The following is a 458,782-nucleotide window of genomic DNA, read 5'->3' on the forward strand; positions in this document are numbered from 1 at the left end:
TCGAGCGAGCATTCGTCCGGTCATGATCTGGGTTTTGATCCGGATTCGCCGGACCTCGACGATCCACAGGTTGACCCCGTCGGTCCGGCCAAGGCGCCGAAAGACGTGGAGCCCGGCGAAGACAGTAAACGTCCGGCCAAGCCTTACGATCCTTTGGCTGACCTGAAACCCTGAAGTGAGGTGCGTATGAGTACCGATTCCAGCTTCGACGATAAAAAACCGGACAGCGTGCCTACCACGCCTGAGGACGATGTGGATCCTGTGTTGGATCCGGACAGTCCGCTGCGGGATCCGTTGGCGCGGCCCAATGTGCTGACGCCAGATCCGGGCGCCGGCGACGGCATCCCGGATGACGACAAAATGCCGCTACCCAATGATTGAATAACGGATATTCAACCACGGCTGAATACCTCTGTGGCGAGGGAGCTTGCTCCCGCTGGACTGCGCAGCAGGCCTTCTCTTGTTAAAAAAGAAGGTCCGCTACGCGCCCCGGCGGGAGCAAGCTCCCTCACCACAATTGGGTTTTTCTGGTTACTTGGAGGCTTCGACCACGCCGCTCTGGCGATTCTTGAGGTTTTTCTCGGCCTTGTATTGCTGTGCAACTGCCGGGACGCTGGCGCTGCGACCGGTTTCCACCCAGCTGCGAATACGGCTTGCATCGGCAAAATGCGTGTACTTGCCGAACGCATCGAGAATCACTAGGGCCACCGGACGGTTGCCCATTCGTGTGACCAGTACCAGACAGTGCCCAGCCGGATTGGTAAAGCCGGTTTTGGTGATCTTGATGTCCCAGTCAGCCTTGTTCACCAGGTGATCGGTGTTGCGGAAACCCAGGGTGTAATTGGGTTTGCGGAACGCTACGGTTTTTTCCTTGGTGGTGGTCAGTTCGCTGAGGATCGGATGCTTGCTCGCGGCGACCAGCAATTTGCTCAAGTCGCGGGCGGTGGACACGTTGCGTTCAGACAGCCCGGTCGGCTCGACATAGTGCGTGTTGGTCATGCCCAGCGATTTGGCCTTGGCGTTCATTGCGGCGATGAACGCGGCGTAGCCGCCTGGATAGTGATGCGCGAGGCTGGCGGCCGCGCGGTTTTCCGAGGACATCAGGGCAATCAGCAGCATCTCGCGACGTGGCAGTTCGCTCTTGAGTTTGACTCGGGAGAACACGCCTTTCATTTCCGGCGTGTGGCTGATGTCGACGTCGATCCATTCGTCCATGTTCTGGTGCGCTTCAACCACCACCAGTCCGGTCATCAACTTGCTCACCGAAGCGATCGGTACGATCACATCCGGGTTGCTCGAATAGATGACTTTATTGGTCTGCAAATCCATGAGCAGGGCGCTGCCGGAGGCGATCTTCAGTTGCGAGGCATCGCGTGGCGCGGCGGTAGTTTCAGCGGCGTTGACGGTTGGCGTGACGAACGTGCCTGAAAAAGCAAAAATCAGGCTCAGGATCGAAAGACGAATTTTCACGCGGGCGAACTCATAAAGGTTGGATATTCCGTTAGTTTGTAACGGGTTATTTCTTCAAAGCGTCGCATTCTAGGAGTATGGCTGAAGATCTGTCGATGGTTGTTTGAATGACCTGAAAATCTCGTGAAAAGGCCTGTAAAAAGAGGGGTTTCCGGCGAACGGTTAGTGTTTTTTCTCAGATACGAAAAACCCCGCACAAGGCGGGGTTTTTTTCTTGCTGAAATTACGCCTCAGGCGTGCAGGGTTTCTGCCGCATAGAGAGTGTTTTCCAGCAGGCAGGCACGGGTCATCGGGCCAACGCCGCCCGGCACCGGAGTGATCCAGCCGGCACGGGGCAGGGCAGTTTCGTACACCACGTCACCGACCAGCTTGCCGTCGTCCTGACGGTTGATGCCGACGTCGATCACGATTGCGCCTTCCTTGATCCACTCGCCCTTGACCAGACCCGGCTTGCCGGCGGCGACCACCACCAGATCAGCGCGGCCGACGTGGCCGGCCAGATCCTTGGTGAAGCGGTGGGTGACGGTCACGGTGCAACCGGCCAGCAACAGTTCCATCGCCATCGGGCGACCAACGATGTTGGAGGCGCCAACCACCACCGCATCGAGACCATAAAGGTCAACACCGGTGCTTTCCAGCAAGGTCATGATGCCCTTCGGGGTGCATGGGCGCAGCAGCGGGATGCGCTGGGCCAGACGGCCGACGTTATAAGGATGGAAGCCGTCGACGTCTTTGTCCGGGCGAATGCGCTCCAGCAGTTTGGAGGCGTCCAGGTGCTCGGGCAGCGGCAGTTGCAGCAGCACGCCGTCAATGGCCGGGTCGTCGTTGAGGCGATCGATCAGATCGGTCAGCGCTTCTTGAGTGGTTTCGGAAGGCAGGTCGTAGGCTTGAGAGAGGAAGCCAACCTCTTCACAGTCTTTACGCTTGTGCGAGACATAAACCTGAGAGGCAGGATCGCTGCCGACCAGGATCACCGCGAGGCCGGGAGTGCGCAGGCCTTGCTGGCGACGCTCGGCAACTCGTTGGGCGATCTGCTGGCGCAGGCTGGCGGCGATCGATTTGCCGTCGATTAGTTGTGCAGTCATTGCGCGTGATTAACCATCGAGAGGGGAAAAAAAGAGAACGCATTCTCGCATGTCAGGCGGTGAGGGCAAAGGCGCTTGGTCAGCAAATTCCCCTAACTCCTTTAATTAAATGAATTTTTTTCAAAAAAGATTTGACGACCTTAAGGTCGCTCTATACTATTCGTCGCACTTGTCGGGCACAGCCTAGCACTGGTTAAGAAGGTCGAGCGGAATTACGGTTCTGCGAGACTGGAAAGCACTTAGTTTGTAGTCCTCCAAGGGTACAGATTAACAAGGCGCCCGTAGCTCAGCTGGATAGAGCATCCGCCTTCTAAGCGGATGGTCGCAGGTTCGAGTCCTGCCGGGTGCGCCATTAGGCAGCTTTGGCACAAGTAACGCGATATGGTGGGCGTAGCTCAGTTGGTAGAGCACGGGATTGTGACTCCCGTTGTCGTGGGTTCGATCCCCATCGTCCACCCCATATTTCGAAAGGCGCCAGATGTAACAGTCTGGCGCCTTTGCTTTAAAAGCTTCATCTGCGGATGTGGTGGAATTGGTAGACACACTGGATTTAGGTTCCAGCGCCGCGAGGCGTAAGAGTTCGAGTCTCTTCATCCGCACCAATTAAAGCTTCATTCATGCCGCAGGCCTGATGAAGTTCAGCAAAGAAGTTGAATGGCTTTTTTGTGACGCAATATGGTGGGCGTAGCTCAGTTGGTAGAGCACGGGATTGTGACTCCCGTTGTCGTGGGTTCGATCCCCATCGTCCACCCCATATTTCGAAAGGCGCCAGATTTAACAGTCTGGCGCCTTTTTTGTTTTACGGCTTGTGGTTTGTTGTGTCGGGTTTCAGGTCCAGGGGCAGGGCATTCGTCGTGTTCACGGGCTTGCAGCCGTTGCGCCGACCACCGGCAATGTTCACGGGATCAGCCGTCAGGGAGATGGCTCGCGGTCTCTTCTATATATAGAAGCGGTTGAAACAGAGCCCTGGCGTGATGGTCTTTATTCGTCTTCGGGGTGGAGTGCATTGCTGCATTCACACCTATAAATGGCCTGCTGTTTTTTTACCCGTTTCCAGTAGGGTGACTTCTTGAGTTTGACCCACTAGAATGCATGCCCTTGATTCTGGGGTCGGAAACGGCCGGCTAACGTCTGTGCAACGAGGAATATCCATGCAAGTTTCTGTTGAAAATACTACTGCTCTTGAGCGCCGCATGAGCGTCACCGTGCCGGCTGAGCGCATTGAGAGCCAGGTCAACAAGCGTCTGCAGCAGACTGCCCAAAAGGCCAAGATTGCTGGCTTCCGTCCAGGCAAAGTGCCAATGAGCGAAATCAAGCGCCGTTTCGGTGCTGACGCTCGTCAGGAAGCTGTTGGTGATGTCATCCAGTCCTCCTTCTACGAAGCTGTGGTTGAGCAGAAGCTGAACCCTGCCGGTTCGCCTTCGATCGAGCCAAAGTCGCTGGAAGCTGGCAAGGACCTGGAATACGTTGCCGTATTCGAAGTGTTCCCTGAGTTCACCGTTGCCGGTTTCGACGGCATCACTGTCGAGCGCCTGAGCGCTGACGTGGCTGACGCTGATCTGGACAAGATGCTGGACATCCTGCGCAAGCAGAACACCCGTTTTGAAGTGACCGACCGTGCCGCTCAGAACGAAGACCAGCTGAACATCGATTTCGTTGGCAAGGTTGACGGCGAAGTGTTCGCTGGCGGTTCGGCCAAAGGCACTCAACTGGTGCTGGGTTCCGGTCGCATGATCCCGGGCTTCGAAGAAGGCCTGGTTGGCGCCAAAGCGGGCGAAGAGCGCGTTCTGAACCTGACCTTCCCAGAGGACTATCAGAACCTGGACCTGGCCGGCAAAACCGCTGAGTTCACCGTGACTGTAAACACCGTGTCCGAGCCTAAGCTGCCAGAGCTGAACGAAGAGTTCTTCGCTCAATTCGGCATCAAGGAAAGCGGTATCGACGGTTTCCGCACCGAAGTTCGCAAGAACATGGAGCGTGAACTGCGTCAGGCCATCAAATCCAAGGTAAAAAATCAGGTAATGGACGGTCTGCTGGCCACCAACCCGATCGAAGTGCCTAAGGCTCTGCTGTCCAACGAAGTTGACCGTCTGCGCGTGCAGGCTGTTCAGCAGTTCGGCGGCAACATCAAGCCTGACCAACTGCCGGCCGAGCTGTTCGAAGAGCAAGCCAAGCGCCGTGTAGTGCTGGGTCTGATCGTGGCTGAAGTGGTCAAGCAGTTCGACCTGAAGCCTGACGAAGCCCGCGTTCGCGAAATGATTCAGGAAATGGCTTCGGCTTATCAGGAACCTGAGCAGGTCGTGTCCTGGTACTACAAGAACGAGCAGCAACTGAACGAAGTTCGTTCGGTTGTGCTGGAAGAACAAGTTGTGGATACTGTTCTGCAGAAAGCTAGCGTGACCGACAAATCGGTCTCTTACGAAGAAGCGGTCAAGCCGGTAGAAGCTCCAAAAGCCGACTGATTGTTTTTGCGTTAAGAAGTACACACATAAGCCAGCCTTCGAGCTGGCTTATGCGTATTCAAGACATAACTATTTGGGAGTGACTGCAGAGCATGTTCCGTAATTCGTATATTCAGCAGAACTCTGATATCCAGGCCGCTGGCGGCCTGGTCCCGATGGTTGTCGAGCAATCTGCTCGTGGCGAGCGCGCCTATGACATCTACTCGCGCCTTCTGAAGGAGCGCGTAATTTTTCTGGTGGGTCCTGTAGAGGACTACATGGCCAACCTGATCTGTGCGCAATTGCTGTTCCTTGAAGCGGAAAACCCGGACAAGGACATCCATCTCTATATCAACTCCCCGGGCGGTTCGGTGACAGCGGGCATGTCGATCTACGACACCATGCAGTTCATCAAGCCAAACGTATCGACGACCTGCATTGGTCAGGCGTGCAGCATGGGTGCATTCCTGCTGACGGCCGGTGCTCCAGGCAAGCGTTTCTGCCTGCCGAACTCGCGTGTGATGATTCACCAGCCACTGGGCGGTTTCCAGGGCCAGGCGTCGGATATCGAAATCCATGCCAAGGAAATCCTGTTCATTCGCGAGCGTCTGAACACGCTGATGGCCAAGCACAGCGGTCGTACGCTTGAAGAAATCGAACGCGACACCAACCGCGACAACTTCATGAGTGCAGAAGCTGCGAAGGAATACGGTCTGATCGACGAAGTCATCAACCAGCGTCCTGCGTAAAAGTAAAATAAGCAGCTCAAAATAAGGTGGGTCGGCAGGTCCGACCACCAGCGGGCTTGAAAAAGCCCGCAATAGCCTTCATCTTGTGTTGCAAGCCTATCGGATTTGGATCGAACGAATGACTGACACCCGCAACGGCGAGGACAACGGCAAGCTGCTCTATTGCTCCTTCTGTGGCAAAAGCCAGCATGAAGTGCGCAAATTGATTGCCGGCCCCTCGGTCTTTATCTGCGACGAGTGCGTCGACCTGTGCAATGACATCATCCGCGAGGAGGTGCAGGAAGCACAGGCCGAAAGCAGCGCGCATAAATTGCCTTCGCCTAAAGAAATCAGCGGCATCCTTGACCAGTATGTAATCGGTCAGGAGCGTGCGAAAAAGGTTCTGGCCGTAGCGGTGTACAACCACTACAAGCGCCTGAATCAGCGTGACAAGAAGGCTGACGACGTCGAACTCGGCAAGAGCAACATCCTGCTGATCGGCCCGACAGGCTCCGGTAAAACCCTGCTGGCCGAAACACTGGCCCGCTTGCTGAACGTTCCGTTCACCATCGCCGACGCCACCACCCTCACCGAGGCTGGTTACGTGGGTGAAGATGTCGAGAACATCATTCAGAAACTGCTGCAAAAGTGCGATTACGACGTGGAAAAGGCCCAGATGGGCATTGTCTACATCGACGAAATCGACAAGATTTCCCGCAAGTCCGACAACCCGTCGATCACCCGCGATGTTTCCGGTGAAGGCGTGCAGCAGGCCTTGCTCAAGTTGATCGAAGGCACGGTCGCTTCCGTTCCGCCGCAAGGTGGCCGCAAGCATCCGCAGCAGGAATTCCTGCAGGTCGACACCCGTAACATCCTGTTCATCTGCGGTGGTGCGTTCTCCGGTCTGGAAAAGGTTATTCAAAACCGTTCCACCAAGGGCGGCATCGGTTTCAACGCAGAAGTGCGCAGCAAGGAAGAAGGCAAGAAAGTCGGTGAATCCCTGCGTGAAGTCGAGCCTGACGATCTGGTCAAGTTCGGTCTGATCCCGGAATTTGTCGGTCGTCTGCCGGTCCTGGCGACGCTGGACGAGCTCGACGAGGCTGCGCTGATGCAGATCCTTACCGAGCCGAAAAATGCTCTGACCAAACAGTATGCCAAGCTGTTCGAGATGGAAGGCGTGGATCTGGAATTCCGGACCGACGCACTGAAATCGGTCGCCAAGCGTGCCCTGGAACGTAAAACCGGTGCCCGTGGCCTGCGCTCGATTCTCGAAGGTGTGCTGCTCGACACGATGTACGAAATCCCCTCGCAGTCCGAGGTGAGCAAAGTCGTCATCGATGAAAGTGTGATCGAAGGCAAGTCCAAGCCACTGTATATCTACGAAAACAGTGAGCCGACGGCCAAGGCAGCGCCGGACGCGTAAGCGTCCACACTGCCGGAACAAAGAAGGGGCCTTCGGGCCTCTTTTTTTTTATGTCGTTTTTTACATCCGCTTTGCGCTTGTTTTTTTTCAAGGCAGCCCCCATCTTGGCTTCAAGCTTAATTCCATCTGATTACGGCCATATGGCCGCCGTAGAGGCGAAATCATGAAGACAACCATCGAATTGCCTCTCCTGCCATTGCGTGATGTCGTGGTTTATCCGCACATGGTTATCCCGCTGTTCGTGGGGCGCGAGAAATCCATCGAAGCCCTCGAGGCAGCGATGACGGGCGACAAGCAGATCCTGCTGCTGGCCCAGAGAAACCCGGCTGACGATGATCCCGGTGAAGAAGCTCTCTATCGCGTAGGTACGATTGCGACTGTGCTGCAGCTGCTGAAGCTGCCGGACGGCACCGTCAAGGTTCTGGTCGAAGGTGAGCAGCGTGGCGCTGTAGAGCGCTTCAGCGAAGTCGACGGGCATTGTCGCGCCGAGGTCTCGCTGATTGATGAAGTCGACGCCGCCGAGCGCGAATCCGAAGTGTTCGTGCGCAGCCTGCTGTCGCAGTTCGAACAATATGTGCAGCTGGGCAAAAAAGTCCCGGCTGAAGTCCTGTCGTCGCTCAACAGCATCGATGAGCCGGGTCGTCTGGTCGACACCATGGCCGCGCACATGGCGCTGAAGATCGAACAGAAGCAGGAAATCCTCGAAATCATCGATCTGTCGGCCCGGGTCGAGCACGTGCTCGCCTTGCTGGATGCCGAAATCGATCTGCTGCAAGTCGAAAAACGCATTCGCGGCCGCGTCAAAAAGCAAATGGAGCGCAGCCAGCGCGAGTACTACCTGAATGAGCAGATGAAGGCCATTCAGAAAGAGCTGGGCGACGGTGACGAAGGTCACAACGAAATCGAAGAGCTGAAAAAGCGCATCGATGCTGCCGGCCTGCCGAAAGATGCCCTGGCCAAAGCGACCGCCGAGCTGAACAAGCTCAAGCAAATGTCGCCGATGTCCGCTGAAGCCACCGTGGTGCGTTCCTACATCGACTGGCTGGTGCAGGTGCCGTGGAAGGCACAAAGCAAGGTACGTCTCGACCTGGCGCGTGCTGAAGACATTCTCGATGCCGATCACTACGGCCTCGAAGAGGTCAAGGAACGTATCCTTGAATACCTCGCCGTACAGAAGCGCGTGAAAAAGATTCGTGGCCCGGTGTTGTGCCTGGTCGGTCCTCCTGGCGTGGGTAAAACTTCGCTGGCGGAGTCGATTGCCCATGCGACCAACCGAAAATTCGTGCGTATGGCCCTCGGCGGCGTGCGTGATGAAGCGGAAATTCGTGGTCACCGTCGGACTTACATCGGTTCGATGCCAGGAAGATTGATTCAAAAGATGACAAAAGTGGGCGTACGCAACCCGCTGTTCCTGCTCGATGAAATCGACAAAATGGGCAGCGACATGCGTGGCGACCCGGCGTCGGCGTTGCTGGAAGTGCTCGATCCGGAGCAGAACCACAACTTCAACGATCACTATCTGGAAGTCGATTACGACCTGTCCGATGTGATGTTCCTGTGCACCTCGAACTCGATGAACATCCCGCCGGCACTGCTGGACCGGATGGAAGTCATTCGTCTGCCGGGCTACACCGAAGACGAAAAGATCAACATCGCCGTCAAGTACCTGTCGCCCAAGCAGATCGCCGCCAACGGTCTGAAGAAAGGCGAGCTGGAATTCGATGAAGAAGCGATCCGCGACATCATCCGTTACTACACCCGTGAAGCCGGTGTGCGTGGCCTCGAACGGCAGATCGCCAAGGTCTGCCGCAAGGCTGTCAAAGAGCACGCGCTGGAAAAACGTTTCTCGGTGAAAGTGACAGCTGATCTGCTGGAGCACTTCCTCGGCGTGCGCAAATTCCGCTACGGTCTGGCAGAGCAACAGGATCAGATCGGTCAGGTGACTGGCCTGGCGTGGACGCAGGTGGGCGGCGAATTGCTGACCATCGAAGCCGCTGTGGTACCGGGTAAAGGTCAGTTGATCAAGACCGGTTCGCTGGGCGATGTAATGGTCGAATCGATCACTGCCGCGCTGACGGTTGTCCGCAGCCGTGCCAAGAGCCTGGGCATTCCTCTGGACTTCCACGAGAAGCGCGATACCCACATTCACATGCCGGAAGGGGCGACCCCGAAGGACGGTCCTAGCGCGGGTGTGGGCATGTGCACGGCTCTGGTGTCGGCCTTGACCGGGATCCCGGTGCGCGCCGATGTCGCCATGACGGGTGAAATCACTCTGCGGGGTCAGGTGCTGGCAATTGGCGGTCTGAAGGAGAAACTGCTCGCGGCTCATCGCGGCGGAATCAAGATTGTGATTATTCCGGAAGAAAACGTGCGCGATCTGAAGGAGATTCCTGACAATATCAAGCAGGATCTGCAGATTAAACCGGTTAAATGGATTGACGAGGTCCTGCAAATTGCGCTGCAATACGCGCCGGAGCCCTTGCCGGATGTGGCTCCGGAGATAGTTTCCAAGGACGAAAAACGTGAGTCTGATTCAAAGGAAAGAATTAGCACGCATTAATACGTTTTTGCCTGGGGGGCTTCCTTGACAGCTTTTTAGAGCCCTTGTTATAAAGCGGCTCTTAAGTGTCTGTAGGCCATTCAGCACTGTTTTTGCTTTCACCAAAAAACTTAGAATCATCTCAAAATAGATATAAGGGGACTTAGAGTGAACAAGTCGGAACTGATTGATGCTATCGCTGCATCCGCTGATATCCCGAAAGCTGCTGCTGGCCGTGCGCTGGACGCTGTAATCGAATCCGTCACTGGCGCTCTCAAGGCTGGCGACTCCGTTGTTCTGGTAGGTTTCGGCACGTTCTCCGTGACTGATCGTCCAGCTCGTATCGGTCGTAACCCACAGACTGGCAAGACGCTGGAAATCGCTGCTGCTAAAAAGCCAGGTTTCAAAGCCGGTAAAGCGCTGAAAGAAGCTGTCAACTAAGCAAGTTTGTTTCAGGTTTTTACCCATCCGGGTCGGGGTCATGCCTGACTTGGCAGCGGAGCGGTAGAGCAGGTCGCTGGAACAGCCGCCTGTAACGCCGGGATCGAGGGTTCGAGCCCTGTCCGCTCCGCCAGTTACGAGAAGGCGCATCCTCGGATGCGCCTTTCTTCTATCCGGATTCTACCCACGCTCCACGGTTGCCTAATTTTTGAAGTTCAACCGTTTCTGGGGGACGCATGCTGCAGAATATCAGGGACAATTCACAAGGCTGGATTGCCAAGACCATTATCGGGGTCATCGTTGCACTGATGGCTCTGACCGGTTTCGATGCCATTTTCAAGGCCACCACGCACACCAACGATGCGGCCAAGGTCAATGGTGAAGAAATCAGCCAGAACGAGCTGAGCCAGGCCGTTGACATGCAACGCCGTCAGCTGATGCAACAGCTGGGCAAGGACTTCGATGCTTCCTTGCTTGACGAAAAAATGCTCCGCGAATCGGCCCTCAAGGGTCTGATCGATCGCAAGCTGCTGCTGCAAGGCGCAGAACAATCGAAATTCGCTTTCTCCGAAGGTGCGCTGGATCAGGTGATCCTGCAGACCCCTGAATTCCAGGTGGACGGCAAGTTCAGCTCCGAGCGTTTCGACCAGGTGATTCGTCAACTGGGCTACACCCGCATGCAATTCCGCCAGATGCTGGCTCAGGAAATGCTGATCGGTCAGTTGCGCGCCGGTGTTGCCGGTAGCGGCTTCGTCACCGACGCCGAAGTGCTGGCATTCGCCCGTCTGGAAAAACAGACCCGCGACTTCGCTTCGCTGAACGTCAAGGCCGACCCGGCCGCGGTCAAGCTGACCGACGATGAGGTCAAGGCTTATTATGACGAGCACGCCAAGGAGTTCATGACCCCTGAGCAGGTGGTTGTCGATTATGTCGAGCTGAAGAAGTCCTCGTTCTTTGACCAGGTTGCGGTCAAGGATGAAGACTTGCAGGCGGCGTATCAGAAAGAGATCGCCAACCTGTCGGAACAGCGTCGTGCGGCGCACATTCTGATCGAAGTCAACGACAAGACCACCGACGCTCAGGCCAAGGCGAAGATCGAAGAAGTCCAGGCGCGTCTGGCCAAGGGCGAGAAATTCGAAGCGTTGGCCAAGGAGTTCTCGCAGGATCCGGGTTCTGCCAACAATGGCGGTGATCTCGGTTTCGCCGGTCCTGGCGTCTATGACCCAGCCTTCGAAAAAGCCCTGTACTCGTTGAACAAGGACCAGGTGTCCGAGCCGGTGCGTACCGACTTCGGTTACCACCTGATCAAACTGCTGGGTGTTGAAGCGCCAGAAGTACCGACCCTGGCCAGCCTGAAAGACAAGCTGACCCGCGAGCTGAAGACTCAACAGGTCGAGCAGCGTTTTGTCGAGGCGACCAAGCAACTGGAAGATTCGGCGTTCGAAGCGTCTGACCTGGCCCAGCCTGCAGCAGATCTGAAACTGACTGTGCACACCTCCAAGCCATTCGGCCGTGAAGGTGGCGAAGGCATCGCCGCCAACCGCGCTGTGGTGACGGCTGCGTTCAGCCAGGAAGTGCTGGAAGAAAACGCCAACAGCACCGGCATCGAGCTGGATCCGGAAACCGTGGTGGTGCTGCGCGCCAAGGAGCATCTGAAGCCTGAGCAACTGCCGCTGGAAGCCGTCAACACGGCGATTCGTGCGCAGTTGACCAAAGAGCATGCCAGCGCTGCGGCCAAGACCAAGGCTGACCAGTTGATCGCCAGTCTGCGCGATGGCAAGACTCCGCTGGACAAGGCGGTTGATGGCCAGAACTGGAAGGTTGTGACCGCGGCGACCCGTGCTCAGGAAGGGGTTGACCCGACTGTGCTGCAGGCGTTGTTCCGCATGCCGAAACCGGCGGCCAAGGGCAAGCCGACGTTCAGCAGCGTGACCTTGCAGGATGGTAGTCTGATGATTGTACGTCTGGACGGTGTGAATGAAGCGGTAGCGCCGACTGATGAAGAGAAGGCGCAATACCGTCGTTTCCTGGCTTCGCGTGAAGGTCAGCAGGATTTTGCGGCGTTCCGTAAACAGTTGGAGAGTCAGGCGGACATCAAGCGGTATTGATGGTTGACTGAGTGGTAACTGGAAAGCCCCGATCTTATGGTCGGGGCTTTTTTTATGGTTGGTTTTTTGCGCTTGGCGGCCTTCGGGCCGACCATGCTCTTGTGGATCGGGTGAATATCCGTTGCTTCGGGTGTGGCTTCTGGCGGTTTCGCTCTTACAGCGAGTCACCTTTTCCAGACGCCGAAAAGGTAACCCAAAAGGCTTGGCCCCGGCGTACGGCCCTCGCTTAGGCTCGGGTTCCTTCGTTACGGGGTTCATCCGGGGGCATCGCCTACGGTTTGCTTCGCTGCACCTCCTCTCGATGTGTTTGGCTGCGCCAAACGGTCGCTGCGCTCCCACCCCCGGATAAACCCCTTCACTCAGCCTGCCGAAGGGGCCGGCACGGCAAGATCAAGAGCTGCAGCCGAGCTTGCGCTCATCCTGTGTAGGAGCTGCCGAAGGCTCGGGCCGCGTTCGGACGATCTTTTGATCTTGATCTTGATCTTGATCTTGTGGGAGCTGGCTTGCCAGCGATGGCGGCCTGTCAGCCGCCCCATCTCTGACTGCCCACCTCAATCCCTGTGGGAGATTCTATGTTGCTCAGCAACCCTAGAATCTCAAACTGATCGGTATTCGCCCTGATTCTTCATCAGGGTGAATGCCACTCGGCAGAGCTTGCGAGCAAGAGCTACCAATGCCTGTGTTTTCGAGAAGCCTCTGGCCAGGTAAGACTCGTAAAAAGGCTTCCACTTGGTTGAGCGACACGCCGCCATTGCGGCGTTGTAGGCTAATCGACGGATCTCCGGATCTCCTTTTTTGCTCAGGAACCTCGGGCCGTTCTTTTTCCCCGAATCGTCCACCGTCAGATCCATACCCAAAAACGCGATGAACGCGTCGCTGTTGGCAAAGTCACCGCGCATATAGGTCGTTGCCAACCCAGTCGCAGTCAACTCTCCCACGCCCTCGATTGCTTTGCAGCGGCCAATATTGTCATCAATACCGGCCTCTTTGCTGACTTTGCGCAGCAGGTTTTGAATGACCTTGTCGGATCGCTCGAATGCCTTTTGCTGAGCCGTACGTTCTTTCTTCAGCAAGGGTTCATCGGCCCAGCTCAACATCAGACCCGTATGGTTCTGAATCAGCGTCGCGCGTCTGTGCAGCAAGCTTTTCAGTACGGTGTAGGCTTTAGGAGGCGGGTTCCAAAGCCGCAGTTTGCTTTGTTCATTCGTCAGATAGCGTGCGAGCACGCGTGCATCGCAGGGATCATTTTTGGCTCGCTGACCGACACCGCGACGATAGTGGCTGACTCGATAAGCATCCACCACATAGACCTGATGTCCCATCGCATGAGCCAGATCAACAGTCTCCAAATGGTAGATATTGGTGGCTTCGACAGCGATAGCGCTTTGCGCGGGCAGAGTTTTGAGCCAACGTTTGAGGGCGGCACGATCATTCTTGACCGCTTCAATGGTTTCCAGGTCGGCGCGATAGACAACGATTTCGGCCTTGGCGATATCGATACCAACAACCGTCTGCGAAGTAAGGATTGTCATGACGAATCCTCGGAGCTAGGGTTTAAGAGCTTGTTGGGGTCTACCGTTGCGCTGGCTTGTCTCTGTCGTCGGTTTACCGATGAATTCCTTATTGGCGCTTTGGGTAGAAGGGGCGGGACGAGAAGTCTCCCACGGTCTGTACTGGTCAGAGTCAGAATCGAGTCTGTAGTCCCGCCCACCCCTTCAAGTCTAAACATACAAGCGAGCCTGCTCGCGAAGACGGTCGATCAGTCAACCAATCCGCGACAGACAAACCCATCACCTCACCCCCGCAAACCCATGACCCCGCGCCCTGAGCGCCGTATATAAAGTCAGAACCAGCAATCCCACAACAATCCACGGAAAGGCCCCAACTCCCAAATTCCCCAGCAGCAAACCACCCGCCAAGCCGCCCCCGGCAATCCCGACATTCCACAGGGTCACCAGCATCGACTGCGCAGTATCGGCAGCTTCTGCGGCGGTTTTCGCTGAGGCGGTTTGCAGCAGCGAGGGCATTGCGCCGAACGCCAGGCCCCACACGGCGACAGCGGTATACACCACGGCCGGCGATTCTCGCCACAGGCCCAGGGCGACGGCCGCAAGCATGAACAGCAGGGTGCTGATCAGCACCAGCTCGCGCAGCCAGCGGTCGATCAGGCTGCCGACGATCCACAGGCTCAGCACCGAGGCCAGGCCGAACACCAGCAGCACTCGGTCGATATTGCCGCCAAGTCCAGACGGTTGCAGGAACGGGGCGATGTAGGTGTACAGCAGATTGTGGGCGACCACGTAGGACAGGGTCACGAACAGCACCGATCGCACCCCGGGCAGGGTAAAGACCTGACGCAGGGGCAGGCGCTTTCCTGCGTGTTCTCCGGCAAAGTCCGGTACTTGCCAGCGCACCCAGATCACCAGCAGCAGCGTCAGTGCGGTCATGACCGCGAAGCTCAGGCGCCAGCCCACCAGGGTGCCGAGTAGCGTGCCGGCCGGGATGCCCAGCGACAGGGCGAGCGGTGCGCCGAGCATGGCGACGGTGATCGCGCGGCCTTGCAGGTGTGGCGCGACCATGCGGCTGGCGTAGCCTGCCAGCAACGCCCACAGCAGCCCGGCAAATACCCCGGCGAGCAAGCGTGCGATCAAGGTCAGCCAGTACCACTCCGACAGGGCGGTGATGCTGTTGGCGATGGCGAAGCCGCCGATGGCTGACAGCAGCAATGGCCGGCGACGCCAGCTGCGGGTGACGATGGTCAGCGGGATGGCTGCGAGCATCGAGCCAATCGCGTACAGCGTTACCAGCTGTCCGATCAGTGCCTGGGAGACATTCAGCCCTGCGCTCATTTGTGGCAGCAGGCCGGCGGGCATGGCTTCGGTCAGCACCGTGATGAAGCCAGCGGTGGCCAGGGCCAGCAAGGCGCCGAGGGGTAATCGGTGGTGGGTGTCGACTGGCTGGGTGAGGGCCGAGGTCAGTTGTGTATCGTTCATGAGTCAGCGTCCATGTGCCGAAGTGGGTGAAGGCCATAGGCTAGGGCGCTGCGCATTGGAGAAAAATGGTTTACGGTTCCGAACATATCGGACACGGATGTCGTAAGTCGGAGAGATGAAATGGACAGTCTGGGCAGTATTTCGGTGTTTGTGCAGGTCGCCGAGACTCGCAGTTTTACCGAGGCGGGGCGGTTGCAGGGCGTTTCGTCATCGGCGGTGGGCAAAAGCATTGCCCGGCTGGAGGCGCGACTCGGCGTGCGGCTGTTTCATCGCACCACCCGCAGCATCACCCTGACCAGCGAGGGCGCGCTGTTCCTCGCACGCTGTCGCAAGATTCTTGCCGAGGTGGAAGCCGCCGAGTTCGAACTCTGCAATTCCGCCTCGCAGCCCCATGGCAAACTGCGCATCAGCCTGCCTCAAGTACATGGCCTGGTGATGCCGGTGATGAATGAGTTCATGGCGCTGTACCCGCAGATCGAACTGGATCTGGACCTGACCGATCGCATGGTCGACGTGGTGGAGGAGGGCTTCGATGCGGTGATTCGTACCGGTCAACCACGAGATTCACGGCTGATGGCGCGGCCTTTGGGCGAGTTTCACATGGTGCTCGTGGCGAGCCCGCTGTATCTGCAACAGCACGGCGTGCCGCAAATTCCCGCCGATCTGGCGGAGCACGCCTGCTTGCGGCACACCTTTCATGCCACTGGCAAGCTGGAGCCATGGCCATTGACTGGCGAGGAGGGCGCGCCGGAGCCGAGCTTGCCGACGCGGCTGGTTACCACTTCTATCGAAGCCGTCCATCATGCGGCGCTGGCAGGGATGGGTATCGCCTGCCTGCCGGATTTCATGACCCATGAGGATGGGGCGCAGGGGCGCTTGCAGCGTGTGCTGGATGCGCATATGAAACACACCGGTCAGTTCTGGGTGTTGTGGCCCTCCAGCCGCCATGCCACCGCCAAATTGCGCGTCTTCATCGATCACTTGTCGCTGCGACTTTTTCCGGCAAACAAGGGTCAATAGGGTTGTAACGGCTTTAAGACACAATCCATGCGCCGCAGGGCCAAGTTCTGTTGCACAATACGCCCCGGACTGTTTTCCCTCAGGATGTTCAATGTTGATTTCAACTCCCATGCGTGTCGTTGGGTTGGCGCTGTTGTTGACCGCTGTTGCTGGCTGTTCGAAGGATAAGCCGATCTATGAGCATGAGAACTTCGATGATTCCGGCACGTTCTCGCGCAATTATCCGGTGGCTGACACCGCGAGTTGCGAGGCGGCCCGTCGTGCGTTGCTCAGCCAGGGCTACATCATCACCAGCAGTGACCCGAAACTCATCAGTGGCCACAAAAGCTTCCAGCAAACCGGTGAAACCCACATGGAGATCAGCTTCAATGTGGTGTGTACCGAAGACGGCAGCTCCAAGCACCATGCCACGGTGTTCGCCAACGCCCTGCAGGATCGCTATGCGCTGAAGAAGACCAACAACTCCGCCAGCCTCGGGGTCGGCGTATTGGGTTCGGTGTCGATGCCGATCGGCTCTTCCGACGATTCAATGGTCAAGGTGGCCAGTGAGACCGTGACCTCGCAGAAGTTCTACGAGCGATTCTTCACCCTGGTTGAGTTGTTCCTGCCAGCCGATGCGAAGAAAGCTGCGCACATCGAAGAAAAACCCAAGACCGATCTCGGTGTGCCTGAGCCGAAGCCTGCCGCTGCGGCGCCGGCAACACCTGCCCCGGCGGTAGAGGCAACGCCTGCGCCGCCGCCAGCCGGGATTGTCGAGCCAGCCCAGACCACGACGCCGGCAGCCCCGGCAGCGACCCCGGCGCCGGCCCCGGTTGCACCGACGCCAACGGGTTCCGAACCCGTGGTGCCGCCTGCGGAGTCTGCGCCGATCACCCCGGCACCGAGTGCTGAACCAGCACCGGCCAGCGAAACGATCACGCCGCCGGCCAACCCGAGCAATATCCCGCCACCGTCCGAGCCGATTCCGGCAATGCAGTAAGCCCGATGCGAAACCCTGTGGGAGCAAATCTGCTCCCACAGTTGTTTCTGCGGCGCGTGAAAGCTCGTTACATTCCCCTGACAAAAATCCCGCGATAAATTCCTGACCACCTGCTACGTTTTATTCATGAAGGCGGGATGTCACTTTTCCTTCATACGGGCACGCTAGGCTCGAGGCACTGGTCAGTTGATCGGGCTATTTTCAAACGGGCAGCAGGGGGATCACACGATGGATGACTATCAAGAAGAACTGCTCGAATACCAGGCGTATGAACTGGATCAGCCAGAGCCGGCCGAAGACGCCACCGAGCTTTAAGGCGTCAGGCGGTTTTACGGTGACTGCGGCGAAACTCGCCGGGGGTCTGGCCGCTCCAGCGCTTGAAGGCGCGTTGAAACGCCTCGGCTGAAGCAAAGCCCAGCAGGTAGGCGATTTCGCCGAACGCCAGTTCGGTGTCGCGGATGTAGGTCATTGCCAGATCACGGCGGGTGTCGTTGAGGATCGCGCGAAACTGCGTGCCTTCTTCGGCCAGTTTGCGGCGCAAGGTCCAGGTCGGCAGCTTCAGGCGTGCCGCCACTTCTTCCAGGTCGGGTTCCCGACCACCATTGAGCAACGGCCCCAACAGTTGAGTGATGCGTTCGCGCAGGCTGCGGGTGCGGGTCAATTGCTCCAGTTCCCGTTCACACAATTGCAGCAGGTGCCGCCAGGTACTCGGGCAGTGCTCGGGGTTGCGCAGCGCAAGGCTGTTCAGGCTCAGGCGCAATTGATTGCGCTCAGCGCCGAACTGGATTGGACAGTCGCCCATTGCACTGTAGGCGTCGCGATAGTCCGGCTCATCAAATTCGATCTCGATGCGTTCGGCCCGCAGTGGCTCGCGCCCGACGCTGGACAGCTGATGCAGCCAGCCGGCGATGATTGAATCAACTACAAAACGGTTATAGGCGTTGTACGGGCTGATCGAATAGAAGCGCAGCCACGCGCCATGAGCGTCTTCGTGAAAACTCGACTGCCCGCGATAGTTGGAGCCGTACAGCGGCTCGAAGCGGATCAGACAACGGGCGGCCTCGCGCACGGTCGGCGCCTGCGCGGCAGTGACCCCGGCGAGCCCGGCCTGACTCAAGCGGCTGAGCTGGCCCATGCGCAGGCCCAGCGCCGGATCGCCGGTCAACTGAATCGCGCTGTGCCCCAGACGCATGTAGCGCGGGATCGACAGCCGCGCGCCGGCCTCGGCCAGTCGCGCGGCATCCAGACCATATTGTTCCAGCAGCGGTTGCGGATCGGCACCATGGCTGCGCACGGCATCAGCGAGGCTGTGCACGAAACCTACCGACAGATCCCCCAGGCGCATCGGCAGCGGCTTCATGGCTTACAACCAGATGTTCAGCAAGCGCGCGCCACGGGCTTCACCATCGGCGAATTGCTGGCCATTGCTGCTGAGAAAGCTTTGCCCCGAACCGGGCTTGTCCCAGAACTGGCCGCGCAGGAACACGCTCATGCCGGCGATCGCACGGCTGCTCGGCGGTTGCGCGGTCAGTGTCAGGCGATGCCAGGCCTGACCTTCACTGATTTCCCCAGGCTTGAGGCTGACCGACCCCGGTGTACTCGAACCCTTGTAGCCGGCCCACGGCTGATTCCAGGTGTCGTGACCGACGACGAAGGCCGGCACCGCCACCAGTTGCGCGCCTTGCTCGTCGAGTCGGCGATAGTTGTCCGGGTACCAGCTGTCGCTGCCGATCAGCACACCCAGACGCCCGGCCGGGGTCTCGACCACGTTGATCGCGTGCTCGTCTTCGCTTCCGATCACGTCACGTTGTTCGAAGATCGGGTGCATCTGCCGCTGGGGCTGGCCCAGCGGCAAGCCATCACGACCGAATACCACGCTGCTGTTGAACAGCGCACCGCTGCCGGGCTTGAGCTGTCCATCACGAATACTCGGTTCGGGCAGGACGATGGAGCCGGCCACCAGGGTCACGTGGAATTCCTTGGCCAGACCACCGAATAACGCCTGGTAATCCTTGGCCATGGCTTTGGACTTCATGCGCAGGTGCGCGTCGTCGAGGCGATTTTCGCCCTTGGCGGTGAGCCAGGCGCGGGCGAACAGCAACGGATTGCTCGCCGCCAGCCAGTTCATCGCTTCGACCAAGGTCGGCGCCTGGTAGAGCTCGTCTTTCTCGCCGCTGATCATCAGCCAGGTACCGACATGCTCGGGCAGCACAACCACGGTTTTTTCGTTCAGCAGCCCCTGATCCTGTGCCTGCTGCAGATAGGCCGCGAGTTTGCGGTGCAGGCGCTCGGGACTTTGGTAGTCGGTGGGGAACAGTTCCGGCTGGATGCCCAGCAGATTGCCACGGTCGGCGGGCGTGCCCTGATCGACCGCCAGTTTGATGCGCAGATCCGACAGGTAATGCCCCGCCGGCCGGTCCGCCGCCCACATGGCGTAGGTGGTCAGGGCGGCAACGATGGCCATGGAGAAAAACAGATACAGAAGTTTGCGCATGAAAACCAACAACAGCCGGGTACAGGGTGTGGCGACTAGGGTAGGGCGCATACCTGCGCTTGCCAAGGGGCGCTGCGCATTTGGATCAATAAGTTGTCAGTTTCGGTCATTGAGTGACAGCAGTGCGACTCTTAGTCTGTCGAACATGACTGACGGGGGACGCAGAGCTCCCGCAATTTCCGTGATCGCACGTTGTGGAGTTACCGATGACCGCCGCTCATTACCCGCACCTGTTGGCCCCGCTGGACCTGGGATTCACCACGCTGCGCAACCGCACCCTGATGGGTTCGATGCACACTGGCCTCGAAGAAAAACCGGGCGGCTTCGAACGCATGGCCGCGTACTTCGCCGAGCGCGCCCGGGGTGGTGTCGGCCTGATGGTCACCGGCGGTATCGGCCCGAACGACGAGGGCGGCGTGTACTCCGGCGCAGCCAAGCTGACCACCGAGGAAGAAGCGCTCAAGCACCGCATCGTCACTCGCGCGGTGCATGAGGCGGGCGGCAAGATCTGCATGCAGATTCTCCACGCCGGGCGTTATGCCTACAGCCCGAAACAGGTCGCGCCGAGTGCGATTCAGGCGCCGATCAACCCGTTCAAGCCCAAAGAGCTGGATGAGGAAGGCATCGAGAAGCAGATCAGCGATTTCGTCACCTGCTCGGTACTGGCGCAAACCGCCGAGTACGACGGCGTGGAAATCATGGGCTCGGAAGGTTATTTCATTAACCAGTTCCTCGCCGCGCACACCAACCACCGCACCGACCGCTGGGGCGGCAGTTACGAAAACCGCATGCGCCTGCCGGTGGAAATCGTCCGCCGCGTACGTGAAGCGGTCGGCCCGAATTTCATCATCATCTTCCGTTTGTCGATGCTCGATCTGGTCGAGGGTGGCAGCAGCTGGGAAGAGATCGTGACCCTGGCCAAAGCCATCGAGCAGGCCGGCGCGACCATCATCAACACCGGTATCGGCTGGCACGAAGCGCGGATCCCGACCATCGCCACCAAAGTGCCGCGCGCGGCATTCAGCAAGGTCACCGCCAAGCTGCGTGGTTCGGTGAACATTCCGCTGATCACCACCAACCGCATCAACACCCCGGAAATCGCTGAGCAGATCCTCGCCGAAGGCGATGCCGACATGGTCTCGATGGCGCGGCCGTTCCTCGCCGATCCGGAATTCGTCAACAAAGCTGCAGAAGGCCGTGCCGACGAAATCAACACCTGCATCGGTTGCAACCAGGCGTGCCTCGATCACACCTTCGGCGGCAAGCTCACCAGTTGCCTGGTCAACCCGCGTGCCTGCCATGAAACCGAGCTCAACTATTTGCCGGTGCAGCAGATCAAGAAAATCGCTGTGGTCGGTGCCGGTCCTGCCGGTCTGTCCGCCGCGACCGTGGCCGCCGAGCGCGGTCATCAGGTGACGTTGTTCGATTCGGCCAGCGAGATTGGTGGCCAGTTCAACATCGCCAAGCGTGTGCCGGGCAAGGAAGAATTCTTCGAAACCCTGCGCTACTTCAAGCGCAAGCTGCAGACCACGAGTGTCGAGGTGTGCCTGAACACTCGTGTCGATGTGGCGAAACTGGTCGAGGGCGGCTACGACGAAATCATCCTCGCCACCGGCATCGCGCCGCGAGTGCCGGCGATTCCGGGCGTAGACAACGCCAAAGTGCTGAGCTACCTGGACGTGATCCTCGAGCGCAAGCCGGTGGGCAAGCGCGTTGCCGTGATCGGCGCCGGCGGTATCGGTTTCGACGTTTCCGAGTTCCTCGTGCACCAAGGCGTGGCCACCAGTCTGGATCGCACCGCGTTCTGGAAAGAGTGGGGCATCGACACGAATCTGGAAGCCCGTGGGGGCGTGGCCGGGATCAAAGCCGCGCCGCACGCACCGGCTCGCGAAGTGTTCCTGTTGCAGCGCAAGAAAACCAAGGTCGGCGATGGTCTGGGCAAGACCACTGGCTGGATTCACCGCACCGGTCTGAAGAACAAGCAGGTGCAGATGCTCAACAGCGTCGAATACCTGAAAATCGACGATGAAGGCCTGCACATCCGCATCGGCGAGACCGGCGAGCCGCAAGTGCTGGCGGTGGACAACATCGTGATCTGCGCCGGACAGGATCCACTGCGCGAGCTGCAGGAAGGTCTGGTGGCAGCGGGACAGAACGTGCACCTGATCGGCGGCGCCGATGTGGCGGCGGAGCTGGATGCCAAGCGCGCGATCAACCAGGGCTCGCGTCTCGCCGCTGAACTTTAAGCTACGCCGCTTAACCTGTGGGAGCGAGCTTGCTCGCGAAGGCGTGGTGTCAGTCGACATATGTATTGGCTGACACTCCGCTTTCGCGAGCAAGCTCGCTCCCACAGTGTTTGTGTTGTTCACTGATTCGGTGAGCACCATCAAGCCAATGCAGGAGTGAGCCGGCTCGCGATGGCTGCTTATGCGCGACTAGAATGTGGGCCTCTGCCCAGAATGATCAGTCGCCCATGCTTCTTCCTCCCGCCAACTGGCTACCCCAAGCCCCCCTCGAATGGCTGCAACTCGACTGGCTCACCATCGCCGGAATCGAGGTCGCCATCCTGCGCCTCGACCAGATCGACCCGCTGATCAGCGGCAACAAATGGTTCAAACTCACCGAACACCTCAAAGCTGCCGACCGCGCCGGCGCGCAGGGCATCATCAGCCTTGGTGGCGCGCATTCCAATCATCTGCATGCGCTGGCGGCGGCTGGCAAGCGTCTGGGTTTCGAAACCGTTGGGCTGTTGCGTGGCCATCCACAGCAAACGCCGACGGTTGCCGATCTGCAGGCGTTCGGCATGCACCTGCACTGGCTCGGTTACGGCGGCTATCGGGCGCGGCATGAGCCCGGGTTCTGGGAGCCTTGGCAGGCGCAGTTCCCGAATCTGCACGCAGTGCCAGAGGGTGGCGGCGGATTGGCCGGTGCGCTGGGCTGCAAGGTGCTAAAGCAACAGGTGAGTTCGCAACTGAGCACGCTGGGCTGGAGCGATTACCACGGCTGGTGGCTGGCGTGCGGCACCGGGACGACCCTGGCAGGGTTGGTGCTCGCCGAGGCGGGTGCGCATCCGGTGTACGGCGCTCTGGCGGTGCCGGAGGATCATGGCGTGGCGCCGCAGGTGGCGGCGATTATGCAGGAGGCCGGTGTCGCTGCTGCCGGCTACGAGCTGCTCGACGCCAGCCGCGGTGGCTTCGCCAAGGTTGATGAGCAGTTGCTTGAATTCATCGAGATTACTGAACGCGGGAGCGGCATACCGCTGGAGCCGTTGTATACCGGCAAGGCGTTGTTGGCGCTCAAGGAGCGGATCGAAGCGGGCGGATTCGAGTCAGGCACCCGGCTGATCTTTGTGCACACGGGCGGTTTGCAGGGGCGGAGAGGATTCATCTCCTGCAGTTGAGCTTCTGTGGCGAGGGAGCTTGCTCCCGCTCGGCGGCGCAGCCGTCGTCAATTCAGCGAATACAGTTTCGCCTGACAGTCCACATTTTCAGGAATCAGGTCTGCTGCGCAGCCCAGCGGGAGCAAGCTCCCTCGCCACAGGGGAATTTCACCTAGGCAATGTTCAACCGCGCTTGGGCATCATCCGCAACAAGGTGTTATCGCCCACCACATAATGGTGATACAGCCCCGCCAGCGCATGCAGGCCGATCAGCCAGTAGCCGGTATTGCCGATCAACACGTGCCAGTGCTCCACCTGCTTGGCGAAAGCCTTGTCTTCATGAACCAGCAGTGGCAGATCGAAACCGTAGAACATCACCTGATGCCCCTCGGCACTGGTGATCAGCCAGCCAAGGATCGGCATGCTGATCATGAACAGGTACAACAACCAGTGCATCACCCGCGCCAGCAGGGTTTGCCATTGCGGCGAGGCCGGGAAGATTTTCGGTGCCGGGCCGATGCTGCGCGCTACCAGGCGAAACCACACCAGCACGAACACGGTCAGGCCGAGCATGTAATGCACTTCGCGGATCAGCGTGCGGCCGCCACTGCCCTTTGGAAAGATCCCCCGAAGCTCCATGCTGGCGTACACCAGGATCAACAGAAGCAGCATCAGCCAGTGCAACAGCACGGATACAGTGCTGTAGCGGGATTCGGAACTTGTCCACGGCATACGGTATTTCCTCACAGATCAGGGTCGCCACGTGCCGTTCTTGCGCGACGGCATGCTTTAACTGTAATCCGCTTTGGCGGATTTGCCTGAGGCTGATCGGAGTTTCAATGCGCTGAGTCAGGGCTTTAGCCAAAAAAAACGCCAGAGTCGCGAAGACCCTGGCGTTTTTTGTTGTTTTGAAAAAAGGCGTGATCAGCTCGATTGCGGCATCTCGCCGTTGGCCAGACGCTTGTTGATGTCGGCAATCACTTCCGGCAGATCGCTGATGGTGTCGATCATGTAGTGCGGGCGTGAGTCGGCGAACAGCGCATGGATGCGTTTGCGTTCGCTGGCCAGTTCGTCGCTGCCCAGCGCACGATAGCCGGCGTAGTCCAGGCCCAGCGCGTTGCCCGAGCAGATCAGCGCCACGGTCCACATCCCGGCGCGACGGCCTTCGAGGATGCCCGGCACGGTGTCATCGATCTTCACGCAGGCGCCTACGTCGTCGATGCCCAGCGCAATCACGTTGGCCAGGGCCTGAGCCGGCCATGGGCGACCGTTCGGCACTTCGTCGGTGGCGACCACGTGGTCGGCGACGTAGCCATTAGTGGCAGCGAGGGCCACGACCTTGTCCATCACCTGTTTCGGGTAGCCGGAGCAGGAACCGATCTTGATCCCTTGCTGACGTAGGTTGGCGATGGTTTCCAGGGCGCCGGGAATCAGCGCCGAGTGCTCGGCGATCTTCTCGATCTGCAGCGGCATGAAGCGGTTGTAGATCGCGGTCACGTCGTCATCGGTCGGGGTGCGGCCGAAGGCTTTGCGATAACGCTCGGCGACTTGCGGCTGATCGCACAGGGTGCGGATGTGGTCCCACTTGCCCATGCCCATCGGGCCACGGGCTTCTTCGATGGAGACCTGAACGTCGAATTCGGCGAAGGCTTCGACGAAAATCTGCGTCGGCGCGAACGAGCCGAAATCGACCACGGTGCCGGCCCAGTCGAGGATGGCGGCTTGCAGTTTGCTTGGGTTTACGTAGTTCATGGCAATAAGAATCCTGTGTTGGCAATGCAATTCAAAAGGTTTGGCGATCCTGTGGGAGCGGGCTTGCCCGCGATGGGGCCCTTTCAGTCGACATCTATGCTGATGGTCAGACCTCTATCGCGGGCAAGCCCGCTCCCACAGGTATCGTGGTGATTCAAATATCGAGCACTTCCATCTCGCGCAGCACCTCACCCACGGCCGCCACGGCCTGGCGCATCTGGTCCGGGGTGACGTGGCCGATGCAGCCGACGCGGAAGGTTTCGACCTGGGTCAGTTTGCCGGGGTAGAGGATGTAACCCTTGGCCTTGACCCGTTCGTAGAAGTCCTTGAACTGGTAGCGCGGATCTTTCGGGGCATGGAAGGTGGCGATGATCGGCGCCTGGATCGCTGCCGGCAGGAAGCTGCGCAGGCCGAGTTTGCTCATCTCTTCCATCAGCGCCTGACAGTTGGCGGCGTAACGCGCATGGCGCGCCGGCAGGCCACCTTCTTCGTTGTATTGCAGCAACGCTTCGTGCAGCGCGGCGACTACGTGGGTCGGTGGGGTGAAACGCCACTGACCGGTCTTTTGCATGTAGCTGTGCTGGTCGTACAGGTCCATCGCCAGCGAATGCGAGTTGCTGGCCGCTGCTGCCAGCGATTCCTTGCGAGCGAAAACAAAACCCATCCCCGGCACGCCTTCCAGACACTTGCCCGAGGCGGCGATCAGCGCATCGAACGGGACTTTTTGCGCATCCACTGGTAATGCACCAAATGAGCTCATGGCGTCGATGATCAGGCGCTTGCCATGTTGCGCAACGACCTCGGCGATTTCCGGCAGGGGATTGAGGATGCCGGTGCTGGTTTCGCAGTGGATCAGCGCGACATGGCTGATGTCGCCATCGGCGCGCAGCAGGCGGTCGACGTCAGCGGCGGTGGTCGGTTCGTCTTCAGCGGTTTCGAAGGTGCTGAACGAGCGGCCGAGCACTTCGCAGATCTTCGCCAGACGCTTGCCGTAGGCGCCGTTGATCAGCACCAGCACCTTGCCGTCACGCGGTACCAAGGTACCAATGGCCGCTTCGACGGCGAAGGTGCCGCTGCCCTGCAACGGTACGCAGTGGTGAGTGGCGGCGGCGTTGAGGATCGCCAGCAGTTGCTCGCAGAGGCTGGAGGTCAGTTGATTGAAGCGGTCATCCCATGACCCCCAGTCGACCATCATTGCCTGGCGGGTGCGGGCCGAGGTGGTCAACGGGCCGGGAGTGAGCAGGATGGGTGCGGCAGTACTCATTCGTGTGTCCTCGCGATAGCGCTGTGGGATGAAGCTACGGGGCATACGTTGCAATTCGGCGGTCTATCAATCAAATTGTTTGTTGTTATGCCAGCCATCAGCGAGGGTTATCCATGAATCTGTTCCAGCTACGCGCCTTCGATGCCGTGGCCCGGGAAGGCAGCTTCACCCGTGCCGCCGCGCGCCTGTTCATCAGCCAGCCGGCGGTCACCGGACACATCAAGGCGCTGGAGGAGCATTACCAGATCACCTTGTTGCGTCGCACCGCACGCCGGGTGGAACTGACCGAGGAGGGCACCAAACTGGCAGCTATCACCCGCGCCATGTTCGGTCTGGCCGAAGAAGCGCAGACCCTGCTCGAAGCCAACCGTCAGTTGCTCACCGGGCGCCTGGAAGTGGCGGCGGACGGCCCGCACATGGTCATGCCGATGCTCGCCAGCCTGCGTGCGCGCTATCCGGGGATCACGGTGAATTTGCGTCTGGGCAATGCGCAGGAAACCCTCGCCGCGCTGTTGTCCGAGCATGCCGACGTGGCGGTGCTGACCGAGGTCGAACCGCGCAAGGGCCTGCATCTGCAAGCGTTGAGCGAATCGCGGATCTGCGCGCTGGTACCGGCGGCGCATGCGTGGGCGCAGCGTACCGGCGAGGTGCGGCTCAAGGAGCTGGATCAGGTGATCATGGTGTTGCGCGAGCCGAGTTCGATTACCCGGCGCACCTTTGATCAGGCCTGCATGCAGGCGGCGGTGCATCCGCGAGTGTTGCTGGAGCTGGACAGCCGCGAGGCGGTGACCGAGGCGGTGGCAGCGGAATTGGGGGTGGGTGTGGTGTCGTCGGTAGAAGTCAGCCATGACCCGCGGGTGGTGGCGATTCCGATTGTCGGGGAGGGGCTGGTCAATCGGCACATGATCGGCTGTATGGAGCGGCGGCGGGAATTGCGCCTGATCCAGGCGTTTTTCGGCCTGGCGCCAGTCTGATACACCGTGGTGCCTTCATCGCTGGCAAGCCAGCTCCCACAGAATTTGTGGTGGCCCCCAAATTTGTGTGCGACGCCATACCTGTGGGAGCTGGCTTGCCAGCGATGAGGCCGTGACTGTCTAAGCAAGACTCTCGCGCACCATCTCGAGAAACGTCGCCACCACCCGCCGCGAACTCTGTTCACGCAAGCACACCAGCGTCTCGGTCAACCGCCGGGTGCAATCGGTGATCGGCAGCGCGCACACCCGTGAATCCGCGCCAAACTCCGCTGCCGACACCACACCTACGCCAATCCCCACCACCACCGCTTCACGCGCCGCCTCCCGACCCTCGACCTGAATCGCCGGACGAATGCGAAAACCGGCGCGGGCCATTTCTTCTTCCAGGGTCTGGCGGGTCACCGAGCCGTGTTCGCGCAGCACCAACGGCGTGTCATCCAGATCAGCCAGGCAGATCGACTCGCGTTCGGCCCACGGGTGATGGCGCGAGACGAACGCCACCATCGGGTCGTTGCGCAACGGCACGCACAGCAGGCGTTCATCAGTGACATCCCGCCCGAGCAGCGCCAGATCGGCCTGGTAGTTGAACAGGCGAAACAGCGATTCATCGGTGTTGCCAGTCTCGATCTTCACGTTGATCCCCGGGTAGCGCTCGCAGAACCGCGCGATCTGCGGCAGCACGTGCACCGGGGCGTCCACAGCGAGGATCAGGCTGCCGGTCTGCAACGCCTGGGATTCCTGCAGCAGTTCCTGGGCCTCTGCTTCGATCACAAACAGCCGCTGGGTGATCGCCAGCAGGCGCTCGCCCAGATCGGTCAGGCGCACCGAACGCTTGTTGCGATGAAACAGCAACACACCGAAGCGTTCTTCGAGTTTGCGCACCTGGTCGGAAATCGCCGGTTGCGTGAGAAAAAGCCGTTCGGCGGCTTTGGTGAAGCTTCCATGCACGGCCACGGCGTGGAAGGCTTTGAGCTGGGCGTGGGACACCGACATGCAGCCTCCGGTAACAAGCTGAGCTTATGTGTGAAATACGATAAATCGATTTTATTTATTAAACAGTAATTGCTTTGATCCGCTCACGCCATCACTGACTGCCCGCTCGGGCCGCAAGGTTGGCGATGAGCCTGTGCGTGCAACAACAGGACTCATCTGACCGCTATCGCCATAGGGATGGGGCGCTGGCGCAGTGCTCAACAATAAAAAACACAGGCGTTTACTTAACGATTCTGCCGGCACACTCACACCCTGAGGTCAGAACCACAATGAACAAGCACATCGGCACCATTGCGCGTTGGCGCATGCAGATTTTCGCTGTCACCTGGCTCGCGTACGCCGCTTTCTATTTCACCCGCAAAGCGTTTTCGGTGGCCAAACTGGGCATCGCCGAAGACCCGACCTTCATGCTCGACAAGATGGCCATGGCCAACCTCGATGCGATCTATCTGGCGGCCTACGCCATCGGCCAATTCACCTGGGGCATGCTCGCCGACCGCTTCGGCCCACGGGTCGTGGTGCTCGGCGGCTTGCTGATTTCCGCTGGCGCCGCGTTGGTGATGGGCAGTTTCGCCACGCTGCCGATCTTCGCCACCTGCATGCTGATTCAGGGGCTGGCGCAGTCCACCGGCTGGTCGGGATTGTGCAAAAACCTCGGCAGTTTCTTCCCCGCCGAACAGCGCGGGCGGGTGCTCGGTCTGTGGAGTTCCTGCTATGCGTTTGGCGGTCTGGTGGCTTCGCCGTTCGCCGGCTGGTGGGCGTATACGCTGATGGGCACCTGGCACGCGGCGTTCATTTCCAGCGCGGCAGTGGTCGCGGTGGTGGCGCTGTTGTTCTTCATCTTTCAGCGCAACAAACCGGAAGACGTCGGTTTGCCAGCGGTTGAACCGGAGGCGGAACTCAGTGCCGCAGAAACCGAAGCCAACAGCAAGCTCAGCGTTTGGGAGCCGTTGAAGGAAATCCTGCGCAACCGCACGGTACTGGTGCTGGGCCTGGCGTATTTCATGTTGAAACCGGCGCGTTACGCGATTCTGTTGTGGGGGCCGGTGATCGTCTTCGAGCAGATGCCGAGTGTCGGCAAGGTCGGCGCGGCGATCATTCCCACCTCGTTCGAACTGGCCGGTCTGCTCGGGCCGATCATGATCGGTCTGGCCTCGGACAAACTGTTCGGCGCCCGGCGCATGCCGGCCTGCGTCCTCAGCCTGCTGGCGCTGACCGTGACCTTGGCGCTGTTCATGGGCGCGTTGCACACCGGCAGCGTGATGCTGGTGGTGGCGCTGCTGTTTGTCATGGGCCTGACTCTGTACGGGCCGGATTCGATGATCAGCGGCGCGGCGGCCATCGACTTCGGCAAGGCCAAGGCCGGTGCCACGGCGGCCGGTTTCGTCAACGGCTGCGGCTCGGTCGGCGCGGTGCTCGGCGGATTACTGCCGGGTTACTTCGATTCGGTGACGGTGTTCATCGTCTTCGCCGGCTGCGCATTGTTCTCGGCGCTGGTGCTGATTCCGCACTGGAACAGCCGCCCGACCGGAGTGATGGAGCCGCGTGCGTCCATTCCCAATCGCCCGTTGGCGATCAAACCCCTGCGCAACTGAAAACCCTTGCCTCGCGGCCTGCTGCGGTGCTCGCGGCAGGCTGTGGGGTGGCTATCCGACTGGAGAATCCCATGCGACCTTTTTGGCTCGAACAAGCCTTGCAGGCCGATCCATCCCCGACTTGCCCCCCGCTGCAAGGCGAAATGCGCGCCGACGTGTGCATCGTCGGTGGTGGCTACACCGGATTGTGGACAGCGACCATGCTCAAGCAGCAGAACCCGGAACTCGACGTATTGCTGATCGAAGCCGACATCTGCGGCGCCGGTGCCAGTGGGCGCAACGGTGGTTGCGCGTTGTCGTGGTCTGCCAAGTATTTCACCCTTGAGCGGCTGTTCGGCGTCGAGGAAGCGGTGCGCTTGGTCAAGGAATCCGAGCGCAGCATCCACGCCATCGGCGAGTTCTGCGAGCAGTACGGCGTCGACGCCGATTACCGCCTCGACGGCACGCTGTACACCGCTACCAACAAGGCGCAGGTCGGTTCGACCGACGCGGTGATCGCGGCGCTGGAGCGCAATGGCATCAACTCCTTTACCCAACGCCCGGTGGCCGATGTGCAGCGCATGGCGGGTTCCAGCAAGCATCTGGAGGGCTGGTTTTCGCCGGCGGCGGCCAGTGTGCAACCGGGCAAACTGGTGCGCGGGCTGCGCCGGGTGGCGTTGCAACTGGGCGTGAAGATCCACGAAAACACGGCGATGACAGGCCTGGAGGAGGGCCGTCCGGCGCGCATTCACACGGCCAATGGCTGCGTGATCGCCGATCGTGTGGTGTTGGCGATGAACGCATGGATGGCCCGAGCGTTTCCGCAGTTCGAGCGCAGCGTGGCGATTGTTTCCAGCGACATGCTGATCACCGAGCCGCGCCCGGATCTGCTGCAGCAAATCGGCTTGACCAGCGGCGTCACGGTGCTCGATTCGCGGATTTTCGTGCACTACTACCACAACACCCCGGACGGCCGGATCATGCTCGGCAAGGGTGGCAACACGTTCGCGTTTGGTGGGCGGATGTTGCCGGTGTTCGATCAGCCATCGCCTTATGCGGATGTGCTCAAGCGCAGCCTTGGGGAGTTTTTTCCGGCGTTTGCCGGGGTCAAGGTGGATGCGACCTGGAATGGACCGTCGGATCGTTCGGTGACCGGGTTGCCGTTTTTTGGGCAGATGAGTGCCAGTGGCAATGTGTTTTATGGTTTTGGTTATTCCGGCAGTGGCGTCGGGCCGTGTCACATGGGCGGGCAGATTCTTGCCTCGTTGGTGCAGGGGCTTGATAACCCTTGGACACGTTCGCCGTTGGTGAACGGGCCGCTGGGGTATTTTCCGCCGGAGCCGATTCGGTATCTGGGGTCGTTGATGGTGCGTAATGCGATTCGGCGCAAGGAGCGGGCTGAGGATCATGGGCGGCGACCGCGGCATCTGGATGTGCGGTTGGCGAAGTTTGCGGCGGCGGCGGGGAAGGCTGACAAGGGGTGACTGGGGGCTTTGATTTATGGGGACATATCCATTGCTGCGGTAACGGCGGCTTAGGGTTCCGCCCTTACGGCGGGTCACTTTTTCAGACGCCAAAAAGTAACCAAAAGGCTGGGCCCCGGCGTACGGCCCTCGCTTAGGCTCGGGTTCCTTCGTTACGGGATTCATCCGGGGGGCAGCGCCTACGGTTTGCTTCGCTGCACCTCCTCTCGCTGTGTTTGGCTGCGCCAAACGGTCGCTGCGCTCCCACCCCCGGATAAATCCCTCCACTCAGCCTGCCGAAGGGGCCGGCACGGCAAGATCAAGAACTTTCGGCGAGCTGACACTCGGCCATTGAGTGGTGAAAAGCATGCGCTTGGCTTTAGCTCCCTGTGGGAGCTGGCCTGCCAGCGAAGGCGGCCTACGAGCCGACCAGCCTCCAACTGCCCGCACCCAATCCAACTGTGGGAGCTGGCTTGCCAGCGATAGCAATCTCCCAGCCGACCAATCTTCAACAGCTCACACCCAATCCAACTGTGGGAGCTGGCTTGCCAGCGATAGCGACCTCACAACCACCCAGTTTCTTCCAGGTGTACTCAATGCCAATGTCTGCGACGCTTACGGATCGGCCCCATGCAGCAGCCAATCGAGCAACAGGCTGCTGTCGCGCGGTGGCGGCGTTTCGTTCGGTGGTGCGGAGCGCGGGTTGGCGAGGCAGAGGATAGGTCGATCCGGGTCGCTGTCGAGGAAGCTCACCCACACCTCACTGCCGGCGCGGGGCAGCTGGTGGGCGGCGAGCCGGCCGGTGCCGGTCAGCGCGATTGGCAGCCACAGGCACGCGGACTCGGCTGTCTGCGCAGGCCAGAGACTGACGCCGATGCGCCCGCGATCATCCAGTGCTGCTGACTGGCCGGGCGATCCCAGCACTCGTGCCAGGTGATAGCCGCCGATGTTCGGGCGCGGCTGCGCCAGGGGCGGGCGAAAATCGCTCGACCAGGGCAGGGCGCTGAAGTCGTTTCGGTAGCGATGCACGTCGGTTGTCGGATCGAGGATCGAGGGGTGCTGGCCCTGATGGTGCAGCTCGGTGATCAACCATTGCTCGTTGAAAGCATTGATCGGGTGTTCGCTGATCTGCAACAGATGCCCGCTGCGCAACGCGCTGCAGTCGCCGGAGCCGCGGATCGTGCGCGACTGGCAGCGCTGACGCTGCAGATGGCGCCGGCTGCGTTGTTCGGAGTGACGCTGGTCGCTCGACAGGTTCAGCGGTGTGAGCGCGGGCACGGGGTGGTTGGCCGCGTCTGCGGTAATGACCGCCTGGCCCCGGTTGCGAATGCCGGGCGCGGCCATGACCGGTGTCGCGTCATGACGCTGTAACAGCGTGCTGATGCGTGGTGACGGCGTGTCGTCGGCAACGGCAAACGGCACTGGCAGCGGCTCCTGCGGCAGGCTCAGGTTGTCATCGGCAAACACCAGCACATGCCCGTTCGGGTGATGTTCGAAGTGATAGTGAATACCTTCCTCCTCACACAGCCGTTGCACGAAGGCCAGGTCGCTCTCCTCGTATTGCAGGCAAAATTCCCGTGGCGGGTATTGGCCGACACTCATCTCGATCCGGTAACTGTCCGTTGGCAGTTGATGTTCTTCGAGCAGTTGCGCAAGGATCGTCGGCACGCTCGTTTGCACGAAGACCCGGCGCCGGGGCGGCTGGTCCAGACTCAGCAGCAGCGGGACGAGGATCAGCCGGTAGCCGATGCGGTGGCTGGCGCGATGCTCGCAACTGACACTGTGGATCAGGCCGTGAATCCCGTGATCGGTACCCAGGCGCAGGAACGCGGGTTGGCGCAGCAGGCTGCCGGGGGGCAACGCTGGCGCCAGACCGATCACTTCTATCTCGAAGCGAAACGGCTGATTGAGTGCTTCGGTGCCGCTGAAACGCAATACCGGCAGGCACAGCGGGCCGTCGGTCAGGGTCAGGGTGAACGGGCTATCCTTGTCATTGAGCATTCGTACGGGCTCTGTGGGCAATACGGACGGCAGAGGGTACGAAAACGCGAGCACGAATGGTCATGGCTGGTGGGCTTTTCAGAATCGCCCTACAAGTCGTGGTGAAGATGTCGATCCAACAATGATTTTTTTGGTCGATTGCCGACTTTAGGCCGTATAAACTTGGCGCCACGCGTCGGCCAATAGATGTCTCGGCGCCACAGATCAAGAGAGTGAGTAATGGGCGCACAGTGGAAGGTTAAACACAAAGAAGCGGCAGCCAACGCCAAGGGCAAGATCTTCGGCAAACTGGTGAAAGAAATCACCATCGCTGCCCGCAACGGTGCCGATACCGCCACCAACGCACACCTGCGTCTGGTGGTCGAACAGGCCAAGAAAGCCTCGATGCCCAAGGAAACCCTGGACCGCGCCATCAAGAAAGGCGCCGGCCTGCTGGGCGAAACCGTGCAATACCACCGTGTGACGTACGAAGGTTTCGCACCGCACCAGGTTCCGTTGATCGTCGAGTGCGTCACCGACAACATCAACCGCACCGTTGCGGAAATCCGCGTGGCGTTCCGCAAGGGGCAGCTGGGTGCTTCCGGTTCGGTGGCCTGGGACTTCAACCACGTCGGCATGATCGAAGCCTCGCCGGACACCCCGGACGCCGATCCGGAAATGGCCGCGATCGAAGCCGGTGCCCAGGACTTCGAGCCGGGTGAAGAGGGCGCGACCCTGTTCCTGACCGATCCGACCGACCTCGACGCCGTGCAGAAAGCCCTGCCTGAGCAAGGTTTTACCGTGCTGTCGGCCAAACTCGGCTACCAGCCGAAGAACCCGGTCAGCGGCCTGAGTGCCGAGCAGATGGCTGAAGTCGAAGCGTTCCTCGAAGGCCTCGACAACCACGACGACGTGCAGGACATGTTTGTCGGTCTGGCGGGCTGATTTGCTGCAAAGATAACCTGTGGCGAGGGAGCTTGCTCCCGCTCGGCTGCATAGCAGTCGTTGTTTTTGGGACGGCTTCGCCGTCCAGCGGGAGCAAGCTCCCTCGCCACAGGATTTGGGTCAGTTACAGCTTTTCCAGCACCTCAATCACTTCGCTGAACCCCGGCCGCGCCAGCACATCCGGCTGACAGCAACGCTGTTCCAGCGCCTCCAGCACCTCGCGTCGTTCATCGCTCAACCCTGAGTCGATGCGCGCCAGCAATTCCCCGAGCAGAACCCCGAACGCCCGCACTTCGATGTGCTGCAGCGCCCGGGTTTCCAGGTTATCGGTGGTGGCATGGAACGACGCCGCGCCGAAATCCCCGAGCAAGCAATCGCCCTGATCGTTCAACAGAATGTTGTGGCCGTAGAGGTCGCCGTGGGTGATGCCCTGTTGATGCAGGTGCTCGGCCGCCGAAGCGATACCCTTGGCAATATTCAAGGCCACCTCGGTACTGAAACGGCAATCCTCTGCGTAGACATCCCGTGAGCAGCTCGCCAGGCTCGGCAATGCCGCCAGGTTGCGAAAGCTTGGGTCGATCAGTTGCATCACCAGCCCCTGTTGGCCATCAGGATGCCCGTGAATACGGCCCTCCACGCGGATCAGGTTCGGGTGCAGGCCGGCGGTGATGCAGGCGTTCATTTCGTGCAGCGGCGAACCGTCGCTGGTCATTTCACCTTTATACAGTTTCACCGCGACCGGCACTTGCGAGCCGTCGGCGCGCTGCCACTGCGCCCGGGAAATCACCCCCGACGCGCCTTCGCCCAGGCGTTGTTCCAGACGCAGCGCCGACCAGTCGATCAGCGGCGTGGCTTCCAGCGCGGCGGCATCGGCTTCGGTTTCCAGCGGATTACCGGCGTACGCCAGCCAGGTCAGGCGCGGCAGGGTCAGCAGCCACTGCGGCAGTTCACGCATCTGGTTGGCGGCGATGCGGATCAGCTCCAGGCGATGGCACTGGCTCATGGAGGCTGGCAGCGCTTGCAGGCGATTGCCGGCCAGCAGCAACTTTTGCAGGTGCGGGCGCTCGCCCAGTTCGGTCGGCAGGGTTTCGATGCAGTTATCGGTCAGGATCAACCAGCGCAGCAGCGGCGGCAATGCAGCGCCCGGCACGTGGCTGATGCGGTTGGCCTTGAAGCCGATCATCGTCAGCGCCGCACATTTTCCGACGCACTCCGGCACCTCGGTGAAGCGGTTGTCCGAGCAGAACAGGATGCGCATCCGGGTCAGGCGATGCAGGTCGTCCGGCAGGCTGCTCAAGGCGTTGCCGCTGAGGTTGAGCACCTCCAGCGTATCGGCCAGTTCGAAAATCTCCCGGGGAAACTCGGTCAGTCCGCAGGACAGATCCAGCCGGTTAATGCCCGACAACTCGCCGGCGCGCAATTGAGCAAGGGTGTGCATGGGGATGTTCACTATCAAGGGAAAGAAGCGCCGGGCGCTCGGAATGGGCGACATGATAACGGCAATGGCTGGATTTGCATTGACCCGACCCTCGATAACACCGGAAACCCTGTGGGAGCGAGCTTGCTCGCGAAGGCGTCCTGTCAGTCAGTGATTCGTCACTGACACTCCGCTTTCGCGAGCAAGCTCGCTCCCACAGTGGTAATCGGTGGTGATCAATGGGATCAGTGGATTTCCTGCAGCTGCCCCAAACGGCTGCGGGTGCGGGCCAGGTCGATGGCATTGCCGCCAAGCGCCTCGCGCAGTGGCAAGCGGCTGAGCAGGGTCAGGTGTTTGTCCTGGTCGTAGAGCACGTCGATCAGGTTGATGAAGCGCTGTTGCGCGGCGATCGGGCACTCTCCCAGTTCCGGCAGATCATCGATGATCCAGTGATCGAAACGTCGACACAGCTCCAGATAATCCATGACCGCTGTTGGTTGCTCACACACATCGTTGAAGGTGAAACCGACGGTGCGGCCTTCGCACAGCCGTGCCTGCAAGTGCCGGATGCCCACCGGCAAGGCAATCGCCGGCGCGTCCTGCGCGGGCAGGTTCAAGGCCTGGCGCTGGGTCGCGGTGGCCGGCCACACATAGTGGCCCTGGGTGAATAACTGATGCGCATGGTTGCTCGCCTGGCTGCGGTAATCGTGCGGGCCGCCGACCTCCATCACTTGCATGCGGGCGTTGATCAATTCGATCACCGGTTTGAAGCGCGCGTGATAGAGCGGGTTGGGCAGCAAGCCTTCCGGCGGATAGTTGGAGGTCACCAGCAACAGGATGCCGCGCTGGAACAAGGCCTTGAACAGGCGGGTGATGAGCATCGCATCGCCGATGTCATGCACATGAAATTCGTCGAAACACAGTACCCGGCAGTCGTTTAGCAGCTCATCGAGCGTGACGGCGAGGGCGTCGTCCTGTTCGCGATGCTCGAACATGCCCTGATGCAGGCGGGCGAAAAACGCATGGAAATGCACGCGCTGCTTCTGCGCGGTGGGCAGTGCCTGGAAAAAACCGTCGAGCAGCCAGCTCTTGCCACGTCCGACCGCACCATGCAGGTACAGGCTCGGCGGCGTTTGCGGCCTGGCGCCGAACAACAGGCTGGCCTGCTGCGCCATGCAATCAATCACCCGCTGCTGGCTGTGGCTGAGGGTGTAACCCTGGCCCTGAGCCTTGTGCCGGAAATAGTCGCGGATCGACTGGGCATTCGCGTCATGCCCGGCATGCGCTGGCCGACCCTTGGCGAACCAGCGGCGCAGCGCCGACCAGCGTAGGGTCAGTGGCGATCGTTTGGGCGCTCGAGAGGGCACAGTGCAGTCACTCCGTGTTCATCAGACCGGCGCCCGGACGCGCGGCGCCGTAGTGTAACCAGAGGCTGCGCCCGGCTTCCATCGCGGCTCGTCGACTGTGGGCGATCACTGAACAGATTTGTGCGGGACGTACAGCTATTTTCAGCGATGTAATTCGTCGTGTTGCCAAACTTTCGAAACATATCCCGGCAGATCCATGGATCGAATCGACTGGCGGAATCGTCGACCGTTGCTAACCTGAAACACAGTAACGTCATCCAGGATGTTCCCTCACAAGGAATGGGACAGTGATTGTACGTGTGGTGATGGGCCTGCTCGGGGTGCTGGGGGCCTCGGTGCATGCGGCGGATTTTCAGGTCGAAGTCCGCGTTGACGTGCAGCGTGGCTGCCAACTGATCGGCCAGCAGCGCGAGGCGGGTATCGAACAACTGGGTGTGCTGGATTTCGGCAGTACTGCGCGCCTCGATGATCCGGCCGGACCACTGGGTGCGGCACTGACCAACCAGCGCTTGCCGCGCCTGGAGTGCAACCCCGACACGCCGTATCAGCTGCGGGTCGACGGTGGCCTGCATGGCGGCGTTGGTGAGGTTCGCTACATGGCGGGGGCTGCGGGAAGCCAGCCGATTCCCTATCGGCTGTATCAGGACGCGGCGCGCCGGGTGCCGCTGGTGGTGGACGTGCCGGTCAGCGGCCGGGTGCCGGACACCGGCACGGTGGAGCTGCCGCTGTATGCACGGATCGAGCGTCTGGCGCAGGTGCCGCAGGTCAGCCGCTATTCGGATCTGGTGAAAGTCACCGTGACCTGGTGAGTGCAGGATTTCAGGCAATTCGCTGGAGGCGGATTGCGCAGGGAAGGGGCGTTCGATGACGAACGCAAGGTACGCAGACATCCTCAAGGAGCAGGGACGGACGCAATGACAGGCAAGCACTGGATGGTCATCGCCACGGGTACGCTGCTGTTGCTCGCTGACGACGCACAGGCGGCAATCAGCGGGCAGATCAATGCGCGGCTGATCCTGATCGCCGGGTGCGAAGTCACCAACAGCGCCACCCCGGCGATCCCGGTGAGCAATCTGGGCACCCTCGATTTCGGTCAGCAGGGGCCGACCTGGAACGCGCCGATCAAGGCCAGTCTCGACGGCGACAGCAGCGGCAAGCTGAATGTCGCCTGCAATCCTTCGGTCACTGGTTTCACCGTCACCATCGATGGCGGCAGCCACGGTGACGGCACCACCCGCCGCCTGAGCAACGGGCGCCAGACCCTGCCTTATCAACTCTTTCTGGATGCCTCCGGCAGCCAGCGCTACAGCATTGGTCAACAACACAATTTCGCTGTCACCAGCGGTGCGCAAATACCGATTCCGGTGTTTGGCACGGTGGTGGCGAATACCCGCGCGGTACCGGCAGGTGTCTATACCGACACGCTGACGGTGACGCTCGACTGGTAACCCCGTAGAGGACGGACACCATGCGTACGTATGCATCAAGGATAGGTTTGTCGTTGCTCGGCCTGACGCTGGTTTCCAGTGCTCACGCCGCCACCACGGTCACCGGCCAGATCACCGCCAGTCTGACTCTGATCAGCAGCTGTCAGGTCAATGGCGCCGGCGGCTCCACGGGGCTGAACTTCGGTGCGCTGAACTTCGGTACCGCCAACAGTCTGTTCACCACCGCCAGCGGGCAAGTGCTCGGCGGTGGCGGCGGGGCGTTGTCGATACTCTGTTCCAGCGGCACGACCCCGGTGGTCAAAGTGCGCGCCGGTGCTCACGACGGGCAGTCGCCGGGCGGCGCTCGTGCACTGTACGACGGTGTCGCCAACTACGTGCCGTACGATTTCTACACCGATGCCGGGCATTCACAGCTGCTGCCGATCGACGGCACGATCAACCTGGCGACCAGCACTGGCGTGGCGCAGACGGTGAATATCTACGGTCAGGCGGTGGGCAAGGCCGGGCTGCCGGCCGGGACTTACACCGACACCGTCGCTGTCGAACTGACGTTCTGATGCCATGCGCCGCCAGGGCTGTGCCGCGCTGCTCCTGCTCTGTGCGGGCAGTGTGCCGCTGCCGCTGGGGGCGGCGACCAGCCAGAGCTTCCAGGTCAGCGCGACCATCACGCCGGGGTGTCTGGTAGTTGGCGGGGTGTCGAATTACGGCGGGCTGAATTTCGGCTCGCGCTCGGCCCTCGCGACGGGAACGGTGCAAGTGGCATTGACCGGCGGCGTGCAGCTGCAATGCACCCCCGGGGTGACCTTGAACATGAGCGTCGATGGCGGCCAGTACAACAGCAGCGGTCGGCATATGCAGATCAACAGCGGCAGTGCGCGGGTGGCGTATGCGCTGTTTCGCGATGCGGCGTACAGCCAGAGCCTGGGCATCGGTCAGAGCGTGGCGGTGGCCTATAGCGATGCGAACAACATCAGCCTGCCGATTTACGGCCAGGTGCAATTGCCGGGCAATCAGCCTGGGGGGACGTACAGCGACGTGTTGCAGGTGCAGCTGTCGTGGTAAAGCGACATTTGAATGGCCGACAAGGAGCAGGTTCATGGGGGCAGTTACGTCTGGACATTCGTTGTTGCAGGGCGCGTTGCTGGCGCTGGTCATGCTCGGGGCCGGCCATGCGCAGGCCGCCAGTTCGGTGCTGATCTGGCCGATCGATCCGGTGCTGGAGGCCGATCAACAGGCCAGTGCGCTGTGGCTGGAAAACCGTGGCACGGAAACCGCCAACCTGCAGATCCGTGTGTTCGGCTGGAGCCAGAGCGGTTTTGCAGAGCAATACCAGAATCAGCGCGACGTGATCGGCAGCCCGCCGGTAGCGAAGATCGAGCCAGGGCAAAAGCAACTGGTGCGTCTGACCCGGACCAAGGATGTGCCGCCGGGGCAGGAGCTGGCCTACCGGATCATCATCGACGAAATCCCTTCCGCCCAGCCGCCGGCTGCCGAGGGCGGCAAGACCGCCGCCGCGATCCGCTTCCAGATGCGCTATTCGGTGCCCTTGTTTGCCTACGGCGCGGGGCTGTGGAGCAAGGAAGACAGCAGCCGCCCGCGTGATCCCAAAGGTATCGGTGTGCCGCAACTGAGCTGGCGCACGGTGACGGTGGACGGCCGGCCGTATGTCGAGGTGCGCAATCAGGGCGCGGTGCATGCGCGGCTCACCGACGTGGCGATCAAACAGGGCGGACAGAACAAACCATTGGCCGAAGGCTTGCTGGGTTACGTGTTGCCGGGGGCGGTGATGCGCTGGCCGGCACCGGGGCCGTTGGCCAGTGAGTCGGCGTTGCAGGTGCGGGTCAATGGCGGGGCGCAGGTGCAGAACATTGCGCCGGGACGCTGAACCAAGACCCTGTGTTGAGTGGATTACTGTGGCGAGGGAGCTTGCTCCCGCCGGGTTGCGAAGCAGCCCCAAGTCAGGCGAGCACGCAGTGTCAGGTAGCCCGCTTAAACAGATCTAACGACGGCTGCGCCGCCGAGCGGGAGCAAGCTCCCTCGCCACAATGATTGCGTCAGGTCGTCAAAATTCCAGAGAAAGATAACTGGCTTTGGCAAGAGTGGCATCAGGAGGATCAAGTCCATTGACGGACGTAAAGCGTGTATGAGCCCGGGATGGGCTCGTCGTATTCAGCGTCCGTTGTGGCTCATGACCGGCGCGTGGTGCCTGATGTTCGTGCAACCATCTGAGGCCGGCGAACTGCCGCCGCCGCCCAGCGGCATGGAGGCTGTGAGTGATGCACAGTTGTTTCTGGAACTGGTGGTCAATCAGATGAACACCGGGCGGGTGGTGGCGGTGCAGCAGCGTAACGGGCATCTGTTTCTGCCGGCCAGTGCACTGCGCGAAACCGGAATGAAATTGCCCGAGGGCAGCGCTGACGAAGTCGATCTCGACGGTTTGCCGGGACTGCACAGCGAATACGACAGTGTCGGCCAGCGTCTGCTGCTGGATGTACCACCGCAGTGGTTGCCGGACCAGTTCATCGGCAACCGCGAGAACTATCCACGCACCCCGGCGCTGAGCAGTTTCGGCGCGTTGTTCAACTACGACTTGTACCTCAACGACACTGACGATGCCGGCACTTATCTGGCGGCCTGGAATGAGCTGCGGCTGTTCGACAGCTGGGGCACGTTGTCCAATACCGGGCAGTACCGGCGCACCTTGTCCGGGGATTCGGTCAGCACGCTCGACAACGGTTACCTGCGCTACGACACCACCTGGCGTTACTCCGATGACGAGCGAATGCTCACCTACGAAGGCGGGGACGTGATCAGCGGCGCCTTGCCTTGGAGCAACTCGGTGCGTCTGGGCGGCGTGCAATTTTCACGGGATTTTGCCGTGCGTCCGGATCTGGTCACCTATCCGTTGCCGCAGTTCGCCGGCGAGGCCGCGGTGCCGTCGTCGGTGGATCTGTTCATCAACGGCTACAAGTCGAGCAGCACCGACCTGCAACCGGGGCCGTATACCCTGACCAATATTCCCTTCATCAACGGCGCCGGGGAGGCCGTGGTAGTGACCACTGATGCATTGGGGCGGCAGGTGTCGACCACGGTGCCGTTCTATGTCACCAGCAGTCTGCTGCAAAAAGGCCTGAGTGATTTCTCGGTGGCGGCCGGTACGTTGCGCCGCGATTACGGCTTGAAGGACTTCAGCTATGGCCCTGGCGTGACTTCCGGCAGCCTGCGCTACGGTGTCAGCGACAGCTTCACCCTGGAAAGCCACGCCGAAGCGGCTGACTCGCTGAGCCTCGGCGGCATCGGCGGCAATTTGCGTCTGGGCAATTTCGGTGTACTCAACAGCGCCATCAGTCAGAGCCGATTCGACGGCGACGGCGGCGAGCAGTTGAGCCTCGGTTATCAGTACAGCAGCCAGCGCTACAGCTTTTCCTGGCAGCGCCTGCAACGTCGCGACCAATACGCCGACCTGAGCGTGATCGACAGCCCTTACATCAGCCTCAGCCGGCGCAGCGAGCAGGCGACCCTGAGTGTCAACCTCGAGCGCTGGGGCAGCCTCGGTGCCGGTTATTTCGACGTGCGCGCGGCGGACGATTCGCGCACGCGTCTGCTCAACCTGAGCTGGAGCAAACCGCTGTGGCGCAACAGCAGCTTCTACCTGTCGGCCAACCGCGAGATCGGCGACAGCAACTGGGCAGTGCAGGCGCAACTGGTGATCCCGTTCGATCTGCGCGGCAGCCTGGCGATCAGCAGTGAACGCAGCAAAACCGGGCAGAGTCAGCAGCGGGTCAATTACAGCCGCTCGGTGCCGACCGAGGGCGGGGTCGGTTTCAATCTGGGTTACGCCAAGGGTGATGGTCCTGACTATCGCCAGGCCGACGTGACCTGGCGTATGCAGTCGGTGCAGTTGCAGGCCGGGGTCTACGGCACGTCCGAGGCCGAGACCCGTTGGGCCGATGCCAGTGGCTCGCTGGTGTGGATGGACCGCCAGGTGTTCGCCGCCAATCGCATCGACGACGCGTTTGTGGTGGTCAGCACCGAGGGTTTCGCCGATATTCCGGTGCGCTACGAAAACCAGCAGGTCGGGCAGACCGATAAAAACGGCCACTTGCTGGTGCCGTGGAGCAGCGCGTACTACCGCGGCAAATACGAAATCGATCCGCTGAATCTGCCGGCCAACGTGCGCAGCCCCAACGTCGAACAACGCATCGCCGTGCGCCGTGGCAGCGGTTATTTGCTGGAGTTTCCTCTGACCCGGGTGATCGCCGCGAGCATCGTGCTGGTGGATGCGCAGCAACGCGAACTGCCATTGGGCGCGGGCGTGCTGCACGAGCAGAGTGGGGCGCGCACGGTGGTCGGCTGGGACGGGCTGGTCTATCTGGAAAACCTGCAGGCGCAGAACTCGTTGCAGGTGACGCTGGCCGACGGCAAAACCTGCAAGACGCAATTCGAAGTGGATATGCAGCAAAGCCAGGTACCGCTGATCGGCCCGTTGGTGTGCCAATGAGTGCGGCGCGGATCTGTCTGTGCCTGGCGTTGCTGCTGCCGGGGATGGCGCAGGCCTTGTGCTCGGTGGTCAGCACCACGCCGGCGGCGTTCGGTTCGATCAGTTCGATTGCCGTGCGCACCACGACGCAGCCCAGTTCCACGCTCAATGCAGGCTTGAGCTGCACCGGCTCACTGCTGTCATTGCTGACCAGCAACGATCATTTCTACGCCACCATCACCTCGACCCAGAGCGGCTTGCTCGGGCCGACGGGCGACGTCATTGGCTACACAATCTACGCCAACAACAGCACCAGCTACCCGGTGACTCGCGGCACCGCCTATGACTTCGCGCGCAACGGCATCATCGACGCCTTGGGACTGCTCAACGGTACCACCCCGAAAACCGTGCCGCTGTATCTGGGCACGACCATTGGCAGCAACGTCGCCGCCGGGATTTATACGGAAACCCTGAGCATTTTCTGGAACTGGAATTACTGCTCCGGGATCGGTATCGGCAGTGTTTGTCTGGGGCGCGACATTAACAGCGGTACGGCGACGTTGACGGTGAACCTGACGGTGTCCAACGACTGCACGATTACTGCGCCGAACATTGCCTTTGGCAGTGCACCGGTGATCAGCGCCTTTACCCCGGTGACCGGGCAGACCATCAATCTGGCCTGCACCAAGGGCAGCGCCTACACCGTCGGTTTGAGCGACGGGCAGAACCCGGTCAGTGTTGGCGGTCGGCGGCGGATGATTTCCGGGAGCAACTATCTGGCCTACGACATCTTCAAAAGTGCCGGCACCACCCGGTGGGGCAGCGTCGGCAGCGCGCGCCGGTCAAGCACCGATGCCGAGGTCAATCCGGGGAATGGCTTGGGTACGGGGAGCCAGATTTTCAATTACAACGCGAAGATCTACACCGACCAGACCACGCCGCCGGCGGGCACTTACCTGGACAATGTGGTGCTCGACGTAGGTTTCTGACCCAACACAGTCCCCTGTAGGAGCTGCGGCACGCTGCGATCTTTTGACCTTGATGTTAAAAATCAAAAGATCGCAGCGTGCCGCAGCTCCTACAGTGGGGCTTTCAGAATTGCATTGATTGCTTCAGTTGTTTTGCCGCCGGCGAATCCGTCGGGCTGACCATCGCATAGTTGTACCCGTCACCGGACCAGTAATCGGCCTGCAGATCGCCGTCGCTGCGGCTACCGCGAGGCAGGAAGGTGTTCTTCGGCCCCGGTGGTCGCACATAGAAACTGACCTTATGGCCGCTGCGGTCCTCATACATGACCATCGCCGCCGGGCCTTCGTCGGTGCTGAGCAGGCGGCCGCTGACCGGTTCGAAACCGGCGGATTTCAGATCCGGCAAGCGGCTGGCCTGGGTGAAATAACGGTCGAGCCAACGCTGCATATCGCCGTCAGTGTCGACCTTGTAGTCCGCCGGTAATATCCCTTGCTGGGCGATCAAACGATAGGCCTGCAAGGCGTCGGTCATCGGCAACATCGAAGACCTCACGAGGGTCATTTCCCGCGCCTGCCAGCCACTGAAACCGCCGATGCCGACCGCGATCAATAACACCGCCGCGCTGGCCAGGTGACGACGCGACTGACGCTTGAGGCGCTGGCGAATCAGCGCCGGATCGAGCTCCGGGTTGGCCGGTTGCTGCAACGCACCACCCAGGGCTGCGCGCAACAACTGGGCGTCGTGCTGCCAGGCGCGCACCTGCGCGGCGGCTTCCGGGTGAGTGGTCAGCCAGGTGTCGACCAGACGCCGGTCGGCTTCGTTGAGTTGGTGATCGACGTACGCGTGCAGGTCGCGCTCGCTGGGGGGCATGCTGATCATTTGAGTATCCGCAAAGAAGGGCTGCTGATTTCGCCGTCGCTGAGTTGGCGCAAGGCCTGGCGGGCGCGGGACAGGCGCGACATCACGGTGCCGGTGGGGACGTCCAGAATTTCGGCGACTTCCTTGTAGCTCAGGCCTTCGACCGAGACCATCAGCAACAGCGCGCGTTGCTCGGTGGGCAGGCGATCGAAGGCTTGCAGGGTCGATTGGGCGATCACGGTGCGCTCGGTCGAGGGTTCGGCGTCGTCGCGACCGGTGAAGAATTCGAGCATCCGCGCATAACGACGGGAGCGTCGGTGGGCGTCGAGAAACTGCCGATAGAGGATCGCGAACAGCCACGCGCGCACGTCACCTTCGGCGCGTTTCGCACCCCAGCCGGACAGGGCCCGCTCGAGGCTGGCCTGCACCAGATCGTCGGCGCTGCTGCTGTTGCGGGTCAACGACACGGCAAAGCGGCGCAATCTGGGAATGATTTCTCTCAACTGTTCGTCGAATTCGCTCATGAATTTCTGCTAGTCACTACGCTGTGGACTAGGGAGACGTCTGCCGTTCGAGGTTATTCCACGTTCGGAAAAATAAATACCGGGCCATGGAATAAATCCCGCTGGGGTGCGTCTTGCTGATTCTTCCTACTTGTGGCCGATGGCCCTGGAGTTATTCATGGTTGATCGCACTTCACCGCCGGGCAGGCCGCCGCGTCCGCCCTTGAGTGCCGCGAGCACAGTGTTGCGCCTGACGGCGATTGCCGTGGTGGTTGCCGCTGTCGCTGGGGCGTTTGCCTACGTGCACGGTAATCTTGACCCACAACGTCTGACGCCCAAGGCGCTGGTCGATGTGCTGGAGAAAAACAACGGCGTGCATCCCGGGTTTCGGCGCAACCACGCCAAGGGCGTGTGCGTGATCGGGCATTTCGAGAGCACTGGCGAGGCGCGAGCGTTCTCTTCCGCGCAGGTGTTCAACGAGGCGCAGACGCCGGTGGTCGGGCGTTTCGCATTGCCGGCGGGCAATCCCTACGCCCCGGACAGCAGCGTGCCGATCCGCAGTCTGGCGCTGCGTTTCACCCAGGCCAACGGTCAGCAATGGCGAACCGGGATGAACAGCATGCCGGTGTTCCCGGTCGGCACTCCCGAGGCGTTCTACCAGTTGCAGCAGGCACAGTCGCCGGATCCGGCCACAGGTAAACCGGATCCGTCGAAAGTCCCGGCGTTCTTCGCCGCGCACCCGGAAGCCGTGCCGTTTCTGACGTGGGTGAAAACCGCCAAACCGTCGGCCAGCTATGCCACCGAAACCTACAACAGCGTGAATGCGTTCTATCTGGTCAACGCCAGCGGGCAGAAGCAGGCGGTGCGCTGGAGTGTCACGCCACTGGCGCGTTATGCCGCCGGAGCCGCGGCGCCGGAGGGTGCGGATTTTCTCGAGAAGGATCTGGTGCAGCGCCTGGCCGAGGGGCCGTTGCGCTGGCAGCTGAATATCACCCTGGCCAACCCCGGTGATCCAGTGAACGATGCGAGCAAAACCTGGCCCGAGGGTCGCAAGGTGATCAACGCCGGCACGCTGGTGCTGGAGAAGACTCAGCCGCAGCTCAGCGGCGAATGCCGCGACATCAACTACGATCCGCTGGTACTGCCGGCCGGTATCGAAGGCTCCGACGACCCGCTGCTCGCCGCGCGTTCAGCCGGTTACGCCGACTCCTATCTGCGGCGTACCAGTGAAGTCAGCCAATTGCCCGCCGCCCGTCAGGAGGCTCGCCCATGAGCACGCAACCGACTCATTTCGCGCTGTTGGCGCGGCTGCTGCACTGGCTGATGGCGCTGATGATCATCGCCATGTTGTTCATTGGCGCCGGCATGGTCACTTCGGTTTCACAGCGGCATGAATGGCTGATTCATCTGCACAAACCGCTGGGGATCGCGATTCTGCTGCTGGTAGTCGTGCGTCTGTTGGTGCGATTTTCTACCCGACAGCCGCCGCTGCCGGCCGATCTGCCGGGCTGGCAGGTGATGGCGGCCAAGGCTTCGCATGTGTTGTTGTACGCCTTGATGCTGGTGTTGCCGCTGCTCGGTTGGGCGATGATCAGTGCCTCGGGCGAGCCGGTGATGCTCAGCAATACCTTGCAGTTGCCGTCGATCCTGCCGGCCGATGCGCAAGTGTTTGCCCTGCTGCGCAAGGCGCATGGCTATCTGGCGTATCTGTTGTTCCTGACCGTGCTGTTGCACCTGGCGGCGGCGCTGTTCCACGGTTGGGTACGCCGCGACGAGGTGCTCGACAGCATGTTGCGCGGTCGCGATCGCGATTAACCCGCCTGCGTGGCGCACCGCTGCGGTGCGCCACTTTTCAGGGTCAGCCACCAATAGCCCAGCGCCACTGCATTGATAGCGGCGCCAAGCAGACACACGCCGGTCCAGCCGGCCCAGGCGTACATCGCCGTCGAGGTAATCGAACCCAATGCGCTGCCGATCGAATAGAACAGCATGTAGCCGGCGGTGAGGCGGCTTTGCGCTTCGGGCCGCACGCTGTAGATCATGCTCTGGCTGGTGACGTGCACGGCCTGCAAGCCCAGATCGAGGGTGATCACACCGAGCAATAGCGCCCACAACGAGGACTGGGTAAGGGCGATCGGCAGCCACGAGGCGAGCATCAGCAACAGCGACAGACCACTGACCCATTGGCCCAGGCCGCGGTCGGCGAGATGTCCGGCACGCGCGGCGGCGAGCGCACCGGCGGCACCAGCCAAGCCGAACAGGCCGATTTCACTGTGTGACAAAGACAGAGGCGGGGCGGCCAGCGGCAGCACCATCGGCGTCCACAAAACCATGGCGCTGGCGAAGGTCAGCAGCGCGAGAATCGCCCGTTGTCGCAGCACCGGCTCTTGCCTGAACAGGCTGAACACCGAAGCGATCAGCGCGCCGTAACGGCTCGCCGGCTGCGCGGCTTCATTCTTGGGCAATACGCGTAACAGCAGCAGCGCCATCAGCAGCATCAGCCCCGCCGACAGCAGATAAATTGCCCGCCAACCGGCCAGATCAGCCATGGCCCCGGCAACGGTGCGCGCGAGCAGAATACCGACGACGATGCCGCTGGTGACCACGCCGACCACGCGCCCGCGTTGCGCCGGGATGGCCAGTGTCGCGGCATACGCCACCAGCACTTGCGTCACCACGGCGAGCAGGCCGGTCAGGGTCATGCCGAGCAGCAACCACACGCTATTGGGTGCCAGCGCGATCATCAACAGCGCGGCGGCCGAGAGCAGGGTCTGGGTGACGATCAGCCGCCGTCGGTTGAGCAGGTCGCCGAGTGGAACCAGCAATACCAGACCGATGCCGTAGCCGATCTGCGTCAGGGTGATGACGATGCCGATGGTTGCCGGCGACATGGCGAAGGCCTCGGCCATGGCGTCCAGCAACGGCTGCGCGTAATACACATTGCCTACAGCCAGACCGCAGGCAATGGCGAACAGCAGCACCACGCTGCTTTTGAGGGGTTGAGTTTGCATGCCCTGATTCCTTTTTGGGTTTCAAATTAAAACCAGAATCACGGTAAGCATTCTGGTTTTAATTTGCAACCTTGTTGGTTATGGCGTTTGAATGCGCAAAAAAAAGATCGCAGGCATAGCTGCGATCTTTGGGTGGAGCGGGGGAGGGATCAGCGCAAGGTGTCGACCATGTCGGCGATGGTGGTCAGCACATCCTTGCCCAACTGTTTCGAGCGCTTGCCCGACCAGCCCGTTTCTTTGTTCGGATGGTCGTCGTGATCCTTGAACGGCATTTCCAGAGTCAGCGACAGGCAGTCGTATTTCTGCCCGACCGCGTTGCAGGCCAGGGTCATGTTGGCCTGGCCCGGTTCGTCACGGGTGTAGCCGTACTGGGTCTGGAAGTCTTTGGTGGTGTGCTTGAGGTGCGTGCGGAAATGCTCTTCAAGCTTCTCGATGCGCGGTGTGTAACCCGGGTTGCCTTCACAACCGGCGGTGAACACGTGGGGGATTTCCTCGTCACCGTGTACGTCGAGGAACAGATCGACGCCGTACTTTTCCATCTGCTGTTGTACGAAAAGTACCTCTGGGCTGACGTCCTGACTGGCGCTCTGCCAGGCGCGGTTCAGGTCCTGGCCCATGGCGTTGGTTCGCAGATGGCCGTGGAAGGCGCCGTCCGGGTTCATGTTCGGCACCAGATACAGATCCGCGCTGGCCAGCAGTTTGTTCAATACCGGGTCGTCGTGGCGTTCCAGGCGTTCGATCACGCCCTCCATGAACCATTCGGCCATGTGTTCGCCCGGGTGCTGTTGCGCGATGATCCAGACTTTGCGCTGGCCTTCTGCGCCGCTGCCCTTGCGCAGCAGTTGAATGTCCCGACCCTCGACGCTCTTGCCGGTGGACACCAGTTCGGTGCCGGCCTTGCTCAGCGCCTGCTCGATCAGCCAGTCGTGACGACCGCGGCTGTAGGGTTCGAAGTAGGCGAACCAGGCGTGAGTCTGCTCGGCTTCGAGGCAAAAGCGCAGGCTGTCGCCTTCAAAACTGGTGGGAATGCGGAACCAGTTGACGTGATCGTAGGAAGCGACCGCCTGATAGCCGGTCCAGGCTTTGTTGTAGGAGGATTGGCTGGCGTTGACCAGGCGAAACCAGTGTTCCTGATGAACATGCAGGCCGCTGGCCTTGAAGTGGAACCACTGGAAGTGAGCGCTCCGGGTATCCGGGCGAATGGCCAGAACCGGGTTGAGCGGATTGGAGATGTCGATGACTTGGATGTTACCGCTGTCGAAGTTGGCGCTGATGTCGAACGAAGATTTGGCCACGGTCATATCGGTTCCTGAATATGATTTTTATGGCAGCTACTTTACACGCAAGACTGCGGTGAAACCGAGGGAAATTGCGGGTTGCGGTGGGGGGCGTCTTCCGTGACGCGCAAGCAGCTTAGAGACTGTGCGATTGATTCTCAAGTGCTAATTGTCATTAGTTTGCCCCAATCGGGCCGGGCTTTGCTTGCCAAGCGATATTCTTTTGATATTATCCGCGCCATCGAATTTGCAGCACCCAAAGACTTCATTAGCCTGAAGCCATAAGCCCGAAAAACGGGCAAAAAAAAGACCCGGCAAAAAGCCGGGTCAAAAACCGTGATTAGCCTGATGAGGAGATAGTCCAGAAGACCGACCTGAGGTCTCTGGTCCATCGACTGATCTCGCGACCAGCTGCTTGCAATAATAATCATTATCATTTGCAAGTCAAATGTTTTTATCTGCGCGATTGGAAAATTCTTTCCTGTCCGTCCGCTTCCCGTCTCAGTCAGAGCTGCTCGCCATCAATTGAATGGTCGACCATCGCTCGCGCCATATCCACCATATGCACCACCGAAAATGCCAGATCTCGGCTCGCGCCCTGCAGGTTTTCCGCTGCCTTGAAGGCGGTGGCGGCCGCGCAGCGCAACAGATCCGACGCGTGCACGAGGGCTTCTTCGCCGCTGAGATGGCGTTTCACATCGAAAAAACGTTCATCCACCTCCGGTTCTGAAACAGCTGGTTTCAAGTAATAGTCCAGTGCTCGCTGCGCTGCCGCGTTGCCTTGAGGGGAGGTGAACGTGGTGTCCATTTGCAGATCGGGCAAGTCTTTGCTGCTGATATTCATGGTGAAGGGTCACTCCTTGTTCGATTGAAAGTCCGTGCTGCCAGCATAGTACGGTGCGTAGTTGTGACCAGAATTTAAATACTACAATATGTGTTTTGCCGGCCGAAGGCGGGGCAAGTAAGGTGCCGCACATGGATAAATGGATTGAGTTGGTCAAGGCCAAGATGAGTGAACTCAAAATCACTCAAACAGAGCTCGGAGAGCGCGTCGGCATGTCCCAGGGCGGGATCGGCCATTGGCTGAACAAACGTCGCGAGCCGGGTATTACGGAAATGAACCGCGTATTGCAGGCGCTGGGCATGGACTTCCTGGAAGTGGTGCTGGTGATTCGCGAGCCGCAGGAGACCGACGATGACGAGATGCCGCTGGCGCAGAAGTACAACCCGTACTTCCGCTATCCGGTCAGCGACTGGCACACGCCGTGCGAATCACGCGAGAGTGCAACCGCCGCTTACGCCCCGACGCAAGACAAGCAGCGCTTCGAGCTGACGGACTATCACGCCCGTGGCGCAGCGTTCTGGCTGACAGTGACGGGGAATTCGATGACCGCACCTTCAGGCCAGAGCATCGCCGAGGGAATGCTGATTCTGGTGGATCCGGAGGCGGAAGCGCTGCCGGGCAAACTGGTGATCGCCCAGTGGCAGGGCTGCGATGAAGCGATCTTTCGCAAGCTCGACGAAGAGGGCGGCCAGCGTTATCTGGTACCGCTCAATCCGACCTGGCCCAAAGCCCTGTTCACCGATGAGTGTCGAATCATCGGTGTGGTGGTTCAAGCCACGGCGCGTTTCTAGTCAGATCGATCCTCGCTTTGCCTAGGATCGATCTCCCATTCACACGGCTTCCAGTTCCACCAAAGCGCTGCCTTCGCCGACCATTTCACCTTCCTGGCAATACAGCGCTTTGATCACCCCCGCATGGGGCGCGCGAATGCTGTGCTCCATCTTCATCGCCTCCAGCACCACCAGTTGCGCACCGGCCTCGACCGATTGCCCGGCCTCCACCAACACCCGCACGATGCTGCCGTTCATGGGGGCAGTCAGACCGCCTTGATGGCTGTGGCTGGCGTCGACGGCGCTGATCGGGTCATACGTCTGAATACGCCGCAACTCGCCGTCCCATTGCAGGTGCAGCGAATCGCCCTGACGAATGGCGCGCAAGGTGCGACGTACGCCATCGTGCTCGACGACCAATGCTTCATCCGACAGTTTGGCGTTGCCGGTGCTGCTCAAGGTCAACGCCCGATCCTGACCTTCGCAGCTCAAATGCAAAGTGATTTCCGCCGGCAACCCCGCGCGCAAACCTCTCTTCAAAGCCCACGGCGAACCCAGGTCATCCGCCCGAACAGCGCCCGGCAAACTCTGCACGAACGCCTGCGCTGCGGCCTGCCAGAACTCATCGCTCAACGCACGCGGCGTCGGTAACAACTGTTCCTGATAACGCGGAATAAACCCGGTATCCAGCTCGGCAGCGGCGAACGCCGGATGCGCGATGATCCGCCGCAGGAAGTTGATGTTGGTCTTCAAACCGCCAATCGCGAACTCATCGAGCATGCTCAACAGCCGCAGGCGCGCCTGCTCGCGATCCTCGCCCCAGGCGATCAGCTTGCCGAGCATCGGGTCGTAGAACGGCGAAATTTCATCGCCTTGCTCAACGCCGCTATCGACCCGACGCCCCGGTCCGGCGGCCGATTCGCGGTAAAGCTCCAGGCGTCCGGTGGCGGGCAGGAAATCATTCGACGGATCTTCGGCATACAGCCGTACTTCAATCGCATGGCCATTGAGCGGCACCTGATCCTGGGTGATCGGCAGCGCTTCACCGCGCGCCACACGAATCTGCCACGCCACCAGATCGAGGCCGGTGATCGCTTCGGTGACCGGATGCTCGACCTGCAGGCGCGTGTTCATCTCCATGAAGAAGAATTCGCCGCGCGCATCGAGCAGAAATTCCACTGTACCGGCGCCAACATAACCGATGGCCTGCGCCGAACGCACCGCCGCTTCGCCCATGGCCCGGCGCAGTTCCGGGGTCAGCCCTGGGGCCGGGGCTTCTTCGACGACTTTCTGGTGCCGGCGCTGAATCGAGCAATCACGTTCGTTGAGGTACAGGCAGTTGCCGTGCTGGTCGGCGAATACCTGTATTTCCACGTGACGCGGTTTGAGCAGGTATTTCTCCACCAGCATCCGCGAATCGCCGAACGACGACTGCGCTTCACGTTGCGCCGAGGCCAGGGCTTCGGCCAGTTGGCTGACGTCCTCGACGACTTTCATGCCTTTGCCGCCGCCACCGGCCGTGGCTTTGAGCAGCACCGGATAACCAATGCGTTCGCAGGCATTGCGGAACGTATCGAGATCCTGCGCTTCACCGTGATATCCCGGCACCAGCGGCACGCCCGCGGTTTCCATCAGCGCCTTGGCTGCAGATTTGCTGCCCATCGCGTCGATGGCCGAGGCGGGCGGGCCGAGGAAAATCAGCCCGGCCTGTTCGATGGCACGGGCGAAGCCGGCGTTCTCCGACAGAAAGCCGTAGCCCGGGTGAATCGCCTGCGCACCGCTGGCCTTGGCCGCCGCGATCAGCTTGTCGATTTGCAGATAACTGTCAGCGGCTTTGCTGCCGCCCAGATCAACGCGGATATCCGCTTCGCGGCTGTGCCGAGCTTCGCGGTCGGTGGCGCTGTGCACGGCGACGGTGGTCAGGCCCAAGGCCTTTGCGGTACGCATGACCCGGCAAGCGATTTCGCCACGGTTGGCCACCAGCAGGGTGGTGAGGACAGGTGCGCTCATCAACGCGGCTCCTTGGTGGTGGTTGCGGCTTGCCAGTTCGGCGGACGTTTTTGCAGAAAGGCGCGCAAGCCTTCCTGGCCTTCAGGGCTGACGCGGATCCGGGCGATGGCGTTTTCGGTGTAGCGGCGCAGCGCCGGGGTCAGCGCACCATTGCCGACTTCGCGCAGCAGATCCTTGCTGGCGCGCATCGCGGCGGGGCTGTTGAGCAGCAGGTTGTCGATCCATTGCTCGACGGCTTGATCAAGCTCGGCGGCCGGGTAGCTCTCGGACAACAAACCGATTTCCCGCGCCCGCTGCCCGCCGAAGCGCTCGGCAGTCAGCGCATAACGACGCGCGGCACGTTCGCCGATGGCCTGCACCACGAACGGACTGATCACCGCCGGCGCCAAACCGATGCGCACTTCCGACAGACAGAACTGCGCATCATCGGCGCCAATCGCCATGTCGCAGCAACTGATCAGCCCCAGCGCGCCGCCGAACGCCGCGCCTTGCACCACGGCCACGGTCGGGATTTTCAGCTTGGCGAGGTTGTACATCAGCTCCGCCAGTTCGCGGGCGTCGTCGAGGTTGGTGTGGTAATCGAGTTCGGCCGACTGCTGCATCCACGCCAGGTCAGCGCCGGCGCTGAAATGCTTGCCACGCCCGCGCACCAGCAGGAAACGCAGGCTGGAATCGCTGGCAACCTTGTCCAGCGCCAGAATCAGTTCGCGGATCATTTCGGCGTTGAACGCGTTGTTCTTTTCCGCACGGTTGAGCCAAAGGGTGGCGAAACCCCTTGGATCGTTGTGCAGTTCGAGGGTGTTGAAGTCGCTCATATTTATCCGTCTCCACGGTTTTTGTGGGAGCTGCCTGTGGGCCTGGATTACGATTGCTGCGCAATCGAACGGGAGCAAGCTCCCTCTCCACACAGGCTCGCTCCGACAAAAAGCATCACATCCGGAACACGCCGAAGCGGCTCGGTTCGATAGGCGCGTTCAACGACGCGGACAAGGCCAGGGCCAGCACATCGCGAGTCTGCGCCGGGTCGATGACGCCGTCGTCCCACAGGCGTGCGCTGGAGTAGTAGGGGTGACCCTGCTCTTCGTACTGGTCGAGGATCGGCTGCTTGATCTCGGCTTCCTGCTCGGCGCTGAAGGCCTGGCCGCTGCGTTCGGCCTGCTCGCGCTTGACCTGCACCAGCACACCCGCCGCCTGTTCGGCGCCCATCACGCCGATGCGCGCGTTCGGCCACATCCACAGGAAACGCGGATCGTAAGCGCGCCCGCACATGCCGTAGTTACCGGCGCCGAAGCTGCCACCGATGATCACGGTGAATTTCGGCACCTTGGCGCAGGCCACGGCGGTCACCAGTTTCGCGCCGTGCTTGGCGATGCCGCCGGCCTCGTATTTCTGGCCGACCATGAACCCGGTGATGTTCTGCAGGAACAGCAGCGGAATGCCGCGCTGGCAGGCCAGCTCGATGAAGTGCGCGCCTTTCTGCGCGGCTTCGGCGAAGAGGATGCCGTTGTTGGCGAGGATCGCGATCGGATAGCCGTGCAGATGGGCAAAGCCGCACACCAGCGTGGTGCCGAACAGCGCCTTGAATTCATCGAACACCGAACCGTCGACCAGCCGCGTAATCACTTCGCGCACGTCGAACGGCTGTTTGGCGTCGGCCGACACCACGCCATACAACTCGTCGCTGGCGTACAGCGGTGCAATCGGCGGGCGCTGTTGCACTTCACCGAGCTTGCGCCAGTTGAGGTTGGCAACGCTGCGGCGGGCGAGGGCGAGGGCGTGTTCGTCGCTCTCGGCGTAATGGTCGGCCACGCCGGAAATCTTGCAGTGCACATCGGCCCCGCCAAGGTCTTCAGCGCTGACCACTTCACCGGTCGCGGCTTTCACCAGCGGTGGGCCGGCAAGGAAGATCGTCGCCTGATTGCGCACCATGATTGCTTCGTCCGCCATCGCCGGCACATAGGCGCCGCCCGCGGTGCACGAGCCCATGACCACGGCGATCTGCGGAATGCCCATCGCGCTCATGTTGGCTTGGTTGAAGAAGATCCGGCCGAAGTGCTCGCGATCCGGAAACACCTCGTCCTGACGCGGCAGGTTGGCGCCGCCCGAGTCCACCAGATAGATGCACGGCAGGCGGTTCTGCTGGGCGATGGTCTGCGCGCGCAGGTGTTTTTTCACGGTCAGCGGGTAGTACGAGCCGCCCTTCACCGTCGCGTCGTTGGCGACGATCATGCACTCGACGCCTTCGACCCGGCCGATCCCGGCAATTACGCCAGCGGCAGGAACCTCTTCGCCATACACGGCGTGGGCGGCGAGCTGACTGATTTCCAGAAACGGCGAGCCCGGATCGAGCAGGCGATTGATGCGTTCACGCGGCAGCAGTTTGCCGCGCGAGGTATGCCGTTCCTGGGCTTTCGCGCCGCCACCCTGCGCCACCTGGGCGAGCAGGGTGTGCAGGGCGTCGACCTGTTCAAGCATCGCCGCGCTGTTGGCGGCGAACTCCGCTGAACGGGGATTGAGCTGGGTATGCAGGATAGCCATGTGCAGCTCCGTTTAGCGGGTTTCGTTGAACAGTTCGCGGCCGATCAACATGCGCCGGATCTCACTGGTGCCGGCGCCGATTTCGTAGAGCTTGGCGTCACGCAGCAGGCGCCCGGCCGGGAATTCGTTGATGTAGCCATTGCCGCCGAGAATCTGGATCGCATCGAGGGCCATTTGCGTGGCGCGCTCGGCGGTGTAGAGGATCACCCCGGCGGCGTCCTTGCGCGTGGTTTCACCGCGCTCGCAGGCCTGGGCCACTGCGTACAGGTAGGCGCGGCTGGCGTTGAGCTGGGTGTACATGTCGGCGACTTTGCCCTGGATCAGCTGGAATTCGCCGATGCTCTGGCCGAACTGCTTGCGGTCGTGGATGTACGGCACGATCAGGTCCATGCACGACTGCATGATCCCGGTCGGGCCGCCGGAGAGCACGACGCGCTCGTAGTCGAGGCCGCTCATCAACACCTTCACGCCGCCGTTGAGCACGCCGAGGATGTTTTCTTCCGGCACTTCGACGTCATCGAAGAACAGCTCGCAAGTGTTGGAGCCGCGCATGCCGAGCTTGTCGAACTTGTTGCTGCGGCTGAAGCCTTTCCAGTCGCGCTCGACGATGAACGCGGTGATGCCGTGCGGGCCTTTTTCCAGGTCGGTCTTGGCGTAGATCACGTAGGTGTTGGCGTCAGGGCCGTTGGTGATCCAGGTCTTGCTGCCGTTGAGCACGAAGCGGTCGCCGCGTTTGTCGGCGCGCAATTTCATCGAAACCACGTCGGAGCCGGCGTTCGGTTCGCTCATGGCGAGGGCGCCGACGTGTTCGCCGCTGATCAGTTTTGGCAGGTATTTGGATTTTTGTTCGTGGTTACCGTTGCGGTTGATCTGGTTGACGCAGAGGTTGGAGTGCGCGCCGTAGGACAGGGCCACCGAGGCCGAGCCACGGCTGATTTCTTCCATCGCCACCACGTGCGCCAAGTAACCCAGGCCCGCGCCACCGTACTCTTCCGGCACGGTGATGCCGAGCAGGCCCATGTCCCCGAATTTGCGCCACATGTCGGCCGGGAACAGGTTGTCGCGGTCGATCTGCGCGGCGCGTGGGGCGATCTGATCGGCGACGAAGGACTGAACCTGATCGCGCAGCATGTCGATGGTTTCACCGAGGGCGAAGTTCAGGGATGGATAGCTCATGGGTCACCTTTTGGCTTTTTTGTAGGTTGGGAGGGCGGTCGAACGGCTCTCACCTTTACGTTAACGTAAGCCTGCGGCGGTTGGCTGTCAATCACCCTTTACGTTAACGTCAACTTGGGTGAGAGTAGGGGCAGTTCAGGATTGAAAACGGACAGGCTTTTGTGGAAGTAGCCTTTGTGGTGAGGGGATGAATCCCCTCACCACAAAAGCCATCCGCAAAAAAGTGAGCTCCGGTAAACCCACTAATAAAGACAACAGGGGTCATCATGGATCAACCCAGTGCAAACCCGCAGCGCAGCTACACCCGTGGTTCCCAGGACAAAGCCTTGCTGGCGATGACCATCGGGCAAAAGTTCGACCAGACGGTTGCGCAACACCCGCACGGCGAGGCCCTGGTCGTACGCCATCAGCGGTTGCGTTACACCTGGCGACAACTGGCCGATAGCGTCGACCTGCACGCCAGAGCCTTGCTGGCGCTGGGTTTGCAGGCCGGTGATCGGCTCGGTATCTGGGCGCCGAACTGTGCGCAGTGGTGCATCACACAAATCGCCACGGCGAAAATCGGCGTGATTCTGGTCAACATCAATCCGGCCTACCGCAGCTCCGAACTGGAATACGTGCTCAAACAGTCCGGTTGTCAGTGGCTGGTGTGCGCCGGCGCGTTCAAGTCCTCCAACTACCACGCCATGCTGCAAGGGCTGGTACCGCAACTCGCCGAGCAATCCATCGGCCAGTTGCGCAGCGAACGTCTGGCGGATTTGCGTGGGGTGATCAGCCTCGACGCACAGCCACCGTCGGGCTTCCTGCCGTGGTCGCAACTGGCCGATCTGGCGAGCAGTGTGACGCCCGACCAGTTGCGTGAACGCAGCGACAGCCTGCACTTCGATCAACCGGTGAACGTCCAGTACACCTCCGGCACCACCGGTTTCCCCAAGGGCGCGACCCTCAGTCACTACAACATTCTCAACAACGGTTACATGGTCGGCGAAAGCATTGGCCTGACCCCGAGCGACCGCCTGGTGATCCCGGTGCCGCTGTACCACTGCTTCGGCATGGTCATGGGCAATCTCGGCTGCATCACCCACGCCAGCACGATGATCTACCCCAACGACGCGTTCGATCCGTTACTGACCCTGCAAACCGTCGCCGAAGAACAAGCCACTGGTCTGTACGGCGTGCCGACCATGTTCATCGCCATGCTCGATCAGCCGCTGCGAGGTGAATTCGATCTGTCGAGCCTGCGCACCGGGATCATGGCCGGGGCGACTTGCCCGATCGAAGTGATGCGCCGGGTCATCAGCGAGATGCACATGAGCGAAGTGCAGATTGCCTACGGCATGACCGAAACCAGCCCGGTGTCGCTGCAAACCGGGCCGAACGATGAACTGGAATTGCGCGTGACCACCGTCGGCCGCACTCAGCCGCAATTGGAAAGCAAGATCATCGACGAGGCGGGCAATCTAGTGCCGCGCGGCACCATCGGTGAGCTGTGCACCCGCGGTTACAGCGTGATGCTCGGTTACTGGAGCAACCCGCAAGCCACTGCCGAAGCCATCGATGAAGCAGGCTGGATGCACACTGGCGACCTGGCGAGCATGAACGATGAGGGCTACGTGAACATCGCCGGGCGTAACAAGGACATGATCATTCGCGGTGGCGAGAACATTTACCCGCGTGAGCTGGAAGAGTTCTTCTTCACCCACCCGGCGGTGGCGGATGTACAGGTGATCGGCATCCCGTGCTCGCGTTACGGTGAGGAGATTGTCGCCTGGATTAAATTCCACCCCGGCCACACTGCGTCCGAGCTGGAGCTGCAAACCTGGTGCAAGGAGCGCATCGCCCACTTCAAGACGCCGCGGCATTTCAAGTTCGTCGAAGAGTTTCCGATGACGGTGACGGGCAAGATTCAGAAATTCAGGATGCGTGAGATCAGCATCGAAGACTTAAAAACAATCGAACGGTAACCACCACCCCTGTGGGAGCTGGCTTGCCAGCGATTGCGGTAGATCATTCAACATTGATGCTGGCTGACCTGACGCTATCGTTGGCAAGCCAGCTCCCACAGGGATGTTCGGGGATTCGGGAATCACAGAAAGCACAAAGGGGAGCCGAAGCTCCCCTTTAATTTTGTCGTCGCGTGCTCTTTTTTATTATTGAGGGGCGGTCTGTTGTTGTTTTTGGCAACCGTGGCCCTTTACCGCTGTTTTTGGCGACCCCCATCCGGAGTCAAGAGCAAACGTATTTTTTTGAGCGCTGATCTGCTTTCTCGTTAAACGATCCAACCGATTCGGGAGCTACCTGAAGGTAGTTTTATTGTTCTCTGCCCGGTTGCGGGTCACTCCTGAGAGCACCCTGAAAAGCACACCTTCTCCAAAAAAATCTGTTAGCTGCGTCTCTGCCGTGTTGTTTTTGTTATGTCAGAGTCGGTACGTCTTATTTTTATTGGTTTGCTGCTTTTTATTCTTGTTATGCCATAGAGATAGCAGGAGCCATGCCAACTTTTTAAAACCCTTGTAAATCAATGGCTTGAGATTTTTTAAGGATTTTTCCTTCAGAGCAAACCAGACAATTTGTTTCCGTGTTACTCGACTACGCCCACGTTTCGGACACAGCGGTAACACCTTCGCCCTCACTGGGCGTTACGGGCCTTGGCCACACGCGAACCACTCGGGCGACCGAGCACCGCGCTGATCTGCTGACCCGCCGCAATCAGGGCGTCCAGGTCGATACCGGTCTCGATACCCAGGCCATTGAGCAGGTACACCACGTCTTCGGTGGCGACGTTACCGCTCGCGCCTTTGGCATACGGGCAGCCGCCGAGGCCGGCGATAGAGCTGTCGAACACCGCAATGCCTTCCAGCAGGCTGGCGTAGATGTTGGCCATGGCCTGGCCGTAGGTGTCGTGGAAGTGCCCCGCAAGCTTTTCCCGTGGCACTTGCGCCGACACCACCTCGAACAGCCGCCGGGTCGCGCCCGCGGTGCCGGTGCCGATGGTGTCGCCGAGGGACACTTCGTAGCAGCCCATCGCGTACAGCTCACGCGCGACCATCGCCACTTGCTCCGGCGCCACTTCGCCTTCATAAGGGCAACCGAGCACGCAGGACACGTAGCCACGCACGCTAACGCCATGCTGTTTCGCCGCTTCCATGATCGGCGCGAAGCGCGCCAGGCTTTCGCTGATCGAGCAATTGATGTTGCGCTGCGAGAACGCCTCGGACGCGGCGGCAAACACCGCGACTTCCTTCACGCCGGCCGCCAGCGCGTCTTCAAAGCCGCGCAGGTTCGGCGCCAGTGCGCCGTACGTCACACCGGGTTTACGCTGGATCTGCGCGAACACTTCAGCGGATCCGGCCATTTGCGGCACCCATTTCGGTGATACGAAACTGCCGACTTCGATATAGCCAAGGCCGGCGGCGCTCAGGGCGTCGACCAGTTGCACCTTGTCAGCCACGCTGATCGGTTGGGCTTCGTTCTGCAAGCCATCGCGCGGGCCGACTTCGATCAGGCGTACTTGGGAGGGGAGGGACATGGGATTGACCTGCTCTTCTGAATTCGAGGTGAACCCCTGTAGGAGTGAGCCTGCTCGCGATAGCGGTGAGTCAGATAGTATTTGCTCGACTGACACTCCGCTATCGCGAGCAGGCTCACTCCTACAAGGGATTGGTGTTGTTTGCTAGCTCGCCTGCTGACTCTTCAGCGTCTGCTCCAACGCCTGCACGCAGCGCTCTTCCGCAGTGTCGAGTTCCAGCTTCATCTGTTCGATGTCGAGTAGCTGCTGTTCGAGCTGTTCGCGGCGCTCGCTGATTTTCGCCAGCATGCTGTTGAGCTGTTTGGTGTTACCGCTGGACGGGTCATAGAGCTCGATCAGCTCGCGGCATTCGGCCAGCGAGAAACCGATGCGCTTGCCGCGCAGGATCAGCTTCAGGCTGACCTTGTCGCGCGGTGAATAGATGCGTTCCTGGCCACGGCGCTCAGGGCTGAGCAGGCCTTGTTCTTCATAAAAGCGGATCGCCCGGGTGGTGATGTCCAGCTCGCGGGCGAGGTCGGAAATGCTGTAGGTCTGGCTGCTCATGAAAGCGCTCGGAAAAAGGTCTTGGCGCTAAGCTAATGGCGAGTTGACGTTTACGTCAAGCAGGAAGGATCGTTGTTGTCAGTGCCGGCCTCTTCGCGAGCAAGCTCGCTCCCACAGGATCAGTGGCGCGCACACGTCCATGTGGGAGCGAGCTTGCTCGCGAAGAACGATAACGCGGTTGCCAGCCTTACACCTTGTCGAGCTTCTTCTCCTGCGCCGCCACCTGCTGGCACAACTCGATGATCTGCTCGCGCATCCAGCGATTGGCCGGATCCTGGTCGGTGCTTTCATGCCAATACAGGTGAGTCTCCAGCGGCGGCACGTCGTTGACCGGCAGGTTGAACGCATGCAAGTCATTACGCCGGGCAAAGCGCTCGGGCACCGTCATCACCATGTCGGTCTGCTGCATGACCTGCGACGCCATCAGATAATGCTGCGAGCGCAGAGCGATCTTGCGCTGAATGCCCATTTTGCCCAGCGCCAGATCCACATAGCCCAGCCCGCTGCGGCGACTGGATATATGGATGTGGGTCAGCGACAGATAGTCATCCAGCGACAGTTTCTCCTTGCCCGCCAGCGGATGGCCCTTGCGCATCGCACAGACGTAACGGTCTTCCATCAGCTTGACGTGACGCACCTGCGGGTCGGTGTTGAGCGGCGCATCGACGGCGAAATCCAGGCGTCCGGCGGCCAGTTCCTTGGTGGTCTCGCGGCGTTTGGACAGAAAGCTTTCAATGATCACCGTCGGCGCCAGACGCCGCAAACGCTGGAACAGCGGCGGCAGAATCACCGCCTCAGTCAGGTCGGTCATGCTGATGCGGTAAGTCTTCACTGCCTGCGCAGGGTTGAAAATCCGGCTCTCCTGCACCGACACCCGCAGCAGTGACAGCGCGTTGCGTACCGGGCCGATGATGTTCTGCGCCATCGGTGTCGGCACCATGCCCTGGGCGGTGCGCACGAACAGCGGATCGTTGAAGGTCTCGCGCAACCGCGCCAACGCGTTGGACACCGCCGGCTGGGTGATCCCGACAATCTGCCCGGCGCGGGTCAGGTTGGCTTCGGTGTAGATCGCGTCGAAGACGATGAAAAGGTTGAGGTCGACCTTACTCAGATTCATAACGCGGCTTCTCTTGTTCTGTGGGCTGACAATCAGCGGATCATATATCGGTGATGAATGTTTATACACGCCGAGAATAGGCTAGGTAAATTATCCGCGCTGTTCTAGCATCGATTGCATGATCTGAACAACCTCTGCCTAAAGAAGGTAATTGCTCATGGATTTCGCTTATTCGCCCAAGGTGCAAGAACTGCGTGAGCGCGTGACCGCGTTCATGGACGCTTACGTTTACCCGGCCGAAGCCGTGTTCGAACGCCAGGTTGCCGAGGGTGATCGCTGGCAGCCGACCGCGATCATGGAAGAGCTCAAGGCCAAGGCCAAAGCCGAAGGCCTGTGGAATCTGTTCCTGCCGGAATCGGAACTCGGCGCCGGCCTGACCAACCTGGAATACGCCCCGCTGGCGGAAATCATGGGCCGTTCGCTGTTGGGGCCGGAGCCGTTCAACTGCTCGGCGCCGGACACCGGCAACATGGAAGTGCTGGTGCGTTACGCCAACGAAGAACAGAAACAGCGCTGGCTCGAACCACTATTGCGCGGCGAGATCCGCTCGGCCTTCGCCATGACCGAACCGGACGTGGCCTCATCCGACGCCACCAACATGGCCGCCCGCGCCGTGCGTGATGGCGACGAGTGGGTGATCAACGGCAAGAAGTGGTGGACTTCCGGCGCCTGCGATCCGCGCTGCAAGATTCTGATCTTCATGGGCCTGAGCAACCCCGACGCACCGCGTCATGCGCAGCACTCGATGATCCTCGTGCCGGTTGACACCCCCGGGGTGAAAATCGTCCGCCCGCTGCCGGTGTTCGGCTACGACGATGCCCCGCACGGCCATGCCGAAGTGTTGTTCGACAACGTGCGGGTGCCGTACGAAAACGTCCTGCTCGGTGAAGGTCGCGGCTTCGAAATCGCTCAAGGTCGCCTCGGCCCGGGGCGGATTCACCACTGCATGCGCTCGATCGGCATGGCTGAACGCGCACTGGAATTGATGTGCAAACGTTCGGTAAGCCGTACCGCGTTCGGCAAACCGCTGGCACGTCTGGGCGGCAACGTCGACAAGATCGCCGACTCGCGGATGGAAATCGACATGGCGCGCCTGCTGACCCTGAAAGCGGCGTACATGATGGACACCGTCGGTAATAAAGTGGCGAAGAGCGAGATCGCGCAGATCAAGGTCGTCGCGCCAAACGTGGCTTTGCGGGTGATCGACCGGGCGATCCAGATTCACGGCGGGGCCGGGGTCTCGAATGATTTCCCGCTGGCCTACATGTACGCCATGCAACGCACCCTGCGCCTGGCCGACGGCCCGGACGAAGTGCACCGCGCGGCGATCGGCAAGTTCGAGATCGGCAAGTATGTGCCGAAAGAGATGCTGCGTAACGAGCGCTGATCCAGTACCGCGTCATCGTTCATCGCTGGCAAGCCAGCTCCCACAGGTTTGTGTGGTGTTCACAAACTTTGTGTTCACTGGAAATTTCTGTGGGAGCTGGCTTGCCAGCGATGACGTAAGCAGGTTCAACACATCAACATCAGGCTCAATACACCCAAACCTCAACCCGCCGATTCTTGATTCTGCCTTCATCCGCACTGTTCGCCGCCACCGGCATCAACGCGCCAAACCCGCGCACCTCGCGCAGCACCACGCCGTTCTTCACCAGTTCGCGACGCACCGCCATCGCCCGCAGCTTCGACAGCAGATCGGCGCGGGCCGGATCGTCTTTCTCGTCGCCAAATCCCACCAGCGTCACCGCGCGCTCGGTCTTGTCGTGGCGCTGTATATAGTCGAGCACGCGCGCCAGATCCTGCCGCGCCTTGTTGTCGAGGCTGGCGCTGCCTTCCTCGAAACGGAAATTCACCGTCAGACGCTGGGCGTGGCGGCTGAGGGATTGATAACCCTCGGGCATCAGCGCATTCGGAGTGACGGTCATGGCGTGCACGGTCTGGCTGATGAAACCGTTGGCCGCGACAATCTTCTGGCCCTGTGGGCTTTGCGCAAACGCCACCAATGCCGATGCCCACGGATTCTGGTTGCCGGGCGGCAGATAAAAGAACAGGCGCCGGGACAGCGGATAGTCCTCCGTGGCAATCAGACTGTTAAGCGGCAACATCGATTGCGAGGCGCCGTCGGCAATCGCCACGGCTTTGGCCTGGCGCACATACGGCAGACCGATGAAACCGATACCCTGCGGATCACTGCTCACCGCGTCGGACAATTGCTCGCTGGATTCGAAGCGTTTCGCACTGGCACTCAGACTTTTCCCACGCCGACCCAACACCAATTCCTTGAACGTGTCGAAGGTGCCGGACTGATCATCCCGCGCATATAAATGAATCGCGCCGCCGCGACCGCCGAGGTCTTCCCAGGTTTTCACCTCACCGCTGAAGATCCGCGCCAGTTGCTCGGTGTCCAGTTGCTGCAGTGGGTTGCCGGGGTGAAGGATGATCGCCAGACCGTCGATGGCAATCACCTGCTCGGCGGCGGCGCTTTTCAGATCGCCGAGCGCTTGCAGGCTGAGCAGTTCGCTGTCCTTGATCGGGCGGGAGGAGGCGGCGAGGTCGGCACTGGCGCTTTTCAGTGCAGTGAAACCGGTGCTGGAACCGTGGGCGGCGACTTCAATCACCACCCGTTTGCCTTGGGCAGTCTGGCCGACGATGTGTTGTTCGTTTGCAGTGTCGGGGTTTTCGCGGTGGATCTTCAGCAGCCCCTGATCCTGCAAAAAACCTTCAACCAACGCCGGGCCGAGATCGGCGCCAATGGTGTTGGAACCCTGGATGCGCAATGCCGGGCCGTTTTCAGGGATGGGCAGGGCGGCGGCACTGACCGTCAGCCATGCACTCGACAGAAAAGCGAACAGAACACGCAGGGTCATGCCGGCACCGAATCAGGCCAAGGGGATTGCCGGGGAGATTAAGTCAGGCGCATGACCAAAACATGACAGGGATCCAATGTAGGAGTGTGCCTGTGGTGAGGGGATTTATCCCCGATGGTTGGCGAAGCCGACCCAAAATCTTCATTTCGATCTACTAGAGACGACTGGGGCCGCTTCGCAGCCCATCGGGGATAAATCCCCTCACCACAGGCTCACTCGTACAGGGAGAAGCGTTGTGAATCAGCTCAACTCAAGCCAGATCGGCGCATGATCCGACGGTTTTTCCATGCCGCGCAGTTCATAGTCCACGCCCGCATCCTTGACCCGCGGCAGCAAACCATGGGACGCCAGGATCACATCGATCCGCAGACCGCGTTTCGGTTCGTCTTCAAACCCACGGCTGCGGTAGTCGAACCAACTGAACATGTCGGTCACGTCCGGGTTCAGGTGACGGTAACTGTCGGTCAGGCCCCAGTTTTTCAGGCGGGCCATCCACTCGCGTTCTTCCGGCAGGAAGCTGCATTTGCCGGTTTTGAGCCAGCGCTTCATGTTGTCCGGGCCGATGCCGATGTCGCAGTCTTCCGGGGAAATGTTCACATCGCCCATCACCACCAGCGGCTGTTCGTTGTGGAACTGGCTTTCCAGCAGGGTTTGCAGGTCGCTGTAAAAACGTTGCTTGGCCGGGAACTTGGTCGGGTGGTCGCGGCTTTCGCCCTGTGGGAAGTAGCCGTTCATGATGGTCACCGGCACGCCATTGGCGTCGGCGAAGGTGCCCCAGATAAAGCGGCGCTGGGCGTCTTCTTCATCGCTGGCGAAGCCTTTGTGAATGGCGATCGGTTCATTGCGCGAGAGCAGGGCGACGCCGTAATGACCTTTCTGGCCGTGGAAATAAACGTGATAGCCCAGCGCACGCACTTCTTCGAGCGGGAACTGGTCATCGTGGACCTTGGTTTCCTGCAGGCCGATCACGTCCGGCTGATGCTTTTCGATCAGCGCTGCCAGCTGATGCGGACGGGCGCGCAGTCCGTTGATGTTGAAGGAAACAATCTTCATGGTCGGCAGTCCTGGCAAAAGGGCGATGCTAGCTGACATGTGGGATGGGGGCCAGTGTGGGGTGGGAGAAATCATTTTCATCTGTGGGATGGGTGGTGCCTGGATGGGCCTCATCGCTGGCAAGCCAGCTCCCACAGTGTCCATGTCGGACAAACAATTCATGTACACCCGAAAAACCTGAGGGAGCTGGCTTGCCAGCGATGAGGCCCGCCCAGTCGATGAAGATCCCGAGTTGGTCTATACCTGTGGGGAACTGCGCCACCCGCAAAAGGTTCGTACCAACAAGAGCGCAGTCATTTGAGCCGCGCCCCGGGGGAGAATCACCGTTATGCCTGAAACCCAGACCGCCATCGCCGACATCCACATGCTCGACCGCGGTTACTCGCGCGAAGCCCGCTCGCTGCTGTATCAGGCCTATCGGCACGAGCCGACCTTCGGTTACCTGTTCGAGGCCGAGCGGCCGGGTTACGAGCAGCGCGTGCGGGCCACGGTGCGTGAACTGGTCAAACAGCATTTTCTGCAGGATCAGCCGGCCATCGGCCTGTTGGTCAACGACCGCCTGATCGGCATCGCCCTGATCGCGCCGCCGCAGCGTCGCCTGGGCATCACCGAGAGTTGGGCCTGGCGTCTGCGCATGGTGCTCAGCACCGGATTTCGCTGCACCCGGCGCTATCTGGAATACCACGATGCCGTGGCCGCCTGCGTGCCCAGTGATTCGGTGCACATGCTGCCGCTGCTGGGGATTCATCCGCAGTTTCAGGGCAAACACTTCGGTGAGCAGTTGCTGACCGCTGTGCACAACTGGTGCGCGGTGGACGAAACCTCCCAAGGCGTGGTGCTCGACACCGGCAACCCGCGTTACCTGGAATTCTATAAACGCCAGGGCTACGAAGAGATCGGCGAAGTGGCCGTCGGCCCGGTGCGCGAGCACGTATTTTTCCACGCCAATCCGCAGGTGTTACAAACTGCAACAGCATAGCGATCGAACTTCTTCGGAAATTTCCTGTTCTATCACGCTCCCAAGCCCGTGATAGCATCCGCGCCTATGAAGTTTCCAGGAAGATTTACCAGTGGCGTGCTCATGCTGTTAACCAGCTGCGCGGCGCTGGCGCAAAGTGAATTGGACGTGCGGATCAAACCGTCCAACGACGAACTCAAGGCCAATATAGAAGGCTATATCGGCAGCCTCGGCGACCGTGACGAACAAGCCTTGCTGCGCTTCAGTCGCGGGGCCGAAGAGCAGGCGCGCAAAGCCGCGCAGGCCTTGGGTTATTACCAGCCGCAGATCGACAGTGACGTGAAGGGCGGCGAAAAACCGCGCCTGGTACTGAACATCGATCCCGGCGAGCCTATTCGTCTGCGCAACGTCACCATCCGCGTCGACGGGCCTGCCGCCTCCCTCAAATCCTTTCGTGTGCCGAGCAGTGACACGCTCAAGTCCGGCGCCGTGCTCAACCACGGGCGTTATGAAGACGCCAAACGCCTGATCCAGAACCAGGCCTCGCGCTTCGGTTTCTTCAGTGGTCATTTCACCAGCCAAAAACTCCTGGTCGATCCGCGTGCCGGGGTGGCCGATGTCGAATTGATCTACGAAAGCGGCCCGCGTTATGCGTTGGGCAAAGTCAGTTTCGAGGGCGATACGCCGTTCGACGAAGACCTGCTGCAACGCATGGTGCCGTTCAAGGCCGGTGATCCGTATGACTCCGAACTGATCGCCGAACTCAACCGCGACCTGCAATCGAGCGGCTATTTCGAAGGCGTGCGCGTCGATGCGGCGCCGACGGCGGCGAAGAACGACGTGATCCCGGTGGACGTCAAACTCGACACGCGCAAACCACGCACCATGGGCCTGGGCCTCGGTTATTCCACCGACGTCGGCCCGCGGATCAAGGCCAACTGGACGCGCCACTGGGTCAACCCGCAGGGCGACAGCTACGGCTGGGAAGCCGAACTGTCGGCACCCCGGCAAAACGTCGGGCTGTTCTATGACATCCCGCTCGACCCGCCGCTGACCGACAAACTGCGTTGGGCCGGTGGTTATCAGTATGAAAACATCGACGGCTCCGACACCCTGAGCAAGCTGCTGACCTTCGGCCCGGAATGGCACAGCAAGTTGCCCAGCGGCTGGCAGCGAGTGATCTCGCTGAAATGGCAGCGCGAAGAATATGAACTCGGCGACGACTCCGGCCTCAGTACCTTGCTGATGCCCGGCATCAGTTACTCGTACCTGAAAAGCGACAACCGCATCGACCCGCACAACGGCTATCGCCTGACCTTCGAAAGCAAAGTGGCGAAGGAAGGCCTCGGCTCGGATAACAACCTTTTATATGGCACGGCGTTGATCAAAGGCCTGACCACGGTGTTCGACAATCACCGCTTCCTCGGCCGGGTGCAGGTCGGCGGCAGCGCCACCAATGGTTACAACTCGGTGCCGCCGTCGCTGCGCTTCTTCGCCGGTGGCGATCAGAGCGTGCGCGGTTATGACTACCAGAGCCTGTCCCCGGAAAACTCCAAGGGCGACCGCGTCGGTGGCCGCTACATGGTCGCCGGCAGCGTCGAGTATCAATATTCGATTGCCGAGAAATGGCGGGTCGCGACCTTCGTCGACCAAGGCAACTCTTTCAACAAACTCGAACTGCCGAACCTCAAGACCGGGGTCGGTATCGGTGTGCGCTGGGTCTCGCCGGTGGGGCCGATCCGCCTCGACCTGGCCCACGCGCTGGACGACGACGGCGGCATCCGGCTGCACTTTTCCATGGGGCCTGAGCTGTGAAGCGTGGTTTGAAAATAACGGCACTGGCGTTGTTGGCGCTGGTGCTGTTGGTTGTATTGAGCGTCACCGCAGTGTTTGGCACGCAAGCGGGCAGCCGTTGGGTGCTGGGTTTAGTGCCGGGTTTGAGCGTGGATAATTTCCAGGGTCGCCTCGGCGGCCAATGGAGCGCCGACCATCTGCTGTGGCAACAGGACAGCAGCCGGGTCGAACTGAACAAGGCGATTTTTGCCTGGTCGCCGCTGTGCCTGACCCGCATGACCCTGTGCATCGAACAGCTCAAGGCCGATCAGGTGATTCTGCAATTCCCGCCGAGTGAGGAAACCACCAACAGCGGCCCGATCAAACTGCCGGATCTGCAATTGCCGCTAGGCATCGAGCTCGGTGACGTGCAAGTCGGCAGCCTGCTGTTCAACGGCAGCGAGCAGCTCAAGGGCCTGCAACTGGCGGCGCACTGGACCGCCCAGGGTATGCAGATCGACAGCGTGAAACTGCAACGCGACGACTTGAGCCTGAACCTTTCCGGCCTGCTGCAACCGACCGGCAACTGGCCGCTGAACATTGCCGGCGACCTGACCCTGCCGTCCCCAGGCACAGGCCCATGGACGCTGGCGTTGAAAGTCGACGGCGATCTGCTGAAAACCCTCAACCTGCACGCCGACAGCCACGGTTACCTCGACGGCCAGTTGAGCGGCGAACTGCAGCCGCTGGCAGAAAACCTGCCGGCCAAGGTGCGCATTACCAGCGACGCGTTCAAACCGAGCGCCGATTTGCCGGACACCCTGCAACTCAATCAACTGGTTTTGACCGGCGAAGGCGATCTGAAAAACGGTTACCAGTTAAACGGCAACGCCACGCTGCCCGCCGATAAAGGCCCGGTGGCGCTGCTGCTCAAAGGCAAGGTCGATGCCAGCGGCGCGCAGATCGCCGGCCTCGACCTGACGGCCAACGATAAGCAAAGCCTGAAGCTCACCGGCAGTGTCGACTGGAGCAAGGGCCTCACGGCGCAAGCCAACGTCAACTGGCAGGATTTCCCGTGGCATCGGCTCTATAACGAAATCGATGAGCCGCAAGTCGCGTTGCGTACCTTTACCGGCGAAGTCTCCTACACCGACGGTCAGTATCTCGGTAACTTCGCCGCCGACCTCGATGGTCCGGCGGGGGCGTTCAGCCTGAGCAGTCCGTTCAGCGGCAACCTGAAGCAGATCGCCTTGCCGCAATTGAAGATGGAAGCCGGGCAGGGCAAGGCCGAAGGGCATGTCAACGTGCAGTTCGCCGACGGCATCGCCTGGGACACCGCGCTGGATCTCTCTGCGCTGAACCCGGCGTACTGGGTCGCGGAGTTGCCGGGCACGCTGGCGGGGCCGCTGCGCAGCAAAGGCGAAATGAAGAACGAACGCCTGAGCCTCAGCGCCGACCTCGACCTCAAAGGCAAATTGCGCGGGCAACCGGCGATCCTCCAGGCCAAGGCTGACGGTGCCGGTGAGCAGTGGAACCTTAACGCTTTGCAAATCCGCCTCGGCGACAACAGCATCAGCGGCAAGGGCAGCCTGCAACAGAAACTCACCGGCCAGATCGACATCAAACTGACGCGTCTGGCCCAGCTCTGGCCACAGCTGCGCGGGCAGGTCACGGGACAGGTCAACGTCGCCGGCACGCTGAAAGCACCGCAAGGCAAACTTGATCTGCAAGGTTCGCAACTGGCATTTCAGGACAATCGCCTGCAGAGCCTCAACCTCGACGCGACCCTCGACAGTGCGCAACGGGCGAAGATCGATCTCAAGGGCAGTGGCATTCAGGCCGGCGATACCAACCTCGGCGTGTTGACCGCCAGCGCCCAAGGCGACATCAAGAGCCAGAAACTCAACCTCGACCTGCTCGGGCCGAAGCTGAAACTGGCGCTCGGTCTGGACGGCAATCTGGACAAGGGCAACTGGCGCGGCCGTCTGGCCAGCGGCGATATTCAGGCCGGCGGCCAGGACTGGAAACTGCAGAACCCGGCCAAGCTTGAACGCCTCGCCGACGGCAAGATCAACTTCGGCGCGCATTGCTGGATGTCCGGCGATGCCAGTCTGTGCGGTGAAGATCAGCGACTGCTGCCCGAGCCGAAACTGCGCTATCACCTCAAGCAGTTCCCGATTGAAAGCCTCGCACAATGGTTACCCAAGGATTTCGCCTGGCAGGGCAAACTCAACGCCGACCTGCAACTGGACCTGCCGGCCAGCGGCCCGAACGGCGTGGTCAGCATCGACGCCAGCGGCGGCACCTTGCGTATGAAGGAAAAGGATCAGTGGCTGGACTTCCCGTACCAGACCCTGAAACTCACCAGCAAACTCACACCGAAGCGCATCGACACCGACCTCAACTTCGTCGGCGGCAAACTCGGCGAGTTGATGGTGCAGGCGCAGCTCAACCCGCTGCCGAAAAACAAACCGCTGAGCGGTTCGTTCCGTCTCAGCGGACTGGACCTGTCGGTGGCGCGGCCGTTTGTGCCGATGGTCGAGAAGCTCACCGGGCGCCTGAACGGTAGCGGGACGATTTCCGGCGGGCTGCTGGCGCCGCTGGTCAACGGTACGGTGAAGCTCAGTGACGGCGAAGTCTCCGGCGCCGAGCTGCCGATGGAACTCAAGAACCTGCAGCTGCAAGCGGTGATTGCCGGCGAATCGGTGCGCCTGGACGGCGGCTGGAACAGCGGCAAGACCGGGCAGGGCAGTCTCAATGGCAATGTCGCGTGGGGGCAGGCGCTGATAGTCGATCTGGCGCTCAAGGGCACGCAATTGCCGGTCACCGTCGAGCCGTACGCCAAGCTTGAAGTGGCGCCAGACCTGAAGATTTCCATGGCCGGCGATGAGCTGAAGATTGCCGGCAAGGTGCAGGTGCCGCAAGGCGAAATCACCGTGCGTGAACTGCCGCCGTCAACGGTAAAGGTTTCCGACGACACGATCATCGTCGGGGCGCAGACCGAAGAGGGCAAACCACCGCTGGCGATGAAAATGGACATCGACGTGGTGGTCGGCGAAGACAAACTGAGCTTCGCCGGGTTCGGCCTGACCGCCAACCTGCAAGGTCACGTGCACATCGGCGACAACATGGACACCCGTGGCGAGCTGTGGCTCAACGACGGACGTTACCGCGCCTACGGCCAGCGCCTGAACGTGCGCCGTGCGCGTCTGTTGTTTGCCGGCCCGATCGATCAGCCGTATCTGGACATCGAAGCGATCCGCCAGACCGACGACGTGATCGCCGGCATTCGCCTGAGCGGCAGTGCCGAACAACCGACCACGCAGATCTTCTCCGAACCGGCCATGAGCCAGGAGCAGGCGTTGTCCTATCTGGTGCTGGGCCGACCGCTGAGCACCAACGGCGAAGACAACAACATGCTCGCGCAAGCGGCGTTGGGGTTGGGCTTGATGGGCAGTTCCGGGGTGACCAGCGGTTTGGCCAAAGACCTGGGGATTCAGGATTTCCAGCTCGATACCCAGGGCAGCGGCAACACCACCAGCGTGGTCGCCAGCGGCAACATTTCCGAGAAGCTCAGTTTGCGTTATGGCGTCGGAGTGTTTGAGCCGGCCAACACCATTGCGCTGCGTTACAAGCTGAGCAAGAAGGTATATGTCGAAGCCGCCAGCGGTGTCGCCAGTTCGCTGGATATCTTCTACAAGCGCGATTTCTGAGAACGTGGCCAATAGCCGGGTCGTGACGCTGCGATCCGGTTTTTTCAGGATGTATTAGACTCACCGAACCCCCGAAAACCTTGCCGGTTGCGTCTATGGTTCGCTTGAGTATGGTCCTGCTCGGTAACGACTTCGTCCGCAAGCGTTGGTCCGCGCTGGCGCTGACCGGCATTGTCTGGGGCGCGGCCGGGGTGGCGATCTTCATCGATGCGCTGGATGGCGTTCTGTATTTTCCGCTGCATCTCTTCGGCTATCTGTTGTTGCTCGAAGCGCTGATCCTGCTGCTGGTGCCAGCCCCGCAAACCGGGACCGCTGCGGCCCTGCGTAAAGCGCGAGGTCTGGCGTTTCTCTTGCTGGGGCTGCTGATCGTTGACCGGCAACATGCTGCCGGGCTGATTCTGGCGGTGCTGTTTGGCGGGGCTTTCATCGTTGATGGCGTCTTCAGGCTGGCGGCTGCGGTGGTGGTGCGCTTTGTCGGTTGGCAATTGTCGTTGCTGACCGGATTGTTCGAAATCGGCTTTGGCGTGTTTATCCTTGAGCCGTATCCGACACTGTATAAGGGCACGGTGCCGTTCTGCATAGGCATGAGCCTGTTTCTCTCGGGCTGCGCGTTGTTGCGCCAAGCCGTGCGCTTCAGGCACCTGCCGCCGCTGACCGACCCTGCTGCGGTTAGTGCGCCGGCCAGCAGCGACGCTCTGGTCATCCACATCTGGACGCCCAGCGGTACCGTTGATGACACTCTGGTGCGCAACCGTCTGCTCAACCGCTATATCGCGGCGGTTGATATCAATGGGGTCATTTCCGCCGGCCACGCGGCGCTGGAATGTGGCCCGGACATTTACATCAGCCATTACCCGCTGGACGACATCGATCGCTCGGCGGGGGATTTCGTGCGTTTACTGCGGGCGACGCCGAACAACGATGTCGCCGGGCGGTTTTTGACTGACTATGCGGGGGAGGTGGCGGACTGGTGCTCGTCTTCGGTTCAGGTCAGTTTTGCTCACTACGACGCCCGGCGGTTGCAGGCGTTCTGGGCTGAGTATCGGCAGAACAGCACATACAACCTCACCAGCCGCAACTGCTCGAGTGCCGTCGCTCACAGCCTCGAAGCAGCCCTTGAAGGGGCGATGAATCGCGGGCATTCGAGCATGCTCGATTTCGCCAGAGTGATACTCAGCCCCGAGTTCTGGGTGGCGGCGCAGGTGCGTAAACGCGCCGAAGTGATGGCGTGGACGCCCGGGCTGGTGCTCGACTATGCCCGGGCGCTGCATGCCGCCATCGAGCCCGCGCCGCCGGGCTGGCACAGCATGTTTGCGGTGACCCGACGCGCCTGCGGTTATGCAGTCACGGCCTTGCGCGGGCGCGAAGTGCATCCCCTTCAGCCGCCGGCGGCTGCCCGTCCTTCGGATGAAGTCTGAACGCCTTTAAACCGGGTTGCCCCAATCGCTGGCAAGCCAGCTCCCACAGGGTCAGTGGTGTACTCAAAATTCACGTACGCCATAGAAACCTGTGGGAGCTGGCTTGCCAGCGATAGCGTTCGCCCGCCAAACACAAAACCCACTCCACTGGTCAACTAATTACAAAGCAACCTAACTATTACGTTGACATTCGCTGCCTAGGCAGTAACATCTCGACATACATTCACTGCCTAGGCAGTTATTAGGTGAGCACATGAAGCACTTCACCCCGGACGGATTCAAACATTGCCATCTCGGCCTGTTGCTCGGCCGTGCCGCGCTGCTCAAGGACCGGATCATCGACACCCACATGGAACCCCACGGCATCACCGCCGCGCAGTTCAAAGTGTTGATCATCATGGCCCAGTACGGCGTCGACACCCCGGCCGAGCTGTGCCGGCACCTGTCGCTCGACAGCGGTTCGATGACGCGCATGCTCGATCGTCTGGAGCAGAAAGGTTTCCTGGCTCGCCAACGCAGCGAAGGTGATCGCCGTCAGGTGCAGCTCAAGCTCACCGAGCAGGGCCAGCAACTGGCCGATCGCCTGCCGCACATCGGCGCCGATGCCATGAATGAACTGGCCGGTGCCGTCACCACGGACGAGTTGAAGACCCTGGAATACATCCTCAAGAAAATCCTGCTGGCAGCCGGTGACCCGATCACTATCCAGCGCTTAGGTGAACACAATGAGCAGTAAAACCTTGCGCAGCAGCCTGACTCTGGTGCTGTCGGCGATGATTCTGGCCGGTTGCGCCAATTACAGCGGCCTCGATACCCAAGGCAAAAATCTCGATGCGAAAAGCCTGAAAGTCGGCCAATCCCTCAGCGGCGTGACCCTGTCGCCGGCCGCGTGGCCGAAGAGCGACTGGTGGACCAGCCTTGGCGATCCGCAACTCGACGGGCTGATCCGCGAAGCGCTGCACGACAGCCCGGACATGCAGATCGCCGAAGCCCGCGCCCATCAGGCCAGCGCCGCAGCCTATGCCGCCGATGCCGAACGCTATCCGACCCTCGACGCCAGCGCCGGTATCAGCCGTTCGCGTCTGGCCAAGGATCAGGACCCGCGCGGGCAGGGCGATGCCTACGCCACTGTGCGCAACGTCAGCGCCGGGTTCAATTACAACTTCGACCTGTGGGGCGGCCAGCGTGATGCCTGGGAGGCCGCGCTCGGCCAGGCCCGCGCCGCTGAAGTCGACCGTCAGGCCGCGCAATTGACCCTCGCCGCCGACGTGGCCCGGGCCTACAGCGATCTGGGGCAGGCGCACATCGTTTACGACCTGGCCAACGACGATCTCAAACGCACCAAACAGATGCTCGATCTGAGCCAGCGCCGCTTGAGTGCCGGGATCGACAGCCAGTACCAGTTCCAGCAAACCCAAAGCCTTGAGGCCAGCTCCGAAGCCAGCCTGATCGACGCCGAAAAACGTTTGAACAGCGCCAAAATCGCCCTGGCCGTGCTGCTCGGCAAAGGCCCGGATCGTGGCAACGAAATCGCCCGGCCGAAAGTCCTGCAAGCCAGCGCCGTGGCGGTGCCGTCGGTATTGCCGGCGGAACTGCTCGGCCGGCGCCCGGATCTGGTCGCGGCGCGCTGGCGCGTGGAGGCGGCGAGCAAAGACATCGACTCGGCGAAAACCCGCTTCTATCCCAACTTGAACCTCACGGCCTCGGCCGGTGCCGAATCCTTGTTGGGTGACGCGATGTTCGGGTCGGCCAGTCGCTTCTTCAGCATCGCCCCGACCATTTCGGTACCAATCTTCGACGGCGGGCGCCTGCGCGCCAACCTCGATGCGCGCGACGCCGATTACGATCTGGCGGTGGCGCAGTACAACAAAAACCTGGTGAAGGCACTGGGCGATGTCAGCGACACGATCAACCAGTTGCGTGACATCGGCCGGCAGATCGGCGCGCAGCAACACGCCACCGAGATTGCCCAGGATTCTTACAACACCGTCGTCCAGCGTTACGGTTCCGGCATCGGCAACTACTTGGACGTGCTCAGCATCGAGCAGCAATTGCTGCAGGCCCAGCGTCAGTTGGCCAACCTCAATGCCGAGCAGATCGACCTGTCGATTCAACTGATGCAAGCGCTGGGCGGCGGCTTTCAGGGTGAAACCCTGACCGCAGCCAACGCCACCCCAGCCACGTCGCACAACTAATTTCAGGTATTTGTCATGGCCACTGCCGAAAACACTCAAACCCAAGCCAACACCCCCGACACCGGCAATCCGCGCAAGCGCAAAGTCATGCTGCTGGTGCTGGCCGTCGTGGTTCTGCTCGCCGGTGCTGGCGTGTGGGCGTATCACGAATTCATCGGGCGCTTCAACGAAAGCACCGACGACGCCTACGTCAACGGCAACGTTGTTGAGATCACCCCGCTGGTGACCGGCACCGTGGTCAGCATCGGCGCCGACGATGGCGATCTGGTTCACGAGGGGCAAGTGCTGATCAACTTTGACCCGAACGACGCCGAAGTCGGCCTGCAAAGTGCCCAGGCGAAACTGGCGCGCACCGTGCGTCAGGTGCGCGGCCTGTACAGCAACGTCGATGGCATGAAAGCCCAGGTCAACGCGCAACAGGCAGAAGTACAGAAGGCGCAGGACAACTACAACCGCCGGAAAAACCTCGCCGCTGGCGGGGCGATTTCCCAGGAAGAACTGTCCCACGCTCGCGACGATCTGACCTCGGCGCAAAACGCCCTGGCCAACGCCAAACAGCAACTGAAAACCACCAGCGCGCTGGTCGACGACACCGTGGTGTCGTCGCACCCGGACGTGATGTCGGCGGCTGCCGATCTGCGTCAGGCGTACCTGACCAACGCCCGTAGCACCCTGATCGCGCCAGTCACCGGTTACGTCGCCAAACGCACCGTGCAGCTCGGTCAGCGCGTACAGCCGGGCACTGCGCTGATGGCGGTGATTCCGCTGGATCAGTTGTGGATCGACGCCAACTTCAAGGAAACCCAACTGCGTGACATGCGCATCGGCCAACCGGTGGACATCGAATCCGACATCTACGGCAGCAGCGTGAAATACAGCGGCACCGTCGACAGCCTCGGCGCCGGTACCGGTAGCGCGTTCGCCCTGCTGCCGGCGCAGAACGCCACCGGTAACTGGATCAAGATCGTCCAGCGTGTGCCAGTGCGGATCCACATCAACGCCGAAGAGCTGGCCCAGCACCCGCTGCGGGTCGGTCTGTCGACCAACGTTGAGGTGAATCTGCACGACCAGAGCGGCCCGGTGCTGGCCCAGCAACCGCCGCAAAAGGCCTCGTTCAGCACCAACGTCTACGACCGCCAACTGGCCGAAGCCGACGCGATGATTGCGCAGCTGATCCACGACAACAGCGCTGCGGTGAGCAAGACCGCGCAACGCTGAGATCACACTCTTCAGGTGCGGGCTTTTGTGGCGAGGGAGCTTGCTCCCGCTGGGGCGCGAAGCGGCACCAATAGCTTTGCGACTGCTTCGCAGCCGAGCGGGAGCAAGCTCCCTCGCCACAAAGGCACGCTCCAGGGCGTCAACCCGGTTTCATAGGATTCACAATGAGCAATAACGCCTCTTTCACGCCGCCCAGCCTGTTGCTCAGCACCATCGGCCTGTCGCTGGCGACGTTCATGCAAGTGCTCGACACCACCATTGCCAACGTGGCCCTGCCGACCATCTCCGGCAACCTCGGGGTGAGTTCGGAGCAGGGCACCTGGGTGATCACCTCGTTTGCCGTGAGCAACGCCATCGCACTGCCGCTGACCGGTTGGCTCAGTCGGCGTTTCGGCGAGGTGAAGCTGTTTTTGTGGGCCACCATCCTGTTCGTGCTGGCCTCGTTCCTCTGCGGTATTTCGACGTCGATGCCGGAATTGATCGGTTTCCGCGTGCTGCAAGGCCTGGTGGCCGGGCCGCTGTACCCGATGACGCAAACCCTGTTGATTGCCGTGTATCCCCCCGCGAGGCGCGGCATGGCCCTCGCGTTGCTGGCGATGGTCACGGTGGTCGCGCCGATTGCCGGGCCCATTCTTGGTGGCTGGATCACCGACAGCTACAGCTGGCCGTGGATTTTCTTCATCAACGTACCGATCGGCATCTTTGCGGTGATGGTAGTGCGCTCACAACTGGCCAAGCGTCCGGTGGAGACCAGCCGTCAGCCAATGGATTACGTCGGTCTGATCACGCTGATCATCGGCGTCGGCGCGTTGCAGGTGATCCTCGACAAGGGCAATGACCTGGACTGGTTCGAATCGAACTTCATCATCATCGGCGCGGCGATTTCGGTGATCGCCCTGGCGGTGTTCGTCATCTGGGAAATGACCGATCAGCATCCGGTGGTCAACCTGCGGCTTTTTGCCCACCGCAACTTCCGCATCGGCACGCTGGTGCTGGTATTGGGTTACGCCGGCTTCTTCGGCATCAACCTGATCCTGCCGCAGTGGCTGCAGACGCAGATGGGTTACACCGCGACCTGGGCCGGACTGGCAGTGGCGCCGATCGGCATTCTGCCGGTGCTGCTGTCGCCGTTTGTCGGCAAGTACGCGAACAAGTTCGACCTGCGCCTGCTGGCAGGGCTGGCGTTCCTGGCGATTGGCCTGAGCTGCTTCATGCGCGCCGAGTTCACCAACGAGGTGGACTTCCAGCACATCGCCCTGGTGCAGCTGTTCATGGGGATTGGCGTGGCGCTGTTCTTCATGCCGACCCTGAGCATCCTGATGTCGGACTTACCGCCGAGTCAGATTGCCGACGGCGCAGGCCTGGCGACCTTCCTGCGCACCTTGGGCGGCAGCTTCGCCGCCTCGCTGACCACGTGGATCTGGATCCGCCGCGCCGATCAGCATCATGCGTACATGAGCGAAAGCATCAGCACCTTCGAACCGGCGACCCGCGAGACCCTGAATCATTTGGGCGGCGCGAGCCAATCGGCTTATGCGCAGATGGATCAGATCCTCACCAGTCAGGCGTACATGCTCTCCACGGTGGATTACTTCACGCTGCTGGGCTGGGGGTTCATGGGGCTGATTCTGATTGTGTGGCTGGCGAAACCGCCGTTTGCGGCGAAGGCCGGGCCTGCTGCTTCAGGACACTAAGGTCAAAAGCCCCTCACCCTAACCCTCTCCCGGAGGGAGAGGGGACTGACTGAGGGTTTCTTTCGAGGTCCGCCGACCTGAGCCACCGAGTTGAACTCAGGTTTTGAATAGCATGAAGATCGGCTCCCTTTCCCCCTCGCCCCCCTGGGGGAGAGGGCTGGGGTGAGGGGGTAGCGATCTTCAGCCGTGCGGCAAAGCCAGTGGCGGAGCAAAGTCGAACGGCGCCAGGGCAAACCCGTTCTCATCCACCTGCAACGCCCAACCCTGACGATCCCAATCCCCCAGCACAATCCGCTTCGCCGCCTGCTCGCCGAGCTGCAACTTGTGGATCGCCGGGCGATGGGTGTGGCCGTGGATCAGGGTTTTCACCCCGTATTGCTGCATGATCCGCGGAATTTCCTCTGGCGTGACATCGACGATGTCATTGGCCTTCATCCGTGTCTGCGCGCGGCTTTCACTGCGCAGCTTGCGCGCCAGTTTGTGACGGGTGCTCAGCGGCAGGTGGCGCAGGATGAACAGGGTGATCGGGTTACGCAGGTAGCGGCGCAGCTTCATGTAGGCTTCGTCGCGGGTGCACAGGCTGTCGCCGTGCATCAGCAGCACTGGCTCGCCATAGAACTGCACGACACTCGGGTCCTTCAACAGCGTGCAGCCGGCTTCTTTGCAGAAGGCCTTGCCGAGCAGGAAGTCGCGATTGCCGTGCATCAGAAAGATCGCCGTGCCGCTGTCGCTCAATTGGCGCAGGGCTTGGCAGATGGAACGCTGGAAGGGCGTCATGGCGTCGTCGCCAATCCACGCCTCGAAAAAGTCGCCGAGGATATACAACGCACTCGCCGAGCGGGCGCGTCCGGCGAGCAAATCCAGAAACGCCCGGGTAATGTCCGGGCGCTCCTCTTCCAGATGCAAGTCTGAAATCAGCAATATCACGCTTCGATGATCTCGGCTTTCTCGATGATCACGTCGTCTTTCGGCACGTCCTGGTGACCGGCCTTGGAAGTGGTGGCCACGCCTTCGATCTTGTCGACTACTTCGGTACCGGCAACGACTTTACCGAACACGGCATAACCCCAGCCCTGAGCGGTCTTGGCGGTGTGGTTGAGGAAGCTGTTGTTGGTGGCGTTGATGAAGAACTGCGCCGAAGCCGAATGTGGGTCCATGGTGCGGGCCATGGCAACGGTGTACTTCTCGTTCTTCAGACCGTTGTCAGCTTCGTTCTGAATGCTTGGGCTCTTGTCTTTCTTTTCCTGCATGCCAGGTTCGAAACCGCCGCCCTGGATCATGAAGCCCTTGATCACGCGGTGGAACACCACGTTCTCGTAGTGACCTTTCTTAACGTATTCGATGAAGTTGGCAGCGGTGATCGGCGCTTTTTCCGCGTCCAGTTCGATGACGATGTCGCCGTAGTTGGTGGTCAGTTTGACTTGAGTCATGATCGCTACTCTGTATTAGGAATTCGTGGTTTTCGGACACCGAGTGCCGAAACCGGTTCAGCCTGCTTCGGCCAAGGAGCGCAGTTTAGCGTGACAGGCGCGAATTTCGAGGCTGTTTTTCAAATCCCGGCGATTAAATGCGCTCCTTTATAGGCCGTGCTCTGTCAGCCCCTTGACAGCATCGGCTATGATAGCGGCTTTGTTTTGTCTGGCCCCCTTTGCGGCCGCGCACATGTAAGTCAAGGATCCTATGAGCAAGCCCACTGTCGACCCTACCTCGAATGCCAAGTCCGGCCCTGCCGTGCCGGTCAATTTCCTGCGGCCGATCATCCAGGCAGACCTGGACTCGGGCAAGCACACCCAGATCGTCACCCGTTTTCCGCCTGAGCCCAACGGCTACCTGCACATCGGCCACGCCAAGTCGATCTGCGTGAACTTCGGCCTGGCCCAGGAGTTCGGCGGCGTCACGCACCTGCGTTTCGACGACACCAACCCGGCCAAGGAAGACCAGGAATACATCGACGCGATCGAATCCGACGTCAAATGGCTGGGCTTCGAGTGGTCCGGCGAAGTGCGCTACGCCTCGCAGTATTTCGACCAGTTGCACGACTGGGCGGTCGAGCTGATCAAGGCCGGCAAGGCCTACGTCGACGACCTGACCCCTGAGCAGGCCAAGGAATACCGTGGCAGCCTGACCGAGCCTGGCAAGAACAGCCCGTTCCGCGACCGTTCGGTGGAAGAGAACCTCGACTGGTTTGCGCGCATGCGTGCCGGTGAGTTCCCGGACGGCGCCCGCGTGCTGCGCGCGAAGATCGACATGGCCTCGCCGAACATGAATCTGCGCGACCCGATCATGTACCGCATCCGCCACGCCCATCACCACCAGACCGGTGACAAGTGGTGCATCTACCCGAACTACGACTTCACCCACGGTCAGTCGGACGCCATCGAAGGCATCACCCACTCGATCTGCACCCTGGAGTTCGAAAGCCATCGTCCGCTGTACGAGTGGTTCCTGGACAACCTGCCGGTGCCGGCCAACCCGCGCCAGTACGAGTTCAGCCGCCTGAACCTGAACTACACCATCACCAGCAAGCGCAAGCTCAAGCAGTTGGTGGATGAAAAGCACGTGCACGGCTGGGACGACCCACGCATGTCGACGCTGTCGGGTTTCCGCCGTCGCGGCTACACCCCGGCATCGATCCGCAATTTCTGCGAGATGGTCGGCACCAACCGTTCCGACGGTGTGGTCGACTACGGCATGCTCGAGTTCAGCATCCGTCAGGACCTCGACGCCAACGCCCCGCGCGCCATGTGCGTGCTGCGTCCGTTGAAGGTCGTGATCACCAACTACCCGGAAGGTCAGGTCGACAACCTCGAACTGCCGCGTCATCCGCAGAAAGAAGAGCTCGGCGTGCGCCAGTTGCCGTTCGCCCGTGAAATCTACATCGACCGCGATGACTTCATGGAAGAGCCGCCAAAAGGCTACAAGCGCCTGGAGCCGAACGGCGAAGTGCGCCTGCGCGGCAGCTACGTGATCCGCGCCGACGAAGCGATCAAGGACGCCGACGGCAACATCGTCGAGCTGCGTTGCTCGTACGACCCGGACACCCTCGGCAAGAACCCTGAAGGCCGCAAGGTCAAAGGCGTGATCCACTGGGTGCCGGCGGCTGCCAGCATCGAGTGCGAAGTGCGGCTGTACGATCGCCTGTTCCGCTCTCCGAACCCGGAGAAGGCCGAAGACAGCGCGAGTTTCCTCGACAACATCAACCCTGACTCACTGCAAGTGCTGACCGGTTGTCGTGCTGAGCCATCGCTTGGCAACGCACAGCCGGAAGACCGTTTCCAGTTCGAACGCGAAGGCTACTTCGTTGCCGACATCAAGGACTCGAAACCAGGTCAGCCGGTATTCAACCGTACCGTGACCCTGCGTGATTCGTGGGGCCAGTGATTCTGCGTCAAGGAAATTAACGTGCTGACGATCTACAACACGCTCACCAAGAGCAAAGAAGTCTTCAAGCCGCTGGATGGCAACAAGGTGCGCATGTACGTGTGCGGCATGACCGTGTACGACTACTGCCACCTCGGCCACGGCCGCAGCATGGTCGCGTTCGACCTGGTGACCCGCTGGTTGCGGTTCAGCGGTTACGACCTGACCTACGTGCGCAACATCACCGACATCGACGACAAGATCATCAATCGTGCCCGCGAGAACGGTGAGTCGTTCGAAGCGCTGACCGAGCGCATGATCGCCGCGATGCACGAAGACGAAGCGCGCCTGAACATCAAGAAGCCGGACATGGAACCGCGCGCCACGGATCACATTCCGGGCATGCACGCGATGATCCAGACCCTGATCGACAAGGGCTTCGCCTATGCCCCGGGCAATGGCGACGTGTACTACCGCGTCGCCAAGTTCATGGGCTACGGCAAGCTGTCACGCAAGAAGATCGAAGACCTGCGCATCGGCGCGCGGATCGAAGTCGACGAGTCGAAAGAAGACCCGCTGGATTTCGTCCTGTGGAAAGCCGCCAAGCCGGGCGAGCCGAGCTGGGAGTCGCCGTGGGGCGCCGGGCGTCCGGGCTGGCACATCGAGTGCTCGGTGATGTCCACCTGCTGCCTGGGTGAAACGTTCGACATTCATGGCGGCGGCAGCGACCTCGAGTTCCCGCACCACGAAAACGAAATCGCCCAGAGCGAAGCGGCCACCGGCAAGACCTACGCCAACGCGTGGATGCATTGCGGCATGATCCGTATCAATGGCGAGAAGATGTCCAAGTCCTTGAACAACTTCTTCACCATTCGCGACGTGCTCGACAAGTACCACCCGGAAGTCGTGCGTTACCTGCTGGTGTCCAGTCACTACCGCAGCGCGATCAACTACTCGGAAGACAACCTCAAGGACGCCAAGGGCGCTCTGGAGCGTTTCTATCACGCGTTGAAAGGCCTGCCGAGCGTTGCTCCGGCCGGCGGCGAAACCTTCGTCGAGCGTTTCACCACGGTGATGAACGACGACTTCGGCACGCCGGAAGCCTGCGCGGTGCTGTTCGAGATGGTGCGTGAGATCAACCGTCTGCGCGAGAGCGATCTCGACGCGGCGGCCGGTCTGGCGGCACGTCTGAAAGAACTGGCAAGCGTGCTGGGCGTGTTGCAGCTGGAAGCCGATGACTTCCTGCAAGCGGGCGCCGAAGGGCGTGTCGATGCGGCTGAAGTCGACGCGCTGATTGCTGCACGTCTGGCGGCACGCGCTGGCAAGGACTGGGCCGAATCCGACCGCATCCGCGACCAGCTCACCGCCATGGGCGTGGTGCTGGAAGACGGCAAGGGCGGCACGACCTGGCGTCTGGCTGACTGATTGTTTGATCCGTAAAAAACAAAACCCGCCGAGTGCGGGTTTTGTTTTTTCTGACGGGGCCTTAGCTCAGGGCGCCGGTGCTGACCGCGACGATCAGGAAAATCCCCAGCACTGCGCGGTAAACCACAAACGGCCAGGTGGAGAACTTCTCCAGAAAACGCATCAGGCCCCAGATCGCGAAGAACGCCGAGATGCTGGCGATCACCAGACCAAAAATCAGGTGCCCCCAAACAGCAGCGGGAAGGTCGGCATGGAACAGCACCCACAACTCTTTCAGACCGGCGAGGGCGATCGCCGGCAGCCCGAGCAGGAACGAGAACCGCGCCGCTTCTTCACGCTTGAAGTTGAGAAACAGTGCCGCCGTCAGCGTCGAGCCGGAGCGCGACACCCCGGGAATCAACGCGCCAATCTGCGCGATGCCGACGATCAGCGCATCGCGCAGACGCATTTCGTCGACGCTGCGCCGATGGCGACAGGTCAGTTCGGCAGCCGCCAGCAGCACCGCCATGACCACGCAGGAAATCCCGATCACCATCAGGCCGCGCAACGGTGAGTTGCAGGCGTTGAGCGTTGAGGACAACGCGATCCCGGCAATGCCGATGGGGATGGTCGCCAGCACAATCGCCACCGCGAGGATGAACCAGCGGTTGTTGAAATCCCGTTGGCGCACCGCATCGACGCTGCCGCCGACCACTTGGCGGACATCGCGCCAGAAATAACTGACCACCGCCGCCAGTGCGGCCAGTTGCATCGCTGCGGAAAACGCCGAGCCGGGATCCGGCCAGCCGAGCAGGGCCGGGACGATGCGCATGTGCGCGGTGGAGGAAACGGGCAGCAACTCGGTGATGCCTTGAATGATGCCGAGGAAGCCGATCTGCAGGTAGTCCAGGGAAGCGAAGCCGATATCGAGGCCGGTGGAACAGATGTTGGTCAAAGCACGTGTCCTGTGAGGATCAGGAGGAGGGAGGTGTCTGGATCAAAGGCAGGGCGAAAAGCTGAAACATTTCGTCACAGTCTAGTCGGTTCGGTCAATGGGGGCGGTTTAGTGGTGGTGGAGTGAATGGTCTGACGCCATCGCGGGCAAGCCCGCTCCCACAAGTTTATTTGTGGTTCACCCTTGTTGCGTACAACCCGAAACCCTGTGGGAGCTGGCTTGCCAGCGATGAGGTTCGCCCAGGCAACGATTCATTCAGCCTGGCGCAAACGCTTGTAGAGGGTATTGCGACTCACCCCAAGTCTGCGCGCCAGATGCGAAATATTGCCCCCGGCTGCTTTCAACTCTCGGTTCAACGCCTCCACATCATTCAGATCCAGCCCCAGCGGCTGCACGCTCTCCACCGGCTCCATCTCCAGATCGACAAAAAAATCATCCGGCAGATGCTCCGGCCGCACCGGTTGTTCCTCGGCCATCGCCAGCGCCACCTGCATCACGCTGCTGACCTGACGCAGATTGCCCGGCCACGGATGCCGCTCGAACAGCTCCAGCACTTCGTGGCTGAGCCCGGCCCATTGCGTCGGTTCGCGATGCTGTTCCCACAGGCGTTTGAACAGCGCTTCTTTGTCACTGCGTTCTCTGAGCGGCGGCAACTCCAGGGTCAGACCGCCGATGCGGTAATACAGGTCTTCGCGAAACCGCCCCAGTTGCACTTGTTCGCGTAAAGAGCGGTTGGTCGCCGAAATGATCCGCAAATCCACCGCAAACAACTCGCTGCTGCCCACCGGTTGCACGCAGCGCTCCTGCAACACCCGCAACAACCGCGCCTGAGTTGGCAGCGGCATGTCGCCGATTTCATCGAGAAACAGCGTGCCTTTGTCCGCCTTGCGGATCAGGCCGATGCTGCCTTTCTGGTTGGCGCCGGTGAACGCGCCTTTCTCATAGCCGAACAGTTCTGACTCCACCAGTTCGGCAGGGATCGCCGCGCAGTTGACGGCGATGAACGCCTGTTTGCTGCGCGAACTGGCCTGATGCAGGGCTTTGACAAAGACTTCCTTGCCGACCCCGGTTTCGCCGTGGATCAGCAGCGGGATGTCTTTTTCCAGCAGGCGTTCGGCCTGGCGCACGGCTTTCTCGACGCGGCTGTCGCCAAAGTGCAGGGAGTTGAGGCTGATCGTACCCGGCACTTTGAGCGGCGCTGCGGTGGGCTTGGGTTCGGCAAATACCCTTGGCTGAATCGGCGCTTGTTGCGGGCGCTTCAACAAGCACTGGAAGCGGTTGCGCCCCGAGGTCTGCAGGGAGAACGGCAAGCCGTCGGGCTGATTCATCAGTTCCAGCAGCGACACGTTGAACAGGCTTTCGACACTGACCCGCGACAGGCGCACGCCGAGCAGGTTGTCCGCGCGGCGATTGGCCGACAGTACCTGGCCGCTCTCATCGAAAATCAACAGCCCCGCCCACTGACTGTCGAGGTTGTTCAACCCGGTGTTGAAGGTCAGTTGAAAGTGCTGGCCGTGGAACAGGTTGAGGATCAGCCGGTTCTCCACGGTCTGGCTCATCATCTTGACCATGCCCAGCGTGTGCGAGGGCGGCAGGTAACTGTCGCTGGACACGTCGAGCACCGCGATGACCTTGCGCTCGGCATCGAAAATCGGCGCGGCGGAGCCGGTCATGAAACGGTTGGCCTTGAGGAAGTGCTCATCGTGCTCGATGTGCACCGCTTGTTCGCAAGCCAGCGCGGTGCCGATCGCATTGGTGCCACTGCAGCGTTCCATCCAGCTCGCCCCGGCGCTAAACCCTCGGGCGAGGTTCGGCTCGATGAAGCGCTGAGTGCCCCACGAGGTCAGCACCTGGCCCTGATGGTCGGCGAGCATGATCAGGCAGTTGGAGTTGCTCAGGATGTTCTCGTAATACGGCAGCACTTCCTGATGGGTGGTCTGCACCAGTGCGTGGTGCCGGTCGAGCAACTGCGCGATGCCGGCGGCGGGCAATTGATCGAAGGCCGGAGCGCTCTGATGGTTGAGACCGAAGGCGCGGCAACGTTGCCAGGAATTCTGGACGATCGCGTCATGGGACAGCGGCGGGGCAGGTGCGGCCATGGTGGTGGGCCTCTGATGCAGCGTCTTTATTATTGTTATGACCCACACATTTCTCCTGTAGGAGCTGCCGCAGGCTGCGATCTTTTGATCTTGTTTTAAAAAACAAAAGTCAAAAGATCGCAGCCTGCGGCAGCTCCTACAGGGTGCGTGAACAGTTCATAGAGTGTTGTTCACTATTGTTCATTGTCAATCGCCCAACTGTTCAAATGTGTTCAGCAATGAACGCTCATTCCTCGCGTTTTCAGGCCTTTTCACGACAAATCAACCACTTGCCACTTCTGGCACGAATGTCGCTCTGCTGCACAGGTCGCTTGACTCCAATAATAAAAAAGGCCGAGCCATGTCACTCACCCTGGAGCACGTCAGCCGCACCGTCGAGGGCCAGACCTGGATCGACGATGCCTGCCTGACCTTCGAACCCGGATCCTTCAACGTTCTGCTCGGCCGCACGCTGTCCGGCAAGACCAGCCTGATGCGCCTGATGGCCGGTCTGGACAAGCCCGACAGCGGCCGCGTCCTGATGAACGGCGTCGATGTCACCCAGCGCCCGGTGCGCCTGCGCAACGTGTCGATGGTCTATCAGCAGTTCATCAATTACCCGACCATGACCGTGTTCGAGAACATCGCCTCGCCGCTGCGGCAGGCCGGTGTTGCCAAGGACGTCATCCACAGCAAAGTGCTGGAAACCGCGAAGATGCTGCGCATCGAGAAGTTCCTGCAGCGCTATCCGCTGGAGCTGTCCGGCGGTCAGCAGCAGCGCACGGCGATGGCCCGGGCGCTGGTCAAGGACGCCGAGCTGATCCTGTTCGACGAGCCACTGGTTAACCTCGACTACAAGCTGCGCGAAGAGCTGCGTCAGGAAATGCGCGAGCTGTTCAAGCTGCGCCACACCATCGCGATCTACGCCACCACCGAACCCAACGAAGCGTTGGCGCTGGGCGGCACCACGACGATTCTGCACGAGGGCCGGGTGATTCAGAGCGGCGCCTCGACCTCGGTCTACCACCAGCCGCAAACCGTGCTAGCGGCAGAGTTGTTCTCCGAACCGCCGATCAACCTGATGCCCGGGCGCATTGCCGGCAACGAAGTCAGCTTCGCCAATTTCGTGCACTTTCCGCTGAACGTCGACCTGCGCCCTGTAGGCGAGGGCGAGTTTCGCTTTGGCGTGCGCCCCAGCCATATCTCGCTGGTGCCGAGCAACGATGACGATCTGGAACTGGCGGTCACCGTCGAAGTGGCGGAGATCAGCGGTTCGGAAACCTTCCTGCATGTGCGCAACGAACATTTCCTGCTGGTGCTGCACCTGCCGGGGGTGCACGAATACGACGTCGATGCGCCGATCCGCATCTACATCCCGACCCACAAACTGTTCGTGTTCGATGCGCAGGGCCGTCTGGTGCAGGCACCGGGCCGGCGTGTCGCGAGGGTTGCCTGATGGCCGAAATCCGTTTGCAGCACCTCGCCCACAGCTACAGCAAAACCCCGAGCGGGCCAGACGATTACGCGATCCGCGAGATGGACCACGTCTGGGAACAGGGCGGCGCCTATGCCTTGCTCGGCCCATCGGGATGCGGCAAATCGACCTTGCTCAACATCATTTCCGGCCTGCTCAGCCCCTCGCAAGGGCATGTGCTGTTCGACGGCAAAGCGGTCAACGACCTGACCCCGGAGAAGCGCAACATCGCTCAGGTGTTCCAGTTCCCGGTGGTCTACGACACCATGACCGTGTTCGATAACCTGGCTTTCCCCTTGAGGAATCAGGGCATGGCCGAGGCGAAAGTGCACAGCAAGGTGCAGGAAATCGCCGAGGTCCTTGACCTGCAAAACCTGCTCAGCAAAAAGGCGCGCAACCTCACCGCCGACGAAAAACAAAAAGTCTCCATGGGCCGTGGTCTGGTGCGTGACGACGTCTCGGCGATCCTTTTCGACGAACCGCTGACGGTGATCGACCCGCATCTGAAATGGAAGCTGCGGCGCAAGCTCAAGCAGATCCACGAGCAGTTCAACATCACCATGGTCTACGTCACCCACGATCAACTGGAGGCTTCGACCTTTGCCGACAAGATCGCGGTGATGTACGGCGGGCAGATCGTGCAGTTCGGCACGCCGCGGGAACTGTTCGAACGGCCGAGCCACACCTTTGTCGGCTACTTCATCGGCAGCCCGGGGATGAACCTGATCGACGTGGTCCCGCAACCGGGCGGGGTCGGTTTCGCTTCGACGCACCTGCCACTATCCGACGCCTTGCAACGGCACATCGAACACGGCCAGTGGAAAAATCTGAAGGTCGGCATCCGCCCGGAGTTCATCCATGTCTGGGACGAGCCGTTTGACGAGGCGATGCAGGCGCGGGTGGTTCACGTCGAAGACCTCGGCACCTACAAGATCCTCACCCTCGACCTCGACGGCGCGCCGCTCAAGGTGCGTCTGGCCGAAGACAAACCGGTGCCGCAGGGCACGGCGTACATCAGTTTTCCGGCACAGTGGCTGATGGTCTATGCCGATGAGTTTCTGCTTGAAGCCGACGACGAGGTGCAGCCATGAACAAGGTGCAGAACAACAAGGCCTGGTGGCTGGTGTTGCCGGTGTTTCTGCTGGTGGCGTTCAGCGCGGTGATCCCGATGATGACCGTGGTCAACTATTCGGTGCAGGACATTTTTGACCAGTCCAGCCGCTACTTTGTCGGCGCTGACTGGTACAAGCAGGTGCTGCTCGACCCGCGTCTGCATGACTCGCTGCTGCGCCAATTCATCTACTCGGCCTGCGTGCTGTTGATCGAAATTCCGTTGGGTATTGCCGTCGCCCTGACCATGCCGACCAAGGGCCGCTGGTCGTCGGTGGTACTGATCATCCTGGCGATTCCGTTGCTGATCCCGTGGAACGTGGTCGGCACCATCTGGCAGATCTTCGGCCGCGCCGATATTGGTCTGCTCGGTTCGAGCCTGAATGCGCTGGGCATCAGCTACAACTACGCGGCCAACACCATGGACGCTTGGGTCACGGTGCTGGTGATGGACGTCTGGCACTGGACTTCGCTGGTGGCACTGCTGTGCTTCTCCGGGCTGCGGGCGATTCCCGACGTGTATTACCAGGCGGCGCGGATCGACCGCGCCTCGGCCTGGGCAGTGTTCCGGCACATCCAGTTGCCCAAGCTGAAAAGCGTGCTGCTGATCGCGGTGATGCTGCGCTTCATGGACAGTTTCATGATCTACACCGAGCCGTTCGTGCTCACCGGCGGCGGGCCGGGCAATGCCACGACCTTCTTGAGTCAGACCTTGACCCAGATGGCGGTCGGTCAATTCGATCTGGGGCCGGCAGCGGCGTTTTCGCTGGTGTACTTCCTGATCATCCTGCTGGTTTCGTGGCTGTTCTACACCGCCATGACCCATTCCGACGCCAACCGCTGAGGGCCCGGCCATGAGCAAAAGAAAGCTGATTCCGCTGCTGATCTACATCCTGTTCCTGCTGGTGCCGATCTACTGGCTGCTGAACATGTCGTTCAAGAGCAACACCGAAATCCTCGGCGGACTGACGCTGTTTCCGCAGGAATTCACCTGGCACAACTACAAGGTGATCTTCACCGACCCGAGCTGGTACACCGGTTATCTCAATTCGCTGTATTACGTCAGCCTGAACACGGTGATTTCGCTGAGCGTGGCGTTGCCGGCAGCCTATGCGTTTTCGCGCTATCGCTTCCTCGGCGACAAGCACCTGTTCTTCTGGCTGCTGACCAACCGCATGGCGCCACCGGCGGTGTTTCTGTTGCCGTTCTTCCAGTTGTATTCGTCGATCGGACTGTTCGATACGCACATCGCCGTGGCCTTGGCGCACTGCCTGTTCAACGTGCCGCTGGCGGTGTGGATTCTTGAAGGCTTCATGTCCGGCGTGCCCAAGGAAATCGACGAAACCGCCTACATCGACGGCTACAGCTTTCCCAAGTTCTTCGTGAAGATTTTCATCCCGCTGATCGGCTCCGGCATCGGCGTCACGGCGTTTTTCTGCTTCATGTTTTCCTGGGTCGAACTGCTGCTGGCGCGCACGCTGACCTCGGTGAATGCCAAGCCGATTGCCGCGGTGATGACGCGCACCGTGTCGGCCTCGGGCATCGACTGGGGCGTGCTGGCGGCGGCGGGGGTGTTGACCATCCTGCCGGGCATGCTGGTGATCTGGTTTGTTCGCAACCACGTGGCCAAGGGCTTTGCTCTGGGTCGGGTCTGAGGAACGCATGATGGAATGGATGAGCTGGACCACCCCCACGGCGGGGTTCTTTATCGCCATCGGCCTGTTGCTGGTGGGCATGACCACCTGGGAATTGCGCTCGCCGAGCATCCTGCGGCGCGGTTTTCTGCCGATTGCCACCACCCGTGGCGATCGCTTGTTCATCGGTCTTCTCGGCAGCGCCTACCTGCATCTGCTGGTAATCGGCGTCACCGACTGGAGCATCTGGGTAGCGTCCGCGCTGTCTCTGGTGTGGCTGTTGGTTGTGATGCGCTGGGGCTAGTCGAGTCGCTCGGCAATCGTGCTCCGTAACTCAAACTGGAGGTCTCTATGTTCGACAAAAACAATAAGCTGCGACATAGCATTTCATTGGCAGCCCTGCTGGCACTCAGCGGTTTGAGCGCATCTGCCTGGGCCGATGCCTACGAAGATGCGGCGAAAAAATGGATCGGCAGCGAGTTCAAGCCGTCGACCCTGACGGCGGATCAGCAGCTCGAAGAATTGAAGTGGTTCATCAAGGCCGCCGAGCCGTTTCGCGGCATGGACATCAAAGTGGTTTCCGAGACCCTGACCACCCACGAATACGAGTCCAAGGTGCTGGCCAAGGCGTTCACCGAAATCACCGGGATCAAGCTCACCCACGACCTGCTGCAAGAAGGCGACGTGGTGGAAAAAATGCAGACGGTGATGCAGTCGGACAAGAACATCTATGACGGCTGGGTTAACGACTCCGATTTGATCGGTACGCACTTTCGTTATGGCAAGACCGAATCGATCACTGACCTGATGGCCAACGAAGGCAAGAACTTCACCTCGCCGACCCTCGACATCAAGGACTTCATCGGCATCTCGTTCACCACCGCGCCGGACGGCAAGATCTATCAACTGCCCGACCAGCAGTTCGCCAACCTGTACTGGTTCCGCGCCGACTGGTTCGAGCGCGCGGACCTGAAAGCCAAATTCAAGGAAAAGTACGGCTACGAATTGGGCGTGCCGGTGAACTGGTCGGCCTATGAAGACATCGCCAAATTCTTCAGCGAAGACGTCAAGGAAATCGACGGCAAGCGTGTCTACGGGCACATGGATTACGGCAAGAAAGACCCGTCGCTCGGCTGGCGTTTCACCGATGCCTGGTTCTCCATGGCCGGTGGCGGCGACAAGGGTTTGCCTAACGGCTTGCCGGTGGACGAGTGGGGGATTCGCGTCGAGGACTGCCATCCGGTCGGTTCCAGCGTGACCCGCGGCGGCGACACCAACGGCCCGGCGGCGGTGTTCGCCACGCAGAAATATGTCGATTGGCTCAAGGCCTACGCGCCACCGGAAGCGGCGGGCATGACCTTCTCCGAGTCCGGCCCGGTGCCGTCGCAGGGCAACATCGCTCAGCAGATCTTCTGGTACACCGCGTTCACCGCCGACATGACCAAACCGGGGCTGCCGGTGGTCAACGCCGACGGCACGCCGAAATGGCGCATGGCGCCGTCGCCGCGCGGGCCGTATTGGGAGGAGGGCATGAAGCTCGGCTATCAGGATGTGGGTTCGTGGACGTTCATGAAATCCACGCCTGAGAAACAGAAGCTCGCGGCGTGGCTGTACGCGCAGTTCGTCACCTCGAAAACCGTGTCGCTGAAGAAAACCATCGTCGGCCTGACACCGATCCGCGAGTCGGACATCAACTCGCAGGCGATGACCGATCTGGCGCCGAAACTCGGTGGTCTGGTCGAGTTCTACCGCAGCCCGGCCCGCGTGCAATGGACCCCGACCGGCACCAACGTGCCGGACTATCCGCGTCTGGCGCAGCTGTGGTGGAGCCACATCGCCGAAGCGGCCAGCGGCGAGAAGACTCCGCAACAGGCGCTGGACGGCCTGGCCAAGGATCAGGACGCAATCATGACCCGCCTCGAACGCTCCAAGGCCCAAGCGGTGTGCGCCCCGAAAATGAACCCGGAACGCGACGCACAATACTGGTTCGATCAACCGGGCGCACCAAAACCGAAACTGGCCAACGAGAAGCCGAAGGGCGAGACCGTGAGCTACAACGAACTGCTGAAATCGTGGGCGGATGCGCGTAAGTAAAAGCTGAAATGTGAAAAGCGAACGGCACCGAAAGGTGCCGTTTTTTTTGTTGCCCGATCTACCGTAATCGCTTGCAGGCAAGCTCCCACAGGTTTCAGTGGTGTCCACAAAACTAAAAAACACCCCGACCCTCTGTAGGAGCTGCCGCAGGCTGCGATCTTTTGCTCCTGATCTTCAAAGGCCAAGGCAAAAGATCGCAGCCTGCGGCAGCTCCTACCGGGCATCGATCAATACCAGCTTCATGTTTGAATTTCTTCAAAGGTATCAAGCCTGGCGTCAGGCCCGGGTACACCGCGATTCACTGTGGGAGCTGGCTTGCCAGCGATAGCGGTGTGTCAAAAAAATAAGGATGTGACTGACCCGCCGTCATCGCTGGCAAGCCAGCTCCCACAAGTTTGCGTGTCGTCCAAAAAACTCAAAAACACCCCGATCCCTGTAGGAGCTGCCGCAGGCTGCGATCTTTTGATTCTGATCTTCAAAGGCTAAGGCAAAAGATCGCAGCCTGCGGCAGCTCCTACAGGACACCGGTCAATGCCAGCTTCATGCTTGGTATCAAGCATGGCGTCAGGCCCGGGTACACCGCGATTCACTGTGGGAGCTTGCCTGCAAGCGATAGGGCCATGGGTGTCGCCGCAGGAAAACCGAGGCGGAATACGGTCATGACACCTGGCAAGCTCTTCACCTCCGCTACCCCCTGATGCAGGCTCATGATCGAGCGCACGATCGCCAGCCCCAGCCCGGTGCTGCCCTGCGAGCGCGAACGGGCGCTGTCGACGCGGTAGAAGCGGTCGAACAGGTGCGGCAGGTGTTGCGCCTCGATGCCGGCGCCGGGATTGCTGACCAGCAGTGACGCCTGCGTTGCGCCTTGCTCGATCAGCAAGGTGATGGTTTTGCCGTTCGGGCAATGGCGCAGCGCGTTGGACAGCAGATTCGAAATCGCCCGCTGAATCATCAGCCGATCGCCCAGCACCAATGCGCTGCCAACAACGTTCAAGTGAATCTGCTTGTCCTGCGCCGACAACGAAAACATCTCCGCCACTTTCGCCGCTTCAACCTCCAGCGCCACCGATTCAAACGGCGCCAGCGCCGACGGATGACTGACCTGCGCCAGAAACAGCATGTCGGAAACAATCCGCGCCACGCGCTCCAGCTCCTCGGTACAGGACACCAGCACATCCTTGTATTCTTCGGTCGTACGCTCGCGGGACAAGGTCACCTGCGCCTTGCCCATCAGGTTGTTGATCGGCGTGCGCAGCTCATGGGCGAGATCATCGGAGAACTGCGACAACTGCTGCACCCCGGCATCCAGCCGATGCAGCATGAAGTTGATGCCCTGCGCCAGTTCGCTCAACTCCTGCGGCATGTTCACCACCGACAGCCGATGCTCCAGATCCTGCGTCGAGACCCTCGCCGCCACTTTGCGAAACTCGCGCAGCGGCGCCAGTCCACGCTGCACCGCGCCCCACGCCGTCAGGCCGATGAACACCAGCAACAGCGGCAAGGCAATCAGCGTCGAGCGCAGATAGGCGCTGAGCAAAGCCTGATCATGCGCGTTATCCATCGACAGCAGCACCGGCACGCTGCTGCCGTCCTTGAGCCGAATCAATTTCGACGCGGTAAGGAACTTCGCGCCCTCGTCATCGCTGCTGTCGCTATAGGCCAACTGCTCGGTAGTGCCTCGCACCGCACGCAATTCGGCGCGCGGATCCTTCAGCCCTGAGCCGGATTTGAGCAGCGGCGAACGCAGGTTCGAACGGTCGTAAATCGTCAGCGTCAGGTTGTCATGGCCCATGACCTGATCGAGCAGAATGTGCGGCTTGCCACTGACTTCGTTGGCGTCGACGTACAGCGACAGGCTGTGTTCCACCTGCGCCATCTTCTTTTCCAGGCTGTCGCGCGACAGCGCATTCAGCTCATGGGTCAGGGCGAAATAGGCGAGGATCGCCAGAAACACCACCAACAGCGCGCCGAGAATACTTACCGTCAAACCGAGGCGCATCGACAGGCTGGCGGGCTTCATTCCCGAGCCTCCAGCACGTAGCCGACACCGCGCAGGGTGTGGATCAGCTTGTTGTCGAACGGATCATCGATCTTCGCCCGCAAACGGCGGATCGATACTTCGACCACATTGGTGTCGCAGTCGAAATTCATGTCCCATACCAGCGAGATGATCTGCGTACGGGTCAGCACCTCGCCGGACTGGCGCATCAGCAAATGCAGCAGGGCGAATTCCTTGGTGGTCAGGTCGATGCGCTGCTCGCCACGAAACGCCCGATGCCGGCCCGGATCAAGCTCCAGATCAGCGACTTTCAACACCTGCGGCACTGGAATGTTTTCGCTGCGGCGCATCAAGGTGCGGACCCGCGCCAGCAATTCGGGAAACTCGAACGGCTTGACCAGATAGTCGTCCGCGCCCAGATCCAGACCGCGAATCTTGTCCGCCAGCCGCCCGCGCGCAGTGAGCATCATCACCCGCGTCGAATGGGTGCGGCGCAGTTGTTCCAGCACGCCCCAGCCGTCCAGCTCCGGCAAATTCACGTCGAGAATGATCAGGTCATAGGCCTGCTGTTGCGCCAGATGCAATCCATCGGCACCGGTGGCGGCGTGGTCAACGATATAACCACTTTCGGTCAAACCCTGATGCAAGTATTCGGCAGCTTTAAGCTCGTCCTCGACGACAAGGATTCGCATGATCTATCACCACTTTTATTTGAGGGATATTTAATTAAGGTGGCCGGGAAAGTTATGGTTTTTGTAAGGGATCCGGACGCAGTTCAATCACTGAATGACAAGCACGATAAAGGCTGTAGTGGCTACAGGGTCAATCTCGGAGGCCTTTAAAACGGCCATCCGCGACAGCCTGTCGCAGCCTGGAAGCGTCAGCAGACATCTATTACATTCAGGCCAGTGCTGTTCAGCAGATAACTACCGTGTTTTTGTTTCGATGTATTTCGAAAACTCCATTTGCACTTCGCATCCTAGAACAAAACAACTTTGCTGAACCGTGGATAACGGATTTGTAATGTTCCAGTCACCTTGTCGATAAGTTCAAAACCCTAACGTGGCGGCATCGAAAAATCCTGAATTAAAGGAAGTCCCCCATTGCCCGGTGTAATTGAACTGACGGCGCGATCACGCCTGAACAAAACCGCCAGCGGCCTCTTGTTGCTGGCGTGCAGCAGCCTTGCCAGCGCATCGACCCTGACCCTGGATCAGGCGCTGCAAAGTGCCTTCGCCGGCAACCCCGATCTCGCCGCCGCGCAATGGGAAATCGGCATTGCCGAGGGCGATCGTCAGCAGGCCGGGCTGATCCCCAATCCCGCGGTGTCGTGGGAAGCCGAAGACACCCGACGCGACTCGCGCACCACCACGCTCATGCTCAGCCAGCCGATTGAACTGGGCGGCAAACGCGGCGCGCGCATCGATGTCGCCAGCCGCGCGCAGGACGCCGCCGGCATCGAGCTGGAGCGCAAGCGCAATGCCTTGCGCGCTGATGTGATTCAGGCGTTCAACAGCGCGCAAACCGCGCAGCAACGCTTGCAGCTGTCGCGTCAGTCGCTGCAACTGGCCGAGCACGGTTTGCGTGTTGCTCAGGGGCGCATCGAGGCCGGCAAATCGTCGCCGGTCGAAGGCACGCGGGCGCAAGTGCAGCTCTCGGAAGTGCGCCTGGAGGTGAGCCGCGCCGAGCGCGATCAGGCCAACGCCTATCAACAATTGGCGCAAGTCATGGGCGCGCCGTTGCCGACCTCGACCAACGTCCAGGTCGCCACGCAAAACCTCGCCACGCTGCCGCCGCCCGGCCGTTTGCTCGAGCGTCTGAACCAGACTGCCGAGCTGCGTCTGGCGAAGCTGCAGATCGATCAGCGCGAAGCATCGCTGAGCCTGGAAAAGTCCCAGCGCATTCCCGACCTGACTGTGAGCATCGGCAGCCAGTACAGCGAAACCGAGCGCGAGCGGGTCAACGTGGTCGGGCTGTCGATGCCCATTCCGTTGTTCAACCGCAATCAAGGCAACGTGCTCGCCGCTGCACGCCGCACCGATCAGGCGCGGGATCTGCGCAACGCCACCGAGCTGCGCTTGCGCACCGAAGTCCAGACCAGCCTCGAGCAATGGCAGACCGCCAACGGCGAAGTCAATGCGTTCAACCAGAGCATCCTGCCCGCCGCACAAAGTGCAGTGGACAGCGCCACCCGTGGTTTCGAAATGGGCAAGTTCGGCTTCCTCGACGTACTCGACGCCCAGCGCACCCTGATCGCCGCGCGCAGCCAATACATCCAGGCCGTCAGCGAGGCGACCGACGCCCGCGTGCGCCTCGAACGGATCTACGGTGACCTCAGCGTCAGCCCTTGAATTTCACTGTTCAGACAACTGCGCGATGGCACGGCGCAGAGGAGTTTCCATGGATAAAAAACTGATGGTGGTCGCGGTGGCGACCCTGGCGCTGGGCATTGGCATCGGTTCGATGTGGCCGGTCGCGAGCAATATCGACGCCCACGCCGACGAGGCTTCCGAACACGCGGATCACGCCGAGGAGGGCGCTGCCGCCGAAGGCGAACATGCCGAAGAAGGCCACATCGAATTGAGCGCCGAGCAGATCGCGGCGGCCGGCATTCAACTGGCCGAGGCGCGGGCGCAGAGCATCAGTCTCGGCCTGTCGTTTCCCGGCGAAGTGCGCTTCGATGAGGACCGCACGGCACACGTCGTGCCGCGCGTGCCGGGGGTGGTCGAGTCGGTGGCGGTCAACCTCGGGCAATCCGTGAAGAAGGGGCAGTTGCTGGCCGTGATCGCCAGTCAGCAGATTTCCGATCAGCGCAGCGAACAGGCTGCCGCACAACGGCGTTTGGCCTTGGCGCGCACCACTTACGAGCGCGAGAAAAAGCTCTGGCAGGACAAGATTTCCGCCGAGCAGGATTTCCTCCAGGCCAGGCAGGCGTTGGAAGAGGCGGAAATCGCCATGAACAACGCCCGGCAAAAAATCAGCGTGCTCAGCGGCAGCGTAGTCGCCACCGGCGGCAATCGCTACGAACTGCGCGCGCCATTCGACGGCGTGGTGGTGGAAAAACACCTGACGCCGGGCGAGGTGGTCGATGAGACCACCGCCGCGTTCACCCTTTCGGACTTGTCCCGCGTGTGGGTCACGTTCGGCGTTTCACCCAAGGATCTGACCAAGGTGCAGGTGGGCAAACCTGTGACTGTCAGCGCGCCTGAGTTAAAGGCCGAAGTGACCGGCAGCGTGGCGTACGTCGGCAGCCTGCTCGGCGAACAGACCCGCACCGCGACCGTACGCGTGACCCTGGAAAACCCGCAGGGCTCGTGGCGCCCGGGGCTGTTCGTCACCGCGCGGGTCGCCACTGAGAGCCGCCTGGCCAAAGTCGCCGTGCCGGAAACCGCGATCCAGACCGTCGAGGACAAACCCACGGTGTTCGTGCGTACCGACGACGGCTTCAAGGCGCAGGCGGTGGAGCTGGGCAGCCGCGCCGCCGGCCACGTCGAAGTCACCCAAGGGCTGGAACCGGGCGTGCAAGTCGCCAGCGCCGGCAGCTTCGTCCTCAAGTCGGAGCTGGGCAAAGCCTCGGCCGAGCACAGTCATTAATTCTGGAAGGTCCCCATGTTCGAACGCCTGATCCAGTTTGCCATCGAGCAGCGCATCATTGTGTTGCTCGCCGTTCTGCTCATGGCCGGCCTCGGCATCGCCAGTTATCAAAAGCTGCCGATCGACGCCGTGCCCGACATCACCAATGTCCAGGTGCAGATCAACACCGGCGCCGCCGGGTTCTCGCCGCTGGAAACCGAGCAGCGCATCACTTTCCCGATTGAGACCGCCATGGCCGGTTTGCCGGCGCTGGAGCAGACCCGTTCGCTGTCGCGTTCGGGGCTGTCGCAGGTCACGGTGATCTTCAAGGACGGCACCGACCTGTTCTTTGCTCGCCAACTGGTCAACGAGCGTCTGCAGATCGCCAGGGAGCAATTGCCTGAAGGCGCGGAAGCGGTGATGGGGCCGATCTCCACCGGCCTCGGCGAGATCTTTTTGTGGACGGTCGAGGCGAAGGAGGGGGCGCTCAAGGACGACGGCACAGCCTACACGCCGACCGATCTGCGGGTGATTCAGGACTGGATCATCAAGCCGCAGTTGCGCAACGTACCGGGGGTGGCGGAGATCAATACCATCGGCGGGTTTGCCAAGGAATATCAGATCGCGCCCGACCCGAAACGCCTTGCCGCGTACAAGCTCACCCTCACCGATCTGATCACCGCATTGGAGCGCAACAACGCCAACGTCGGCGCCGGGTACATCGAGCGCAGCGGCGAGCAGTTGCTGATCCGCGCACCGGGGCAAGTGGCGAGCACCGAGGACATCGCCAATATCGTCATGGCCAACGTCGACGGCACGCCGATCCGAGTGAAGAACGTCGCCACGGTGGAAATCGGCCGCGAATTGCGCAGCGGCGCGGCCACCGAAAACGGTCGTGAAGTGGTGCTCGGCACGGTGTTCATGCTGATCGGCGAGAACAGCCGCACGGTCTCGCAAGCGGTCGCCAGCAAGCTCGAACAGATCAACAAATCCCTGCCGCCAGACGTGATCGCCGTGCCGGTGTACGACCGTACGCACCTGGTCGACAAAGCCATCGCCACGGTGAAAAAGAACCTGATCGAAGGCGCGATTCTGGTGATCGCGATTCTGTTCCTGTTCCTCGGCAACATCCGCGCCGCGCTGATCACGGCGATGGTGATTCCGCTGTCGATGCTGTTCACCTTCACCGGCATGTTCAGCAACAAGGTCAGCGCCAACCTGATGAGCCTCGGCGCGCTGGACTTCGGCATCATCGTCGACGGTGCGGTGGTGATCGTCGAGAACACCCTGCGCCGGTTGGCTCACGCGCAGCAGCATCACGGCCGCTTGCTGAGCCGTGCCGAGCGTTTCAAGGAAGTCTTCGCCGCGGCGAAAGAGGCGCGCCGACCGCTGATTTTCGGCCAGTTGATCATCATGGTGGTGTACCTGCCGATCTTCGCGTTGAGCGGTGTTGAAGGGAAAATGTTCCACCCGATGGCGTTCACCGTGGTCATCGCTTTGCTCGGTGCGATGCTGCTGTCGGTGACCTTCGTCCCGGCGGCGATTGCGCTGTTCGTCACCGGCAAGGTCAAGGAAGAAGAGGGCGCGGTGATGCGCGGTGCGCGTCGGGTGTATGCACCGGCGCTGGCGTGGGTCATGGCCCATCGCACGGTTGCGGTAGGCGCGGCGCTGGCTGTGATCCTATTCAGTGGCGTGCTCACCAGCCGCATGGGCAGCGAGTTTGTGCCGAGCCTCAGCGAGGGTGATTTCGCCCTGCAAGCACTGCGCGTGCCGGGCACCAGCCTGACGCAATCGGTGGACATGCAGCAGCGCCTGGAGACCCTGATACTCAACAAAGTGCCAGAGGTTGAACGGGTGTTCGCTCGCACCGGCACGGCGGAAATCGCCTCCGATCCGATGCCGCCGAACATCTCCGACAGCTACGTGATGCTTAAGCCGAAGGATCAATGGCCGGACCCGAACAAGTCCCGCGAAACCCTGATGGCCGAGCTGCAAGCCGCTGCCGCGACGCTGCCGGGCAGCAACTATGAACTGTCGCAGCCGATCCAGTTGCGCTTCAACGAACTGATCTCCGGTGTGCGCAGTGATGTCGCGGTCAAGGTGTTTGGCGATGACATGGACGTGCTCAACGCCACGGCGGCGAAGATCGCGGCGGCGATGCAGAAGGTCAACGGCGCCTCTGAAGTGAAGGTCGAGCAGACCACCGGGCTGCCGGTGCTGACCATCAATATCGACCGCGACAAGGCGGCGCGTTACGGGCTCAACGTTGGAGATGTGCAGGACACCATCGCCGTCGCAGTGGGGGGACGGCAGGCTGGCACTTTGTACGAGGGTGATCGGCGCTTCGACATGGTGGTGCGCTTGTCCGATGCCATGCGCAAGGATATCGACGGTTTGTCGGCGTTGCTGATTCCGGTGCCGGCGCTGAGTGGCGCGGCGAACCAGATCGGGTTTATCGCACTGAAGGACGTCGCCAGCCTCGATCTGGTGCTCGGGCCGAACCAGGTCAGCCGCGAGAACGGCAAGCGCCTGGTGATTGTCAGCGCCAACGTGCGCGGGCGCGATATCGGCTCGTTCGTCAGCGAGGCCGGTGCGCTGATCGAGCGCGAGGTGCACGTGCCAGCCGGTTACTGGACCAGTTGGGGCGGGCAGTTCGAGCAACTGCAATCGGCGGCCAAGCGCTTGCAGATCGTGGTGCCGGTGGCGTTGCTGCTGGTGTTCGGCTTGTTGTTCATGATGTTCAACAATCTGAAGGATGGGCTGCTGGTGTTTACCGGGATTCCGTTTGCGCTGACCGGTGGGGTGATGGCGCTGTGGCTGCGGGATATTCCGTTGTCGATTTCGGCGGGCGTGGGCTTCATCGCGTTATCAGGCGTGGCGGTGCTCAACGGACTGGTAATGATCGCGTTCATTCGTAATTTGCGTGAGGAGGGACGGTCGCTGGCGGAGGCGATCAACGTCGGCGCGCTGACGCGCTTGCGGCCAGTGTTGATGACGGCGTTGGTGGCGTCGCTGGGGTTTATTCCGATGGCGCTGGCGACGGGCACCGGCGCCGAAGTGCAGCGGCCGCTGGCGACGGTGGTGATTGGCGGGATTCTGTCCTCGACGATTCTTACATTGCTGATCTTGCCGGCGCTGTACCAGATCGCCCATCGCCGGGATGAGGACGTCACACCTAGCCGATAGAACAACCCCAAACCCTGTGGCGAGGGAGCTTGCTCCCGCTGGACTGCGCAGCAGGCCGCGCTTTTTCTCAAGAAGAGCGAGGGCCGCTGCGCGCCCCAGCGGGAGCAAGCTCCCTCGCCACAAGGTATTTCTCGGGCCTGACATCGTTGCTGATCTTGCCCGCGCTGTACCAGATCGCCCATCGCCGGGATGAGGACACTGCACCTAGCCGATAGAACAACCCCAAACCCTGTGGCGAGGGAGCTTGCTCCCGCTGGACTGCGCAGCAGGCCGCGCTTTTTCAAAGGAAGAGCGAGGGCCGCTGCGCGCCCCAGCGGGAGCAAGCTCCCTCGCCACAAGGTATTTCTCGGGCCTGACATGACGTTGCTGATCTTGCCCGCGCTGTACCAGATCGCCCATCGCCGGGATGAGGACATCACACCTATCCAATAGAACAACCCCGAACCCTGTGGCGAGGGAGCTTGCTCCCGCTGGACTGCGCAGCAGGCCGCGCTTTTTCAAAGGAAGAGCGAGGGCCGCTGCGCGCCCCAGCGGGAGCAAGCTCCCTCGCCACAAGGTATTTCTCGGGCCTGACATGACGTTGCTGATCTTGCCCGCGCTGTACCAGATCGCCCATCGCCGGGATGAGGACATCACACCTATCCAATAGAACAACCCCAAACCCTGTGGCGAGGGAGCTTGCTCCCGCTGGACTGCGCAGCAGGCCGCGCTTTTTCAAAGGAAGAGCGAGGGCCGCTGCGCGCCCCAGCGGGAGCAAGCTCCCTCGCCACAAGGTATTTCTCAGGCCTGAGATTTTCTGTGTGGCTGCCGTACTTGCCACATTACGAATCTGTAATTCCCTCGCCACCGTCACGAAAGGTGCGCCTTGTTACCTTGATCCCGTCAGTTACTTAATGAGGAATCAACCATGAAATTCGCCCGACTGAGTGCCTTTGCAACTGCTCTGATGCTGTCGTCCCTGGCCATGGCCGAAGGCGGTGGTGACCGCACGTTCGACCGGATGATGAGCGCCAATGATCGCGCCGTGGAGCTGTTCGTGGCCAAGGAAAAAGCCGCTGCCAACCCGGTGGTGGTCAATGAAAAGAAAGCGCAGAAAACCCAGGATCTTTAACGCTGCTTGAACCTGAAACAAGCCCGTCATCACGCATCGGTGCCGGGCTTTTTTTGAGTCTGGACGGGAAGGAGATGGAGATGAAAATGCTTAAGTCGATAGTGTTCGCTGGCGTCATGGCGCTGTCCGTGAATGCACTGGCCGAGGGCGGCGGTGATCGCACCTTCGAGCGTGCGTTCAGTGCCAACGCCAAAGCCATGGAGCAATACGCGGCTGAACTCGGCAAAGCGGCGCCGGTGGTGAAGGAATACGAATACGGAATGAAGCTGGATGTGGTGAAAATCGTCAGCGTGGTGAAGCCGCAGCCAGCGTGCTCGGTGGTGCCTACGGCCATGACCTACGAAGATTCGCGAGGGCAGCTCAATACGCTCAAGTACAGTGTGGCGGGTGTGTGCCGCAATAGCGGTGGCTGACTAGCGCCTGTTGCCTGCAGGCGCTGTCGCAGGAGTGGTGCATCGGATAGCGGGTTACTGTGCACCAAACATCGCCGTCCAGTAGATCCCGGCGCTGCTTTTCGGATCGGTCGCGTAGGCGGCGCCAAGTTCCTTGTATTGCGGGTTCATCAGGTTGGCGCAGTGGCCGGGACTGGCGAGCCAGCCGTCGACGACCTTGCGCACGGTGTCTTGCCCGGCGGCGATGTTTTCGCCGACCAGTTGCCCGCCGTAGCCGGCCAGTTCGGCGCGGTCACCGGGTGTGCGGCCGTCGCGGTCCTTGTGGTCGAAGTAGTTGTTGTTGGCCATGTCGCGGCTGTGATCCTGGGCGATTGTGCCCAGGCTGGCGTTCCAGGCCAGTGGCCCGGCAGCGGCAAAGGCCTGGCCGCCGCACTGACGCGGCTGGGCGCGGGCGGCGTTGAGTTGTTCGAGCAACTTCTGACCTTCGCTCTGCGCATCGCCCAGCTTCGCCGACAGCAAAGGTCGCGCCAGCACAATGCGCCAGTCACGATCGGCGCGGCTGACGCCGACATCGACAAACTGCGGATCCAGCACCACCTGACAGAAACTTTCCTGAATCGCCTTCATCGCCGACGCCGCATCCCGTGGGCCGTTAAGGGTGATCGCCTGCACGTTGACCATCGGGTAGCTGGCGCTGGCCATGGCCTGTTGCAGATCGACCGCACCGCTGGCCGGCAGTCTCAGCCGTGGGTCAGCCGACAGCGGTGGCAATTCACTGGACGCCTGGCTGCCGCAACGCTGCGGTTGGCTACGGTAGGCGTTGATCGACTCGATCAGTTGCGACTCGTCGGCAGCCATGGCCGAGGCGGCCACGGCCAACCCCACGGACAGCGCGGCAAGACGCAAAACGGATGGCATGAAGCGCATGGAAATCTCCCTTGAGCTGAGTGCGTTCATGATGCGCGAAATGGCCCGGGGGAGTGCAATGTCTTTTTCTTCACCGAGCGGATTTTTCTGCGGAACGTTGCGCCGGTATTTGCCGTCTACACTCTCCGAAGACCCCGGGAGCCGGGCGTCTCCCCGACGAAACACCTTGCCCGGAACGGGCGCTGCCGGAAGAACTGACATGGGATTGAAATGGTTGGCTGGCTGTTTCGCATTAACCCTGATGGCCGGTGTTGTAAGCGCCACTGAACAGGCGCCGATCAAGGCCAAGGCCGAAGAGAAAGCCCAGGTGCTGGAAGAAAAAGCCGCCGACAAAGTCAGCGCGGCGCCGGCGCCCAAATCCGAAGCGATCACCCCCACTGAAGTGCAAGCGGTTGACCCCGCCGGCACTGCGCCGCTGGACGATCCGATCACCTGCCTGGCGCGCAGTATCTACTGGGAAGCCAAGGGTCGCGACACTGCGGAAATGGAGGCGGTGGCCAATGTGGTGATGAATCGCCTGGGGCACGATGGCTTTCCCGGCACGGTGTGCGAAGTGGTCAAGCAGGGTTCGGAAACCAAGAGCTGCCAGTTTTCCTGGTGGTGCGATGGCAAGGCCGATCAGGTCAAGGAAGACGCCGAATACACCCTGGCCAAGGACATCGCCGGCAAGGCACTCAACCGCCAGTTGCCGGATCGCACCCATGGCGCACTGTACTTCCATGATCGCCAGGTTCATCCGAGCTGGGCCAAGGAGTACAAAAAGACCGCCGCGGTCGGCAAATTCCTGTTCTATAAACCGGCCGGCGGCGATGCGCGCTAGAGGCAGACTTCCCGCACACAGTTGCGCAGCCAGCGGTGCGCCGGGTCGGCGTCCACGCGCGGGTGCCAGAGCATCGACACGCTGATCGGCGGCATCCTGAAGGGCAGGGCGAAGCTGTGCAGGCCCATGCGCAGCTTGCTGGTGTGACGCTCCGGAACCGTGGCGATCAGGTCCGATTCGCGGACCAGCGTCAACGCCGCCGAAAAGCCGCCGAATGAAGTGACGATATCTCGCGTCAGCCCCGTGGCGAGCAACGCTTCGTCGACCGGGCCACTGCTGCGCCCGCGCCGTGAGATGAGAATGTGCTGGCCGCCGGCAAAACGTTTGCTGCTGATCTTGCCCGAGCTCAACGGATGGCCTTCGCGCACCACACCGATCCAGTGATCCTCAAACAGAATGCGGCTGTGCAGCGTCGGGTCGGTGCTGTCGTCGACCACGCCGGTCTCCAGATCGACCCGGCCTTCGCGCAGCGGCGTGCTGTCCTTGTCGGCTTTCTGCACAAAGCGCAGGCGCACGCCGGGTGCTTCTTCAGCGATGCGCGCGAGCAGCGCGGCGGCGAAGGTTTCGACAAAACCGTCGGTGTTGCGCAGGGTGAAGGTGCGTTGCAACTGGCCGGGATCGAGCACTTCGGCGGGGCGCAACAGCGCTTCGGCTTCCTGCACCAGAGCGCTGACCCGTTCGCGCAATTCCAGCGCTCGCGGGGTCGGCACCAGACCGCGGCCGGCGCGTACCAGCAACGGATCGCCGGTGGTTTCGCGCAGACGGGCCAGGGCGCGGCTCATCGCTGACGGGCTCAGCCGCAGAATGTGCGCGGCGCGGGCGACGCTGCCTTCGCGCAACAACACGTCGAGGGTGATCAACAGGTTCAGATCCGGTGTGCTCATGACATGGCGTTCCATGCAGGTATCAAGTGCAAAGCATGCGTCTTGCGCCTTGCCTTGTCGAGACTCAGGCTATGCCGTCTGACCTTTGCACCAGGAGCGCCCGATGCCCGGATCCCCCTTGCCCCCTCAAGCCCGCTGGGCGCTGACCAGTCTGGCCCTGTCGATGCTGATGCCGTCGCTGGACACCAGCATCGCCAACGCCGGGTTGCCGACGCTGGCTACTGCGTTCGAGGCGACGTTTCAACAGGTGCAGTGGATCGTGCTGGCGTACCTGCTGGCGGTCACCACGTTGATTGTCAGTGTCGGGCGCCTGGGCGATGTGTTCGGGCGGCGGCGCCTGCTGCTGATCGGCATTGGCATTTTTACCAGTGCATCGCTGTGTTGCGCACTGGCTCCGGGATTGGGCTGGTTGATCGGCGCACGGGCCGTGCAAGGCCTTGGCGCGGCGATCATGTTCGCCTTGACGGTGGCGCTGGTGGCGGATGCGGTGCCCAAGGCGCGGGCGGGCAGTGCGATGGGCTTGCTGGCAACCATGTCGGCCACCGGCACCAGCCTCGGGCCATCGCTGGGTGGTCTGCTGATCGCGCATGTCGGCTGGCCGTCGATCTTTGTCCTCAACGTGCCGTTGGGCCTGCTCAATGCGTGGCTGGTTTATCGCTATCTGCCGGCGGATCGGCCAGCGAAGTCGAGGGTCGCGTTTGATTACCTCGGCAGCGCAGTGTTGGTGATGACGCTGGCGGCCTACGCGCTGGCGATGACGGTTGATGGATTTACCCTGATATTGTTGCTGGTCAGCCTGTGCGGCGCAGGGGTGTTTATCGCGGTCGAGATGAACGCCAGGGCGCCGCTGATTCGTCTGTCATTGTTCGCCGACGCGCGTCTGAGCAGCAGCCTGGCGCTGACGTTGCTGGTGACGACGGTGATGATGACCACGCTGGTGGTCGGGCCGTTTTACCTGAGTCGGGGGTTGGGACTGGGCAGCACCGTGGTCGGTCTGGCGTTGTCGGTCGGCCCGCTGCTGGCGGCATGCGGCGGGGTGCCGGCCGGGCGTCTGGTGGACCGCTTCGGCGCACAGCGGGTGGTGCCGGCGGCGTTGTTCGGGTTGGCCGGTGGATGCAGTTTGTTGGCGCTGTTGCCGATGAGTTTCGGTCTGCCGGCGTATCTGCTGCCGATGGCTGTGGTTGCCAGCAGTTACGCGTTGTTCCAGGCGGCGAACAATACCGGGTTGATGGCGACGGTCAGTCAGGATCAGCGCGGCGTGGTATCGGCCTTGCTCGGGCTGGCGCGCAATCTCGGGCTGATCACCGGCGCGGCGGTCATGGGCGCAGTGTTTGCCTTCGCTACGGGCGACCCGACGCAAGCCCCGGCCGAAGTCATCGGCAGTGGCTTGCACAGTACGTTCGGGGTTGCGGCGGCGCTGATGGTCATGGCCCTGATCGTCAGCCGAACCCGGATCACCCGTGGAAGCGGCCAGCCCGGCCAAAGCGCTGCTGACGGAAACAAATCCCTGTAGGAGCTGCGGCACGCTGCGATCTTTTGATCTTGCCATTGAAAAGCAACGTCAAAAGATCGCAGCGTGCCGCAGCTCCTACAGGATTCTCAGCTGGCGTGAGTGCTCAAGATACTCGCCACCTGCTGTGGCTGGCAGTTGAGGTACGGCGAGGATTTCAGCCAGCGCTGGTCCGGGTACCAGGAGAACATGAACTGGCCGTCCTTGAGTTTGTCGATCACCTGCCTTGCCACTTGCGGGCGCACCGCCGGGCAACCCTGGCTGCGACCGATGCGGCCCTGACGCTTGCTCCACAACGGATTCACGTAGTCGGCGGCGTGGATCACGATGGCGCGGTCGCGGGCCAGGTCATTGAAGCCCGGCTCCAGACCGTCCATGCGCAGCGAATAACCGTGCGTGCCCTTGTAGCTTTCCTGGGTGCGGAACAGACCGAGGCTGGACTGGTAACTGCCTTCGCGATTGGAAAACTGGGTGGCGAAGTTTTCCCCGGAATTCGAACCATGGGCGACCAGATCGCGCAGCACCAGTTTCTGTCTGCTCAAGTCGAAGATCCACAGCCGGCGGGCGGTGGAGGGTTGCGAATAATCAATGATCGCCAGGTGGCGTGAGGGTCTCGCGCCATTGTTGACCGCGCATTGCATGGCGCTCAAGGCACCTTTCAGCGCTTGGGGATTGAGTTCCGGCGCGGCGTGGGCGAGGCTGGTGAAGAGAACCGGCGATGGCTTGCCGGCGGCGAAAGCTGGGCTGCTCACGACGACGAGGGTCGCGCTGGTCAGCAGAAGTCGGCGCAAAAACGTCAACATTTATAAAGTGTCCTCACTTGCTACTTATTTGGCACTTTGGCTCCTGACTCCCAGTCATACCCGACAGACCCCGGTTTCGAGCCTGACTGTTCAGCGCACCTGATGTAAGGTTGCCGTCAATGAGACGGCCACGGATTGGAGTAAAGCAGTTGTTCAAAAAGTACGCATGCTACTTGAGCATTTGTCTGCTCGCTGCGCCGTTTGTCGCTTGCGCCGATGAGCCGTTGCCACCGTTGCAGACCCTGCCGACGCCGCCGGCGGAGATGCCGGTCGAACCGCAAAGTCCGTTGCAAGCGGTGCTGATCGGTTTGCCCCAGGCGTGCCCGGCGATTGCCGCGCACTTGAGCGGCGCCGCGCTGACGCAATTGCAGGCGTTTTATCAGCAGCAGGACTGGCTGCCGGTGTGGGCCAGCGAGTCCGGGCGTTTGCCGGCCTTGCGCGCGCAGTTGCAGCTGTTGGCCGATGATGGCCTCAATCCCAAGCGCTACCCGGTGGCGGCCAATCCGCCGCAGGACGGCGAGTTGTGCGCCGATATCGACATTACTCGCTACTACCTGCAAGCCCTGCAGGACCTGCATTACGGTCGTCTGCTGCAATCGCATTTCGAGCCGCTGTGGCATTCCGATGACACCCCGCGTGATCGCCAGGCGGAATTGCTGGCGATCGCTGTACCCGGTCTGCACGACATCAAGACCGCGTTCGATCTGGCGCGTCCGCGTCTGGCGCAGTACCAAAGCCTGCGCCACCTCTACGCCAGCCAGCGGCTGCAAGCCTTGCCGCACTGGCAGTCGGTGGGCAACGGCCCGTTGCTGCGCCCGGCGATGGAAGACAAACGCGTGCCGGAACTGGCCCAGCGCCTGTACAACGAGGGCTATCTGACCCACGCCATCGGCACGCCCGGCAATGCCTATGAGGGTGTGCTGGTGGAAGCGGTGAAGAGCTTCCAGGCCAACCATTCGTTGCAGGCCGACGGAGTTGTCGGGCCGGGGACGATCGCCGAACTCAACATCAGCCCGCTGACGCGCCGCGAACAATTGCGCGTCAATCTCGAACGCTTCCGCTGGCTGGCCCAGGACATGGAGCCCGACGGTTTGCTGGTCAACGTCGCCGCCGCCGAGCTGACCCTGTATCAAGGAGGCAGACCGGTCTGGCAGACCCGCACCCAGGTCGGTCGCGCCGAACGGCAGACCCCGCTGCTGAAATCCCGGGTCACCCGTCTGACGCTGAACCCGACCTGGACCGTGCCGCCGACCATCTGGAAAGAAGACAAGCTGCCGGCAATCCGCAAGGATCAGACCTTCCTCAGCCGGCAGAATCTGCAGGTGCTCGACGCCCATGGCCAGCCGTTGGCCGCAGCGGATATCGACTGGGACAACCCCGGCAACATCATGCTGCGCCAGGACGCCGGGCCGCGAAATCCGCTGGGGCAACTGGTGATCCGCTTTCCCAACCCGTTCGCCGTGTACCTGCACGACACGCCGAGCAAGGCGCTGTTTGACAAAGGCCCGCGCGCGTTCAGCTCCGGCTGCGTGCGGGTCGAGCACCCGATGCAACTGCGTGACCTGCTGCTGACCCCGGCGGAACGTACGCGCACCGATACTTTGCTCGCTACCGGCAGCACCCACGAATTCCGCCTGTCGGCGCCGGTGCCGATCCTGATGACCTACTGGACGGCGCAGGTCGGCAAGGATGGGCAGGTGCGTTATGCGCCGGATATCTACAGCCGCGACAGCGCACTGCTCGCCGGCCTCGACGGCGCCCACTGACCGACACCCTGTAGGAGCTGCCGCAGGCTGCGATCTTTTGATCTTGCCTTTCAAAATCAAGGTCAAAAGATCGCAGCCTGCGGCAGCTCCTACAAGGGTTTGTGTGATTCCGGTGGCTTGCGCAGCGTCTAGCCCCAGTGTCCCCGCAATCCCATGGGGCGAGACTTCGGAACCCGGCATGCAAGCGCTGTTGAACGAGATTCTTGACGCTGTCCGGCCCCTGATCGGGCAGGGCAAAGTGGCTGATTACATTCCCGCCCTCGGCACCGTGCCGGCCAATCAACTGGGCATCGCCGTGTATGGCAACGACGGCGAAATGTATTGCGCCGGCGACGCCGAGACGCCGTTCTCGGTGCAGAGTATTTCCAAGGTGTTCAGCCTGGTGCAGGCGATCGAGCATTCCGGTGAGGCGATCTGGGAGCGCCTGGGGCACGAGCCGTCCGGCCAGCCGTTCAACTCGCTGGTGCAACTGGAGTTCGAACGCGGTCGCCCGCGCAATCCGTTCATCAACGCCGGGGCGCTGGTGATCTGCGACATCAATCAATCGCGTTTCGCCGCGCCGGCCCTGTCGATGCGCGACTTCGTGCGGCGCCTGTCGGGCAATCCGCAGGTGATCGTCGACGGCAAGGTCGCCGAATCCGAGTACCAGCATCGCGCCCGCAACGCGGCCATGGCGTACCTGATGCAATCGTTCGGCAACTTCCATAACGACGTCGAAGCGGTGCTGCGCAGCTACTTCAGCCACTGCGCATTACGCATGAACTGCATCGATCTGGCCCGGGCGTTCTGCTTCCTTGCCAACGACGGTTTCTGCAAACACAGCGGCGAACAGATCCTCACTCGGCGGCAGACCCAGCAGGTCAACTCGATCATGGCCACCAGCGGCCTGTACGACGAGGCCGGCAACTTCGCCTATCGCGTCGGCCTGCCGGGCAAGAGCGGGGTCGGCGGCGGGATCGTCGCGGTGGTGCCGGGGCAGTTCACGGTGTGCGTGTGGTCGCCGGAACTGAATGCTGCCGGCAACTCGCTGGCGGGGATGGCGGCGCTGGAGATGCTCAGTTCGCGGATTGGCTGGTCGGTGTTCTGACCCAATCTTCCAAACACTGCCAAACCCTGTGGGAGCTGGCTTGCCAGCGATAGCGGTGGTTCAGCAACATCAATGCTGGGCTCGCCGGCCTTGTCGCTGGCAAGCCAGCTCCCACAGGTTTGATGGTGTTTGTAGAAGGTGTGTTTCAGCGCAGAATCCGCTACATTTTCCGGCCGCCCCTCCTATGGTGAATCCGCTTCATGTCTCTTGCGCTCGAACGTCTAGTCGCTGGCACGCCGATCCCTTTCGCTGGTAACCGCGTGACCGTGGTCAGCCCCGAACTGGCGGCGCGGTTTCAGCCCGGTGACCACCTGCTGGTCGAGCAGGTGAGTGGCGAGCTGTTGCTGATTCCGGTGGTCGATCAACAAGCGGCTGCGGTGGCAATCGAGCGTGCGCAAGCGGCGTTCAGCGCGCTTTCGGCGGTGTCCGACGAGGCCATCAGCCACTTCTTCGATCTGTTCGCGCAACGCCTGGAAACCCCGGAGTGCTGGACCTTGATCGAAGCGGCGAACCTGGCCGACATCGAGCGCGCCAAGGCCCGTGGCCGCTCCACCACCCGGCTGCTCGCCGACGAGCGCATGCGCCGCGACATGATCGCCGGTCTGCGCGCCTGGCGTGATGCGCCGGCCACGCGCGGCAAGGTCATCAGCAGCGTCGAGCACGATGGCTGGAAGGTCGAGCAAGTGGTGTCGCCGCTGGGTATTGTGGCGTTCGTGTTTGAGGGGCGGCCGAACGTGTTCGCCGATGCCGCCGGTGTACTGCGCACCGGCAACACCGCGGTGCTGCGCATCGGCAGCGATGCATTGGGCACCGCGCAAGCGATCGTCACTCACGCGCTGAACCCGGCGCTGGCCGATGCCGGTCTGCCGGCGGGCGCGGTGTCGCTGGTGGAAAGCGTCAATCACGCTGCGGGTTGGGCGATGTTCGCCGACCGGCGTCTATCGCTGGCGGTGGCCCGGGGTTCGGGCCGTGCGGTCAGCCAGTTGGGCAGCATCGCCCAGCAGGCGGGCACGGCGGTCAGCCTGCATGGCACTGGTGGCGCGTGGCTGATTGCCGATCGTCACGCCGATGCCACACGTTTTGCCGCCGTGGTGCGTAATTCGCTGGATCGCAAAGTCTGCAACACCCTGAACGTCTGCCTGATTCAACGTGATCGTGCCGCCGAACTGGTGCCGCTGTTCCTCGATGCACTGCAGCAGGCGGGCAGCGCACGCGGGCAGGGCTGCAAATTGCACATCGTCGCCGGCAGCGAAAGCTGCCTGCCGGCCGAGTGGCAGAACGCAACGGTCGAGGTCTATCGCGCCGAGGGTTATCAGACCGAAGCCCTGGCTGAAGCGCTGGCGGAGTCCGAATTGGGCCGCGAGTGGGAATGGGAAGAAACCCCGGAAGTCAGCCTGATGATCGTCGACGATCTGGATCAGGCGATCGCGCTGTTCAACCGCTACAGCCCGCAGTTCACGGTGTCGTTGATCAGCGAGGATGCTGCTGTTCAGCAACGCTTTTACAACGCGGTGAACGCACCGTTTGTGGGTAACGGGATTACCCGTTGGGTCGATGGCCAGTACGCGTTGAACAAGCCGGAACTGGGGCTTTCGAACTGGGAGAGCGGGCGCCTGTTTGCGCGCAGTGCGATTCTTTCGGGGGATGGGGTGTTTACGGTGCGTAGTCGCATGACCCAGATCGACCTCAGCGTAAAACGCTGATCTGAACACCAAACCTGTGGCGAGGGAGCTTGCTCCCGCTGGTCTGCGCAGCGGACCCAAAAAGCGAGGACCGCTGCGCGCCCCAGCGGGAGCAAGCTCCCTCGCCACAGGGTTGCACTGTTCTCCTTCAGGCGGCTGCGCTGGCGTTTGCCTGAATGGCACACGTCGCCGGTTGCTCAGCCAGTGGCACAAACGTACGGCGGTCCGCCGCCAGCGCGTCGATCGAGCCGGTCTCGATGTCATACACCCAGCCATGCAGGTTCAGCAGGTCTTTCTCCTGCGCCAGGCGCACGCTCGGGTGGGTCTGAATATTCGCCAGTTGCGCGATCACGTTTTCCCGCACCATCGAACTCAATTTCGCCGCGTCACTGGCATGCGGCCGCGCCTCGTTCACCACTTTCGCCGACTCGGCATGTTGCAACCAGCCGCTGACGGCGGGCAGGTGATCCATGCATTTGCATTGGGCAATCGCGGTCATCGCGCCGCAATCGGAGTGCCCGCAGATCACGATGTCAGTCACCCCAAGCACCGCCACCGCATATTCCACCGTTGCTGACACCCCGCCCGGATGCGGGCTGTAGGACGGCACGATATTGCCCGCGTTGCGGATCACGAATAGCTCGCCGGGTTCTTGCTGGGTCAGCAGTTCCGGCACCACACGGCTGTCGGAACAGGTGATGAACAGGGTTCCGGGTTGCTGGGTGGTTGCCAGGTGTTTGAACAGTTCGGTGCGTTGCGGGAAGGCTTCGTTCTGGAACTTCAGGAAACCGTCGATCAGGGCTTTCATGGGCGTGTCCTCATTGAGCAAGTGAGCGGTTGGCCCGCACGCGAGGTGCGGGCCGCGCGGATCAGAACGGACGCAGTGGCAGGAACTTGCCGTCGAGGGTGACCACGGCGCGGGAGCCGCCTTCAGGGTCTTCGACTTTCTTGATGTCGAGCTTGAAGTTGATGGCGCTGATGATGCCGTCGCCGAACTGCTCGTGGACCAGGGCTTTGAGGGTGGTGCCGTAGATCTGGATCATTTCGTGGAAGCGGTAGATGGTCGGATCGGTCGGTACGCCGCTGAGGCTGCCGCGCAGCGGGATGATCTGCAGAGCGGCACCGGCGTCGGCGTCCAGTTCGAGTTTGTCGCCGACCACTTGCGCAGCGTCTTGCGGCAACGGGTGCTGGCCGAGCAGGGCAGCGGTGACGTAGGCCAGGCTCAGGCCAGTGCCATCGGCCAGATCCTGCCATGACAGATTCTTGCGGGCCTTGATGTCGAGGATGCGGGTGGTCAGGGCCAGGCTGGCATCGTTGTAGGCGTGGGACTGTTGCATGGTGTCACTCCTTTCAAGGTTGGCTTGCGGTGTGGGAGCCATCTTCTGCCGATTGATCCATAGCGTCCAAGACCGATATACAATGCCTCGCATAAGTCCTGCCTATAGATGGTGAGCCCCATGCTGCTGCGACATTTGCGATATCTGCTGGCCGTGGCCGATCACGGCGGATTCACCCGGGCGGCGGAGGCGTTGCATGTGTCGCAGCCGACCCTTTCGCAACAGATCCGCCAACTGGAAGAAAGCCTCGGGGTGAATCTGTTTGATCGCACTTCACGCACCGTTAGAGCCACCGATGCCGGCGAGGCCTACATCGAATGCGCACGGCGCGTGCTGTTGGAGCTGGAGGCAGGCAAGCGCGCGTTGCATGACGTGAAGGACCTGTCCCGTGGCAGCCTGCGCCTGGCTATGACCCCGACGTTCATGGCGTATCTGGTCGGGCCGTTGGTGCGTGACTTTACGGCGCGCTATCCGGGTATTCATCTGCAGATTTTCGAGTTGTCGATGGACGATATCGAAGCGGGGCTGGCTGACGATTCGCTGGATGTTGCGATTGCCTTTACGCCGGTGCGCAACCCGGACATCGAATGCATTCCGGCGTTTACCGAAACCCTGGGGATCATGGTCGGGCGGGAGCATCCGTTGTACGAAAGCACTTCGGTGCTGAAGGCGAGTGACCTTGCGCACCTGGATTTCGCCTTGTTGGCGCCGGACTTCATCACCCGGTTATCGATTGATGAGTATTTTCGTCAGCAGGGGATCACGCCGCAGGTGCGGATCGAAGTGAACTCGGTGAGTACGTTGCTGGAAGTGGTGCGGTATTCGCCGATGGCGACGATGTTGCCCGAAGCGATTGCCAGCGAAGACCGGGCGTTGCGTCGCTTGAGCGTCGAGAACGAAGCGCCGCAGCGTGGGGCGGCGTTGTTGCGGCGGCGCAATAATTATCACAGTGCGGCGGCGGTGGCGTTCATGAATCTGGTACTGCAAAGCCATTGACATCTCACTGTAGGAGCTGCCGAAGGCTGCGATCTTTTGATCTTGATCTTGATCTTAAAAAACAAGATCAAAAGATCGCAGCCTTCGGCAGCTCCTACACGGAGTTTTAGGGAGCAATAAAAAGGGCCTGCTCCTTATAGGAAGCAGGCCCTTTTATTTATTGAAGTTGTAAATCAGTAGAACCGGTCAATCACCCGAACTTCGTTCTTGTTCTGCATCGAATCCCACGCCTGTTTCAGCGTCTGCAGGACATTGCTGATGAAGTCCTTGTCGGCCGCAGCTTTCTTGCCGACATAACCGTGGCCGCGGCGGTACATCTTCAGGCGGGCCAGCAGGTTCTGGTGGCTGCGGTCGAATTCTTCTTCACCAGCGTGGGGCGACAGGCAGTCGATTTGCACCTGACCCGACTTGCTGATCCAGAGAATGTGGCTGTCGTGGCTGTCTTTTTGCGCAGCGAACATACGAGCCAGTTCTTCGATAGTAGGTTGATTGTTCAGATTCATGATGTTTGCCCCTTGACCAGTCTGGTGATCTTTCAAAGTTGATTCGCTAATACAGGTAGCCCATCGGTTAGTTGATCCCTGGCACCGAAACCAGGACGTCAGCGGTCGCCCGTGTGAAGTACGGGGTCATGCGTCTGTTGCATGTAGTCGTGTTGAATAACTGCTACGCAATAGCGTCACAACGAGGAGAAGCAGCGAAAACCGGGAGGCTCCTTGACGACGTTTTCAGGGTCGACCACAAGCGTCTTGAGAATTTTCGCCAGCGCTTCTCGTCCTTGTACTGGACGTTCAGGCCAGGTCAGCTTCTTCAATCTGCCTTGTGGGCAGCGTGTATCCGGAAAAAACAACTCGGCGGTCAGACGAGTTTGCTCAAGCGTGTTACCGATGTTCCCGATCGGGGAACGTCTTCATCATGCAAAAGCAAAACGGTGCCGTCAACGGTTTTGTAGTGATTATTTTTGTTCACTACATATTGTCGGACAAAGCGTTTTTGGAATGAGAAAGTTCCGTTCAGGCAACGGAAGCGGGGGCGCGCAGGACGTAGAAGGTGCAGGGGTAACCGTCCACGGTGCGCTGCTGGCGGGTGACTGCGCCGCCAGTCAATTCGGGGATCAACCTGGCCCAGAAGCGCTGCGCAGGCAGGTTGGCGTCGATGTGGAAAATCTGCCATTGACCGGGCAGACGGCTCAAGAGGGCAGAGACGACAAACTGCGCGACGCCTTGGCCACGAAAGCGTCGGGTGAGGAATAAGTAGCCGATGTTGTGTTCGGCACCGTCGATGTGGGTGTCGTCATCCACGGTCACGAAGCCGGCCAGTTCACCGTCGACGCGGATCAGGAACGGTTGGGTCGCAGGGTTACCCCAGTAGTTGTCTTTGAGCTGAATGCTGAAGAAACCATGTTCGCCGAGCTTCAGCGGTAGCCATTGGCTGAAGTCGTACATGTAGAACTGCATGAGGTTTTCGATGGTTTGCAGTTCGTCGCGGTGGGCGGGGTGCAGTTCGATGGTGGGCATGTTCAATGAACTCCAAAAGGGAGACTTAAGAACCCTGTGGCGAGGGAGCTTGCTCCCGCTGGGGCGCGCAGCGGCCCTAAAGCCTGCAATCGCAATGTTTCAGATAGACCATAGTTGCAGGTTTTGCGACTGCTGCGCAGCCGAGCGGGAGCGAGCTCCCTCGCCACAGCAGCTCAGCAGGTTTGAGTTATTTGGCGGTACGCTTGGTTGCACTGGTTGTTTTGCTTCGGGTCGATTTGCGTTTCTTCTTCCACGGCGCCGCAGCCTTGCCGGCCGGTGGCGGGCCGCTGATGGTCAGGCTCAGCGCGGAACAGCGGCTGACCTGTTTGCTCATCCACGCCGCCTGTTTGGTGACGAACTCTTCCAGGCTCATCTCGCCGCTCTGCACCATGTCCAGCGCCTGTTCCCAGATGGCGGTGGTGCCGGGATCGGCAATCGCCCGGGGCACGGCGTCGATCAGGCTGAACGCCGCCGGGGTCGCGGCCAGCGCCTTGCCGTTCTTCACCAGATAGCCGCGATCCAGCAGACCCTGAATGATCGAGGCGCGCGTCGCTTCGGTGCCGATGCCGGTGGTGTCCTTGAGTTTCTGTTTGAGCAGCGGATCTTCCACCAGTTTGGCAACGTTCTTCATCGCCTTGATCAGATCGCCCTCGGTGTAGGGCTTAGGCGGCTGGGTCCACAGATCCTTGAGGTTCACGCCGGCTACGGCGCAATCGATACCCTGGCTCAGCGCCGGCAGGGTTTGCGGGGCGGGTGCTTCACGACCCTTGGCCGGGGCGAGGGCTTCGGGCAAGGCGCGCTTCCAGCCCGGCTCGATGATCTGCTTGCCGACCGCGCGCAAGGCTTCACCGGCGCAATCGAAATCGGCCTGGGTGCGATCGTATTCGTGGTTGGGCAGAAATTGCGCCAGATAGCGCGCGCGAATCAGGGTGTAGACCGCCCGGTGCTTACCGCTCAAGCGCTCGAGATTTTTCGCCGCCGCTGTGGGGATGATGCCGTGGTGGGCGCTGACCTTGGCGTCGTTCCACGCCCGTGAGCGGCGCTGTGGGTCGAGATGACCGTTCAGCGCGTCAAGGCTCGGGTCGGCCTGACGCAGTGCTGCGAGTATCCCCGGTGCCTCGCTGTGCTGGCTCAGCGGCAGGAAACCGCAATCGCTGCGCGGGTAGGTGATGACCTTGTAGGTTTCGTAGAGGGCCTGGGCAATGTCGAGGGTTTCCTGGGCGCCGAGACCGAGTTTCTTCGAGCAGACCTCCTGCAGGGTGCCCAGATCGAATGGCAGCGGTGCCACTTCACGCATGCGTTCGGTGCGCAATTTGACCACCCGCGCACTGGCGGCGCTGTTCAGAGCGGCGGCTGCCTGCTGGGCCAGTGCCTGATTCAGACAGCGATCCTGATCGTCGCAAACGTCCGAGGGCGAACGCCATTGCGCAGTGAACGGCGTGCCGTCGTGCAGCAGTTGCACATCGATCGCCCAATACGGCACCGGCACAAAATCGGCGATGCTGCGGTCACGATCCACCACCAGCCGCAGTGTCGGCGTCTGCACCCGACCGACGGGCAGCACACCCTGATAGCCGGACTGCCGGCCCAATAGCGTAAACAGACGACTCATGTTCATGCCGATCAGCCAGTCGGCCCGCGAGCGCCCCAGTGCCGAGTGATACAGGCTGAAGGTTTCCGCCCCCGGCTTCAGCGCGGCCAAAGCCTTGCGAATCGACGCTTCATCCAGCGCCGACAGCCACAAGCGACGGATCGGCCCGCGATAGCGGCAGTGCTCGACCAGTTCCCGGGCAATCATCTCGCCCTCACGGTCGGCGTCGGTGGCGATGATCAGCTCGCTGGCCTCGCCCAGCAGGCGCTTGACCGCCTTGTACTGGCTGGCGGTGCGCGGCTTGACGGTCATTTTCCATTTGTCGGGAATGATCGGCAGATCCGCCAGCACCCAGCGCTTGTAGCGCGCGTCGTAGGCATCCGGTGGTGCTGTTTCCAGCAGATGGCCAATGCACCAGGTCACTGTGACGTCCGTTCCCAGCCAACAGCCGTCGCCCCGACGCCTGGCGCCGAGCACGGCCGCAATGTCTTTGGCCTGGGAAGGTTTTTCACAGAGGTACAGCCGCATAACCACCGTCGTCGATCAGTTCACTGGAGGTGCACAGAATGGCCGCAGTTGGCGCCCGGAGCAACTTTTATCTGTATGGATATACAGATCAAAACATTGCCGGGAATGACCGGAATTACCGGGACGTCGCGCGCGGCTATCGAGAAATCGATTGGCAGGGCAGTTGACGCTCGTGTCAGGTTCACCGGGCTTCTTAGAAACGCGAGTGAGCGGACGATCTCGCCAGTGGATTGCCGTGCCCGACGCGTACTGCCAACTCTGAAACAAGGAAGTCCCACCATGGCTCAAGCCAAAGCGAAAACCAGCAGCGCCTATGATCAAGTGAACGCCTTCAGCCATCTGTATGACCGTGGCGTCGGCCTGGTGAACGGCAAACCGTCGTTCACCGCCGACCAGGCAGCCGACGAAATCCTGCGCAAAAACCTGTCGTGGCACGACAAGAACGGTGACGGCAAAATCTCCCTGACCTACACCTTCCTCACCGAGAAACCGGCGAACTACAACCCCAACCTCGGCAACTTCAGCCAGTTCAGCGCGCAGCAGAAGGCTCAAGCCGTGCTGGCCATGCAATCCTGGGCCGACGTGGCCAAGGTGACCTTCACCGAGGGCAAGGGTGGCGACGGCCACATGACCTTCGGCAACTACGACGTCAGCACCGGCGGCGCGGCGTTCGCCTATCTGCCGAGCGGCGGCAGCTACGACGGTCAGTCGTGGTACCTGATCAACAATCAATATCAGGTCAACAAGACCCCAGACACCAACAACTACGGGCGTCAGACCCTGACCCACGAAATCGGCCATACCCTCGGCCTGTCGCACCCGGGCGCCTACAACGCCGGCAACGGCAACCCGACCTACAACGACGCCAAGTACGCCGAAGACACCCGTGGCTACAGCCTGATGAGCTACTGGAGCGAAGCCAACACCGACCAGAACTTCAGCAAGGACGGCAGCGGCGCCTATGCCTCCGCACCGTTGCTCGACGATATCGTTGCGGTGCAGAAACTCTACGGCGCCAACTATGCAACCCGCGCCGATGACACCACCTACGGTTTCGGCTCCAACGCCGGCCGCGATTTCTACAGCGCGACATCGGCGGCGTCGAAAGTTGTGTTCTCAGTGTGGGACGGTGGCGGTAACGATACGCTGAACTTCTCCGGCTTCACCCAGAACCAGAAGATCAACCTCAATGAGGGGGCGTTCTCTGACGTTGGCGGGCTGGTCGGTAACGTGTCGATTGCCTATGGCGTGACCGTGGAGAACGCGGTTGGCGGTTCGGGCAATGACCTGCTGATCGGCAACTCGGCGGTCAACGTTCTGCATGGCGGTGCCGGCAACGACATTCTCTACGGTGGCGGCGGCGGTGATACGTTGTGGGGCGGTGAGGGCGCAGACACCTTCGTCTTCGGCGCAGCCAGCGATTCGACCAACAACCAGCCGGACTGGATCATGGATTTCAAAAGCGGCCTGGACAAGATCGACCTCTCGGGCATCGCCGGTTTCGCCACGGGTGCGGCCACGCTGAACTTCGTCAGCAGTTTCACCGGTCATGCGGGCGATGCGATCCTGACTTATTACGCGCAGAGTGGTCAGACCGGGCTGCTGATTGATCTGACGGGGCAGGGTGAGGTTGACTTTGCCGTCGGTGTGGTGGGGCAGGCGGTGGCGACTGATATCGTGGTTTGATGCCAGAAGAGTAGCCCTCACCCTAACCCTCTCCCAGTGGGAGAGGGAACCGATCGGGGGATGCTGAAAACATGCACCGACCTGATAGCACTTCGCTGAATCCATAATCGATGAAGTACTTTCAGGTCGGTGTAGAACGAAAGACACCTCCGCAGGCTCCTTCTCCCTCCGGGAGAGGGCTGGGGTGAGGGGCCTTGGCCGTTCGGCTGCAAAATCATCACCTGCTCAACAGATGGGCTATACCTGAACCGGTCTCTGCGCCGTATTCAGGAGAAACCCCCATGAGCACCACCGGCCTCAACCCCGTCATCACCCTCGAAGAACTCCCCGGTTGCCTGCTGGTGAAATTCCACGGCATCCAGGTCGCGGCGTCCTCGCATGTGCTGGTCCTCCATGAGGCCAACTACCCGCCGGTGTACTACGTGCCCCGCGAGGACATCGACGAGAAATACTTTGCCCGCACCGATCACACCAGTTATTGCCCGTACAAGGGCGATGCCAATTACTTCAGCCTGCAGGTGCCGGGGCATGAGGGGGCGAATGCGGTGTGGACTTACGAGAAACCGAAGATCTCAGTCGATGCGATCAAGAACTATGTGGCGTTTTATCCGGATCAGGTGAAGTTTGAGGTGATCAAGGCGGATGCCTGACACGCAAGTCTGTGACCGAGTAAATCACCTGTGGCGAGGGAGTTCGCTCCCGCTGGGTTGCGAAGCGACCCTAAACACAGTGCATCAGATACACCAGGGTTACAGGTTTTGCGACTGCTTCGCAGCCGAGCGGGAGCAAGCTCCCTCGCCACAGGTAAGCTGAGTTGATCTGGAATCAGTTCTTGTCCAGGTCGATATTCTTCGTCTCCCGCAGACAAATCATTCCCACCACCAGGCTCACCCCGGTAATCAGCACCGGGTACCACAGCCCATAGAAAATATCCCCGGTGTACACCACCAGCGCGAACGACACCGTTGGCAGGAAACCGCCGAACCAGCCGTTGCCGATGTGATACGGCAGCGACATCGAGGTGTAGCGGATGCGCGTCGGGAACAGTTCGACCATCAGCGCCGCCAGCGGGCCGTAGCACATGGCCGAGATGATGATCAGCGCGACGATCAGCGCCACGATCATCGGTTTGTTGATCTGTTGCAGGTCGGCCTGTTGCGGGTAGCCGGCGAGGGTCACCGCGCCGCGCAGGGCGGATTCGTCGTAGCCGTCGATTTTCACGTCGCCGACGCTCACCTGCACGCCGCTGCCGGCCGGGGCGGCGACGCTGGAGTAGGGCAGGCCCTGCTTGACCAGGAAGGTCTTGACCTTGTCGCACGGGCTGTCGAATTTGGCCTTGCCCACCGGGTCGAACTGGAAGGTGCAGGTGGCCGGATCGGCCAGCACGGTGATCGGCGCCTGACGGCTGGCCTGATCGATTGCCGGGTTGGCGTAATGCGCCAGGGATTTGAAGATCGGGAAGTACAGCGCGGTCGCCAGCAGCAGGCCGAGCATCAGCACCGGTTTGCGTCCGACCTTGTCCGACAGCCAGCCGAAAATGATGAAGAACGGCGCGCCGATTACCACGCTGATGATCAGCAGGCTGTTGGCAACTGCCGGGTCCATTTTCAGGAACTGGGTGAGGAAGAACAGCACGTAGAACTGCGCAGCGTAAAAGGTTACCGCTTGCCCGGCGTTGATGCTGAACAGCGCGATCAGCACAACCTTGAGGTTCTCCCATTTGCCGAAGGACTCGCGGATCGGCGATTTCGAGGCTTTGCCTTCCTCTTTCATTTTCAGATACGCCGGCGACTCGTGCAGGCTCAGGCGGATCCAGGTGGAAATGCCCAGCAGCACGATCGACAGCAGGAACGGAATGCGCCAGCCCCAGACTTCAAACTGATCGCCAGTGAAGTAGCGGCAACCCAGCACCACCAGCAGCGACAGCAGCAGGCCGAGGGTCGCGGTGGACTGAATCCAGCTGGTGTGGAAGCCGCGTTTGCCGATTGGCGCGTGTTCCGCCACATAAGTCGCGGCGCCGCCATATTCACCGCCCAGCGCCAGGCCCTGGAGCATGCGCAGCACCACCAGAATGATCGGTGCGGCAATGCCGATGCTGGCGTAGGTCGGCAACAGGCCGACGCAGAACGTGGCGATGCCCATCAGGATGATCGTGGCGAGGAAGGTGTATTTGCGCCCGATCATGTCCCCCAACCGACCGAACACCAGCGCCCCGAACGGCCGCACGATAAACCCGGCGGCGAAGGCCATCAGCGCGAAGATGAACGCCGTGGTGTCGTTGACCCCGGCGAAAAACTGCTTGCTGATCACCGCCGCGAGGGCGCCGTAGAGGAAGAAGTCATACCACTCGAACACCGTCCCTAGGGACGAGGCGAAGATGACTTTCTGCGTGGCATTGCTGGTGCTGGCGCCGCTCGCGGCGTCCAGCGGCTGAGCGTGTTCTGACATGTCGGTATCCCTCACAGTGATTGTTTTTGTTGTTCCACTGGTGTTGCGCGCTGCCTTGAACGAATTACACGGTCCCCTGTAGGAGCTGCCGAAGGCTGCGATCTTTTGATCTTGTTCCTGATCTGAAAAAGCCAAAGGCAAAAGATCGCAGCCTGCGGCAGCTCCTACAGGGTTTGGGCCAGTTCTGGGGTTGCTGTGCAGCTCCTGGTCGGTGGGTTGAGGATCATCTGCGCCGCCTTCTCGGCAATCATCAGCGTAGGCGAACAGGTGTTGCCCGAGGTGATGCGCGGCATGATCGAGGCGTCGGCGATGCGCAGGCCGGGCACGCCATGCACGCGCAGTTGCGCATCGACCACCGCTTCAGCGTCATTGCCCATGCGACAGGTGCCGACCGGATGGAAAATCGTAGTGCCGATGCGCGCCGCTGCTTCGTGCAGTTGTTCTTCGCTTTGCAGGCTGTCGCCGGGCAGATACTCCACCGGTTTGAACGCTTGCAGGGCCGGGGCGCTGACGATGCGGCGGGTCAGGCGGATCGCGTCGGCGGCCACACGCAGGTCTTCGGGATGGCTGAGGTAATTCGGTTGAATCAGCGGTGCTTCCCGCGGGTCTGCCGAACGGATGTCGATGCGCCCACGGCTCTGCGGACGCAGATCACACACCGACGCGGTGAGCGCCGGAAAGCTGTGCAGCGGCTCGCCAAAACGCTCCAGCGACAGCGGCTGCACGTGATACTCAAGGTTCGCCGAGGTCTGCTCCGGCCCGGATCGGGCAAACGCTCCGAGCTGACTCGGCGCCATCGACAACGGCCCGCTGCGGTCATACAGATAACGCAGGCCCATGCCCATCTTGCCCCACACGCTGCCGGCGATCTGATTCAGGGTCCGAGCGTTCTGCAGTTTGTAGATCAGGCGCAGTTGCAGGTGATCCTGCAGATTGCCGCCGACCCCCGGCAGCTCATGAATCACCCCGATGCCGAGACGCTCCAGCAACGGACGCGGGCCGATCCCGGAGCGCTGCAGAATGCTCGGCGAGCCGACGGCACCTGCGCAGAGGATGATTTCCTTGCGCGCCTTGAAGCTTTTCACCTGGCCTTCGTGACGCGCGCTGACTTTCGACGCACGACCGTTTTCCAGCAGCACCCGATCCACTTCAACCCCGGTCAATACCGTCAGATTGGCCCGCTCGCGAATTGGTTTGAGAAACGCCTTGGCCGCGTTCCAGCGTACCCCGGCCTTCTGGTTGACCTGAAAGTAGCCGCAACCCTCGTTGTCACCCTGGTTGAAGTCGTCGATGCTGGCGATGCCGCTCTGCTCGGCAGCGCTGCGAAACGCGTCGAGAATCGGCCATGACAGGCGCTGTTGCTCGACGCGCCATTCACCCTTGGCACCGTGAAACTCAGCGGCGCCGGCAAAGTGATTTTCGCTCTGCTTGAACAGCGGCAGCACGTCGTTCCAGGCCCAGCCCGGATTGCCCTCGGCGGCCCAGCCGTCATAGTCGCCGGCCTGACCGCGCATGTAGATCATGCCGTTGATCGAGGAGCAGCCACCGAGCACTTTGCCGCGTGGGTAGCTCAAGCTGCGGCCTCGCAGGCCGGGCTGCGCTTCAGTCTTGAAGCACCAGTCGGTGCGCGGGTTGCCGATGCAGAACAGGTAACCCACGGGGATATGAATCCAAGCATAGTTGTCGCGTCCGCCGGCTTCGAGCAGCAACACCCGCTGCTGTTTATCCGCCGACAGTCGATTGGCCAGCAGGCACCCGGCGGGGCCGGCGCCGACCACGATGTAGTCGTATTCTTCAAGGGAAGTCTGCATTCCCTGACCTCGCTTTTTGTTTTTATTGTCGAACACTCTAGTTGTTAGCTTTCGTTAAAAGAATGTTAGTTTTTGCGCAGCCGCTGTGCGTTTTCAAACAGCCTGGACTGACGATAGCTGACAAGGACACCCCATGTTCGACTGGAACGACTTGCGCTTCTTTCTGGAGTTGCAACGCAGCGGCCGCTTGCTCACCGCCGCCCGGCGCTTGAACACCACCCACGCCACAGTGGCCCGGCACATCGAGGCCATCGAAAAAAGCCTCGGCACCGCGCTGTTCGTCCAGCACGCCCAAGGCTATGAAATGACCCCGGCAGGCGAGGCGCTGCTCAAGCACGCCGAAGCCATGGAGAACGTCGCGCTGCTGGCCCAGGAAGAAATCACCCAGTCCACCGCACCGCTGGGCAAGATCCGTGTCGGCGTCACCGAAGGGCTGGGCATCAAGTTTCTCGCCAGCCGCATGATCGGCCTGTTCGAACGTTATCCGGGGCTGGAAGTGGAACTGGTCGCCGTGCCGCGCTTCGTCAGCATCCTCAACCGCGAGGCGGAAATCAGCATTCATCTGGAACGCCCGGCGGCCGACATGCTGGTCACGCGCAAGCTCACCGACTATCGGTTGGCGCTTTACGCCAGCCAACGCTACCTCGACAACGCACCGCCGTTGCGCAGCCGCGAAGACCTCGCGCGGCATGCGTGGATCGGTTATGTCGATGATTTGCTGTTCAGTCAGGAACTGATGTTCCTCAACAGCTTCTGCCGCAGTCCGCGCGTGGTGTTCCATAGCACCAGCGTCATCGCCCAGCAGGAAGCGGCGCGCTCGGGATTGGGCATTGCCGTGCTGCCTTGCTACATGGCCGCGTCGGATCCGGATCTGGTGGCGTTATTGCCGGATGACAGCATCGAGCGCAGCTACTGGATCAGCACCCGGCGCGAGCTGCACAAGTCGGTGCGGCTGCGGGTGGTCTGGGATTATGTCGTCGGCCTTTGCGAGGCGGAGCAGGGCCTGTTGCGCGGATAGTCATGCCCCGCACAAATCCCCCTGTGGGAGCCAGCCTGCTGGCGAAGGCGGTATGTCTGTGACATAGGAATCGACTGACACTACGCGGATAGTTCTGCTTGCATAAAACCCTGTGGGAGCGGGCTTGCCCGCGATGGCGGTGAATCAGCCAATGGTGATGTTGAATGTCAATCCGTCATCGCTGGCAAGCCAGCTCCCACAGGTTCTATGCCGTTACTGGAGTTGAATAATATATGGATATCCGTATATTTGGTTTTCCATATGTTCGAGCCCGCACCCCATGCTCACCCCCACCGAACTGTTCAAAAGCCTGGCCGACGAAACCCGTGCCCGCGCCACCTTGCTGATTGCCGAGCAGGGTGAGCTGTGTGTCTGCGAGCTGATGTGTGCCCTCGACGACAGCCAGCCGAAAATCAGCCGCCACCTCGCGCAACTGCGCAGCAATGGTTTGTTGCTCGATCGCCGTCAGGGCCAGTGGGTCTATTACCGGCTCAATCCGGATCTGCCGGATTGGGTTCACCAGATCCTCAAGATTACCGCGACGGCCAACGCCGATTGGCTCAAGGACAATGCCTGTCGCCTGCACAACATGGACGGCCGTCCTGCCCGCGAAACCACGTGCTGCTGAATTTCAACTATCCCCGGAGCTATCCATGCGTGTCCTGTTCATGTGCATGGCCAACAGTTGCCGCAGCATCCTTTCCGAAGCCATGTTCAATCATCTGGCGCGCGAGGGTTTCGAGGCGGTGAGCGCCGGCAGTTTCCCAAAAGGCCAGGTGTTGCCGCGCAGCCTGACGACGCTGCAACAGGCCGGTATCGCTATCGACGGTTTGTACAGCAAAGGCAACGACGCCTTTGAAGGCAACCCGCCGGACATCGTCATCACTGTCTGCGACAAGGCAGCCGGCGAAACCTGCCCGGTGTACTTCGGCCCGGCGATCAAATGCCATTGGGGGCTGGAAGATCCCTCCGATGTGACGGGTGACGAGGCCGCAGTGGATGCGGCATTCCGTGCCACGCTGGCGACCATCGAGCGGCGCTGCGCAACTTTCCTCGGTCTTCCTTTCAAATCACTCAGCCGCGTTGAGCTTCAGCGCGAACTGGATCGCATCGGCTCCCTCTGAGTCGGAGGACGTATGTCAGAGCACCTGCCCAATCTTGATCACAGCCTGTTCCAAGGCCGGATCACATCACCTTCGCACGAACACAAACCACGCATCCTGCTGCTCTATGGTTCGACCCGCGAACGTTCCTTCAGCCGTCTGCTGGTGGAGGAGGCCGCACGCTTGCTGGAGCACTTCGGCGCCGAAACGCGCATCTTCAATCCGTCCGGTTTGCCGTTGCCGGACGACGCCCCGGTCGATCATCCCAAAGTCCAGGAACTGCGCGAGCTGGTGCTGTGGTCGGAAGGTCAGGTCTGGTGTTCGCCGGAACGCCACGGTGCGATGTCGGCGGTGTTCAAGGCGCAGATCGACTGGATTCCGCTAGAGCTCGGCGCGGTGCGTCCGACCCAGGGCAAAACTCTTGCGGTGATGCAGGTCTGCGGCGGTTCGCAGTCGTTCAACGTGGTCAATCAACTGCGCGTGCTGGGGCGCTGGATGCGCATGTTCACCATCCCCAATCAGTCTTCGGTGCCCAAGGCGTTCACGGAATTCGACGAGGCGGGGCGGATGAAACCGTCAGCGTTTTATGACCGCGTGGTTGATGTGATGGAAGAGCTGGTGAAGTTCACCGTGCTGCTGCGCGAGCGCCAGGATTTTCTAGTGGATCGCTATTCCGAACGCAAGGAGAGTGCCGAGCAACTGATGGCGCGGGTCAATCAGCGCTCGATCTGAAATGCACAAACCTTCTAGCCTCAACCCGCCAATTGTGGATTACTGGCCCCAGCCCACCACTGTATGCACGCCATGAGCAACTGGATCGACCTTGCCCGCGACCGGGAAACCGGCATCGAAACCCTGCACGCGCATTTCGCCGGGCACGCGCACGCCTACGATCCGCACTGGCATGAAACCTATCTGATCGGCTTCACCGAGCAAGGCGTGCAGCGCTTCAACAGCCGTCGGGCGCGGCACGACAGCACGCCGGGCAAGGTCTTCATGCTGGAACCCGGCGACATCCATGACGGCGATGCGCCGAGCCCGGACGGCTTCACCTATCGCATGCTCTATCTGCAACCTGCATGGCTGGAGCAAGCGCTGGACGGTTTGCATCTGGGCAGTTATGGCAGCGGCTTGCCGGGGATCGGCAGTGTGCTCAACGATGATCCCGAACTGGCTCGGGCCACCTTGTTTGCCTTCAATGCGCTGCATAAGCAGGACGTGCGCATGGTGCGCGATGTGGCGCTGGATGCGTTGCTGGAGCGACTGGCGATTCACCTGTACCGGCGACCGCAACCAAGCGCCGTATCACGCGCGCCATTGATCGCCCGGCAGGCACGCGATTACCTGATGGCCTACCACGAGCAAGACATCAGCCTGCAAACCCTGGCCGACGTCTGCGGCACCGACCGTTTCCGCCTGACCCGCGCGTTCAAGGCGGCCTATGGACTCGCGCCGCACGCGTGGCTGATCCAGCTGCGCCTCAGCCGTGGCCGGCAAATGCTCGCCGCTGGCATGCAGCCAGTGGACGTCGCCAGCCGCCTCGGCTTCGCCGACCAAAGCCATCTGGGCCGCTGGTTCGTGCGCGCCTACGGCATCACGCCGGGCGCCTATCAGCAACGCGCCATCGGCACGTTTCGACGCTGAACAAACGTTCAAGACCACCACGCTGCTCAGCCATCACAGTAGGCCCTGACTTTCTACAGGGCCGTGCCATGCTTGCGTTCATCCTCTTTGCCTTCGTTGCCTCGATCACCCCGGGGCCGACCAACCTCATTGTCCTCAGCACCAGCGCCCGACGCGGCTGGCGCCCGTGCCTGCCGATCATTCTCGGCGCGGGGGCGGGCGCTGCGTCTTTGGTGTGGGTGGCCGGCGCTGGCGCCAGTACGCTGATGCTGCCCGGTGTGCGCCCGGTGATCAGTGCGCTGGGGATGGGCTGGATGCTCTGGCTGGCGTGGCAGATCTTCACCGCGCCGGCCACCGCGATCGATCCCGCCGCCGGCGAGGAAAAACCCGAGCTGGGCCTGCTCGGCGCCGCGCTGTTGCAATGGGTCAATCCCAAGTCGTGGATGATGGCGATCGCCGTGATCAGCGTGTTTACCGCGCAAGGGCAGGGCTTGAACGCGTTGTGCCTGGCGTTCTTTCTGGTGTCGTTGCCGTGTCTGGCGCTGTGGGCGCTGCTCGGTCGCGGTGCTGCGCGCTGGTTGAGTAATCCGGCGCAGTTGCAGTGGTTGAACCGGATTCTGGCGGTGTTGCTGGTGGTGTCATCGGCCGCCGCGTTGCTGCACAACTGAGACGATGGTTTGCGTGAGATAGCAGAGGTTTTTTTCACAAAACTTGCAGGTGAAGTGAGGATAATCAGCGGGCAATCTGCAGGGGGTCTTGAGGCTGCGAGGTCAGGGTGGTGCAATCGATTCGCCCTGCCATTGCGACGAGACCGTCGCTCACGACAATCACGAGGCACGTTATGACTCGCGTCACCGCCGTCACCCGTTATGGAAAACTCTCAATCACCCTGCACTGGCTGATGCTGGCGCTGTTCGTCGGCGTCTATGCCTGTGTCGAAATCAAAGGCTTCATGCCCAAGGGCAGCGAAGCGCGCGGCCTGCTGATGGGCTTCCACGGTCTGTTCGGCACGAGCATCTTCGTGCTGGTCTGGGTGCGCCTGCTCGGCCGCCTGACCCCACGCCCGCCAATCACCCCCAAGCCGCCAGCCTGGCAGACCGGCATCTCGCACCTGATGCACCTGGCGCTGTACGTACTGATGATCGCCACGCCGATCCTCGCCTGGCTGATGCTCGCCGCCGCTGACAAACCGTTCCCGTACTTCGGCTTCCACGTCCCGGCACCGGTCGCCATCGACCCGGACTTCGCCAAACAGCTCAAGTACTGGCATGAAACGCTGGGCAGCGCCGGCTACTGGCTGATCGGCTTGCACGCGGCGGCGGGGCTGTTTCACCACTACTGGGTGCGGGATAACACGCTGGTGCGGATGTTGCCGGGGCGCACGGAATAACCCCTTTCCTATTCAACCCCCAATCCCTGTGGGAGCGAGCTTGCTCGCGAAGGCGGAGTATCAGCCACTGATGATGTCGGCTGACACGATCCCTTCGCGAGCAAGCTCGCTCCCACAGTTTTTTGTGGCGTCTGGCAGAGCGGGGCAGTTGCTGGAATCGTACTTCGCGTCCACTCTATGGCATGCCGACAAGGAGCGTCGCCGACCCTCCGTCGTGACCCATGGGAGCTTGCAGCATGAGCGAAGACAACAAGGTAAAAGGCCCGGCGTCGTACTTCCCCTCCATCGAAAAGAAATACGGCCAGCCCATCGATCACTGGCTGAACCTGCTCGCCGGCATCACCGACAAAAAACACATGGAACTGGTGGCGTGGCTCAAGGATGAACACGGCATGGGCCACGGGCATGCCAACGCGCTGGTCGCGCACCATTTGGCCGCAGGCAAACAGTGAGGGCAGGGCAGCGATGAATTTCTCCCACCGGCCAGTGACGGCCGACGACGTCAACACCCTCTGCAGCTTTCCGCAGGGCGTCCAAGAGTTGTACTTCATGTTCCCGAAAGCGCAGTACCCGCTGACGGAAGAACAGATGCACACCGCGATCAGCCAGCGCTTCGACTCCACGGCGTTTCTGGCCAACGGCGAGTTCGTCGGCTTCGCCAACTTCTACCGTGCCGAGCACGACGGCGTCTGCTGCATCGGCAACGTCATCGTCGCGCCTTACGCCCGTGGCCAGGGCGTTGCTCGCTACATCGTCGAAACCATGACTGCGGTCGGCTTTGAAAAGTACGGGGCAAGGGAAGTGCAGCTTTCGTGCTTCAACGAAAACACGGCGGGGTTGCTGCTCTACCCGAAACTCGGCTTCGTGCCGTTCTCCATCGAAGAGCGTGCTGCGCCGGGTGGCAGGCGTGTGGCGCTGATCAATATGACCCGCCACCGCCAATAGCCATCCCCCAATCCCTGTGGGAGCCGGGCTCGCCCGCGATGGCGTGCGCCCGGCCAGACGTGCTCCCAAGCCTTGCGCAGAGCCTGTGGGAGCTAGCCTGCTAGCGAAGACGCCAGCCCAGTCAATCCCACTCCCAAACCAGCCAAATTCCCAGTGGGAGCTGCCTGCTGGCGATGGCGCCCGCCCAATCACTCAAACCTCCTCACCCCTGAGCTGACGACTCATCAGATCACAACTCGCCGACCACGACGTCAACCACTCCGGCATCTCGGGCGACTGTTCAGGCAACCCCAACGCCCTGACGAACTCACCCGGCGCAATCGTGCCTTGTGCCGACCGAAACAGCCCACGCATGACCACCACGCCGATCACTCTTCCCTTGCTCACGAAGCGATGCTCCATGAAGCTCCATTTATCGTCCCAGCCAAGCATCCGGCTGTGAATTTCAAACGCTTCAAACAGCTTCAGTTCACGCCGAAATTTGCCCCAGGTATCGCCAACGATCGGCAACGCTTTAGCGCGCAGCGCCACCCGAAACGCGCCACTGCGCAACACAAAATCCATGCGCCCGACATCAGCCAGGGTGAAGTAGCGACCATTGGTAACGTGCCGATTCAAATCGAGATCCGGCGGCCACACGCGCATGCGGATCACGGTGGATTCCAGCGCATTGACCGGCTTGCGCCACGGTCGACGAAAAAGCATGCAGAGCAATCGAAACCACAGATTCATCAGTACGTCAGCCAGTTGAAAAGAGCGCTGCACTCTAGCGAGCCGGGCGATGGCGAGGTAGGTGCGTAAATGACTTTTTTGTGCTGAACAGTGCATTCCGATCATTGTGGGGTGGGTACTGGATCGGTAGCCCGAACAACTGGCGGATAAACAGGAAATAATCGGGATGTTTATATGAAGCCTGCCGTTACCACCGAAGCCCTACAACGCCTTGCGCCATCGCCTACGAGTACGCCAGAATCCGCCGGCTTGTGCGTCTAGAGCGCGGGTTCTATCGTCTGTCGGTCGCTGAAAAACAGTGATCGGGTTTGGTAGCCCTGAGTTCTCGTAGATTGCATAAGCATCATGATTTGCAGTGTCTGTTCGACACGGCTTTATGGTGGTCATGCACAGGGCGTCTTCGGGCGCGCCGGTTTTCTACGTCCCGGTCTACCAACCTGCGCATGGCCGCCACCCTCGTTTGGTAGCGAGAGTGATGGCTCCCTTTTTTGACGTAGGAGCTTCACCATGATCAAACCAACACCCAACCCGCCAGAAACCGACCTTGCATCCCCCTACGAATCCCTCGATTCCAAAAAACTCCACGAAGCCGCCGAACGCGCCCTCGACCATTACCTGTCCCCGGCCACCCAAATCATGGCCAGCCCGCACAAGCCCGAACCCATGTACCTCGCCAACCCGAAGTGCGACACCGAATCCCTGCTCGCCAACGCCAGCGAAACCCTCGGCTCCGCCAGCGAAATGCTCAACAACTTCGCCGCCACACTCGACACCTCCCACCGCAAAACCGCACTGGGCATCGCCCAGGTCGTCATGCTCGGCGAACTCGCCGTAAACCAGGCCCTCGACAACGTCGAAATCGCCCACTGACCATCCCGGTGCGACGAGCCAAAACCCTCGCCGCACCCAGTAATTTCAACCGAGCTGGCACAGAGCCACGCCTTGCGCCCCCAAGCCTCGGCTGTCACCCTTCGGCCCGTTCTTCAAGGATCAGAACAAGGAATCAAGGATTGAGTGGCTACGTTCCCAACCCCCCGAAAAACTACCGCTACGAAGAAGCCAAACCCGTCGATATTCACGCCCAGCGTTGGGCTGAGTATGAGAAGCACGGGAAAGAACCTGCGCGCGAGCCTGAGAAAATCGGCATTGCGTTGAGGATTGGGGTGTTCTTTGATGGTACTGGCAACAATGCGAACAACACGGCAGCAGGGTTGCTGTGTGGTGCGCAGCATCCGATTGCGCCGCAGGATATTCCTGCGAGCTGTCAGCCCTATATGGGGGATCCGGACAGCAGCTATGGCGCTGGACCTACCAATGTTAAAAAACTGAGTGAGCTTTACGACGCCCCAGAGGGAGCCGAAGGTGAGGGGCTCCGAAAGCAAGCTTTCCGCATGATTTATGTAGAGGGCATTGGTACCCAAGCGGGTAAGCAAGATAGCACCTTTGGGGGGGGCACCGGGCGGGGTGAGACTGGAGTTGCAAGTAGGGTTCAGTCTTCGTTTGCATCGATCAAATTACGTATCAAAGAACTCTTGAACGATAACCCGGGTAGCGAAGTGACTTCGCTGACCTTCGACACATTTGGATTTAGCCGTGGTGCAGCTGCTGCCCGACACTTTTGCAATGAAGTCGTGCGTGGCAAGCAAGGTCCCTTAGGTGAAGTGCTACGTAGCAATCCTGAAGCGTTCAGCAAGACCTTTATTGATCAATACAATGCCGATATCAGAATGGGCTTTATCGGGCTGTTCGATACAGTTCCGTCTATAGCTGGCTGGTCCAATTTCGGCAACGTGAAAAGCGCCATTGCAACGGGCATCAAGCTTTACCTGGATCGTCGTTTTTTCACCGACGTCGTCCATTTGGTTGCGCGTGATGAATGCCGAGGCAACTTTGCCCTCAGCCGTGTAAAACCTGCTCATCTGGAGATCACTTTGCCAGGTGTTCACTCCGATATCGGAGGTAGTTATCTCGACGAAGCGCAGGAATGTGTGCTTGTCAGCCCTATGCAAGCACTAGAAGTCCCTCTCCAAACGGATGTTCTCACCACTTCGATTTACCGCGATGCGGTGACAGTAAAAAATCAGTGGATCGCGGATGGCTGGCCGTCCGAGATGCTGGAAATCGTCACGCCACCTGCGCTGCTGATGCCGAACAGTCCGCAAGACCGTATGAGCCCACGTGTGAAACATGTGTATGCCGCCGTACAGCTCAAGCGTCCGGTCAGTGGCTTGCTGTCCCGAGTCTATCTGCGTGTGATGCATAAAATGGCGAAGGACAAAGGCGTTCGGTTCAACGACATTTCAGACACGCCTGATCTGGCGCTACCGTCAGAACTTCAAGCTATGTGTGATCGATTTGTCTCTGGTGACTACAGAACTACGCCAGAAGAAGAGCGAATGCTCAAACTCAAGTACATTCACACGTCCGCAAACTGGAACCATCCACTAGGCCGAAGAGATGGAAGCGGTGTGAGAGCGGTGTACATCAACGCCCCCACCCCCGACGGCATACGCGTGCAACATCCCCACGTACCCGACTGGACGCTTTTTTGATGAGACTTCTAACAAGCCTGCTCTGTGCAGTCCTCATGACCGGTTGTCATGCCGATCCGCTTTCAACAAAAAATGATCCGAAGTCTCCATGGTGGGAGCTTGCGTTCACCGAGCCTCATTACATGAAGGTTTGGGTAGAGGACACCGCCGTAGTAGACATCAAGGGCGAGACGTTCTTGCACACTGGCGGAGGATCCGCCTCAGGCGGCCAACCGGAAGACGGCACCGACTCTGCTCGTGGTTGGCACGGCGTTGGAAGCACCGGAAAAAGTGTTGTTGGTGCGGATCTTCCCAAACGGATCTATGTCCGTTGGCAATCAATTGTTGAACCCCAAACGTACAAGGCCTGGGTAGATATCCCAGAGGAAGCCAGACAACTCATGCTCGAGTCCGTCAATCAGCGCTGCGCAAAAACACCCGAACAAGAGGGGCGCTATAACGCGTCTCTCTACTTGGGCTTGGCGCCCGGTGGTATCGTGAAAGTCTGGGTTCGAGACTCATGCCACCATCCTGTCAAAGTCGCCAGAGCACAAGCAGAGGTTGAGCCACTAGGCCCTAGTCAAGGTAAGAACCAAGGGCGCTATGCGTATCCCGTCAGCGAAAAGTCCAAGCGGTATATCGAGAAATTCGGCATTCCGTACGGGAGTTGGTAACCCGTCCGCCAATGAAGCAATTCATATTAATTTTGAGCGTTCTACTGGTAGCTGGATGCCAGACTACGGACCCACGTTCAGCCGAGAATGATCCGAGATCCGATTGGTGGGGGCTGGCTTTCACTGAGCCTGATTACATGAAGGTCTGGGTAGAAGACAGCTCAGTCCTGGACATCAAAAACAGAACGTTTTTCAAGGCGGGCGGAAGCACCGCCGCCGGAGGTGAACCAGAAGATGGCACAGAGTCAGCCCATGGTTGGGGCACGGTCAGTGGTTCCGGTATTCCGGTAACCGGTGCCGATCTTCCCAAACTCATCTTTGTTCGTTGGCAGTCCATATCAGAGCAGAAAACCTACAAGGGTTTCATTGAAATTCCAGAGTCGGCGAGGCAATTGATGGTGGATTCAACGCACCAGCGTTGCCCGGAAACTCCTGAAAGGACCGCTCGATACATGGCTTCGCTTTACGTGGGGCTGGCCCCGGGCGGGGTACTTCAAGCATGGGTCAGAGATTCATGCCACCGACCGATCCAAGTAGCTCATGCCCAGGGCGAACTTGAACCGCTAGGCCCGGAGCAGGGGAAGCATGGCGGGCGCTATGCCTATCCGGTGAGTGAGAAGGCCAAGCGCTACATCGACAAGTACGGCATTCCGTACGAGAGTTGGTAGGAGGCAGTAAGAAGACACCGCCTTGCCTGTCCTATGTCGAGTCAATGCTGCGCGCGACGACTGTCCGCTTTCGGCCAAAAGCAGACCTTTGCGAAAAATCGCTTCCCGCCCATCCCATTTTGATAGATAAGCAGCATCGCCTCGCTGTGATGCTCTAATACGAAGGCCCTAGAATGCCGGCCTTGAATCAATGCTGTCATTTTGATAGCGTCACCCTTGCTTCGGAGAAGTGTCACCTTAAGGCCACTCAATGGGTTTTGCCCTCATTTCTCTAGCCCCCTAACAAACCTCATTTAATCGAGGCGTTGTAGGAACTGACCCCACGGGTCTACCACCGACATAACATATTTGGCCGTATGCCACTAATGTTCTTGAAGCCGCTAAATTGCCACGCCATGCAACCTATTTATTTCAATAAATACACACAATGGAAATTTAAAAGATGACAAAAAAACAACTAGCAGAACGCATCGCCATCGAATACAAATATGTAGAGCCAATAACCACCGAAGAAATAGATGAGATTTTAGAAAAAATAAGACTAATACAAGTCAAGAACAAAGGGCAGATATCAGAAAAAGAAGCGGAAGCGGTAATTTACGAAGTATTAAATGGGCGAACCGTATTTTCCCTCAGCAGCATCGACACAACGGATACAACAAATCTACTACAGCAAATCATTGCAGCCGCAAAGAACAATGCCAAACCAAAGCCTTGACGCTCAATACGCTGCTACCTTAGAGCTTAAAGGGAAATTTAACTCCTCCCTATCAGACCTGCTGACTGAGATACAGGAGCAATCACTAACTCACAAAACGTATAACCACGCACTATCGTCTCTATCGGCCTTAATCACTGCATTCGAAAATTACCTGACAAAAGCTTCATCAGACACAATAGATATTTCCAAAACACAAACTGAGGACATACTTGCGAGCATCGAAAACATATTATTTTTATGTGCCAATTCATGGGAGGCCTTTAAGGCTGCATCAGAACACCTTGACACGTCTATTACTTTGCCTACTGGCAGCTACTTATTCACCTCACAGGCCATATTTAAAACTTACAAAAAACAGAAAGCAAAAGAAATAAAATCGATATACACAACCCTGAACCTGCCAATCAATGGCTTTAACCACAAGAAATCATTGAAGTTCAATCAGATGAAAATACACTTACCTCAAACCATAGCTGGCTCAATATTACTATCCATCGGCATACTCCTGACTTTTTTCATCGGATTGGAAACCGGACCTCAATACTATATATCTAGGATATCAATCGCTCTTGGCGTCGGCTTTTTAATCACCGGGCTCACCAAGGACTACATAAAGACAAAGTTAAATATCAATGGAACTACAATAACCGCATCCGGCGCAATTGCCATCCTCCTTATTCTTTATTTTTTTAATCCCGCCCCGCCCCCTGCTTACACCCCAGACTCTAAAGCAGCCCAAGCGACTCAATCTACCCCTCCGTCAGCTCCGCCCTCTGAAATAGGTCACTGAAACCATATTCTTATGGGGCAGCCGCACTAGAATTTGCCCCTGCCATCGCTCTTCTCTATAAATCAAAAGCAAAAAGGGACTGATTTATTTCTCAGAAAATAAATCAGTCCCTTTTTCTGTCCCCTTTCTAAATAGCTGCCCTTCGAGTCGGCCTACCTAGATATCTAACGCCTTGCTAAACGGCTGCCGAAGCGCAGCGAAGGCTATCCGGAGGAGGCCATTTTTTTGCGGCCGATGCGTATTAGAGCAACCAGTTAAATCCCAATTTACTCAAGCACCGGCTGCATATCATAAAAATCATCATCAATAAGCACCTTTACGTTATGAAAATTTCGACCTTCATACTTCCCCGATTTTGTGAAAATGACGGCAGAGGGCATGAACGCATATGAGTATCCATAGCTTGAGCAAGTGAGCGCTATACCGTTCATGAATTTAATTACCTTGTCGAAATCGCAGCCTTCAAATTCATCTTCCACCTGAGTAACCGCAACTACCGTCCAGCCAACCATTCCCTGAAGTTTACTTGCTATGTCTCCAGCAGATGCTGGGAGCGATACAGTAATAAAGAAGGCTGCATAACAACAAGCTAAGAAGGACTTCATTTCATTCGCTCCATAGGCATAGACCGGCGCGGTTAGCGGCGGGGGAGTACTAAGCACGGGGGGCACCCACAAGCGGAGCTTGTGGCTGCTTGACCAGCCAGTTGGACCGCTACGGCAGGCGGCAAGCTTCATGCAGTACCTCCATGACAAAAATTGTGGGTTCAATGTGAACAGTGTCGATCCTTTCAAGTTCGTACGAGTAGCGCCATTTAACAAAAGCGTCATTCAGATGCTGAAGATAGCCAGTGAAATTTGGCTGCTCGCCCAAAACCCTATTCGCTGCGCACTTGGGTATCACTTGATTGATTTCGAGATGCGCCTTGGTTGGCAATGAGAGATGCAATTTGACTAGTTCGTGCCCTCGGAGCGCTTTTCCGTGTTTCTGCGCAAGGGCCTTGAGGTACAGCTCGATGCTAAAAGCCGCATTGACGACGAAAGGCACTGGGGAAAAGCCATTCCTAGGCGTTCTACGAAGGTTTTTCTCGTATACATGCGCTGAAGTGTTGGCGAAGGCTATTGCTTGGTTAAAAACAGCTTGAAAGGGAGTGACTTCCTTGTGCAGCCCTTTTTCTTTAAGGAAAGCACGTACAGCCTCCGCGTCTTGATCTGTGTTGCCATTTGATCGCACCTCACCGACGACGATGCCGTTTAGAAGAATTGCCTTGGGGCCTGGTGGAGTATTTGGCATGGGGAGCGGCCTAATATCTGAATTAAGCCGCGCCGCGAAGCGGCGTCGGCTTGAATGAATTGTTAGGTCTCAAGCCCACCTGATCCACGTCAGTAGGTCACGAGCGGAATCAGATGAGGGTAGGTCTATCTTAAACAGTTGTCGTTCGCCTGCGAGTTGAGAAGAGACCCGGGCAAGTGCAGTCGAGGGGTTTTCAGGTGGATAGCACGTGACTTTGCCGAGGCGGGCCTTCATACGCTCGGGGACTTTGCTGACGAAAACAGAGCACTTCGTGGTGGTACGAGGGTCAAACGCCACCTCGGCGCCTGTGTCAAAGCGGTAGCTCACTAGGTATTCGTTATTGTCCTGTTCCAAGCGGACGGCATGCGGATCTGCATCCAGCATGGCTCTCAAATCTTCCCCTTGCATGAATATTCCCCTGTGAGGCCTAACTATAGTTGCCAGCATGCTGGCCTGATCCGAGATTAGCTTGCAGGCTGGAGCTAGACAATGAGTCAGCTTCCGCGTCGAAAAGTATCGAAATCGCTGGCCCGGATACTCAGGCAATGAGAGGGAAGGGAGTCGTCCCTGCTTTCTTTGATGCTTTTGAGCGTCTGCTTTTGGCCGAAAGCAGCCCCATCCGTAATTCCCTATCAGTCCGAGTCCCGCCAGATCAACGGAATCTATTAGCAGTATCAATCAGCGACGATCTCAAACGCAGCACTCCCCAAAACCGCCCCATTAACCAAAACCCTAACCCCATGCCGCCCCAAAAAATGCCTCCGCGTCGTAAAATCCCGAATCACCTGCCGCCTCCCCACAACCACCTCCCCAAACCCCGCCAACTCCACCGTCTTCAACTTGAACACCTTCCCCGAGACCCCGCCATTCGCCTTCACATAGTCAATCGCATAATCAATTACCAACCGCTGCTCACGCGCCACCGTCGACTTCACCGTAAACGACAACGTAATCGCCTCACCCAACCTCACCACCGCCGGCTCAACCCGCACATCCAGCAACTCAACCTCTGCCTTGGCCCCCGCACCAATCACCGTCAGCGCGCGCAGATCGCCCTGTTTGATCAAGCTGCGCAACGCATGCTTGGCAATCCACGCCGTGTGTTTGTTTTCCAGCGGCCAGCCTTCAACCGTGTCCAGCACCCATTCCGGATGTTCCTTAGTCACGTCATTCAGATGATTCGCCACGGACTTGCGTACGTACAGACTCTCGTCGGTCTTCAACCGATCGAGGATACCGGCGGTCAGTTGCGGGTTGGCTTGCACGGCTTCCAGGCGGAATGACCAGGGCAGGCGAGGGCGGGTGCCTTCGCTGGCGAGGCGGCGGACGTGGTGGTTTTGGTCTTGGGTCCAGTCGTGCATGAGTTCCAGCGCGCGTGCGAGGTCGCTGCGCAGGAAGTGGCGGATGGCGAATTCGGACGAGCCGAAGGTGGTGAAGTATTTCAGCGCTTGCATGGAGGTATCGAAGGCGTGGCCGCCGTAGCTGGCGACGTAGTGCGGCAGGCACATGCTGACGAATCCGCTGTTGAGGCGGGGGGCGAGTTCGCGCAGGACTTCGAGGGAATCTTCGTAGTCCAGTGGCAGCACGGCGTGCAGGCTTTCGCTGACGCGGGCCATGCGTTGCATCACCGACAATTCCGCCAACCCTTGGTTGGCGTGCTTGAGAAACGCCTTGGCCTTGAACGCCGGGTACACGGCGCTCATTTCGCTGGCGATGTGTTGCAGGCGTTCGGCGTTGAAGATTTCCTTTAACGCCGGGGCGGCGGTGTCGGTGGTGCTCATGGTCAGGTCATCGGGGTGCTGACGAACGCTTCGAGGGTTTCGGCGTACGCGGTGTATTGGGCGATGTGCGGGTAGCGGCGGGTGTCGATCTGGTCGGGGACGACGAGGTCGGTGAAGCTCCAGGCGACGGCGAGGCTGATGCCGGCCTGGGTGAGGGTGCCGTCGGTGGGCAGGCCGGTTTTTTCCAGTTCCTGTTCGAGGGCGGTGAACGCGGCGGCGAGTTGGCCTTCGACGCGTTCGACCCACGGTTGGTATTGAATGTCGGCCGGTCGCAGGTTGCGTTCGTAGTAGAGCTGCACGGCTTTTTCGCAGGCGGCGAGGCTGAGGCCGATCAGGCGCAGGGCGTGGGCGCGTTGTTTGAGGTCGCTCGGCAGCAGGCTTTTGCCGCTGGCGGCTTCGAGGTAGTCGAGGATGAGGGTGGAGTCCATCAGGACCACGCCGTCATCGAGGATCAGCGTGGGCGCCTTGACCACCGGGTTGATCTGCTGGAATTGCTCGAAGTGGCGGAACACCGAGACCGATTCATGTTCGAGGTCGATGCCGAGGCGTTTGGCGGAGATCGCCACGCGGCGCACGTAAGGGGAGTCCAGCATGCCGATCAGTTTCATGACGCTTTCCTTCAAGTCGAACCGGTGGGAAGGCATAACCTAGCCGAGCCTGAGGCAAATGTCAGTCGTCAAAACCGGCCTGCTCGTGAATCTCGTCCACATTCAATTCCAGCCGATACGCCACCGCCACAAATAACGCCTGACACAAACACAAGGTCGCACTCAACGAACGGAACGCCAATGCGCTGCCCTCATTCACCAGCAGCAGGCTGTTGGCGTTTTTGGCCAAAGGCGAGAGGTGGCTGTCGGTGAGGATCAGGGTGTTGGCCTGTTGCTGGCGGGCGTAGCGCAGGCAGTGCTGGGTTTCCTTGGCGTAGGGGGTGAAGCTGATGGCGATGACCAAATCGCCGCTACGCACGCTGCGCATCTGCTCGCGATAACTGCCGCCCAGTCCGGAAACCAGATGAATCCGCTTGTGAGTGTGTTGCAAGTTGTAAACGAGGTAGTCGGCGACGGCGAAGGAGCGACGTACGCCGACGACATAGATGTTGTCGGCGTTGACGATCAGGTCGACGGCTTTTTCGAAGGCGACGTCGTCGAGTTCGCGGCCCAGGCGTTCAATGCCGGAGCGGGTGGCGTCGATGCATTCGCGGGCGAGGTCGCCGTCGCTGGCTTGCTGCGACTGGTTGGCGATCATGCTGCGGATGCGTTGCTGGTAGTTGTGCACCGGCGAGGCTTTGTGGGTGTAGGCGGCGCGGAACAGCGCCTGCATTTCGCTGAAGCCGCTGAACCCGAAGCGCTGCGAGAAACGCACGATGGCGGACGGATGCACCTCGCATTCCCGGGCGATGTCGCTGATGCGATCGACCATGATCCGGTCGCTTTGCTGGCTCATGTAGCTGGCGATGCGCTTGAGTTGGCGCGGCAGGGTATCGTATTCGTCGGTGATCAGTTGCAGCAGACGCTCGGCATTGATCGGAGGGCTGGCGAGGGGGCGCTCGTCGTTGGCCGGCAGATCGGGGCGGGGCATAAGTTATCCTTTGAGCTGATCGTTCAACCTGTGGCGAGGGAGCTTGCTCCCGCTGGACTGCGCAGCAGGCCCAAAAATGGGGGCCGCTTCGCGACCCAGCGGGAGCAAGCTCCCTCGCCACAAAGTGCTGGGTTGTGGCTGATGTTAGGAGGGCTTTTGGGGTTCTGCTTGGCTGAAACGATGCACCGGGAGAAGAAAAATTCGCGATGAGGCATCAGCGGTTAGCCGTTTGTCTTCTATATACAGCCGCTGGACTGAATTTCTTGCTATAAACGCACTCCGATGACCGCTACGAAGCCTGTGTCAGAGCTGTTTACGGCTGTTGTCGGACAAATTCCCGGTATTTAGAGTTGCTGAGGCCTCAAACGGGCCTTAGACTGCCGCCCCTTCGTAAATTGAGTGCCGGGTGGCGTTTGCAATAAACGATGCCTTTTCGTCGACCGGACACGGTTCGCCGGAACGCTCCCTATTTCGCCTTAATGCACGTTTTTTTATAGAGATATCAATGACAAAGGACAAGTTGCTGGCCATGCCGGCAGATGACTACATGAATGCCGAGCAACACGCTTTCTTCACTGAGCTGTTGCAGAACATGAAAGTCGAAACCCACGAGCGCATTGAGCAAAACCGTATCGCCATCGAAAGCCTGGACACTCCGGCCGACCCGGCGGACGCGGCTTCGGTTGAAGAAGAGCGCACCTGGCTGGTGAACGCGATCGATCGCGACCAGCGCATGCTGCCGCAACTGGAACAAGCCCTTGAGCGCATCAAGGAAGACAGTTTTGGCTGGTGCGACGACAGCGGCGAAGCCATCGGCCTGAAACGCCTGCTGATCAGCCCGACCACCAAATACTGCATCGAAGCTCAAGAGCGTCACGAGCAGATCGACAAGCACCAGCGTCAGGCCTGATTCCATGGCTGCCCCCTGAATCGGGGGCGCCTGCAAAAGATCGCAGCCTTCGGCAGCTCCTACACGAGCTGACGGGGCTGCGATCTTTGCTTTTGCTCGTCCGCGATATTTTGCGAGCGGTTCCATTGACCTGCTGCAGACTCCACGACTAACGGACCATGGATAATGGCGTTCTAGTGGCGTTTAATGCAGTCACAACAATGAGAACAAGCGTGGGGTGTTGATATGACGAGAGATGGATCTCTGGTTGGGGCTTTGCCCGCACCAGTGCTGTTGCCGAAAAACCGCTGGATCGCTCCGACCCTGCAAAGCATCGCCCTGATGCTGTTGCTCGCGGGCATGACGCTGGGTGGAGTTTCGCTGTACATCGGCCTGCCGCTGGCGGTGCTGATTGTCTGGCTGCCGCGCCTGCGCTCGCGGGCCACCCCTGATGCTGCGCCTGTCGATGCCGGCAGCGCGATTGCCGAACTCACCCGCGATCTTTCCTACACCACCAGTCATAACGCGCTGTCAGCCGCCGGTGTGGCGTTTTCCGTCAAGCAACTGGCGGGCAAACTTGAATCGCAACTCGATGCGGCGGCGCAGATTGTCAGCAACGCCGAAGTGATGATCGCCACCGAACACGCCACTTCGCAGCTCAGTCGTGAAGCGCTGGACGCCGCCAGCGAGGCGCATCACAGCAGCGCGGCGGGGCGCACCGAGCTGGTGGACTCGATTGCGCGCATGCATCAACTCAGTCAACGCGCCAACGCCAGCCGTGAGCTGATCGAAGCCCTGAGTCTGCGCAGCGATGATATTCAACGGGTGACCCTGGTGATTCAGTCGATCGCCAGCCAGACCAATCTGCTCGCCCTGAACGCGGCGATTGAAGCGGCGCGGGCGGGCGAGCATGGTCGGGGATTTGCGGTGGTAGCGGACGAGGTGCGCGGTCTGGCAGCGCGGACGGCCTCGGCGACCGGCGAGGTTGGGGAGATGGTCGCCGATATTCAGCAGCGCACCGCGCAAGTGGTGGAGCAGATCCGCGAGCTGTCCAGCGATCTGCAGACCGGTGTCGAACAAGTTGAAAACACCGGCCAGCATCTGCAAAACATCGCGCGGTTGGCGGCAGGGGTGGAAGGTCAGGTCGGCGAAATCGCCCGTGGTGCGGAAACCAATCGCGAGCAGCTCGACAGTCTGTTTAAGGCCATTGAGCAGATGCGCAGTGATCTGGCGATCAGCGATCAGCAGACCCGACGCCTGGCCGAGGCCGCTGTGCAGATGGAAGGGCAGGCGGAAACCATCAGCGAGCGTCTGGCCGAAGTCGGTCTGGATGACTATCACCAGCGCGTCTATGACCTGGCGCGTGAGGGCGCGAGTCAGATTGCGGCGAGGTTCGAGGCGGATGTCGAGCAGGGGCGGATCAGTCTTGAGGATTTGTTCGACCGTCAATATCAACCGATTCCCGGGACGCAACCGGCGAAGTTTCAGACCCGTTTCGACCGCTACACCGATCAGGTGCTGCCGGCGATTCAGGAGCCGTTGCTGCCGCGCCATGAGGGGTTGGTCTTCGCCATCGCCTGCACGCAGCAGGGTTATGTGCCGACGCACAATCTGGCGTTCAGTCAGCCGTTGACTGGCGACGTGCAGGTCGACGCGGTGGGTAACCGTACCAAACGCAAGTTCGCCGACCGCACCGGGATTCGCTGCGGCAGCCATCAACAGGCGGTGTTGCTGCAGACCTACACCCGTGACACCGGGGAGCTGATGCACGACTTGTCGGTGCCGATCATGGTCAAGGGCCGGCATTGGGGCGGACTGCGCCTGGGTTATAAACCGGAGAGTCCGCGCTGATCGATTGTTACCGCTCGCGCAATGAATCTGTGCACGTGGGTTGCTGTTTCCTCTGTGACGAAGTCATTAACATGGCTATTAGTTAGGTAGCTAATGAAGTCGAGAGGTCAGTATGTGCAGAGTCGATGTCGCGGTGATGATTGGCAGTGGTGTGCCCGCCGGATTGCGCGCGATGGGCCAGAGCGTCTGCTGGGTGGTGTTGCTCAATGGTGAGCGGCGTGGCACCGCGTTCGCCAGTCGCGACGAAGCGGAGGAGTGCAAGGCTGCCTGGCTCGCGCAATTGATGGCCGAGCCTGGCGACAGCCTGCACTGACATTTATTAACGTCCGTCGTGCAGGCGTACGTTCAATTCATCGACCATCACCGCTTCTTCGCCGTCGGCGCGCAGCCACTCCTTCAGCAGTTGCGCCTGTTGCGGTGTCCAGAACTCGGCGTCGATCAACTTGGTGTTGGCATCCAGCGGATGCGCTTCGATGAAATCGTCGATTGCCCCGTTTTCCGATGGCAGGCCCAGTTGGTCGAACAGGGTTTTCAGATCATATGCAGGCAGTTCCATCGTGTACTCCTTTTGCGTGTGCCGGAATGGCGCTGTCGCTCGCTCTTTATCTGAGGCAGCCGTTGGACAAGAGTTCGATTCGTGATTCAAGCGAGCGGGCGAGGGCGCACGCCTCGTTATGGTCTTCGCGGAAACCTCTTACACGACCGGTGGAAGATTCCTTGATATGAAAGAACGCGTTACCCGCTGGAACTACTTGAAATCGCGGTCTGTGACTGCCTGCTCCATGCTCTTCAAGTTCAACCAGATTGGTGCCTTGCAGCACGAACGGCGAGTCAATGCCAGGGTTGGAAGGCTGGGCAAAGTGAGTCAGAGTGCACATATGAAGTCCTTTTCATGAGGTAGCCGACGGTTACAGGTCGGTTCGGGTAGTCGGAAGCAGCATCGCTGCTCTAGAATCGCCAGCGTCTGTTGACGACAGGTGCCTATCTAAAGCAATTTTTTACCGGCGATATGTCGGAAAAGGGCTTTTTTTCGTCAGTTTTTTCCCTAAAGTTTGTAGTCCGTCTTCGTTGCGCTTCAATGAAGATTTTTCCTTCAAGGTTTGGCGAACGTCGAGGCAGGTTTCTCGCCTGACTTTCCAGTAGTCTTGCGAACCCATTGATGAATGGGCGTTCTGCTTGTCTCAGGTTTACTGAAGTCATTCGGTAACAGCATCGGCCTGGCCGTTTTTTTGCCGTGCGCGTTTTGGCGCAGGGTACTTTTCAGATGTGGGGATGTTTCTTTGGCAGTCAGTAATCTCGATATGCATGCTTTGTTCGTGTTGGGTGATTTGCGTGCAAAGCTGGTCAAGCTGTTTCAATCGCGTTTTGTTTACATCACCGAACAGAATGCCGAAGGTATTTACGTGGCCGAGATCGACACCGAAAGTGCATTGGTGGTCGATGACAAACCGGGACTCAAGCTCAAGGTCGGCGATCATTTCAGCGCGGCCGTGCTGCCCAGCCGCGAAGGCGGCAAGATGGACATCCGCTTTCGCGAAATCAAACTGACGGTGTACGGCCTGGGCGATTACGCCTTTGTCGATACAGCGGACGGCCACGCGATTCTGTTCAAGGAAGGCCACAGCGTGGTGACGGTTTTTGCCGCACACCAGCAACTGCAGGAAGGCCTGACCAAGACCCTGAAAGCCGTTACCGGTAAAGCGGCGAAGTGGCGCAAGGGCGAACTGATCACGTTCAAGGCCAGCGAGTGATCGGTGGTTTGAGTCGCGCCGACTTCCATTCGCAGAACCTCGACCGTGCGCGTGAAGAGGCATTGCGCCTGTTCAACGCCAAAGCCGAATTGCAGGGCGCGTGGCTGAACTGGGTGGCAGCGCAGATCTACACCTTGCGGCCTGCGGAATACGCCAGCATGGTCAGACGCGAGCTGCAAAGCTTGCAGGAAAAGTCTGAAACATAACCTCGCCGGGATTGGCCCCCGGAAAAAGCAGGAACCTCGGCTACAGTCAGTTGACTGAGTATTCAGAGGCTTGCGGTCTTCTGCCAGGCCATCCTGCTATTGCTGTGAACAGCACGAGGTGCAAAGCATGAAAGGAATTCGACGGCTATTGGCCGCCAGCGTGGTCACGTTTGGTGTGCTGACATCGGCGCAACCGGTGACGGCGGCGCAAACGCCCATCCATTTTGCCGACCTGAACTGGGAAAGCGGCAGCCTGATCACCGATGTCCTGCGGATCATCGTCGAGAAGGGCTATGGCCTGCCGACCGATACGCTGCCGGGCACCACCATCACCCTGGAAACCGCGCTGGCCAACAATGACATTCAGGTCATTGGCGAAGAGTGGGCCGGGCGCAGTCCGGTGTGGGTCAAGGCTGAAGCGGAGGGCAAGGTCGTCAGTCTCGGTGATACGGTCAAGGGTGCCACTGAAGGCTGGTGGGTGCCGGAATACGTGATCAAGGGTGACCCGGCCAAGGGCATCAAGCCGCTGGCGCCGGACCTGCGCAGTGTCAGTGATCTGAAGAAATACAAGGATGTGTTCAAGGACCCGGAAAATCCGAGCAAGGGTCGGTTCCTCAACAGCCCGATCGGCTGGACCTCGGAAGTGGTGAACAAGCAGAAGCTGACCGCTTACGGCCTGCAGGACGATTACACCAATTTCCGCAGTGGCTCGGGTGCGGCGCTGGATGCCGAAGTCAGCTCTTCGATCCGTCGGGGCAAACCGGTGCTGTTTTATTACTGGTCGCCGACGCCGCTGCTGGGCAAATTCAAACTGGTGCAGCTGGAAGAGCCACCGTTCGATGCCGAAGCGTGGAAGACCCTGACCGATGCCGATAACCCCAATCCGAAACCGACCCGTTCGCTGGCGTCGAAGCTGTCGATTGGCGTGTCTACGCCGTTCCAGAAGCAGTATCCGCAGATTGCCGATTTCTTCAGCAAGGTGGATTTCCCGATCGAGCCGCTGAACAAGGCGTTGGCCGAGATGAGCGAGAAGCACACCGCGCCACGCCAGGCGGCGGAAGCGTTCATGAAGGCGCATCCGGAGGTGTGGCAGGCGTGGGTGCCGAAGGATGTGGCGGAGAAGGTCTCCGCTGATCTGAAATGAGATGGGCTTCTGTGGCGAGGGAGCTTGCTCCCGCTCGGCTGCGGAGCAGTCGCTATCTCGGAAAATGCGGTTTTAATGATTAACCGCGTCAGCCGATTTCAGGGCTGCTTCGCAACCCAGCGGGAGCAAGCTCCCTCGCCACAGGTTATGTGTCGACTTAGAATCGAGTTTGCACCGCCAATTCAAAGGTACGCGGCGTACCCAGATAGTAAGCCGGCGACACATGCGCAAACTCGGCATACACCTCGTTGGTCAGGTTACGCACCCGGCCGGTGACGGTGGTGTGCGAGTCGACCTTGTAGCTGAGGAAACTGCCGAACAGTGTGTACGACGGCACGGTCATGGTGTTCGCCGTGTCCGCATACACCGATGCCACATACCGCGCATCGACCCCGCCTTGCCATTGCGGCGAAAAATCATAAGTCAGCCACAGATTGCCTACCCGATCCGGAACGTTGGTCGGCGTGTTGCCCTTGCGTGAAACCACCACGCCAGCGGCGTTCTTTTCGGTGAAGTCGTCGTATTGCGCATCGACCCAGGCGAAGTTGCCTTCGGCCAACAGCTTGTCGGTGATCCGCAGGGAGCTGGCGATCTCGATGCCTTTCGAGGTTTGCTGACCTACCGGGATGCTGCTGGTCGGGTCCAGCGGATCAGTCACGGCGAAGTCCTTGCGCTCGATGGTGTAGGCGGCAACTGTCGCCGAGCCACGGCCATTCAGGTAGTCGAACTTGCTGCCGATTTCCCACTGCTTGCCGGTTGATACATCGAAGTCCTGCGTGCCGTTCGGTTGTTCGGCGGCGGTGCTGTATTGCACGTAGACGTTGGCGGATGGAATGAACTGGTAGGTCAGGCCGACGCGCCCGGTGACCGGCTCCCAGCTGCGCTTGAGGTGCTTGGGATTGGCGGCCGTGACGGTGCGATGGTTGGTCACGTCGAGGTCGATGTCGTCGTAACGCAGGCCGGTGAGCAGCGCCAGTTTGTCGGTCAGTGCCAGGCGGTTTTCCACGAACAGCGCCTTGGTGGTGACCTCGTTGGTCTTGTCGCTGATCAGTGCCGGGTTGGTGCCGGGAATATCGTAGAAATGCCCCGGACGGTAGTTGTTCGGATCGACCGTGCTTGCGCCTTTGATGTTCAACGGCGAGTTGGTGGTCTGGTTGACCTTGTACTCGAAACCGCCGGACCAGGTGGTGTCGAGGCCGAACAGGGTATTGTCGTGGCGCAGTTCGAACTGGTTGCCGTTCTGCTCGCCCTGATGCCGCACTTGATAGGCGGTGGAACGGTTAACCGCCGAGTTGTCGGCGTTGTATTGATAGGTTTCGAGGTTGCGGTAGTCGCGCTGGCTGTCGAGGTGATACAGCGTATTGCGCAGGGTGGTGCTTTCGTTGATCCGATAGTCGATGATCGAACGCACCCAGATCGTGCGCTGTTCGTAGCGCCCATCCTCGACGTTGTAGTTGTTGAAGCGATTGTGTTTGTCGATCTTCAGTTCGCCAGCCTTGGGGTTGAGTACCGGCGTGCCCCAGTACGGGCTGTCTTCGTGTTCGTCCTGATATTCCAGGGCCAGGGTGTGCGACAGGTCCGGCGTGAGGTCGCTGAGCAACGAGAACGCCACGCTCCAGGCATCGCGCTCCTGCCGGTCGATGTAGCCGTTGCTGGTGTTGTGGCTGACATCGAGGCGCGCGTAGTGCTGCACGTCGGCCCCCGGGTCGGTCAGCGCATGGTTGAGGCCGAACGCGGTTTCCGTGGTGTCGTAACTGCCGTAGCTGACGCGACCTTCGGCGGCTTGTTCGTCGCGGGTCGCCAGTTTGGTCACATAGTTCAGCGAGCCGCCGACCGAGCCTGCGCCGTTGATCAGCGATGACGGACCGCCCACCAGTTCGACCCGATCATAGATCCACGCATCCACCGGTCGGGCGAGGCCGCCGGAGACGGTGACGCCGTTGAACATCTGGGTGATCTGGCTGCTGGTGAAACCGCGATAGGAGACGAATCCGCCAAAGCCTGGCGGCGCGCTGGCATTGACCCCGGGCAGGGTGTTGGCGGCGTCCTGGAAGTTCTGTGCGCCGTGGCGTTCGATGTCGTTGCGATTGGCGACGGCCACCGAGGCCGGTGTGTCGCGCACGCTAAGGCCGAGGCGCGAAGCCATGCCGCTGGATTGATCGAGGCTCAGGCCCGGTTCGCTGGTGGATTCGCCGTCGATGGTGATCGGCGCCAGATCCACGGTGGATTGCGCCCAGGCGTTGAGGGACAGGCAGCCGCACAGGCTCGCCAGCAGAGGAATATATTTCATCGTTGAATCCTGAATGCTTGTCTGGGAATCAGCGCACAGGCGAACGCCGCGCGTTGGCGCAGTGGGCTGACAAATCAAAAAGGCAAAGACACTCAGGCGAGCGGTGGGGCGCGAGGGTTGGCCGAAGGCCAGGTGAAGCGGGCAGGGAGGTCGGCGCTGACGATGGGTGCCAGCGGCGGGCTGTGTTGCTCGGGCAGAACCGCGAGGGTCAGGCTGGAGTTGAACGCCGGACCCATACCGCCGCCGACCGAGCACAGCGGACAGCCGAACGCCTTGGACAGGGTCGGCAATTGTTCTTCGCTGGGATTGCTGGTCAGCGGCGCTTGAGTGGCCGGGTCGACCGTACAGAACTGGCCGCCGATGCCGTTGAGCTGCATCCCGACCATTTGCCCGTGACCGATGCTGCAGGCGAACACGTTGAACAGGACGCAGCAATAAAGCATCCAGGCCAGCAGTGAGCGATCGGAACGGGTGAATTTCATGGGGCGGCACTTTACCGTACCGCTGATCGGTCGTGCACTTCAAAAAATGCCAACTAGGATGTTTTGTTCAAATCCCTCGAAAGGATTCTCGACCATGACCTTTGTGTTGGCTCAATGGCTGGTGACGATATTTGCGGCAATCGCCCTGGTACACGTGTATTGGGCGCTGGGTGGGCAATGGGCGGCGGTGGCGGCGGTACCGCAAGTGCCGGTGCAAGGACTGGTGGTGACGGTGCGACCGGCGTTCAAACCGTCAGGCTGGATCACCTTGTTGGTGGCGGCGGCATTATTGGTGATCGCCGCGCTGGTGTGCATGCGCGTCGGCTGGGGCATGCCGGCGGTGCATCACAAGGCATTGCAATGGGTGATCAGCGCGATTGCGTTGTTGATGTTTGCCCGGGCGATCGGCGATTCGAATCTGGTGGGGTTTTTCAAGGAAGTGAAAGGGTCGCGGTTTGCGCGGCTGGATACCTGGGTGTATTCGCCGCTGTGTCTGGTGCTGGGGGCGGGGTTGTTGGCGGTAGCTTGGGTCTGACCCGGTTCATGTGTTGGCAATACCGGCCTCTTCGCGGGCAAGCCCGCTCCCACAGTGATTGTGGGTGTTCACAAGTAATGGGCTCCATCCAAAACCCTGTGGGAGCGGGCTTGCCCGCGAAGAGGCCTGCCCAGACACCGCCGAATTAACTACCGCTCTCGGTCCTGCGACTGCTCACCTCAGCCGGCACATCATCCCCGGCCATGCGCTTGCGGAACAAAGCCGCCCGCGCCAGCAGCAGGGTAGTCACCGGCACGGTGATCGCCAGCAGGATCGGAATCAGCCAGGCATGCATCACCGGCCCCGACTTGAGTGCCGAGAAACAGATGATCGACGCCAGTGCCACGCACCACGCGCCGATTGTAGAGGCCAGCGCCGGCGGGTGCATGCGCTGGAAGTAATCCTTCATGCGCAGCAATCCGGTCGCGCCAATCAGCGCAAACACCCCGCTGAGCACCAGAAGGATCGCCACCGGAATCTCCACCCACAACGACAATTGCGCATTCATTCGATCACCTCGCCACGCAGCAGGAATTTCGCCAGGGCAAACGAGCCGACGAAGCCGAACAGCGCGATCAGCAGCGCCGCCTCGAAATAAGTGTCACTGGAATAGCGAATGCCCAGGGTCAGCATCATCAGCATGGCGACGATGTACAGGTAATCCAGCGCCAGCACTCGATCCTGTGCCGACGGCCCCTTGAACAGGCGAATCAGGGTCAGGATCATTGCCAGCGAGAACAGGAACAGCGTCAGCAGAATCGCGTTCGACAGCAGCGGGCTCATTCGAAAATCTCCATCAACGGCTGCTCGTAGGCAGTCTTGAAGTGGTGGATGAAGTGCGCCTCGTCATCCAGATCCCAAACGTGCAGCAGCAGAATGCTGCGATCCAGCGCCAGCTCCGACCACACGGTGCCGGGCACCACGGTGCAGATCATCGCCAGCGCGGCCAGACCGTTGGCATCGCGCAGGTCCAGCGGCACTTTGACGAAGCCTGAGCGCGGCGGCCGGCGACCGGCATTGAGCACTCCCCAGGCGACGATCAGATTGGACATCACCACATCACGGCCCACCATTACGAACAGGCGCAAAATCGTCAGCGGGCGGCGGATGCGCACCTGTTTCGGGCGCAGCTTGCGCATCATCAACGGTGCGGCGAAGCCGAGTATTGCGCCGAGCAGCAGGTTGCCCGGGCTGACGGACAGGTTCAGCGTCAGCCACAAAACCCACAACGCCAGTGACAGCAACGGTGCCGGAAATACGCGCTTCATGGCTGCACCTCCAGCATCGCCGCTTTGGCTTCAGGACTTGGCACGGCGCGGGTGCCGAGCACCGCCATCACGTATTGCTGCGGGTTGTTCAGCGCGTCGGCGGTGGCCTGGGTGTAACGCAGCAGCGGTTCGGCCTTGAAGGTCAGCGCGATGCTCAGCCCCAGCAACAGGAAGATCGGCGCGCATTCAAGCTTGCGCAGCAGCGGCGACGGGCGTTCCTCGGGCGTCCAGAAACGCTGGACGCCCATGCGCGCCAATGCCATCAGCGAAGCCAGTCCGGAGAGGATCAGCAGCGTCAGCAGCGCCCATGCAGCGCTCGAGATCGGCGCTTCGCCGCCCAGCCCCAGCGGATTGAGCAGGGCGCCGATCAGGCTGAGCTTGCCGATGAACCCGGACAGCGGCGGCATGCCGATGATCAGCAGCGCACACGCGATGAAACTCAGGCCGAGAAATGCCATGGTCCATGGGATGACCTGACCGACCACGGCTTTCTGCTCGTCATCGAGGTTGATGCCTTTGGGCGGTTGCAGCGATTCCTGCGGACGCGGCAGCAACTCGCTTTCATCCTCCAGCGGAATCTCGTTGGCCGAACGCGAGCGCTCGATCAACTCTGCCAGCAGGAACAGTGCACTCAGGGCGAGAGTCGAGCTGACCAGATAGAACAGCGCCGCGCCGATCAGGTTCGGCTGAGCGAAACCCACCGCCGACAGCAGAATCCCGGCCGACACCAGAATGCTCAGGCTGGCCATGCGTTCCAGGCGTTGCGCGGCCAGAATCGCCAGCGCCGCGCAGGCGATGGTCGCCATGCCGCCGTAGATCAGCCAGTCGCCACCGAAGAACGCCGAAGCCCCGGCCTGCCCGGAGAACAGCAGCGTCCACAGACGCAGCAGGGTGTAGACGCCGACCTTGGTCATGATCGCGAACATCGCCGCCACCGGCGCACTGGCCGAGGAGTAGGCCGGCACCAGCCAGAAGTTCAGCGGCCACATGCCGGCCTTGGCCAGGAATGCCACCGCAAGAATCCCCGCACCGGCGTGCAGCAAGCCACGATCGGCTTCCGGCACCAGCGGAATCTTCAGCGCCAGATCGGCCATGTTCAGGGTGCCGGTGACGCCGTAGATCAGCGCAGCGCCAATCAGGAACAGTGACGAGGCCAGCAGGTTGATCGAGATGTAATGCAGCCCCGACGAAACCCGCGCCCGACCCGAACCGTGCAGCAACAGACCATAAGAGGCGGCGAGCAGCACTTCGAAGAACACGAACAGGTTGAACAGGTCGGCGGTGAGGAAGGCGCCGTACAGGCCCATCAGCTGAATCTGGAACAGCGCGTGGAAGCTCGATCCCGCGCCGTCCCAGCGCGCCATGGCGAACAGCAGGGCGCTGACGCCGATGATCCCGGTCAGTACCAGCATCAAGGCCGACAGGCGATCGACCACCAGCACGATGCCGAACGGTGCTTGCCAGTTGCCCGGCAGATACACGCCAATGGAACCGGGCACGCCGGTGGTTTGCGTCCACTGCAGCAGCATCACCGAAATGAACAGGCCGACGAGGCTCGAGAACAAGTTGATTTTCGCCTTCAACGGTCGGTGCTTTTCGCCGAGCATCAACATGATGGCGGCGGTCAGCAGCGGCAGCAGGATCGGTGCGGCGATCAGGTGGGTCATCGCCATCATTCCTTGGGCTCCCGGCCGTCGACGTGGTCGGTGCCGGTCAGGCCCCGCGACGCGAGCAACACCACCAGGAACAGCGCAGTCATGGCGAAGCTGATGACGATTGCGGTCAGCACCAGGGCCTGCGGCAGCGGATCGGTGTAGTGCAGCAAATCCTGTGTCACGCCGTCCTTGATCACCGGTTCTTTACCGATGAACAGGCTGCCCATGCTGAATATGAACAGGTTGACCGCGTAGGACAGCAGGCACAGGCCCATGACCACCTGAAATGTCCGTGGCCGCAATACCAGCCACACGCCGGACGCGGCGAGCACGCCGATGGCGATTGCGATGACTTCTTCCATCAGACGGCTCCTTTGCTGGCGACGGACTTGGGCAGTGACGCGGTCTTGTGACCCCGCACCGATTGATGGGCGAGGGCGGTCAGGATCAGCAACGTCGAACCGACCACCACGGCGTACACGCCGATGTCGAAGAACAGTGCGCTGGCGATATGGATCTCGCCCAGCAGCGGCAAGGCGAAATGCCAGGTGTGGGTGGTCAGGAACGGATAACCGACCGCCATCGCCCCAAGACCGGTGGCGGTGGCGAACAGCAGGCCAGTGCCCATCCAGCGCAGCGGTCGCAGGCTCATTTGCGCCTCGACCCACTGCGTACCGGCAACCATGTATTGCAGGATGAACGCCACCGACATCACCAGTCCGGCGACGAAACCGCCGCCCGGCTGGTTGTGGCCGCGCATGAACAGGTAGAACGACACCACCAGCGCAATCGGCAGCAACAGGCGCACCAGCACCGCGGGCACCATCATGAAGCCCAGCGCGGTGTCGCTGGCGCTGCGCGGGTTGACCAGATCGGTGACCACGTCCGGCGCGAGCAGGCGTTGTTGGGCCGGCAACTGCAGGCTTTCTTTTGGCGGGCGGAAACGTCGCAGCAGGGCGAACACGGTCAGCGCCACGGCCACCAGCACGGTGATTTCACCGAGGGTGTCGAAGCCACGGAAGTCCACCAGCATCACGTTGACCACGTTGCTGCCACCGCCCTCGGGCATGGCCCGGCTGAGGTAGAACGAGGAAATGTCGTTGGGCGTCTGCCGCGTCAGCATTGCGTAGGACAACAGCGCCATGCCGGCACCGACGGCAATCGACAGCAGCAAGTCGCGCAAGCGCCGTACCCGGGCCTTGCGCAGGCTCGACGGCAATGGCGAGACTTCTTCGATGCGTCGTGGCAGCCAGCGCAGGCCGAGCAGGATCAGCACCGTGGTCACCACTTCCACCGCCAGTTGCGTCAGCGCCAGATCCGGCGCCGAGAACCAGACGAAGGTCACGCAGGTCATCAGCCCGCAGACGCTGACCATGGTCAGGGCCGCGAGACGGTGATACTTGGCTTGCCACGCGGCGCCGAGGGCGCAGGCAATCGCCAGCAGCCACAGGGTGACGAACACGATGGAACCCGGAATCTTCGGCCGGTCGCCCCAGCTCAGGCTGCTGTGCAGCATCGGGATCAGGCCGGCGAGGACCGCCGCCAACACCATCAGGAACAGTTGCATCTGCAGGCGGCGGGTGCCAAGTCGGCGTTCGACCCGGCGGGCCATGCGCATCATCAGGACCAGACTGCGCTCGAACAGGCGCTTGCCGTTGAAGCGGCCCACCAGCGGCGGGTATTTGAAGCGGCCACGCTTGAGCTGGTTGCGCAGCAGCAGATAGACCACGATGCCGCCGGACATGGCGATCAGGCTCATGATCATCGGCGCGTTGAGACCGTGCCAGATCGCCAGACTGTACTCAGGCAGCGTTCCACCCACCACTGGCAGTGCGGCGGCCGCGAGCAGCGGGCCGACCACTTGCGCCGGGAAGATCCCGACGATCAGGCAGGTGAACACCAGCAGTTCGACCGGCGCACGCATCCAGCGCGGTGGTTCGTGCGGGGTGTGCGGCAGATCGGTAGCGGTCGGGCCGAAGAACACGTCGACGGTGAAGCGCAGCGAGTAGGCGACGCTGAAGGTCCCGGCGATGGTCGCGACAATCGGCAACGCCGCTTCAACCCACGCGGTGGCGTTGATGAACACGGTTTCGGCGAAAAACATTTCTTTCGACAGGAAGCCGTTGAGCAACGGCACGCCAGCCATCGACGCACTGGCAACCATCGCCAATGTGGCGGTGAACGGAATCAGTTTGATCAGGCCGCTGAGCTTGCGGATGTCGCGGGTGCCGCTTTCGTGGTCGATGATCCCGGCGGCCATGAACAGCGAAGCCTTGAAGGTCGCATGATTGAGGATGTGGAACACCGCCGCGACCGCCGCCAGCGGGCTGTTCAGGCCCAGCAGCAAGGTGATCAGGCCCAGATGGCTGATGGTCGAGTAGGCCAGCAGGCCCTTGAGGTCGTTCTGGAACATTGCGCAATAGGCGCCGAGCAACAACGTACACGCACCGGCGCCGCTGACGATGTAGAACCATTCTTCACTGCCGGACAATGACGGCCACAGACGCGCAAGCAGAAACACTCCAGCCTTGACCATGGTCGCCGAGTGCAGATAAGCCGAAACCGGAGTGGGCGCCGCCATGGCGTGCGGCAGCCAGAAATGGAAGGGGAACTGCGCGCTTTTGCTGAGGGCGCCGATGAGGATGAGGGGGAGCAGGATAGGGTAGAGGGCATGTGCGCGAATCTGATCGCCGGCGGCCAGGACCTTGTCCAGGTCATAGCTGCCGACGACATGGCCGAGGATCATGACCCCCGCCAGCAGGCATAGTCCCCCGGCACCGGTGACCATCAGCGCCATATAAGCGCCACGCCGGGCATCGGCGCGGTGGTGCCAGTAGCCGATCAAAAGGAACGAGAAGAGGCTGGTCAGCTCCCAGAAGAACACGATCTGGATCAGGTTGCCGGAGATCACCAGCCCGAGCATGGCGCCCATGAACGCCAGGAAAAAGGCGAAGAAGCGCGGCACCGGATCGTCCGGCGACATGTAATAACGCGCATACAAAGAGACCAGCGCGCCGATGCCCAGCACCAGCAGCGAGAACAGCCAGGCGAAGCCGTCCATGCGCAGGACGAAGTTCAAACCGAGGCTGGGCAGCCACATGAATTCTTCGCGGATCACCCCGCCGTGGGCGATTTGCGGGTACAACAGCGCGACCTGCACGGTGCCGATCAGAGCGACCAGACCTGCCAACAGGGATTCGCTATTACGCGCGTTGTGTGGCAGCACCGCTGCCAGACAGCTGCCAATGAATGGCAGAAGCAGTAGAACTATCAGGGACATAGGCTTCTAATCTGCGGAAGTTTGTGAAGCATCATACGTGCCAGCTCCCTGATTACCAAACCCGAGGATGTCTCAGAATCCTACAAAGTAGTCTGAAAAATTTGGTTTGGCCTTGTTTCAAGGGCGAAAAAAGATCGCAGCCTGCGGCAGCTCCTACAGGGATATGCATTCCATGTAGGAGCTGCCGCAGGCTGCGATCTTTTGATCTTCGCGCTCAATTGCCGCTGTCGTTCTCCAGGGCACCCTCAACTTCGACGTCAACCTTACCCTTGGTCTTCAACTCACTGACAATCACCGCCGCCACAATCAACCCCGCGCCAACCAAGGCAATCGCCGGCAGACGCTCCCCGGCAATCCGCCCGACGATCCCGGCCCAGACCGGCTCACCGGCATAGATCAAGGTTGCCCGGGTCGGCGAAACGCTTTTCTGCGCCCAATTCATCGCCACCTGAATCGCCGCACTCGCCGCGCCGAGGCCCAGAGCAGTCACCAGCAAGGTCCAGGAAAAATCCGGGAGTGCTTCACCTGTCGGCACCACCAGCAGGAACGACAGCACCGAGGTCGCCGCCAGTTGCACCACGGTCACCCGACGCACATCGACCTGACCGGCGTAGGTGCTGATCAGAATGATCTCGGCGGCAATCGCGATGGCGCTGATCAGCGTGGCGATTTCTCCGGGGCTGAAATTCAGCGAAGCCCCGGAAGGCCCGGACAACAGCATCAACCCGGTAAACGCCAGCATGATGCCGATGCTTGGCATCAACCCCGGACGACGGCCCAGCACCAGCCATTGCAGCAACGGCACGAAGGGCACGTACAGCGCGGTGATGAATGCCGACTGGCTGCTCGGGATCGTTTGCAGGCCCACCGTCTGCAGGCCGTAACCGAGCATGATTGCCACACCGATGAAGGATCCGGCCTTGAGTTCAAACAACGTGAGTTCACGCAAGTGACGCCAGGAGAACAGCGCGACGATGCACGCCGCAGCGGCAAAGCGCAGGCCGACAAAAAACATCGGGCCGCTGACGGTCATCGCGTGTTGCACCAGCAGGAACGTGCCGCCCCAGACCATGGTGATCAGCACCAGCACGCACTCGGCCTTGCTGAAGCGGGAAAAGCGGAGAGAGGTGGAAGATTCGTTCACTGACGTCATGACCTTGCGCACTATAAAAGGCAGGACGCACAATGCGCCCAACGTTGCGCAGTATACTGCCCAACCCCACCGAGTGAGCAATATAGTGCACAAAGATTCCAGCCAACGGGCGTCCGTCCTGCAACACGTCAGCCACAACGTCCGGCGCCTGCGCCACGCTGCCGACATGAGCCAGACCGCGCTGGCGGAAAAGTCCGGCGTCAGTCGGCGCATGCTGGTGGCGATCGAGGCTGGGGAAAAGAATGTCAGCCTGACCACCCTTGATCGCGTTGCCGAAGCGCTCGACGTGGCCTTCAGCGACCTGATCCAGGCCCCCGACGCACGCGATACCAGCCGCATCAACGAGGTGGCCTGGGCCGGCGTCATTCCGGGGAGTAAAGCGGTGCTGTTGTCCAAGGCCACCGCCACCCGCGAGGTCGAGCAATGGGAATGGTGCCTGCAGCCGGGCGAAATCTATCCCTCACAACCGGACGCCGATGGCTGGAGTGAACAGATTTATGTGTTCGAAGGTTGCCTGACGCTGACGGTCGGCGATGTGACCAACACCATTTCCACTGGCGAGTTTTTCATGTTTGCCAGCAACCAGCCGCACGGCTATCGCAACGACGGAACGGTCGCGGTGCGGTTTGTGCGTAATGTGGTGATTTGAAATGAATCAGAACGCAGACATCCTGATCATCGGCGGTGGCCTCAGTGGCACGATGCTGGCCGTGCAATTGCTGCGACTGCCCGGCCAGCGCCGGATCCAGATCATCGAACCGCGCGCCGAGCTCGGTCGCGGTGAAGCCTACAGCGCCGTCGAGCTTGGCCACACGCTCAACGGCAATGCGGCGCGCATGAGTGTCGACCCGGACAACCCCGATGACCTGACTCAATGGCTGACCGCGCACATTGCCGCCGGTGGCTGGCCGGAATCTGCCGAGCAGAATGTGCCGGTCAGCGAACTGTTCCCGCCACGCGGGCTGTTCGGCGTGTATGTGCAGCAGCGTCTGGCCGAGGCGCGAATCGTCGGTGCGCAGCGGGGGTCGAGCGTCGAGCATATCTGCGCCGAAGTCGTCGATCTGCAAAGCGAGGCCGATTCGGTGCAACTGAGTTTGAGTAATGGGCAGACTCTGCGCGGTGCCTACGCCGTGCTCGCCACGGGCATGTTCCCCGCCGCCCGCACGCCGCAGAAAGAGTCCAGCGGCCTGAACGCCGCAGCGCTTGATCCGTGGGATGTCGCCGCCATGCGTCAGCTCGATCCGCAATCGACCGTGCTGATCATCGGCTCCGGCCTGACCATGGTTGATGCGGTGGTTTCGCTGGAGCAGGCCGGGCATCGCGGGCCGATCGAAGTGTTTTCCCGTCACGGACTGTTGCCCCATGTGCGTCGGCAACCGCCGGCGTGGGTGGATTTTCTTGCCGAAGATCAGAGCATCCGCACACCGCGACAATTGTTGCGCGAACTGCGCAGGCATTGCCGCGAGGCGATCGCTCAGGGCATCGATTGGCAAGCGCCGCTGGACACGGTGCGGGCGCATATCGGACGGCTGTGGAGCCAGGCGACTGACCTGCAGCGTCGACAATTCGTACGCCATGTGCGGCCGTGGTGGGAGAGTCATCATCATCGGTCACCGCCGTTGAGTGCGGCGTTGGTTGAGCGCTTGCATAACCAGGGACGCTTGCGAATTCAGGCGGCGTCGTTCAAGGGGCTTGAGCCTGCATCGGGCGAGGGTGCGAGTATTCGCATTCGGCGTCGTGGCGAGGCGCAAACCTGTGTGGTGCAGGGTGCAGCGCTGATCAACTCCAGTGGCATCGAGTACGACTGGCGCCGCGTCGCGCGACCGCTGCCGCAGCAGTTGCTGGCGCGCGGGCTGGTGCGTCCGGGACCGTTGGCGCTGGGGATTGCGGCGGCGGTGGACGGTGCGGTGCTGGACGCTGACGGGCAGGCCGGCAGCCGATTGTTCGCGATGGGGCCACCGCTGCGCGGGATGTGGTGGGAGAGCACGGCGGTGACCGATGTGGCGTTGCAGGCGAAGATGTTGGCGGCGCGGCTGGTTGATTGATGTTGTTGTGACTGGCCCCATCGCTGGCAAGCCAGCTCCCACAGGGTTTTGCATGGATCACAAAATCTGCGAACAACACAGAAAACTGGGGTAGCTGGCAAGACAGCCTCAATAGGGGTTTGCATGGATCACAAAATCCGTGAACAACACAAACCACTGTGGGAGCTGGCTTGCCAGCGATGGGGCCAGTTCAGCCAATGATTATCTCGGCAGCGCATTCATCAGCCAGCGCTGGCGAATCTGCTCCAGGCGCCCGTCGGCGCGCAAGGTTTCCAGCGCCTGTTGCCAGCGTTTGACCTGACCCGGATCGGTCTGTAGCGAAAAAGCAATGTAGGTGTCCTGTTTCATCAGCGACATCTGATACTGCAAGCGTCCCGGTTCCATGCCCTGGGTACGGGCCAGGGCGGCGGTGGACAGGGTGTCGGAGACCACGAAGTCGGTTCGGCCCAGACTGAACAGGCGCATCATCTGCTCAGGGGTTTCGACACCGTCGAGATTTTTCAGGTTTTGCCGTTGCAGGTAGCTGTAGACCAGCCATTTGCGCGGCACGCTGATGCGCCCGGCCTGATCCGCCTCTTGCAGCGAACGTACCGGTGGCTGGCTGTAGGCGTGGCCGTAGAGGGCGGTTTCGACTTCGATCAGCGGCCCGACCCATTGGTAACGATCATCGCGCTCGTCGGTGCGCAAAACCGTGAAAACGCCCGTATTCGGGGTCTCGCTGGCGGTGCGCAGGGCACGCAGCAACGGTACTTGTTGCAGCACGATCCGGTCACCGGTCTGTTCGGCCAGCGCGCGCACCACATCCACGCCATAACCCACCAGTTGATCGCCTTGTTGAAAATGCAGGGGCGGGTGATTGTCGGTGAGCAGTTGCAGGTCCGCCGCATTGGCCGCCAGGGCCAGGAGTGACAGCAGACACGCGGCAATCCGTTTCATGAATCGTCCCTGAAAAATTGAGCGCGAAGCTTAGTACGGGCCGGGGGTGGCTGTCGTGAGGAATGTGAGGGGCTTTTGCGTCAGAAACCAAGGCGGATTGGCAGAGCCAGGCGCAGACAAAACCGTTCTGGCGATAGTGGTGGATCAGTCAACATTTGAAGTGACGGACCTGACCTGTTCGCGAGCAAGCTCGCTCCCACGGTCTGTACTGGTCAGAGTCAGAATCGAGTCTGTAGTCCCGCCCACCCCTTCAAGTCTAAACATACAAGCGAGCCTGCTCGCGAAAGCGCAGTGTCAGTCAGCATTGATGTCACTGACCGAATGCCTTCGCGAGCAAGCTCGCTCCCACATTGGTTTGTGGTGTGGGGGGGGGTGGCTGGAGGGTTATGCCACCACGCGATAGCACGGCACATACGCCGCGCCGCCCGGCAGTTTCATTCGGTGTTGGGCGACGAAGGCTTTGAGCAGTGCGTCGAGCGGCTGCATGATCGCCGCGTCACCGCGGATCTGATACGGCCCGTGTTCTTCGATCAGACGAATGCCCTTGTCCTTGACGTTGCCGGCGACGATCCCGGAGAACGCGCGGCGCAGGTTGGCCGCCAGTTCGTGGGGCGGCTGGTCGCGGTGCAGCTTGAGGTTGGCCATGTTTTCGTGGGTCGGATCGAACGGACGCTGGAAGCTTTCGTCGATCTTCAGCAGCCAGTTGAAGTGAAATGCGTCGTTGCGCTCGCGGCGGAACTGCTTCACCGCTTTGAGGCCGGAGGTCATCTGCCGGGCGACTTCGGCCGGGTCGTCGATGATGATCTGGTAGTGCTGCTTTGCCGCATCGCCGAGGGTCGCGGTGACGAAGGCGTCGAGCTGTTCCAGATACGGCGCGGCATGTTTCGGCCCGGTCAGGATCACCGGGAACGGCAGGCCTTCGTTGTCCGGGTGCATCAGGATGCCCAGCAGGTACAGGAACTCTTCGGCGGTACCGGCGCCGCCCGGGAAGATGATGATGCCGTGGCCGACCCGGACGAACGCTTCCAAGCGTTTTTCGATGTCCGGCAGGATCACCAGCTCATTGACGATCGGGTTCGGCGCTTCGGCGGCGATGATCCCCGGCTCGGTCAGGCCGAGGTAGCGCCCACCGTGGATGCGCTGCTTGGCGTGGGCGATGGTTGCGCCCTTCATCGGGCCTTTCATCACACCGGGGCCGCAACCGGTGCAGATGTCTAGGCTGCGCAGGCCCAGTTCGTGGCCGACTTTCTTGGTGTATTTGTATTCTTCGGTGTTGATCGAGTGACCGCCCCAGCACACGACGATTTTCGGCTCCACACCGGGGCGCAGGGTGCGCGCGTTGCGCAACAGGTGGAACACGTAGTCGCTGATGCCTTGCGAGGTGCTGAGGTCGATGCGTTGGCTGTCGAGTTCGTTTTCGGTGTAGACGATGTCGCGCAGGGCGCTGAACAGCATCTCGCGGGTGCTGGCGATCATTTCGCCGTCGACGAAGGCGTCGGCCGGGGCGTTCAGCAGTTCGAGGCGCACGCCGCGATCCTGCTGGTGAATGCGGATTTCGAAGTCCTTGTAGGCTTCAAGAATGGTTTTTGCGTTGTCGACATGGGCGCCGGTATTGAGGATGGCCAGGGCGCACTGGCGGAAGAGGGTGTAGGTGCTGCCGGATCCGGCTTCGCTCAGTTGCTGCACTTCACGTTGAGAAAGGGTTTCCAGGCTGCCTTTCGGGCTGACCGAGGCGTTGATTACGTGTCGTTGGGTCATGCAATGATCCTTAAAACGATGTCATTCCAATGGCAGGCAAATGGCATCCGAATAGTGTGTATCCATGAATGAAGATGGCACGATCTGCGCTGTACCGCCATGTCCCCGTTGGACGCTGAAGAGATGAAAAGGGCCCCCAGCATAGCTAAATCGCGGAGAGAGGCGATAATGCGCAGCGAGTTTTTTCCGTTGCCCTTTTTATCGCTCAAGGAAGTCATGCCTGATGTTCGAGATCCAGCCGATGGACCCAGCAACGTTTCGCCAGCAGACCCGGCGCAGCACGCTCATCATCGCGGTGCTGTTCCTGGTGCTGGCGATGGCGCTTTCGACGGCGGCGGTGGCGCTGTTCGGCGAACCCGGCGGGGATAATCTGCGCTTCAACGTCGGCGGGGTGTTCGTCGCGTTTCTGCTGACAGCGGCGCTGATGCGCGCGCAGTTCTGGCAGCAGCCGTGGATGGCCCCGGCGGTCTATAGCTGGCGGCTCAAGCGCAGCCTGATGAGCGTGACCAACGTGATGCATCAGGTAACCGCTGCGGTGGAACAGAACGATCCGACGGCGATGAAGGTGCTGCGTTTCTATCATCTGGGGCTGACCCAGATGCACGAACTGGACGGTAACTCCAGCGATCACGCGCAATTGCACCGGGAAGTCGAAGCGCACAAGGCGCGGATGCAGGCGCTGGGTCTGGAGATCGACCAGAAGCGCCTGGATCCTGCCTGGCTGCAAGCCTTGAAACCCACCGCGCGTTAAAACGGAATACGGCTGGCGCGGCGCAGTTTCCACGCACGGACCAGGCGCCCGTAGACCAGCAGGTTGATCACCAGCACCACACTGCCCAGCGCCAACTGGATCTGCGGCGTCAGCCCGGCGGGATAGATGATCGGCCAGATGTAGTGCTCGATGAAGCCGCCGGCGTATTCGGTCTGCCCGGCGGCGTGGCGCATCAGGTTTTCCCAGTAAGTCAGCGGACAGGTCAGGTGCAACACCTCGACCGCCACGCCCCATGCAGCCGCCGGCAGATGCAACCACATCAGGCGTGGCCACTTGAGCACCAGCAACCCGCCGAACAGCACGAACAGAATGAAGCACAGATGAAACAGCACCAGCCCGTCGGCTGCGATTCGGTACAGCATGTCGTCTCCCTGACGCGGTTGTGAAGGTCTCCATGGTACGCCGACAGCAACGCCGGGGCGCGGTGATTTGGCGCAAGTGCGCAAGATTGTTCAAGCCGCGAAGGGGCATTTGCTGGCAGAGTCTGCGACCGTTTCCTCGGTTGAAGAGCGTTATGTCTGACTCACTTATGCCGCGCCGTGCGTTTCTTCGCGGTGCTGCGGCGATCATGCCGTTATCACTGGCGACGGCGCCGTGGGGGCTGCTGGCCGGCTCCATGGCGATCGAAGCCAACCTCACGCCGTTACAGGGGCAGGGCCTGTCGAGCATCGTGTTCGCAGGGGCCGCGCAACTGGTGGCGATCGGCATGCTCAAGGGCGGTGCCGGGATTTTCTCGATTCTGTTGACCACGCTGCTGCTGACTTCGCAGCACTTGTTGTACGGCATGAGCATGCGTTCAGTGATTTCACCGTTGCCCGGGCGCTGGCGTATCGGCCTGGGCTTTTTGCTCACCGATGAACTGTTCGCCCTGACCAGTCAGCATGATCGCCAGCAGTTCAATCGCTGGTACGCCTTGGGCGTTGGTCTGACGTTCTATATCGCCTGGAACCTGTTCACCCTCGCCGGCATCGTGCTGGGCAGCAGCATTCCGGGGCTTGAGCATCTGGGACTGGATTTTTCGATTGCCGCGACGTTTATCGCGCTGATCACCCCGGTGGTGCGCAACGTACCGACCGTGGTGTGTGTGGCGGTTTCGCTGTTCTGCTCGGTGCTGTTCAGTTATTGGCAGTGGGGCTCGGCACTGGTGTTGTCGGGCCTGGCCGGGATGACCGCAGGATTTGTCTGCAACAAGCTGTATCGGGGGCGCACATGATGGTCTGGGCAGTGATTTTCGGCATGGGGCTTCTGGTGTTTCTCAACCGCTACGTGTTTCTCGAACCGCGCCTGCCGCTGCGCTTGAGCAGCAACGCACGGCAGTTTCTCGGTTTTGCCGTGCCGGGCATGTTGACCGCGATCTGCGGACCGATCGTGTTCATGCCGGATAAACAGTTGAATTTGCAGTGGGATAATCCGTATTTACTGAGTTCGCTGGTGGCGATCGGGCTGGTGCTGTACACCCGCAATACCTTGCTCAGCATGCTCTTGAGCATGGTGTTTTTCTTTTTGTTGCGTTGGTGGCTGTAAGTTGCCGGGGAAAAACTGTTCTACGCTGGTTTGATGACTATTTTCGACAAGGCGAGGTGCACATGACGACCGAGCAAAAGCGTCCCGATGAAGACGAACAAGTAGACGATGAAGTAGACGAGCCCAGCGAAGAAGAAATCGAGCGTGAGAAACGCAAGGAACAGACGTGGAAGCACGACGATGACAAGGAACTCACCGGGCCGGATGTGAAATTCTGATGGCGACATGCAAAAAGCCCCGCGATTGCGGGGCTTTTTGTTGTTTCAGAGGTCTTCCAGCTGCGGGAAGTCCGGGTGTGACGCCCGATAGCCCAGGGTCCTGTCGATCCATGCATTGAGCTCGTTGACCATCACCGGCGGGTGGCCGGGATAGCTTTGGAGGGTGGTGCGCAGGATGCGTTCGATGTCTGGCACTGAACGCAGGTTTCGGGTCTTGATGTAGTGGCCGATAAAACAGTCGAGTTGAAAGCGTTCTGTCATGGACAGATAGATACACTCCAGGCCGTTGGCCTGTTTGATTGCAAAATCGTCGCGCAACTTAGTTCTCTGCAAGGCTTGTTAAAGTTGTAGGGGATTCCTGGTTTTGCTGACTCTTTGGTCAACTGGTATGCCAATTGGAAATGCGGCGCGCATGCTATCCGTAGCGCATCTAAATGTATGTATGACGGTTGAAATGTCAGACAGGCGGTTGGTTCGCTCAAACGACTGTTTTTTTTCGGCTGTCTCAACAATGAAACACCACCTGTAAAGATCGAGTGTCACCTGTATTCACTTGAAATCACCTGTAGGAGCTGCCGAAGGCTGCGATCTTTTGATCTTTTTTTGAAAGCAAAATCAAAAGATCGCAGCCTGCGGCAGCTCCTACAGGGTAAACGCGTGAGATCACGGATCTTTAAGCCACTTCGTCAATCAGTCCGGCGCCCTGATTGCGGGAGTTGCCGACGGCTTTGCCGACTTTGTGCCAGGTGAAGGCGACGCTGGGTTCCCCTTCGAACAGCAGCATCTGTTCTGCACGTTCCACCGGCGTGGCACTGTCGAGCCATTCGCGCGCCAATTCTGCAGCAAAAACCACCGGGCGCCGGTCATGGATGTCCAGCATGCCTCCGACGCTGTCGGCGGTGATGATCACAAAACCATCGTCCTCCCGAGCATCCCTGCCGGGTGTCGGAAACTGTCCGATGGCCGCACAGAAAACCGGCCCGTGATCGGCCCGACGGATCAGCCACGGCTGGCGGGTTTTATCCGGGCCGTCGACCCATTCGAACCAGTTGTCGACCGGCACGATCAGCCGATGCCGCCAGATCGCCCGGAAGAATGGGCCATGCGCGACCTTTTCCACGCGGGCGTTGATCGGCGCCGCGCGGTCCTTGGCCCAGTGCGGGCGCCAGCCCCAGCGCAGGTTGTCGGCATACAGCTGTTGATCATGTTGATGGAGCACCGCGAGTGAGGTGGTAGGCGCCGCGTTGTAGCGCTCCAGCGCGGCGTCGCCGACGTGATTGATCAGCGCATCGGGAATGCTCAGCACCGTGACGAAGTCGTGAATGCCGCGGTACTGCGAGAGTCTTCCGCACATGCGCCGAATCTCCGGTTGGACGCTTTCAGCTTAGTCGGCTGCGGTCAATCAATCCTGCGCCTCCTGACCGGTGAACGTGTCGCGCCAGGCCAGCCAGCGGCGTTCCAGCGCCGCGAGCAGGCCGTCGCTGAGTTTGCCGAGCACGGCGAGCACGATGATTGCCGCCAGCACGATGTCCGGGCGCGAGGTTTCGCGGCCGTCGCTGAGCAGATAACCCAGGCCCTTGGTCGCGGCGATCAGCTCGGCGGCCACCAGAAACATCCACGCCAGACTCATGCCGCTGCGTAACCCGGTGAACAGGCCGGGCAGGGCGGCGGGCAGTAGAATTCGCCGCACCAGTTGCCAGCGGCTGAAGCCATAGATGTGCCCGACCTCGACCAGTTTGCGGTCGATGTTGCGAATCGCCGCGACCACGTTGACGTACACCGGAAAAAACGCGCCGATGGCGATCAGCACGATCTTCGAGGTTTCATCGATGCCCAGCCACAGCAGCAACAGCGGCACCCAGGCCAGGCTCGGAATCGAACGCAGCGCGGCGAACGTCGGTTCCAGATACGCCTCGGCCTCGCGGCTCAAACCGACCCAGGCGGCGAACACCAGCGCCAGGCTGGCGCCAATTGCAAACCCGAGCAACACCCGCAGCAGGCTGGCGCCGATGTGTTTCCACAGGGCGCCTTCGGCGAGGTCGGTGAGGGTCAGGGCGATCTCGCTGGGCGCCGGCATTTGGTAGGACGGCAGCCAGCCGAGGCGCACGATGCATTCCAGGGCGACCACGATCAGCAGCGGCAGGGCCAGACCTTTCAGGCGTCGGCGCCATGTCGGATTGAGGGATGAAGGACGCGGCCTCGACAAGCTCTGAGGCGGCGCAGGCAATTCGTTACTGCGAGTGGTCATACGTGGGCTCCACTCACAGCGAATCCGCGTCGGGCGCGGATGGGCTGTGAGTCTGGTCGGTTACTGGCGGGCGACGGCTTGCTGCACACCGCTGTCGAGCAATTGATCAATGACCTGATCGACATTCACCCCACGCCGCACCAGTTCCTCAGACACCAGAATCGGTGCCGCAGCCTTGGACGCCTGCACGTCGTTGGCGGTCAGTTGCGGGCTGCTCAGATCGGTGCGCGACAGCTGCAGTTTGGCCACGTCCAGCGGCAGACCGGATTCCTTGGCCAGCAACGCGGCGAACTCGTCGGGATTTTTCAGCGCCCATTGCCGCGCCTGCTCGTAGGCTTTGATCACCGTGTCGATGGTTTGCGGATGCTCCTTGGCGTACTGCTCGGTGACGCTGACCACACCGTAGCTATTGAATGCCGGGTTGCGATACAGCAGACGCGAACCGGCCTGTACCTGACTGGCGGCCATGTGCGGATCGAGTCCGGCCCAGGCGTCGACATCGCCTTTTTCCAGCGCGGTGCGGCCGTCCGGGTGTTGCAGGTGCACCAGTTCCACGTCGTCTTTCTTCAACCCGGCCTGTTGCAGGCTGCGCAGGGTGAACAGGTACGGGTCGGTGCCTTTGGTGGCGGCGATTTTTTTGCCCTTGAGGTCGGCGACGCTCTGGTACGGCGAATCCTTGCGCACCACCAGCGCGGTCCATTCGGCGCGACTGTAGACGTACACCGATTTGATCGGGCTGCCGTTGGCCCGACTGAGTACCGCAGCGAGGCTGGCGCTGGAGGCGAAATCGACGCCACCGCTGTTCAGATATTCCAGCGAACGGTTGCTGCCCTGACTCAGCACCCAACTGACTTTGGTCTGCGACAGGGCTTTTTCGAGGAAGCCGAAATGCTTGAGTACCAGGCTCACGGGTGAGTAGTAGGCGTAATCCAGATGGACTTCCGGAGGCGGCGCTTCGGCGGCCTGGGCCAGCGGTTGCAGACTCAGCGCCATGGCGCTGGCGACCAGCAGTGTTTTGAGGCGGGATAAGGGTGAAAACGATGTCATGGCGACGCTCCGGCAGAGGCACTGTTTTTTATGTCCAAAAATATATTTTTAACGACTGCATCCTGCATGATTGGAATATTGCAGGCTCTGTGCCATGCGCGTGTCGACCCATGTTTACGGGGTTTTCACCGGTTTGAGCGTCTCTCAACTGTTGCTTGGGCAACACTGTGGCATGGCACTGTTGCGCAGCGAACAGTGAACATTCAGGGTGCTGAGCTTATGCATTAATCGAATTTAAAAACCGCCAATCAACAGCGTTATGGTCTATGCAAAATCCCCTCGCAGGACCCGCCATGAAGCTCTCCCGTTTGCTCCGCAGCACACTGATCACCGCCTTGTTCGCCGCTCCGTTTGCCTACGCTACCGAGCCGTTGGTCCTGCATGTCGGTGACCAGAACTACTACAACATCCGCGCCTCGGTCGAAGCCTCTGGCGTGCTGAAAGACGCGCCTTACAGCGTCGACTGGAAGCACTTCCAGGCCGCCGCGCCACTGGCCGAGGCGTTGCAGACCGGTTCGCTGGATCTGGGCTTTCTCGGCGATTCGGGTTTTCTGTTTCTCGCCGCCAAACAGGCGCCGGTGAAACTGATCGGTGTGTCGCGGCAGAACCCGGACACCATCGCCTTGCTGGTGCCGAAAGATTCGCCGGTGAAAACCATCGCTGATCTGAAGGGCAAGAAAGTCGCCTACTGGCCCGGTGCCTGGAGCCAGCAACTGACCTTGCGCGCCCTGGAGCAGGGTGGTTTGCCGGAAAACTACGTCGACTTCGTCAAGTTGATGCCGATTGATGCGGCGGCCGCGTTGCCACAGGGCAGCATCGACGCTTTTCCGGTGTGGGAACCGTATATCTCCCAACAAATCGTGTTCTCCGGTGCGCGGCCGATTCTCACCGCGAAAAACCTGATGCCGGGCCTTAGCGCGATTGCCGCGTCGGCGCAGTCGATCGACAGCAAGCGTGCCGCGATTGCCGATTTTCTCGGGCGTTTGAAACAGGCGCGGGCCTGGGTCGACAGCCACACCGACGAATACGCGGACCTGTGGGCGAAGAAAGCCAATCTCGATCAGCAGGTCTCGCGGCACTGGTTGCGCCACGCGCACATGACTGTCGGGCCGGTGGACCAACAGGCGGCGGTCGACCTGCAGGGCACCGCGGACTTCCTGTTCAAGGTCAAGGCACTGCCGGCGCCGCTGGCCACCGCCGGGGTTATCGATACCTCGTTTCAACAGGCACTGGCTGACTGAGCGAGCGCCGGAACCAAAGCCTGTGTACCCTATCCAGACCTGGCTCGCGAAGCCGGGTGCAGGGATGGATCAGGGCGAGGGAGTTTTGCCAGTCGACAACAGGGCCGCAACGGTCAGGCGCAAGGCAAAACATGAAATACGCGTTCAATCTTCTCTGTGCAGCGGCCATCGCGCTTGGGCTGGCCGGCTGCATTGCCGCGCCGATCGAGATGACCGCGCAAACCGAAACCCGGCTCAAGGCCCAGGCGCCGGTGCGCTTTTTGCTGACCTTCGATGACGGCCCCAGCGCGTCGAGTTTGTGGAACCCTTCGGCGACGGTCCTCGACAGCCTCAAGGTCAACCCGGTGCAACCGGCCATCAAAGCGGTGTTCTTCGTCCAGACCCGTGCGCCGCGTGCGGGCAACAGTGACATTGGTCGCGGCGTCATGCGGCGTGAGCACGCAGAAGGGCACATCCTCGGATTCCACACCGCGACCCATTGGCACACCAACCATCGCTCGCTCGATCCGCAAGAACTGGAGCAGTCGTTGCGCAACGGCACGGCGGATATCGCCGCGATCACCGGAGCTGCGCCGATTCTGCTGCGTCCGCCATTCTGGAATTACGACAAGCGAACCTTTGCCGCCTATCAGCAGCATGGCTTACATGTGTTGTTGACCGATCTGAGCGCCAACGACGGCAAGATCTGGGGCTTCAACGCCAGTCCCCGACGTCGGGCGAACATGCTGCGCCAGCTATCGGAGGTGCGCGAGCGCATTGCCCTCGGCGAATTTCCCACCGTGGACGGGGTGATTCCGGTGGTGGTGACGTTTCATGACCTCAATCGCTATACCGCGCGGCATACCCGCGAATACCTGCAGATTCTCCTCGACAGTGCTGCCGCCACGGGCGTGAGGCTGGCGGACAAGCCGTTTTACGATGATCAAGCGGCACTGCAGAAAGCGGCACTGGCGCGCACCGTTCAGCAGAGTTCGCAGCCGGTGCAATTACCGGGGATGTGGAACTGGATCTGGGATCATGACGCGCACTGAGGCCGCGCTGGAAATGTGATCGGGTTGGCAGTCGTCGGGGCGGCAGATTATTGATCGCTCATCTATGCTGAATCGGTCGACCGACTCATCGCCTGCGAGGCGTGCGCCCATGCTAGCCATTGCCGACATCTGCCGGATTGTCGAATCCGGCTTTCCGTCGCTTGAATGCGAATGCACACAAGTGGAGCAGGGACTGCTGCGGATCAAGGTTTATGAGCCTGACTCCGGGCGAGTCGAGTTGTTGCTCAATGGCGTCTCACCGGAACACCTGGTGACCATCCGCGATATTTCTAATTTCATCGGTGAATTGCGCACGGAAATGAGCGCCGGGCGCCGGGCATTCGCCGGCTGATACCTCACAAACGCCGCTGAAACGCCTGCACGATGCGTAATGTCGCGTCGCTGGTGGGCAGATTCTGCACCGCGTCCAGCGGATGCCAGATGCATTCGATGATCTCGTTTTGCGGGCGTAACTGCTCAAGATCCAGCACCGACGCCTCGTAGACATGATGCTGGGTGCTGCCGCTGTGCAGTTCCATCAGATACAACATCTGCTCGGCATCCAGTGCCGTTTCTTCCTGCAGCTCGCGCGTCGCCGCCCCTGCTTTGGTTTCCCCAGGCTCGACCTTGCCGCCGGGCAAGGTCCAGCGACAGCGAGGTTTGCGCACCAGGAGAACGTGTCGATCCTGCTCGCAAATAACGGTTGCGCGTACTTTCATCTGTTACCTGTTTATCGCGTGTCACATAAATGAAATAAAACTGCAATATTCGAGCCGGGCCCGGATTCAGAGGTTCCGTTGGGGTTTTGAGTGTTTGGCAAGGTTGAAAGTGCCAGAGCCTTGGCACATGGCTATCCGCGACATCCGGTCGGCCACATCTCCGGCAACAGGGTGTAAGGTAAAAAAGCAGAGCTGAATCCACTGTCAGCAAAAAGGAGGTCCCCATGAGCATTCCTGTCCTGAACAAGATGCACATGAACGGCTACGACGTACTCAGTGTAAACAACGGCCCATGGCGGGTTTGTACCCAAGGCGATCGGCTTGCGTCGTTTGGTAGCAGAGAAGAAGCGCTGGCCTATGCCGCTGCGTTGCCAAGTTACAGACAACGCTCGGCGCGGGCTCGAAGTCACACTGCGAGTTGAAGCAGATGTAACGAATGAGCCCCGGTAATTGCCGGGGCTCTTGTTGAGGGCAGGGTCGCTATCAGTGAACCTTGCTTCGGCTGATGGAGCGCGTTTTCACTTCCTTGGCATAGGACTGCAATCGTTCTTCATCACTTTGCAGCACCTCGCAGGACCTGAGTACCGCCTGGGCATCCGCTTCATTGCCGCTTTTGCGCAGTTGTTCGGCGATGCGCTTGAGGTCGACCGCCGACCATCTCAAATCCGATGCAACGGCTTGCAGGTCGCGCTGAAGTTCGTGTTCGTATTCATTGAGCCGCATGATCACCTCCGGTCATTCTCGGTAAAACAGAGTAGCCGCATTTTTCATCGCCGATGTGCAACTCGTCTGTCACCGGGTGAATGGATGTAAATATTTGTCCAAATGCCCTTGTAGCGGGGCGTCGGGATGGATGTACAACCGGTTACACGTTACATTCGCTTTTTTTCAGATCAGGGAAACACCATGCGGATATGGATCGGGAGTTTGGCGTTGGCATTGCTGGCGGGTTGCTCATTGCCAGCATCGCTGGTACCGGGCGAGCCAAACCTCAGCAAGACCACCACCAAAGCGCCTAAAGACTATGCCGCGTGCTTGTTGCCGTTGTGGCAGCAGGACATTCCGAAGACCACGCAGGCCTCCATTTCCAACGGCTACCGGATCAAGGCACCGAGCCTCGTCACCGCCGACGAGATTCTCGACATCATCAAATACAAGGACGGCAGCCGCGTTTCCCTGTATCAGGGACCGCCATGGGCCAAGTCCGGGTCGTTGCGCAAATCGGTGCGTGACTGCCTGTAAAGCCCAGCCTCAGATGCAAAAGCCCACCGCAAAAAAAGCAGAAACCAGATCACCGGTTTCTGCTTTTTTTTGCTTTGCGAAATGCGCTGTGACAGATCGGCACGAGGCGTATTCCAGTGTGCACTAGGCTTTGATTGCCGGTCACTTATCAGGCCGGCAAGTCTTTCAAGGAGCCACGGATCATGGATGATCTGGTCAAGGAAGTTATCCCGTTGTTGCAGTATTTGATTCCCGGATTCGTTTCTACCTGGATTTTCTACACGCTCACTTCATTCAAGCGGCCTGATACGTTCGGGCAGATTGTGCAGGCGTTGATCTTTACGTTTGTGATTCATGGGGTGGTGCTGGGGATCGGGGCTATTGGCTTATGGATAGGCTCGAAGGGCTTTTCTGTAGGGAAATGGGATGGCAAGGCCCAGGCGACATGGGCGTTCATGGTTTCAATGGGACTCGGTTTGTTGTCGTGTGCTCTGGCTTCGAATGACAAACTGCACAAATGGTTACGAAGTAAAAATGTAACCAATAAAAACTCTTACCCCAGCGAGTGGTACAGCACTTTTGCCCGGCACAATCGCCTGGTAACGCTGCATTTGACGGATGAAAGACGATTGTTTGGCTGGCCCGTCGAGTGGCCTTCCGGCCCGCTGGAGGGACAATTCATCATGCTGAATCCAGGCTGGCTGGGGGCGGACGGCGTGGCGTTGCCTTTTGGCGCCGAACTATTAGTGATAGATTCCTCGAAAGTTCAGTGGGTCGAATTCAGTTCTGTCGAAGAGGTTTCATCATGAGCGCAAAAGAGCCTACTCCCATGCCGCCCAGCGTCAGGCGCCTCTTTTATGGTCCGGACGGCAAGCTGTTAGCCAAGCCCCTGGTCAAAGGGCCGAGTGCGCCGCCACCGCTGAAGCGCCAGTATCGGGACTGACTGAACGCCGCTCATCGAGCGGCGTTTCGTTATGTTTGGCATTGTGAGATCTCCAGTCAGAGCGTATCCACCAACCAGTCCCTGAACGCTTTCAGTGACGGCAACGCCTCATTACGCGGCGGATACACCAGGTAATAGCTGCGCCGGCTGGTGATCGGCTCCCCCAGTTGCAGCAGCTCGCCGTTAAGCAATTCATCCTCCACCAGAATCCGTGGCACCAGCCCCACGCCAATATTCGCCCGCACCGCCTGAATCAGGTGCGAGGTCATTTCAAAGCTCGGCCCGATGCGCATGCTGCGGTGCGGCAAACCATGATGGGTGAACCATTCCGCCCAGGCCTGGGCATTGCTGCTGACATTGAGCAGTAACTGCCCGGCGATGTGCTGTTCGGCTTCGTCGCGTTCGGCCAATGACAACTGCGCACTGGCAATCACCACCAGTTCTTCAGTGTGCAGGGGCAGGGCGCTCAAGCCCGGCCAGTCCCCCGCACCGACGCAGATCGCCGCATCGATTTCGCTGGTGTCGAAGTCGATCGCTTCGATACGCGAATGCAAGTGCACGGTCATACCGGGGTGCGCGGTGTAGAAGTCCTTGAGTCGCGGCAGCAGCCATTTCGAGCCGAAAGTTGGCAGCGTCGCCAGACGCAAACTGTGAATGCCGGAACCGAACGCCATGGCCTGCAGGGTCGCGCTGCGGATCTGCCCGAGGGCTTCGGCCAGTTCGCGCTGATACATGCGCCCGACATCGGTGAGCACCACTTGCCGGCCTTCGCGGCTGAACAGGCGCATGCCAAGCATCTTTTCCAGAATCTGCACCTGACGGCTGACCGCGCTCTGCGTCAGCGACAGTTCGTGGGCGGCGCGGGTGTAGCTTTCATGGCGTGCGGCGGCCTCGAAGGCCAGCAATAACGACATGGAAGGGGTGAGGGTTCGCGGATTCATTCGTTTTAGTCATGGATTGCGGGTCGATTTTACGTTTGTCCCGACGGCGCCAAGCAATGAACATAAGCACCATGAGATGGCGGGAGCGTGACGCAATCATTCATTGCGCACAACTGTTCACCGCCACACGACCCGATTTTGACCGAGATTTCCTCACCGATGATTGCCCAGCTGAAACCCGCCCCGGCATTGACCGCCGATTACCAGCAATTCCTCAAAGCCTTGAAGGCCAGCGGTTTTCGTGGCGAGATCAGCGCCGATTACGCCAGCCGCGTAGTGCTTGCCACCGACAACTCGATCTACCAGCGTCTGCCGCAAGCGGCGGTGTTTCCGGTGGATGCGGAGGATGTGGCGCGAGTCGCACGACTGATTGCCGAGCCGGCCTATCAGCAGGTGGTGATCACGCCGCGTGGCGGTGGCACCGGCACCAACGGTCAGTCGCTGACTGACGGCATCGTCGTCGACCTGTCGCGGCACATGAACCGCATTCTGGAAATCAACGTCGAGCAGCGCTGGGTGCGGGTGCAGGCCGGGGTGGTCAAGGATCAGCTCAACGCCGCACTGAAGTCCGCCGGGCTGTTCTTCGCCCCGGAGCTGTCGACCTCCAACCGCGCCACTGTCGGCGGCATGATCAACACCGATGCCAGCGGCCAGGGCAGTTGCACCTACGGCAAGACCCGCGACCATGTGCTAGAACTCGACATGGTTCTGCGCGGCGGCGAACGCCTGCACGGCGCAGCGCTGGCGGAAGAAGATCTGACAGCGCTGTGTGCCCGTGAAGATCGGGTCGGTGAAGTCTATCGCTGTGCGCGGCAGATCATTGATGAGCAGGGCGAACTGATCAAGCAACGCTTCCCTGACCTCAACCGCTGCCTGACCGGCTACGACCTGGCGCACCTGCGCGAGGCGGACAAGCGTTTCAACCTCAACAGCGTGCTCTGCGGCGCCGAAGGCTCGCTGGGGTTTGTGGTCGAGGCGAAACTCAACGTACTGCCGATCCCCAAACACACGATGCTGGTGAACATTCGCTACGCCGGGTTCATGGATGCGTTGCGCGATGCCCGGGCGCTGATGGCGCTCAAGCCGTTGTCGATAGAAACCGTCGACTCGAAAGTATTGCTGCTGGCGATGCAGGACATCGTCTGGCATGGCGTCGCCGAGTACTTCCCGGAAAGTGCCGAACGGCCGACACTGGGGATCAACCTGGTGGAGTTTTGCGGTGACGATGCTGAAGATCTGCAACGCCGGGTCGAAGCTTTCCTCGAACACTTGAGCAGCGACACCACGGTCGAACGTCTCGGCCATACGCTGGCGGTCGGTCAGGCGGCGGTGAACAAGGTCTATGGCATGCGCAAACGCGCAGTCGGCCTGCTCGGTAACGTTGCCGGTGAAGCGCGGCCGCAGCCGTTTGTCGAAGACACCGCGGTGCCGCCGCAGCACCTGGCCGAGTACATCGCCGAACTGCGCGAACTGCTCGACAGCCACGGTTTGCAGTACGGCATGTTCGGCCACGTCGATGCCGGCGTGTTGCACGTACGGCCGATTCTCGACATGAAGGATCCGCAGCAAGCGGCGCTGGTGCGTCCGGTGTCCGATGGCGTCGCCGCGCTGACCCAGCGCTACGGCGGTCTGTTGTGGGGTGAACACGGCAAAGGTCTGCGCTCGGAGTACGCGCCGGCATTTTTCGGTGAGCTGTACCCGGCGTTGCAGGCACTGAAAGCCGCGTTCGACCCGTGCAACCAGTTCAACCCGGGCAAGATCGCCACCCCGGCTAACACCGGCGCGGCGTTGCTGAAAATCGACGAAGTGACCCTGCGCGGCGAACTCGATCGGCAGATCGATGAAAAGGTCTGGCAAAGCTACGGCGCGGCCATGCACTGCAACGGCAACGGCGCCTGCTACAACTTCGATCCCGACGACGCCATGTGTCCGTCGTGGAAAGCCACCCGCGAGCGTGCCCAGTCGCCCAAGGGTCGTGCGTCATTGATCCGCGAGTGGCTGCGTTTGCAGGGCGAGGCGGGGGTGGATGTGCTGTCCGATGCGATCCGCCGTCCGGCGTTTTTCCGCAACCTGTGGACGCGCTGGCGCAACAGCCGCGCGCAGGGCGCAGACTTTTCCCACGAGGTGTATGACGCCATGGCCGGCTGTCTGGCGTGCAAGTCCTGCGCGGGGCAGTGCCCGGTCAAGGTCAACGTGCCGGAATTCCGATCGCGCTTCCTTGAGCTGTATCACAGCCGTTATCTGCGCCCGGCGCGGGATTATCTGATTGCTTCGCTGGAGTACAGCATCCCGTACATGGCGCGAGTTCCGGCGCTGTACAACGGTTTGATGGGCGCAACATTCGTGCGCAAACAGTTGGAGCGTCTCGGTGGAATGGTCGATGTGCCGTTGCTCAGCCGCTTCGATTTCCATGCCGCCATGCGCCGCTGGAATGTGCGGCCGGCGACGGTTTCCACGCTGTCGGCGCTGACTCAGGCCCAGCGCGAGCGCAGTGTGGTGCTGGTGCAGGATGCGTTCACCCGTTATTTCGAAGCGCCGCTGCTGGCGGATCTGGCCGAGCTGATTTCGCGGCTGGGCTATCAGGTGTATCTGGCGCCATTCAGTGCCAACGGCAAGCCGTTGCATGTACAGGGCTTTCTGTCAGCGTTCAACCGCGCGGCGTTGCGCAATGCCCGGCAACTGCGCGAGCTGGCCGACGTTGGCGTGCCGCTGCTGGGGCTGGATCCGGCGATGACGCTGGTCTATCGCCAGGAATACCTGAAAGTGCCCGGCATGGACCAATGCCCGGAAGTGGCGCTGGTGCAGGAATGGTTGCTCAAGGTGATGCCGGAGCAGGTGAATAACCAATCGGCAAATGCATTCAGGCTCCTGGCGCATTGCACCGAGAAAACCAACGCGCCGGCCGCCACCCGGCAGTGGGAGCAGGTGTTCGAGCGGGTCGGTCTGAAACTGGCGACGCAGGCCACCGGTTGCTGCGGCATGTCCGGTACCTACGGCCATGAAGCGCGCAACCGCGAAACCTCGGTGGTGATCTACGAGCAATCCTGGGCGCGGCAGGTCGAGGCACCGGCGGAGCAGGGCGAAGCACTGGCCACCGGCTATTCGTGCCGCAGTCAGGTCAAGCGCCAGTCGGATCGGGCGCTGCGCCATCCGTTGCAGGTGCTGCTTGAGGTGGTACGTCGCTGAGCGCTTCGTCGTCCGCGGCGTTGTCCCAGATCAGCCGTGGGTCGAAACTCATCGCCGAGAGCATGGTGAACACTACCACCATGCCGAAAAACAGGATGCCCGGGCGTGGTTCGATATCGCCCAGCGCCTGGAACTTCACCAGCGCCGCGACCAGTGCGACCACCAGCACATCGAGCATCGACCAGTAGCCGATCAACTCGACGAAACGGTACAGCTTCGAACGCTCACGGCGCGCCCAGTCGCTGTCGCGCTGCACGGTGATCAGCAGCAACGACAGGGCGACGAATTTGATCCCCGGCACCGCGATGCTGGCGATGAAAATGATCAGTGCGATGTCCCATGCGCCGCCTTCCCAGAACTCCAGCACGCCGCTCATGATCGTGCTGTCGGCGCCGTTGCCGAGCATCATGGTGTTCATCACCGGCAGCAGATTGGCCGGCACGTAGAACGCCAGCGCGGCGAACAGATAGGCCCAGGTGCGCGTCAGGGAATTGGTCTTGCGCCGATGCAGCGGCGCATCGCAGCGCGGGCACTGGTGCGGCTCGTCGGTCATGTCGCAGGCCAGCCCGCAGCTGTGGCACAGGCACAGATTCAGTTCGCTGGCGGTCGCGGGTCGCTTCATAGAATGTCCCACAGGTCACGAATGTCGCGGCCGGCAATGCGGATCATCATCAGGCTCAGCACCGCCAGGGCGAACAGGCCGATCCCCGGCAGCACATCGAGCAGCCCGGCCAGTTTGAACACCGCCACCATCGCCCCCAGCAGACACACCTCGAGCATGCTCCACGGGCGCAGCGTTTCCAGCCAGCGCATGCACAGCTTGAAGCCCGGCGCCCGGCGCGATGACAGGGCGAAACTCAGCACCCAGATCAGCAGCACCAGTTGAAACGCCGGGGCGATGATGATCGAGATCGCTGCGATCATCGCCATGAACGTGATCGGCCCCTGACTCAGTGCCAGCACCGAATCCCACAGCGTCGCGCTGTTCTTCAGACCCTTCATGCTGATGCTCATCACCGGATAGAAATTGGCGAACAGCCACAGCATCGCCGCGGTGAAACTCAAGGCCAGCCGCTGCTCGACGGTCAAACCGTTATAGCGCTGCAGCACGCCGCCGCAACGTACGCAGAGGGTTTTCTGGTGTTTGCCGAGCACGACTTTTTCGTACACGCAATCGCAATGCTCGCAGATGATCAGGTGTTCGGTTGAGGTCATGGGCAACGCTCGACAGCAGGCGCAAAGGGCAGGGGGCGCCTGATCACTATAGAAGTCTGGCGTGATTGGGCAAATGGCGTTTGGCTTGGGAATCGACTTTTTATGTTATAGAGTAACGCGAATTTTTTGTAAGGCTCGCCGTTGCGACCTCCCGATTCATAGACTCAATGGCGAAATGTCCATGACGATTGCGTGTGCCCGTTCCAACCTGCCGCCGACCGGCCGCTTGCTGTCCATTGATGCGTTGCGAGGTCTGGTGATCCTGTTCATGCTGCTGGATCACGTGCGCGAGACGTACCTGTTGCATCGTCAGGTGTCCGACCCGATGGACATCGCCAACACCGAGCCGGCGTTGTTTTTCAGTCGCACGTTGGCGCATCTGTGCGCACCGGTGTTCGTGTTGCTGAGCGGATTGTCCGCGTGGTTGTTCGGCGAGAAGTACGCGGGCAAGGCCGATGTCAGTGCCTTCCTGTTCAAGCGAGGGCTGTTTCTGGTGGTGCTGGAATTCACCTTGGTGAATTTTGCATGGACGTTTCAGTTGCCGCCGAGCGTGATCTATCTGCAGGTGATCTGGGCGATTGGCTTGAGCATGATCGCCTTGTCGCTGCTGGTCTGGTTGCCGCGCTGGCTGTTGTTGGCGCTGAGTCTGGCGATCATTGCCGGGCATAACCTGCTGGATGGGCTGCATTTCGCGCCGGAGTCGGCACTGCATGTGCCATGGGCGATTCTGCATGATCGGGGCTGGATCGAAGTTGGTGACAGTCTGCGCTTGCGCACTTCGTATCCGCTGTTGCCGTGGATCGGCGTGATCGGTCTGGGTTATGCGCTGTGCCCGTGGTTTGCCCGTGCGGCCGACGCCGGAGTTCGTCAGCAGTGCCTGTTGCTGGCTGGTATCGCCGGACTGCTGGGTTTCGTCGGGCTGCGGCTGCTCAACGGATACGGCGAAAAGCCTTGGGCGGTTGAAGACACGACCGTGCAAACGCTGATGGCGTTTTTCAACATCACCAAGTACCCGCCATCGCTGCTGTTCATCACCCTGACGGTGAGCATCGGATTGCTGTTGTTGCTGGTGTTCGAGCGGTTGCAGACGCGCCGCTGGATTCACTGGCTGACGGTTTTCGGATCGGCACCGATGTTCTTCTATCTGCTGCATCTGTACGTGCTGAAGGTGCTGTATCTGATTGCCGTGGCGCTGTTCGGCCTTAACCACGGTAGCTATTTCGGCTTCGATTCAGTAGCGGCAATCTGGCTGGTGTCGCTGCTGTTGGCGCTGGCACTGTACCCGGCGGTACGCTGGTTTTCCGCACTGAAATCGCGGCGCCGTGACATCGCCTGGCTGAAATATCTGTAAGCCCCGAAGGCAACTGTGCTGCTTAACACTCTGTAGGAGCTGTCGAGTGAAACGAGGCTGCGATCTTTTGATCCTGATCTGCAAAATCAAAATCAAAAGATCGCAGCGTGCCGCAGCTCCTACAGGGGGCGGTGATGTCGCGGGTTATTTGCGGTCCAGCCACACGGTCTGTGCGTTGCAGAACTCACGCACGCCGAAGTGCGACAGCTCGCGGCCAAAACCGCTTTTCTTCACGCCGCCGAAGGTCACGCGCGGGTCACTGGCCGAATACCCATTGATGAACACGCCACCGGTTTCCAGTTCGCTGGTCAGTTGCTGGGCCAGTTGCACGTTGGCGGTGTAGATCGTCGCGGTCAGGCCGAACTCGCTGTCGTTGGCCAGGGCGATGGCGTGGGCGCAATCGCGGGCGGTGATGATCGAGGCGACCGGGCCGAACAGTTCCTGTTTGAACGAGGTCATGCGGTCGGTGACGTCCGCCAGTACGGTCGGTTCGTAGTAGTTGCCCGGGCCTTCGGCTTTGCCACCGCCCAGCAGCAGGGTGGCGCCTTCTTCAAGGGTATCGCGAACTTGCTGATCGAGTTCGTCACGCAGGTCGAAACGCGCCATCGGGCCGATGTAAGTGTCGGCGGACAGCGGATCGCCGACCTTCAGCTTGCGGGTGGCCTCGACGAATTTGCGGGTGAATTCCTCGACCACGCCTTCTTCGATGATCAGACGCTTGGCCGCTGCGCAAACCTGACCGGAGTTCTGGTAGCGACCGATGACGGCAGCCTGCACCGCCTCATCCAGATCCGCATCGTTGAGCACGATGAACGGGTCGGAACCACCCAGCTCCAGCACGCATTTCTTCAGTGCGGCACCGGCCTGAGCGCCGATGGCCATGCCGGCGCGTACGCTGCCGGTCAGGGTCACAGCGGCGATGCGCGGGTCGGCAATGGCGGTCGAAACGCCTTCAGGGGTGACGTTGATCACTTCAAACACGCCGTCAGCGAAACCGGCGTTCTTGAAGGCGTCGCGCAGCAGGTAGGCGCTGCCCATCACGTTCGGCGCATGCTTGAGCACGTAGGTGTTGCCGGCGATCAGCGCCGGAACCGCGCCGCGCAGCACTTGCCAGATCGGGAAGTTCCACGGCATCACCGCGAGGATCGGCCCGAGTGGTCGGTATTCGATGCGCGCCTTGCCGCCTTCGACCTGGGTCGCTTCGGCGCTGAGCATGGCCGGACCGTTTTCGGCGTACCACTCGCAGAGCTTGGCGCATTTTTCGATTTCGCCACGGGCCTGGGCGATCGGCTTGCCCATTTCCAGGGTGATCATGGTCGCCATGGCTTCGGCGCTGTCGCGCAGAGCGCCGGCGAGGGCGGTCAGGGCGCGGGAGCGATCCTGCAGCGGCTTGCGTTTCCATTTCGAGAAACCGAATGCGGCGCGGGTCAGCGCTGCGTCGAGAGCTTGTGCCGATTCAAAGGCGTAGTGACCGACCTGCTCGCCGGTAGTGGGGTTGATCGAGATGGCGTGGGTCTGGCTGGAAATCTGGCTCATGGCGTCGTCCTGCGTGTTCAGTGGATGGGTCTAGAGTAGGGTGGCGTTTGTTTTCTGGAAACTGAATAATAAAGATCGTTTCTTTCACGATTGGAGAATGACTGTGGATCTGGTGCAGCTGGAAATCTTCAAAGCCGTCGCCGAGCACGGCAGCATCAGCGCCGCCGCGGCGCAGATCCATCGCGTGCCGTCGAACCTGACCACGCGGATCAAGCAACTGGAGCAGGATCTGGGCGTCGACCTGTTCATTCGCGAGAAAAGCCGGTTGCGCCTGTCGCCCGCCGGCTGGAGTTTTCTCGAGTACGCGCGGCGCATTCTCGATCTGGTGCAGGAGGCGCGGGCCACCGTCGCTGGCGAAGAACCGCAGGGCGCATTCCCCCTCGGTTCGCTGGAAAGCACGGCCGCAGTGCGCATTCCCGAACTGCTGGCGGCGTACAACCAGTTGCATCCCAAAGTCGATCTGGACCTGTCCACCGGCCCGTCCGGGACGATGATCGACGGCGTCCTCGCCGGGCGCCTGGCGGCGGCCTTCGTCGATGGCCCGGTGCTGCACCCGACGCTGGAAGGCGTGCCGGCGTTCGAGGAAGAAATGGTCATCATCGCGCCGCTCAATCACGCCCCGGTGCAGCGCGCAGCGGATGTGAACGGCGAGAACATCTATGCGTTCCGCTCCAACTGCTCCTATCGTCACCACTTTGAAAAATGGTTCAGCGCCGACGCTGCGGTGCCGGGGAAGATTTTCGAGATGGAGTCCTACCACGGCATGCTCGCCTGCGTCAGCGCCGGTGCCGGGCTGGCGCTGATGCCGCGCAAAATGCTGCAGAGCATGCCCGGCAGCGCAACCGTGAGCGTGTGGCCGCTGGCGGCGGATTTTCGTTATCTGACTACGTGGCTGGTGTGGCGCCGAGGCACGGTGTCGCGCAGCTTGAGCATGTTCGTGCGTTTGCTGGAGGAGCGCGGCGTGGTGCGTGCAGAAGAGTAATTGACACGTTGTGTCATGGTTGTATCTTGATCGGCGTTTCGCAATATAAAAAACTATACAGCGTAGCCATGAGGAACAAGCAAATGAGTGCAGCCCTGAGCGGTAAAGAAGCCGTCGGAGAACGGTTTGTGCTGGAGACGATGCGTCATGCGCAGGAACTGACCTGGAACGCCGTTGATGCCATTGCCAAGGTGATCAAGCCCGGCATGCGTGAATCCGAAGCCCAGGAACTGGGCAAGCAGATCCTTGCCGGACTGGGCATGGATCGCATCTGGCATCCGCTGCTGATTCGCTTCGGCGCCAACACGCTGAAGGCATTCAAGGAACGTTCCGAAGGCGATCCGGTGCTCGGTGAAAACGATATTTTCTTCATCGACATGGGCGTGGTCTGGCAGGGGCACGAAGGCGATGCCGGCGAAACCTTCACCACCGGCTCCGATCCGGAAATGATCGCCTGCGCGGCGGCCTCCAGGGAGCTGTTCAAGCGGGTCGAGGCGCTGTGGCGCCAAGGCGTGAGCGGTGTCGAGCTGTACCGCTATGCCAGCGATCAGGCTGAAGCCATGGGCTGGAAACTCAATTTCGACATCAAGGGCCACCGCGTCAGCGATTTCCCTCACGCGATCCATCGCGGCGGCAATCTCGGCGATTTCGACCAGGCGCCGAACGCCGGTGTATGGATCCTGGAAATCCAGATCGCCCACCCGCAGCGACCGTTCGGCGCGTTTTATGAAGATCTGCTGATCTGATCTATTGTTGTTCGGCAGATCTGAAGTGTGACAACAGAGCGCAGCGCTGTAGTTGTTTCTACATAGCGCTTACTCCGATGATGCAGGCCGTTTTTCCTAACTCTAAAGTCAAAAAAGGAAGCCCGTCATGAAAGTCAGCGCACGCAACGTATTCAAAGGCAAAGTCAGCCAGGTTCAAGCCGGCGCGGTCAACGCCGAAGTGGTTCTGACCCTGGCCGGGGGCGAGCAACTGGTTGCTGTCGTGACCATGGAAAGCATCAAGAACCTGGGCATCGCTGTTGGCAAGGAAGCTGTTGCGCTGGTCAAGGCACCGTGGGTGATGCTGATGACCGAATCCAGCGACATTCGCCTGTCGGCGCGCAACTGCCTGGAAGGCAAAGTGCTGAGCGTCACCGACGGAGCGGTCAACGCTGAAGTGGTGATCGAGTTGGCCGGCGGCTCGAAGGTTTATTCGATCGTTACCCGTGATGCCGTTGCCGAGCTGGGTCTGGCCAAAGGCGTCAGCGCCACGGCGGTGATCAAGGCTTCGCACATCATTCTGGGCGTGCCAGCCTGATCGAGGCTGCGGCGAATAAAAAACCTCTGGTTCCGTTATCCGGAATCAGAGGTTTTTTCGTTATGGCGTACCGTTTCGGCCGTACAGGCGAAAGCCTTCGCGTTGACTCAAACGCTCGTAATACGCCCTGACGGCGGGATAGTCCGGATGCGTGAGCGGCGTTTCGAACCAGCGATTGACCGACAGCCCGATGGGAATATCTGCCAGCGAAAACGCTTCGCCACTGACGTAGGCGCCGGTTTTCTGCAACTGCTGATCAAGGATGCCCATGGTCTTCGACCATTGCTCGACGCCGTTGAGCAATGCGGCACTGTTCTGATGATCCGCTGACTGTCGCACCAGCGACATGAACGCATACGACCACGACCGGTTCAGCTCCGACGCCTGCCAGTCGATCCACTGATCGACCCGCGCGCGAACTCGTGGCTCGGCGGGGTAGAGGGCGGCGCCGCCATAGGCGCCTGCCAGATAACGAATGATCGTATTGGATTCCCACAGGGTGAAATCGCCATCCTGAATCACCGGCACCATGGCGCAGGGGTTGAGGGCGAGAAACTCCGCCGTGTCGGTGGGTTTGAAGCCCGAGCCCCAATCCTCACGCTCGAACGGGATCTGCAGTTCGGCGCAGGTCCACAGCACTTTGCGCACGTTGATCGATGAGGCCTTGCCCAGTATTCGCAGCATGGGATTCCCTGTGTTGTGGCTGGCTGTCCAGCCACAAGAAATACCACATTGCAATGCACAAGGCCCGCACAGTGGCGGGCCTTGTGTTTACAGCGAGTCAATCTCAGAGACTGCCCACCAATTTGCCGCCCATCATCCGCCGCCGATAAGCGCTGTCACGATTGGCCAGCCAGAAGTACAGCGGCGAGGTCACCAGCAGCCCCACCAGCCACGACAGATCCGCGCCGTTGATGTGCGCCGACACTGGGCCGACGTACAGCGGGGTATTCATGAACGGAATCTGCACCGCGATGCCGATCGCGTAGGCCAGCAATGCCTGCGGGTTGTAGCGCCCGTAGATGCCGCCATCGACCTGAAAGATCGATTGGATGTCGTACTGGCCCTTGTGGATGGCATAGAAGTCGATCAGGTTGATCGCCGTCCACGGCACCAAAACCACCAACAGCACCAGCACCATGTCGACGAAGTGGCCGATGAAGTCCTTCGACGCGCCGACGGCGGCGAAGCAGCAGGCCAGCAGAACGATGATCGAGATCACCGCACGGCTTTTGGCAGTCGGGATCCAGCGGTAGGCGAAGGTCTGCACCAGAGTGATCAGCGACAGCACCGCGCCGTACAGGTTGAGGGCGTTGTGGCTGATCACGCTGAGCAGGAACAGCACCAGCATCAGCGGCCCGATCGAGCCGGTGGCGAGTTTGACCGCGTCCATCGTGTCCATGCCCACGGGGGTCGCCAGCACGGCGACAGCACCGAAGATGAACGCCAGACTTGAACCCAGCGCCGAGCCCAGATAGGTGGTCCAGAACGTCGACGAGACTTTCACGTCCGCCGGCAGATAACGCGAATAGTCGGACACGTACGGCGCAAATGCGATCTGCCACAGCGCGGCGAGCGACACAGTGGCGAGCCAGCCGGAGAGGTTGAAGCTGCCGCGGGTGAGGAAGTCATCGGTCTGAATGTGGGTGAAGATGTAGCCGAAACCGACGACGATGCCGATCCCCAACACCCAGGTGCCGATGCGGTTGAGCACGTGGATGAAACGGTAGCCGATGATGCCGATGATTCCCGAACCGAGGGCACCGATGACGATGCCGACCGGCACCGGGACGCTGTCGACCACGCCGTGCAGCGACTTGCCGGCCAGCACGATGTTGGAGGCGAAGAAGCCGATGTACATGACCCCGGCAATCAGCACCACCAACAGCGCGCCGAGCGAACCGAACTGCGCGCGGCTCTGGATCATCTGCGGAATGCCCATCTGCGGGCCTTGCGCCGAGTGCAGCGCCATCAGCACGCCGCCGACCAGATGCCCGACCAGAATCGCGACGATGCCCCACACCAGATTCAGGTGGAACAACTGCACGCCCAGCGCGCCAGTGACGATGGGCAACGGCGCGATGTTGCCGCCGAACCACAGCGTGAACAGATCCCTGACCTTTCCGTGGCGATCTTCGGGGGGCACGTATCCTATCGTGTGTTTTTCAATGAGCGGGGCGGACGTTGTTGCAGAGGTGGACATGACGAACTCCAAGGCAAGGATGAGTACGTGGACGTACTTCGGTAAGCGCCGACACGGACGGCGCATTTCTTGTTGAAGCGATCATGTGCAAAGGCCCGGGATAGATAAATTAGTAAGTTTGTTGCTTCAGACCTTAAAAAATATATGCCCGGGGTTTGGAGGCTGTCCGGTATGTTCAACCGTGATCAACAACAAAAATTTCAGAGGCGAACCCTTTCCTGTGGCGAGGGAGCTTGCTCCCGCTGGGCTGCGCAGCGGCCCCAAAAACGGCGTCACTCCCCCGATATTGTGAGTGCTGCGCACTCAAGCGGGAGCAAGCTCCCTCGCCACAGACGCGTCGTCTTACTTGCAGAGGTTTTCCATGGCCGCCTACAACCTGCGCCAGCTCAAATACTTCGTCACCACCGCCGATTGCGGCAGCGTCGCCGAAGCTTCGCGCAAGCTCTACATCGCCCAGCCGTCGGTCTCCACCGCAATCAAGCATCTGGAAGAAAGCTTCGGCGTGCAGCTGTTCATCCGCCATCACGCCCAGGGCGTGTCGTTGACGCCCAGTGGCTCGCGCTTCTATCGCAAGGCGCTGGAGTTGCTGCGGGTGGCGCATGAGTTCGAGCAGAACGCGCTGGCGGACAACGACGTGGTCTCGGGACAGATCGATATCGGCTGTTTCGAAACGGTCGCGCCGTTGTACCTGCCGCGCCTGATCGCCGGTTTCAAGCAGCGCTGGCCGGGGGTGGAAATCCGTATTCGCGATGGCGAACAACAGGAACTGGTGCAGGCGCTGACCGCCGGCAGCATCGATCTGGCGATGCTGTTCGAGCACGACCTCGACAGCACCATCGAAACCACCTCGCTGATGCCGCCGCAGCAGCCTTACGCCTTGCTGCCCGCCGACCACCGCTTTGCGCAACAGGCGAAAGTCTCGTTGCACGATCTGGTGCTGGAACCGATGATCCTGCTCGACGTGGTGCCCAGCCGCACCTACTTCGTGAGCATTTTCGAGGAGCGTGGGCTGACCCCGCACATCGTCTTCAGCTCACCGTCGATCGAGATGGTGCGCGGCATGGTCGGGCGCGGTTTCGGTTTTTCGATTCTGGTGACCCGACCGTTCGGCGAGTACACCTACGACGGGCAGAAAGTGGTGTGCGTGCCGCTGGCGGAAACCGTGACCGGCTCGGGTTTGTCGGCAGCCTGGCTGCGCCGGGTGCAACTGACCAAACCGGTGCAGTTGTTCGTCGATCATTGCCGGGAGGAGTTGGCTCGACTGTACGCCTGAGCGTACATCGAGCCGTGTCTCAAGCGCGGATAAAGGCCAGCATCCGTTGCAGCATCGCATCGCAGGCATCGATTTGCGCACGACTGACGAACTCATCGGGCTTGTGCCCCTGGTCCATGCTGCCGGGACCGCAGACCACGGTGGGAATCCCCGCCGCATTGAACAGCCCACCCTCGGTGCCGAACGCCACGGTGCCGAATTCCTGTGAGCCGCAGAACGCCGCGATCAATTCCGCCGCCTGACTCTGCGCATCGGTGGCCAGGCCCGGATAGGCTGACAGCTCACTGAAACGAATCGCGCTGTGCTCACTCACTGCCCGCATGCGCGGCAGCACTTGCTGCTCGGCGTAAGCCTGCAACTGCTGCGCGACCAAGGTCGGATCCTGCGAGGGCAGGGCGCGGATTTCGAAGTCGAAGCGGCAGTCGGCGGGCACGATGTTCAAGGCCTTGCCGCCGCTGATCACCCCGGTCTGCACCGTGCTGTAGGGCGGGTCGAAACGGCTGTCGTGATGCTCGGGCGCCTTCAGTTGCTGGCCGATGCGCCCCAGCTCGCCGATCAACTCGGCGGCGTACTCGATGGCGTTGACCCCCAGCGGCGCGTAGGCCGAATGGCACGGATGCCCGTGCACGTCGCAGCGCATCGCCAGTTTGCCTTTGTGGCCGAGCACCGGTTTGAGTTCGGTGGGTTCACCGATGATGCACAGCAGCGGTTTGACCGGACGCTGCTCCAGCTCGGCGAGCAACGAACGCACCCCGAGGCAGCCGACTTCTTCGTCGTAGGACAGGGCGATGTGCACCGGCATGCGCAGGTCTGCAGCGACCAACGCCGGCACCAGGGCCAACACGCAGGCGATGTAGCCCTTCATGTCGGCGGTGCCGCGCCCGAACAGCTTGCCATCGTGCTCGCTGAGTTCGAATGGCGCCACCGTCCACGGTTGGCCGTCGACCGGCACCACATCGGTGTGCCCCGAGAGCACAATGCCCGGTTGCTCGGCCGGGCCAATCGTGGCGAACAGATTGGCCTTGCTGCGCTCGGCGTTGTAGATCAGCTCGCACGGCACATCGAAGCCTGCGAGGTAATCACGCACGAACTCGATCAGTTGCAGATTGGATTCGCGGCTGGTGGTGTCGAACCCAACCAGCGTCCTGAGCAACGCGATGCTGCTCATCGATCGTCTCCGGCAACGCCATAACCCGGCGCCTTGGCCGGATCGAGGGCGCGATCGATGTAGTCCTGCAACTGTGGCTGATAAGCGTCCCAGAGTTTTTGCAACTGGCCGATCGGGTCTTCGTCCGCCCAATCGACGCGCAAATTGACGATCGGCCAGGTCTGCTCGCCGACCACCACCACGGCTGCCGAATGCACCGGCCCGGCTTCGCCTCCGAGGGCCTGTGCGGCGTGCAAGGCCTTGAGCAAGCGGTCGGCCAATTGGCCTTCGCCATCCTCAAAGGCGCTGACCATTGCCTCGATCACCGCACGCCCGGCGAGCATGTTGCCGGCCGCCACGCATTGTTCGCCGCAGACCGCGTTGTGTACGCCGAGGGTTTGCGCGCCGCTGAAATGTGCGGTCTGGCCGAGGTGGTTGATCGCGGTGATCTGCCGGTACTGGCTGTAGCCGTTGCGGGTCAGCACCTGGTCCAGCGCCGCGCCGGGCGCGTGGCCTTGCTCCATCAGCGCGAGGACTTCCGGGCCGAGGGACGGCAGGGTGATGTTCTGGCTCGACACCGCGCCGACGCCTGGCAGCAGCCACGGGCACCGTGCGCCGACGGCGATGCTGGAGGAACTGATGGCGACACCGAACTGGCCGGTTTCGGGGCAACGGGCTGCGATTGAAAAGGTCATGGTCTAACTCCTTTCGAGGAATTTGTTGTCCTTGCGGGCCTCATCGCTGGCAAGCCAGCTCCCACAGTAATTGGGTTGCTCACAAAACTTGAAGGCACCTCAAATACCTGTGGGAGCTGGCTTGCCAGCGAAGGCCGCGACTCGGTCTGCCGACTTACTCGGGAATCACCGCCACCACATCAATCTCCCACAGTAATTGGGGTGATCACAAAACTTGAAGGCACCTCAAATACCTGTGGGAGCTGGCTTGCCAGCGATGGCCGCGACTCGGTCTGCCTGATTACTCGGGAATCACCGCCACCACATCAATCTCCATCAGCCACTGCGGCTGCCCCAGTGCCGACACCACCAGCCCGGTGGAAATCGGGAACACGCCTTTGAGCCATTTGCCGACTTCCTGGTACACCGGCTCGCGGTAGCGCGGGTCGATCAGGTAAGTGGTGGTCTTGACGATGTGGCTCATGTCGCTGCCGGCTTCTTCGAGCAGTTGCTTGACGTTGCGCATGGCCTGTTCGGCCTGCGCGCGCGGATCACCGAGGCCCACCAGATTGCCGTCGAAATCGGTGCCGACCTGACCCCGGACATACACGGTGTTGCCGGCGCGCACGGCTTGGCACAGATCGTTGTCCAGGGTCTGGTTCGGGTAGGTGTCCTTGGTGTTGAACATACGGATGCGGGTGTGGGTTGGCTTGCTCATGTACAGCTCCAGACTGGGTAATCAGCGGCGCACCGGGCACCGCCGCGAAAGTGGGCAATCAAGCGTCGACGGTGTCGGCGGCTTTGGTGTTGGCGCTCGAATGCAGGGCCGCTTCACGCTGCTCGGCATCCTTGTAGTCAAGGTATTTGCGCTGGGTGGCGATGTGGTCGGCTACGTGCTTGGCGTCATGCCACACGCCCCAGATGAACGACGAACCGCGCCGCGACTGCCATGGCAGCCCGAGGAAATACACCCCCGGCTCGCTGGACACGCCGCGCTGATGCTGCGGTTTGCCCTTGTCGTCAAACGCTGCGACCTGCAGCCAGGAATAATCCACGGCGAACCCGGTGGCCCAGATGATCGAAGTGATCCCGGCTTTGGCCAGATCCAGATCCACCAGCGGATTTTTCACGCAGTCGGGATCCGGGTAGGTTTCGCGTGCCTCGGGCTCTTCGGGCAGATCCAGACCGTTGCGCTCGATGTAGGCATCGGCGGCATCCAGCAGGGCGAGGTAGTTGTCATCGCCACGTTTGAGGTTGTCCACCAGGTCCTGCTTGAAGGTCACCACGCCGTTATTGAACGACTCGGTGACGCCAACCAGGGTCATGCCGCGATGGGCCAGACCACGGAAGTCGATGGTGCGCCCGCCATGCGCGCCGCTGACCGCGATGGTCACGTGCTCGCGGCCGGGTTTCATCGCTGCCTGATCCCACTCGCCGAGCACCCCCAGCCACCAGCAGAAATCACGGTTGCGATAGGCACGCGGCGGACGGTCGTGAGCACCGACCGAAAGGTAAACCTGCTTGCCGGAGCGCTGCAGTTCATCGGCGATCTGTACGCCGGACGAACCGGCACCGACCACCAGCACCGCGCCGTCGGGCAGTTGCTGCGGATTGCGATAGTCAGCGGAGTGGATCTGCAGCAGGCGTGGGTCTTGCGGGGCGATCGGCGGGATCACCGGACGCTGGAACGGCCCGGTCGCCGCGACCACGCGGCTGGCTTCGATCACGCCTTCGGAAGTCTCGATGGTAAAGCCCGGACGCCCGACATTGCGCACCACGCTTTTGACCTCGACCCCGGTGCGGATCGGCGCGTTGAATTTCTTCGCATAGGCTTCGAAGTAGTCGGCGACTCGCTCCTTGGGGGCGAAACCATCGGGATCGACATCATCGAATTCCAGCCCCGGAAAGCGGTCGTGCCACGCCGGACCGTTGGCTACCAACGAGTCCCAGCGCCCGGTGCGCCAGCGTTCGGCAATGCGACTGCGCTCCAGCACCAGGTGCGGCACACCGAGTTTGCTCAGGTGCTCGCTCATCGCCACACCCGCCTGTCCGGCCCCCACGACAAGCGTGTCTGTTTTTATTATTTCAGTGGTCATTTCTACATCCTTCCTGGCAAGGCAAGTGGATTCGGATCGCTTCAGGCTGGTCCGTTTTGCTTGCGGTCAGACTAGGCAGGAGGGGGGTATCGGTAAAATATTATTAAGCTGGGATGTGAATACAAATTGCTGAAGCAGAAAGGACAAAGCCAGTAAAACCGCGGCTTGCAGGGCGGGGGGAGAGTTGCCCCGGGCAGGAAAACCCGGGACAGAGTTGGAAAATATCGACTGCAGGGGCAGCAAGCGCTCAGTTCAAGTGACTGGGCGCGATGCCCAACAGCCCGGTCAGCGTGTTCATGATCGCCTGCTGCCGCACGCGAATGGTCTGGTGTTCGGCTTCGGCGGCGGCGACATCGGCGGCGCAATGCGGACAGATCACCTCGTGCGGATAGATGTACTGCAAGCAGCTGCGGCACAGGCTCAGTTGCGGGGCGATCCGGCCTTGTTCCGGCGATTGCTGGCCCTGATTGATCCACGCCAGTTTGATCACCTGACCGCTGTCGCTGACGCTGCTGACTTTTTCGCCGGTGTCGATGCGTTCGGTGATCAGATCGAAGCGGCCGACCGCAAACGACTTCTGCGCCGCGTCCTCGACCTTGACGATGCGCTCGCGCAGCCCGCGCTTGTGCAACTCCAGGGTGCGGTAATGGCAGTAAGGGTTGTTGCCGGGTTTGCCGAGCAGCGAGTGCGAAGTCCAGGTGCATCCGCCGCGACAGACATCGTTGTAGTAACAGCCACGGCAGTAACCCCACATGTCATCCACCGAGCGCAGGCGACCGAAATGCATACCTTCGCTGTAGTGCCAGATGTCGTGCAGGCTCATGTTGCGCACGTTGCCCCCGGAGAAACCGACGGTCGCCAATGACGGGCAGCCCTTGACCGTACCGTCGGCCTCCAGCGCCAGAACAGTCTGGCCGGCGGCGCAACCGGTCCAGTGCACGCGCTCGTCGCCGAAGCCGCGCCATAAATGCTCAAAAGGGCCGTAATAGCCGATGTTGTTGCCGACGTTCATCAGCAGGCCACGGTCGACGCCTTCGCGGTACAGCCGCGCGAGCAGCGGCATCACGTCCAGCAGTTGATAGGGTTGCAGCAACAGTTCCGGATGGTCCACCGCGTTGCCCATGGCGACGGTGATCTGGATCTGCCAGTGGGTGGCGCCGAGTTCGATGATCGTGTCCATCAGCGCCGGCAAGTCGGGCAAGGTGGCCGCGCCGATCTGGGTGTTGACGCTCACCGCCAGCCCCGCAGCCTTGGCCCGGCGCAAGGTGTCCACGGCCTTGTCGAACGAGCCGGGGACGTTGCGCACCGCGTCATGCAGCGGCGCGAGACCATCGAGGGAAATGCCCACGCCGTCTAGCCCGGCATCGACCGCTGCCTGCATTTTCGCCGGCGTCAGGTTGCGCCCGCCGGTCTGGATTGCGCAGTACATGCCGTGGTCGTGAATGGCCTTGATCAGTTGTGTCCAGTCCTTGCGCAGATAGGCTTCGCCGCCGATCAGGGTGATCTCGCGGGTGCCAAGCGCGGCCAGCGAATCGATGACGTCGAGGCATTCGCGGGTGTTGAGTTCGTCAGGCCGGCGATGCCCTGCGCGGGAGCCGCAATGCAGGCATTTCAAGTCGCAGGCCAGGGTGATCTCCCAGACCACATGCACCGGCACGTAGCGTTTGAGATCGGTGTCGCTGAGATAACGGGCAGGGCGCACGTCTGACATGGGAAATCCTTGCGCACAATCCGGTGCGCGCGACGAAGGGATTGACCGCAGTTGAACAAGCCCCGGGCGAGATCCTTTGCAATCGCGCCCGGGGTCTGTCGGTTAGCGCGTTTCCAGACGCGCGATTTCCGCTTTCAGATGCTCAAGGGCACTGCGCAAGGCGCCCTCGTGCGCCACCTGTTGCTCGGCCTGTTGCACCACGGTTTTGAGTTGCGCCAGATTGCCGCCGGTCTGCGCCTGCTGCACGGCCACGGCGTACAGTGGCTGCGGATGCGGCGTGGGGTGTGGTTGCTCGCTGGGCGCCTGATGCACCGCGACGTGCTTGACGTCGTGCCACTGGCCCTGTTCTTCGTAGCGATAATCGACAAATCCGCTGGCCCAGTCGCCTCCCAGAATGCCTCTGAGGTGGAAGGTCTGCGCGATCTGGCTGAGCGGGCCGCTCGGACCACCGTCGAGGGTGAGGATGATGTGATTTTCGACGTTTGCAGTCAGCTTGGTTTCGGAAAAACTGCCCCAGACCTGAGTCCGGAAATTGACCGTCGGCCAGGTGGCCTGAAACACGCTGGCAATCCCGCTGACACGTTTGTTCACGGTATCGACCAGCAGATCAAGGTTCAGAACCGGTGCGCCGGGCAGTGCATTGCTGATGCTGAGACGGGTGTGAAAAAGTCCAATCGACATGGTGCTACTCCCTAAGTGAATGGCGGATCAAGTGGCCTGACTCAGTGGCTCTGCAGCCGGCTGACCTCTTTCTTCGCGGTGTCCAGTGCGTCGCGCAATTTCGGCAGTTGCTCCAGTTGCTGTTCGGCGAGCCTGGCCAGGTTCTTCATCTGCGCCAGATCACCGCTGGCGATGGCGCTCTGAATCGGCGCGGCATACAGCGGCAGGATCGGTGGATGCGGGTTGATCACCGGGCCGGGATTGAACGGTGAAGGTATCGACTCCACCAGATGCGCCGGGGCGTTGTTGACCTCATGCCAGCGTTGACCATCGAAGTAACTGTAATCGGCATCGCCTTTAAGCCAGTCGGTACCCACCACCAGTTTTACTTTGAAATTAACGATTGAGTTGGCGCCTGGGCCGCCGTGATTGCCTTGGGCGGTCACGAGGATTTTGCTGACGCCGGGCGACATCACGGTGAGGTAGGTGTACTCGCCCCAGACGTCGGAATGCACGTCGAGTGGCGGATTGGTCGCCTGGGTGACCGCGGCGGTGCCGTTGACTTTCGTATCGGGTGTAGAGACCAGCAGGTGCAGGGCCAGCGACTGCGCGCCGGGTGCGCCGGTGCCGATGCGATAGCTCACCGGGAACAGGCCGACATTTTCAGTAGAACCGGACATGTTGTTTGCCTCCGTTGCAATGTGATTGATGGCTTCAGGACTTTTCGTGCCTGGAAACTTCCCTGGCCAGTTTTTCGTACGCGTCTTTCAGGTCTTGCGCTTCAGGCTTGCTGGTGTCGCGCTGCTGCAACAACGTTTTCATGTGCTGCACATCGCCTTGCTTGATCGCACTTTGAATGGCGACCCCGTAAGGCGGGATGCTGGCCGTTGAACGGGACATAGCGAGGTTCCTCATCGGTGCTGCAAAACCGCCCCTTGCGGACAAGGGGCGCCGTACCTGACAGCCAGGCAGCCGCGACCAGCAAGAGCAGCGGCAGGCGCTGTTCTCCACGAGCGGGTTACCTGATCTGTCGGGATCTGATCGAGTGCGGGGTTCAGTGCGCGCAGTGCAGGCGTCAATACGCCCGGGCCGGCGCCAGCGTTCTCAGCCGAATCCGCCGGGCGGGATGTCGGGAGCGTCGCGTGTGGCCTGCCTGAGTGGCAGATGCAGAGAATTGACCGATACGTTGTTCATCTTTCTGTCCTTGATAGAACACAACGAAACGCAGGGATCAGTAGCGCGCTCGGCAAGAGCGCAGGAGAACCGCAAGCACAAAAACCATCCCTGATTGCTTTTCCGGTGCCGCTACGGGCGAGTGCCGATTCGACATTCGCTGGATGGCTGGCATATCGCCAGCGATGCAACCCTAGATGCGAATTTGCGGCCTTGCCAGAGAAAGCGCCGAACGGTCGTGGGCGAGAGATTGACGGCTCGCAGGAGGTATCCGCTCAAGGGCGGCAAACCGTTGAGCGGACGAGGATATTTCCAGGGGGAGAAAGGCCAAGACCAGCGCAGAGCCGGATGGATTGATTGGCAATAAGCAATCCTTCCGCCCGGCATATCTCGTCAGCGCTGCCCTGTGGCTGGCGAATCAATTGCCGTCGGCGACCTTGCGTTCGATCGCATCGGTCTTGCGCTTGAGTTCCTCGGCCTCCTGTTCTTTGGTACGGATCGAGGTCGGCGTCAGCACCTCGTCCACAACCTTGGTATCGTCGTCGCTGTCCTGCAGATCGCGGCGAACCACATCCACCGGTTTGCCCGCAGCGTCAAGCGGAGGCGCGTTATGAGGGGTTGCAGGCTTGCGGTCGTCAGTGTTTTTCATTTTTCATACCTCCATTGGCTTACAACGTTGGATACGACGACATGACACGAGTTCGAGAAATTTCATCGGTGATTGGCGCGCTAGTCGGCGCCGGATTATGCCTGGCCGCCGATTCGGCCTGCGCCGCCAGTTTCGACTGCGCCAAAGCCCGGACAGCGGACGAAAAAGCCGTCTGCGCCAACCGCACGCTGAACGATCTGGACGTGACCATGGGCGAGCTGTTCAGCCTCGACAAACGCCTGCTGCCGATGGGCGGGCGCGACGCGCTGATCGGCGAACAACAGGCCTTTCTGAAAAGCCGCAAGGCTTGTGGCGCCAAGGTCGGTTGCTTGACTGAGCTGTATCAGAAGCGCGTCGTTGCGCTACGCAATATCATCGAGACGCGGGTGATGACGCAGGGGCCGTTTTGACCCGCTGCGTTTGTCTGGTCAGGACATGCCGTCAGAGCAGACTCCATGACACTCCGACATAAACCCCGAGCCCTTCACCCGGAGTAGACCGCGCCGCATCCAGACCTTTGTCGTCATACCCCGGCGTGACCGTTGCGGCGTAGTGCTGGTTGGTCAGGTTGCGCAGGTCGAGCCAGGTCTGCCAGTCGTTTTTCGGCCCGTTGTAGCCGACGGTGGCGCCGAACAGTGCGTAGGGATCGGCGTAGTAGCTGTTGGCGTAATCCACGGCGACTTTGGACACCAGTTGCGTGTTGACCGCCGCGAAGAAGCCTTGCGGCCAGTCGTGGCGCAGTTCGCCCTGGTAGTAGTGCATCGGCAGGCCGGGCAGGCGGTTGTCGCCGAAACGCTGGTCGTCGCGGTAGTGGAAGTCGCTGAAGGTGTAGGCCTGGCGCAGGCTCAATTTACGTCCGTCTCCGGCTGACCACAGCGTACTCTGCAGACTGGCTTCCACGCCTTGGTGCGCGGTGGGGCTGGCATTGAGTTCGTACGGGGTGACGGCGTTGGCGTCCGGCAGTACCGACAGCAATTCATGGCGCACCTGGGCGTAGTACCACGCCAGGCTCCACTGGCCGAGTGCGCTGTCGCCGCGACCGCCGAGTTCGAGGGTGGTCGCGGTCTGGTTCTGCAGTTTGATCGGATCGCTCTGGGTACCGGTCGCCGCGCCGTTGCCGGCCGGGAAGCGGATGTTCGAGCTGTAGATCAGCGACCACGGGTGCGGTGCCTCGACCGAACGGCTGAGGTTGCCGAACAGTTGCAGGTCCGGTGTGACCTGATAGCGCAGGCCCAGACGCGGCGCGTAGTCCCAGTCGTTCAGGCTGGTCTTGCCGCCGCCCTGCGGGTAGGTGACGGCACTTTCGCGGCGGGTGTAGATGGCGGCGAGGCCGGTGGTCAGCCACAAGTCGTCGGCGATTTCCAGGTCGTTGCCCACGTGCAGAACGGTGTCCGAACCCTGATAGGTGAAGTTGCGCATGCGCGTGCCCGGCGCATAACCGGCGGTGTTGCCGCTGGGGATACGCACGAATTCACTGGCGCCGTCATTGGGCAAGTGTTTGGTGGTGCGCAGGCCCACGGTGCTGCGGCTTTCCATGCCGAACACGGTGTCGCGGCGCTTGTAGTCGAAGGTGCCGCTGACATCGGTGTAGGCCACTTTCAGACGGTTCGGGCCTTCGCGCAGGTCCATCGGGTAATCGTGATAGACCAGGCCGGTCTGGATGCTCGAATCGTCGTCGATGTAGTAGGTGGTCTTGTTGCCGATGAAGGTGCTGCCCGGTTGTTTGCGGCTGTCATCGCGCGCCACGTAGGCCGGGTTGGCCGCCCGTGGGTCGTGCTCGATCGAGTGTTTGGTTACGCGGCCGGCGAGGTCGTTGTCGGTCTCGCGATAGCGGAAGTAGAAGCGGGTTTCCAGGTTCGGATTGAAGCGATAACCGAAGTTGGCGATCACGCCTTTGCTCTCGCTGGCGGTGTGATCCTGATAGCCGTCGGCGTTCGAGTCGGTCAGCGACACGTAGTAATCGAAGTCGCCCAGCACCTGCCCGGAACTCACCTGACGCTGCTGGTAGCCGTGGCTGCCGGTGGCGTAACGCACTTGCAGTTTCGGTGCGTCGTAGCCGGTGTGGCTGACGTAATCGACAGCGCCGCCCAGCGCCAGCGCACCACGATCAAAACCGTTGGCGCCGCGCAGCACTTCCACATGGTCGAGCCACAGCGGTTCGAGCAATTCGTAGGGCGTGCCACCGGGGCCGGTCAGCGGCAGGCCGTCGAGCATCGTGTACAACCCCGAGGCGTGCGCGCCCGGTGCGCGGTTGATCCCCGAACCACGAATCGAAATCTTCACCCCTTCGTTGCCCGCCGATTGCGCGTAAACCCCCGGCTGATACGCCAGCACGTCCTGATTGCTCGCCACACGACCCTGCAACGGTTGGCGCATGTCGACCACGTTGCTGCCGCCTGGCACCTGCGCCAGACGCGCTTGGGCGTCGGCCACAGAGGCATCGGCGCTGCTTTGTGCTTCAGCCGAAATCAGCACCTGTCCCAACTCCATGCTTTTGGGTTCCTCGGCCATGACCGGGCAGGCGAGGGCCAGGCCCAGCAGGGCAGAGGGCAGGGATTTGGGCGACGGCATCGAAGAAACTCCAGGCAGACAGAGACGGGCAATGAACAGTGCGACGCAAGAAGGAACGACGGAAACACATGGCAATTTTGCTTTTTTAACGGGGCGCTGCGTGGCAGGCGGGGACAGGATTGCTCAGGAGGCGGCAGTCAGGGCCATACACGCAGACGACTGGTCGCTTTCGATCGCGGCCAGTCGTCCGGCGTGTATCAGGATCAAGCAATCTTCAACGCCATGAGAATGTCCAGCGGTGTCTGGGCAAATGCCCGGGCCTGTTCGGTCATCTCGGCAAGATTTTCTTCGGCCGTGAGCAGCGGCTGGTCACCCTTGTGCAGCACTTCGCCCTGATCACCGATGACGGCCCACGCCAACTGCGCCCAGTCTTGCGGGTCGGTCATGCCTTGCTTGATCGAAATCAGGAACAGCTGCTGTACGCGGCTGATCGGCACGCCACCGCCGGTGACCGGGCTGGCCAGTACCTGAATGTTGCTGTTGAACAGTGCGCGCTTGCACAGTTGCAGGTTGAGGGTGTCGCAACGTTCCTGCACCTGCCTTTCGGCGGATTCACTCTGGCACGGCGCGGCGACGCCCATACCGATCAGCACGGTGACAGCCTGCACCAGGTCGTCATAAGCAACGGCGCCGACGGCCATCGACAATTGCTGCAAGGTTTTCGGGGTGTAGGCATTGGCGGCGAGCGCTGCGAGTACCGGGCGGTAAATCTCCGCCTGCAGCGAAGCTGCGCCTGCAGGACCTGTGACTGTGTCGGGAATGCTTTCAATGGCTTGCAAGAGGACAAAACGGCTTCTCAGCAGGCCATCGCGTTGCTCGGCGGCAGACAGCCGATTGGCGCCGCGTACGTACAGATCCCGGCGGAAGTTCTGATTGATGAAATAGTCGCGCGCCTGTTCGCGCATGATCGGGTGCTCGATACCTTGCAGAAAGTCCATGCCTTCTGCACTCAGGTTCAGCGCGGCCACGGTGTCCAGCGGTACGGCCGTGGTGGCAAAGTCGAGTTTGGCCGCGGTCATGGCGTCGACCACATCAATGAAATACATGCAGTCCCAGTTGCGATTGAAATACTCATGGGCCACGTACTGACGGTTCTGGCCCTTGATGCTCTGCAACTGGGCACCGAGGGCCGGCGCCGTTCTGGCGTACTTCGGATTGGCTGCCAACAGCGTTTCGGAAAACTCCATCGCAGCATCGATGCGTTTGGCCGGGCTGGTCGAGGCCTGGCTGGCAAAGCGATTGTGCAGGCTGAACAGATTGCGCAGTGGCGCCGACGGCGACCAGCCCGGGAAACAGTTGTAGCTGACGTACAACATGCCTCCGGGCTTGAGGTGGCGACGGGCGAACTCGACGATCAGTTGCTGATTGTCGCGGCTGACCCAGGACCAGATGCCATGCAGGCTGATGCTGTCGAAGGCCGGCAGATCATCGCGGGCCAGCAGTTGCTCGAAGCTGTCGTCATACAGGCGGGCCTGGCTGTTCCAGTCGTTCGCCAGCGCCATGGCATGCGCGGCCTGGGACGGCGTGAAGTCGGTGCCGACGTAGTTGCCCGGGTTGGCGGCGGCGTGGATGTTGATCGAGACACCCTGGCCAAAGCCGAGTTCGCAGTGGTAGCCACCCGCGCTTTCGAGGGTGGCAAAACCGCGCAACAACAAACAAAAACGCTGGAACACCGGGTTGATTTCCCGGCTGTACGAATAGGTGTAACCCTCATCGGTGAAATACCCTTCGTTCCAGGCATTGCTCATGGGTGCATCCTTAAATTCGCGAGTGAGAGTCGCTCTTATAAGGGGTTGGCATTGCGCACCACAAGCGGAAAAACATGTAAGTGAATCTTACGATTGCAGAGGTACGTAGACGTCTGTCTGCCACTGATCCTGTGGGGTCTCGGGATAGACGCTCAGGTAATGGAAAAACAGCGGATGATCACGTAATTCCTCACCGCTGGCCGGCAGCCAGTCGCGGTAGACGGGATAGATGGTTTCGCCAATGTGATCCGGTGAACCCACATGCCGCACCACCACGCAACGCCCCCCGGGAATCACCAGTTCCCCCACGCCGAACGTATTGGGTGCCACCGGCTCATCAATCTCGCCACAGATGGCGAAGCGAAAATCCGCCGCCGCTGTGGTGTCGGGGTTGTTGTAGGGAATGCCGAAGGTGCGGCTCGAGGCCACGGGCGACTGCCCGCTATGCATGCGCCAGGCAATGAATGTCTGCACGCTTTGTTGAACCTGCGCCGGCGCGCCGCAGTGCTCAAGCGCGGCGACCCGTACGGTGGGGAAATCGACGATTCTGGTTTGCATGATGACGCTCCTGGAAAAGTGAGGGATGGCGAATACCGCATTCCAGATCTGCCAGTTCGGTTGCTTCCTGAAGGCGCTCGGCGTCATGCCGAAGTCGCGCCGAAATGCGCGGCTGAAGGCTTCCGGGCTCTCGAAACCGGCGTCGGACGCGGCGTCCAGTATCGAATGATCCGGCTGCGCGGCCAGCCGATGGGCTGCCTTGCGCAAGCGCATCAGTTGCACGTAGCGCGACACCGGCACGCCCACGAACGCGCTGAATTGCCGATGGAAGTGATACGCCGAAAAGTTCGCCACCTGACTCAACGTGCTCACCGACAGGTCGCCCTCGAGATGGGCGTCGATGTAGGCGAGTACGGCGTTGAAACGTCGGATGTAGGCGAAGTGGGTCGGCAGTTCGGACACTGGGTAAAGACTCCTGGAAGTGCGGTCTGCTATAGCCTCGACGATTTCGGGGCAGGTGCGCCTAGCCGGGTTTGCTCAAGTGTCGCACCTGTAGGAGCTGCCGCAGGCTGCGATCTTTTGACTTTGACCCTCAAAAGCAGAATCAAAAGATCGCAGCCTGCGGCAGCTCCTACAGGGGAGGGGGGAGTCAGCGGCCGTGCGCTGCATCCGCCAGTTGGTGGGTGTCGACCCGTACGAACACTGAATCGCCAATTGCCGTCAGCACATCCCCGGCATACACCTCGCAGATCACCCGCGTCTTGCGCCCGACCTCGCCCTTGACCCTGGCGCGCAAGGTCAGGGTGACGCCCATCGGCGTGGGTTTGATGAACTTGAGGCCGAGGTTGCCGGTGACGCAGTCGATGCGCGGCAGGCTGCCTGGTTCGCGTTGTTCGTGGCGATAGTGGTAAGCCATCGCGGTCCAGTTTGAATGGCAGTCGACCAGCATCGCCAGCAGGCCGCCGTACACCAGGTCCGGCCAGCCGCAGTATTTGTCGTCCGGCAGATGATCGGCCATAACGTGCACGCCGTCCTCGTGCCAGTAGCTTTTGACGTGCAGCCCATGTGGGTTGCGGCCGCCACAGCCGTAGCAGACGCCCTCGGGGGCGGCGAGGTCTTGCAGGGGAGTTTCGGAACGGCTCATGGGTCTGATCATCCTGAAGTGGTGAGCCCGGTCAGGCGCAGGCGATTGCGGCCGCCGCGCTTGGATTCGTAGAGTGCGGCATCGCCTTGTTCGATCAGCGCCGCCAGACTGGCCGGCGGCTTGTTGAACAGGGTGGCGCCGATGCTTAGCGTCACCGGCTCGGCAGTGGGAAATGTCTGGAGCGCAATGCGCTGAAACTGATCGCGCAGGGTGTCGCCCAGTCGGACGATCTGTTCACTGGGCGCGTTGCTCAGCAGAATGACAAATTCGTCACCGCCCAGACGCGCGGCCAGCCCACCCTCGGGAGATTCGGCGCGGATCATCTCGCTCAACGCCACCAGCAAACGGTCGCCGGCCGTGTGGCCGTAGTGGTCGTTGACCAGTTTGAAATTGTCGATATCGATCAGCAGCAGCGCTCCGGGTTGCTCTGCACAGACCTCCCGCAGCAGGCGCGGGGCGCGCACTTCAAGGGCGCGGCGGTTGAAGAGGGCGGTCAGCGGGTCTCGGGCGGCCAGTCGGGCGATCTGCTCTTCGCGTCGATAGCGTTCGGTGCCGGTCATCGACAGCGCGATCAGCATGATCGCCATCGCACCCTCGACCAGCGAGATCTGGATGATTTCGCCACGGAACGCGGCCAGGTCGATCAGTGTGCCCGGGATCATCACCGTCATGGCTTTGGCCACATAGAAAATGCCGTGGCCCAACAGCACGTAGCGCAGTTGCACGGCGCCGACGCTCAGCGACTTGCCGTGTGGGCGCAGCAGCAGACTGGCCTTGAGCGTCGAGGCGGCCACCAGCAGCGAGTTGGCGGCCAGCATGACTTTCGACCACAGCGGCCCGTCCGGCAATAACAGCATGACCAGCCAACTGACGAAGATCAGATACCAGGCCGGGGACAGGCGGATCTGCGTGAAGCGCGCCACCCCCAGCAGAAACAGAAAGTGCGCGGTCACCAACAAGCCGTTGGCGAACCAGATGCCGATCAGCAGAAAACCGTTGCTGCGCAGCAAGGCCAGGGTGGAGCCGATGGTGATCGTGGCGAAACCGGCGCTCCAGAACAGCAGCGAAGGCTCACGAATGCTGCGCCACTCGACCGCCAGGTACAGCGCGGCAGCAGCTGCGAGAGCGATCGAGATGGTCAGCATCGTTGGTGGGTCGAGCGGCATTTCTTGGGGAGCCTGTCTGAAGGTCGGTTAGACGGGCGATTGTAAGCGTTTGGGGGCGTTTTGGCAGGAGGTGCGGCATCTGCGCAGGCAGACGCCGCACGCAATCGTCACTGGCTGGCGTCCAGCACCACGCGGTAGCGCGCCTTGCCGCTACGCAGATGGTCGACCGCCTCGTTGACCTTGCTCATGGGAAACATCTCGACCTGCGGCAGAATCTGATGCCGGGCGCAGAATTCGAGCATGGTCGCCATGGTGCCGGGCGAGCCGACCGGGGAGGCGGACAGGGATTTCTGCTGCGGGATCAGATCGAACACATGCACCGGAATCGCGCTGGGCACGATGCCGACGAAATGCAGCCGGCCATTGCCGCGCAGGGTGGCGAGCATCGCTGTCCAGTCGAGGTCGGCGTTGGCGCTGATCAGCAAAAAGTCCAGGGTGCCGGCAATCGCTTTCAGCGCACTGCTGTCGGTCGAGGCCACGACGTTGTGCGCGCCCAGACGCCTGGCTTCGTCCTGCTTGTTCAGTGAAGAAGTAAACGCGGTGACCTCACAACCCCACGCATTGAGAAAACGCAGCGCCAGATGACCGAGGCCGCCGATGCCGACAACGCCGACGCGGTCGGTGGGTTTGACGCCAAACTGCAGCAGCGGGTTGAACACGGTGGAACCGGCGCAGAACAGCGGGCCGACCATCGCCGGATCAAGATTGGCGGGCACCGCAATCGCCCACGCCCAGTGCGAACGCACCCGATCGGCGAAACCGCCGTTGCTGCCGATGATGGTCGGTTGCGCAGTGCCGCACAGTTGTTGCGAGCCGCTGATGCAGGACGAACAGTGCATGCAACTGCCCTTGTACCAGCCGATGCCGACGCGCTGGCCGAGTTCGAGGCCGCGCACCTGCGGGCCCATGCGCACGATTTTGCCGACCACCTCGTGGCCCGGCACGAACGGGTAGCGGCTGATGCCCCAATCGTTATCGATCAGCGACTGATCGGAGTGGCATACACCGCAGTATTCCACGGCGACCTCAACGTCCTCTTCGCCCAAGGGGCCGGGATCGTAGCTATAGCGCTCCAGCGGGGCGCCGGCGGCGGTGGCGGCCCAGCCGTTGAAAGTTGCAGGTTCGCTGTTGCTCATGGGGACACCTCCGGTTCGACTGACGGGACATTGGCAGCCCGGCAAGTCTAGTCGGTCATCGCTGCGGCGCGAGCCAGGTGTCGACGACCCGCCGATCCAGTTCTTCCCAATAAGCCATGCCCAGCACCCGGGTGGTGTTCAACCCGCGCAGATAGCCACGCAACTGATTGGCGGTATCGCGTTTGAGCTGCGCGTCGGTGATGTCCTTGTCCAGCAACACGTTTTCGTACTGCACCAGGTATTCGGCTACCCGCTCGCGAAAGTCCTGCAAAACCGCGTCGCGGATCAGGTCAAAGGTTCTCAAATCGGCGTCCTCACTGTTGTTTTAGTCATTAGAGATGAGCATCTATCAAACTTTATCGTCGGTAACTATCGCTAGAAGTAATAGTGACCATCACGAAACGCAAGTTCAGCTTTGCAGGCAATAGGCGGAAAATCGCCTTCATTGAACACGCAGCTCAAGGAAATTGCGCGATGAAGACACTGACCCGACTGGCGCTGACCGCTCTGCTGATGAGCGGCATGGTAGCCACGGCACCGTCTTACGCCGAAGACGCTTGTGCCTGTCATCTTCAGCCCATCGCCGGCAGCAGCGCGACTTTGCAGCATTCGCAGAGCGTGGGTGTGTTGTACAGCGAAGACACCCGGGAAAACCTGCAGTACCTGACGCGTTACCACGATATGGCGCTGCACGGGGCCAAGGATGCACTGGATTCGCGAATCCGTGCCGCGTTTGTCAGCAGCTCCGACCCGGAACTGGCGATCGACTGGTTGCTCAGCTCGTTGCAGCGTCAGTTCGTGTCGGTGACCGTTTACGACAACCTCGATACGCTGATTCTGGCGCATCCGGACATCGTGGTGAAACTCGACACCTTCAACCGCCTGCTGACCCAGCAGAACAGCCTGTACGAAGCGCACTTCATTGCGCGTTTCTACGATGCCGACCTGCAGTACATCGGCAAGGCCGAAGGCGCGGTGGAGAAACAGATTCCGTCGGTCTGGGTACACGACAAAGCGGCGCAGGAGATTGCCGCGCAGATCGAGCAGCAACGTGACCTGCAACTCAATGCCTTGAAGCAGTTCGATGCCTCGCTCAAGGCACTGGTGGCTTCCAGCTGAACACTCAAAACCAAAAGGGCAGCGGCGGCGCCGTGACGCTGAATCGCTGCCAGTTGAACCGAACCTTTATTTTCAGGATTACCCCGATGCGTGCTTTGTTTGCCCCGACCCTGGCCGTTGCTTCCTTGCTGCTCGCCGGTTGCGCCTCCGCACCGAACGACCCGACGCTGACCTTGCACACCAGCAAGACCCCGGCGCAATACGCCGACTGCGTGGTGCCGAAGCTGCAGAAGAGCGCGCTGAACCCGACCGTCTCGCAGACCCAGCGCAGCTATCGGATCGTGGTGCCGAGCAAAGTGTCGGCCGACAACGTACTCGAGGCCTACAAGGCCGGCAACGGCGGCAAGGTGTTCATCTACGAGCGCCACTTGCTGGCCTCCAACTTCCTGCCTTCAAGCTTTGAACGCGCTGCCCAGGACTGCATCTGACCCGGCTGCACAAACCGTTTTAACCGAGCTCCTTTGGTTGGCCGCAACCAACCAATCCTTTGCCCCGCACCTCATTCGGTTGCGGGGCTTTTTTTCGCCGGAGTTTTTGCGCTTCAGGCGACGTCGATCACCACCTTGCCAATCGCCGTGCCTTGTTGCACCGCGTCATGCGCCTGGCGCGCCTGGCTGAGATTGAAGCGATCGGCATGCATCAACGGCTTGACCTTGCCTTCTTCGATCAGCCGCGTGGCGTAACCGAGGATTTCCGCGTGGTGCTTGCGCCCGACACCGGTGAGCATCGGCAGCAACACGAAAATCCCCGACAGCGTGGCACTGCGCAGCGACCCGGTGGCCAGGTTGTGGGTGCCGAACGCCGCGCAACTGGTGACGTGGCCGTAGAGCCGGATCGCCGCGAACGAGTCATCCAGACTCTGGCCGCCGACGGTGTCGTAGATCACGTCAAAACCCTTGCCGTCGGTGAACTGATTCACGTACTGCTCCACCGGCACGCTCTGGTAGTCGATGGCCGTGGCGCCGTAGCCCTCGACAATCGAACGTTTGCCCGACGAGACCGTGGCGAACACTTCAGCGCCCAGCGCGGCGGCAATTTGCACCGCCATGTGGCCGACACCGCCCGCGCCGCCGTGCACCAGCACCTTCTGACCGGCCTTGACATGCGCGCGGTCGACCAGACCTTCCCACGCGGTGAGGAACACCAGTGGCACCGCAGCGGCCTCACGGAAGTCGAGATTTTTCGGCTTGCGTGCCACCAGATCCGCATCCACCGCCAGGTACTCGGCCAGCGAACCGGGCAAGCCGCGCACGCCACCGACCATGCCGAACACCTCATCGCCCACCGCCAGATGGGTAACGTCGGCGCCGACCGCTTCGATCACCCCGGCCATGTCAGTACCGAGAATCGCCGGCAGTTCCGGCATCGCGTACGGCGCGTTGCCGGTGCGGATCTTGTAGTCGATGGGGTTTACGCCACTGGCGATGATGCGCACCAATACTTCGTTGGCTTGCGGTACCGGGCGCTCGATCTGCGCTTCGCGAAAGCTGTTTTCAGCATAGTCATCAAGGATCAACGCGCGGATGGTGGATTGGCTCATTACGACGCCTCGCTGTCATTTCAGGGAAAGGGGCCATGGTGAAACCTGGCGGGAGGTTTGTCGACCGGATACGGTTCGCCGATACCCAGCGTAGTCGCTGACTCACATTGAAGGTTGATTCAGCGTCATTACGTAGGCGCTGAACATGTCCGCCAGCCGATCGGCGAAGGCCGTGATCTCCAGGTCGCTGCGCGCAGTGCCGGAAAAGTCTTTGCCCACCGAACTGAGCGTGGTCAGGATCAGATCGCAGGCCGCGACGCGGGTTGGCTCATCGGATTCCGGCAGCAAATGCAGGATGAACGTGGCGAAGATCTGCCGTCCTGCAGCATGCACCTCGTGGGCCTCGGGCGCATCGCGATACAGCGGCGCCGCGTCGTTCAGTGCACCACGCATCTGCGCTTCCTCGCACTCCGAGCGGATGAACGCCTGCACCAGCGTGCGCAGGCGTGTCAGTGGCGGATGCTCGGGATTTTCCAGAATTCGCTGCAGCATCTGCGTGGTGTGCAGCCACTCATCGCTCTGAAGGCGGAACAGGATCGCCGCCTTGTTGGGGAAGTACTGGTACAGCGAGCCGATGCTCACGCCAGCCTTTTCCGCGACCCGTGCGGTGGTGAATCGGGTCGCGCCATGTTCGGTCAAAACCTGAATAGCCGCCTGCAGAATCGCCGCGACCAAGTCAGCCGAGCGTGCCTGCTGCGGCTGTTTACGCGAGGAAATACGGGCGGTCTGACGATTGCTCATGGGTGGCTCGGGCCTCGGGGGAAACGCGAATAGCGGATCGAGTGAATCACTCGCATCATTTAAATGCGACGAATCACTCGCATCTTAATCCTCCATTGACGGAAAGCAATCATGACCACCCTGACTTCTGAACCATTGGCCAGCCTGATCGAACGCCTCTACGGCCAGGCCAGCGCCGCCACCAGCCCGGTGCTGGAAACGGTGTCGGGCGCGGAGCGCGAGCGCCTGATGCACAGCAAGACCGAGTACCTGCAACTCTACGCCATGCTCAAGGACCTGTGGCTGCCGGTCTCGCGCGACACCGGCAAACTGCTGTACATGCTGGCGCGCAATACCAGGGCCAAAGCGATTGTCGAGTTCGGCACCTCGTTCGGCCTGTCCACCCTGCACCTGGCGGCGGCACTGCGCGACAACGGTGGCGGCGTGCTGATCGGCAGCGAATTCGAACCGTCGAAAATCGCCCTGGCCCGCCATCACTTCATCGAGGGCGGCGTCAGTGACCTGGTGGAAATCCGCGAAGGCGATGCGCTCGTCACGCTCGCCAGCAACCTGCCGCCGTCAGTCGACTTGCTCCTGCTCGATGGGGCCAAGGCGTTGTACGGCGACGTGTTGAGCCTAGTGGAAAAACACCTGAAGCCGGGCGCGCTGGTGGTGGCGGACAACACCAACTATTGCCCGGAATATCTGGCCCATGTGCGTGCGCCACACAACGGTTACCTGTCGGTGCCATTTGCGGATGACATCGAGTTGTCGATGCGGCTGGGGGATTACGCGTAAGCCGCGAAAGGCCTTGCAGATCGCTATTGTTCCAGCCAGTCAGGCTACCTGCGCCTTGGCGCTGGCAATCGAAAACGCCTTCGGCAGGTGGGCGCCATTCTTCGCGGCCAAGATCTCGGCCATCACGCTGACAGCGATTTCCGCCGGTGTCTTGCTGCCAATGTAGATGCCGATCGGCCCGTGCAGCCGTTCGAGTGACGCCTGGGTCTCACCAAAATGCTCGATCAGACGTTCGCGGCGCAGCTGACTGTTGCGCCTCGAACCGATGGCGCCAATATAAAACGCCGGGCTGTGCAGGGCTTCGAGCAGTGCCAGATCGTCGAGTCGCGGATCATGACTCAAGGCGACGATGCAGGTGCGCAGATCGACCGCGAAGTCGCGGACCACGTCATCGGGCATGCCGATAATCCGCTCCACGCCGTTCACCGCCCAGGTTTCGATGTATTCGGCACGCGGATCGCACACCGCGACCTTGAAGCCGTTGAACAGCGCCATGGTCGCCAGGTACTCGGCCAGCGCGCCGGCACCGATCATCAGCAGCCGATACCCCGGCCCGAGGGTATTGAGCATCTGTTGGCCGTCGAAACTGAATTGCTCAGGAGTTGCCGTGGCGTCCAGCGTGACGCGACCGCTGTCCAGTGCCAGGCAGCGGCGCACCAGTTGCCCGGCATCCAGTTGCACCAGCAGTTCGTCCAGCACCTGCCACGATGGGTTGAATTCCAGAATCAACTCCAGCGTGCCGCCACAGGGCAAACCGAAACGATGTGCCTCGTCGGCGCTGACGCCGTAGCGCACCACCTCGGGCGCACTGTCCTTGAGGCCGCTACCGCCATGGGCGGTGGTGTAGCGATCGATCAGGTCGTCCTCGATGCAGCCGCCGGACACGCTGCCGATCACGCGCCCGTCGTTACGCAAGGCCATCATCGACCCTGTCGGGCGCGGCGAAGAGCCCCATGTGCGCGCCACCGTGGCGAGCAATACTTGCTCTCCGGCGGCGAGCCAGTCCCGGGCAGTGCGCAGGACCAGCAAGTCGATGCTTTCCATCAAACGTTCCTCTAACGCATTTGCAGGATGATCGGGCTGCTGCTGGCCGGATCCGTGCGTTCACGCAGTTTGTTGACCGCCTGCGCTTCAACGGCACCACCCTGATTGCCCCAGGTGCTGCGCATGAAGCTCAGCACTTCGGCGATCTGTTGATCCGATAACTGTTCACGGAATGCCGGCATGCGATAGGCGTCCGGTACTCCGGCGGCCACCACCCGCTGCGAACCGTTGAGGGTGATGTTGATCGCCGAGGCACTTTCCTTGGCCAGTGCCGAAGTGGCGCCGGCCAGCGGCGGCATCCATTGCGACTGGCCCTTGCCGTCGAGGCCGTGGCACGAAGCACAGCGTGTGACGTAGGTATGAGCACCGGGTGCGTCCAGACGTTCCGTTGCCGAAACCGCTTGGTACTGCCATGGCTGGCCGTCGCGCTGACGGTCCCCGGGCAATGACTTGAGATAACGGGCAATGGCGGTCAGATCGTCATCGCTCATGAACTGCGTCGAGTTGTTGAACGCCTCGGTCATCGAGCCGTAAACCACCGCGTGTTTGTTGCGCCCGGTCTTGAGGAACTGCACGATCTCCGGCTCACTCCAGCGGCCCAGGCCGGTGTTGTGATCATCACGCAGGCTCGGCGCGTACCAGCCATCGAGCAAGGCGCCAGCGAGGTACGGCGTGGCGGATTCATCCAGAGCCTTCTCGTTGAACGCCAGACCGCGCGGCGTATGGCAACTGCCGCAGTGCCCGGCGCCTTGAACGAGATAAGCGCCGCGATTCCACACGTCATCCTGCGACGGTTTGGCCACGTAAGGTTCGGTATCGGCGAAGACACCGTTCCACAACGCAATCGGCCAGCGCAGGTTCAACGGGAAAGGAATCGCACTCGGGATATTCGCGTGCTTGACCGGTGCCACGCCTTTCATGAAGAACGCGTACAGCGCTCGCACATCGTCGTCACTGAGCTTGGCGTAGGACGGGTAGGGCATCGCCGGGTACAGACGACGGCTGTCGGGTGCCACGCCGTGGCGTACCGCACGATCGAAGTCCGCGAGGCTGTAGCGACCGATGCCGGTTTCCGGCTCCGGGGTGATGTTGGTCGCGTGGATCGCGCCCAGCGGTGTGGCCATTTCCAGGCCGCCGGCGAACGGCGCACCGCCCGGCACGCTGTGGCACGCCACGCAATCGCTGAGGCGGGCGACGTATTCGCCACGCGCGACCAGCGCCGGGTCGATATCGGCCACGGCGGTTTGGTTGTGTTCAAGGCGCGAGACAGGCTCGCGGGTGACATACCAGGCCAGCAGGCCTGCCGCGACCAGGCACGGCACTGCCAGCCAGCCAGCGGTTCTTGCGAATCGGCGGTTATTCATGGACGCTCCGGCGCTGATTAACTGAAGGTGTGGCGGCTCATGGGCAGGCTGCGCACCCGTTGCCCGGTCAGCGTTGCCACCGCATTGGCGACGGCGGGCGCGACAGCGGGCAACGGTGGTTCACCGATGCCGCCCATTTTTTCTCCACTCTCGACAACACGCACGTGGACCCGGGCCATCCGTGAAGGTGGCAGGATCGGATACAAGTCGTAGTTGCGCGCGCGCGGCTTGCCATCAATCCACACAGCTTCCTCCACCAGCGTCTGCGACAGCCCCAGTGCCACTGCGCCATTGACCTGCGCCTCGACAATTGCCGGATTGACGATGCTGCCGGGGTCGATTGCCTGCCAGATGTCGTGCACCTTGACTTGGCCGTTCTCGATAGAGACCTCGGCGATCACCGCCGTCTGGGTACCGAACGGCGACGCCATCGCCACGCCTCGCGCACGTTTGCTGCCGTCCGCCGCGGTAAACGGTCCACGCTTCCAGCCACCCGACAGCTCGCCCACTGCTTGCAGCAGCGTGGTCAGTCGCTGGTTGTCACGCAGCAGATGCAGGCGCAACTCGAACGGGTCCTTGCCGCCCTTGTCGGCCAGTTCGTCAAGGAACGATTCATAGAAGAAGTCGTTGAGCGAATTGCCCACCGAACGCCAGTAACCGAGCATTGCCGGGCCTTTGGCGTAAATCTGCGCGATTCGCTTGTTGGGGATCGCGTAGGACTTGCCCGACAAGCCTTCAAGCGCCGTCGGGTCGAGCTTTTCTCCCTGCTTGCCGGCCAGCGCCTCGGTCGGGCCTTCGGTGGCGCTGATTGCTTCGATTGCCAGCGGCCAGCCGTCATTGTCCAGCGCGGCGCGGAAATTCACCGCCGCCACCGGACGCAGCACATCGCGCAGGAACTCTTCCTCGCGGCTCCAGATCAGTTTCACCGGGCGGCCAACCGCTTTCGATAACTCGATCGCCTGCGGGTAGGGACTGGCGGCGTCGTAGAGGAAATGCCGACCGAAGAAGCCCCCGAGCAACGGCGAATGCAAGGTGATGCGCGACGGGTCCAGCCCGGTGCGTTTGGCGATGTCCGCTCGGAACATGTCCGGCGCCTGATTCGGCAACCAGACCTCCAGCGAACCGTCGGGATTGAATCGGGCCAGCGCCGACGGCGGCTCCAACTGGCCGTGGTTCAGGTACTGGTTGTGGTAAGTGGCGTCAATCCGGGTTTTGGCGTTGGCCAGAACTGCAGCCACGTCGCCCTCATTTTCATCATCCCTGGCCGGGCCTTTGTCGTCAGCCAGGCGCTTGAGCCAGGCGTCGCTGGAAAAATCCGCGGGCATCGAGCGTACCTGGCTGTCGGCCGTGGGTTCCTGCCAGTCGACCTGAATCGCTTCCACTGCACGTTTGGCGTGCCACCAGCGCTCGGCGACCACCGCCACGGCACCCGGCAGGCGATGCACGGAATGCACGCCTTTCATCGCCTTGACCTGCTCTTCGTTGCGCAAGTTGCCCACGGTCATGCCCAAACGCGGGGCATGCTGAACGGCGGCGTGGAGCATGTCGTCGACCTTCAGGTCGATGCTGTACAGCGCCTTGCCCGTGGACTTGTCATAGGCATCGACGCGCTTGACCGGTTTGCCGATCCAGCGGAACTGGCTCGAATCACGCAGTTGCACCGAGGCCGGATCGGGAACCGGCAGATCCATGGCGTGTTCGGCCAGTTCGCCGTAGGCCAGCGAGCGGCCCGACCTGGCGTGCACGACTTTGCCGGGTTCGGTACTCAGTTCGCTCACCGGCACCCCCAGTTGCTGCGCACCGGCCTGCAGCAGCATGGCGCGGGCTAGGGCGCCGAGACGGCGCATCACCGGGTAACTCATGCGCACCGACATGCTGCCGCCGGTGATGCGCATACCGTTTTCCATCACCACATAGGCTTCGCCGGGCGGCGCGGCTTCGACCAGGAATGTCGACGGGTCGGCATCCAGTTCTTCACCGACGATCTGCGCCATCGCGGTGAACGTACCCTGTCCGCCTTCCATGAACGGGCAGAGCAGGCGCACGCGGTTGTCCGGGCGGATTTCTAGAAACGCCGGGACTTGCGTGCCGCGCTCGGCAGTTGCTGCCGCCACTGCGGCTTGCACGCGAGTCGTGCCCAGCGGCAGGCCGAAACCGAGCACCAGTGCGCCGACAGCGGTGCCGGCCAGGAAACGTCTGCGCGACACGTTGATTGGTTCGTGCAGCGCCAGTGCTGATGCTTCCTGAGCAGGATCGATACGCACGTTCATCAGGCGTCTCCCTTGCCGGCCAGCTCATGCACGGCGGCATGAATGGCATTGTACGTGCCGCAACGGCACAGATTGACCATCGCCGCCTCGATCTGCGCGTCACTCGGTTTTGGGTTTTGCTTGAGCAGCGCCGTGGCAGCCATCACCTGGCCGGACTGGCAGTAGCCGCACTGGGCGACCTGCAGATCAACCCAGGTCGAGACCACGCGTTTGCCGACGTCATCGGCCTCGATCGCCTCAATGGTGGTGACCTCACGGCCGACCACACCGGCCACCGGCGTGACGCACGAGCGCACCACGTTGCCGTCCACCAACACGGAGCAGGCGCCACATTGCGCCAGTCCACAGCCGTACTTGGTGCCGGTCATGCCCAGATCATCGCGGATCACCCACAGCAAGGGCGTATCGGCGTCGGCATCGACCTGATAGGTTTTCTGGTTGATTCGTAGTTCCATGGTTCACCCGCTCGATCATCGGTTGACGTGCATTTTTATAAGCGGTGAAACGCAGCGTGGCGCCTCACCGGTAAAGCGTGTTCTTTTGCTCAACTGGCCGTATTGCCCAGTGCTTCTGCGGCGAAGGGGTCGCCACGCAGCAGCGCGATGTCACGACTGGGTGCGGTGCCGTACAGGCGTGCGTATTCGCGGCTGAACTGCGAGGGACTTTCATACCCGACCGCAAACGCCGCTCGCGAAACGTCCAGACGCTCCATCAACATCAGCCGGCGGGCCTCGTTCAAGCGCAGCCATTTCTGGTACTGCAGCGGGCTCATGCCGGTGAGTTGGCGGAAGTGGTGGTGAAAGGTCGGTGCGCTCATCTGCACCCGCGCCGCCAGCTCATCGATGCGCAGCGCTGCGGTGTAGTTGACCTTGAGCCAGTCAATGGCTTTGGCGATGCGATAACCCTGGCCATCGACGGCCGTGATCTGCCGCAGCCGCGCGCCTTGATCGGTATGGAGCAGCCGATAGTGGATTTCCCGCAGCACCAGCGGTGCCAGCACCGGGATCGCCTCAGGCTCGTCGAGCAATGCCAGCAGGCGCTCAAGCGCGCCTTCCAGCGCGCACGACAGGTTGCCAATGCCAGCGCCGGTGTTCATCGACGGCTGCCGTTTCGCAGGCAAGCCACCTTTGCTGAGGATCTCGGCGAGCATGCCGACATCCAGTTTCAGCACCAGCCCGACACAGGGCTGTTCGGGGCTGGCGAGCATCACTTCGGAAATGGCGGGCAGATCCAGCGAGGTGACCAGAAACCGCGAGGGGTCGTAGCGGTAACCCTCACCGCCGACCCACAAGCGCTTTTCCCCACGGCCCACCAGAATCAGGCTCGGCTCGATCATGCACACGCTCGGTGGCGCCGGCTGATCGCGGCGAAACAGCGACAGGCCGGGTACGGACGTGGCGAAGTCACCCGGCACACTCACGCGCGGGTCAATGTTCAACGCCAAAGGTGATTCGTGGCGCGCGGGGGTAGGGATCATGTCGGGTCGCTCCTGTTGCTCGAACTCTAGTCCGCCCAGCAGAGGTTTCCTATATACCGCCCTGCAACCTCAGAGGATCAGGCAAGCATTCAAGAGGAATGCACTAGGGCAGAGGCGAATCGACCGGGAGAATGTGTCAAACCATTACAGGAGAGCCACCATGCAAGTCTTCGCTTATGGCGCCCATGCGGGCGACAAACCGCTTGAACCTCTGCGCATCACCCGTCGCGATCCCGGCCCGGAAGACGTGCAGATCGAGATTGCCTATTGCGGTATCTGCCACTCTGATCTGCACCAGGTGCGGGCCGAATGGGAGGGCACACAATATCCTTGCGTGCCCGGTCACGAGATCGTCGGTCGGGTCACCGCCGTAGGCCAACAGGTCAGCGGCTTCGCTCCGGGTGATCTGGTCGGCGTCGGCTGCATTGTCGACAGCTGCAAGCATTGCGAGGAGTGTGCCGAAGGCCTCGAAAACTACTGCGACGGCATGATCGGCACCTACAATTTTCCGACCCCGGACGCCCCCGGCTGGACCCTCGGCGGCTACTCGCAAGCGATCGTCGTGCATCAGCGCTACGCCCTGCGCATTCGCCACCCCGAGGCTCAACTGGCTGCGGTGGCGCCGCTGCTGTGCGCGGGCATCACCACCTGGTCGCCGCTGCGGCACTGGAACGCCGGCCCCGGCAAGAAAGTCGGCGTGGTGGGCATCGGAGGTCTGGGGCACATGGGCATCAAACTGGCGCACGCGTTGGGCGCGCACGTCGTGGCGTTCACCACGTCCGAATCGAAACGCGAGGCCGCGAAAAGCCTTGGCGCCGATGAAGTGGTGGTTTCAAGCGATGCGCAGCAAATGGCCGCGCACCTGAAAAGCTTCGACCTGATCATCAACACCGTGGCCGCCCCCCACGACCTCGACGCTTTGCTGGTGCTGCTCAAGCGTGACGGCGCGATGACACTGGTGGGCGCTCCGGCGTCGCCGCATCCATCGCCGAACGTGTTCAACCTGATCATGAAGCGTCGCACCCTCGCGGGATCGATGATCGGCGGCATTCCGGAGACTCAGGAGATGCTCGATTTCTGTGCCGAACACGGCATCGTCTCGGACATTGAGCTGATCCGTGCCGAGCAGATCAATGAGGCGTACGAGCGCATGCTCAAAGGTGACGTCAAATACCGTTTCGTGATCGATAACGCGACGCTGGCACCGTGAAAAACAGTGCGTCCGGGCAATCGCCCGGACGCCTCTCGCAATACAGGTAGTTCCAATGACTTCCCTTTCTACAGAACAACGCGGCTGGAGCGCGGTGTTGGCCATGTCGTTGGCCGCCTTCGCTTTGGTCGCCTCAGAATTCATGCCGGTCAGCCTGCTGACGCCGATTGCCGCCGATCTGCACATCAGCGAAGGCCAGGCCGGGCAGGGGATTTCCGTGTCCGGTGCATTCGCCCTGGTGACCAGTCTGGTGATTGCAGCGGTCGCCGCGCGTGTCGAGCGCAAGAAGCTGCTGTTGGGTCTGACCTTGCTGATGATCGTCTCGGGGACGGTTGTCGCGTTCGCACCGGGCTACCCGTCGTTCATGTTCGGGCGGGCCTTGATCGGCATCGCCATCGGCGGTTTCTGGTCGTTGTCGGCGGCGACCGCAATGCGTCTGGTGCCGCCTGATCAAGTATCCCGGGCGCTGGCGATCGTCAACGGCGGCAACGCACTGGCGACGGTCATCGCCGCTCCGGCGGGAAGCTTCCTCGGCTCGCTGATAGGCTGGCGCGGCGCGTTCTTCTGTGTGGTTCCGGTCGCCGCGCTGGCGGCCGTGTGGCTGCTGATCAGCCTGCCGTCCTTCAAGCTCGAGCGTCAGGCAGGTAGCGGTAATGCCCTGCGGTTGATAAAGCAATGGCCGGTCGCCTTGGGGATGGTCGCCGTCAGCGTATTTTTCATGGGGCAGTTCATGCTATTCACTTACCTGCGGCCCTTTCTGGAGGTCGTCACCGGGGTCAGCGTTGCAACCCTGTCGTTGATGCTGCTGGGGCTGGGGCTTGCCGGCCTCATCGGGACCTTTGTGATCGAAAGATTCCTCGGCACTGGCCTGTACCGCACGCTGACGGTTATTCCGCTGATCATGGCGGTGATTGCGCTGGCCCTTGTGAACTTTGGCGCATCGCCGTTGCTGACCGCGGTGCTGCTCGGGCTATGGGGTCTGGTGGCCACCGCTGCTCCGGTTGGCTGGTGGACCTGGCTGGCACAGACCCTCCCGGAGGATGCCGAAGCCGGCGGAGGCTTGCTCGTGGCCATCGTGCAACTGGCTATCGCAGCAGGGGCCATCGTCGGTGGGCTGGCGTTTGACCTGAGCGGTTATAAAGCCACCTTCGAGCTGAGCGCTGCGGTGTTGGTGGTGGCGTCTGCGCTCGCCTGGCTTGCCGGTCGCAGTGCTGAGCAAGTGCATCTGGTCGAGTCGAACGTGACCGGTTGAGAGAAGTGAGAGAGTGTTCGTTGAGCGGGCAGCTCGGCTCCAGCAACGGATTTGCAAATGACACCAAGTGTCATATAGTCTTTCGCGCATCACTCTCTCAGCCCCTCACCAAGGATTTTCAATGAACGTTCATTTCGTCGTCCACGAAGCATTCGAATCACCCGGCGCCTATGAGACCTGGGTGCGCGAGCGTGGCCATGAAGCGAGCTATTCGCGCGTTCATGCGTTTGAAGCCTTGCCCGCGAGCGTCGAGAACATCGACCTGTTGGTGGTGTTGGGCGGTCCACAATCGCCGGCGACGAGCAAAGACGAATGCGCGCACTTCGACGCGGCCGCCGAGCGCGATCTGATCGTCCGGGCGATCAACGCGAACAAGGCAGTGGTCGGCGTTTGCCTGGGTGCGCAATTGCTCGGCGAAGCGCTGGGTGCTGCGCATGGCCACAGTCCGGAAAAAGAGATCGGCAATTTTCCGATCACCTTGACCGAGGCAGGCAAGGGCAATGCCAAGGTGGCGCACTTCGGCGATGTGCTGGAAGTCGGGCATTGGCACAACGACATGCCGGGGCTGACGGCGCAGGCGAAGGTCCTCGCCGTCAGTGAGGGCTGCCCGCGTCAGATAATCGAATACGGCGATCTGGTCTACGGTTTCCAGTGCCACATGGAGTTCACGGCGGAGGTCGTGGAGCGCTTGATTGCCGCTTCCCCTGAAGAGTTGGCGGCAGCGGTCGATCGTCGTTTCGTTCAGCAGCCGGCGGCACTTCGCACCAACGCGTATGAGCAGATGAACCTCAAGCTGTTCGAGTTCCTCGACAAGCTGATGGCGCAGTATCAGCAGCAACGCAAGGGCTAGGAATACCGCGCCAGACGCTCGCGCCAGTTGCCTCCGTGAGTGCGTTGGCATTCCTCCTCGGAGTCGAAACGCACATTGCGCTCTGAAGGGGACAGATCGATATCGCCCTCCTTTAGCGCAGTGGCCGTCAGTTCGAAGAGACGTGCCTTGGCGTCAGTCAGGGCGAGGTTTTTGTCGGCTTCAGTGTTGAACACCCAGATGACGCTCAGGGTTGCCGCCAGTGCGTTCAGGTCAGCGGTGTGGGTCAGCCAGGTGAAGCCTTTGATTTCGCTTTTTGCGGTTTCACACGCGTCGGTGAGCGTGGCAATCAAGCGCCGCTCGATCCGCGCCAGTTCACGTTTTCCAGGGGGCATTGCAGATCCTTTGACGACAGTGGTGGTGTGGTCTCACTGTAATTGCTGAGGTTCAAAAATCCTCATGTCCAACCCGAATTCCCTTTGGGAGCGAGCTTGCTCGCGAAAGCGGTAGGTCTGTTATGTCAGTGTTGACTGACCCGGCGCCTTCGCGAGCAAGCTCGCTCCCACAAAGGTTGCTGGTGATTGTGGATTCCCATGTCCAGCACAAGTCTTTGTGGGAGTGTGACGTCAGTACAGATCGCTGGCCTGATGTCGCTCCGCAACCTGGCTCGCCTCGTCACCCCAGGTGCGGTTGACCCGCTGGCCACGCTTGACTGCCGGGCGCTCGGCGATTTCTTCTGCCCAGCGTTGCACGTGGGTGTACTCCTGGGCTGCGAGGAATTCGGCCGCCGAATACACGTTGTTGCGCACCAGTTGCCCGTACCACGGCCAGACCGCGATGTCGGCGATGGTATAGCTGTCGCCGGCCAGATAGCGGCTTTCAGCCAGGCGTCGATCGAGCACATCAAGCTGACGCTTGGCTTCCATGGTGAAGCGGTTGATCGGGTATTCGAGCTTCTCCGGCGCATACGCGTAGAAGTGCCCGAAGCCGCCGCCCAGATAAGGCGCGGCGCCCATCTGCCAGAACAGCCAGTTCAGGGTTTCCGTGCGGCCGGCCGGGTCTTGGGGCAGGAAGGCGCCAAATTTCTCCGCCAGATACAGCAGGATCGAACCGGATTCGAACACCCGAATCGGCGGCTGCGCGCTGCGGTCGAGCAGCGCCGGAATCTTCGAGTTCGGGTTGATCTCGACAAAGCCGCTGGAGAACTGATCGCCCTCGTTGATGCGGATCAGCCACGCGTCGTACTCGGCCTCGGTGTGCCCCAGTGCGAGCAACTCTTCCAGCAGGATGGTCACCTTCACGCCGTTGGGCGTCGCCAGCGAATACAGCTGCAGCGGGTGTTTGCCCACTGGCAGGGTCTTTTCATGCGTCGGCCCGGCAATCGGGCGGTTGATGCTGGCGAACTGGCCGCCGGAGGGGGCTTCGTGTTTCCAGACCTTGGGCGGTACGTAGGGCGCTTTACTCATGAAATGGGCCTCATGGTGAACTTGCCGAGAATGAGCTGACGGGTATCAGACACGACAGCATAAACGCTCTAGCTCAAGACTGCGCAACCCCCGGAATGATCAAACACGCCGCCAGACCTATCAATGCGATCCCGATGGCCTTGTCCAGGAGCCGCTGTTTTTCCAGCAGGCGCCGGCGCAACCGTTCAGTGGAGAAAAACAGCGCGACCAGGCTGAACCATGCCCAATGAATGACCGACATGAACAGGCCATCGGCGAAGTTCACCGTCAGTGAACTGCCTGGCTCCACCACCTGACTGTACGCCGCTACCACGAACAACATGGTTTTCGGATTCAGTGCATTGGTCAGAAATCCCGAGCAGAACACCTTCCAGGCACGGGGTGCCGAAGCGCTCGCATCGGCAAATGTCAGCACCGATTTCTTGGTAAAGGATTTGATGCCCAGATAGACCAGGTAGCCGGCGCCCAGCAGCTTCATCATCCAGAACAGCAGTGGTGATTGGGTGATGATCAGCGCCACCCCGAACACCGTGTAGAACACATGAACCTGCACGCCACAGGCGATGCCCAGCGCAGCCAGCAAACCGCTGCGCCGGCCGTAGGCGTAACTGTTGCGGGTGACCATGGCAAAGTCCGGCCCAGGACTGATCACCGCCAAAATGGTGATGGCGATTACCAGAAACAACTCGTTCATTCCTGCTCTCCATGACGTTATTTGCGCTACTAAAATTCACAGATGTCGAGCTTCGATCTGTACCAACGACCAACATCGTTGATGCGAATGCTCTAGCGTCTACGAGCGGCGCCATGATGAAGAAGTGTCCTCGGCAAAAAAAACGATTTATAGTCGCGAAAATCTGTGAGAAATCATCGCCTATATGAACCTGCCTCCGCTGGCTGCCTTTCGCTTCTTCAACACCGCCGCCCAGACCCAGAGCTTCGTCAAGGCTGCCGAACTGCTGCACGTCACCCACGGTGCGGTCAGTCGTCAGGTGCGCTTGCTGGAGGAGGCGATCGGCGTGGAATTGTTCGAGCGGCGCAATCGGGCGATCTTTCTCAATCACGCCGGGCGCTTGCTGTTCAATGTCACCGCGCCGATGTTCGAGCAGTTGGAAAGCGCTGTTTATCGTCTGCAACGCGAAGTCCACGATGACGTGCTGGTGGTGTCCTGCGAGCCGACCATCGCCATGAAATGGTTGATCCCGCGCTTGCCTGACTTCCACAGCGCACACCCACAGCTGCAGGTGCAATTGCTGACGGCCGGCGGACCCATCGACTTCGCTCGTTCAGGGGTGGATCTGGCAATCCGGCGCGACGATTTTCATTGGAACGAGACCGTGCATGGGGTGAGCATTTGCGAGGAGTGGATCGGCCCGGTTTGCGTGCCGTCCAGTCGTCCTGCAAGCGATCATTTGCGCGGTGCCTGCCTGCTGCACAGCAAGACGCGCCCGCAGGCGTGGGATAACTGGGTGCGACAGGCCGGGATTAGCGTGGCGGAGGTCAGTCGGGTCGATTACGAGCATTTCTACCTGTGCATTCAGGCCGCGCTGGCCGGACTGGGCGTCGGTATGGCGTCGTTTCTGATGGTGCAGGACGAACTCAAGTCCGGCCAATTGATCGCGCCGTTCGGCTTCGTTCGCGACGGTTCGAGTTATTGCCTGTTATCACCGCGACCCTTCGAACAGAGTGCAAATGCCATGCTTTTTCGCGAATGGATTACCCGGCAGATGAGCGCGTGCAGTCAACGGCTCGGTGCTGATCTGAAGCGTTGAAGACAGAGCGCTGCATTCATCCGCCAGGCATGATCAACGAACTTGCATCGGCCAGCGCCTGTTCAGGTGCTCCGTCAAATAATCCATGAAAGCTCGAACCTTCGGCGTCATCGCCGCACGCTCCTGCACGCAGGCGTAGATGTCCATCGGTTCGACATAGGCGTGGCTTTCACCCGGGAGATTTTCAAACAGCGGCACCAGTTGACCGCTCTCAAGATAGGGCGCGGCGACGAATTCGGCCAGGCGCGTGATGCCCGCGCCGTGGACTGCCATTTGCGCCAGCGCATCAATGTCGTCGCTGATGGCGGTGGCATTGATCGGTGCGTCGTAGGGCTGGCCGTCGCGGATCAAACCCCAGCGCAGAAAGCGGCCATCCAGTGGATAGCGGAATGCGAGGCAGGCGTGATGTTGCAGGTCTTGCGGTGACTGCGGTACGCCGGCGCGCGCAAGGTAGGCGGGAGCGGCGCAGAAGACGAAGGGCAGGGACACGATCCTGCGCGCGACGATGCCATCTTCCAGTTGCGGCTTGATCCGCAGGCTCAGATCGATGCCGTTCTGAATGTGATTGATCTTGCCGTTGGTGGTCGACAGCTCGACCAGCAGGCGCGGATGCAGTGCGGCGAAACTGGCGAGTAACGGCGCCAATACGTGACGGCCGAAGGCGCTGGTGGAGGCGATGCTCAAGCGGCCTTGCAGCTCGCCTTCGTCGCCGATGATCGCGCTTTGAGCCGACTCCAGATCAGCCGCAATACGTCGCACCTTTTCGTAATACAACGCGCCGTTTTCGGTCAGCGCCATGCTGCGTGTGGTGCGTTGCAGCAGGCGAACGCCGAGGTGGGTTTCGAGGCGATTGAGGGTCTGGCTCACGGCGGCCGCACTGACGCCCAACGTCTTGGCGGCGCCGACGATCGAGCCGGCCTCGACCACTTTGATAAAACTGGCAATCGCCGCCAACAGATTCATCCGTGTCCCGCCGTATGGGTTTGATTCGTAAGTTATGCTTTATAAAGTACCTGCGGCGGGCCGTCTAGTTGAGGGCAGGGGGCTTTGCTAAGGTGCCGGCTCCCTGTCAATGGATGGAAAAGCCATATGAATCAAAGAACAGATACCGATGCCTTGTATCTCGGCCGACGCAAGCTTTCTGCACGGGCGACGCCGTATGTGTTTGCGCTGTACATGGCGACGATCATGGCATTCCTGATGTCGCTGGTGATCACCGCCGCCAACTCCGGGATTGATAACGACTACCTGAGTAATGCGCTGCACGCCTACAAGCTGGCGATGCCGGTGGCTTTCCTTTGCATCCTCGTGGTGCGGCCGATCGTGATCAAACTGGTAGCGATGACGGTGCATCCGCATCGTTGATTCACAACTCGGAAAAACAGCGGCCGTCAGCGGCAGGCAGGTCGGGATTCACCCCAGGTGCCAGTGGGCGCCAGTGCGCCTTCAAGAATTCGATAAACACTTTGACCTTGCGCGTGCTGCGCCGGTGCGCCAGGTACAGCACGTAAATCCACGGGCCGAATGCGCTTGGCTCACGCCAGTACTCGGGCATCACCTCTACCAGCTCGCCGCGCGCCAGATACGGCGCGGCGCTCCATTGCGGCAGAAACTGCAGGCCCTGGCCCTTCAGCAGGCAGGCCAGCAGGAAGTCGTAATTGTCGCTGGCCACCCGTGGATTCGGCTGGGTCAGGCGAATCCGCCGGTCCCCTTGCTTGACCCACCAGAAATGCCGGTTGAGCAGCGGATGACGGAAGATCAGCCAGTCGTGCTGCTGATAGTTGTCCAGTGACACCTCTTTGCCCTTGCGCGCCAGGTACGCCGGGCTGGCGCACAACACCACCTGATTCTCGACGATGGGTTGGGCGATCACCCCCGGCAGATCGATCGGGCCGTCACGCAGTGCCAGATCGTACCCGCCGTCCACCGGGTCGTCATAGCTGTCGCTCAAGTCGACTTCCAGATGCACTTGCGGATGGGCGTCGAGAAAACGGCAACAGACCTCGTTGAGGAACGCCGGGGCGAAGGAGGGCGGGGCGGTGATGCGCAAACCGCCGCTCAATTCGTGCTTGAGCTGCTCGACGCCTTCGCAGGCCAGTTGCAGTTGCATCAGCGCCTGCCGCGCGCCGTCCAGATAAATCCGCCCGGCTTCGGTCAGCGCCATGCGTCTGGTCGTGCGGTCGAACAGGCGCGTGCCGAGTTCGTCCTCCAGCTGCGCCACGGCTTTGGTCAGGGCCGACGGGGTCTTGCCGAGCACCTCGGCGGCGCGGCTGAAATTGCCGTGTTCGGCGGTGGCGACGAACATGGTCAGGGCGCTCATCTTGTCCATTGATCTATTCCTGCTGGGCACAAAAGTTGTGCGCGAGGTGGCATTCAGTTATCGCCAAGGCTTGGATAGGCTTGCTCGCAGCCTAACAAAAATAACGAGAAACCTCATGAAGCAGCTACTGACCCTGATGGTGTCATCGGCGCTGGCCTGTGCCTCGCTGGAAAGTCTGGCATCTGCCGATCTGATCCTGCACAACGCCAGGGTCTACACCGCCGAACCCGGCCAGCCCTTGCAGCAGGCGGTGGCGGTGGAGAATGGCAAGATCCTCGCTGTGGGTGCGGATGCGCAGGTATTGCGCCTGAAGACGGCCGCCACGCAAGTGATCGACCTGCACGGCAAAGTGCTGATGCCGGGTTTCATCGACTCGCATTCCCACACCATCAAGGGTGGGCTGCAGCTGTTGCAGGCCAACCTCGACGGCCAGTTGTTGCCGCTCGATCAACTGGAACAACGCCTGCGCCAATGGCGTCAGGATGGCAAGGCGCAGCGCGGAGAATTCCTCAGTGTCGGCGGGTTGCATTCGACTTTCTGGAGTGACATCGCCGGCCTCGAACAGCGCTTCAATCAAGGCGAATGGGCGAACCAGCCGATCCTGCTGCTGGGCTGGGATCTGCACACCGGCTGGGCCAATCGGGCCATGCTCGAACGCGCTGGCGTCACGGCAGAGAAAGTTAAAACGCTCAAGGGCGAAGAGCAGGCGACCATCGGCCATCACCCCGACGGCAGCCCGGATGGCTTCCTCGTCGATGCCGGACTGTACCCGGTGCAGGCCTTGTTGCCGCCGCCGACCGCTGACACCTTGCTGGCCGCAGGGCGCGCGGCGTTGAGCTATTACAAGAGCCTGGGGATCACCGGATGGATGGACCCGATCGCCAACGAAGTCCCGGGCAGTGACGTTACCAACACCTCGCTCGGTGTGTTGCCGACCTACAAAAAACTCTCGGAAAACGGCGAACTCACCGCACACGTCGCGGCGCTGCTGATGGCGGACTCCAAGGCTACGCCGGCCGACCTTGATGAGCTGGACAAGGTGCGCCAGCAGTTTCTCGGTGTCAGCAACCTGACCTTGCCGGGGATCAAGATCTTCGCCGACGGCGTGGCCGAAGTGCCGGCGCAGAGCGCGGCGATGCTTGAGCCGTACCGCAACTCGAAAAAAACCGGTGAACTGCTGATCGACCCGGCGCATTTCGGCGATCTGGTCAGTGCTGCCGATGCGCGCGGCTGGCTGGTGCACATCCACGCCATCGGCGACCGTGCGGTGCGTGAATCGCTTAACGGCATCGAGCAGGCGCGCAAGGATCGGCAGAGCGGCATCGCCCACTCGATCACCCACCTGCAAATGGTCAATCCCAAGGAATTCGCACGCTTCAAGGCACTGAATGTGATCGCCTCGATGCAGATGTTCTGGGCCGCTGCCGACGAGTCGAGCATGGATCTGGTCAAGCCCTACGTCAGTGCCATGGCCTTCATGTACACCTATCCGGCGCGTAAGCTGTTGAAGAATGGCGCGACCATCGCCGGTGCCAGTGACTGGCCGATCACCACTCCCGAACCGTGGAAGGCGATCTATCAGGCGGTCAGCCGCAAAGGCCCGAAAGGCGTGCTCAACGCCGCCGAAGACATCGACCGCCAGACCATGTTCCAGGCCTACACCCTCAACGCGGCCAAAGTGCTGCGCCTGGAAGACCGGATCGGTTCGCTCAAACCCGGCAAGCAGGCCGACATGATCGTCCTCGACCGCGATGTGTTTAGCGTAAAGCCCGAAGCCCTGCGCGACACCCAAGTGCTCAATACCTGGTTTGCCGGGCGCGAAATCTACCGCCGCAAGCCTTGACGGCCTCTCTGTGTAACGTAACCAAGGAAACCTTTTCGTGAATGTTCATTGCTTTGTCACCGACACCCGCAACTCGCAGATTCGCGGGCAACAGATTGGCGTCACCTGGGCTGCGCAGATCCGCCAGACAGTGGCGCTTTATCTGGATTTCTTCTCTCAGGTCGGCGTGCCTGAGGCACAAGTGCGGGCCATCGGCGAAGCCAGTCTGCACACCCTGCAAGGCTGGTGCCCGAGCCTCGCCGAAGAAATCGTCGCCACCGCTGAAGGCGCCGGAGTACCACTCTGGCAGCTCGCCAGCCTGAATGCCCGCACCGAGATTCTCGCGGTGATGCCGGCGTCCACCGAAGGCGAGTGTTCCACCGCGGTGTTTGCGCCCAACGGCGCATTGGCGCCGCGCACTATTCAGACCTGGGACTGGCACGATTCGCTGGTGCCTAACGGATTGATTCTGCAACTGACCACGGCCAAGGGCATGACGGTCAAGCTGTTCACCGAGTTCGGCATGCTCGGCAAGATCGGCGTCAACAGCGCGGGGCTGGGGCTGCACTTCAACATACTGCATCACGCCAGCGACAACGGGTCGGCCGGGGTGCCGGTGCATGCGATTGCCCGGCGCATCCTCGAGGAAGCCAGCAGTGTTGAGGAGGCGATTGCGCTGGCGCGTTCGGCGCGAGTCAGTGCCTCCACGGTGCTGACCGTGTTCTCCCGCGAGGATTCGAACCCGCGTGCGGTGAGCATTGAAATGTCGCCGGCCTTCACCGCCGTGGTGCGGCCCGACGCCGACGGCTGGATCACTCACACCAACCATTTTCTCGATCCCGAACTGAGTCTGGGCGAGCGCACCCCTGATGCGTCCACGACCTACGCGCGTATTGCCCACGTCAACACGGCGCGGCCGAACATGACCAGCGGCAACCTCAGTCAGCGGGCTGACGCCATGTGTGGCGAGGCGGGCGAAGACGCGCCGATCTGCTTCCATCCGGACCTGAGCATGCCGGCCACCGAACGCTGGGAAACCCTGCTGACCATCGGCATCGACACTGAAAACAGCGTGCTTGAATACGCCGCCGGCAACCCCAAACAACTGGCCCGAAACGGCTATCTGCGCTTCTGAACCGCTGCCTCCAATAAAAACAAAACGAGCATTGCACATGGCTACCGACATTGATCGCACGAGCGCTTCGCCGTCTGCGCTGAGGACGTTTTTCGTCTCCGGCATGGGCACCGCGCTGGAGTTCTATGACTTTGTAATCTACGGCACCGCCGCCGCGCTGGTGTTTCCCAAGGTATTCTTTCCGCAGATGGACCCGCTGACCGCGACCCTGGTGGCGTTCGGTGCTTTCGGCGCCGGGTTTTTCGCCCGCCCTTTGGGCGGCATGGTGTTCGGGCATTACGGCGACAAACTCGGCCGGCAGAAAATGCTAGTGATCACGCTGCTGCTGATGGGCCTGAGCACGCTGCTGATCGGGTGCCTGCCGGACTATGCCACCTTCGGTGCGGGCGCACCGGTGTTGCTGGTGTTGCTCAGGCTGGTGCAGGGATTCGCCGCCGGTGGCGAGTGGGGCGGTGCGGCGCTGTTCGGCATCGAGTCGGCGCCGCCCGGACGACGTGGGTTGTGGGGCAGCTTCACCAGCATGGGCATCGGTATCGGCGGGATTCTCGGTGCCGGGGTGTTCGCCATCGTCAGCGTCGCGGCGCACGATGACCTGGCCGGATTCGCCTGGCGCATTCCGTTCTGGCTCGGCGGTGTGCTGGTGCTGATCGGTCTGTATGCGCGCTTGCAGAAACCCCTCGAACCGCCCGCTGAACCGCAGGCACCGGTGCGCATGCCATTGCTCGAAGCATTGCGCGCACGGCCCCGAGCCATGCTGCTGTGCACCGGCATTGCTTTCGGCTACGTGACCATCGCCTACATCGGCAGCACGTTCTTTCTGTCATACGCCACGCAACTGGGGTACGGCAGCACCGACGCGCTGATCTTCGACTTGTCGCTGTCGATCGCCATCGTCATCACCGCGCCGTTGTTTGCCTTGTTGTCCGATCGCATCGGCCGTCGCAAGGTGATGGTCCTCGGCGCGGTGATCATGGCCCTCGGCTTCTTCGCATTCTTTCCGCTGGTCGGCCTCAAGAGCCTGCTGGTTTCCACCGCTGCGTACATCGTCATCGGTGCATTCATGGGCGCGACGCAGGGGCCGATTCCGGCGTTCCTCGCCGAGCAGTTTCCCCGGCACATGCGCTATTCGGGAATGTCGGCGGCCTATCAGATCGGCGCGGCGCTGGGCGGCGGGACGGCATCCAGTGCGGCCACGGCGATTCTTATCGCCAACAACCACAACGCGTTCGGGGTGGCGGTTTACGGCGCGGTTGCGCTGGGCATCGTCGCGTTGTGTTCGTTGCTGCTCAAAGAAACGGCGTACCTGAGCCTTGAACAGATCGACGAGGCCGATTGGCCTTCACCCATGCCCGCTACCGGTTGAACCATTCGACTCTGTAGGAGCTGCCGAAGGCTGCGATCTTTTGATGGTGTTTTTCAAGATCAAAAGATCGCAGCCTGCGGCAGCTCCTACATGAAGCGGCTCGGCAATAAAAACAATCGAAACTTCGCGCGCGTCCCGACTGTCCAGACCCTTGTACCGCCCGGCGGCTAATCCGCCGGGACGGCTTCATGCATCGGTGACAGGCGAGGAACGAGATGACGACGACAGTGGGAGATTTTCTGGTTGAGCGGCTCAGCCAATGGGGCGTCACGCGGATTTTTGGTTATCCGGGCGATGGCATCAACGGCGTGTTCGGCGCGCTCGCCCGAGCCAATGGCAAGATCGAATTCGTTCAGGCCCGACACGAAGAAATGGCCGCATTCATGGCCTCGGCCCACGCCAAGTTCACGGGCGAGTTGGGTGTGTGCATCGCCACTTCGGGGCCGGGTGCTTCGCACCTGATCACCGGGTTGTACGACGCCCGCATGGATCATCAGCCGGTGCTGGCGATTGTCGGCCAGCAGGCGCGGACGGCGCTCGGCAGTCATTACCAGCAGGAGCTGGACCTGGTGTCGATGTTCAAGGATGTGGCCGGGGCGTTTGTGCAGCAGGCGTCGGCGCCATCGCAAGTGCGGCATTTGCTCGATCGCGCCGTGCGCACGGCGGTTGGCGAACGGCGGGTGACGGCGATCATCCTGCCCAATGACCTGCAGGATCTTGAGTACGAGCCACCGGCGCGGGCGCATGGCACCGCGCACTCTGGCGTCGGTTATACCAAGCCGAAAGTGCTGCCCTACGAGGCCGATCTGCAACGCGCCGCCGACGTTTTGAACAGCGGTGAAAAGGTTGCGATTCTGGTGGGCGCCGGCGCGTTGCAGGCAACGGATGAAGTGATCGCCATTGCGGAAAAACTCGGTGCTGGCGTAGCCAAGGCGTTGCTCGGCAAGGCCGCGCTGCCGGACGATTTGCCGTGGGTCACCGGCAGTATCGGCCTGCTGGGCACCGAACCGAGCTACAAGATGATGAACGAATGCGACACCTTGCTGATGATCGGCTCGGGTTTCCCCTATGCCGAATTTCTGCCGAAGGAAGGTCAGGCGCGTGGCGTGCAGATCGATTTACAGCCGGACATGCTCAGCCTGCGTTATCCGATGGAGGTCAACCTGGTTGGCGACTCCGCCGAAACCCTCGCCGCGCTGCTGCCGTTGCTCGAACAGAAAACCTCGCACAAGTGGCGCAAGAAAATCGAAGGCTGGCGCAGCACCTGGGAGAAGACCCTGGAAAAACGCGCCATGTCCAAGGCCGATCCGATCAATCCGCAGCGGGTGGTGTACGAGCTGTCACCGCGCCTGCCGGATCAGGCGATCATTACCAGTGACTCGGGTTCGTGCGCCAACTGGTACGCCCGTGACCTGAAGATCCGTCGTGGCATGCAATGTTCGCTGTCCGGTGGCCTGGCCTCGATGGGGGCTGCCGTGCCGTACGCGATTGCCGCCAAGTTCGCCCATCCCGAGCGCGCGGTGATTGCGCTGGTGGGCGACGGCGCGATGCAGATGAACAACATGGCCGAGCTGATCACCGTCGCCAAATACTGGCGTCAGTGGGACAGCCCGAAATGGATCTGTGCGGTGTTCAACAACGAGGACTTGAATCAGGTCACCTGGGAGCAGCGGGTGATGGAGGGTGATCCGAAGTTCGAAGCCTCGCAGAGCATCCCTGACGTGCCGTATCACCTGTTCGCCATTTCCATCGGCCTGAAAGGAATTTTCGTCGACCGCGAAGAAGACGTCGCCGCCGCTTGGGAGCAGGCGCTGGCCTCGGACGTACCGGTGCTGATCGAGTTCAAGACCGACCCCAACGTGCCGCCGTTGCCGCCGCACATCAAGCTCGAACAGGCGAAGAAATTCGCCACGACCCTGCTCAAGGGCGACCCGGACGAGGCGGGCGTGATCGTGCAAGCCGCCAAGCAGGTGCTGGCCCTGGCCAGCGTCCTGCCCGGCAAAAAATAATCGTGTAGGCGCTTCGTCGCGCTCCAAATCTGTGAGCGCCGCTGAACTCTGTGGGAGCGAGCTTGCTCGCGAAAGCGTTGTGTCAGGCACAGCGTCTGTGGATGTATCGACGCCTTCGCTGGCAAGCCAGCTCCCACAGGTATTTCGTTGTGCCTGAAATCTGTGAACGAGACCGTGGAGATTTTCATGCGTGAAGCGGCGAAGGTGCTTTTTTGATGTTCATCGGTTGCGCAGGCTGGAGTCTGGGGCGTGAATACTGGCCAGAGTTTCCGGCCGAGGGCACGCATCTGCAGCGTTATGCGGCGCGGTTCGACTGCGTGGAAATCAACAGCTCGTTTTATCGTCCGCATCGGCGTCAGACCTATGCGCGTTGGGCGGATTCGGTGCCGCCCGGGTTTCGGTTTTCGGTGAAGATGCCGAAGTTGATCACCCATGAATTGCGCTTGCGCGATAGTGATCAGCCGCTGGATGAGTTCCTGGGGCAGTGCGAGGGACTGGCTGACCGGTTGGGGTGTTTGCTGGTGCAACTGCCGCCGTCGCTTGTGTTTGAGCCGGCAAGCGCAGAGGCGTTTTTCGTGGCGTTGCGCCAACGCTTCGACGGTGACGTGGTGTTTGAACCACGGCATGAATCGTGGGTGGCGGCTGCGCCGATGTTGCAGGCGTATAGGATTGCCCAAGTCGTGGTCGATCCGTCGCGGATCAGTACCGACGGTTCGGCGCAGGGCTGGCCGGGTGTGCGCTATTGGCGGCTGCACGGCTCACCACGGATTTATCACAGTGCTTATGAGTTGCCTTGTCTGCAACGGCTGGCGCAGGACATGAAGGCCTGCGCTGCGGAGGGGGCCAGCGTCTGGTGCATCTTCGACAACACCGCCAGTGGCGCCGCGTTGGGCAACGCGATGACACTGGCGGCGCTTGTCCATATCTGACTCAGGCCGACAAGTGCTCGTACAGAATGGTCGCGCCGACGATCATCAGCACCACGCCACCGACGATTTCCGCACGCTTGCCGACCACTGCGCCGAGCACCCGGCCGAGCATCACGCCGATGGTCACCATGGTCATGGTTGCCACGCCGATGGCCGCTGCCGCCACCCAGATATTCACGTCGACAAACGCCAGGCCGACGCCGACCGCGAGGGCGTCAATGCTGGTGGCGAACGCGGTGACCGCGAGAATCAGGAACGAGTGCTGGCCGGGTTTTTCTTCTTCCTCGTCTTCGTGCTTCAGACCGTTGTAGATCATGTGCAGACCGAGGATGACCAGCAGCGTGAAAGCGATCCAGTGGTCCCATTCGGCGACCCAACGGGTGGCGGCCTGGCCGATCAGCCAGCCGATGATCGGGGTGATGGCTTCGATCACGCCAAAGATCAGGCCGGTGCGCAGGGCTTCGCTCAGACGTGGTTTGTGCAGGCTGGAGCCTTTGCCGATGGCCGCGGCGAACGCGTCCGTGGACATGGCCAGAGCGAGGAATATGAGGGAAACAGGATTCACGGGGGCACACTTCCAGTCGGGCTATGAGTCAACGACACAACCACACGCCCGACATTAGGCATGGATGTGTCGTCGGTCTCACCAACCAAAAGGTGTCCGTACCACGGCGTGTTGCCGAGAATGTTGATACGGACGCTTCCGAGGGACTCGGAAACAGGCTACTCCCCAACGAGGCTGCGAATGTTATTGGGGTAAGCATGAAAATTTTGTCAAAAGCATCGAGGCGATCAATAAACACAACACTCTGTGGCGAGGGAGCTTGCTCCCGCCGGGTCGCGCAGCGGCCCTTTTTTTGCCGAATAGCAGAAGGCCTGCTTCGCAGTCCAGCGGGACGGTGCGACGATTCGACAAGCTCCCTCGCCACAATGGGGGCCGGGTGCTGTTATTGACTCGGGAGCTCATTGATCCGCAACTGCGCACACAACCCGCCCTGCGGCCGGTTGTACAGCTGCAACGAGCTGCCGATCTTGCTGACGATCATCTGCACGATCGCCAGCCCCAGTCCGGCGCCATTGTCGTGGCCGTGGCTGTAGAAACGCTCGAACAGTCGTGCGTATTCCTGCTCGTTGATACCGGGGCCGGCGTCTTCGACGCTGATATACACCGCGCCGCCCGCCTGCGGTTGCACCTGAACCCGTACCTCGCTGCCCGGCGGGGCGAAATTCAGGGCGTTGGTCACCAGGTTCTGCAAGGCGATGGCGAGGGCGACCGGGTCGGTGTCGACCGGGCAGTGGTGGTCGCTGTCGAGGATCAATTCGACGTCTTTTTCCATGGCCAGCGGTGCCAGTTCGGCGAGTTCTTCGCGCACCAGCTCGGTCAGTTCCACAGTGCGGGTTTCGGGGTTGGCCAGGTGCGGTTCGATGCGCGCCATGGTCAGCAACTGACTGGCGATGCGCGTCGCCCGATCCACCGCACTGACCAGATATTCCAGCGCCTCTTCGCGTTGTTGCGGGGTCGCCGCCAGTTGCGCGTTTTGCGCGTGGATCCGCAGAATCGCCAGCGGTGTGCGCAGCTCATGGGCAGCGTCGGCAATGAAGCGCCGTTCACGCGCCAGCAGATTGTCGATCTGTTGCAGCAGACGATTGAGCGCGGTTTGCATCGGCTCCAGATCATGCGGCAGGGGGCTCAGATGCAGCGGTTTCAGGGTCTCGGTGTCACGGCCGCGAATGCTCTGCGCCATGGCGCGCAACGGTTGCAGGCCCCAGCCGATGGTCAGCCAGATCAGCGCGGCCAGCAGCGGTACGCCGATCAGGCTCGGCCACAATGTGTGGCCGACGATGCGCTCAATCAAGTCCTGACGGATGTCGTCGCGCTCGCCGACCCAGATCAGCAGCCCTTGTTGCGGGTCCTTGAGCAGAAACGCGCACCAGTCGCGGCCATTCTCCATCAGGTCGTGGGAGCCGAGGGTAGTGGGCGGCGCGGCAAGTTCCGGCGCTTCGGCCGAGCGCACCAGCAATTGCCCGTCGCTGCGCCAGACCTGAAAGGTCAGACGGGTTTCGTAAGGGTGTGCGGCCTCGCCGTCGCCGACCCGGCTCATGGCTTCATCGAAGGCCTGATAGAGCCGGCTCCAGTCATTGTCGCCCGGTGCGCGCTGGGCCAGCACGCCTTGCAGCAGGCGTGCGCTTTGCGCCAGTTGGGCATCGTAGACCTCTTCGATTTCATGGTGACTGTCGCGCAGCACCAGCCAACTGATCAGCAGGTCGCCGATCAATACCAGAATCAGCACCGGCACCAGAATCCGCGCACGTATGGAAATCATGGTTTGAGCTCCAGCACATAGCCGACACCGCGCACGGTGCGGATCAATTCGCTCGAGAGTTTTTTGCGCAGGTTGTGGATCAGCACTTCGAGGGTGTTGCTTTCGACCCGATCTTGCCAGCCATACAGCGCTCGCGACAGGCGCTCGCGGGTAACCACCTTGCCCGGGCGGGCCATCAGTTGGTGCAGCAGTTGATACTCCATCGGCGTCACCACCACGTCGGTGCCGCGCCAGGTGACCTGCTGCGTGACCGGATCGAGACACACCCCGGCATGCTCAAGGACCGGTTGCGCACGGCCCTGACTGCGGCGCAGCAACGCGCGAATCCGCGCTTTCAGTTCATCGACGTCGAACGGTTTGATCAGGTAGTCGTCGGCGCCGGCATCCAGCCCGGCAATGCGTTCGGCGGTGCCGTCGCGGGCGGTGAGGATCAGCACCGGCAAGTCCTGCTGCTCGCCACGCAAGCGTTGCAGCAGCGCGAGGCCGTCGAGCCGGGGCAAGCCGAGGTCGAGCAGCAGCAAGTCGAAGCTCTCACTGCGCAGGGCGTGCAGGGCGCTGACCCCATCCTGCAACCAGTCGAGCGTATAGCCTTCGCTGCCGAGGGCAACGCGAATGCCCTGGCCGAGGGCGCGATCATCTTCGACCAGCAGTAGACGCATAGCGGATTCTCTTGGGAAACACGGCGGGTGAGGGCCGCATCATGCCGCTGTGCAGCGGGCCGTGGCAGCTGACCCGACGGGAAAGATGTAACGACTCGTTGCCAACTAAGCTTCGACTAAGGTTGCTTTTGCACAGTGAGGCCTTCCTCATCGAGCGAGAGTGTTTCCATGCGCAAACTTCTGCTGTTGTCCCTCATCGTTGCCAGCCCGCTGGCCGTCGCCGGCCCGCAATGCACCACCGCCGAACGCTCGCAATGGCAAGACCAGAAAGCCTTTCAGGAGCAGCTTAAAGCCCAGGGCTACGAGATCAGCAAGTTCAAGGTCACCGACGGCAACTGCTACGAGATCTACGGCTTCGACAAGGACAAGCGCAAGGTCGAAATCTACCACGACCCGGTCAGCGGCAAAGCGGTGAAAACCGAGATCAAGGGCTGATGCCAAGCGCCTCCGTGCGCCTGTGGGACCCCGTGGTGCGGCTGTTTCATCTGTCCATCGCGGGCGTCTTCGTCGCCAATTACTTCTTCAATGAAGCCGGTGACGCTTGGCATGTCTGGCTCGGCTATTACGCCATGGGCTGGCTGCTGGTGCGGCTGGTATGGGGCTTCGTCGGGCCGCGCAGTGCGCGTTGGGCGGATTTCTGGCCGACGCCGACGCGGCTGGTCGCCCATGCGCGATCCCTGATTCGCGGACGTCCCGAGCATCGCCTCGGGCATTCGCCGATGGGTGCGCTGGTGATGCTGTTGATGTTGCTGGCGATGTTTATCGCCGGTTTGAGCGGCTGGGCCATGGAAGAGGTCGACGCCTTGTGGGGCTCCGATTGGCCGTTGCAGGTGCACGAGACCGCCGTCGACAGCTTGCTGGTGCTGGTGTGTCTGCACATCGCCGCCGCGCTGTTCGAGAGTTTTCTGCTGCGAGACAACTTGCCGTTGTCGATGCTCACCGGACGCCGACGGCGCTTGCCGGACGATCCGCCGCGCTGACAGGGATGTTTTGTCGATTGCCCTCCATCCTGTTTTTGCCGTGAGTCCACTATGCGTGCGCTTCCCGATCGCTTGAAATTTGTCCTCGGCGCACTGGCCGTGAGCCTGGTTTTCTTTGGTGCCTGGCGCAGTCATCCGGCTCATGTGCTGGCGCCGTTTGCCGTGGCGACGCCGCCGGTGGATGCTTCGCTGCAGGCACCGGAGCCGCTGTACAGCAGTCGTTTCGTCTCCTCGAAATTGAATGATTTCGTGCACTCGTCGTCGGTGACCGCGCTGCCGGGCGGCGACCTGATGGCGGTGTGGTTTGCCGGTTCCCGCGAGGGCGCCGCCGATGTGCAGATCCGCACCGCACGCTACGATGCCGACACCGCAGAGTGGGGCGCCGAGCAAGTGCTGGCCACCCGCGAATCGACCCGCGACGGCACCCGCCGCTACATCCGCAAACTGGGCAATCCGGTGATCGCCCTGGCGCCGGATCAACGTCTGTGGATGTTCTATGTTTCGGTGTCTGTGGGCGGCTGGGCCACCAGTGCGATCAACGTGATGGTCTCGGATGATTTCGGGCGCAACTGGTCGACGCCCCGGCAGTTGATCACTTCGCCGTTTTTCAACATCAGCACGCTGGTGCGCGCTGCGCCGGTGTTTCATGCTGACGGCTCGATCGGTCTGCCGGTGTATCACGAGTTCATGGGCAAATTTGCCGAGTACCTGTACTTGAGCGCGGACGGCGCGGTGATCGACAAATTCCGTATCAGCCGTGGCAAGCATTCGTTGCAGCCGACCATTGTGCCGTTGGACGGAAAACGTGCCGTGGCCATGCTGCGTTATGCCGGCGAGACCCATCATCGGGTGCTGGCCAGCCGCACCGAGGACGCCGGGCAGACCTGGAGCGAGCCGTATCCGCTGGAGCCGGCCAACCCCAATTCATCGCTCGCGGCAGTCGGCATCGGCGACAACGGTCTGCTGGTGGCGCTGAATGATCTGCAGGACGGGCGCTTCAAGCTCAGCCTGTATGGCACCGATGCCAATCTGAACCACTGGCGCAACGTGATCGAACTCGATCAGTCGCCCGATCCGCTCGGCCAGCCGTTCGCTCCCGAAGCCTACAAGGCGATCATCGGCGAAGGCTTTCGCGCTTCCAGTGGTGCCCGGCGCTTGCCGCTGGAGCAACGCTTTCTGAGCAATCTGGACTACCGGGTGTGCAAGCCGCAGGGCTGTGATTTCGAGTACGAGTATCCGTACTTCAGTCGCGGCAGCGATGGCCTCTATCACCTGGTGTATTCGTGGAATAACACCTTCATCAAACATGTCAGCTTCAATGAAGCGTGGCTGGCGGAGCGCCTGTGATGCTGTCTCTCTGGCAAGCCCATTTGACCTTTATCCTGCTGGGTTTTGTCCTGCTCGGTTCCCTGCACTGCACACAACGCTGGCGTCCGTGGCTGTTGCCGGCGCTGGCGGCGGTCAGTTTCATTCCGCTCAACGATCTGCCGGTGGCGGCGTATCTGCGCAGCTTTACCGACGATCTGGCGATCACCACATTGGTGTTGCTCGGCTGGGCCAGCCTTGTGCGGCTCGGTGTGGTCAACCAGCAGTCGCTGTCGGCGCGGGTTCAGGTGCTGGTGCTGTTCGTCGTGCTGGCCGCGCTGCTGTATCCGGCGACGATGGGCCTGACGTATGTCGATCCGTACCGCTGGGGCTTCAATCCCCGGCCACTGATTGTCTGCATCGGCGTGCTGACTCTGGCGCTGTTGTGGCTGGGCAATGCACTGGCGGTGTGGATGCTCGCGTTGGCAACGCTGGCCTTTGCGCTGCGGCTCAAAGCTTCGGAAAACTACTGGGATTACCTGATCGATCCGCTGCTGGTGGGGTACTGCCTGGTGGCCGGCACCACGCTGTGCCTGCGCGAGGTCTGGCGTTTGCTGCGGCCAGAGTCGACAAGCACGACATCTTCTATCTGAACCAACGACACTGAGGTCAATGATGGGCTGGTTGCAATCGCGACGCCTGCGCTATGGCGTGGGTGCGGCAGGTTTGGCGTTCTTGTTGTTTGCCGTGCTCCGGCTGGTGTTCGTACTGGGTTTTTCCGGGATCTCGCCCAGCGAGTTCGTCGACAACACGGCACTGCGCGAAACCCTCGGGATCGGTTTGCGCTTCGACCTGCGCCTCGCCGTGTTGCTGATCCTGCCATTGGCGCTGCTGGCCTGGGTGCCGCGCTGGAACCTCACGCGTCTGCCGTGGTTGCGCTGGGTCGCGCGGATTTACTGGCTGCTGGCGCTCGGCGCAATCGGCCTGCTGTACATCATCGATTTCGGTCATTACGCCTACCTCGGCGTGCGGATCAACGCCACGGTGCTGCGTTATCTGGAAGATGCGCAAATCTCACAACAGATGGTTTGGGAAACCTATCCGGTGCTGTGGATCGCGCTCGGCTGGTTGGCGGTGCTGGGCGTCTGCTTCTACGGACTTTTGCAGCTGGAACGGCTGACGCTGGCCCGTGAAGCTAAGGTTATCCGGCGTCCGTCGCTGGCATTCGGCACCGGGCTAAGCGTGGTCGTGGTGCTGCTGGCGCTGCTCGGTCGGGTCGACAATCTCAATCTGGAAAACCCGGTGCCGCTGCGCTGGAGCGATGCGTTCTTCTCCGGTGACGCGCAGATCGCCGCTGTCGGCCTGAACCCGGTGTTGTTCCTCTACGACACGTTGAAAACCGGGCAGGCGCAATTCGATGAGCAGCAGGTGCGCGAGCACTATCCAGTGATTGCCCGCTATCTGGACGTGGATCGACCGGATCCGCAAAGCCTGAGTTTCGAGCGGCAGCAAGCCGTGCAGCCGTATCGGCTGCCGGGCGCGCCGAATGTGATGTTCGTCATGCTCGAATCACTGGGCACCAGCGCCGTCGGCGCCTACGGCAATCCGCTGAACCCGACGCCGAACCTCGATCAACTGGCGACCCAAAGCTGGTTTTTCAAGCACTTCTATGTGCCAGTCACCGGCACCGCGAAAACCGTGTGGGCGAGCATCACTGGCGTGCCCGACGTGACGCGCCGCGAGACTGCGACGCGCCATCCGCTGATCACCCGCCAGCACACACTGATCAATGCCTTCACCGATTACCAGAAGCTCTACATGATCGGCGGCAATGCCGGTTGGGCCAATATCAATGCGCTGATACAGCAGAGCATCGATGGCGTGCGCCTGTATCAGGAAAGCGACTGGCGTTCGCCGCTGGTGGACGTGTGGGGGATTTCCGATCTGGATCTGTTCAAGGAGAGCGACCGCATCCTGCGCGACCTGCCCAAGGACCGACCGTTCTTCGCCTACGTGCAAACCTCGGGCAACCATCGGCCATTCACCATCCCCAAGGACAACGACGGCTTCGAGGTCAGCAACCTGTCGCTGGAACAGGTGCAGGCCGCCGGGTCACGTAGCGTCGAGCAATACAATGCGGTGCGCCTGCTGGATTTCAATATCGGCAAATTAATGGAATTGGCCAAGGCCGGCGGCTATTACGACAACACGATTTTTGTGTTTTTCGGCGACCACAACACGCGCATCAGCCAGATCCCGCACATGCCGCCGGCGTTCGAGCAACTGGGGCTGGAGAGCAACCATGTGCCGATGCTGATTCACGCCCCGGGGCTGCTGGCGCCGAAGGTCATCGAGCAAGCGGTGGGGCTGACGGATTTGCTGCCGACAGTGGCGGGGATGGCCGGCGTGCCGTTCAGCAATGGCGCAATGGGCCGCGATGTCCAGCAACCGGCGCCGGAAGGTGAGCGCGTGGTGCCGCTGGTGCTGCGCGAGGGCACGTTCCCGGTGATTGGCGGGGTGACCAAGGATTTCCTCCTGCAGATGCAGCATGACGGCAGCTCGCCGACCTTGCATGACCTGGCGTCGAAGACCCCGCTGGATAACGTCGCCGGGCAAAACCCCGAGGAATTCCAGCGCCTGGTGGAGCTGACGCGGGGGTTGCACGAGAGCGCGCGGCTGATGCTGTACCGCAACGTGCGCTGACCGGGTGGGCGCCTGGTCAGCGCAGCGTTTTTAGCGGTTCAGGAACGCCAGCAGGTCTTCATTCAGCGCTTCGGTGTGCGTCACGGCAAAACCGTGCGGTGCCCCGGCGTAGACTTTCAGCTCGGCGCCCTCGATCAACGCCGCCGCCTGTTTGCCGGTGGTTTCGAACGGCACGATCTGATCGCCGTCACCGTGGATCACCAGGGTCGGCACGTCGATCTTCGCCATGTCCGGGCGGAAGTCGGTTTCAGAGAACGCGGTGACGCAATCCACGGTGCCTTTCAGCGAAGCGAGCAGGGCGACGTTCAGGGTTTGCGTGAGCACGCCGTCGGAGACTTTCTGGCCCTGATTGGTGCCGTAGAACGGCGCGGCGAAATCAGCGATGAACTGCGCGCGATCCTTGAGCAGGCCGGCCTTGATCCCGTCGAACACCGAGGTGTCGACGCCCTGCGGGTAGTCGGCCTTCTTGCCGAACAGCGGCGTCACCGCCCCGAGCAGCACCAGCCCGGCAACGCGCTCGCTGCCGTGGCGGGCGATGTAGCGGCTGACGTCGCCGCCGCCCATGGAGAAGCCGACCAGTGTGACGTCGCGCAGGTCGAGGTGGTTGATCAGTTGCGCGATGTCATCGGCGAAGGTGTCGTAGTCGTAGCCGGTCCATGGTTGATCGGAGCGCCCGAAACCACGGCGGTCGAAGGCAATCGTGCGGTAGCCGCGACTGCTCAGATATTCCATCTGGTATTCCCACATGTCGGCATCCAGCGGCCAGCCATGGCTGAACAACACGGGTTTGCCGCTGCCCCAGTCCTTGAAATAGATCTGTGTGCCGTCATCGGTAGTGAATGTGCTCATGGAAACTCCTTGCTGTGGGCAATCGTTCGGGAAGGCCGGATGCCGCAATGGCCGCCCATCACTATCGGCGCAAATCGCGGCGGTCACTTGTACGCAAGTGCTGAATTGCCGGGCCGGGCGGCGAGGTTCTTTTCCAGCGTCACAGTTGTAAGATGCAACCACACGCTGGTTTGATGGAGAAACACCCTGTGAAGCGCAAAAGCCTGCACGGCAATGCCTGCCCGGTCGCCCGTACGCTGGACCTGATCGGCGACTGGTGGTCGCTGCTGATCATCCGCGATGCGCTGGAGGGCATCCGCCGCTTCAGCGATTTTCAGAAGAATCTGGATATCGCCAAGAACATGCTCAGCGCCCGGCTCAAGGCCCTGGTCGAGCAGGGGATTCTGCAAACCGTGCCGGCCGCCGATGGCGGTGCCTATAAGGAATACGTGCTGACCGAACGCGGCAAGGCCTTGCAGACGGTGATTGTTGCGCTGTCGCAGTGGGGTGGCGAGCATTTGTATGCGCCGGGTGAGCCGGGTTCGGTGATGGTTGATGCGCAGCAGCGTCAGCCGATCAGCAAACTTGAATTGCGTTCAGCGGATGGCCGCCTGCTGGCACCGCAGGACGTGGCGACGAAGTTGGGCGTTGCGCACTGAACCAAGGATTAACCTCGGAAAACCGCAACCGCATCGATTGTTCAATCCCTGTTACAAACCCGACTGTCAAAATCCGATTCAAGATTGAGTAAATGAGCCTGTTAAAAGTTGAATTTAAAGAAGTGAATCGGATAACGGCAGCGTTAGCGAATCACCTTGATTTGGAGAAAGATCTTCCTGCGATGGTCTTTCTTGATTCAGGGCTTGAGTATTATTTTTTTGAAAGGCCAATGCTAAGTACTACTGATGTTCTCAGTGAATTGGTTTGCTTGAACTATGAAGTTTTCTCGACAGACGTATTCGCCTTGTTCAGCGCACCTTCTGGCTTGTGCTACCTTTTCGATGGGAACAATGTCGATGAAGGTATCGAAGTCTTGAATTCTGGCTTTCGGGATTTTTTCAAAGGCACTGCGGATTATCCGATGATCGTCGGTAATCTGGGTTTTGATTGGCTATTGTTTGAAAGCGCTTACGAAGAGTTTGGTGTGCTGGCTCTGAGTAAGGCCAATGCCCAGTTAAAATTTTCTGAGGGCGTAGGGCGTAACTTGATCAGTTCCAAAGAGTTTCAAGCCCTTAAAGGTCGCGATGGCACTTTGGACGCAATCATTGACGCGTTTCATGATTATTTCAATGATGAGGTGGGCGGGTCCCGCTCGAATGAACCATATCTGTGACCGCAGTTAGAGTTTCCAGTTTTTTGGGCGCGTAGGACGTTTGGGGCAATATCGTTAAAGGAACTGTCGATGCCTGTAACAGGTAAATCAAGAATCAACTGGCTGTTCAAATACCGTGATTGGGTGGGGATAGGGCTATTGCTCGCAGCACTACTCAATGGCTACTTTCAATTCAATGGCAGCTGGGGGCGTTTTTTTACGGTACTTGCTGTTCAGTTATGGTTTGCTCAAGGTGTTTATAACTATTCAAGAGGGGCAACGGTTGCCATTGCACCCGGTGGATTAGGCCCGGATGCTGACCCCGCGGGGCGGGCGGCATTAGCAGTTTTTGCACTCTTTTTGTATGCGCTATTTTTCTTTTCGGATTATCGGTATTGAATTGTTGATTGAAAAGTTTTCTTTGATATTCGAACTGTTTTGGATATACCTATCAAAAAACCGGGCTGATGCCCGGTTTTTTTTACAAGTCGCTCAGCGAAACGCCGGCACCACATCCCTGATAAACAACTCCAGCGACTTCTTCTTCTCTGCATGCGGCAAGCTGTTGTCACACCAGAAACTGAACTCATCCACCCCCAGTTCCTGGTAGTACTTGATGCGCGGAATAATCTCTTCCGGCGTACCAATCATCGCCGTCTTGTGCAGGCTCTCCAGCTCAAACTCCGGACGCCCGGCAAACTTCTCTTCCGGACTCGGAGCGAGGAAGCCGTTGACCGGTACTTCCTTGTTGCCGAACCAGGCATCGAAGGTGCGGTAGAAACGCGAGATGGCCTTTGCACCGACTTTCCAGCCGTCCGGATCGTCCGCCGAGTGCACGTGGGTGTGGCGCAGCACCATCAGTTGCGGGCGCGGAACGCCGGGGTTGTTGTCCAGTGCGGTCTGGAATTTGTTTTTCAGGTCGAGGACTTCTTCGTCGCCTTTCATCAACGGCGTGACCATCACGTTGCAGCCGTTGGCCACGGCAAAGTTGTGCGAATCGGGATCGCGGGCGGCGATCCACATTGGCGGATTCGGCTTCTGGATCGGCTTCGGCACGCTGGTCGAGGTCGGGAATTTCCAGATGTCGCCGTCGTGGGCGTAGTCGCCTTGCCACAGGGCGCGGACCACCGGGACCATTTCACGCAGGGCCTGGCCGCCGCTGGAGGCGGGCATGCCGCCGGCCATGCGATCGAATTCGACCTGATAGGCGCCGCGCGCCAGGCCGACTTCCATGCGTCCGTTGCTGATCACGTCGAGCAGCGCGCATTCACCGGCCACCCGCAGCGGGTGCCAGAACGGCGCGATGATGGTGCCGGCGCCCAGGTGAATGGTGGTGGTTTTGGCGGCGAGGTAGGCCAGCAGCGGCATCGGGCTCGGCGAGATGGTGTATTCCATCGCGTGGTGTTCGCCGATCCACACGGTGCTGAAACCACCGGCCTCGGCCATCAGGGTCAGTTCGGTCAGGTCTTCGAACAGTTGGCGGTGGCTGACGCTTTCGTCCCAGCGTTCCATGTGGATGAACAGGGAAAATTTCATGACGCTTCCTCGGATCTTTTGTTGTTGAGGCTACTTGTGGGAGCGAGCTTGCTCGCGAAAAGCGGTGTAACAGCCAGCATCTATGGCGACTGACAAGACGCCTTCGCGAGCAAGCTCGCTCCCACAGTTGATTTGTGTAGGGCTGACGATCAGGCCAGAACGGGCAGGGCGCCCATCTTGCCGTGGCAGTAAACCAGCGGCCCGGCGATTTGCTCCGGGACGATCAGATTTTTCACTGCGCCGACCATGATCGCGTGGTCACCACCTTCGTATTCGCGCCACAACTCACACTCGATGATAGCCGTCGCATTGGCCAGGATCGGGTTGCCCAGCTCGCTCAATGTCCACTCGATGCCTTGCGCCTTGTCCTTGCCTTTGCGGGCGAAGGCATAGGCTTCGCTCTGCTGGCCACCGGAGAGGACGTGGATCGCAAAGCGCTTGTTCTTGATCAGTACAGGGTAGGAGTCGGAGCTGTAGTTGGGGCAGAACAGCACCAGCGCCGGGTCCATCGACAGTGAACTGAAGGCGCTGGCAGTGAGGCCAACGATCTGGCCGTCATCGTCCAGCGTGGTGATGACAGTGACGCCGGACGGAAACGAGCCCATGACTTGTTTGTAGATGGCAGCATCGATCATTGGGTGATCCTCGGGTGTTATGACGCGATTTTTATGTATTTGTTGGTCTGATGGTATACCAGTATTTTTTCTTTGCAAGGGCTTTTAGGCTGAACCGATAAACGTGGTGCTTTCGTCGGAAACTCAGCATTTATTGGGCTTTCGGCTGGCCTGCAGGCCGCAGGATCATTGAAGATGGCGTATCAGCTGGCGCCGTAAACTACGGATCAGTCTTGTGAAATGTTTGGAATACCATAATATGGTCTGCATCTGAGGGGCGACCAAAGAGTTCCCCCGGTTTGGCTTCATACAAAGATAAGAACAGACAAACTCGAGTTCATGCATATGTCCCAGATGTCCCGGCAAGATCCGTTGATCGAGAATCACACGGTCGACTACGTCCCACTCGCGGAACGCCACGGGAAGGCCCGCGACCTTTTCACCTTATGGTTCAGCACCAACATTGCGCCACTGCCGATCGTCACCGGGGCCATGGTGGTTCAGGTATTTCATCTCGACTTGTTCTGGGGGCTGCTGGCGATTGCGCTGGGGCACCTGATCGGCGGGGTGGTGATCGCGCTGGCGTCGGCGCAAGGCCCGCGCATGGGCATTCCGCAAATGGTTCAGAGTCGTGGTCAGTTCGGGCGTTACGGCGCACTGCTGATCGTGTTTTTTGCGGCGCTGATCTACATCGGTTTTTTCATTTCCAACATCGTGCTTGCCGGTAAATCGATTGTCGGTATTGCGCCGTCGGTGCCGGCACCTTTGAGCATTCTGATTGGCGCGCTGGCGGCCACGGCGATTGGCGTGATCGGCTACAACTTCATTCACACACTGAACCGCATCGGCACCTGGGTGATGGGCAGCGCGCTGCTGGCCGGATTCATCTACATATTTGCCCATGACTTGCCGGCGGACTTCCTGACGCGCGGCAGCTTCAACCTGTCGGGCTGGCTGGCGACGGTGTCGCTGGGGATCATCTGGCAGATCAGCTTCTCGCCGTACGTGTCCGACTATTCGCGTTATTTGCCGGCGGATATCGGTATCGCCAAACCGTTCTGGGCCACTTATCTGGGTGCGACGCTGGGCACGATTCTGTCGTTCAGCTTTGGCGCGGTGGCGGTTCTGGCGACGCCGGAAGGCACCGAGGCGATGGTGGCGGTCAAGCAGTCCACCGGGTGGCTGGGACCGATTCTGATGGTGCTGTTCTTGCTCAACATCATCAGCCACAACGCGCTGAATCTGTACGGCGCGGTGCTGTCGATCATCACCTCGATCCAGACCTTCGCCAGTCAGTGGACGCCGAGCATCAAGGTGCGCGTGCTGTTGTCGAGCGTGGTGCTGGCGGCTTGCTGCGTGGTGGCGCTGGGTGCTTCGGCGGATTTCATTTCGCAGTTCATCGGGCTGATTCTGGCGTTGCTGCTGGTGCTGGTGCCGTGGGCGTCGATCAACCTGATCGACTTCTATCTGATCAAGCGCGGCAGCTATGACATCAGCTCGATTTTCCGCGCGGACGGCGGCATTTACGGGCGTTTCAATCTGCACGCGATCATTGCCTACTTCATCGGCATCATCGTGCAGTTGCCGTTCGCCAATACCTCGCTGTACGTCGGGCCGTACGCCAATCTGGTGGACGGTGCGGATCTGTCGTGGCTGTTCGGCCTGGTGGTGACGGTGCCGCTGTATTACTGCCTCGCCACACGTGGGCAGACCCGGCAGAGCAGGGCGGCGCGGTTGAGTTATACCGACTGACCCGAACCTCAATATAACCGTGGCGAGGGAGCTTGCTCCCGCTGGACTGCGCAGCAGGCCCCTGCTTTTCTGAATTGAAGAGCGAGGTCCGCTGCGCGGCCCGGCGGGAGCAAGCTCCCTCGCCACAAGTGGTGTTTGCCAAGACCTTGTGCATTCGTGCGGTCATTCATATTGGCCATTTCGATCCCCTTTTGGCCCATCCCCCACTGTGCCACGACCGCGTGGTCGGCAAGAATCAAAGCCATAACTAAACGCTGGACTTTGCTTGCCCTTGGCTACCTTTACAGCCGCTGCCGTGTACAGAACATAAAAACCATCGATCTCACGTCGCATTCCGGGGAAACAACCATGGTCACGATGAAACGCATTCTGGGTGCCACCGTGTGTGGGCTGACGCTGCTGGCCAGCGCGGTACACGCCGAGCAGCGCGAGCTGCGGGTCTACAACTGGGCGGATTACATCCTGCCGTCGGTGCCCAAGGATTTCGCCGCGAAAACCGGCATCAAAGTGACCTGGGACACCTTCGACACCAATGAATCGCTGGAAGCCAAGCTGCTCACCGGCAACTCCGGCTATGACCTGGTGGTGCCGTCGAACCAGTTCATCGACACTCAGATCAAGGCCGGCGTGTTCCAGAAACTCGACAAGTCGAAACTGCCGAACTGGAGTCACCAGGATCCGGCGCTGCTCAAACTGCTCGACGCCAATGACCCTGGCAACCAGTACGGCGTGCCCTACATGTACGGCACGGTACTGATCGGTTTCAACCCGGCCAAGGTCAAGGCAGCGCTCGGCGACAACGCGCCGGTGGACAGCTGGGATCTGGTGTTCAAGCCGGAGAATATGGAGAAGCTCAAATCCTGCGGCGTGGCGATGCTCGATTCGCCGTCGGAAATTCTGCCGTTGGCCCTGCATTACCTCGGCCTCGACCCGAACAGCCAGAACCCGGCCGACTATGAAAAGGCCAAGGACCTGATGCTGAAGATTCGTCCGTACGTGACCTACTTCAACTCGGCCAAATACATGACCGACATCGCCAATGGCGACATCTGCGTGGCCATCGGTTACTCCGGCAGCTTCTATCAGTTCGGCAACCGTGCGAAAGAGGCGGGCAACGGTGTGGTGGTTGACTGGCGCTTGCCGAAGGAGGGCGCGCCGATCTGGTTCGATACCTTTGCCATTCCGAAGAGCGCGAAGAATGTCGAAGAGGCCCACGAATTCCTTAACACTTTGCTGGATCCGAAAGTCATTGCGCCGATCAGTGATTTCCTCGGCTACCCGAACGTGAACAAGGATTCGATGCCGCTGGTGAACAAAGATATCACCGGCAATCCGAACCTGACGCCAACGCCTGAAGCCCTGAAAACCCTCTACGTGGTCCAGCCACTGCCGCAGAAACTCGAACGCGTACGCACCCGGGTGTGGACCAGCATCAAATCCGACAAGTAACCCCCCCCCTGTAGGAGCTGCCGCAGGCTGCGATCTTTTGATCTTGTTTTTCAGCAAGCAAAATCAAAAGATCGCAGCCTGCGGCAGCTCCTACAGGGATTGGGTTGGGTCTTCCTTGCGGGTGATGAGTAGGCTCAACACCACCGACCCCAGTATCACCCCACCGACCACCGCCAGCGACCACTCCACCGGCATGTGTAACCACGGCATCAGCGTCATCTTGCCGCCGATGAACACCAGCACGATCGCCAGTCCGTACTTGAGCAAATGAAAGCGGTCAGCCATGTCCGCCAGCAAGAAGTACAGCGCCCGCAGGCCCATGATCGCGAAGATATTCGAGGTGAACACGATGAACGGATCGGTGGTGACTGCGAAGATCGCCGGGATGCTATCGACCGCAAACATCAGGTCGCTGGCCTCGATCAGCACCAGCACGAGGAACATCGGCGTGGCCCAGCGCACACCGTTCTGCAGCACGAAAAAGCGTTCGCCGTGGAAGCCCTGGGTGATCCGCATGTGTCCGCGCACCCAGCGCAGTAGCGGGTTTTTGTCGAGATCAGGTTGCTGCTCGGCAAACATCAGCATCTTGATCCCGGTGATGATCAAGAACACCCCGAAGGCATACAACAGCCACTCGAACTGCGACACCAGCCACACCCCGGCAAAGATCATCGCCGCGCGCATCACGATCGCCCCGAGCACGCCATACAACAGCACCCGCCGTTGCAATTCCGGTGGCACGGCGAAGTAGCTGAAGATCATCACGAAGACGAACATGTTGTCGATCGACAGCGACTGCTCGATCAGATAACCGGTGAGGAATTCCAGGGTCTTGCGCTGGGCAATCTCGGCGCCGAATTCGCCGTGCAGATACCACCAGAGCAATCCGGCGAAGGCCAAGGCCAGTGCGCACCAGGCGATCACCCAACAGGACGCTTCCCGCACTGAAACGCGGTGTGCCTTGCGTCCGCCGAAGACGAACAGATCCAGTGCAAGCATGGCGAGGACGAAGACGATAAACGCGCCCCACATCCACGGTTCGCCGATGTTGATGTTGGTGGTTGGCATGGCAATCTCCCTGTCTTTTATGTCGTTGGAGGCAGACCGGGACATGCTAGCGAGGAGTGAATGCCAAGGAAAAATCGTATATTTCTGAGGCAGGATTCGATAAAAACGAAGTGTCTGGCTTTTTTGCGGCAGGCATCATTTGCAATGACGAACGGCATTCATGCGTGAATAGCAAAGAAATTTTTAGCGTGAATTCATTTGGAAGGCACAGCTGCCAAACACTGCGGGCAGGCACTTACCCGTTTGGCATTGATGCGTGTTTACGAATGACTTTCCTATTGTGGAGGATTTTAAAGAGGACCCGTCGCCCGCAGTTCTAATCTGCCCTCCACTTTGTAGGACGTTCCACCGGACTCTATTTGAAAATCAAATTCTGCGTAGATTGATTCTTTTATGTTTTCTCGCTTAAGTTTGATTTCGCCCTTGTCACTCGAAATGATCCCTCCAGCGGAAATGACGCTGGCACGCACACGGCTTTCGTCACCTTTCTCAATCGGGTATGTGCCGCTTTCGAGCTTCTGATCAATGATGATAGTAATCTGGTAGAAATCGTCCGCTGTGTGATGTCGGCCGATGACACTGACTGAACCGGGAACCAAGGAAGCATAAATAAACAGATTCGGTTCGAAACTCGGAATGGGCGGAAAATCAGGGGTGAATTTGGCTTTGTAGTATTTATCCTCGGGTTGCTGTTTTACTTTGATGGGTAATGGCTTCGAGTTTTCATCGACGCCAAGTTGTTTAAGCAGAATGGCATTGCTCATGGTTGCGTTCCTTCAGTGCTCAACGGTTTTTGGGGTTTCTAAATGAAAAGCCCATTGAGCGAGAACGTTACTCGCCGTCCTGTTCGACCGATACTGTCAGAACTATCAGTTGTCAGGTATGGGGGAGTGTGTTGGCAGGTGTGTAGTGATGCAGAAACGAGTGGGGTTAATGCGCCGAAAGCGGATTGAGACCCTATCGAGCCTCAATCCAACCCTCTCTGTTACTTGCCGGCAGTCAGCGCCGGAGTGCGCGGCGGCACCTGACGTTTCGAACCGGTCGCCTCAAACGCCGAGGCCAGACGCAGCAGATTCGAGTCATCGTAAGCACGACCGGCGAAGGTCAGACCAACCGGCATGCCGATGTCGGCCATGATCCCCATTGGTACGGTGACAGTCGGCACGCCGAGATGGCGGATCGCCAGGTTGCCGTTGGCGACCCAGATGCCATTGCTCCAGGCGATGTCCGCTGATTCCGGATTGATATCGGCATCTGCCGGACCAACGTCGGCGTTGGTCGGGAACAGCACCGCGTCGAGTTTCAGCGTATCCATCCAGTCTTCGAGGTCGAGCTTGCGGGTCTTTTCCAGGCCGCGCAGGCCGTCCGGCAGGGTCGGGATCTGGTCCCACGGGGTGATGCCGCGTTGGGCCATGCGCACGTATTCGTCCATGCCGGCGGCCAGATCGCCTTCACGGTTGGGCAGGGTGCCCGGGTCGTGCGGGAAGATTTTCGGCCCGTCGACATCGGCCAGGCGATTGAGCTTCGGATCACCGTTGGCGCGCAGGAAATCGTCGAAGGCCCAGGCCGACAGGTCCCACAGTTCGTGGTGCAGGAACTCCTTGGAGACGATGCCGCGATTGAACACGGTCGGTGCGCCGGGGCGGTCGCCTTCGCAGTTGGAAACCAGCGGGAAATCCACTTCGATGACTTCGGCGCCGGCCGCTTCCAGGGCTGCGCGGGCCTGTTTCCACAAATCGATCACCGAAGGGCGAGTGTTGATGCGCTGCCCGGTCGGGCCGCCGATGCCCGGCGCTTCGCTGGTGCCGGCTTCAGGGTCGGCATTGATGTACATCTTCGGCACACCGAGGCGTTTGCCGGCCAGTGCATTGGGTTTCACCGCCAGTTCGGCGTAGGACGCCGGGCGTACCGAAGCAACGCTCGGGATCGGCACCCACGGCTGCAGGCGCCACAGATCGCCACGGGTGTCGGGGTCTTCGGCGACCACCACATCGAGCACTTCGAGCAGGTCGGCCATGGTCCGGGCGTACGGCACCACCACGTCCATGGTCGGCGTCAGCGGCCAGTTGCCGCGCACCGAAATTACCCCGCGCGATGGCGTGTAGGCGCACAAACCGTTGTTCGATGCCGGGCCGCGACCGCTCGACCAGGTTTCTTCCGCCAGACCGAACGCCGAGAAACTCGCAGCGGTAGCGGTGCCGGCACCGTTGGACGAGCCGGAAGCAAACGGCGCGGTCAGGTAGGCCGCGTTGTAAGGGCTTTCGGCCCGGCCATAGACGCCACGCTGCATGCCGCCATTGGCCATCGGCGGCATGTTGGTCTTGCCCAGGCAGATCGCCCCGGCGGCGCGCAGGCGTTCGATGGTGAAGGCGTCGCGATGCGCCACCAGATCGGCGAAGGCCGGGCTGCCCGAGGCGGCGGTCAGCCCCTTGACCAGATAGCTGTCCTTGGCGGTGTAAGGGATACCGTCGAGCGGGCCGAGGGTTTCGCCCTTGGCGCGGCGCGCATCGGACGCCTGGGCTTCAGCCAAAGCCTCGGGGTTGCGCACCACCACGGCATTCAGTGCGGTGGCGGTGTTCGGGCCATCGTAGGCGTCGATCCGGGCCAGATAGGCCTGCACCAGTTCAACCGCGGTGGTCTGGCCGGCGTCGAGCGCCGCGCGTAATTGAGCAATGGAGACTTCAGTGACTTCGATCATGCTGTTACCGCCGACAGGTTCGCTAAAGGGGTGGGTCATTATGGTTATGGTCGAAACGTGTAGAGAATTGCGTATGGACGAAACTCTACCCTGAACTTTGCCGAATGGCATGTGCTAATTCGATAAATATCGACAAAACTCAACGAAAAAATTCCCCTGGTGTCTCGCCAAACTGTTGCCGGAAGGCCGCGATGAACGCTGAGGTGGAGTCATAACCGCAAGCCAGAGCCACGTCGGTGACGCGTTCGCCACGTTCCAGCGGGGTCAGCGCGCCCAGCAGACGCAAGCGCTGACGCCAGGCGCGGAAGGTCAGGCCGGTGTCGCGTAAAAACAGCCGGCTGAGGGTTTTTTCGGTGACGCCGAATTTTTCGCTCCAATGGTTCAGGGTGGTCTGCTGTTCGGGATGTTGCTCCAGGCTTTGATAGATCTGCCGCAGACGGCTGTCCTGCGGCAGCGGCAGCATCAGGTCGATCTGCGGTGCCTCGGCCAGTTGATCGAGGATCACCTGGGCCAGGCGGCCATGGGCACCGTTCTCGTCGTATTCCACTGGAACCTGACTGAACGCGCGGATCAGCTCGCGCAACAGGTCGCTGACGCCCAGCACATGACAACGCTCAAGCGCCCAGCCGGCCACGCTGCAATCGATGTACAGGCTGCGCATTTCGGTGTGCGGCGAGCTGAACACGCGGTGCGGCACGCCCGCCGGAATCCACACCGCGCGCTCCGGTGGCGCGACGAAACGCCCGGCGCCGGTCTGCACTTCGAGCACACCCTGAATCGCGTACGACAATTGCACCCACGGGTGACTGTGACGCCGGGTCAGTGCGCGATTGGGCAGCGATTCGGTGCGCCCGTACAGCGCACGCGGCAGGCTGGGCAGCCCGGGAATGCTGCGCCGGAAGCTTTTCTCGTGTCCTTTAGGCGGCATCTGTTGGCTCTTCGGCGTTAGTCGGTAATTTCTGCTCACGTTAGAGTCGCAGTCACGTACTGGCAACCCCCGGATGAACAGACCCATGACTCGCCCAAGATTCCTGCCCGACAACTTCACCCTGACCCTGATCGGCGTCGTGCTGCTGGCCAGTTTCCTGCCAGCCAGCGGTCAGGTCGCGGTCGGGTTCGGCTGGCTGACCAACATCGCCATCGCACTGCTGTTTTTCCTCCACGGTGCGAAACTGTCGCGTGAATCGATCATCGCCGGTGCCGGCCACTGGCGCCTGCACCTGTTGGTGTTCGGCCTGACCTTCGTGCTGTTCCCGCTGCTCGGCCTGGCGCTGAAACCGCTGCTGTCACCGCTGATCGGCGACAAGCTGTACATGGGCATGCTGTATCTCTGCGCGCTGCCGGCCACCGTGCAGTCGGCAATTGCCTTCACCTCGCTGGCCCGCGGCAATATCCCGGCGGCGATCTGCAGTGCGGCGGCGTCGAGCCTGTTCGGGATCTTCCTCACACCGTTGCTGGTGACGCTGCTGCTGAACGTGCACGGTGACGGCGGTTCGACCCTCGATGCGATCCTGAAGATCAGCGTGCAACTGCTGCTGCCGTTCATTGCCGGGCAGATCGCTCGGCGCTGGATCGGCGCGTGGGTCGGCCGCAACAAGAACTGGCTGAAGTTTGTCGATCAGGGTTCGATTCTGCTGGTGGTGTACGGCGCATTCAGCGAGGCGGTCAACGAAGGTATCTGGCATCAGATTCCGGTAGTCGATCTGCTGGGGCTGGTGGTGGTGTGCTGCATCCTGCTGGCGCTGGTGCTGTTGGCCTCGACCCTGCTCGGCAAGGCGTTCGGTTTCAGCCAGGAAGACCGCATCACCATTCTGTTCTGCGGCTCGAAGAAGAGCCTGGCCACCGGCGTGCCGATGGCGCAGGTGTTGTTTGCCGGCAGCACGATTGGTGTATTGATTCTGCCGCTGATGCTGTTCCATCAGATTCAATTGATGGTCTGCGCGGTGTTGGCGCAGCGCTATGCCAAACGGCCGGAAACGGTGCCGGAGTTGATGGCGCAGGTTGATCCATAAACACTGCTTCCCGTGTAGGAGCTGCCGCAGGCTGCGATCTTTTGATCTTGAAAGTCAAAAGATCGCAGCCTGCGGCAGCTCCTACACGGGTTTTTTCTCAATCCTGTGTAACGTGTTTCGGCCCGGCCAGTGCCCAGGCAATCAGGCCAAACAACGGTACGAACACGATGGCGATAATCCACACGCCTTTGTTGCTGCCTTTGCCTGCGCTCTTGCGCACGCGGTTGATCGCCCACAATTCGATGATCACAAGAACGACGGCGAGTACGATCCAGACGGGTTCAATTTGCATGGGCTACCTCCTGATGGTCTTTCAGTTAGGTGAGCCCAAGCGCGCAGGGTTCATTTAAATTGCGCCACTGCCTCCCGAATATTTCACCGCAGCGGCTGCCCGCGACGGCACGTTGAGCGTACGCAACAGCGACGACACGTGGATGCGCACGGTGAACGGCGAGATATCCAGTTCCCGGGCGATCTCCTTGTTGGTCTTGCCTTGGGCAATCAGCCGCAGCACGTCCTGCTGACGCGGGGTGAGGGCGGTGCCGGTCTCCAGCGGCAGCAGTCCAGAAGGGGCGAACCTGACCAGCACTTCGCCTTCGCGGATCGCCAGAATCGCCTCGCCGATCTCATCCGGGGCAATGTTCTTGCCGATGAAACCGTCGATGCCGGCTGCCATCACTTCGCCGATCAACCCCTCGTCGTCGACCATCGACACCATAATCAGCGTGGTGCGCGGCAGTTTCCGGCGCAGCTCGGCGAGTTGGCTGATGCAGGTCAGGCCGGGGAAGCGCAGGTCGAGAATCAGTGTGTCCGGCTCGCTGCCGGCGGGCAGCAAGGCTAGCACAGCGTCGAGATCGCCGGCCTCCTCGATAGTCGCCTCGGGCAACAGGCGCTGCACGGTGCGCCGCATGGCTTCGCGAAACAACGGGTGATCGTCGGCTATGATGATGCGGCAAGTCATGACGTGACCCTCCCTGGATCAGCGTGGTTTACGGCATGCACCTTAGCACCGCAAACGCAGATTGCCTGCCGACCGCTGCTGAATCTGACGACTGTCGCACAAGGACGTTGCCCATGAAGTTCGAGAAAAACACCGAGCTGGATCAGGCCAATCTGCGGATTATCATCGCCAGCATCGCCATGGTTTACATCTGCGTGCTCGGTGTCTTGCCGGGTCAGCGCTTCGATGTCTATCTGCCGGTGGTGGTCTACATCGCGCTGTTTCTGTTGGCGTCGATTGTCTTGCGCCAGGCTATTGCGCGCTGGCCAGGGCATTACCCGGCGCGGCGGATTTTCGCGATGATCCACGATTACACCGGCACCTGTTTCGGCCTGGTGCTCGGCGGTGAAGCGGCGTTGCCGCTGTACGCGGTGATCATCTGGGTCAACCTGGGCAACGGTATGCGCTACGGCTCGCGCTACTTGGCGATTGCCACCGGGTTGGCGCTGCTGGCGTTGCTGGCGGTCTATCGATTGACGCCGGTGTGGCAGGCGCAGCCGTACATGGTGCTGATGTTGATGCTCACCAGCACGGTGATTCCGTTCTACGCGCACTTGCTGCTGGAGCGCACGCGCAAGGCTTCCGAAGAGGCGGTCGCGGCCAATCTGGAAAAGTCGCGGTTTCTCGCTCAGGCCAGCCATGATCTGCGCCAGCCGATTCACTCCATCGGCCTGTTTACCGCGTGCCTGCGCGAGTCGCGGCTGGGCGAGCAGGAGCGGCAACTGGTCGACAACATCGACCGTTCGCTGCTCAACGTTTCGCAGTTGTTCCGATCGATTCTTGATCTCTACACCCTCGACAACGGGCGCATTTTGCCCAGGCTGCAAGTGTTCAATCTCGGCGAGTGGCTGGCCGACCTGATCCGCCAGAACGCCGAGGCGGCGCGCTGGGCGGGCGTGGAGTTGCGCCTGCACCCGTGCCAGCACTGGGTGCAGAGCGATCCGGCGTTGCTCGCGACCATGGTGCAGAACGTGCTTTCCAACTGCTTCAAGTACGGCGCGCAACGCCCGGTACTGATTGGCGTGCGCAGACGCGGCAGCGGGCTGGCCATCGTGGTTTATGACCGCGGCAACGGCATTGCCGAGGAGCACCTGCCGAAGGTCTTCGAGGAGTTTTATCGGGTGCGTCAGGTGCGCGACAAGGACGTGGAAGGGGTCGGCCTCGGGCTGTCGATCGTCAAGCGTCTGGGGCAGTTGATCGGCGTCGATGTGGCGTTGCGCTCGCAGCTTGGGCGCGGCACGGCGGTCTCCCTGTATGGCTTGCCGGTGGCCGTGGCGCCGCAGTTGCCGGCCATGCGTGACGACGTGCGGCAGGCCGGCCTGTTGACCGGGCTGAAGGTGTGTCTGGTGGAGGATGATCGCAACGTCTTGCTGGCAACCTCGGCGCTGCTCGAGCGCTGGGGCTGCGTGGTGCAGGGCGAGTTGAGCGGAGAAAATCTGCGCACCGATTGCGACATCATCGTCGCCGACTACGATCTGGGTCCACATTCCACGGGTATCGAGTGCATTGACGAGGTGCGGCGCCAGCGGGGTTTTGCGGTACCGGCGATGATCATCACCGGGCATGACATGGAAAAAATACAGGCGGCCTTGCACGACCGCCAAATTGCCATCCTGTCCAAACCGGTACGCCCGGCCGAGCTGCGCGCGACCTTGCGCAGCCTGCGCGACCGGCAAACCGAGCCGGCCGAGCAGGTTTGACTCAACGCTTGCAGAGATAGTCCTGAGTGATAGTGGTTTGCAGGCAGTTGAACTGGCCCATGGTGCGGCAGATGTTTTTCTCCGAACCGGTGACCTCGGCGTTCTTGTAGCCCCAGGTCTTGCAGCGCTCCATGGCGACAGTGAGGCCTTGCGCGGCGTTGGTCTGGCCGCTTTCGAACTGGCCCAGTTCATAGGAGACCTGAACCACGCCGTCGTTCTTGCTGCCGCCGGTGGCTTCCCACTGTTTGGGCGTGGCGCAGCCGGTCAGGGCGAGGGCAGTGAGGGTGAGAGAAGCAATCAGGATTTTCATGATTAAACGTAGTCCTTTACCGAGGAAATGAATTACTGAACCGGGATCGGTGAGGCGCCCTTGGGCAGGCAGGACAGCGGCGGGGTCATGATGCCCATGCTCGCCACCGCGATAATCGCGCCGCTGGGCAACTCGCAGTTGTACTCGCCGGCCGGGGTGTACGCGGTGTAGTAGGTGAGGGTGCTGTCGCTGCGGATGTTGTCGATTTTCGACACCGGTTTACCGATGACCGTTTGCGCGCGTTCTTTCATGCTGGCTTCGGTGGGTTTGGCCGTTTGGCAACCGCTGGCGCCAAGCAGCAGGGCGCTGACGATCGCCACTTTGAGAAGGTTGGAATGCAGTTTCATGGTGTTTCTTCCTTGGTGTTGTTCTGATTTCCAGGCACAACGATCCCGCGCACTGCACAGCGGCAATGGTGGGGAGCATCGGGGGTTGCGAGGGAATATAGCGCCGGGTGGCGGGGCGGTCGATTAGCACAAATGTGCTAGTGCCGCGGTAGGAGAGGCGACCCAACGGGTCGCCCCGCGCCGATTACTGAGGAGAGTTGAACTGGTCGGAATAGCTGCCGGTCATCAGCGCCGAAGCGACGCGATCAGAACCGACGCCGACGCGAGTGTAGGCATAGCGATTGGCGCCGACCTTGTCGGTGCCGTCTGAGGCCAGGGTATTGGCGCCGACATGATCGGAACCATCGGAAGCCACTGCGCCAGCGCCGACATGATCGGAGCCATCGGAGGCTACCGCGCCAGCGCCGACATGATCAGAGCCATCGGAGGCTACCGCGCCAGCGCCGACATGATCGGAACCATCGGACGCCACTGCACCAGCGCCAACGTGATCAGAACCGTCCGAGGCGACTGCGCCAGCGCCGACATGATCGGAACCATCGGAAGCCACTGCGCCAGCGCCGACGTGATCGGAACCGTCCGAGGCGACTGCACCAGCCCCGACATGATCCGAACCATCAGAGGCCACAGCCTGCGGCTGCGCAGCCCAGACCGTTGGCAACATCACGGTCGCCGCGACCGCAAGAATGGCGCCTGATAAAAGCGTGTGTTTCATGATTTTCTCCACGACCCATCAGCCACACAGCATTCCGTTGGCCCGGGGTTGACCAGATTGGCGATTGGCACGGGCGCACGGTAACGCGCACGGGTGTCGACGTATTGCATGAAACTGCGATAGCGAACTGAAAAGTATAGATCGTCAAACACGGACCATGGCTGGCCGGGGGAGGAAGTGATAGTCGGTTAACTTCCTTGCGCAGGGGCGCTTGAAGGAAATCAGTCTAAAAACACCTGACCATCATTCGATGGATTTTGCTAGCCTCAAAGGTGTAGGCGAAGACGCAGACTGATGCGCAAGCGGATAGCAAGGGGACGTGGGGCGCGTTCCGAAGGGTACACGGTTAGAAAGATCTCCGCGCTGAGATCCAGCCCTTATGCCGTGTGAGGCAGCAAAGCACCGCTCTTTTTCCATGGTTGCTTTTGTACTGTGAGAGGCCCGATAAACCTTGTAAGCCAGAGACCAGCACTGGCCGCCTACTCGAACATCAAAGCCCGCATTGCTGCGGGCTTTGTCGTTATTGCAGGATCAGATTTTGGTCAGCGCGTAGGCCAGATCGGCGCGCAGGTCTTCGAGGTCTTCGACCCCCACCGACAGACGCACCAGGCCGTCGCCGATGCCCAGTTTGGCGCGGGTTTCAGCTGGAATGGTCGCGTGGGTCATGATCGCCGGATGCTCGATCAGGCTTTCAACGCCGCCCAGACTCTCGGCCAGGGCAAAGATCTTCACGTTTTCCAGAAAGCGCCGAGCGCCTTCCAGATCACTGTTCAGATCCACCGAGATCATCCCGCCAAAACCATGCATCTGCCGCTTGGCCAACTCGTGCTGCGGGTGCGACGGCAGGCCCGGGTAGTAGACGCGTTTGACCTGCGGTTGCTGCTCCAGCCACTTGGCCAGTTCCAGCGCGTTGCTGCAGTGACGCTCCATGCGCAGCGCCAGGGTCTTGACCCCGCGCAGGGTCAGGAACGCGTCGAATGGCCCGGAAATCGCGCCGACCGCGTTTTGCAGGAAGCCGAGTTTGTCCGCCAGTTCGGCATTCTGACCGACCACCGCGATACCACCGATCACGTCGGAGTGACCGTTCAGGTACTTGGTGGTCGAGTGCAGCACGATGTCGAAACCCAGCTCCAGCGGACGCTGGATATACGGGCTGGCGAAGGTGTTGTCGGCGACGCTGATGATCCCGCGTGCGCGGCAGATGCGCGCAATCGCAGCCAGATCCGACAGGCTCAGCAGCGGGTTGGTCGGCGACTCGACAATCACCAGCCGTGTGTCGTCCTGCAGCGCCGCTTCGAACGCCGCCAGGTCAGTCAGATCGACGTAGCTGAAACGATGCCCGGCACTGCGTTGACGCACCTTGTCGAACAGGCGGAACGTGCCGCCGTACAGGTCATTGCCGGAGATCACGTGCGAACCGGCATCGATCAGTTCGAGCACGGTGGAAATCGTCGCCAGCCCGGAAGCGAAAGCGAAGGCGCGGGTGCCACCTTCCAGATCCGCCACGCAACGCTCCAGGGCAAAACGCGTCGGGTTGTGCGAGCGCCCGTAGTCGAAGCCCTTGTGCACGCCGGGGCTGTCTTGCAGGTAAGTGGAGTTGGCGTAGATCGGCGGCATCAGCGCGCCGGTGGTCGGGTCAGGTTCTTGCCCGGCATGGATCACCCGGGTCGCGAAGCCTTGGGATTTATCGTCGTGCTGACTCATGCGAGGGATCTCCGTAATTGGTTGAGCATGTCGGTGCGGGTAATCAGGCCGTGGAAGCCCGAAGCATCGGCAATGATCGCGACGAGGCCGCGACTGAGCACCGCTTCCAGCTCGGCAAGGTTGGCACCGGGCGCGAGGGTTTGCAGTTTGTCGGTCATCACGCTGGAGACCGATTGACTGAAGCGCGCGGCGTCTTCGTGCACCGGCAGCAGGATGTCGGATTCGTCGATCACCCCGACCAGTTGTTTGCCTTCCACCAGCACCGGCAGCTGCGAAACATCTGCCAGACGCATGCGCTGGAACGCGGTCAGCAGGGTGTCGTCGGGACCGACGCTGATCACGCGGCCGTCTTCGAAACGACGAGCGATCAGATCGCGCAGGTCGCCATAGCGTTTGCGCTGCAGCAGGCCCTGATCGGTCATCCACTGGTCGTTGTAGACCTTCGACAGATAGCGCGTGCCGGTGTCGCAGACAAAGCTGACCACGCGTTTCGGCTCGGTCTGTTCGCGGCAATAACGCAGCGCGGCGGCGAGCAGGGTGCCGGTGGACGAACCCCCGAGAATGCCTTCGGCCTTGAGCAACTGACGGGCATGATCGAAGCTTTCTTCGTCGCTGATCGAGTAGGCGTGGCGCACGCTGGTGAGGTCGGTGATCGACGGAATGAAATCCTCACCGATGCCTTCTACCGCCCATGAACCGGGCGTCGGCATGGTGCCGTCGCGGCTGTACTGAGCCATCACCGAACCGACCGGGTCGGCGAGGACCATTTGCAGATCCGGTTGTACCCGTTTGAAGAAGCGGCTCAGCCCGGTCAGTGTGCCGGCGGAACCGACGCCAACCACGATCGCGTCCAGATCATGCTCGGTCTGCGCCCAGATCTCCGGCGCGGTGCTGCATTCGTGGGCCAGCGGGTTGGCGGGGTTGTTGAACTGGTCGGCGAAAAACGCGCCGGGAATGTCTTTCGCCAGGCGTGCGGCCACGTCCTGGTAATACTCGGGGTGGCCCTTGCCGACATCCGAGCGGGTGATGTGCACCTCGGCACCCATGGCTTTCAAGTGCAGGACTTTCTCGGTGGACATCTTGTCCGGGACTACCAGCACTACGCGGTAGCCTTTGGCCCGGCCGACCAGCGCCAGACCCAGACCGGTGTTGCCGGCGGTGGCCTCGACGATAGTGCCACCCGGTTGCAGGCGCCCGTCGCGTTCAGCGGCATCGATCATTGCCAGACCGATGCGGTCCTTGATCGAGCCGCCGGGGTTTTGTGATTCCAGTTTGAGAAACAGTGTGCAGAGGCCGGTATCGAAGCGGGTAACTTGTACCAGCGGCGTATTGCCGATCAGCCCAAGTACGGCAGGGCGTGAATCCTTTGACATTTCTTCACCTCTTGTAGTGGTGTTGATCGCGTTCCATTCGCGGGGAAAAGCTCGCGTGCAACATAGGCGCAGACATGATCTGTCGCAACCTTTAGTCAGTCGCTGCTCCAGCCATTTCGATCTAACCATAGAACAGAATCGCAGCCTGCAAGGGCCCGGTTTCAGAGGGTTTACATCAAGGCGCCATCGAGTATTCAAAGGGCGTCGTGACTGTGCTCGATAGCTTGATTCGCGCAGGAATATCCTGCAGGGCCAATCGTGTTTTCTGCGTCATGCAGTTGATAGCTGATCATGAGAGAAACTTGTGATCATCAAGATTAAAATGAGTTTGTTTCACTAGCGTTCGATCTCGACAATGGCGCCATCAACAAGACATTGGAGTTGTTTGTCATGGCACTGGCCCATTCCCTCGGATTTCCGCGCATCGGCCGCGACCGCGAACTGAAGAAAGCGCAAGAGGCGTTCTGGAAAGGAGAACTGAACGAGGCTGGCCTGCGTGATGTTGGCCGCCAGTTGCGCAAGGCCCATTGGGACCTGCAGAAAAACGCCGGCATCGAGCTGCTGCCGGTGGGCGATTTCGCCTGGTACGACCAGGTGCTGACTCACTCGCTGATGTTCGGGGTGATTCCCGAGCGCTTCCGTCCGCATGACGGCAAGGCCAGCCTGCAGACCCTGTTCAGCATGGCCCGTGGCGTCAGCGACAATTGCTGCGTCGGTGCGCACGCTCAGGAAATGACCAAGTGGTTTGACACCAACTACCACTATCTGGTCCCGGAATTCAGCGTCGATCAACAGTTCCAGCTCGGTTGGGAACAGTTGTTCGAAGAAGTCGAAGAGGCCCGTGCCCTCGGCCATAACGTCAAACCGGTGATCATCGGCCCACTGACTTATCTGTGGCTGGGCAAGGCCAAAGGCGCAGAGTTCGACAAACTGGAACTGCTTGATCGCCTGCTGCCGCTGTACGGGCAGATCTTCGCCCGGCTGGCCGCACTCGGTGTGGAATGGGTGCAGATCGACGAGCCGATTCTGGTGCTCGACTTGCCGCAGGAATGGAAGAACGCTTTTGAGCGAGCCTACAACCAGATCCAGCGTGATCCACTGAAAAAACTGGTCGCCACCTATTTTGGCGGTCTGGAAGAAAACCTCGGGCTGGCTGCCAATCTGCCGGTCGATGGCCTGCACATCGATCTGGTGCGTGCGCCGGACCAGTACCCGACCATCCTCGATCGCCTGCCGGCTTACAAAGTGCTGTCGCTGGGTGTGGTCAACGGTCGTAACGTCTGGCGCTGCGATCTGGAACATGCGCTGGCGACTTTGCAGCATGCGCATGAACGTCTGGGGGATCGGTTGTGGGTTGCGCCGTCCTGCTCGCTGCTGCACAGCCCGGTGGATCTGAACCGCGAAGACCAGCTCGATGCCGAGCTGAAAAGCTGGCTGGCGTTTGCCGTGCAGAAGTGCGAGGAAGTCGCGGTGCTGGCGCAGGCGGTCAACGAGCCGGAAGCGCCGAAAGTGCTGCGCGCCTTGGCCCAAAGCCGCTCGGTACAGACCAGCCGCGCCGCCTCGCCACGTATTCACAAACCGGCAGTGCAGGCCCGTGTCGCGGCCATTACCGCGCAGGACAGCCAGCGCCAATCGCCGTTTACCCAACGCATCGCCAAGCAGCGCGCCGGCCTCGATCTGCCACTGTTCCCGACCACCACCATCGGATCGTTTCCGCAGACTGCGTCGATTCGTCTGGCGCGTCAGTCGTTCAAGCAGGGCAAGCTCAGCGAAGCGGAATACACCGAAGCCATGTACAGCGAAATCCGTCACGCCGTGCAAATCCAGGAGCAACTGGGCCTCGACGTACTGGTGCACGGAGAAGCCGAGCGCAACGACATGGTCGAGTACTTCGCCGAGCAACTGGACGGTTACGTGTTCACCCGTTTCGGTTGGGTGCAGAGCTACGGTTCGCGCTGCGTGAAACCGGCGGTGATCTTCGGTGACTTGAGCCGCCCGCAAGCCATGACCGTGGACTGGATCCGCTACGCCCAGGGCCTGACCGACAAGGTCATGAAAGGCATGCTGACGGGGCCGGTGACCATGCTGATGTGGTCGTTCCCTCGCGAAGACGTGTCCCGTGAGGTGCAGGCGCGGCAACTGGCGCTGGCGCTCCGTGACGAAGTGGTGGACCTGGAAGCCGCCGGGATCAGGATCGTGCAGATCGACGAAGCCGCATTCCGCGAAGGTCTGCCGCTGCGCCGCGCGCAATGGCAGCACTATCTGGACTGGGCCACCGAAGCGTTCCGCCTGTGTGCCTCCGGTGTACGCGACGAAACTCAGATCCACACGCACATGTGCTACAGCGAATTCAATGATGTGATCGAGTCCATCGCCGCGATGGACGCCGACGTGATCACCATCGAAACCTCGCGCTCGGACATGGAATTGCTCGACGCCTTCGAAGCCTTCGCCTACCCGAACGAGATCGGCCCGGGCGTGTACGACATCCACTCGCCACGGGTGCCGGATGCCTCGGAAATGGCTAACTTGCTGCGCAAGGCAGCGCAGCGGATTCCGGCCGAGCGGTTGTGGGTCAATCCGGATTGCGGTCTGAAAACCCGTGGCTGGCCGGAGACTGAAGCGGCGTTGGTGCACATGGTCACGGCCGCCCGTCAGCTGCGCAAAGAACTGGCCTGAGAAGGCAACCACAAAACCCTGTGGGAGCGAGCTTGCTCGCGAAGGCGGTGTATCAGCCAAATACTTATCGGCTGACACGCTGCCTTCGCGAGCAAGCTCGCTCCCACAATGGGTTTAGTGATCAGTCAGTGACGGCTCATCAAGCCGTGAAGTACACCCAGGCGCAGCCCCGGTTCCGACGGCGCCATCTGCGAAATGCCGAATACCTTGAACGCCGCCAGCATCAGCACCAGCCCACCCGGGAGGATGCTCTGGCGATGCGGCTGCAAGCCTGCCAGCTTCAACTGCTGAACGTTTTTCACCTTCAGCAGCAACAGCGACAGACGCAACAACCCGCCATAGGTGATGCCATCCTGGCCGAAGTCGTTCAAGCGATTGGCCTTGAGCACTTTCGCCAGCATCCGCGCCGTGCCCGACGAGCCGATGGTCTGCTGCCAGCCCTGCGCACGATAGCGACGGGCGACTTTTTCGAATTGCAGGATCGCCACGCGCTCGGCTTCTTGCAGCGCACCAGGTGCAATGCGTCCGTCGGGGAAATAGCGGGCACCCAGCGTGCCGCTGCCGATGGCGATGCTTTCGGTGAGCAGCGGTTGTGTGCCCTGGCCGAGAATCAGCTCGGTAGAACCGCCACCGATATCGACCACCAACCGCATGTCCTCAGCGCCCGGCAGGGAATGGGCGACACCGGCGTACACCAGTTGCGCCTCTTCATGGCCGGAAATGACATCGATGCGAAACCCCAGATGACGTTCGGCGCTGTGCAGAAACAGCTGCGCATTGTCCGCCTCGCGCACGGCGCTGGTCGCCACCGCCCGCACCTTGCCGGCCTCGAACCCGCGCAGCTTCTTGCCGAACCGCGCCAAGGCCTGCCAGCCCCGGTCCAGCGCCATTTCGTCCAGAGCACCACCGTCAAAACCTTCGGCCAGTCGCACCGGTTCACGCAGGGTTTTGACCTCCTGAATCATCAAGCCTTTTCGACTGCGCACCGACTGGCCGATCATCAGGCGAAACGCATTCGAGCCCAGGTCGATGGCGGCAAACAGCGAGGCGTCTTCTTTCATGGGAATCCCTGCAAACATCCGTCGAAGGCTCAAGACGGTTTGCGAGGATTCTGCGATGCGCTTGATGACATCCTGATGACGGGGCAGGGGCGGTTCAGTGAATTGTTGGTTGTCATGACACTGTCATTATCCGGCGACTATCCTGCCCCCAATACATCGCGTGTTCTTAAAGTTTTCGCTGCCTCTTCGGGCAGCTTTTTTTTGCCTGAAATTCCACACGTATCACCCAAAAACCAACACAAAACCCCTGTAGGAGCTGCCGCAGGCTGCGATCTTTTGACTTTGTTTGTGAAGATCAAAAGATCGCAGCCTCCGGCAGCTCCTACACGGTTATGTCAGTAGGTTTGCAGAGTGTATTTGCAATTTTCCATGAGGCTTGGCTAATATACGATCCATATACACTTCGTATCGGATTCGGATATGGGCATCGTAAAGATTTCAGAAGACATGCACGAAAACCTGCGCATCTCCAGCAATGCGCTCAGCCGCTCGATCAACGCGCAGGCCGAGCACTGGATGCGCATCGGCATGCTCGCCGAGCTGCACCCCAACCTCGACCACAGCGCCATTTGCCGCTTGCTGATCCGCGCCGAACAGAACGGCGGGCTGGATCTGCATCAACTGACTCAGGAAGCCGTCAGCGCATGAGAAACCAGACCAAGATCAACACCCCCGCCGAAATTGCCCAGTCGCGCGCGGCCGGCAAACTCGCCGCTGAAGTGCTGGCGATGCTGGTGCCGCATGTGAAGGCCGGGGTGACCACCGATGAGCTGGATCGTCTGTGCAACGACTACATCGTCAATGTGCAAAAAGCGATTCCGGCCAACGTCGGCTATCACGGCTTCCCGAAAACCGTCTGCGCTTCGGTCAACGACGTGGTGTGCCATGGCATCCCGTCGGGCACACCGCTGAAAGACGGCGACATCGTCAACCTCGACATCGCGGTGCTCAAGGACGGCTGGTTCGGCGACACCAGCCGCATGTACGTGGTCGGCGAGGCGACGCCTGAAGCGCAGCACCTTATCAAGACCACTTACGACGCCATGTGCGCCGGCATTCGCATGGTGCGCCCCGGCGCCACATTGGGCGACATCGGCCATGCGATCCAGAGTCTGGCGGAGAAGGAAGGTTTCAGTGTGGTGCGTGAATACTGCGGGCATGGCATCGGCAAGGTTTACCACGACGAGCCGCAGATCCTGCATTACGGTTTCCCCAATCAGGGCATGAAGCTCAAGGCGGGGATGATCTTCACCGTCGAGCCGATGCTCAATGCCGGCAAGCGCCATGTGAAGAACATGCCGGATGGCTGGACGGTGCTGACCAAGGACGGCTCGCTGTCGGCGCAGTGGGAGCATATGGTCGCGGTGACCGAGACAGGCTTCGAAATTCTCACGGCGTGGCCGGATCAGATTGAAGGCTACCGCGCTATTCCCTGAGACCGTGCTGACAGCTTCCCTCACCCTAGCCCTCTCCCGGAGGGAGAGGGGACTGACTGGATTGTCTGGACGAGTTACGCCGACCTGAAATATCGGGTCGAACTCAGGTCTTGACCATCATGGTGATCGGCTCCCTTTCCCCCTCGCCCCCTTGGGGGAGAGGGCTGGGGTGAGGGGGGGAATCCCACAGACGACACGCTATCAGTGAGAACCGGCCGCTTTGTTAAGGTCGCTTTCAGCCCATTCGGTGTAGACGCAGGCATCCGCCGTGGCCCAGCGCACTCGCACCGGGTCGCCAGCCTTGAGCGGCATGCCGGCGGCGGACAGCGCTTTCACCGTCATCGAAGTACCGCCCGAAGTCACCACGCTGCAGGTCTGGCTTTCGCCAAGAAACAACACTTCCACAACCTGCGCCGACACCTCATTCCAGCCCGCCGCCAACGGCTCGTCACTCGCTTGCTGCACGCTCAGCGCCACTGCTTTTTCCGGGCGCACCATCAGCAGCACATCCTGCTCGGTATGCAAACCAGCGGTCAGTCGAATCGACAATGACTGTCCTTCAAACGAAGCCGCTGCATTGCCTTGGGCCTTGAGCTTGAGAAAGTTCGAGTTGCCGAGGAACGACGCGACAAACGCATTCGGCGGGTTCTGATACAGGTCATAACCGCTGCCTAAACCCACAATCTTGCCGTGACTGAAAATCGCAATGCGCTGCGACAAACGCATCGCTTCTTCCTGATCGTGGGTCACGTAGACGATGGTGATACCCAGGCGCCGATGCAGCTGGCGCAGTTCATCCTGCAAGTCTTCACGCAGTTTTTTATCCAGCGCACCGAGCGGTTCGTCCATCAGCAGAATGCGTGGCTCATAGACCAGCGCCCGGGCGATGGCGACCCGCTGTTGTTGGCCGCCAGACAGTTGCGAAGGGCGGCGATGGGCGAATTGTTCGAGTTGCACCAGTTTCAGCATCGCATCGACACGCTTGTCACGCTCGGCGGCGGCGAGTTTGCGGATCGCCAGCGGGAAGGCGATGTTGTCGCGCACCGACAGATGCGGGAACAGCGAGTAGCGCTGGAACACCATGCCGATGTCGCGCTTGTGCGGCGGCACGTTGACCAGCGACTGCCCGTTGACCAGGATCTCGCCGCTGCTCGGGGTTTCGAACCCGGCGAGCATCGACAGCGTGGTGCTTTTGCCCGAGCCGCTGGAGCCGAGGAAGGTCAGGAACTCGCCGTCCTTGATGTCCAGCGAGATGTTGTCCACGGCGGCGAAATCGCCGTAGTGCTTGTTCAGATTGCGCAGGCTGACCAGGGGTTTGTCGCTCTGCTGGGATGCGTCTTTGATCACGGCACTCATGTCGTACTCCTGGGCGCTCAGGCGCTGATTTCGTTGCGCCGGCGCAGAGCGGCGGCGATCACCATGACCAATACCGACAGGCCGATCAGCAGCGTCGAAGCGACGGCGATCACCGGGGTCAGGTCCTGGCGCAAAGTGGTCCACATTTTCACGGGAAGGGTTTGCAGGGTCGGGCTGGCCATCATCACGCTGAGCACCACTTCATCCCACGAAACCAGAAAGGCGAAGAGGGCGCCGGCGACCATGCCCGGACGGATCGCCGGGAACGTCACCTTGAACACTGCTTGCAGGCGTGAGGCGCCGCAGATCACCGCCGCGTCTTCAATCGACTGATCGAACAGCTTCAGCGAGTTGATGATCGAGATGATGGTGAACGGCAGCGCGACGATCACATGGCTGACCACAAAGGCAAACATGGTTCCGGTGTAACCGAGCTTGAGAAACAACGCGTACACCGCCACCGCGATGATCACCAGCGGCACGATCATCGGCAGGGTGAACAGGCCGTAGAGCATTTCCCGGCCGGGAAAACGCCCGCGCACCAGAGCAAACGCGGTTGGCAGACCGAGGGCCACGGCGCAGATCGTGGTCAGCACGGCAACCTTGAGGCTGGCTGCCGCAGCGTTCATCCAGTCGGCGTTGGAGAAGAACTGGCCGTACCATTTCAGCGTCCAGCCCGGCGGCGGGAACACCAGCCACTGCGACGAGCCGAACGACAGCAGGACGATGAACACGATCGGCAACAGCAGGAACAGGCCGATCAACCCGGTGGTGGCGTAGAGGCCGAAACGCATCCGGCGGCTCATGGCATTGGGAGTCAGGAGCATCTCGGCTTACCTCGCGTTGCTGGCGCCAACCGGGGATTCCGGCTGAAGCTTCAGGTAGAAATAGAACAGCACCAGCGTGATCGCGATCAGCAACGCGGCGCCGGCGCTGGCCAGGCCCCAGTTGAGGAACGATTGCACCTGCTGAATGATGAACTCCGGCAGCATCATGTTCTGCGCCCCGCCCAGCAGCGCCGGGGTGACGTAATAACCGAGCGACATCACGAACACCATCAACCCGCCGGACGCCAGACCTGGCCGGCACAGCGGCAGGAACACCCGGAAGAAATTGGTCCAGGGGCTGGCGCCGCAGATCGAGCCGGCCTGCAGGATCATCGGGTCGATGGCCTGCATGGTCGCCTGCAACGGCAAGACGATGAACGGGATCATGATGTAGCTCATGCCGATCACCACGCCGGTCAGGTTGTGCACCATTTCCAGCGGCTGATCGATGATCCCCAGCGCCATCAGCGCCTTGTTGATCACCCCCGAGGCTTGCAGCAATACCAGCCACGAATAGGTGCGGGCGAGCAGGCTGGTCCACATCGACAGCAGCACGATGTTGAGGATCCAGCGTCCCCAGCCGCGGGGTACCAGAGTGATCGCCCAGGCCAATGGAAAGCCCAGCAACAGGCTGAAGATCGTCACCAGCCCGGCCACCGAAAAGGTGTTGAGCAGCACCCGTGCGTAGGCCGAGTTGGCGAACAGTTGTTCATAGTTGCCAAGGCCCGGAGTCGGTTCGAGCACGCCGCGCAACAGCAGGCCAATCAACGGCGCGAGAAAGAACAGGCCGAGGAACAGCAGTGCCGGCGCGAGGTTGCCGGCGCCGCGCCAGCGTTGTCTGAGGGACGGGGCTTGCGCCATTGCACTGGCCTTGCCTGTGGCCGGGCCGGCAGCGCTCGCGGCGCTCCCGGTGGCAGTGGAGGGACGGGACGCAGTGGCCGCCATTTTCATTTGACCAGCCATTCGTTCCACCGTGTCGCGATGGCTTGACCGTTCTTGGCCCAGTACGCGAAATCAAGAGTGATCTGATCCTTAGCGTAGGCAGTCGGCAGGTTCGGGGCCAGCACCGAATCCAGGCGCGCCACGCTGTCGACGTTGACCGGGGCGTAGGCGGTCAGGTTGGAGAAGTCGGCCTGGCCTTTGGCACTGCTGGCATTGGCCAGAAACTTCATCGCCGCGTCCTTGTTTTTCGAACCCTTTGGAATCACCAGAATGTCGGCCATGACCAGGTTCTGTTTCCAGCTCACACCCACCGGCGCGCCGTCTTCCTGCAGGGCGTGAATCCGGCCGTTCCAGAACTGGCCCATGCTGGCTTCACCGGAGGCCAGCAATTGCTGCGACTGCGCGCCGCCGCCCCACCAGACGATGTCTTTCTTGATGGTGTCGAGTTTCTTGAAGGCGCGGTCCAGATCCAGCGGGTAGAGCTTGTCAGCCGGCACGCCGTCGGCCAGCAGCGCCAGTTCGAGCACGCCGGGGCTCGGCCATTTGTACAGAGCGCGTTTGCCGGGGTAGGTCTTGGTGTCGAACAGGGCGGTCCAGTCCTGCGGCTTGGCCGCGCCGAGCTTGCCTTCGTTGTAGCCGAGGACGAAAGAGAAGAAGAACGAGCCGACGCCGTAATCGCTGACAAAACGCGGGTCGATCTTGTCGCGCTGGATGACTTTGAAATCGAGGGGTTCGAGCAGGCCTTCGGAAGCGGCGCGCAGGGCAAAGTCGGCTTCGACATCGACCACGTCCCACTGCACGTTGCCGCTCTCGACCATGGCCTTGAGTTTGCCGTAGTCGGTCGGGCCGTCCTGCACCACGGTGATGCCGCTGGCCTTGCTGAACGGATCGGCCCAGGCCTGTTTCTGCGCATCCTGGGTGCTACCGCCCCAGCTGACAAAGTTCACACTCTCGGCGGCCATCGCGGCCTGGCCGGTCACGCTCAGCAGTCCCGCAAAAAAGATCGCGGTTGCAGCTTTGTTCAACACCATTTTCACGCCCTCATTGTTGTGTTTTTGAGCGGGCTTGCGTTGTTGCCCGCCTGTCGGGAGCAGTAGCTGGACGGTTTTTCAGGTCGTCCGGTCTATGGAATATCATATTATGGTATTCCAAGCTTTGTGCAAGCACTTTGCCTTACCGGTTATCTGGCGGATGTGCTTTTTTGACCGCTGAAGGATTTCGATAGGTGAAAAATTGTGGCGAGGGAGCTTGCTCCCGCTGGGTTGCGAAGCGACCCTCGCTTTATCCAGAAAAGGGGCCTGCTGCGCAGTCCAGCGGGAGCAAGCTCCCTCGCCACAGGTGATCTTCGTTTTCTCAAGAATGCTCGGTGAACGGAATGCTCTCGACCACTTCCAGGTCATACCCGGTCAACCCCGCATACTTCAGCGGCGGCCCAAGATGCCGCAGCTTGCCCACCCCCAGGTTTTGCAGAATCTGCGCCCCGGTACCCACCTCCGAATAGATCCGCGATTGCGAGCGGCTGAACTGCCGCGGTGGCTGGGTCAGTTGCGGCACGCGCTCCAGCAATGCCTGCGACGATTCATGATTGGCCAACACCACCACAACTCCATGACCTTCTGCCGCAACCCGCTGCAGCGCCGCCCACAGCGTCCAGTTGCTCGGCCCGCTGTACTCGGCGCCGACCAGATCCCGCAGTGGATCAATCACATGCACGCGCACCAGCGTCGGCTCTTCGCGGCGCAGATCGCCCATGACCATCGCCATGTGCACGCCACCCTCAATGCGGTCTTCAAAGGTGATCAGACGAAAAGTGCCATGCACCGTCGGCAACTCACGCTCGCCGATGCGCTCGATGGTGTGTTCGGTGCTCAGGCGATAGTGGATCAGGTCGGCGATGGTGCCGATCCTGATCCCGTGCTTGCGCGCGAACACTTCCAGATCCGGGCGGCGGGCCATGGTGCCGTCATCGTTCATCACCTCGACGATCACCGAGGCCGGGGTGAAACCGGCGAGGCGCGCGAGGTCGCAACCGGCCTCGGTGTGGCCGGCGCGGGTCAGCACGCCGCCTTCCTTGGCGCGCAGCGGGAAGATGTGCCCGGGTTGCACCAGATCTTCGGCGCGGGCGTCTTTCGCTACGGCGGCCGCGACTGTGCGCGCGCGGTCAGCCGCAGAAATGCCAGTCGTCACGCCGACCGCCGCTTCAATCGATACGGTGAACGCGGTGCTGAACACGCTGCCATTGCTCGGCACCATCTGCTCAAGACCCAACCGTTGGCAATGTTCGTCGGTCAGCGTCAGGCAAATCAGACCGCGCGCCTCACGGGCCATGAAGCTGATCGCCTGGGGCGTGCAGCAGTCGGCGGCCAGCAGCAGGTCGCCTTCGTTTTCCCGATCTTCGTCATCGACCAGCAGGACCATCTTGCCGAGGCGATAATCTTCGAGGATTTCTTCGATGCTGTTGAAGGCCATGCTGGACTCTTAGGGTGGGTTGCAAATAATATTGGTATACCATAATACAAAATCAACAAAGAGGTCACTATGAAGGCGTACTGGATTGCCCACGTGGATGTCGATGATGCCGAGCACTACAGCCAATACACCCAGCGCGCGCCGGCCGCGTTTGCCGAGTTCGGCGCGAAGTTTCTAGCCCGGGGCGGGCGCAGCGAAGCGCTGGAGGGCAGGGCTACTCCTCAGCGTAGCGTGGTGATCGAGTTCGAGAGCTACGGGCAAGCACTGGCGTGCTTCCACTCGGCGGCGTATCAGGAAGCGAAACGTTATCGCGAGGAATGGGCGAGGGCGGAGATCGTCATCGTCGAAGGACTGGCGCCGTAACCCCTGTAGGAGCTGCCGCAGGCTGCGATCTTTTGATTTTGATTCTAAAAACAAGATCAAAAGATCGTCCGATCGCGGCCCGAGCCTGCGGCAGCTCCTACAGGGATCGAGTAGAGATCGGGTATCAGCGGATAAAGTGAATCTTCCCGCTGTCATCATTGCCCATGTAGATCCCATACACCCCGGCCTGACGCTCCTCGATATAGCGCTCGAGAATCTGCCGGATCGCCGGGTAATAGATCTGCTCCCACGGAATGTCCTCAGGGGCGAAGAACTTGTAGTCCAGGGTCTCAGGCCCGAACTGCCCAGTGATCTCCAGCGCGATGGCGCGGAAGATGATGTACACCTCGCTGATCTTCGGCACGCTGAAAATCGAGTACGGCGAGACGATTTCCGCACGCACGCCGCTTTCTTCCCAGACTTCACGCAGCGCCGCCTGCTCGGTGGTTTCGCCGCTTTCCATGAAGCCGGCCGGCAGCGTCCAGGTGCCCGGGCGCGGCGGGATCGCCCGTTGGCACAAGAGGTATTTGCCGTCCTGCTCGATGATGCAGCCGGCGATGATCTTCGGGTTGACGTAGTGGATGTAGCCGCAGCCGCGGCACATCAGGCGCTCGTGCGTATCGCCCGGCGGCACCTGCTGACCGAGGTCAGGGCCACCGCATTTCGGGCAAAAGCTCGGGCTGAACATGTCAGTGACCTATGCGCGGTTCTTTCAGCGCGATGGGCAGGGTGATGTTCGGCGTGGCGCCGGTCTCTTCCTGCTTGCGCTTGAGGTAGTCGAGGGCCACGGCGGCCGCAGCGCGCACGTGATCGACACACGCCTGATGCGCCGCCAGCGGATCACCGCTCTTGATCGCCTCAACCATTTTTTCCATTTCGTGGTTACTCGCGCCGCGCCGGTTTTCCTGGGACACCGAGGTCGCCCGCAAGTAGCTGATGCGCGCCTGCAACTGGCGCAACTGAGTGGCCGCAACATGGTTGCCCGAGCCTTCGAGCAGCACGTCGTAGAAGCCCTGCACCGAGTCGATCACCTGTTGCAGTTCGCCGTCCTTGAGCGCCTTGCGGTTCTCGTCGAGGGCTTTTTCCAGGGCCTTGATGTCCTTGGCCTTGGCGCGCAGGGTGAACAGCTGGACGATCAGGCCTTCGAGCACGCAGCGCAGCTCATAGATGTCGACCGCATCGGCGAGGGTGATGATCGCAACGCGCGGACCTTTGGCATCGGCGAACTCGACCAGACCTTCGGACTCCAGGTGGCGCAAGGCTTCGCGCACCGATGTGCGGCTGACACCGAGGCGATCGCACAGATCGCGCTCCACCAGACGATCGCCGGGCATGAGCTGGAAATTCATGATCGCGCTACGCAGTTTATCCAGCACGATTTCGCGCAGGGTAACGGGGTTGCGATTGACCTTGAAGCTGTCGTCGAGTGGCTGGCGTTTCATGGGGTCCGCTCTTTAAGTTGGCTGTCCATGCCAGACGGGCATCTAAACAGCCGAGGGGTTAACTGGAGGCCTCGGCGTCGGCTTCGGCGAAGGCTTCACGGGCAAGCCGGAAACTGTCCACGGCTGCCGGGACGCCGCAATAAATACCGACCTGAAGCAGAATTTCGCGTATTTGCTCACGACTCAGGCCGTTACGCAAGGCGCCGCGCACATGCAGCTTGAGTTCGTGCGGACGGTTGAGCGCCGAGATCATCGCCAGGTTGATCATGCTGCGCTCCTTGAGCGACAAACCCTCGCGCCCCCAGACATGGCCCCAGCAATATTCGGTGACCATTTCCTGCAGCGGGCGGCTGAAGTCATCGGCGTTCTCAATCGAGCGCTGCACGTAGGCTTCGCCCAGTACCTGGGTGCGGATCTTCAGGCCTTTTTCGTACTTTTCGTTGCTCATATTCTTCGGCTCACCTCAATCCCTGTGGGAGCTGGCTTGCCAGCGATAGCGGTGGTTCAGTCAGCATTGATGTTGAATGTTCCGACGTCATCGCTGGCAAGCCAGCTCCCACAGAGTTTTGCATTGTTCTTTCAGGCCAGGGTCGGCAACGGCCCAAGCTTGCCCTTGTGATAAATCATCGGCGTCACCGGTTGCTCGGGCAGGATCAGGTTCTTCACCGCGCCGACAATGATCGCGTGATCACCACCGTCGTATTCACGCCACAACTCGCACTCGATGATCGCCGTGGCCTTGGCGAGGATCGGGTTACCCAGTTCGCTCAAATGCCACTGGATGTCTTTGGCCTTGTCCTTGCCTTTACCAGCAAAGGCATAGGCTTCAGCGGTCTGGTCGGCGGACAGCAAATGGATCGCGAATTTCTTGCTGTCGCGCAGTACCGGGTAGGTGTCGGAGGCGTAGTTGGGGCAGAACAGCACCAGCGCCGGATCAATCGACAGCGCACTGAAGGCGCTGGCGGTGATGCCGACGATGGCGCCCTCCGGGTCGAGGGTGGTGACCACCGTGACCCCGGACGGAAACGAGCTCATGACGTCTTTGTAAATGCCGGGTTCGATCATGTCGCAGGACTCCTAGCGCATCACAAACGGATCAGGCATCGGCGCCTGAGAGAGGTTGATCCACACCGTTTTCAGTTCGGTGTAGGCCAGCACCGAATCGATGCCGCTTTCGCGTCCATAGCCACTGTTCTTGAAGCCGCCGATCGGCGCCATCGCCGACACTGCGCGGTAGGTGTTGACCCAGATGATCCCCGAACGCACATCCCGCGCCAGGCGATGGGCGCGGCCCAGGTCGCGGGTCCAGATGCCGGCGGCGAGGCCGAACTGCGAGTCGTTGGCAATCGTCAGCGCCTCGGCTTCATCTTTGAAGCGAATCACCGAAGCCACCGGGCCGAAGACTTCTTCCTGCATGATCTTCATCGAGTTGCGGTCGCACTCGAACAACGTCGGCTCGTAGAACCAGCCGTCACCGAGATCGTTCGGACGCTTGCCGCCGGTGCGCAAACGCGCACCTTCAGCGATGGCGTCAGCCACCAGACCTTCGACCACCGCCAGTTGCTGCGCGGTGGCCATCGGACCCATCTCGCTGTGGTCCTCCTGCGGGTTGCCGATGCGGATGCGCTGGGCGCGTTCGACCAGGCGGTTGACGAACTCGTCGTAGATTTCATCCTGCACCAGCAGGCGTGAACCGGACACGCAGCTCTGGCCGGAGGCGGCGTAGATCCCGGCAATCGCGCCGTTGATCGCGCTGTCCAGGTCGGCGTCGGCGAAGATGATGTTCGGCGACTTGCCGCCGAGTTCCAGCGACAGCTTGGCGAAGTTCTCGGCGCTGCTGCGCACCACATGCCGGGCCGTGGCCGCGCCGCCGGTGAAGGCGATCTTGCGGATCAGCGGATGGCGGGTGAGGGCGGCGCCGGTGCTCGGGCCGTAACCGGTGACGACGTTGACCACGCCTGACGGAATCCCGGCTTCGAGGGCCAGACGTGCCAGCTCAAGGATGGTCGCCGAGGCGTGCTCGGACGGCTTGATCACGATGGTGTTGCCGGCAGCGAGAGCCGGCGCCAGTTTGATCGCAGTCAGGTACAGCGGGCTGTTCCACGGAATGATCGCGGCAACCACACCCATCGCCTCGTGCACGGTGTAGGCAAACAGGTCGGGCTTGTCCAGCGGCAGGGTGCCGCCTTCGAGCTTGTCTGCGAGGCCTGCGGTGTAGTGGAAGAACTCCGGCAGATAACCGACCTGACCACGGGTTTCGCGGATCAGTTTGCCGTTGTCGCGGCTTTCCAACTGCGCCAGTTGTTCCTTGTTTTCTGCGATCAGGTCACCGAGACGCCGCAGCAGTTTGCCGCGGGCAGTGGCGGTGAGGCCGCGCCAGGCCGGGCTGTCGAAGGCAGTCTGCGCCGCTTGCACGGCGCGTTCGACATCGGCTTCATCGGCGTCGGGCAGTTCGGCCCAGGCTTGCGCGCTGGCCGGGTTGAGGCTTGTGAAAGTCTTGCCGGAGAGGGCGTCGACCCATTCTCCGCCGATGCACATCTGGAAGCGTGCGAGTGTCATGCAACGATCCCCTTTATATGGTTTTGTCGGGCGTGTGCGTAGTCGAGAAATTCCAGCAGCGTCTGGTTGACCAGGCGCGGCGACTCTACCGGCATCATATGCCGTTGCTCGGGCAGCACCGCAACCTTCGCACCGGGAATGCGCCGGGCCAGTTGCTCGGCCATTTCCGGGGTGGAACCGGGGTCGAGTTCGCCGGTGGCGATCAGCGTCGGCGCCTGTATGCTGCCGAGGTCGTCGGCGCGGTACATGTCCTGGGTGGCGAACAATTCGTAAGTGGTCAGGTAGCCTTGCGGATCATTGCCGGCCAGGGTCTGACGAATGGCCGCGATCTGCGCCGGGTTGGCCGCCTGATATTCACGGCTGAACCAGCGTGACAGCGCCGCTTCGGCATTGGCATCCGGGCCGTGTTCAGCGGCCTGCGCGGTACGGGCGATAACCCCGGCGCGCTGTTCTTCGCTGCGGTTGAACACGCTGTTGAGTACCACCAGGCTTTGCAGGCGCTCCGGGTAGTGCAGGGCAAACGCCCGCGCCACCAGGCCGCCCATGGAGAAACCGATCACCGCTGCCTCGGGCAGATTCAGGTGATCGAGCAGCTCCAGCAACTGATCGGCATAACCGAGCAGGCCGGTGCCGCTGGCCGGGCGCGGGCTGGCGCCGTGGCCGAGCATGTCGTAGGCGATCACCTGGTATTGGGCAGACAGGCCGACGATCTGGCCGCCCCACATTTCTTTGTTCAGGCCCACGCCGTGGATCAAGACCACGGGCTGGCCTTGGCCGGTCGCCAGGTAACTGGTGCCAGCCGGGGTGAGTTCAGCGGTGAGCCGAATCATGGAGCGCTCCTGCAATGCCTTTTTATTGTGATTACTGGGCTTTTTCGGCGGCCAGTTCTTCCAGATCGATGTAGCGGTTGCCGATGCGCGGGTGCAGGCGACCACCGTCGGCGCACCCGAGCACGACGACGATTTCGTCGGCACGCGGCGCGTCTTCGATCTGCATTTCCAGAGTGATGTAGTGCGAACGCTGGCCTTCGTCGTCCTTGTGCATCATCGGGATCTGGATCGACGTGCCCGGGCCGCCGCGCTTGTTGGTGAAGCTCAGGTAGCTCTTGGCCTTGACCGCTTCGCGGTAGTGGTTGCCGAAGCGCAGGGTGTGGATCACGGCCGAGGCGTGTTCGATCTCGCCGTCGGCGCCGACCACTGCCGCTTTGCCGTAAGCCTCGATCTTTTCGGCGCCACCAATGATGCCCACCAGCCGCTCGACCATCATGGCGCCGAGGTCGGAGCAGTTGGCGCGGATCTGCGGTTTCAGATCCTCGACGAAGCCGTTGCCGACCCACGGGTTCTTCATCACCACGGCCAGCCCGACCATGGTCACTGGCTTGTCAGTGGCTTTGCCACCTTCGATGAAGGTTTCTTCGACATAGCTGACGATCTTGCGAATTTCGAAACTCATGAGCTGCTCCGTAGTGGGATTGAGAGTGTCTGTGCGTCTGATGGTATACCATAATACCGATCGTGCAAGTCCCTCCGGTAACTTTTGCCGCATCCATCCGGCGAATGGCAGCGCATTCACCTGCCATCCTCATCAATCCGACCTGTCGCAATATCGATGTAGGAGCTGCGGCACGCTGCGATCTGTTGATCCTGTTTTTAAAGACCCGGATCAAAAGATCGCAGCGTGCCGCAGCTCCTACAGGGGTTTGTGTCGGGGTCATCCGGTTAACAAAAGATAACGTGGCGCCGATTGTCAGACGTTTCCAAAGCCCGATAGGATGAGCCAGCTTCCCAAGGCGCTCTGGACTGCGGGTTTCACGGCTATGCTTGTGACCCATCAGTCACCACGAGCACCCTTGCGGCGCCCTAAGGCCGAACGGCCTAACAATAATAAATAGGGGAAGGTCTATGAGTCGTTGCCGCCCGCCGGCGTTACGCAACACCGCGTTGCTGGCCACAGCACTCACTCTGCTGGGCTGTGCTGCCTTGTCGGCACCCGTGCTGGCCGCCGAAGCGCCGGCCGACGGGGTGTATTCCACCGAATCGGCCAAAGCCGCCAAAAGCCTGATACTCGATGTTGTCCACGCCGGCACCCGCCTGGTGGCGGTCGGTGATCGTGGGCACATTCTCTATTCCGATGACCAGGGCAAAAGCTGGACTCAAGCCAAAGTGCCGACCCGGCAACTGCTGACGGCAGTGTACTTCGTCGATGACAAGCACGGCTGGGCGGTGGGGCACGACGCGCAGATCCTCGCCAGCGACGACGGCGGCCTGACCTGGAGCAAACAGTTCGAAGACCTCAAGCGCGAAGCACCGCTGCTCGACGTCTGGTTCCAGGACGTCAACCACGGTGTTGCGGTCGGCGCTTACGGCGCACTGCTGGAAACCACCGACGGCGGCAAGAACTGGCAGGATGTCAGCGACCGCCTTGACAACCAGGATCAGTTCCACCTCAACGCCATCGCCGCCGTCAAGGACGCTGGTCTGTTCATTGTCGGCGAGCAGGGCAGCATGTTCCGCTCCCCGGACTGGGGCCAGACCTGGGAGAAACTCCAGGGGCCCTATCAGGGCTCGCTGTTCGGCGTGATCGGCACTGCGCAAGCGCAAACCCTGTTGGCCTATGGCTTGCGCGGCAACCTCTACCGCTCCAGCGACTTTGGCAGCACCTGGCAGCAGGTCGAACTCAAGGCCGCGCGCGGTGCGCTGGAGTTCGGTCTGTCCGGCGCCACGCTGCTTGCCGATGGCTCGATCGTGATCGTCGGCAACGGCGGCTCGGTGATCAGCAGCAGCGACAACGGCGAAACCTTCAGCGTGTTCAACCGCCCGGACCGCATCTCGCTGTCCTCGGTGACAGCGGCCGGCGACGGCAATCTGATTCTGACCGGGCAGGGCGGCGTGCACACCACGCAGCCAAACGGCGCCGAAATCAATAATAAGAAGGCGGGGCTATGACTTCCTTGATCACTCCTCAGCAGGACAAAGCGACGCTCCTCGAACGTCTGATTTTCAACAACCGCCCGGCCGTGATCCTGATCTGCCTGGTGGTCAGCATTTTCCTGTTCTGGCAAGCCACGCTGATCCGCCCGTCCACCAGTTTCGAAAAAATGATCCCGCTCAAGCATCCGTTCATCGAGAAGATGATGGAGCACCGCAACGATCTGGCGAACCTGGGCAACACCGTGCGCATTTCGGTGGAAGCCAAGGACGGCGACATCTTCTCCAAGGAGTACATGGAGACGCTGCGCCAGATCAACGACGAGGTGTTCTACATCTCCGGCGTCGACCGCTCCGGCCTCAAGTCGCTGTGGAGTCCGAGCGTACGCTGGACCGAAGTCACCGAAGAAGGTTTTGCCGGCGGTGAAGTGATTCCGCAAAGCTACGACGGCTCGCCGGACAGCCTTGACATGCTGCGCAACAACGTCCTCAAATCCGGACAGGTCGGGCGGCTGGTGTCCAATGACTTCAAGTCGAGCATCGTCGACATCCCGCTGCTGGAGTCCTACCCGGACCCGCAGGATCAGGGCAAGCTGCTGGCGCTGGACTACCGCCAGTTCTCCCATGAACTCGAAGACAAGATCCGCAACAAGTTTGAAGCGCAGAACCCCAACGTCAAGATCCACATCGTCGGCTTCGCCAAGAAGGTCGGTGACCTGATCGACGGCCTGGTGATGGTGGTGATGTTCTTCGGCATCGCTTTCGTCATCACCCTGATCCTGCTGCTGTGGTTCACCAACTGTCTGCGCAGCACGGTGGCGGTGTTGAGCACCACGCTGGTGGCGGTGGTCTGGCAGCTCGGGCTGATGCACTTCTTCGGTTTCGGGCTGGATCCGTATTCGATGCTGGTGCCGTTCCTGATCTTCGCCATCGGCATTTCCCACGGCGTGCAGAAGATCAACGGGATCGCCCTGCAATCGAGTGAAGCGGACAACGCCCTGACGGCGGCGCGGCGCACTTTCCGGCAGCTGTTCCTGCCGGGGATGATCGCGATTCTCGCCGACGCCGTGGGCTTCATCACCCTGCTGATCATCGACATCGGGGTAATCCGCGAACTGGCGATCGGCGCGTCCATCGGCGTGGCGGTGATCGTGTTCACCAACCTGATCCTGCTGCCGGTGGCGATTTCCTATGTCGGCATCAGCAAGCGCGCCATCGCCAAGAGCAAGAAGGACGCGAATCGCGAACACCCGTTCTGGCGCATGTTGTCGAATTTCGCCAGCCCGAAAGTGGCGCCGGTTTCCATCGCCCTGGCGCTGATCGCGTTCGGCGGCGGCCTCTGGTACAGCCAGAACCTGAAAATCGGCGACCTCGATCAAGGCGCACCGGAATTGCGTCCGGACTCGCGCTACAACAAGGACAACAACTTCATCATCAACAACTACTCCACCAGTTCCGACGTGCTGGTGGTGATGGTCAAGACCGCCACCGAAGGTTGCTCGCGCTACGAAGCGATGGCGCCGATCGATGAGCTGATGTGGAAGATGCAGAACACCGAGGGCGTGCAGTCGGCGATCTCGCTGGTGACCGTGTCCAAGCAGATGATCAAGGGCATGAACGAGGGCAACCTGAAATGGGAAACCCTGTCGCGCAACCCGGACGTGCTGAACAACTCGATTGCCCGTGCCGACGGCCTGTACAACAACAGCTGTTCGCTGGCGCCAGTGTTGATCTTCCTCAATGACCACAAGGCCGAAACCCTCGACCGTGCGGTGCATGCGGTGCAGGAATTCGCCAAGGCCAACAACAAGGACGGTCTGGAATTCATCCTTGCCGCCGGTAATGCCGGGATCGAGGCGGCCACCAACGAAGTGATCAAACAGGCCGAACTGACCATCCTGATCCTGGTGTACATCTGCGTCGCGGTGATGTGCATGATCACCTTCCGTTCATGGGCGGCGACCCTGTGCATCGTCCTGCCGCTGGTGCTGACCTCGGTGCTGGGCAACGCGCTGATGGCGTTCATGGGCATCGGCGTCAAGGTCGCGACCCTGCCGGTGGTGGCGCTGGGCGTGGGGATTGGCGTGGACTACGGCATCTACATCTACAGCCGACTGGAAAGTTTCCTGCGCGCCGGTCTGCCGTTGCAGGAAGCCTATTACCAGACCCTGAAATCCACCGGTAAAGCGGTGCTGTTCACCGGTCTTTGCCTGGCGATCGGCGTGTGCACCTGGATCTTCTCGGCGATCAAGTTCCAGGCCGACATGGGCCTGATGCTGACCTTCATGCTGCTGTGGAACATGTTCGGTGCGCTGTGGCTGCTGCCGGCGCTGGCGAAGTTCCTGATCAAACCGGAGAAACTGGCGGGGCAGAAGGGCAATTCGCTGTTTGCCCACTGATCCGTCTGTCTGAAACGACAAAGCCGCAACCTTTGGGGTTGCGGCTTTTTTATGAGTCAAGATCAAAAGCCCCTCACCCTAGCCCTCTCCCGGGGGGAGAGGGGACCGATCCGGGTATATTGGAGATCTGCACCGACTTGAACGACTTGCTTTGAATCCATAATCGACTCAGTCATTCAGGTCGATGTATGACGAAGAACAACTCGGTCAGTTCCCTCTCCCTCCGGGAGAGGGCTAGGGTGAGGGCCGGCGGTCTCAAGGCTTAAGAAAGTTCGGTGCCTAGCACGACGCTAAGCGCACTGCGCGCATCATCCAGCTGCACCAGCGTTGCATGCCTTGCACCCAGCGCATCACGGTTCTCGATCGCGGTGAGAATCGCCTTGTGCCGCGGCAGCGCCAGTTCATGCAGGTTCGGCCGCTGGTTGGAATGCTTCAACGCCTCGGCAATCGCCACCGAAAGCATGTTGCACAGGTTCGCCAGCAGATCGTTGTGAGTCGCGTCGGCGATGCGGCTGTGGAAGTCCAGATCCGGCTGCAGCAAGGCTTCCGGGGTCGGCGCGGCTTCCATGCGTTGATAGGCTTCGCCGATGGCCGCGATGTCGGCCTCGGTCGCATGCTGGGCGGCGAGGGCGGCAGCGGCCGGTTCGATGATGCTGCGTACGCTGGTCAGCACATTGAAGAATTCATTCTGCGGACTGCTTTGCATCAGCCAGTGCAGCACGTCCGGGTCGAGCATGTGCCACTCGCGGCGCGCCTTGACCACCGTGCCGACCCGCGGTTTTGAATACACCAGCCCCTTGGCCACCAGCACCCGCGTCGCTTCGCGCAACACCGGCCGGCTCACCGCGTATTCCTCGCACAACAGCGCTTCGGCGGGCAGTTTGTCGTCGGGCAAAAAGCGTCCGGAGACGATCTGCATGCCCAGTTCCTGGACAATGCGCGAGTGCATGCTTTTGCGGTCGGAAGGTTTGCGGTAATCCATGGGGAACGGCGCGATCCTGAGCGATGGAGATGCCGCGCATCATAGCAGGCGTGCGGCGCAATCATCAGGCCTGAAATCTGCGAACACCCTGTGGCGAGGGAGCTTGCTCCCGCTGGGCTGCGCAGCGGCCCCAAAACCGGTATATGCGGTTCTCCTGTGATACCGCTAATGCTGATTTGCGACTGCTACGCAGCCGAGCGGGAGCAAGCTCCCTCGCCACAGTGGTTGGATTCAGGCCTGAAAGATTTTGCTGTTAATGAGAATGGCGCGGCACTTCGGCCCCTCGGCAACCCACCAGGAAGTCGAAATCACAACCTTGATCCGCCTGCAGCACATGGTCGATGTACAGCTGACGATAGCCACCCACCAACAATTGCTGCGGTGGCTGCAGATCCGCCATGCGCGCCGCCAGTTCGGCATCCGGAATGTCCAGATGCAAACGCCCGCTGGCGCAGTCCAGCTCGATCCAGTCGCCTTCCTGCACCACCGCCAACGGCCCGCCGGCCGCCGCTTCCGGGGCGACGTGCAAAACCACCGTGCCGTACGCGGTGCCACTCATCCGCGCGTCGGAGATACGCACCATATCCGTCACGCCCTGCGCTAGCAGCTTGGCCGGCAAACCCATGTTGCCGACCTCGGCCATGCCCGGATAACCCTTCGGCCCGCAGTTCTTCATCACCAGAATCGAGTCTTTATCGACATCCAGTTCCGGATCATTGATTCGCGCCTTGTACATGTCGAAGTTCTCGAACACCACCGCGCGACCGCGATGCTGCATCAGCTCAGGCGTGGCGGCGGACGGCTTGAGCACCGCACCGAGCGGCGCCAGGTTGCCGCGCAGCACGCAGATACCGCCGTCAGCGCGGATCGGATTGTCGAGGGTGCGGATCACTTCGTCCTCGCCATAGATCGGCGCATCCTTGGTGTTCTCGCCCAGCGATTTACCGTTGACGGTCAGGGCATTCGGATTGGGGATCAGATTGGCCTCACCGAGACGCCGCAGTACTGCCGGCAAGCCACCGGCGTAGTAAAACTCTTCCATCAGAAAACGCCCGGACGGTTGCAGGTCGACGATGGTCGGCATGCCACGCCCGATGCGGGTCCAGTCGTCCAGATCCAGCTCGACGCCGATGCGCCCGGCGATGGCTTTCAAGTGGATCACCGCGTTGGTCGAACCGCCGATGGCGGCGTTTACACGGATAGCGTTTTCAAACGCTTCCTTGGTCAGAATCTTCGACAGGCGCAAGTCTTCGCGCACCATCTCCACCGCGCGCATGCCGGACATGTGCGCCAACACATAACGCCGTGCATCCACCGCCGGAATCGCCGCGTTGTGCGGCAGGGACGTGCCGAGCGCTTCGGCCATGCAGGCCATGGTCGACGCGGTGCCCATGGTGTTGCAGGTGCCCGCCGAGCGCGACATGCCGCCCTCGGCTGCAAGGAAATCGTCGATGGTGATGGTGCCGGCCTTGACCTGTTCGCTGAGCTGCCAGACCACCGTGCCGGAGCCGATGTCCTTGCCCTTGTGTTTGCCGTTGAGCATCGGCCCGCCGGTGACGACGATCGCCGGCACGTCGCAACTGGCCGCGCCCATCAGTAGCGCCGGGGTGGTTTTGTCGCAGCCGGTCAGCAGCACCACGCCGTCAATCGGGTTGCCGCGAATCGCTTCTTCGACGTCCATGCTCGCCAGGTTGCGGGTGAGCATGGCGGTCGGGCGCAGGTTCGACTCGCCATTGGAGAACACCGGGAATTCCACCGGAAAGCCACCGGCCTCGATCACCCCGCGTTTGACGTGCTCCGCAATCTGGCGGAAATGCGCGTTGCACGGGGTCAATTCCGACCAGGTGTTGCAGATGCCGATGATCGGCTTGCCATGAAACTGGTGGTCGGCGATGCCCTGATTCTTCATCCAGCTGCGGTACATGAAGCCGTTCTTGTCGGCAGTGCCAAACCATTGGGCCGAGCGCAGGGTGGGTTTCTTCTCAGACATGATCGATTCTCTTATTGTAAGACTATTGTTTGCGAGTCACGGCTAAACATAAGCGCAAAATCGTCGCTTTGGAAGTGTTGTTGGGTAATTAGTATTACTATATAGTCGTTTTCGACGGAGGGATTGGCCCTGGCGGTTTTCCGCGAGAGGCGTCCCCCGAGGTTCTATAAAAACAACAATCGGAGACCGATCCCATGAGCCAGGAACTGCGGCTTGTTCGCCGCATCACGCTGAAACTGATCCCCTTCCTGATCCTGCTGTACCTGATCGCCTATGTGGATCGCTCCGCCGTCGGCTTCGCCAAGCTGCACATGGGCGCCGACATCGGTATCGGCGACGCGGCCTACGGTTTCGGTGCCGGACTGTTTTTCATCGGCTACTTTCTTCTCGAAATCCCCAGCAACCTGATGCTCGAGCGCTTCGGTGCGCGGCGCTGGTTCGCGCGGATCATGATCACCTGGGGCGCGATCACCATCGGCATGGCGTTCGTCCAGGGCCCGCACAGTTTCTACGTGATGCGCTTTCTGCTCGGCGCGGCGGAGGCGGGGTTCTTCCCCGGCGTTCTGTACTACATCACCCAATGGTTCCCGGTGCGCCATCGCGGCAAGATCCTCGGCCTGTTCATCCTCTCCCAACCGATCGCGATGATGATCACCGGCCCGGTGTCCGGCGGCTTGCTGGGCATGGACGGCATCCTCGGTCTGCACGGCTGGCAGTGGCTGTTCATCGTCATCGGGACCCCGGCGATCCTGCTGACCTGGCCGGTCCTGCGCTGGCTGCCCGATGGCCCGCAAAACGTGAAGTGGATGGATCAGGCCGAGAAAGACTGGCTGACCGGCGAACTGAAAAAGGATCTTCAGGAATACGGCCAGACCCGTCACGGCAACCCGCTGCATGCACTCAGGGACAAACGCGTGTTGCTGCTGGCGCTGTTCTACCTGCCGGTGACCCTGAGCATTTATGGCCTCGGCCTGTGGCTGCCGACGCTGATCAAACAGTTCGGCGGCAGCGATCTGGTGACCGGTTTCGTCTCGGCGGTGCCGTACATCTTTGGCATCGTCGGCCTGCTGATCGTGCCGCGCAGTTCCGACCGCATGAATGATCGCTACGGCCATCTGGCGGTGCTTTATGTGCTGGGCGCGCTGGGCCTGTTTTTCAGCGCGTGGCTGACCTTGCCGGTGGCGCAATTGGCGGCGCTGTGCCTGGTTGCGTTCGCGCTGTTTTCCTGCACCGCGGTGTTCTGGACCTTGCCGGGGCGGTTCTTCGCTGGGGCGAGTGCGGCGGCTGGGATTGCGCTGATCAACTCGGTGGGCAACCTCGGCGGGTATATCGGGCCGTTCGTGATCGGGGCGTTGAAGGAATACACCGGGAATCTTGGCTCCGGCCTGTACTTCCTCTCGGGGGTGATGGTGTTCGGTTTGATCCTGACGGGCATCGTCTACCGCGTGCTGGAACGCAAGCACGTGCTGCCGGTTGAGCAGTTCGCCGCCAGTGCACGCGGTGCCACAAGAACCTGATATCAAACGAACCATCACCGCAAACCCTGTGGGAGCTGGCTTGCCAGCGATGACGGCGGTACATCCAACATAGCGGTATCAGACAGATTGCCATCGCTGGCAAGCCAGCTCCCACAGGGTTTTGCAGTGTTTCGAAGTTTTGTTTACAGGAGAAATTTATGCATCTGGTTCAATTCGAATTGATCAACGGCGAGCGCCGCGTCGGCGTGGTCGACAACGGCCTGATCCGCGAAGTGCAGGACGCCCGCAGCGTACGCGATCTCGCGCTGGCCGCCATCGAAGCCCGCAGCACTCTGGAGCAGCAAGTACAAACCCACGGCCTCGGCATCAGTCATGACTATGCGCAGTTGCTCAAAGACCGGCGCATCCTGCCGCCGCTGGACCACCCGGACCCGGCGCACCTGCTGGTCAGCGGCACCGGCCTGACGCACCTGGGCAGCGCCTCGGCGCGGGACAAGATGCACCAGCAGGCCGGCGACGAAGCGCAAATGACCGACACCATGCGCATCTTCAAATGGGGCGTGGAGGGTGGCAAACCGGCGGCAGGGCAGGCCGGCGTGCAGCCGGAATGGTTCTACAAGGGCGACGGCAGCATCGTCGTGCGTCCGGGTGAGGCCTTTCCGCTGCCGCCGTTCGCCGAGGATGCCGGTGAGGAACCGGAGATGGCCGGGCTCTACGTCATCGGCCACGACGGCAAACCGTATCGCCTCGGTTTCGCGGTGGGCAATGAGTTCTCCGACCACGTCATGGAACGCAAGAACTACCTGTACCTGGCCCACTCGAAACTGCGCAGTTGCAGCTACGGCCCGGAACTGCGCACCGGTGAATTGCCTCAACATCTGGCCGGCACCAGCCGCATCCTGCGCAACGGCGAAGTGCTTTGGCAGAACGAATTCCTCAGCGGCGAGGCCAACATGTGCCACAGCCTCGCCAACCTTGAATACCACCATTTCAAATACCGCCAGTTCCTGCGTCCCGGCGACGTGCACATCCACTTTTTCGGCACCGCGACCCTGTCGTTCGCCGATGGCATCCGCACCCAACCGGGCGACCGGTTTGAAATCAGCCAGGCCGAATTCGGCGCACCGCTGGTCAACGGCATCGCCCCGGCAGCAGCGGCTTTTCAACCGGACAGCATCGGCACCCTTTAAGGAGCTCCCATGACTCAGATTCTCGGCCACAACTACATCGGCGGACAGCGCAGCGCAGCAGGCAACGTCAAACTGCAAAGCGTCGACGCGACTACTGGCGAACAGCTGCCGTACGATTTCATTCAGGCGACTGAAGCCGAAGTCGATGCCGCCGCCAAAGCCGCCGCCGCAGCGTACCCGGCCTATCGCAGCCTCAGCGCCGAACGCCGTGCACAGTTTCTCGAGGCGATTGCCGATGAACTGGATGCCTTGGGTGATGAGTTCGTTGCGCTGGTCTGCCGCGAAACCGCGCTGCCGGCAGGGCGAATTCAGGGTGAGCGCGGGCGCACCAGCGGGCAGATGCGCCTGTTCGCCAAAGTTCTGCGGCGCGGTGATTTCTACGGCGCGCGAATCGATTTGCCGTTACCGGATCGCCAGCCGTTGCCGCGTCCGGATCTGCGCCAGTACCGCATCGGCCTCGGCCCGGTGGCGGTGTTCGGTGCGAGCAACTTTCCGCTGGCGTTCTCCACGGCCGGTGGCGATACCGCAGCCGCGCTGGCCGCCGGTTGCCCGGTGGTGTTCAAGGCTCATTCGGGCCACATGGCAACCGCTGAACTTGTCGCCGATGCACTGATTCGCGCCGCCGAAAAAACCGCGATGCCGGCCGGTGTGTTCAACATGATCTACGGCGGTGGCGTTGGCGAATGGCTGGTCAAGCATCCGGCGATTCAGGCAGTGGGTTTTACCGGTTCGCTCAAGGGCGGGCGCGCACTGTGCGACATGGCCGCGGCGCGGCCGCAACCGATCCCGGTGTTTGCCGAAATGTCGAGTATCAACCCGGTGATCGTTCTGCCTCAAGCCCTGGCTGAACGCTCGGAAAGCATCGCCCGCGACCTGACCGCCTCGGTGGTGCAGGGCTGCGGCCAGTTCTGCACCAATCCGGGATTGGTCATTGGTATTCGTTCGCCGCAGTTCAGCGCCTTCGTCCAGCAAGTCGCCGGGCTGATTGGCGACCAACCGGCGCAGACCATGCTCAACGCCGGCACCCTCGGCAGCTATGGCAAAGGCCTGCAGAAGCTCTTGACGCATTCCGGGATCGAGCACTTGGCGGGCCAGCCGCAGCAGGGTAATCAGGCGCAGCCGCAATTGTTCAAGGCTGACGTCAGTCTGTTGATCGGCGGTGACGAGGTGCTGCAGGAGGAGGTGTTCGGCCCGACCACGGTGATCGTCGAAGTGGCCGACAAGGCGCAACTGAGCGCGGCATTGCACGGCCTGCACGGGCAACTGACGGCGACGATTATCGGCGAGCTGGCCGACTTCGAACGCTTCCCGGAGCTGACGCCGCTGCTTGAGCAGAAGGTCGGGCGGATCCTGCTCAATGGTTACCCGACCGGGGTCGAGGTGTGTGATGCGATGGTGCATGGCGGGCCGTATCCGGCGACGTCCGATGCGCGCGGCACCTCGGTGGGGACGCTGGCGATTGATCGCTTCCTGCGCCCGGTGTGTTTCCAGAACTATCCCGACAGTTTGCTGCCCGAACCACTGAAAAACGCCAACCCGTTGCGTATCCAGCGGCTGGTGGATGGCAAGCCGTCACGCGACGCGTTGTAACTGACAGCCGATATCCCTGTGGGAGCTGGCTTGCCAGCGATGAGGACGGCACATTCAACATTGATGTGTCTGACAAATTGCTATCGCTGGCAAGCCAGCTCCCACAGGGTTCTGCGTCAACAATGAGCTATCATTGCGGGTTTCCCCCTGAAAGACTTGATTGCCATGACTGCCCAAACCCTTCTCAACGCCCTCGAACACTGCGGCATGGTCGAAATCGATGGCTTGCACGCCTTCGAATTCGCCCTCGACGAAGACGACAACCTGCACATCGAATGCATGGATGGCCGAGCGGCCAAGCATTGGGAATTTACGCCGGCTCAGGTCGCAGCGGCTACTTTTGATAACGACCTGCAGAGCTGGTTGATCGTTGGTGATTCCGGCGAGCATCGCCTGGTTTGCCTCGGTGATGTAGTCAGCAGCAGCGATGACGAGGAAGATGATCAATGAACATGCGTAAATTCTGGCCACTGCTGATGGCCGGCAGCGTCGGTGCGATGGGCCTGTCCAGTGCCAGCGCCGAGACTTATCAATTGCTGGTCGGCTCCTACACCGCCGGCACAAGCCAGGGCATCTATCGAATGAATTTCGATAGCGCCACCGGCCAGATCGACGCCAAGCCGCTGCAAGTGGTGAAGAGCGCAAACCCGTCGTGGCTGACCTTGTCCAAAGACCAGAAGCAGCTGTTCGTGGTCAACGAAAACGGCCCCGGCCAGAAAGATCCGGTCGGCCGCGTCAGCAGCTATTCCATCGATCCCAAGACCCACGCCCTGACCCTGATCAATCAAGTGCAGAGCCTGGGCAACGAGCCGACCCATTCGAGCCTCAGTGGCGATGCCAGCCATCTGTTCGTCAGCAACTATTCGGTGATGGAAGATCCGGGTGGCACGCTGGCGGTGTTGCCGGTCGGTGCCGATGGCAAACTGAAACCGGTGGTGCAGATGAGCGCGCACCCGGCGAGCCGGGTCAATCCGGAGCGCCAGGCGTCCAACCACGTGCACTCGACGGTGTCCTCGCCGGATGGTCGCTATGTGTTCTCCAATGATCTGGGGGCGGACAAGGTGTTCATCTATCGATTCGACCCGAAAGCCAATCCGGATCTGCCACTGACTCCGGCGAAAACCGCGTCGGTGAGCCTGCCCGCCGGTAGCGGCCCGCGCCATCTCCTGTTCAGCGCGGACGGCAAGCATGCCTGGCTGACCATGGAAATGAGCGCGCAGGTCGCGGTGTTCGACTACCACGACGGCGTGCTGACCCAGACGCAAATGGTCGATCTGGCCGCCGGTCAGCCGACTTCGGACAAGGCCGGCGCAGCGCTGCATGCGTCTGCCGACGGCAAGTTCCTCTACGTCAGCAATCGCGGCACCGCCAATCAACTGGTGGTGTTCAGCATCGATCCGGCGACCGGCCAGCTCAAGGAACTGCAAAAGCGTTCGGTGGAAGGCGATCACCCGCGTGAGTTCAGCCTTGATCCGAGTGGCAAGTTCCTGCTGATCGCCAACCAGAAGAGCAACGAAATTGTTGTCGTCGAGCGCGACGCCAAGACCGGTCTGCTCGGCAAAACCGTGCAAAAACTGCCGATGGACGCCCCGAGCGACCTGAAGTTTCTAGTGCGACAATAAGCCACAGGCCCCGGTTTGCGGGGCCTGTCTCATTGTATTAATCGCGCTGATATCCGGTAATGCTACAAAGCATTTCAAGCGATCAACCCTCGAGCGTTAAGTTTGCTTCACGGCCCAACCGGGCAAGCAAGCCAACCGAACACGAGGGTTACCGCCATGAACTTCAATCTCTTCTCTGTTATCGCCGCTTCCGCTATTTCCGCTACCGTTGCGCTGCCAGCCAGTGCCAACGTTGAAATCGCCAGCAAAAAATCCCACACCCAGAGCTACACCCAGAAATACCTGCAACAGAGCGCCAACTTCTACGCCGCACTGGACCACAAAGCTCAACACTGAAATGCCCGCTTCGAACAACTCCCTGTAGGAGCTGCCGAAGGCTGCGATCTTTTGATCTTGTTTTTAAAAAGCAAAACCAACAGATCGCAGCCTTCGGCAGCTCCTACACGTGTGCGTGTGTTTTTCGCAGCCTGATAGGTTTCTTGAACCGCGCAAATAGACCGGCTAAATAATCAACCAAGCTGATGTTTACTATGGCAAACCCTGAGTGGTTACCACGGCTTTTTTGATTGATCCTGACGGCACTGAAACATGCCCACGGAGCACATCATGGCCAGTTCAATCATTACCTCAGCCAAGCGCGGCGCCTACCTGGCCATCGGTCTTTACCTGGCACTGGTGCTGTTTGTCAGCATCGCGTCGCAGACGCAACACAACTTCGAAGCACCGATCGAAGTCGCACACCCCGGCATCCAGTTCGAACACCGCGCCGACGTGTTGGTTGATCGTGCTGAACTCGCAGGAGTGGGCGGAGCATGAAAGGTTACAGACTCTGGGTCATCGCCGGTCTGGCCCTGATGACCAATGGCGCGGCGTTACTCGGCTTCGGCCAAGGCTCGGTCGGTGCACTGGCACGGGCCATAGAGGCCAATCACAGCATTGCGCACAACATCGAACGGGCCAGCTCCCAAGGGTTGCTGGCCGGCAATCCGCCGATCAAGGCCGAGGTCGACTTTCTTGGTCCATTTGAAGTGGACTGCATGGCACTGGGCATGTGCAACGCGCTTGCATAACCTGTGGCGAGGGAGCTTGCTCCCGCTCGGCTGCGCAGCAGTCGCAAAACCATTCAACACGGATCATCAGAAATTGGGTATCGCCGCATTTGGGGCTGCTTCGCAACCCAGCGGGAGCAAGCTCCCTCGCCACAGGGGGGCGGCAAGCAGGAAGAGGGGGTTATTTCTTCATGATCGAGGTGAAGAGGTCGGATTCGAGGAAGCGCGGTAGCCACGCCTGCAAGCGAACGAAAGGCGTCTGCGCAAACCACTCGCGATCCACATGCGCAAACTGCCGCACGAACGGCAGCAGGGCGATATCCGCCAGGCTGGGATGCTCAGTCAGCAAGTAATCGCGATCCCTCAGCAACTCATCCAGCCGCTGCAAAAACACCGCCCCCTCAGCCCGATAAACCTCCATCGGCTGCTGGGGATAGCGCTCGGCGTATTTGTAGCGGTTCAAATGCACTTTGAACACTTGATCATTGGCTTCGATCAATTCGGCAATTCGTGAATCACCGCCGAGCAGCCAATTGTCCGGATCGTTCTGTGCCAACGCCCAGCGCATGATCTCCAGACTTTCATCAATCACCTGTCCATCCGCATCCAGCACCGGCACCGTGCCTTTGGGCGAGATCGCCAGCATCTCGGCCGGTTTGGCCTTGAGGCTGACTTCGACGATCTCCACCGCCACGCCCGAATAACGCAGGGCCATCCGCGCGCGCATCGCGTACGGGCAGCGGCGGAATGAATACAACGTATTCATTTCACCTCCAGGGTGCTCAAACCATTGCCCAGGCGTTGCACCTGAATCTGCACCGGAATCCGTTCGTGCATTTCCTGCACGTGGGAAATCACCGCGACCTTGCGCCCCTGCGCCTGCAAGCCGTCGAGGGCATCCATCGCCAGTTGCAGCGATTCCGGGTCGAGGCTGCCGAAGCCTTCGTCGATGAACAGCGATTCGATTTTCAGCGTGCTCGAGGCCATCGATGCCAGCCCCAGCGCCAGAGCCAGCGACACCAAAAAGGTCTCGCCGCCGGACAGCGAATGCACCGAGCGCAATTCGTCGCCCATCTCGGTATCCATCACCAGCAGGCCGAGCATGCTGCCGCCGCGTTTGAGGCGATAGCGCTTGACCAGTTGGCGCAACTGCACGTTGGCGTGATGCACCAGCAGGTCGAGGTTGTAGGCCTGGGCGATCTTGCGGAAGGTGTCGCCGGTGGCCGAACCGATCAAGGCATTCAGGCGCGCCCAGCGCTGGTACTCGGCATAGGCGTCGGCGATCTGCTGCGCGAGTGCCTGATTGGCGTTTTGCCGGCGCTGATCTTCGGCCTGTTCGGCGCGCAGTTCGGCGCACTGTTGCTCGCTGAGATTGAACTGGTTCTGCAGGTCGGCGAGGGCGCTGGCGAGTTGTTCGGCATCGAGATTGCCATTGTGCTGCGCCTGATGATCAGCCAGACGCTGATCACGTTCCTGCAGCAGCACCTTGGCCTGTTCGATGGCTTTTTCGTTGTGCTGCAAGCGTTGGCGCAATTCGCCGAGCTGCGTGTCATCGACACGCAGCAGGTCTTCGAGGCCGCCGTCATCCAGCTCCGGATGACGTGCGCGCCAGTCGGCAATCTTCTGCGTCAGTTCGTCGTCTTCGCTTTGCAGTGCCTGTAAGCGCTCTTGCTGCGCCTTGAGTTCGGCTCCCATCTGCACCCGTTGCGTGCGCACGTTCTGCAGCTGCGCGGCGGTGCCGGTTTCGGCATTGCGCGCCTGTTCCACGGCCTGTTCCAGTTGCTGCTGCCAGTGCTCGGCGCTGCTGTGTTCGCCCAGCAGTTGTGCGAGTTTTTCCTGACTGGCCTGTTGCTGCGTGGCCAGGGCGCCGAATTGCTGCTCGGCGCTTTGCAGCTGCTGTACGCGGCTGAGCTGGCGATCCTGTTCCTTCTCCAGCGTCTGCTGGCGTTGCTGCTGCTCTGCCAATTCTTCCTTCTGCTGCTCGACCTGCGCCAGACGCTCGGCAATCTGTCGATCCAGTTGCATGAAGGTCGCCGCCGGTTCAACGCGCAAGGCTGCAAGCGTATCGGCCGGCAACAGGCTGGCGAACGCAGCGAGTTCCTCGTCGAGGCGCTGACGGTCGCTGCTCAACTCGCGTTGTTGATTGCTCAGGTGCTGCGCGGCCTGCTGATGCGCGGTTTCGGCGTTGCGCAGTTGCTGGGTCAGGCGCGCCGCGTCCTGTTGCAGGGTGAGCAGGGCGCTCTGGCGTTGTTCGTCCTGCGTGATGCTCTGGTTCAGTTGATCGGTTTGCCGGGTCAGCCAGGCGTCACGCTTGTCGGCATCCTGATTGAGTAACTGAGGCGCCAGCGGATGCGCCTCCAGACTCGGCGCCAGTGCCTGCAGCTGGGCGTTCAATTGCTCCTGCTGTTGCAGCAGCTCTTTCTGCCGGGCTATCACGCCGCCGACTTCAGCGCGCAGTTCGGTGAGTTTTTCCTTGAGCAGATCCACCGCTTGCTGCGCACTGGCCTGCTCGGATTCATCATGACGGCCGAGGCTTTGCAACAGCGCTTCCGGCTGATGATACGGGTGCTCGTGGCTGCCACAAACCGGGCACGGCTGGTCGTCCTGCAACTGTGCGCGCAACTCTTCGACACTGGCGCTGCGGGCCAGACGCTGACGTTCGAGCAGTTCACGGGTGACGTTGAGGGTTTGCTCGGCGACGGTCAGTTCGGCTTTGCTTTTCACCCCGTCCTGGGTCAGCCGTTCGCGCTCTTGCTGCGCGTCGAGCAGACGCTGCTGCAGCTCGGCGCCGCGTTTTTCCAGCTCCTGCTGACTGGCCCAGAGCCGCGTCAGGTCTTCGATGGCGCGCAGTTGTTTGCGGTTGTCCTGCAGCAGATTGCCAAGGATGCCGATCTGCTCGGCGACGGCATCCGGCTCGGCGCCGGCCTCTTTGAACAGTACTTCCAGTTGCTGCTTTTGCGTGGCCAGCGCGTCGGCACTGTGCGCGGCATTCTGTTCGAGGGTCGCCAGTTCGGCCTGACCCTTGTTCAGGCGATTGCCGATCAGCATCAGCTGTTGCAGGCGATCGCGATAGGCATTCCACGCATCGCTGAGCGGCGCCAGATCGGCACTTTGCTCCAGTCCGGCGGCGATTTTCTGCAAGCGTTCGGCGACTTGCACCTGTTTATCCTGCAAGGTCTGAATCGCGCTCTGGCCCTCACTGCAGGCCTGCTCGGCGGCTTGCCGGGCCTCGGCGCTGAGGGCGGTGTCCTTGGCGAGGCGGGCGAGGGTGCTTTGCTCGTCGAAGGCCTGACGCAGTAGCGGGGCGCTCTCACTGTGGCGCTGCTGCGCTTCGCTGAGGGCGACTTTCGCCGACTCGAGTGCCTGCTCCAATTGCGTCTGGCGTTCGCCGAGTTCGCCGTGTTGGTGAGTGTGCGCAGCAATCTGCGCCGCCAACGGGGTCAGCTGCACATCGAGCTCAGTCTTGCGCGCGAACTGGTGGCGTTGCGGGGCGAGTTGCTCCAGGCGCGTCAGCTTCAGGCGCTCGCCGGCCAGACCTTCCCACTGATGTTGCGCACTGTGCAGTTGTTCGGCAGCCGCTTGCTGCGCGTCCTGCAACTGACGCAAATCCTTGAGCCAGCTGTGCTGTTGTTCCAGTTGCTTGAGCTGCGCCTGCTGCACTTTCAACTGTTGCTGGGCAGCGCTGAAACGCTCATCGAGTTCGGCCCGAGCTTCGGGCGTCAGCGGAGTGACGCCGGTGGCCTGATCCTGCAGCAACTTGTGCGCTTCGCGGGCCTCTTTGGTCTTGTCGAACGCGCGCCGGCCAAGGCGGGTATAGAGCGCGGTGTCGGTGAGCTTTTCCAGCAGTTCGCTGCGGTCGTTGTCGTCGGCCTTGAGGAACGCGCTGAACTCGCTCTGGGCCAGCAGCACGGCGCGGGTGAACTGTTCGAAGTTCAGACCGAGCGCGGCTTCGAGTTGGGTTTTGTATTCGCCTTTCTGACTGGCGAGCAGTTGATCCTGATCGATGTCACGCAGGCTCTGACGGCTGATCTGCAACTTGCCGCCAGCCTTTTCCCGGGCACGGTTGGCTTCCCAGCGCGCCCGGTAACGGCGGCCATCGACGCCGACGAAATCCACTTCCGCATAACCTTCACCGGTACCACGGCGCAGCAAAGTGCGCGGGTCACCGGTGGCAATTTCACCGTCGGCGTCCGGCACCTTGGCGTCGCGGCCAGTATTGTTCAGACGCGGCACGGCGCCAAACAACGCCAGGCACAACGCGTCGAGCAAGGTACTTTTACCGGCGCCGGTCGGCCCGGTGATCGCGAACAGCCCGGCACTGGCCAGTGGTTCAGCGGTGAAGTCGATTTCGAACGGCCCGGCCAGCGAGGCGAGGTTTTTCAAGCGAATGGCGAGAATCTTCATGGCTGCTCGCCCTCCATCTGTACGTCCTGCAGCAGTTCGGCGAAGTCCTTGAGCGTCTGTTCATCGACCTCGTTGCCGTAGTTGTCGAGCCAGGCACGGCTGAACAATTCTTGCGGGGTGAGCTGATCCAGTTCGACCAGTGCGCTGCCGTCGTCGCTGCCATCGGCGCCACGGTTGCCGGCGTATTCGGCGGCAATGCGCACCAGGCGCACGGCTTTGCCTTGCAGGGCGTTTTCCACTTGATGGCGCAAGTCCGGCTGCGGCTCGTCGAGGGTCACGCGCACTTCCAGCCATGGCTGGCGCTGGGTTTCAGCGAGCAGATCGATATTCGGCAGGTCGGCCAATTGCAGCAGGATCTCCGCCAGCGGTGCCGGGCCGATGCGTTGCAGGTTGACCGACCTTGGAATCAGTTTCGGTTCGACGCTGACCAGGGTTTCGCCGTCGAGGGTGACGTCGAGAATCTGGTGCTGATAACCGATTTCCGAGAACGACAATGGGATCGGCGAGCCGCTGTAGCGGATGCGTTCTTCACCGTTGACCTTCTGCGGCTTGTGCAAATGGCCGAGGGCGACGTAACTGATGCTCGGCCCGAACAGGCTGGCGGGCAGCGCTTCGGCGTTACCGATGATCAGACTGCGCTCGGAGTCTTCCGAGACCGAGCCGCCAGCCATGTGCGCGTGGCTGATGGCGACCAGTGCCTGGCCGGGTTTGCGCTTGGCATTCGCCGCTTCGATCAGCCATTCATGCACCTGGCCAATGCCACGCAGATAGTCGTCGCCCAGATGCGCACCGGTCACTTCCGCCGGACGCAGGAACGGCAGCGCCAGGCACCACGCGGCGATCTCGCCTTGGGCATTCGGCAACGGCAGCAGCAAGCGTTCGGCATCGAGCTGGCCGTCATCCAGCCACAACACGCGACCCAGCGCATGGGTGCGCAAACGGCGCATCAACGGCGCAGGCAGTTCGATGCGCGAGCCGGAATCATGGTTGCCGGCGATCATCACGATGGTCAGCAACGGCTGCTGCTCGTGGGCGCTGACGATGAAATCGTAGAGGCGTTCCTGGGCTTTGACCGGCGGGTTGACCGTGTCAAAAATGTCCCCGGCGATCAGCAGCACATCCGGCTGCGCCAGTTGCAGTTGGCGCAGCAGCCATTCGAGAAAGCACGCATGCTCGAAATCGCGCTCCTGGCCGTGCAGGTTTTGCCCAAGGTGCCAGTCGGAGGTGTGGAACAGACGCAAGGTGGACTCCGCATCAATTAAAAGAGGTGATGGCCGCGAGGAAATGATGGGCGGCTGAAGAGGGGGGAGTTTACAGATTATTGGAGAGTGAGGGCTTGTTGTGGCGATCAAGCAAATCCAGTGCGCGGGTCTCGCGGCGTCTGGCCCATTCATCGTTCGAACCGGCTTAACCGCTTGTCGCAACTGTCAGATCTGACAGTTGCTGGTGCCTGAAGGGTTCAAGCAGTGTCGAGCAGCCAACATTCCATTGCGGAGAACGCTCATGACGACTGAATACGAAAGGAACGATCCTGAAGGTCCAATGGCCCTTTTCCCTCTGTTCCTGCCCAATGCGACATCGTCTATAGAAGATTACGACTATGGTGTTCCGGTGCGAGCCGTAGAGGGTGGGTTGAGATTTTCTATCGATCCATGGTTATCCATGTCGGTCGACGACTATCTCGAGATCTTTTGGGGCAACTCGCTGAGTGCGGTGTGGAGCAAGTCAATTGACAAGGATGATCTGAATCGACGGGTGACAGGCAATATCAACGAATCCTTCATCGTGCGCGGTGATACGCATCCGGTGTTCTATCGTGTGACAAGACCCGGGGGGGGGGAGGGTGAGGACTCGCGACCATTGCTGAGCGTATTGGTGAAACTCGATCGGCCCGGTGGCTTCGATAGTGATATCGGCGAACCGGGCCATCAAGGTCTGCGATATTCCATTCCCCAGGCAATCATTGATGATGGCGTCGGCCCGGATGAGGCTGCGCAGGGCATACCGATCACCATTCTTCCCTACGAGTTCATGCGCAAGAACGACCTCATCCGCTTGACATGGGGGTCCGAGGAACTCGTCACGAAGGTCGAACAGCGTCACATTGACGACCCGCTGAACAACCCGCTGGTGGTCATGGTCGATGCAAAGACGCTGGAGGACGCCGGGGACGGCGCCAGGATTGCGGTTACCTATCAGGTCATCGACGAATGCGGCAATTATCCGGATGAGCGTTCACCTTGGGCGGTAACCACCTACATTCTGGTCGATCTGAAACAGAACCGGCTCGATCCTGCCATTGTGATTTCCGCCGATCCTGATACCGATATCATTGATCTCGAAGAGTTGGGCGAGGAGGACGTTGAGGTCATTGTCAACACGGCGGGAAGTGCCTTCAAAGTCAATGACAAAATTGCCCTGAAGTGGTTCGGCATACCGGCAGAAGGCACTCCGGTGATTTATGAACCAGCCGAATTGCCGGTGGTTCGGGTGGGGGTCGCGGTCCCGTTCAGTGTGCCTAATGCGATCGTGCGGGCGATCGCCATGGGGCGTGCCAGTGTCTCTTATCTGTTGAAACGCGAAGGGACTCTGGACCGGCCATCGAAGAACGCCAGTGTCAGTGTCTCCGGGGCCATCGAGCGTCTGCCCGCGCCTGCCGTTGTCGAGGCTCCCGAGGGTTATCTTGATCCTGATTTGCGTTGGGCGACGGTGGAATGTCCGTGGTATCCCGGACGTCGATCCAGCGATCTGCTGAAACTGATCTGGGAAGCCACACGTCCCGGCGGCGGTACCGTTCATTACGAAGAGGCCATGCCGGTGGGCGACGTGCCGGATGGCGAGCCGGTATTGCGCAATGTCATAAGCACCGAGATCCAGCGTTTCGACGGCTTGCAGGTGTCGGTGTTTTACACCGTTGCCAACGACGATGAGTCGATTTTCAACGTCCGCGAATCGTATCCGTTTGTCATGCAAGTCGGCGAGGCGCTGCCTTTGTTCTCGTCACCGCGGGTGCAAGAAGCAGTACCCGGTACTTCATTGATAGATCCGGATGCGGTACCACCCTTGGGTTGTAAATTGATTGCAACGCACCTCGAAACCCAGGTCGACGACGAAGTGCATTATCGGTGGCGCGGTTCGGTCGGTAACGGCAGCACCAGTGGCTCACTGCGTCTTACCTCGCAAACGGCGGGTAAGGAAGTGCCGTTCACGGTGCCTAAACAGTTTGTGACCAACAACCTCAATCGCCGGATCGTCATTGATTACTTTATTGTCCGTAACAACAAAACCCTGGGTTACTCGCTCCCTCTGACGTTACGCGTTGGCAATGCTTTGCTGGATTTTGATCCGCCCTCAATTGACGGCGCGCGCGGCGACCAGATCGATATAAGTGCGGTGCCAGGTGTCGGCGCGACCTTGCGTCTCGCCGCTGCGTACGGATTAAGGGTCGGTGACAGCGGTGAAATCCGCTGGATAGGAACACCGGGAGGTGGTACGGCCATCGTGCCGTTTAGCGTGGAGAGCGGAGAAGCGGGGCGCGACAAGCTGGTGACCGTTCCGAGGTCGGTGGTGTTGGCCAACGTCGGGCGGGAGATCTCGCTGGACTGCACCGTGGTGCGTCAGACCGGTGGTCGCCAGTATTCGCGCGTGGCGGTTTATGACGTGCGTGTTTCGTTGGGAACGGGACGCTTGCTGGTGATGGGCGCGCGCTCGCGGGGTAATTACCAGATTTATGGCGGCGGGACTGCGTGGTTGACCGCACTGGATGCAACCACCCGGCAGCCGGTCAAGGCCTGGTGGCGTTATAACGGCGAGGAGGGCGAGGTCAGTGGTACGACGTTCCGTGACACTCGGCCGGACCGGCTGCTGCATGTGCGGATCAGTGATGATCAGGTGACGATCAATCCGCAGAACCTGTGCGGGAACGGTAATTTTATTTCCGGCCAGGCAGCAAACAACGCGGCCTTTGCGGCGCGGACTGAGCGTGGAACCCTGGTGGCATGGGGTAAGCCTGATCGTGGTGGAAATTTGGGGAACTCGTTACCGGACATATCCGATGCCATATCGCTGAGTGCTTGCGGTTATGCCTTCGCGGCACGTCAGGCCACTGGTGCGGTAGTGGCTTGGGGGCTGAGTGGAAACGGAGGAGTTGTGTCGGAACCCATCAGTCTTTTGCGGGATATCGAAGCGGTAAGCGGCAACGGTTATGTGTTTGTTGCGCTACGTCGCGATCGGAGCCTGGTGGCGTGGGGAAGCTCAACTGCGGGTGCAGCACTTCCAGAGCCGGTAGCTACACTGAGGGATGTCGTCAGAGTGATTGGCAACCTCTACGCCTTTGCTGCGCTACGAGCTAATGGTTCGGTAGTGGCTTGGGGAGACCAAAGCTACGGAGGTAATTTGCCGGAGTCCATCGCGGTATTGACTGACATCGTTGATATAGTCGCTAGCGCTTATGTCTTCGCAGCCCTGCGTGCTAATGGTTCAGTGGTGGCTTGGGGACCCTACTCTTACGGGGGATTAGTGCCTAACAGGATCGAAATGCTTACAGACATTGTGGAACTGAGCGGGACCGAAGCAGCCTTTGCCGCACGACGCAGCAATGGCAGCGTTGTTGCTTGGGGGTACTCTGCAAGTGGCGCAAGCGTTCCTGAGCCGATCGCCTTATTGACAGACATCCGCACGGTAACGGGTAACAGTGGATCATTCGTCGCACTGCTCAGCAGCGGGCGTGTCGTGGGATGGGGGCGTCAGGCAGTCCCAACACCGGTCGCATTACTGACTGACGTCGTACAGGTGGTATGCGCGGAATATGCTTTTGCCGCGCTGCGGGCCAACGGTACTGTTGTAGCCTGGGGATATGCTGATCGAGGTGGTGAAATCCCGGAGGCCATTGCGGCCAGATTGATCAACGTCCGCGCCATTTATGGCAACACCCATGCCTTCGCCGCACTGACCTCCAGCGGCGAAGTCGTGACCTGGGGGCGTGGTCCGGCCGGCGGTGACAGCGATGCCGTCGCCGACCAACTCAACGGCAAAATCTTCTACGAAGCTACCGCGCTGTCCCGTGGTTTGGGCATGCGTGAGACGCGATTGCTTGAAGCGGCAGAAACTGAACAAACGTCATAGCAGCGTCAATACCTGAAAGATCGCAGCCTGCGGCAGCTCCCACACGTGATCCCTGTAGGAGCTGCCGCAGGCTGCGATCTTTTGCTGTTTACTTCGGATAAAGCGGCGGCAACCCGCTGTCACCCACCGGATCCTGCACCCGCTCGGCCGCCGGAATCGTACGAATCGCCCGCCACAAATCCTCGCCTTGCCAATGCTGCCCGGTCTCGCTGTACAACGCGCCATTGAGCCCGTCGAGGGCGTCGGAAAGCGGTACGAAGCGCGCCGCCATATCCGCCAAAGTCTCCGGCTGCTGTCGCGCCCAAGCATCGAGTGCCTGCCGGGTCGCTTGCGGATCGTTGGCCTGGCACGCCCGCTTGATGTCGTCCAGCAACGTGCGCGGGCTCGGCCCGGTTTGCGCGGCGCGGTGCACCGCCGGTTGCCATCTTGCACGCCACCACAGGCCGAAGCCGAGCAGGGTGGTGCAGGCGAGGATCAGGGTGCTGAGTTTCCACCACCACAACACGTCGTTATCGACGGCGTTCACTTGCAGGGTGCCGGCCGGGGTGTCGACCTGCAGGCTCGGGTTGGTCGCCACTTGCAGGGTGCGCGCCGGCAGGCTGGTGTGTTCCAGATGATCTTCGAAGGTGTTCCACCAGATCACGTCGACGGTCGGCAACTCGATCGCGCCGCTGCGGCTGGGCACCAGCGCTTCGCGTTCTTCACGGCTGCCGATCAGGCCGCGCTCGTCGCTCTGGTTGCTCAGCACCGGTTGATCCGGGTAGCGGCGCAGGCCGTTGGCCTCGGTGGCGGGCAGGGCCGGCAACTGCGAACTGGCCAGGCCTTCGGCTTTTAGCGTCAGGCTGCGGGTCAGGGAGTCGCCGACCTGAAGATGATCCGGCTCAGGGTTCCAGCTTTCGCTCAGGCTCAGGCTGCGTGCGGGCAGCCACGGCGCATCGGCCGGGTAGGTCAGCGGTTTCGGTTTGACCGTCAGGGCGATCTCGGCGGAATTGACCCGCAACAGCTTGCCCGGTTTCGGGCCCTGCACGGTCGCGTCCTGGGCCGGCTGGGTGTCGACCAACGTGGCGCTGAACGTCTGCGGGGCAATGAGCAGCAAGCCGCTGTGCTGCGGATAGATCGCATAGCGCATCTCGATCACGCCATGGCGCACACCGTTGATGTCTTTTTCGTAGGTGCGCGTATCGCCCAGTTGCTCGATGCGCGTGTCGGCGATCTGCAGCGGGGTCAGGCTGCTGTCGTCGTACAGCGACACCGAGTGATAGATGCGCAACGTCAGGATCGCCTGAGCCTGCACATAGACGCTGGACTGGTCGAGGCTGGCCTCGATGAACACCGGGGCCGGGTTGTTCTTCTCTTCGCGGATGTCGCTCTCGACCACTTGCACGGTGATCGGCTGGCTCTGCACATCACCCAGTTGCAGCGGCGGAATGATCACGCTGCCGTTCTCTTTGGGCAGCAGGGTGATGATCCAGCGCGTGGTGGCGCGGTTGTCGCCATTGAGGGTGTTCAACTGGTTGACCTGGCGCGTGCCACGCACCTCGAACAAAGGCTCCAGCGGCGTCAGGTCGGGTTTGCCGAACTGGGTGACGTCGCTGGTTTCGAGGGTGAGTTCGACCGTCTCGCCGGAGTTCAGGCGACTGCGATCCACGCTGGCCGTCAGCTCGGCCGCCTGAGCGGTGGTCGTGCAGAGCAGCAGGGGCAGCAACAGAGCGGTGAAACGGGTCATCGAGTTTTTTCCTGATCCTGATGTTGTTGCTGTTCGTACCAGAATTTGCGTCGCAGCAGTTCGCCCGGGTCGTCGGGGATTTTGCCCAGCCATTGTTCCAGCGCCTGACGCTGCTCGCCTTCGAGGTTGTCCTCGCTCGGGCGCAGCGTCGGCACAGTGTCCGTTTCTTCCGCCTCGTCGAGGCCCGGCACCTCGTTGGGACCTGGTTGCGGCGGGGTGGTCGGCGGCGGTTCGCTGGCCGATTCGCCGGGCTGGGCCTCGCTCGGAGTCTCGTTTTTGACTGCCGGTGGCGGTGCGGTCGCCGGCGGTGGTTCATCGCCGGGCACGTTCGGCTGCGCCGGTTGTGGCTGCGGTTCTGCCGGCGGCGGGGTGTTCTTCTGCTTGAGCAGGTTTTCCACCAGGGCCTTGTTGGTCAGCGCCGGGCGCAAGTCCGGTTGCAGTTCCAGTGCTTGCTCATAGGCATCGATGGCTGCTTCCAGCTCACCACTTTTCGCCAGGGCGTTGCCACGATTGTAGTGGGCGCGGGCATCGCTGCCTTCGGCGAAACGCTGAGCGGCGCCACTGTAATCGCCGGCCTCGTACAACGCCAGCCCTTGCCACTGGTGATCTTCGAAGTGTTCGGCCGCCTCGGCCGGACGCCTCTGTTTGAGCAGGTGCAGGCCCTGTTGGTCGGGGCGCAGCCACAGGTCTTCAAAGTCGAAAGCGTAGCTTGGCTGCGGCAGGCACAGCAGCAATGGCAGGCAGAACAACCAGCCACGCCGTCCGGCGCAGGCCGCAAGCAGCAATAGCGGCAGCAACAGCCAGTAACCCTGATCGGCCCAGGTGTCGAGGCGCACGGTCTGACCATCGTTGCGCAGGCTACGGGGGCCGTCGAGCAGACCGAGGGCGCGCAAATCGCTCTCGTCCAGCCGCGCACTGTGGTACTCGCCGCCAACGCTGGCGAGGAATGCACCAAGGCCCGGGCTGTCGAGTTGCGGTACGCGGATCGCGCCTTGTTCGTCCTTGAGGAAACTGCCGTCCTCTTGGGCAATCGGTGCGCCCTCAGCTGTGCCGATGCCGAGCATCAGCAGTTGTGCTGATTGTTGGCCAAGGGCGCGACGAATGCCTTGGCGTTCCTCTTCGGTCAGCGAGGAGCCGATCAGCAGGATCCGTCCCTGGCCGAGCGCGCCTTGCTTGAGCAGGGCCAGCGCCTTGCTCACGCCGAGATCAGCGCGATGGCCGCTTTCTGGCATCAGCGACGGCTTGAGCGCGTCGAGCAGATTGCGGCTGGTCGCCAGATCATCCGACAGCGGCACCAAGGTGTGCGCGCTGCCGGCATAGACGACGATCGCGGTCTGCGCATCGCTGCGCGCCTGCAGCAGATCGAACAGCTTGCGCCGCGCCTGCTCCAGGCGGGTTGGCGGTGAGTCGGTGGCGAGCATTTCCGGGGTCAGCTCCAGCACCACCACCAGCGGGTCGGCGGGTTTCTGGCTGGTCTGTTCGACCCGTTCCCAGCTCGGCCCGAGCAGGGCGACGAGGGTCAGCAACCATGCCACGCCGAGGGCCACCCACGGCAGCTTGCTGTCGCGCCCGCTGCCACCGCTGAGCAGGGTCGAATGGAACGCCGGCGGCAGAATCATCTGCCAGCGTCCAGCACGTTTCTGCCGGTGCCAGAGTTGCCAGAGCAGCCAGCCCAGCAGCGGCAGAAGCAGCAGCCACCAAGGGCGGAACCAGTGCGGCCAGAGCGCGATCATCGGCGCCTCCGCAGACGCAGGCGTTTCAGACGCTCGCGCCAGTCGGGCAACGGACTTTGCAGATACATCTCCTTGGTAAACAGGCGTTGCAGCGGGTTGTCCGGCCACAAGTCGCGGGCGACCAGCAACAGGCTCAGCAGCAGGGCCAACGCCAGCGGCCACTGATACAGGGCTTGCGCCGGGCGCGCCTGGGTCGGTTGCTGGGTCACCGGTTCGAGCTGATCGAGGGTCTCCCTGATCGCTTGCAGCTCTTTGCCGTCGCGGGCGCGGAAGTACTGGCCGCCGGTGGCTGCGGCAATCGCTTTGAGCGCCGGCTCGTCGAGGTCCAGGCTCGGATTGACCCCGAGCAGGCCGGTGCTGCCACTGTCTTCCGGGTCCGCGCCAATGCCGATCGGGTAGATTTTCACCCCTTCGCTGGCGGCCAGTTTTGCTGCGGTCAGCGGATCGATTTCGCCGCCGTTGTTGGCGCCGTCGGTGACCAGAATCAATACCCGGCTTTGTGCCGGACGCATGCGCAGGCGCTTCAGCGCCAGACCGATCGCATCGCCGATGGCGGTGTTCTTGCCGGCGATGCCGATGCGCGCTTCATCGAGCCAGACGCGCACGGTGTGCCGGTCGAAAGTCAGCGGTGCCTGCAGATAGGCCTGACTGCCGAACAGGATCAGACCGACGCGGTCGCCATCACGGCTTTCAAGGAAATCCCCGAGCAGATGCTGGACCAGCGACAAGCGACTGACGTCTTCGTCCTGCCACTGCATGTCGGGGAAGTCCATCGAGCCGGACACGTCCACCGCCACCAGCAGATCGCGGCCGCTGGCGGCAATCGGCAACGGCTCGCCAAGCCATTGCGGGCGCGCTGCGGCGCTCAGCAGCAACAGCCACAGCAGCAGGAACGGCGCTTGCTGACGCCATGCCGGCAGATTGGCCCTGGCCCGCCGACGGGCGAGGCCTTCCAGGTCGGAGAGGAAACTCACGCGCAACGCCGGCTCGCCGCTGTCGGCCACCGGCAACACCAGACGCATCAGCCACGGCAGTGGCAGCAGCACGAAGATCCACGGCCAGGCGAACTCAAACATGCTTGCGAATCCAAGTGTCGACGGCTTGGGTCAGGCCGGCGATGGCTTTGTCGTCGAGCTTGCATTCGGGTTTGTAGGCGCCTTCGACCAGCACCATCCAGCGCGTCAGGCCGGCGGCCGGGCAGCGGTTGTCGAGAAATGCCAGCCATTTGCGGCCATTCAATGTGTGGCTCTGACTGTAAGGGTAGTGGTTGCGGCACAGGCGTTTGAGCAGGCCGTTGAGCTGCTGCAACCAGGCCCCGGCCGGTGCGCCGTCGTAGGGTTTGGGCATCTGGGCCAGTTCGGCCAGCGCGGCGATGCGCACGGGGTCGAGCGGCTGTTCGGCGCGCACGATCGGGCGTTTCTTGATCGGAATGAACCGGCGCAAGCGCCACACCGCGAACCCGAGCAACGGCAGCAATAACAGCAGCAGCCACCAGCCCGGCGCTGGTGGCCAGAAGTCGATGGGCGGCGGGGAAATCAACGGTTGCAGTTGCTCGAGGCCGTTCATCGACTGCTCCCCGGACGCTGCGGATTGAGGAACTCGCGCATCTGCTCGACCATTTCGCTTTGCGTGCTTAGCGGCATCAGCAGCACCCGTAGTTTCTGCGCGAGCAATTCCCAACGGGCTATACGGGCTTCGGCCTGAGCGCGATAGGTCTGGCGCAGATCGAAATTGAGGGTGTCGAGTTCCAGCTGCGCGCCGCGTTCGGCGAAGCGTAAAAGCCCGGCGGCGGGCAGGGCGTGGTCCAGCGGATCGGACAGCGGCAGCATCAGCAGGTCGCAATGGCGCGATAGCAGACTCAATTGCTGCTCGGCGCTGTCGGACAGCGCGCGCTCGTCGCAGATCACGATCACCAGACTGCCCGGGCGCAGCACCTCACGCGCCCGGCGCAGCGCTGCGCCGAGGGCATCGCGGTCCGGTTCGCGTTCGCTGTGCAGCGATTGATTGACCTTCACCAGACGGTTGAGCAATTGCAGCAGGCTCTGCTTGCTGCGGCGCGGTTTGATTTCGTAATGCTCGTTATCGCCGAACACCAGCCCGCCGACCCTGTCGTTGTGCCCCAGTGCGGCCCAGCCGATCAGCGCCGCCGCTTGCGCCGCGAGCACCGACTTGAACATCAGCCCGGAACCGAAAAACAGCCGCGTGCTTTGCTCGACCATGATGAAAATCGGTCGCTCGCGTTCCTCATGGAACAGCTTGGTGTGCGGCTCCTGGGTGCGCGCGGTGACGCGCCAGTCGATGGTGCGCACGTCGTCGCCGGCCTGGTAGACCCGCACCTGATCGAAGTCGACGCCGCGCCCGCGGAATTTCGAGTGATGCAGGCCGATCAGCGGGCTGCGCTGGCTCGGCGTGGAAAACAGCTGCACTTCGCGCACACGGTGGCGCATCTCGATCAGGTCGGTGAGGCTGATGCGGATGCCCGGTTCGGACGGCAGGGGGACGTTCATGGGGGTCAAGCGACGGCTACGACGTCGAGAATCCGCTGCACCACCCGATCCTGATCGATGCCGGCGGCTTCGGCTTCAAACGACAGAATGATGCGGTGACGCAACACGTCGAACAGCACCGCCTGAATGTCTTCCGGGCTGACGAAGTCGCGCCCGGCCAGCCAGGCGTGGGCACGGGCGCAGCGGTCGAGGGCGATCGAGCCACGTGGACTGGCGCCATAGGCGATCCACTCGGCCATCTCCGGGTCGAACTTGGCCGGGGTGCGCGTGGCCATGACCAGCTGCACCAGGTATTCCTCCACGGCGTCGGCCATGTACAGACCGAGGATTTCCTTGCGCGCGGCGAAGATCGCCTGCTGGCTAACCCGGCGCTCGGGCTTGGTTTCGCCGTTGAGCGCTTCGCCACGGGCTTGTTGCAGGATCCGGCGTTCGACGGCGGCATCCGGGAAGCCGATTTTGACGTGCATCAGGAAGCGGTCGAGCTGCGCTTCGGGCAGCGGGTAGGTGCCTTCCTGCTCGATCGGGTTCTGCGTGGCCATCACCAGAAACAGTGGCGACAGCTCGTAAGTGCTGCGCCCGACGCTGACCTGACGCTCGGCCATGGCTTCGAGCAGCGCCGATTGCACCTTGGCCGGCGCCCGGTTGATTTCGTCCGCCAGCACCAGGTTGTGGAAGATCGGCCCTTGCTGGAACACGAAACTGCCGGTTTCCGGGCGATAGATCTCGGTGCCGGTGATGTCGGCCGGCAGCAGGTCCGGGGTGAACTGAATGCGATGGAACTGGGCTTCGATGCCCTCGGCGAGTTCTTTGATCGCTTTGGTCTTGGCCAGCCCCGGAGCGCCCTCGACCAACATGTGGCCGTCGGCGAGCAGGGCGATGAGCAAGCGCTCGATGAGTTTTTCCTGGCCGAGAATCTGCGTTGAAAGAAAGGTTCGCAGCGCCAGCAGCGCTTCACGATGTTCCATCGGTGACTGTTCCTGGAAAGGGTGGCCGCAGGCGTTCGGATAACGCCGGGGCTGGGGGCGTTACTTTAATCCATCGAGGGGGGTGGCGACTAACGGCATTTTGCGCAAAGTGCGGGAAATGACTGGGGGATTTGTTGGAATTTTGTAGCGGGGGAGTGTTGCGGTGGCAGTTCTGGCCTCTTCGCTGGCAAGCCAGCTCCCACAGGTATCAGCGGTGCGAATGCGATTTATGCAACACATCGGTCTCTGTGGGAGCTGGCTTGCCAGCGATGAGGCCAGTCCAGCCAGCATCAAATCTGGCTGATATAGGTTCCGGTGCCATCAAGGATGTTCTTCAGGGTTTCTTCAACTTCAGCCAGATCAACCATGTCCGGATTGAAGGTAATTTCCAGCACATCATCCCCATTCAGCGCATCGGCATCCGCCGCCGCAATTTCAATCTTCAGCAGAGTCTTGCTCAGGGTGACTTTCACGCCATCCAGCGTCGAAGGCTCGCCATCCAGGGTGATCTCCAGCTCGTCCTCGTCCGGATAACGGCTCATCAGAAACATCTCGCCCTTGTCGCTGTGGCAGCAGAGCATGGCCATGTTGTCTTCTTCGTCGTCGCACGGGTTGACGATCAGTAGGGCGGTGGTCATTTGCATGGGGGAATTCCTGGCCGACGGGCGCTAAGTGCAATCGAAAGCGCGATTTTGCCAGCCTTGGCGCATTTGCGCTGCTCTCTTGCGTGGGTTGTTTTGTTGCTGCCTGCAATACGAGGGCGGGTGAAACCTGGCGGAATCAGTGAAGAGGGAAAATTCCGACAGATGAATTCTGGGTTGAGGGCTGAAATTTCCGAGGACGCCGCAGGAAAAATTACTTGTTTGGACTTGGTAGTCGTTTTCTGCTTTTTCGCTTGTTTTATCGCCACGATTGTCATTATTTTGCGGTTCGAACGCAAAGGAGTGCGTCATCTCAAACCGAAAAAAGGGACCTCTTTCAATGCATCCGTATTTCGAACGCGCTGAGGAAATTGCACACCTGTCCGACGATCAGATTGAGCAGATTTATCAGCGATATCTGGACGGGGAAAAAAGCGCTGCGCTTCTGGTCGAGTATCAGATCCCTGCAACTGTCCGCAGCTTGCTCAAGGTTTTGCCGCCGATTGTCAGTCAGGATCTGAAGTGCCCTTATTGCGATGTGCCGATGTGGGTACGTCGGCACGCCCGGGGCACTCCGGTCTCGCAGCGTCATCCTTACAAATGCATACGGTGCGAGCACCGATACTCAGCATCCGCCCGCCATGGCCGACGCATGGCGTGTACTTGCCCGGCATGTTGCCAGGTTCATCAGCAACAATTGGCGGCGCAGGCAGAGCGTGATCGACGCGAACTTGAATCGCGCTTCGGTGTACCGAGTCCCGCGGTGCCGTATTCGACCCTTGGGTTTGTGCAGAAACTGACGTTGCTGGCCTTGCTTGACGATGGCAATGGCAGCCATCCCGAATGGATCGCGCCGTTGAGCGCGACATCCCGAAGCGAACATCTGGCACCGAGCGTCGAGGCCAGCGAGGAAAGATTGAAGAGTCTGCACGAGGCTGGCGTGTTAACGGTCGCGACGAGCTCTGATATCAGGGCCTTCGATCGCACTGAGGGTTGCAGTATCAGTGACTATTGCGCAGTGCGCTGGCAGCCTAATGTGGCACTCGGCGGAGTTGCGCGCTGTAATCGGGAAAGCCTGTACCTGACGCTCTATCAGGAGTTATCCGGCGAGATTCAGGTCGCCTGGAAGAGCGAACTCTACGGACTGATTTTCGATCTGGCCCGAGAAGAATCGCTTCAATACATCCGTGTGCTGGCCAATGAAGTCGGTTTTTCGTTCACGGCCGAGGCGCGTGCCGAAACGGTTGTGGGGCAACTCCTGCAGGATTTTTCCGTAAGCCAGCTCTATTACTTTGCCCGCCTGGCGGTAAAAAACGCTGCGCACTTCTACGCCACCGGCAACTCCAAAGGTCGCAGTCACGCGTCCAACACCATCCCGCGCAACATGCTCGGAACCGCTCAGGACGCCCTGACTCGGAACTGGCGCAAAAACGCACACCGCGATTCGCGAGTACCGCAATCGGCGTTGCATCGGCTGTTGTACGACGTAGTGCTCAAGGACAGCGGTGCCGGGTTTTCCAAGTCGCCGGGAATGTATTGGCGCGATGAGCTGGTTCCGCAGTTCTTCTCCCGTGCAGCCTTTGACAGCGACCTGCTCGGTCATTTGAGGCTGTTTTGCCGAGAGTGTGACTCCAGCAATATCGACGCCAGCATGGATAAACTGGTCCTGAAAACCATGTGTTACGACTGTGCCACGGTGAGCAAATTCAGGGCGTTCGAGGAGCTGCCTGACTGATGTTGATGGGGGGCTGTAAGCAGCTCAGGAAAAAGGGAAGGCATAGCGCTCAATGAGAGTGGCAGCGTTCCCTTTTTTCCTTCCAGTTCTTGATCAGCAAGTATGGAAAGTAAAAAAAGATTCGGTGGATCAGAAATGGGATGACAAAAAAAAGGATCAACATGCCTGAAGAGAATATCGAGTAAAACAATATGTTTTGTCCAAACAGATTTCCATATTTTCCGGTGCCTTTTCCAAGATCTGTTTCGGTTAAATAAAAAGCTAATATAAAAAACATGATCATAAAGGCTGTAAAGAATATTCCGGTGATGAGTCGAGTTAAAATCCTGTTCTTGTACTGGGCTGGGTCAATCTTCATTGTTTTGTAAACTTTGTAGAATAGAATTGGCGCAAATATTGGTCCGATAACTGCTACATAGTTTGCGGTTGCTTTGGAACTGAAGGGGAATAAGGAAGACCAGAATCCGCTCAAGCCGAAAAGCTGGTTGTCCAGGAAGTCGTTGATGGCAAAATCCAAGCCGCTTTGCGGGAGTGCAGGAAGAAGAAGGTTTATAAAAAAGATCGGCGCGCAGAAAAGGGAAATCAATAATGGAGGTACAGTCAGTTCAGGCGGATTTTTATTCATCTTGGTGTTTTCCAGTAGGCAGGCTGTGTTGCCTATTTGACAGAGCCAGCCGGAAGGCTGGCCCGTTACAGATGTTTGCTATCCTTTTGAGGAAGCGCCATTGAGCTGATCAAGGATCAGTGTATTTATTTTTTCCACGTTATCAGCGCTCAAAAAAGCTGCTGCCAAGGCAATTAATAAGCCGACTACCACGATACCGGGTACGGTAGTAACCAGTGCCGGGAAAAAGTAGGCGGCGGTCACTGCCAGTAATGCGCCTGCCCCATACCAGCCGCAATACTCTCAAGCTCTAGCATCAACGGTTTCCAATTGCCTTCCTGGAAACCAATTTCCAGATAGTCACTTTCTATCGCCAGTGTGAGCCCATGCATCGGGTTGCCCAGCGGATAATTTTTAAGAATGTCTCCGCGGATGTTTCCAGGGTTCAAATTAATTATTTCCCATGAGCCATCGCCGTAAAATATCGTTGCCGGCAGGTCAAGTTGTCGCATGTGTTGATTCCTTTCTTTGATGGAGACCCGTTCCGTGGGTCGGCTTGATAACTGATGCCTGGTTTTCTATGAGGTGCGCTTATATAGATAGCACTGCCGATTTTTGCGTTCAAATCGTGCTGTAGGAATTCGGTCTTCAAATTATGTGAGACATTTCTTGTCAGTTTGTAAGGATTCTTTAGTGTGTTTCTACTTGTTGTTTTTATTGGTTTTTTTGGTGCGAACAATCGAAGGCTGTGTAAGCTTTGGCGGGTGTAATTTTCCAAAGAGGAAAGGTGCGGCGGGAACGAATTTCAGGTAATCGGTCATTTCAGGTGCGCTTGCCTGTTGAGTGGCCACCTGAAACGCGAGATTTCTCCTTGGCTGCTAATGTTTACCGGTGCGCAGGCCCACGGTTACGTGCCAATGACCGAATATGTCGCAGCACCGCAAGCAGACACATTGTCGCACCCATTAAGCTGCGCAACGGATGAGCACCCGTAAAGGCATTGTCGGCAGTCCCGACAGTCGTTTTTGCAGATGCCCATTCAATGGAAGGTGAATGTGACCTGAGTGTCTCGTCCAGCTTCACCCACCTGTCACCCTGTTTCCTCTGCCCGAGAATCAGGAACAGGGCGACACAAGCCCCGCAAGGGGTGTTGCACGCGACGCTTTCCATCAATAACAAGCTTAAGCGGAGTACCACAGATGGCGTTCTTCACCGCAGCCAGCAAAGCCGACTTCCAGCACCAACTGCAAGCGGCACTGGCGCAGCACATCAGTGAACAGGCACTGCCACAAGTGGCGCTGTTCGCTGAACAATTCTTCGGCATCATTTCCCTGGACGAGCTGACCCAACGTCGCCTCTCCGACCTCGCTGGCTGTACTCTTTCCGCGTGGCGCCTGCTTGAGCGCTTCGATCACGCGCAACCGCAAGTGCGCGTCTACAACCCTGATTACGAACGCCACGGCTGGCAGTCGACCCACACCGCGGTCGAAGTCCTGCACCACGACCTGCCGTTCCTGGTCGACTCGGTCCGCACCGAGCTGAACCGTCGCGGCTACAGCATCCACACCCTGCAGACCACCGTGCTCAGCGTGCGTCGTGGCAGCAAGGGCGAGCTGCTGGAAATCCTGCCCAAGGGCAGCACCGGCGAAGGCGTTCTGCACGAGTCGCTGATGTACCTGGAAATCGACCGCTGCGCCAACGCGGCCGAACTGAATGTGCTGAGCAAAGAGCTGGAGCAGGTGCTCGGTGAAGTACGTGTCGCGGTCGCTGATTTCGAGCCGATGAAGGCCAAGGTGCAGGAGATCCTCACCAAGCTCGATAACAGCGCATTCGCCGTCGATGCCGACGAAAAGACCGAAATCAAAAGCTTCCTGGAATGGCTGGTGGGCAACCACTTCACCTTCCTCGGCTACGAAGAGTTCACCGTTGTCGATCAGGCCGATGGCGGCCATATCGAATACGACCAGAATTCCTTCCTCGGTCTGACCAAACTGCTGCGCACCGGTCTGACCAACGAAGACCGACACATCGAAGATTACGCGGTGAACTACCTGCGCGAACCGACCCTGCTGTCGTTCGCCAAGGCTGCGCACCCGAGCCGTGTACACCGTCCGGCCTACCCGGACTACGTGTCGATCCGTGAAATCGACGCCGACGGCAAAGTCATCAAGGAACACCGCTTCATGGGCCTGTACACCTCCTCGGTGTATGGCGAGAGCGTGCGGGTCATCCCGTTCATCCGGCGCAAGGTCGAAGAAATCGAACGCCGTTCCGGCTTCCAGTCCAAGGCTCACCTGGGCAAGGAACTGGCGCAGGTGCTCGAAGTGCTGCCGCGTGACGACCTGTTCCAGACCCCGGTCGACGAACTGTTCAGCACCGTGATGTCGATCGTGCAGATCCAGGAACGCAACAAGATCCGCGTGTTCCTGCGCAAAGACCCGTACGGTCGCTTCTGCTACTGCCTGGCCTATGTACCACGCGACATCTATTCCACCGAAGTGCGGCAGAAGATCCAGCAGGTGCTGATGGAGCGCCTGAAGGCCACCGACTGCGAGTTCTGGACCTTCTTCTCCGAGTCCGTGCTGGCTCGCGTGCAACTGATCCTGCGTGTCGATCCGAAGAACCGTCTCGACATCGACCCGCTGCTGCTGGAAAAAGAAGTGGTACAGGCCTGCCGCAGCTGGCAGGACGACTACGCCGCCCTGACCGTCGAAAGCTTCGGCGAAGCCCACGGCACCAACGTGCTGGCAGACTTCCCGAAAGGTTTCCCGGCCGGCTACCGCGAGCGTTTCGCGGCGCATTCGGCCGTGGTCGACATGCAGCACCTGCTGAGCCTGAACGAAAAAAATCCGCTGGTGATGAGCTTCTATCAGCCGTTGGGCCAGGTCTCCGGCCAACGCGAGCTGCATTGCAAGCTGTACCACGCCGACACCCCGCTGGCGCTGTCCGACGTCTTGCCGATTCTGGAAAACCTCGGCCTGCGCGTGCTGGGTGAGTTCCCGTACCGTCTGCGCCACACCAACGGCCGCGAGTTCTGGATTCATGACTTCGCGTTCACTGCGGCAGAAGGTCTGGACCTCGACATCCAGCAACTCAACGACACCCTGCAGGACGCGTTCGTCCACATCGTCCGTGGCGATGCCGAGAACGATGCGTTCAACCGTCTGGTGCTGACCGCCGGTCTGCCATGGCGTGACGTGGCGCTGCTGCGCGCCTACGCCCGTTACCTGAAGCAGATCCGTCTGGGCTTCGACCTGGGTTACATCGCCAGCACCCTGAACAACCACACCGACATCGCTCGCGAGCTGACCCGGTTGTTCAAGACCCGTTTCTACCTGGCGCGCAAGCTGGGCAGCGATGATCTGGAAGACAAGCAACAGCGTCTGGAACAGGCGATTCTGACCGCACTGGACGACGTTCAGGTGCTCAACGAAGACCGCATCCTGCGTCGTTACCTGGACCTGATCAAAGCCACCCTGCGGACCAACTTCTATCAGACTGATGCCAACGGCCAGAACAAGTCGTACTTCAGCTTCAAGTTCAACCCGCACGCGATCCCTGAGCTGCCGAAGCCGGTACCGAAGTTCGAAATCTTCGTTTACTCGCCACGCGTCGAAGGCGTGCACCTGCGCTTCGGCAACGTGGCGCGCGGTGGTCTGCGCTGGTCCGACCGTGAAGAAGACTTCCGTACCGAAGTCCTCGGCCTGGTAAAAGCCCAGCAAGTGAAGAACTCGGTCATCGTGCCGGTGGGCGCGAAGGGCGGCTTCCTGCCGCGTCGTCTGCCACTGGGCGGCAGCCGTGACGAGATCGCGGCCGAGGGCATCGCCTGCTACCGCATCTTCATTTCCGGTCTGCTGGACATCACCGACAACCTGAAAGACGGCGCGCTGGTACCGCCGGCCAACGTCGTGCGGCATGACGACGATGACCCGTACCTGGTGGTGGCAGCGGACAAGGGCACTGCGACTTTCTCCGACATCGCCAACGGCATCGCCATCGACTACGGCTTCTGGCTGGGCGACGCGTTCGCCTCCGGTGGTTCCGCCGGTTACGACCACAAGAAAATGGGCATCACCGCCAAGGGCGCGTGGGTCGGCGTACAGCGCCACTTCCGCGAGCGCGGCATCAATGTTCAGGAAGACAGCATCACCGTGGTCGGCGTCGGTGACATGGCCGGTGACGTATTCGGTAACGGCCTGTTGATGTCCGACAAGCTGCAACTGGTTGCCGCGTTCAACCACATGCACATCTTCATCGATCCGAACCCGAACCCGGCCACCAGCTTCGTCGAGCGTCAGCGCATGTTCGACCTGCCGCGTTCGGCCTGGACCGACTACGACACCAGCATCATGTCCGAAGGCGGCGGCATCTTCTCGCGCAGCGCGAAGAGCATCGCCATCTCGCCGCAGATGAAAGAACGCTTCGACATCAAGGCCGACAAGCTGACCCCGACCGAACTGCTGAACGCCTTGCTCAAGGCACCGGTGGATCTGCTGTGGAACGGCGGTATCGGTACTTACGTCAAGGCCAGCAGCGAAAGCCATGCCGACGTCGGCGACAAGGCCAACGATGCGCTGCGCGTGAACGGTAACGAACTGCGCTGCAAAGTCGTGGGCGAGGGCGGTAACCTCGGTATGACCCAACTGGGTCGTGTGGAATTCGGTCTCAATGGCGGCGGTTCCAACACCGACTTCATCGACAACGCCGGTGGCGTGGACTGCTCCGACCACGAAGTGAACATCAAGATCCTGCTGAACGAAGTGGTTCAGGCCGGCGACATGACCGACAAGCAACGCAACCAGTTGCTGGCGAGCATGACCGACGAAGTCGGTGGTCTGGTGCTGGGCAACAACTACAAGCAGACTCAGGCCCTGTCCTTGGCGGCGCGTCGTGCCTACGAGCGCATTGCCGAGTACAAGCGCCTGATGAGCGATCTGGAAGGCCGTGGCAAGCTGGACCGTGCCATCGAGTTCCTGCCGACCGAAGAGCAGATCAACGAGCGCGTTGCGGCAGGTCATGGCCTGACCCGTCCCGAGCTGTCGGTGCTGATCTCGTACAGCAAGATCGACCTCAAGGAACAGCTGCTGAACTCGCTGGTGCCGGACGACGACTACCTGACCCGCGACATGGAAACGGCGTTCCCGCCGACCCTGGTCAGCAAGTTCTCCGAAGCCATGCGTCGCCACCGTCTGAAGCGCGAGATCGTCAGCACCCAGATCGCCAACGATCTGGTCAACCACATGGGCATCACCTTCGTTCAGCGACTCAAAGAGTCGACCGGCATGAGCCCGGCGAACGTGGCCGGCGCCTACGTGATCGTGCGTGACATCTTCCACCTCCCGCACTGGTTCCGTCAGATCGAAGCGCTGGACTATCAGGTCTCCGCTGACGTGCAACTGGAGCTGATGGACGAGCTGATGCGTCTGGGCCGTCGCGCTACGCGCTGGTTCCTGCGTGCCCGTCGCAACGAGCAGAACGCTGCCCGTGACGTCGCGCACTTCGGTCCGCACCTCAAGGAGCTGGGTCTGAAGCTCGACGAACTGCTGAGCGGCGAAATCCGTGAAAACTGGCAGGCGCGTTATCAGGCTTACGTCGCGGCCGGTGTGCCGGAGTTGCTGGCGCGTATGGTGGCGGGTACCTCGCACCTGTACACCCTGCTGCCGATCATCGAAGCCTCCGACGTCACTGGCCAGGATCCGGCCGAAGTGGCCAAGGCCTACTTCGCCGTGGGCAGTGCGCTGGACATCACCTGGTACCTGCAACAGATCAGCGCACTGCCGGTTGAAAACAACTGGCAGGCTCTGGCCCGTGAAGCGTTCCGTGACGATGTGGACTGGCAGCAACGTGCGATCACCATCTCCGTCCTGCAACAGGGCGACGGCACGCTGGACGTGGAAGCACGCCTGGCGCTGTGGATGGCACAGCACGAAAGCATGATCGAGCGCTGGCGCGCCATGCTGGTGGAAATCCGTGCTGCGAGCGGCACTGACTACGCCATGTATGCCGTGGCCAACCGTGAGCTGCTGGATCTCGCGTTGAGCGGTCAGGCGGTAGTGCCTGCTGCGGCGACTGCGGAGCTTGAACTGGCCTGAGTAGTGGTTGAATGAAGAAGCCCCGGTGTCGTGAGATGCCGGGGCTTTTTATGTCTGATGAATTTTTTGTTGATTAATCTGGCCTCATCGCCGGCAAGCCAGCTCCCACAGGTTTTTCGGTTGTTCACAGAATTTGTGTTCACCGCAGATCCCTGTGGGAGCTGGCTTGCCAGCGATGAGGGCCTGAGAGTCAATACAACTTATGTGCTTGTTTGTTATCAAGCATCGACACTTTATCTGTCGGTCTGGTCAATAAATTACTCAGCGACTGATCAAACTTCTGCAACGCCCGAACTTGCACATCCTGCTGTTGATTAATATCCGCGACTATCTCTTCCGAACGCTTGAAGTCCGCCCACACCGGCGTCAGTTCTTTCGCTTCAGAACCTTTCGCCGTCCCGATGTAATTCAACTTCGCATCATAAAAATCCGCACTGACATCAGCCTTGATGTCGGAACTGCGCGAGGTGATCAACTGGCTGTGGGTGTCAATGATCGCCACCACGTCGGGGTGCGCCGCGCGCAGGCTCTGCATGTCCGGGTACACCGTGACGGAGCCGAACTGCCGTTGCAGCGAGGCCTTGACCCAATCCACCGCCATGTCCGGTTTCGAAGTGTTGACGTAGGCGTCGTGGATCGGCTGCACCAGCAGGCTCTGGCCGAAACCGGTGCCGGCGTTGGCCTGGTAGTCACGCAGGTATTCGCGGTTGGTCTGGGTGCTTGGGCTGTAGACCACGCCCAGTGACACGCCGGGACCGCTTTTCACCTGGGCGACGCTACTGCGGCCGACCGGTTGGGTGAACAGTGTATCGAGGGACGAGACCGCTCTTGGCGCGGTGGGTACGGAACAGGCGGACAAGGCTAAAACCGATATCGCCAAGGTACTGGCAAAGGCAAGTTTCATGGTGAGTCTCCCGTGAAGCAACTTCAGTCGGAAAGTCAGAGTTGTCGCGGCTGTTTGTGACGGGCGCACGACAGTTGATTCAGACTAAACCCGCCATGCTGTAAATAAGCTGACAATTTTTCGAGTTATGGCGATGCATTAGTTTTATTGGCTTTAAGGCAAAACGGTTAATTGCCTCGGGAAATAAAAAGGCGCAAAACAGTGTTTTGCGCCTTTTTATTTATGGCTGTGCAAACAACCATCAGTTTTTCAGGGGGATCAATACTTGCTCGTCCGGGGCCAATACCATGAACACCAGCAACTTCGCCGGTTTGCTGTTGCTGGCGTTTTTCGACACCAGATGCTCGGAGCCGGCCGGTTCGTACCAGAACTGGCCTTTCTTGTAGGTGATCGCCTGTTCACCCTTGACCTGGGAAATCACTTCGCCTTCGAGCACGTAGGCCATGGCGGTGCCGTCGTGTTTGTGGGCGATGGAGGACTGGCCGGGTTTGTAGTCGACTTCGATCATCATGGCTTTCTTGCCGGGGGCGTTTTTCAGCATCTGGTCTTGCAGGACGGTGACTTTCTCGGACGGGTCGTGGGCCAGGGCTGCGGCGGACATGGACAGGGCGAGAGCGGCGGTGAAGAGGTGCAGGGCTTTCATGGCGGATCACCAGTTGGGGAGGGGTGGTGACCACAGTAGTCTGCGGGGCGGGGTATTCAAACGGCCAATATTCGGGAAGATCGGGTGACCAATCCAGGCCAGATGAGAAACAACTGTAGCGAGGGAGCTTGCTCCCGCTGGGCGCGAAGCGCCCCCAAAACCTGGCACCTGATTTCTTCAGACGAATCACACTGGCCGGTTTGCGACTGCTGCGCAGCCGAGCGGGAGCAAGCTCCCTCGCCACAGGGGCAGATCAGACGATCGGAAAGGAGTTGAAATCCACACTATTGGCCAAGCGGCTATCGATCAGGTCAATAAACCCCTGCGCCTCGGGCCGGTTGAAATGCGCCTGCATCGCCGCTTCCGACTGCCAGCGTGCGCTCACCGTCCAGTGGTGGTTGTCGTCCGGGCAGCGGTCGACCAGATAGGAATCGCAACCCGGTGTCTGGCGCAAGGTGTCGACGATCTTCTGCAACTGCCGGCCGAGTTCTTCCGAACGCCCGGCGGCGGCGCGAACCTTGACGGTGTTGATCACTTGGTTGGACATTGCTCACACTCCTGAATCAGGCCGGACGAATCCTGCTCATTGAGGGATAACGCCAGTGCAGAATAGGCCTGCACCTGCTGATCACCAATAACCAATCGGCGGTTAATCGCCCAGACCAATCATTCACGCCACTTGTTGCAGAATGTCGCGCAGGCGATCCAGAGCGGTGTCGATGTCCAGCGTCTCGATGGCGCCGAAGCCGAAGTACAGGCCGTTTCTCGCCGGTTGCTGGTGATAGAAACCATTGATCGAATACAGCCCGACCTCGACCTTTTTCGCCAGCTCGATCACCAGTGGCAAATCCACCGGCACCTTGCAGAACACCGCCATGTGGAAGCCAGCACTGGCCGGCACCGCGTCGAGCCAGGGTGAAAGATCACCGGCCATACGCGCCAGAATCCGTTCGCGACGCTGGGCATAAATCCCGTGGCAACGGCGGATGTGTTTGAGCAAACAACCCTCGGCGATGAACTTGGCCAGCGCCCACTGCGGCAGGGTCGAGGCGTGCAGGTCGGTGAGCTGTTTGGCGCGGATCACCGCTTCGAGAATCGCCGGCGGCAGGATCGCGTAACCCAGACGCAATTCCGGCAGCAGGGTCTTGGAGAAGGTACCGACATAGGCCACGATGCCCCGCTGATCAAGGCTGAACAGAGAGTCCGTAGGCCGGCCTTCGTAGCGGAATTCGCTGTCATAGTCGTCCTCGACGATGATCGCGCCCAGCTCATAAGCCCGGGCCAGCAAGGCCTCGCGGCGCGCTTGGCTCATCGGCATGCCCAGCGGGAACTGGTGCGACGGGGTGACATAAATCAAACGCGTGCCCTCGGGAATCTGCTCGACCACAATGCCTTCGGCATCCACCGGCACGCCGACCACCTCGGCGCCGTGGGTGCCAAACAACAGACGGGCCGGCGGATAACCCGGATCTTCCATCGCCACCCGGCTGCCGGGGCTGATCAGCACGCGGGTGATCAGGTCCAGCGCCTGTTGCGCGCCGTTGCACACCACGATGTCTTCGTCCTGACAGTTGATCCCGCGCGAGAACGCGATGTGCCGGGCAATCGCATTGCGCAGCGCCGGCAGGCCCTCGGGCACGCTGTAGAACCCCTTGGACGCGGCCATTTGGCGCATCGCGTGCGAGACGCAGCGGCGCCAGTCGTCATGGGGGAATTGGCCCTTGCTGGTGGCGCCGCCAATGAAGTCGTAGCGCAACGAACCTTGCAGCGTCGGGTGGCGCAGGAACACCGGCAGGTTGCGCCAGCTTTCGATGACCTCGGCGCTGGCCAGTTCGGTATGGCTTTGCTTGCGCTGGATCTGCGCCGGGCGGGCATTGACGTAAGTGCCTTTGCCGATCACCCCGGTGAGAAAGTTTTCGTAGGTCAGCTGCGCATAAGTGTCGGAAATGGTCTTGCGCGAGATTCCCAGTTGCTCGGCCAGCAAGCGACTGGGCGGCAACTGCGTACCGGCGGCCAGACGCCCGGACTCGATGGCGCCGCGCAACTGCTGGTACAACTGACCGGCGAGGTCCTTGCGGCCATTGATCACGACGTGAAGTTCCATACCGACGCGGCTCCGGGGGGCGATTGAAGTGTCGGCCAGATTACCGCTGTTGCGTGATGGGCAGTAGTTGCGCGTTGCAAAAACCCAAAATTGGTCACCATCCCTGTAGGAGCTGCCGCAGGCTGCGATCTTTTGATCTTGCTTTTGTTTATAAAAACTCAAAGTCAAAAGATCGCAGCCTGCGGCAGCTCCTACAGGGGATTTGTGTGGGGCCGGGATTTTCGGTGGTGTGGCGGTTTTTCGTGGAATTGGGGCTGTAACGCTGGCGCATCAGCGCTTACCGTAAATCCACTATCCCGCATTCCGAGACCTGCCATGTCCCCGCGTCTGGACTACTACAACGCCTCACCCAAGGCGATGAAAGCGATGATCGCCATGGAAGCGCTGACCCGCGACCTGAGCATCGAGGCGCCGCTGTTGCAACTGATCAGGATCCGCGCTTCGCAGCTCAACGGCTGCGCGTTCTGCACCGACATGCACTCGGTGGACGCGCGGCGGGCCGGGGAGAGTGAGCGGCGTTTGTATGCGATCGCGGTGTGGCGCGACAGTGGGTTCTTCAATCCGCGTGAGCGGGCGGCGTTGGCCTGGGCCGAGGCGGTGACTTTGTTGGCCGAGAGTCATGTGCCGGACGATGTTTACCAGATGGCCCGCGAGCAATTCAATGAAGGCGAAATGGTCGACCTGACCATGGCTGTCACCACGATCAACAGCTGGAATCGCCTCGCAGTAAGCTTCCGCCAGACCCCAAGCGATTGACATGCACATAACCTGTGGCGAGGGAGCTTGCTCCCGCTCGGCTGCGCAGCAGTCGCCAAACCTTTGCATGCGGTCTGCCAGCTAATACCGGTTCGGCAGGTTTGGGGGCGCTGCGCACCCCAGCGGGAGCAAGCTCCCTCGCCACAAAGGTCTGGTCTTCAGTTTGGTGGAAAGATCGCAGCCTTCGGCAGCTCCTGCATGGGATCGAATGTAGGAGCTGCCGAAGGCTGCGATCTTTTGACTTTGATTTTTGAAAGCCAGATCAAAAGATCGCAGCGTGCCGCAGCTCCTACAGGGGCCTCAGTTTGGTGGGCGTTGTGGTTTGACTGAGGTGCCGAAGGTGTTGCCCATACGTGTGCCAGTTGCGGCCGGGGTTGCGAGGCCAACCTGATTCGGTGGCCGCTTGTTCACCGGCACATTCAGCGCTTCCTGATTCTTCTGCGCAGCCGCAGCGCCCTCGGGATTGTTGCCCATCTGCTGACTCAGACAATCGTAATTCGGCGCCTTGTAGCCACCCACCGTCACCTCCACACAGCCCAGCGGCTGTTCGGCGTGGGCACTGGCGAAGGCGCTCAGCAGCAGCCCGCCGAGGGCGAATTTCCACAGTGATTTCATGCAAGCCTCCTGGCCGGCCCGAAGCGGCCGTTCTCTATTGGCAGTCTAGTGCAAGCCTCGCGCGAATCCCGTGATGGTTTTTTTGCACCGCCCGTCACACCAGATTCATAAACAGCCATCAGGATGACGGTTTTCAGGGGTACGTCAGCCGTGCAGCGAGGCAGTTCCAGGGACGGTCTTCAGCATTCAGCGACTCTCGTGCGTCGGGTGAGTCTGGGGCTGCTGCTTGGCTGGTTCAGCGGTGCGGCGACAGCCGAACCGGTGCCGGCCGATATGCGCATGACGCTGCACATCCCGGCGCAGGACCTGGCCCGGGCGCTGGATCAGTACAGCCATGCCACCGGGGTGGCGGTGCTGGTCGACAGTCAGTTGAGTCGCGGTCGACGCTCGTTGGCGGTCGATGGCGAATACACCGCTGCCGACGCCTTGCGCCGTTTGCTCGGCGGCAGTGGCCTGATGGCGCGCTATGCCCGCGACGATGCGTTCACCTTGCAAGTGGCGCAGGTCGAGGACGTGCCGTCGGCCCTGGACAAAACCACCCCGGCCAGTGCCGCTGTCAGTCGCAGCTACGCCACCGCCGTGCAAGCGGCGATCGAGAGCAACCTGTGCCGTTCGCCACTGACTCGCCCAGGCAGCTATCGCGCAGTGTTGCAGGTCTGGGTCGGGCGCGACGGCGTGGTGCAGCACAACCGGTTGGTCACCACCACCGGTGATGTACGGCGTGATACCGCGCTGGTAGAGAGCTTTCGCAATCTCAGGATCGACCGGCCGACGCCCAGCGCGTTGCGTCAGCCGGTCACGTTGCTGTTGTTACCGGAGTCGTCAGGGAAACGCATGGAATGCACCAAATGGGAAGGAGTTTCCGGGGGATGAAAGACACCGGACAAGGTTCGATGGTCCAGCTGTTCCTGACGTCCTACGAGGACTTTCGGGTGCGCTTGCGCAGGCGTCTCGGTTCGGAAGACCTGGCCAACGACGTGCTGCACGAAACCTACCTGCGGGTCGACCGCATGGAAACGCCGCCGAACCTGCTGCGGCCCAACGCCTACCTCTATCGCATGGCCCTGAACATCGCCGCCGACCGCCGTCAGGCCGATGCGCGCCTGCTCACCGGCGAGGAAGTCGAAGAGCTGCTGCAAATCGGCGACGAGGCGCTGGATCCGGCGCGAGTGGTCGGTGGGCAGAAGGAAATCCAGTCGCTGCTCAGCGCCCTCTACGAGCTGCCCGCGCGGCGTCGCAGAATCTTCATCGCCGCGCGGCTGGAGGAGGCGCCGCACCTGGAAATCTCCCAGCGCTTCGGCATCTCCACACGCATGGTCGAAAAGGAAATCAAAGCCGCGTTGGGCTTCTGCGCGGCGAAACTGGAAAGAAAAGTGTTTCAGCGGTTCGGTCGCGGGGCCGGAAAACCGTCTTCTGAATAGTGCCCGATCATTTCGTTGAGAATCTGCGCGTTTGAACATCTTTCGACTGACACCTGCCGAGCCATCGGCGGCCGACAATCTGCACAGTGAAGCCCACGACTGGTTGGTCCTGCTGACCTCCGGCCGCGCCACCGTGGCCGACGCCCGGGCGTTGCGCCAGTGGTGCGCGCAGAGCGCCGAGCATGCTCAGGCTTTCGAGCAGGCCAAGGTGTTGTGGCACAACCTGCAGCCTGCCGCTGAAATGCTGCAGTCGCCTCGGCGCTTCGGTCGCCGTGCGTTTCTCGGTGGTGCGATTGCTGCGTCGGCTGCGTTTTTGCTGGTGCGCGGGACGATTCCCGGTGGCTTCGAAGGGCTCGGCGCCGATTACATCACCGAAGTCGGCCAGCAGAAGCGTTTCGAACCGGCCGACGGCGTACGCCTGGAACTCAACACCCAGACCCGCATCAACCAGCGCTCTGCCGATGATGGTGTGCAGGGTTTTGAGCTGGTCAGCGGTGAGGTTGAAGTACAGACCGCGCGGCTGCCATTGGCGATGCAGGCTGGAGGAGGGTGGTTGCGTGCCAGTCAGGCACGGTTCAATTTGCGCAACACCGATCAACAAGTCTGCGTGACCTGCCTCGATGGTTCGGTGGACGTCAATGTCGATGGCCGCAGCCTGCGCTTGCAGCCGGGTGAGCAACTGACCTACGACGCGCAGCAAGTGGGCGCAGTGCAAAGCGTCGACACCGCCGCAGTGATGAACTGGCGCCAACAGGTACTGGTATTCAACGGCGCGACCCTCAGCCAGATGATCGACGAGATCAACCGCTACCGCCCTGGCATGTTGCTGCTGCTCAACCGCGAACTCGGCCAACGCCGCGTCCAGGCCCGCTTCAGCCTCGACCAACTCGCCGGCGTCGCCCTGCTGATCCGCGATGCCTACGGCGTCAAATGCACCGAACTACCCGGCGGCGTCGTCGTCCTCAGCTAATCCAACCCAACACCCACAAACACCATAAAACCCTGTGGGAGCTGGCTTGCCAGCGATAGCGGCATGTCAGGCAATGAGATGTTGGATGTGAATACCCCATCGCTGGCAAGCCAGCTCCCACAGGGACCTCAGTAATCCAGATTATTGCAGCGGCCCCATCACCTGCCGATACCGCTCCACCCCCTGCGCCGTCTCCCGCATCAACCGCACCTCCAACCCCAACGGGTCCTCCCGCCGATTCCCACTCAACTGCCGCCAACCCTTATCCACCTCCCAAACCCGCACCTGCACATCACTCACACCCTGTAACACCGCCACCCCAGCCCCCGGCGCCGGCAACGGATACCGACTGCGCGCCTCAGCCACCGCCCGATACAACGTATCCCCCTTGACCCACCACCGCACCCGCTGCAAAGCCCCAGGCTGATCCGCCGCACGGCGAATAACATCCAGCCGGAACCCCTTGCTGTCACTGCTCCGCACCGTCACCGCAGGCGGCGCACTCGGCGGCTCATCATCCACGCCAACCTTCTTCGGCTCAGTCAATTCAATCCCCGCGCGCATCTCCACATCACGCTGCAACTGATTCAACGCCCGCAACAGACTGTCGCTCTGCTCACTGCTCGCCTGCAAATGACTGTCCGCCCGCGTCACACTGTCCAGCCCGCGCCAGGCAATCAGACTGACCACCGCCATCAGCAGAATCGCGACCATCACCTCGATCAGGGTAAAGCCCCGTTGATCGTTCATTGCACACTGATCCTTCCACTGGCATCGCGCAGCACACTCAGCCGATTGAGCCCATCCGACAAGGTCAATCGCAGCGGCGGATTGATCCACTCGGCGTTAAGCACAACCTTCTGCTTCGGCTCCACCCGCACCTCCAGCTTCGGACTCTGCCAAGTGCGCGGCCGCAACTGCGGGTCATCCTTGAAATGCTCAAAACCCCGACCACTGTCACTGCGCCGACTGAAGCGAAAGCCCTTGCCATCACTCACCCACACAATCGGCCGACCATCGGCGCGGGCCTCTGCCTGCGCCACCTGCAGCAACTGCGCCACACGCTCGGCGTCCTTGCGCAGCAACTGCAGCGGATCCGGCTTGATACTCAAACTGATCGCCGCACTGGCAATCCCGATGATCACCAGCACCACCATCAGCTCAATCAGCGTAAAACCCTGTTGCTTGCCCACCTTCATCGGTTGCGCACTCCGTTGCGTCCTGCCCCGTCCCAAAAAAACATCCTGCACGGCCAACATGTAAGACGTGTGAAATAAAACCGTGAGAATTGCCGCGTAGCCTGTCAGCAGGGACTAAAAGGAGATTCAGCCCATGATGCTCACCACCCGCATATCCCCCCCGCAAACCGTCCAGGCCCTCGCACTGCTCGCCGCCTTGGTCGGCGTCGCGACCTGGTCGTCACTACTCCTGACCTCCGCCGAATCCCACACCCCACCAGCCCCCCCGCAAATGCTCGCGGCGCGCATTGACAGCCCGGCGTTGCAGTGGTTTTCCAACCAGGCGGCGTCGATGGACATCAAGGTGAGCGGGGTGATGGCGGGGAGTCGCGGGGCGGTGGCGATTCTGAGTTTGAACGATGGGCCGCCGCGGAGTTTTCTGCAGGGGGAGAGGGTGGGGCCTGGGGTGAAGTTGGTGGCGGTGGAGGGGGATGGGGTGGTGATTGAGCAGGGTGGGGAGAGGGTGCGGTTGGGGGTGGAGAGGTTGGGGGAGGGGGTGGTTTTGCCGAGTCTTAAGAGGCCCTGATTTGTAGGGTTGAAGTCGTTATTTTTGCCGTTTAGTTGAATGCCAGTTTAAGTGCCTCCAAAAGCAGGGAGCCGAGATGTAAGCGAGTGCTTGTTGTCGCTCTCGGCCTGATGCAGGTAATCGAGAATTTCCGCTACCGGCCAGAAGCGGACGTTCGCAACCGACCGCTAGCGGCGATAAGCAGTACATGACTCCTTTCGCTTGAGATCCATAGGATCACCCGAAGAAATTTCTTAGCTGTTAAATAGGATCCCCTAGACCTTATGTCTGATGGACTTCTAGGCACGCTCACGCGCTAGCGAGAGTCCCTAATCGAAAAACATGGCAAGGTTACATTTCATCAGCTTTACTGCACAAATACTCAAAAAACACCTTCGATGTCCTTCGATGACGTAGCACACTCAAGATGAACGTGGAAGTGAGTTTTATCATCAAAGTTCGGAGGTTGCTGTCGAGGGGGACCTATTATGGGAATTCGGCGGCGACACTTCAGGGGGGGGGAAATGGAAACGTTCCACAATCCAGACAGGTTTATGTCCGACTTGCGTCAAGTATTGTCACAGGGAAGAAAGCGTATTGGAATTCTTGTAGGCGCAGGAGCGCCGCTTGCAATTCGCGTTAACGAGAGAAATGAAGTAGATCCCGATGGTAAGTCGCTAATTCCTGGCGTCGAAGCACTTACGCAACAAGCAACTTCTGGGCTGACAGAAACTCAGGCTGGGGCGGTTGACGCTATAAGAAAGAGCTTGGGTGCAAACGCCAACATCGAGTCAATTCTTTCACGTATTCGTTTGTTAGAACAGGCGCTGGGAGAGACGCTAGTTCAGGGCCTAGACTCAGTCGGATACCAGAATCTCGGGAAAGCAATATGTAAAAATATTGGAAAAATCGTTGGCGTTTCTTTGCCTAAGCAACGTAATGCCTATTCCGATTTGATCGCATGGATTACGGGGACTGTGCGATCCAATTCTGTAGAGATATTTACCACGAACTATGATTTTCTTTTCGAAGAAGCATTTGAACGGGTCAGAAGCCCTTATTTTGATGGCTTTTCGGGAGGCAGCAAGCCTTTTTTCGACCCCGTTTCGGTTGCCGGAGATGACTTACCTGCTCGATGGGCAAAACTCTGGAAGATGCATGGTTCCCTTGGCTGGGCTTTAGAAGACGGAGCAATTGTACGAGGGCATGGGCGCGAGGCCACCGAGTTGGTCTATCCTGATCACTTGAAGTATGACCTGACTCAAAAACAGCCCTACTCAGCCCTTTTTGAAAGGCTTAAAAGTTTCTTGCTCACACCAGATTCGTTATTGCTGGGAATTGGCTTTTCTTTTAGAGATGCGCATATTTGTGCAGTACTTGATGAAAGTCTGGCGATGAATGCTAACTCGGCTGTATTGGCCTTTCAATATCAGACTTTAGATAAGGAAGAGCCTGTCGTTAAGCTAGCAAGCGACAGGCCAAACTTAAGTGTTTACGCGGCTGATGGTGCTGTAATAGGTGGTGTTCCTGGAAAGTGGCGTCCGGGAGAGCTTCCCAAAAACTGGGGAAATATTCGTGAAAGCTTCTGGGCACCGCGGTGGCCTAAAGAACCAGCCTCGTTCCTATTGGGAGACTTTGCTGCTTTCGCTCGATTCTGCGCTCTAGCACAAGCCAATGATTTGATAACAAAGTCTTTGCAAAGAGACGAGCCCAGTCAGGCTGAGAGTGTCACTGAGAGCATCAGTGGAAATGGATCTGATGTAGAGGAAAAGCAAAATGAGCGGTAATGACCCTACCTATTTAGGAGTTGTTAGTGCTGTTTCAGGAGCCACGCTAACTGTAAAGCTAGCGGAGTCACTAGATTCGGGCTTCGCCGTTATCAAAGGCCATACATATCGAGTTGGCCAGGTTGGGAGTTTTGTTAGAATTCCTCAAGGCTATCAGGACTTATTCGGTATCGTTTCCGAAGTTGGTGCTACTGCTGCACCAATTCAGTCAGACATTTCAAGTATGGACTCGGGTAGATGGATGACTGTTCAACTTGCGGGTGAAACAGTTGGCGGCCAATTTGAAAGAGGTCTAAGTCAGCATCCGAATATAAACGATTCTGTACACTTGGTTACCGAATCCGATCTAAGAAGAATATATGGTTCAATAGGCGAAGACCAAGTGGTTATAGGTCACCTTGCAAGTGCTGAAAATATTGAGGTGCGTCTATCACTAGATGCGCTTGTGACACGGCACTCCGCAATACTAGGTTCAACAGGAGCGGGAAAATCTACAACTGTTGCAAGTCTCCTACGGTCCATCATTCGGAAAGATGAAAAAGAGGGGGCCCCTGGCGCTCGTATTCTCATGATCGATATACATGGCGAGTACACGAAGGCGCTTGAGGATGTGGCGAGGGTATTTAGTACTGCTCCTAGTCCTGGGCAGGAGCCATTGTTTGTTCCTTACTGGGCTTTGGAGGCAGGCGAGCTTTTAGATTTTGTCACGGGAGGTCTGTCCGATGCCCACGAAATTGCCTTCACAGATAAAATTGCAGAATTGAAAGAAAAAGGAATTATTTCGTATCCAAGAGCAGGTATCGATTCAAAAATACTTACCGTAGATAGCCCAGTTCCATTCAGTTTGAAGCAGCTATGGTATGAATTGATCAACTTTGAAACAACCACCTTTCTCGGAGCAAATCGTGATGAGCCTGCGCTTGAAGAAGAAGGCGACGCAGACGCGCTGATTGCACCAAAATATCAACCTCATGCTATGGGCACTAGAGGCCCCTTCACTAATTCCGCAGCCAAGGGTATCCGCAGACCATTGAATCTACTCAGGTCCCGAATGCTAGATCGACGTTATGATTTTTTGCTTCATCCCGGAGACTGGGAGCCAAAACTATCGGGAGAGGTGAAAAACGATCTGGACGAACTTCTTAAAGGATGGCTTGGCCATGATAAACAAATCACGATATTAGATTTGTCTGGCGTTCCCAGTACAGTGCTCACGCGGCTTATTGGCTCCATTCTTCGTATCGTTTATGAGGCGCTGTTTTGGAGTCGAGAAAAGTCAGAAGGTGGAGTAGAACGGCCACTCCTCGTTGTTATGGAGGAGGCTCATCGCTACCTCGGGCCGGATGCAGGGACAGTGGCCTCTGAAGTAGTGAAGCGTATCGCGAAGGAAGGACGTAAATACGGGGTAGGTGCCATGGTGGTTTCTCAACGACCGGCAGAAGTTGATGAAACAGTGCTTTCGCAGTGCGGCACAATTATCGCGCTAAGGCTTTCCAATCCCGTAGATCGCGGACGCGTGAAGGGGACTTTGCCTGATAACCTAGCCGGATTGATGGACTTGTTACCAGTGTTGAGAACTGGTGAAGCTATAATAACCGGCGAAGCTGCCCGCCTCCCAGTTCGCTGCCGCATTGCTTTGCCTCGTCAAGAGCATTTACCTAGGAGTAATGATCCTAAGGTAACTCTAGCGTGGTCGCGGCGGCGATCAGCGGAAGGATACGACCGTGTGGTTGCTTCCTGGCGAAGCCAGCAGACTAATGCGGTTATCCGACAACTTGGAATCACACGTACACCTGTCGAAGACGACAATGAGGAGAGCTGAAATGGATCGCGATGCCGTATCTTCGTCGAATATTTTGTCAGCAGGCTATGACCCTGAGAGTGAAACGTTGGAAATTGAATTTTTGGGAGGGGCTGTTTATCAGTATTACAATGTGAACGAGCATCTTTATGAGCAATTCAAATTAGCTCCTTCCAAAGGTCAATTCTTCCATATGTACATAAAGAATGCGGTGCCATTTTCGAGAGTCTAATGAGTTAACTCAAACAAAAATTAAAGGGCTGCCGTCAACAGGAAACCTGTTTTCTATGATTGGCCGTGAATGTGCGGAAAAAGCCTTTGTCGTTGGACTACAAAGGCGTAAGTAGTAATTTCTCAAAAATCGATAAGAGAAAATTTCATGCATCTTTTTATATGAAAGCCCCTTCCATTTCCATAAGCAGTATCTTATCGAGGTAGTAGACTATGCTCTCAGCAGGGATGAAATTAAGCTGGCTTTCACTGTCGCTCGCGAACGTAACCATTCCAGAAAACTCCTGCAGAAAAGGGGACAGATTTATTTTCTGAGAAATAAATTTGTCCCATTTTTTATTCTTTTTTCATTTGTCTCCTTTTTTCTTCGTTCAGTTTTCGTGCGTCCGCCGGAGACTGGGCAAAGTTTTTTGTAAATCTACTTCATGCTAAGAGCACTTACGATCTCACGAAGAAACTCTAGCTTAAAGTTATTATTTCGAACGCGACGAATAACTTTAAGGTTTTTAATGTCATGCTTAGGATCGTCGCTTGTTATTTTTTCAACAAGTAAAATGGTGTAGGGGTTTTGAAACTTCTTTTCTAGTTTAGGCAAGAAATCATCGGTCATATTTTTTGCGCTTGCTTTGGCCTCGACTATTACGACCTGATCTCCTTGAGTAATGACAAAGTCCGCCAATTCGTCCTCGCGCACTTTAATTTTGCCATTGCTTTGAACCAGCTCTTTCAGCGATGATCGAATGAAATTCTCAAGCTGCAATTCTGACTCAACAGCATCTTTAATTACCTCGGGATTAAGGGAGTCAACTTTTATTCGCTGTTTTTTTCCATTTTCGAGAGTGAACTCGATAACTCGATACCGGCTCTTCGCTCTTTTCGCAAAAAATAATGAAGAGAAATAACCAGTAATTGCAGCTGTAGTGCCTGCTAATAATGCGAATAGTAGCTGCAACATTATAAGCGCTCCTTGACTGCGGTCATGATCAGGCTCGCGAGATACGCTATGACGCCTATAATTAAAGGTAGGCCGACTCCGTAATTGTAGACCATATATGAGTGTTCTGCGGGATTTTTATTAGCGATCACGCAGCAAGTTCCCCAGGCTCCAAAAGCGACCATTATCATCAGCCAAGTGAATCCAATAAAATTGCTGTCAATTTTCTTGATTGTAATATGGCCAACCACGCCCTCAAGTTGAAGTCCGGAAATTTCTTTTGGCTTGGTTAATGGAGCTAGAAAACATAATGCAGCAGAAGCCAAGGTCGGACCAATAAAGTCTGACGTGTCAATATTTATCACTGCACGAATTCCTAACTCAAACAGGATTAGAATTACAGGAAAGCCGTACGTAATTATTAAGTACATCTGAAACTTCCACCCTTTGCGAACCGTCCATTTTTATGTTTTTCCACTACTTTTGCCTAAACCTTCCCCTACACGAGTGGACTGTGTTCAGCCTGGCAGAAGATAGCGTAACCTCATTAAGTTTCCTACCTCTTTCCTCCATTTAGGCTGCTGCTGATAGGTCTACAAAGTAACGTGAAAACTTAGTGCGGCTAATCGAGTGTATTGGCAGGTCAAAAAGCGGACCTTAGTGGGTAGTCGCTTCTGGCCGACAGCGGTCGCTTGCCGATGTCCGCTTTTGGCCGAAAGCAGCCATCGGGTGTGAAATGTAGTCCAAAAACGCAAGTCAGTTGGCCTGATGAGTGGGTGGATCTATTTAGGGGATATTTTCCGCAGTAAGGTCAAGGTAAACATCGGCGTTTAAAAAGACATTTCCAGATACTCACTCAGGCTACACATCCTTGCGCCATTGCCTACAGCTACGCCAGAATCCGCCGGCTTGTGCGCTTTGGGGACGGGTTTTATTGTGGTTCGGTCGCTGACGAATCAGCGATCGGGTTTGGTAGCCCGGCTTAGACTTGGCGCATAGCGTCACCCGACACAGGCCCTGCTGGGACTGTATTTATGGTGGCCATGCGCAGGGCGTCTTCGGGCGCGCCGGTTTTCCAAGTCACCGGTCTACCAACCTTCGTATGGCCACCACCCCTTCGTTTGGTAGCGAAAGATGATGGCTCCTTTTCTATGATTTGGAGATTCACTCATGATCAAACCAACACCCAACCCACCCGAAACCGCCTCGGTTTCCCCCTACGAATCCATCGACTCAAAAAAACTCCACGAAGCCGCCGACCGCGCGCTCGACCATTACCTCTGTCCGCCCGGTTCCACGCCGCCGCCGCGTAAAGCCCGGGGGATGTATGCCGTGACGGCGGACAACAAAACCGAAGAACTGTTGGTCGATGCCAGTGAAACGCTTGCTTCGGCCAAAACCCTCGCGCAGAACATCGCCAGCTTGTTGCCGGTGTCGCAGCGTCATGCGCTGGCGGGGATTGCGCAGTTGATCATGCTAGGGGAGTTGGCGGTGAATCGGGCTTTGGATAATTTGCAGTTGCCGGGGTGATGTAGGTGTCGGGGACACTTGGTGATTGATTGGGTGTTCATTCTGGCGCCTTCGCGAGCAAGCTCGCTCCCACAGGGTTTGTGGTGGATGCGTAATTTGCGGACACCCAAAACCTGTAGGCGCTGCTGTGAACTTGCCCATTCGTGTTCGGCTAAATGAGGGAGGTGGTCGACCATCACCCTCACGGGTGATGGTTTGAAGCACTACAAGTGTTAGATATTCGGGGAGTAGGAGAAGCCTTGCGAAGCTTCGGTATCGGTGAACGGCGTCACACGCGGTTTCTTGTTGAACAGGCCGTTGACGACCGAGCCAGGGAACATCTCGATGGCGTTGTTGAACAGTTCGACGTTGCGGTTGTAGATGGTGATGGCTGCGCCGACGTTCTCTTGTTGTTCGGCAATTTCACGCATCATGTTGTTCGCCGCTTCCGATGCTTTCAGATCAGGGTAAGCCTCAAAAGCAATGCGCAAGCCACCCATCAGTTCTCGCGAGGCGGTTTCAACGTTGGTGAGTGCGTTTCCGTTTGCGCCAGCAGGAAGGGCGTGAATGGCGCTGCGAAGGCTGGTGATTTTTTCGAGGAGGCTGGACTCAAAAACCATGAAGTCTGCGAGCACTTTTTGCAGTTGATCGAGAACTTTTGTCTTCTGGCGTTCGTAAACCAGGACGTCCGACCAGGCACGTTGTACCCCGTTATGTCGGGCGATGATGTCGTTGTAGATGCCCAACCCCACCAAGATGATGATTACGGCGATAACAGCGGAGAGTATGAGTGCAATGTCCATGGCTTACTTCTCTTTGCATTTATTTGGTGGAGAGGTGGTAAAGGTAAAGTTGTCATCGTGCAGCTCAGAGAGTGCGTGGCTCCATTGGAGCACAGACATCAGGCGCGGCAGTTCGACACCTGCAAAAATTTCTGCGTAAAACTCGTTGGGTGAAGCCAGCGAATATTCTGTGTCGAACGCGAGTAGGTCACTGCTCGCGAAGCTGAGGCAAAGCAAGCCATCGTCGGAGAACTCCAGGTTCGGACGATCGAGGATTTCAAATAATTTCAACAAATGCAGCACTGTCGAAGGTTTGATGAATTTCGCGCAGAGTATCTCGCTCTGCCCTGTCAAACAGAACGATTTATTAAAGTCCGGAGAAGCCGTGTCCATCGGCCATGAATAGTCGTTCTCTGATTGGTTATCGGATCTGACCGATATCCCGGTGACCCAGGGAAAGTCGAAAACCAGACTGTACCGGTCGTAATGGTCATACACCACTCGAGTCTCCGTACTGGTTTTGCCATCTTTGTCGGTCACCGTGACTTGCTCCTCCCGTTTGTTGACGTAGTGCAACTGGCGGTAGTGATAAGGGAGATCGCGCAGCTTGCCGGTAAACACGCCCTCTAACGACTCAACCAACTCGCGGCTGTAGTTGCCCCGGCGGTAGTCACCAAATTGCGTATCCAGTTCGTTGAGGGTGCAGTGCGAGTTTTCTTCCAGGAACATCAACTCGTTGTGGAAGTAGGAGGATAGTTCAGCAATTTCGCGGCTGAGCGATGGCAAGCGATCAGCCTTGGATTTCATCCATTTCATGCTCCCAATGGCGAACCCGATGCCTAGCACACCAGTGACTGCGCCGAACAAGCCAGGCTCAATTTGCAGACGGTGAAAAAAAGAAACCACGTGATAGGTGTCGATATAGCCAAAAAGGGCCACAGTGCCCGCAATCAATAACAGGCCGGTGCCGAAAAACCACCATGCACGTGTGAAATTGAACTTGAGCGGGCCATCGTACGAGGCGAACTCGTGGATCACGTTCAATAGGTCGGCGTTGGATTCAGCCCTGTCAATATTGGCTCCGCTCACAGTCAGCAACTCATTTAGTCGCGCGTTCTGCGAGGTGTTGGGCATGTAGATATCCATCAACGAGAGCAAGGTAGAAGTCTCACAACAGTATCGGGAAGCTCGAAGCAAGCGGCCCCAGGGGGCCCGAATTCAATTAGAAGATGGGCTGATTCAGGGAGACCTTGTGCGGAAGCAACGGCCCGGATTGAGGATTTGACTCTATTCATGATCTGTCAGAAACAATGAAAAGGAGTGGACAATACCATTGTCATGCGTTGACTGCTTCTGTCCGACATCATCCTCTGGAAATGATCGGGCATTCGACAGGTAATCATCGTTTGATGAGCGTATCGGCATCACTTGGTGGTTGATTTGGTGCCCATTCTGGCGCCTTCGCGGGCAAGCCCGCTCCCACAGGGTTTTATGTTGGTCGAAGATTTTTCGTACGACGTTGGAGACTGGGGGAGTTGGTCTGTCGGCGATGGTGCATGCGCCAATTCCGTTGCCTGAGATGTTTGTGTAGGAGCTGCCGGAGGCTGCGATCTTTTAGTTTTAAAAAACAAGATCAAAAGATCGTCCGAACGCGGCCCGAGCCTTCGGCAGCTCCTACAGGGGGCGATTCAATAGGGTTTCCAGGCGGGCCAGGGGCGGGGCGTCCTGGTTGCGGTTGAAGACCTGGATGCCGACCTTGAGTAATCGGCCATTCTCTGCCGCTGCGATTACCTGCTCACACCGCAACAACAACCGTCCCTGATCACAATCAACGGCTTTCACACCGGTCGGCAATCGACCTTCCAGTTGCAGTTCCGCCATGCGCGTTTGCGCCGCGATCATGGCAATCGAGCGATCACGCATAACTCCGCTGCTTTGGGTCATCAACCCGGCCACGCGCACGGCCGCCGACATCGCCACGGCAATGATCGCCAGCGCCACCAGCACTTCAATCAGGGTGAAACCCGCTTCTCGGGAACACGCGCGCATAAAAGGCCCAAAACCAAAACACAGCCCTCGACCCTAACCCGCGTCCTTGACGGCTTGACGACGAAAACTCCCGAGGATTTTCAACATCCCTGACATATCTTCTTGCAACACTGCGCGTCGAATCGAATCAAGCCAAGGGAATGTCGAGATGGATATCGCGCAGTTCAAACAGCCCGGACGACCGAGTCGGATGCCCCGTGGGCAGCAGGGTTTTACCCTGATCGAGATCATGGTGGTGGTGGTGATTCTCGGGATTCTGGCGGCGATGGTGGTGCCCAAGGTGCTGGATCGGCCGGATCAGGCGCGGGCCACGGCGGCGAAGCAGGATATTGGCGGTTTGATGCAGGCGCTGAAGTTGTATCGCCTCGATCACGGCACTTATCCGAGCATGACTCAGGGTCTGAAAGTGCTGGTGGAGCGGCCGGCGGATGCGAAGAACAGTAACTGGCGTTCGTACCTGGAGCGCCTGCCGAATGACCCGTGGGGTCGTCCTTATCAGTACCTCAACCCCGGCGCGAATGGTGAGATCGATATCTTTTCCCTCGGTGCCGACGGTCAGCCTGACGGCGACGGCGTGAATGCCGATATCGGTTCCTGGCAGCTGTAAGGCCGGTGATGAACAGCCAATCGAACCAGCAGGGGATGGCGATCATCAGTGCGCTGTTGATTGCGGCGGTGGTCGCGGTGATTGCGGCGGGGATGTTGACCCGGCAGAGTGTTTCGACTCGTGCGCTGGAGGCGGATCAGCAGCGGGTGCAGGGGCGCTGGTTGTTGCACGGTGGTCTTGAGATCAGCCGACAATTGCTTTGGGATGCGCGGCAGCGTGATCCGTTGACCCGGCTCGATCAGCCGTGGGCGCAGCGCTTGAATGCGCACGGTTTCGAGGGGCGGCTGGAGGATGAGCAGGGCAAGTTCAACCTGCGCAATCTGGTGGCCAACGAGCGCGTCGATGAGGCGCAGGTGCAAGCGTTTCAGCGGCTGTGCGCGTTGATCGGCATCAGCGCCGGGTTGAGTCAGCGCATCAGTCAACGGGTGATCGGCTCTTATCCGTACCTGTTGAACCCGCAGATTGCCGAAAACACCGCGAGCAAAAACGCCTTTGACAGTGGCCGTGCCACGTCGCCGAATGCTTCGCGCAAGCCACAGAATCCGAAGTTGCCGATGCTGCGCAGCGTTGATGATCTGCGCAGCGTCGAGGGTGTGAATGAGGCGGTCATCGGCAAACTGGCGCCGTATCTCACGGTAATTCCGGCGACCACCTGGCTCAACGGCAATACCGCCACCGCGCCGGTGTTGGCCGCGTATGTGCCGGGATTGTCGCTGGAGCGGGCGCAGGCGCTGATCAATGAGCGTGACGCCGGGCGCTGGTTCATCAACCGTGGCGATTTCGTCAACCGCTTGCGCATGCCCAATCTGGAGCTGACCAGCGTCAAGGTCGGCATCACCAGTGACTGGTTTCGTCTGCGCGGCGAGGCGCGGCGTGATCAGCGTCGGGTCAGTCTCGATGCGTTGCTGCACCGCAGCGAGGATCGTCTGCCGCAAGTGATCTGGTCGCGGGTGGGCGTATGAGTCAGTTGCGTGTGAGTTTGCCGCCATTGGCGCAGTTGAGTCTCGACAGTGAGCTGGACTGCGCGTGGCTGGACCGTCAGGGGCAGGTCATTCGTGAGCAGCGTCTGACCTTTACTCAACTGGGGCAGCTACCGAAGCAGCCAGCGCTGAGCGTTTTTCTGCACCCGTCGGACAGCCTGCTGGCGAGCATCGACCTGCCGCCATTGCCGGCGAACAAGACCGCAGCGGCGGTGCAATGCGCGGCGCAGGCCTTGATGCTCGGTGACTGCAATGACATGCACATCGCTCACAGTTCGCGGGATGAAGCGGGGCAGGTGCAGATCGCCTGGGCGCCGCGTCAACGCTTGCAGCATCTGGGGCAATTGCTGAAGCAGGCCGGGCTGAATTTGCGCGGTCTGTACCTGGCGGCGTACAGCTTGCCGGTGCTGCCGGGCACGGTGGCCTGTCGGCAGGACGGCCATTTGTTGCTGCGCGAAAGCGTGCAGGTGGCGCGGGTGCAGCCGCTGTTCGACGACGAGGTTGGCGATTGGCTGCTGAGCTGCGGCACACCGCTGCACTGGATCGGTTCGGCAGCGCCGACGGAAGCCGAATTGCCGATGGCCGAGGCACAGCGCTGGACCGGGCCATTGCCCGGTTGGGGCCTGCAGAGTGCGGTGCAACAGCAGCGCAGCGAGCATCGCGGTTGGGGCCGGGCGTTGGGGCTGTGCGCATTGGCGGTGGCGGTGTGGGTCATCGGCTTGAACCTGTATGCCGCTCGCGAAGCCAGTCAGGGCCAGCAGCTCAAGGCACAGATGGCGCTGCGGGTGAAGCAGGCCTTTCCCGAGTTGCCGGTGATCCTCAATCCGCTGCAGCAGGCCCGTCAGCAATTGGCGGCGCGGCAGAAGGGAGCGGCGGAGGACCCGGCGCAGCCGTTCAACCGGCTGGTGTTGCAGGCCGGCAGTGGCATGCCGTTCATGGCCGGCACGGTCGAGCGCCTGTCGTTTGTCGACGGCACTTTGCAGTTGAGTCTGCTGGCCGACGCCCGGCGCAACGCCAATGACAAGGACAAGGATTGGCAAGCCGCATTGGCCCAGGTCGGGATCAGTGCGACGGCTGACGATGAAGGCTGGCTGCTGCGCCCGAGCGACGAAGTCACCACCCCCGACGACAGCGCTGACGACAGCGGAGCAGAAGATGAATAAGGCATCGCTCGCGGTGTACCGCGCCCGTTGGCAGGGTTTCAGCGCGCAGCTTCAAGTGCGCTGGCAAGCGCTGGCCCTGCGCGAAAAACGCATGGTCGGCGGCATGGCGGTGGTGCTGCTGGCGCTGTTGGTGTGGGTCGCGCTGATCCAGCCGCCGCTGAAAAAAATCACTTATTGGCAAAGCGAAACACCGAAGTTGCGCGCGCAGACCGAAGCGCTGGAAGTGCTGTTGCGTGAGGTCAGTGTGCGTCCGCAGGGGCAAAACATCGAGCAGTCGCTTGAGCAAACGCTGCAGGCCAGCGGCCTGGCCGGGCACTTCCAGTTGCAAGCCGGGGAGGCCGACGCCTGGCTGCTGACGTTCGACGCGGCGCCGGCCGATGCAGTGCTCGACTGGCTGTTGAGCACCCCGGCACAGCTTTCTCTGCAAGTGGTCGAGGCCCGTCTGCAACGCGCCGACAACGCTTCGACCGAAGTCACTGCCGGCACATTGTCAGGCACCGTTCGCATGGATCAGGCGCTGGGCGCTAAGGAAGCTTCATGAAGGGGTCAGGATCCAAACCGGCGCGCATGGCGTTGCCGATGCTGCTGATGGCGTTGAGCGCGTGCAGCAACACCACCACGCCGCCGAACCAGCCGCCATTGCTGGTGGACAGCGAACTCGGCCGGCCACTGGCCAACACCCAGCGCAGCGGTGACGCGCTGCTCGACCGGCAACGCGCTCAGGCACAAACCGCGCCGCAACCACGGCAGATGCACAACATCACCGAACGCGCGCGAAGTGGCGGCGCCCCGCGCGGCAGCACACTGCCGAGCAATCCGCTGGGCGATCAACCGGTGACGCTGAATTTTGTCGATGCCGATATTCAAGCGGTAGTGCGCGCTTTGTCGCGTTCCACCGGCCAGCAGTTTCTGGTCGACCCTCGGGTCAAGGGCAGCCTGACGCTGGTCTCGGAAGGTCAGGTGCCGGCACGCCAGGCTTATGACATGTTGCTCGCGGCGTTGCGCATGCAGGGTTTCAGCGTGGTCGATGTCGGCGGCGTCGCCCAGGTGGTGCCGGAGGCCGATGCGAAACTGCTCGGCGGGCCGATCTACAGCCCGGACAAACCGGCTGGGAACGGCATGCTGACGCGTACCTTTCGCCTGCAATACGAGAACGCGGTGAACCTGATTCCGGTGCTGCGCCCGATCGTGTCGCCGAACAATCCGATCAATGCCTACCCCGGCAACAACACCATCGTCGTCACCGATTACGCCGAGAACCTCACGCGCGTCGCCCAGTTGATCCAGACCATCGACACCCCGAGCGCGATCGACACCGACGTGGTGCAGATCCAGAACGGCATCGCCGCCGACATCGCGCCGATGGTTGCCGATCTGCTCGACGCGCCGGGCAACGATCCGACGCAGAAAATCGCGGTGATCGGCGACCCGCGTTCCAACACCATCATCATCCGCGCCGGCAGCCCCGAGCGCACCGAACTGGCGCGCAACCTGATCTACAAGCTCGACAACGCCCAGAGCAATCCAAGCAACCTGCACGTGGTTTATCTGCGTAACGCGCAAGCGGCGAAACTGGCGCAGGCCTTGCGCGGGCTGCTGACTGGCGAGAGCGACAGCGGCACCAGTGACAGTGCGCGCTCGGTGCTCAGTGCCATGGGCAGCAACGGCAACAACAATGGCGGTTCGAGTGCGCAGAGTGGTACGCAAGGCAGTGGCAACACCTCGACCACGTCGAGCACTGGCAGCACCGGCGGCAGTTATGCGCAGGGCAGCAGTTCGACCGGCAGCGGCGGCAATCAGGCCAGCGAGCAGAACGTTGCGTTCAGCGCGGGCGGGGTGACGATTCAGGCTGATGCGACCACCAACACTTTGCTGATTTCCGCGCCGGAGCCGTTGTATCGCAACCTGCGCGAGGTCATCGATTTGCTCGACCAGCGCCGTGCGCAAGTGGTGATCGAGAGCCTGATCGTTGAGGTCGGTGAGGACGATGCCAGCGAATTCGGCGTGCAGTGGCAGACCGGCAATCTCGGCGGTAAAGGCGTGATCGGTGGGGCGAACCTCGGTGGATCAGGGATCAATCTCAACGGCAAGACCAGCCTCGATGTGCTGCCCCAGGGTTTGAACCTCGGCTACGTCAACGGCACCGTCGATATCCCCGGCATCGGCAAGATTCTCGACCTGAAAGTGCTGGCCCGGGCGCTGAAGAGCAAGGGCGGCACGAATGTGCTGTCGACGCCGAACCTGCTGACCCTCGATAACGAAGCGGCGAGCATTTTTGTCGGCCAGACCATTCCGTTTGTCAGCGGCAGCTATGTCACCGGGGGCGGGGGGACGAGCAACAACCCGTTCCAGACCGTTACGCGGGAAGAGGTGGGGTTGAAGCTGAATGTGCGGCCGCAGATTTCCGAGGGCGGGACGGTCAAGCTTGATATCTATCAGGAAGTCAGCAGCATCGACGAACGCGCGTCGGCCAGTGCGGCGTCGGCGGGGATCGTGACTAACAAACGTGCGATTGATACCAGCATCCTGCTCGACGACGGCCAGATCATGGTCCTCGGCGGCTTGCTGCAGGACGGCTACAGCCAGAGCAACGAAGCGGTGCCATGGCTGGGGACGCTGCCGGGGATCGGTGCACTGTTTCGCAACGAACGCCGGGCGATCACCAAGACCAACCTGATGGTATTCCTGCGCCCGTACATCATCCGCGACAGCGAAGCGGGGCGCAGCATCACCCTCAACCGCTACGACTTCATGCGCCGCGCCCAGGGCGGCCTGCAACCGGAACGCAGCTGGGCAATGCCGGACATGCAGGCGCCGCAGTTGCCGACGGCGGCGCAGGGGGTGCCGGCGGTGGTGCCGGGGACGGGACCGAGGGCGACGATCAAGGCTGTGCCGATTGAAGGGAGCACGCGCTTTTGAACAGCATGATGACTGTGGCGAGGGAGCTTGCTCCCGCTCGGGTGCGAAGCGCCCGCAAGTCCGACATGCAAGGTGTGTCTGCGGGAATGGGGTTGCAGGGTTTGGGTCTGCTGCGCAGCCCAGCGGGAGCAAGCTCCCTCGCCACAGGAATGGGGAACGACACCGAACCTGTAGGAGCTGCCGAAGGCTGCGATCTTTTGCTTTGGCTTTTTTCAATGTCGCTGAAGATCAAGATCAAAAGATCGCAGCCTGCGGCAGCTCCTACGCTTTTGAAACCGACCCTCAATCTGAGAAGTAACCCTGTGGCGAGGGGATTTATCCCCGATGGGCAGCGAAGCGGCCCCAAAACCTATGCACGCGGTCAGTCAGATGTATTCGGATGTCAGGTTTCGGGGCTGCTGCGCAGCCCATCGGGGATAAATCCCCTCACCACAAGAACCCCGCTCTCTATAAGAAATCCCCTCACCACAGGAACACCTCCAGGCAGAGAGATTGGGGAGGTTTTGAGATGAGTTCGCTTCCCTGCGCCTGGGCCAAGGCCATGAACTCGGCCCGCAAGCTGAAAAACATTCCTGTGGCGAGGGAGCTTGCTCCCGCTGGGCTGCGCAGCAGACCCAAAACCTGCTACCTCATTCTTCCAGATACACCTTGCATGCCGGATTTACGGGGGCTTCGCCCCCGAGCGGGAGCAAGCTCCCTCGCCACAAAAACATGTTCAGACCCGAGAGTTGGGGAGGTTTTGAGATGAGTTCACTTCCCTACGCCTGGGCCAAGGCCCAGCGCATTCTGTTGTGCGACGGTGTGCTGACCGTGTGTCCATCGACGCCGGGCTGGTCGATCAGTGAGGTGCGGCGCCAGTTCGGTGAAACGTCGCTCAAGCGCGTGCGCGACGACGAACTCGATGGCCTGCTCGCCACGGCCTACGCCGACACCGGCAGCGCCGCCGCTGTGGTTGGCGCAGCAGAAAACGAAGTCGACCTCGACCGCCTGATGCAGGACATGCCGGAAATCACCGACCTGCTCGACACTCAGGACGGTGCGCCGGTAATCCGCATGATCAACGCCTTGCTTACCCAGGCCGCGCGGGATGAAGCCAGCGACATTCACATCGAACCCTTCGAAACCCATTCGGTGGTGCGCTACCGGGTCGACGGCACCCTGCGCGACGTGGTTTCGCCGCGCAAGGCACTGCACGGTGCGCTGGTGTCGCGGATCAAGATCATGGCCCAACTCGACATCGCCGAAAAACGCCTGCCGCAGGACGGTCGTATCGCGCTGCGCGTGGCTGGGCGACCGATCGACATTCGCGTGTCGACCGTGCCCACCGGGCATGGCGAGCGGGTGGTGATGCGTTTGCTCGACAAGCAGGCCGGGCGCCTGCATCTGGAAACGTTGGGCATGGATGCAAACGTTCTGGCAAAACTCGATCACCTGATTCGCCAGCCCCACGGCATCGTACTGGTCACCGGCCCCACCGGCAGCGGCAAGACCACCAGCCTCTATGCGGCGCTGGCGCGACTGGATGCCAGCACCAGCAACATCCTCACCGTCGAAGACCCGGTGGAATACGACCTGCCGGGGATCAGCCAGATTCAGGTCAACGCCAAGATCGACATGACCTTCGCCCTGGCATTGCGAGCGATTCTGCGGCAAGACCCGGACATCATCATGATCGGCGAAATCCGCGACCTGGAAACCGCACAAATCGCCGTGCAGGCGTCGCTCACCGGGCACCTGGTGCTGGCGACGCTGCACACCAACGACGCGGTGTCGGCGGTCAACCGCTTGATCGACATGGGCGTCGAGCCGTTTCTGCTCGCTTCGTCGATGCTCGGCGTTCTGGCCCAGCGGCTGGTGCGGCGCCTTTGCAAAGAGTGCAAACAGGAAGATTCAGCAGCGCCGGGCACCTGGCGCCCGGTGGGCTGCGCCGCCTGCAATCACACCGGCTACAGCGGTCGCACCGGCATCCACGAATTGTTCTGCATCGACGACGACATCCGCACCCTGATTCACCAAGGGGCAGGGGAGCAGGCTTTGCGTGCGGCGGCGGCCAAGGCCGGGATGTTCAGCCTGCGCGAGGACGGCGAGCGCTGGATTCGCAGCGGCGCCACCGCCCCTGAAGAAATCCTCCGTGTCACTCGGGACGCCTGATGAATCGCTATCGTTTTGAAGCCGCCGACGCTACCGGCAAGATCGAGTCCGGGCACCTGGAAGCGGACAGCCAAGGTGCTGCCTTCGGCGTGTTGCGCAGCCGTGGTTTGACCGCGTTGTCGGTGCACAAGGAAAGCAACGTCGCCCAGCATGGCGGCGGTGGTCTGTTCAGTGCGCGTATGTCGGATAACGATCTGGCCTGGGCCACGCGACAACTGGCGAGCCTGCTCGGCGCCAGTCTGCCGCTGGAAGCAGCGCTCAGCGCGACGGTGGAGCAGGCCGAGAAAAAACACATCGCCCACACCCTCAGTGCGGTACGCGCCGATGTGCGCAGCGGCATGCGTCTGGCGGAATCGCTGGCCGCGCGGCCACGGGATTTTCCGGAGATCTACCGCGCGTTGATCGCTGCCGGCGAGGAGTCCGGCGATCTGGCGCAAGTCATGGAGCGGCTGGCGGATTACATCGAGGAGCGCAACAACCTGCGCGGCAAGATCCTCACCGCGTTTATCTATCCCGGTGTGGTCGGGCTGGTGTCGATCGGCATTGTGATTTTCCTGCTCAGTTACGTGGTGCCGCAGGTGGTCAGCGCGTTTTCCCAGGCGCGGCAGGATCTGCCGGGACTGACCTTGGCGATGCTGACGGCCAGTGATTTCATTCGGGCGTGGGGCTGGTTGTGTGCAGCGGTGATCGCTGGTGCTTTCTGGAGCTGGCGCCTGTATTTGCGTAATCCGGCGGCACGGTTGAGTTGGCATCATCGGGTGCTGAAGTTGCCGCTGATCGGGCGTTTCGTGTTGGGCCTGAACACCGCACGATTTGCCTCGACCCTGGCGATTCTCGGCGGTGCCGGGGTGCCGTTGTTGCGGGCGCTGGAGGCGGCGCGGCAGACGTTATCCAATGATCGACTCAGCCTGAGCGTCAGCGACGCCACGGCCAAGGTTCGCGAAGGCGTGAACCTCGCGGCGGCGTTGCGGGTGGAGAACGTGTTTCCGCCGGTGCTGATTCACCTGATCGCCAGCGGCGAGAAAACCGGCGCACTGCCGCCGATGCTCGAGCGGGCGGCGCAAACGCTGTCGCGGGATATCGAACGGCGGGCGATGGGCATGACCGCGTTGCTCGAACCGCTGATGATCGTGGTGATGGGCGGGGTGGTGCTGGTGATTGTGATGGCGGTGTTGTTGCCGATCATTGAGATCAACCAGTTGGTGCAGTAGCTGCGATTGATGTTGTCTGCCCGGGCCCCATCGCTGGCAAGCCGGCTCCCACAGGGGGCAGTGTTGTTAATGCGATCTGTGTCACAACATCAATACCTGTGGGAGCTGGCTTGCCAGCGATAGGGCCATGCAGAACAACAAATAATTCAGACTTTTTTCCAAGGCTTCAGCATCACCCGAGTCAGGTTTCCCCCATCCTCGGGTTCTCCTTTCTGTCATCTGCAACCACCCCGCAACGGCTGCAGCCAATTTCAGCCAAACCCACGATCCAGACCCCTCGCCATCCCCCGCAAACACCCGAGAAAACCCGCTGAAAAACCCTACGCAGCTCCCGAGGTTTTTTCCTTTATCTGTCACCGGAAACTGCGAATTTCTCAGTGCGACTTAACCACGGACCCCGCTTGCGAAGGTCAGCGGTGAGTCTTCCCAGTGTCATGCAAGACCCCTGAAAACCTGTGTTCACACCCATCGTTGAAAAGGAGATTCTTCATGTTCAAGCGCACTCTGATCGCCGCTTCCCTGACCGTCGCCGCCCTGGCTTCCGCTCAAGCCATGGCCGTTACCGGTGGTGGCGCCACTCTGCCAGCCGCTCTGTACAAAGGTTCGGCCGACAGCATCCTGCCAGCCAACTTCAGCTACGCCGCCGTGGGCAGCGGGGCCGGCAAGATTGCTTTCCTGACCAACAACCCGGCCGGCTTCAGCACCACCGGCACCGTGCATTTCGCCGGTAGCGATTCGATCCTCAGCGCTTCGGAAATCAGCACCTACAACACCACCTACGGCGCTTCGTACGGCCCGCTGATTCAACTGCCTTCGGTGGCCACTTCGGTTGCCATCCCGTACAAAAAAGCCGGCCAGACCGCTCTGAACCTGACCAGCGCTCAGCTGTGCGACGCTTTCTCCGGTGCCAAAACCACGTGGGGCCAGTTGCTCGGCACGACCGACACCACGCCGATTCGCGTTGTTTACCGCAACGTTTCCAGCGGCACTTCGGAAATCCTCAGCCGTCACTTGAACTCGGTTTGCCCGACTCAGTTCGCTACCAACTCGACCTTCACCAACGCGCGTCTGCCAGCCGGTTCGGCGCTGCCGTCGAACTGGGTTGGCGTCGCCAACACGTCCGATGTCGCCACTACTGTGAACGCGGTTGACGGCTCGATCGGTTATGTCGGTCCGGACGGTGTCGACGCTACCAGCAACGCTGTTGTTGCTCGCGTCAACGGTGTTCAGCCAACTTCGCTCAACGTCACCCTGGCACTGTCGTCGGTGTCGGCTCCTTCGACCCCGGCCCAGGCTGCAAACCCTGCCAACTGGTCGCCAGTGGTGGCTAACCCGGCTTCGGGTTACAAGCTGGCTGCCTACACCAACTTCATTTTCGGTCAGTGCTACAAGGATGCAACCGTGGCCGCAGCCGTCAAAGCCTTCCTGACTCAGCACTACAGCAATCCGGGCAACAACACTGCGACTCAGGCCCACAAGTTCGTCGCCGTGCCTAACGCCTGGAAAACCGCTGTAACCGCCAACTTCATCACCAACACCTCGGGCAACAACCTGGACATCAACAACGCCAGCGTCTGCAACGCTATCGGTCGTCCTTTGTAAGCTCGCGCGGTCGTAACAGCGATGACGGCGACCTTCGGGTTGCCGTCATTTTTTTTGGCTCGGATACACGCCCAACATGAAGTTTGTGTGACATCCGTTCGGTCGCGCCTTCCGCCAACTGCCTATGTCGTAACAGCAGGTATTTGCGCGCCTGCGGCCATATGTGGCAATCAAAAAAGGATCTCGTAGTGATGCTCGCTCGCCCATCCCGTCGTCGTACCCACGTTCAGTCCTTCCAGCGTGATGCCGTGGAGCCGACGCTGTGGCTGCTCAAGCCATTGGCGCACGCGGTGGCGTTGTGTCTGGTGGCGGGCAGTGCGCAGGCGCAAACGGCGTTCAGTTCGAGCTGGTTTGCCGCCAAGGGGGCAGCGCAGCAGGCCGCAGCGGCGCGTCCGAGCGTTGGCGGGTTGCCGGGGATGATACCGCCATTGGCCCAACAGCAAAAAGCCAATGCGCAGTTGCAGCGTTCGATCCAGACCCTGAACAACACGGTTGCCGCGATTGCCGCACAACAGGCGGCGCAGGCGGCCGGACGCGCTGCTGCGTTGGGCACGGTGCAGTTCGTGCCGGACGGCCTGGGCGAGGGTGGCTTGAAGGTCGACAACAGCCTGACTCAAGGCTGGCAGAACGCGAAGGGCCCGCAGCAGACCCAGGTCGATGGCAAAACCACAGTGACAATCGAGCAGACCGCCGACAAGGCCATTCTCAACTGGGAAACCTTCAACGTCGGTCGCAATACCACGGTCGATTTCGCCCAGCAGTCGAACTGGGCAGTGCTTAACCGGGTCAACGACCCGAATGCCCGGGCCAGCCAGATCCAGGGCCAGATCAAGGGCGACGGCACGGTGATGCTGATCAACCGCAATGGCATCGTGTTCAGCGGCAGCAGTCAGGTCAACGTGCGCAACCTGGTGGCGGCAGCGGCGAATATCACCGATATCCAGTTCCGCGATCGGGGCCTGTATTTCGACAGCACCGGCACCCAGCCGACCTTCACCGATGCCGTCGGCAAGGTGCTGGTGGAACGCGGTGCCTCCATCGACACCCACAAGCCGGCATCGTCTACCGCTGCCGGTGGTTATGCCTTGCTGCTCGGCAATGAAGTGCAGAATGACGGCAGCATCAGCACCGCCAAGGGCCAGACCGTGCTCGCCGCCGGTGACCGTTTCTATATCCGCAAGGGCTCGGGCACCGAGGGCAATGCGCTGTCCACCACCTTCGGCAACGAAGTCATCCCCGGTTTCAAGGCCAGTGCCGTGGCGGGAAAAGTCACTAACAACGGCTTGATCCAGTCCGCCACCGGCGACATCACCCTGACCGGTCATGAGGTGGTGCAGAACGGTGTATTGCTCGCCAGCACGTCAGTGGCAACGCGTGGCACGATTCACCTGACCAACCCGAACACCGACAGCAGCGGCAGCGTCACGCTGGGGCAGGGCAGTGCCACGGCCATCATGCTCGACAGCAGTGACCTGACCGCCCTCGACAGCCAGCATCAGGCCGCGCTGACGGGCGTCACGGCCAATAACCGGATCCGTAGCGACCAGTCACGCGTCGAGATTCAGAGCGGCGGCAGTGTCGAGTTCCAGAACGGCTCGATCACCCTGGCCACCGGCGGCCAGGTCGCGGTCAGCGCACAGCGCCGCAGCCTGGTGCGCGACGGCGCGATGATCGATGTGTCCGGTGCCCTCGGCGTCAAAGTGGCGATGGAAAACAACAGCATCAAGATCAACGTGCAAGGCAACGAGCAGCGCGATGCCTCGGTCAACCGCGAGAAAGGCGCGCTCAACAGCAATGACATCTGGGTCGATGTGCGCGATCTGGTGTATGTGCCGGCCGGCACCAACGGCTACGCCACGGATCGCTGGTACACGGCGGGCGGTTTGCTCGAAGTCGGCGGTTACCTCGGCACCCAAGGGCACAGCGTTGGCGAATGGATGGCTCAGGGGGGCACGGTGAGTTTTGCCGGCAACGACGTGGTCACGGAAAAAGGCTCGTTGATCAACCTGTCCGGCGGCACCCTGGATGTGCAGAGCGGCGAGATCCGCCAGAGCTGGCTGCGTGGCGCCGACGGCAAGCTGTATGAAGTGTCGCGCGCGCCGGGGGATCTGCTCTACACCGGCCTGTACAAAGGCTATGAAGACAGCAGCGAACGCTGGGGCCAGACCCGTTATTACTACAGCCCGCTGATTGCCCCGCGCTCGCGTTTCGAGTCGGGTTACACCGTGGGCCGCGATGCCGGGCAACTGGTGATCGCCACGGCCAACGCCGTGCTTGACGGGCAGATGATCGGCGATGTGTACCAGGGCGAGCGGCAGAATCAGGCGCCGAAACCGGTGCTCGACGGCTACCAGCAGAGCCAGACCGCGCTGGCCCGGCGTGCGCAGTTGATCGTCGGCAGTTACGACCCGACCTTTGTCGCGGCGTCGAATGGCCTGCTCTACACCCTCGATCCATTGCTCGATCAGGTGCAAATCGGTGGCGCGCGCCCGGTGGCCGGAAATGATCCGGACCTCACCGGCGCGGTGTCCGATACCCGCAAGGGCAAGCTGTATCTCGATAACGATCAGCTCAACGGGTTCCGCCTCGGTGCGCTCAAGGTTTCGGCCAAGGATCAGATCGCCGTTGACGGTGCGCTTACGGTCGATAGCGGTGGCGACATCACCCTGTACGCCCCGGATGTTCAGATCGGCGCCGACCTGACTGCTCGCGGTGGCAGCCTGCGTCTGGGCAACGTACTCAATCAGTTCAATGGTGGCGCAAACACCGACACTCGCCTGGCGGCCAAAGCCGAAAAAACCACGCAAACCCGCATCGCCGAGGGCGTGCATCTCGACACCCGGGGGCTGTGGAGCAACCTGCGCACCAACCCGGACGATAACGCCAGCGTCGCGTATCTGAACGGTGGCCTGATATCGATCCGCAGCAGCGGCGATATCGACGTCGCTGCCGGCAGCCTGCTCGACGTTTCTTCCGGTGGCGCCATGCTCGCCAATGGCAAGACCCGGGGCGGCAAGGGCGGTGATCTGACGCTGGAGTCGAGCGCTATTTCCGCGCCGGGCACATCGCATCTGAACCTCGATGGCGAACTGCGCGGTTATGGCGTCACGGGCGGCGGCACCTTGACGGTGCAGGCCAACAGGATTCTCGTCGGCCAGACGGATAAAGCCCTGGCAGACAACACCCTGCAACTGTCCACCGACCTGTTCAGCAAGGGGTTCTCCGCTTACAACCTGATCGGTCTCAGCGGGCTCGACGTTGCCGAAGGCGCTGCGATTGATGTGACCCTGCCGGTGTACCGTTTCGGTGATGCGGCACCCAATCAGGTCAGTGGCGTCGATCCGCGCACGGCACTGGAGCTGTGGACACCGACGCTGTTCCAGGAAAACCCGACCAAGGGCGTGCTGACCCAACGTGCCGGTGCCAGCCTGACCCTGCAAGGTGGCGCCACGCTGGTCGGGCTGATCGACGCGGCCGACAGCCCCCTGACCCTGGGCCGTGGCTCGCGCATCAGCGTCGACCCGGGACAGAGCATCAAGCTGCGCGGTGCCGGGCAGATCACTGTCGACGGTGAACTGAATGCCTGGGGCGGCACGATCGATATTCGTCAGCAACAATTCGGCTCGATCCAGCCGGCCACTTCGATTCAAACGGCTGATCCGAGCGCACATGACCGCTCGATCTGGATCGGCGAGCAGGCCGTGCTGGATGTCGCCGGGCGTGCCAATACGGCGACCGACACTCTGGGCCGCACTTACGGTCAGGTCGGCAAGGGCGGCAGCATCATCATCGGCGGCGAGATCGATGCGAAACTGGCAACCGCCACGGCTGCCGATGCCTACGTGATTGTGCGTCCGGGCGCGCGGCTGGATGCCTCGGGCACCGAGGCCGTTCTGGATATCGCCGGTCAAGGCCCGACGCGTATCGCAACGGACGGCGGGCGCATCAGTTTGAGTTCCTATAACGGTCTTTTCGTTGAAGGCAACTTGCGTGCGGCGGCGGGTGGCGTCGGCGCGGCCGGTGGTCGTCTGGAACTGGCGCTGGAGACGCCGTTGTATTCCGATTCGGCGAGCAACGCGGTGCGGGCACCGAGGGAAATGATCATTGGCCAAGCGGCAGAAAACGAGCTGCTGCCCGCGAACCTGCAACCCGGCGAAGGCGCCGATGGCTTGCGTTACGGTCAAGCCCGTCTGAGTGCCGATGGCTTGATGACGGGCGGTTTCGACAATCTCAGCCTGCTGAGCAACGGTCTGTTGTCGTTTGACGGTGACGTCAATCTGCGCATGAATCAGAGCCTCAGTCTCTTCGCCGCAGCTCTGTCTCTCGCCGAGAATTCCAAAGGCTCGGCACGGGTTGATTTGAGTGCTCCATACCTGCATCTGTCAGGGGTGGGCACCTACTTCGCCGGCTTCAACATGATGCGTCCACGGTTGCTCCCTGGCCCGACGGCCCGATCGTCCGATGCAACGTTCAATGCCTCCGCGAATTTGTTGGACGTGGGCAATGGCCTGTCCTTCGGGACTCAGGGTTCGATCCTGCAACGGCAGGCGCCGGCCGTTGAATACAGCCGTCGGGCTTTCGGTCTGGTGAGCCTCGACAGCAGCGGCGACCTGCGCTTCCTCGCGCCGAATGATGGTGCGGAGAAAACCAGGCTGTGGACGCCGGGCGACTTGAACCTCGGTGCGGCGCAGATCTATCCCGCCACCGGCATTCAGGCTGAGGTGCGTGCCGGTTATCAGGGCGCCGTCCCGGTTTCCGAACACACCTTGCGGATCAGCGGCCACGGCGCGGCACCGACTGCGGTGCCGTACTCGGCATTCGGAAAGCTGATTTTTTCCGCCGCGTACATCGAACAGGGCGGTGTCTTGCGTGCACCGCTGGGCAAGATCGTATTGGGTGACGATTTGCTCAGCACCACTCACGAGGTTCGTCTCCTGCCGGGCAGTCTGACTTCGGTCAGCGGTGCCGGCCTGGTCATGCCATACGGTGGCACCACGGACGGTATCGACTATCGCTATAACGGCAAATCCGTGGTGCTCGACGGCATCTCCGGCGAAACATCAGGCGTGTCGATCGGCACGCAGTTCGCCGATGTGCAAAGCGGTGCGGTCATCGACCTGTCCGGCGGTGGCGATCTGCGTGGCGCCGGTTTCGTGTCCGGTCGCGGGGGTTCCACCGATGCACGTTTCAACCCGCTGGTGCGCACTGCGACTGACGGCACCTTCAGCCTGCCGGGGCTGGCGAGCAACCCGGTGTATGCCATCGTGCCCGGCAACCAGAGCAGCTACGCGCCGATGCTGGCCGAAGCGGGTGCGGGCGATCCGCGCATTGGCCAGCAGATCACTATTGGCGCCGGTGTGCCGGGGTTGGCGGCGGGTACTTATACACTGTTGCCGTCAACGTTTGCCCTGATGCCTGGTGCGTTCCGGGTTGAGGTAAACGGTCAGGCAGCACCCGGCGTGACAACGGGGGCGTTGCCACTGCGCAATGGTTCATGGACCAGCAGCGGGCAGCTGTCGATTGCCAATACCGGCCTGCGTGACAGCCTGGCCAGTCAGTTGATTCTCACGTCAGCCGATGTGTTGCGTCGTTACTCGCAGTACAACGAAACCGGTTTCTCTCAATTCATCCAGAGCGACGCCGCCCGGCGCGGTGTGCCGCGTGCGCTGGCACCCATGGACGGCAAGACACTGGATCTGCGCCTGGCCTCCGGCGGCAAGCAAGACATCGCTTTGCAGTTCAACGGGCGCACGCTGTTCGAGGCTGCCGAGGGCGGCATGGCCGGCACAGCGGTGGTACGTGGCGGCAACGCCGGGAGCAGCTTCGAGATACTGGGTGCGGGCCGTGCATCGACACTGGGTTTCAACGGTGTGTCGCTGTACGCCGACACGCTCAACAGCCTCAACGCGGGGCGGCTGACCATCGGTGCGATGCCGAATGTCTTGTACAACACGACCGCTAACATCATCGGCTTCCTGGGCGCGAGTGAAAGTATTGTCTTGCGTGAAGGGGCGATTCTGTCTGCGCCGCAGGTTTTGCTGCGTACCACGTCAACGCTTGGCGGCATCACGGTCGAGGCGGGAGGCGGGATCAATACGCTGGGGCGTGGCAACGTGGCCTACGACTCGCTGGCCGGTTACGTTTATGAGCCGAAAGGTTCCAGCCTGTTGGTCGTTTCCAACGGCTGGACCAATGTGCTGGCGCCGGAAGCGGCCAGCGGCATCAGCGGCGCGGGCAGCATCCGGATCGGCACTTGCGCAGCGAGTGCGTGCAACAATCCGGCCCTGCTGTATTCGAACGGCAGCATCACTGCCGCCACGGATAACCAGTTCGAACTCGGTGAAGCGGTGCGTTTCGGCACCCGTCATCTGGCACTGTCGGTCGGCTCGGTCAATGCCGGCAGCGCCGAGGCGCTGGCGGCGGCGGGCAGCCGCGTGCCCGCCGGCCTGACGCTGAACCAGAACGTACTCGACCGCTTGCTGCGCGGTGATACGCAGTTTGCCGCACCGGCTCTGGAAACCCTGAGCCTGACCACTCGCGACGCCTTCAATTTCTTCGGCAGCGTCAGCCTCGACACGATCGATCCACAGACCGGCCAGAGCAAACTGCAGAACCTGGTGCTGGTCACCCCGGCGATCTACGGTCTGGGCGATGCCAACGATGTGGCGAGCATTCGTACTGCCAACCTGATCTGGAACGGCGCGACGCAAAGCGCCGGCAGCGTCATTACCGGTGGCGCCGGTACGGGCAGCGGTACGCTGGACATTCAGGCCCAGCGGATCGAGCTGGGTTACGGCCCGATGCCTCAGGCCAGCGGCCTGGATCAGAACAATCGCCTGGCGCTGGGTTTCGCCAACGTCAACCTCAGCGCCAGCGAGCGCATCACCGCCAATCACAAGGGCAGCCTGGCGGTGTATCAGGAACAGGGCGCCTACGATCCGCTCAAGGGTTACAGCTACAGCGGCGGCAATCTGAACCTGCGCACGCCGTTGCTCACCGGTGAGGCGGCATCGGTCAGCCTGCTCAAGGTCGGCAACAGCCTGACGCTCAGCGGCGCCGCGGCTACCGGGGTGGCGAATGCTTTGGGTGCGGAGTTGAATCTTGAAGCCCGCGATGTCGTGCTCGACAGCCGTATCGCCTTGGCCAGCGGCAAGCTGACCGTCAAGTCCGAGAACGATTTGACGCTGGGCACTAGTGCCGTGCTGGACATGGCCGGGCGGACCTTGCCGTTCAACGATGTCAGCAAATACAGCTGGGGCGGCGACGTATTGCTGTACAGCGCCAACGGCAATATCCTTCAGGCTGCGGGCTCGCGGATCAATCTGTCGGCGAACAACAATCAGGCCGGTAACCTCAGCGTCGTCGCGCTGGCCGATGCGGCCGGGATGGTCGATCTGCAAGGCGAGATTGTCGGCGGCAGCAGCGGTTATTACGACGCCGGCGGCACCTTGGTGCCGTACAAGGCCGGTGGCGTGGACATTCGCGCGCAGCGCCTGGGTGGTGACGCCTCTGAGCAGTTTGCCGCACTCAACCAGCGCTTGAACGCAGGTCAGGTTTACGGCAGCCGCAGCTTGCAGCTCAAGCAAGGCAACCTGGTGATCGGCGACGGCCTCAAGGCCGGTGAGGTCAATGTGTCGGTGGACAATGGCAGCCTGACGGTGGCTGGTCTGATTGATGCCAGCGGCGAGCGTGTCGGCAGCATTCGTCTGTCGGCGAAAAATGGTCTGACCCTGGCGGGCAACAGCGTACTCGATGCCCATGGTCGCGTACTGCGGGTCGACAGCTACGGCAAGATCATCGATGCGCCGAACCGCGCCACGGTCGAACTGAATTCCGGCGATGGCTTGCTCACGCTGGGCAGCGGCGCGCGCATCGACCTGCGCCACGGCACCGATGCCGTGCCCGGTTTCCTCGCCGGGCAACACGATGGAATGCTGCGCGGCACGCTGGAGCTGAACGCGCCGCGTCTGGGCAGCAATGACATCGCCATCGACGCCAGCGGTGCGTTGACCATTCAGGGTGCACGCTCCATCGGCCTCAACGGTTTGCGCCGCTACACCGATGCCCGCGAGGGTGTCGATCAGGCAGTCAGTGGCCGGCCGTATCAGGTGATTGATCAGGCCATGCTTGAACGCATTCACGGCGACAGCAGCAACTTTATCAACGCCGCACTGGGCAACAACGATCTGCTGCAACGCAAGCTCTCCGGGTTGAACAACGCCACCTACGCCGATGCTTTCCATCTGCGCCCGGGTGTGGAGATCGCCAGCAAGACGGCTGACGGTGATCTGGTGGTGGAGGGCGATCTGGATTTGTCCGGTTACCGCTACGCCAGTCTCAATCCGCACACACAGTTGAACCCCTCTGTATATGGTTCCGGCGAAGCGGGCAGCCTGGTGATTCGTGCCGGTGGCAACCTCGATATTTACGGCAGCATCAACGACGGCTTCGCGCCGCCACCGGAAACCCAGGACGATGCCGGCTGGAAACTGATTGCCGGTGTGCAGCCGTTCGGTGGCGATCTGATCGTGCCGGGCAGTGGGGTGACACTGGCCGAGGGCACGCAGTTTCCGGTGGGCGCGACACTCAATTACGACGTGACGATCCAGGGTGCAAGACTGGCCAGTGGCACGTTGCTGCCGACCCAGGCGGTACTGGGCGAGGCGTACACGTTAAGCGCCGGTACTGTGCTGGCGGGGGCTATCCATGATGCCAGCGGAAATCTGTTGTATGCGGCGGGAACGTTGCTCAGCGAAAGTGTGACGTTGCCGGCGAACACTCGCCTGGGTGCCGGTATCCGCCTGAACAAGGCGACGAGCCTGCAGGCCATGACCTGGCCCGGGGGCGTGCCGCTGCCAGGGGTTTTCGACCTCGATCTTTTAACGGTTTCCGGTGTGAAGCTGAGCAGCTCGCTGGCCTTGCTGCGCGGCTCGCTGATTCCTTCGATGACGGATGTAAAGCTTGCCGATGGCACTTCGCTGATCGAACTGCGTCCGTTCACGGGTGAACAGCAAGGCAAGAACTGGGCGGTGGCGAGCATGCTGCCATCTGGCAGTGCGTCGTGGTCGATGCGCGTGGTAGCGGGTGCGGATATTGATTCAGCCGACAGCCGTGTCGTGAAACCGGTGACCCGCGAGGGTGATCTGCGGCTGGCCGATACTCATTACGGTGTGAAGGTGACGACATCGGCCGGGCGAATGGTCTGGGCGGCGGGTAACCAATATGGCTTCCCCGAGTTTGAACCCGTCCCCGATGACGCTCTGGTTGCTTGCACTATCGAGCCGAGCGATTGTGCCCCCATGGCTCGCTGGGTCTGGGCGCCAGGCAGTGGAGCGGGCCCGGATTACGAGCCGGTTCCCGAGGAGGCTCAATTTATTTGTGATCTGCAGCCAGAGCTGTGCATCGGCAACAATCCCGGAAAAACCGCTAAAGCTCATACGCAGATGTTCAGTGTCCTGCGCACCGGTACTGGCGATCTCGATCTGATGGCTGCCGGCAACCTGAGCATGGATTCGCCTTTCGGCGTGTACACCGCCGGTACACAGTCATCGAATGTCGACCCGTTGTATAACCAGAAACGCGGGCATCTCTCGGACAATAACTCGGTGTTGGGCACCGCCGGCGCCGATTATGAAAAGTGGGTCAACGGCGGCAGCGACAGCCTCTATCAGGCCTGGTATCCGCAGATGGGGGGCAACCTGACAATCAATGCCGGCGGGTCGGTGTCGGGTGACTCGGTGGGCACGAAAGCGCAATCGGAAGCGGCTGGGTTCCGCGAGCAGATGGCCAGTGTAGCAGTGGGCAACTGGCTGTGGCGCCAAGGCACCGGTAGCCCGGATGTGCCCACGGCGTGGTGGATCAACTTCGGCAGTTACGCCACCCAAATGATCTCGGATCGTGTGATTAATACTGAACCGTACCTGGTGGGGTTCACCGGTTTCGGCACCTTGGGCGGGGGCAATATCAGCCTGCGGACTGGTGGTGATGCCGGCATGCTCAAACCGATGGGCGATGCCGTTCACTATCCGCGCGGGCAGGGGCTGATCGTCGCAGTCGGCAGCACCGGTCGAGTCGCCAGCGATGGCAGCGTGCAGATGACCGGTGGTGGTGACATGGATATTCGTATCGGCGGCACGCTCAACCCGTCGCTGCAAGCGCGGGCCGGAGAAACCGGTATCGGCAAACCGGTCCATGATCTGCAAGGTGCGCTGATCAACCTGCGCGGTGCGGCACAAATGACGGGTGGAGCACTGGGTGGCATCAACCTGCAGTACGGCGCCGGCACCGTGGTTAATGATCTTCGGGAAACCCGGGCACTTGATCCGTTTACCTCGACCACCGGTAGCGCTTCCGGAGGCGTGGTACTGATTCCGGGTGACTCGGGCATGAGCCTGAGCAGCCGCGGTGATCTGGTGTTGGGCGGTGCAGCGGATCCTGGGCGAGTCAGTCTGATGAACGCCAGCCCGATCATGGCGGCCGACGCAAGCGTTCAGCAGGGCGGCACCCTGAGTGGCTTCTCATTGTGGACGGATCACACCGCAATCGATCTGTTCTCGGCTGGCGGGAACTTGACGCCGGGCACACAGATATCCGAGTTCAGTACCAGCAACGGCCTGATCACGGGACGCAATACCTCGCCTACCGATGGCCGGTTTGTCTACCCGTCGATTCTGCGCGCGGTGGCGGGGCAGGGGTCCATCTATGCAGGGCCGTCCGCGACGTTCACTGGCGTGGATATCTACCCGCTGCAAGGTTACTCACTGCTCCTGGCACCGTCGAAGTCGGGACAGCTTGAACTGTTGGCAGGTGACTCTATCTACGCCGGTGGCTATGCGATCAACCAGTCGGGAGCCAGCCCGATGGCCATTACCACGCCGCTCAACCCGGCGTTCAACACGTATACCACCAACAGCAACACCAGCAAGCCAGTGCGCACCAACTACAGCGACGATGGTGTGGCACCTGAGGGCAACGTGCGATATCCGCTGTTTGCCTTTGGTCCCAACAGCTACTCGGGATTGAACGACGTACAGGGGCCGGCGCGATTCTATGCGCTGACGGGGGATCTGGTGGGCATTCGCAGTGGCGAAACGTTGAGCTTTTCCACTTCCGGACGCACCTGGTACGAAGCGGCGGGGCCTGTGTGGATGATCGCCGGACGCGACATCGTTGCTTCCGGCACTACCCTGGGGCAGCCTGCGGCCGTGCCGACAGTGGAAATGAGTAGCGGCAAGGAGAACATTTTTTCCACCGGCAACCTCTTCGTCCACAATGACCAGCGAGATGTATCGCGGGTGTCGGCGGGTCGCGATATTCTCTACAGCAGCTTCGATATCGCCGGCCCTGGCACGCTGGACATCAATGCCGGGCGCAACATCCTGATGGAAAACCGCGCCAGCATCACCAGTCTCGGCTCGATAGTGGCCGGGGATTTGCGGCCTGGCGCCAGCGTGGTATTGCAGGCGGGCGTGGGCGCGCAGGGGCCGGATTACACAAGGTTCATCGCCCGTTACCTGAGCCCGCAGAACCTTGCCAATCCGAGTGCCTCTCTCAACAGCCAGCCGGGCAAAGTGGTCAAGACCTACCTCGACGAGTTGCAGAGCTGGCTGACCCTCGGCTACGGCTTCAGCGGCAACGCAGAGCAGGCACAGGCGTTCTACGCCGCGCTGCCAAGCGCCGAGCAGGCGATCTTTGCCCGCCAGGTGTACTTCGCCGAACTGCGTGCGGGCGGCCTGGAGTACAACGACGTCGATGGCCCGCGTCAAGGCAGCTATCTGCGTGGTCGCAATGCCATCGCGGCGCTGTTCCCGACCACCGATGTGGCCGGCAACCCGATCCGCTACGACGGCGACATCACGCTCTACGGTGGTGCCGGGGTCAAGACCCTGTTCGGTGGCGACATCCAGATGCTCACGCCGGGCGGCGGTCAGGTGTTCGGCATCGAAGGCGCAGCACCACCGTCCACGGCGGGGATCATTACGCAGGGTTCGGGCAACATTCAGCTCTACTCGCAGGGCAGCATTCTGCTGGGGCAGAGCCGGATCATGACCACCTTCGGCGGCTCGATCCTCGGCTGGTCGGCCGAGGGCGACATCAACGCCGGTCGCGGCTCGAAAACCACCGTGGTCTACACCCCACCGAAACGCGTGTACGACACTTGGGGCAACGTGACCCTGTCGCCTTCGGTGCCGAGCACCGGTGCGGGTATCGCCACCCTCAACCCGATTGCCGAAGTGGCGCCAGGCGACATCGACCTGATCGCGCCGCTGGGCACCATCGATGCGGGCGAGGCGGGGATTCGCGTCTCGGGCAACGTCAACATCGCCGCGCTGACCGTGGTCAACGCCGCCAACATCGCCGTGCAGGGTAAAACCAATGGCGTACCGGTGGTGGCGGCGGTGAACACCGGTGCGATCACCTCGGCCAGTTCGGCGGCGTCTTCGGCAACCCAGGCCGCTGAAGACGTGGCGCGTCAGCAGCAAGCAGCAACGCGGCAGAACCAGGCGTCGGTGTTCTCCGTGCAGGTGTTGAGTTTCGGCAACGAACAACTGGTGCCGAGCCGTGATGGTGCCAGTCGTGCGCCTACGCCGGGGTATAACCCGAACAGCCCGGTGCAGGTGCTGGGTGCGGGGGCGCTGGATGAACAGGCGAAACAGCAGCTGACCGAGGAGGAACGGGGGCAGCTGACGTTGTAAAGGACTCTCGTGTAGTACTTTGGGCGGCCGGTGGGTCGCCCTTTTTTTGAGTGGAAGGGGGAGGATTAGGGATACGCTTGTCGAGCATGCAAAAGGTTGAGAATCTCGATCCGGTCGGTCACCCGATAAACCACGACGTAGTTGGGATGGACAACGATTTCCCGGGTGCCGGCGACCTTGCCGAAGCGATAAAGATAGGGGTGAAGTGGGAGGGTCGAGGTAGCCGCTTCGATGGCGGCGTTCAGTTGACTGGCCGCAACGACGTTACGATCAGCGATGTAGTTCAGGGTTTGCCAGAGTTGAGTGCGAGCTTCAGGTCGCCAGTCAACCCGCACTGTTTTTGTTGAGTTTCGATTCGATGAGGGCGCGCATTTCGGCCATCACCTGCTCGTGGGGGATGTTGGGCCGCGGATCATCCATCGAGGCCTGTACCTGTGCCCGGAACCAGCGATCGTAGCTGGCAGCCTGCTCTGGGGTTTCGAAGTCTGAAACGATAAGTGAAAGTTCGGCGCTCATAGTGACCTCCATGATCAATGTGAAGCAGTCTAAGGGGGATGTGGCTCGCTGTCGTCACTGGCAAGACGAATTGCGAAGTATCCCGAAGCACTGGCGGGAAAGATGTCAGACGTTTCCGTGGCCCCTAAGGGAAAATCGACGGAAGTTGTCATCGGATTCGCCAGCAACACCGTTCCCTGTAGGAGCTGCCGCAGGCTGCGATCTTTTGATCTGGCTTTTAAAAACAAAAGTCAAAAGATCGCAGCCTGCGGCAGCTCCTACAGGTCGAGGTCAGAAGGCGTAGGGGATGCTGACCTTGGCCCAGAGCATCTCGCCTTCGGGGCGGTTCTCCACGTCAAATTCCTTGGCCCAGCGAATCTCCGCGCTGGCGTATTTGAGGAAGGTCAGGTGCAGCGCCGGGCCAATCGCGAAGACCTTGCCGCGCACGCCGTCATCCACATCCTGCCCGGCGAATTGCACGGTGTGGCCGTACTGTTTGTCGTCGGTGGTCTGCTTGAGGTAATAGCCGTTGATACCGAACATCACGTCGTCGGTGATCTTGTAGCTGGCCGAATAATCGAAGTGGAAGATCTGCCCGGACTTGTAGTCGGTGTCCTTGTTCTTCTCGTTGAAGCTGTAAGTGGTCTTCATTGACACTTCGGTCTTGTCGGTGGGTAGCCAGGTGAAGGAGAACAGCGGTTTGTAGGTGTAGAAATTGTTGCTGGTGTTGGCCAGCCGATCGACGCTGTATTCGCCAGTGGGCACGGTGACTTCCAGCGCAGCGCCGAGGGTCAGGTTCCTGCCCATGTCCCACAGGATGATCGGCGCGATGGTGGTGTCGCCCATGCCTTCGCGGGTATCGCTGAGGCCGTACACCGAGACTTCCTGCTTCAGCCAGGGCTGGGCGATGTAGCCGGCCAGACGTCCGCCGAACACCCGCACCGGGCTCAGGTAATCGATGCGCGGAATGACCGCCGTGGATTCGATCTCGACATTCGGCACCTTGCCGCCCAACGAGCTGATGTTGAGCTTGGTCGACTTGTAATGGTTGTAGTAGAGGTTGAACGCGACCATGTTCTGCGGAAGGCTGTCGACCTCCAGCGGCAGCATGAAGAACCCGTCGGTGCCGGGGCCGATGTTGTCGACGCCGGCTTCGGTGGCCAGGGCCGGCAGGGACGCGGTGCATCCGAGCAAAGTCAGTGCCAGACGCAAGGGGAAAGTGGCGCGGTTCGGGCTCATGGCTGTCCTCATTATTATTGTGGTGGGACGTGGGCGCCGGTACGCAGAACGTCCGGCACCCTAGAAATAAGCGCTTGGCGCCCGCCGGGGCAGGGTATTGGCGGACAGTTAGGGGGACTTCTGCGGACAGTCGGCCAACCCTGTGCTAACTTCCTTCGACATAACCGGTTACAAAAATAACAATCAAGCGTGATCCGGAATGTCAGCCCCCATGAACGTAAAAGTCCAAGACCCCACTTTCGAATTGGCGCTGGTCTCGCCGTTCCTTCTGCAAACCCTCGCCGAAGTCGTGCAGAACAAAGGCATCGACCCCGAAAGCCTGTGTCGTGGCCTGGGTTTCACCCTCGAAGATCTGCAGGATCCGGCGCAGCGGATCTCCTACCGCCAGGCCGTGGCGATGATTCAGCGCGCGCTCAAAGTGCTGCCCAATCAGGGGCTGGGGTTGTGGGTCGGGGCGCAGAATGTGCTGGGGACGCTGGGGCTGCTCGGCCATGTGTTGTCGCTGTGCAAGACCTTGCGCGATGCCTTTGCCCTCGGCATCCGCCACCAGCACACCTCCGGCGGGATCGTGGTGTCCAGTGTCGATGTGGTCGGCGATCAGGTGCAGTTGAACGCCGAGTGCCGCTTGCCGTTCGCCGATGTGCAGGTGTTCGCCGTCGAAGAATTTTTCGCCAGCCTGCTGGTGTATGGCCGGGCCTTGGCGGGCCACGAATTCAAGGCGATTGCCGTGGAGTTCGTGCACGCCGCGCCGGATTACCTGAGCGAATACCACCGCCTGCTCGGGCCGGACGTACGCTTCGGCTGCCTGCACAATCGCATGTTGATCGATGCCCGGTGGCTGGATGTCAATCTGCCCAACCATCATTCTCTGGCGCTGCGTCAGGCGGTGGCCTTGCTGGAGCTGGAAGCGGCGCAGGTACACCAGAAACTCGATCTGATTCAGGCGGTGGAACGGGCAATTGCCCGAGACTTGAGCCGGGGCAGCCATATCGAGAAGATCGCCGGCGACCTGAACATGAGCAGTCGCACCTTGCGTCGCCGTTTGACCGAGCACGCGCTGACCTTCGAGGCGCTGCTGGAGCAGGTGCGTCAGGCGCGGACCATGAGTTTGCTGGCCAACCCGGACATGCCGATCGAGCGGATTACCGAAGAGGTCGGCTACAGCGATGTGCGCAGTTTCCGCCGGGCGTTCAAGCGCTGGACCGGGATGAGCCCGAGTGCGTGGCGCACCGAGAGCACTGCTGCCATTTAGAAGATCAAAAGATCGCAGCCTTCGGCAGCTCCTACACCGATCCCTGTAGGAGCTGCCGAAGGCTGCGATCTTTTGATCTTGCTTCACCCCACAAACCCTCCGGCCACAGGTAAACTCCCGCGCACTTTCCCAAGGAGTTCACATGAGTTACTACCAGCCGGGCATTCTCGCCACCCCCGTTCCTGCGCAAGCACGTCACCTGTTTTTCGCCCTTGCGTCGGTTGAAGCACTGCCGCAGGCGATCGACAACCTGATGAATCTGGTGGACGGCAAGTCGGCGGTGATCGGTTTCGGTGAATCCCTGACCAAAGCCCTGAACGTGCAGATCGACGGTCTGCGCAGCTTCCCGGCGATGACCGGCGTCGGCGTGGAAAACCCGTCGACCCAGCACGCGCTGTGGGTCTGGCTGCACGGTGTCGATCGTGGCGAACTGCTCAATCGCTGCAACGCCTTCGAAGCCGCGCTGGCCCCGGCGCTGCGCCTGGTAGACATGCAGGAAGCCTTCCGCCACAAGGACGGCCATGACCTGACCGGCTACGAAGACGGCACTGAAAACCCGCACGATGACGCCGCGATCGCCGCCGCGTTGCTGGGCGAGGGCGCTGATGGTCTGGTCGGTGGCAGCTTTGCCGCGATCCAGCAGTGGCAGCACGATCTCAAGGGTTTCCATAAGCTGTCCGCCGAAGACAAGGACAACATCATGGGCCGTCGCTTGAGCGACAACGAAGAGATTGACGACGCGCCAGTCTCCGCCCACGTCAAACGTACCGCCCAGGAAAGCTTCGCCCCCGAAGCGTTCGTCGTGCGGCGTTCGATGCCGTGGATCGACGGTGATCGCGCCGGTCTGATGTTCCTCGCTTTCGGTGTTTCGCTGGACGCCTTCGAAGCCCAATTGCGGCGCATGAGCGGTCTGGAAGACGGCATCACTGATGGTCTGTATCGCATCAGCCGGCCGATCACCGGCGGCTACTACTGGTGCCCGCCCATCCAGGACGGCCACCTCGATCTGCGCGCGTTGCGCATCGGCTGAGTTTCTCGAACAAAGGGAGTTGAACATGGACGTGGTGCGTTGGGGCATGATCGGTTGCGGCAGTGTCGCCGAGCGCAAGAGCGGGCCGGCCTTCTACAAGGCGCCCGGTTCGGCGCTGGTGGCGGTGATGGGCCGGCGCCTTGAAGCGGTGAGCGATTACGCTGCGCGCCACGGTATTGCCCGGGTCTACACCGATGTCAATGCGCTGATCAACGACCCCGAGGTGGACGCGGTGTACATCGCCACGCCACCCGACAGCCACCACGCCTACAGCCTGAAAGTCGCCGCCGCCGGCAAGCATTGCTGCGTCGAGAAACCAATGGCGCTCAATGCCGGGCAAAGCCGCGAGATGCAGCAGGCGTTTGCTGATGCCGGTCTGCACCTGTTCGTTTCCTACTACCGCCGTTCGTTGCCGCGCTTTGCTCAGGTGCGGCAATGGCTGGCGCAGGACCGCATCGGTGAGGTGCGGCATCTGAGCTGGACGCTGACCAAGGCTCCGTCGGCGGCGGATCTGCACGGCAGCGCCAACTGGCGCACCGACCCGAGCGTGGCCGGTGGCGGCTACTTTGCCGATCTGGCCAGCCACGGTTTCGACCTGTTCCAGTACCTGCTCGGCGACATCGTCGAAGTCGCCGGTTTCACCGCGCGGCAGGCCGGGTTGTATGCGGCGGAAGATGCGGTCAGCGCCAGTTGGCGGTTCGCCTCTGGAGCGCTGGGCATGGGTTGCTGGAGCTTTGTCGCGGATCGGCGTGAGGACCGGGTGGAGATTATCGGCAGTCAGGGGCACATCGCGTTCTCCGTGTTTGACGAGCATCCGGTTCAGCTGTTCGCCGATGAGCAGATCAGCCTGGAAATCGCGCATCACGAGCACATTCAGTGGCATCACGTGCTGGGCATGAACGCGCATATTCGTGGCGATTCGCAGCATCCGGCCGTCGCCGAACAAGCCCTCAAGACCGATTGGGTGATGGACCAGATCCTGAAACGCCATTGATTTACGTCTTAAAACCAACCCTGTGGCGAGGGAGCTTGCTCCCGCTGGGTCGCGCAGCGGCCCTAAATACTGGCAACGAGGTATTCCAGGTAAATCACCTCAGCCGGGTTTACGACTGCTGCGCAGCCGAGCGGGAGCAAGCTCCCTCGCCACAGGAGACGGGAGCCCTCAGGAACTGCTCCAGCTCTAAGGTTATGCCCAAACAATATTTCTCAAGCTTGTCATAACGTCTCTAAGATCACGTCATAACTCGTTATAACAAGTGATCCCTGATGACCGATAACGTCCTGTCCCTCAGTAGCGTCCCCTTGCACACCCAGCTGCGCGACGTCCTGCGCGCACGCATTCTTGACGGCGAATACCCGCAAGACAGCCAGATGCCGTCCGAAAGCGAACTCGGCACGCTGTTCAAAGTCAGCCGCATCACCGTGCGCCAGGCGCTGGGCGATCTGCAGAAGGAAGGGTTGATCTTCAAGATCCACGGCAAGGGCACCTTTGTCGCCAAACCGAAAACCTTTCAAAACGTCAGCAGCCTGCAAGGCCTCGCCGAGTCCATGACCGGGCGCGGCTACGAGGTGATCAACCGTCTGCGCAGTTTCAAATTCATCCCTGCCGACAAACGAGTCGCCGAGCGCCTGCAAGTCGCCGAAGGCGAGACCGTGGCGCAGATCAAACGCGTGCGACTGATCAACCGCGAGCCGATCTCGCTGGAAATCACCTACCTGCCCAAAGCCATCGGCGAGCGGCTGGAGAAGGCCGATCTGGTGACTCGCGACATCTTCCTGATTCTGGAAAATGACTGCGGCATCGCCCTCGGCCACGCCGATCTGGCCATCGACGCGGTACTGGCCGACAGCGACCTGACCCAGGCACTGAATGTCGAGGCCGGCTCGCCGATCATGCGCATCGAACGTCTGACCCACGACGCCAACGGCCAGCCGCTGGACTTCGAACACCTTTACTACCGTGGCGATGCGTTCCAGTACCGCCTGCGGATCGACCGGCAAAAAGGGGAGCAGGCATGACGCGCAACACCTTGGAACAGGAATATGACATCGTCGTGATCGGCGGCGGCACCGCCGGGCCGATGGCGGCGATCAAGGCCAAAGAAAAGAACCGCGACTTGCGCGTATTGTTGGTGGACAAGGCCAACGTCAAGCGCAGCGGCGCGATCAGCATGGGCATGGACGGCCTGAACAACGCGATCATCCCCGGCCACTCGACGCCGGAGCAGTACACCAAGGAAATCACCATTGCCAACGACGGCATCGTCAATCAGGCCGCGGTGTATGCCTATGCCACCCACAGCTTCGAGACCATCGAGCAACTGGATCGCTGGGGCGTGAAGTTCGAGAAGGACGAGACCGGCGATTACGCGGTGAAAAAAGTCCACCACATGGGCGCCTACGTGCTGCCGATGCCGGAAGGTCACGACATCAAAAAGGTCCTTTACCGCCAGTTGAAACGCGCACGGGTGAACATCACCAATCGCCTCGTTTGCACCCGCTTGCTCACCGACGAGGAGGGCGCGGTCAACGGCGTGATGGGTTTCGATTGCCGAACCGCCGATTTCCATGTGATCAAGGCCAAAGCGGTGATCCTCGCCTGCGGCGCGGCCGGTCGCCTCGGTCTGCCGTCCTCCGGTTACCTGATGGGCACCTACGAAAACCCGACCAATGCCGGCGACGGCTACGCCATGGCCTACCACGCCGGGGCCGAACTCGCGAACCTCGAATGCTTCCAGATCAACCCGTTGATCAAGGATTACAACGGCCCGGCCTGCGCCTACGTTACCGGCCCGCTGGGCGGCTACACCGCCAACAACAAGGGCGAACGCTTCATCGAGTGCGATTACTGGAGCGGGCAGATGATGTGGGAGTTCCACCAGGAACTGGAAAGCGGCAACGGCCCGGTGTTCCTCAAGCTCGATCACCTGGCCGAGGAAACCATCCAGAACATCGAAGAGATCCTGCACAGCAACGAGCGCCCGAGTCGTGGTCAGTTCCACGCCAATCGCGGCACTGATTACCGCACGCAAATGGTCGAGATGCACATCTCGGAGATCGGTTTTTGCAGCGGCCATTCGGCGTCCGGGGTGTGGGTCAACGAGCGGGCCGAGACCTCGGTAAAAGGTTTGTATTCGGCGGGTGACATGGCCGCTGTGCCGCACAACTACATGCTCGGCGCGTTCACTTACGGCTGGTTCGCGGGCCAGAACGCGGCGGATTTTGTCGCCGGGCGTGAGTTCTCGACGCTGGATGCCGCGCAGATTGAGAAAGAGCAAGCGCGGGTCTATGCGCCGCTGGATCGTGAACACGGTCTGCCGCCGGCGCAGGTCGAGTACAAGCTGCGGCGCTTCGTCAACGACTACCTGCAACCGCCGAAAGTGACCAAGAAAATGCAGATCGGCTTGCAGCGCTTCAGCGACATCGAGCGCGACCTCGAGCAGATGAAAGCCAACAACGCCCACGAACTGATGCGCGCCATGGAAACCAGCGTGATCCGCGACTGCGCGGAAATGGCCGCGCGCGCCTCGCTGTTTCGCGCTGAAAGCCGCTGGGGCCTGTACCACTATCGCGTCGACCACCCGCGACGCAACGACAGTGAGTGGTTCTGCCACTGCCACCTGAAGAAGGGCGAAGACGGCCGGATGACCAGTTTCAAGAAACCCGTCGAGCCGTACATCATCCCGCTCGATGCCGAAGAAATGCAGGCCTATGACCGTTTGCGGGTCGGCGCATTTGCCGCTTGATACACCACAAAAAAGAGAGTCCGAACCATGGCCTATCAAGCCCAGGAAATCTTCTTCCGCTCCAACGCCCCGGTCACCGTGGACGAGAACAAATGCATCGCTGAAAAGGGCTGCACCGTGTGCGTCGATGTCTGCCCGATGGACCTGCTGGCGATCAACCCGACCACCCAAAAGGCCTACATGGCGTTCGATGAATGCTGGTACTGCATGCCGTGCGAGAAGGATTGCCCGACTGGCGCCGTAAAGGTCGACATCCCCTATCTCCTGCGGTGACTGGACTCACGCCATCGCTGGCAAGCCAGCTCCCACATGGATTTGTAGTGAGAGATGGATTTCGCGAACACCCGAGAAACTTGTGGGAGCTGGCTTGCCAGCGATGAGGCCCGCATGGACAACACAAAAGCCATCCGGCATACCCCGGACGCTGGATTCACCAAGCACCCCTCGTTTCCCACCGCGCCCTGATCGCGGCGGAGACGAACATCCAATAAATGATTCGAGGGGAAACACACCATGTTGCGTGCAGCACTCGCCGGTCTGGTACTGGCTTCATTGACCCTGTCGGCCTCGGCCGAAACCATCCGCATCGCCATCGGCACCCAGGACACCACCATCAACTGCGCCGCTGGCGGGCTGTTGATTCGTGAACTCGGTCTGCTCGACAAATACCTGCCACACGACGGCGCTTACAAAGACGCCAAGTACGACGTGCAGTGGAAGAACTTCACCAGTGGTGCGCCGCTGACCAACGAGATGGTCGCCGGCAAACTCGATTTCGGCGCCATGGCCGATTTCCCCGGCGCGTTCAACGGGGTGGCGTTCGAAACTGCCGGCAAGCACAGCCTGTTCATCAGCGTGTTGTCGGGCAGCATCAAGGGCAGTGGCAATGGCATCGTGGTGCCGAGCGCGTCCGGGGTGCAGGCGCTGAGTGAACTCAAGGGCAAGACTATCTCGGTACCATTCGCCTCGACCGCCCACGGCATGTTGCTGCGCGCGGTGGCGGAGCAGGGGTGGGACCCGCTCAAGGACGTGAACATCATCGCCCAGCCGCCGGAAGTCGCCGGTTCCGCGCTGCAGGCCGGCAAGATCGACGCCCACGCCGATTTCGTGCCGTTCGCCGAGCTGTTCCCCAGCCGTGGTTTCGCCCGCAAAATCTACGACGGCGCCCAGGCCAATGCGCCGACCTTCCATGGTGCGCTGGTGGATCAGGCCTACGCGAAACAGTACCCGGAAATCGTCGTCGCCTACCTGCGCGCAAGCATCGAGGCCAACCAGTTGTTGGCCGCCGAGCCTGAGAAGTACAGCGAGCTGATCGCCAAGGTCACCGGCGTCGATGCCGAGGTCAACTACCTGTTCCACGGCCCGCTCGGCGTGCAGACCCGCGACCTAAGCTGGAAGCCGGAATACCGTCAGGCCGTGGGCACGGCGATCGACACCCTGAAGCTGCTGAAGAAGGCCGATCGCGGCCTCGACCTCAACACCTTCATCGACGATCAGTACATCCGCGCCGCTTTCAAGGCGTCGAACCTGGACTACAGCGCGCAGCTCGGCAACTACGCGCAAACGCCGTTGAAAGCCGTGGATGCGGCGACCGGCAAAGCGATCACTGACTTCAGCCACGTCGCCGAAATTTGGGTGCGCGGTGAAGACAAGGTGCGCCAGTACGCCTCGGCGGAATCGGCGTTCACCGCGCTCGCCGCACTGAAGCAGGAAGGCAAAAACATCCGCGCGGTGTATGCCCAGGCCAGTGACAGCGGGATCAAATTGCTCGCCGATCAAGCGTGGTTCGCCAGCGACGCCAAGGGCCGCTTGAGTGCGTTCCTGCTCAAAGGCCAGGCGCAGCAGTTTGCGGCGGCGCAGGGCGGTAAGGTCTTCGACTTTACCGATGCCACAACCCAGGCCGTGGCTGCCCGCTAACCCGGAGAACACCACGCCCCTCTGTAGGAGCTGCCGAAGGCTGCGATCTTTTGACGTTGATTTTTAAAAACAAGATCAAAAGATCGCAGCCTTCGGCAGCTCCTACAGGGGATCTCGATTGAGAGGAAGAATTGTGTACCGATCCTATTTACGCTGGGTTCCAAGGGCCGCCTCCCTGCTGCTCTGCCTGCTGTTCTGGCAGCTCGCCGCCAGCCACCACTGGAACCTCGGCCTGGTCACCTTCGCCAACGTGCCAACCCCATTGGCGGTGATCGAAGCGGCGTTGGGTCTGGGCGATTCCGGCAAGCTGCTGCAGCACCTGAGCGCCAGCCTCAGCCGCGTGTTCGCCGGCTACCTCGCGGCATTGATCATCGGTATCGCCCTGGGCCTGGCCATTGGTCGTTCGAAATGGGCCGAAGACCTGTTGCTGCCACCGCTGGAAGTGCTGCGGCCGATTCCGGCGGTGGCGTGGATTCCGTTGGCGATCCTGATGTTCCCGTCGTCGGAGCTGTCGATGGTCTTCATCACCTTCACCGGTGCGCTGTTCCCGATCCTGCTCAACACCGTGCACGGCGTCGAAGGCGTTGATCCACGGCTGATCGCCTCGGCAAAAAGCCTCGGGGCAGGGCGCCGGGCGATTCTGCTGGAAGTGATCTTGCCCGGCGCCGCGCCGAGCATCATCACGGGGCTCGCTATCGGCATGGGCACCTCGTGGTTCTGCCTGGTGACGGCGGAAATGATCTCCGGCCAGTTCGGCATCGGTTACTACACCTGGGAGTCCTACACCATTCAGAACTACGCCGACATCGTCGTTGGCATGCTGCTGATCGGTGTGCTGGGCATGGGCAGCAGCCTGTTGATCAAGCGTCTGGGCGGGCTGTTCACACCTTGGCACCGGCCACGAGGAAAAGCCTGATGAGCGCGATGCAAACCCCGGAAGGACGGATCGATATTCGCCAGTTGTCGATCGTGCTCGGCGAGGGCCAATACGCTTTCGAAGCGGTGCACGGTCTGGATTGCCAGATCGAACCGGGCCAGTTCGTGTGCATTCTCGGCCCGTCCGGGTGCGGCAAGTCTACCTTGCTCGGCGCACTCGCCGGACACTTGAACGCCCATACCGGCAGCCTCAAAGTCGATGGCGGCGAGGTCAGCGGGCCGTCGCCGCAACGCGGCATGGTGTTCCAGCATCACACGCTGTTCCCGTGGCGCACGGTGCGCGACAACGTCGCCTTCGGCCTGAAGATGCGCGGAATCGGTAAAACCGAGCGCCAGCGTGAGGCCGATGAAATGCTCAAACTGGTGGGCCTCGACGGCTTCGCCGAGCGCTGGCCCGACCAGCTTTCCGGCGGCATGCAGCAACGGGTGGAAATCGCCCGGGTGCTGGTCAACCGTCCACGGTTGCTGCTGATGGACGAGCCGTTCGGCGCGCTGGATGCCTTGACCCGCTTGAACATGCAGGAACTGCTGCTGGACATCTGGACGCGGATTCGCACCACCGTGGTGTTCGTCACTCACGACATCGACGAGGCGCTGTTCCTCGCCGACCGCTTGCTGGTGATGAGCGCACGCCCTGGGCGAATCATCGAAGACCTGCGGCTGGACTTCCCGCGTCCGCGCACCAGTGAACTGGTGACCAGCGCCGAATTCTCCCGCCTCAAGCGCCATTGCCTCGACCTGCTGCGCCACGACAACCCCCGACCGCTGCCGCGCCTCAACCCGCTCGGCCTGCCTCCCGAAAACCCTTTGCCGCGATTTGCCCTATGACCTCATTTTTTGCTGTGACCGATAACGATGACATCCTCGCCCTGCAACCGCGTCTGACCGCTGACGATGCCGGTGTGCGGCGCATTGCGCTGATTGATCTGGCGGATCTGGAAGAACCGGATGGCCTGCTGTGGCTGGTTGATCGCCTGGGGCAGGATCCCGCCGAAGAAGTCCGCGCCGAAGCGGCGCGGCTGCTGGAAGCGTGGGAAGACGAACCGGTGGTGGCTGCGCTGTGCCAGGCGCTGACCGATCCGTCTGCGGCAGTGCAGGCCGCCGCCGCGCAAAGTCTGAGCCTGCTCAAGAGTGAGGCGGCAGGCCGGGTGATTCTGCCGTGGACCGGCCATGCGCAAGTCAGTGTGCGAATCGCCGCGTTCCGTGCCTTGCGCGAATTGCGTTTCGCCGCTGCGGCACCTGCTGCAGTCGCGGCTCTTGATGATGCCGACGCCAACGTGCGCCGCGAAGCTGTCGGTGTGCTCGGCTGGCTCAAGCAGCTCGACGCACTGCCGGCTCTGGCGCGTCTGGCCAGCGCCGACCCGGACACCGAAGTGCGCCGCGCCGCCACCGGCGCCCTCGGTCTGGCGTCCAGCGCCGAGGTGCTGCCAGCCTTGCGTCAAGCGCTGCAGGACGATGCCTGGCAAGTGCGCGAAGAAGCGGCGACAACCCTGGGCAAGGTTGGTCACGGCGACGCCGGCCCGGCATTGATCGCAGCGCTTGGCGATGACTATTGGCAAGTGCGCCTGCGCGCCACCCGCAGCCTCGGGCGTTTGCGCTACGCTGCGGCGCTCGACGCCCTGATCGAAACGCTTGGCCACCGCATCAGCAACCTGCGCAAGGAAGCCGCGCTGGCCCTCGGTGAGTTGCATGATCGCGGTGCAGTGGCGGCGTTGCAGGCGGCGCAGGATGACGGTGATCCGGAAGTGCGTAAAGCCGTGCGGATTGCCTTGAGTCAGCTGCAATGAGTCCGCTGTCGGTGGGCAACTCGCAACGCGAACGGACACTGCGCCTGAGCTGGCCGGACGGCCGTGAATCGCAGCTCAACCACGCCGAACTGCGCCGCCAGTGCCCGTGCTCGCAGTGCCGCGCGTTTCGCCTGAAGGGCCTGACGCCACAGGTCGATGAGCGCGTCCGGCTGATCGAGATCAACCCGCAGGGCTATGGCGTGCAACTGGTGTTCAGCGACGGCCATCAGCGCGGGATTTACCCGTGGGATTATCTGGCCCAGCTCAGTTCTTGAGAACACTGCTTTCCCTGTGGGAGCTGGCTTGCCAGCGATGAGGCCGGCACATCAGGCATCTATGTGACTGACACACCGCCATCGCTGGCAAGCCAGCTCCCACAGGGATTTTAGGGGTTTCGGAATTTGGGTTACTGCGCAGCCGTCATGGCTGGCCGGCAACCATGAAACACATCCAGCCCCGGCTGATACAGCGCGGTCTTCACCTCGAACAACCCCAGTACCGAATGGAACAGGTTGTCATGGCTCAGGTCCGGCTGACCGGTCTTGCCTTGCAGGCAATCGCGATCAATCCCCAGTTGCGCCAAGGTGTTGTTGCCAAACCACATCACCATCGGCACGTGGGTCTGCGCTTCCGGCGCCAACGCATACGGCGCGGCGTGCAGGTACAGGCCGTTTTCGCCCAGCGATTCGCCGTGGTCGGAAACGTACAGCATCGAGGTATCCAGCGTGTCCTGATTACGCTTGAGCAACTCGATGACCTTGGCGAGGAAGTGGTCGGTGTAGAGGATGGTGTTGTCGTACACGTTGACCAGTTCATCACGGCTGCAACTGCCCAACTGGTTGGTGTGGCAGATCGGGGTGAAGCGCTCCATGCTTTTCGGGTAGCGCTCGTAGTATTCCGGGCCGTGGCTGCCGTCGGCGTGCAGGACAATGATCGCGTGGCCCTTGAGGCTGTCGATGTAGCTCTGCAGGTCGGCCAGCAGCGCCTCATCGAGGCAGTTGTTGCCGTCGCAGAACGGCCCCGGCTGGTTCTTCGCGATGTCGCGGTGCGGCACGCGCAGGCAGGTGCCTTTGCAGTCGCTGTTGTTGTCCAGCCACAGCACCTGCACGCCGGCGCGCTGCAGGATATCGAGCAGGCCTTCGTAGGTTTTGCCTTTCTTGTCGCTGTAATCCTCACGCGGGAACATCGAGAACATGCACGGCACCGACACCGCCGTGGACGTGCCGCAGGAATGCACCTGAGTGAAGTTGAGGATGTCCAGTTTGCTCAGCTCGGGATTGGTCTCGCGCGCATAGCCGTTCAGCGAGAAATGATCGGCGCGGGCGGTTTCGCCGACCACGAACACCATCAGCGACTTCTTCTCGCGGCTGGCCGCTTTGGCGCTCATCACCGCGTCTTCACCGATGGCCTGCACCACAAAGTGCTTTTTGATGCCCAGACGCTGCTTGGTGTACTTGCTGATGGCGTAGATGTAATTGGTCGGGTTGATGAAGTGGGTGAGCTTGTCTTCTTCACGGAAGATCGGCGCGTAGGTCGAATAGAACGCGCCCACCGAGGCAGCGATCACCAGCACGCAAGCGGCAATCACCAGCACCTTGTTGAGCAGGCCGCGAAAAAACGGTCGATAACGCACCGGCCAGCGCCAGATCAACGCCGCCGGCAGCACGCCGAGCAGCAACACGTAGGCCAGCAGCTTGCCGTTGAACAGCGCCGCAGCCTCGGCCGGGTTGGTTTCGAACACGTTCTGAATCATCACCGTATCGATGGTGATCCCGTATTCGTTCATGAAATACGCCGCGCAGGCCGAGAGCAGGGCGACTACGCTCAGCGCCGGTTTCAGCGTCCAGCGAAACGAAACGAGGGTCAGCAACAGCGTGATCGCCGCCCACAGGAACAGCCCGAACGAGGCGAAAAACGCCAGTTTGTGCGCGCCCTGCAGGGTGATCAGATTACCCAGCGCCTTCCAGGTCGCCAGGTTGTACAGCGCCACCAGTGCCAGGGAAAACAGCAGCACCAGACGGGTTGAAGTGATGGACGGTAAACGCAGTCCTTTGCCCAAAGCCATTACCAACATTCCTCCAGCAGAATAGAAAACACACGCGGTTACGCGCGTAACTGTAGAAGAACAATAGTAAAAATTCCGTAAACATCCTGTAACAAATACCCCATCCCCTGTAGGAGCTGCCGCAGGCTGCGATCTTTTGATTTTGTTTTTTACGATCAAGATCAAAAGATCGCAGCCTGCGGCAGCTCCTACACAAGGCGAATGTCAGAACGATTTACTGACGCTCGCGACCACCGTTGCGGTGCAAACATCCTTGAATCCCCAGTTGCTCAGGCATTGGCTCTGCGACAGATCGGTATCGATATAACTCAGGCCCAACAGCACCCCGGCCACGTTGTGGGTCAGCTTGACCTCCCATTCACGGTAACTGTTCTCGCCATGCCCGGACGCCGAGTACAGGTTCGGATCCTTGAAGTCCATGTTGCCGTAACGCAGCTTCAGACCGGAATCGAACGGCAACTCGGTTTCATAACCGACATAGGTGTAGAGCGAACTCTGCTTGCTGTCGATCCCCGGCGCATCGCTGGAGTAATACGCCGCCAGCTTCACCCCGTAGACACCGAGAATCCCGTAGACCTCGCTCTGGTTGAACTGGCTTTCCTTGGGGTAGGCGTACTTGATGTAGCCCAGATCGAGGCTGACATCCTCGGTGGCTTGCCACAGCCAGCCGGCGTAGTAATCGACTTCCTGCCGGGTTTTCAGGCCATCGCCGAAATCGACGTTGGAACTCCAGGCACCCACGTACAGGCCGCTGCTATGGGCCAGGGTCAGACCGGCCTGCACGGCCGGGTCATTTTGGGTTTGCGAGATGCCGCGGGTGCGGTAGTCGCTGGCCAGGGTCAGGTCCACCAGCACGGCGAAATCGTCGTTCAAGGGAATTGCGTCGCTGCTCAGGGGCAGCAGGCTCAAGGAACTCAGGGCGAGCAAGGGCAAGGCTTTCATGGAGAAGTCCCGATGTTGTGATTGTTTTAGGGGCTGGACGCAAAACCTGTAGGAGCTGCCGAAGGCTGCGATCTTTTGATCTTGGTTTTTTAAAATCAAAGTCAAAAGATCGTCCGAACGCGGCCCGAGCCTTCGGCAGCTCCTACAGGGGGAACGAGTTGTTATTGGGTGGCGGTGTAGACCTGTCGTCCGCCAAACCAGGTTTGCAGAACCTGGGTGTCATGCAGGGCTTTTTCGTCGACGCTGAACACGTCGCGGTCGACCACGATGAAATCGGCCTGTTTGCCCGGCGTCAGCGAACCGATCTGCTGATCCAGGCCGATTGTCCGCGCCGCGTTGGCGGTATAGGCGTAAAACATGGTTTCGCGATCCAGACGCTCGTCGGCATTCAGCACCCCCAGAGGCCCGACGCGGGTGATAGCCTGGGCCATGGCGTTGAACGGGTTGGGTGACGACACCGGCCAGTCGCTGGCACCGGCAATCGTCGCGCCCTGTTTCAGCAGCGAGTGCGCCGGGTATTGATAACGGAAGGCGAGGGCGCTGACGTAGGGCTTGATCATGTCGGTGGTGTAGTCATCGGCACTGGCCCACAACAGTTGCATCGAGGCGATCACGTTCAGCGGCTTGAAGCGGGCGAACTCTTTCGGGTTGACCATCTGCAGGTGGGTGATCGAGTGTGTGATGCCGCTCTGCCGATCCTTGCGCGCGCGCTCGATACCATTCAGCGATTCACGCACCGCACGGTCGCCGATGGCGTGGATGTGTACCAACCAGCCGCGCTGGTCGATGGCGCTCACCAGTTCGCCGAAATGCTGCGGGTCGATCAGCAGCTCGCCCTGTTTGTGCGAGTTGCGGTACGGATCGATCATCGCCGCGCTCTGCGCCGGGTACTCGATCACGCCGTCGGCGAAGATCTTAATTCCGGGCAGGCTCAGGTTGGGGATGCCCTGAAACTGCTGGCGCACTTTATCCAGCGTTTCGAGGTCGGCGGGCAGGCTTTTCGGGTTGGCCACCAGCAGCGCCGCGACGTGCACGCTCATGTCGCCACTGGCCGACAGCGCTTTGTAGGCCGGCAGCACGCCGACGGTTTTCTCGGTGGGTTTGAGCGCGAACACGGCCTCGCCCGGCGCGGCGTTGGCGGCCGGATCCATCCACGCGGTGATGCCGAGGCTGTTGTTGAAACGCACGGCGGATTTGGCGGCGTTGAGCATATCGGCTGGGCTCGGCACCGGCATTTTCGCGGCGACCCGATCCCAACCGGCGTCGACCACAAAGCCATTGGGCTCGCCGCTTGGCAGTTTGCCGATGGTGTCTTTTTCCGCGTTGGGCAGGTTCTTGAGCAACGCCGCGTCGATACCGGCGCGCTTGAGCATCACGTTGTTGGCCCACGCGGTGTGGTGATCGCTGCCGATGAACACCACCGGCACGTCGGCCCATTCGCCCTGATTGAAAGTCTTGCCCAGCGCCTCGGCCTGCGCCCAGTACGCCGAACTCATGCCGGCAATGCTCAGCACGTCGCCATGTCTGGCCTTGCCGTCATCACGCCAGGCGCGCAGACGCTTTTGCAATTCATCGAGGACGACGACTTCGTCTTCCATGTTGGCCGAGACCATTTCCAGGCCGCCGAAAATCGCGTGGGAATGGCTGTCGATCAAACCCGGCATCAGCGTCTTGCCGCCGAGGTCGATGACCTGCGTACCGGGTTCGATCAGCGCCTTGATCTGCGCATCGGTGCCGACTTTCAGCACCTTGCCGTTTTCCACGGCCAGCGCCTGCACTTTGGGTTGCGAGCGATCGGCGGTAAAAATCTTGCCGTTGACCAGTACCAGATCGGTGACGGCCATGGCTTCCATCGAGGCAAAACTTATAGCGCTCACCAGCAGGATCGGGATGAATCTTTTCATTGAAGATTTCCTTGTTATTGCGTCTGATGGCCAGATTAGTGGCTGACACTGGCCGACAGAACGCCTTCCTCACGAAAAACGTTTTTGCCTGAATGGAAAAAGCATGGACAAGCTGGGTGCACTGAAAATGTTCGTGGTCACCGCGCAACTCGGCAGTTTCAGCCGCGCGGCGGAGCAACTGGGCAAGACCCCGTCGGCCCTGACCAAAGCGGTCAATCATCTGGAATCGGAACTTGGCGCACGGTTGTTCGAGCGCAGTACACGGCGGATCCTGTTGACCGAAATCGGCCGGGTCTATCTGGAAACCGCACGGCTGGTGTTGCAGCGGCTGGAGGAGGCCGGCGAAGAGATCGAGCAGTTGCAGCACGGTCTGCGCGGCAGCCTGAAAATCACCGCACCGCTGGCGTACGGGCGGGCGTTTCTCGATCAGGTGTGTGACGGCTTCTTGCAGCAATACCCGCAGATCAGCCTGCAAGTGGACCTGTGCGATGCGTTCGTCAATCTGCTGGAAAGCGGCTACGACCTGGCCTTGCGCGAGGGCCATGACGACTTGCCGGGGCTGATTGCGCGGGTGGTCGGCAGCAATCGCCTGGCCTTGTGCGGCAGCCCGGAGTATCTGGCGCGCAAGGGTTTTCCGGTCACCCCGCAAACCCTCGAACAGCATGAATGGCTGCTGTATCAGCACCCGTTGCTCAGCCGCGAGTTCTGGTGGGCCGAGCGCGACGGCCAGCGCCTGAGCCTGGCGCAACCGACGGCGCCGCGTTTGCGCAGCGACAATTACGACCTGCTGCTGGCCAGCGCATTGGCCGGACGCGGCTTGCTGCACACACCGCTGTGGAGCGCTGCGCCGTACATTGCCGACGGGCGTCTGGTGCGGGTCATGGCTGACTACGAAATCGACCCCGACACCTTCGGCCCGCACATCCTCGCGGTGTACCCGAGCCATCGGCGGGCCACGGCCAAGGTCGTCGCATTCATCGATTACATCGCCGCCTTCCTCGCCGAACGCGGCCTCAACTGACACCCGTTCCCCTGTAGGAGCTGCCGCAGGCTGCGATCTTTTGATCTTGCTTTTTAAAATCAAAAGATCGCAGCCTGCGGCAGCTCCTACACGGATCCCGGTGCGTCTCTTTTGTAGGAGCTGACGAGTGAAACGAGGCTGCGATCTTTTGATTTTTGTGGAAGGTCGGCTTGGGCCGACTGGCGGTGCTTGTCAGTAAAATCCCACAGGAGTACAAATGTACTCCATGACGAACCTGACTCCCCGCCGTACCGCCATCCTGACCTTTATCCGCGAACGCATCGCCGAACACGGTCAGCCCCCAAGCCTCGCTGAAATCAGCGAGGCTTTTGGTTTTGCCTCGCGCAGCGTGGCGCGCAAGCATGTGCTGGCGCTCACCGAAGCCGGGTTTATCGAGGTCAACCCGCATCAGGCCCGGGGCATTCGCCTGCTCGGGCAAGCGCCGCGCCCCGAGCTGCTGGATATTCCCGTGCTCGGCCGGGTCGCCGCCGGTGCGCCGATTGGCGCCGATGCCGACATCCATAACCGCCTGATGCTCGACCCGGCGCTGTTCTCCCGCACCCCCGATTACATGCTGCGGGTGCAGGGCGACTCGATGATCGAGGATGGCATTCTCGACGGCGATCTGGTCGGTGTGCGGCGCAATCCCGAAGCACTCAACGGCCAGATCGTGGTAGCGCGGCTCGACGGTGAAGTGACGATCAAACGCTTCGAACGTGTCGGCACTACAGTGCGCCTGCTGCCGCGCAACCCGGCGTACCAGCCGATTGTCGTGCGTGATGATCAGGATCTGGCCATCGAAGGGGTGTTCTGCGGTCTGGTGAGGCAAGGCTGATGGGCGCCGTCGTTGCACTCGATACGCTGTTCAATGGCGGCCAGGTCTGGAAGGGCCGGCCTGCGCCGGCGGCGGCCAGCCCGCAACCCACCGGGCATGCCGCGCTCGATGCGGCGTTGCCCAGCGGCGGCTGGCCGGAAGCGGCGCTGAGCGAAATCCTTCTGGCCGGCCCCGGGGTCGGCGAGCTGCAACTGGTGTGGCCGACTCTGGCGCGGCTGTCGGCGGCGGGCGAGCGCATCGTGCTGGTGGCGCCTCCGTTCGTGCCGTACCCACAGGCGTGGGCGAACGCCGGGGTCGATCTGCGGCAGTTGTCGGTGATCCAAGCCAGCGAACGCGATGCCTTGTGGGCGACGGAACAATGCCTGCGTTCCGGCAGTTGCGGCGCGGTGCTGTGCTGGCCGCACAAGGCCGATGACCGCGCGCTGCGACGTTTGCAGGTGGCAGCGGAAACCGGCCAGACCCTGGCGTTTGCCTGGCGCCCGCTGAGCGAGGCGATCAACCCCTCGCCGGCGGCGCTACGCATTGCCATCGATGCCAGACCGGCGCAGTTGCGCGTGCTCAAATGCCGTGGCGGACTGGCGCGCACGGCGCCGATTGCGTTTGCCGTGGGGCACTGAGGTCGTCATGCGCTGGGTGTGTATTCTGTTCCCGCAATTGGCCCTCGACGCGGTGCTGCGTCAGCGTGCCGATCCCGCTGAGCCGTTGGTGCTGCTCAGTGGCCCGGCCCAGCGCCGGGTGCTGCAAGCGGTGAATGCCGCGGCGCGTCAGCTCGGCCTGCGCGCCGGCCAGTCGATGACCGCCGCTCAAGCCCTGAGCAAAGGTTTCGCCACCGCCGATTACGACCTGGCCGAGGTCGAACACTGGCAACAGTTTCTCGCCGCGTGGGCCTATCGCTTCAGCGCGCAGGTCAGCGTGCATTACCCGCGTACCGTGGTGTTCGAGATTGAATCGAGTCTGGGCCTGTTCGGCTCCTGGGCGCAGTTCGAAGCACGGTTACGCAAGGAACTGACCGAGCTGGGCTTCCGCCATCGCATCGTCGCCGCACCGAATCCGGTGGCGGCGCGGGTGCTGGCCAACGCCTACGACGGTCTCGTCGTACCGGACGGTGAAGCCCTGCAACATCACCTCGGGCAGTTGCCCGTCGACCGTGTCGGGCTGGAGCCGCAGGTCGCCACGGCACTGACGCGCATGGGCCTGCGCAACCTGAACCAACTGCAGAGCCTGCCGCGTCAGGCCCTGGCCCGGCGTTTCGAAGCCTCAATGCTCAAGCATCTCGACACCTTGTTCGGGGCACGGCCGCTGGCCTTGGCCTTCTATCTGCCGCCGGACCGCTTCGATGTGCGTATCGAACTGAATTTCGACGTGCAATCCCATCAGGCGCTGCTGTTCCCGTTACGCCGATTGACCGCTGACCTGTCGGCGTTCCTCTGCGGACGTGACAGCGGCGTGCAGCGTTTCGACCTGCATCTGGAACACGCCGGGTTGCCGGACACGGTGATCAAGGTCGGCCTGCTCAGCGCCGAGCGCGACCCGGCGATGCTCTTCGAACTGGCCCGTGGGCGACTGGAACAAGTCCAGGTCGAGGCGCCGGTGCGTGGTTTTCGCCTGCGCGCCGAAGACCTGCCGAGTTTCGTGCCGCAGTTTCAGGAACTGTTCGATGACCGTCCGCAACAGACCTTGCCTTGGGAGCAATTGCGCGAACGCCTGCGCGCACGGCTCGGTGATGACGCGGTGCAGGGCCTGCGCTTTCAGGCCGACCATCGCCCCGAATGTGCCTGGCAGAACGGCGTCGACAAGCAGCGTTGCAGCGGATTGCCGAGCGTGCAGCGTCCGGGCTGGCTGCTCGGCGAACCGCAAAGTGTGCCGGAAGGTTCGGCGCGAATCCTCATGGGCCCGGAACGTATCGAGTCCGGCTGGTGGGACGGTGACGATGTGCGCCGCGATTACTACCTGATCCAGAACCGCGCCGGTCAGCAGGGCTGGGCCTATCGGGCCGTGGGCGAGGGCGGTCCGTTGTGGCTGCAGGGCTGGTTTGCATGAGCGAGGGTTATGCCGAGTTGCATTGCCTGTCGAACTTCAGTTTCCAGCGCGGTGCCTCCAGTGCCCTGGAGCTGTTCCAGCGGGCAAAAAAACACGGTTATCAGGCGCTGGCGATCACTGATGAATGCACCCTGGCCGGGATCGTCCGCGCCTGGCAAGCGGCGAAATCGGTTGAACTGCCGCTGATCATCGGCAGCGAAGTCCGCATCGATAACGGCCCGAAACTGATACTGCTGGTGGAGAACCTGGCGGGGTATCAGGCCTTGTGCGGTTTGATCACTCAGGCCCGGCGGCGTACGCAGAAGGGCCAGTACCAGGTGCTGCGCGAGGACTTCAGCGAGCCGCTGCCGGGATTGTTCACCGTATGGGTGCCGGACAGCGTGGATGACGTGGAGGAGGGGCGCTGGCTGAAGCAGACCTTCGGCGAGCGCCTGTATCTGGCGGTGCAGCTGCATCGCGGGCAGGACGACCGGCGGCGGCTGACGGCCCTGTCGAGTCTGGCCGAGCAGTTGCAGATTGTCGCCGTGGCCAGCGGCGATGTGCACATGCACGCCCGTGGCCGGCGCGCCCTGCAGGACACCATGACCGCGATCCGCCATCACGTCCCGGTGGCCGAGGCCGGGTTGCGTCTGCACCCCAACGGCGAGCGCCATCTGCGCAGCCTCGACGTGTTGCGCGAGTTGTATCCGCAAGCGTTGCTCGACGCCTCGGTGCAACTGGCCCGGCGCTGCACTTTCGAGCTGAGCGAGTTGCGCTATCAGTATCCGAAGGAGCTGGTGCCGGAGGGGCACACCGGCAGCTCCTGGTTGCGCCAACTGACTGAAGAAGGCATTGCCTGGCGCTGGCCGAAAGGGCCACAGGCCAAAGTGCTCAAGCAAATCGACGACGAACTGAAGCTGATCGCCGAACTCGGTTACGAAAGCTACTTCCTCACCGTGCACGACGTGGTGCGCTTCGCCCGCGAACAAAAAATCCTCTGTCAGGGCCGCGGTTCGGCGGCCAACTCGGCGGTGTGTTTTGCCCTGGGCATCACCGAGATCGACCCGGACCGCACCACGCTGCTGTTCGAGCGTTTCATGTCGAAGGAGCGCAACGAGCCGCCGGACATCGACGTCGACTTCGAGCACGAGCGCCGCGAAGAAGTCCTGCAATACGTGTTTCGCCGGTATGGCCGACACCGGGCGGCGCTGACGGCGGTGGTCAGCACCTACCATGCCGCCGGTGCGGTGCGTGACGTGGCCAAGGCCCTTGGACTGCCGCCGGATCAGATCAATGCACTGGCCGAATGCTGCGGTCACTGGAGCGATGAAACGCCGCCGCTGGCGCGCTTGCTCGAAGGCGGCTTCGACCCCGACAGCCCGCTGCTGCGCCGGGTGCTGAGCCTGACCGGGCAACTGATCGGCTTCCCCCGGCATCTGTCGCAGCACCCCGGCGGTTTCGTGATTTCCGAGCAGCCGCTGGACACCCTGGTGCCAGTGGAAAACGCGGCCATGGCCGAGCGCACGATCATTCAGTGGGACAAGGACGACCTCGATGCGGTCGGCCTGCTCAAGGTCGATATCCTCGCCCTCGGCATGCTCAGTGCGATCCGTCGCTGCTTCGACTTGCTGCGCCGTCATCGCCATCAGGATCTGAGCCTGGCGACGATTCCCGCCGAAGACAAACCGACCTACGAGATGATCAGCCGCGCCGACACCATCGGTGTGTTCCAGATCGAATCCCGGGCGCAGATGTCGATGCTGCCGCGGCTGAAACCGGCGAAGTTCTACGATCTGGTGATCGAGGTGGCGATCGTCCGTCCGGGGCCGATTCAGGGCGGCATGGTTCATCCGTACCTGCGCCGCCGCAACAAGGAAGAGCCGGAAACCTATCCCTCGCCGGAGCTGGAAGTGGTGCTCAAACGCACCCTCGGCGTGCCGCTGTTTCAGGAGCAGGTGATGCAGATCGCCATTGTCGCCGCCGACTACAGCCCCGGCGAGGCCGATCAGTTGCGCCGCTCGATGGCCGCGTGGAAACGCCACGGCGGGCTGGAACCGCACAAGGCACGGCTGGCCGCCGGCATGAAGAAAAACGGCTACAGCGAAGAATTCGCCGCGCAGATCTTCGAGCAGATCAAGGGTTTCGGCAGCTATGGTTTTCCCGAATCCCACGCCGCCAGTTTCGCCTTGTTGACCTACGCCAGTTGCTGGCTCAAGTGCCACGAACCGGCGGCGTTCGCCTGTGCGCTGATCAACAGCTGGCCGATGGGTTTCTACAGCCCGGATCAGATTCTGCAGGACGCGCGCCGCCATCAATTGCAGATCCGTCCGGTGGACGTGCGCGCCAGCGACTGGGATTGCAGCCTGGAACCGATCAGCGGCGCGCAACCGGCGATCCGCATGGGTTTGCGGATGATCAAGGGGTTTCGCGAGGACGATGCCCGGCGCATCGAAGCGGCGCGGGCGCGCGGGGCCTTTGCCGATGTCGCCGACCTGGGTGAACGGGCTGCGCTCGACAGCCGCGCTCAGACGCTGCTGGCTGACTCCGGAGCGTTGCGCGGGATGGCCGGGCATCGGCATCGTGCGCGCTGGGAAGTGGCCGGGGTGCAGAAACAGCTGGGCCTGTTTGCCGGGTTGCCAAGTCAGGAAGAAGCCGATGTGCTGCTGCCCAAACCGAGCGTCGGCGAGGACCTGCAGGCCGATTACGCGACCATCGGCACCACGCTGGGGCCGCATCCGCTGGCGCTGCTACGCGGCGAACTCAAGGCACGGCGTTGCCGCAGCTCGCAGGAATTGCTGGACGTCGAACACGGTCGGCCAGTGAGCATCGCCGGGCTGGTCACCGGGCGGCAGCGACCGGGCACTGCCAGCGGCGTGACCTTTGTCACCCTCGAAGACGAGTTCGGCAACGTCAACGTGGTGGTCTGGCGCGATCTGGCCGAGCGTCAGCGCCAGGTGCTGGTCGGCTCGCAACTGCTCAAGGTCGATGGCCGCTGGGAGCGCGAAGGCGAAGTCCGGCACCTGATCGCCGGGCGATTGAGCGACCTGAGTCCGCTGCTCGACGGCATCCGCGTGCAGAGTCGCGACTTCCACTAACACCGATCCCCCCTGTAGGAGCTGCCGCAGGCTCGGGCCGCGATCGGACGATCTTTTGACTTTGATTTTAAAAACAAGATCAAAAGATCGCAGCCTTCGGCAGCTCCTACACGGGGGGATTTGTGGTGTTCAGATCAGCCAATCTATTGGCGTCAAAAAAATCTGTCGCGAATGATGGCACTTTGTCATAATGCCGCCCCTTTTCCGCTCCCCACTGCCTTGCCGTGCCGGGACACACCGTTTTTTTCAGAAGGAATGCACAGTGAGAATGATCTCCCGGATGTTGGTCTCAGGCGTTGCGATTGCCGTGCTCGGCACCCTCGCAAGCTCCCTTGCCGGGTGCGCCACCGAAAGCTCCCGCGCGCTGCCGGTGGCCAAGGTCGAGAGCGCCACGCAAGTCTGGACCGGCGCTCGTGTGCCGATGGCGGTGGGCAAGTTCGATAACCGCTCCAGCTACATGCGCGGGATCTTCTCCGACGGCGTTGATCGTCTCGGCGGCCAGGCCAAGACCATCCTGATCACTCACTTGCAGCAGACCAACCGTTTCTCGGTACTGGATCGCGACAACATGGGCGAGATCCAGCAGGAAGCCGCGATCAAGGGCCAGGCCCAGCGCCTCAAGGGTGCCGATTACGTGGTCACCGGTGACGTCACCGAGTTCGGCCGCAAAGAAACCGGCGACCATCAGCTGTTCGGCATTCTCGGTCGGGGCAAGACCCAGGTCGCCTACGCCAAGGTCAACCTGAACATCGTCAACATCAGCACTTCCGAAGTGGTGTATTCGACTCAAGGCGCTGGCGAATACGCCTTGTCCAACCGCGAAATCATCGGCTTCGGCGGCACCGCTGCCTACGACTCCACCCTCAACGGCAAAGTCCTCGATCTGGCCATGCGCGAGGCGATCAATCGTCTGGTCGATGGCATGAACGCCGGTGCCTGGAAACCGGCGAACTGATCGCTATTCATTGCAAGGAGCAACACCCATGAATCTGACTTTGTCGCGGTCGCTGCTGGCCCTGACGCTGGCCGCCAGCGCTTTGCTGGCCGGTTGCAGCAGCCCGAAAACCCTGTACCAGTGGGAAGACTACCAACCGCAGGTCTACGAATACTTCAAAGGCGAAGAGCCGAAAGAAGCCCAGGCTGAAGTGCTGGAGCGCGACCTGCAGAAGATCCGTTCCACCGGCAAGGCTGTGCCGCCGGGCTACCACGCGCACCTGGGTCTGCTGTACCTGAGCATGGGCAAGGACGATCAGATGGTGCAGCAGTTCCGCACCGAGAAAGCGCTGTTCCCCGAGTCCGGGCCGTACATGGATTTTCTGCTTAAAAACGCCAAGACCGGAGACGCCCAATGATCTCGCGCACCCTGAAACTGCTGGCCGCCGGTTTGGCCCTGACCGTACTCGGTGGCTGCGTCGCGCCGAAAACCGTCGACTATTCGGCGTACAAACAGGCACGGCCGAAGACCATTCTGGTGCTGCCGCCGCTCAATACCTCGCCGGACGTGAAAGCGTCGTACAGCCTGTTGTCGCAAGTGACGTTCCCACTGGCCGAGGCCGGCTACTACGTGCTGCCGATCACCCTGGTGGACGAAACCTTCCGCCAGAACGGCCTGACCACCCCGGATGACATTCATCAGGCTCCGGCCAACAAGCTCAAGGAAATCTTCGGCGCCGACGCTGCGCTGTACATCACCGTGACCGAGTACGGTACGCGCTACATGGTGATCAGCAGCGAAACCGCGGTAACCGCCACCGCCAAACTGGTGGATCTGAAATCCGGCACCACGCTGTGGACCGGTTCGGCGCGGGCGTCGAGCGAAGAGGGCGGCAACAACAGCGGTGGCGGCCTGATCGGCATGCTGATCACTGCAGCGGTGAAGCAGGTGATCAACAGTTCCACCGACGCCGGATACCCGATTGCCGGTGTGGCGAGCAATCGCCTGTTGTCGGCGGGGCAGCACGCCGGCCTGTTGTATGGCCCGCGTTCGCCGAAATACGGTACGGACTAAACCCTTGAGGCAGTGATGCCTCTGTGGCGAGGGAGCTTGCTCCCGCTGGGATGCGCAGCGGCCCCAAATCCGACAGCGCGATGAGTCTGACTCACCGCGTCGTTTGGGTTTACGACTGCTGCGCAGCCGAGCGGGAGCAAGCTCCCTCGCCACAGGTTTCGCAATACAGGTTTATTTGGGCTCTGGCCAAAACCGTTCGCCACCCCCCGGCGCCTCCGTCCACGCTTGCAACGAGCGGGTCGGCAAATCGAAGTAATCCCGGGTCCGTGCATAACCATGGCCGCCCATGCGCCCGATCGCATCCAGGCCCAATTGATCGATGTACAGCGTCTTTGGATCGATCAACTCGTCGCGCACATGCGCCATCAATACCTCGCCAAAAATGATCTCCCGCGACTGACCGATGTTCAGCGCCATCATCCGTCGACACTCCAGCGCCACCGGTGCCTCGCCGATGCGCGGGCATTTGACTGTGGTGCCAGGGATTGCCGTCAGGCCGGCGGCGGTGAGTTCATCAAAGCCCGGAGCGAACGGCACGGCGCAGACGTTCATCGCTTCCACCAGCGCATCGCTGACGATGTTCACCGTGAATTCCTGATTGAGCTGGATATTGCGCGTGGTGTCCTTGGGGCTTTGGTCGCCGTAGTTTTCCACGCCGAGGGCAAGGATCGGCGGGTCGGCGGACAGCGCGTTGAAGAAGCTGAACGGTGCGGCATTGACCCGGCCCTCACCGTCGATGGTGGTGACCAGGGCAATCGGGCGTGGCACCACGCTGCCGATCAGGATCTTGTATTTTTCCCGGGGGCTGAGCTGGCTGAAGTCGAAGCTGTGCATGGCAGATATCTCTAAACAAGTGGATCAATTGCGCTCAACGGCGCTTCGGCGCTGTAGTCGTCAGCGAACGGGATGGCCGGCTGGAACAGGGTCTTCCAGTCCGGGCGGGCAAAGGCCCGCTCGCTGTGGCTGCGCATGAGTTTTTCGTATTGGCGCTGGGCCTGACGTTGCAGGGCGGGGTAGTCGACGCCGTTGACCTGACCGTCGTGCATCACGCAGCGACCGTCGATGTAACTGGCGATGCAATCGTCGCCGCGTCCGGCCAGCAGCAGGTTTTTCAAGGGATCGAACAGCGGCCCCAGATGCAGGCCGCGCAGGCTGAACACGGTGATGTCCGCCTTGGCGCCGGGGGCCAGACGTCCGAGGTCATCGCGGCCCAATGCCCTGGCGCCGCCAAGGGTGGCGGCGTTGTACAGATCGAGGCTGCTGGTCAGCGAAGCGTCACCTTCCATCAGCCGGGCGATGTTCAAACCGTGGCGCATGTTGTCCAGCAAGTCCGCCGGCCAGGTGTCGGTGCCGAGGGCGAAGTTGATGCCCTTGGCCCGATAACGCCCGAACGAGTTCAGCGCCTCGCCATCCCGGGCGAACACCAACGGGCAATGCACCAGGCTGGCGCCACCGTCGATCACCCGTTGCAGATCGTCGTCACCACGGGTGTAGATGCCGTGGGGCAACAGGCTGCGCGGCGTCAGCAAGTCCAGCTGCTGCAGCCAGCCCAGTGGTGAAACGCCGCGCAACTGTTCGACCATCGCCACTTCGCTCTGCGCCTGGCAGCAATGCAGGCGCATTGGCGCATGCAGCTCGCGACTCAACGCCGAGGTGCGTTGCAGCAGCGCCGGGGTGCAGGTCTGGATGCGATCGGGCAACAGCGCGCCGCGAATCAAGCCGTTGTGGGCACCGTCGAAATCCTTGAAGAAGCGTTCAGCCGCCGCAAGCCCGGCCAGACCTCGTTCTTCATCCCAGTGATGGGCGAGTGTGCCGTCGGCGCACCAGTAGCTCATGCCGCTCATGTAGCAAGGCCCGAGGTAGGTACGCAGGCCGAGTGCGCCGGCAACGCCTGCGATGGCGGCAAATTCGGCGTAGGTCTCGGCCCACTCGCGGTAGTACATCGAGGTGATCGGCATCGCCGTGGTGATGCCGTTGCGGATCAACTGAGTGAAGGCGTAGCGGTATTTGAAGATTTCTTCTTCGGGGCTGTAGGTCTCACGCGAGCCAGCAGCCAGATACTCGGCGGACCACATGCGGCCCATGCTGCGCTCGTCGCCGTTGTCGAGGGTCAGCACGGTGGAGTCCAGATCCCCCAACGCGTCCAGATCGATGAAGCCGGGGCCGATCAGCGCATTGCCGTAGTCGATCCACTGATCCACCGGCCCCTGATAGCCGCGCCCGACGAATTCGATCCGCGAGCCGGCGAACACCACTTCGCCGTCACGCCACAGCACGTGCTGCCTACCGTCGAAGCCGACCACGCAACTGGCGCGCAAGCCGATGCGTTTCACAGGCGACTGTCCAGCAGACGACCACCGCTGGCGATCAACACACCGCCGCGATAAACCTGACGCACCGGCCGCGCCACCACGGCCTCGCCAAGGGTCTCGACCGGCAACAGCAGAAAGTCTGCTGGTCGCCCCAGGTCGAAGCCGTAATCGTTGATCCCCAGCGCAACAGCGCCATTGACCGTGGCCGCTTCGAACGCCGCCGCCAGTTCATCGTCCTTGGCCAGATCGAAACGAAACGCCAGCAGCATTGCCCGCTCGAGCATGTCACCGTTGCCCATTGGCGACCACGCATCACGAATGCCGTCGGAGCCGAGACACACGTTGACGCCGGCTTCGCGTAACGCCAGAAACGGTGGCACGGCGGTGTCGGCCGGCGCCGAACTCATCAGCGAAATGCCCAGAGTCGCAAGGCGTTCCGCCACCGGTTTGACCTGGCTCCACGGCAGCATGCCCAGGCAGTAGGCGTGGCTGATCATCACCCGGTGCTGCAGGTTGAATCGCTCGGTGTATTCGGCGATTCGCGCGATTTGCCACAGGCCCAGTTCACCTTTGTCGTGCAGGTGAATGTCGACGCCACGGCCGAACTCGGCGGCCAGTCTGAACACGAAATCCAGCTGCGCAATCGGGTCGTTGTCGATGCCGCAGGGGTCGAGGCCGCCGACGTTTTCCACGCCCAGGGCCATGGCTTCGCGCATCAGTTCGGCGGTGCCGGGGCGGCTGATCAGCCCGGTCTGCGGGAACACCACCAGTTGCAGGTCGATCAGGTCCTTGTAGCGTTCGCGTAGATGCAGCATGGCTTCGACGTGGCGCAGGCCGAATTCGGGGTCGATGTCGACGTGACAGCGCATCGTCAGCGAGCCGCGGGCGATGCAGTTTTCCAGCAGGGCACCGGCGCGTTCGGCAATCGGTGCCTGGACTTCGCGCAGCACGCGGCGTTCGTTGCTGATGTAGTCCTTGAGCGTCGGGCCGGCGCTGTTCGGGCGCCATGGCTGGCCGTAGAGGGTCTTGTCGAGGTGGACGTGGCTTTCCACCAGTGGTGCGGTGAGCAACTGGTTCTGACCATTGATGTCGGTGGCGGCCAACGGGCTGTTCGAGGCCGGACGGCGTTGGGCGAACCGGCCGTTTTCGATCAGCAGGTCTTCGGCGGGGGCGCCGTAGGGGCGGATGTTTCTGAGCCATTGTGGCTGGGTCATTGGTTTACCTCGGTTTCAGTGGTGTCTGTGCGGGCCTCTTCGCTGGCAAGCCAGCTCCCACAGGTTCAAGGGAGTGCTCAATTTCTGTGAACGACACAGGTTCTTGTGGGAGCTGGCTTGCCAGCGATGGCTGCACCTCGGTTTCAGTGGTGTCTGTGCGGGCCTCTTCGCTGGCAAGCCAGCTCCCACAGGTTCAAGGGAGTGCTCAATTTCTGTGAACGACACAGGTTCTTGTGGGAGCTGGCTTGCCAGCGATGGCTGCACCTCGGTTTCAGTGGTGTCTGTGCGGGCCTCTTCGCTGGCAAGCCAGCTCCCACAGGTTCAAGGGTGTGCTCAATTTCTGTGAACGACACAGGTCCTTGTGGGAGCTGGCTTGCCAGCGAAGGCCGCGCTGCGGTCTCAAGCGAAATAAGTCAGCCCTTGAGCTTCGACCAGATCCGGTCCTGCAGCTCGCGCGACTTGTTGCTGCATTCCTTTTCCGGGCGCAGGCGCGAGGCGTATTCCTCGGGCATGTTGATGGCGTCCATGACCTTCCACTTCGGGTCGAGCAACTGGTCGCTCTGAATGCCGTTGGCGTAGGCGATAGCGTTGGACACGGCGGCAGCGTTTTCCGGTTTCATCATCCAGTCGATGAAGATCTTCGCGTTGCCCGGGTGCGGCGCGCTTTTCGGCACGGCGAAGTTGTCCTGAAACATCGCCACGCCTTCACGCGGATAGACGTACTTGATGGTGTTCTTCTGCAAGGTCGCGCGGGCAGTGGAGCCGTTCCAGTTCTGCATCATGATCACCTCGCCCGAGGCCATGCGGTCGACGGTGTTGTCGGAGCTGTACATCTTCAGGAACGGTTTCTGCTTTTGCAGCAGTTCGAGGATGCGCTTGGCGTCCTGCGGGTTTTCCGTGCACTCGTCGACGTTCAGGTAATGACTGGCGGCGTTGATCACGCTGCTGGAGGTATCGAGGGCGGCGAGCTGGCCTTGCAGTTCCTTGCGCGGTTCGAAGAACTCTTTCCACGAATCATCCAGTTTGCCGCCGGGCACCCGCGCACTGTCGTAGGAGAAACCGGTGGTGCCCCACAGATACGGCGCCGAGAACTTGCGACCCGGGTCGAAGCTCGGATCGCGGAACGGGCCTTTGACGTACTGGAAATTGCTCAGGGTCGGCGTGTCGATTTCCAGCAACAGATCCTGCTTGATCAGGGTTTGCATGATCGACTGCGACGGCACGATCACGTCATACGCAGCGCCGCCGGCCTGCAACTTGGCGAGCAGGGTTTCGTTGCTGTCGTAGCCGTCCATGGTGACCTTGATCCCGGTCTCCTTTTCGAACTTGGCCAGCAGATCCACCGGGTAATAATCGGTCCAGTTATAGAAAAACAATTCCTTGGGTTCAGCGGCGTGGGCGCCGAACGCGGCGAAACAACTCAGGGCCAGACCGGATACGGCCAGACGCAGGCTTTTGACTTTCATGAGAGCGCTCCAGGTTTATGGTTGTTTGCCGCGTTGCCCCAGCCAGAAGGCCAGCACCACGAGGACGATGGAAATCACCAGCATCAGGGTCGAGATCGCGTTGATCTCGGGCGTTACCCCGGCCTTGATCGCCGAAAAGATGTACACCGGCAACGTGGTCGAACCGGGCCCGGCGACGAAGAAGGTCATGATGAAATCGTCGAGGCTGACCACGAACGCCAGCACCGAACCGGACAACACCGCCGGCCACAGCAGCGGCAAGGTCACGCGGCGGAACACCTGCCACGGATTGGCGTATAGATCGTTGGCCGCCTCCAGCAGGCTCTTGTCCAGATCGTTGAGGCGGGCACGGATCGGCAGGTAAGCGAAGGGAATGCAGAAGCCGATGTGCGCGACGATCACCGTCAGCAACCCGAGCTTGATCCCCAGCGCCATGAACAGCAGCAAGGTCGCTACGGCGGTGACGATCTCCGGCAGGATCAGCGGCAGGTTGATCCCGCCTTCGACCATTTTCTGCCCGTAGAACGGTCGGTAGGTCGCCAGTGCCGCGAGCAGGGCAATCGCCGTGGCGCACACGGTGGCGAGGGTGGCGACAATGATCGAATTCAGCGCTGCGGTCTGGATCGACGGGTTGGCCAGAATCCGTCCGTACCAGGCGAAGGAGAACTCGGTCCACACCGTCGCCGAGCGGTTGGCGTTGAAGCTGTAGACGATCAACACCAGGATCGGCAGGTACAGATAGGCGAGGATCAGCAGGCTGATTTCCCGGGTCGCCGGGAGTTTTTTCAGGTGCAGAGAGATCATGCTTGCGCTCCTCGATTGAGGGTTTTCGCCGCGCTGCGGCTATAGAGGGCGTAGAGCACCAGTGACAACAGCAAAATCCCCAGCAGCAGGAACGACAGCGAACTGCCCAGCGGCCAGTTGCGTGCTGTGCCGAATTGCTGCTGGATCAGGTTGCCGATCATCAGCGTCTTGCCACCACCGAGAATCGCCGGGGTGATGAACGCGCCGAGGCTCGGCACAAACACCAGAAGCGCTCCGGCGATCACTCCGGGCATCGACAGCGGCAGGATGATCCGCCGCAGTGCGTGCCAGCGGTTGGCGCCCAGGTCATACGCGGCTTCCACCAGACGCCAGTCGAGTTTTTCCAGGGTCGAGTAGATCGGCAGAATCATGAACGGCAGAAAGCTGTAAACCAGTCCGACACTGACCGCGAAGTCGTTGTAGAGCAGGGTGATGCCGCCGGCGCTCGGGAACAGTGCGTTGAGGCTCTGGGCGACCCAGCCCTGTTCGCGCAGGATGATCAGCCACGCGTAGTTGCGGATCAGCAGGTTGGTCCAGAACGGGATGGTGATCAGCAGCACCATCAGATTGCGCCGACGCGGGGTCAGGCTCGACATCCACAACGCCACCGGAAAGCCGAACAGGAAACACAGCACCGTGGTGCCACCGGCCTGCAACACCGAGCGCAACAGCGCCTGGGCGTAGACCCAGTTCAGCTCCAGTTCACCGTCGAAGCCCTCCTGAAAAAACAGCTGCACGTAACTTTGCAATTGCCATTGCGCCTGCCAGTCAACGCCGCCGTAGGTGTTGCGCGGCAGCAGGCTGATGTAACCCATGATCCCCAGTGGGATGGCGATCAGGGCGAGCAGGGTCAACACCACCGGGCTGAGCAACAGCGCCCGGTTCAGAGCGGGGGAAGTGCTGCTGACGCTCATCTCAGGCCTCCATCAACAGGCAGGCGTGCGGCGGCAGGTGCACGGCGACACGCTCGCCGACGGCACGACCACGGTTCAGGCCTTCGTTGTTTTCGCGCAGCATGACTTTGACGTCGTTGTTCAACCGGCACTGGTACAGCGTGGCGGTGCCGACATACAGCACCGCCTCGATGACGCCGCGCAGGTGATGCGGCTGGCTGGCATCCACCAGTTGCGAACGCTCCGGACGGAACGCCAGTTGCACGCTGCTGCCGGCAAAGCTCTGTTGCTGACACGGAATTTCGATCGGCATGCCATTGGGCACGAAGAGTTTTTCGTTGTGCGCGCCGTACTTGAGCTGACCGGGAAGGAAGTTGATGTCGCCGATGAATTGCGCGACGAAACGGTGTCTGGGCTGTTCGTAGATGTCGGTCGGGGTGCCGATCTGCAGGATCTTGCCGGCGGACATCACCGCAATGCGGTCGGACAGGGTCAGCGCTTCTTCCTGATCGTGGGTGACGAAAATGAAGGTGATCCCGGCTTCCTTCTGTACGCGCTTGAGTTCGACCTGCATTTCCTTGCGCAGCTTCAAGTCCAGCGCCGACAGCGGTTCATCCAGCAGCAGAACTTTGGGTTTCGGCGCCAACGCCCGGGCCAGAGCCACGCGCTGTTGCTGACCACCGGACAGTTCAGCCGGTTTGCGCCCGGCCAGGTGCTCCATCTGCACCAATGCGAGCATTTCGTTGACCCGATCCGGAATCAACTTGCGATCAAGACCCTGCATCTCGAGGCCGAAGGCGATATTCTGCGCGACACTCATGTGCGGAAACAGTGCGTAACTCTGGAACACCGTGTTGACCCGGCGCTTGAACGGCGGCAGATCATTGACCGGCTCGCCAGCCAGGCGAATCTCGCCTTCACTGACGTGTTCGAAACCGGCGATGGTGCGCAGCAGGGTGGTTTTGCCGCAGCCCGAAGGGCCGAGCAGGGTGAAGAACTCGTTATCGGCGATATTCACCGACACATTGTCCAGGGCCGGCGCGAGGCCAGGGTCCTCGGAGTACCGTTTGGAGACGTTGCGCACTTCAATTGCTATTGGTTGACCCATAATGGTGCAATCCTCTAATTATTGTATGCAATATCTGAATGCAATTTAGAAATACCCGGATTAATCTGCGTATGCAACCCCCTTTTTCCATGGCCAGTCATCGCCAGGGGTCGGTTGCCTGACGCTAAAGGAGTGTTGCAATGACCGAGAAAAAACTGGAAACCACGGTCGACCGCGTCTACCAAGGGGTTTACGAGGCGATCAGCAAGCGTTCGCTGCGTCCGGGGATGAAGCTGGGCGAGGCCTCGTTGGCCGAATTGTTCAATGTCAGCCGTACGTCGGTGCGTGCCGCGCTCAAGCAACTGGAGGCCGACGGACTGGTCACCACCGAGCCCAATAAAGGTGCATCGGTGTCATTGCCGAGCAATGAAGAGATCCGTTCGCTGTTCGAAACCCGGCGCCTGATCGAGATCGGCATCGTCACCGAGCTGTGCCGGCGCAAGGACACCGCCGCGATGCAAGACCTGCGCGAGCATCTGTTGCTGGAAGACGAGGCCCACGCCGCTGGCGACCATGAACGGCTGATCCATCTGCTCGGCGAGTTCCACATCAAACTGGCGCGCAGCCTCAATAACCCGGTGCTGCTCGACTGGTTCCAGAAACTGATTTCCCGTGCTTCGCTGTACGCCGCCGCGCTGGATGACGACAGCCACGAAGCCTGCCGGGACGACGAGCACCTGCGGCTGATCGAGTACATCGAAGCGGGCAACCAGAGTGCCGCCATCGAATTGACCTGCATGCACCTGAACGGCATTGAAAAGGCCATTCTCGACGTCGCAGCGAAGATGAAAACTGGCTACCATCCGCTCAAACACCTGATCGGGGTCTGACCCCGGCCGCGGCGTGAAATCGGCTATACCTTCAATGAAACCAATGCGGTCGGTGGCGCTCGAAACAGACGGGCGCCGCGTTCGTCAAGCGTTGCGATTTATCGGACAGACACCACAGGACGCCGAGTCAATCGATGCAGTTTTTATCCGAAAGTCACGGGTGTGACGGCTGGAAAGGCGAGATGGCCGGGCGTATTCGTGCGTTCGACTGGCGCGATACCGAACTCGGCCCGCTGCAGAACTGGCCTGCGAGCCTGTGCAGCGCGGTGCAATTGATGCTGGCGTCGCCGTTGCCGATGGTCATGCTCTGGGGCCGTGCCGGCTACATGATCTACAACGATGCCTACTCGCAGTTTGCCGGTGGCCGCCACCCGTATCTGCTGGGCTCGCCGGTGGAACTGGGCTGGCCGGAAGTCGCCGATTTCAACCGGCATGTGGTGGACACCTGCCTGGCGGGCGGCACCTTGTCCTACCGCAACAAGGAACTGGTGCTGCTGCGCGATGGCGTGCCCGAAGACGTCTGGATGGATCTGTATTACAGCCCGGTGGCCAACGATGACGGCGTGCCCGCCGGGGTGATGGCGATGGTGGTCGAGACGACCGAATTCATGCATTCGGAACGTTTGCGTCAGGCCGCTGAAGATGCCTATCGCGCTGACAATGAGCGGGTACGGCTGGCGCTGAATGCCGGGGCCTTGCTTGGCTCGTTTGTCTGGGACGTGAAGCACAATGTGCTGTCGGCGGATGAGCGTTTCGCCCGCACGTTTTCGTATCCACCGGATCAGGATTTGAGCAATCTGCCGCAGTCCTACTGCGAAGCGCGGATCCACCCGGACGATCTGGCGTGGGTGCATGATCGGGTCAGCCATTCGGTGCAGACCGGCGAGCCGTACAACGCCGAGTACCGCGTGCGACGCGCGGACGGCAGCTACCTGTGGGTGCTGGCCAATGGCGCCTGCGAGTTCGACGAACACGGCGCAGCGTTTCGTTTCCCCGGCGTGTTGATCGACATCCACGAGCGCAAGAACGCTGAAGAATCCCTGCTCAAATTCACCCGCAACCTTGAACAACGGGTAGCTGATGAGGTGGGCGCGCGGCTGGCGGCGGAAGAGCAACTGCGCCAGTCGCAGAAGCTTGAAGCCATCGGCGGCCTGACCGGCGGCGTGGCCCACGACTTCAACAACCTGCTGCAGGTGATCGCCGGCAACCTGCACTTGCTGGCGCGGCATGAGCCGGACAACGCCAACGTGCAACGCCGGGTCAGCGCGTCGCTGGCGGCGGTCGAGCGCGGGGCCAAACTGTCGTCGCAATTGCTTGCTTTTGCCCGGCGTCAGCCCTTGTCGCCGGCGGTGTGCGATCCACGGCAGATCTTCGATGGTGTCGGCGAATTGCTCCAGCGTGCGTTGGGCGAGACCATTCAGATTGATGTGCAGTTGCCGCAGGAACCGTGGCACATCAACGTCGACCGCAATCAACTGGAAAACGCCATTCTCAATCTGGCGATCAACGCCCGGGATGCGATGAAGGGCGAGGGCACGATTGTCCTCAGCGCCCTCAATACCCGGCTGGACAGCAATTTCTGCGCGGGCAAAGGCATCGTTGCCGGCGATTTCGTGCGAGTGATGGTCAGCGATTCCGGCGTCGGCATTGCGCCACAAATGCTTGAGCAGGTGTTCGAGCCATTTTTCACCACCAAGGCCGACGGCCAGGGCACCGGGCTCGGTTTGAGCATGGTGTTCGGTTTCGTCAAACAGAGCGGCGGCCACGTCGAGATCGACAGTACCGTGGGCGAGGGCACACGGGTGCAACTGTACTTTCCGCGCAGCCTGCGTCCGGTTCTCGATGAAGCGCCAAGCGTCGACCCGCAACAGGGGGGCGGCCACGAGACCATTCTGGTGGTAGAGGACAACGACGCCGTGCGCGCCTCGGCGGTAGAGTTGCTGCGCGAAGAAGGTTATCGCGTACTGACCGCGGGCAACGGTGACGTGGCGATGCAGATGTTGCTGGAAGGTATGGACGTGGATCTGATTTTCACCGACGTGGTGATGCCAGGGTTGATCAAGAGCTCCGATCTGGCAGCCTGGGCCAAAGTGCAGACGCCGCCGGTGGCGGTGCTGTTCACCTCGGGCCACACCCGCGACATCATTTCACGCAACCACCAGTTGAGTCCGGACACGCACTTGCTCGGCAAACCGTATGGCCCGGAGGCGTTGTTGCAGATGATTCGCTCGGTGCTCAGTGCCTGATTCCCTGTGGCGAGGGAGCTTGCTCCCGCTCGGCTGCGCAGCAGTCGTAAACCCGGAAACCGCGGTTTACTTGCCGGGTTGATTCGTCTGGATTTGGGGCCGCTTCGCAGCCCAGCGGGAGCAAGCTCCCTCGCCACAGGTTTTGGGTTCGACTTACATTTTCCGATCAAGGCCCGCCAATGACTTCCAAGCGTAATTCCAAAGCACCCGCCGGCATGGTTCGGGTGCGTGGCGCCCGGGAACACAATCTGAAGAGTGTCGATGTCGATATCCCTCGCGACGCGCTGGTGGTGTTCACCGGGGTTTCGGGTTCGGGCAAGTCGTCGCTGGCCTTTTCAACGTTGTACGCCGAAGCCCAGCGGCGTTATTTCGAGTCGGTGGCGCCGTATGCGCGGCGGCTGATCGATCAGGTCGGCGTGCCGGACGTCGATTCCATCGAAGGCCTGCCGCCCGCCGTGGCCCTGCAACAGCAGCGCGGTACGCCGAGCACGCGCTCGTCGGTCGGCAGCGTGACCACCTTGTCGAGCCTGATTCGCATGCTCTATTCCCGCGCCGGCAGTTATCCGCCGGGGCAACCGATGCTGTACGCCGAGGATTTCTCGCCGAACACCCCCCAGGGCGCGTGCCCGGAGTGCCACGGTCTGGGCCGGGTCTACGAGGTGACCGAGGCGCTGATGGTGCCTGATCCGAACCTGACCATCCGCCAACGCGCCGTGGCGTCCTGGCCGCTGGCGTGGCAGGGGCAGAACCTGCGCGACATCCTCGTGACCATGGGCATCGACGTCGACATCCCCTGGAAGAAGCTGCCGAAAAAGCAGCGTGACTGGATTCTGTTCACCGAAGAAACCCCGACCGTGCCGGTGTACGCCGGGCTGACCCCGGAGGAAACCCGGGTCGCCCTCAAGCGCAAGATGGAACCGAGTTATCAGGGCACTTTCACCGGCGCCCGGCGTTACATCCTGCACACCTTTACCCATTCGCAAAGTGCGCTGATGAAGAAGCGCGTTTCGCAGTTCATGCTTGGCAGCCCGTGCCCGTTGTGTGACGGCAAACGCCTCAAGCGTGAAGCGTTGTCGGTGACCTTTGCCGGTTACGACATCGGTGAGCTGTCGCAGATGCCGTTGCTGCAAGTGGCCGAGGTACTGCGGCCAGTGGCGGCGGCAACCTATCTGGAACACGCCGAGGAAACCGGCGAAACCCTGAGCCATGCGCAGACCCGCGAGGCGCGTCAGCAGCGTGTGGCCCACGGCGGCAGCGGTCACGCCAGTGCGCCGGATGTGCGCCACACGCCGAACCTGTCGCTGGAAAAACGTCTGGCGGCGCAACGAATTGCCGAAGACTTGCTGGAGCGGGTCAGCACCCTGACTGATCTGGGCCTGGGTTATCTGGCACTGGAACGCAGCACGCCGACGTTGTCGTCCGGCGAGCTGCAACGCCTGCGCCTGGCGACGCAATTGGGCTCGCAACTGTTCGGTGTGATCTACGTGCTCGACGAGCCATCCGCCGGTCTGCATCCGGCCGATGGCGAGGCGTTGTTCGAGGCCTTGCAGCGCCTGAAGGCCGACGGCAATACGCTGTTTGTGGTCGAGCATGATCTGGAGACCATGCGCCGTGCCGACTGGCTGATCGATGTCGGCCCGGCGGCGGGCGAGAAGGGTGGGCGGGTGTTGTACAGCGGCCCGCCGGCAGGGCTGGCAGAAATCGATGAATCGCAGACCCGCGCTTATCTGTTTGCCGAGAACCAGCGGCAGACCCGCACCGCGCGCAGGCCGACAGGGTGGCTGAAACTTGACGGGATCAGCCGCAATAACCTGCACAATCTCAGCGCTGAATTTCCGCTGGGCTGTTTCACCTCGGTGACCGGTGTGTCCGGTTCGGGCAAGTCGAGTCTGGTCAGTCAGGCGTTGCTGGAACTGGTCGGCGCGCAGTTGGGGCGGCCGCTGGTTGAGGACGAGCCGGAAGAGCTCAGTCTTGAAGACGACGCGCCGCAGGCCAGCAGTGGTCAGGTGACGGCGGGGCTGGAGTCGATCAAACGCCTCGTGCAGGTTGATCAGAAACCCATTGGCCGCACGCCGCGTTCGAACCTGGCGACCTACACCGGGTTGTTCGACAACGTGCGCAAACTGTTCGCCGCCACACCCGAGGCGCGGGCGGCGGGGTATGACGCCGGGCAGTTCTCCTTCAACGTCGCCAAGGGCCGCTGCCCGACCTGCGAGGGTGAGGGTTTTGTCAGTGTCGAGTTGCTGTTCATGCCCAGCGTGTACGCACCGTGCCCGACCTGCCATGGCGCGCGCTACAACCCGCAGACCCTGGCGATTGAGTGGCAAGGTCTGAGCATTGCGCAGGTGCTGCAACTGACCGTTGAAGAGGCGGTTGCAGTGTTCGGCGAGCAACCGGGTATTCGTCGCTCGCTGGAGGTGCTGCGTGACATCGGCCTGGGTTATCTGCGGCTCGGCCAACCGGCCACCGAGTTGTCGGGCGGCGAGGCGCAACGGATCAAACTGGCGACCGAGTTGCAGCGCAATCAGCGCGGCGCGACCTTGTATGTGCTGGATGAACCGACCACCGGGCTGCATCCGCGGGACGTCGATCGGCTGCTGGAACAACTGGATACACTGGTCACGGCCGGACACACGGTGATCGTGGTCGAACATGAAATGCGCGTGGTGGCACAGAGTGACTGGGTAATCGACATCGGCCCGGGGGCCGGAGATCAGGGCGGCAAAATCGTCGCCGCCGGCACTCCACAGAAAGTCGCAGCGAGCAAGAAGAGCCGCACCGCACCGTTTCTGGCGCGGGCTTTGAGCCGATAGCACCGGCCCCATCGCGAGCAGGCTCGCTCCCACAGGATTTTGTGGTGTGCACAGGATGGGTGATCAACCAGATCCAGTGTGGGAGCTGGCTTGCCAGCGAAAGTGGTGTATCAGGCAATGAAGTTGCTGGAAGTACCACCGTCATCGCGGGCAAGCCCGGCTCCCACAAGTTTTTGCGGTGTGCACACGGTAGTTGATCAACACAGATCCAGTGTGGGAGCGAGCCTGCTCGCGAAAGCGGTGTGTCAGGCAATGAAGAGGCTGGATGTACCGACGCCTTCGCGGGCAAGCCCGGCTCCCACAGGTTTTTTGTGGTGTTCACAACATCTGAGGTTTGCCTCAGTCCTGTGGGAGCCAACCTGCTGGCGATGGCGGTGTGTCAGGCACCATCAAGCGTGCGGCGGACCTTGTCCAGCAGTTCGCTGATCTGGAAGGGTTTGACCAGCATTTCCATGCCGCTGCCCAGAAACACCTGACGATTGATCGCGGTCTCGGCGTAACCGGTCATGAACAGAATTGGCAGGCTTTCACGCCAGCCCCGCGCCACGTCCGCCAGTTCCCGGCCGCTCATGCGCGGCAGACCGACGTCGCTCAGCAGCAGGTCGATCGTCGGGTCATTCTGCAAACGCTCCAGCGCGGTTTCGATATCCGCCGCCTGGGTGCAGCGATAACCGGCATCCTCCAGCACTTCGGTGACGAACATGCGCACCGCCGGCATGTCCTCGACGATCAGCACGTGCTCGCCCGAACCCTGCGGATCGACAACCACCGGCGCGATATCCGCTCCGGTCGGGTCGCTGGTGGCCGGCAGCATGATCGTCACTTCCGTACCGCGCCTTGCCACGCTGCGGATATGTGCATCGCCACCGGACTGGCGGGCGAAACCGTAGATGGTCGACAGCCCTAACCCGGTGCCCTGACCCAGCGGCTTGGTGGTGAAGAACGGGTCGAACACCTTGTCGATCACACTGTGCTCGATGCCAGTGCCATCGTCGCGTACCGACAACGCGACATACGCGCCATCGGCCATGTTCGGATCGCCATGGGAATACGCGGCATAGGTGTTGACCCAGATATTGCCGCCCTTGGGCAGCGCATCGCGGGCGTTGATCACCAGATTCAGCACCGCGCTTTCCAGTTGCACCGGATCGACCAGGGCGATCGCCGGTTTGTTGGTCAGCTCAAGTTTGAGGGTGATGCGTTCGCCGATGGTGCGCATCAGCAATTCTTCCAGCGAGCGCACCTGCTCGTTAATGTCCACCGGTCGCGTGTCCAGCGGCTGCTGACGGGCGAAGGCCAGCAGACGATGAGTGAGGGAGGCTGCACTCATCGCCGAATTCAGTGCGGCTTCGGCGTAGAACTGCACCTTGTCCGGCCGTGCATCGGCCATGCGTTTCTGGATCAGTTCGAGGCTGGTGATGATCCCGGTCAGCAGGTTGTTGAAGTCGTGGGCGATGCCCCCGGTGAGCTTGCCCAGTGCGTCCATCTTCTGCACTTGCAGCAACTGCGATTCGGCGCGCACCCGCTCGGCAACTTCCTTGGCCAGTTGTGTGGTGGTGTCGTCCAGCTGTGCCAGGTGCGAGCGCTCGCGGTGGCGATGCTCGGTGACATCTTCGACGAATACCAGGCTCAGCTGCGGTGTGCGGTATGGCGAAATCTGCCATTCGGTTTCGCGAATCTCGCCCTGCACGCGCATGTTCAGCGTGCCTTTCCAGCGTTCGCCATCGACCAGTCGCAGGCGCAGCTCATTGAGGATTGCGCTCTGGTTTTGGTCAAAGCATTCGCTGAGGGTGTCCAGGGCGCGGTTGTCCTGAATCATCTGCGCAAAGGCGTGGTTGCACTCGTGCACTTTGAGGTTGGCATCCAGCACGGCAATCGGCGCCGAGACATTGACGAAAATCTCGCGGAAACGTGCCTCGCTCTCGCGCAGCGCGTTTTCCGTGTCGCGCACCCGCAGCAGGGTGCGCAGGGTCGCCAGCAGCACGTCCGGGTCCACCGGGTGGATCAGGTAGGCATCGGCGCCGGCGTCGAGGCCGGTAATGATGTCGCCGGTCTGGATCGACGCGGCGGACACGTGGATCACCGGCAGCAACGCGGTGCGTGCATCGGCGCGCAGGATCCGCACGATATCGAAGCCGCTCATGTCCGGCAGGTTGACGTCGAGGATCAGTGCATCGAGAACCTCGCTCGCGATCAGCGCCAGGCCCTCGCTGCCAGTACCGGCTTCCAGCACCTCGTAATCATGACGCTCCAGACGCCGGCGCAAGGCGTAGCGGGTGGCGGCGTTGTCGTCGACGATCAATAGACGGATGTCACGTTTCATCGACGTTCTCCAAGGCGAGCGCCAGTGGAATGATCACGAAAAAGGTCGAGCCGACCCCAGGGGCGCTGTCCATCCCCACCTCGCCGCCGAGCAGGGCGGCGAAGCGCTTGCACAGCGACAGGCCGAGACCGGTGCCGCGCAGGCGTTTCTGCAATGGCGAGTCGACCTGCGAGAAGTCCTCGAACAATGCACCATGCAGCTCCGGCGCGATACCGATACCGGTGTCGCTGACGGCGAAGCGGACTTTGTCCGAGCCTTCCAGGCGCGCTGAGACCCGCACTTCACCACGGGTGGTGAACTTCAGCGAGTTGGAAATGAAGTTGCGCAGGATCTGCGCGAGTTTCTTGTCGTCGGTGTACAGGCGCGGCAGGCCGACCGGTTCTTCGAAGATCAGGTCCACTGCCGAAGCGTCGACAATCGGCCGGAACATCCCGCGCAGGGCGGAGAACAGGTCGAACATGTCGAACCATGCCGGAGAAATGGTGATCCGCCCGGCTTCGATCTTCGCCAGATCGAGCAAGTCATCGACCATGTCGCTGAGTTCACGCGCGGCGCTGCTGACGAACGCCACCTGCTTGTGCTGCTCGGGGCTGAGCGGGCCGTCGAGTTCGTCGGCGAGCAAACTGTTGATGCTCAGGATCGAGCCCAGCGGGGTGCGGAACTCATGGCTCATGTACGACAGGAAGCGGCTTTTCAGGTCCGAGGCCTGCCTCAGCTCTTCGGCCTGGGTGTCGAGTTCGGCGTAGAGCGCCAGCACGCCCTGGTTGGTCTCGTCGAGTTCCTCGCGCAGGGCCGCGGTCTCGCTCTGCAATCGGGCGATCAGCGCAGCCTGTTCGGCGGCATTCAGGGGTGGCGACTCAGCCATGGGCGGCCTCCAGGGCAACGACCAGCACCGTTACATCGTCGCGCCCGCGACAGAAGTCGCGATGCAGGACGCTGGCTATCACGGCGGGATGGCGATGCACCAGACCGGGGTAGTCTTGAAGGTTCCAACGGGACTGCAAGCCGTCGCTGTACATGATCAATAGATGTCCGTTCACGTGAGCATAGTCAAAGGGCTGGGCTTTCCGGTACTGGCCGCCGACGATGCCCGGATGCGAAGCCAGGCCTCGCGATTTGTCGGCGGCGATCAGGCAGGCACCGATATTGCCGACGCCGGTAAAGGTCAGGCTGTCGCGGGCGGCATTGAACTGCGCGAATGCGGCGGCGCCGCCACGGCTGCCGATCATGTCGCGGTGCATGTCCTCCATCAGCAGCACCGGGCTGGCGAACGGCGTCTGGGCGAACACCCGCTCGCCGGCCTTGGCCGCGCGTTCGGCATCTTCACCGTGGCCAAGACCGTCGATCACCAGTGCGCTGACGCTGGCGCCGTTGTACGCCAGATGCCAGGTGTCGCCACACGCCGGATCGTTGTGCAGCGAATGCTGGCTGACGCCGTAACGCAAGTCGGGCTGCCGGTCGCTGCGTGGATACAAACGCGCCAGCAGCACCGCGCCACGGGCGTCGGCGTGCACGTCGAACACTTCGGTCTGGCGTGCCACCGCACCCAGACCGATGCCCTGAGTGCCGCCGGTAGAAAAGCCGTCGGTCAGGCAGGCGTCCAGATCAAAGCCCAGGGCGCGATCGATCGCGAGCATTTCGATGCCGAATCCACCGGGACGCGGCAACAGACGCAGGTGAAACTCGCCGCGACTGGCATGCTTGAGTATGTTGCTCGCCAGTTCGGTGGCGACCAGCGCCACACGTCCGGCATCGGTTGCATCAAAGCCATGTTGCTCGGCGAGCCGTTGCGCGGTACGCCGGGCATGGCCGATCTGGCTGCTGTCTTCGATCAGCAGCACCTGGGTCAGCGACCCCGCGATATTCATGTCCATCGGGTGATCGTTATTCGCGTGCCCTTACCGGGCTCCGTGTCCAGTTCGAACTCCTCGACCAGCCGTTTGGCGCCGGTCAGGCCCAGGCCCATGCCGCTGCCGGAGGTCCAGCCGTCGGTCATCGCCAGTTTGATATCGGCAATACCGGGGCCCTCGTCGCGGAACGTCAGGCGCAGACCGATCTTGTGATCTTCATCGAGAATCTGCCAGTCCATGTCGCCGCCGCCACCGTACACCATGGTGTTGCGGGCCAGTTCGCTGACCGCCGTGACCATTTTGGTCAGGTCGATCAGGCGCATCCCGCATTCGGTAGCCAGTTTGCGGGCGGTCTGGCGTGCGAGCACGACATCCTGCTCGATATGAATGGGTTGAGTACCGCTGCTGCGTACGGTCATTGCCGGTTTACTCGTTCCTGCAGCAGTTTCATCCCGCGCTCGACGTTCAGTGCGGTGCTGACACCCGGCAGGGTCAGGCCGAGTTCGACCAGGGTGATCGCCACCGCCGGCTGCATGCCGACCAGCATGGTTTCGGCGTCCATGATTTTCGACAGACCGGAGATGGTGCTGATCATCCGGCCAATGAACGAGTCGACCATGTCCAGCGCCGAGATGTCGATCAGCACACCACGCGCCGAGGTATTGCTGATGCGCTCGGACAAGTCGTCCTGCAAGGTGAGGGCGAGTTGGTCATGCATGTCGACCTGAATGGTCACCAGCAGAAACTTGCCCATTTGAAGAATCGGGATACGTTCCATCGGCTCAGACCGCTTTGCCGAGGCTGATGCCCAGGCGGGAGAGGGCGAGCTTCAGTGCGTCGGCCAGATTGGCCTTGGTCACCACGCCTTGCAGGTCGAGGCCCAGGTGGACGATGGTCTGGGCGATTTGCGGACGCACACCGCTGATGATGCAGTCGGCACCCATCAGACGAATCGCGGTCACAGTTTTCAGCAGGTGCTGCGCGACCAGGGTGTCGACGGTGGGGACGCCGGTGATGTCGATGATGGCGATTTCCGAACCGGTGTCGACGATGCGTTGCAGCAAGGACTCCATCACCACTTGGGTACGTTGCGAATCGAGGGTGCCGATCATCGGCAGCGCCAGCACACCGTCCCACAGCTTGACCACCGGCGTGGACAATTCCAGCAGTTCTTCCTGCTGACGCTTGATCACCGCTTCACGGGACTTCTGGAAAGTGCGGATGGTGTGCATGCCGAAGGCGTCGAACAGTTCGGAAATTTCCCAGAGTTGTTCGGCGAGCAGCGCTGGCTGTTCTTTATAGTGCGCTTGCAGCAGGGCAAACAGCGGGCCCTTCAGGGCGAAGATGAAACTGGCGGTCTGTTGCGAATCCTGACCGAGCTGGGCACGGCTATGCGAGAGCTTTTCGAGGAACTGGCGGGTGCCTTCCCAACCCGGCGCGTTGATGTTGCTGCCGTTGTCACCCTGCAGGCCGTTGATCACCAGCTGCAGGAATTCGCTGGTCTGCTGTTGCAGGTCATGGTCTTTGAGGTTACGGGTGGCGCCGCTGGCTTCCAGGCCGTTGATCCATTCGCTCAGCAGTTGTGGTTGTTTGTTCTTCATCGCATCGAGTGTGCTGTTCTGCAGTGCTGCCATGTGCCTGTTGCTCCGTAGCGTATTGGGGCCGGTTCTGTAAAAAATGACCGGTGCGAAGTCAGTGACCTTTGCCGTTCAAAATAGTTGTTCAGGTGCGCAAGGATATTTTTGATCCGGCGCAAGGAATGCCCCGGTAACTCTAGTCGGCGCCCCTCGAACCAGCGATGTTTTGAACGTTGGCACCGTAGCGGCTTCGAATATACAAGGCCGGCGGGTTGGAGTCGCGCCAGCATTGAAAAACGAGGTGGCTATGAACGAGCAATCGCAACAGCAGCAGAGACCGGATGCCGAACCGATCAATCGCAACGACCCGGCCATCGACCCGCAAGTGCCGGGCCAGAGCCCGCCAACGCAACCCACGGGTGGCACCGAGCAAGCGCCAAGCGCCGATCCGGCAGTGGATCAGAAGAACAAACACACTGACAACGACAACGAGTTCAGTCCGGGGTTTGAACCTGAGCCCGATCGTCCGAAGCCCGGTGAAAAAACCGATGCCGACATCGACACCGACGGCGGTTGATCGCGCTGAAACGACAAAAGGCCGCATTCAATGAATGCGGCCTTTTGCTGTACAGCACCCGGATTATTTGCTCGGGTGTTTGGCTTGCAGCTCTTTGGCGGCAGTCAGGTGTTTTTCCAGCGCCGGGAGCATTTTCTGCGCGAAGGCTTTCAGCTCTGTAGCGCCCTTGGTCTTGTCGTCGGTCACGGTGTTGGCTTCTTTCTTGAACAGTTCGATGGTTTCTTCGTGGGCCTTGACCTGGTTGTTGGCGTAGGCCGCGTCGAAGGATTCATCGCGCATATCGAGGATTTTTTCCTTGGCCTGCTTGACTAGGGTGGTGGAGTCCGGGACTTCGATGTCATTGGCCTTGGCAATGCTGGCCAGCTCATCGTTGGCCTTGCTGTGGTCGGTGATCATCATGTTGGCAAAAGCCTTGATGTCAGCGGACTGGCTTTTTTCCAGGGCCAGGCGGCTGGTTTCGATCTCCGCAATGCCGCCCGCTGCGGCGTTGTCGACGAAACTGTTGGAAGTGGCAGCGAAAGCACTGCCCATGCCGGCACTCAGGGCGACAGCCAGAACGAGATGACGCAGGTTGAATCCGTCCATTGGTTTTTCTCCACGCAGGTTTTTGTGAGCGTTATTCAATGGAGGGAAGGTGACGACCAAAGGTTTTATCGTATTTGCGACAGGGCGACGAACGGCCACCGCTGGTCTGACAGGAGGTCGACAGAACGGCCCGACCAAGGCCATTCTGATAACGGGCCAGCGCAATCGGTCGCGTTGGCTGCCGATCAACTGACGGAGGTGTTCCATGCCGGTGACTCATGACCTGTATCAGGATTTGAAGCTTACGAAGGAAGAGGTCCAGCAAAAACGCACCGAGGATCCATTTCTGGATGCACTGATCAACAAGTATTCCCAGGCGGACGCCGAAGTAGTCAAGGCCGAGACGGCGACCTCGGATGCACCCAGCGATGACACCCTGAAGAAACTCAAAGAGAAACGCTTGCAGGTCAAAGACAAGATCGTCGCGCAGTTGCAGGCGCGATCCTGACCGTCAGTCGCGTCACCGACCCTGGTTGGTGAATTGACTGGAACGACAGCCACCAACGGCACCTCGAATGTAAGAGCCTTCATTCAATGACTCTTTGCGAGGTGCCTCATGAACACACCCAGATTCCCCAGTGAAGAGCAGGGCGGCTTCGACCCGGTGCCCACACACCCGGAACCCAACAGCCCGGCGCACACCACCACATTTCCCGAAGAGCCGGACGAGGATCTTCCTGAAGACGAGGATCCGGACAAGTTCGATCGATCCGGTAACTGACAGTCCGCTATCGCTGGCAAGCCAGCTCCCACAAGGTTTTGGGTGAGCCGACAGATAACGGATACCCGCAAATCCCTGTGGGAGCTGGCTTGCCAGCGATGGCGTCAGTCATTCCTGCACACATCCAGCAGGCTCACTTCAACGCCTCCGCCAACGGCAACCGCGCCATGTGCGTAGCCTTCAGCGACCCCAGATACAACCAGTCCCCATACTCCCGCGCCGTGGTGATCGGCGAGTAATTGCCGCTGCTGGCGTCCTGCAGATTGGCGATCACCTTGCCCTCAAGATCGAGCCCCAGCACGAACCCGCGTTTTTCCACCGGTTTGGGCAAAACCGTCAGGGCGCGCACGATCATCTTGCGCAGCCACGGATGTCCGGCAGTGCCATCGAGCAAGGCACTGCGCGGCGCGTAGAGGGCGACCCAGAAGCGATTGCTGCCATTGAAAGCGAGGTTGTCCGGCAGGCCGGGCAGGTTGTCGATGAACAGGTCATGGGTGCCGGCCTTGGGCCCCGTCAGCCAGTAACGGCTGATGCGGTAGGCGCCGGTTTCGTTGACCAGCACATAGGCGTCATCAGGGCCGAGGGTCACGCCGTTGGCAAACTGCAGTTTGTCCAGCAGTACGCTGGTCTTGCCAGTCTGGAAGTCATAGCGCAGCAGACGTCCGTCGCCACCATGCTCGATGATCGCTTCGCCGTCATGGCCGTAGCCCCAGCGGCTGCTGGCATCGCTGAAATAGGCATAGTGACCGGACTTGTCGATGGCCACATCGTCGGTAAATCCAAAGGGCAGGCCATTGGCCTCGGTGGTCAGCGGAATCAGCTGACCCTGGGCGTCGAGCGAGAGCAGGCCCTTGACCCCATCGGCAACCACCAGCAAACCGTTGGGATGTCGGGCCAGGCCGAGCGGCCGGCCGCCAGTGTCGCTCAGCACCTGACGTTGTTTGCCATCGAGGCTGGTGCGGATCAGTCGCCCGTCATGCAGGCCGGTGATCAGAAAGTCACCTTCCAGAAGTAATGCTTCCGGGCCATCGATGTCCCCCGGGCCAACCTGTTCCGCGGTTTTCAGGCGCTGGTTTTCCGCGTACGGCCCGGCACTCAGCGACGGTGCCACTGGTGGCTTCCACGCCACCGGCTGCACCTTGGTCGGCATCAGCAGCAGAAACGCGATGATGAGGATCGCCAGCAGTAACAGCAGGCGCTTCATGAAACGTGCCCCGTCAGCGTCAGGTGCCTGAGCGCCATGTCACGCAGCGCCTGCATCGAAGTCGCCGATTCCCGCTCAATACGGCGTTTGAGCAGCAGCAGATTGGCCAGGCGCATGCCCAGCCCGTCGAACTGATAATCCAGGGTGCGCACGAAACGCGTGCCGTCACCTTGCGCCATGCACTCGTAGGTCAGCAGCAGCGACAAGCCATGATCACCGCGCGCCTTGGCGCACCAGCGGCGACCGGGCAGATACTCGGTGACCTCCCAGCGCAAATGGCCGGCGCGCCCGCCGGCGTGAATGTCTTCTTCGAAACGCGCGCCGGCATGCAGCGGGCCTTGCGGGCCGTCGATTTTCAGCGACGACGGGTGCCACTCGGGCCAGTGATTGACGCTGGCGGCGTAGCGGAGCACGGCGATCGGTTCGCCGGCGATATCGATCTGGTGCTGCATGCGGGTCATGGGCGATCTCGAATAGCGCAACGGGGCGGGTGGCGGCTCCCAGTACAGGGTGCCGAACAGGTAATCCATCAGCGGAAAGACGATATTGAAATTGCGCTCCTGCATGCGTTCGCGGCGGTGATGCAATTCGTGCAGATGACGCATCTGGCGGATCCACAGCAGGCGGGTCAGCGGGTTGTGCGGTGGCAAATGCTCGCAGGCATGAAACACCTCATAGGTCAGATAACCCAGGACCATGCAGCCGCCAAACAGCCCGGCGACATTGGCGTTGACCTGCGCAAGCAACCACCACAGTGGCAAGGTGAAAACCAGCGTATGCACGATAATCAGCCAGGCCGGAAACAGAATCACCCGCCAGTCGCGGGCGCCGTCGTAAGTCATGTGGCCGGGGGTGAAAAAGCTGTGATGGTCGCCGGCATGCCGCGCATAGAACAGCTTGGCGAAAGTCTTTTTGTGATGGCCGAGATGGCGATGGACCATGTACACGCCAAAGTTGAACAACAGCAGGGTCAGCGGCACGCTCAGCCATTCCAGCGGCTGCACCTGATGCGTACTGCTCCAGAAAGCGCCGATCGCCAGCACGCCGAACAGCAGCACGAAAGCGCCGTGCAGCCACGGGTTGTACAGCGGATGAATGGCCGCGCGGTAGCGGCTGCGGAATGCCTCGGTGGTCTGCCTCACTGCGTTCACCTGCGGGTATTGTTGTTATACCCGGCAGATTAGCCGATCCGGCCGTTTGTGCAGGCCGCACCTTGAGGTCAGTTGCGCCATGCTCCGGTGTAAAGCGGCCGACTCAGCTCAACGGGTTCCAGCGTTGTGACCAGTCGTCATCGGTCTCGATCACCTGCCGCAGCAGGTCGAAGGCCTGTTGCAGCGTCGCCGAGTCGCGTTCGCGGGCGTACACCAGATAGGTTGGATAGCCGAACTCCGGGGCTTTGGTCACCGCTTCCAGCGCGCCGCTTTCCAGATAGCTGCGTACCACGCGGGTACGGAAGTAGCCGCTGCCGCCATGTTCGAGGATGTATTGCAGGGCCAACGGGCCGAGGTTGAAACTCAGCGCGGCTTTGGCCTTGTCGGGCAGGGCGGCGTCGTGCTGGCGACGGAAGTCCGGCCCCCAGTCGATGTAGACGTAGGGCTCCGGGCGGTTCGGCGCACGCACCAGAATCAGTTTCTCTTCCAGCACCTGCTCGACTTGCAGGCCGGGCCAGTATTCCGGCTGATAGACCAGCGCGGCATCGAGTACGCCGAGTTCGAGCTGGCGCAACAGATTTTCGCCGTCACGGATTTCCATACGCAGGGCATGCCCGGGGATGTGCTCGCGCAGTTCGGCGGCCCAGCTGAGCATCAATGGGTTGCACAGGCTGACCTCGCCGCCGATGTGCAGCACGTTGTGATAGCCGTCCAGCAACGGCAGGTCGCGCCGCGCGGCTTCCCAGGTCTGCACCAGTTGATTGGCGTAGACCACGAAGGCCTCACCATTGGCGGTCAGTTTCGCCCCGGCGCGGTTGCGCACAAACAGCGTACTGCCCAGCTGACTTTCGAGTTTCTGCACCCGGGCGGTGATCGCCGTCTGCGTGACGAACAACTTCTGCGCCGCCGCAGCCAGGCTGCCGTGACGGACGATTTCCAGAAAAGTGCGGGCGAGGTCGATGTCCATGGGCGGGCCGGAGTCTGAGGTGCGGGCATTGTAAGTGCCGGCTCGCTACCGCGTCATCGTTCATCGCGAGCAGGCTCACTCCTACACGGTTCTGCGCTGGCCATCGACTTCCCGAACGACACAGAACCCTGTAGGAGTGAGCCTGCTCGCGAATGCGGTCTGCCTGCCAAACCAGCAATGCCTGACCCACCGCCATCGCTGGCAAGCCCGGCTCCCACAGGGTTGGGCGGCGGCCATCGATCTTGTAAACGACACGAAATCCTGTGGGAGCGAGCTTGCTCGCGAATGCGGTGTGCCTGCCAAACCAGCATTGCCTGACCCACCGCCATCGCTGGCAAGCCAGCTCCCACAGGATTGGGCGGTGGCCATCGACTTCCCGAACGACACAGAACCCTGTAGGAGTGAGCCTGCTCGCGATGGCGGTCTGCCTGTTAAAACAGCATTGCCTGACCCACCGCCATCGCTGGCAAGCCAGCTCCCACAGGATTGGGCGGTGGCCATCGATTTCGCGAACGACACAAACCCCTGTAGGAGTGAGCCTGCTCGCGATGGCGGTCTGCCTGCCAAACCAGCATTGCCTGACCCACCGCCGTCGCTGGCAAGCCCGGCTCCCACAGGTTTTATGTCGCTCACAAGTTCTGTGAGCGCCGCAGTAACCTGTGGGAGTCTGGCTTGCCAGCGATGGGGCCGTAGGAGTCGCTGAAGCTCAACCCGCCAACTCGACCTTGCGCACCCGCGCCCAGTCTTCCACCAGCCGCGCCGGCGTGCCGCAGGCTTTGCGCTTGTAGACGAAGTGGCTGCACTTCTCGGCAAACTGGTTGCGGTTGTAGAGCATGTCTTCCTGCATTTCCTGCAGCTCGTTTTCCCGACTTTGCTCGATCAGCACCTGATCCACGCGCAACTTGCGTTCACGCACGGCAGCGTAGGTCGGATCGTTCAGCGTTGCGTTGGCCCGCTGCAGCAGCCACAGCGAAAACTCATCCGGGCAGCGCGGGCCGATTTCCTGGACCATGCCCAGTTGCAGCGCCTGCGTGGCACTCACCGGCAGACAGGCCTGGGTCAGTTGCTCGGCCATCGCCGGGCCGACCGCACGGGGCAGGCTGTAGGTCCAGTATTCCGAGCCATAAAGGCCCATGCTCTTGTAATGCGGATTGAGCACGATGTCGGCCCGGGCAAACACGATGTCGGCAGCCAGTGCGAGCATCACGCCGCCGGCTCCGGCGTTGCCGGTCACGCCGCTGACCACCAGTTGCCGGGCGCTGAGCAGTTCGGCGCAGACATCGTCGATCGCCTGAATATTCGCCCACGCTTCGGCACCCGGGTCCTGCGCGGCCTGGATCACGTTCAGGTGCACACCGTTGGAAAAACTGCCGCGTCCGCCCTTGATCAGCAACGCGCGGGTGTCCCGAGACTTGGCCCAGCGCAGCGCTTCGACCATGCGCTGGCACTGTTCGGTGCTCATCGCACCGTTGTAGAACTCGAAGGTCAGCTCGCCGACATGCCCGGATTCGCGGTAGCGGATCGGCTGATACGCCTCGTCGTTGAATGGCTCGCTGGCGATCGACCAGTCGAGAGTCGGCACATCGGCCAATTGTCCGGCCAGCACATGCCGCGCCGGTTGCTTGAAGGTCTCTTCGCCGGGCAGTGGTTTGCGCCGCAACGAGCCGATCCACAGGCTGTGATCGCCGGTGGCGACCAGCACCGCGTCGTCATGCACGGCGAGGATCTGGCCGGGAATGCCGGTGCGTTGATCCAGGTGCGCGTCGTACACGTAATACTGCCCGCCGGCCAGACTCGCCAGGACCCCGGGCTGGCCGTCCGCAGCGTCGATGCAGCGTTTGATGAACCGCGAGCAGTCGTGCCAGCTGAAGGTGCGGTCGTCCTGCTTCATATTCGGCTGCAAACGGCCGCGAACTTTGGGGTCGGTATAATCCAGTGCGACCGGAGCGAAGCCGTCGATGAATTTCTCGACCACTTCGCGAATGCAGCGAATCGCCGCATCGCTGACCCGCCCGTTGTACAGCTCGGACTTGCGCAAACCCGACGGCAGATTGAATTCGCAGGTGGCCCACACCGGGCCGGCGTCCATTTCTTCCACCGCTTGCAGAGCAGTCACGCCCCAGCGTGTCAGTTCGTTGGTGATTGCCCAGTCCAGCGCACTGGCGCCACGGTCGCCGACGATGCCCGGATGAATGATCACCACCGGGCGCCGCGCATTGCTCCACAACGCATGCGGCACGCGATCCTTGAGGAAGGGGCAGATCACCAGATCGGCGCCGCTGTGTTCGATCTGTTTGCACACCGACGCCTCGTCGGTGAACACCACGACGCTGGGCGAGTGCCCGGCCTGACGCAGTTCGAGCCAGGCACGTTGGGTCAGGCCGTTGAAGGCCGAGGACAGCAGAATAATCTTCAGTGATCGCATGGTGTTCTTCCTTGAAGGGATAGCCGCGGGCTCCTGGTGAGCCGTCCTTGGCGTTCGATGGAGCGCGCAGATTAGAGAGTGCTTTGGGGCGGGCAACTGACCGGGGTCAACGTTGTGTCAGTCAATATTTCGGCGGCGACGGAACGTCTTATTCTCAAAGGTTTGATTGTCCTGATTTTTTATTACTTCAAATGTACGCAACGCTATTGCACAGTCGCGCCTGATCAAGAGCCGGACGATCCCGGCAGAACGATGGTTTTTCGCAGCGGGTGGGACCCGTTTCAGGGAGCAAGGCATGGGGGATGTTCAGAACCCGCATTACCGGTTGATTGGGCAAATGTTCCAAAAGGACTATCGCTGGCTGTGCGCTGCCGTTGGCCGTACGCTGGGTTGCCCGCACAGCGCACAGGACATCGCCTCGGAAACCTTTTTACGGGTGCTGGCCCTGCCGGACCCGAGCGCCATTCGTGAACCCCGAGCGTTGTTGACCACCATCGCCCGGCGGCTGGTCTATGAAGGCTGGCGCCGCCAGGATCTCGAACGTGCCTATCTGGAAAGCCTGGCGCTGGCGCCGGAACCGGTGCATCCATCACCGGAAGAACGCGCGCTGGTGATCGAGGCGTTACTGGCGGTCGATCGCTTGCTCAATGGCTTGTCGGCCAAGGCCAAAGCCGCGTTTCTCTACCATCAGCTCGACGGTTTGACCTACAGCGAAATCGGCGAACGGCTCGGGGTTTCCACCAGCCGGGTGCAGCAATACATGGTCGAGGCATTCAAACGCTGCTATCAGGCGATGCAGGCATGAGGCCGGACGAGGCGGTGATCGACGAGGCGGCGCAGTGGATGGCGCTGTTACAGTCCGGCGAGGCCAGCGCTGGCGAGCGTGCGGCGTTCGAAGCGTGGCGCGCGGCGGACCCACGGCATCAGCGGATCATCGAACAAATGGGCGGCGGCCTGAACCTCCTGCGCAACCCGACCTTGCGCGGGCTGCCGCGCAACAGTCTGCTCCACAGCCTGAATGCGCCGTCGAGCCGGCGGCGCTTTGTCAGTGGCAGTTTGAGCGTGCTCGGCATCGCTGTGCTGGCCGGTCTGCTCGGGCGCCGATATGGCTGGCTGCCGGAAGCGGGGGAGTTGGCGACCGGCACCGGCGAGCGACGCGATTTCACTCTGGAGGATGGCAGTGCGTTGAGCCTGAATGCGCGGACGCGGGTGGTGGCGCAATTCGATGCGACTCAACGCTTGTTGGCGTTGCGCTCGGGTGAGTTGTTGGTGGATGTAGCCAGGGATCCTGCGCGGCCGTTTGTGGTCGCGACCGAATATGGGCGGATGCGTGCGCTGGGGACGAAATTTCTGGTGCAACAGGGCGACGATTCTACGCGGCTGGTGATGCTGCATTCGCAGGTCGAAGTGATCACCGCCGGCGGTGCCCGGCAAGTGGTGGAGGCGGGGGAGAGCCTGCTGTTCAACGCTCAGAACATTCTCGCCCTCGAACGCAGCAACGGTCAGGAAAGCGCATGGGTGCAAGGTCGTCTGGAAGTGCGCGACCGGCCGCTGAGTGAAGTGATCGACAGCCTGCGCCGCTACCGCCGGGGCATTCTGCACCTGAGTCCCGAAGTGGCCGATCTGCGCCTGAGCGGCCTCTATCCGCTGGACGATAGCGACCGCACCCTGCAACTGCTGGAGCGCTCGCTGCCGATCCGCGTCACCTGGCACAACCCCTATTGGGTCAGCATCGGCGCGCGGTTATAGCGTCATAACTTCTTGGCCTAATCCCCGCCCTATAAAAAGCGCCGGCCCGCTGCTCATTCCCTGCAGACGCCTTCAACAGGGAAGCCCTTGATGATTTCATTCAAACAACAATTACCGCGCTTGACCCTCGCTGCCGCATTGGCGATGGGGCTGGTGCCGCAGGTGGTTTTCGCTGCGGATCCTGCCGTGCAAGTGTTCACGTTCGACATCGCCAGCGGCCCGCTCGACGAGGTCTTGCTGGACATCTCACGCCAGACCGGCGTACCGATTTCCTTCAGCCAGAATCTGGTGCAAGGCAAACGCAGCAGTGCGGTGCGCGGTGCCTTGGGCGGGCGTCAGGCCGTTGAAAAAGCCTTGCTCGGCAGCGGCCTGCAAGTCGAGCAAAGCGCTCAGGGCCTGAGCGTGCGTGAAGGCGAGGCGAGCACACCGGTGGCGGCCAAAGTCAGCGCTGTGGCCCCAGTCACCAGTGCCGATTACCGCATGGAAAAAGTCACCGTCACCGGTTCGCGAATCGCCCGCGCGCAGAGCGATGGCGCAACCCCGGTCAACGTCATCACCCACGAAGAGATGGAAGCGCGCGGTTACAAGAACGTCTATGACGCTCTGGCGACACAGACGCAAAACACTGGCATGACCCAGGGCGAGGATTACGGCAACACCTGGCAACCGGCAGCCAGTGCGATCAACCTGCGTGGCCTTGGCCCCAATCACACGCTGGTGCTGATCAACGGCCGGCGTGTCGCCGATTACCCCACGCCCTATGACGGCAAGGTCAACTTCACTAACCTGGCGAACATTCCCTCGGCGGTCATCGAACGCATCGAAATTCTCAGCAGCGGCGCCTCGGCGATCTACGGTTCGGACGCGATTGCGGGGGTGGTCAACATCATCCTCAAGAAGCAGATCAATGGCATCGACGTCAATCTCAAGGGCGGCACCAGCGAGCGCGGCGGTGGCGACAATCAGCGCCTGCAAATCAGCGGCGGCGGCAGTTGGGGCGACTTCGACGGCTTGTTCGGCCTGGAGCTGACCAACCGTGATCCGATCTGGGCCGACGATCGCGGCTTCATGCAGAGCGGCCCGCTGGCGGATGTCGGTTACCGTCGCGACCTGAGCAACAACCGCTACCTCGGCCCAGGTTGCGGCGCCTATCAAGGCACCTTCGACAACAAGTTGCTGAACAACGCGGGTCGTTGCCGCACCGATCAGATGTACAACGATTACTGGACGATCCAGACGCAAAAGGAAAACTACGACGGCTACACCCGCGGCACCTGGCACTTCAGCGACAGCGGTCAGGTGTTTGCCGACTTGATGTATGGCCTCGATCACATCCAGAACAACACCCGTGGCCCGACTTTTACTTCGCCGGACTTCATCAACCAGAACAGCGGCAATCTGGAGCGCTGGTATCGGCGTTACGGTGAAGAAGAAATCGGTGGCCGTACCAGCAACAACAGCAAGTGGACCGACACGTCGTGGACCGGCACCCTCGGCCTTTCGGACAAGATCGCCGACACCGGCTGGAGCTATGATCTGGCGGCCAACCGATCGGAATATCGCAGCGTCAGAACCACACGCTACACGCCGCTTTCATCGATTCAGGATTTCTACCTTGGCCCGCAATTGGGCACACGCGACGGCTACCCGGTATTCGCACCTGATGCCTCGCGTCTCGACCGCCCGTTGACGCCACAGGAATGGGATCAGTTTCGCAGCAACCTGACCCAGCGCAGCAAGTCGGTCTCGACCAGCTACAACGCCTCGATCAACGGCGACCTGTTTGATCTGCCGGCCGGCCCGGTCGGATTCGCCGGCGTGCTGGAAGCGGGCAAGCAGGAGTATCGCGTCGACCCGGATGACGGTCTGAATGACGGCACTTTTTATGGTATGAGCCCGGCGCAAAGCTCCGGTGGTTCGCGCAAGCGCTACGCGGCGGGTGGCGAGTTCAGCATTCCGGTCACCGACACCGTACTGGCCACCGCCGCCGGGCGTTGGGATCAGTACAAATTCAGCGGGCGCAGCGAGCAACAGAAGACCTACAACCTGGGCCTGGAGTGGCGCCCGATCACCAGCCTGTTGCTGCGCGGCAGTTACGGCACCAGTTTCCGCGCGCCGGATCTGAATTACATCTACCAGTCTGACAGCAACGGTTACTACCCGGCGCAGATCGACTACTACGGTTGCAGCCAGGGTGTGCAGGGCGCGTGTGATCGCGGGCGGGTCGACTACACCCAGAGCGGCACCCCGGATCTTGAGTCCGAACGCGGCAAATCCTGGACCTATGGTTTTGTCTGGTCGCCGTCGCGCAACTTCGATTTCTCCACGGATTTCTGGCGGGTCGAGATCGACGACCTGCTGACCACCGTCGACGAAAACCGCCTGTTGCAGCAAGAGAACGAATGCCGCAACGGCACCCAGGACATCAACTCGGCCAACTGCCAGTCGACCCTGGCGCGCATCGATCGCAACCCGGGCAATGCCGCGATTGATCCCAATCAGTTGCAGCGAGTGCGGGTCAATGCGATCAACGCCGCCAGCGAGCGGGTCAGTGGTCTGGACTTCAAGAGCAACATCCGCTGGGGCGCCGGCCAGTACGGCGCGTTCAGTTCGGCGCTGGGCTATACCCTGGTGCTTTCGCATTTCTATAAAGAGTCGGACGAGGCGCCGACCCAGGACTGGCGCACATCGCGGACCAATTACGACTGGCGCAGCAAGGTCAACGCCAGCCTGACCTGGGATTACCAGAAAGCCACGGCGACGTTGATGGGCATTCGTTACGGCTCCGTGACCAACGGCGCGGGTGACGGGCGTCTGTCGCCATGGACGGTGTTCAACGCCAGCGCCCGCTACAAGCTCAACGACCGTGCCAGTGTCGGCCTGACCGTGAACAACGTGCTCAACCAGATCAAACACGATGACTCGGCCGGCTGGCCGTATTACCCGACCGGCAACTATGACCCGTACGGGCGGCAGTGGTGGCTGGATGTGAGTTATCACTTCGGCAGTTGAGCACACGGTATGCGTGTGTAACGTCCTACGGAAACGGGAGATTTTTTCGCAGAAACGGGGATATTTCCGACGACATTCTCAGGTTGGTCGTCGGAAGCATGATCTATAGCATCGGACATGACATTGAAGTCGTAAACGGCTTGGACGCTCAGGCCTCTGATAACGGATGGATTATGCGAACTCCCCACCTCGAATACGAAACGCCTGCTTATTCCCATCGCCTTCAGTGGCGCACCGATCGTGCCAGATGCCCCATGGAGGATGTCGCGATGCCCAGCGTCAAGGTACCCCGATTGACGGGGGTGAAGAAGGCCGAGGGCCGACCTGTCGACTTGCTCGTAAATGGCCAGAACATAGGTGACGACGCCTTTCTGATCGTTGACCTGACCGACGAAGGTTTTGAGCTGAATGATGTCGTCAACATGCTTTCAACCTCTGAACTTTATCTGCAAGACGATATGGTCAAACGTATCACCGGCAAGTCGGTCAGAACCGTACGGCGATTACTGAAGGAAGGTAAAACGGTACGGCTTGACCCGCAGCAGAGCGTCGTCGCCTACCAATATGCGTTGGTGCTGGAAAAGGCCATTTGCGCCTTCGGGAGGCAGTCACGGGCCGAGGAGTGGCTGCGCAAGCCCTGCACCTACCTGAACGGTCGCGTACCCGTGGAGTTTATCCGGCATTCACTCGGGTTTCAGATGGTCGAGCAGTATCTGGGGCAGCTGATATACGGGGTTTACGCATGAATCCCTTGCCCTGGGACGAGCAGTGGTATGCCTGGCGGCTGGATGCCGAGGTTTACGGAGGGACGTGGAACAGCGGGATGGGGTCAAATCTCAATGGTGGCCGATGGAACAAACCCGGGCGGCGAGTCGTTTATGCATCAGTCGATCCGTCCTCGGCCATTCTGGAGGTGGCAGCCCATCACAGTTTTGATGCGCTGGACAGTGAACCTTATGTGCTCACGTGTTTTGAGGTCATCAGCGAAGCAAAAGTGAAAATCGTGCAGCCGGAGGATGTGCCGAACCCTTACTGGTTGAGCCCCGCCAAGCCTTCACCCAATCAACAACTGTTCGCCGATGCGCTATTGGCAGAGCATCCGTTTGTACTGATCCCCTCGGCGGCAACCCGGCACTCGTGGAATCTGCTGGTGAGCTGCGACTTGGCGAAGGGGCAGTTCAGGATGGTTTCCCAGGAGCGGTTTGGGCTGGATACCCGGTTGCTGAGAGAGATGGAGCTGGCTTGATCCACACGTGCCATTTTTTTGCATAACCTCATCACCCAACGGTCTAAATCGGGCTCTATAAAACCCTGCTGTCCATTGCACATCCCTGCATAAACCAAAACGCAGGGATGGCTGTTCATGATCCATTTTTCACCCGTTAGATCCCGTTTGAGCCTGGCCTTGCTGCTGGCGATCAATACCTTGCCGGCGGTCGCTGCCGACGAGCCGACCACCCAATTGCAACGAGTGGAAGTCACCGGTACGGCAATTCGCCGGGTCGATGCGGAAACCGCGGTGCCGGTCACCATTCTGCGAGTTGAAGAACTGCGCGAGCAGGGCGTGAGCACCACCGAAGAACTGGTGAGCCGGATTTCCGCCAACCAGTCATCGGTCGGCTCCGGTCGTTCGGTGGGTTCGAGCAGCGGCGGGGCGTCGTATGCCGATCTGCGTGGTATCGGCCCGAACAAGACGTTGGTGCTGCTCAACGGCCGGCGGCTGAGCAACAACGCGACCAACGCGATCAATGGTTCCGGGGTCGACCTGAACACCATTCCGTTCGCCGCCATCGACCGTGTCGAGGTGCTGCGTGACGGTGCTTCGGCGCTGTACGGCACCGACGCGATCGGCGGGGTGATCAACTTCATCACCAAGACCAGCGTTACCGAAGGCCAACTGAGCACCCACTACGACACACCGACCCATGCCGGCGGCGGTGAGAGTCGCAACTTCAGCGGCAGCTGGGGCTTCGGCGATCTGCAGGATGACCGCTTCAATGTGTTCGGCGTGGTCAGTCATGACAAGCAGCAGCGGCTGGCTGCCGAGGATCGCGGTTACACCTACAACTATCAGCCCGGACGCGGCCTCGATTACACCTCCGGCACCGCATCGCCGGCCAACTGGAGCCAGGGCAGCAACGCCACCAATCCGCTGGCCGGTTCCGGCTGCAACGCGCCGGGCCTGCTGGCGCGCAATGGCATCTGCCGTCAGAGCCTGTGGAGCTATCTCGATCTGGTTCCGGAAACCGAGAAGACCTCGGCGTTCGCCAAAGCCACCGGCAAGCTTGCGGACGATCACAATGTCAGCCTCGAATATTTCTGGGCACGTAACGAAAACCGCACGCAGATCGGCCCCGGCACCTTGATGGGCAATCAGGTCAATCCCGGCACGGCGTTCTATCCCGGTAACGGCATTACCCCCGGCCCCAATGGTTTTGCCCTCGACCCGACGCAACCGGTGGATGTGAACTGGCGCGAAACCGCCGTCGGCGCGCGCCAGCACGAAGACGACAACACCGGTCAGCGTTTGCTGTTGAGCTTCGATGGCAGCGTGGTCGGTTGGGACTACAACGTCGGTGCGTCGTACAACCAGAACAAGGTGGTCAATGCGATCGAGGCCGGCTATGTCAACGACCGCGCCGTCAGCGCCGGTATTGCCAACGGCATCATCAACCCGTTTGGCCCGCAAACCGCCGCCGGGCAGGCGCTGCTGGCAGCCAACGCGGTGGACGGCGATTACTCGACGGCGGTCGGGCGGGTGAAGGCGATTGATGGACGAGTCAGTCGCGAAATCGGCGACTGGTTCGGCGCCGGACCGTCGGCACTGGCGCTGGGTGGCGAATACCGCAAGGAAGATTTCCATCAGGACTTTGCGCAGTTCGCCGCCGACGTGCAGAGCCTGGGCGTCGACCCGAATGCCAGCGTCGCCGGGGATCGCAGCGTCTCGGCGCAGTACGCCGAGGTCAACGTGCCGGTGCTCGACAGCCTGGAACTGTCCGCCGCCGTGCGCCACGACAAATACAGCGACTTCGGCAGCACCACCAACCCGAAATACTCGTTCCGCTTCCAGCCGTTCAAGGAGCTGGTGGTGCGTGGCGCCTACAGCGAGGGCTTCCGCGCACCGTCGTTGTACGAGTTGTACAACCCCAATTTCACCACCTTCACTGTCGCCAACTACAACGACCCACGGTTGTGCGCCGGTGGTAATCCGAGCAACGGCGGGATCGCCAACCGCGACTGCGCCCAGCAGTTCTACAGTCGCACCGGTGGCAATACTGATCTGAGCCCGGAAACCGCACGCAACGTCACCCTCGGTTTCGTCTACCAGCCGTTCGAGCGTCTGAGCACCGGGCTGGATTTCTGGTGGATCAACATCGCCAACCAGATCGCCGAATTCCCGGAGTCGGCGGTGTTCGAGAACCCGGAGCTGTACCCGGATCGCCTGGTGCGCAAGCCGGACGGCTCCATCGATCACATCGTTACCGGCCTGGCCAACCTCGGCAAGATCAAGACCAATGGCGTCGACGTCAGCTTCGACTACCGCTTGCCGAGCACCCCGTACGGCAACTTCGGCATCGGTCTGCAAGGCACCTACGTCAGCCGCTACGAGTACCAGCAGCAACTCAAGGGCGACTACATCGACAAGCTCGGCGATTTTCGTGGCGGCGACTTTTCCTCGGCCGGTGCCGTGGCTCGCTGGCGCCACAGCCTGACCGGCAGCTGGAACTACGGCCCCTACGGCGTGGCGCTGACCAACCGCTACACCAGCGGTTACCACGACTCCGACCGCGAGACCCACGATTACGTTGGCTCCTACAACGTCTGGGACCTGGCCGGCACCTACACCTGGCGTAAAACCCTCAGCGTGACCCTCGGCGCGAAAAACCTGTTCGACCGCGAGCCACCGTTCAGCAACCAGACCTACACCTTCCAGAGCGGCTACGACCCGAAGTACGGCGACCCGTTCGGGCGCACGCTGTACACGCGGGTCAATTACAAGTTCTGACCCGACCAGTGTAGGAGCTGCCGAAGGCTCGGGCCGCGATCGGACGATCTTTTGACGTTAAAGATCAACAGATCGTCCGATCGCAGCCCGAGCCTGCGGCAGCTCCTACAGGGATCGAGTTACAGGGAGGGGGCGGGTTTTAGTCACTTATTGATCTAAGCCTGCCCTATAAAAAATGCCGGCCTGTTGCACATCACAGGTAGGCAGGATGTGTATTGATTGCTAAGGCCCCATCGCTGGCAAGCCAGCTCCCACACGGTTAGTGGCGTTCACAAGTCACTGTGGGAGCTGGCTTGCCAGCGATAAGGCCATAAGCAGCACCGTGCAAAAAAGGATCTGCCAATGCTCTCCAGGCTCATTCTGTTCAGCGCTTTTGCGCTGCTAAGCCCAATCATTTGGGCCGCCCCACAGCCCGCACTCACCGTCTACGGCGAAGCCCCCAAATACACCCCGGACTTCCAGCATCTGGCCTACGCCAACCCCAATGCTCCCAAAGGCGGCACCCTGCGTCGTTCCTCGCTGGAAAGCGGCCCGTTCGACCATCTGATTCCGTACATCGACAAAGGCACCGGCGTTGCCGACATCGATGGCTGGCTCTATGCGCCGCTGGCCTATCGCAGCAAGGACGAACCCTATAGCGTCTACGGCCTGGTGGCGCAGCAGATGGAACTGGATGCGGATCGCCGCTGGCTGCGTTTTTATCTCAATCCCCAGGCACGCTTTGACGATGGTACGCCGATCACCGCCGAGGACGTGCGTTACACCTTCGAACTGTTCACCACCCAGGGCAGCCTCAAATATCGCCAGCAGTTTCGTGACGTTGCCGACGTGGTGGTGGAGTCGCCGACGCAAGTGCGCTTCAACTTCAAGAACAACGACAGCCGCACCTTGCCACTGGATCTGGCGACACTGCCGGTGTTGCCCGAACATTGGTGGCGCACGCGCAACTTCGCCGAGGGCGCCGGTTTCGAGATCCCGCCGGGCAGCGGCCCGTACCGGATCAGCGCGGTGGATGCCGGGCGCAGCGTGAAATTTCAGCGTGTCGCCGACTGGTGGGCCAAGGACCTGCCGATCACTCGTGGTCTCTATAACTTCGATCACTTGAGCGTGGAGTTCTTCGCCGACACCGATGTTTCCCGGCAAGTGCTCAAGGCTGGCGGCTTCGACTACAACCGCGAGTTTTCCGCGACCAGCTACACCATCGGCTATGCCGGCGCGGCGCTGGAGCAGGGCAAATTGCTCCGAGAACATCTGGCGCCGGGTGCCGCGCAGGGCTCGCAGGGTTTCGTGTTCAACCTGCAGAAGCCCATGTTTCAGGATCGCCGGGTTCGGCAGGCGATCGCCATGCTCTGGGATTTCGAATGGAGCAACCGGCAAATGATGCGCAGCATGTACCTGCGTCAGCGCAGTTACTTCTCGCACAGCGCATTGGCGGCCACCGAGCTGCCGGACGCGGAGGAACTGAAAATCCTCGAGCCGTGGCGCGGCAAGATCCCCGACGAGGTGTTCACCGAGGTCTTCGAAGCGCCGAAAACCGACGGCAGCGGCAACATCCGCGCCGAGCAGTTGCAGGCGTTGAAACTGCTGGAAGCCGCCGGCTGGAAACCTCGTGGTGATCAGTTGGTGAACGCCAATGGCGAGCCGTTGCAGTTCACCTTTCTCAACGGGCAGAAGGGCTTTGAACGGCTGCTGCTGCCGTTCAAGCGCAATCTGGCACAGATTGGCATCGGCTTCGATATTCGCCAGGTTGACACCGCGCAATACACCAACCGCGTGCGCAATCGCGACTACGACATGATCGTCGTCGGCTACCCGGTAAGTCAGGCACCGGGGCGCGAGATGTTCAATTACTTCGGCTCCGACGGTGCCGACGATCCCGGCTCGAACAACTACATGGTGTTGCGCGATCCGGCCGTGGATGCCTTGCTCGAAGGGCTGGTGCAGGCCGACAACCGCGAAAGTCTGTTGCGCCATGCCCACGCTTTGGATCGGGTGCTGCAATGGGGCTATTACTGGATTCCCAACTATTACCCGCCGGGGATCTCCACGGTGTGGTGGAACCGTTTCGGCCGTCCGGCAACAGCGCCGCTGTACGACGCCGGGCTGGATACCTGGTGGGAAATCAGCCCGACCGCGCTGACCGCCACGCAGATGCAGCAACAGCAGAAGGAGTACGCGCATGTGGGGTTATAGCCTGCGGCGTCTGCTGCTGATCGTGCCGACGTTGCTCGCCATTCTGCTGGTCAATTTCGTCATCGTGCAGGCCGCGCCGGGTGGCCCGGTGGAGCAGGCGATCGCGCGCTTGCAGGGTATAGGTGTCGGCGCGGCGGTGGGCGGCGGTCATGTCGAAACCATTGGCGGCGAATCCCGTGCCACTCGAGGCCTGGACCCGAAACTGGTGGCCGACATCGAGCGTCAGTACGGCTTCGACAAACCCGCCGGTGAGCGCCTGTGGCTGATGCTCAAAAGCTACGCGCAACTGGATTTCGGTCAGAGCTTTTTCCGTGGCGCCAGCGTCACCGAACTGATCTGGCAGAAGCTGCCGGTGACCTTGTCGCTGGGTTTGTGGGCGACGTTGATCACTTATCTGGTGTCGATTCCGCTGGGCATCCGCAAAGCGGTGCACAACGGCTCGGCGTTCGATGTCTGGAGCAGCGTGGCGATCATCATCGGCTACGCGATGCCGGGGTTTCTGTTCGCGCTGCTGTTGATCATCGTGTTTGCCGGCGGCTCCGCACTGGACTGGTTTCCGGTGCGCGGGCTGGTCTCGGACAACTTCGCCGAGCTGTCGCCGTGGGACAAGGTTGCCGATTACTTCTGGCACCTCGTGCTACCAGTCACCGCGCTGGTCATCGGCGGATTCGCCACGTTGACGATCCTCACCAAGAACAGCTTTCTCAACGAGATCTCGCGCCTGTACGTGGTGACGGCACGAGCCAAGGGCCTCAGCCAGCGTCAGGTTTTATACGGCCACGTGTTCCGCAACGCGATGCTGCTGGTGGTCGCCGGATTACCCCAGGCACTGGTGACGGTATTTTTCGGCGGCTCGTTGCTGATCGAGGTGATCTTTTCCCTCGATGGCCTCGGCCGACTCAGCTATGAAGCAGCGGTGTCACGGGATTACCCGGTGGTGTTCGGTTCGCTGTTCATCTTCACCCTGTTCGGCCTGCTGATAAAACTCCTCGGCGACTTGTGCTACACGCTGGTCGACCCGCGCATCGACTTCACCGCGAGGACCGCCTGATGCTGACCTTATCTCCCATCGGACAGCGCCGTTGGGCGCGGTTCAAGGCGCATCGGCGTGGCTGGTGGTCGCTGTGGCTGTTTCTGCTGTTGTTCGGCCTGAGCCTGGGCGGCGAATTGATCGCCAATGACAAACCGCTGCTGGTCGAGTATCAGGGCCAGTGGTATTTCCCGGCCTTCAAGCGCTATACCGAACAGGATTTTGGCGGCGAACTGCCGTTCCAGCCGGACTATCGCAGCGCGCAGGTGCGGCAACTGATCGAGGGGCAGGGCGGACGGATGTGGTTTGCGCCGATCCCGTTCGGTTTCGATACGGTCAACTATGACCTGACTGAACCGGCGCCGAGTGCGCCGAGCAGCGAGAACTGGCTGGGCACCGACGATCAGGCGCGGGATGTGCTGGCGCGGGTGATTTTCGGCACGCGGGTGTCGCTGCTGTTCGCTTTGGCGCTGACTGCCGCCAGCGCACTGATCGGCATCGCTGCCGGTGCCTTGCAAGGCTATTACGGTGGCTGGATCGATCTGCTCGGGCAGCGGCTGCTGGAGGTGTGGTCGGGGCTGCCGGTGTTGTATCTGCTGATCATTCTGTCCGGGTTCGTCGAGCCGAATTTCTGGTGGCTGCTGGGGATCATGGCGCTGTTTTCCTGGCTGAGTCTGGTGGATGTGGTGCGCGCGGAATTCCTGCGCAGCCGTGGCCTGGAATACGTGAAAGCGGCGCGGGCGCTGGGGGTTGACGATGGGCAGGTGATCTGCCGGCACATCCTGCCCAATGCGATGAGCGCGACCCTGACCTATTTGCCGTTCATTCTCACCGGTGCGATTGCGACCTTGTCGGCGCTGGATTTTCTCGGTTTCGGCATGCCCGCCGGCAGCGCTTCGCTGGGCGAGCTGATCGGCCAGGGCAAGAGCAATCTGCAAGCGCCGTGGTTGGGGCTGACGGCGTTTTTTGCCCTGGCGCTGATTCTTTCTCTGTTGGTGTTCATCGGTGAGGCCTGCCGAGATGCTTATGATCCGAGGGCTTGAGATGAGCGATAACCTGATCGAAATCCGCGACCTGCGTGTGGCCTTCAACGGCCAGTCAGTGGTGCATGGCATTGACCTCGATATCCGTCCGGGCGAGTGCCTGGCACTGGTCGGAGAGTCCGGCTCGGGCAAATCGGTGACCGCCCACAGCATCCTGCAATTGCTCGACCCGAACATCACGCGGATCGACGGCAGCATTCGCTATGCCGGGGAAGAGCTGCTTGGCGTGCATGAGCGCTATCTGCGCCAGTTAAGGGGCAACCGCATCGCGATGATTTTTCAGGAGCCGATGAGCTCGCTGAATCCGCTGCACACCATCGAACGGCAACTCGGTGAGAGCCTGGCGCTGCACAAAGGTCTGGCCGGCGCGCAAGCCCGTGAGCGCATTCTTGAGCTGCTGGAGCTGGTCGGCATTCAGAAGCCGCGCGAACTGCTCAAGGCCTATCCGCATCAGCTCTCCGGCGGCCAGCGCCAGCGGGTGATGATCGCCATGGCGCTGGCCTGCGAGCCGCAATTGTTGATCGCAGACGAGCCGACCACCGCACTGGATGTGACGGTGCAGCGCAGGATTCTGTTGCTGCTTAAAGAGCTGCAACAGCGCCTGGGCATGGCGCTGCTGATCATCAGCCATGACCTGAATCTGGTGCGCACCATTGCGCAGCGGGTGGCGGTGATGCGCGGTGGGCGGATCGTCGAGCAGGCGTCGTGCGAGCAACTGTTCCGTGCGCCGCAGCATCCCTACAGCATCGAATTGCTCAACGCCGAGCCGGGGGACGAAGCGCTGTGCCGGGACGATGCGCAAGACTTGTTGCAGGTGCGCGATCTGAATGTGCGTTTTCGTCTCGGCGGCGGTTGGCTGCGGCCGAAAACGTACCTTGCGGCGGTCAAGGGCATCGATCTGAATTTGCAGCGCGGCAAGACACTGGGGATTGTCGGCGAGTCGGGCTCGGGCAAGTCGACGTTGGGCCAGGCGATTTTGCGCCTGATCGACGCCGAGGGCAGCATTCGCTTTGCCGGTGAGGCGTTGGAGCAACTGAGCGGCAAGCAGCTGCGGCCACTGCGCAAACGCCTGCAAGTGGTGTTTCAGGATCCGTTCGGCAGCCTCAGCCCACGCCTGTGTGTGGAGCAGATCATTGCCGAGGGCTTGCAGGTGCACAGCGATCTGAATGCTGCCGAGCGTGAACAGGCGGTGATTGATGTGCTGCGCGAGGTCGGTCTCGATCCGGCGACTCGGCATCGCTACCCCCACGAATTTTCCGGTGGCCAGCGGCAACGGATTGCCATCGCCCGGGCGCTGGTGCTCAAGCCGGAGCTGATCTTGCTGGATGAGCCGACATCGGCGCTGGATCGCACGGTGCAAAAACAGATCGTTGCTTTATTGCGGCGACTGCAGGAAGAGCACGGGCTGACTTACCTGTTCATCAGTCATGATCTGGCGGTGGTGCGGGCGTTGGCTCATGACTTGATTGTGATGAAGGAGGGTGAAGTACTGGAGCGCGGAGAGACCGGCAAGCTGTTCAGCTCGGCGCAGCATCCATACACGCAGGAGTTGCTGGCGGCATCCAATGTGGAGGCGAGGCTGGCGCAAATCCTGTAGGAGCTGTCGAGTGAAACGAGGCTGCGATCTTTTAAAGGCAAGATCAAAAGATCGCAGCGTGCCGCAGCTCCTACAGGGGCCAGACGCAAAAATCCCGCCACAGGGGCGGGATTTTCTTTAAGCCGGTCGCAGGTCTTACGACGGGAACAGCTCGGACAGTTTCATCGACAGCATCATGTCGCCTTCAACGCGCAGCTTGCCGCCCATGAACGCTTGCATGCCGTCGGTTTCACCGCTGACGATACCTTCCAGGGTTTCGCTGTCCAGCACCAGCGTGCAGTTGGCGTTCGGGTTTTCACCTTCCTGGATGTCGCAAGTACCGTCTTTGACGATCAGCGCGTACTGCTTGTCTTCGTCGGTGATGTTGAAACCGAAGACCAGATCCAGACCGGCAGCAGCGGCTGGGTTGAACTTGGCTTGCATCGCTTTTACGGCATCAGCTACGGAGGTCATGGTTCGATCCTTTCTTGGGTAATAGGCGCTGGTTGATCAGCACGGGTCACAGTTATCCGGACTCAGCGGAAAGTGATGAGTTCCGGAGCCTTCAGCAGTTGCAGGTGTGCGTGACTGTTGAAGGAGGCCAAAGCCACCTCGCGACCGCGGAACTTCAGCTGGTTGAGCGAGGTGTTGACGATTTGCCAATTCAGTTCAAAGGCCTGGCGGGCAGGCATTCGGGTAATCAGGTGGAGCAGGGCGGTGATGGTGCCGCCGGAGGTGAACACGGCGATTTTCTGGTTGCCGTCGGCTTGTTCGAGGATGCGTTGCAGGCCTCCCTGAACCCGTTCGACGAAACCCAGCCAGCTCTCCAGCCCGGGTGGGTCGTAGGTGCCGGCCAGCCAGCGCTCGATGATCAGGACGAAGATGCGCTGAAACTCGGCGCGGTTCTGCGCGGCGTTGCGCAGGATGTCGATGGCTTCAGGCTCGTCCTCCAGCATGGCGGGGATCAGGGCGCGAATCACTGCATCGGCGTCGAATTCGTTGAATGCCGAATCGGTCTCCAGCGTCGGTACCGCCAGGCCCTTGGCACTGAATTGCTCAAGAGCGCTGGTGGCCGTGTGTTGCTGACGGCGCAGGTCGCCGGCCAGACAGCGATCGAAGCTGATCCCGAGATCAGCGAGGTGCTGGCCGAGGATTTCTGCCTGCCGCACGCCGATGGGCGAGAGGACGTCATAGTCGTCTGCACCAAAGGAGGCCTGGCCATGTCGAATCAGATAGATGCTGCCCACGTCCGCGTCATCCCGGTACGTTGAAGGTTTGGCGAGGTTATGAGGATGACGGAGTGCTGTCAATGAAAAAACATACGCTTGTTTGAAATGCCCGTTACAGGCCTGTTGCCAGAGGTTTCACGGCTGGCCGACGAGGCGGCGCATGGGTATGCTGGAGCCATCCCGCGCGTGTTTTGCATCCGCGCATTGTTTTAAGGAGTCTCTGTGGAGTTTTTCACCGAATACGCCAGTTTCCTGGCCAAGACCGTAACCCTGGTGGTCGCCATCCTGGTGGTGCTCGCCAGTTTTGCTGCATTGCGCAGCAAGGGCCGGCGCAAGTCGGCAGGGCAGTTGCAGGTCAGCAGGCTCAACGATTTCTATAAAGGCTTGCGTGAACGTCTGGAGCAGACCCTGCTCGACAAGGATCAGCTCAAGGCCCTGCGCAAGGGCCAGGCCAAGTCGGAAAAGTCCGAGAAGAAGCAGAAGAACAAATCCGAGGCCAAGTCCCGGGTGTTCGTGCTCGATTTCGACGGCGACATCAAGGCATCGGCCACCGAGAGCTTGCGTCACGAAATCACCGCGCTGCTGACCCTCGCCACGCCCAAGGACGAAGTGGTACTGCGTCTGGAAAGCGGCGGCGGCATGGTTTACAGCTATGGTCTGGCGTCCTCGCAACTGGCGCGAATCCGTGAGGCCGGCGTGCCATTGACCGTGTGCATCGACAAGGTCGCGGCCAGCGGCGGCTACATGATGGCGTGCATCGGCGAGAAGATCATCAGCGCGCCGTTTGCAATTCTCGGCTCGATCGGCGTGGTGGCGCAGTTGCCCAACGTCAATCGCCTGCTGAAAAAGCACGACATCGATTTTGAAGTGCTGACCGCCGGTGAGTACAAACGCACCCTGACCGTGTTTGGCGAAAACACCGAAAAGGGCCGGGAGAAGTTCCAGGAAGACCTGGACATCACCCATCAGTTGTTCAAGAACTTCGTTTCGCGCTATCGCCCGCAACTGGCCATCGACGAAGTGGCCACCGGTGAGGTCTGGCTTGGTGTTGCGGCGCTGGACAAGCAACTGGTCGACGAACTCAAGACCAGCGACGAATACCTGGCAGACCGGGCGAAGAAAGCCGAGGTCTACCACCTGCATTACGCCGAGCGCAAAAGCCTGCAGGAGCGCATCGGCATGGCCGCCAGCGGCTCGGTGGATCGCGTGCTGCTGAGCTGGTGGAGTCGCCTGACACAACAGCGCTTCTGGTAAACAGTCAGCCACAAAAAACGCCGGTCAATGACCGGCGTTTTTTTGTGCGCATAACTTTGAAGCTTAGCGGCGACGGAACAGCGGCAGCGGTTCGTCGGTGGCGGCCTGATAGGTCACGGAAAAATCTTTCAGGCCTTCCAGCGCTTCGTACGGATCTTTGTCCGCACGAACGGCAAACGCGTCGAAACCGCAGCGGTGCATGTAGAACAGCTGATCGCGCAGCACATCGCCAATCGCCCGCAGTTCGCCTTTGAACCCGTAACGGTCGCGCAGCAGGCGGGCGTTGGAGTAGTTGCGGCCGTCGGTGAAGGCCGGGAAATTCAGCGCGATGACTTGGAACTGATCCACGTCGTCACCGATTTCTTCGGCTTCTTCGTCGGCGTCCAGCCACACGCCCAGGCCGCCGTCGCGGGCCTTGAGCATGCGACTGTGTTCACGCCACAGCTGCAATGGAACGATCAGATCGTCGCAATTGCTGATGTCGTCGATGTTGAAATCTTTCGGCAGCAGGTGCCAGGTTTCGTCGACGACTTCGTTGTTCTTAATGATTCGCTGCATAGACGCGTTCCTTGAAGAGGTCGATGCCAATACGCTGGTAGGTGTCGATGAAGCGCTCGTCTTCGGTACGTTGTTCAACGTACACGTCGATCAGCTTCGAGATCACGTCCGGCATGTCGTCCTGGGCGAAGGACGGGCCGAGGATCTTGCCCAGGCTTGCGTCACGGCTTGCGCTGCCGCCGAGGGACACCTGATAGAATTCTTCACCTTTTTTGTCCACCCCGAGGATGCCGATGTGGCCGACGTGGTGGTGACCGCAGGCGTTCATGCAACCGGAGATGTTCAGGTCCAGCTCACCAATGTCGAACAGATAGTCCAGGTCGTCGAAACGGCGCTGGATCGATTCGGCGATCGGGATCGACTTGGCGTTGGCCAGCGAGCAGAAATCACCGCCCGGGCAGCAGATGATGTCGGTCAGCAGGCCGATGTTCGGCGTGGCGAAACCACCTTCACGCAACTCGCCCCACAGGGTGAACAACTGGCTCTGCTCGACGTCGGCGAGAATGATGTTCTGCTCGTGGGAAGTGCGCAGTTGACCGAAGCTGTAGCGTTCGGCCAGATCGGCGACGGCATCGAGCTGCTTGTCGGTGATGTCGCCCGGCGCCACGCCGGTCGGCTTCAGCGACAGGGTTACGGCGACATAACCCGGTTTCTTGTGCGCCAGGGTGTTGCGCGAGCGCCAGCGGGCGAAACCCGGATGCTCCTTGTCGAGTTCGGCCAGGGCGGCAGTCTGGTTCTCCAGCGCCTTGTAGTCCGGATCGACGAAGTGTTTGGCGACGCGATGCAGTTCGGCTTCGGTCAGTGTGGTCTGGCCGCCGCGCAAGTGTTCCATTTCGGCATCGACTTTCTGCGCGAACACTTCAGGGGTCAGCGCCTTGACGAGGATCTTGATCCGCGCCTTGTATTTGTTGTCGCGACGGCCATAGCGGTTGTACACCCGCAGGATGGCATCGAGGTAGCTCAACAGGTCCTGCCACGGCAGGAACTCGTTGATGAATGCACCGACCACCGGGGTACGGCCCAGGCCCCCGCCGACCAGCACCCGGAAGCCCAGCTCGCCGGCGGCGTTGTGTACCGGCTCCAGGCCGATGTCGTGAACTTCGATGGCCGCACGGTCAGCGGTCGAACCGTTGACGGCGATCTTGAACTTGCGCGGCAGGTAGGCGAATTCCGGGTGGAATGTAGTCCATTGACGGACGATTTCGCACCATGGGCGCGGGTCGATCAGTTCATCGGCGGCGACACCGGCGAACTGGTCGGTGGTGACGTTGCGCAGGCAGTTGCCGCTGGTCTGGATCGCGTGCATCTGCACGGTGGCCAGTTCCGCGAGGATGTCCGGGATGTCTTCCACCGCCGGCCAGTTGAACTGCACGTTTTGCCGGGTACTGATGTGGGCGTAGCCCTTGTCGTAGTCGCGGGCAATCTTGGCCATCATGCGCACCTGACGCGAAGTCAGCTGGCCGTAAGGCACCGCCACGCGCAACATCGGCGCAAAACGCTGGATGTAGAGGCCATTTTGCAGGCGCAGGGGGCGGAATTCTTCTTCGCTCAGCTCGCCTGCCAGATAGCGTCGGGTCTGATCACGGAACTGCTTGACGCGGTCCTCGATGATCCGCTGATCGTACTCGTCGTATACGTACATATAAGTCCTGTTCTCAGGCTTTGGGCTACTCGGAAAACGCTGCGTTTTCGCTTGCTGGAGTCCGATGGTGCCTCGGCAATTACGCGCGCACGGCCGCGCACTCCCTAACGGAGCCGGGGCAATATACCCGTTTGCAGTTATGCGCAAAAGTGATGTTTGAGTATATGTAAAGAACCAAATCGCCTAACGAGAATGGTTGTTGATTAACCCACATTTGTCGCGGGGACAATCATCGTCTTAACTGTGATCGAGTCTTTCTGCAATCACCGATAAAACCGACAAGAGGCGATGCAATGAGCAATCCGACCAAGGCAAGAAAGAGCGATAGCAGTGTCGATGCGTGGGCCATTCTGTTCCTGATCATTCTGGTCGTCGGGACAGCAGTATTCTGGGTCAGTCATCAGTAAACGACCGATTCGGGCCTGCTTCCGACGATTGTCGGACAAAAACGGGATCACGCGTCAATAGCCGCTGATTAGAGGGCTATAATGCGCGGCCATTTTTCCCTGGGCCCGGATCATTCATGTTGAAGTTTTTCCACCTCAGCCTCCTGCTGTTCGGTGCGGTTTTCGGTTCTGCGGCCCGGGCCGAGTCGGTGCTGTTCCTCAATCCGGGATCGACTCAGGAAGCCTTCTGGGTCAGCTATTCGCAATTCATGCAGGCGGCGGCCCGCGACCTGGGCGTCGACTTGCAGATTCTCTATTCCCAGCGCCAGCCGGAATTCACCCTGGCTCAGGCCAGAGTTGCGTTGCAGGGGCCGAATCATCCCGACTATCTGGTGTTCGTCAACGAGCAGTACGTGGCGCCGCAGATCCTGCGTCTGGCGCAAGGCAGCGGAGTCAAGCTGTTCATGGTCAATGCGGTGCTTACCGCTGATCAGGAGGCGCTGATCGGCGAGCGTGCCGATCGCATCGGCAGCCTGGTGCCGAATGACGAGGAGGGCGGCTACCTGATGATGAAGGAGCTGATTCGCCTGCATCCTCCGGTGGCGCGGGGCGAGCAGATTGAAGTACTGGCGTTTTCCGGTCTGAAGATCACCCCGTCAGCGCAGTTGCGCGAGCAGGGCATGCAGCGCGCCCTCGCCGAACATCCACAAGTGCGACTGCGGCAACTGGTGTACAGCGGCTGGACGCGGCAGCGTGCCTACGAGCAGGCGCGGCAACTGGTCGGCCGTTATCCGAAGGTGTCGCTGGTGTGGGCGGCCAATGATGAAATGGCTTTCGGTGCGATGCGTGCGTTTGCCGAAGCCGGCAAGATCCCCGGCAAGGATGTGCTGTTCAGCGCGGTCAACACCTCACCCGAGGCGTTGCAGGCGGTGGTCGATGGACGCCTGAGCGCGCTGGTGGGCGGTCACTTCACCCTCGGCGGCTGGGCGCTGGTGGAGTTGCACGATTACGATCAGGGCGTCGATCTGGATCGGTATGGCGGACGTGACCGGCAATTGTCGCTGCTGCAACTGATCGACAAGCATCAAGCCCAGCAAATGCTGGCCATGGGCGCCTCGCCGGATTACGGCGTGAGTTTTCGCAAACTGTCAGCCAAGGGCCGCCCCACGTCCTATCGTTATCCGTTCGGCCTGCAGATCCTGATGCACTGAGTGCCGTCAGACCCCGGCGAAATGCAGCACCAGTTTGACGATGACAAACAGCGTCAGGGCGAATACCGCAGTGAAGCCGATCCCCAGGATCACGAAATGGCTGGGCTTGCCATGGGTGAAATCCCTTGCCCGGTTTTTCCCGCTTTGCACGCCGAATGCCGCAGCCATCACGCTGTGCAGCATCTGCCAGAAGCTCGGTGGCTTGTTGTCGACTGGATCGTCCATAAATCCCCCGTCCGAAAGGCTGTCCCGACAGCATAGCCAATCCAGCGGGTTGTGCCGTGGTCGCACGCGGGTTGCTGAATTGTCCGGTAACACGTCCACGCCAAAACGATAACTATGTACCGCAGGTCACTGCGGCGGACATGGTGTCCTGTCCTCCCATTTTTCAGGAGAGACAGGATGTCCACTCATCCCCCGACATTGCCCCGCGCACCGGTCAGCGCCAGTCTTCACGGCGAGCTGCTTGAGCAGATGATCCCCGATTGGCTGATTGCCGCCACGCCCGCCCGGCGAGCCGCGATGAAAGCAGTCAATAGCCGGCCAGCGCACGGCTATCACGAATTCCCGAATGATCAGCAGCAAGCCTTGAAAGAGCGGGTCACGGCGGCCTTTGTCGCCCAGACCCGACTCGACAAAACCATGGCCGGCCTTGAAAGCGTCGATGCATTTGCCCAGGCGCTGCTCGGCAAGGCACTCAAGGATCAGTTCAACGTGACGGTCGATCTCGGCAAGACCTTGCTGTGTCTCAGACGGCCCCTCGAACTCGGGGTGCTGGAGGTGGAAGTTTCCACGTTCGAAGTGCTGAAGCTGCCCTTGCTGCAAGCGGTGTTGCACAACTTCGAGGCCGCGGAATGCGAAGCGGGTGCCTATCACCCCAAGTCCGGTTTCGTGGTCGAGACAGCGACCCCAGGCGAGTTTCAGGCAGCAGAAATCGGCATCACGGTCAGTCAGTTTCTGACCCTGTGTCGTTCGCTGGACGTCGGTGCCCGTTATCAGGCACGGATCAAAGGGTTTTTCGAAAAAACCGACGCCTTGCGCCAACAATTCATTACCAGCCAGAAAACCGCGCTGCGTGCCGCCGCTGAATGGGCGCTACTGAAAAAGGACATCGAGCCCGCCGACTACCAGATGATTTTGTCGGTGGTGGACGGCCAGATCCATCCGCAGCTCGGCGGCAAGGCTGTCTGGTTTCGTGATCTGAGCCTGATGAAGCGGCGGATGACCGGTTGCGTGGTGTTCAGCATCAGCGAGCGCTACCGCTATACCAACGAGTTCATCGTCTACATCCCCCATGACCCGCAACACCCGCTCAAGCGTTACAGCAGTGCGCAGATGCGTGAGGTGTTCAAACGCAAGTTCACGGCCACCGACCCTGCAGCTACCGGGCCAGGACCGACCGCTTACCAGCAGTTTTTCAGTCAGTTCGTCGCTTATGCCGACCGTCCTTACTATTTCAGTCAGTTCACCCAAAAGGCAGCAGATTCCCCGAGTGACCCGTTGCATTCGATCTGGGTCAAGGTCGCACAGCTGATGCCGCCACTGTCCACCATCGCGCGTATCAAGGAGCTGCCACCTGAAGCCCCCGGCAAGCGCGAGCCGCAGCCTGACCCGTATCTCGACCCGTTTGGCATCACGCGCAAAGGCGTTGCCGGAATCTGGGCCGACAACACGGATCTGTGGCAATACCTCTACGAAGAGCACCAGGCCAAATTCATCGCCGACGCGCGCGCCCACGCCGTCCCCACGGCGGACGTCGATGCCAGGGTACGGGCAGAAAAGCTCAGTCATCTGCTCGAGTTCGGCATGCTGGCGTTGAACATGGTGTCGATGTTTGTCCCGGTCCTGGGCGAAATCATGATGACCGTGATGGCCGGGCAACTGCTCTATGAGTCGTTCGAAGGCGCCATCGAATGGTCGGAAGGCGATCGCCAGGCTGCCAAGGCGCATCTGGTCGATGTGGCGCAGAACCTCGCGCTGATTGGCGTGATGGGCGCAGTCGGCAAGGGCGCAGGGCGACTGCGTGCGGCCTCCGCCGAGCCGGTGATCGAGCATCTGCACCCGGTCGAACGGCCTGACGGCTCGGTTCGCCTGTGGAAACCTGATCTCGATGCCTACGTCAGCGATAGTGTCCTGCCTGCGACTGCCGTGCCCGATGCGCAGGGCGTGTATCGATTCGACGGCAAGACCTTCATTCGCCAGCAGGGCAAGGTCTACCAGACGCACTACGACGAGCCCTTGAAAAGCTGGCGCATCCGCCACCCGCATGATCCTGCGGCGTATCAACCGATCCTTGAGCACAACCGACTGGGCGCCTGGCGCCACAACCTGGAGCGACCGCTGAGCTGGGATCGACTGACCCTGCTGCGGCGCATCGGTCACTCGACTGAGGCGTTTTCGGATGCGCAACTGCTCGAAATCGCCGATGTCAGTGGGGTCAGTGATGATGCCCTGCGTCAGATGCACCTCGATCATCAGCCGGCGCCACTGGCCCTCGCCGACACTCTGCGTCTGTATGAGGCGGATCAGCAGGTCGGGCGGCTGATCGATCAGGTCGAACGAGGAACTGTCCTGGACGATTCGTATCTGCTGACGCTGCCAATGCTCACGCAAATGCCGCGCTGGCCGAGCGGGCAGATCCTGCAAGTCTTCGACGCAGCGCAGTTGTCCGGCCCCAGCCGGCTGTTCGGCGCGGAATCAGGCTTTATCGAGGGCCAGGTGCACACGGCGATCCAGGTGACTCGCGCCGAAGTGCTCGACGGCCAATTGCCTGAGCGTATTCTGGCAGCGCTGGATGAGTCGCAAACACGTTGGCTGCTGGGTGCCGAGCCGGCGCGTGTCGTCGAATCCCGGCCTTTGGAACTGCGCAAACAGATCGCCGATTACCTGCGCACCCGGCAACCCGCAATGTTCGACAGGCTCTATGACGAACTCGCGTTGAACGACCCGCGAATCGCCAGGCTACAAGACGCCACACCGGGGTTGGGCAGCTCGGCGGCTATCCGTGTGCTGCTGGAGGCGAATGCCGAGGAATTGGCACGCCTGCAAAACGCTGAGCGGGTTCCGTTGCGGCTGCTGGAGCTCTCCCGTGAATATGCCCGGCAGCGCCGCTTCAACCACGCGGTCGCTGGCCTGCACAGGGAGAATCCGGGCGGCAGCGAAAGCCAATGGCTGGCCTTGCGCGCCCTGGAACGGCTGCCGGGCTGGTCGGACGAGGTGCGTCTGGAGGTGCGCGAAGGCAGTTTCGACGGGCCGTTGATCGACAGTATCGGCAGCGAAAGTGCCGTCCAGACCAAGTACTTGGTTAAGCGCGGGCCGGTCTATCAGGCGTACAACGAGCGCGGCGAAGAGCTCAACAGTGTTCCGCGTCACGGCGACAACTTCCTCGCCTCAATCCTCCACGCGTTGCCCGACCAGTCGCGACAGGCCCTGGGGTTCGCCCAGGTTACGCGCAGCGCCGGACTGCGTCGGGCGCTGATCCGGTATGTGGCCCGCCACCGTAGCGAAATGGCTCGTCTGGCGAGCAAACGCCAGGGCCACAAGAAGCGCTTCAAGGCGCCAGTGCGGGTACGCCAGCACTGGCTGGGTTATTACGCCAGCGGTCGCGGCGAAGGCGTCAACCCGCTGCTGGTGACGCGCGTGCAGGACGTGTATCCGGCGCTGACGGATCAGCAGGCGGGCGGGTTCATCCTCAAACAGTTGGCTGCCGGGCGGACTGACGCGCAGATCTACGAGTTGTTGCAAAGGCGCATGCGTGAATGGCAGGCGCTCGAATCGACGCTGGCGCAATGGGAAGGTGTGCCAGCCCCGGAGCCGACACTGCAATCGATGATCGGCGGCCGAGCCAGCGTGGTGCGCAGCCTCAAGCAGAGCTGGCGCAAATCGCCGCTGGCTGATAGCCAGGCCACCGCCGCACGCCTCGATCTGACGTGCGACGACCCGTTGCCGGTGCTGACGGCGGATTTCTCGCATGTGCGCGATCTGCGAATCCGGGGGCGATGCATCACCGATGCCAACGTCGATGAGTTGTTGGGCAGTTTCCCCGGACTCAGGGCGCTGCGCATCAATGCCACCGCAGAAACGTTCACCAACGTGCCGGCGGTGTTGCAGAACCTGCCGGAGTTCACTGACCTGACGCTCTACTGTGCAATGCCCTATGCCGCCGACATGCCTGCACGGCTGGCTCAGTTGACCCGCCTTGAAGCATTGAGTGTCAGCACCTCGAGCTATCAGCCACTGGCCTTCGACGTCAGCGGCATGCGTAACCTGCGCACGCTCGACATCGTCGCCTATTCATTGTTCGACTGGCCTGCGGGTGTCCTGGAATTACCAGCCCTGGAGCGTCTGAATCTCAGAGACACGGGGATCAGCAGCGTGCCGCCGACATTGTTGCAGGGGCATGGAAAACTCTGGCCGGGGCTGTCGCTGGACTGGTCAAGATTCTCCCGGGAAAATTTCGCGGGCGTGTACGAATACGTCAAGACCCATCCAGAACACCTGATCGATCGAGAGACGATGGTCAGGGATTATTGCCGTGGTGAATTGCGGCGCCTGGGCGAGGGCGTGAATCAATCGCCGGAGGGGGTGTTCAATCGTTTCTTCGAGCAATGGCCGGATGAGCAGCAGCGTTTCACCGCGATCAATGCCTTGAGTGATCAATTCGCTGCGCTGGCGAGTGAACTCAATCAGTGGCAGCAGCGCGTGGTGGTGTCGGCAGAATCGCTGCGCGAACTCATCGCGCGATCAAACCTGGCCCAAGTCCTCAAAACCAGTTGGCGCAAGGGCATGTTCAAGCGCTATGGCGCGACGCTCAGCGCTTCGACCGTGGATTTGTCGGGGTTGATGCTCAGCGAACTGCCGGTATTGCCCGCTGACGCGTTTGCGCATGTGCGCACGCTGCTGCTCAGCGGCCAGCGCGTTGCCGCCGCGCAGGTGCGCGGTTTTGTCAGCGCATTCAGCGAAGTGCGCACCCTTGATCTGAGTGACAATGCCTTGCACGAATGGCCGATCGAGTCGCAGGGGCTTTCGCGCCTGGTCCACCTCGACCTCGCCGACAATCTGTTGACCGATACTTCACGCCTGCAGAGCGGATTGAGCGCATTGCCGGCGCTCGAACAGCTGAATCTGCGCAACAATCCGTTAAGCGAACTGAACGTCGACAGCCTGCAGCGATTGAAGGCTCTCGACCTGCACGGAACACACTTGCAGCAGTGGCCGGCAGGGGCCGAAAGTCTGCCACAACTGTCGTGGCTGGATCTGCGCGACACCCGTATCGGCACGCTGCCGCCTGCCGTGCTCGAGAGCACCGCACTGCTCAATTCCAACCTGAGCGGTGCCCCTCTGACCGCCGCAGCGTCGGCCGACCTGCGTGTGGCGCAACGGCGGCTCGAGCACACCATCGGCCTGCCTGAGGGCGCGCTGGATGCGTTTGCCCGGCAACCGGTACCGGCGACTTTTCCGCCGGTGGAGAACGGTGTTTCAGTGGCCCGCCAGTTGCTGCCGCTGACGCCGGCACCGGTCAGTACCGGGCTGACACGCATGCGCCAGAACCTGCAGCGGTTGCAACCGGCCTTTACCGACGAACACGCCATGCAGATGATCGAGGCGCTGCGTAACGAGGGTGCGACCGATGTGCAGATCGGCGAGCGGATCACGGGTTGGAGCCAGACGTTTGAAACCCTCGTCCGCCGCCTCAACGGCTGGCTGTATACCCGGGAAACCCGTGGTGTCGACTGGGTCATCTCCTCGCAATCGCGCAGCCTGGCGGCGTGGCGCATCCTCACCTGCTGGCGCGCAAGGTTATCGGTTCCCGGGGTTGATGCGGTTCTCGATCTCAACGGTCTGCAATTGGGCGATTTACCGCCAGTGCCCGAGGACTTCGGGCATGTCGGCAGCTTGAACCTGACAGGCACACGAGTGACGGCCGAGGGCAGTAACGGGTTTCTCAAATCTTTCTCTCATCTGCGTAATCTGACCCTCAATGGCAATGAACTCACAGCGCTGCCTGATGGCGTCCGGCAAATGCCGGAACTTGAGCGGCTTGAACTTTCCAGCAACAACTTCAGTGACAGCGAGCATCTGTATGATGCGCTGTCCGGCCTGGAGCATCTGCAGACCCTGGACCTGAGCTACAACCACCTCGAGGCGTTCGACGTCAGCTATTTCGAACATTTGCGAAGTCTGGATCTGCGCAACAATAACCTCGCCGAGTGGCCGGCCGGTGCGCTGGATGCGCAACACCTGCGGACACTGAACCTGAGTCGCAACGACATCACCGCCATCCCCGAAGAGGCGCTGGACGGTCAGCACGATGAGCTGATGGACGGCACCGACCTGACTGACAACTACAACCTGTCTGAGGACTCTCTAGACAGGCTCAGAACCTATCAGGCTGCGGGCCAGCGTCAGCGAGTGCTCGGTTTCTCGCGATCCGATCTGGAGGAAATGGCTGACGACGTTGCCGGCGGGCTCAGTGAAACCACTGACAGTATCGAGTCCGACGAAACCCTCCCGGGCGAACAGGCCCATGCGCAACAGAAGGCGCCGTGGCTGGCGAATCTGCCGGCGGAGCAGGCGTCCGCGCGAGACATACTCTGGGATCAACTCGCGGCGGAACCGGATAGCGCGGCATTCTTCCATTTGCTTGACCGATTGCAAGACACCCAGGAGTTTCGGGTGGCCAACGCCGATCTGACCCGACGCGTGTGGATGGTCATGGAGGCAGCCGCCGCCAACACTGAGCTGCGCGAGGTGATTTTCGCCGGCTCGGCCACACACGGGACTTGCGTGGACGGGCGCATCCTTACGTTCAGTGGTCTGGAGAGCAAGGTCTTCACCTACAACGCCTTGCTCGATTTACCGGCCGGCCGCCCGGGAATCCGCGGCGAGGCCTTGTTGTCCCTGTCGCGGCAGCTGTTCCGGCTGGACAAGGTCGATGAACTGGCAAAAGCCGCGGCTGCGCGCAGTGGTTTCGACGAAGCCGAAGTCCGTCTCGGTTACCGGATCGGTCTGACCGGGGGCTGGGACGATGGACTGGAATTGCCCGGGCAGCCGAAAAACATGAAATTTGCCTCCGGTGTCACCCCGCAGCAGTTGGTCAATGCGCGCGCCGAGGTGGTCAGCGCGGAACGCTCCGACAGATTTCTGGAGGACCTGATCCAGCGCGACTACTGGCTGGACTATCTCAAGGAGCAGCAGCCTGAAGCGTTCAGGCAAATGGATGAAGTGCAGCTGATGGAGGAGGGCGAGGACGAAGCGTTGAGTGCTGACGATCCGCTGTATCTGAGCAGGCTGTTCGATCAGGCGGCCGCGCGAAATGCCAGGCTCATCGAATTGTCGCGACGGGAGATCGAACAGATCGGCTTGTCTGCCGGCAACGCACAAATGCCCGGTTCCTCCGGGCAATTGTCAGGCGGGTAAAACCCGGTGAGTGGTCAATCCCCGGCAGGTCCGGGGACTGACCGTTGCGCTTATTCGTCGTAACCGAGGTTTGGCGCCAGCCAGCGCTCGGTTACGCTCAGGTCCTGACCTTTGCGCGAGGTGTAGCTCTGCACCTGATCCTTGTCGACCTTGCCCACGGCAAAATACTGCGCCTGCGGATGGGCGAAGTACCAGCCGCTGACCGCTGCCGCCGGGAACATCGCGTAATGCTCGGTGAGGAACACGCCGCTGCGGCCAGCGCGCATCTCGCTGGCCTCGGGGTCGAGCAGGGTGAACAGCGTGGCTTTCTCGGTGTGATCCGGGCAGGCCGGGTAACCCGGGGCAGGGCGGATGCCGGAGTACTGTTCTTTGATCAGTGCTTCGTTATCCAGCACCTCGTCCTTGGCATAACCCCAGTGTTCTTTACGCACTTGCTGGTGCAGCCATTCGGCGCAAGCCTCGGCCAAACGGTCGGCGAGGGCCTTGACCATGATCGAGTTGTAGTCGTCGCCGGCGTCCTGATAAGCCTTGGCGACTTCCTCGGCGCCGATGCCAGCGGTGGTGATGAACCCGCCGACGTAGTCGGTCACTTCGCTGTCCTTCGGCGCGACGAAGTCGGCCAGCGAGAAGTTCGGCTTGCCGTCGGTCTTGATGATCTGCTGACGCAGGTGATGCAGGCGCGCCATTGGCTTGCCGTCATCGCCGTACAGTTCGATGTCGTCGTCATGCACCTGATTGGCCGGCCAGAAACCGAACACTGCACGGGCGCTGATCAGTTTCTCGTCGATCAGCTTGGTGAGCATCTCGCGCGCGTCCTTGTACAGCGCGGTGGCGGCTTCACCGACCACTTCATCTTCAAGGATGCGCGGGAATTTGCCGGCCAGGTCCCAGGAAATGAAGAACGGCGTCCAGTCGATGTACTCGGCCAGAACGTTGAGGTCGATGTTGTCCAGTACGCGGGTGCCGGTGAAGGTCGGTTTGACCGGCGCGTAATTCGCCCAGTCGAACTGCGGCTTCTTGGCAATCGCCGCCGCGTAGCTCAGGCGTTCGGTCCGAGCGCTGCGGTTGGCGGTGCGCTCGCGTACATCGACATAATCGGCGCGGGTCTTCTCGACGAAACCGGCCTTGAGTTCCTTGGACAACAACTGCGTCGCCACACCCACCGCGCGCGAGGCGTCAGTGACGTAGACCACCGCATCGTTGCTGTACTTCGGTTCGATCTTCACCGCGGTGTGTGCCTTGGAGGTGGTCGCGCCACCGATCATCAGCGGCAGATGGAAATCCTGACGCTGCATTTCACGGGCCACGTGGACCATTTCGTCCAGCGACGGGGTGATCAGGCCGGACAGACCGATGATGTCGCACTTTTCTTCCTTGGCGACCTGGAGGATTTTCTCCGCCGGGACCATCACGCCGAGGTCGACGATGTCGTAGCCGTTGCAACCCAGCACCACGCCGACGATGTTCTTGCCGATGTCGTGTACGTCGCCTTTGACCGTTGCCATGAGGATCTTGCCCTTGGCTTCCGGCTTGTCGCCTTTTTCCAGCTCGATGAACGGGATCAAATGCGCCACGGCCTGCTTCATTACGCGGGCGGATTTCACCACCTGCGGCAGGAACATTTTGCCGGCGCCGAACAGGTCGCCGACGATGTTCATGCCGGACATCAGCGGGCCTTCGATGACTTCGATCGGGCGCGCGAACGACTGGCGCGACTCTTCGGTGTCTTCGACGATGTGGGTGGTGATGCCCTTGACCAGCGCATGCTCCAGACGCTTGTTGACGTCCCAGCTGCGCCACTCTTCGGTCTCGGCTTCCTTGACGCTGCCGTCGCCCTTGTACTTGTCGGCGATGGCGAGGAGGGCGTCGGTGCCTTCCGGCGTGCGGTTGAGGATCACGTCTTCGACGGCGTCACGCAGTTCCTGCGGGATCTGGTCGTAGATTTCCAGCTGACCGGCGTTGACGATACCCATGGTCAGGCCGGCGCGGATCGCGTACAGCAGGAACACCGAGTGAATCGCTTCACGCACCGGGTTGTTGCCACGGAACGAGAACGACACGTTGGACACGCCGCCGGAACTCAGCGCATACGGCAGCTCGTCGCGGATGTAGGCACAGGCGTTGATGAAGTCCACAGCGTAGTTGTTGTGTTCTTCGATGCCGGTGGCCACGGCGAAGATGTTCGGGTCGAAGATGATGTCTTCCGGCGGGAAGCCGACTTCGTTGACCAGAATGTCGTAGGAGCGTTTGCAGATTTCTTTCTTGCGCGCTTCGGTGTCGGCCTGGCCGGCTTCGTCGAACGCCATCACCACCACCGCCGCGCCATAGCGTTTGCACAGTCTGGCGTGATGGATGAACTGCTCGACGCCTTCTTTCATGCTGATCGAGTTGACGATGCCCTTGCCCTGAATGCACTTCAGACCCGCTTCGATAACTTCCCATTTCGACGAGTCGATCATGATCGGCACGCGGGAGATGTCCGGCTCGCCGGCAATCAGATTGAGGAAGGTCACCATGGCCTTCTTCGAATCGAGCATGCCTTCGTCCATGTTGATGTCGATCACCTGCGCGCCGGCCTCGACCTGCTGCAGGGCGACTTCCAGGGCTTCGGTGTAGTTGTCTTCACGGATCAGACGGGCGAACTTGGCGGAACCGGTGATGTTGGTACGCTCGCCGACGTTGACGAACAACGAGCTGCGATCGATGGTGAACGGCTCCAGACCGGACAGGCGGCAAGCCTTGGGAATGTCCGGAATCTGTCGCGGCGCATAACCGGCCACGGCTTTGGCGATGGCTTCGATGTGGCCAGGTGTGGTGCCGCAGCAACCGCCGACGATGTTGAGGAAACCGCTCTGGGCGAATTCTTCGATGACCTTGGCGGTTTGCGCCGGCAGTTCGTCGTACTCGCCGAATTCGTTCGGCAAACCGGCGTTCGGGTGCGCCGACACGTGGGTGCTGGCCTTGTTCGACAACTCTTCCAGGTACGGACGCAGTTCACTGGCGCCAAGGGCGCAGTTGAGGCCGACCGAGATTGGCTTGGCGTGGGCCACGGAGTTCCAGAACGCTTCAGTGGTCTGGCCGGACAGAGTGCGGCCGGACGCATCGGTGATGGTTCCGGAAATCATGATCGGCAGTTCGATGTGCAGCTCTTCGAACACGCCTTGCACGGCGAAGATCGCGGCTTTGGCGTTGAGCGTGTCGAAGATGGTTTCGATCAGGATCAGATCGACGCCGCCCTCGATCAGGCCTTTGGTGGCTTCAGTGTAGTTTTCCACCAGCTCATCGAAGGTGACGTTGCGGTAGCCGGGGTTGTTGACGTCTGGCGACAGCGAGCAGGTGCGGCTGGTCGGGCCGAGCACGCCGGCGACGAAACGCGGCTTGTCCGGGTTCTCGGCGGTCTTGGCGTCGGCGATCTTGCGCGCCAGTCGTGCGCCTTCTACGTTTAATTCGTACGCCAGCTCTTCCATGCCGTAATCGGCCATGGAAATGCGCGTGGCGTTGAAGGTGTTGGTTTCCAGAATGTCGGCGCCGGCATCCAGATAAGCCTTTTCGATGCCGCCGATCACGTCCGGACGGGTGATCACCAGCAGGTCGTTGTTGCCCTTGACGTCACTTGGCCAGTCGGCAAAGCGTTTGCCGCGATAATCCTGTTCTTCGAGCTTGTAGCTCTGGATCATCGTGCCCATGCCGCCGTCGAGTATCAGGATGCGCTCTTTGAGGGCTTGCTTGAGAGCTTGAAGGCGGACGCTGCGATCGGACATTGGGACTACTCGAAAAGACCATGACGAAGGGCCGGGATCATAACAAACCTGTGCGCTTTTGGAGCATGCAGGCTATTTGCATGAATATCGCTCATGTTGGTACGAGCGTCATACTGTAGAATCGCGGCGTTTTTTTCAGGATCGGGATCAAGGGCATGTCGTACCGCGTCATCAGCATTTTCTTGCTGTTCTTAAGCTGGGGCGCCGTTGCGCAAGAGCCTGCGATCTCTTATACCCGAGATATTCAGCCGATCTTCACCGAGAAATGCGTGGCCTGCCATGCCTGCTACGACTCTGCCTGCCAGCTCAATCTGGGCAGCGGCGAAGGCGCAGGGCGGGGCGCGAGCAAGATGCCGGTCTACGATGGTGAGCGCACGCAAGCGGCGCCGACCACGCGGCTGTTCTACGACGCCTTCGGCAAACGCGCCTGGCAGCAGAAAGGCTTTTATTCGGTACTCGATGCCCAAGGCAGCCAGGCCGCGTTGATGGCGCGGATGCTGGAATTGGGGCACAAAACCCCGCTGACCCCGAATGCCAAGCTGCCGGAAGACATCGTCCTCGGCCTGCAACGGGAAAACATGTGCGCGATGCCCGCCGAGTTTGACGGCTACGCCGGCGCCCACCCGAAAGAAGGCATGCCGCTGGCGGTGACTGGCCTCACCGATCAGCAATACCAGACCCTGCAACGCTGGCTGGCGTCCGGTGCGCCAATCGACGAGCAAGGCCTGGCGCCGAGCGCAAAAGAAGCGCTGCAAATCGTCCAGTGGGAAAATCTGCTCAACACTCCGGGGGCGCGGCAGAGTCTGGTCGGGCGCTGGTTGTTCGAGCACTGGTTCCTGGCGCATATCTACTTCAAGGACGGCGAGCCGGGCCACTACTTCCAATGGGTGCGTTCACGCACGCCGACCGGCCAGCCGATCGACCTGATCGCCACCCGTCGCCCGAATGACGACCCGGGCACCCAGGTTTACTACCGCTTGTGGCCGGTGCAAGGGGTGATCGTGCACAAGACCCACATCACCTATCCGCTGAGCGCGGCGAAGATGGCGCGGGTAAAAAGTCTGTTCTACAGCGGCAACTGGCAGGTCAATGCGTTGCCGGGTTACGGCCCGCAGAGCCGGGCCAACCCATTCGCCACCTTCGAGGCGATCCCGGCGCAGGCGCGTTATCAGTTCATGCTCGATAACGCCGAATACTTCGTGCGCACCTTCATTCGCGGGCCGGTGTGCCGTGGGCAGATTGCGACGGACGTGATTCGCGACAACTTCTGGGCGCTGTTCCAGGCCCCGGAACATGACCTGTACATCACCGACCCGAACTATCGCGGCCAGGCCACGCCGTTGCTGGCGATGCCGGGGCAGAACGATGACGTCGGCAGTGTCCTGAGCCTGTGGCACAACTACCGCAACAAGCGCAATGAATACGAGGCCCTGCGCCGCGACAGCTACGCCGACCAGCCGCCGCCGAGCTGGTCGACCCTGTGGGCCGGCAACGACAACGCGCTGCTGAGCATTTTCCGCCACTTCGACAGTGCGTCGGTGACCAAAGGCCTGATTGGCGAAGTGCCACAGACCATGTGGCTGTTCGACTATCCGCTGCTGGAGCGCACCTATTATCAGTTGGCAGTCAACTTCGATGTGTTCGGCAACGTCTCCCATCAGGCGCAGACCCGCCTGTATTTCGACCTGATCCGCAACGGCGCCGAGCAGAATTTCCTGCGTTTGATGCCAGCCGATTCCCGCGAGGACTACCTGGACGATTGGTATCAGAGCAGCGGCCAGTTCAAGATGTGGCTCGACTACGAAGCCATCGACGACGACAAGCCGACCGCGCTGAAACTCGATGAGAAAGACCCGAAATACGACTTCGCCATGCAGTTGCTGGCGCGTTACGGCGACCTCAATGCGCGGCCCGACCCGATCAATCGTTGTGACGGCGCCTACTGCTCGCGGCCGAATATCGACCCGGCGCTGCAGAACGCCGAGCAGGCACTCAGTCGCCTGACGTCACGCCCGGCGGCCGGTCTGAAGGTTATCGATCAACTGCCGGAAGCGACCATGCTGCGCATCGAAACCCGCAGCGGCAAACGCGAGGTTTACAGCCTGCTGCGTAACCGCGCACACAGCAACGTGGCGTTCCTGCTGGGCGAATCGCTGCGCTACCAGCCGGGGCTGGACACCTTGACCATCTATCCGGGCGTACTCAGCAGCTATCCGAACTTCATGTTCAACATTCCGGCCGAGCAAGTGCCGGAGTTTGTCGATGCCATGGAAAACGCCAAGGATGCCAACCGTTTCGAGAAAATCGTCGAACGTTGGGGGATCCGTCGCAGTCATCCGCAATTCTGGTTCTATTTCCACGACCTGAGCCAATACCTCCATGAAACCGATCCGGTGGAAGAGGGCGTGCTGGACATGAACCGCTACGAGAATCTTTGATCGTTGAGATCGACCTGCTGTCCCAATTCCAAGCAACACCGCAAAAACCCTGTAGGAGCTGTCGAGTGCAACGAGGCTGCGATCTTTTGATTCTTTAACAACAAAGATCAAAAGATCGCAGCGTGCCGCAGCTCCTACAGGGGGGGCGGTGGGGATTCAGGAATCGTGGGCGGGAGCCGATCATGTTGATTTCAGTGCAGGCCCTGCGGGCGCTTGCCGCGTGGACGGTGGTCTGCCACCACTTCATGCAGATTTTTTTCGACTTCAAGGCGAGCGGCCCGGTCGGGCAGTTCTTCATCGACAAAGGCGCAGTCGGCGTCGATGTCTTTTTCGTCATCAGCGGTCTGGTGATTTTCCTGTCTACCGAAAGCAAGTCGTTGCCTCCGGCGCGATTTCTGCTGTTTCGGCTGTTTCGCATCGTGCCGGCGTACTGGCTGTACACGCTGTTGATGGCGTTGCTGGTGGTGTTCGCCCGGCCGATGTTGCCGGATCAGACCGTGGATTGGGCGCATTTCCTCGCGTCGCTGTTATTCATTCCTGCGCAAAACCCCGGCGGCTACGGGATTTATCCGACGCTGAATGTCGGCTGGACGCTCAACTACGAAATGCTCTTTTATGTGTTGTTTGCCTGTGCGCTGGTGTTTCGCTGGCAGGTGCGCTTGCTGGTGGTTGGCGCGTTGCTGTTTTCGGTGTGTCAGGCGTTCGGCTGGCTCAACGAGTTTTACCGTTCGGACATCGTCTACGAATTTTTGCTGGGGATCGGCATTGGCGTGCTCTATCGCCGGGGCTGGATCGGTGCGGGTCTGTGGCTGCCACTGTTGGCGATGGGCGTCGCGTTGTTGGCGATCTATCACTTGGCGCCGGCGCCAAGGCTGTTGAACTGGGGCGTGCCGAGTGCGGTGCTGGTGATGGCCTGCATATCACTTGAGCGCTACGTCGAGCGTAATCGGCTGATGAAGTTGCTCGGTGATTGTTCTTATTCGGTGTATCTGATGCACGTGCTGGTGCTGTCTGCCGGTGGTTTTATTGCCCGGCGCTATGGAATCAATCCGTATCTGATGTTCGCTATTTGTGCCTTGGCTATCGCAGTGGGTTCGTGGCTGAGCTACGAATGGGTGGAAAAACGCAGCTATCAGTGGCTTAAAACGCGGATCGACGGCGAATCGGCTCGCGAGCCTGTCAAGAATCTTTCCTGACAAAAATACTAGGACTTTGTCCGGCGCAATGATTGGCGTAAACTGCGCCCAAGCCTGCGAGGAGTTTCCATGACCGCTATTACCATTACCGACGCCGCCCACGATTACCTGGCCGATCTGCTCTCCAAGCAGAACACCCCGGGCATCGGCATCCGCGTCTTCATCACCCAGCCTGGCACCCAGTACGCCGAAACCTGCATTGCCTACTGCAAGCCGGGCGAAGAAAAACCTGAAGATACCGCGCTGGGGCTCAAAAGCTTCACCGCCTACATCGACTCGTTCAGCGAAGCGTTCCTCGACGATGCCGTCGTCGACTACGCCACCGACCGCATGGGCGGCCAGCTGACCATCAAGGCGCCAAACGCCAAAGTACCGATGGTCAACGCCGACAGCCCGGTCAACGAGCGCATCAACTACTACCTGCAAACCGAAATCAACCCGGGACTGGCCAGCCACGGCGGTCAGGTCAGCCTGATTGATGTGGTCGAGGACGGCATTGCCGTGCTGCAGTTCGGCGGCGGCTGCCAGGGCTGCGGCCAGGCCGACGTGACCCTGAAGGAAGGCATCGAGCGCACCTTGCTCGAGCGTATTCCAGAGCTCAAAGGTGTGCGCGACGTGACCGACCACACGCAGAAAGAAAACGCCTACTACTGAGTAAGGTGTTCACTGCGGGCCTGAAAAACGGCGCTGTGGCGAGGGAGCTTGCTCCCGCTTGACTGCAAAGCAGTCACAAACCTGACAATGCATTTACCCGTGATGAGTGGATTGTCTGGTTTTGGGATCGCTCCGCGATCCGGCGGGAGCAAGCTCCCTCGCCACAATTGCTTTCAGGGTCTGTAAAGGTGCGCATGCCCCGCGCGATACAGCGACGACTCGCTGAACACCTCACTGCTCAACACCCGCCCGACCAGAATCAGCGCCGTACGCCGAAATCCTTTGGCTGCGACCTTCGCGGCAATATCTTCCAGCGTCCCCACCACCCAAGCCTGATCCGGCCACGTCGCCCGGTGTATCACCGCAATCGGGCAATCCGCGCCGTAATGCGGCAGCAGTTCGGCGATGATCTTCTGCAGATGATTGACCCCCAGGTGAATCGCCATGGTCGCGCCATGCTGCGCCAGACTGCTCAACTCCTCACCCGCCGGCATGGCAGTTTTATCGGCGTAGCGGGTCAGAATCACGCTCTGCGAAACGTCCGGCAGTGTCAGCTCGGCGCCGAGCAACGCCGCACACGCTGCGGTCGCGGTGACGCCGGGGATGATTTCGAACGGAATGTTCAGCTCACGCAGATAACGAATCTGCTCACCAATCGCGCCATACAGACTCGGATCGCCGGAATGCACCCGCGCCACATCCTGGCCGTTGGCATGCGCGGTTTTGATCAGTTCGATGATCTGTTCGAGATGCAATTCGGCGCTGTTGACCACGGTGTCGGCCTGATGCCCCTCCAGCACCGCAGCCGGTACCAGCGAGCCTGCGTAGATGATCACCGGGCAGCTGCGGATCAGCCGCTGGCCTTTGACGGTGATCAATTCCGGGTCGCCGGGGCCGGCGCCGATGAAGTAGACAGTCATGCAGAAATCCTGTGAAAAACGGGGCAGGGCAACGCTTCAGATGAAGATTGCTCATGATCAAACAGGGGGATTATCGGGATTTTACGCAGCGCCGGCCAATGCCAGGGTTGCCTGAGCGTATTTTTGCCGGGAAATCAGCAGTTTTGCCGGTGCCTGAATCAACTGCTCGGCAAGGGCCAGGGCGGCACTTTCCGCCACGCCGTAGCAGCCGGTGCGCTCATAGGCGATCTGCGAATGGTGGCTGAGTCGCTGCTGGTAACTGGCCAGTTCGTCGCTGCTGAAATACAACAGTGGTAACGCAAGTTGTGCGGCCAGTTCCTGCAAGCCCGGCTCATCGCGCTTCAAGTCGATGCTCGCCAGGGCCTTGACCGCTTCCAGCTCGATGCGATGCGCCTGCAATGCCTGATCGAGTAACGCGCGCAGCGTGCTGGCCGGGCAGCCGCGCTGGCAGCCCAGGCCAACCACGAAGGTCGGCGCTGCGCGGTCATCGGTCATGCGTGGTATTGACCATCGCTTTTGCGGCGGAACAACCAGGCGCTGATCAGGCCCAGGGCCAGCCAGAACGCCACGTTGGTCAACTGCGAAGCGATTTTGAACTGGGCTTCCAGCGCTTCCGGAGCGAGCATCGAATGCACTTCCGGTTGTGGTGCGCCGATCACGTGCGGCATAGCCAGAATCGCCACGCCCAGCAGCTTCATCAACCAATGACGGCTGAACACGATCAGGGCCAGACCAACAGCGGTGGATGCGGCGGTGCCGATCCACCACATCTGCCGCGACGCCAGATCGGCTGCGGCTGTGCCCGGCAGTTCAGGCGGCAGGCCCAAGGTCGGCGCGAGCACGAAAGTTGCGTAACCGGCCAGACCCCAGAGCAGACCTTGTGAGGTTTTGGTCGGTGCCCGCAGGGTGTACAGGCCGGCGAGCATCAGGGCGAAACCGACCGCCACCACCAGATTGCCACCGGTGGTCGAGACCACGCGTTGCCAGCCGTCTTCCGGTTCCCAGGCTTCGGCGTCGTGAGTGTGCCCGGCCATGGCGCCGTCGGCATGTTGGTGAACGGCCACCGGTTCGGATTTCTCGAAGGTTTCGGCCTGCAGAATCAGTGGCGAGACCCAGAAACTTTGCAGCAAGGTCAGCAACAGGGCGGCCAGCAGCCCGGTGAAACCTGCGGTTTGCGCAATACGCTTGATCATGGCGGCAGGTCTCAGTGGCACGGGAACGCGGCGCTGTGGCGGGTATCGTGGGCGGCGTTGTGCACCGCTTCGATGTGCGAGAAACCGGCGAAGTAAACCAGGCTGGCGCCGAGGATCGACGCGACAATCGCGGCGGTCAGGCGTTGGCTCAAGGTGGCGGTGCTGGAGATTTTGTCGGTGTTGCTGCCGGTGCTGCTGATGATCGACATGGCGCTTCCCTCTGGAGTGTCAGCGGGTGAATAGAGCGCATGAAAACCCCTGCGGGTCAGGCACGCAGAGGTTCGAACAGCGCCCGCCCACCGCGGGTTTGTTATGTTCAGCGACGCAGCATGCGTGCTGTGTGTTGCGGGCCGGTCTCCGGGCTCACGAGGGGTTGGCGTCTGGCCGACCTGCAAGCATCACCTTCCCATGCCGCATTGGCACAGTGGATCTGACGCTTCGCTCGCTTACCGTTGCGGGGGCAGCACCGGACTGACATGGCTTTGAGTAAAGCACATGATTCACCGGTTTCCCGTTTCACCCTGTGAAGGGCACCCGTAACAAGTTGTGTAGGAGAGCATGGGTTGGGGAATGTAGTCAATTTTGTGGGGGGATCCGTTGCTGCGGGTGTTGCTGATTACGGTTCCGCCCTTACGGCGGGTCACTTTTGGCAAACGCCCCAAAAGTAACCAAAAGGTCTATGCCCTGACGTTCGGCCCTCGCCTAGGCTCGGGTTCCTTCGCTCCGGGATTCATCCGGGGGCAGCGCCTACGGTTTGCTTCGCTGCACCTCCTCTCGCTGTGTTTGGCTGCGCCAAACGGTCGCTGCGCTCCCACCCCCGGATAAATCCCTCCACTCAGCCTGCCGACGGGCCTTCAGATCAAAAGCTTTACTCGAGCTAACGCTCATCGTGTTGAGTGGTGAAAAGCGGGTGCGATCTGCTGTTGATTTTTGTGGGAGCTGGCTTGCCAGCGATGGCGGCCTGACAGCCGACCAATTTCCAACCGAATACACCCAATCCCCTGTAGGAACTGCCGAAGGCTGTGATCTTTTGATCTGCTTTGGCCTTGGCCTTGGCCTTGGCCTTGGCTTTGGCTTTGGCTTTGGCTTTGGCATTGGCTCTGGCTCTTGATGTGGCTTTTGATCTTCAGCCCCTTCGGCAGGCCGAGCGTAGGTGTCCATCAGGGGGTAGGCGCGCAGCGCCATGCGGCGAAGCCGCATACATCGAGAGGAGGTGCAGCGAAGCAAACCATAGGCGATGCCCCCGGATGGACACCGTAGCGAGGGAACACTGAGCCTCAGCGAAGTGCCGTACGCCGGGGCAAAGCCTTTTGGGTTACCTTTTCGGCGTTTGGAAAAGGTGACTCGCTGTAAGAGCGAAACCGCCAGCGGCAGCACCCGAAGCAACGGATATGCCCCCAATCCAACCATTGACCGGTCACCACCCGATGCGTAGCCTTGCACCTTCGAGGTTCTTCGGCCCACGCCGAAGCTAAGAAGGGAACGCGGTCAAAGCCGCGGCTGCCCCCGCAACTGTGAACGGTGAAGTTCGTTGCCACGCCACTGCCAGCTCAATCCACAGAGCCCGCGGGAAGGCGCAACGAACGCCAGGCTCAAAACCTGAACACCGTCAGCCAGGAGACCTGCCTCGTCACAGATTTCTCACTACAACCGGGCGGGGTGATCCGGTGGCGAATTCTTCCGCGCGCACGCTCGCAGCGGATCTCGTCCCGTATGCCCGCCACCTTGCCAAAGGGCATCCGATGAAAACACTGGCCAAACTCCCCGTCACCATCGTCACCGGTTTTCTCGGCTCGGGCAAAACCACCTTGCTGCGTCATATGCTCGACAACGCTCAGGGCCGCCGCATCGCGGTGATCGTCAACGAATTCGGCGAGCTGGGTATCGACGGTGAAATCCTCAAGCAATGCACCATCGGTTGCACCGAAGAAGAAGCCACCGGTCGCGTCTACGAACTGGCCAACGGCTGCCTGTGCTGCACGGTTCAGGAAGAGTTCTTCCCGGTGATGCGCGAACTGGTCGCCCGTCGCGGTGACCTCGATCACATACTGATCGAGACGTCCGGTCTGGCCCTGCCAAAACCGCTGGTACAAGCCTTCCAGTGGCCGGAAATCCGCAGCGCCTGCACGGTTGACGCGGTGATCACCGTGGTCGACAGCCCGGCCGTGGCCGCCGGCACCTTCGCCGCGTTCCCGGATCAGGTCGACGCCCAGCGCAAACTTGACCCGAACCTGGATCACGAATCGCCGCTGCACGAACTGTTCGCCGACCAACTGGCCAGCGCCGATCTGGTGATCCTCAACAAGGCCGACCAGACCAGCCCTGAAGACCTCGCTCGCGTACGTCTGGAAGTCGCTGAAGAACTGCCGCCCGCTGTAAAAATCATCGAAGCCAGCAACGGTCGCCTGCCACTGGACGTGCTGATCGGTCTCGGTGCCGGTTCCGAAGAACACATCGACAGCCGCCACAGTCATCACGATCACCACCACGACGGTGATGACGATCACGATGACCATGATCACGACGCCTTTGATTCGATCTCCATCGAACTGCCGCAAGCCGACGAAAGCCTGCTGCTCGATGCACTGACGCAACTGGTGGTCCAGCACGGCATTCTGCGCGTGAAGGGCTTCGCGGCGATTCCGAACAAGCCGATGCGCCTGTTGATTCAGGGTGTGGGCACGCGTTTCGACAAGCACTTCGACCGCCAGTGGGGCGCTGACGAAGCGCGCGTCACACGTTTGGTGCTGATCGGTCAGGAACTCGACGCCGCGCACCTCGAAGCGCAACTGCGCGCCGCGCTCAGCGTTTAAGCCATGCACCTGCTCAGGACCCAGCCCGGCGGTTTCGTGTCGGATGACAACATTGCCGACCTTGGACAAACCCCCGCCGAACTGGTGATCCTGTGCAGCGGCGATTCCAGCCTGGCGCTGCTCGCCGAAGCTGCGCAGCAGTTGCCCGAGGATTATCCGAGCCTGCGTCTGGCCAACCCGATGCAGGTGCAGAATCATGCCTCGGTCGATCTGTATGTCGATGAGGTGCTGCGTCACGCCAAGGTCATTCTGATTTCGCTGCACGGCGGCATCGCTTACTGGCGTTATGGCGTCGAGCGTCTGGTGGAGTTGTCCGAACGCGGCGTGCAGGTGATTCTGGTGCCGGGCGATGACCGTCCCGACCCGGAGCTCAGCGACCTGAGCACTGTGCCCGCCGAAGATCGCGACCGCCTCTGGCAGTTCCTGCGTCAGGGCGGCATGGGCAATGCGCTGGACTTCTTCCATTGCCTGGCCAACCGCTGGTTGGCGCGCGACTACGTCTGGGGCGAGCCGCAAGCGCTGCCGCGTACGGCGATTTACCACCCCCAGAAAAACACCGCCGCACTGTGCGACTGGCAAGCCGAATGGCTGCCCGGTCAACCGGTTGCGGCGGTGTTGTTTTATCGCTCGCATTTGCAAGCGGCGAACACCGCGTTCATTGACGTGTTTTGCCAGCGCTTGCAGGCAGCGGGGCTCAATCCGTTGCCGATCGCCGTCGCCAGCCTGAAAGAACCCGGCTGTCTGAGTGTGGTCGAGGACTGGCTGGATGAGGTCGAGGCGGCGGTGATTCTCAACACCACCGGCTTCGCGCAATCCAGCCCGGAAGCGCCGCATCTGCGGCCGTTCCGGCGCAATATTCCGGTGATTCAAGCGATCTGCGCCCAGGACAACGAACCCGGTTGGCGCGACAGCGAGCAGGGTCTGGGGCCACGGGATCTGGCGATGCACATCGCCTTGCCGGAACTCGACGGGCGCATCATCAGCCGGCCGATCAGCTTCAAGGATCTGGCCTGGCGCAGTGAGCGCAGTCAGTCCGACGTGGTCTGCTATCGGGCGCAACCCGAGCGCATGGATTTTGTCGCCGAACTGGCCCGGCGCTGGAGCGATCTGGCGCAACTGCCGAACGCTGAAAAACGCATCGCGCTGATTCTCGCCAATTACCCGACTCGCGACGGTCGCATCGGCAATGGCGTCGGTCTCGATACGCCGGCGGCCGCGTTGAATATCCTGCGGGCGTTGCAGGCCGAAGGCTTTCCGCTGGCGGCGCAGTTGCCGGACAGCGGCACCGCGTTGATCCAGCAATTGCTCGGCGGCGTCAGCAACGACCTCGACAGCATCGACTTGCGTCCGTGCCAGCAAAGTCTGGCGATGGACGCCTATCTGGCGATGTTCAATGCGCTGCCGCAAGCCAATCGCGCGGCAGTGCTGGAACGCTGGGGCGCGCCGCAAAACGATCCGATGTGTCGCGACGGGCGGATGATGATCGCCGGGCTGCGTTTTGGCCTGACCTTCGTCGGCATTCAGCCGGCGCGCGGTTATCAGGTCGATCCGAGCGCGGTGTATCACGACCCGGATCTGGTGCCACCCCACGGCTATCTGGCGTTCTATTTCTGGCTGCGCAACACCTACGGCGCGCACGCGGTGATTCACGTCGGCAAGCACGGCAACCTCGAATGGCTGCCGGGCAAGGGCGTTGGTCTATCGGAGAATTGCTGGCCGGACGCATTGCTCGGGCCGCTACCGAACATCTATCCGTTTATCGTCAACGACCCGGGCGAGGGCGCCCAGGCCAAACGGCGCACACAAGCGGTGATCATCGACCACCTGATGCCGCCGCTGACCCGCGCCGAAACCTACGGCCCGCTGCGCAATCTGGAACTGCTGGCCGACGAATATTACGAGGCGCAACTGCTCGATCCGCGTCGTGCGCGGGAGCTGCAGCGCGACATTCTGCAACTGGTGCGCGAGACGCAGATCGATCGCGAACTGCAACTCGACACCGGTCTGGACAGCGACGCCGATGCAGCAATCTGGCTGCCGCGTCTGGACACCTATCTGTGTGATCTGAAGGAATCGCAGATCCGCGATGGCCTGCACATTTTCGGCGAATCGCCGACCGGGCGTTTGCGCATCGACACGCTACTGGCCTTGCTGCGCATTCCCCGAGGCGATGGCAAGGGCGCGCAATCGAGTTTGCCGCGGGCGTTGGCCAAGGCGTTTGAGCTGGGGTTTGATCCGCTGGACTGTGCATTGGCCGATCCGTGGAACGGCCCGCGCCCGATAGAGCTGCAAAACGTCAGTGACGAAATCTGGCGCACCGCCGGCGACACCCGCGAACGCCTGGAGCTATTCGCCACTCAACTGATCTCCCAAGCACTACAAATCCCCTGTGGGAGCGAGCTTGCTCGCGAAAGCGGTGGGTCAGGTACATCAATGTCGACTGACACGACGCTTTCGCGAGCAAGTCGAATCGTCGCACCGTCGCTCCCACAAGGGGCAGGAAGGGTCGAAGTCAACGCGATTCTGGACAACCTGCGCGAAGTCGTCGCCCCACGCCTCGACGCCTGCGGCCCCGCCGAAATGCGCGGCCTGCTCGACGCGCTGAACGGCCGCTTCGTCCCCGCCGGCCCAAGCGGCGCACCCAGTCGTGGCCGTCTCGACGTATTGCCCACCGGGCGCAATTTCTACTCGGTGGACGTGCGCAACCTGCCGACCACCACCGCGTGGCGCATCGGTTTCCAGTCCGCCACGTTGATTCTCGAGCGGCATTTGCAGGATCACGGTGATCACCTGCGTCAGCTCGGTCTGTCGGTGTGGGGTACGGCGACCATGCGCACTGGCGGTGACGACATCGCTCAGGCCATGGCGCTGATGGGCGTGCGCCCGGTATGGGCCACCGGCAGTCAGCGCGTCGATGATTTCGAGATTCTGCCGCTGAGCCTGCTCGACCGGCCACGGGTCGATGTCACGCTGCGGGTCTCGGGCTTCTTCCGCGATGCTTTCGCCAATCTGATTCGGCTGTTCGACGCCGCCGTGCAAGCGGTGGCAGCGCTGGACGAACCGGATGACCTCAATCCGCTGGCCGCGAAGGTGCGCGCTGAACGCGAGGCGCTTTTGCAATCGGGGCTGGATGCCGACGCGGCGCGGCGCCAGGCCGGCTGGCGGATCTTCGGCGCCAAACCCGGTGCCTATGGCGCGGGTGTACAGGGCGCGATCGACGGTCGCCTGTGGCAGAGCCGCGAAGATCTGGCCGAGGTCTACCTGAACTGGGGCGCCTACGCGTACGGCGGGGCGGACGAGGGCACCGCCGCCCGCGAACAGTTCGCCCAGCGCCTGAGTCAGGTGCAGGCGGTGCTGCAGAATCAGGACAACCGCGAGCACGACTTGCTCGATTCCAACGACTATTACCAGTTTCAGGGCGGCATGCTCGCGGCGGTGGAAACCTTGCGCGGGGAAGCGGCGGCCAGTTATCACGGCGATCACAGCCAGCCGGATCTGCCGAAAATCCGCACCCTGAAAGAAGAACTGAACCGGGTGATCCGCTCGCGGGCGGCCAATCCGAAATGGATCGACGGGGTCAAGCGTCATGGCTATAAAGGCGCCTTCGAACTGGCGGCGACGGTCGACAACCTGTTTGCTTTTGATGCCACCACGCAGCTGATTGACGATCATCAGTACGCGTTGCTGGCCGATGCCTATCTGCTCGATCCTGCGACCCGCGATTTTGTCCGCGAGCACAATCCGCATGCGCTGCGTGATATGACCGAGCGCATGCTCGAAGCACAACAACGTGGGATGTGGCAGGAACCCGGCGTGTATAAAGAAGCCCTGGAAAACCTGCTGCTGGATATAGAAGAAGATACCTGACACACCGCAACATTTTGTAGGAGTGAGCCTGCTCGCGATAGCGGTGTATCAGCCAACCTGTTTGTTGCTGACCCACCGCTATCGCGAGCAGGCTCACTCCTACATTGAAATGAATTCACACCGACCATGACCGAGTATTGAAGATGACCGACACCCCGCATTTCCCGCTCTCCGCCGTGGTCGGCGCCGATGACCTGAAACTCGCCCTGTGCCTCACCGCCATCGACCCGAAAATCGGTGGCGTGCTGATCGAAGGCCCGCGCGGCATGGCCAAATCCACCCTGGCCCGTGGCTTGGCTGATCTGCTCGCCAGCGGTCAATTCGTCACCCTGCCATTGGGCGCCACCGAAGAACGTCTGGTCGGTACCCTCGATCTCGACGCCGCGCTGAGTGAAGGGCGCGCGCAGTTTTCCCCCGGCGTGCTGGCCAAGGCCGACGGCGGCGTGCTGTACGTCGATGAAGTGAACCTGCTGCCCGATCATCTGGTGGATCTGCTGCTCGATGTGGCGGCCAGTGGCACCAACCTGATCGAGCGCGACGGCATTTCTCATCGGCATTCGGCGCGATTCGTGTTGATCGGCACGATGAACCCGGAAGAGGGCGAACTGCGCCCGCAACTGCTCGACCGTTTCGGCCTGAACGTCGCCCTCAGCGGTCACACCGCGCCGACCGAGCGCGGGCAGATCATCCGTCGTCGACTGGATTTCGACAGCGATCCGCAAGCGTTCTGCTCACAGTGGGAAGCACAGCAACAGGCGCTGCGTGAACGCTGCGAACAGGCGCGCATCCTGTTGGCGAGCATTGCGCTGGATGACGACGCGTTGGCGAGCATCACCGAGCGTTGCTTTGCGGCGGGTGTCGATGGCTTGCGCGCCGATCTGGTCTGGCTGCGTGCGGCCCGTGCGCATGCGGCATGGCGCGGCGCCTCAGCAATTGCCGAGCAGGACATCGACGCCGTGGCTGAATTTGCCCTGCGTCATCGCCGTCGCGAGCCATCTTCGTCGAGTCCGCAATCGCCCGCACAGAGCTCGGCCAAATCCCAGGCTGAACCAAGCGAGGGGCAGGGCCAGTGGGGTGATATGCCCGCCCCGGCACTGGCCACCGGCGCCCGTCGCGAAGTGCCGAGCTGGCCAAAAAAGTAACCGGCATTCGTCCCCGATCCGACGCGGGGGCGAATGCCAGACCCCGCGCCGGACAACTCGACCACGGACGTCAGGGCCAGCGCCACGCTGCGCGCAGCGGTCTGGTGAACTGGCCGGGGACGTTGCTCAACGGTCGGCCGCAGACACGCGCCGATTTGCAGTTCCAGCTGCGCACGCGTTCTGCCCATGAATTGTGGCTGGTGATCGTCGATGCGTCGGCATCGACCCGTAGGCATCAGTCGCTGAGCGATGCCAAGGGCTTGCTCGCGCAATTGTTCGATGATGCTTATCGTCAGCGCGCACGGCTGGCCTTGCTGACCGCCAGCGGCAGCGCGCCGAAATGGCAGGTGCAAGGATTGAAGGCGTCAAGTGGCTTGCGCACTTGGCTGGAGGCGTTGGGTGCTGGCGGTGGCACGCCGTTGGTGTCAGCGTTGATGCAGGCGCAGCAATGGCTGGTACAGCGACAGAAGCGCTTTCCGGCGGAGCAGCAGCGCTTGCTGGTGGTGACGGATGGGCGTTTGAAAGTCTTGTCGCCGCTGTCGCCGCTGGAGTGTCCGGGATTGTTGATCGACATCGAGCGTGGGCCGATCCGTCTGGCTCGGGCGCGAGAATTGGCGATGGCGCTGAATGTGGATTATCGGCATATCGATGATGTGTGAAGTCTGAACAGGCCTCCTCGCGAGCGGGCTCGCTCCCACAAGGAATGTGAACGCTGCTTTACCTGTGGGAGCGAGCTTGCTCGCGAAGAGGCCACCTCGGTTCAAACGGATATCATCAAAACTTGCAGCGCTGCTCTATGCTCCACCCCAGCCCAATCACAAGGAGTGAATCATGCGGGTACTGGTCGCCAATCCTCAGGACGATTTTCGCGTCAAAGCCTACGCCGGCACCAACGGCGTATTACTCGCCATGGACCTGGCCGAACCCCGCCGCAAAGGCTTGCTCGGGTTTGCCATCGAAAAGCAGCAGGGCGACAAACCGTGGTTGTTCCTGTTCAACAGCCTGACATTTCCCGGCAAGTCGCACACCTTCCCCCAGTATCACGCCACACCCAGCGATAAAGCGCCGCTGCAGAAATTCCGCTGGGCCGATTACGCGGTCAATCCGGGCACGACGATGCACTATCGCGTGCATCTGGCCTACGGCACGGCGGATGCGCCGCAACTGGGCGAATCACTGGAGCTGAGCATCACCAGTGACGACGGCCACCCAGCCAACCAGAGCGTGATCTTCAACCGTGCCGTGGCCGCTAGTCAGGCCTTCCAGCGCAAGTTTCCCGACCTCGACGCGCAGATCAGCGCCAACAAGAACATGCCCATCGAAGCCTGGCCCGACGCGGCACGACTGTGGCTGGAGAACGGACTGCTGGAGCGATTGCTCGGGTACATCGAGCGTGCCGTGGACGCCAATTGGGCGCTGGATATCGCGATTTACGAGTATCAGTTGCAGGCGATCATCGATGCCGTGAACGCGGCGTTCGCCCGAGGGGTACAGGTGCGGGTGCTGTATCACGCCCAGCCTGAGGACCCGGATACAACCCTCAACGAAGCGAACCTTGCCCAATTGCCGGCGGCAAACAAGCGGGGCCGGGTCACTCACAATATTTTTCACGACAAATTCATCGTCCTCAGCCGAGTCGATGGCGCCGGTCAGCGGCAACCGCAGGCCGTGCTGTGCGGCAGCACTAATTTCACCGCCAATGGTGTTTATCGCCAGGCCAATGTGGTGCATACGCTCGACGACGTGATGATTGCCGCGCGGTATTTGCAAGTGTTCGATGAGGTCTGGGCCAACCCCGCCGACGTCGCTGCGACGCGCAGCTGGATCACCGAGCACAACCCGATGGACCCGACACAGGCGCTGTTCGCCGGGTTCTCGCCACGCAGCGGTGGTGGTGATTTGCGTGAGTTTGTCGAGATCATCGAGGCGGCCAGGAAGGACGTGCTGTTCGTCACCGCGTTCACCTTGCCGGACGCGATCCTCAACGCGCTGCTCGGCAAGCCCCATGACGACATTCTGCGTTACGGTCTGCAGAACACCGCCAGCCGCATCACCGGATTTCACGCCGATCGCACCGCCGAGTTCGCCGCCACAGCTTTGCTCAACACTGGGCTGGAAGGCTGGCTGAAAGAAAACATGAAAGGCCAGAAGGGCAACCTGCTGGTGCACACCAAAGCGGTGGTCACCGACTTCACCACCGATACACCGACCATCATCAGCGGCAGCCACAACCTCAGCACCTCGGCCAGTAACGGCAATGACGAAAATTACCTGATCATTCGAGGCGATACCGACCTGGCGGACCGCTATGGCCTGGAATTGCTGCGGTTTTATGAGCATTACCGCTTTCGCTATTTCGCGAAAAAACTCGAGTTGAAGCAGGTGAGTCCCTTGGCGGTGGATGACAGCTGGACCCACGATTATTACGTCGAGGGGGATTTGCGCCAGCTGTCGCGGTTGCGCTTTGCCGGACGATGACAGCCAACCGTAGGAGCTGCCGCAGGCTGCGATCTTTTGACTTTGTTTTTTTAAGGTCAAGATCAAAAGATCGCAGCCTTCGGCAGCTCCTACAAGGGGGGGCGGTGGGCTGTTGATACAGATTTTGAAATGATTTGCCGCTGTAGAAAATGTGCCCTGAGCCTGTACGCTCCAAGGCCATTTTTCATTCAGGATTTGCATGAACACCCTCTTGGAGCCTCCCAGTCGCATTTTCTCCTCGCGCCATGGCGCGGTCTTGACGCACTCGCAGTATCCGGTTTTCCGACTCCCGACTATCGTTGACAACGCGGCTTCAGAGCCTTCGCGTTGCACTTTGCCGTGCCCGGCAGCCTGAATTCACTGAAGAGAGATCGAGACATTTTATGGAATGGTTAGCGGATCCCACGGC

Annotated in this window: 399 protein-coding genes, 4 tRNA genes, 1 pseudogene and 2 riboswitches (2 of these 406 cut by a window edge); of the genes and pseudogenes, 209 read left to right on the forward strand and 195 right to left on the reverse strand. The window is 60.9% G+C overall.

Annotated features, from left to right (window positions below; translation table 11 throughout):
* Together ABV589_RS25035 and ABV589_RS25040 are read left to right on the forward strand one after the other, a co-directional pair.
* On the forward strand, positions 1-174 hold the 3' portion of the coding sequence (locus ABV589_RS25035) for a DUF6021 family protein (protein WP_007965370.1). 33 nt of this gene lie to the left of the window's left edge; 174 of the gene's 207 nt are visible here — the last part of the coding sequence; its start codon lies beyond the left edge, outside the window; the stop codon is at positions 172-174.
* Positions 175-186: 12 nt separating this feature from the next.
* The gene (locus ABV589_RS25040; RefSeq protein ID WP_007965369.1) at positions 187-381 is read left to right on the forward strand and encodes a hypothetical protein; all 195 of its coding nucleotides are present in this window, start codon (positions 187-189) and stop codon (positions 379-381) included.
* Between the two features lie 150 nt (positions 382-531).
* Here the strand turns inward: ABV589_RS25040 and pbpG are convergent, their stop codons facing one another.
* Together pbpG and folD are read right to left on the reverse strand one after the other, a co-directional pair.
* On the reverse strand, positions 532-1,470 hold the full coding sequence (gene pbpG / locus ABV589_RS25045) for a D-alanyl-D-alanine endopeptidase (protein ID WP_367084081.1): 939 nt from the start codon (positions 1,468-1,470) through the stop codon (positions 532-534).
* Between the two features lie 230 nt (positions 1,471-1,700).
* On the reverse strand, positions 1,701-2,555 hold the full coding sequence (gene folD / locus ABV589_RS25050; RefSeq protein WP_003223627.1) for a bifunctional methylenetetrahydrofolate dehydrogenase/methenyltetrahydrofolate cyclohydrolase FolD: 855 nt from the start codon (positions 2,553-2,555) through the stop codon (positions 1,701-1,703).
* A gap of 275 nt (positions 2,556-2,830) precedes the next feature.
* Between folD and ABV589_RS25055 the strand changes: the two genes are divergently transcribed.
* The 10 genes from ABV589_RS25055 to ABV589_RS25100 all read left to right on the forward strand — a co-directional run bounded on the left by ABV589_RS25055 (position 2,831) and on the right by ABV589_RS25100 (position 12,235).
* Positions 2,831-2,907: transfer RNA gene (locus ABV589_RS25055), tRNA-Arg, on the forward strand.
* Between the two features lie 32 nt (positions 2,908-2,939).
* Positions 2,940-3,015, forward strand: a tRNA-His gene (locus ABV589_RS25060).
* Between the two features lie 57 nt (positions 3,016-3,072).
* A tRNA-Leu gene (locus ABV589_RS25065) sits at positions 3,073-3,157 on the forward strand.
* A gap of 76 nt (positions 3,158-3,233) precedes the next feature.
* Positions 3,234-3,309, forward strand: a tRNA-His gene (locus ABV589_RS25070).
* 397 nt (positions 3,310-3,706) lie between these two features.
* Entirely contained in the window at positions 3,707-5,017 is a 1,311-nt protein-coding gene (gene tig, locus ABV589_RS25075; RefSeq protein ID WP_007965363.1) for a trigger factor, read from the forward strand.
* Between the two features lie 92 nt (positions 5,018-5,109).
* Positions 5,110-5,745: an ATP-dependent Clp endopeptidase proteolytic subunit ClpP gene (gene clpP, locus ABV589_RS25080; protein ID WP_007951559.1), complete on the forward strand. Its 636-nt coding sequence runs from the start codon at positions 5,110-5,112 to the stop codon at positions 5,743-5,745.
* Between the two features lie 118 nt (positions 5,746-5,863).
* A complete protein-coding gene (gene clpX / locus ABV589_RS25085; protein WP_003223632.1) occupies positions 5,864-7,147 on the forward strand; it encodes an ATP-dependent Clp protease ATP-binding subunit ClpX in 1,284 nt (427 codons plus the stop codon).
* A 163-nt stretch (positions 7,148-7,310) separates the two neighbouring features.
* Complete coding sequence (gene lon / locus ABV589_RS25090) at positions 7,311-9,707, forward strand: endopeptidase La (protein WP_027614583.1); 2,397 nt, start codon at positions 7,311-7,313, stop codon at positions 9,705-9,707.
* A 147-nt stretch (positions 9,708-9,854) separates the two neighbouring features.
* Positions 9,855-10,127 carry an HU family DNA-binding protein gene (locus ABV589_RS25095; RefSeq protein ID WP_002552737.1) on the forward strand — a complete coding sequence of 91 codons (273 nt, stop codon included), beginning with the start codon at positions 9,855-9,857 and terminating at the stop codon, positions 10,125-10,127.
* Between the two features lie 236 nt (positions 10,128-10,363).
* The gene (locus ABV589_RS25100; protein ID WP_367084082.1) at positions 10,364-12,235 is read left to right on the forward strand and encodes a SurA N-terminal domain-containing protein; all 1,872 of its coding nucleotides are present in this window, start codon (positions 10,364-10,366) and stop codon (positions 12,233-12,235) included.
* Positions 12,236-12,831: 596 nt separating this feature from the next.
* Here ABV589_RS25100 and ABV589_RS25105 read toward each other — a convergent pair.
* Positions 12,832-13,767 (reverse strand): transposase, encoded by a 936-nt coding sequence (locus tag ABV589_RS25105; protein WP_135295914.1) that lies wholly within the window; start codon positions 13,765-13,767, stop codon positions 12,832-12,834.
* Between the two features lie 258 nt (positions 13,768-14,025).
* The gene (locus ABV589_RS25110) at positions 14,026-15,228 is read right to left on the reverse strand and encodes an MFS transporter (protein ID WP_367084083.1); all 1,203 of its coding nucleotides are present in this window, start codon (positions 15,226-15,228) and stop codon (positions 14,026-14,028) included.
* A gap of 120 nt (positions 15,229-15,348) precedes the next feature.
* Between ABV589_RS25110 and ABV589_RS25115 the strand changes: the two genes are divergently transcribed.
* Together ABV589_RS25115 and ABV589_RS25120 are read left to right on the forward strand one after the other, a co-directional pair.
* Positions 15,349-16,248, forward strand: a complete 900-nt coding sequence (locus ABV589_RS25115) for a LysR family transcriptional regulator (protein WP_367084084.1) — start codon at positions 15,349-15,351, stop codon at positions 16,246-16,248.
* Positions 16,249-16,339: 91 nt separating this feature from the next.
* Positions 16,340-17,227 carry a DUF2242 domain-containing protein gene (locus tag ABV589_RS25120; protein ID WP_367084085.1) on the forward strand — a complete coding sequence of 296 codons (888 nt, stop codon included), beginning with the start codon at positions 16,340-16,342 and terminating at the stop codon, positions 17,225-17,227.
* A gap of 319 nt (positions 17,228-17,546) precedes the next feature.
* Here ABV589_RS25120 and ABV589_RS25125 read toward each other — a convergent pair whose 3' ends face one another.
* Together ABV589_RS25125 and ABV589_RS25130 are read right to left on the reverse strand one after the other, a co-directional pair.
* Positions 17,547-18,587 carry an AraC family transcriptional regulator gene (locus ABV589_RS25125; protein WP_367084086.1) on the reverse strand — a complete coding sequence of 347 codons (1,041 nt, stop codon included), beginning with the start codon at positions 18,585-18,587 and terminating at the stop codon, positions 17,547-17,549.
* Positions 18,588-18,590: 3 nt separating this feature from the next.
* Positions 18,591-19,721 (reverse strand): nitrilase-related carbon-nitrogen hydrolase, encoded by a 1,131-nt coding sequence (locus ABV589_RS25130; protein WP_367084087.1) that lies wholly within the window; start codon positions 19,719-19,721, stop codon positions 18,591-18,593.
* A 206-nt stretch (positions 19,722-19,927) separates the two neighbouring features.
* Here ABV589_RS25130 and ABV589_RS25135 point away from each other — a divergent pair, with 206 nt between their 5' ends.
* Entirely contained in the window at positions 19,928-21,967 is a 2,040-nt protein-coding gene (locus ABV589_RS25135; RefSeq protein ID WP_367084088.1) for an NADPH-dependent 2,4-dienoyl-CoA reductase, read from the forward strand.
* Between the two features lie 227 nt (positions 21,968-22,194).
* Positions 22,195-23,121, forward strand: a complete 927-nt coding sequence (locus ABV589_RS25140) for a 1-aminocyclopropane-1-carboxylate deaminase (protein ID WP_367084089.1) — start codon at positions 22,195-22,197, stop codon at positions 23,119-23,121.
* 162 nt (positions 23,122-23,283) lie between these two features.
* On the opposite strand, the gene ABV589_RS25145 is transcribed toward ABV589_RS25140, so the two are convergent.
* The 3 genes from ABV589_RS25145 to ABV589_RS25155 form a co-directional block, all read right to left on the reverse strand.
* Entirely contained in the window at positions 23,284-23,832 is a 549-nt protein-coding gene (locus tag ABV589_RS25145) for a cytochrome b (RefSeq protein WP_007961175.1), read from the reverse strand.
* A 192-nt stretch (positions 23,833-24,024) separates the two neighbouring features.
* Positions 24,025-24,852, reverse strand: coding sequence for a phosphonoacetaldehyde hydrolase (gene phnX / locus ABV589_RS25150; protein WP_367084090.1), 828 nt, complete (start codon positions 24,850-24,852; stop codon positions 24,025-24,027).
* 154 nt (positions 24,853-25,006) lie between these two features.
* Positions 25,007-26,116, reverse strand: a complete 1,110-nt coding sequence (locus ABV589_RS25155; RefSeq protein ID WP_367084091.1) for a 2-aminoethylphosphonate--pyruvate transaminase — start codon at positions 26,114-26,116, stop codon at positions 25,007-25,009.
* A 113-nt stretch (positions 26,117-26,229) separates the two neighbouring features.
* Here ABV589_RS25155 and ABV589_RS25160 point away from each other — a divergent pair, with 113 nt between their 5' ends.
* Positions 26,230-27,090 carry a LysR substrate-binding domain-containing protein gene (locus tag ABV589_RS25160; protein ID WP_367084092.1) on the forward strand — a complete coding sequence of 287 codons (861 nt, stop codon included), beginning with the start codon at positions 26,230-26,232 and terminating at the stop codon, positions 27,088-27,090.
* A 120-nt stretch (positions 27,091-27,210) separates the two neighbouring features.
* On the opposite strand, the gene ABV589_RS25165 is transcribed toward ABV589_RS25160, so the two are convergent.
* Complete coding sequence (locus tag ABV589_RS25165; RefSeq protein ID WP_367084093.1) at positions 27,211-28,083, reverse strand: LysR family transcriptional regulator; 873 nt, start codon at positions 28,081-28,083, stop codon at positions 27,211-27,213.
* Positions 28,084-28,352: 269 nt separating this feature from the next.
* On the opposite strand from ABV589_RS25165, the gene ABV589_RS25170 reads away from it, so the two are divergent.
* A complete protein-coding gene (locus ABV589_RS25170; protein WP_367084094.1) occupies positions 28,353-29,678 on the forward strand; it encodes an MFS transporter in 1,326 nt (441 codons plus the stop codon).
* 71 nt (positions 29,679-29,749) lie between these two features.
* Positions 29,750-31,141, forward strand: a complete 1,392-nt coding sequence (locus ABV589_RS25175; protein ID WP_367084095.1) for an FAD-dependent oxidoreductase — start codon at positions 29,750-29,752, stop codon at positions 31,139-31,141.
* A 594-nt stretch (positions 31,142-31,735) separates the two neighbouring features.
* On the opposite strand, the gene tssI is transcribed toward ABV589_RS25175, so the two are convergent.
* A complete protein-coding gene (tssI, locus tag ABV589_RS25180) occupies positions 31,736-33,121 on the reverse strand; it encodes a type VI secretion system tip protein TssI/VgrG (protein WP_367084096.1) in 1,386 nt (461 codons plus the stop codon).
* 219 nt (positions 33,122-33,340) lie between these two features.
* Here tssI and ABV589_RS25185 point away from each other — a divergent pair, with 219 nt between their 5' ends.
* Complete coding sequence (locus ABV589_RS25185; protein ID WP_027614601.1) at positions 33,341-34,045, forward strand: YebC/PmpR family DNA-binding transcriptional regulator; 705 nt, start codon at positions 33,341-33,343, stop codon at positions 34,043-34,045.
* Positions 34,046-34,169: 124 nt separating this feature from the next.
* Here ABV589_RS25185 and ABV589_RS25190 read toward each other — a convergent pair whose 3' ends face one another.
* Together ABV589_RS25190 and zapE are read right to left on the reverse strand one after the other, a co-directional pair.
* Positions 34,170-35,483 (reverse strand): protein kinase, encoded by a 1,314-nt coding sequence (locus ABV589_RS25190; protein ID WP_367084097.1) that lies wholly within the window; start codon positions 35,481-35,483, stop codon positions 34,170-34,172.
* 224 nt (positions 35,484-35,707) lie between these two features.
* A complete protein-coding gene (gene zapE, locus ABV589_RS25195; protein WP_367084098.1) occupies positions 35,708-36,829 on the reverse strand; it encodes a cell division protein ZapE in 1,122 nt (373 codons plus the stop codon).
* A 287-nt stretch (positions 36,830-37,116) separates the two neighbouring features.
* On the opposite strand from zapE, the gene ABV589_RS25200 reads away from it, so the two are divergent.
* The 7 genes from ABV589_RS25200 (at position 37,117) to ABV589_RS25230 (ending at position 43,746) form a co-directional block, all read left to right on the forward strand.
* The gene (locus ABV589_RS25200; protein ID WP_367084099.1) at positions 37,117-37,638 is read left to right on the forward strand and encodes a spore coat U domain-containing protein; all 522 of its coding nucleotides are present in this window, start codon (positions 37,117-37,119) and stop codon (positions 37,636-37,638) included.
* 105 nt (positions 37,639-37,743) lie between these two features.
* Positions 37,744-38,277, forward strand: a complete 534-nt coding sequence (locus ABV589_RS25205; RefSeq protein ID WP_096795681.1) for a spore coat U domain-containing protein — start codon at positions 37,744-37,746, stop codon at positions 38,275-38,277.
* Positions 38,278-38,297: 20 nt separating this feature from the next.
* Positions 38,298-38,834 carry a spore coat U domain-containing protein gene (locus ABV589_RS25210; RefSeq protein WP_367084100.1) on the forward strand — a complete coding sequence of 179 codons (537 nt, stop codon included), beginning with the start codon at positions 38,298-38,300 and terminating at the stop codon, positions 38,832-38,834.
* Positions 38,835-38,838: 4 nt separating this feature from the next.
* A complete protein-coding gene (locus ABV589_RS25215) occupies positions 38,839-39,339 on the forward strand; it encodes a spore coat U domain-containing protein (protein ID WP_007961143.1) in 501 nt (166 codons plus the stop codon).
* A gap of 34 nt (positions 39,340-39,373) precedes the next feature.
* Entirely contained in the window at positions 39,374-40,162 is a 789-nt protein-coding gene (locus ABV589_RS25220) for a molecular chaperone (protein ID WP_367084101.1), read from the forward strand.
* 258 nt (positions 40,163-40,420) lie between these two features.
* On the forward strand, positions 40,421-42,778 hold the full coding sequence (locus tag ABV589_RS25225) for a fimbria/pilus outer membrane usher protein (protein WP_367084102.1): 2,358 nt from the start codon (positions 40,421-40,423) through the stop codon (positions 42,776-42,778).
* On the forward strand, positions 42,775-43,746 hold the full coding sequence (locus ABV589_RS25230) for a spore coat U domain-containing protein (protein WP_258679382.1): 972 nt from the start codon (positions 42,775-42,777) through the stop codon (positions 43,744-43,746). The genes ABV589_RS25225 and ABV589_RS25230 overlap by 4 nt, the downstream gene beginning before the upstream one ends.
* Positions 43,747-43,849: 103 nt before the next feature.
* On the opposite strand, the gene ABV589_RS25235 is transcribed toward ABV589_RS25230, so the two are convergent.
* Positions 43,850-44,605: an anti-sigma factor gene (locus ABV589_RS25235; RefSeq protein WP_367084103.1), complete on the reverse strand. Its 756-nt coding sequence runs from the start codon at positions 44,603-44,605 to the stop codon at positions 43,850-43,852.
* A complete protein-coding gene (locus tag ABV589_RS25240) occupies positions 44,602-45,108 on the reverse strand; it encodes a sigma-70 family RNA polymerase sigma factor (RefSeq protein ID WP_258679384.1) in 507 nt (168 codons plus the stop codon). Before ABV589_RS25240 ends, ABV589_RS25235 begins: the two co-directional genes overlap by 4 nt.
* A gap of 157 nt (positions 45,109-45,265) precedes the next feature.
* Here ABV589_RS25240 and ABV589_RS25245 point away from each other — a divergent pair, with 157 nt between their 5' ends.
* Together ABV589_RS25245 and ABV589_RS25250 are read left to right on the forward strand one after the other, a co-directional pair.
* Positions 45,266-46,360 (forward strand): catalase family peroxidase, encoded by a 1,095-nt coding sequence (locus ABV589_RS25245; RefSeq protein WP_367084104.1) that lies wholly within the window; start codon positions 45,266-45,268, stop codon positions 46,358-46,360.
* Positions 46,357-46,902, forward strand: coding sequence for a cytochrome b (locus ABV589_RS25250; protein WP_027614614.1), 546 nt, complete (start codon positions 46,357-46,359; stop codon positions 46,900-46,902). The genes ABV589_RS25245 and ABV589_RS25250 overlap by 4 nt, the downstream gene beginning before the upstream one ends.
* Here ABV589_RS25250 and ABV589_RS25255 read toward each other — a convergent pair.
* The 3 genes from ABV589_RS25255 to ABV589_RS25265 form a co-directional block, all read right to left on the reverse strand.
* Positions 46,899-48,098 (reverse strand): MFS transporter, encoded by a 1,200-nt coding sequence (locus ABV589_RS25255; protein WP_367084105.1) that lies wholly within the window; start codon positions 48,096-48,098, stop codon positions 46,899-46,901. The genes ABV589_RS25250 and ABV589_RS25255 overlap by 4 nt on opposite strands.
* A 149-nt stretch (positions 48,099-48,247) precedes the next feature.
* Positions 48,248-49,399: a M14-type cytosolic carboxypeptidase gene (locus ABV589_RS25260; protein WP_367084106.1), complete on the reverse strand. Its 1,152-nt coding sequence runs from the start codon at positions 49,397-49,399 to the stop codon at positions 48,248-48,250.
* Positions 49,400-49,880: 481 nt separating this feature from the next.
* Entirely contained in the window at positions 49,881-50,219 is a 339-nt protein-coding gene (locus ABV589_RS25265; protein ID WP_003223691.1) for a DUF3077 domain-containing protein, read from the reverse strand.
* 131 nt (positions 50,220-50,350) lie between these two features.
* Here ABV589_RS25265 and ABV589_RS25270 point away from each other — a divergent pair, with 131 nt between their 5' ends.
* Positions 50,351-51,010 carry an XRE family transcriptional regulator gene (locus ABV589_RS25270; protein WP_367084107.1) on the forward strand — a complete coding sequence of 220 codons (660 nt, stop codon included), beginning with the start codon at positions 50,351-50,353 and terminating at the stop codon, positions 51,008-51,010.
* 39 nt (positions 51,011-51,049) lie between these two features.
* Here the strand turns inward: ABV589_RS25270 and ABV589_RS25275 are convergent, their stop codons facing one another.
* The 4 genes from ABV589_RS25275 to ABV589_RS25290 form a co-directional block, all read right to left on the reverse strand.
* On the reverse strand, positions 51,050-52,999 hold the full coding sequence (locus ABV589_RS25275; RefSeq protein WP_367084108.1) for an acetyl/propionyl/methylcrotonyl-CoA carboxylase subunit alpha: 1,950 nt from the start codon (positions 52,997-52,999) through the stop codon (positions 51,050-51,052).
* Positions 52,999-53,814, reverse strand: coding sequence for a gamma-carboxygeranoyl-CoA hydratase (locus ABV589_RS25280; RefSeq protein WP_367084109.1), 816 nt, complete (start codon positions 53,812-53,814; stop codon positions 52,999-53,001). The genes ABV589_RS25275 and ABV589_RS25280 overlap by 1 nt, the downstream gene beginning before the upstream one ends.
* 115 nt (positions 53,815-53,929) lie before the next feature.
* Complete coding sequence (locus ABV589_RS25285; protein WP_367084110.1) at positions 53,930-55,537, reverse strand: carboxyl transferase domain-containing protein; 1,608 nt, start codon at positions 55,535-55,537, stop codon at positions 53,930-53,932.
* 12 nt (positions 55,538-55,549) lie between these two features.
* On the reverse strand, positions 55,550-56,713 hold the full coding sequence (locus ABV589_RS25290) for an isovaleryl-CoA dehydrogenase (RefSeq protein ID WP_007961115.1): 1,164 nt from the start codon (positions 56,711-56,713) through the stop codon (positions 55,550-55,552).
* A 266-nt stretch (positions 56,714-56,979) separates the two neighbouring features.
* Here ABV589_RS25290 and ABV589_RS25295 point away from each other — a divergent pair, with 266 nt between their 5' ends.
* Entirely contained in the window at positions 56,980-58,677 is a 1,698-nt protein-coding gene (locus tag ABV589_RS25295; protein WP_367084111.1) for an AMP-binding protein, read from the forward strand.
* Between the two features lie 665 nt (positions 58,678-59,342).
* Here ABV589_RS25295 and ABV589_RS25300 read toward each other — a convergent pair.
* The 3 genes from ABV589_RS25300 to ABV589_RS25310 form a co-directional block, all read right to left on the reverse strand.
* Positions 59,343-60,242: a hydroxymethylglutaryl-CoA lyase gene (locus ABV589_RS25300; protein ID WP_367084112.1), complete on the reverse strand. Its 900-nt coding sequence runs from the start codon at positions 60,240-60,242 to the stop codon at positions 59,343-59,345.
* A gap of 144 nt (positions 60,243-60,386) precedes the next feature.
* Positions 60,387-60,785 (reverse strand): MerR family DNA-binding transcriptional regulator, encoded by a 399-nt coding sequence (locus tag ABV589_RS25305; protein ID WP_166496729.1) that lies wholly within the window; start codon positions 60,783-60,785, stop codon positions 60,387-60,389.
* A gap of 187 nt (positions 60,786-60,972) precedes the next feature.
* A complete protein-coding gene (locus ABV589_RS25310) occupies positions 60,973-61,902 on the reverse strand; it encodes a LysR family transcriptional regulator (RefSeq protein WP_027614626.1) in 930 nt (309 codons plus the stop codon).
* A gap of 157 nt (positions 61,903-62,059) precedes the next feature.
* On the opposite strand from ABV589_RS25310, the gene ABV589_RS25315 reads away from it, so the two are divergent.
* Positions 62,060-63,289 carry an acyl-CoA dehydrogenase gene (locus tag ABV589_RS25315; RefSeq protein ID WP_367084113.1) on the forward strand — a complete coding sequence of 410 codons (1,230 nt, stop codon included), beginning with the start codon at positions 62,060-62,062 and terminating at the stop codon, positions 63,287-63,289.
* A 145-nt stretch (positions 63,290-63,434) separates the two neighbouring features.
* Here the strand turns inward: ABV589_RS25315 and ABV589_RS25320 are convergent, their stop codons facing one another.
* Together ABV589_RS25320 and xthA are read right to left on the reverse strand one after the other, a co-directional pair.
* Positions 63,435-64,769: a phosphate ABC transporter substrate-binding/OmpA family protein gene (locus ABV589_RS25320; RefSeq protein WP_367084114.1), complete on the reverse strand. Its 1,335-nt coding sequence runs from the start codon at positions 64,767-64,769 to the stop codon at positions 63,435-63,437.
* Positions 64,770-65,009: 240 nt separating this feature from the next.
* Complete coding sequence (gene xthA, locus ABV589_RS25325) at positions 65,010-65,822, reverse strand: exodeoxyribonuclease III (protein WP_108592064.1); 813 nt, start codon at positions 65,820-65,822, stop codon at positions 65,010-65,012.
* Between the two features lie 328 nt (positions 65,823-66,150).
* Between xthA and ABV589_RS25330 the strand changes: the two genes are divergently transcribed.
* The 8 genes from ABV589_RS25330 (at position 66,151) to ABV589_RS25365 (ending at position 78,791) form a co-directional block, all read left to right on the forward strand.
* A complete protein-coding gene (locus ABV589_RS25330) occupies positions 66,151-66,801 on the forward strand; it encodes an N-acetyltransferase (RefSeq protein ID WP_007961094.1) in 651 nt (216 codons plus the stop codon).
* Between the two features lie 66 nt (positions 66,802-66,867).
* Positions 66,868-68,595: an autotransporter assembly complex family protein gene (locus tag ABV589_RS25335; RefSeq protein WP_367084115.1), complete on the forward strand. Its 1,728-nt coding sequence runs from the start codon at positions 66,868-66,870 to the stop codon at positions 68,593-68,595.
* Entirely contained in the window at positions 68,592-72,266 is a 3,675-nt protein-coding gene (locus tag ABV589_RS25340) for a translocation/assembly module TamB domain-containing protein (RefSeq protein ID WP_367084116.1), read from the forward strand. The genes ABV589_RS25335 and ABV589_RS25340 overlap by 4 nt, the downstream gene beginning before the upstream one ends.
* Before the next feature lie 95 nt (positions 72,267-72,361).
* Positions 72,362-73,684, forward strand: coding sequence for a DUF308 domain-containing protein (locus ABV589_RS25345; RefSeq protein ID WP_367084117.1), 1,323 nt, complete (start codon positions 72,362-72,364; stop codon positions 73,682-73,684).
* Positions 73,685-73,937: 253 nt separating this feature from the next.
* On the forward strand, positions 73,938-74,420 hold the full coding sequence (locus ABV589_RS25350) for a MarR family transcriptional regulator (RefSeq protein WP_007961084.1): 483 nt from the start codon (positions 73,938-73,940) through the stop codon (positions 74,418-74,420).
* Positions 74,410-75,879 carry an efflux transporter outer membrane subunit gene (locus ABV589_RS25355; RefSeq protein ID WP_367084118.1) on the forward strand — a complete coding sequence of 490 codons (1,470 nt, stop codon included), beginning with the start codon at positions 74,410-74,412 and terminating at the stop codon, positions 75,877-75,879. The genes ABV589_RS25350 and ABV589_RS25355 overlap by 11 nt, the downstream gene beginning before the upstream one ends.
* 15 nt (positions 75,880-75,894) lie before the next feature.
* Positions 75,895-77,097 (forward strand): HlyD family efflux transporter periplasmic adaptor subunit, encoded by a 1,203-nt coding sequence (locus tag ABV589_RS25360; RefSeq protein WP_367084119.1) that lies wholly within the window; start codon positions 75,895-75,897, stop codon positions 77,095-77,097.
* Positions 77,098-77,261: 164 nt separating this feature from the next.
* On the forward strand, positions 77,262-78,791 hold the full coding sequence (locus ABV589_RS25365) for a DHA2 family efflux MFS transporter permease subunit (RefSeq protein ID WP_027614637.1): 1,530 nt from the start codon (positions 77,262-77,264) through the stop codon (positions 78,789-78,791).
* A 180-nt stretch (positions 78,792-78,971) separates the two neighbouring features.
* Here ABV589_RS25365 and lpxH read toward each other — a convergent pair whose 3' ends face one another.
* Both lpxH and ABV589_RS25375 read right to left on the reverse strand, forming a co-directional pair.
* Entirely contained in the window at positions 78,972-79,718 is a 747-nt protein-coding gene (lpxH, locus tag ABV589_RS25370) for a UDP-2,3-diacylglucosamine diphosphatase (RefSeq protein ID WP_367084120.1), read from the reverse strand.
* Entirely contained in the window at positions 79,715-80,221 is a 507-nt protein-coding gene (locus tag ABV589_RS25375) for a peptidylprolyl isomerase (protein WP_367084121.1), read from the reverse strand. Before ABV589_RS25375 ends, lpxH begins: the two co-directional genes overlap by 4 nt.
* 250 nt (positions 80,222-80,471) lie before the next feature.
* Between ABV589_RS25375 and ABV589_RS25380 the strand changes: the two genes are divergently transcribed.
* Both ABV589_RS25380 and cysS read left to right on the forward strand, forming a co-directional pair.
* Entirely contained in the window at positions 80,472-82,172 is a 1,701-nt protein-coding gene (locus ABV589_RS25380; RefSeq protein WP_367084122.1) for a glutamine--tRNA ligase/YqeY domain fusion protein, read from the forward strand.
* Positions 82,173-82,193: 21 nt separating this feature from the next.
* A complete protein-coding gene (gene cysS, locus ABV589_RS25385; protein ID WP_367084123.1) occupies positions 82,194-83,576 on the forward strand; it encodes a cysteine--tRNA ligase in 1,383 nt (460 codons plus the stop codon).
* Between the two features lie 61 nt (positions 83,577-83,637).
* On the opposite strand, the gene ABV589_RS25390 is transcribed toward cysS, so the two are convergent.
* Both ABV589_RS25390 and ABV589_RS25395 read right to left on the reverse strand, forming a co-directional pair.
* Positions 83,638-84,510 carry an undecaprenyl-diphosphate phosphatase gene (locus ABV589_RS25390; RefSeq protein ID WP_367084124.1) on the reverse strand — a complete coding sequence of 291 codons (873 nt, stop codon included), beginning with the start codon at positions 84,508-84,510 and terminating at the stop codon, positions 83,638-83,640.
* Positions 84,511-84,761: 251 nt separating this feature from the next.
* Entirely contained in the window at positions 84,762-86,609 is a 1,848-nt protein-coding gene (locus ABV589_RS25395; RefSeq protein ID WP_367084125.1) for a sigma-54-dependent Fis family transcriptional regulator, read from the reverse strand.
* Between the two features lie 340 nt (positions 86,610-86,949).
* Here ABV589_RS25395 and ABV589_RS25400 point away from each other — a divergent pair, with 340 nt between their 5' ends.
* Genes ABV589_RS25400 through ABV589_RS25425 form a run of 6 tightly spaced genes read left to right on the forward strand, consistent with a single transcriptional unit; the run spans position 86,950 to position 92,900 of the window.
* Entirely contained in the window at positions 86,950-88,044 is a 1,095-nt protein-coding gene (locus tag ABV589_RS25400) for an ABC transporter ATP-binding protein (protein WP_367084126.1), read from the forward strand.
* Positions 88,044-89,153 carry an ABC transporter ATP-binding protein gene (locus tag ABV589_RS25405; protein ID WP_367084127.1) on the forward strand — a complete coding sequence of 370 codons (1,110 nt, stop codon included), beginning with the start codon at positions 88,044-88,046 and terminating at the stop codon, positions 89,151-89,153. The genes ABV589_RS25400 and ABV589_RS25405 overlap by 1 nt, the downstream gene beginning before the upstream one ends.
* Positions 89,150-90,016, forward strand: coding sequence for a carbohydrate ABC transporter permease (locus tag ABV589_RS25410; protein WP_007961995.1), 867 nt, complete (start codon positions 89,150-89,152; stop codon positions 90,014-90,016). Before ABV589_RS25405 ends, ABV589_RS25410 begins: the two co-directional genes overlap by 4 nt.
* A gap of 10 nt (positions 90,017-90,026) precedes the next feature.
* Positions 90,027-90,827, forward strand: coding sequence for a carbohydrate ABC transporter permease (locus ABV589_RS25415; RefSeq protein WP_007961997.1), 801 nt, complete (start codon positions 90,027-90,029; stop codon positions 90,825-90,827).
* Between the two features lie 10 nt (positions 90,828-90,837).
* The gene (locus tag ABV589_RS25420) at positions 90,838-91,110 is read left to right on the forward strand and encodes a DUF2160 domain-containing protein (RefSeq protein WP_027614647.1); all 273 of its coding nucleotides are present in this window, start codon (positions 90,838-90,840) and stop codon (positions 91,108-91,110) included.
* A gap of 47 nt (positions 91,111-91,157) precedes the next feature.
* On the forward strand, positions 91,158-92,900 hold the full coding sequence (locus ABV589_RS25425) for an ABC transporter substrate-binding protein (RefSeq protein WP_367084128.1): 1,743 nt from the start codon (positions 91,158-91,160) through the stop codon (positions 92,898-92,900).
* 586 nt (positions 92,901-93,486) lie between these two features.
* Here ABV589_RS25425 and ABV589_RS25430 read toward each other — a convergent pair.
* On the reverse strand, positions 93,487-94,920 hold the full coding sequence (locus ABV589_RS25430; RefSeq protein ID WP_367084129.1) for a heavy metal sensor histidine kinase: 1,434 nt from the start codon (positions 94,918-94,920) through the stop codon (positions 93,487-93,489).
* Positions 94,917-95,591, reverse strand: a complete 675-nt coding sequence (locus ABV589_RS25435) for a heavy metal response regulator transcription factor (RefSeq protein WP_003223767.1) — start codon at positions 95,589-95,591, stop codon at positions 94,917-94,919. Before ABV589_RS25435 ends, ABV589_RS25430 begins: the two co-directional genes overlap by 4 nt.
* Positions 95,592-96,002: 411 nt before the next feature.
* Here ABV589_RS25435 and ABV589_RS25440 point away from each other — a divergent pair, with 411 nt between their 5' ends.
* The 5 genes from ABV589_RS25440 (at position 96,003) to ABV589_RS25460 (ending at position 103,182) form a co-directional block, all read left to right on the forward strand.
* A complete protein-coding gene (locus tag ABV589_RS25440) occupies positions 96,003-97,250 on the forward strand; it encodes a TolC family protein (protein WP_367084130.1) in 1,248 nt (415 codons plus the stop codon).
* A 49-nt stretch (positions 97,251-97,299) separates the two neighbouring features.
* The gene (locus ABV589_RS25445) at positions 97,300-98,493 is read left to right on the forward strand and encodes an efflux RND transporter periplasmic adaptor subunit (RefSeq protein WP_367084131.1); all 1,194 of its coding nucleotides are present in this window, start codon (positions 97,300-97,302) and stop codon (positions 98,491-98,493) included.
* A 15-nt stretch (positions 98,494-98,508) separates the two neighbouring features.
* Entirely contained in the window at positions 98,509-101,658 is a 3,150-nt protein-coding gene (locus ABV589_RS25450; protein WP_367084132.1) for a CusA/CzcA family heavy metal efflux RND transporter, read from the forward strand.
* A gap of 907 nt (positions 101,659-102,565) precedes the next feature.
* The gene (locus ABV589_RS25455) at positions 102,566-102,769 is read left to right on the forward strand and encodes a co-regulatory protein PtrA N-terminal domain-containing protein (RefSeq protein WP_367084133.1); all 204 of its coding nucleotides are present in this window, start codon (positions 102,566-102,568) and stop codon (positions 102,767-102,769) included.
* Between the two features lie 80 nt (positions 102,770-102,849).
* The gene (locus tag ABV589_RS25460; protein WP_367084134.1) at positions 102,850-103,182 is read left to right on the forward strand and encodes a DUF2790 domain-containing protein; all 333 of its coding nucleotides are present in this window, start codon (positions 102,850-102,852) and stop codon (positions 103,180-103,182) included.
* Between the two features lie 54 nt (positions 103,183-103,236).
* On the opposite strand, the gene ABV589_RS25465 is transcribed toward ABV589_RS25460, so the two are convergent.
* Positions 103,237-104,088, reverse strand: coding sequence for a CAP domain-containing protein (locus ABV589_RS25465; protein ID WP_367084135.1), 852 nt, complete (start codon positions 104,086-104,088; stop codon positions 103,237-103,239).
* Between the two features lie 199 nt (positions 104,089-104,287).
* On the opposite strand from ABV589_RS25465, the gene ABV589_RS25470 reads away from it, so the two are divergent.
* The gene (locus tag ABV589_RS25470; protein WP_367084136.1) at positions 104,288-104,908 is read left to right on the forward strand and encodes a cell wall hydrolase; all 621 of its coding nucleotides are present in this window, start codon (positions 104,288-104,290) and stop codon (positions 104,906-104,908) included.
* Here the strand turns inward: ABV589_RS25470 and ABV589_RS25475 are convergent.
* A complete protein-coding gene (locus tag ABV589_RS25475) occupies positions 104,905-105,792 on the reverse strand; it encodes a LysR family transcriptional regulator (RefSeq protein WP_367084137.1) in 888 nt (295 codons plus the stop codon). The genes ABV589_RS25470 and ABV589_RS25475 overlap by 4 nt on opposite strands.
* 103 nt (positions 105,793-105,895) lie before the next feature.
* Here ABV589_RS25475 and ABV589_RS25480 point away from each other — a divergent pair, with 103 nt between their 5' ends.
* Positions 105,896-107,305, forward strand: coding sequence for an MFS transporter (locus ABV589_RS25480; protein ID WP_367084138.1), 1,410 nt, complete (start codon positions 105,896-105,898; stop codon positions 107,303-107,305).
* 86 nt (positions 107,306-107,391) lie between these two features.
* On the opposite strand, the gene ABV589_RS25485 is transcribed toward ABV589_RS25480, so the two are convergent.
* Positions 107,392-108,105 (reverse strand): murein L,D-transpeptidase catalytic domain family protein, encoded by a 714-nt coding sequence (locus ABV589_RS25485; RefSeq protein ID WP_367084139.1) that lies wholly within the window; start codon positions 108,103-108,105, stop codon positions 107,392-107,394.
* A 149-nt stretch (positions 108,106-108,254) separates the two neighbouring features.
* On the opposite strand from ABV589_RS25485, the gene ABV589_RS25490 reads away from it, so the two are divergent.
* From ABV589_RS25490 to ABV589_RS25500, 3 genes are all read left to right on the forward strand, one after another.
* Positions 108,255-109,871: a L,D-transpeptidase family protein gene (locus tag ABV589_RS25490; RefSeq protein ID WP_367084140.1), complete on the forward strand. Its 1,617-nt coding sequence runs from the start codon at positions 108,255-108,257 to the stop codon at positions 109,869-109,871.
* A 178-nt stretch (positions 109,872-110,049) separates the two neighbouring features.
* Positions 110,050-110,958 carry a glutaminase B gene (gene glsB / locus ABV589_RS25495; protein WP_003226050.1) on the forward strand — a complete coding sequence of 303 codons (909 nt, stop codon included), beginning with the start codon at positions 110,050-110,052 and terminating at the stop codon, positions 110,956-110,958.
* 200 nt (positions 110,959-111,158) lie between these two features.
* Positions 111,159-112,661: an aldehyde dehydrogenase family protein gene (locus ABV589_RS25500; protein ID WP_367084141.1), complete on the forward strand. Its 1,503-nt coding sequence runs from the start codon at positions 111,159-111,161 to the stop codon at positions 112,659-112,661.
* Between the two features lie 127 nt (positions 112,662-112,788).
* On the opposite strand, the gene ABV589_RS25505 is transcribed toward ABV589_RS25500, so the two are convergent.
* Entirely contained in the window at positions 112,789-113,448 is a 660-nt protein-coding gene (locus ABV589_RS25505; RefSeq protein WP_367084142.1) for a carbonic anhydrase, read from the reverse strand.
* Positions 113,449-113,509: 61 nt separating this feature from the next.
* Positions 113,510-113,977 (reverse strand): cyanase, encoded by a 468-nt coding sequence (cynS, locus tag ABV589_RS25510; RefSeq protein ID WP_367084143.1) that lies wholly within the window; start codon positions 113,975-113,977, stop codon positions 113,510-113,512.
* 120 nt (positions 113,978-114,097) lie between these two features.
* On the opposite strand from cynS, the gene cynR reads away from it, so the two are divergent.
* Entirely contained in the window at positions 114,098-114,973 is an 876-nt protein-coding gene (cynR, locus tag ABV589_RS25515) for a transcriptional regulator CynR (RefSeq protein WP_367084144.1), read from the forward strand.
* Positions 114,974-115,146: 173 nt separating this feature from the next.
* Here the strand turns inward: cynR and ABV589_RS25520 are convergent, their stop codons facing one another.
* From ABV589_RS25520 to ABV589_RS25530, 3 genes are all read right to left on the reverse strand, one after another.
* Positions 115,147-115,476 (reverse strand): hypothetical protein, encoded by a 330-nt coding sequence (locus ABV589_RS25520; RefSeq protein WP_367084145.1) that lies wholly within the window; start codon positions 115,474-115,476, stop codon positions 115,147-115,149.
* Positions 115,477-115,986: 510 nt separating this feature from the next.
* Positions 115,987-116,490, reverse strand: a complete 504-nt coding sequence (locus tag ABV589_RS25525; protein WP_367084146.1) for a GNAT family N-acetyltransferase — start codon at positions 116,488-116,490, stop codon at positions 115,987-115,989.
* 187 nt (positions 116,491-116,677) lie between these two features.
* Entirely contained in the window at positions 116,678-118,609 is a 1,932-nt protein-coding gene (locus ABV589_RS25530) for a DNA topoisomerase III (protein WP_367084147.1), read from the reverse strand.
* A 279-nt stretch (positions 118,610-118,888) separates the two neighbouring features.
* On the opposite strand from ABV589_RS25530, the gene ABV589_RS25535 reads away from it, so the two are divergent.
* Together ABV589_RS25535 and ABV589_RS25540 are read left to right on the forward strand one after the other, a co-directional pair.
* Positions 118,889-120,295 carry a serralysin family metalloprotease gene (locus ABV589_RS25535; protein WP_367084148.1) on the forward strand — a complete coding sequence of 469 codons (1,407 nt, stop codon included), beginning with the start codon at positions 118,889-118,891 and terminating at the stop codon, positions 120,293-120,295.
* A 281-nt stretch (positions 120,296-120,576) separates the two neighbouring features.
* Positions 120,577-120,945, forward strand: coding sequence for a DUF427 domain-containing protein (locus ABV589_RS25540; protein WP_098964421.1), 369 nt, complete (start codon positions 120,577-120,579; stop codon positions 120,943-120,945).
* Between the two features lie 175 nt (positions 120,946-121,120).
* Here ABV589_RS25540 and ABV589_RS25545 read toward each other — a convergent pair whose 3' ends face one another.
* Together ABV589_RS25545 and ABV589_RS25550 are read right to left on the reverse strand one after the other, a co-directional pair.
* Positions 121,121-122,743: an MFS transporter gene (locus ABV589_RS25545; RefSeq protein ID WP_367084149.1), complete on the reverse strand. Its 1,623-nt coding sequence runs from the start codon at positions 122,741-122,743 to the stop codon at positions 121,121-121,123.
* A gap of 164 nt (positions 122,744-122,907) precedes the next feature.
* Entirely contained in the window at positions 122,908-124,554 is a 1,647-nt protein-coding gene (locus tag ABV589_RS25550; RefSeq protein ID WP_367084150.1) for a GMC family oxidoreductase N-terminal domain-containing protein, read from the reverse strand.
* Between the two features lie 133 nt (positions 124,555-124,687).
* Between ABV589_RS25550 and ABV589_RS25555 the strand changes: the two genes are divergently transcribed.
* The 7 genes from ABV589_RS25555 (at position 124,688) to ABV589_RS25585 (ending at position 129,688) form a co-directional block, all read left to right on the forward strand.
* The gene (locus ABV589_RS25555) at positions 124,688-125,572 is read left to right on the forward strand and encodes a LysR family transcriptional regulator (RefSeq protein WP_045122518.1); all 885 of its coding nucleotides are present in this window, start codon (positions 124,688-124,690) and stop codon (positions 125,570-125,572) included.
* 280 nt (positions 125,573-125,852) lie between these two features.
* Positions 125,853-126,200, forward strand: coding sequence for a metalloregulator ArsR/SmtB family transcription factor (locus ABV589_RS25560; protein ID WP_367084151.1), 348 nt, complete (start codon positions 125,853-125,855; stop codon positions 126,198-126,200).
* Between the two features lie 25 nt (positions 126,201-126,225).
* On the forward strand, positions 126,226-126,696 hold the full coding sequence (locus ABV589_RS25565; RefSeq protein ID WP_367084152.1) for an arsenate reductase ArsC: 471 nt from the start codon (positions 126,226-126,228) through the stop codon (positions 126,694-126,696).
* A 12-nt stretch (positions 126,697-126,708) separates the two neighbouring features.
* Entirely contained in the window at positions 126,709-127,407 is a 699-nt protein-coding gene (gene arsH / locus ABV589_RS25570) for an arsenical resistance protein ArsH (protein WP_367084153.1), read from the forward strand.
* A gap of 72 nt (positions 127,408-127,479) precedes the next feature.
* Entirely contained in the window at positions 127,480-128,319 is an 840-nt protein-coding gene (locus ABV589_RS25575; protein WP_367084154.1) for an AraC family transcriptional regulator, read from the forward strand.
* A 68-nt stretch (positions 128,320-128,387) separates the two neighbouring features.
* Complete coding sequence (locus ABV589_RS25580; RefSeq protein WP_007966873.1) at positions 128,388-128,966, forward strand: LysE family translocator; 579 nt, start codon at positions 128,388-128,390, stop codon at positions 128,964-128,966.
* Positions 128,967-129,139: 173 nt separating this feature from the next.
* The gene (locus tag ABV589_RS25585; protein ID WP_367084155.1) at positions 129,140-129,688 is read left to right on the forward strand and encodes a cytochrome b; all 549 of its coding nucleotides are present in this window, start codon (positions 129,140-129,142) and stop codon (positions 129,686-129,688) included.
* 26 nt (positions 129,689-129,714) lie between these two features.
* On the opposite strand, the pseudogene ABV589_RS25590 reads toward ABV589_RS25585, so the two are convergent.
* Positions 129,715-129,846 (reverse strand): annotated as a pseudogene (locus tag ABV589_RS25590) (metal ABC transporter ATP-binding protein); the annotation flags it as partial.
* Positions 129,847-129,924: 78 nt separating this feature from the next.
* On the opposite strand from ABV589_RS25590, the gene ABV589_RS25595 reads away from it, so the two are divergent.
* Both ABV589_RS25595 and ABV589_RS25600 read left to right on the forward strand, forming a co-directional pair.
* The gene (locus ABV589_RS25595) at positions 129,925-130,140 is read left to right on the forward strand and encodes a DUF4287 domain-containing protein (protein ID WP_367084156.1); all 216 of its coding nucleotides are present in this window, start codon (positions 129,925-129,927) and stop codon (positions 130,138-130,140) included.
* 13 nt (positions 130,141-130,153) lie between these two features.
* The gene (locus tag ABV589_RS25600) at positions 130,154-130,633 is read left to right on the forward strand and encodes a GNAT family protein (protein ID WP_367084157.1); all 480 of its coding nucleotides are present in this window, start codon (positions 130,154-130,156) and stop codon (positions 130,631-130,633) included.
* A 192-nt stretch (positions 130,634-130,825) separates the two neighbouring features.
* Here the strand turns inward: ABV589_RS25600 and ABV589_RS25605 are convergent, their stop codons facing one another.
* Positions 130,826-131,365: a thioesterase family protein gene (locus tag ABV589_RS25605; protein ID WP_367084158.1), complete on the reverse strand. Its 540-nt coding sequence runs from the start codon at positions 131,363-131,365 to the stop codon at positions 130,826-130,828.
* A 507-nt stretch (positions 131,366-131,872) separates the two neighbouring features.
* Here ABV589_RS25605 and ABV589_RS25610 point away from each other — a divergent pair.
* From ABV589_RS25610 to ABV589_RS25635, 6 genes are all read left to right on the forward strand, one after another.
* A complete protein-coding gene (locus tag ABV589_RS25610; RefSeq protein WP_003226001.1) occupies positions 131,873-132,235 on the forward strand; it encodes a DUF6124 family protein in 363 nt (120 codons plus the stop codon).
* 140 nt (positions 132,236-132,375) lie between these two features.
* A complete protein-coding gene (locus ABV589_RS25615; RefSeq protein ID WP_367084159.1) occupies positions 132,376-133,917 on the forward strand; it encodes a DUF2235 domain-containing protein in 1,542 nt (513 codons plus the stop codon).
* Positions 133,917-134,570 (forward strand): DUF2931 family protein, encoded by a 654-nt coding sequence (locus tag ABV589_RS25620; protein WP_367084160.1) that lies wholly within the window; start codon positions 133,917-133,919, stop codon positions 134,568-134,570. The genes ABV589_RS25615 and ABV589_RS25620 overlap by 1 nt, the downstream gene beginning before the upstream one ends.
* Positions 134,571-134,581: 11 nt before the next feature.
* Positions 134,582-135,238: a DUF2931 family protein gene (locus tag ABV589_RS25625; protein ID WP_367084161.1), complete on the forward strand. Its 657-nt coding sequence runs from the start codon at positions 134,582-134,584 to the stop codon at positions 135,236-135,238.
* Between the two features lie 442 nt (positions 135,239-135,680).
* The gene (locus ABV589_RS25630; RefSeq protein ID WP_367084162.1) at positions 135,681-135,956 is read left to right on the forward strand and encodes a hypothetical protein; all 276 of its coding nucleotides are present in this window, start codon (positions 135,681-135,683) and stop codon (positions 135,954-135,956) included.
* A complete protein-coding gene (locus ABV589_RS25635; protein WP_367084163.1) occupies positions 135,937-136,749 on the forward strand; it encodes a hypothetical protein in 813 nt (270 codons plus the stop codon). Before ABV589_RS25630 ends, ABV589_RS25635 begins: the two co-directional genes overlap by 20 nt.
* Positions 136,750-137,015: 266 nt before the next feature.
* Here ABV589_RS25635 and ABV589_RS25640 read toward each other — a convergent pair whose 3' ends face one another.
* The 5 genes from ABV589_RS25640 to ABV589_RS25660 form a co-directional block, all read right to left on the reverse strand.
* Entirely contained in the window at positions 137,016-137,486 is a 471-nt protein-coding gene (locus ABV589_RS25640) for a hypothetical protein (protein WP_367084164.1), read from the reverse strand.
* Complete coding sequence (locus tag ABV589_RS25645) at positions 137,464-138,042, reverse strand: hypothetical protein (protein ID WP_367084165.1); 579 nt, start codon at positions 138,040-138,042, stop codon at positions 137,464-137,466. Before ABV589_RS25645 ends, ABV589_RS25640 begins: the two co-directional genes overlap by 23 nt.
* Positions 138,043-138,716: 674 nt before the next feature.
* The gene (locus tag ABV589_RS25650; RefSeq protein ID WP_367084166.1) at positions 138,717-139,823 is read right to left on the reverse strand and encodes a DNA alkylation repair protein; all 1,107 of its coding nucleotides are present in this window, start codon (positions 139,821-139,823) and stop codon (positions 138,717-138,719) included.
* Between the two features lie 2 nt (positions 139,824-139,825).
* Complete coding sequence (locus tag ABV589_RS25655; protein ID WP_115989508.1) at positions 139,826-140,431, reverse strand: glutathione S-transferase; 606 nt, start codon at positions 140,429-140,431, stop codon at positions 139,826-139,828.
* A gap of 61 nt (positions 140,432-140,492) precedes the next feature.
* Positions 140,493-141,401 (reverse strand): MurR/RpiR family transcriptional regulator, encoded by a 909-nt coding sequence (locus ABV589_RS25660; RefSeq protein WP_007966905.1) that lies wholly within the window; start codon positions 141,399-141,401, stop codon positions 140,493-140,495.
* Between the two features lie 505 nt (positions 141,402-141,906).
* Between ABV589_RS25660 and ABV589_RS25665 the strand changes: the two genes are divergently transcribed.
* The 3 genes from ABV589_RS25665 (at position 141,907) to ABV589_RS25675 (ending at position 144,454) form a co-directional block, all read left to right on the forward strand.
* Complete coding sequence (locus tag ABV589_RS25665; RefSeq protein WP_003225981.1) at positions 141,907-142,311, forward strand: TraR/DksA family transcriptional regulator; 405 nt, start codon at positions 141,907-141,909, stop codon at positions 142,309-142,311.
* Between the two features lie 225 nt (positions 142,312-142,536).
* Positions 142,537-144,141 (forward strand): methyl-accepting chemotaxis protein, encoded by a 1,605-nt coding sequence (locus ABV589_RS25670; protein WP_367084167.1) that lies wholly within the window; start codon positions 142,537-142,539, stop codon positions 144,139-144,141.
* A gap of 112 nt (positions 144,142-144,253) precedes the next feature.
* Positions 144,254-144,454: a hypothetical protein gene (locus ABV589_RS25675; RefSeq protein ID WP_007966907.1), complete on the forward strand. Its 201-nt coding sequence runs from the start codon at positions 144,254-144,256 to the stop codon at positions 144,452-144,454.
* 6 nt (positions 144,455-144,460) lie between these two features.
* Here the strand turns inward: ABV589_RS25675 and ABV589_RS25680 are convergent, their stop codons facing one another.
* Together ABV589_RS25680 and ABV589_RS25685 are read right to left on the reverse strand one after the other, a co-directional pair.
* Positions 144,461-144,697, reverse strand: a complete 237-nt coding sequence (locus tag ABV589_RS25680) for a DUF2789 family protein (RefSeq protein ID WP_095666879.1) — start codon at positions 144,695-144,697, stop codon at positions 144,461-144,463.
* Positions 144,698-144,743: 46 nt separating this feature from the next.
* A complete protein-coding gene (locus ABV589_RS25685; protein WP_367084168.1) occupies positions 144,744-145,019 on the reverse strand; it encodes a hypothetical protein in 276 nt (91 codons plus the stop codon).
* A gap of 402 nt (positions 145,020-145,421) precedes the next feature.
* Here ABV589_RS25685 and ABV589_RS25690 point away from each other — a divergent pair, with 402 nt between their 5' ends.
* The 3 genes from ABV589_RS25690 to ABV589_RS25700 all read left to right on the forward strand — a co-directional run bounded on the left by ABV589_RS25690 (position 145,422) and on the right by ABV589_RS25700 (position 147,242).
* Positions 145,422-145,892, forward strand: coding sequence for a hypothetical protein (locus ABV589_RS25690; protein ID WP_007966910.1), 471 nt, complete (start codon positions 145,422-145,424; stop codon positions 145,890-145,892).
* Positions 145,893-145,900: 8 nt separating this feature from the next.
* Entirely contained in the window at positions 145,901-146,098 is a 198-nt protein-coding gene (locus ABV589_RS25695) for a hypothetical protein (RefSeq protein WP_027612962.1), read from the forward strand.
* A 127-nt stretch (positions 146,099-146,225) separates the two neighbouring features.
* Positions 146,226-147,242: an ABC transporter substrate-binding protein gene (locus ABV589_RS25700; protein ID WP_367084169.1), complete on the forward strand. Its 1,017-nt coding sequence runs from the start codon at positions 146,226-146,228 to the stop codon at positions 147,240-147,242.
* 157 nt (positions 147,243-147,399) lie between these two features.
* On the opposite strand, the gene ABV589_RS25705 is transcribed toward ABV589_RS25700, so the two are convergent.
* On the reverse strand, positions 147,400-149,532 hold the full coding sequence (locus tag ABV589_RS25705) for a TonB-dependent receptor (protein ID WP_367084170.1): 2,133 nt from the start codon (positions 149,530-149,532) through the stop codon (positions 147,400-147,402).
* A gap of 92 nt (positions 149,533-149,624) precedes the next feature.
* Positions 149,625-150,014 (reverse strand): DUF2946 domain-containing protein, encoded by a 390-nt coding sequence (locus ABV589_RS25710; protein ID WP_047598254.1) that lies wholly within the window; start codon positions 150,012-150,014, stop codon positions 149,625-149,627.
* Between the two features lie 94 nt (positions 150,015-150,108).
* Here ABV589_RS25710 and ABV589_RS25715 point away from each other — a divergent pair, with 94 nt between their 5' ends.
* Positions 150,109-150,549: a DUF3995 domain-containing protein gene (locus tag ABV589_RS25715; RefSeq protein ID WP_007966915.1), complete on the forward strand. Its 441-nt coding sequence runs from the start codon at positions 150,109-150,111 to the stop codon at positions 150,547-150,549.
* Positions 150,550-150,694: 145 nt separating this feature from the next.
* Here the strand turns inward: ABV589_RS25715 and ABV589_RS25720 are convergent, their stop codons facing one another.
* The 7 genes from ABV589_RS25720 to ABV589_RS25750 all read right to left on the reverse strand — a co-directional run bounded on the left by ABV589_RS25720 (position 150,695) and on the right by ABV589_RS25750 (position 157,905).
* On the reverse strand, positions 150,695-151,057 hold the full coding sequence (locus ABV589_RS25720; protein ID WP_007966916.1) for a Na+/H+ antiporter subunit G: 363 nt from the start codon (positions 151,055-151,057) through the stop codon (positions 150,695-150,697).
* Positions 151,054-151,332 carry a K+/H+ antiporter subunit F gene (locus ABV589_RS25725; protein ID WP_367084171.1) on the reverse strand — a complete coding sequence of 93 codons (279 nt, stop codon included), beginning with the start codon at positions 151,330-151,332 and terminating at the stop codon, positions 151,054-151,056. Before ABV589_RS25725 ends, ABV589_RS25720 begins: the two co-directional genes overlap by 4 nt.
* Positions 151,329-151,817, reverse strand: coding sequence for a Na+/H+ antiporter subunit E (locus tag ABV589_RS25730; RefSeq protein WP_007966918.1), 489 nt, complete (start codon positions 151,815-151,817; stop codon positions 151,329-151,331). Before ABV589_RS25730 ends, ABV589_RS25725 begins: the two co-directional genes overlap by 4 nt.
* Positions 151,814-153,493 (reverse strand): monovalent cation/H+ antiporter subunit D, encoded by a 1,680-nt coding sequence (locus ABV589_RS25735; RefSeq protein ID WP_367084172.1) that lies wholly within the window; start codon positions 153,491-153,493, stop codon positions 151,814-151,816. The genes ABV589_RS25730 and ABV589_RS25735 overlap by 4 nt, the downstream gene beginning before the upstream one ends.
* Positions 153,490-153,834 (reverse strand): Na+/H+ antiporter subunit C, encoded by a 345-nt coding sequence (locus ABV589_RS25740; RefSeq protein ID WP_003225953.1) that lies wholly within the window; start codon positions 153,832-153,834, stop codon positions 153,490-153,492. Before ABV589_RS25740 ends, ABV589_RS25735 begins: the two co-directional genes overlap by 4 nt.
* On the reverse strand, positions 153,834-156,752 hold the full coding sequence (locus ABV589_RS25745) for a monovalent cation/H+ antiporter subunit A (RefSeq protein ID WP_367084173.1): 2,919 nt from the start codon (positions 156,750-156,752) through the stop codon (positions 153,834-153,836). The genes ABV589_RS25740 and ABV589_RS25745 overlap by 1 nt, the downstream gene beginning before the upstream one ends.
* A 214-nt stretch (positions 156,753-156,966) precedes the next feature.
* Complete coding sequence (locus tag ABV589_RS25750; protein ID WP_367084174.1) at positions 156,967-157,905, reverse strand: DMT family transporter; 939 nt, start codon at positions 157,903-157,905, stop codon at positions 156,967-156,969.
* A gap of 85 nt (positions 157,906-157,990) precedes the next feature.
* On the opposite strand from ABV589_RS25750, the gene ABV589_RS25755 reads away from it, so the two are divergent.
* Both ABV589_RS25755 and ABV589_RS25760 read left to right on the forward strand, forming a co-directional pair.
* Positions 157,991-158,554, forward strand: a complete 564-nt coding sequence (locus ABV589_RS25755; RefSeq protein WP_367084175.1) for an XRE family transcriptional regulator — start codon at positions 157,991-157,993, stop codon at positions 158,552-158,554.
* 1 nt (position 158,555) lies between these two features.
* Positions 158,556-159,950, forward strand: coding sequence for an FAD/NAD(P)-binding protein (locus tag ABV589_RS25760; protein WP_367084176.1), 1,395 nt, complete (start codon positions 158,556-158,558; stop codon positions 159,948-159,950).
* A 201-nt stretch (positions 159,951-160,151) separates the two neighbouring features.
* Here ABV589_RS25760 and ABV589_RS25765 read toward each other — a convergent pair whose 3' ends face one another.
* Both ABV589_RS25765 and ppnN read right to left on the reverse strand, forming a co-directional pair.
* Complete coding sequence (locus ABV589_RS25765) at positions 160,152-160,886, reverse strand: transporter substrate-binding domain-containing protein (protein ID WP_367084177.1); 735 nt, start codon at positions 160,884-160,886, stop codon at positions 160,152-160,154.
* A gap of 384 nt (positions 160,887-161,270) precedes the next feature.
* The gene (gene ppnN / locus ABV589_RS25770) at positions 161,271-162,644 is read right to left on the reverse strand and encodes a nucleotide 5'-monophosphate nucleosidase PpnN (RefSeq protein ID WP_367084178.1); all 1,374 of its coding nucleotides are present in this window, start codon (positions 162,642-162,644) and stop codon (positions 161,271-161,273) included.
* Between the two features lie 223 nt (positions 162,645-162,867).
* Here ppnN and ABV589_RS25775 point away from each other — a divergent pair, with 223 nt between their 5' ends.
* Entirely contained in the window at positions 162,868-163,395 is a 528-nt protein-coding gene (locus tag ABV589_RS25775) for a DUF3087 domain-containing protein (RefSeq protein WP_367084179.1), read from the forward strand.
* On the opposite strand, the gene ABV589_RS25780 is transcribed toward ABV589_RS25775, so the two are convergent.
* Positions 163,392-163,778, reverse strand: a complete 387-nt coding sequence (locus tag ABV589_RS25780) for a DUF2784 domain-containing protein (RefSeq protein ID WP_367084180.1) — start codon at positions 163,776-163,778, stop codon at positions 163,392-163,394. The two genes, ABV589_RS25775 and ABV589_RS25780, sit on opposite strands and share 4 nt — an antisense overlap.
* Before the next feature lie 152 nt (positions 163,779-163,930).
* Here ABV589_RS25780 and ABV589_RS25785 point away from each other — a divergent pair, with 152 nt between their 5' ends.
* The 3 genes from ABV589_RS25785 (at position 163,931) to ABV589_RS25795 (ending at position 165,158) form a co-directional block, all read left to right on the forward strand.
* Positions 163,931-164,629 (forward strand): AzlC family ABC transporter permease, encoded by a 699-nt coding sequence (locus ABV589_RS25785; RefSeq protein ID WP_027612977.1) that lies wholly within the window; start codon positions 163,931-163,933, stop codon positions 164,627-164,629.
* Complete coding sequence (locus ABV589_RS25790; RefSeq protein ID WP_367086230.1) at positions 164,629-164,940, forward strand: AzlD domain-containing protein; 312 nt, start codon at positions 164,629-164,631, stop codon at positions 164,938-164,940. The genes ABV589_RS25785 and ABV589_RS25790 overlap by 1 nt, the downstream gene beginning before the upstream one ends.
* A 62-nt stretch (positions 164,941-165,002) precedes the next feature.
* Positions 165,003-165,158 carry a hypothetical protein gene (locus tag ABV589_RS25795; protein ID WP_367084181.1) on the forward strand — a complete coding sequence of 52 codons (156 nt, stop codon included), beginning with the start codon at positions 165,003-165,005 and terminating at the stop codon, positions 165,156-165,158.
* Between the two features lie 45 nt (positions 165,159-165,203).
* Here ABV589_RS25795 and ABV589_RS25800 read toward each other — a convergent pair whose 3' ends face one another.
* From ABV589_RS25800 to ABV589_RS25815, 4 genes are all read right to left on the reverse strand, one after another.
* Positions 165,204-165,476 carry a hypothetical protein gene (locus ABV589_RS25800; RefSeq protein WP_108591936.1) on the reverse strand — a complete coding sequence of 91 codons (273 nt, stop codon included), beginning with the start codon at positions 165,474-165,476 and terminating at the stop codon, positions 165,204-165,206.
* Positions 165,477-165,831: 355 nt separating this feature from the next.
* Complete coding sequence (locus tag ABV589_RS25805; protein WP_367084182.1) at positions 165,832-166,512, reverse strand: SOS response-associated peptidase family protein; 681 nt, start codon at positions 166,510-166,512, stop codon at positions 165,832-165,834.
* 48 nt (positions 166,513-166,560) lie between these two features.
* The gene (locus ABV589_RS25810; RefSeq protein WP_367084183.1) at positions 166,561-167,406 is read right to left on the reverse strand and encodes an ABC transporter permease; all 846 of its coding nucleotides are present in this window, start codon (positions 167,404-167,406) and stop codon (positions 166,561-166,563) included.
* A gap of 60 nt (positions 167,407-167,466) precedes the next feature.
* Complete coding sequence (locus ABV589_RS25815) at positions 167,467-168,453, reverse strand: aliphatic sulfonate ABC transporter substrate-binding protein (RefSeq protein ID WP_367084184.1); 987 nt, start codon at positions 168,451-168,453, stop codon at positions 167,467-167,469.
* 293 nt (positions 168,454-168,746) lie between these two features.
* Here ABV589_RS25815 and ABV589_RS25820 point away from each other — a divergent pair, with 293 nt between their 5' ends.
* From ABV589_RS25820 to ABV589_RS25830, 3 genes are all read left to right on the forward strand, one after another.
* Positions 168,747-169,694 (forward strand): ABC transporter substrate-binding protein, encoded by a 948-nt coding sequence (locus ABV589_RS25820; RefSeq protein WP_367084185.1) that lies wholly within the window; start codon positions 168,747-168,749, stop codon positions 169,692-169,694.
* 131 nt (positions 169,695-169,825) lie between these two features.
* On the forward strand, positions 169,826-170,725 hold the full coding sequence (locus tag ABV589_RS25825; RefSeq protein WP_367084186.1) for a polysaccharide deacetylase family protein: 900 nt from the start codon (positions 169,826-169,828) through the stop codon (positions 170,723-170,725).
* 109 nt (positions 170,726-170,834) lie between these two features.
* The gene (locus ABV589_RS25830; protein WP_003225919.1) at positions 170,835-171,077 is read left to right on the forward strand and encodes a DUF1652 domain-containing protein; all 243 of its coding nucleotides are present in this window, start codon (positions 170,835-170,837) and stop codon (positions 171,075-171,077) included.
* A gap of 4 nt (positions 171,078-171,081) precedes the next feature.
* On the opposite strand, the gene ABV589_RS25835 is transcribed toward ABV589_RS25830, so the two are convergent.
* Positions 171,082-171,444 (reverse strand): NUDIX hydrolase, encoded by a 363-nt coding sequence (locus ABV589_RS25835; protein ID WP_007966809.1) that lies wholly within the window; start codon positions 171,442-171,444, stop codon positions 171,082-171,084.
* Between the two features lie 224 nt (positions 171,445-171,668).
* Between ABV589_RS25835 and ABV589_RS25840 the strand changes: the two genes are divergently transcribed.
* The gene (locus ABV589_RS25840; protein ID WP_367084187.1) at positions 171,669-171,866 is read left to right on the forward strand and encodes a DUF2188 domain-containing protein; all 198 of its coding nucleotides are present in this window, start codon (positions 171,669-171,671) and stop codon (positions 171,864-171,866) included.
* 61 nt (positions 171,867-171,927) lie between these two features.
* Here ABV589_RS25840 and ABV589_RS25845 read toward each other — a convergent pair whose 3' ends face one another.
* Positions 171,928-172,167, reverse strand: a complete 240-nt coding sequence (locus tag ABV589_RS25845) for a hypothetical protein (RefSeq protein WP_007966805.1) — start codon at positions 172,165-172,167, stop codon at positions 171,928-171,930.
* Between the two features lie 183 nt (positions 172,168-172,350).
* Here ABV589_RS25845 and ABV589_RS25850 point away from each other — a divergent pair, with 183 nt between their 5' ends.
* Positions 172,351-172,686, forward strand: a complete 336-nt coding sequence (locus tag ABV589_RS25850) for a hypothetical protein (RefSeq protein WP_367084188.1) — start codon at positions 172,351-172,353, stop codon at positions 172,684-172,686.
* Between the two features lie 182 nt (positions 172,687-172,868).
* On the forward strand, positions 172,869-173,474 hold the full coding sequence (locus tag ABV589_RS25855; protein ID WP_367084189.1) for a DUF6338 family protein: 606 nt from the start codon (positions 172,869-172,871) through the stop codon (positions 173,472-173,474).
* 190 nt (positions 173,475-173,664) lie between these two features.
* On the opposite strand, the gene ABV589_RS25860 is transcribed toward ABV589_RS25855, so the two are convergent.
* A complete protein-coding gene (locus ABV589_RS25860; RefSeq protein WP_045122511.1) occupies positions 173,665-174,549 on the reverse strand; it encodes a LysR substrate-binding domain-containing protein in 885 nt (294 codons plus the stop codon).
* 159 nt (positions 174,550-174,708) lie between these two features.
* On the opposite strand from ABV589_RS25860, the gene ABV589_RS25865 reads away from it, so the two are divergent.
* Positions 174,709-177,735 carry an FAD-binding and (Fe-S)-binding domain-containing protein gene (locus ABV589_RS25865; RefSeq protein WP_367086231.1) on the forward strand — a complete coding sequence of 1,009 codons (3,027 nt, stop codon included), beginning with the start codon at positions 174,709-174,711 and terminating at the stop codon, positions 177,733-177,735.
* On the opposite strand, the gene ABV589_RS25870 is transcribed toward ABV589_RS25865, so the two are convergent.
* Together ABV589_RS25870 and ABV589_RS25875 are read right to left on the reverse strand one after the other, a co-directional pair.
* Positions 177,668-178,357 carry a paraquat-inducible protein A gene (locus ABV589_RS25870; RefSeq protein ID WP_367084190.1) on the reverse strand — a complete coding sequence of 230 codons (690 nt, stop codon included), beginning with the start codon at positions 178,355-178,357 and terminating at the stop codon, positions 177,668-177,670. The genes ABV589_RS25865 and ABV589_RS25870 overlap by 68 nt on opposite strands.
* On the reverse strand, positions 178,354-178,950 hold the full coding sequence (locus ABV589_RS25875) for a paraquat-inducible protein A (protein ID WP_367084191.1): 597 nt from the start codon (positions 178,948-178,950) through the stop codon (positions 178,354-178,356). Before ABV589_RS25875 ends, ABV589_RS25870 begins: the two co-directional genes overlap by 4 nt.
* 181 nt (positions 178,951-179,131) lie before the next feature.
* Between ABV589_RS25875 and ABV589_RS25880 the strand changes: the two genes are divergently transcribed.
* Positions 179,132-180,301, forward strand: coding sequence for a DUF1624 domain-containing protein (locus ABV589_RS25880; RefSeq protein ID WP_367084192.1), 1,170 nt, complete (start codon positions 179,132-179,134; stop codon positions 180,299-180,301).
* A gap of 144 nt (positions 180,302-180,445) precedes the next feature.
* On the opposite strand, the gene ABV589_RS25885 is transcribed toward ABV589_RS25880, so the two are convergent.
* A complete protein-coding gene (locus ABV589_RS25885) occupies positions 180,446-181,837 on the reverse strand; it encodes an aldehyde dehydrogenase family protein (protein WP_007966791.1) in 1,392 nt (463 codons plus the stop codon).
* 103 nt (positions 181,838-181,940) lie between these two features.
* Here ABV589_RS25885 and ABV589_RS25890 point away from each other — a divergent pair, with 103 nt between their 5' ends.
* From ABV589_RS25890 to ABV589_RS25900, 3 genes are all read left to right on the forward strand, one after another.
* On the forward strand, positions 181,941-182,819 hold the full coding sequence (locus ABV589_RS25890) for a LysR family transcriptional regulator (RefSeq protein ID WP_007966789.1): 879 nt from the start codon (positions 181,941-181,943) through the stop codon (positions 182,817-182,819).
* A gap of 83 nt (positions 182,820-182,902) precedes the next feature.
* Positions 182,903-183,565: a M24 family metallopeptidase gene (locus tag ABV589_RS25895; protein ID WP_367084193.1), complete on the forward strand. Its 663-nt coding sequence runs from the start codon at positions 182,903-182,905 to the stop codon at positions 183,563-183,565.
* Between the two features lie 127 nt (positions 183,566-183,692).
* Positions 183,693-184,121, forward strand: coding sequence for a TOBE domain-containing protein (locus ABV589_RS25900; RefSeq protein ID WP_103484165.1), 429 nt, complete (start codon positions 183,693-183,695; stop codon positions 184,119-184,121).
* Positions 184,122-184,181: 60 nt separating this feature from the next.
* Here ABV589_RS25900 and ABV589_RS25905 read toward each other — a convergent pair whose 3' ends face one another.
* Positions 184,182-184,805 (reverse strand): glutathione S-transferase, encoded by a 624-nt coding sequence (locus tag ABV589_RS25905; RefSeq protein ID WP_367084194.1) that lies wholly within the window; start codon positions 184,803-184,805, stop codon positions 184,182-184,184.
* 103 nt (positions 184,806-184,908) lie between these two features.
* Positions 184,909-186,324, reverse strand: a complete 1,416-nt coding sequence (locus ABV589_RS25910) for a cytosine permease (RefSeq protein ID WP_086790892.1) — start codon at positions 186,322-186,324, stop codon at positions 184,909-184,911.
* Between the two features lie 361 nt (positions 186,325-186,685).
* Here ABV589_RS25910 and ABV589_RS25915 point away from each other — a divergent pair, with 361 nt between their 5' ends.
* The gene (locus ABV589_RS25915; protein ID WP_210558748.1) at positions 186,686-187,597 is read left to right on the forward strand and encodes a LysR family transcriptional regulator; all 912 of its coding nucleotides are present in this window, start codon (positions 186,686-186,688) and stop codon (positions 187,595-187,597) included.
* 19 nt (positions 187,598-187,616) lie between these two features.
* Here the strand turns inward: ABV589_RS25915 and argE are convergent, their stop codons facing one another.
* The 9 genes from argE to ABV589_RS25960 form a co-directional block, all read right to left on the reverse strand.
* A complete protein-coding gene (gene argE / locus ABV589_RS25920; RefSeq protein WP_367084195.1) occupies positions 187,617-188,765 on the reverse strand; it encodes an acetylornithine deacetylase in 1,149 nt (382 codons plus the stop codon).
* Positions 188,762-189,439, reverse strand: coding sequence for a DUF1028 domain-containing protein (locus tag ABV589_RS25925; protein WP_367084196.1), 678 nt, complete (start codon positions 189,437-189,439; stop codon positions 188,762-188,764). The genes argE and ABV589_RS25925 overlap by 4 nt, the downstream gene beginning before the upstream one ends.
* 280 nt (positions 189,440-189,719) lie before the next feature.
* Complete coding sequence (locus ABV589_RS25930; RefSeq protein ID WP_003225869.1) at positions 189,720-190,136, reverse strand: RidA family protein; 417 nt, start codon at positions 190,134-190,136, stop codon at positions 189,720-189,722.
* 58 nt (positions 190,137-190,194) lie between these two features.
* Positions 190,195-191,514, reverse strand: coding sequence for an NAD(P)/FAD-dependent oxidoreductase (locus ABV589_RS25935; protein WP_367084197.1), 1,320 nt, complete (start codon positions 191,512-191,514; stop codon positions 190,195-190,197).
* A gap of 247 nt (positions 191,515-191,761) precedes the next feature.
* The gene (locus tag ABV589_RS25940; protein ID WP_367084198.1) at positions 191,762-193,225 is read right to left on the reverse strand and encodes a GDL motif peptide-associated radical SAM/SPASM maturase; all 1,464 of its coding nucleotides are present in this window, start codon (positions 193,223-193,225) and stop codon (positions 191,762-191,764) included.
* Between the two features lie 102 nt (positions 193,226-193,327).
* A complete protein-coding gene (locus ABV589_RS25945) occupies positions 193,328-193,906 on the reverse strand; it encodes a DUF1842 domain-containing protein (RefSeq protein ID WP_367084199.1) in 579 nt (192 codons plus the stop codon).
* Between the two features lie 41 nt (positions 193,907-193,947).
* Positions 193,948-194,565, reverse strand: coding sequence for a DUF1842 domain-containing protein (locus ABV589_RS25950; protein WP_367084200.1), 618 nt, complete (start codon positions 194,563-194,565; stop codon positions 193,948-193,950).
* Positions 194,566-194,599: 34 nt separating this feature from the next.
* Entirely contained in the window at positions 194,600-194,785 is a 186-nt protein-coding gene (locus ABV589_RS25955) for a DUF1843 domain-containing protein (RefSeq protein ID WP_007969208.1), read from the reverse strand.
* Positions 194,786-195,476: 691 nt separating this feature from the next.
* Positions 195,477-195,707, reverse strand: a complete 231-nt coding sequence (locus ABV589_RS25960) for a hypothetical protein (protein WP_007969206.1) — start codon at positions 195,705-195,707, stop codon at positions 195,477-195,479.
* Positions 195,708-195,748: 41 nt separating this feature from the next.
* On the opposite strand from ABV589_RS25960, the gene ABV589_RS25965 reads away from it, so the two are divergent.
* Positions 195,749-196,117: a hypothetical protein gene (locus ABV589_RS25965; protein WP_367084201.1), complete on the forward strand. Its 369-nt coding sequence runs from the start codon at positions 195,749-195,751 to the stop codon at positions 196,115-196,117.
* 31 nt (positions 196,118-196,148) lie between these two features.
* Here ABV589_RS25965 and ABV589_RS25970 read toward each other — a convergent pair whose 3' ends face one another.
* From ABV589_RS25970 to ABV589_RS26000, 7 genes are all read right to left on the reverse strand, one after another.
* The gene (locus ABV589_RS25970; protein WP_367084202.1) at positions 196,149-198,278 is read right to left on the reverse strand and encodes a TonB-dependent receptor; all 2,130 of its coding nucleotides are present in this window, start codon (positions 198,276-198,278) and stop codon (positions 196,149-196,151) included.
* A gap of 203 nt (positions 198,279-198,481) precedes the next feature.
* Positions 198,482-200,026: a class I SAM-dependent methyltransferase gene (locus tag ABV589_RS25975; RefSeq protein WP_367084203.1), complete on the reverse strand. Its 1,545-nt coding sequence runs from the start codon at positions 200,024-200,026 to the stop codon at positions 198,482-198,484.
* 87 nt (positions 200,027-200,113) lie between these two features.
* A complete protein-coding gene (locus ABV589_RS25980) occupies positions 200,114-200,986 on the reverse strand; it encodes an AraC family transcriptional regulator (protein WP_367084204.1) in 873 nt (290 codons plus the stop codon).
* A 187-nt stretch (positions 200,987-201,173) separates the two neighbouring features.
* Positions 201,174-201,668: a PaaI family thioesterase gene (locus tag ABV589_RS25985; RefSeq protein WP_367084205.1), complete on the reverse strand. Its 495-nt coding sequence runs from the start codon at positions 201,666-201,668 to the stop codon at positions 201,174-201,176.
* A gap of 8 nt (positions 201,669-201,676) precedes the next feature.
* Positions 201,677-202,834: a GGDEF domain-containing protein gene (locus ABV589_RS25990; RefSeq protein ID WP_367084206.1), complete on the reverse strand. Its 1,158-nt coding sequence runs from the start codon at positions 202,832-202,834 to the stop codon at positions 201,677-201,679.
* A 107-nt stretch (positions 202,835-202,941) separates the two neighbouring features.
* On the reverse strand, positions 202,942-203,970 hold the full coding sequence (locus ABV589_RS25995; protein WP_367084207.1) for an NAD(P)-dependent alcohol dehydrogenase: 1,029 nt from the start codon (positions 203,968-203,970) through the stop codon (positions 202,942-202,944).
* Between the two features lie 55 nt (positions 203,971-204,025).
* The gene (locus ABV589_RS26000; protein ID WP_367084208.1) at positions 204,026-204,274 is read right to left on the reverse strand and encodes a hypothetical protein; all 249 of its coding nucleotides are present in this window, start codon (positions 204,272-204,274) and stop codon (positions 204,026-204,028) included.
* Positions 204,275-204,444: 170 nt separating this feature from the next.
* On the opposite strand from ABV589_RS26000, the gene ABV589_RS26005 reads away from it, so the two are divergent.
* Both ABV589_RS26005 and ABV589_RS26010 read left to right on the forward strand, forming a co-directional pair.
* The gene (locus ABV589_RS26005; RefSeq protein WP_367084209.1) at positions 204,445-205,089 is read left to right on the forward strand and encodes an ATPase; all 645 of its coding nucleotides are present in this window, start codon (positions 204,445-204,447) and stop codon (positions 205,087-205,089) included.
* Between the two features lie 86 nt (positions 205,090-205,175).
* Complete coding sequence (locus tag ABV589_RS26010) at positions 205,176-205,517, forward strand: hypothetical protein (protein WP_367084210.1); 342 nt, start codon at positions 205,176-205,178, stop codon at positions 205,515-205,517.
* A 113-nt stretch (positions 205,518-205,630) separates the two neighbouring features.
* On the opposite strand, the gene ABV589_RS26015 is transcribed toward ABV589_RS26010, so the two are convergent.
* Entirely contained in the window at positions 205,631-206,629 is a 999-nt protein-coding gene (locus ABV589_RS26015) for a zinc-dependent alcohol dehydrogenase family protein (RefSeq protein WP_367084211.1), read from the reverse strand.
* Positions 206,630-206,731: 102 nt separating this feature from the next.
* Complete coding sequence (locus tag ABV589_RS26020; protein ID WP_367084212.1) at positions 206,732-207,370, reverse strand: TetR family transcriptional regulator; 639 nt, start codon at positions 207,368-207,370, stop codon at positions 206,732-206,734.
* A 111-nt stretch (positions 207,371-207,481) separates the two neighbouring features.
* On the opposite strand from ABV589_RS26020, the gene ABV589_RS26025 reads away from it, so the two are divergent.
* Positions 207,482-208,147, forward strand: a complete 666-nt coding sequence (locus ABV589_RS26025; RefSeq protein ID WP_367084213.1) for a class I SAM-dependent methyltransferase — start codon at positions 207,482-207,484, stop codon at positions 208,145-208,147.
* A 39-nt stretch (positions 208,148-208,186) separates the two neighbouring features.
* On the opposite strand, the gene ABV589_RS26030 is transcribed toward ABV589_RS26025, so the two are convergent.
* From ABV589_RS26030 to ABV589_RS26050, 5 genes are all read right to left on the reverse strand, one after another.
* Positions 208,187-209,191 carry an XdhC family protein gene (locus ABV589_RS26030; protein WP_367084214.1) on the reverse strand — a complete coding sequence of 335 codons (1,005 nt, stop codon included), beginning with the start codon at positions 209,189-209,191 and terminating at the stop codon, positions 208,187-208,189.
* 11 nt (positions 209,192-209,202) lie between these two features.
* On the reverse strand, positions 209,203-210,555 hold the full coding sequence (locus ABV589_RS26035) for a cytochrome c (protein WP_367084215.1): 1,353 nt from the start codon (positions 210,553-210,555) through the stop codon (positions 209,203-209,205).
* Between the two features lie 17 nt (positions 210,556-210,572).
* Positions 210,573-212,825, reverse strand: a complete 2,253-nt coding sequence (locus ABV589_RS26040; protein ID WP_367084216.1) for a molybdopterin cofactor-binding domain-containing protein — start codon at positions 212,823-212,825, stop codon at positions 210,573-210,575.
* Positions 212,825-213,280, reverse strand: a complete 456-nt coding sequence (locus tag ABV589_RS26045; protein ID WP_027613020.1) for a (2Fe-2S)-binding protein — start codon at positions 213,278-213,280, stop codon at positions 212,825-212,827. The genes ABV589_RS26040 and ABV589_RS26045 overlap by 1 nt, the downstream gene beginning before the upstream one ends.
* A gap of 89 nt (positions 213,281-213,369) precedes the next feature.
* Positions 213,370-214,302 carry an AraC family transcriptional regulator gene (locus ABV589_RS26050; RefSeq protein WP_367084217.1) on the reverse strand — a complete coding sequence of 311 codons (933 nt, stop codon included), beginning with the start codon at positions 214,300-214,302 and terminating at the stop codon, positions 213,370-213,372.
* 160 nt (positions 214,303-214,462) lie between these two features.
* Here ABV589_RS26050 and ABV589_RS26055 point away from each other — a divergent pair, with 160 nt between their 5' ends.
* The 3 genes from ABV589_RS26055 (at position 214,463) to ABV589_RS26065 (ending at position 217,614) form a co-directional block, all read left to right on the forward strand.
* Entirely contained in the window at positions 214,463-215,512 is a 1,050-nt protein-coding gene (locus ABV589_RS26055) for an NAD(P)-dependent alcohol dehydrogenase (protein ID WP_367084218.1), read from the forward strand.
* Between the two features lie 55 nt (positions 215,513-215,567).
* Positions 215,568-216,764 carry an MFS transporter gene (locus tag ABV589_RS26060; protein WP_367084219.1) on the forward strand — a complete coding sequence of 399 codons (1,197 nt, stop codon included), beginning with the start codon at positions 215,568-215,570 and terminating at the stop codon, positions 216,762-216,764.
* Between the two features lie 121 nt (positions 216,765-216,885).
* The gene (locus ABV589_RS26065; RefSeq protein ID WP_367084220.1) at positions 216,886-217,614 is read left to right on the forward strand and encodes a type 1 glutamine amidotransferase; all 729 of its coding nucleotides are present in this window, start codon (positions 216,886-216,888) and stop codon (positions 217,612-217,614) included.
* Here ABV589_RS26065 and ABV589_RS26070 read toward each other — a convergent pair.
* From ABV589_RS26070 to ABV589_RS26080, 3 genes are all read right to left on the reverse strand, one after another.
* Positions 217,611-217,967, reverse strand: coding sequence for a hypothetical protein (locus ABV589_RS26070; protein WP_367084221.1), 357 nt, complete (start codon positions 217,965-217,967; stop codon positions 217,611-217,613). The two genes, ABV589_RS26065 and ABV589_RS26070, sit on opposite strands and share 4 nt — an antisense overlap.
* 231 nt (positions 217,968-218,198) lie before the next feature.
* Positions 218,199-219,038, reverse strand: a complete 840-nt coding sequence (gene yghU, locus ABV589_RS26075; RefSeq protein ID WP_367084222.1) for a glutathione-dependent disulfide-bond oxidoreductase — start codon at positions 219,036-219,038, stop codon at positions 218,199-218,201.
* A 73-nt stretch (positions 219,039-219,111) separates the two neighbouring features.
* Entirely contained in the window at positions 219,112-219,732 is a 621-nt protein-coding gene (locus ABV589_RS26080) for a LysE family transporter (protein ID WP_367084223.1), read from the reverse strand.
* Between the two features lie 184 nt (positions 219,733-219,916).
* Here ABV589_RS26080 and ABV589_RS26085 point away from each other — a divergent pair, with 184 nt between their 5' ends.
* Entirely contained in the window at positions 219,917-220,810 is an 894-nt protein-coding gene (locus ABV589_RS26085) for a LysR substrate-binding domain-containing protein (RefSeq protein WP_367084224.1), read from the forward strand.
* 33 nt (positions 220,811-220,843) lie between these two features.
* Here ABV589_RS26085 and ABV589_RS26090 read toward each other — a convergent pair whose 3' ends face one another.
* Positions 220,844-221,773, reverse strand: coding sequence for a LysR family transcriptional regulator (locus ABV589_RS26090; RefSeq protein ID WP_367084225.1), 930 nt, complete (start codon positions 221,771-221,773; stop codon positions 220,844-220,846).
* Between the two features lie 126 nt (positions 221,774-221,899).
* On the opposite strand from ABV589_RS26090, the gene ABV589_RS26095 reads away from it, so the two are divergent.
* Positions 221,900-222,175, forward strand: a complete 276-nt coding sequence (locus ABV589_RS26095) for a DUF2798 domain-containing protein (RefSeq protein ID WP_007960490.1) — start codon at positions 221,900-221,902, stop codon at positions 222,173-222,175.
* A gap of 1 nt (position 222,176) precedes the next feature.
* Here ABV589_RS26095 and ABV589_RS26100 read toward each other — a convergent pair whose 3' ends face one another.
* Positions 222,177-223,139: a LysR family transcriptional regulator gene (locus ABV589_RS26100; protein ID WP_367084226.1), complete on the reverse strand. Its 963-nt coding sequence runs from the start codon at positions 223,137-223,139 to the stop codon at positions 222,177-222,179.
* Positions 223,140-223,245: 106 nt separating this feature from the next.
* Here ABV589_RS26100 and ABV589_RS26105 point away from each other — a divergent pair, with 106 nt between their 5' ends.
* The 5 genes from ABV589_RS26105 to ABV589_RS26125 all read left to right on the forward strand — a co-directional run bounded on the left by ABV589_RS26105 (position 223,246) and on the right by ABV589_RS26125 (position 230,388).
* A complete protein-coding gene (locus ABV589_RS26105; RefSeq protein WP_367084227.1) occupies positions 223,246-224,973 on the forward strand; it encodes an amidohydrolase in 1,728 nt (575 codons plus the stop codon).
* Between the two features lie 37 nt (positions 224,974-225,010).
* Entirely contained in the window at positions 225,011-226,087 is a 1,077-nt protein-coding gene (locus ABV589_RS26110) for a C45 family peptidase (protein WP_367084228.1), read from the forward strand.
* Positions 226,088-226,124: 37 nt separating this feature from the next.
* Positions 226,125-227,450 (forward strand): MFS transporter, encoded by a 1,326-nt coding sequence (locus tag ABV589_RS26115; RefSeq protein WP_367084229.1) that lies wholly within the window; start codon positions 226,125-226,127, stop codon positions 227,448-227,450.
* 215 nt (positions 227,451-227,665) lie between these two features.
* On the forward strand, positions 227,666-229,459 hold the full coding sequence (locus ABV589_RS26120) for a thiamine pyrophosphate-requiring protein (RefSeq protein WP_367084230.1): 1,794 nt from the start codon (positions 227,666-227,668) through the stop codon (positions 229,457-229,459).
* Between the two features lie 215 nt (positions 229,460-229,674).
* Complete coding sequence (locus tag ABV589_RS26125; RefSeq protein WP_367084231.1) at positions 229,675-230,388, forward strand: DUF72 domain-containing protein; 714 nt, start codon at positions 229,675-229,677, stop codon at positions 230,386-230,388.
* Between the two features lies 1 nt (position 230,389).
* On the opposite strand, the gene mntP is transcribed toward ABV589_RS26125, so the two are convergent.
* From mntP to ABV589_RS26140, 3 genes are all read right to left on the reverse strand, one after another.
* Entirely contained in the window at positions 230,390-230,953 is a 564-nt protein-coding gene (mntP, locus tag ABV589_RS26130; protein WP_108590970.1) for a manganese efflux pump MntP, read from the reverse strand.
* A gap of 382 nt (positions 230,954-231,335) precedes the next feature.
* Positions 231,336-232,712: an ATP-binding protein gene (locus ABV589_RS26135; RefSeq protein WP_367084232.1), complete on the reverse strand. Its 1,377-nt coding sequence runs from the start codon at positions 232,710-232,712 to the stop codon at positions 231,336-231,338.
* Positions 232,709-233,371 carry a response regulator gene (locus ABV589_RS26140; protein WP_367084233.1) on the reverse strand — a complete coding sequence of 221 codons (663 nt, stop codon included), beginning with the start codon at positions 233,369-233,371 and terminating at the stop codon, positions 232,709-232,711. The genes ABV589_RS26135 and ABV589_RS26140 overlap by 4 nt, the downstream gene beginning before the upstream one ends.
* A gap of 168 nt (positions 233,372-233,539) precedes the next feature.
* Between ABV589_RS26140 and ABV589_RS26145 the strand changes: the two genes are divergently transcribed.
* Genes ABV589_RS26145 through ABV589_RS26165 form a run of 5 tightly spaced genes read left to right on the forward strand, consistent with a single transcriptional unit; the run spans position 233,540 to position 238,359 of the window.
* Positions 233,540-233,806 carry a PepSY domain-containing protein gene (locus ABV589_RS26145; protein WP_007960465.1) on the forward strand — a complete coding sequence of 89 codons (267 nt, stop codon included), beginning with the start codon at positions 233,540-233,542 and terminating at the stop codon, positions 233,804-233,806.
* Positions 233,806-234,351, forward strand: coding sequence for a cytochrome b/b6 domain-containing protein (locus tag ABV589_RS26150; RefSeq protein ID WP_367084234.1), 546 nt, complete (start codon positions 233,806-233,808; stop codon positions 234,349-234,351). The genes ABV589_RS26145 and ABV589_RS26150 overlap by 1 nt, the downstream gene beginning before the upstream one ends.
* A gap of 51 nt (positions 234,352-234,402) precedes the next feature.
* Entirely contained in the window at positions 234,403-235,698 is a 1,296-nt protein-coding gene (locus ABV589_RS26155) for a sialidase family protein (RefSeq protein ID WP_367084235.1), read from the forward strand.
* Positions 235,698-236,309: a hypothetical protein gene (locus ABV589_RS26160; RefSeq protein ID WP_367084236.1), complete on the forward strand. Its 612-nt coding sequence runs from the start codon at positions 235,698-235,700 to the stop codon at positions 236,307-236,309. Before ABV589_RS26155 ends, ABV589_RS26160 begins: the two co-directional genes overlap by 1 nt.
* 22 nt (positions 236,310-236,331) lie before the next feature.
* Entirely contained in the window at positions 236,332-238,359 is a 2,028-nt protein-coding gene (locus ABV589_RS26165; RefSeq protein ID WP_367084237.1) for an LTA synthase family protein, read from the forward strand.
* A gap of 30 nt (positions 238,360-238,389) precedes the next feature.
* Here the strand turns inward: ABV589_RS26165 and ABV589_RS26170 are convergent, their stop codons facing one another.
* Positions 238,390-239,208 carry an alpha/beta hydrolase gene (locus ABV589_RS26170; RefSeq protein WP_367084238.1) on the reverse strand — a complete coding sequence of 273 codons (819 nt, stop codon included), beginning with the start codon at positions 239,206-239,208 and terminating at the stop codon, positions 238,390-238,392.
* 188 nt (positions 239,209-239,396) lie between these two features.
* Between ABV589_RS26170 and ABV589_RS26175 the strand changes: the two genes are divergently transcribed.
* The 3 genes from ABV589_RS26175 to ABV589_RS26185 all read left to right on the forward strand — a co-directional run bounded on the left by ABV589_RS26175 (position 239,397) and on the right by ABV589_RS26185 (position 240,898).
* Positions 239,397-239,846: a helix-turn-helix domain-containing protein gene (locus ABV589_RS26175; RefSeq protein WP_007960459.1), complete on the forward strand. Its 450-nt coding sequence runs from the start codon at positions 239,397-239,399 to the stop codon at positions 239,844-239,846.
* A 92-nt stretch (positions 239,847-239,938) separates the two neighbouring features.
* On the forward strand, positions 239,939-240,520 hold the full coding sequence (locus ABV589_RS26180; protein ID WP_367084239.1) for a hypothetical protein: 582 nt from the start codon (positions 239,939-239,941) through the stop codon (positions 240,518-240,520).
* Positions 240,521-240,589: 69 nt separating this feature from the next.
* Positions 240,590-240,898, forward strand: a complete 309-nt coding sequence (locus ABV589_RS26185; RefSeq protein WP_367084240.1) for a hypothetical protein — start codon at positions 240,590-240,592, stop codon at positions 240,896-240,898.
* Between the two features lie 93 nt (positions 240,899-240,991).
* Here the strand turns inward: ABV589_RS26185 and ABV589_RS26190 are convergent, their stop codons facing one another.
* Together ABV589_RS26190 and ABV589_RS26195 are read right to left on the reverse strand one after the other, a co-directional pair.
* Entirely contained in the window at positions 240,992-242,035 is a 1,044-nt protein-coding gene (locus ABV589_RS26190) for an LLM class flavin-dependent oxidoreductase (RefSeq protein ID WP_367084241.1), read from the reverse strand.
* Between the two features lie 149 nt (positions 242,036-242,184).
* Positions 242,185-242,670 carry a flavin reductase family protein gene (locus ABV589_RS26195; RefSeq protein ID WP_016987069.1) on the reverse strand — a complete coding sequence of 162 codons (486 nt, stop codon included), beginning with the start codon at positions 242,668-242,670 and terminating at the stop codon, positions 242,185-242,187.
* A gap of 324 nt (positions 242,671-242,994) precedes the next feature.
* On the opposite strand from ABV589_RS26195, the gene ABV589_RS26200 reads away from it, so the two are divergent.
* Together ABV589_RS26200 and ABV589_RS26205 are read left to right on the forward strand one after the other, a co-directional pair.
* Positions 242,995-244,401, forward strand: a complete 1,407-nt coding sequence (locus ABV589_RS26200; protein ID WP_367084242.1) for a cytosine permease — start codon at positions 242,995-242,997, stop codon at positions 244,399-244,401.
* A gap of 348 nt (positions 244,402-244,749) precedes the next feature.
* Complete coding sequence (locus ABV589_RS26205) at positions 244,750-245,850, forward strand: polyamine ABC transporter substrate-binding protein (protein WP_047598364.1); 1,101 nt, start codon at positions 244,750-244,752, stop codon at positions 245,848-245,850.
* A 90-nt stretch (positions 245,851-245,940) separates the two neighbouring features.
* On the opposite strand, the gene ABV589_RS26210 is transcribed toward ABV589_RS26205, so the two are convergent.
* The 4 genes from ABV589_RS26210 to ABV589_RS26225 all read right to left on the reverse strand — a co-directional run bounded on the left by ABV589_RS26210 (position 245,941) and on the right by ABV589_RS26225 (position 250,544).
* A complete protein-coding gene (locus ABV589_RS26210; RefSeq protein WP_367084243.1) occupies positions 245,941-246,918 on the reverse strand; it encodes a TerC family protein in 978 nt (325 codons plus the stop codon).
* 290 nt (positions 246,919-247,208) lie between these two features.
* A complete protein-coding gene (locus ABV589_RS26215) occupies positions 247,209-247,682 on the reverse strand; it encodes a hypothetical protein (RefSeq protein ID WP_367084244.1) in 474 nt (157 codons plus the stop codon).
* Positions 247,683-247,903: 221 nt separating this feature from the next.
* Positions 247,904-249,616, reverse strand: a complete 1,713-nt coding sequence (locus tag ABV589_RS26220) for an amidase (protein WP_367084245.1) — start codon at positions 249,614-249,616, stop codon at positions 247,904-247,906.
* A 139-nt stretch (positions 249,617-249,755) separates the two neighbouring features.
* A complete protein-coding gene (locus ABV589_RS26225; protein WP_367084246.1) occupies positions 249,756-250,544 on the reverse strand; it encodes a helix-turn-helix transcriptional regulator in 789 nt (262 codons plus the stop codon).
* 85 nt (positions 250,545-250,629) lie between these two features.
* On the opposite strand from ABV589_RS26225, the gene ABV589_RS26230 reads away from it, so the two are divergent.
* Positions 250,630-251,628, forward strand: a complete 999-nt coding sequence (locus ABV589_RS26230; protein ID WP_367084247.1) for a bile acid:sodium symporter family protein — start codon at positions 250,630-250,632, stop codon at positions 251,626-251,628.
* Between the two features lie 97 nt (positions 251,629-251,725).
* On the opposite strand, the gene ABV589_RS26235 is transcribed toward ABV589_RS26230, so the two are convergent.
* Complete coding sequence (locus ABV589_RS26235; RefSeq protein WP_007965735.1) at positions 251,726-251,920, reverse strand: PLDc N-terminal domain-containing protein; 195 nt, start codon at positions 251,918-251,920, stop codon at positions 251,726-251,728.
* 54 nt (positions 251,921-251,974) lie between these two features.
* Positions 251,975-252,589 (reverse strand): response regulator transcription factor, encoded by a 615-nt coding sequence (locus ABV589_RS26240; protein WP_367084248.1) that lies wholly within the window; start codon positions 252,587-252,589, stop codon positions 251,975-251,977.
* A gap of 113 nt (positions 252,590-252,702) precedes the next feature.
* On the opposite strand from ABV589_RS26240, the gene ABV589_RS26245 reads away from it, so the two are divergent.
* Positions 252,703-254,328, forward strand: a complete 1,626-nt coding sequence (locus ABV589_RS26245) for a hybrid sensor histidine kinase/response regulator (RefSeq protein ID WP_367084249.1) — start codon at positions 252,703-252,705, stop codon at positions 254,326-254,328.
* A gap of 1 nt (position 254,329) precedes the next feature.
* Here the strand turns inward: ABV589_RS26245 and yecR are convergent, their stop codons facing one another.
* The 5 genes from yecR to ABV589_RS26270 all read right to left on the reverse strand — a co-directional run bounded on the left by yecR (position 254,330) and on the right by ABV589_RS26270 (position 258,777).
* A complete protein-coding gene (gene yecR / locus ABV589_RS26250; protein WP_007965732.1) occupies positions 254,330-254,638 on the reverse strand; it encodes a YecR family lipoprotein in 309 nt (102 codons plus the stop codon).
* Positions 254,639-254,670: 32 nt separating this feature from the next.
* Entirely contained in the window at positions 254,671-254,985 is a 315-nt protein-coding gene (locus tag ABV589_RS26255; protein WP_108590560.1) for a hypothetical protein, read from the reverse strand.
* Positions 254,986-255,169: 184 nt separating this feature from the next.
* Positions 255,170-255,700, reverse strand: coding sequence for a phage infection protein (locus ABV589_RS26260; protein ID WP_367084250.1), 531 nt, complete (start codon positions 255,698-255,700; stop codon positions 255,170-255,172).
* A gap of 531 nt (positions 255,701-256,231) precedes the next feature.
* Positions 256,232-257,404, reverse strand: coding sequence for a cystathionine gamma-synthase (locus tag ABV589_RS26265; RefSeq protein WP_239777519.1), 1,173 nt, complete (start codon positions 257,402-257,404; stop codon positions 256,232-256,234).
* Entirely contained in the window at positions 257,401-258,777 is a 1,377-nt protein-coding gene (locus tag ABV589_RS26270; protein WP_367084251.1) for a cystathionine beta-synthase, read from the reverse strand. Before ABV589_RS26270 ends, ABV589_RS26265 begins: the two co-directional genes overlap by 4 nt.
* Positions 258,778-259,167: 390 nt before the next feature.
* Between ABV589_RS26270 and metE the strand changes: the two genes are divergently transcribed.
* The gene (gene metE / locus ABV589_RS26275) at positions 259,168-261,456 is read left to right on the forward strand and encodes a 5-methyltetrahydropteroyltriglutamate--homocysteine S-methyltransferase (protein ID WP_367084252.1); all 2,289 of its coding nucleotides are present in this window, start codon (positions 259,168-259,170) and stop codon (positions 261,454-261,456) included.
* A 125-nt stretch (positions 261,457-261,581) separates the two neighbouring features.
* Here the strand turns inward: metE and ABV589_RS26280 are convergent, their stop codons facing one another.
* Positions 261,582-262,517: a Ppx/GppA family phosphatase gene (locus tag ABV589_RS26280; RefSeq protein WP_367084253.1), complete on the reverse strand. Its 936-nt coding sequence runs from the start codon at positions 262,515-262,517 to the stop codon at positions 261,582-261,584.
* A 420-nt stretch (positions 262,518-262,937) separates the two neighbouring features.
* On the opposite strand from ABV589_RS26280, the gene ABV589_RS26285 reads away from it, so the two are divergent.
* On the forward strand, positions 262,938-263,165 hold the full coding sequence (locus ABV589_RS26285; protein WP_003225727.1) for a ParD-like family protein: 228 nt from the start codon (positions 262,938-262,940) through the stop codon (positions 263,163-263,165).
* Positions 263,162-263,953, forward strand: coding sequence for a type I methionyl aminopeptidase (gene map, locus ABV589_RS26290; protein WP_367084254.1), 792 nt, complete (start codon positions 263,162-263,164; stop codon positions 263,951-263,953). The genes ABV589_RS26285 and map overlap by 4 nt, the downstream gene beginning before the upstream one ends.
* Before the next feature lie 201 nt (positions 263,954-264,154).
* Here map and ABV589_RS26295 read toward each other — a convergent pair whose 3' ends face one another.
* The 5 genes from ABV589_RS26295 to ribBA all read right to left on the reverse strand — a co-directional run bounded on the left by ABV589_RS26295 (position 264,155) and on the right by ribBA (position 269,547).
* Positions 264,155-265,309 carry an ABC transporter ATP-binding protein gene (locus ABV589_RS26295; RefSeq protein WP_367084255.1) on the reverse strand — a complete coding sequence of 385 codons (1,155 nt, stop codon included), beginning with the start codon at positions 265,307-265,309 and terminating at the stop codon, positions 264,155-264,157.
* A gap of 17 nt (positions 265,310-265,326) precedes the next feature.
* Positions 265,327-266,136: an ABC transporter permease gene (locus ABV589_RS26300; RefSeq protein WP_025111627.1), complete on the reverse strand. Its 810-nt coding sequence runs from the start codon at positions 266,134-266,136 to the stop codon at positions 265,327-265,329.
* A 6-nt stretch (positions 266,137-266,142) separates the two neighbouring features.
* Positions 266,143-267,087 carry an ABC transporter permease gene (locus tag ABV589_RS26305; RefSeq protein ID WP_007965717.1) on the reverse strand — a complete coding sequence of 315 codons (945 nt, stop codon included), beginning with the start codon at positions 267,085-267,087 and terminating at the stop codon, positions 266,143-266,145.
* Positions 267,084-268,109, reverse strand: a complete 1,026-nt coding sequence (locus ABV589_RS26310) for an ABC transporter substrate-binding protein (RefSeq protein ID WP_139054812.1) — start codon at positions 268,107-268,109, stop codon at positions 267,084-267,086. Before ABV589_RS26310 ends, ABV589_RS26305 begins: the two co-directional genes overlap by 4 nt.
* 322 nt (positions 268,110-268,431) lie before the next feature.
* Complete coding sequence (gene ribBA, locus ABV589_RS26315) at positions 268,432-269,547, reverse strand: bifunctional 3,4-dihydroxy-2-butanone-4-phosphate synthase/GTP cyclohydrolase II (protein WP_367084256.1); 1,116 nt, start codon at positions 269,545-269,547, stop codon at positions 268,432-268,434.
* Between the two features lie 69 nt (positions 269,548-269,616).
* Here ribBA and ABV589_RS26320 point away from each other — a divergent pair, with 69 nt between their 5' ends.
* On the forward strand, positions 269,617-269,910 hold the full coding sequence (locus ABV589_RS26320) for a DUF1330 domain-containing protein (RefSeq protein WP_367084257.1): 294 nt from the start codon (positions 269,617-269,619) through the stop codon (positions 269,908-269,910).
* A gap of 124 nt (positions 269,911-270,034) precedes the next feature.
* On the opposite strand, the gene ABV589_RS26325 is transcribed toward ABV589_RS26320, so the two are convergent.
* The 7 genes from ABV589_RS26325 to ABV589_RS26355 all read right to left on the reverse strand — a co-directional run bounded on the left by ABV589_RS26325 (position 270,035) and on the right by ABV589_RS26355 (position 275,363).
* A complete protein-coding gene (locus tag ABV589_RS26325; protein WP_098964282.1) occupies positions 270,035-270,598 on the reverse strand; it encodes an NUDIX hydrolase in 564 nt (187 codons plus the stop codon).
* A gap of 1 nt (position 270,599) precedes the next feature.
* Positions 270,600-271,352 (reverse strand): GntR family transcriptional regulator, encoded by a 753-nt coding sequence (locus tag ABV589_RS26330; RefSeq protein ID WP_007968636.1) that lies wholly within the window; start codon positions 271,350-271,352, stop codon positions 270,600-270,602.
* Positions 271,353-271,410: 58 nt separating this feature from the next.
* A complete protein-coding gene (locus ABV589_RS26335) occupies positions 271,411-271,800 on the reverse strand; it encodes a carboxymuconolactone decarboxylase family protein (protein ID WP_198760186.1) in 390 nt (129 codons plus the stop codon).
* A gap of 131 nt (positions 271,801-271,931) precedes the next feature.
* Positions 271,932-272,417, reverse strand: coding sequence for a flavin reductase family protein (locus ABV589_RS26340; RefSeq protein WP_007968633.1), 486 nt, complete (start codon positions 272,415-272,417; stop codon positions 271,932-271,934).
* 12 nt (positions 272,418-272,429) lie between these two features.
* Entirely contained in the window at positions 272,430-273,911 is a 1,482-nt protein-coding gene (locus ABV589_RS26345; RefSeq protein ID WP_367084258.1) for an aldehyde dehydrogenase, read from the reverse strand.
* A complete protein-coding gene (locus ABV589_RS26350; protein ID WP_367084259.1) occupies positions 273,908-274,741 on the reverse strand; it encodes an alpha/beta fold hydrolase in 834 nt (277 codons plus the stop codon). The genes ABV589_RS26345 and ABV589_RS26350 overlap by 4 nt, the downstream gene beginning before the upstream one ends.
* 31 nt (positions 274,742-274,772) lie before the next feature.
* Complete coding sequence (locus ABV589_RS26355; RefSeq protein ID WP_025111640.1) at positions 274,773-275,363, reverse strand: amino acid synthesis family protein; 591 nt, start codon at positions 275,361-275,363, stop codon at positions 274,773-274,775.
* A gap of 449 nt (positions 275,364-275,812) precedes the next feature.
* Between ABV589_RS26355 and ABV589_RS26360 the strand changes: the two genes are divergently transcribed.
* Together ABV589_RS26360 and ABV589_RS26365 are read left to right on the forward strand one after the other, a co-directional pair.
* Positions 275,813-276,856, forward strand: a complete 1,044-nt coding sequence (locus tag ABV589_RS26360; protein ID WP_367084260.1) for a YCF48-related protein — start codon at positions 275,813-275,815, stop codon at positions 276,854-276,856.
* Positions 276,853-279,237 (forward strand): RND family transporter, encoded by a 2,385-nt coding sequence (locus tag ABV589_RS26365; RefSeq protein WP_367084261.1) that lies wholly within the window; start codon positions 276,853-276,855, stop codon positions 279,235-279,237. Before ABV589_RS26360 ends, ABV589_RS26365 begins: the two co-directional genes overlap by 4 nt.
* Before the next feature lie 262 nt (positions 279,238-279,499).
* Here ABV589_RS26365 and ABV589_RS26370 read toward each other — a convergent pair whose 3' ends face one another.
* Both ABV589_RS26370 and ABV589_RS26375 read right to left on the reverse strand, forming a co-directional pair.
* The gene (locus ABV589_RS26370) at positions 279,500-280,219 is read right to left on the reverse strand and encodes a FadR/GntR family transcriptional regulator (protein WP_007917986.1); all 720 of its coding nucleotides are present in this window, start codon (positions 280,217-280,219) and stop codon (positions 279,500-279,502) included.
* A 253-nt stretch (positions 280,220-280,472) separates the two neighbouring features.
* Positions 280,473-282,209, reverse strand: a complete 1,737-nt coding sequence (locus ABV589_RS26375; protein ID WP_027613081.1) for an IlvD/Edd family dehydratase — start codon at positions 282,207-282,209, stop codon at positions 280,473-280,475.
* Between the two features lie 194 nt (positions 282,210-282,403).
* Here ABV589_RS26375 and ABV589_RS26380 point away from each other — a divergent pair, with 194 nt between their 5' ends.
* From ABV589_RS26380 to ABV589_RS26415, 8 genes are all read left to right on the forward strand, one after another.
* Positions 282,404-283,726, forward strand: coding sequence for an MFS transporter (locus ABV589_RS26380; RefSeq protein WP_367084262.1), 1,323 nt, complete (start codon positions 282,404-282,406; stop codon positions 283,724-283,726).
* A gap of 158 nt (positions 283,727-283,884) precedes the next feature.
* Positions 283,885-284,877: an AraD1 family protein gene (gene araD1, locus ABV589_RS26385; protein ID WP_123586617.1), complete on the forward strand. Its 993-nt coding sequence runs from the start codon at positions 283,885-283,887 to the stop codon at positions 284,875-284,877.
* Positions 284,878-284,886: 9 nt separating this feature from the next.
* Positions 284,887-286,467 carry an aldehyde dehydrogenase (NADP(+)) gene (locus ABV589_RS26390; RefSeq protein ID WP_367084263.1) on the forward strand — a complete coding sequence of 527 codons (1,581 nt, stop codon included), beginning with the start codon at positions 284,887-284,889 and terminating at the stop codon, positions 286,465-286,467.
* A gap of 165 nt (positions 286,468-286,632) precedes the next feature.
* Positions 286,633-286,917 carry a DUF5629 family protein gene (locus tag ABV589_RS26395; RefSeq protein ID WP_367084264.1) on the forward strand — a complete coding sequence of 95 codons (285 nt, stop codon included), beginning with the start codon at positions 286,633-286,635 and terminating at the stop codon, positions 286,915-286,917.
* On the forward strand, positions 286,914-288,089 hold the full coding sequence (locus ABV589_RS26400) for a lactonase family protein (protein ID WP_367084265.1): 1,176 nt from the start codon (positions 286,914-286,916) through the stop codon (positions 288,087-288,089). Before ABV589_RS26395 ends, ABV589_RS26400 begins: the two co-directional genes overlap by 4 nt.
* 156 nt (positions 288,090-288,245) lie before the next feature.
* Positions 288,246-288,425 carry a hypothetical protein gene (locus ABV589_RS26405; protein ID WP_041062495.1) on the forward strand — a complete coding sequence of 60 codons (180 nt, stop codon included), beginning with the start codon at positions 288,246-288,248 and terminating at the stop codon, positions 288,423-288,425.
* Between the two features lie 270 nt (positions 288,426-288,695).
* Entirely contained in the window at positions 288,696-288,905 is a 210-nt protein-coding gene (locus tag ABV589_RS26410; protein WP_367084266.1) for a hypothetical protein, read from the forward strand.
* Positions 288,902-289,159 carry a hypothetical protein gene (locus ABV589_RS26415; protein ID WP_367084267.1) on the forward strand — a complete coding sequence of 86 codons (258 nt, stop codon included), beginning with the start codon at positions 288,902-288,904 and terminating at the stop codon, positions 289,157-289,159. The genes ABV589_RS26410 and ABV589_RS26415 overlap by 4 nt, the downstream gene beginning before the upstream one ends.
* Before the next feature lie 160 nt (positions 289,160-289,319).
* Here ABV589_RS26415 and ABV589_RS26420 read toward each other — a convergent pair whose 3' ends face one another.
* From ABV589_RS26420 to ABV589_RS26430, 3 genes are read right to left on the reverse strand one after another with little or no spacing between them, the layout of a single operon-like run.
* Entirely contained in the window at positions 289,320-289,904 is a 585-nt protein-coding gene (locus tag ABV589_RS26420) for a glutathione S-transferase (protein WP_367084268.1), read from the reverse strand.
* A complete protein-coding gene (locus ABV589_RS26425; protein ID WP_367084269.1) occupies positions 289,901-293,542 on the reverse strand; it encodes an AAA family ATPase in 3,642 nt (1,213 codons plus the stop codon). The genes ABV589_RS26420 and ABV589_RS26425 overlap by 4 nt, the downstream gene beginning before the upstream one ends.
* Entirely contained in the window at positions 293,539-294,783 is a 1,245-nt protein-coding gene (locus tag ABV589_RS26430) for an exonuclease SbcCD subunit D C-terminal domain-containing protein (protein WP_367084270.1), read from the reverse strand. Before ABV589_RS26430 ends, ABV589_RS26425 begins: the two co-directional genes overlap by 4 nt.
* Positions 294,784-295,045: 262 nt before the next feature.
* Between ABV589_RS26430 and ABV589_RS26435 the strand changes: the two genes are divergently transcribed.
* Positions 295,046-298,666, forward strand: a complete 3,621-nt coding sequence (locus tag ABV589_RS26435; RefSeq protein ID WP_367084271.1) for a hypothetical protein — start codon at positions 295,046-295,048, stop codon at positions 298,664-298,666.
* A gap of 88 nt (positions 298,667-298,754) precedes the next feature.
* Here ABV589_RS26435 and ABV589_RS26440 read toward each other — a convergent pair whose 3' ends face one another.
* The 7 genes from ABV589_RS26440 to ABV589_RS26470 all read right to left on the reverse strand — a co-directional run bounded on the left by ABV589_RS26440 (position 298,755) and on the right by ABV589_RS26470 (position 306,241).
* Entirely contained in the window at positions 298,755-300,392 is a 1,638-nt protein-coding gene (locus ABV589_RS26440) for a BatD family protein (protein ID WP_367084272.1), read from the reverse strand.
* Positions 300,389-302,125, reverse strand: a complete 1,737-nt coding sequence (locus ABV589_RS26445) for a tetratricopeptide repeat protein (RefSeq protein WP_367084273.1) — start codon at positions 302,123-302,125, stop codon at positions 300,389-300,391. Before ABV589_RS26445 ends, ABV589_RS26440 begins: the two co-directional genes overlap by 4 nt.
* Positions 302,122-303,201, reverse strand: a complete 1,080-nt coding sequence (locus ABV589_RS26450) for a VWA domain-containing protein (RefSeq protein ID WP_367084274.1) — start codon at positions 303,199-303,201, stop codon at positions 302,122-302,124. Before ABV589_RS26450 ends, ABV589_RS26445 begins: the two co-directional genes overlap by 4 nt.
* Positions 303,194-303,691: a DUF4381 domain-containing protein gene (locus ABV589_RS26455; RefSeq protein WP_027613095.1), complete on the reverse strand. Its 498-nt coding sequence runs from the start codon at positions 303,689-303,691 to the stop codon at positions 303,194-303,196. Before ABV589_RS26455 ends, ABV589_RS26450 begins: the two co-directional genes overlap by 8 nt.
* Complete coding sequence (locus ABV589_RS26460) at positions 303,688-304,632, reverse strand: DUF58 domain-containing protein (RefSeq protein WP_007968586.1); 945 nt, start codon at positions 304,630-304,632, stop codon at positions 303,688-303,690. Before ABV589_RS26460 ends, ABV589_RS26455 begins: the two co-directional genes overlap by 4 nt.
* Before the next feature lie 5 nt (positions 304,633-304,637).
* A complete protein-coding gene (locus ABV589_RS26465; RefSeq protein ID WP_003218556.1) occupies positions 304,638-305,597 on the reverse strand; it encodes a MoxR family ATPase in 960 nt (319 codons plus the stop codon).
* Positions 305,598-305,887: 290 nt separating this feature from the next.
* Positions 305,888-306,241 carry a hypothetical protein gene (locus tag ABV589_RS26470; RefSeq protein WP_197868028.1) on the reverse strand — a complete coding sequence of 118 codons (354 nt, stop codon included), beginning with the start codon at positions 306,239-306,241 and terminating at the stop codon, positions 305,888-305,890.
* Between the two features lie 337 nt (positions 306,242-306,578).
* Here ABV589_RS26470 and ABV589_RS26475 point away from each other — a divergent pair, with 337 nt between their 5' ends.
* A complete protein-coding gene (locus ABV589_RS26475; RefSeq protein ID WP_367084275.1) occupies positions 306,579-307,973 on the forward strand; it encodes a hypothetical protein in 1,395 nt (464 codons plus the stop codon).
* A gap of 49 nt (positions 307,974-308,022) precedes the next feature.
* On the opposite strand, the gene cui is transcribed toward ABV589_RS26475, so the two are convergent.
* The 3 genes from cui to ABV589_RS26490 all read right to left on the reverse strand — a co-directional run bounded on the left by cui (position 308,023) and on the right by ABV589_RS26490 (position 309,089).
* A complete protein-coding gene (gene cui, locus ABV589_RS26480) occupies positions 308,023-308,598 on the reverse strand; it encodes a colicin immunity protein Cui (RefSeq protein WP_367084276.1) in 576 nt (191 codons plus the stop codon).
* A gap of 78 nt (positions 308,599-308,676) precedes the next feature.
* Positions 308,677-308,841, reverse strand: a complete 165-nt coding sequence (locus tag ABV589_RS26485) for a hypothetical protein (protein ID WP_367084277.1) — start codon at positions 308,839-308,841, stop codon at positions 308,677-308,679.
* Complete coding sequence (locus ABV589_RS26490; protein WP_367084278.1) at positions 308,838-309,089, reverse strand: hypothetical protein; 252 nt, start codon at positions 309,087-309,089, stop codon at positions 308,838-308,840. The genes ABV589_RS26485 and ABV589_RS26490 overlap by 4 nt, the downstream gene beginning before the upstream one ends.
* Positions 309,090-309,776: 687 nt before the next feature.
* On the opposite strand from ABV589_RS26490, the gene ABV589_RS26495 reads away from it, so the two are divergent.
* Positions 309,777-314,669 carry an NAD-glutamate dehydrogenase gene (locus ABV589_RS26495; protein ID WP_367084279.1) on the forward strand — a complete coding sequence of 1,631 codons (4,893 nt, stop codon included), beginning with the start codon at positions 309,777-309,779 and terminating at the stop codon, positions 314,667-314,669.
* Between the two features lie 190 nt (positions 314,670-314,859).
* Here the strand turns inward: ABV589_RS26495 and ABV589_RS26500 are convergent, their stop codons facing one another.
* From ABV589_RS26500 to ABV589_RS26515, 4 genes are all read right to left on the reverse strand, one after another.
* Positions 314,860-315,573, reverse strand: a complete 714-nt coding sequence (locus ABV589_RS26500; protein ID WP_367084280.1) for an ATPase — start codon at positions 315,571-315,573, stop codon at positions 314,860-314,862.
* Between the two features lie 241 nt (positions 315,574-315,814).
* Complete coding sequence (locus ABV589_RS26505; RefSeq protein WP_367084281.1) at positions 315,815-316,216, reverse strand: cupin domain-containing protein; 402 nt, start codon at positions 316,214-316,216, stop codon at positions 315,815-315,817.
* Positions 316,217-316,469: 253 nt separating this feature from the next.
* The gene (locus ABV589_RS26510; RefSeq protein WP_367084282.1) at positions 316,470-316,763 is read right to left on the reverse strand and encodes a putative quinol monooxygenase; all 294 of its coding nucleotides are present in this window, start codon (positions 316,761-316,763) and stop codon (positions 316,470-316,472) included.
* Between the two features lie 123 nt (positions 316,764-316,886).
* Positions 316,887-318,320: a PLP-dependent aminotransferase family protein gene (locus ABV589_RS26515; protein ID WP_367084283.1), complete on the reverse strand. Its 1,434-nt coding sequence runs from the start codon at positions 318,318-318,320 to the stop codon at positions 316,887-316,889.
* Between the two features lie 315 nt (positions 318,321-318,635).
* Here ABV589_RS26515 and ABV589_RS26520 point away from each other — a divergent pair, with 315 nt between their 5' ends.
* Entirely contained in the window at positions 318,636-319,076 is a 441-nt protein-coding gene (locus tag ABV589_RS26520) for a carboxymuconolactone decarboxylase family protein (protein WP_329698742.1), read from the forward strand.
* 300 nt (positions 319,077-319,376) lie between these two features.
* On the opposite strand, the gene ABV589_RS26525 is transcribed toward ABV589_RS26520, so the two are convergent.
* Entirely contained in the window at positions 319,377-319,691 is a 315-nt protein-coding gene (locus ABV589_RS26525) for a hypothetical protein (RefSeq protein WP_247269023.1), read from the reverse strand.
* Between the two features lie 207 nt (positions 319,692-319,898).
* Here ABV589_RS26525 and ABV589_RS26530 point away from each other — a divergent pair, with 207 nt between their 5' ends.
* The 3 genes from ABV589_RS26530 to ABV589_RS26540 are packed head-to-tail and all read left to right on the forward strand — an operon-like array spanning position 319,899 to position 322,082.
* On the forward strand, positions 319,899-320,564 hold the full coding sequence (locus tag ABV589_RS26530; RefSeq protein ID WP_367084284.1) for a secretin and TonB N-terminal domain-containing protein: 666 nt from the start codon (positions 319,899-319,901) through the stop codon (positions 320,562-320,564).
* Positions 320,561-321,112, forward strand: coding sequence for an RNA polymerase sigma factor (locus ABV589_RS26535; RefSeq protein WP_027613107.1), 552 nt, complete (start codon positions 320,561-320,563; stop codon positions 321,110-321,112). The genes ABV589_RS26530 and ABV589_RS26535 overlap by 4 nt, the downstream gene beginning before the upstream one ends.
* A 31-nt stretch (positions 321,113-321,143) precedes the next feature.
* Entirely contained in the window at positions 321,144-322,082 is a 939-nt protein-coding gene (locus ABV589_RS26540) for a FecR domain-containing protein (RefSeq protein ID WP_367084285.1), read from the forward strand.
* 141 nt (positions 322,083-322,223) lie between these two features.
* Here the strand turns inward: ABV589_RS26540 and ABV589_RS26545 are convergent, their stop codons facing one another.
* Both ABV589_RS26545 and gspH read right to left on the reverse strand, forming a co-directional pair.
* A complete protein-coding gene (locus tag ABV589_RS26545) occupies positions 322,224-322,832 on the reverse strand; it encodes a prepilin-type N-terminal cleavage/methylation domain-containing protein (RefSeq protein ID WP_367084286.1) in 609 nt (202 codons plus the stop codon).
* Entirely contained in the window at positions 322,829-323,281 is a 453-nt protein-coding gene (gene gspH, locus ABV589_RS26550; RefSeq protein ID WP_047600425.1) for a type II secretion system minor pseudopilin GspH, read from the reverse strand. Before gspH ends, ABV589_RS26545 begins: the two co-directional genes overlap by 4 nt.
* Positions 323,282-323,414: 133 nt before the next feature.
* Here gspH and ABV589_RS26555 point away from each other — a divergent pair, with 133 nt between their 5' ends.
* From ABV589_RS26555 to ABV589_RS26570, 4 genes are all read left to right on the forward strand, one after another.
* Positions 323,415-323,846 (forward strand): type II secretion system protein N, encoded by a 432-nt coding sequence (locus ABV589_RS26555; RefSeq protein WP_367084287.1) that lies wholly within the window; start codon positions 323,415-323,417, stop codon positions 323,844-323,846.
* Between the two features lie 503 nt (positions 323,847-324,349).
* Positions 324,350-325,612, forward strand: a complete 1,263-nt coding sequence (locus tag ABV589_RS26560) for an SIR2 family protein (RefSeq protein WP_367084288.1) — start codon at positions 324,350-324,352, stop codon at positions 325,610-325,612.
* Positions 325,602-327,434: an ATP-binding protein gene (locus tag ABV589_RS26565; RefSeq protein WP_367084289.1), complete on the forward strand. Its 1,833-nt coding sequence runs from the start codon at positions 325,602-325,604 to the stop codon at positions 327,432-327,434. The genes ABV589_RS26560 and ABV589_RS26565 overlap by 11 nt, the downstream gene beginning before the upstream one ends.
* 1 nt (position 327,435) lies before the next feature.
* Complete coding sequence (locus tag ABV589_RS26570; protein ID WP_367084290.1) at positions 327,436-327,645, forward strand: KTSC domain-containing protein; 210 nt, start codon at positions 327,436-327,438, stop codon at positions 327,643-327,645.
* Positions 327,646-328,062: 417 nt separating this feature from the next.
* Here ABV589_RS26570 and ABV589_RS26575 read toward each other — a convergent pair whose 3' ends face one another.
* Positions 328,063-328,599, reverse strand: coding sequence for a hypothetical protein (locus tag ABV589_RS26575; protein WP_367084291.1), 537 nt, complete (start codon positions 328,597-328,599; stop codon positions 328,063-328,065).
* Entirely contained in the window at positions 328,599-329,009 is a 411-nt protein-coding gene (locus ABV589_RS26580; RefSeq protein ID WP_367084292.1) for a hypothetical protein, read from the reverse strand. Before ABV589_RS26580 ends, ABV589_RS26575 begins: the two co-directional genes overlap by 1 nt.
* 739 nt (positions 329,010-329,748) lie before the next feature.
* Between ABV589_RS26580 and ABV589_RS26585 the strand changes: the two genes are divergently transcribed.
* Positions 329,749-330,108, forward strand: a complete 360-nt coding sequence (locus ABV589_RS26585) for a hypothetical protein (RefSeq protein ID WP_225135228.1) — start codon at positions 329,749-329,751, stop codon at positions 330,106-330,108.
* Between the two features lie 212 nt (positions 330,109-330,320).
* On the opposite strand, the gene ABV589_RS26590 is transcribed toward ABV589_RS26585, so the two are convergent.
* From ABV589_RS26590 to gspI, 3 genes are all read right to left on the reverse strand, one after another.
* Entirely contained in the window at positions 330,321-330,890 is a 570-nt protein-coding gene (locus ABV589_RS26590; RefSeq protein ID WP_367084293.1) for a LemA family protein, read from the reverse strand.
* A gap of 3 nt (positions 330,891-330,893) precedes the next feature.
* Positions 330,894-332,003 carry a hypothetical protein gene (locus ABV589_RS26595; protein ID WP_367084294.1) on the reverse strand — a complete coding sequence of 370 codons (1,110 nt, stop codon included), beginning with the start codon at positions 332,001-332,003 and terminating at the stop codon, positions 330,894-330,896.
* 540 nt (positions 332,004-332,543) lie between these two features.
* A complete protein-coding gene (gspI, locus tag ABV589_RS26600; RefSeq protein WP_367084295.1) occupies positions 332,544-332,918 on the reverse strand; it encodes a type II secretion system minor pseudopilin GspI in 375 nt (124 codons plus the stop codon).
* 148 nt (positions 332,919-333,066) lie between these two features.
* Between gspI and gspG the strand changes: the two genes are divergently transcribed.
* The 9 genes from gspG to ABV589_RS26645 all read left to right on the forward strand — a co-directional run bounded on the left by gspG (position 333,067) and on the right by ABV589_RS26645 (position 356,246).
* On the forward strand, positions 333,067-333,525 hold the full coding sequence (gene gspG, locus ABV589_RS26605) for a type II secretion system major pseudopilin GspG (protein WP_041062388.1): 459 nt from the start codon (positions 333,067-333,069) through the stop codon (positions 333,523-333,525).
* Between the two features lie 8 nt (positions 333,526-333,533).
* Positions 333,534-334,487: a type II secretion system minor pseudopilin GspK gene (gene gspK / locus ABV589_RS26610; protein ID WP_367084296.1), complete on the forward strand. Its 954-nt coding sequence runs from the start codon at positions 333,534-333,536 to the stop codon at positions 334,485-334,487.
* Positions 334,484-335,668, forward strand: a complete 1,185-nt coding sequence (gene gspL, locus ABV589_RS26615; RefSeq protein ID WP_367084297.1) for a type II secretion system protein GspL — start codon at positions 334,484-334,486, stop codon at positions 335,666-335,668. The genes gspK and gspL overlap by 4 nt, the downstream gene beginning before the upstream one ends.
* On the forward strand, positions 335,661-336,209 hold the full coding sequence (gspM, locus tag ABV589_RS26620) for a type II secretion system protein GspM (protein WP_367084298.1): 549 nt from the start codon (positions 335,661-335,663) through the stop codon (positions 336,207-336,209). Before gspL ends, gspM begins: the two co-directional genes overlap by 8 nt.
* On the forward strand, positions 336,206-338,587 hold the full coding sequence (gspD, locus tag ABV589_RS26625) for a type II secretion system secretin GspD (RefSeq protein ID WP_367084299.1): 2,382 nt from the start codon (positions 336,206-336,208) through the stop codon (positions 338,585-338,587). The genes gspM and gspD overlap by 4 nt, the downstream gene beginning before the upstream one ends.
* Before the next feature lie 744 nt (positions 338,588-339,331).
* Positions 339,332-340,738, forward strand: a complete 1,407-nt coding sequence (gspE, locus tag ABV589_RS26630; RefSeq protein ID WP_027613650.1) for a type II secretion system ATPase GspE — start codon at positions 339,332-339,334, stop codon at positions 340,736-340,738.
* Positions 340,738-341,949 (forward strand): type II secretion system inner membrane protein GspF, encoded by a 1,212-nt coding sequence (gspF, locus tag ABV589_RS26635; RefSeq protein ID WP_108590403.1) that lies wholly within the window; start codon positions 340,738-340,740, stop codon positions 341,947-341,949. The genes gspE and gspF overlap by 1 nt, the downstream gene beginning before the upstream one ends.
* Before the next feature lie 489 nt (positions 341,950-342,438).
* The gene (locus ABV589_RS26640; protein WP_367084300.1) at positions 342,439-343,551 is read left to right on the forward strand and encodes a substrate-binding domain-containing protein; all 1,113 of its coding nucleotides are present in this window, start codon (positions 342,439-342,441) and stop codon (positions 343,549-343,551) included.
* Between the two features lie 191 nt (positions 343,552-343,742).
* Positions 343,743-356,246: a filamentous hemagglutinin family protein gene (locus tag ABV589_RS26645; protein ID WP_367084301.1), complete on the forward strand. Its 12,504-nt coding sequence runs from the start codon at positions 343,743-343,745 to the stop codon at positions 356,244-356,246.
* Positions 356,247-356,311: 65 nt separating this feature from the next.
* Here ABV589_RS26645 and ABV589_RS26650 read toward each other — a convergent pair whose 3' ends face one another.
* The 3 genes from ABV589_RS26650 to ABV589_RS26660 all read right to left on the reverse strand — a co-directional run bounded on the left by ABV589_RS26650 (position 356,312) and on the right by ABV589_RS26660 (position 357,980).
* Positions 356,312-356,581: a type II toxin-antitoxin system RelE/ParE family toxin gene (locus ABV589_RS26650; RefSeq protein ID WP_367084302.1), complete on the reverse strand. Its 270-nt coding sequence runs from the start codon at positions 356,579-356,581 to the stop codon at positions 356,312-356,314.
* Positions 356,571-356,762 (reverse strand): hypothetical protein, encoded by a 192-nt coding sequence (locus ABV589_RS26655; RefSeq protein ID WP_003225628.1) that lies wholly within the window; start codon positions 356,760-356,762, stop codon positions 356,571-356,573. The genes ABV589_RS26650 and ABV589_RS26655 overlap by 11 nt, the downstream gene beginning before the upstream one ends.
* A gap of 270 nt (positions 356,763-357,032) precedes the next feature.
* Positions 357,033-357,980: a transporter gene (locus tag ABV589_RS26660; RefSeq protein WP_367084303.1), complete on the reverse strand. Its 948-nt coding sequence runs from the start codon at positions 357,978-357,980 to the stop codon at positions 357,033-357,035.
* Between the two features lie 211 nt (positions 357,981-358,191).
* Here ABV589_RS26660 and ABV589_RS26665 point away from each other — a divergent pair, with 211 nt between their 5' ends.
* The 11 genes from ABV589_RS26665 to ABV589_RS26715 all read left to right on the forward strand — a co-directional run bounded on the left by ABV589_RS26665 (position 358,192) and on the right by ABV589_RS26715 (position 368,923).
* A complete protein-coding gene (locus ABV589_RS26665) occupies positions 358,192-359,232 on the forward strand; it encodes an AraC family transcriptional regulator (protein ID WP_367084304.1) in 1,041 nt (346 codons plus the stop codon).
* A 142-nt stretch (positions 359,233-359,374) separates the two neighbouring features.
* Positions 359,375-360,262 (forward strand): Dyp-type peroxidase, encoded by an 888-nt coding sequence (locus tag ABV589_RS26670; RefSeq protein ID WP_367084305.1) that lies wholly within the window; start codon positions 359,375-359,377, stop codon positions 360,260-360,262.
* 25 nt (positions 360,263-360,287) lie between these two features.
* Entirely contained in the window at positions 360,288-361,256 is a 969-nt protein-coding gene (locus tag ABV589_RS26675) for a Gfo/Idh/MocA family oxidoreductase (RefSeq protein ID WP_367084306.1), read from the forward strand.
* A gap of 272 nt (positions 361,257-361,528) precedes the next feature.
* Entirely contained in the window at positions 361,529-362,281 is a 753-nt protein-coding gene (locus ABV589_RS26680; RefSeq protein WP_258679592.1) for a GntR family transcriptional regulator, read from the forward strand.
* Positions 362,278-364,008 carry a fumarate reductase/succinate dehydrogenase flavoprotein subunit gene (locus ABV589_RS26685; RefSeq protein WP_367084307.1) on the forward strand — a complete coding sequence of 577 codons (1,731 nt, stop codon included), beginning with the start codon at positions 362,278-362,280 and terminating at the stop codon, positions 364,006-364,008. The genes ABV589_RS26680 and ABV589_RS26685 overlap by 4 nt, the downstream gene beginning before the upstream one ends.
* Positions 364,009-364,035: 27 nt before the next feature.
* Complete coding sequence (locus ABV589_RS26690; protein WP_367084308.1) at positions 364,036-364,281, forward strand: ferredoxin family protein; 246 nt, start codon at positions 364,036-364,038, stop codon at positions 364,279-364,281.
* A 240-nt stretch (positions 364,282-364,521) separates the two neighbouring features.
* The gene (locus ABV589_RS26695; protein ID WP_367084309.1) at positions 364,522-365,925 is read left to right on the forward strand and encodes an ABC transporter substrate-binding protein; all 1,404 of its coding nucleotides are present in this window, start codon (positions 364,522-364,524) and stop codon (positions 365,923-365,925) included.
* A gap of 133 nt (positions 365,926-366,058) precedes the next feature.
* Positions 366,059-366,841: an ABC transporter permease gene (locus ABV589_RS26700; protein ID WP_367084310.1), complete on the forward strand. Its 783-nt coding sequence runs from the start codon at positions 366,059-366,061 to the stop codon at positions 366,839-366,841.
* Complete coding sequence (locus ABV589_RS26705) at positions 366,841-367,689, forward strand: ABC transporter ATP-binding protein (RefSeq protein ID WP_367084311.1); 849 nt, start codon at positions 366,841-366,843, stop codon at positions 367,687-367,689. Before ABV589_RS26700 ends, ABV589_RS26705 begins: the two co-directional genes overlap by 1 nt.
* The gene (locus tag ABV589_RS26710) at positions 367,686-368,648 is read left to right on the forward strand and encodes a HEAT repeat domain-containing protein (RefSeq protein WP_367084312.1); all 963 of its coding nucleotides are present in this window, start codon (positions 367,686-367,688) and stop codon (positions 368,646-368,648) included. The genes ABV589_RS26705 and ABV589_RS26710 overlap by 4 nt, the downstream gene beginning before the upstream one ends.
* Positions 368,645-368,923, forward strand: a complete 279-nt coding sequence (locus ABV589_RS26715) for a DUF971 domain-containing protein (protein ID WP_367084313.1) — start codon at positions 368,645-368,647, stop codon at positions 368,921-368,923. Before ABV589_RS26710 ends, ABV589_RS26715 begins: the two co-directional genes overlap by 4 nt.
* Before the next feature lie 131 nt (positions 368,924-369,054).
* On the opposite strand, the gene ABV589_RS26720 is transcribed toward ABV589_RS26715, so the two are convergent.
* The 3 genes from ABV589_RS26720 to ABV589_RS26730 form a co-directional block, all read right to left on the reverse strand.
* Positions 369,055-370,713, reverse strand: a complete 1,659-nt coding sequence (locus ABV589_RS26720) for a phosphoethanolamine--lipid A transferase (RefSeq protein WP_367084314.1) — start codon at positions 370,711-370,713, stop codon at positions 369,055-369,057.
* A 204-nt stretch (positions 370,714-370,917) separates the two neighbouring features.
* Positions 370,918-371,655 carry a TorF family putative porin gene (locus ABV589_RS26725; RefSeq protein WP_367084315.1) on the reverse strand — a complete coding sequence of 246 codons (738 nt, stop codon included), beginning with the start codon at positions 371,653-371,655 and terminating at the stop codon, positions 370,918-370,920.
* A 161-nt stretch (positions 371,656-371,816) separates the two neighbouring features.
* The gene (locus ABV589_RS26730; protein ID WP_367084316.1) at positions 371,817-373,559 is read right to left on the reverse strand and encodes an amidohydrolase; all 1,743 of its coding nucleotides are present in this window, start codon (positions 373,557-373,559) and stop codon (positions 371,817-371,819) included.
* Between the two features lie 103 nt (positions 373,560-373,662).
* Between ABV589_RS26730 and ABV589_RS26735 the strand changes: the two genes are divergently transcribed.
* The 8 genes from ABV589_RS26735 (at position 373,663) to ABV589_RS26770 (ending at position 382,537) form a co-directional block, all read left to right on the forward strand.
* Positions 373,663-374,580 carry a LysR family transcriptional regulator gene (locus tag ABV589_RS26735; RefSeq protein WP_367084317.1) on the forward strand — a complete coding sequence of 306 codons (918 nt, stop codon included), beginning with the start codon at positions 373,663-373,665 and terminating at the stop codon, positions 374,578-374,580.
* A gap of 217 nt (positions 374,581-374,797) precedes the next feature.
* Positions 374,798-375,415, forward strand: coding sequence for a transcriptional repressor LexA (gene lexA, locus ABV589_RS26740; RefSeq protein WP_367084318.1), 618 nt, complete (start codon positions 374,798-374,800; stop codon positions 375,413-375,415).
* On the forward strand, positions 375,415-376,032 hold the full coding sequence (gene imuA / locus ABV589_RS26745; protein ID WP_367084319.1) for a translesion DNA synthesis-associated protein ImuA: 618 nt from the start codon (positions 375,415-375,417) through the stop codon (positions 376,030-376,032). The genes lexA and imuA overlap by 1 nt, the downstream gene beginning before the upstream one ends.
* Before the next feature lie 7 nt (positions 376,033-376,039).
* Positions 376,040-377,455 carry a DNA polymerase Y family protein gene (locus ABV589_RS26750; RefSeq protein WP_367084320.1) on the forward strand — a complete coding sequence of 472 codons (1,416 nt, stop codon included), beginning with the start codon at positions 376,040-376,042 and terminating at the stop codon, positions 377,453-377,455.
* Positions 377,452-380,529: an error-prone DNA polymerase gene (locus ABV589_RS26755; RefSeq protein ID WP_367084321.1), complete on the forward strand. Its 3,078-nt coding sequence runs from the start codon at positions 377,452-377,454 to the stop codon at positions 380,527-380,529. Before ABV589_RS26750 ends, ABV589_RS26755 begins: the two co-directional genes overlap by 4 nt.
* A 268-nt stretch (positions 380,530-380,797) precedes the next feature.
* The gene (locus ABV589_RS26760) at positions 380,798-381,484 is read left to right on the forward strand and encodes a CsgG/HfaB family protein (protein ID WP_177325722.1); all 687 of its coding nucleotides are present in this window, start codon (positions 380,798-380,800) and stop codon (positions 381,482-381,484) included.
* A gap of 28 nt (positions 381,485-381,512) precedes the next feature.
* Positions 381,513-381,881 (forward strand): DUF4810 domain-containing protein, encoded by a 369-nt coding sequence (locus ABV589_RS26765; RefSeq protein ID WP_007969675.1) that lies wholly within the window; start codon positions 381,513-381,515, stop codon positions 381,879-381,881.
* On the forward strand, positions 381,878-382,537 hold the full coding sequence (locus ABV589_RS26770) for a DUF799 domain-containing protein (RefSeq protein ID WP_131670302.1): 660 nt from the start codon (positions 381,878-381,880) through the stop codon (positions 382,535-382,537). Before ABV589_RS26765 ends, ABV589_RS26770 begins: the two co-directional genes overlap by 4 nt.
* 171 nt (positions 382,538-382,708) lie before the next feature.
* Here the strand turns inward: ABV589_RS26770 and ABV589_RS26775 are convergent, their stop codons facing one another.
* From ABV589_RS26775 to ABV589_RS26805, 7 genes are all read right to left on the reverse strand, one after another.
* Positions 382,709-383,371 carry a flavin reductase family protein gene (locus ABV589_RS26775; RefSeq protein ID WP_367084322.1) on the reverse strand — a complete coding sequence of 221 codons (663 nt, stop codon included), beginning with the start codon at positions 383,369-383,371 and terminating at the stop codon, positions 382,709-382,711.
* Between the two features lie 11 nt (positions 383,372-383,382).
* Positions 383,383-384,870, reverse strand: a complete 1,488-nt coding sequence (locus ABV589_RS26780) for an amidohydrolase family protein (RefSeq protein ID WP_367084323.1) — start codon at positions 384,868-384,870, stop codon at positions 383,383-383,385.
* Entirely contained in the window at positions 384,867-386,063 is a 1,197-nt protein-coding gene (locus ABV589_RS26785) for an amidohydrolase family protein (protein WP_367084324.1), read from the reverse strand. Before ABV589_RS26785 ends, ABV589_RS26780 begins: the two co-directional genes overlap by 4 nt.
* A gap of 413 nt (positions 386,064-386,476) precedes the next feature.
* Entirely contained in the window at positions 386,477-387,529 is a 1,053-nt protein-coding gene (locus ABV589_RS26790) for an extracellular solute-binding protein (RefSeq protein ID WP_329697473.1), read from the reverse strand.
* A 15-nt stretch (positions 387,530-387,544) separates the two neighbouring features.
* Positions 387,545-388,333, reverse strand: coding sequence for an ABC transporter permease (locus ABV589_RS26795; RefSeq protein WP_007969667.1), 789 nt, complete (start codon positions 388,331-388,333; stop codon positions 387,545-387,547).
* Positions 388,330-389,247 (reverse strand): ABC transporter permease, encoded by a 918-nt coding sequence (locus tag ABV589_RS26800; RefSeq protein ID WP_007969666.1) that lies wholly within the window; start codon positions 389,245-389,247, stop codon positions 388,330-388,332. Before ABV589_RS26800 ends, ABV589_RS26795 begins: the two co-directional genes overlap by 4 nt.
* A 1-nt stretch (position 389,248) precedes the next feature.
* The gene (locus ABV589_RS26805; RefSeq protein ID WP_367084325.1) at positions 389,249-390,334 is read right to left on the reverse strand and encodes an ABC transporter ATP-binding protein; all 1,086 of its coding nucleotides are present in this window, start codon (positions 390,332-390,334) and stop codon (positions 389,249-389,251) included.
* A 140-nt stretch (positions 390,335-390,474) separates the two neighbouring features.
* On the opposite strand from ABV589_RS26805, the gene ABV589_RS26810 reads away from it, so the two are divergent.
* The 3 genes from ABV589_RS26810 (at position 390,475) to ABV589_RS26820 (ending at position 396,223) form a co-directional block, all read left to right on the forward strand.
* Positions 390,475-391,164: a GntR family transcriptional regulator gene (locus ABV589_RS26810; protein ID WP_007969663.1), complete on the forward strand. Its 690-nt coding sequence runs from the start codon at positions 390,475-390,477 to the stop codon at positions 391,162-391,164.
* A gap of 134 nt (positions 391,165-391,298) precedes the next feature.
* Positions 391,299-393,410, forward strand: coding sequence for an ATP-binding protein (locus tag ABV589_RS26815; RefSeq protein ID WP_367084326.1), 2,112 nt, complete (start codon positions 391,299-391,301; stop codon positions 393,408-393,410).
* 179 nt (positions 393,411-393,589) lie between these two features.
* The gene (locus tag ABV589_RS26820) at positions 393,590-396,223 is read left to right on the forward strand and encodes an excinuclease ABC subunit UvrA (RefSeq protein WP_367084327.1); all 2,634 of its coding nucleotides are present in this window, start codon (positions 393,590-393,592) and stop codon (positions 396,221-396,223) included.
* Between the two features lie 379 nt (positions 396,224-396,602).
* Here the strand turns inward: ABV589_RS26820 and ABV589_RS26825 are convergent, their stop codons facing one another.
* From ABV589_RS26825 to ABV589_RS26850, 6 genes are read right to left on the reverse strand one after another with little or no spacing between them, the layout of a single operon-like run.
* Positions 396,603-398,546 (reverse strand): response regulator, encoded by a 1,944-nt coding sequence (locus tag ABV589_RS26825; RefSeq protein WP_007968810.1) that lies wholly within the window; start codon positions 398,544-398,546, stop codon positions 396,603-396,605.
* On the reverse strand, positions 398,536-399,411 hold the full coding sequence (locus tag ABV589_RS26830) for an ATP-binding protein (protein WP_367084328.1): 876 nt from the start codon (positions 399,409-399,411) through the stop codon (positions 398,536-398,538). Before ABV589_RS26830 ends, ABV589_RS26825 begins: the two co-directional genes overlap by 11 nt.
* Positions 399,404-400,414, reverse strand: a complete 1,011-nt coding sequence (locus ABV589_RS26835; protein ID WP_329697512.1) for an ATP-binding protein — start codon at positions 400,412-400,414, stop codon at positions 399,404-399,406. Before ABV589_RS26835 ends, ABV589_RS26830 begins: the two co-directional genes overlap by 8 nt.
* Complete coding sequence (locus ABV589_RS26840) at positions 400,411-400,815, reverse strand: anti-sigma regulatory factor (RefSeq protein WP_367084329.1); 405 nt, start codon at positions 400,813-400,815, stop codon at positions 400,411-400,413. The genes ABV589_RS26835 and ABV589_RS26840 overlap by 4 nt, the downstream gene beginning before the upstream one ends.
* Positions 400,812-401,174 carry an STAS domain-containing protein gene (locus tag ABV589_RS26845; protein WP_367084330.1) on the reverse strand — a complete coding sequence of 121 codons (363 nt, stop codon included), beginning with the start codon at positions 401,172-401,174 and terminating at the stop codon, positions 400,812-400,814. The genes ABV589_RS26840 and ABV589_RS26845 overlap by 4 nt, the downstream gene beginning before the upstream one ends.
* Before the next feature lie 4 nt (positions 401,175-401,178).
* A complete protein-coding gene (locus ABV589_RS26850; RefSeq protein WP_367084331.1) occupies positions 401,179-402,030 on the reverse strand; it encodes an STAS domain-containing protein in 852 nt (283 codons plus the stop codon).
* Positions 402,031-402,280: 250 nt separating this feature from the next.
* Between ABV589_RS26850 and ABV589_RS26855 the strand changes: the two genes are divergently transcribed.
* Positions 402,281-402,550: a hypothetical protein gene (locus tag ABV589_RS26855; RefSeq protein WP_367084332.1), complete on the forward strand. Its 270-nt coding sequence runs from the start codon at positions 402,281-402,283 to the stop codon at positions 402,548-402,550.
* Positions 402,551-402,613: 63 nt separating this feature from the next.
* Here ABV589_RS26855 and ABV589_RS26860 read toward each other — a convergent pair whose 3' ends face one another.
* Entirely contained in the window at positions 402,614-403,135 is a 522-nt protein-coding gene (locus ABV589_RS26860) for a DUF4142 domain-containing protein (protein WP_367084333.1), read from the reverse strand.
* Positions 403,136-403,340: 205 nt separating this feature from the next.
* Here ABV589_RS26860 and ABV589_RS26865 point away from each other — a divergent pair, with 205 nt between their 5' ends.
* Together ABV589_RS26865 and ABV589_RS26870 are read left to right on the forward strand one after the other, a co-directional pair.
* A complete protein-coding gene (locus ABV589_RS26865) occupies positions 403,341-403,583 on the forward strand; it encodes a DUF465 domain-containing protein (RefSeq protein ID WP_027613686.1) in 243 nt (80 codons plus the stop codon).
* 108 nt (positions 403,584-403,691) lie between these two features.
* Positions 403,692-403,856 (forward strand): hypothetical protein, encoded by a 165-nt coding sequence (locus tag ABV589_RS26870; RefSeq protein WP_166495921.1) that lies wholly within the window; start codon positions 403,692-403,694, stop codon positions 403,854-403,856.
* 133 nt (positions 403,857-403,989) lie between these two features.
* Here the strand turns inward: ABV589_RS26870 and ABV589_RS26875 are convergent, their stop codons facing one another.
* The 4 genes from ABV589_RS26875 to ABV589_RS26890 all read right to left on the reverse strand — a co-directional run bounded on the left by ABV589_RS26875 (position 403,990) and on the right by ABV589_RS26890 (position 409,603).
* A complete protein-coding gene (locus ABV589_RS26875) occupies positions 403,990-405,060 on the reverse strand; it encodes an SMP-30/gluconolactonase/LRE family protein (RefSeq protein ID WP_367084334.1) in 1,071 nt (356 codons plus the stop codon).
* On the reverse strand, positions 405,057-406,202 hold the full coding sequence (locus tag ABV589_RS26880; RefSeq protein ID WP_367084335.1) for an SRPBCC family protein: 1,146 nt from the start codon (positions 406,200-406,202) through the stop codon (positions 405,057-405,059). Before ABV589_RS26880 ends, ABV589_RS26875 begins: the two co-directional genes overlap by 4 nt.
* 112 nt (positions 406,203-406,314) lie before the next feature.
* Positions 406,315-407,178, reverse strand: a complete 864-nt coding sequence (locus tag ABV589_RS26885) for a LysR family transcriptional regulator (protein ID WP_367084336.1) — start codon at positions 407,176-407,178, stop codon at positions 406,315-406,317.
* 706 nt (positions 407,179-407,884) lie between these two features.
* Positions 407,885-409,603: a hydrogenase maturation protein gene (locus ABV589_RS26890; RefSeq protein WP_367084337.1), complete on the reverse strand. Its 1,719-nt coding sequence runs from the start codon at positions 409,601-409,603 to the stop codon at positions 407,885-407,887.
* Between the two features lie 295 nt (positions 409,604-409,898).
* On the opposite strand from ABV589_RS26890, the gene ABV589_RS26895 reads away from it, so the two are divergent.
* From ABV589_RS26895 to ABV589_RS26940, 10 genes are all read left to right on the forward strand, one after another.
* Complete coding sequence (locus ABV589_RS26895) at positions 409,899-410,408, forward strand: sigma-70 family RNA polymerase sigma factor (protein WP_367084338.1); 510 nt, start codon at positions 409,899-409,901, stop codon at positions 410,406-410,408.
* Positions 410,405-411,352, forward strand: a complete 948-nt coding sequence (locus ABV589_RS26900) for a FecR family protein (protein ID WP_367084339.1) — start codon at positions 410,405-410,407, stop codon at positions 411,350-411,352. Before ABV589_RS26895 ends, ABV589_RS26900 begins: the two co-directional genes overlap by 4 nt.
* Positions 411,353-411,442: 90 nt before the next feature.
* Positions 411,443-414,364 (forward strand): TonB-dependent receptor, encoded by a 2,922-nt coding sequence (locus ABV589_RS26905; RefSeq protein ID WP_367084340.1) that lies wholly within the window; start codon positions 411,443-411,445, stop codon positions 414,362-414,364.
* A 269-nt stretch (positions 414,365-414,633) separates the two neighbouring features.
* Complete coding sequence (locus ABV589_RS26910; RefSeq protein ID WP_007967879.1) at positions 414,634-415,110, forward strand: antitoxin Xre/MbcA/ParS toxin-binding domain-containing protein; 477 nt, start codon at positions 414,634-414,636, stop codon at positions 415,108-415,110.
* A complete protein-coding gene (locus ABV589_RS26915) occupies positions 415,107-415,610 on the forward strand; it encodes an RES family NAD+ phosphorylase (RefSeq protein ID WP_367084341.1) in 504 nt (167 codons plus the stop codon). Before ABV589_RS26910 ends, ABV589_RS26915 begins: the two co-directional genes overlap by 4 nt.
* A 117-nt stretch (positions 415,611-415,727) precedes the next feature.
* A complete protein-coding gene (locus tag ABV589_RS26920) occupies positions 415,728-418,370 on the forward strand; it encodes a TonB-dependent receptor (protein WP_367084342.1) in 2,643 nt (880 codons plus the stop codon).
* A 342-nt stretch (positions 418,371-418,712) separates the two neighbouring features.
* The gene (locus ABV589_RS26925; RefSeq protein WP_367084343.1) at positions 418,713-420,563 is read left to right on the forward strand and encodes an extracellular solute-binding protein; all 1,851 of its coding nucleotides are present in this window, start codon (positions 418,713-418,715) and stop codon (positions 420,561-420,563) included.
* Positions 420,550-421,614, forward strand: coding sequence for a microcin C ABC transporter permease YejB (yejB, locus tag ABV589_RS26930; protein ID WP_367084344.1), 1,065 nt, complete (start codon positions 420,550-420,552; stop codon positions 421,612-421,614). Before ABV589_RS26925 ends, yejB begins: the two co-directional genes overlap by 14 nt.
* A complete protein-coding gene (locus tag ABV589_RS26935) occupies positions 421,614-422,636 on the forward strand; it encodes an ABC transporter permease (RefSeq protein ID WP_367084345.1) in 1,023 nt (340 codons plus the stop codon). Before yejB ends, ABV589_RS26935 begins: the two co-directional genes overlap by 1 nt.
* Before the next feature lies 1 nt (position 422,637).
* Positions 422,638-424,233, forward strand: coding sequence for an ABC transporter ATP-binding protein (locus ABV589_RS26940; protein WP_367084346.1), 1,596 nt, complete (start codon positions 422,638-422,640; stop codon positions 424,231-424,233).
* A 135-nt stretch (positions 424,234-424,368) separates the two neighbouring features.
* Here ABV589_RS26940 and ABV589_RS26945 read toward each other — a convergent pair whose 3' ends face one another.
* Together ABV589_RS26945 and ABV589_RS26950 are read right to left on the reverse strand one after the other, a co-directional pair.
* Positions 424,369-424,686, reverse strand: a complete 318-nt coding sequence (locus ABV589_RS26945) for an SCP2 sterol-binding domain-containing protein (protein ID WP_367084347.1) — start codon at positions 424,684-424,686, stop codon at positions 424,369-424,371.
* 62 nt (positions 424,687-424,748) lie between these two features.
* Complete coding sequence (locus ABV589_RS26950) at positions 424,749-425,459, reverse strand: histidine phosphatase family protein (RefSeq protein ID WP_367084348.1); 711 nt, start codon at positions 425,457-425,459, stop codon at positions 424,749-424,751.
* 204 nt (positions 425,460-425,663) lie between these two features.
* Between ABV589_RS26950 and sohB the strand changes: the two genes are divergently transcribed.
* Entirely contained in the window at positions 425,664-426,695 is a 1,032-nt protein-coding gene (gene sohB / locus ABV589_RS26955; RefSeq protein WP_367084349.1) for a protease SohB, read from the forward strand.
* 63 nt (positions 426,696-426,758) lie between these two features.
* On the opposite strand, the gene ABV589_RS26960 is transcribed toward sohB, so the two are convergent.
* A complete protein-coding gene (locus ABV589_RS26960; protein ID WP_007967866.1) occupies positions 426,759-427,253 on the reverse strand; it encodes a DUF934 domain-containing protein in 495 nt (164 codons plus the stop codon).
* Positions 427,237-428,895, reverse strand: coding sequence for a nitrite/sulfite reductase (locus ABV589_RS26965; protein WP_007967865.1), 1,659 nt, complete (start codon positions 428,893-428,895; stop codon positions 427,237-427,239). Before ABV589_RS26965 ends, ABV589_RS26960 begins: the two co-directional genes overlap by 17 nt.
* Positions 428,896-429,418: 523 nt before the next feature.
* Between ABV589_RS26965 and ABV589_RS26970 the strand changes: the two genes are divergently transcribed.
* Positions 429,419-430,492, forward strand: a complete 1,074-nt coding sequence (locus tag ABV589_RS26970; protein WP_367084350.1) for an ABC transporter substrate-binding protein — start codon at positions 429,419-429,421, stop codon at positions 430,490-430,492.
* 6 nt (positions 430,493-430,498) lie between these two features.
* Here ABV589_RS26970 and ABV589_RS26975 read toward each other — a convergent pair whose 3' ends face one another.
* Positions 430,499-430,717, reverse strand: a complete 219-nt coding sequence (locus tag ABV589_RS26975; RefSeq protein ID WP_007967863.1) for a DUF2970 domain-containing protein — start codon at positions 430,715-430,717, stop codon at positions 430,499-430,501.
* Positions 430,718-430,894: 177 nt separating this feature from the next.
* Between ABV589_RS26975 and ABV589_RS26980 the strand changes: the two genes are divergently transcribed.
* Positions 430,895-437,911: an NEL-type E3 ubiquitin ligase domain-containing protein gene (locus tag ABV589_RS26980; protein ID WP_367084351.1), complete on the forward strand. Its 7,017-nt coding sequence runs from the start codon at positions 430,895-430,897 to the stop codon at positions 437,909-437,911.
* A 50-nt stretch (positions 437,912-437,961) separates the two neighbouring features.
* Here ABV589_RS26980 and metH read toward each other — a convergent pair whose 3' ends face one another.
* Positions 437,962-441,672: a methionine synthase gene (gene metH, locus ABV589_RS26985; protein ID WP_367084352.1), complete on the reverse strand. Its 3,711-nt coding sequence runs from the start codon at positions 441,670-441,672 to the stop codon at positions 437,962-437,964.
* A gap of 155 nt (positions 441,673-441,827) precedes the next feature.
* Here metH and ABV589_RS26990 point away from each other — a divergent pair, with 155 nt between their 5' ends.
* The 3 genes from ABV589_RS26990 (at position 441,828) to nfuA (ending at position 445,960) form a co-directional block, all read left to right on the forward strand.
* A complete protein-coding gene (locus ABV589_RS26990; protein WP_367084353.1) occupies positions 441,828-444,110 on the forward strand; it encodes a fatty acid cis/trans isomerase in 2,283 nt (760 codons plus the stop codon).
* 182 nt (positions 444,111-444,292) lie between these two features.
* Positions 444,293-445,306 (forward strand): acyltransferase, encoded by a 1,014-nt coding sequence (locus ABV589_RS26995; RefSeq protein WP_367084354.1) that lies wholly within the window; start codon positions 444,293-444,295, stop codon positions 445,304-445,306.
* A gap of 69 nt (positions 445,307-445,375) precedes the next feature.
* Entirely contained in the window at positions 445,376-445,960 is a 585-nt protein-coding gene (nfuA, locus tag ABV589_RS27000; protein WP_003225494.1) for a Fe-S biogenesis protein NfuA, read from the forward strand.
* A 173-nt stretch (positions 445,961-446,133) separates the two neighbouring features.
* Here nfuA and cobM read toward each other — a convergent pair whose 3' ends face one another.
* From cobM to ABV589_RS27020, 4 genes are all read right to left on the reverse strand, one after another.
* Entirely contained in the window at positions 446,134-446,880 is a 747-nt protein-coding gene (gene cobM / locus ABV589_RS27005; RefSeq protein ID WP_367084355.1) for a precorrin-4 C(11)-methyltransferase, read from the reverse strand.
* A gap of 81 nt (positions 446,881-446,961) precedes the next feature.
* On the reverse strand, positions 446,962-447,375 hold the full coding sequence (locus tag ABV589_RS27010) for a cobalamin biosynthesis protein (RefSeq protein WP_003225490.1): 414 nt from the start codon (positions 447,373-447,375) through the stop codon (positions 446,962-446,964).
* Positions 447,372-448,073 (reverse strand): CbtA family protein, encoded by a 702-nt coding sequence (locus tag ABV589_RS27015; protein ID WP_367084356.1) that lies wholly within the window; start codon positions 448,071-448,073, stop codon positions 447,372-447,374. The genes ABV589_RS27010 and ABV589_RS27015 overlap by 4 nt, the downstream gene beginning before the upstream one ends.
* Positions 448,074-448,084: 11 nt before the next feature.
* Positions 448,085-448,282: a CbtB domain-containing protein gene (locus ABV589_RS27020; RefSeq protein ID WP_367084357.1), complete on the reverse strand. Its 198-nt coding sequence runs from the start codon at positions 448,280-448,282 to the stop codon at positions 448,085-448,087.
* Between the two features lie 121 nt (positions 448,283-448,403).
* Positions 448,404-448,626, reverse strand: a riboswitch (cobalamin riboswitch).
* A gap of 878 nt (positions 448,627-449,504) precedes the next feature.
* A riboswitch (cobalamin riboswitch) is annotated at positions 449,505-449,718 on the forward strand.
* Between the two features lie 97 nt (positions 449,719-449,815).
* Between ABV589_RS27020 and cobW the strand changes: the two genes are divergently transcribed.
* The 6 genes from cobW to ABV589_RS27050 form a co-directional block, all read left to right on the forward strand.
* A complete protein-coding gene (gene cobW, locus ABV589_RS27025) occupies positions 449,816-450,886 on the forward strand; it encodes a cobalamin biosynthesis protein CobW (protein WP_367084358.1) in 1,071 nt (356 codons plus the stop codon).
* Positions 450,887-450,889: 3 nt separating this feature from the next.
* Positions 450,890-454,753 (forward strand): cobaltochelatase subunit CobN, encoded by a 3,864-nt coding sequence (gene cobN / locus ABV589_RS27030; protein WP_367084359.1) that lies wholly within the window; start codon positions 450,890-450,892, stop codon positions 454,751-454,753.
* A 143-nt stretch (positions 454,754-454,896) separates the two neighbouring features.
* On the forward strand, positions 454,897-455,895 hold the full coding sequence (locus tag ABV589_RS27035) for an AAA family ATPase (RefSeq protein WP_367084360.1): 999 nt from the start codon (positions 454,897-454,899) through the stop codon (positions 455,893-455,895).
* A 5-nt stretch (positions 455,896-455,900) separates the two neighbouring features.
* Positions 455,901-456,554 carry a VWA domain-containing protein gene (locus ABV589_RS27040; RefSeq protein ID WP_367086232.1) on the forward strand — a complete coding sequence of 218 codons (654 nt, stop codon included), beginning with the start codon at positions 455,901-455,903 and terminating at the stop codon, positions 456,552-456,554.
* A 172-nt stretch (positions 456,555-456,726) separates the two neighbouring features.
* Entirely contained in the window at positions 456,727-458,373 is a 1,647-nt protein-coding gene (locus ABV589_RS27045) for a phospholipase D-like domain-containing protein (protein WP_367084361.1), read from the forward strand.
* Positions 458,374-458,756: 383 nt separating this feature from the next.
* Positions 458,757-458,782, forward strand: partial view of a TerC family protein gene (locus ABV589_RS27050; protein ID WP_367084362.1) — the 5' portion only. The gene runs 1,537 nt beyond the window's last position; 26 of the gene's 1,563 nt are visible here — the first part of the coding sequence; its start codon is at positions 458,757-458,759; the stop codon falls past the right edge of the window.

The organism is Pseudomonas sp. HOU2, assembly GCF_040729435.1.
In the GTDB taxonomy this organism is placed as follows: Bacteria; Pseudomonadota; Gammaproteobacteria; order Pseudomonadales; family Pseudomonadaceae; genus Aquipseudomonas.

Excerpts from the sequence above, each read along its gene's own strand:
- ABV589_RS25610 (WP_003226001.1), top strand. The coding sequence starts at position 131,873 with ATGATCAAACCAACACCCAACCCGCCAGAAACCGACCTTGCATCCCCC.
- ABV589_RS26795 (WP_007969667.1), bottom strand. The coding sequence starts at position 388,333 with ATGATCTCTCTGCACCTGAAAAAACTCCCGGCGACCCGGGAAATCAGC.
- ABV589_RS25425 (WP_367084128.1), top strand. The coding sequence starts at position 91,158 with ATGTTCGACAAAAACAATAAGCTGCGACATAGCATTTCATTGGCAGCC.
- ABV589_RS26345 (WP_367084258.1), bottom strand. The coding sequence starts at position 273,911 with ATGACACTCGCACGCTTCCAGATGTGCATCGGCGGAGAATGGGTCGAC.
- ABV589_RS25915 (WP_210558748.1), top strand. The coding sequence starts at position 186,686 with ATGGCCGCCTACAACCTGCGCCAGCTCAAATACTTCGTCACCACCGCC.
- ABV589_RS25555 (WP_045122518.1), top strand. The coding sequence starts at position 124,688 with ATGTTCGACTGGAACGACTTGCGCTTCTTTCTGGAGTTGCAACGCAGC.
- ABV589_RS26140 (WP_367084233.1), bottom strand. The coding sequence starts at position 233,371 with ATGCGTCTACTGCTGGTCGAAGATGATCGCGCCCTCGGCCAGGGCATT.
- ABV589_RS26330 (WP_007968636.1), bottom strand. The coding sequence starts at position 271,352 with ATGAAACGCCAGCCACTCGACGACAGCTTCAAGGTCAATCGCAACCCC.
- ABV589_RS25665 (WP_003225981.1), top strand. The coding sequence starts at position 141,907 with ATGACAAAGGACAAGTTGCTGGCCATGCCGGCAGATGACTACATGAAT.
- ABV589_RS26310 (WP_139054812.1), bottom strand. The coding sequence starts at position 268,109 with ATGGTGTTGAACAAAGCTGCAACCGCGATCTTTTTTGCGGGACTGCTG.
- ABV589_RS26940 (WP_367084346.1), top strand. The coding sequence starts at position 422,638 with ATGAGCGATAACCTGATCGAAATCCGCGACCTGCGTGTGGCCTTCAAC.
- ABV589_RS25290 (WP_007961115.1), bottom strand. The coding sequence starts at position 56,713 with ATGAGCTATCCATCCCTGAACTTCGCCCTCGGTGAAACCATCGACATG.
- ABV589_RS25455 (WP_367084133.1), top strand. The coding sequence starts at position 102,566 with ATGAAATTCGCCCGACTGAGTGCCTTTGCAACTGCTCTGATGCTGTCG.
- ABV589_RS25625 (WP_367084161.1), top strand. The coding sequence starts at position 134,582 with ATGAAGCAATTCATATTAATTTTGAGCGTTCTACTGGTAGCTGGATGC.
- ABV589_RS26675 (WP_367084306.1), top strand. The coding sequence starts at position 360,288 with ATGGACGTGGTGCGTTGGGGCATGATCGGTTGCGGCAGTGTCGCCGAG.
- ABV589_RS25520 (WP_367084145.1), bottom strand. The coding sequence starts at position 115,476 with ATGAATCTGAACAATCAACCTACTATCGAAGAACTGGCTCGTATGTTC.
- ABV589_RS26510 (WP_367084282.1), bottom strand. The coding sequence starts at position 316,763 with ATGTCCAACCAAGTGATCAACACCGTCAAGGTTCGCGCCGCCGCCGGG.
- ABV589_RS25115 (WP_367084084.1), top strand. The coding sequence starts at position 15,349 with ATGGACAGTCTGGGCAGTATTTCGGTGTTTGTGCAGGTCGCCGAGACT.
- ABV589_RS25865 (WP_367086231.1), top strand. The coding sequence starts at position 174,709 with ATGATTGCCCAGCTGAAACCCGCCCCGGCATTGACCGCCGATTACCAG.
- ABV589_RS25960 (WP_007969206.1), bottom strand. The coding sequence starts at position 195,707 with ATGAAAAACACTGACGACCGCAAGCCTGCAACCCCTCATAACGCGCCT.
- ABV589_RS25190 (WP_367084097.1), bottom strand. The coding sequence starts at position 35,483 with ATGCACACCCTTGCTCAATTGCGCGCCGGCGAGTTGTCGGGCATTAAC.
- ABV589_RS25775 (WP_367084179.1), top strand. The coding sequence starts at position 162,868 with ATGTTCGAGATCCAGCCGATGGACCCAGCAACGTTTCGCCAGCAGACC.
- ABV589_RS26945 (WP_367084347.1), bottom strand. The coding sequence starts at position 424,686 with ATGACCTCCGTAGCTGATGCCGTAAAAGCGATGCAAGCCAAGTTCAAC.
- ABV589_RS26785 (WP_367084324.1), bottom strand. The coding sequence starts at position 386,063 with ATGACCCAGCCACAATGGCTCAGAAACATCCGCCCCTACGGCGCCCCC.
- ABV589_RS25545 (WP_367084149.1), bottom strand. The coding sequence starts at position 122,743 with ATGTCAGAACACGCTCAGCCGCTGGACGCCGCGAGCGGCGCCAGCACC.
- ABV589_RS25330 (WP_007961094.1), top strand. The coding sequence starts at position 66,151 with ATGCCTGAAACCCAGACCGCCATCGCCGACATCCACATGCTCGACCGC.
- ABV589_RS25470 (WP_367084136.1), top strand. The coding sequence starts at position 104,288 with ATGGGATTGAAATGGTTGGCTGGCTGTTTCGCATTAACCCTGATGGCC.
- ABV589_RS25675 (WP_007966907.1), top strand. The coding sequence starts at position 144,254 with ATGTGCAGAGTCGATGTCGCGGTGATGATTGGCAGTGGTGTGCCCGCC.
- ABV589_RS26435 (WP_367084271.1), top strand. The coding sequence starts at position 295,046 with ATGACGACTGAATACGAAAGGAACGATCCTGAAGGTCCAATGGCCCTT.
- ABV589_RS26915 (WP_367084341.1), top strand. The coding sequence starts at position 415,107 with ATGAATCCCTTGCCCTGGGACGAGCAGTGGTATGCCTGGCGGCTGGAT.
- ABV589_RS26905 (WP_367084340.1), top strand. The coding sequence starts at position 411,443 with ATGATTTCATTCAAACAACAATTACCGCGCTTGACCCTCGCTGCCGCA.
- ABV589_RS26680 (WP_258679592.1), top strand. The coding sequence starts at position 361,529 with ATGACCGATAACGTCCTGTCCCTCAGTAGCGTCCCCTTGCACACCCAG.
- ABV589_RS25815 (WP_367084184.1), bottom strand. The coding sequence starts at position 168,453 with ATGACATCGTTTTCACCCTTATCCCGCCTCAAAACACTGCTGGTCGCC.
- ABV589_RS25275 (WP_367084108.1), bottom strand. The coding sequence starts at position 52,999 with ATGAGCGCACCTGTCCTCACCACCCTGCTGGTGGCCAACCGTGGCGAA.
- ABV589_RS26445 (WP_367084273.1), bottom strand. The coding sequence starts at position 302,125 with ATGATCGCGCTCTGGCCGCACTGGTTCCGCCCTTGGTGGCTGCTGCTT.
- ABV589_RS25505 (WP_367084142.1), bottom strand. The coding sequence starts at position 113,448 with ATGAAAGCCCTGATCGACGGTTTCCTGAAGTTCCAGAACGAAGCCTTC.
- ABV589_RS25900 (WP_103484165.1), top strand. The coding sequence starts at position 183,693 with ATGAAAGTCAGCGCACGCAACGTATTCAAAGGCAAAGTCAGCCAGGTT.
- ABV589_RS26580 (WP_367084292.1), bottom strand. The coding sequence starts at position 329,009 with ATGTACTTAATAATTACGTACGGCTTTCCTGTAATTCTAATCCTGTTT.
- ABV589_RS26590 (WP_367084293.1), bottom strand. The coding sequence starts at position 330,890 with ATGGACATTGCACTCATACTCTCCGCTGTTATCGCCGTAATCATCATC.
- ABV589_RS26655 (WP_003225628.1), bottom strand. The coding sequence starts at position 356,762 with ATGAGCGCCGAACTTTCACTTATCGTTTCAGACTTCGAAACCCCAGAG.
- ABV589_RS26080 (WP_367084223.1), bottom strand. The coding sequence starts at position 219,732 with ATGAACGAGTTGTTTCTGGTAATCGCCATCACCATTTTGGCGGTGATC.
- ABV589_RS25990 (WP_367084206.1), bottom strand. The coding sequence starts at position 202,834 with ATGCCGCTCGACCCACCAACGATGCTGACCATCTCGATCGCTCTCGCA.
- ABV589_RS26705 (WP_367084311.1), top strand. The coding sequence starts at position 366,841 with ATGAGCGCGATGCAAACCCCGGAAGGACGGATCGATATTCGCCAGTTG.
- ABV589_RS26865 (WP_027613686.1), top strand. The coding sequence starts at position 403,341 with ATGCCGGTGACTCATGACCTGTATCAGGATTTGAAGCTTACGAAGGAA.
- ABV589_RS25310 (WP_027614626.1), bottom strand. The coding sequence starts at position 61,902 with ATGAATCTGAGTAAGGTCGACCTCAACCTTTTCATCGTCTTCGACGCG.
- ABV589_RS25435 (WP_003223767.1), bottom strand. The coding sequence starts at position 95,591 with ATGCGAATCCTTGTCGTCGAGGACGAGCTTAAAGCTGCCGAATACTTG.
- ABV589_RS25945 (WP_367084199.1), bottom strand. The coding sequence starts at position 193,906 with ATGTCGATTGGACTTTTTCACACCCGTCTCAGCATCAGCAATGCACTG.
- ABV589_RS26270 (WP_367084251.1), bottom strand. The coding sequence starts at position 258,777 with ATGTCAAAGGATTCACGCCCTGCCGTACTTGGGCTGATCGGCAATACG.
- ABV589_RS25745 (WP_367084173.1), bottom strand. The coding sequence starts at position 156,752 with ATGTCCCTGATAGTTCTACTGCTTCTGCCATTCATTGGCAGCTGTCTG.
- ABV589_RS25445 (WP_367084131.1), top strand. The coding sequence starts at position 97,300 with ATGGATAAAAAACTGATGGTGGTCGCGGTGGCGACCCTGGCGCTGGGC.
- ABV589_RS25635 (WP_367084163.1), top strand. The coding sequence starts at position 135,937 with ATGCCAAACCAAAGCCTTGACGCTCAATACGCTGCTACCTTAGAGCTT.
- ABV589_RS26420 (WP_367084268.1), bottom strand. The coding sequence starts at position 289,904 with ATGAATACGTTGTATTCATTCCGCCGCTGCCCGTACGCGATGCGCGCG.
- ABV589_RS25410 (WP_007961995.1), top strand. The coding sequence starts at position 89,150 with ATGAACAAGGTGCAGAACAACAAGGCCTGGTGGCTGGTGTTGCCGGTG.
- ABV589_RS26725 (WP_367084315.1), bottom strand. The coding sequence starts at position 371,655 with ATGAAAGCCTTGCCCTTGCTCGCCCTGAGTTCCTTGAGCCTGCTGCCC.
- ABV589_RS26440 (WP_367084272.1), bottom strand. The coding sequence starts at position 300,392 with ATGACCCGTTTCACCGCTCTGTTGCTGCCCCTGCTGCTCTGCACGACC.
- ABV589_RS25910 (WP_086790892.1), bottom strand. The coding sequence starts at position 186,324 with ATGTCCACCTCTGCAACAACGTCCGCCCCGCTCATTGAAAAACACACG.
- ABV589_RS25940 (WP_367084198.1), bottom strand. The coding sequence starts at position 193,225 with ATGTCAGACGTGCGCCCTGCCCGTTATCTCAGCGACACCGATCTCAAA.
- ABV589_RS25605 (WP_367084158.1), bottom strand. The coding sequence starts at position 131,365 with ATGAATCTGTGGTTTCGATTGCTCTGCATGCTTTTTCGTCGACCGTGG.
- ABV589_RS26535 (WP_027613107.1), top strand. The coding sequence starts at position 320,561 with ATGAAAGACACCGGACAAGGTTCGATGGTCCAGCTGTTCCTGACGTCC.
- ABV589_RS26405 (WP_041062495.1), top strand. The coding sequence starts at position 288,246 with ATGAACTTCAATCTCTTCTCTGTTATCGCCGCTTCCGCTATTTCCGCT.
- ABV589_RS26790 (WP_329697473.1), bottom strand. The coding sequence starts at position 387,529 with ATGAAAGTCAAAAGCCTGCGTCTGGCCGTATCCGGTCTGGCCCTGAGT.
- ABV589_RS26045 (WP_027613020.1), bottom strand. The coding sequence starts at position 213,280 with ATGGAACTACGAATCAACCAGAAAACCTATCAGGTCGATGCCGACGCC.
- ABV589_RS26230 (WP_367084247.1), top strand. The coding sequence starts at position 250,630 with ATGACTCGCCCAAGATTCCTGCCCGACAACTTCACCCTGACCCTGATC.
- ABV589_RS25130 (WP_367084087.1), bottom strand. The coding sequence starts at position 19,721 with ATGCGCAAACTTCTGTATCTGTTTTTCTCCATGGCCATCGTTGCCGCC.
- ABV589_RS26020 (WP_367084212.1), bottom strand. The coding sequence starts at position 207,370 with ATGAGCAATCGTCAGACCGCCCGTATTTCCTCGCGTAAACAGCCGCAG.
- ABV589_RS25215 (WP_007961143.1), top strand. The coding sequence starts at position 38,839 with ATGCGCCGCCAGGGCTGTGCCGCGCTGCTCCTGCTCTGTGCGGGCAGT.
- ABV589_RS26200 (WP_367084242.1), top strand. The coding sequence starts at position 242,995 with ATGTCCCAGATGTCCCGGCAAGATCCGTTGATCGAGAATCACACGGTC.
- ABV589_RS26855 (WP_367084332.1), top strand. The coding sequence starts at position 402,281 with ATGAACGAGCAATCGCAACAGCAGCAGAGACCGGATGCCGAACCGATC.
- ABV589_RS25600 (WP_367084157.1), top strand. The coding sequence starts at position 130,154 with ATGAATTTCTCCCACCGGCCAGTGACGGCCGACGACGTCAACACCCTC.
- ABV589_RS25655 (WP_115989508.1), bottom strand. The coding sequence starts at position 140,431 with ATGAAACTGATCGGCATGCTGGACTCCCCTTACGTGCGCCGCGTGGCG.
- ABV589_RS26995 (WP_367084354.1), top strand. The coding sequence starts at position 444,293 with ATGTTGATTTCAGTGCAGGCCCTGCGGGCGCTTGCCGCGTGGACGGTG.
- ABV589_RS26920 (WP_367084342.1), top strand. The coding sequence starts at position 415,728 with ATGATCCATTTTTCACCCGTTAGATCCCGTTTGAGCCTGGCCTTGCTG.
- folD (WP_003223627.1), bottom strand. The coding sequence starts at position 2,555 with ATGACTGCACAACTAATCGACGGCAAATCGATCGCCGCCAGCCTGCGC.
- ABV589_RS26670 (WP_367084305.1), top strand. The coding sequence starts at position 359,375 with ATGAGTTACTACCAGCCGGGCATTCTCGCCACCCCCGTTCCTGCGCAA.
- ABV589_RS26750 (WP_367084320.1), top strand. The coding sequence starts at position 376,040 with ATGCGCTGGGTGTGTATTCTGTTCCCGCAATTGGCCCTCGACGCGGTG.
- ABV589_RS26645 (WP_367084301.1), top strand. The coding sequence starts at position 343,743 with ATGCTCGCTCGCCCATCCCGTCGTCGTACCCACGTTCAGTCCTTCCAG.
- ABV589_RS25995 (WP_367084207.1), bottom strand. The coding sequence starts at position 203,970 with ATGAGCAACAGCGAACCTGCAACTTTCAACGGCTGGGCCGCCACCGCC.
- gspH (WP_047600425.1), bottom strand. The coding sequence starts at position 323,281 with ATGAAGGTGGGCAAGCAACAGGGTTTTACGCTGATTGAGCTGATGGTG.
- ABV589_RS25120 (WP_367084085.1), top strand. The coding sequence starts at position 16,340 with ATGTTGATTTCAACTCCCATGCGTGTCGTTGGGTTGGCGCTGTTGTTG.
- ABV589_RS25320 (WP_367084114.1), bottom strand. The coding sequence starts at position 64,769 with ATGACCCTGCGTGTTCTGTTCGCTTTTCTGTCGAGTGCATGGCTGACG.
- ABV589_RS25840 (WP_367084187.1), top strand. The coding sequence starts at position 171,669 with ATGAGCATTCCTGTCCTGAACAAGATGCACATGAACGGCTACGACGTA.
- ABV589_RS25205 (WP_096795681.1), top strand. The coding sequence starts at position 37,744 with ATGACAGGCAAGCACTGGATGGTCATCGCCACGGGTACGCTGCTGTTG.
- gspG (WP_041062388.1), top strand. The coding sequence starts at position 333,067 with ATGGATATCGCGCAGTTCAAACAGCCCGGACGACCGAGTCGGATGCCC.
- ABV589_RS26465 (WP_003218556.1), bottom strand. The coding sequence starts at position 305,597 with ATGGAACATCGTGAAGCGCTGCTGGCGCTGCGAACCTTTCTTTCAACG.
- ABV589_RS25715 (WP_007966915.1), top strand. The coding sequence starts at position 150,109 with ATGACCTTTGTGTTGGCTCAATGGCTGGTGACGATATTTGCGGCAATC.
- ABV589_RS25835 (WP_007966809.1), bottom strand. The coding sequence starts at position 171,444 with ATGAAAGTACGCGCAACCGTTATTTGCGAGCAGGATCGACACGTTCTC.
- ABV589_RS25830 (WP_003225919.1), top strand. The coding sequence starts at position 170,835 with ATGCTAGCCATTGCCGACATCTGCCGGATTGTCGAATCCGGCTTTCCG.
- ABV589_RS26555 (WP_367084287.1), top strand. The coding sequence starts at position 323,415 with ATGATGCTCACCACCCGCATATCCCCCCCGCAAACCGTCCAGGCCCTC.
- ABV589_RS26775 (WP_367084322.1), bottom strand. The coding sequence starts at position 383,371 with ATGCACAGCTTCGACTTCAGCCAGCTCAGCCCCCGGGAAAAATACAAG.
- ABV589_RS25155 (WP_367084091.1), bottom strand. The coding sequence starts at position 26,116 with ATGAGTACTGCCGCACCCATCCTGCTCACTCCCGGCCCGTTGACCACC.
- ABV589_RS26850 (WP_367084331.1), bottom strand. The coding sequence starts at position 402,030 with ATGGCAGCACTGCAGAACAGCACACTCGATGCGATGAAGAACAAACAA.
- ABV589_RS26735 (WP_367084317.1), top strand. The coding sequence starts at position 373,663 with ATGGACAAGCTGGGTGCACTGAAAATGTTCGTGGTCACCGCGCAACTC.
- ABV589_RS26090 (WP_367084225.1), bottom strand. The coding sequence starts at position 221,773 with ATGAATCTGTTGGCGGCGATTGCCAGTTTTATCAAAGTGGTCGAGGCC.
- ABV589_RS26190 (WP_367084241.1), bottom strand. The coding sequence starts at position 242,035 with ATGAAATTTTCCCTGTTCATCCACATGGAACGCTGGGACGAAAGCGTC.
- ABV589_RS26870 (WP_166495921.1), top strand. The coding sequence starts at position 403,692 with ATGAACACACCCAGATTCCCCAGTGAAGAGCAGGGCGGCTTCGACCCG.
- nfuA (WP_003225494.1), top strand. The coding sequence starts at position 445,376 with ATGACCGCTATTACCATTACCGACGCCGCCCACGATTACCTGGCCGAT.
- ABV589_RS26885 (WP_367084336.1), bottom strand. The coding sequence starts at position 407,178 with ATGGACATCGACCTCGCCCGCACTTTTCTGGAAATCGTCCGTCACGGC.
- ABV589_RS26520 (WP_329698742.1), top strand. The coding sequence starts at position 318,636 with ATGTCCCCGCGTCTGGACTACTACAACGCCTCACCCAAGGCGATGAAA.
- ABV589_RS26165 (WP_367084237.1), top strand. The coding sequence starts at position 236,332 with ATGGGCTGGTTGCAATCGCGACGCCTGCGCTATGGCGTGGGTGCGGCA.
- ABV589_RS25295 (WP_367084111.1), top strand. The coding sequence starts at position 56,980 with ATGGATCAACCCAGTGCAAACCCGCAGCGCAGCTACACCCGTGGTTCC.
- ABV589_RS25140 (WP_367084089.1), top strand. The coding sequence starts at position 22,195 with ATGCTTCTTCCTCCCGCCAACTGGCTACCCCAAGCCCCCCTCGAATGG.
- ABV589_RS26895 (WP_367084338.1), top strand. The coding sequence starts at position 409,899 with ATGGGGGATGTTCAGAACCCGCATTACCGGTTGATTGGGCAAATGTTC.
- ABV589_RS25975 (WP_367084203.1), bottom strand. The coding sequence starts at position 200,026 with ATGAGCAATGCCTGGAACGAAGGGTATTTCACCGATGAGGGTTACACC.
- yghU (WP_367084222.1), bottom strand. The coding sequence starts at position 219,038 with ATGAGTAAAGCGCCCTACGTACCGCCCAAGGTCTGGAAACACGAAGCC.
- ABV589_RS25240 (WP_258679384.1), bottom strand. The coding sequence starts at position 45,108 with ATGAGCGAATTCGACGAACAGTTGAGAGAAATCATTCCCAGATTGCGC.
- gspL (WP_367084297.1), top strand. The coding sequence starts at position 334,484 with ATGAGTCAGTTGCGTGTGAGTTTGCCGCCATTGGCGCAGTTGAGTCTC.
- cynS (WP_367084143.1), bottom strand. The coding sequence starts at position 113,977 with ATGCAACAGTCCCACGCCTACAACGATGCCAGCCTGGCCCTGACCACC.
- ABV589_RS25350 (WP_007961084.1), top strand. The coding sequence starts at position 73,938 with ATGAAGCACTTCACCCCGGACGGATTCAAACATTGCCATCTCGGCCTG.
- glsB (WP_003226050.1), top strand. The coding sequence starts at position 110,050 with ATGCAAGCGCTGTTGAACGAGATTCTTGACGCTGTCCGGCCCCTGATC.
- ABV589_RS25760 (WP_367084176.1), top strand. The coding sequence starts at position 158,556 with ATGAATCAGAACGCAGACATCCTGATCATCGGCGGTGGCCTCAGTGGC.
- ABV589_RS26135 (WP_367084232.1), bottom strand. The coding sequence starts at position 232,712 with ATGATTTCCATACGTGCGCGGATTCTGGTGCCGGTGCTGATTCTGGTA.
- gspD (WP_367084299.1), top strand. The coding sequence starts at position 336,206 with ATGAAGGGGTCAGGATCCAAACCGGCGCGCATGGCGTTGCCGATGCTG.
- gspF (WP_108590403.1), top strand. The coding sequence starts at position 340,738 with ATGAATCGCTATCGTTTTGAAGCCGCCGACGCTACCGGCAAGATCGAG.
- ABV589_RS26390 (WP_367084263.1), top strand. The coding sequence starts at position 284,887 with ATGACTCAGATTCTCGGCCACAACTACATCGGCGGACAGCGCAGCGCA.
- ABV589_RS26215 (WP_367084244.1), bottom strand. The coding sequence starts at position 247,682 with ATGAGCAATGCCATTCTGCTTAAACAACTTGGCGTCGATGAAAACTCG.
- ABV589_RS25355 (WP_367084118.1), top strand. The coding sequence starts at position 74,410 with ATGAGCAGTAAAACCTTGCGCAGCAGCCTGACTCTGGTGCTGTCGGCG.
- xthA (WP_108592064.1), bottom strand. The coding sequence starts at position 65,822 with ATGAAGATTGTTTCCTTCAACATCAACGGACTGCGCGCCCGTCCGCAT.
- ABV589_RS26155 (WP_367084235.1), top strand. The coding sequence starts at position 234,403 with ATGCGTGCGCTTCCCGATCGCTTGAAATTTGTCCTCGGCGCACTGGCC.
- ABV589_RS25580 (WP_007966873.1), top strand. The coding sequence starts at position 128,388 with ATGCTTGCGTTCATCCTCTTTGCCTTCGTTGCCTCGATCACCCCGGGG.
- ABV589_RS26835 (WP_329697512.1), bottom strand. The coding sequence starts at position 400,414 with ATGAATATCGCGGGGTCGCTGACCCAGGTGCTGCTGATCGAAGACAGC.
- ABV589_RS26475 (WP_367084275.1), top strand. The coding sequence starts at position 306,579 with ATGCATCCGTATTTCGAACGCGCTGAGGAAATTGCACACCTGTCCGAC.
- ABV589_RS25260 (WP_367084106.1), bottom strand. The coding sequence starts at position 49,399 with ATGACCGTGGCCAAATCTTCGTTCGACATCAGCGCCAACTTCGACAGC.
- ABV589_RS25795 (WP_367084181.1), top strand. The coding sequence starts at position 165,003 with ATGACGACCGAGCAAAAGCGTCCCGATGAAGACGAACAAGTAGACGAT.
- ABV589_RS26545 (WP_367084286.1), bottom strand. The coding sequence starts at position 322,832 with ATGAACGATCAACGGGGCTTTACCCTGATCGAGGTGATGGTCGCGATT.
- ABV589_RS26410 (WP_367084266.1), top strand. The coding sequence starts at position 288,696 with ATGGCCAGTTCAATCATTACCTCAGCCAAGCGCGGCGCCTACCTGGCC.
- ABV589_RS26490 (WP_367084278.1), bottom strand. The coding sequence starts at position 309,089 with ATGCGACAACTTGACCTGCCGGCAACGATATTTTACGGCGATGGCTCA.
- ABV589_RS26710 (WP_367084312.1), top strand. The coding sequence starts at position 367,686 with ATGACCTCATTTTTTGCTGTGACCGATAACGATGACATCCTCGCCCTG.
- ABV589_RS25740 (WP_003225953.1), bottom strand. The coding sequence starts at position 153,834 with ATGGAAGAAGTCATCGCAATCGCCATCGGCGTGCTCGCCGCGTCCGGC.
- ABV589_RS25595 (WP_367084156.1), top strand. The coding sequence starts at position 129,925 with ATGAGCGAAGACAACAAGGTAAAAGGCCCGGCGTCGTACTTCCCCTCC.
- ABV589_RS26370 (WP_007917986.1), bottom strand. The coding sequence starts at position 280,219 with ATGGATTACCGCAAACCTTCCGACCGCAAAAGCATGCACTCGCGCATT.
- ABV589_RS26890 (WP_367084337.1), bottom strand. The coding sequence starts at position 409,603 with ATGCGATCACTGAAGATTATTCTGCTGTCCTCGGCCTTCAACGGCCTG.
- ABV589_RS26825 (WP_007968810.1), bottom strand. The coding sequence starts at position 398,546 with ATGAAACGTGACATCCGTCTATTGATCGTCGACGACAACGCCGCCACC.
- ABV589_RS25895 (WP_367084193.1), top strand. The coding sequence starts at position 182,903 with ATGAGTGCAGCCCTGAGCGGTAAAGAAGCCGTCGGAGAACGGTTTGTG.
- ABV589_RS25100 (WP_367084082.1), top strand. The coding sequence starts at position 10,364 with ATGCTGCAGAATATCAGGGACAATTCACAAGGCTGGATTGCCAAGACC.
- ABV589_RS25365 (WP_027614637.1), top strand. The coding sequence starts at position 77,262 with ATGAGCAATAACGCCTCTTTCACGCCGCCCAGCCTGTTGCTCAGCACC.
- ABV589_RS26505 (WP_367084281.1), bottom strand. The coding sequence starts at position 316,216 with ATGAAAGCCCTGCACCTCTTCACCGCCGCTCTCGCCCTGTCCATGTCC.
- ABV589_RS26990 (WP_367084353.1), top strand. The coding sequence starts at position 441,828 with ATGTCGTACCGCGTCATCAGCATTTTCTTGCTGTTCTTAAGCTGGGGC.
- ABV589_RS27015 (WP_367084356.1), bottom strand. The coding sequence starts at position 448,073 with ATGATCAAGCGTATTGCGCAAACCGCAGGTTTCACCGGGCTGCTGGCC.
- ABV589_RS26010 (WP_367084210.1), top strand. The coding sequence starts at position 205,176 with ATGCGTGCTTTGTTTGCCCCGACCCTGGCCGTTGCTTCCTTGCTGCTC.
- ABV589_RS26335 (WP_198760186.1), bottom strand. The coding sequence starts at position 271,800 with ATGAGCAACGAAAAGTACGAAAAAGGCCTGAAGATCCGCACCCAGGTA.
- ABV589_RS25535 (WP_367084148.1), top strand. The coding sequence starts at position 118,889 with ATGGCTCAAGCCAAAGCGAAAACCAGCAGCGCCTATGATCAAGTGAAC.
- gspI (WP_367084295.1), bottom strand. The coding sequence starts at position 332,918 with ATGCGCGCGTGTTCCCGAGAAGCGGGTTTCACCCTGATTGAAGTGCTG.
- ABV589_RS26235 (WP_007965735.1), bottom strand. The coding sequence starts at position 251,920 with ATGCAAATTGAACCCGTCTGGATCGTACTCGCCGTCGTTCTTGTGATC.
- ABV589_RS25525 (WP_367084146.1), bottom strand. The coding sequence starts at position 116,490 with ATGCCCACCATCGAACTGCACCCCGCCCACCGCGACGAACTGCAAACC.
- ABV589_RS26185 (WP_367084240.1), top strand. The coding sequence starts at position 240,590 with ATGCCTGTAACAGGTAAATCAAGAATCAACTGGCTGTTCAAATACCGT.
- ABV589_RS25375 (WP_367084121.1), bottom strand. The coding sequence starts at position 80,221 with ATGACTCAAGTCAAACTGACCACCAACTACGGCGACATCGTCATCGAA.
- ABV589_RS26685 (WP_367084307.1), top strand. The coding sequence starts at position 362,278 with ATGACGCGCAACACCTTGGAACAGGAATATGACATCGTCGTGATCGGC.
- tssI (WP_367084096.1), bottom strand. The coding sequence starts at position 33,121 with ATGCTCAATGACAAGGATAGCCCGTTCACCCTGACCCTGACCGACGGC.
- ABV589_RS25165 (WP_367084093.1), bottom strand. The coding sequence starts at position 28,083 with ATGTCGGTGTCCCACGCCCAGCTCAAAGCCTTCCACGCCGTGGCCGTG.
- ABV589_RS25660 (WP_007966905.1), bottom strand. The coding sequence starts at position 141,401 with ATGCCCCGCCCCGATCTGCCGGCCAACGACGAGCGCCCCCTCGCCAGC.
- ABV589_RS26470 (WP_197868028.1), bottom strand. The coding sequence starts at position 306,241 with ATGCAAATGACCACCGCCCTACTGATCGTCAACCCGTGCGACGACGAA.
- ABV589_RS26765 (WP_007969675.1), top strand. The coding sequence starts at position 381,513 with ATGAATCTGACTTTGTCGCGGTCGCTGCTGGCCCTGACGCTGGCCGCC.
- ABV589_RS25710 (WP_047598254.1), bottom strand. The coding sequence starts at position 150,014 with ATGAAATTCACCCGTTCCGATCGCTCACTGCTGGCCTGGATGCTTTAT.
- ABV589_RS25855 (WP_367084189.1), top strand. The coding sequence starts at position 172,869 with ATGGATGATCTGGTCAAGGAAGTTATCCCGTTGTTGCAGTATTTGATT.
- ABV589_RS25475 (WP_367084137.1), bottom strand. The coding sequence starts at position 105,792 with ATGAGCACACCGGATCTGAACCTGTTGATCACCCTCGACGTGTTGTTG.
- ABV589_RS26525 (WP_247269023.1), bottom strand. The coding sequence starts at position 319,691 with ATGAAATCACTGTGGAAATTCGCCCTCGGCGGGCTGCTGCTGAGCGCC.
- ABV589_RS26050 (WP_367084217.1), bottom strand. The coding sequence starts at position 214,302 with ATGATCCCTACCCCCGCGCGCCACGAATCACCTTTGGCGTTGAACATT.
- ABV589_RS25685 (WP_367084168.1), bottom strand. The coding sequence starts at position 145,019 with ATGTGCACTCTGACTCACTTTGCCCAGCCTTCCAACCCTGGCATTGAC.
- ABV589_RS26980 (WP_367084351.1), top strand. The coding sequence starts at position 430,895 with ATGTCCACTCATCCCCCGACATTGCCCCGCGCACCGGTCAGCGCCAGT.
- ABV589_RS25285 (WP_367084110.1), bottom strand. The coding sequence starts at position 55,537 with ATGGCTATCCTGCATACCCAGCTCAATCCCCGTTCAGCGGAGTTCGCC.
- ABV589_RS26805 (WP_367084325.1), bottom strand. The coding sequence starts at position 390,334 with ATGGGTCAACCAATAGCAATTGAAGTGCGCAACGTCTCCAAACGGTAC.
- ABV589_RS25185 (WP_027614601.1), top strand. The coding sequence starts at position 33,341 with ATGGGCGCACAGTGGAAGGTTAAACACAAAGAAGCGGCAGCCAACGCC.
- ABV589_RS26340 (WP_007968633.1), bottom strand. The coding sequence starts at position 272,417 with ATGATCGAACCCGGCATTTACAAAGACGTCATGAGCTCGTTTCCGTCC.
- ABV589_RS25705 (WP_367084170.1), bottom strand. The coding sequence starts at position 149,532 with ATGAAATATATTCCTCTGCTGGCGAGCCTGTGCGGCTGCCTGTCCCTC.
- ABV589_RS26055 (WP_367084218.1), top strand. The coding sequence starts at position 214,463 with ATGCAAGTCTTCGCTTATGGCGCCCATGCGGGCGACAAACCGCTTGAA.
- ABV589_RS26260 (WP_367084250.1), bottom strand. The coding sequence starts at position 255,700 with ATGAAACACACGCTTTTATCAGGCGCCATTCTTGCGGTCGCGGCGACC.
- ABV589_RS27035 (WP_367084360.1), top strand. The coding sequence starts at position 454,897 with ATGACCGACACCCCGCATTTCCCGCTCTCCGCCGTGGTCGGCGCCGAT.
- ABV589_RS26810 (WP_007969663.1), top strand. The coding sequence starts at position 390,475 with ATGACCGAGAAAAAACTGGAAACCACGGTCGACCGCGTCTACCAAGGG.
- ABV589_RS26145 (WP_007960465.1), top strand. The coding sequence starts at position 233,540 with ATGCGCAAACTTCTGCTGTTGTCCCTCATCGTTGCCAGCCCGCTGGCC.
- ABV589_RS26180 (WP_367084239.1), top strand. The coding sequence starts at position 239,939 with ATGAGCCTGTTAAAAGTTGAATTTAAAGAAGTGAATCGGATAACGGCA.
- map (WP_367084254.1), top strand. The coding sequence starts at position 263,162 with ATGAGAAACCAGACCAAGATCAACACCCCCGCCGAAATTGCCCAGTCG.
- ABV589_RS26575 (WP_367084291.1), bottom strand. The coding sequence starts at position 328,599 with ATGTTGCAGCTACTATTCGCATTATTAGCAGGCACTACAGCTGCAATT.
- ABV589_RS26085 (WP_367084224.1), top strand. The coding sequence starts at position 219,917 with ATGAACCTGCCTCCGCTGGCTGCCTTTCGCTTCTTCAACACCGCCGCC.
- ABV589_RS26305 (WP_007965717.1), bottom strand. The coding sequence starts at position 267,087 with ATGAAAATGGCGGCCACTGCGTCCCGTCCCTCCACTGCCACCGGGAGC.
- ABV589_RS27010 (WP_003225490.1), bottom strand. The coding sequence starts at position 447,375 with ATGACCGATGACCGCGCAGCGCCGACCTTCGTGGTTGGCCTGGGCTGC.
- ABV589_RS25460 (WP_367084134.1), top strand. The coding sequence starts at position 102,850 with ATGAAAATGCTTAAGTCGATAGTGTTCGCTGGCGTCATGGCGCTGTCC.
- ABV589_RS26395 (WP_367084264.1), top strand. The coding sequence starts at position 286,633 with ATGACTGCCCAAACCCTTCTCAACGCCCTCGAACACTGCGGCATGGTC.
- ABV589_RS25220 (WP_367084101.1), top strand. The coding sequence starts at position 39,374 with ATGGGGGCAGTTACGTCTGGACATTCGTTGTTGCAGGGCGCGTTGCTG.
- ribBA (WP_367084256.1), bottom strand. The coding sequence starts at position 269,547 with ATGGCCTTCAACAGCATCGAAGAAATCCTCGAAGATTATCGCCTCGGC.
- phnX (WP_367084090.1), bottom strand. The coding sequence starts at position 24,852 with ATGAACTACGTAAACCCAAGCAAACTGCAAGCCGCCATCCTCGACTGG.
- ABV589_RS25950 (WP_367084200.1), bottom strand. The coding sequence starts at position 194,565 with ATGTCCGGTTCTACTGAAAATGTCGGCCTGTTCCCGGTGAGCTATCGC.
- ABV589_RS25670 (WP_367084167.1), top strand. The coding sequence starts at position 142,537 with ATGACGAGAGATGGATCTCTGGTTGGGGCTTTGCCCGCACCAGTGCTG.
- ABV589_RS26280 (WP_367084253.1), bottom strand. The coding sequence starts at position 262,517 with ATGAAAGAAGACGCCTCGCTGTTTGCCGCCATCGACCTGGGCTCGAAT.
- ABV589_RS25560 (WP_367084151.1), top strand. The coding sequence starts at position 125,853 with ATGCTCACCCCCACCGAACTGTTCAAAAGCCTGGCCGACGAAACCCGT.
- metE (WP_367084252.1), top strand. The coding sequence starts at position 259,168 with ATGGCACTGGCCCATTCCCTCGGATTTCCGCGCATCGGCCGCGACCGC.
- ABV589_RS25725 (WP_367084171.1), bottom strand. The coding sequence starts at position 151,332 with ATGAGCCCGCTGCTGTCGAACGCGATTCTGCTGACGCTGTTCCTGTTC.
- ABV589_RS25780 (WP_367084180.1), bottom strand. The coding sequence starts at position 163,778 with ATGCTGTACCGAATCGCAGCCGACGGGCTGGTGCTGTTTCATCTGTGC.
- ABV589_RS25925 (WP_367084196.1), bottom strand. The coding sequence starts at position 189,439 with ATGACCTTTTCAATCGCAGCCCGTTGCCCCGAAACCGGCCAGTTCGGT.
- ABV589_RS25845 (WP_007966805.1), bottom strand. The coding sequence starts at position 172,167 with ATGCGGCTCAATGAATACGAACACGAACTTCAGCGCGACCTGCAAGCC.
- ABV589_RS25500 (WP_367084141.1), top strand. The coding sequence starts at position 111,159 with ATGTCTCTTGCGCTCGAACGTCTAGTCGCTGGCACGCCGATCCCTTTC.
- ABV589_RS25720 (WP_007966916.1), bottom strand. The coding sequence starts at position 151,057 with ATGAATGCGCAATTGTCGTTGTGGGTGGAGATTCCGGTGGCGATCCTT.
- ABV589_RS26125 (WP_367084231.1), top strand. The coding sequence starts at position 229,675 with ATGTTCATCGGTTGCGCAGGCTGGAGTCTGGGGCGTGAATACTGGCCA.
- ABV589_RS25420 (WP_027614647.1), top strand. The coding sequence starts at position 90,838 with ATGGAATGGATGAGCTGGACCACCCCCACGGCGGGGTTCTTTATCGCC.
- ABV589_RS25265 (WP_003223691.1), bottom strand. The coding sequence starts at position 50,219 with ATGAATATCAGCAGCAAAGACTTGCCCGATCTGCAAATGGACACCACG.
- ABV589_RS25465 (WP_367084135.1), bottom strand. The coding sequence starts at position 104,088 with ATGCGCTTCATGCCATCCGTTTTGCGTCTTGCCGCGCTGTCCGTGGGG.
- ABV589_RS25860 (WP_045122511.1), bottom strand. The coding sequence starts at position 174,549 with ATGAATCCGCGAACCCTCACCCCTTCCATGTCGTTATTGCTGGCCTTC.
- cobM (WP_367084355.1), bottom strand. The coding sequence starts at position 446,880 with ATGACTGTCTACTTCATCGGCGCCGGCCCCGGCGACCCGGAATTGATC.
- ABV589_RS25880 (WP_367084192.1), top strand. The coding sequence starts at position 179,132 with ATGACGATTGCGTGTGCCCGTTCCAACCTGCCGCCGACCGGCCGCTTG.
- ABV589_RS25785 (WP_027612977.1), top strand. The coding sequence starts at position 163,931 with ATGTCTGACTCACTTATGCCGCGCCGTGCGTTTCTTCGCGGTGCTGCG.
- ABV589_RS25575 (WP_367084154.1), top strand. The coding sequence starts at position 127,480 with ATGAGCAACTGGATCGACCTTGCCCGCGACCGGGAAACCGGCATCGAA.
- ABV589_RS26560 (WP_367084288.1), top strand. The coding sequence starts at position 324,350 with ATGGAAACGTTCCACAATCCAGACAGGTTTATGTCCGACTTGCGTCAA.
- yejB (WP_367084344.1), top strand. The coding sequence starts at position 420,550 with ATGTGGGGTTATAGCCTGCGGCGTCTGCTGCTGATCGTGCCGACGTTG.
- ABV589_RS26070 (WP_367084221.1), bottom strand. The coding sequence starts at position 217,967 with ATGCCCCCTGGAAAACGTGAACTGGCGCGGATCGAGCGGCGCTTGATT.
- ABV589_RS26565 (WP_367084289.1), top strand. The coding sequence starts at position 325,602 with ATGAGCGGTAATGACCCTACCTATTTAGGAGTTGTTAGTGCTGTTTCA.
- ABV589_RS25235 (WP_367084103.1), bottom strand. The coding sequence starts at position 44,605 with ATGATCAGCATGCCCCCCAGCGAGCGCGACCTGCACGCGTACGTCGAT.
- ABV589_RS26840 (WP_367084329.1), bottom strand. The coding sequence starts at position 400,815 with ATGACCGTACGCAGCAGCGGTACTCAACCCATTCATATCGAGCAGGAT.
- ABV589_RS26800 (WP_007969666.1), bottom strand. The coding sequence starts at position 389,247 with ATGAGCGTCAGCAGCACTTCCCCCGCTCTGAACCGGGCGCTGTTGCTC.
- ABV589_RS26005 (WP_367084209.1), top strand. The coding sequence starts at position 204,445 with ATGAAGACACTGACCCGACTGGCGCTGACCGCTCTGCTGATGAGCGGC.
- ABV589_RS25380 (WP_367084122.1), top strand. The coding sequence starts at position 80,472 with ATGAGCAAGCCCACTGTCGACCCTACCTCGAATGCCAAGTCCGGCCCT.
- ABV589_RS25790 (WP_367086230.1), top strand. The coding sequence starts at position 164,629 with ATGGTCTGGGCAGTGATTTTCGGCATGGGGCTTCTGGTGTTTCTCAAC.
- ABV589_RS26845 (WP_367084330.1), bottom strand. The coding sequence starts at position 401,174 with ATGGAACGTATCCCGATTCTTCAAATGGGCAAGTTTCTGCTGGTGACC.
- arsH (WP_367084153.1), top strand. The coding sequence starts at position 126,709 with ATGTCAGAGCACCTGCCCAATCTTGATCACAGCCTGTTCCAAGGCCGG.
- ABV589_RS26970 (WP_367084350.1), top strand. The coding sequence starts at position 429,419 with ATGTTGAAGTTTTTCCACCTCAGCCTCCTGCTGTTCGGTGCGGTTTTC.
- ABV589_RS25565 (WP_367084152.1), top strand. The coding sequence starts at position 126,226 with ATGCGTGTCCTGTTCATGTGCATGGCCAACAGTTGCCGCAGCATCCTT.
- ABV589_RS26225 (WP_367084246.1), bottom strand. The coding sequence starts at position 250,544 with ATGCCGCCTAAAGGACACGAGAAAAGCTTCCGGCGCAGCATTCCCGGG.
- ABV589_RS25885 (WP_007966791.1), bottom strand. The coding sequence starts at position 181,837 with ATGAGCCAGATTTCCAGCCAGACCCACGCCATCTCGATCAACCCCACT.
- ABV589_RS26500 (WP_367084280.1), bottom strand. The coding sequence starts at position 315,573 with ATGAAACTTGCCTTTGCCAGTACCTTGGCGATATCGGTTTTAGCCTTG.
- ABV589_RS26690 (WP_367084308.1), top strand. The coding sequence starts at position 364,036 with ATGGCCTATCAAGCCCAGGAAATCTTCTTCCGCTCCAACGCCCCGGTC.
- clpX (WP_003223632.1), top strand. The coding sequence starts at position 5,864 with ATGACTGACACCCGCAACGGCGAGGACAACGGCAAGCTGCTCTATTGC.
- cobN (WP_367084359.1), top strand. The coding sequence starts at position 450,890 with ATGCACCTGCTCAGGACCCAGCCCGGCGGTTTCGTGTCGGATGACAAC.
- ABV589_RS26935 (WP_367084345.1), top strand. The coding sequence starts at position 421,614 with ATGCTGACCTTATCTCCCATCGGACAGCGCCGTTGGGCGCGGTTCAAG.
- ABV589_RS26770 (WP_131670302.1), top strand. The coding sequence starts at position 381,878 with ATGATCTCGCGCACCCTGAAACTGCTGGCCGCCGGTTTGGCCCTGACC.
- ABV589_RS25040 (WP_007965369.1), top strand. The coding sequence starts at position 187 with ATGAGTACCGATTCCAGCTTCGACGATAAAAAACCGGACAGCGTGCCT.
- ABV589_RS25405 (WP_367084127.1), top strand. The coding sequence starts at position 88,044 with ATGGCCGAAATCCGTTTGCAGCACCTCGCCCACAGCTACAGCAAAACC.
- ABV589_RS26815 (WP_367084326.1), top strand. The coding sequence starts at position 391,299 with ATGCAGTTTTTATCCGAAAGTCACGGGTGTGACGGCTGGAAAGGCGAG.
- ABV589_RS25540 (WP_098964421.1), top strand. The coding sequence starts at position 120,577 with ATGAGCACCACCGGCCTCAACCCCGTCATCACCCTCGAAGAACTCCCC.
- ABV589_RS25850 (WP_367084188.1), top strand. The coding sequence starts at position 172,351 with ATGCGGATATGGATCGGGAGTTTGGCGTTGGCATTGCTGGCGGGTTGC.
- ABV589_RS25810 (WP_367084183.1), bottom strand. The coding sequence starts at position 167,406 with ATGACCACTCGCAGTAACGAATTGCCTGCGCCGCCTCAGAGCTTGTCG.
- ABV589_RS25145 (WP_007961175.1), bottom strand. The coding sequence starts at position 23,832 with ATGCCGTGGACAAGTTCCGAATCCCGCTACAGCACTGTATCCGTGCTG.
- ABV589_RS26350 (WP_367084259.1), bottom strand. The coding sequence starts at position 274,741 with ATGATTCGGCTCACCGCTGAACTCACCCCGGCTGGCACCAGTTACCTG.
- argE (WP_367084195.1), bottom strand. The coding sequence starts at position 188,765 with ATGAGCAGCATCGCGTTGCTCAGGACGCTGGTTGGGTTCGACACCACC.
- ABV589_RS25125 (WP_367084086.1), bottom strand. The coding sequence starts at position 18,587 with ATGAAGCCGCTGCCGATGCGCCTGGGGGATCTGTCGGTAGGTTTCGTG.
- ABV589_RS26295 (WP_367084255.1), bottom strand. The coding sequence starts at position 265,309 with ATGAGTGCCGTGATCAAAGACGCATCCCAGCAGAGCGACAAACCCCTG.
- ABV589_RS26170 (WP_367084238.1), bottom strand. The coding sequence starts at position 239,208 with ATGAGCACATTCACTACCGATGACGGCACACAGATCTATTTCAAGGAC.
- cynR (WP_367084144.1), top strand. The coding sequence starts at position 114,098 with ATGCTGCTGCGACATTTGCGATATCTGCTGGCCGTGGCCGATCACGGC.
- ABV589_RS25395 (WP_367084125.1), bottom strand. The coding sequence starts at position 86,609 with ATGGCCGCACCTGCCCCGCCGCTGTCCCATGACGCGATCGTCCAGAAT.
- ABV589_RS26585 (WP_225135228.1), top strand. The coding sequence starts at position 329,749 with ATGATCAAACCAACACCCAACCCACCCGAAACCGCCTCGGTTTCCCCC.
- ABV589_RS25730 (WP_007966918.1), bottom strand. The coding sequence starts at position 151,817 with ATGAAGCGCGTATTTCCGGCACCGTTGCTGTCACTGGCGTTGTGGGTT.
- ABV589_RS25315 (WP_367084113.1), top strand. The coding sequence starts at position 62,060 with ATGGATTTCGCTTATTCGCCCAAGGTGCAAGAACTGCGTGAGCGCGTG.
- ABV589_RS25280 (WP_367084109.1), bottom strand. The coding sequence starts at position 53,814 with ATGAGCGACTTCAACACCCTCGAACTGCACAACGATCCAAGGGGTTTC.
- ABV589_RS26300 (WP_025111627.1), bottom strand. The coding sequence starts at position 266,136 with ATGCTCCTGACTCCCAATGCCATGAGCCGCCGGATGCGTTTCGGCCTC.
- ABV589_RS25700 (WP_367084169.1), top strand. The coding sequence starts at position 146,226 with ATGAAAGGAATTCGACGGCTATTGGCCGCCAGCGTGGTCACGTTTGGT.
- ABV589_RS26860 (WP_367084333.1), bottom strand. The coding sequence starts at position 403,135 with ATGGACGGATTCAACCTGCGTCATCTCGTTCTGGCTGTCGCCCTGAGT.
- ABV589_RS25485 (WP_367084139.1), bottom strand. The coding sequence starts at position 108,105 with ATGTTGACGTTTTTGCGCCGACTTCTGCTGACCAGCGCGACCCTCGTC.
- ABV589_RS26355 (WP_025111640.1), bottom strand. The coding sequence starts at position 275,363 with ATGAGTTTCGAAATTCGCAAGATCGTCAGCTATGTCGAAGAAACCTTC.
- ABV589_RS25345 (WP_367084117.1), top strand. The coding sequence starts at position 72,362 with ATGGTTCGCTTGAGTATGGTCCTGCTCGGTAACGACTTCGTCCGCAAG.
- ABV589_RS26515 (WP_367084283.1), bottom strand. The coding sequence starts at position 318,320 with ATGGAACTTCACGTCGTGATCAATGGCCGCAAGGACCTCGCCGGTCAG.
- ABV589_RS26425 (WP_367084269.1), bottom strand. The coding sequence starts at position 293,542 with ATGAAGATTCTCGCCATTCGCTTGAAAAACCTCGCCTCGCTGGCCGGG.
- ABV589_RS26025 (WP_367084213.1), top strand. The coding sequence starts at position 207,482 with ATGACCACCCTGACTTCTGAACCATTGGCCAGCCTGATCGAACGCCTC.
- ABV589_RS25955 (WP_007969208.1), bottom strand. The coding sequence starts at position 194,785 with ATGTCCCGTTCAACGGCCAGCATCCCGCCTTACGGGGTCGCCATTCAA.
- ABV589_RS26120 (WP_367084230.1), top strand. The coding sequence starts at position 227,666 with ATGACGACGACAGTGGGAGATTTTCTGGTTGAGCGGCTCAGCCAATGG.
- ABV589_RS26720 (WP_367084314.1), bottom strand. The coding sequence starts at position 370,713 with ATGGCTTTGGGCAAAGGACTGCGTTTACCGTCCATCACTTCAACCCGT.
- ABV589_RS25825 (WP_367084186.1), top strand. The coding sequence starts at position 169,826 with ATGAAATACGCGTTCAATCTTCTCTGTGCAGCGGCCATCGCGCTTGGG.
- ABV589_RS25640 (WP_367084164.1), bottom strand. The coding sequence starts at position 137,486 with ATGAAGCTTGCCGCCTGCCGTAGCGGTCCAACTGGCTGGTCAAGCAGC.
- ABV589_RS26325 (WP_098964282.1), bottom strand. The coding sequence starts at position 270,598 with ATGTTCAGCCCGAGCTTTTGCCCGAAATGCGGTGGCCCTGACCTCGGT.
- gspK (WP_367084296.1), top strand. The coding sequence starts at position 333,534 with ATGAACAGCCAATCGAACCAGCAGGGGATGGCGATCATCAGTGCGCTG.
- ABV589_RS25250 (WP_027614614.1), top strand. The coding sequence starts at position 46,357 with ATGAGCACGCAACCGACTCATTTCGCGCTGTTGGCGCGGCTGCTGCAC.
- ABV589_RS25450 (WP_367084132.1), top strand. The coding sequence starts at position 98,509 with ATGTTCGAACGCCTGATCCAGTTTGCCATCGAGCAGCGCATCATTGTG.
- yecR (WP_007965732.1), bottom strand. The coding sequence starts at position 254,638 with ATGAAAATCCTGATTGCTTCTCTCACCCTCACTGCCCTCGCCCTGACC.
- ABV589_RS25175 (WP_367084095.1), top strand. The coding sequence starts at position 29,750 with ATGCGACCTTTTTGGCTCGAACAAGCCTTGCAGGCCGATCCATCCCCG.
- ABV589_RS26415 (WP_367084267.1), top strand. The coding sequence starts at position 288,902 with ATGAAAGGTTACAGACTCTGGGTCATCGCCGGTCTGGCCCTGATGACC.
- ABV589_RS26910 (WP_007967879.1), top strand. The coding sequence starts at position 414,634 with ATGCCCAGCGTCAAGGTACCCCGATTGACGGGGGTGAAGAAGGCCGAG.
- ABV589_RS25335 (WP_367084115.1), top strand. The coding sequence starts at position 66,868 with ATGAAGTTTCCAGGAAGATTTACCAGTGGCGTGCTCATGCTGTTAACC.
- metH (WP_367084352.1), bottom strand. The coding sequence starts at position 441,672 with ATGTCCGATCGCAGCGTCCGCCTTCAAGCTCTCAAGCAAGCCCTCAAA.
- ABV589_RS25875 (WP_367084191.1), bottom strand. The coding sequence starts at position 178,950 with ATGACCTCAACCGAACACCTGATCATCTGCGAGCATTGCGATTGCGTG.
- lexA (WP_367084318.1), top strand. The coding sequence starts at position 374,798 with ATGTACTCCATGACGAACCTGACTCCCCGCCGTACCGCCATCCTGACC.
- ABV589_RS26730 (WP_367084316.1), bottom strand. The coding sequence starts at position 373,559 with ATGAAAAGATTCATCCCGATCCTGCTGGTGAGCGCTATAAGTTTTGCC.
- ABV589_RS26105 (WP_367084227.1), top strand. The coding sequence starts at position 223,246 with ATGAAGCAGCTACTGACCCTGATGGTGTCATCGGCGCTGGCCTGTGCC.
- ABV589_RS26255 (WP_108590560.1), bottom strand. The coding sequence starts at position 254,985 with ATGAAACTGCATTCCAACCTTCTCAAAGTGGCGATCGTCAGCGCCCTG.
- ABV589_RS26245 (WP_367084249.1), top strand. The coding sequence starts at position 252,703 with ATGAAGTTCGAGAAAAACACCGAGCTGGATCAGGCCAATCTGCGGATT.
- ABV589_RS25110 (WP_367084083.1), bottom strand. The coding sequence starts at position 15,228 with ATGAACGATACACAACTGACCTCGGCCCTCACCCAGCCAGTCGACACC.
- ABV589_RS25160 (WP_367084092.1), top strand. The coding sequence starts at position 26,230 with ATGAATCTGTTCCAGCTACGCGCCTTCGATGCCGTGGCCCGGGAAGGC.
- ABV589_RS26595 (WP_367084294.1), bottom strand. The coding sequence starts at position 332,003 with ATGCCCAACACCTCGCAGAACGCGCGACTAAATGAGTTGCTGACTGTG.
- ABV589_RS25550 (WP_367084150.1), bottom strand. The coding sequence starts at position 124,554 with ATGCAGACTTCCCTTGAAGAATACGACTACATCGTGGTCGGCGCCGGC.
- ABV589_RS26660 (WP_367084303.1), bottom strand. The coding sequence starts at position 357,980 with ATGAGCCCGAACCGCGCCACTTTCCCCTTGCGTCTGGCACTGACTTTG.
- ABV589_RS25750 (WP_367084174.1), bottom strand. The coding sequence starts at position 157,905 with ATGACGTCAGTGAACGAATCTTCCACCTCTCTCCGCTTTTCCCGCTTC.
- ABV589_RS25480 (WP_367084138.1), top strand. The coding sequence starts at position 105,896 with ATGCCCGGATCCCCCTTGCCCCCTCAAGCCCGCTGGGCGCTGACCAGT.
- clpP (WP_007951559.1), top strand. The coding sequence starts at position 5,110 with ATGTTCCGTAATTCGTATATTCAGCAGAACTCTGATATCCAGGCCGCT.
- ABV589_RS25765 (WP_367084177.1), bottom strand. The coding sequence starts at position 160,886 with ATGAAACGGATTGCCGCGTGTCTGCTGTCACTCCTGGCCCTGGCGGCC.
- ABV589_RS25680 (WP_095666879.1), bottom strand. The coding sequence starts at position 144,697 with ATGGAACTGCCTGCATATGATCTGAAAACCCTGTTCGACCAACTGGGC.
- ABV589_RS26400 (WP_367084265.1), top strand. The coding sequence starts at position 286,914 with ATGAACATGCGTAAATTCTGGCCACTGCTGATGGCCGGCAGCGTCGGT.
- ABV589_RS26160 (WP_367084236.1), top strand. The coding sequence starts at position 235,698 with ATGCTGTCTCTCTGGCAAGCCCATTTGACCTTTATCCTGCTGGGTTTT.
- ABV589_RS26365 (WP_367084261.1), top strand. The coding sequence starts at position 276,853 with ATGACTTCCTTGATCACTCCTCAGCAGGACAAAGCGACGCTCCTCGAA.
- ABV589_RS26375 (WP_027613081.1), bottom strand. The coding sequence starts at position 282,209 with ATGTCTGAGAAGAAACCCACCCTGCGCTCGGCCCAATGGTTTGGCACT.
- ABV589_RS26460 (WP_007968586.1), bottom strand. The coding sequence starts at position 304,632 with ATGAACGTCCCCCTGCCGTCCGAACCGGGCATCCGCATCAGCCTCACC.
- ABV589_RS26455 (WP_027613095.1), bottom strand. The coding sequence starts at position 303,691 with ATGAACGGCCTCGAGCAACTGCAACCGTTGATTTCCCCGCCGCCCATC.
- ABV589_RS26220 (WP_367084245.1), bottom strand. The coding sequence starts at position 249,616 with ATGATCGAAGTCACTGAAGTCTCCATTGCTCAATTACGCGCGGCGCTC.
- ABV589_RS26240 (WP_367084248.1), bottom strand. The coding sequence starts at position 252,589 with ATGACTTGCCGCATCATCATAGCCGACGATCACCCGTTGTTTCGCGAA.
- tig (WP_007965363.1), top strand. The coding sequence starts at position 3,707 with ATGCAAGTTTCTGTTGAAAATACTACTGCTCTTGAGCGCCGCATGAGC.
- ABV589_RS26095 (WP_007960490.1), top strand. The coding sequence starts at position 221,900 with ATGAATCAAAGAACAGATACCGATGCCTTGTATCTCGGCCGACGCAAG.
- ABV589_RS26150 (WP_367084234.1), top strand. The coding sequence starts at position 233,806 with ATGCCAAGCGCCTCCGTGCGCCTGTGGGACCCCGTGGTGCGGCTGTTT.
- ABV589_RS26755 (WP_367084321.1), top strand. The coding sequence starts at position 377,452 with ATGAGCGAGGGTTATGCCGAGTTGCATTGCCTGTCGAACTTCAGTTTC.
- ABV589_RS25360 (WP_367084119.1), top strand. The coding sequence starts at position 75,895 with ATGGCCACTGCCGAAAACACTCAAACCCAAGCCAACACCCCCGACACC.
- ABV589_RS26965 (WP_007967865.1), bottom strand. The coding sequence starts at position 428,895 with ATGTACGTATACGACGAGTACGATCAGCGGATCATCGAGGACCGCGTC.
- ABV589_RS27045 (WP_367084361.1), top strand. The coding sequence starts at position 456,727 with ATGCGGGTACTGGTCGCCAATCCTCAGGACGATTTTCGCGTCAAAGCC.
- ABV589_RS26760 (WP_177325722.1), top strand. The coding sequence starts at position 380,798 with ATGATCTCCCGGATGTTGGTCTCAGGCGTTGCGATTGCCGTGCTCGGC.
- ABV589_RS25245 (WP_367084104.1), top strand. The coding sequence starts at position 45,266 with ATGGTTGATCGCACTTCACCGCCGGGCAGGCCGCCGCGTCCGCCCTTG.
- gspE (WP_027613650.1), top strand. The coding sequence starts at position 339,332 with ATGAGTTCACTTCCCTACGCCTGGGCCAAGGCCCAGCGCATTCTGTTG.
- ABV589_RS25430 (WP_367084129.1), bottom strand. The coding sequence starts at position 94,920 with ATGAAGCCCGCCAGCCTGTCGATGCGCCTCGGTTTGACGGTAAGTATT.
- ABV589_RS25870 (WP_367084190.1), bottom strand. The coding sequence starts at position 178,357 with ATGAAGCGACCCGCGACCGCCAGCGAACTGAATCTGTGCCTGTGCCAC.
- ABV589_RS26960 (WP_007967866.1), bottom strand. The coding sequence starts at position 427,253 with ATGCAGCGAATCATTAAGAACAACGAAGTCGTCGACGAAACCTGGCAC.
- ABV589_RS26820 (WP_367084327.1), top strand. The coding sequence starts at position 393,590 with ATGACTTCCAAGCGTAATTCCAAAGCACCCGCCGGCATGGTTCGGGTG.
- ABV589_RS25820 (WP_367084185.1), top strand. The coding sequence starts at position 168,747 with ATGAAGCTCTCCCGTTTGCTCCGCAGCACACTGATCACCGCCTTGTTC.
- ABV589_RS25170 (WP_367084094.1), top strand. The coding sequence starts at position 28,353 with ATGAACAAGCACATCGGCACCATTGCGCGTTGGCGCATGCAGATTTTC.
- ABV589_RS25970 (WP_367084202.1), bottom strand. The coding sequence starts at position 198,278 with ATGCCGTCGCCCAAATCCCTGCCCTCTGCCCTGCTGGGCCTGGCCCTC.
- ABV589_RS25630 (WP_367084162.1), top strand. The coding sequence starts at position 135,681 with ATGACAAAAAAACAACTAGCAGAACGCATCGCCATCGAATACAAATAT.
- araD1 (WP_123586617.1), top strand. The coding sequence starts at position 283,885 with ATGCATCTGGTTCAATTCGAATTGATCAACGGCGAGCGCCGCGTCGGC.
- ABV589_RS26570 (WP_367084290.1), top strand. The coding sequence starts at position 327,436 with ATGGATCGCGATGCCGTATCTTCGTCGAATATTTTGTCAGCAGGCTAT.
- ABV589_RS26115 (WP_367084229.1), top strand. The coding sequence starts at position 226,125 with ATGGCTACCGACATTGATCGCACGAGCGCTTCGCCGTCTGCGCTGAGG.
- ABV589_RS26030 (WP_367084214.1), bottom strand. The coding sequence starts at position 209,191 with ATGGAAAGCATCGACTTGCTGGTCCTGCGCACTGCCCGGGACTGGCTC.
- ABV589_RS26925 (WP_367084343.1), top strand. The coding sequence starts at position 418,713 with ATGCTCTCCAGGCTCATTCTGTTCAGCGCTTTTGCGCTGCTAAGCCCA.
- ABV589_RS25985 (WP_367084205.1), bottom strand. The coding sequence starts at position 201,668 with ATGAGCCGTTCCGAAACTCCCCTGCAAGACCTCGCCGCCCCCGAGGGC.
- ABV589_RS25305 (WP_166496729.1), bottom strand. The coding sequence starts at position 60,785 with ATGAGCAGCCAGACCTACAGCATTTCCGACCTCGCCCGCGAGCTGGAC.
- ABV589_RS26360 (WP_367084260.1), top strand. The coding sequence starts at position 275,813 with ATGAGTCGTTGCCGCCCGCCGGCGTTACGCAACACCGCGTTGCTGGCC.
- ABV589_RS25930 (WP_003225869.1), bottom strand. The coding sequence starts at position 190,136 with ATGAGCAAGCCAACCCACACCCGCATCCGTATGTTCAACACCAAGGAC.
- ABV589_RS26900 (WP_367084339.1), top strand. The coding sequence starts at position 410,405 with ATGAGGCCGGACGAGGCGGTGATCGACGAGGCGGCGCAGTGGATGGCG.
- ABV589_RS26035 (WP_367084215.1), bottom strand. The coding sequence starts at position 210,555 with ATGAATAACCGCCGATTCGCAAGAACCGCTGGCTGGCTGGCAGTGCCG.
- ABV589_RS25105 (WP_135295914.1), bottom strand. The coding sequence starts at position 13,767 with ATGACAATCCTTACTTCGCAGACGGTTGTTGGTATCGATATCGCCAAG.
- cobW (WP_367084358.1), top strand. The coding sequence starts at position 449,816 with ATGAAAACACTGGCCAAACTCCCCGTCACCATCGTCACCGGTTTTCTC.
- ABV589_RS25255 (WP_367084105.1), bottom strand. The coding sequence starts at position 48,098 with ATGCAAACTCAACCCCTCAAAAGCAGCGTGGTGCTGCTGTTCGCCATT.
- ABV589_RS26210 (WP_367084243.1), bottom strand. The coding sequence starts at position 246,918 with ATGCCAACCACCAACATCAACATCGGCGAACCGTGGATGTGGGGCGCG.
- ABV589_RS25645 (WP_367084165.1), bottom strand. The coding sequence starts at position 138,042 with ATGCCAAATACTCCACCAGGCCCCAAGGCAATTCTTCTAAACGGCATC.
- ABV589_RS25650 (WP_367084166.1), bottom strand. The coding sequence starts at position 139,823 with ATGAGCACCACCGACACCGCCGCCCCGGCGTTAAAGGAAATCTTCAAC.
- cui (WP_367084276.1), bottom strand. The coding sequence starts at position 308,598 with ATGAATAAAAATCCGCCTGAACTGACTGTACCTCCATTATTGATTTCC.
- ABV589_RS26060 (WP_367084219.1), top strand. The coding sequence starts at position 215,568 with ATGACTTCCCTTTCTACAGAACAACGCGGCTGGAGCGCGGTGTTGGCC.
- ABV589_RS26015 (WP_367084211.1), bottom strand. The coding sequence starts at position 206,629 with ATGAGCCAATCCACCATCCGCGCGTTGATCCTTGATGACTATGCTGAA.
- ABV589_RS25620 (WP_367084160.1), top strand. The coding sequence starts at position 133,917 with ATGAGACTTCTAACAAGCCTGCTCTGTGCAGTCCTCATGACCGGTTGT.
- ABV589_RS25300 (WP_367084112.1), bottom strand. The coding sequence starts at position 60,242 with ATGTCCCTCCCCTCCCAAGTACGCCTGATCGAAGTCGGCCCGCGCGAT.
- ABV589_RS25270 (WP_367084107.1), top strand. The coding sequence starts at position 50,351 with ATGGATAAATGGATTGAGTTGGTCAAGGCCAAGATGAGTGAACTCAAA.
- lon (WP_027614583.1), top strand. The coding sequence starts at position 7,311 with ATGAAGACAACCATCGAATTGCCTCTCCTGCCATTGCGTGATGTCGTG.
- ABV589_RS27020 (WP_367084357.1), bottom strand. The coding sequence starts at position 448,282 with ATGTCGATCATCAGCAGCACCGGCAGCAACACCGACAAAATCTCCAGC.
- ABV589_RS26975 (WP_007967863.1), bottom strand. The coding sequence starts at position 430,717 with ATGGACGATCCAGTCGACAACAAGCCACCGAGCTTCTGGCAGATGCTG.
- ABV589_RS25225 (WP_367084102.1), top strand. The coding sequence starts at position 40,421 with ATGAGCCCGGGATGGGCTCGTCGTATTCAGCGTCCGTTGTGGCTCATG.
- ppnN (WP_367084178.1), bottom strand. The coding sequence starts at position 162,644 with ATGACCCAACGACACGTAATCAACGCCTCGGTCAGCCCGAAAGGCAGC.
- ABV589_RS25400 (WP_367084126.1), top strand. The coding sequence starts at position 86,950 with ATGTCACTCACCCTGGAGCACGTCAGCCGCACCGTCGAGGGCCAGACC.
- ABV589_RS26320 (WP_367084257.1), top strand. The coding sequence starts at position 269,617 with ATGAAGGCGTACTGGATTGCCCACGTGGATGTCGATGATGCCGAGCAC.
- ABV589_RS26195 (WP_016987069.1), bottom strand. The coding sequence starts at position 242,670 with ATGATCGATGCTGCCATCTACAAACAAGTCATGGGCTCGTTTCCGTCC.
- ABV589_RS25935 (WP_367084197.1), bottom strand. The coding sequence starts at position 191,514 with ATGACCACTGAAATAATAAAAACAGACACGCTTGTCGTGGGGGCCGGA.
- ABV589_RS26695 (WP_367084309.1), top strand. The coding sequence starts at position 364,522 with ATGTTGCGTGCAGCACTCGCCGGTCTGGTACTGGCTTCATTGACCCTG.
- ABV589_RS25210 (WP_367084100.1), top strand. The coding sequence starts at position 38,298 with ATGCGTACGTATGCATCAAGGATAGGTTTGTCGTTGCTCGGCCTGACG.
- ABV589_RS26285 (WP_003225727.1), top strand. The coding sequence starts at position 262,938 with ATGGGCATCGTAAAGATTTCAGAAGACATGCACGAAAACCTGCGCATC.
- ABV589_RS25530 (WP_367084147.1), bottom strand. The coding sequence starts at position 118,609 with ATGCGGCTGTACCTCTGTGAAAAACCTTCCCAGGCCAAAGACATTGCG.
- ABV589_RS26040 (WP_367084216.1), bottom strand. The coding sequence starts at position 212,825 with ATGAACGTGCGTATCGATCCTGCTCAGGAAGCATCAGCACTGGCGCTG.
- ABV589_RS26640 (WP_367084300.1), top strand. The coding sequence starts at position 342,439 with ATGTTCAAGCGCACTCTGATCGCCGCTTCCCTGACCGTCGCCGCCCTG.
- ABV589_RS25230 (WP_258679382.1), top strand. The coding sequence starts at position 42,775 with ATGAGTGCGGCGCGGATCTGTCTGTGCCTGGCGTTGCTGCTGCCGGGG.
- imuA (WP_367084319.1), top strand. The coding sequence starts at position 375,415 with ATGGGCGCCGTCGTTGCACTCGATACGCTGTTCAATGGCGGCCAGGTC.
- ABV589_RS26495 (WP_367084279.1), top strand. The coding sequence starts at position 309,777 with ATGGCGTTCTTCACCGCAGCCAGCAAAGCCGACTTCCAGCACCAACTG.
- ABV589_RS26875 (WP_367084334.1), bottom strand. The coding sequence starts at position 405,060 with ATGAAGCGCCTGCTGTTACTGCTGGCGATCCTCATCATCGCGTTTCTG.
- ABV589_RS26715 (WP_367084313.1), top strand. The coding sequence starts at position 368,645 with ATGAGTCCGCTGTCGGTGGGCAACTCGCAACGCGAACGGACACTGCGC.
- gspM (WP_367084298.1), top strand. The coding sequence starts at position 335,661 with ATGAATAAGGCATCGCTCGCGGTGTACCGCGCCCGTTGGCAGGGTTTC.
- ABV589_RS26450 (WP_367084274.1), bottom strand. The coding sequence starts at position 303,201 with ATGTTTGAGTTCGCCTGGCCGTGGATCTTCGTGCTGCTGCCACTGCCG.
- ABV589_RS26100 (WP_367084226.1), bottom strand. The coding sequence starts at position 223,139 with ATGGACAAGATGAGCGCCCTGACCATGTTCGTCGCCACCGCCGAACAC.
- ABV589_RS25965 (WP_367084201.1), top strand. The coding sequence starts at position 195,749 with ATGACACGAGTTCGAGAAATTTCATCGGTGATTGGCGCGCTAGTCGGC.
- ABV589_RS26065 (WP_367084220.1), top strand. The coding sequence starts at position 216,886 with ATGAACGTTCATTTCGTCGTCCACGAAGCATTCGAATCACCCGGCGCC.
- ABV589_RS25415 (WP_007961997.1), top strand. The coding sequence starts at position 90,027 with ATGAGCAAAAGAAAGCTGATTCCGCTGCTGATCTACATCCTGTTCCTG.
- ABV589_RS25585 (WP_367084155.1), top strand. The coding sequence starts at position 129,140 with ATGACTCGCGTCACCGCCGTCACCCGTTATGGAAAACTCTCAATCACC.
- ABV589_RS26205 (WP_047598364.1), top strand. The coding sequence starts at position 244,750 with ATGGTCACGATGAAACGCATTCTGGGTGCCACCGTGTGTGGGCTGACG.
- ABV589_RS25135 (WP_367084088.1), top strand. The coding sequence starts at position 19,928 with ATGACCGCCGCTCATTACCCGCACCTGTTGGCCCCGCTGGACCTGGGA.
- ABV589_RS26830 (WP_367084328.1), bottom strand. The coding sequence starts at position 399,411 with ATGGCTGAGTCGCCACCCCTGAATGCCGCCGAACAGGCTGCGCTGATC.
- ABV589_RS25805 (WP_367084182.1), bottom strand. The coding sequence starts at position 166,512 with ATGTGCGGAAGACTCTCGCAGTACCGCGGCATTCACGACTTCGTCACG.
- ABV589_RS26380 (WP_367084262.1), top strand. The coding sequence starts at position 282,404 with ATGAGCCAGGAACTGCGGCTTGTTCGCCGCATCACGCTGAAACTGATC.
- ABV589_RS26665 (WP_367084304.1), top strand. The coding sequence starts at position 358,192 with ATGAACGTAAAAGTCCAAGACCCCACTTTCGAATTGGCGCTGGTCTCG.
- ABV589_RS25735 (WP_367084172.1), bottom strand. The coding sequence starts at position 153,493 with ATGATGGCGATGACCCACCTGATCGCCGCACCGATCCTGCTGCCGCTG.
- ABV589_RS26265 (WP_239777519.1), bottom strand. The coding sequence starts at position 257,404 with ATGAGTCAGCACGACGATAAATCCCAAGGCTTCGCGACCCGGGTGATC.
- ABV589_RS25905 (WP_367084194.1), bottom strand. The coding sequence starts at position 184,805 with ATGCTGCGAATACTGGGCAAGGCCTCATCGATCAACGTGCGCAAAGTG.